Below are 349,131 nucleotides of genomic sequence, written 5' to 3'. Positions count from 1 at the left end.
TCAACCACTTGCAACCGATTCCTCGTGTTGCGTCCCGAACGTTTCGTCCGAGGTGAGCCGCCCATTCTATATCGTTTTTTGTGGCCGTCAACACCTTCATTTCACTTTTTCGAAGATGCCGCGACTCGTCAAAAACTGCGTGGACGACTCCGGGCCGCGCATCATACGAGCTACAGGAAAAAGCACAAGCACTAATTTGAATATCGCGACTAAACCGCATTACGCCGCGCGTTTTCAGGCTGACACGAGGCGCACCCGGGCAAAGTTGCGCTTGCCCACCTGCAAGACGCCTTCAAATCCCACGCTGAAAATACGTTGCGCGTCTTCAGCCACCTCGGTGTCGATGCGCACGGCACGCTCCTTCAACTTGCGACTTGCTTCTGAATTGCTGGCCGTGATGCCTGCCGCTGTAAGCAATGCGGCGAGCCGGATGCCTTCGGCCGGAACGGCGATGTCGTTGAGCGGAAGCAGCGCGGTATCCCCTTCGCCACGCACTACCGCATGCCAACCGGCAATCGCCTGCTCGGCGGCGGCGGCATCGTGAAAGCGCGTGACCAGTTCGCGCGCGAGACGCAGCTTGGCATCGCGCGGATTCAACGTCCCATCGGCGATCTCGCGCTTCATCTGCGCCAGCTCATCCAGTGACACTTCAAAGCTGAGTAATTCGAACCAGCGCCACATCAACTCGTCGCCAATCTTCATCGTCTTGGTGACCATGTCGATCGCCAGCTCGTTGATTCCGATGTAGTTGCCGAGCGACTTGGACATCTTGTTGACGCCGTCCAGACCTTCAAGCAGGGGCATGGTCAGCACGATCTGCGGTGGCTGGCCGTGGTGTTCCTGCAGCGCTCGCCCCATCAGCAGGTTGAATTTCTGATCGGTGCCGCCGAGCTCGACGTCGCACTTCAACGCGACCGAGTCGTAACCCTGCACCAGCGGATACAGAAATTCATGAATGGCGATCGGCTGTTGCGATGCGTAGCGCTTGGCAAAGTCATCGCGCTCCAGCATGCGCGCCACCGTATGCTGGGCGGCGAGCTTGATCAGATCGGCAGCGGACATCTGGCCAAACCACTCCGAGTTGAAGCGCAGCTCGGTGCGCTCCTTGTCCAACACCTTGTAGACCTGACTGGCATAGGTCTCGGCATTGGCCAGCACGTCCTCGCGGGTGAGCGGTTTACGAGTGACGTTTTTGCCGGTTGGGTCACCGATCATGCCGGTGAAATCACCGATCAGAAAAATCACCTGATGGCCTAGATCCTGAAACTGCCGCATCTTGTTCAGCAATACGGTGTGACCCAGATGCAGATCGGGCGCCGTTGGATCGAAGCCGGCCTTGATGCGCAGCGGTCGACCGCTTTTCAGGCGCTCAATCAACTCTTCTCGCTTGATGATTTCGTCGGCACCGCGGGTAATCGTCGCCAACGCCTGCTCAAGCTCGCTCATGTATTTCTCTCAGATCGCAAGGTCAATGAATCGGCCGTCATCGAAAGTCTGACTATGCCAAAAGGTTAATTGTGCGTTAATCGGTAATGCCGCGCAAACCCTTGATGCAAAAGGGCGTTGACGCGATTTGCACATGACAGTTATGGTACGACCTGTTTGCAATTCTGTATTGGCGGGCGGGTAAAATGGCTGAAGAGAAGCAGGGCGCGCGTCAAGCCCGCAAGCAGGCCATCTGCCGCAAGGCCCAACACCGTCACTCCCATTTCTACGAGCGTTTCTCACACTGGCCACTCCACCAGTCAGACGTTGTCGAGCCGATTCACTGGCATCGTGAGCGCTGGGTGCTCGCTGGCACCGCGCTGCTTATCACGCTGCTGTCCGGCTTCATCATGCCGGCCTGGGCCAGCGCGATGCGTCCCGCCGCCGTGCCGGAAGCACATACATTACTGTCTCTTGCCTTGCCCAAAGTGGCAGCGGTGAGCGCACCCACGCCAACCGTCGATGACTGGCAGGTCGTGCGTGTGCAGCCTGGTCAAACGCTATCGGACATCTTCACCGGCCGCGGCTTAAGCATGACCGACCTGCAGAAGGTCATGGACGCATCGGGCAGTGCCAAGTCGGCACTGCACAATATTCGTCCGGGCGAAGAATTCGATTTTCTGCTGGGCAGCGGTGGCAACCTCAAGGGTCTGCGTTTCGACCAGGATGACGCCAACCGCGCCACCGTGCGTCTTGACGGTGACCATCCCTCGGTCAGCATCCAGCAGCGTGATATGGATACGCGCGAGCAGGTTGCCCATGGCGTGATACGGAGCAGCCTCTATGCTGCGGGCGATCAGGCCGGCATGGACGCAGCAATGGTCGGCAAACTCGCCGACCTGTTCAAGTACGACGTCGATTTCGTACAGGACCTGCGCGAGGGCGACAGCTTCACTGTGATTTACGACGACATCTATCGTGACGGCACCCGCTACGGCGAGGGCAATATCGTTGCCGCCGAATTCATCAACCAGGGCAAACGCTACACTGCCTATCGATTCAAAAAGGCCAGCGGTGACTATGGCTGGTTCAGCGAAGATGGCCGACCGATCCAGAAATCGTTCCTGCGTATTCCGGTCGACTTCACCCGTATCTCATCCACCTTCAGCGTGGCGCGACTGCACCCGATTCTTGGCCTGATGCGCGCGCACAAGGGTGTGGATTACGCAGCGCCCACCGGCACACCGATCCATGCCGCCGGCGATGGTGTGATCAAGTTCAAGGGCTGGATGAACGGCTACGGCAATTTCGTCATCATCCAGCACAGCAACACGATCAGCACGGCCTACGGTCACATGTCGCGCTACGGCACCGAACGTGTCGGCCAGCATGTCGCCCAGGGACAGGTCATCGGCTTTGTTGGCATGACGGGTTTGGCCACGGGGCCGCATCTGCATTATGAATTCCGCGTCGATGGCGTACAACGCAATCCGCAGACGGTGACGCTACCCAAACCCGAACTGCTACCCGCGGTACAGCTGGCCCGATTCAAGGCACAGGTAGTACAGCCGCAACTGGCCCGACTGACGGAGCTGGACGCCCGTATCAAGCTCGCCCACGCGAACGCCCCTGCCAACAACGACAACTGAGCATGGCACAAGCGTGACTGACGATTCGGCGCTCTATATCGGGCTGATTTCCGGCACCAGCGCCGATAGCATCGACGCCGCGTTGGTCAGCTTCGACGGTGGCTTGCCGCAAGTCCATGCCACCTATGCGCACCCCTGGCCTTCCACACTGCGCGAACGCATGCTCAGCTTGATGCAGGACGAAGCTGCGCTGAACCTCGATGCATTTGGACATCTGGACGTCGAAATCGGGCACTGCTTTGCAGAGGCCGCGCTGCAGTTGCTGGAACAAAGTGGCACACCAGCTCACTCAGTGCGAGCGATCGGTTCGCATGGCCAGACCATTCGTCACCGACCCACAGGGGACTATCCGTTCACCATGCAGCTGGGCGATGCCAGCGTGATTGCCGAGCGTTGCCACATCGATGTGGTTGCCGACTTTCGTCGCGCGGATATCGCAGCCGGTGGGCAGGGCGCGCCACTGTTGCCCGCATTGCACGCGATGCTGCTGGCGAAGGAAGGCCATGCCCGCGTCGTACTCAATCTTGGCGGCATTGCCAACATCACCGTGCTGGGTGCCGACGGCACGGTGCTCGGTTTTGATACCGGGCCCGCCAACGGATTGCTCGACGCGTGGTGCATGCGCCATCGTGGCGAGCCGTTTGATCGTGATGGCGCTTTCGCGTCCAGCGGCAATGTCGATATGCGCTTGCTCGAAGTGCTCCTGGCCGATGCCTATTTCGCACTGCCGCCGCCCAAAAGCACTGGACGCGAGCACTTCCATCTCGGTTGGCTGGCAGCGCATCGTGCCCTGGCTGGCATTCGTCCCGCCGATGTCCAGGCAACCTTGCTGGAACTAACCGCTCGCAGTGTGGCCGAAGCGATCGCTCAACAGACACCGATGACGGCCGATGTTCTTGTCTGCGGGGGCGGTACACACAACAGCAGGCTCATGGAACGACTGACCACACTGTTGGCGCCGCGCGTCGTCAGCAGCACGGCACAGCATGGCATCGACCCCGATTTTCTGGAGGCCGCCGCTTTCGCATGGCTGGCGCGCCAGCGCCTACTGGGATTGCCGGGCAACCTGCCGGCGGTGACGGGAGCGCGGGGTTCACGAGTGCTCGGTGCAATTTACTCGGCGCCCACCGACGACGATGCGTCGGCATGGCGAAACCTCGGCCACAAGTAGAAGAACAGCAGTGTTGCTGGAATAATCGACAGTACGGTGATCACAAAGTACTGGCCATAGCCCGTAGCCGCTGCGATGCCTCCGGCAAAGAAACCGAGTACCTTGCCTGGCAGATTGACCATTGAACTTAACAGCGCGTATTGCGTGGCAGTGTGTTCACGATTGACCAGCGATGACAGGAACGCCACCGTCGGCGGACCCAGCATGCCCAGCGTGAGGTTCTCCCCGGAAATCACCATGGTCAGCACGAGCAGATTGCCCGGATGGGCGATCAATGCCAGATACAGAAGGTTGCTGCAGCCACAAAGCACGACGGTGACACCCAGCGAGCGCCATGCACCCCAGCGAGCTACCGCTGCGCCACCGAGGAATACTCCGACGATGCCGATCCAGATGCCGTAGATCTTGGTGATGCTACCGATCTCGGTCTTGGAAAAGCCCATGTCGCGATAGAACGGACTCATCACGCCGCCAATGGTCGCCTGCTCGGGAATCTTGAACAGCAGGATAAACAACAGCGTCACAACGGCAATATGCCAGCCATAACGGCGAAAGAAATCAGCAAACGGATCGATCACGCTTTCGCGCATGGCGGCACGCCAGCCGCGCGGAGCAACCAGACGTACATCAGGCTCCCGTGCCGTCAGTGTTGCCGCGATCGGCAGACCCATGGCGATAGCCATCACCATATATACCGAGCTCCAGGCGATGTGATCGGCAAGGATCAGCGCCAGCGCACCGGCCAGAATCAGCGCGATGCGATAGCCCAGCGAATACGTCGCGACCAGCGCACCCTGCGCCTCAATCGGCGCGATTTCGATACGGTAGGCGTCCACCGCGATGTCTTGGGTAGCGCCAAAGAACGCGACGACCAAGGTCGCGCCGACAAACGGAATCAGTTGCGTCGGCGTCAAAAAGGCCATTGTCAGCAGGCCGGCAGCAACGCCCAGCTGCGCAAATAGCAGCCAGCCACGCCGACGTCCCAGCCGTGAAAAGCCAGGAATGCGCCAGTGATCGAGTAGCGGCGCCCACAAAAACTTGAGTGCGTACGTCATGCCCGCGCTGGCGATCATCGTGATGTCCTTCAGCACGATGCCGTTTTCTTTCAGCCAATAAGCCAGTGTGCCGGCCACCAATAGAAATGGCAGGCCCGACGAGAAACCGAACAGCAGCATTGTCCAGGCCGCCGGCTGCGCAAACGATTTCCACACGGATGGCCTGGACGTCTTCACGTCACGCGCAGGCAGGCTTTTTCCGACCGACTCAATCGGCATAGTCGACGATATACGGCGCGTGATCGGAGAATCGCTGGTCGCGATAGATCGAGCAATCCGTCAACCGCTCACGCAGGGTCGGCGTGACGACCTGATAGTCGATCCGCCAACCGACGTTATTCGCGCGCGCCTGGCCACGGTTCGACCACCACGTGTACTCGATCGTATCGGGCTTGATCGCGCGAAAGCTGTCGACCCAGCCACGCTGCTGAAACAGTAGATCCAACCAGGCACGCTCCTCAGGCAGACAGCCGGAGTTTTTCTGATTCGAGCTCCAGTTCTTGATGTCGTTCTTGGTGTGCACGATGTTCCAGTCGCCGCAGATCACATAATCGCGGCCGCTCTTCAGCCAGCCATCGAGGATCGGCGTGAACCACTCCATCGCCTTGAACTTGAACTGCTGACGCTCGTCACCGGACGAGCCCGACGGAAAATACAGCGACACGACCGACAGATTGCCGAAGCGTGCTTCGATATAGCGACCTTCGTTATCGAACTCGTCCCAACCCAGCTCGGTCAGCACCTGATCGGGCTCTCGTTTGGCATAGATGGCGACGCCGCTGTAACCCTTCTTGCTGCTGGCGTCGCGATAAAAACAATGGTGCCCGTCGGGGCGGAACATCGGGTCGCTGAGCTGATCTTTCTGCGCCTTGGTTTCCTGTAGACATACGACATCCGCATTTTGTGTGCGCAACCACTCGAACACACCCTTGGTCGCGGCCGAGCGGATGCCATTGGCATTGAGGCTGATGATGCGCATGAGGTTTTCCGGCAAGTGATGCGTGATCATAACAACCTCGGGCCAGCGTCATGGACTGCGACGAGCGGTACCATGGTTGCCATCGCTGCGCGCGGCATCACATGCTGAACGACGCACTCTGAATTTTCCTGTCCTGAACATCCACAAACGAGGCGACCTGTGCACGATTACCAGCGCGACTTCATCGAACTCACGCTCAGCCGCGAAGTACTGCGCTTCGGCGAGTTCACCCTGAAATCCGGTCGACTGAGTCCGTATTTTTTCAACATGGGGCGGATCGATTCCGGCGCCGCTCTTGCGCAGCTTGGTCGCGCTTATGCCGCCGCGGTGGTGGATTCCGGCATAGAGATCGATATGTTGTTCGGGCCAGCCTACAAGGGCATTGCGCTGGCGGCGGCAACAGCCATCTCACTGGCCGAGCAGCATCAGCGCGATCTTCCCTGGGCCTACAACCGCAAAGAAGTGAAGGATCACGGCGAAGGCGGCACGCTGGTCGGTGCACCACTCAAGGGCCGTGTGCTGATCGTCGACGACGTGATGACCGCCGGCACTGCCGTGCGTGAATCATTGGCGTTGATTGAAGCGCACGGCGCCACGGCCGCGGGCGTATTGATTGCGCTGGATCGTCAGGAGCGCGGGCAGGGCGAGCGCTCGGCCGCGCAAGAAGTGACGGCCGACTATGGCGTTCCGGTGATTGCGATTACCAGCCTCGACGACGTGCTGGCCTATGCGGGTGAACGGCCGCAGCTGACCGCTGAACACGAGCGCCTGCTGGCCTACCGTGATCGCTATGGCGTCCAGCGCTGAACATAGCCCCAGTAGTGCCAGCGTTGGCGGCAGCTGCAAACAGAGCAAGCCGCATCGCCGGTTATACTGACGGTAACAGGGGGATTTATGCGCAAATTGTTATTTGTTTTTACCGCCGCCGCGTTGTTCGCAAACGTCGCGGTGCATGCCCAAGCGCCGACCACAGGTAGCGGCATCCGCTACAAATGGCACGATGGACAAGGCAAGTTGCACTTCAGCGACAGCCTCAATGCCGAAGCCATGAAATACGGTTTCGACGCGGTGAATGACCAGGGGATGGTGATCCAGCACGTATCGCGCCAGCTAACGCCGGACGAGCGTGCTGCGGCTAACAAATTAGCCGCCGAGCAGGCGGCAAAACAACAGGCCGAACAAAAGCGTCACGACGCCGAAGCGCAGATGCTGGATGCCTATCCTGACGAAAACTCGTACAAGATTTCGCAGCAACAGGCGCTCGATACGCTGGACCAGCAAATCCACACCACCCAACTCAATTTGAAGACCCAGGAAAAGGCGCTGACCGACCTGCTTGGGCGGGCGGCGGAAATAGAACGGACACAAAAAACGGTGCCGAAATTCATCAACGACAGCATCGCCAACCAGCGCGCCGTGGTTACCGGCCAGCAAAATACCTTGCAGCACCAGCAAGCGCTGCGCACGCAGATGGTCCAGGATCAGGCGACTCAGCTGGCGCGCTATCGTGAACTCAAAGCGGCACAGGCAAGTCCAGCGCAATAGTTATTGTCATTTAGATGGTTAGATCAGACTTATGGATCTGATCATTTTTAAAAAGGGCCGGTGCAGACCGGCCTTTTTTGTTCGGCTTCGAATCAGAAACACCGCACTATCAAAACGGCATCTTCAGCGTGAAGTCGACCGCCAGTAGCTGCTTGCGGAAAACCTGCTGAATGCGCTTGAGCGCCACCGCATCGTCCGCCTCGAAACGCAGCACAAGCACCGGCGTGGTGTTGGAAGCACGCACCAGTCCCCAGCCATCGGGCCAATCTGCGCGCAACCCGTCGATGGTGATCAGCGTGGCCTCGCCAAAACTGGCCTGCTGACGCAATTTATCCATGAACGCGTAGTGCTCGCCTTCGGTCAGTTCGATCTTCAATTCGGGCGTGGAAACACTTTTCGGAAGCGTGGCGAAGATCTCTTCGGGCGTACGCCCCTGCATATCACCGCCGAGGATTTCCATCAGTCGCGCCGCCGCGTAAATGCCGTCGTCGAAGCCGTACCAGCGCTCCTTGAAGAAGAAGTGTCCGCTCATCTCGCCAGCCAGCTCCGCACCCGTTTCGCGCATCTTGGCCTTGATCAGCGAATGGCCAGTGCGCCACATCAACGGGCTGCCGCCAGCATCCAGAATCTGACCCTTGAGATGGCCGGTACACTTGACGTCGTAGATCACCGTGGCACCGGGCTGACGTGACAACACATCCCGCGCAAACAGCATCAGCAGGCGATCGGGGAAAATGATCTCGCCCGAGCGGGTCACCACACCCAGACGGTCGCCGTCGCCATCGAACGCGATGCCCAGGTCGGCGCCGGTACTCTTCACCGAAACAATCAAGTCTTCCAGATTGTGCGGGTCGGATGGGTCGGGATGGTGGTTCGGGAATGTGCCATCGACTTCGCAATACAGCGGAATGACCTCGCAGCCAATGCCTTCCAGCACCTGCGGCGCCAGCGCGCCAGGGATGCCGTTGCCGCAGTCGACGACGATCTTGAGTGATCGTTCGACTTGCACGTCACCGACGATTTTCTCGATATAGTCAGACGTCACGTCGACTTGTCGCAGCGCACCCTGACCGTCGCTGTTGAGCGCGCCTGTGGCGATACGCTGATACAGATCCTGGATCGCGCCTTCGGATAGCGTCTCGCCAGCGACCACAATCTTGAAGCCGTTGTAGTCCGGCGGATTGTGGCTACCTGTGACCGCTACACCGCAACCGGTGTTGTATCGAAACGCCGCGAAATAAACGACCGGCGTCGACACTGCGCCGATATCGATCACGTCGATGCCGGCAGCACGCAGACCGTCCGACAGTGCACCAGCCAGTTCGGGACCGGACAGACGACCGTCTCGGCCCACTACGATTTCGCGCAGACCCTTTTCGCCCATCAGCGTGCCGATCGACTGACCGAGTGCACGGGCAACCTCCTTGTTCAAGGTTTTTCCCACCACACCACGCACGTCATACGCGCGGAAAATGCTGGGATCGAGCTCGATTGCCGGTGCAGATGGCAACGGCGGGGAGGGTCGCGCGGTAGCTGCCGCGATGTCGACCGGTGGACTGAGCTTTTTAATTCTTGCGGGCAGCGCCACCTCTTCGGGTTCAGGCGCTGCGGATGCAGTCGCACGGATGCGCAGGCGCAGCAGAAAAAAGGCACCCCCGATCCCTAACAGAGTCAGCAGAGCTGCCAGTGGCCACACGTGCGGCAGCACGATAAACGCATCCGGCAGCCCCGCATAGACACTGAATGCGCTACCGGCCACCGGCTTTCCCGCTACCTCTGCTATCGCCGACGTGGCGCCATCGGAGGACAAACTCATCTCTCCATGGTCGTCGCCCTGACGAAGCTCGAGCCGACCACCGGCTGGCGACACCGATTCGAACAGTTGCTGCAACGGCGCAAATGGCAACTCGACCCAGACCCAGACCGTCGGTTGTTGCGATGGTCCCAACGGCACGATGAGGCTGAGATGACGATCCCCATTACCCACGGATACGCTTTGCATCAATGAAGGGCCATCGGCACTCCGCGCCGCCATCAACTGGGCTGCCTTGGCATAGCCAAATTCGTGATAGTTGGCGTGCAGCACTTCGTTTAGATCACCGCTATACAACTCCAGCCTTTGCACCTGTGGAAGCTGCTGGCGAAGCGCCAAGGCGCTCTTGACCGGATCGCTCATCACCGTGGTGGGATCGACCGAGCCCAATACTTTCTGGACCTTGCTGCGCTGGGCAGCGATCTCGACGATCAGCGCATGCACGGCCTGATCCTGCGCCGCATGAACGCGCTCGATCGAACTGCCCTCTTCAGCAATCAACCAGGTCTGCCATGCGCAAAAAAGCCCGAGCAGGAACAGCAGCGTCGCGCCAGCCAACGGCAGCTGACGCCGCCAGTCAACCTGCGAATGCCGCAAACGTCCTACCGCGATGCTCAACGCCATGTCCCATCCCCGAGATTTTTGTTGCAGTCCCCCAACACATCCAGCCCATCCTACCTAATTGATACCGGTGGAACCGAATCCGCCAGCACCACGTTCACTGACAACAAATTCCGTCACGACATTGAGGCGTGCCTGTGCGACCGGCACCAGTAGCAGCTGTGCGATGCGATCGCCGATGTCGATGGTGTACGGCTCGATGCCGCGGTTCCAGCACGAAATCATCAGCGGCCCCTGGTAATCCGCATCGATCACGCCAACCAGATTACCCATCACCAACCCATGCTTGTGGCCCAGGCCCGAGCGCGGAACGATCAACGCACACCAGCCCGGATCGCCAATATGAATGGCGATGCCGCTGGGCACCAGCACACTCTCGCCGGGCGCCAGTGTCAGTGGCCGCTCCAACGCCGCGCGCAGATCCATGCCGGCGCTGCCGATGGTCGCTGTCTCAGGTAGCGGAATGCTGTCGCCAAGGCGCACATCCAGAATTTTCAATGCTATGTCGATGACCGGTCGATTCATCCGGCGCGGCTCGCGCGATAGCACTGCGCAATCTGCGTAATGAGCTGACGGGCAAGCTCGGGTTTGGCTGCGCGCGGCAGCTCGATCGCACCATCGGCCCAGTAGACGCTCAACGCGTTGTCGTCGGCTTCGAAACCGAGGCCTTCACCCACCTGATTGGCAGCAATCATGTCCAGCCCCTTGTTTCGCAGCTTGTGCTGCGCGTAGTTCGCGACATCGTGCGTCTCGGCGGCAAAGCCGACCAGAAACGGATGCACCGGTTTGGCTGACAGGCTAGTGAGGATGTCGGGGTTCTCACTGAGCTGCAACGACAGGCCAGCCCCATCGCGCTTCTTCAACTTGTGCGCGGAGACATAGTTGGGTCGGTAGTCGCCGACCGCCGCCGCGCCGATGTAGATGTCTGCCAGAGCCGATGCATCCAACACGGCAACATGCATCTGCGCCGCGCTGCGCACATCGATGCGCCGCGCTACGCCAGCTGGCGTAGGCAGACTCACGGGCCCTGCAACCAGGGTCACGTTGGCACCGGCCAGTGCGGCGGCTTGCGCGACCGCAAAGCCCATGCGGCCCGAACTGCGGTTGCCGATGAAGCGCACCGGGTCGATATCCTCATAGGTCGGGCCGGCACTGACCACCACATTCAATCCGGCCAGCGAACCGTCGCCAAACGACGCGGCCATAGCATCGCGCAGCTCGTGCGCTTCAAGCATGCGGCCGCTACCCACGTCACCGCAGGCCTGGTCGCCCGACGCCGGACCAAGCAGGCCCACGCCGCGCTGGCGCAGCGTCTCGATATTTGCCCGAGTGGCCGCATGCGCCCACATCTGCTGGTTCATCGCGGGCGCTACATACAGCGGCGCTGCACTGGCCAGACACAGTGTGGTCAGCAGGTCGTCGGCAAGGCCGTGTGCCAGCCGCGCGAGAATGTCCGCACTGGCGGGTGCGATCAAAATGCGTTCGGCCCAGCGCGCCAACTCGATATGCCCCATCGCCGCCTCAGCCTGTGCGTCCCACAGACTCACCCGCACGCTCTGGCCCGACAGCGCCTGAAAGGTGGTTGGGCTGAGAAAATGCGTGGCGCTTTCCGTCATCACCACGCGCACGTCCGCGTCCAGATCGCGCAGACGGCGAACCAGTTCGCAGGACTTGTAAGCGGCTATGCCGCCGGACACTCCCAGCAAGATACGGCGTTTGGCAAGACTCATGTAGGGCGGGCCTGACAATCGGGCAGACCGCTAGCTTACCGGATTCATTTGCCTCATCCGCTGCCTTTGATGTGCGGCAGCTGGCAGTCTGACGGCATGAGTATTCGAGACTGGCCCGAAGGCGAACGTCCCCGTGAAAAACTGCTGTCCCGCGGCAGCGCCACGCTGTCCGATGCCGAGCTATTGGCGGTACTGCTGGGCAGCGGCAGCCGCGGCAAGGATGCCATTGCACTGGGTCGCGAGCTGCTCGGCAATGCCGGCAGTCTCGGCGCGCTGCTGAGCAGTCCTGAGCAGCAGATCCGCGCCGGAGGCCTCGGTCCGGCCAAAAGGGCACGGATTGCCGCCGCGCTGGAATTGGCGCGGCGCAGCCTCGCCGAAGAGCTGCAGCAGCGGCAGAGTCTGGGCAACCCACGCGACAGCGGCGATTATCTGCGCGCCCGACTGCGTCATCTGCCTTATGAGGTATTCGGCTGTCTTTACCTGGATAACCGCCACCGGGTGCTGGCCTTCGAAGAACTGTTTCGCGGCACTATCGATGGCGCCAGTGTGCATCCACGCGAAGTCGTACGTGCCTGTCTGCAGCACAACGCCGGCGCGGTGATCTTTGCGCACAATCACCCGTCCGGAGTGGCCGAACCCAGTGCGGCCGATCGTGCGATCACGCATGAACTGCGTGACGCCCTGCAACTGGTCGGGGTACGCGTTCTCGATCATCTGGTGATCGGCAGCGGCGAGCCGGTATCAATGGCGGCGCGGGGACTGCTGTGAGCTGCTTCCACCGCCGCTACAAAATCCTCGGGCACAAAAAAGCGGCGTAGATAAACCACACCGCCGGGCCGATTTTAGTGAGGGAGAGAGCGGCGTCTCCGGATGCCATGCATGGAGGGGAGTCATGTCAGGCACCTGCTTATCTTCGCCATGCTGCATGACAACCCGATGACCTCTGCCGTTCGAGAGGAGTGCTGCAGGTCTCCGAAACTTATACACAAAATGGTGATACCGCCCCTTGCAGAGGTCATTGTGTATGCGGATCGAGGTATACATCGTAAGTATATGATAATGATTATTTATTTATCGACTTTTGCCGATTCTGCCCATACCACCATTAGTTTGCGTTGCCCAAGTCCTGATTTCCCCACAGACTTATCCACAGGCTCAAACACCGCGGTGCATCAAAATCAGCACTCGTTTGCACGCGAGATGCCCGCAAAGTCGTTGAGGCGCCGTATTACCGCCTGCCACATAAGGCGGTCTGTTAAGATCGGCGGTTCCATCCGAATTCGATCTCACCCGTGAAAGCACAGCTGCGCGAACTGGTTCTGCAGGCAATCAAGTCTTTGCAAAACGACACCACCCTGCCCGCGGACCTGGTGCTGCCCAGTTTTGTGATCGAACGCGCGCGCAGTCGTGAGCACGGCGACTTTGCCTGCAATATCGCGATGCTGCTGGCTAAACCGGCTCGCGCCAAGCCACGCGAGCTAGCCGACAAGCTGGTCGCCGCGCTGCCCGCCAACGCCCTGGTGAGAAAAGTGGAGATCGCCGGACCCGGTTTCATCAATTTCACTCTGGCCGCCAGCGCCTATCACGCAGAGATTCGTCAGATTCTCGATCAGGGCGATGCTTACGGCCGCAGCGAAAGTGGCGCGGGCAAGACCGTGGGCGTGGAGTTCGTCTCCGCCAATCCGACCGGACCATTGCATGTGGGCCACGGCCGCAACGCCGTTATCGGCGACTGCCTCAGCCGCCTGTTCGAGGCCATCGGCTGGAGCGTGAAGCGCGAGTTCTATTACAACGATGCAGGCGTGCAGATCGCGAATCTGGCGATCTCCGTGCAGGCGCGCGCACGCGGCGTGACACCGGACGACAGCAGCTGGCCGGAAAACGGCTACCGCGGCGATTACATAGCCGACGTGGCGCGCGCCTACCTCGATCGTGAGTCGGTGATCGCCGATGGCGAAACGGTGGCGGGTGCCGGCGATGTCGACAATCTCGATGCGATCCGCCGCTTCGCCGTGGCCAGCTTGCGCCGCGAGCAGGATCTCGACCTGAAGGCGTTTGGCGTTGGCTTCGACGTGTATTTCCTCGAGTCGTCTCTCTACAGCGACGGCAAGGTGGATGAGACCGTGCGGGGATTGGTCGCCCATGGCCACACCTACGAGAGCGAGGGTGCACTGTGGCTGCGCACGACCGACTACGGTGACGACAAGGACCGCGTGATGCGCAAGTCCGACGGTACGTTCACTTATTTCGTGCCCGACGTGGCTTACCACCTCAGCAAATGGCAGCGCGGCTACGAGCACGCCGTGACCGTATTGGGCGCAGATCACCACGGCACGTTGGCACGAGTGAAAGCCGGTCTGCAGGCGCTGGATGTGGGTATTCCTAAAGGCTGGCCCGAGTACGTGCTGTACCAGATGATCACGGTGATGCGGGATGGCCAAGAAGTTAAGCTTGGCAAACGTGCCGGCAGCTACCTCACTCTTCGTGATCTAATCGAAGAAGCTGGTCGTGATGCCACGCGCTACTTCCTGATCGCTCGCAAGACCGACTCGCAGCTGATTTTCGACATCGATCTGGCGCGCTCGCAGAGCAACGACAATCCTGTGTATTACATCCAATATGCGCACGCTCGCGTGTGCAGCGTGCTGCGCCAGGCGCCCGAAAAGGGCTTCACCTTCGATCTGCAGGATGGTCTTGCGCATCTCGCCCGGCTGGACAACGAACACGAGCAGATCCTGCTGACCGAGCTGTCGAAATACCCGGAGCTGGTCGAGGCCGCCGCGGTGAATCTGGAGCCGCATATTATTGCCGCGTGGCTGCGCGAACTGGCCAATGCGTTTCACACTTACTACAACTCGCATCAGTTCCTGGTCGACGACGACGCGCTGCGCAACGCGCGCCTTGCACTGGTGGTCGCCACCCGGCAAGTACTGAAGAATGGTCTGGGTTTGTTGGGCCTGAGCGCCCCGGAGAGCATGTAATGGCACCACGCAAGGGCAAGGGTCGGCAGGCCGTGCGCAATAACAGCGGCGGCTTTCCCGGCTGGGGTTATGCCGTGATCGGCATCGTACTGGGCGTCATCATGACGGCGGTGGTGATGCGCGGATCGCTGTTCGACAGCCTGCACAAACCCGATGGCCCACAGGCCAATCCGCAGGCCACCGCGGAAAGCAGCAGCGACCCTGGTGTGGTGCCGGCAACCTCTGCCGAAGCCGCGCCGAAAAAGCCGCAGTTCGATTTCTATTCCGTGCTGTCGGAGAAGGAAGTGCGGATTCCCGATGCCGTGATCAGCGCACAGGCGCGTGCCGAACAGCAAAAACAGGCGGCTGCCCAGCAGCAGGCTGCCGCTCAACCAACCGCCGCAGCGCCGTCAGCGCCCGTCAATACGAATGCGCCGGCGGCTATCAGCGAAACCATTACGGCCGCACCCGCCGCCCCGGCACCGACCTCCGCGGCTGGTAGTGGCTATCTGCTGCAGGTCGGCGCGTTCCCGAACCCGTCCGACGCAGAAACCTTGAAGGCAAAACTGGCCATGCAAGGCTTTGTCGCAACGGTGCAATCCGTCAATGTCGGCGGCCAAGCTTACCATCGCGTGCGGCTGGGACCGTTCCACTCCGCCACTGATCTGGAATCGACCAAGCAGCGGCTGGCCAGTGCCGGCATCAATGCGATTGCCCTGAAGGAAGGCAAATAGCTCAGCCTTAACCGCGCACGTGCCTCATGCACAAGTTGCATAAGAGGCGCCGTTTTTGTTTGGACGGCTAAAACGACATCGCGTGTTTAACCGGTTATGCTCAGGGTTCGTCCCCGTATGGATCGTGCCCATGAAACGACTGCTGTTGCTGCTTACCTTGCTGATCGGTGTCAATGTGTCTGCCGCCGAGCTGCCGTATAACACCACCGCCGATGCGAATGCCGACGTAGCGCACGCGCTGGCCCAGGCCAAGGCAAGGCATACGCCGGTGCTGCTGATCTTTGGCGCCAACTGGTGCGAGGATTGCCGCTCGCTCGATCGCGCGCTGAAGACCGAAAAAAATGCCGGGCTGATCAAGCAGCAGTTCCAGGTGGTGAAGATCGACGTCGGCAACTTCGATCACAACCTCGATATCACCAAGCGTTACGATGATCCGACCAAGAACGGTATTCCTGCGGCAGTGATCGTGTCGCCGGACGACAAGATTCTCTACTCCACGAAAGCGGGCGAACTGTCGAACGCGCGCCGGATGAATGACGACGGCGTCTACGGCTTCTTCAAGCAGGCGATTGCCACGTCGCAATCCGCAACGAAGTAACCGCTACGGGTTGGAAATGAGCTGGGCGGCCCTCGCCGCTCAGCTTTTGCGCTTCAACCGGATCAGCGCCGAAATATCGTCATCGCCATAGCCCTGACTCATCAGCTCGGCGTAGTCGGCCAGTGACTCTTTGATGAGTCGGCTATCGATTCCGGCCTGCTCGGCGATACCGCGCACGATACCCAGGTCCTTGTGCAGCAGGGCGAGCTTGAAGCCCACGCTGAACTCATCGCGCAGCATGGTCGCACCGCGCTTTTCCAGAAACCAGTTGCCGGCCGCACCAGCGCCCAGCGTGGGAATCAGGCGTTCCGGATCAAGCCCCAGCGCCTCACCCAAGGCGAGTCCCGCGCACACCGCCTGGGCGATGCCGGCCACCAGCACTTGGTTGACCGCCTTGGTCGCCTGTCCCGCCCCGACCGCACCGAGATGGGTCACTTTCAAGGCATAGGCTTCCAGCACCAGCCGCGCACGCTCGAGCACATCAACATCGCCACCGACCATCACCGACAGCTTGCCGTTCTTCGCGCCTTCCACCCCGCCGGACACCGGCGCATCGAGGAAATGCGCACCGACTTCGCCAAGGCGTGTCGCGGCACGTCGTGCGGTGTCCGGCGCCACGGTCGAATGATCGATCACGATGGCCCCCGGCGGCAGCTGCGGCACCAGCGCTTCGATCGTGGACAGTACATCGGCATCGGCGGTGACGCACAGCGCAATGACATCACACTTCGCGGCCAGCTCGGCCAGCGTGTCCGGTGCGGTTACCCCTAGCTGTTGCGCCAGCGCCGCCGCTTTTGCATGCGTACGGTTGGCGACGGCAACCAACAGGCCGTGCTCATGAAGATGGGTAGCCATCGGGGCACCCATCGCGCCCAGACCAATGAAACCTGCCTTGATGCTCATCTGTAGTCCTTGAAAGGTTGTCGGTTTTCGCGTGTACGCAACTAACCGTATCTACTGCATATGCCAGCCGTGGCTGACCACGATCGACTGTCCGGTCAAGGCGGCGGACGGGAAGGTGGCCAGATACAGCGCCGTCTGTGCGATGTCCTCGACCGTGGTGAACACGCCATCGACGCTGTCTTTCAGCATCACGTCCTTGATCACCGCTTCCTCATTGATACCAAGCGTAGCGGCTTGTTCGGGAATCTGCTTTTCGACCAGCGGCGTGCGCACGAAACCCGGGCAAATCACATGTGACCGCACGTTATGCGCAGCACCTTCCTTGGCCAGCGTGCGCGCCAGGCCAAGCAGGCCGTGCTTGGCAGTGACATAAGCCGATTTGAGTTTCGATGCCTCATGCGAGTGCACCGAACCCATATAGATCACGATGCCGCCTCGGCTTGTGCCGTTCATGCCATCTTTTTTGTACATATGCTGCAACGCGGCCTTGGTGGTCAGAAAGCCGCCGTCGAGATGGATCGCCAGCATCTTTTTCCAATCGGCGAAATCGAACCGCTCGATCGGGTTGACGATCTGCACACCGGCATTGGAGACAAGGATGTCCAGACGTCCAAACGCCTTGACCACCGCATTGGTGCCGGCGTTGACGGCGGCCTCGTCGGTCACGTCCATCGCGATACCGATCGCCTTGCCGCCAGCAGCATGGATCTCGTCAGCCACCTTGTCAGCAGCCTGCTGGTTGATATCGGCAATGGCCACGCTGGCACCATGCTGCGCATATACCTCGGCAATAGCCTTGCCGATACCGCTGGCCGCACCAGTGATCAGCGCCACTTTGCCGTCAAGACTTGTCATACCGACTCCTTCACGCGAGGGAAGTACCGATGATAGGGCGACTCGCTCGGGCCTCTGCGAGCGCACCAAGAGCCTGCAGGGAGGTTCAGGATTGAACCGGGTGCAGTGCAAACCAGCCCAGGCAAAGCGCGCCGGCCACGATGCAGTAGATGCCAAACGACGCCAGACGTCCGTGGCCTTCGAAATAACGCATCAGGAAACGCACACTGAGATAGGCGGCGATAAAGGTCAGTAATCCGCCCAAGGCGGCGGTGGCGAGCTGGGCGTGGTCATGCAGCAGCTTCGGCAATTCCAGCACACCAGCCGCAAGAATGATCGGCGTGCCGAGCAGGAATGAGAATTCCGCCGCGTCCTTGCGGCTCAGCCCGACTCGACTGCCTGCGATCATGGTCAGGCCGCTGCGCGAAAAACCGGGAATCAGCGCGCCAATCTGCGCAACCCCCACCAACGCAGCCTGCACAAGGGTCAGGCGTTGTGGTCCGCCCTGCGGCGCATCGTCCTCGCGCTGGCGATCACCGAGCCACAACACGATGCCATTGACCATCAGGGCCAGCGCCACAATGCGCAAATCGTGGAATAGATGCTCCAACGGCTTTTCCAGCCACAAACCCACCAGACCTGCCGGTATCGTGCCGACAATCAAACCCCAGGCCAGCTGCCCCTCGTCACTGGAGCGGCCGCGCAAGGTGCCAAAGAATCCCTGCGCGACGGCCATCCAGCGGGCGCGGAAATACCACAGCAACGCCATGGCTGTTCCCAGGTGCAAAGACACCAGAAACGGCAGCAGCGCCGGCGTATGTTTGTCCAGATGCACACCGAATAGCGCCGGAACCAGCAAGGTATGACCGAGACTGCTGACCGGGAACAGCTCGGTCACACCCTGGAGGACACTCAGCAATAGCAACAGCAGTACATTCATCTCTTCGTCCTTACTTCGATAGTCATGCGCGATGCGCGCCGTTCACTCTGCGCAAGGGTAATTTGCATGGCGTAACGAGTGATCAGGAAATTTCTGCCAGATAGGTATAGCCCAGCAGTCCTCGGTGCAAGGACTCGATGAGCAATGTGGCCTCTTCACCAACGATGCCGGCAGCAGACATTTTGTCAGCATAGGCTGCACGCAGCGCGGCCAGGTCGTAGCCGACGTAATCGAGCATCAGATCGGTGGTGTCGCCGCTTCGCTTGTGCGCGAATACATAGCTGTCGCCGTCGACCCGCACGTTGACCGCATCGGTGTCGCCGAACAGATTGTGGATGTCGCCCAGCGTCTCCTGGTACGCACCCACCATGAAGATGCCGAGCCGATAGCTCTCGCCCTCGTTCAACGCATGTAGCGGCAGGCTCACGTCGACGCCCTCGGCATCGACATAATGATCGATGCGGCCGTCCGAGTCGCAGGTGAGGTCGACGATCACGCCGCGGCGCGTCGGTTGCTCGTCGAGCCGGGCGATCGGGGCGATCGGGAAGATCTGCCCGATCGCCCAGATATCCGGCACCGATTCGAACACCGAGAAATTGACGAAGTATTTGTCGACCAGCTTCTCGTCCAGCTCGTCCAGCGCCTGCCGGTGCGAACGTTCGGCCGGCAGCAGGCGCGTGCGCACAGCGTTGGCGATGGCGTAGTACATCTCGTCCAGCCGCGCGCGATCGGTCAGCGTCAGCTGGCCCAGCGCGTACAAGGCCTGACCTTCGGCAAGATGATGCTGGGCTTCGTGGAACAGTTCCAGCGGTGGGCGGCGATCCAGCTCCTCGTGCGTTTCGCGCAAGCGACGCAGCACGGCCGGCTCGACCGCATCCGGCGGTGGAATCGAGCCGGTCGGCACTTCTTCCACTTCGGTGACATTGACTACCATCACTGCGTGGTGTGCGGTCATCGCACGCCCCGCCTCGGTAAGGATGTGCGGCGCGGTCAGCCCCTCCGACTCCACCGCCTCGGCCAGCGACTGCACGATGGTGGCGGCGTACTGGTCGATCGAATAGTTGATCGAATTGTGGCTGCGCGAGCGCGTACCTTCGTAGTCGACGCCAAGACCACCGCCAACGTCGACGATCTCCAGCGGCACGCCCATGCGGGTCAGCTCGACGAAATAGCGCGTAGCCTCGCGCATGCCATTGGCAATGTCGCGCACGTTGGAAATCTGCGAACCCATGTGGAAATGCTGCAGCTTCAGCGTATGCTTGAGCCCCGCCGCATCCAGCCGCTTGATCAGCGTGAGCACCTGATCGGGCGACAGGCCGAACTTGCCTTTGTCGCCACCGGTGTTCTGCCACTTGCCCGCGCCAATGGACGCCAAGCGCACGCGCACGCCGAGCAACGGCTCTACACCCAGCGCCTTGGCCTCGGCAAAGACATGGTCGAGCTCGGACAATTTCTCGATCACGATATGCACGCGCAGACCCAGCTTCAGCCCGATCAACGCCAGCCGCACGTACTCGCGGTCCTTGTAACCGTTGCAGATCACGATGGAACCAGGTCGCGCCATCGCCAAAACGGCCATCAGCTCGGGCTTGGAGCCGGCCTCGAGGCCGAAGCCGTGCGTGCCCGCGGCCACCAGCTCGCCGGCCACGCCGCGCTGCTGGTTGACCTTGATCGGGTAGATGGCCGTATAGCCGCCCGCGTAATTCCACTCGCCGATAGCCTTGGCAAACGCGTCCTGCAGCCGCGCCAGGCGATCGGCCAGGATGTCAGGAAAACGCACCAGCAGTGGTAACCGCAGGCCCTCTTCGCGGGCGCGGGCCACGATACCGGGCAAGGAAAGGGCGGGGCCGGTCGGGCCGCGGGGACGCATCACGATATGACCGGCCGCATCGACGTCGACATAGCCGTCGCCCCAGTGCGCCATCGCATAGGTATCGCGGGCGGCGGCGGTATTCCACTGTTTCGCCATGGAAGGCATCTCCTCAAGTAACCAGATCTGGACGGCCGTGAGCGTCGTGCCCAAACAGCCTGTCACTAGCAGATGCGTCGCAGCGGCGAGCCTTGACGGCGTTGTCCGCTAACGCGCCGCCAACAGGGCTACACGTCATCGGGCACGAAGTTCGACCGACCGGAAGCCTCGCACGCCGCGGGGCCAATCGAACTTGCCAGCTGAACGACGCACTGCGCCGGTCCACCGAACCGCCATTGTAATGGTCACCTGTGACGATATGCGTATGGCAGTTGGACGCGCCTTGGCGGCAAGCTTTTTTAGGATGCCGCCACAGCAGTTACAATGGACGACCCAAATCTCCCTTCGCACGTCAGGAACACCCGCCATGTCGCAGCAGCCCACGCCGAATGAAGCCCGCTGGTTCACCGAAGCCCACCAGGCTTCCGGCTCCTCCATCGGTTTCCGCACCGAGCAGCTGCTGCACGCCGAGAAGACGCCGTTCCAGACTATCGAGATCTACAAGACCACCGATTGGGGCAATCTGATGGTGATCGACGGCTGCGTGATGCTGACCACGCGCGACAATTTCCTCTATCACGAGATGATGACGCACCCGGCGCTGTTCACCCACGCGCGCGCCAAGCGCGTGGTGATCATCGGTGGCGGTGACTGCGGCACGCTGCGCGAAGTACTCAAGCACGAGGAAGTGGAATCGGCCGTGCAGGTCGAGATCGACGAGCGCGTGACGCGGCTGGCCGAGGAGTATTTTCCCGAGCTGTGCGACAGCAACAGCGACCCACGCGCCCAACTGCTGTTTATCGACGGCATCAAGTACATGGCCGAAGCCGAGCCGGAGTCGCTGGATCTGATCATCGTCGACTCGACCGATCCGGTTGGCCCAGCCGAAGGCCTGTTCAATTCCGCGTTCTACGCTAGTTGTTACAAGGCGCTGCGCCACGGCGGCATTCTGGTGCAGCAGAGCGAATCGCCGCTGGTCCATCTGGACCTGATCAAGTCGATGCGTTCGGCGATGCGCACTTCGGGCTTTTCCGCCGTGCGCACGCTGCCGTTCCCGCAGCCGTGCTACCCCACCGGCTGGTGGAGCTGCACCATGGTGCGCAAGGGCGGCGATCTGTCCGGCTTCCGCGAGCGTGGCGCGATCAGCAAGAATTTCCCCACCCGCTATTACAACGCCGATATCCACAAGGCCGCGCTGGCGCAGCCGGAATTCATGCGCGAGGCGTTGGGCGAGTAATCGCGCGAGAATCATCGAAGTGAGATCACGTCACGGCGCTTCCGCCGTGACGTGACGCTTGGGCCACGCTTCCTGGCCGCAGGCCCGGCCTTTTGAAAGATTTGCTCAAACCTGATGCCCATGAACCAAGAGGTTCATGGCACGGGCGGTCGTGCGTTGGGCGAATACCCGACAGGACCATGAACACCGCTGATCTGCCAAGTCAATCGCATAATCCGCGCCAGAAGCCGAACTACCGCCCAAAACGGGCATCCGGACACGCTGTGTTCCGCGGACGTTCGGTTTTCTTCGGATAGGGTGAAGGCGAACCAAGGACGTTCCATTTCGCATGGTGTGACGATCACCCCGGTCGCACATCTGTCTTGAGGCATGTTCAGAAATAGCCAAGGCCTTCACGTGTTCAAAAGCATCCTAGTCGTGTGTGTAGGCAATATTTGTCGCAGTCCTACCGCCGAGTACCTTTTCCGCCACCGCCTTTCCGCTACCGATATAAACGTTGAATCTGCCGGCCTAGGTGCACTGGCTGGGAATGGCATGGATGCAACCGCTCTTGCTGTTCTTGCCGACCACGGCATTGATGGCGGCGCACACGTCGCACGTCAGCTCAATGAAAACATGCTGCGCTCTGCAGAGTTGGTCCTGGTACTGGAGAAGCGTCATGTGGCCACGATTGTTCAATCCGCACCACAAGTCAGCGGCAAAGTTTTCATGCTAGGCAAATGGCAAGGGGACAGGAACATTCCTGATCCTTATCGCCAGCATCGCGTCGCTTTCGAACATGTCTACGACTTGATCGACGATGCAATCTCGAGCTGGGTCGAACGCCTCCAGTGATTCACCTCAACCCCCGCACATCAACGATCGTGCAAAGCAGGTAACGAATGCCCCATACGACCGATCAGAAAAAAGACGATGACAGCATCGACCTCCGTGAGCTCATTGGCACATTGCTCGACCGCAAATGGCTGATCATCGCCGTGACGCTTATTTTTCTGGTCGTCTCGCTGGCTTATGTGACGCTGGCCACACCGATCTATCAGGCCGATTCGCTGCTCCAGGTAGAGCAAACCATGCCAACGCTGCCAGGGTTGAGCCAGCTCAGCCAGACCTTGGGAGCCTCCACTTCACAGGCCGTGACGGAAATCGCGCTGGTCACATCGCGCCGTGTGCTTGGCAAGGCGGTAAGCGATCTCAAGCTGGATATCCTGATACAGCCATGGCGCTTTCCGCTGATCGGCGGCTACATATCACGCCATTACCTGCCCGATCATCCCGGCGATGTGGCTCCGCCACATATAGGTCTTAGCCGCTACGCATGGGGCGGCGAAAAGCTGGACATCTATCAACTGGATGTTCCCACGCCACTATTCGGCAAGACACTGACTTTGCGGGCCGGGCAGAACGGCCAGTTCACCCTGTATGACAATCACGACGACCTGCTGTTGAACGGCGTCGTCGGTCAACCGGCCAGCGGACACGGTGTAACCATCCAGGTCGCAACACTCAAGGCCAATCCGGGTACCGGTTTCGACGTCGTCCGGCAGCGCACCCTGGCGGCCATCGATCAGCTGCAACAAAAGGATATCGATGCCGAGGAGCAGGGCAAGGACTCGGGCATCATCCAGGTGACCTATCCCAACGCCGATCCTGACCTCGCGATCGCCGTACTGAACCACATCGACGACGAATACGTACGTCTGAACGTGGCTCGCAACTCCGAAGAAGCCGCCCATCAGCTCGAGTTCGTCAAAGGCCAACTGCCCGGCGTGCGCCGCGACCTGGAAAAAGCGGAGGCAGCGATGAATGTCTTCCAGGTCAAGGCCCACTCGGTAGACATCACCATGCAGACCAAGGCCTTACTGGATCAGTCCGTCGCCCTGGACAACAACATCGAGCAGTTGCGCATGCAACAGGCCGATATCGAACGTCGCTACACGAGCCAGCATCCGGCCTACAAGGCATTGATGCAGCAGATCGGCACATTGAATACGCAGAAGGACGGCCTGGAGAATCAGATCGGCCAATTGCCCGACACCCAGCAGCAACTGTTGAAGCTGGACCGTGATGTACAAGTCAGCAATACCACCTATACCAGCCTGCTCAATCAGGCCCAGCAACTCGACATTGCGCGCGCCGGTACGATCGGCAATGTGCGCGTGGTGGACGTGGCCGCAACCGACATTACCTCGCCGCTCAAGCCAAAAAAGATCCTGATCGTGCTGATCGCCCCGTTCCTTGGCTGTTTCCTCGTCATCGGATACGTGCTGCTGCTGCAGGTTTTCAACCGCGGCATCGAGGATCCTGCCAGCATCGAGGAAATCGGCCTGCCGGTTTATGCCTCTATTCCGCTGAGCTCGGCACAAAGTGAAGACTCCGCTCGCGAGCGGAGGCGCGATGGCAGACTGCATTTGTTGGCGGTTAACGCGCCGGCAGACCTAGCCGTCGAAGCATTGCGCAGCTTGCGCACCAGCCTGCACTTTGCCGGGCTGGAAGCGAAGAACAACGTGATGATGATTTCGGGCGCCAGCCCGAATGCGGGTAAAACCTTCATCTCGACCAACCTGGCAGCGGTGATCGCCAACGCCGGCCAGCGCGTGCTGCTGATTGACGGCGATCTGCGCCGGGGTGATTTGCACCGCACGCTTGGAGACAAACACAACAATGGTCTATCTGAACTGCTCAGCGGCAAGATCGATCTGGAAAAGGCCAGACGCCATTCCAGCGTGGAGAATCTGGATTTCATCCCGCGTGGCCAGGTGCCGCCGAATCCCTCGGAATTGCTGACGCATCCGAATTTCGGTGCGTTCATCGAGCGTATGGCCGCGTCGTACGATCAGGTGATCATCGATACGCCGCCGATTCTGGCAGTGACCGACGCCGCCGTGATTGGTCGCCACGCCGGCATCAGCCTGCTGGTAGCCCGATTCGGCGTCAATCAACCGAAGGAACTGGCACTCGCCATGCAGCGATTTGAACAAAACGGTATCCCGCTCAAGGGCGCCATCTTCAATGCCGTGGAGAAGCGCACGTCCGGCTATTACAGCTACGGCTACGCTAACTATGGAAGTGCCGTTGACGACGGCTGAAGCAAAGTCGTCCGGGCGTCACCGGAAAGCTTGGCTCAGCGCATACAGCGCAGAGCCTGTTCCCGGCAATGGCGCCCCTCGGCATGGTGACTCATCCAGGCGTCTGCCACACATGGTCGTGCGGTTCCGACGGTCTGATTGTCGCTGTCAGCTGAATCCGCAGAAACAACCATGCCCTTGCACAAGGTAAGACAATTGCTCTTGAATCGATGGCGGTCACTCCATCAAATCGCCCTGCTCTGGGGCAGCTCCATCATTGCGGCCGGGCTCGCCTTCCTGACCCAGCTGGTGCTCGCGCGCCACCTCGATCCGGCAACCTACGGCATCTTCGGCAGCTCCCTGGCGCTGATTACCATGCTGTCGCAGTTTTCCGGTTTCGGACTGCAGGGCTTCTGGCTGAAAGCCTTTGGTCAGGAGGGCTGGACCGCCCAGCGCTGGGTCAGCGGCTCGCTGCATTTCGTGGTGCTCAGCACGGCTATCACCTTGCTCGTGTTCGCTGCCTGGGCGCAGTTCGGACCCAACGACGACACGACCCGAATCACCTTGTTACTGATGGCGCCCAGCATCGCCGGCCTGGCGGCCATCGAGCTAACCATCAGCAAGTTGCAGCTCGAAGAACGCTACATCTTCATATCGCTGTGGCAGATTTCCCCGCAAGCTGCGCGGCTGATCCTGATCTCGCTGGCTTTTCTGTTCGTGAGTAGCGCCCATCGGTTGGCCTGGATTGCCATCATCTACACCATCGTGGCGGTGGGACTGATTGCAGTCACCGTCAAGCAGATCATCGAGATGGGTGCACCGGGCTTTGACCTTCACGGACACGGTCCACGCAGCGCAGTGCCGGCTTATCTGCCGCCCGCCTCTTCAATTACCGCGACGCCCACCATCGGGACGGTGGCTCGGGAAGCATGGCCGTTCGGTCTCGATGTGATCCTGTACCTGGCCTATTTACAGATCAGCAACGTATTACTCAAATATCTCGACGGCAACGAGGCGGCGGGCCTCTACTACGCCGCGTTCAATATCATGAATGCGATCTACCTGTTGCCCATCGTGCTGTACACGAAGTTCCTGCTGTCCAAGCAGCACCGCTGGGCACGCAACGACAAACCACGGCTGCTGTCTTCGTTGAAACTAGGCTCGGCGGCCATGCTGGCGATCGGCGTTGTCGCCATGCTTTTCATCTGGCTGGTGGCGCCCTACCTGGTGCCCCTGTTGTTTGGTCACAAATACGCAAATGCCTCGAGCCTGCTGGACATCCTGGCCGTGTGCGTGCCGCTGCGCTTTCTGAGTACCAGCGTCGGCTCGGTGCTGAGCACCGGCGATCACATGCGGCATCGGGTGAAGCTGAAAACCATCTGCGCCATCGTCTGCATCGTACTCAACGTGGCGTTGATTCCTCACTACGGCACCACGGGCGCGGCGGTAGTCACCGTCATCACCGAACTGACCCTGCTGCTGCTTTTCACGGTCAGCGTACTCAGGCGCTACGATCAATTGTTCACCGATACGTCTCCCCAGGCCGCGGAAGCGCATTCATGAAAAATGTGATTTTTACCGGCTATTACGGGATGAAAAACTATGGCGACGATCTGTTCGGCGTCGTCAGTACCTACGGTGCCAGGACTTGGTGGCCGCAGTTCTCTCCTACCATTCTCGGTCCGCGCATTACCGGGCAGACTGAGCGGTTCTCCGTGCCGACTTTCATCTCCGCTGACCAGTACGCCAGCGATGACAAGGCCGGCAAACTGATTCGTACACTTTTCTCCACCAAGGAACTGTTGAGTGGCGGCAAGTTCGTGTTCAGCGGTGGCTCGCTGTTTTCGTCCAACCGCTCCCGCATCATGGACATGGCCGAACGCATCTCCAGGCTCAGCGGCAAAAAGTTCTCGGCAATCGGCGTGTCGATCGGGCCGTTCGACTCGCGCGCATCCGAGGACGCCGTGGTCTCTTTCCTGCGTCGCTTCGAGTACATCTCGGTGCGCGACCAAGCGTCATATGCGCTGTTACAGAGCTATCAGCTCGATGCGCGCATCGCCGTCGGGCGCGACCTGGCTGGCCTCGCACCAGCGCTGGCGGGGCCGATGGAAAAGACCGCAAGCGAGACCAAGGTGATCGGCTACGCTCCATGCAACATCGGCGGCAAGCCCGAGATCACCCGACGCATCGACGATCTGTTCGTCGCGACCGTCAGTAAACAGCGGAATGTTCGCGTCAAGATTTTCAGCCTCAACAGCCATGCCATTCATGGTGATACCGAACGCAGTCAGCACGTAAGCGAGCGCCTGAAGGCCGCCGGCGTTGCCGTGGAGCGAATCGAGTACGCGGAACGCGGCGTTATAGGTACCTGGCGGGATATCGCCACCTGCGATGCCGTGGTGAGCGTGCGGCTGCATGGTGCAATCACGGCCTATCTGTGCGGCGTACCCTTCATCCTGTTCGAGTATCACAAGAAGTGCAGCGACTTTCTGGACGACATCGGCCAGCCCGGTGCGATCCGGGTTCGCACCGACGACGCGGCGCTGGCCAATGAGCTCGCCGGAGATTTCGAACACAAACTCTTGCAACTGTTCACCGATCAGTCCGCTCCGAAGTTGTCCCCGACGCAATATGCCGAGGAATCGACCCGTCACTTCACCGGCGCTCCCTGGGTCAGTCAACACCAGTCAGTCGACGCCAGCGCGACGCGGCCTGAGTCATGAACACGCATCCCATCATCCCCGCATTCCGAGCGCCGCAAGTCCCTGTAAGCGTCGTCATTCCGTGCTATCGCTGTGCGGACACGATCGCGCGTGCCGTCAAGTCCATTGCCATGCAAAGCCAGCTGCCTGAGGCAGTCATTCTGATTGATGACCTGAGTGGCGACGACACCCTGGACCAGCTCTACCTGCTCCAGACGCAATACCCGCCCGGCTGGATCCAGGTGATCGCGAAGCCTCAGAACGACGGTCCTGGTGCTACCCGTAATGCGGGGTGGGATGCGGCAACGACAACCTACATCGCCTTTCTCGACGCCGACGACAGCTGGCATCCGCGCAAGATCGAATTGCAGTACCGCTTGATGGCTGACAATCCGCAGCTCGCGCTCAGTGGCCACCGTGGCGGTCACATGGAGACGTCAGGTCAACCAGCGGATGAGCCTGCACTGTCATCGCAATCCGATGGTCATGCCCGTGCCGTGAGCAAGACTCGGCTGCTGCTTTTCAACGAATTCATTACCCGTTCGGTGATGTTGCGCAGAGATCTCCCGCAACGTTTCGAACCCAAGAAGAAATACTGTGAGGACTACCTGCTGTGGATGCAGATCGTCTTCGCCGGCAACAAAGCCAGTGTGCTCGAGGTGCCGCTCGCCTTTGCCTACAAGCCTGATTTCGGTGCCGGCGGGTTGAGCCAGCAGGTATGGCGCATGGAGCAGGGCGAGCTGGACAGCTATCGTCGGATTTTCCGTGAGCAACATATCGGCGTATTCACGGCGGTGCCGATCTACCTGTTTTCGCTGGTCAAGTTCGCAAGGCGCTACCTGCGTTCCCGATTACATCGATGGAACAGAAAGCCGGCCGGGCCCCATCAGCCCGTACGTAGCTAAGCCTCATTCTGCGGAGCCACTACGTTGCCGACCAGCCTCAGATTCAGTCCGACCAAAGCCATCGCAACACTGCTGTTGGTGTTTCTGTTCGTCCAGATTCCGCTGACTCAAAACACGGATGACAAGACGCATATCAACGTCTATCACATCCTGCTGCTGCTGCTGCCTTTCCTGTATGTCCCATCGCTGAAGCACTTCCGCATCAATACGGCCACGATCTTCATCGTGGTACTGACTATCACGACGATCTTTGCCGCGCCGGCCTATGGCGCCGGCCTGCGCTCGACCCAGCTGGTCTTTGTGGTGATGGCCTTCTTCATGGGCAGTATGTACGGCCGCAAGTTCGACGACAGAGACTGGACGAAGATCTTCTCGATCGTATTCGTCTGCACCGTGATCTTCGTCATCCTGCGCGACATCGCTTTTGCCGGTCAGCTGGCGGCAATCTACACACGTACCGGCTATGCCGCGAACATGCTCTACCTTTCCACCGGCGGGCGTAATATCGAGGCCAGCTTGCTGGTCATGCTTTCCATCCTGCTGCTAGGCACGCGTCTCTACTTCCCTTCGATCATGCTCGCTTTGCTCACCAGCGGCATGATGCAGTCTCGCGCCGGACTGATCGGCACGGCCATATCGCTGTGGATCTTTCTCTGGCGCACACGCAAAAACAAACTTTATTACCTGAATCTTGCGCTGGGGCTTGCTCTGCTGGTGCTTATGGCAGCGCTGATCTTCACTTCGGTCGTAGATATTCCGGTGCTTGACCGCTTCAATCTGAAATCGGAGACCGAGCTCGAACAAAACGGTGTCGGACGTCTAGTGCTGTGGCACTACGCTGGCGTCGCTCTGCACAAGAACCTGCTTGGCTATGGAATTGGCAACGGCGTGCCGGTGATGGAGAAACTATCCGGCATCGCGTTCGTGGAAAACAACGTCCACAACGTCTATCTGCAATTTCTGCTCGAAGGCGGTGTGCAGTCTCTGGCCGCTTATCTGATCATGATCGTGGCGATTCTGTTCAAACGCGCCACCACGCCGATGCAGCGCAACGTCAAGGCGTATCTGATCTGTTATCTAGTCCTCAGTACGATCCAGTTCAACGGCTCCGAAGCCTACCTTTGGTTTTTCATCGGTGCCTTTTTTGCCTTTCCCAAGTGGACCGCAGACGAAACTCCGACTCCCGTCGATCACCCGGGGCCGGCTCAGTCGCTGCCGCTTGCTTACCAAAACGACAACCCGGCGCTGATCCATTCCCAGGAGCCCCGATGAGCGATTTTCGCAAAGACTGCCAACGCTATAAATCCTTGCCCGGCTACCGAGGCATGATCTGGTGGATGCTCGACCAATCGTTCTGGGTGATCCTGACCTATCGATTGATTGCCAGCGCTCAGGGCAAATGGTTCCATGCCCCGCTGCGCCTATTCGAGAAGGTCGCCGAATTCATTTTCAAATGCTATATGCCGACCACGGCCAAGATCGGACCCGGCCTGGTCATCTATCACGCTTTCGGGCTGATCATTAACGGAAAGTCGGAAATCGGCGCCAATTGCACGCTCTACGCAAGGGTCTGCATCGGCAACCGCTGGCCCGGTGACGGCACGCCGATCATCGGCTCCGACGTCACCATCGGCACAGGCGCGTGCATCTTCGGACCCGTGCGCATTCCCGACAACTACACAGTGAAGGCCAATGCCGTCATCACGCCATCGACCGTACTTTTCCCGTGAGGCGTTCAGCATGAATCACTTAACGCAATGCCTCATCACTCACTTCGGCACGACTTCCATCATTGCGCCTAAGCAGCATCAAATCAGCTATCGCCCGTCAGGAAAATTTCAATACGTCCAGACAACCGCGCCCACGCCGTGAAACATCTATGGGAATTTCTATGAGCGCAAGACCGGTACGCCTGTCCATCATCATCATCACCTGGAACGAGCTGGAGAATCTCCGGCGTTGTATCGATTCGCTGCTGGACAAAGTGGATTTCGAAAAAGACGAAGTCATCGTCGTGGACAACGGCTCCAGCGACGGCAGTGCTGAACTGATGGCCCAGCATCCGCAGATTCGCTATTTCCCGCTCGACCGCAACTATGGCGTCGGCCCGGCCCGCAACCGGGGCTTGTTTCTGGCCCACGGCGAGTACTGCATGACGCTGGACAACGACACCATTTTTCTGACCCCCGATCCGGGCACCATCGTTGAAGATTTCTTCAATGCTCATCCGGACACCGGCGTGGTCGGTTTCCAACTGCTCAATGTCGACCGCACCCGTCAGGACTCCACACGCCGCTTTCCACGCTTCTATCAGCCGATCGCCGCGCGCATTGCAGCCAGTCGCAAGCTGAAATTCGTCAACGATGAACTTGAGCGTCACCTGATGACCGATGTGCGCTTCGATGAAGCCAGCGACCCGATGGAAGTGGACTACGTGCTCGGTGCCAACCAGACCTTCACCAAAAAGATCGCCACGCTGCTGATGGGCTACGACGATCAGATTTTCTTCGGGCCCGAAGATGCCGAATTCTGCGTGCGCACGCACAAACTGGGCCTGCGCAACTATTACTGCCGATCCATCTCGATCGTTCACGACTACAAGCGCAGGACGCGCAAATTCTCGAAGCTCACCATCAAGCATCTGGCCGGCTTCGCCTACATGCTCAAGAAGCATGGCGGCATTTATCGCTATTCGCTGAGTGCGCGTAGCTGACATTTTCCTTGAATCATTTTCTCTGGAGTAAAGCCAATGAACCGACGTGATTTTCTTCGTCACTCGACCATGGCCCTGGCAGTCGCTGCATCCTTCGGCATGGGTTCCGGAACCTCGTTTGCCGCGGCAACCGGGGGCCGCACTTTCTACCTGGATGGTGAAGCCGGCAACGACGGCGCGCCCGGAAGCAATCCGCAGCAGGCGTGGCGCAGCATCACCAAACTCAATAGTGTCATCTTCCAGCCGGGTGATCGCATTTACTTCAAGCGCGGCAGCAGTTTTCCCGGACAGTTCCATCCGCAAGGCTCAGGCAACGCCAGCCAGCCGGTCGTGGTGGACAGTTACGGTAGCGGCGCGCTGCCGCACATCCATGCCTATGGCAAAGCGCAGTGCTCGGTTTACCTGCACAACGTCGAGTACTGGACGCTGCGCAATCTGCAAGTCTCCAACAAGGGTACGCAGAATCAGGGCAATCGCGCGGGCGTCTACGTGCACCACGAAGATTTCGGCGTGGCCCATGGCATCGTGCTGGACAGCCTGTACGTGCATGACGTCAACGGTTCGCCGATCAAGAAACAGGGGGCTGGTGCCGGCATCATGGTCAACGCTACCGGCAAGCAGCGCCCCAGCCGCTACGAAGGCCTGCAGATATCCAATTGCAGCGTCATCAACACGCAGCGCAACGGCATTCATTTTCTGGCCGGCGGCAGCCGCGAGGGTGGCCTTGGCCGCAACGTGATCGTGCGCGGCAACAAGATTCAGCAAGTACCGGGCGACTGCATCCTGATCATCGGCTGCGATGGTGCCCTGGTCGAGCACAACACGGTCAGCAACTGCACGGAACTGCCGCCCGGCGAAGCCGCCGCCGGCATCTGGCCGTTCAACAGCGACAACACCCTGATTCAGTACAACGAGGTCAGCGGTCATCAGGCACACGCCGACGGCGAGGCGTTTGACGCTGACTTGGCCTGCAACCACACGGTGATTCAATACAACTATAGCCACGACAATATCGGTGGCCTCGCGCTGATCTGCAACATGGGCAACAAGAATCTCGGCGCCGGCAATACCGGCACCATCGTGCGTTACAACGTCAGCATCAATGATTCATTGCGCCCGTCGAACAGCGCATCGGTGCGGATAACCGGTCCGGTCGAAGGCAGCACGATCTTCAACAACATCTTCATCATTCCACGTCGCCCCAGCGGCGACGCTGGCACCTTGTTCAAGGCCGACAACTGGCAGGGCGTGCCGAACAACACGGCGATCCACGACAACATTGTCTTCGCCGAGCAAAGCCCCGGCGTGGAACTTGGCCTGGCCCAGAAAAACGTCCTCAGCCGTAATACCGTCATGGGTCCGGACGCGGCCGCTATTCATTCCATGGTGAGCGGCCTGACAGCCATGCCGGTGCCGGCAGCGAACGGCGCGAACGCGCAGGCGGAGAACCTCGACACGATGCTTGAGAAATATCGGACATTTCGGCCCAGCCTGGCGACGGTCGTGCATTGGGCGCAGACGTGCTTCGTCAATGGCAAGGCAATACCCAACGCCTATGCGGTGATCGAGAATACGGCTCAGATGAGCTAGCTCGTCCCGCGCACGGGCAAACGGATTGGAGATCGACACCTTGTCGGGCCGGCATGGCGCGGCGAACGCGAATTCCCTGCCATTACTGGTGCATGAAATGGGGATATCACGTGCACCGCTACATCGCCAAAAGTCCAGGCGAGAGCGGATAAACCTCGACGGCCAATACCAGCCAAGAAAGGGTGGGGCGGACAAGAGAAGTCAATCCGCAGCCGACTGGCGGCCAAAATCTTCGCCATCTGTCAACGTCACGACGATGAACAGTATGCCGCTGTCGGTCTGCGGCCGGTCACTTGGCTAATACGAAACGCTCATAGCAAGCGTTAAGGCCTTCGCCGCCAGCGACTAGTCTTCCAGCGCTCGAGCATCAAATTCGTTGCGGCTCAGTGGCACCAATGCCGACTGGCTGGTGGGTTGAAATGGGAATACCCGCCGAAATACCGCTGCCGAATTAGATCCCATTATTAAATCTCATTCCCGGAAATATCCGGATGGATACGTACGCATTAACGGCCGACCAAACACCGCTTCACGCCATTCCGGAAAGCATCCACGCTTTGTGCACTTATCTTACCTGTACTATAAAAAATCTTAAGCGTTTGAGATTTATATCACACTAATGAGTTATGAATGGCCTGAATAAGGCATGACTATCGAATCCACCAAGAGCCGTAAGTAGTACCTGCTTGCAAGTGAATCTCGGGGTAATAAGTCCCGATTTAAACATCTCTTGGAACGTCATCTGGATTGCATCTGCGTTTAATCAAGAACGGCTTGGGTTACGGCCATAAAACTGAAAGAAAAGGCACGCGCCTGCAGCGATGCGGCGCGCAAGTCGCGATGTTCGAATTCGGTTGAAAGCAAATCCATTTCGAACAATGCAATCCAAGCTGAGGAGTCAACGTGTTAGACATTACCCGCTCCTATCTCCCCAGCCTGACGAAGTACCTCAGCTATGTCGAAGGCATCTACGCGCGAGGTCATTTGACCAATAACGGCCCGCTCGTGCGTGAGCTTACGGAGCGCCTTGAGGCCTACCTTGGCATACGCAATCTGGTGTTGGTCTGCAGCGGCAGCGCTGCGCTCGATCTTGCCTATCACGCCCTGGATGTATCTGGCAGCGTAGTGACGACCCCATTTAGCTTTGTAGCCAGCAGCAGCGTTCCGGCATGGCATGGCATCGAACCGATTTTCGCGGATATCGATCCACAAAGCTGGAACTTGGATCCTGGCGAAATCGAATCAGCCATTCGGCCAGATACGACGGCGATCGCTCCGGTGCATGTCTACGGAAACCCTGCAGATGACGCGCGCATTGGCGAGATTGCCCGACGGCATGGGCTGAAAGTGATTTATGACGCCGCACACTGTTTTGGTGTGCGCAAAGGCGGGCAGAGCATTCTCGATTGGGGTGATGCCTCGGCAATCAGCTTCCATGCGACGAAGGTGTTCCACACGATCGAAGGTGGCGCGGTGGTGTTCCGCGACGACGATGCCTGCGAGCGCGCTCGCCGCATGATCAATTTCGGCATGGATGCGCATACTGGCGCCATCGTCGATGTAGGTACAAATCTGAAACTGAGTGAAATGCACGCCGCCATGGGCCTGGCCATGCTCGACGACATGGATTACGTGATCGAACGACGGCGCAGTCTGACTGATCTTTATCAGCGGAGGCTTGGCGACCACGTGCAGTGCCAGAAGGTCGAACCCGATGTGACTACCTCCGGCAGTTACATGCCACTCGCCTTCGCCGACGCGAGTACATGCGAACACGTCGTAACGTTATTGAACGATCAAGACATCAGGACTCGACGCTATTTTTTCCCGTCGCTGGACGCGAACCTGCCGTATGCCCGGTTCGGCTCGACTCGACACTCACCGCGTATTGCCCAGCGTGTGCTGTGCCTGCCGTTGTATGCCGAGTTGCTGCCCACAGACGTGGAACGGGTCTGCGCGACGATCTTGAATGCCCTGCCGACGAAAACCTACATGGCCTCGCAGAGTGACTTGCTGTCGTGTTCGGTTGCGCAATGAATGCGGGCACCTTCAAGTTACCGCATACGTCGCTGATGGAGACCACGCATTGCCGAGAAGACATCCCGGGCTCACTCCGACTAACCGTCTGCGTCATCACATACAACCAAGCACCCTACATTCGTCAGTGCCTGGACAGCATCCTGAGCCAGGATCTCGATGAGCCATTTGAAGTTCTAGCGGGAGACGATTTTTCTACCGACGGCACCCGGAAGATCATCGAGGAATATGTCGCGCAATATCCCGGTGTCGTGCGTCTGCTTCCTGGCGAACAAAACCGGGGCGCGACAGCAAATTACTTCCTTACACATGCCGAGGCCCGCGGGGAATTCGTCGCCCATATCGATGGCGATGATTACTGGTTGCCAGGAAAGCTGCGTGCTCAGCTAGATGCCATGCAGCGACATCCCGAGTGCGCCATCTGTGCTCATGATTGCCTGGTCTTCGACGAAGCAACCGGCCGTATCGAGGCAAACCATTTCTTCCGCAAGCGGCTAAAGGTAAACCCGCAGAGCGAAGCAGTGCTCGACCTTGCCTTTCTTGCAGCACACCTTCCGTTTTTTGCTCACTCGACAAAGATGTATCGCCGCTCGGCCGCCGAGGGGCTGATCTACGAAGGGCGCGAAATGATCGATTGCCACTGGCACCTGTACCACGCGGGCCGAGGATCGATCGTCTACATCAACAAAGTTCTGGGCGCGTATCGCCGGGGCGTCGGCGTAAGCCATGCCTCGCTAAGTGTGCAGGTGCCAAGCCAATACCTGCGCGATATGTTCGAGGACTCCGTTGTCTATGGCGTTGCGCTGGGCATTCCACAGGCAGCATTGAACAGATCCGCCGCGAGAACCTATGGTCGCTGGGCGGTAAAGTTCGCGCTTGCCGGGCAGATGGAAGAGTTTGCGCAATACGCCAAAAAGTCGCGCGCATCGGGAAGGATCGCCGCCTATCTCTGGATCATGGAGATACTGGCTCCGTTTCCCTCCATGTCTCGCCGACTCGCAAGGTTGGGCGTCTGGGGGCTGCGCTTCTGGAATGAGCGCGATGAGATCTGAGCCATTGGGCTGCGCCATTGTAGGACTGGGGCCGGCAGGCGCAGGCTTCTTGTTCAATGCCTTCAAGAGCGGCAAGTGCGAACGTCTTGCCGCGCATGGCCTGCTCATCCTGGATGGCGCAAACAGCGTTGGCGACGGGCGGCTCGGCGAGTATCAAGTGAGCGCCAACTCGGTCAACGACGTCTTCCTGAATTGTCTTGTAGACCCTGCGTTTGGCAATATCTTCATGCCATTGCAGCACCTGCCCGCTTATCAGCGGATGCGCGCAAACCCGCAGAGTGTCTCCATGCTCCCGGAAGTGGCGACGGTGCTCGGCGCCGCTACCGAGCTGCTCGTTGCGCACATCGAACGGACTTACGGCGTGTTCGTGCGGCGGGCAAGCCGGGTCGAATCCGTCATCCGGCGGGGAGAGCATTTTGATTTGCGCGTTTGTGCACCGGACGGCTCACGCTACGAGGTACGCACGGCTTCAGTTGTCATGAACATCGGAGGCACTCAGACGCCGCGTCTGTTGCGGGATGCGCTGAGAGAGATGAGCCTTGTTGCGCCTGAAGAGGACGAGCGGATGCTCACATCTGACCATGTTCTCAGCGAGCCGGCAGCCGCGCTACGCGCGCATTTCAGTCAATTGATGCGAGGTAGTCGATCGCTGGTGGTGGTGGGCGGTTCGCACAGTGCATTCTCGGTACTGGAGCGTCTGGCGGTTGAGCTGGAAGCCGTTGGGCTGAAAGAAATCGTGCTGCTGCATCGCTCACCGATCAAACTGTTTTTTGAAACCCGCGAGGCAGCACAGCAGGCGGGATATGTCTTTGACGAAGAGCACGATGTCTGCCCCGTGTCGGGACGCATCAATCGATCAGGGGGATTACGCTATCGTGCTTTCGAGATAGGCGGCGGTGTGCTGACCGATGGGATGGTGCCTGGTACGCGCGTAAAGGTGCGCACGTTGCCGGTCGGCGGCGGCGATGCTGTCGCCAATGCAGATGCCCAGGGTTGCCTGAGTGCCTGTGCCGGCGTTATTCAGTGCACCGGCTATCAGCCCTGCCTGCCCGAACTGCTTCGCGACGACGGAGAGCCTGTCGCCCTGCGAGAAATCCAGGGAGGTCTTGATTCAGATGCAGCCGGCTGCCCATGTGATACCGATGGCCGCCGTATCGAGGGACTGCATCTGTTTGGGCTCGGCAGCGGCTTGGCCGTGGACCCGAAGATCGGCAGTGAGGCCTCGTTCCACGGACGCATCTACGGCATCTGGCAGTTCCATCACGACGCCAGTCGGCCGGCCCTGGAGCGCGTGCTGACCAAGGCGGCATGGCATGAGCAACTCGCCCATTCGCAGACTCTTCATCGTTACCGCCTGGGTCGGGGAAGGCGCTAGCACGTCGGCAGCATCGCTGCCTTTCACAATGCGGTCTCCAGATGCTGCGTTCGAGCCGCTACTCTGCTTACTCTCTCAACGAGATGAAGTTGAAACAGTGTTGTTATTTATCCGTGGCATCACGGCCGAACGGGAACTGGAAGACGCGGTGGATTTGACCGACGATTTGACGGCGCCCGGACTACCATCGCCCCACATGGTGGCCGAGACACCCTTCACGTAGATCGGATCCTTGGAAAGATTGACGGTGATCACGCCGTTGTTGGTCTGTACGGTCTGACCATTGCCCATCCAGTCGTAGACGACGACGGAGCTGGCGCCCGTGTTCACGCTGACGTTGTTGCGCGGACCGTAATAGTCCCAGAGCGCCAGCGTGGTATCGGTATCGTCGGTGTTCGCATAGGCATAGCCGATCGCGGTGCTGCCCAAGCCGGTGACCGGCTGCACGCCATGATGGCCTTCGAGCAGGTAGGTCATTGCCGAATATGCAGCGGCGGAAGGCTTTGGACCTACCTTTGCCGGGTGATACCAGCCGTTGGCTGGATCGAGGTTGTAGTAGAGACCGTAGTAGCCCTGCTCGGAGGGTGTTACATAGTCGGAGCCGTAAAACGAGACACCCAATTTGAAGCCCTCACCCATGAGGATCAGGTTCTCGCGGATAAGACCCTGTGCCTGACCAAGCTCCATCGATACGCAGGGTAATTCGGAGTCCGGGCATTTGGTGTTGCCGCCGAACTCGGTGGAGTACATCGGAATGTCGTGACCGATGCGATTGCTGATCTGCTGCTTGGCGATCTGAATCGACTGAGCCAGCGTGTAGTAGGGGCCCGGCGGAGTTTGCGGATCCGGGTCGCTCACGGAATGACCTTGCGCGGTTTCGGATGGCCACACGGTATAGGTATGCATGGCCAGGCCATCCATGTACTGGAGCAGGCTCGCATTGAAGAAACGGGTCAATTCGAACATGCGTTGGGCGTTATTCATCGCCGACGCGCTGGGGCCGGCCACGATGGCATGCGGATCGACGGCATGAATCAGCGGGTACGCGATCTGATAGATGCGCGTGATCTGGTCGTATGTGCCCTTGTAGCGTGGCTCCCAGGTAATCTGATAAATGCGCTCGTCGTAGGTCGTATCCGGATGGAAGTCGACGAAGGCCTGCGCGGCCTCTTGGGCAAACGTGGCCCACCAAGTCACGCCCGCCGGATTGCCCTCGGTCAGTGCCGCCGTCATGAAACTCGCCGTGCTCAGGATCACCGGCAGCGGAGTGGTCTGCCAGTCTTTCGCCTGCGCATCCGGGATCGGGTACATGAACAAGGTAGGGATCTCATACAACTGCCAGAGACCGCCTTTCCAGGTGACTTTGTCGGTAGAGCCGGGGAAAGTGGGATCGGCGGTACGACGATTCAGGAACTGCCCCGGATACTGGTGTTCGCCATAGCGCCAGCCGTAGTCCCAACTGGCCAATATCCAACGCACGCCCAGATTGGGTGCCAGATAGGTGATGGTATCCGGCATCTGCAGGCCGAAAAAGGTTTGGCTGGCCGGATACTGCACTCGCAAGGTGGGATCGGGCAGCACCACATAGGTCAGGTAACCACCAGGCCGCGAACGCAAGGCTGCGAGGGTCAGATTGGTGCGCATCAGATGGATGCCGGCACGGTAGAAGCCGAGCTTGCTGCTGGGCACGGGGATGCACTGGTGCCAGTAGAGCGCACTGGGGACGACAGGGACATACTGATCGGTGACGATCACCCCATCCGCATCTTTGATCACCATGTGCAAGGTGTCGTTGGCGGACATGCCTTGAACGGTTACACACACGTTTGCCAGCTGACCAATGGTGTAGGTGCCATTCTTCGGATGATCGGTATCGGCATAAAAATGGATATGCGATACATCCAACTGTTGTGTGCTGCTGGTCTGTGCAGCAGTTGTCTTGGCATTGGCCATATTGTCGACGGCGTCACCGGCCTCCGGCGCCACTGACAAACCCGCAGGCATCGGTGCATGGTCGTCACCGGGGGCATGCATTTCCAGCCGGTCCTTGGGCGCCCCCGAATCGTCGGCTGCAGCAGCTGCTGCAGCCTGGGACTGGACCTGCGCTTGAGGAGCTGCTACCTGAGGCGAAGCAATCGCATTGCCGGTAACAGCGCATATCAGGCATATCAGGGGAGGAAGTGACCGCCTCGCCAGCGGGAGCAAGCGCATGTCATCGAATCGGGATATCGCTCTGCTGAATCTGGCCATCTGCCATACCTCTCCGTTTCTGCAGTTCATTTGCAGTGGTGAGCCGCATCGCGACGTCCAGCTTGACGCTAGTACGATGCGCTAGCTGATTCTCGTGACTCGGTGCCGGTTTTCGACATCAGCACTGTCGTCTCGAGACAAAGTCGATCTGCCGACGCTCAGTAGGCTGGCTTGGTATGCCAGTCCCAAGCGCTAGCGAGGATGTCGTCCAGACGACTGAACTCCGGCTGCCAGCCAAGCAGTTCGCGCGCGCGCTGTCCTGACGCCACCAGCGTCGGCGGGTCTCCTGGTCGGCGCGCGACCATGTCATAGCTGACCTCTTGTCCGGTGACACGCTCGGCTGCCGCAATGACTTCGCGCACGCTGAAACCTTCGCCATTACCCAGGTTGAAGATATGTGCGCCTTCATGATCAAGCATGAATTCGACCGCCTTGAGATGTGCCGAGGCCAGATCGTTGACGTGTACATAGTCACGCACACAAGTGCCGTCCCGCGTCGCGTAGTCGCTGCCAAAAACCTTCAACTCAGGTCCCTGACCAAGCAGCGAACGCAATACGTTCGGGATCAGATGCGTCTCCGGGGAATGTGCTTCGCCGATCTCTCCGGAGGGATCCGCGCCAGCCGCATTGAAATAGCGCAGCGCCACTGAGCGCAGCCCATAAGCGTTCGCTGCATCGCCCAGGATCTTTTCGACCATCAGCTTGCTTTGCCCGTAAGGATTGATCGGAGTCGTCGGATGCTCTTCGGTAATCAACAGGGTTTGCGGATTGCCGAATACCGCGGCCGTCGACGAAAACACCAGACGGTCGACGCCGGCCGTCCGCATCGCTTCCAGCAGAACAAGCGTGCGGGCAACATTATTGGTGTAGTAGAGATAGGGTTTGCTGACCGATTCTCCGACCAGCGAAAGAGCACAAAAGTGCATCACAGCATCGAAGCGATGCTGTGCAAACAACTGGCCAAGTGCGGTGCCATCGCCTATATCACCGATGACCAGTCCATCTGCCGGTACCGACTCGCGATGCCCTGTGGACAGATCATCGTAAACCACGACTTCATGCCCCTGCCTCAACAGGTAGCGCACCATATGCGAACCGATGTAGCCCGCACCGCCGCAGACAAGAAATTTCAAGCGATATCCTCAAGCCAGATTCAAGATAATTGACGATTAACTGCGAGTGCGTATCGGCACCTCGGCGACCGCTTCTGAACCGGTAGAAAAGCTTGCTGCGGGCGCAACGCGCACCCAGCAGAACGGCAGAAGTAGTAGATCGCACCCTTCAGCCATATCACCTCAGGAACATTGATCAGACCAAAATACTTTGGCACATTACCAATTTCTGGAAACGACAACGGTCAACTTGACGCACTTATCTCTTCTTTTTCCGCAGCTGTTTTCTCTGCCCCCTTCTCGCTGTGCACGAAGCCTTTGAAGATGGTGAGGAAGATGATCTTCAAGTCGAACCTTAGTGACCAGTGGTTGATGTAATAAAGGTCGTATTCGATTCGCTTGACCAGATCGGTATCGCCACGCCAGCCGTTGATCTGGGCCCAACCGGTGATACCCGCCTTCACCAGATGCTTGTGCATATAGCCCGGGATTTCCTGCTTGAACTTTTCCACGAATACCGTGCGTTCGGGACGCGGGCCGACGATCGACATGTCACCCTTGAGCACGTTGATGAACTGCGGTAACTCATCCAAGCTGGTCTGGCGAATGAAGCGACCGAAACGAGTGGTGGTCTTGCTTCCCGCGCCACCCCATTGCACCTTGCCTCGCTCCAAGTTCACCGGCATGGAGCGGAATTTCAGCATTTCAAATTCCTCACCATCCAGGCCGATGCGGCGCTGGCGGTAGAGAATCGGCCCGGGGCTGGAAAACCTGACACCGCAAGCGACCACCACGAGTACCGGGCTGATCAATAGCAGGATCATCGCGGCGATCAGCCGATCCTCGAAAGCCTTCCATATCCACGCGTAGCCCGACAGCGGACTGGCGCGCAAGGTCATGACCGGGGTGCCGGCGAAATCGTCAATGCGGTGATTGATCAATTCGGAACCCAACGTGTCAGGTACGAACTTCACTGTGATGACGCGATCTTCGGCACAGTCCAGCATATGGCTGATGGCTTTGGCGGCCTTGTTGACTGGAAGAGCGATCAGCACCTGACTCCATGCTTCCGAATCAAACACGGCATCGATGTTGTCTAGGGTACCGACCTGCTTCAGATCGATTGGACCGGCCTGATCATAGGGAGTGGATACGTAACCGGTGATATTCATCCCCAGGCCGGGGTCGTTGCGTGAATGCTCAAGAATGCGCAGGCCGGCGTCAGTGGCGCCAATCAGCAAACAATTGCTAAGGCCCACGCCGCGTCGGGACATGTTGCGCAAAATGGCCAGGGCAACTACGCGAGTCAGTACCAGCAAAGTCATGCCAATGGTAAAGAATAGAGTGACCCAGGCACGCGAATAGCTCTCGTCGATCTTGAGCATAAAGCCGAGGGCAATAACCAAACCGAAAATCGCAATCCATGATGCTGCGACGCAACAAAAATGCGTCACCGGCCTTTCCTCCAGCGGTTGCTCATAGAGTTTTAGCGCGCCGAAAACGGCGAAGGCAGCGATCACGACCATCGCCTGTGCCCCGATGTAAGCATTGCCCATGCTCAGCGTGTGAAAACGCATCGCATAAGCGATACGGGCTGCGACAACAATGCACAGCAAGTCGGCTATGCGCAGACCCATGTCGAGCAAGGCCTTGAAATTTGAGTAATTTGATTTAGATGGATGCATGGTCCGTACCTTCCTTTGGAATCGACTCGCGTCGATTTCCTATGGATCCCAGAAGGTACGTGCCCCCTGTGGGCACGACGATCCATCGTTTAAATGGATCGACTCATCCAACACGCTTTCCTGACCTCAGCAATTATTTGCTCAGGCTTGGGATGGCGATAGTGAAAATAACTCAAATTTTGCGGCTTGGAAATTCATGTTGCGATGCCACAAAATTTATCCTACGCCGCAGCGAATTCGAGGGCAATCGGAATGTTTCGTACTTAGCTAATCAAATTTTCAATCGGTGATGAGGGTCACACGTTTGCATCTTTTTGCTTAACCCACAGGGAATACAGCCATCGTCCAACGAGCTGTTGAAAATTTCATTCAGGCATCACGCTCCTGGATCAAACCTGCGCCAAGGCGCAACGCAACACAGCGCCAGTCATACGGTCCGTTTTCCTTTTACGTTTGCGAATTTGCCGACTCGTGACGTCACTATTTTCTCGTATCGCAAGTCCGTTGCTGGCAACGCTCGCACGTACTGACTAGAGGCATCATGTACTCGAAAAACTTCTGCGTGATCGCTTGGCGGAGCCGCACAGATATCTGCTTCTGCATAGCGTGAGCAGTGCACTCGAGCTTACCTTGGATGACATTAACCATCATCGCAACTAGCTTTCCGGATGATCGTCCGGAAGGCGTTTCGCTACTGACAAAGTCAAGATCACGCACGGCTGTTGAGCGTCGAAACTGGCTACTGGCGCAAGTATTCGAATCATCCAAACATCAGAATCACCTAGTGTCAGGCGCATTCACCCAAGCAACAGGGTCTGGCGTTCATGATTATGGCTCGCAGTCTTGCGGCCCACCGCCCTGGAGGTATGCATTTAGTAATCAAACATGCGTTGAACTTGGTCTACCGGGTGTTGGCATCGTCGCGACGACCCATACGGCTGATGTAATTTGCAGTATCGCCGAAGCTACTTGATCGATTGTCGCAGCACGACTGCGGGTCGAAGACCTCCGCTGATTGCAAGGGAGTTTTGCGCCCATTTCTTACCATCTTTGCACTGATTTCCAATGCACCGGCCAAACATGGACTTGAAGGCTTTCTTCAGGTTGAACAGCCGGGCGTCGGAATTAAATAATCTCTACAAAGGCCGATCGCACCCATGAAGATTTTTCCGATACTAGGGGCAGTGACTTTCTGCCTCGCGCTGAATGGATGCGTTTTGTATCCGGGCCAGCACATGAACCTGCGCGCTTCTGCCGACAACAGTAATCCTGATGTCGCCCACTTCAAGGTCATACCTATTACCCCCAGGCAGATCGCCGCAGACCAGGCCGCCACGCCAGCACCGAGCATTCCGCCCGCGCTGATTTCCTACCTGCCCGAGCCTTATCGCATCGGCCCGGGGGACTCGCTCTACATCACGGTATGGGATCACCCCGAGCTGACCTCGCCTGCAGGCGCACAGCAGCAGGCCTTGGCCAACGGCCGCCTCGTTCGTCCCGACGGTACCCTGTTCTATCCTTACGCAGGACTGCTGCAAGCCGCCGGCAAGACGGTGGAGGAACTGCGGTCCGAGCTCACACGTCGCCTGGCCAAGTATGTACCGTCGCCGCAGGTGGATCTCACCATCATCAGCTATGGCAGCCAGAAAGTGACTCTGGGAGGCGCCTTCGTGAGTGCTGCACCGCAATTCATCACGGTCACCCCGCTGACCCTCGCACAGGCCATTGGCACGGCGAATGTCAACACCACCCAAGCCGACCTATCCAATGTGGTGCTGAGCCGAGACGGGCACGATTATCATCTGGATATGGACGCGCTGAGCGGCGTGCCGAAGGGCATGCAGGATATCTACCTCAAGGGCGGTGACCACGTTTTCCTATCTTACAACGACAACCACGAAGTCTATGTGGTGGGCGAAGTCGTGCAGCCGCAGGCTTTGCGTTTCAAGACAAGCACGCTGACTCTGACTCAGGCCATTGGGCGCGCGGGAGGCCTCAACCAGAACACCGCCAAGGGCAAGGCTGTGTATGTGATTCGTGGGGTCAAGAATCTGCAGCAGGAACCGTCGGAAATCTATCAACTCGACGCGTCCTCGCCGGACGCTTTTGCCATGGCCTCGCAATTCCCTGTGCGGGCAGGCGACGTGGTGTTCGTCGGCGCCGCCGGTGTCGCACGCTGGAATCGTTTCGTAAGCCAGCTATTGCCGTTCAGCACTCTGCTGAATAACACCTCGAACGCACGCCTCACCAACGAGCAGACCAATCAGCTTTGATTGGCAATGTCTCCCGCGTCAGCCGGCGCGGGAGCATCGCTTGGTCCAGCGCAGCCAAGGACTCAGGTTCTTGGCTGTGTCTAGTCTTCTGTCACAGGCCCCGAAGCGCCATGGACTTAAGTAGCGATGAGCCGTGCGACCCGAGTCCAGCCGAGGATGCGGCCCCTGAACAGCAGTGGCCGAGCGAGTTGCTGGGTCACGAGCCCCGCTGCTGACGCGGCGTTATGGAAAAGCCGGCTGGACAAACTGAACGCTAGAGTGCGCCCGGTTGGCGATCATCCGGGAAAGGCTTTAGGCTCTTTGATGCAGCGCACCATTGCTGGATCCGCCAACCCGGCGTCCTTTTCATCGACGCGGAAATTTGCATGCCTATGTGGCTTTTAATCACCGCTTTTGGCGATTGTTCGGTATTACTTCCGGTTTTCCTGGTCACCGCAGCATGGCTCATCAGTCGTGCTGTCACGCGGCGTAACGGCCTGCTGTGGATCCTGACGGTGTTCATCTGTATCGCCGTGGTGGGTTTGTCCAAGCTGATGTACATGAGCTGGGACATCGGCATACCCGGTCTGGATTTCAGCGGCTTCAGCGGTCATACGGCCCTATCCAGCCTTATCTGGCCGTTGGTCCCGGCGCTGCTGATTCCCGAGCGAAACGTTCTGCTTCGGCGAACCGCTATCGCCTTGGGCGTGCTGCTGGCGGTTGGTGTGGCAGCATCGCGACTCGGCCTCGGTGTGCATTCGATCTCTGAAGTGATCCTCGGTGGAATGCTTGGCTTCGGCTTCACAGCAGGGTTTTTCTTCAAGCTGCGCAATACGACTCCGCGAAACAGCGCACCCGCCTGGCAGATCGGCATCAGCCTGCTACTGCCTTTGCTTTTATGCTACGGACATACCTTTCCCTCGCAGCAGCTGCTCAAGCATATTGCGATCTCCGTCAGCGGCCACGATACCGTCTTCAACAACGCCCCCGGAACACATTATTAGGTCAAGGCCTGCAACCTCTGTTGAGGACCGGATCACTGGTGCACATGGTGTCATTCGCTAGTGAACCGCGCTCTGGTCGGCTAAAAGAGTTTGGTACGCACCTTGGGCAGCAGCACCAGCAGCAACGTCGCGAATGGGCCGAACAGCAATGACAGCACGAACCAAAGCAGTCCGTTGCGATTTTTCCCCTGCGCCAGTGCCGCATTGATCAATGCCAGCGTGCCCCAGCCGACAAACCACGGCGCGCCATTGGCGAAAGTAAGATAGTGGTCCACTGTGGATCTCCCGAACGATTTGTGGCCCGTCGCGTTCTCGCGCCGGAAATAGTCATCCTAACAAGCATTGCATGCTATGCCTGCCCGCGCGACCGCTCGGATCAGCAGCGCTTAATCCCCGCAAGGTATGCTGACCGCTTTGAATTGCGGACGAAAGCCCATGATGCGTGGACTGCAAAGCCTTGCCCTCACCTGTGCGTTGTCGCTTGCCATCGCCCCAGTATTCGCCGACGGCGTCAGTAAACAAGCCGTTGCCGCAGGGCAGCCAAGCGCTGCAGCGCGGTCCCGCGACAAGGCACTGCTGGCATTCCAGCATGATCTGGTCAGCGTGCTAGCGCCGCGTGCCGATGCGCTGCCGTTGCTCGCCGCCGCCATCATCTCCCGGCCATTGACCGACCTGCCCAAGTTCAACAATTTCCACGGATTGATCGATCGCGCGGCACATGCCGAAGGCGCGGCCGATATCGATGCGGCGATCAGCTGGACGCGCCTGGCCGATTGCGACAGCAAGGCCGACGCTTGCCCCAACACGTCGGCGCTGGACCAGCTGACCACGCAGGCGCCGGACAACGCCGCCGTGTGGCTGCTCAAGCTGGGCGAAGACACCCGCAACATGAAGCAGGACGCCGCGCGCGAGGATCTAGCCAAGGCCGCCAACGCCAAGCTCTACGACGACTACGCCGGCACCAGTCTGAAGGCGCTCGCGAGTTCGATCGGCGTACTGCCACCGCCAGCCAATACGTTCGACTCAAGCCACGCCAGTGGCGGCGCCGGGGTACAGGCCGTGCTCGTCTACGGCTTGGCCAGTGCCCAGCCACAGCCGGTTCTGCAAGTGACGGCCAAACTCTGCGATAGCGCCGCCGGCGACGCCGCGATCAAGACTGACTGCCTGAAGCTGGGCAAGGTGCTCGAATGGGGTTCCAGCCCGCTCGGCCGCTCGCTCGGCCTGCATCTGCGCGAAGTGCTGGCGGACGATCCCGCCCAGCAGGAAGACGCCAAGCACGCGCGGCTCAGCCTGATCTGGCAGGTACAGAACTTCGGCCAGTTGCTGGGCCGTGCGCAAAATGACGCAGCCATCGCGCAGCATCTGGTGAACATTGCCCGCCACGGCGGCACCGAAATGAGCGTGCTGTTGACCGCGCTGCGTGACAACAATATCCCGACCGAGGCCCCGGCCGACTGGAAGCCGCAATCGTCAAAGCAGCCACAAGGCTAGAGCGTGCCGTCACTTACCAAGCGGCCCGCGCCGGGAGCCGTTTGCGCGCAGACCTAAGGAAGAGCGAAGAAGTGTACATATCCGTACACACCTGAGCGATGACGCCCGCCTGTGGGCAAACAAACCCGGCCTAGTTGATCGCAGCGCAGCTTTGCGCCGCATCCGCAGCCGTGTAGGCTTGGCCCACCTTCCGCGGCAGGGGTCAGTCGATGCTTACGACGCTGGTGGCAAGCAGCAAAGGTGGTTGCGGCAAAAGCACGCTGGTGACCCAGCTGGCTTCGTACTGGGCGCAAGCGGGTCAGCACACCGCCATCCTAGACGCCGATCGGCAGGGCTCCAGCTTTCGCTGGGCGACCCTGCGGCCTGACAACGTGCCGGGTGTACTGGCGCTGGAGGGCGGCAAAAAATCCCTCCAGAAGGTCCCGCCGGATACCCAGCAACTTTTGATCGATACGCCGGCCGGCGTCGGCGAACGCGAGCTGGAGCCATATATCGAAACGGCTAACGTGCTGCTGGTGCCGGTGCTGCCGTCGTCATTCGACCTGCACGCCACGCTCGGCTTTATTGAAGAGCTGCAGAAGATCAATCGCATCCGCCGCGGCAAGCTGCCGGTCGCGCTGGTCGCCAACCGGCTCAAGCCGTGGACCCACGCCAGCCAGGACGCGGTGGCCCAGCTCGCCGAACAATCCCCTTTCCCGATCGCGGCGCAGCTGCGCGACAGCCAGGCCTACGTGCTTTTGAGCGCACTGGGCAAAGGCATCTTCGATTACCAGTCCGAGCAGGTGCGCAACCATCAGCAGGACTGGAAAGCGCTGCTGCGCTGGATCAAGCGCCATCAATGAAGGATCGATCCCATGAGAGACGAACCAAGCAGGAGCTCCAGGGTCAAATGAGCGCCAGATCACCATAACCTTCGGTTGCCTGCATCCATCTGCCCGCAACCATCCTTGCGAAGCAAGCCCGCGCGCCGACGGCGCGACATCACCTGACGGAGTCAACCATGCACGAACTTATCCTGCTGCGACATGCCGAAGCGGTACCCATAGAAAAGGCCGGTGACGATCAGCAGCGCTCGTTGAGCGCGCGCGGCGAACAGGAGGCCCAGGCCGCCGGACTCTGGCTGGCCGGCCATGGCGCCCATCCCGACCGCGTGCTGTGTTCGCCCAGCCGCCGCACCGACGAAACCGCGCGACTGGCGCTGGCCGCCATCAACAACGCGCCCGTCCCTCAGTTGGCCAACGAAATCTATGACGCCTCCCCGGGTGAACTGCTGGCGCTGCTCGACCAGCACGGCGACGCCGATACGGTAATGCTGGTTGGCCACAACCCCGGCATCGAACGGTTGGTGGCCCTGCTCGTCGAAGGTCGTTCCGATGAGTTTCGCGGCATGCCACCAGGCGCGCTGGCGGTATTGCATCTCAACGGTGCGCTTGAACCAGGCAACGCTCGACTGGACGCCTTCTGGTCGCCGTGAGTCGCCCGTTCGTGCCGTCCCTGATTACTCCATCCCTGATTGCCCCTTTTTTGCTCGTCACGCTGTTGCTCTCCGCACCAGCGGCGAGCTCGATGGACTACCGCATCAACCCGATGCGCTCGGATGCCGAATTCGGTATCCGACTGCTGTGGCTGCAAACCATCAGTGGGCACTTCACTCAGATCGCCGGTGAGGTAAAGCTCGATGACCATGGCCTGGCCACCGTCGATGCGCGCATCACCGCGGACAGCATTGTGATGAACTCTGATCGACTCCGACGCTGGGTGATGGCGCCTGATTTTTTCAATGCCGTGCAGTACCCGACTATCCGTTTTCTGTCCCAGCCGATCACTTTCGCCATGCTTACCAGCGGCGGTGTACTGCAAGGTCAGTTGACCCTGCGTGGGGTTACGCAACCCATGCGTTTTGAACTGCAGCCCGCCCACTGCACACTCTCGACCGAGCAGACCTGCGTTATCGAAGCACGCGGTTCGCTGTCGCGCAGTGCGTTCGGCATGAACACCCATCGAACGGCTCTGTCGGATCAGGTGCAGTTGGGTCTGCTGATCGCACTTGAGCATGCTCCGAACTGAAGCACACTGCCCGTATCATGCAGGGTATGCCCCTGCGCGCGCTCACCCTGTTGAATCTGCTCCTTGCAGTCCTGCTGCTGCAGGGCTGCGTGGCGTCGAAGACGCAGATCCGTCGTGCCGATGCCGTGGTCGCGGCCACGGTCGATACGCACGTGAACTGCGATCGCGCCGACCACTGCGCCACGGCATCCCCGCTACTGGATGCAGCAACGGATGCCGTGGCGGCGTCCACGCCGACACAGCCGGTACATATCGTCAGCCTGCTCAACGACAGCGAGGCGGCAATGGTGGCGCGGCTCAGCCTGATCCGCGCGGCGCGAAGTTCGATCGACGTGCAGACCTACATCTGGGATGAAGACGATGCCGGCCAACTGGTGCTCGATGAACTGCTGCAGGCGGCACGGCGCGGCGTAAAGGTGCGCATCCTGGCCGACCAGCTGTCCTCGTTCGACGACATGGCGCTGCTCAACCGGCTCGCGCGGATCAGCCCGAATCTTGAGGTGCGGCTGTACAACCCTACCTTCCACGATGCTCACACCTCACCGCTGCAATGGGCCGCAGGCATTGCGTGTTGCTTCTTCAAGTTCAACCAGCGCATGCACAACAAGGTAATCCTGGTGGACGACAGCGCCGGCATCACCGGCGGACGCAATTATCAGAATCGCTACTTCGACTGGGATAACGACTTCGACTACGTCGACCGCGACGTGCTGGTCGGCGGCCCTGCCGCCAAGGCAATGGCCGACAGCTTCGCGTTGTTCTGGAATCACCCCCGCTCGGTACCGCTGACGCATCTGCGCGACGTCAACCGCTATATCGTGACGCATCCAGCCCCACCGGACTGGCCGGCACCGAAATACCTGCATCCCCAGCGCGTCTATCGCGCGCAGCAGGAGGCCAGTGATGACGATTGGCTGCGCGCGCATGTGCTGGCGGACAGCATCCAGACCGGCAACGTCGAGTTCTTCAGCGACATGCCGGCAAAAACCGACAAACCGAACAAGAAAAGCGCACGCGAATTCACCCGCCATGTGATGCAGATGGTCGCCAGCGCAAAAAGCGAAGTGATTCTGCAAACACCCTACCTGGTGATGAGCCGTCGGGCGCGCAAGATTTTCGACAAGCTACACAAGCAAACACCCGCGCCGCGCATCGTGGTAGCCACCAACTCGCTCGCCTCCACCGACGCCTTCGCGGTGTATGCGCTGTCGTACAAGCACCGCAAACCCTATCTGAAGGATTACGGTTTCGAAATCTACGAGATGAAACCGCATGCGCCCGGGCCGGCCGAAGCCAATGCGTATGCCAGCATGGAATCGCCCGAGGAAAACGCGCCGAACGGTAGCGGCGATTCGTCGGGTAGCGGCAGTCAAGTCGGCAGCAACGGCCAGTCGACCGGCAACGTTCCATCCAAAACCGGCAACACCAAAAGCAACAATGCCTCACGCCACTTCGTCGATACCGAAAGCCATGGTCTGCTTGGCAGTCACGGCAGCAGCAGCAGGCCGGCGCCCTTGCTCAGCAGCGGCCGTCGTTTCGGCCTACACGCCAAATCGATCGTGATCGACGATGACATCGCGATGGTCGGCTCGCACAACTTCGACCCGCGCTCGGATCACTACAACACCGAGGCCGGCGTGATCATCGTGGACCAACGCTTTGCCACCCAGCTGCGTCAGAGCATCCTGCGCGACACGCAGCCGGAAAACGCCTGGGTGATCGCACCGCGGCAAGCGACGGTACCGCTGCTCAGTGACATCAATAACGCCATCGGCAGCATCTCGGAAGAGTTGCCGCTATTCGACCTGTGGCCGTTTCGCTACGCCACCAGCTATCAGCTCAAGCCAGGCTGCAAGCCGTTGCGCGTCGGCGATCCGGGATTTTTCGCCTGCTATCAGCCTGTGGGCGATTTCCCCGACGTCGCCGTCTCGCCAAAGATGTTCTACACGCTGCTGATCACCGCATTCGGTGCCGGCGTCACAGGCATTCTCTGAGAAGCTGTTTAAAAACCTACTGCGCTCGGTATTTCGGGCGCTACGGTTTTTAAACAGCTTCTGAGAATTTCGCCGCATGCCTCAGGGCACACTGGCAACCGGGTCGTCGCGTGAGGAAAAGCGCATCGGCAAGTCGGCGCTCAGGCCATCGGGATGATCCGGCGGCACCGCGAAGCGCCAGTTGCGCACGCTGCGTAACGCATGTGCATCGAGCTCCGCATCGCCGCTCGACTCGGCCACACTTGCCGCAGCGACACGGCCGCCACCATCGACGCTGACGTGCATGACTACGCGGCCATCCAGATGGCCGCGCAACTGGTCATAGGCGACGTCACGGTGGATCGGCATGTCCAGCGGAACGAGCTCGGGCGGCAAAGCGGCAGACGCGGCTTGGTTTCCACGATTTTGATCCGCGGTGACACTACTGCGATCCATCCGTGATCGGTGAATATGCGGTGCGTCGCCGAACGCGCGAACATGCGGCGACGGTCGAGCAGGGTGATGCCGGGATGGCATAGGCCGATTCACCTTCGCAACCCAAGGCATCGCCAGCGGCTCATTCGTGCTTCGGTCGCTGAGCCAATCGGTGCCCACAACGCCAACGGCCAGTGCCAACAAGCTCAGGACGACGGTGGTGCGCAGGCGCAACATGGCGTGATGCGCGGCCGGTTACGGCCGTTCGAGTATCGCCGTCACGCCCATGCCACCGGCGGTGCAGATCGAGATCAGGCCGCGACCGCTACCCTTTTGTTCCAGCAGCTTGGCCAGCGTGGCCACCACGCGCGCACCGGTGGCGGCAAACGGATGGCCGACCGCGAGACTGGAGCCGTGCACGTTGAGCTTGGCCGGATCGATGCTGCCCAGCGGCGCATCGAGGCCGAGGCGGTTCTTGCAGTACTCCGCACTTTCCCACGCGCGCAGCGTGCAGAGCACCTGCGCGGCAAAGGCCTCGTGGATTTCGTAGTAATCGAAATCCTGCAGGGTCAAGCCATGGCGGGCCAACATGCGCGGTACCGCGACGGTTGGCGCCATCAGCAAACCTTCACCATGCACAAAATCCACCGCGGCAATTTCCGCGTCGAGCAAATACGCCTGAATCGTCAGCCCGCGTTTGGCGGCCCACTCGTCGCTGCCCAGCAACACGGCGGCAGCGCCATCGGACAAGCCGGTGGAGTTGGCCGCAGTAAGCGTGCCCTGGCCGGAGGTCTTGTCGAAGGCTGGTTTGAGCGAGGCCAGTTTTTCCATCGTGGAATCCGGGCGCAGGAAACCGTCACGTTTCAGTCCGCGAAACGGCACCAGCAGATCGTCAAAGAAGCCTTCCTCGTACGCAGCAGCCAGTTTGCGATGGCTGTCCAGCGCCAGCTGGTCCTGATCCACGCGGCTGATATGCCACTCCCTGGCCATCATTTCGCAGTGATCGCCCATCGATTTGCCGGTGCGCGGCTCGGCTACGCCCGGGAAAGAAGGTTTCAGTTCGCTCAGCGAAAATCCGCGCGTGGCCGCCTTCAGTTTTTCCATCGGCGTCTTGGCGCGATTGACCGCCAGCAGCCGTTTGCGCAGTCGCGTACCGTAAACAATCGGCACATCGCTGGTGGTATCAGAGCCACCGGCGACCCCGGCTTCGATCTGCCCTGCCGCGATCTTGTTGGCGATGATGATGGCGTTGTCCAGCGAGGTACCACAGGCGCGAGCCGTGGTGATGCCTGGCGTGGTCGGCGCCAGGCCGGAACTCAGCAACGCCTCGCGTGCCAGGTTCCACTCCGACGAATGCTTGATCACCGCGCCCATCGCCACTTCGCCCAGCTCGACGCCGTGCAGTCCGAACCGTTCGACCAGCGCGCCGAGGACTTTCACCGACATGCCAAAATTGCCGACGTCGGCGTAGGCGGTGTTGTTGCGGCAGAACGGGATGCGTACACCACCGATCACCCCAACGCGCTTTTGCGTTTTTTCCATGGTCAGAACAGTCCGGAACTCAAGTCCTCCAAGGCTAACCCGCGCTGCGGTGTGGCGGAAGCCCAAAACGCTGAATGATACGATTCGCGTCTTGTTTATACGAACGGAGCCGCTCCTGATGGAAGCGCAAACGTTGCTCGCCCTGCCGGCGGTGCTGGCCCTGGAACTGGTGGAGGGCGAAGTGCCGCCGCGGCTAAGCCTTGATCGCGACGAAGCGGCGGAGCTGGTGGAACTGATCGCGGCCGATCTGCACGGGCTGGTACCGCAGGTCAATCAGGCGCGACTCGCGCTGGCCGGCGCGCTGTTCGATCAGGTCGAACTGCTGCGGCCGGGCTTTCCGGTATGGGCCACACTGGACGAACTGGCGCGACGCGTACCGCGCGGCCATCTTGAGAATGTGATCGCTTTTGGCAGCCATGCCGGCCATATGCCGGCGCTGCCACTGGAGCCGTCGCCGCAATTTTCCGGTGGCCCGATGCGCCTGCTGCCGCTGAGCCTGCTGGCACCTGAGGCGCTGGCCGATGACTTATCCGAGCAGTTGGAAGTGCAGTTGGTCGGTCGCGGGGAGGCTGGCGCGCTGACTGCCGACTGGCTGATGCGCACGCTGGGCATCCGGCTCGAACACGTGCGTTATCTCAGTCGCAATGATCTGCTGGCGCTGACCTGCGTGCAGTACGAACACGTTAATCTGGCGGCGTTGTGGTCACTGCTGGAGGCCGCACTGCTGACGCCGTATCGCGGCGAATCGGCGGTGACCGCGCGTGGTCTGGCGCTGCACTATGCCAACGGCAAGGTATTTGCCCAATCGCCGACGCAATGGCTGGCAGGCCAACCGCACGAAAGCCGCGACGACCACGCGCCACGACGACATGCACTGGCCGGCATCCTGTTTGAATTACGTCAATATGCGGCGCTGCTCGACGCTCATCAGCTGCCGCTGCGGCTGCAGCCCGTGACTGATCGCGACGGCGAAGCGGGCACCGGCTATCTGCTGGAAACCTTGACCACCATCGAATCCGATTACGGATCGCCGACACTGTTCGCGCATGAAGCCCCGGGCCTGGGCGTGGTCGCGATCACCGTAGCGCAACGTGGTGCAGGCGGTAGCGCGCGCGCGCTGGCGCACGGTTACCCGCTGCAGTCGCAGGCGCTGGGGCCGCTGCTGGCCCTGCTGGCCGATCGATACGGCATTGCCGCCGAGCCGCAGGCGCTGGGCCGCATCGTGCTGGATGAGCACGGTGCGCTGGGCGCCCCGGCAACTGCTCTGCACTGAGGCCGCCGGGTCACTGGGCAACGGCAGCAGGCAGGCGCATGATGGCCCGAACACGGGGACGGAACGACCATGCAGCCGCACGAGCCTGCCAGGGTATCGCCATCGCTTGAAAAAGATTCGCAGGAATGGTCTGCGAAGGTTCTGCGTGGAGCACCCGTGCTGCTCGCCTACCTCGATAACGAGCAGCGCTTTCGCTATGCCAATGAAACCCACCGCACATGGCTGGGCGTCGATCCACAGGAACTGATTGGCCGTACCGTGATCGAGGCGGGCGGGCGACGCAATTACCAGAAGATCGAACTTGCGCTGGAACGCGCCTTCGCCGGCCGCATGGCCCACTATGAAGGTGAGCTGTTCGGCGGCAGCGAGCGGCGCTACGTGCACGCCAATTTCCAGCCGGATCTTGATGAGGTCGGCGCCGTGCGTGGCGTGTTCACCACCTTTGTCGATATCACCGAGCGGCGCAGTCTGGAGCTGCAGCTTCACGAAAGCGAGCAGCGCTTCTTCGGCGCGTTTCAGCACGCCGCCATCGGCATGGCGCTGATTCATCCGGACGGCCATTTCCTTCGAGTCAACGCCGCGTGCTGCCAGATGCTCGGCTATCGCGAAGATGAACTGCTGGCGCTGGATATCACCACCATCACTCACCCTGACGATCTCGCGAGCGACATGGAGTTGCTCAACGAGATGCTCAGTGGCAAGTGCGACTCTTACCAACTGGAAAAGCGCAATTTCCACAAGGACGGCCGGGTGGTACACATCCAGCTCAGCGTATCGGTGGTGCGGGACGAATACCGCCAGCCGCGCTATTTCGTGTCGCAGGCGCAGGACATCAGCCAGCGCAAGGCGTTCGAGGATGCACTGCACCGCGAGCGCGAGCTGGCCGAGGTGACGCTGCGCTCGATCGGCGACGCCGTGATCACCACCGACACCCAGCTGCGCATTACCTCGCTCAACCCGATTGCCGAGGCAATGACCGGCTGGACCAGTAGCGAAGCGCAAGGCCGCGCCATCGATGAGATCTTCCAGCTGTTCGACGCGCATAACGGCCAGCCGGTGATCAATCCGCTGCGCGCGGCGATCGAACACAACACCATCGCCGATCTCGCCGGCAGGACACTGCTACGCCACCGGCACGGTTTCGATACACCGGTGGAAGATTCCTCTGCACCGATCCACGACCATGCCGACAACGTGATCGGCGGCGTGCTGGTGTTTCACGATGTCAGCGAAAACCGCGCGCTGGCGCTGAAGATGATCCACCTCACCCAGCACGACACACTCACCGGCCTGCCCAATCGCAGCCAGCTGCACACGCATATCGAACAGTCGTTGATCACCGCCGCCCGCCGTCAGCAACGCGCGGCCGTTCTCTACATCGACATTGATCACTTCAAGCAGATCAACGATCTGTACGGCCTCGCCGGCGGTGACCGCGTGCTGCGTGCGCTGACCGCACAGTTGCGGCGCAGCCTCCCTGGCGGGGAGTTGATCAGCCGCTTCGGCGACGACGAATTCGTGGTGATGCTGCCGCACCTGGACAGCGTGGGCGAGGTGGCCAGTCGCTGTCAGATCCTGATCGCCCATTGCCAGGAAACACGGGTAACCGACCTGCCCGAGCTGTCTTTGCGCGTAAGCGTCGGGGTCAGCATCTATCCCGACGATACCGACGATGCGGAAATGCTGCTGCAACAGGCCCAAACGGCGATGTATGCAGCCAAGGCGCAAGGTCAGCATGGCTACCGCTTTTTCACTGCTTCGATGAGCGAGCGCACGCAGGCCCGGCGCAAGATCGAGACGGCATTGCGCCACGCGCTGACCCGACAGGAGCTCGCGCTGGATTATCAGCCAAAGGTGGATGCGCAGACTGGCCGCATCGTCGGTGCCGAAGCGCTGCTGCGTCTGCGTGCCGACGGGCGGGAGCTGTATGCACCGGACCAGTTCATTCCGGTCGCCGAGGACACTGGCCTGATCCTGCCGATTGGCGCCTGGGTGTTGCGCGAAGCCTGCCAGCAGGCGCAGCGCTGGAAAGATGTCGGCCTTTCCGTGCCCATCTCCGTGAACGTATCGCCACTGCAATTCCAACGCGCGGATTTCTACGCATGGCTCGATACCGTACTCGACGAAAGCCAGCTCGATGCGAGCCTGCTGGAGCTGGAGCTGACCGAGCGCATGGTGATGTCCGGCGGCGATGCCACCACCGAATTGCTGCAGCGAATCAAGCAACGCGGCGTACGCCTGTCGCTGGATGATTTCGGCACTGGCTATTGCAGCCTGTCGTATCTGAAACATTTTCCGATCGATGCGCTGAAGATCGACCGCACCTTCGTGCGCGATGTCACCAGCGATGCGGGCACCGCTGCCATCACCCAGGCCATCATCGCGATGGCGCGCAGCCTGCAAAAAGAGGTGGTCGCCGAAGGGGTGGAGACACTGGCACAAGGCGATTTTCTGCGCCGCGCCGGCTGCTCGCAGCTGCAGGGTTTCCTGTACGGCGCGCCGATGCCACCCGCGGCGTTCGAAGCCTTGCTGAGCTAGGCCTTGCTGCCGCCCGCCAGCAGACTTTCATACATCCAATAGTGGCAGCGCTGCATGCCCAGATCAGCGTAAGTAGCCTGCGCCCGAGAATTCTCGGTTTCCACATACAGCCGCAGGCCGACCGCATTCGCGGCGACCGCGCGCTGCTCCACCTCCGTGTGCAGCGCGCGGAAGACTCCGCTGCGGCGTACCTCGGGCGTCACATAAACACTCTGGATCCACCAGAAGTCACCGCAGCGCCAATCGCTCCACTCATAGGTCACCATCAGGCTGCCGACCGGCACACCATCGCGTTCGGCGATCAGATAAAAGCCACGCTGCGGCATCGCGAACACGCCGGCGATGCCGCGTTCGAGCACAGCGGGATCGAGACGCTTCTTTTCGGTCTCCCAGGCCATCGCCGCATTCCAGGCAAGCAGGGCGGATAGATCGTCGGGCCTGGCGGTGCGAATCAGCAACGAGGACACAGGGTAACTCCAGCAGAGGCATCAGTTGGACTATCGTAGCCTGCGTGATCTTCACACGGCGGAGCGTATCTTTCGGCACGACTGCCATGATGCCTTGGCAGTCGTCACACGCAGCGGCGAACCTGATAGAAGCCGGCGGTGAAAGCGCATAGAGGCATCACGCCGGCTGTGTCACTCTGAACACCCGAAGGAAAGTTGGACATTGGACATCGGCCGCACATTCGATTTGCTCAAATTGCGCCGCTTGCGCGCTTTCCGTCGTCGACGCGCAGCTGCTCGCACCAAGCCAGAGCAAGAGCCGACCCTGCGTTCGGAATTGTTCAGCGCCGACCAGATGGAGCGGCACGGCCAGGTGCTCGCCGGCCAGCATCGGCTGAGCCCTGATGAAACCAGCAACCTGCTGCTGGCCCGGCTGGGCGACAACGAAGCCGTACTCACCCACACCTGCGAGCGACTGACCGCCGCGACCCGTCATCGACGCCGCATCACGCCCGCAGGCGAATGGCTGCTGGACAATTTCTATCTGATCGAAGAGCAGATCCGCATCGCCCGCCGGCATCTGCCGAAGGGCTATAGCAAGGAACTGCCACGGTTGGGGAGCGGCCCCTCGGCCGAACTGCCGCGTGTCTACGACATCGCGCTGGAAATCATTTCGCACGGCGATGGCCGCGTCGACACCACCAGCCTGTCCCGTTTCGTCAACGCCTATCAGACGGTAACGCCGCTCAAACTCGGCGAGCTGTGGGCGATCCCGATCATGCTGCGGCTGGCGCTGATCGAGAATCTGCGCCGCGTCGCTGCGCGCGTGATCGCCGACTGGCAGTACCGCGGCAAGGCCGCGCGCTGGGCCGACAGCCTCACCGCCACCGCCGAGAGCGATCCGAAAAGCGTCGTGCTGGTGGTCGCCGACATGGCACGCTCCAAGCCACCGATGACCGGTCCGTTCGTCGCCGAAATGGCCCGCCGTCTGCAGGGCCAGAGCCCGGCACTGGCACTACCACTTAGCTGGATCGAGCAACGGCTGTCCGAGTCTGGCCAGACCATCGAACACCTGGTGCAGCTCGAAGCGCAGCAGCAGGCCGCGGATCAGGTGTCGATCGGCAACAGCATCGGCAGCCTGCGTGCGCTGTCGGCGATCGATTGGCGCGATTTCGTCGAACAGACCAGCATCGTCGATCAATTTCTGCGCGAAGATCCCGCCGGCGTCTACGCGACGATGGACTTCACCACACGTGACGACTACCGCCATGTGATTGAGTCGATCTCGCGCAAGCATCGGTTGAACGAGCCCGAGGTGGCCGAAGCGGCGCTGGCGCTGAGCCGTACCGATAGCGCGGCTGACAACACCCTGGTGTCGCGGCACGTGGGCTTTTATCTTATCGACAAGGGCCGCCACGCGCTGGAGAAAAGTCTCGGCGTGCGACCCGCCTTTGCCCAAACCATGCGCCGCCTGCTCGACCGCGCACCGCTACCGATTTACCTGGGTCTGCTGGCGCTGCTGACATTTGCCTTTGCGCGGGCGCTGGTGGTGTCCGCCTCGCACAATCATCTGCCGACGTGGGGACTGATCGGCATCGCGATTCCGTCGATCATCCTCGCCAGCCAGTTGGCAATGAGCCTGCTCAACTGGGTCGCGACATTGACCGTGCCACCCCGACAGCTGCCGCGCATGGATTACTCGGCCGGCATCCCTGAGAGCGCTCGCACGATGGTGGTGGTGCCCAGCCTGTTTGGCAGCGCGAACGACCTCGAGGAGCTGGTGGAAGCGCTGGAAGTGCGCTTCCTTGGCAACCGCGACCCACAGCTGCATTTTGCGCTGCTCACCGATTTTCCCGATGCCGACACGGAAACGTTGCCCGGCGATGAAGCGCTACTGCGCCTGGCAAGGCGGCGTATCGAGGCGCTCAACGACAAATACGCCACCGCAGAAATGGATCGGTTTTTCCTGTTCCATCGTCCGCGCCAGTGGAATGCCGCCGAACAAAGCTGGATGGGCCGCGAGCGCAAGCGCGGCAAGCTGGCCGATCTCAACGCACTCCTGCGCGGCGGTGCGCGTGAGCGCTATATGCTGATCGTCGGCGATATCGACACGCTGCCAACCGTGCAATACGTCATTACGCTGGACACCGACACCCAGCTGCCGCGCGAGTCGGCGCATGAGTTTGTCGGCGCGATCGATCATCCGCTCAACCGCGCGGTATACGACCCCGAGCTGCGTCGCGTGGTGTCGGGTTACGGCGTGCTGCAGCCACGCGTGGGCATCAGCCTGCCCAGCACGGCGCGCTCGCGCTACGCGCAGCTCTACGCCAGCGATGCCGGCATCGATCCGTATACGCAGATGGTGTCGGACGTCTACCAGGACGTGTTCCACGAAGGTTCGTTCATCGGCAAGGGCATCTACGCGATCGATGCGTTCGAGCTCAGCCTCGAAGGCCGCTTTCCGGACAACGCCATCCTCAGCCATGATCTGGTCGAAGGTAGCCACGCCCGCTCCGGCCTGCTCAGTGATGTGCAGCTATACGAGGAATACCCGGCCCGCTACAGCGCCGACGTCAAGCGCCGGCATCGCTGGATCCGCGGCGACTGGCAGCTGCTGCCCTGGCTGCTGCCGTGGACACCGACCGCCCACGGCTGGCGCAAGAATGCGCTGACTGCACTGTCGCGCTGGAAGATTCTCGACAACTTGCGCCGCAGTCTGGTGCCGGCATCGCTGTTGGTGCTGTTGTTGGCCGGCTGGTTTCTGCTTTCGCCCGCATTCTCGTGGATGCTCGCCGTACTGGCGATGGTACTGATTCCACCGGTGCTGTCGGCGATGCTCGATCTGGTGCAGAAGCAGACCGAAGTGCAGATGGATCAGCACCTGCGCGCCGCGATGCATTCCACCGGCCAGCATCTGGCGCGCATGGCGCTGGGTCTGGCATGGCTGCCACACGAAGTGCTGTACAGCATCGACGCGATCCTGCGCACGCTGTGGCGCATGACGATCAGCCGACGCCTGCTGCTGCAATGGCAAACCTCTAGCGATGTCGAAAAGCGCAGCAGCAACGCGCCCGGCACACTGTGGCGATTGATGTGGATCGGCCCCGTGCTCGCCGTGGTGCTGGCCGCGCTCCTGACGTGGCATCGGCCGATGGCGCTGCTGGTAGCGGCACCGCTGCTGCTGCTGTGGCTGCTCTCGCCGTCGATCGCCTGGTGGATCAGCAAACCGAACGTACCGCCGGCGTTTGCACCGACCGCCGCGCAGATGCAGTTTCTGCGCTCGCTGGCGCGCAAGACCTGGGCATTTTTTGATGCCCATGTCGGGCCCGCCGATCACTGGCTGCCACCGGACAACGTGCAGATACAGCCGGCGCCGGCGATCGCGCATCGCACGTCACCAACGAATATCGGACTGGCCCTGCTGGCCAATCTCGCTGCGTACGACTTCGGTTTTCTCAGCGCCGGGCGCCTGCTCGATCGCACTATGCAGACGCTGGCGACGATGCGTCTGCTACCGCGCCATCGCGGGCACTTCTACAACTGGTACGACACGCTAACACTGCAGCCGCTGGCGCCGCTGTATATCTCGGCGGTGGACAGCGGCAATCTCGCTGGTCACCTGCTGACGTTGCGGCCCGGCTTGCTCGCCGTCGCCGACGAACCGGTGTTCCAGCCGCGCGCGCTGCAAGGCCTGCTCGATACGCTTACCGTGTTGCAGGCCTCGATGGACTCAGCCACCGCCGGTTCCTTGAGTCCATTGCAGCGACCGCTGGAAGCCGCCCTGGCGTCGCTGCCGGCGACGACCGGTGCCGCCGTTGTACTGTTGCAAACTCTGCTCGACCAGGCGCATGCACTGGCGCACACACTCGCCGTCGAAGCCGATAGCGATACCGAGTTCTGGCTTGATGCCCTGCTACAGCAATGCAGCGATCTGCTGGATGAAACCAGCCACTTCCATCTCGACCCGCCACCGGACGACGACGCCAACTTCAAGGGCATTCCAACGCTGCTGCAGCTCTCGCGCATCGAGCCGCTGTGCTGGCCCGACGAGGCCGACGCGGAAACGCTGCGTGAACGCGCACGCGAGCGTATCGCGCTACTTGAACAGGTCGCGCTGGAGAGCGGCGAACTGGCGCTGATGGATTATCGTTTTCTGTACGACCGGGCACGCGACCTGCTGGCGATCGGCTACAACGTCGACGAGCGGCGACTCGATGCGGGCTTTTATGACCTGCTGGCATCGGAAGCGCGACTGGCCAGCTTCGTGGCGATCGCGCAGGGCCAGCTGCCGCAGGACAACTGGTTCTCGCTGGGTCGCCTGCTGACCACCAGCGGCGGGCAGCCGGTGTTGCTCTCGTGGACCGGTTCGATGTTCGAATACCTGATGCCGATGCTGGTGATGCCAAGCTATGAAGGCACCCTGCTGGACCAGACCTGTCGCGCCGCCGTGGCCCGTCAGATCGAATACGGTACCCAGCTGAACGTGCCATGGGGCGTTTCCGAATCCGGCTACAACACGCTCGATGCACACTTCACCTATCAGTATCGCGCCTTCGGCGTGCCAGGTCTGGGCCTGAAGCGCGGGCTGGGCGACGACGTGGTGATCGCGCCGTACGCCACCGTGATGGCGATGATGGTGGCGCCGGCCGCGGCCACTCGTAACATGCAGCGACTGGTCGAAGTGGGCGCGGAAGGGCGCCTGGGATTCTACGAGGCCATCGACTACACCCCCGCACGGTTGCCATTGGGCCAGACTTCGGCACTGGTGCAATCCTTCATGGTCCACCATCAGGGCATGAGCCTGCTGGCGCTCGCCTACGCGCTGCTGGACAAACCGATGCAGCGGCGTTTCGAATCCGACCCGCAGTTCCAGGCCACCAGTCTGCTGCTGCAGGAACGCGTGCCAAAGACCGCGGCGGAATACCTGCACGCTTCCGGCTTCCCCGAAATGGACGGCCAATCGCGTGCGGCCGAGGCGCGACTGCGTGTGTTCACCGATCCGGATCGCGCACGTCCCGCGGTGCAGCTGCTGTCGAACGGCCGCTATCACGTGATGGTCAGCAGCGCCGGCGGCGGCTACAGCCGCTGCCGCGACATGGCGCTCACGCGCTGGCGCGAAGACATCACCAGCGACAACTGGGGCATGTTCTGCTACTTGCGCGACGTCGCCAGCGGCGCTTACTGGTCGACCGCGCATCAGCCGACGTTGAAGAAAACCGAGTTGTTCGAGGCGATCTTCTCCGATGCTCGCGCCGAGTTCCGCGTGCGCGAACGCGAGTTCGATGCGCACACCGAAATCGTGGTCTCGCCCGAAGACGACATTGAGCTGCGCCGCACGCGCATCACCAACCGCAGCCGCACGCGTCGCACGATCGAGCTGACCAGCTTTGCCGAAGTGGTACTGGCGCCGCCGATCGCCGATGCGATGCATCCAGCCTTCAGCAAATTGTTCGTGCAGACCGAGCTGGTCCCCGAGCTGCAGGCGATCCTCTGCACCCGTCGCCCACGCGCGCACGACGAAGCGGTGCCATGGATGTGCCACCTGCTGGCCGTGCACAACGGTGACATCGACGAGATCTCCTACGAAACCGATCGCGCGCGCTTTATCGGCCGCGGCCGCAGCGCCGCCGCACCGCTGGCGATGGGTACAGCGAGTGATCCATATGCGCAACTATCCAACAGCCAAGGCTCGGTGCTCGATCCGATCGTGGCCATCCGCTGTCGCATCACGCTGGAGCCGGAGCAATCCGCCACGGTGGATTTCGTCACCGGCACGGCTGACACCCGCGACGCCTGCGTGCAACTGATCGGCAAATACCGCGACCGCCATCTGGCCGACCGCGTATTCGACCTGGCCTGGACGCACAGTCAGGTGCTGCTGCGTCAGCTCAACGCCTCGCTGGCCGATGCGCAGCTGTACGAGCACATGGCCACCTCGATCATCTACCCGAATGCCAACATGCGCGCCGAGCCCGGCATGATCGCGGCCAACCGCCGCGGCCAGTCCGGCCTGTGGGGACAGTCGATTTCGGGTGATCTACCCATTGTGCTGCTGCAGATCGCCGACCCCGCGCGAATCGAACTGGTGCGTCAGCTGGTGCAGGCGCACGCATACTGGCGACTGAAGGGCCTGGCGGTGGATCTGGTGATCTGGAACGAAGATCGCGCCGGCTACCGGCAGGAGCTGCAGGACCAGATCATGGGCCTGATCGCCTCGGGCAGCGAAGCCAGTCTGCTCGATCGCCCCGGCGGCATTTTCGTCCGTCCGTCGCAGCAGCTGTCCAGCGAGGATCGCATTCTGGTCCAGGCCAGCGCGCGGATCATCCTGGCCGACACGCGCGGCACGCTGGCCGAGCAGGTCAGCCGACGCTGGGTGGAAACCCACATGCCGCGCTTCGAACCGAGCAAGCCGCGGCGGGCCACGCCGACGATCGTACCCGCCCTGCTGGCGCCGCCGGTGGCGGCCGTTGATCGACATGCAGCGCGCGACCTGCAGCTGACCAATCCCTATGGCGGCTTCAGCGCCGACGGTCACGAATACGTCATCGTGCTGGGACCGAACGATGCCACGCCGGCGCCATGGGCGAACGTGCTGGCCAACCCGCATTTCGGCACGGTGATTTCCGAAAGCGGTGGCGCCTACACCTGGGCCGAGAACGCACATGAGTTCCGCCTCTCACCGTGGCACAACGATCCGGTCGGCGATGCCAGTGGTGAGGCGATTTATCTGCGCGACGAGGAAACCGGACAGGTCTGGTCGCCGACGCCACTGCCAGCCCGCGGCACTGGCGAATACGTGACCCGCCATGGCTTCGGTTACAGCGTGTTCGAACATGTCGAGGACGGCATTTATTCCGAGCTGTGGGTCTATGTGGCGCTGGATGCCTCGGTGAAATTCTCACTGCTGAAACTGCGCAACGATTGCGGCCGTCCGCGCCGGATCAGCGCTACCGGCTACGTCGAGTGGACGCTGGGCGACCTGCGCGAGAAAACGGTCATGCACGTAGTGACCGAATCGGACCCGGCCAGCGGCGCGCTGTTTGCCCGCAATGCCTACAACACCGAGTTCCCCGGCCGCGTGGCGTTCTTCGATGTCGATGATCCGAGCCGCTCGATCGGCGGTGATCGCAGCGAGTTCCTCGGCCGCAATGGCAGCACGCGTTCGCCCGCCGCGCTGAGCCGCACGCATCTGTCCGGTCGCCTGGGTGCCGGACTGGATCCCTGCGGCGCGCTGCAGATGACCATCGAACTGGCCGAGAGCGAGCAGCGCGATGTCGTGTTCCGGCTGGGCCTGGGGCGCGATACCGCTGACGCCAGTTCACTGGTTCAGCGCTTCCGCGGCAGCATCGCTGCGGTCGAGGCGCTGAACAAGGTTCGTGGACACTGGCAGCGCACGCTGGGTGCGGTGCAGGTCAAGACGCCCGACCCGGCGGTCGACGTACTGGCCAACGGCTGGCTGCTGTACCAGACCATCGCCTGCCGCTTCTGGGCGCGCAGCGGTTACTACCAGTCCGGCGGCGCGTTCGGTTTCCGCGATCAGCTGCAGGATTCGATGGCGATGCTGTACGCCGCGCCGGACAGCGCCCGGCGTCAGATCTTGCTATGCGCCGCGCACCAGTTCCCCGATGGCGACGTGCAGCACTGGTGGCATCCGCCACTCGATCGCGGCGTACGTACGGCGTGTTCCGACGATTACCTGTGGCTACCACTGGCCGCCGCGCGCTATGTCCTGGCTACCGACGATAGGCAGGTGCTCGACGAAACGGTGGGTTATATCGAGGGACGTCCACTGCATCCGGGCGAGGAGTCGTACTACGACCTGCCGCAGCACTCGAGCCTGCGCGAAACGCTGTATCGCCATTGCGTGCGGGCGATCGAACACAGCCTGGTCCGCGGCGTGCACGGCCTGCCGCTGATCGGCTGCGGCGACTGGAACGACGGCATGAACCGGGTCGGCGAGGCCGGTCGTGGCGAAAGCATCTGGCTGGGTTGGTTCTCCTGCGAGGTGATGAACCGCTTTGCCAAAGTGGCGCGGCTGCACGACGACGAAACGTTCGCTCTGCGCTGCGAAAGCGAGGTCGCCAAGCTGAAGATTGCGCTGGAACAGAACGGCTGGGACGGTGCCTGGTATCGCCGCGCCTATTACGACGACGGCACACCACTGGGTTCGGCACCCAACGACGAGTGCCGGATCGACTCAATCGCGCAGAGCTGGTCGGTGATCTCCGGCGTGGCCGAACCGGCACGTCAGCAGCAGGCGATGAATTCGCTCGATCAGCATCTGGTCCGTCGCGATGCGCGGCTGGTGCAGCTGCTTGATCCGCCGTTCGACAAATCCCCGCTCGATCCCGGTTACATCAAGGGCTACGTGCCGGGCGTGCGCGAAAACGGCGGCCAGTACACGCACGCCGCGATCTGGGCCACGATGGCGTTTGCCGAGTTGGGTGACAGCGCCCGGGCGTGGGAACTGCTGCGCATGATCAACCCACTCAGCCACACCCGCGACGCGACGGAAATCGACGTCTACAAAGTCGAGCCCTACGTGGTCAGCGCGGACGTTTACGCGGTCGAACCGCATGTGGGCCGCGGCGGCTGGAGCTGGTACACCGGATCGGCCGGCTGGATGTATCGACTGGTGGTCGAATCATTGCTTGGTCTGCACATGGACGCCGGCCACCTGCGCTTCAAGCCGGTACTACCGGTCGACTGGGAAGGTTTTTCGATGCGCTACCGTTATCGCCAGACCTGGTACCGGATCGATGTGATCCAGGTCGACGCCGATGCTCCGCGCCTCTTGCAGCTGGACGGCGAAACCTTGCCGGACGGACGCGTGCTGCTGGCCAACGACGGCATAGAACACCACGTTGAATTGCGTCATCCGCGAGTCCGATGATGGGTCGGCGGCCTGGATTATGTTTTCCGACATGCGGACTTATAGGTTTTCAGGTGTTCGGTCTTAGCGAAGACTTCACTCGATGGCGAGCAAGCTATTTCATCCAATCTCTGCGACCACACGTTGTGGAACCATCCATTCATCGGCCAATCTGACATCTCGGTGCTGTCGTCCGGCCGTACAACCCAAGCCACATGGAGAGAGTTACCGCTATGGCGACACCTCGTTCGGATGCTCTGGTTTTTTTCGGCGCCACTGGCGACCTGGCCTACAAGAAAATTTTCCCCGCACTACAGGCCATGATTCTCAACGACGGGCTGGACCTGCCGATCATCGGCGTGGCCCACTCCGACTGGGACATCAAGAAATTGCGTGCCCGTGCCCGCGACAGCCTGACCCAGGCAGCCAAGGATCAGGGCATCAAGTTCGACAAGGATGGCTTCGAGAAACTTTCGGCCAAGTTGCAGTATGTCGATGGCGACTACAACGACCCCGCCACCTTCGACGCCATCAAGAAGGCGCTGGGCAAGGCCAAGCGCCCGCTGCATTACCTGGCAATCCCACCGAGCCTGTTCGGTGTGGTGGCGAAAGGCCTGCAGAAGGTCGGCTGCGCGGACGAAGCCCGCGTGGTGGTGGAAAAGCCGTTTGGCCGCGATCTGGCCTCGGCCAAGGCACTCAACGCGACCTTGCATGAGGTTTTTCCCGAGCAGGCGATCTTCCGCATCGATCATTACCTCGGCAAGGAGCCGGTGCAGAACCTGCTGTACTTCCGCTTCGCCAACACGGTGTTTGAGCCGGTGTGGAACCGCAACTACGTCGAGAGTGTGCAGATCACCATGGCCGAAAATTTCGGCGTACAGGGTCGTGGCGCGTTTTACGACGACATCGGCGCCATCCGCGACGTGCTGCAGAACCATCTGCTGCAAGTGATCGCGATGCTGGCGATGGATGCGCCAGTCGGCAGCGACCCGGAATCCCTGCGCGCCGAAAAACTGCGCATCTTCCGCGCCATGAAACCGGTCGATCCGAAAGACGTGGTGCGCGGCCAATACAAGGGCTATCGCGAGGTCGAGGGCGTCAAACCCGACTCCAACGTCGAAACCTTCGTGGCGCTGCGCCTGCATATCGACAACTGGCGCTGGAACGGTGTGCCGTTCTACATCCGCGCCGGCAAGAACCTGCCGATCACCGCCACCGAGGTGATCGTCGACATGAAGACACCGCCGCTGTCGCTGTTCGACGAGATCAGCCAGAAAGAGTCCAATTATTTCCGCTTCCGCTTCAATCCCGAGGTGATCATTGCCGAGGGCGCCCGGGTCAAGAAGCCGGGCGAAAAAATGCGCGGCGAGCCGGTCGAGCTGGTGGCGCGGCACCACCCGCGGCCAGAGAAATCCCCATACGAGCGCCTGCTTGGCGATGCGATCCGCGGCGACAATGCGTTGTTCACCAGCGATGAAAGCGTGGAGGCCGCGTGGGCCGTGGTCGACCAGGTGCTGACCCACGAAAAACCGGTTGCCACCTACAAGCCCGGTAGTTGGGGCCCGGCGGAGGCGTTGAAAATTGTCGAAGGCGACGAAGGCTGGCACGACCCGACCCCAGAGGAAACCTCTCCATGCTGAGCGGTTCTGCCCGTGATGGGGCGCCCGACCCGATCTTTTTTCTGGTCGACGTGGACAACACGCTGTTCGACAACGATCGTTTCGCCGTCGAACTGTCCGCGCATCTGGAAACATCGTTCAACGTGACCGAGCGTGAGCGTTACTGGTCGCTGCATAAAAAACGCTGGGCCGAGTTCGGCATATCGGATTATCTCGGCACCATGCAGCAGTTTCGCCAAGGCCTGCAAAACGATCCCGCGCTGCTGCAGATGTCGTCCTTTCTGCTCGATTTTCCGTTTGCCAAGCTGCTTTACCCGCTCGCGCTTGACGTAGTGAAACACGTGCGGACGCTCGGACCAGCCTCCGCCCTGTCCGACGGCGATATGGTGTTTCAGCCACGCAAGGTCCAGCACAGCGGCCTGTTCGATGCCTTCCACGGCAACGTGTTGATCTACGAGCACAAACAGCATGAGCTGAATCTCATGCAGCGGCGCTTTCCCGCGCGGCATTACGTGATGATCGACGACAAGCCGAATATCCTCGCCGATATGAAGAAGGTGCTTGGCAATCGGCTGACCACCGTATTCGTCCGCCAGGGCCAGTACGCCGCGTCCGCATCTGCCGAGCAGCGCGCAGCGCCCGACTTGAAGATCGATAAAATCGGTGAGCTGCTCGAGTACGCGCTGGATGATTTTCACCTAACGTCATCCGCCCGCCATAACGCAGTGCATTAATCACAGATCATCCCCATATTCCTATCCCCAATGCATCGGCAACAACGCGAATTTCAGGAGCAAGCATGAAAGCGACCCAGCAATTGCATGATCTCGGCCAGAGCCTTTGGCTGGACAACATCACCCGCACCCTGCTCGACGACGGCACACTGGCGCGCTACATCGCCGAGGACTCGGTTACCGGCCTCACTTCCAACCCCAGCATCTTCGACGCCGCGATCGGTGGTGGCGATGCCTACGATGCCGGTATCCACGCCAAGGCACTGGCCGGCCTCTCCGGCGAAAAGCTTTTCAACGAACTGGCGCTGGAAGACCTTCGCCGCGCCGCCGACCTGTTCGCACCGATTTTCAAGTCGACCCACGAGGTCGACGGCTGGGTCTCGATGGAAGTCTCCCCACTGCTGGCTGCCGATACGGCCGGCACCATCGAAGCGGCCAAGGAAATCCACTCGCTGGCACAGCGCGAAAACCTGTTCGTGAAAATTCCCGGTACGCCTGAAGGCATTCCGGCGATCGAGGAAGCGATTTTCCTCGGTATTCCGATCAACGTGACCCTGCTGTTTTCGCGTGAACATTATCTGGCCTCCGCCGAGGCCTATATACGTGGCCTCGAGCGTCGGCATGAGGCCGGCCAGCATCTGGACGTCGGCTCGGTCGCATCGGTCTTTGTCAGCCGCTGGGACGTCGCCAGTAACAAGCAGTTGCCCGACGAGCTGCACAACAAGCTCGGCATCGCCGTGTGTCAGCAGACCTATCATGCTTATCGCGAGCTGCTGGAGTCACCGCGCTGGAAGAAGCTGGCCGCCGCCGGCGCCAAACCGCAGCGCCTGCTCCTGGCGAGCACCGGCACCAAGGATCCAGCCGCCTCCGACACGCTGTACGTCAGTGCGCTGGCCGCGCCCGACACTGTCGATACCATGCCGGAAAAGACCCTCATCGCGTTTGCCGAACACGGCCAACTGCATGGCGTGATGCCGACCGATGGCAAGGAAGCCGAAGAGATGCTCTCCAAGATCACCAAGGCCGGCGTCGATATCGATGCACTGGCGGCCCAGCTGCAGAAGGAAGGCGCCGCGTCCTTCGTCAAATCCTGGGAAGAGCTGCTGAAGCGGATCGTCGACAAGACCGGCAAGCTCGAAGACCAATCGAAAGGACCCGCACTGAAATGAGTAGCTCACCTCTCGTCTCGCGACCGCAGTGGCAGGCGCTGCAAAAACATTTCGCGCAGATCGGCCAGCAACACCTGCGCGAATTGTTTGCCGCCGATGCCGAACGCGGTCAGACCCTGACCGCCGAAGCGGTCGGCCTCTACCTCGACTATTCCAAGCAGCGGGTCAATGCCGACACGCTGCGCCTGCTGCGCGAACTGGCCGAGGCGTGTGATCTGCCACGGCGGATCGAGGCGATGTTCAGCGGTGACAAGATCAACATCACCGAAAAGCGCGCCGTGCAGCACGTGGCGCTGCGTGCGCCGGCCAGCGAAAAGATCCTGGTCGACGGCAAGGACGTCGTGCCCGATGTGCACGCCGTACTCGATCGCATGACCACGTTCGCCGAAAAGGTGCGCAGCGGCGCCTGGCTGGGCCACAGCGGCCAGCGCATCCGCAACGTCATCAGCATCGGCATTGGCGGCTCGGATCTCGGCCCGGTGATGGCCTACGAGGCGCTGCGCGATTACAGCCAGCGTGACATCACCTTCCGCTTCGTCTCCAACGTGGACGGCACCGATTTCGCCGAAGCCACGCGCGACCTGGATGCGGCCGAAACCTTGTTCATCGTCTGCTCGAAAACTTTCACTACGCTGGAAACGCTGACCAACGCGCACGCTGCACGCGCCTGGGCGCTGAAGGCGCTGGATGCCAGCGGTGACGACGAAGGCATGGCGGTCGCCAAGCACTTCGTCGCTGTCTCCACCAATGCCGAGGAAGTGACCAAGTTCGGTATCGACACGGCCAACATGTTCGGCTTCTGGGACTGGGTCGGCGGCCGCTACTCGATGGATTCGGCGATTGGCCTCTCGACCATGATCGCCATTGGCCCGGATCATTTCCGCGAGATGCTGGCCGGTTTCCACGCGATGGACGTGCATTTCCGGAAGACGCCGCTGGAGCGCAACCTGCCCGCGCTGATGGGCCTGCTGGCGGTCTGGAACAACAATTTCCTCGACGCCGCCACCGTCGCGGTATTGCCGTATGAGCAGTACCTGAAGCGCTTCCCGGCGTATTTGCAGCAGCTGACCATGGAGAGCAACGGCAAGCACGTCACGCTCGACGGCAGCACGGTCGATTACGCCACCGGCCCGATCTACTGGGGCGAGCCCGGTACCAACGGCCAACATTCGTTCTATCAACTGATCCATCAGGGCACGCGCATCGTGCCGTGCGATTTCATCGGCTTCGGTCAGACGTTGAACCCGCTGCCCGTGCACGATGGCAGCGACCATCCTGCCGGCGATCAGCACGACCTGCTGATGGCCAACCTGATCGCCCAGGGTGAAGCGCTGGCCTTCGGCAAGACCGCCGAGGAGGTGCTGGCCGAAGGTACTGCCGAAGCACTGGTACCGCATCGCACATTCGAGGGCAACCGTCCGAGCAATACGATTCTCGCCTCACGCCTGACGCCACATATCCTCGGCACGCTGATCGCGCTGTACGAGCACAGCGTGTTCGTGCAGGGCACGATCTGGAACATCGACTCGTTCGACCAGTGGGGCGTGGAACTGGGCAAGCAGCTGGCCAAAACCACCATTGCCGAGCTGACCGCGAAAGACGAGCCCAAGCTCGGGCACGACAGCTCGACCAACACGTTGATCCACCGCTACCGCCAGCTCCGCGATGGGCGGCTCAAGGACGTTCGTTCACCGGCGGCGTCGAAATGAGCCAGACCATCAGCCCGCTTGCTGGCAAGCCGGCGCCGACATCGATCCTGGTCGATATCGCGAAACTGCTGGCTGCCTACTCGGATCTGAAGCCTGACCCGGGTGAAGCCGCGCAGCGCGTCGCGTTCGGCACCTCCGGCCATCGCGGCAGCTCGTTCCAGCGCAGCTTCAACGAATGGCACATCCTGGCGATCAGTCAGGCGATCTGCGAGTACCGCCAGAGCAAGGGCATCGACGGCCCGCTATTTATCGGCTTCGATACGCACGCGCTGTCGCAACCGGCATTCGAGAGCGCGCTGGAAGTGCTGGCGGCGAACGGCGTCGAGACGATGATCTCGGCCAAGGGCGAGTTCACGCCCACACCGACGATTTCGCACGCGATCCTCACCTATAACAAGGGCCGCACGAAGGGGCTTGCGGACGGCATCGTGATCACGCCGTCGCACAACCCCCCGGACAACGGCGGCTTCAAGTACAACCCGACCAACGGCGGCCCGGCCGATACCGACATCACCAACTGGGTGCAGGACCGCGCCAACCAGCTGATCGAAGGCGGCCTGAAAGAGGTCAAGCGCGTGCCGTTCGCGCAGGCAAGCAAAGCCTCGACCACGCACACACACGATTATCTCGACGCGTATGTAACCGACCTCGGCAACATGATCGACTTCGACATCATCCGCAGCGCCGGCGTGCACATGGGCGTCGATCCACTGGGTGGTGCCGGCGTGCATTTCTGGGCGCCGATTGCCGAACGCTACAAGCTCGACCTTACCGTGGTCAGCGACACCGTCGATCCGCAGTTCGCCTTCATGACGGTGGACTGGGATGGTCAGATCCGCATGGACCCCTCGTCGAAATACGCGATGCAGCGGCTGATCGTGCTGAAGGACAAGTACGACGTCGCGTTCGCCTGCGACACCGACCACGATCGCCACGGCATCGTCACGCGCAGCAACGGCCTGATGGAACCGAATCATTATCTTTCGGTGCTGATCGACTACCTGTTCCAGAACCGGCCGCAGTGGAGCGACAAGGCGGCCATCGGCAAGACGGTGGTCAGCACCGCCATGATCGATCGCGTGGCCAAGCGGCTGGGCCGCAAGCTCTACGAAGTGCCGGTCGGCTTCAAGTGGTTTTCCGAAGGCCTGTTCGACGGCTCGCTTGGCTTCGGCGGCGAAGAGAGTGCCGGCGCCTCGCTGCTACGCCGCGATGGTTCGGTGTGGACGACGGACAAGGATGGCCTGGTACCGGCCCTGTTGTCGGCCGAAATCACTGCCCGCCATGGCAAGGATCCCGGCGAACTGTATGCGCAGATGACCAAGGACCTGGGCGAGCCGTTTGCCGATCGCGTCGAGGCCGCCGCCACGCCGGCACAGAAGGCCAAGCTGGCCAAGCTCTCGCCGGACCAGCTGCACAGCGACCAGCTGGCCGGTGAAAAGATCACCCAGGTGCTCGACAAGGCGCCAGGCAACAGTGCGGCGATTGGCGGCATCAAGGCCATCGCTCCCAGTGGCTGGTTTGCCGCGCGCCCGTCCGGCACCGAGGCGATCTACAAGATTTACGCCGAGAGCTTCAAGAGCAAGGAGCATCTGAAGGACATCCTGGCCGAGGCGCAGAAGATCGTCGACGCCTCGTTAGGCGGCGCATGATGGATTATCGGGTCGACGCCAGTGGCTCGAACCCGTCGGCGATTTGTCCGACCTGATAAGCTTCTGAAGGATCACTGCTTGCGCTCACGCAAACACGCCGAACGTCATGTCACTGCACGCATCAGCTGGCTGCGCGCGGCGGTGTTGGGTGCGAACGACGGCATCGTCTCCACCGCGAGCCTGATCCTTGGTGTGGCGGCGGCGCATGCCAGTCACGCCAGCATTCTCGTCACTGGCGCCGCCGGGCTGGTGGCCGGCGCGATGTCGATGGCCGCTGGCGAATACGTATCCGTGCATTCGCAGGCTGATACCGAAAATGCCGAACTCGCGAAAGAGCGGCACGAACTGCGTACCGACAGCGATGGCGAACACAAGGAGCTGGCCGCCATCTATGTCAGCCGTGGCCTCGAGCCGGCGCTGGCCACGCAGGTCGCCGCGCAATTGATGGCCCACGATGCACTGGAAGCGCACGCACGCGACGAGCTGGGCATTACCGAAGCCTTACGCGCTCGACCACTGCAGGCCGCACTGGCATCCGCGCTCAGTTTTTCGGTAGGCGCCGCACTGCCGATCCTGGTCGTTGCGATATCGCCGCCCGCTGTTCTGATTCCCGGCGTTTTTCTTGGCGCGCTGGTTTTCCTCGTGCTGCTTGGCGCCATGGCGGCGCGTGTTGGTGGCGCCAGCATGCTCACCGGTGCATTGCGCATCGGTTTCTGGAGCGCGCTGGCTATGGCCGTTACCGCCGGCGTGGGCACGCTGATTGGAAACGCCGGTTAGTCCGGCGAACACGGCATGCACTTCCGGCTGACACCACACAAAACTTGACGGCAGCTTTACCCGCGTAGCTTCATGCTGTGAGCCTGCCTCATCTCCGCCCCCTCCCCGCAAGGACATCCCATGACGGTTTCTTCGCTCGATCAACAATGCATCGATACGCTCCGTTTTCTCTCGGTCGACATGGTGCAAAAAGCCAATAGCGGCCATCCTGGCCTGCCACTCGGCGCCGCACCGATGGCGTACGCGCTGTGGACGCACCATCTCAAGCATCACCCGAGCAATCCCGAGTGGGCCAATCGCGACCGTTTCGTGTTGTCAGCCGGCCACGGCTCGGCGCTGCTCTACAGCCTGCTGCACATGACCGGCTACGCCCTCTCACTGGACGACATCAAACAGTTTCGCCAGTGGGGCAGCAAGGCACCGGGCCATCCCGAGCGCGGCCACACCGCAGGCGTGGAGGTCACGACTGGGCCGTTGGGCCAGGGCATCGCCAACGCGGTCGGCATGGCGATCGGCGAGGCGCATCTGGCCGCGCGCTATAACCGCGATGGCCATACCGTCATCGATCACCACACCTGGGCGATCGTCGGCGACGGTGATCTGATGGAAGGCGTTGCCTCCGAAGCCGCCTCGCTGGCTGGACATCTCCAACTGGGCAAACTGATCTGTCTGTACGACGACAACTACGTCAGCCTGGCCGCCGGCACCGATATCGCCTTTACCGAAGATCGCGCCAAACGTTTCGAAGCCTATGGCTGGCAGACCATCACGGTGGCTGACGGCAATGACATCGCTGCGATCAACGCCGCCATCGACAAAGCCCGTGCGGATACCGCGCGGCCTTCCTTGATTCTGGTGCGCACGCAGATCGGCTTCGGCTCACCCGAGCAGGGCTCGTTCAAAGCGCACGGCTCGCCGCTCGGCGTCGAGGATGTGAAGAAGACCAAGGAAAAGCTGGGCTGGCCGGTGCAGCCGGACTTTTTGATTCCCGAGCCGGCACTGAAGCATTTCCGCGAAGCGCTGGATCGTGGTGCGAAGGAAGAGACGGAGTGGAAGGGACGTCTGGACGTCTACACCAAGGCCTTCCCGGAGCTGGCGAAGGAACTGAACGATCGTCTGCAGGGCAAGCTTCCGGCTGGCTGGGATGCGGATATCCCGGTGTTCCCCGCGGATGCCAAAGGCATCGCCACGCGCGTCGCCGGTGGCAAGGTGATGAACGCGTTTGCGGAAAAGCTACCGGCGCTGGTCGGTGGTTCGGCGGATCTGGATTCCTCCACTTACACCAATCTCAAAGGATTCGGCGACTTCAATCTCGCCGCCAAAGCAGGTCAGGATACCCAGGGTTCGGATAGCGCCGGCTGGAGCCATGCAGGCCGCAATGTGCATTTCGGCGTGCGCGAACATGCGATGGGAGCGGTGGTCAACGGACTGGCCGCGCACGGCGGTTTCATTCCGTACGGTTCGACCTTCCTGATCTTCTCCGATTACATGCGTCCGACGATCCGCCTCGCGGCGCTGTCAGGACTGCACGTGGTGCACATCTTCACCCACGACAGCATCGCCGTCGGCGAAGACGGCCCGACCCATCAGCCAATCGAACAGCTGGCCAGCCTGCGTGCGATTCCCGATACCACGGTGATCCGGCCGGCCGATGCCAACGAAACCGCAGTGGCCTGGAAGGTGGCTGTCGAAACACGCCAGCGGCCGGTATTGCTGGCGCTGACCCGGCAGAACCTGCCGATCCTCGATCGTACGAAATTTGCCAGCGCCGAAGGGCTGCGCAAGGGCGCGTACGTGCTCAGCGATGCCAAAGATGGCAAGCCGACACTTATCCTGATCGCCACCGGTTCGGAGGTCGATCTGATCGTTGGTGCCGCTGAAAAACTGCAGGCCGAAGGCGTGGCGGTGCGCTGCGTGTCGATGCCAAGCTGGGATCTGTTCGAAGCCCAGCCGCAAAGTTATCGCGATGAGGTGCTGCCGCCGGATGTCGCTGCGAAGCTCGCGGTAGAAATGGGCGTACCGATGGGTTGGGACCGTTACGTCGGCCCGCACGGTGACGTGTTGGGCATCGATCGCTACGGCGCCTCGGCACCAGCTGGCGTGCTGCTGCCCGAATACGGTTTCACGGTCGACAACGTGGTCAAGCGCGCGAAGGCCCTGCTGAAGGCGTAACTTTCAAGACGACGTTCGTGCCACGGGTTCAAGCCTGAACCCGTGGCACTGCTTGTCAAAGTCTCAGTTCCGCGACTGGATCTTCGACAGCAGCCGCAGCAGTTCCAGATACAACCAGACCAAGGTAACCACCAGCGCGAACGCGCCGTACCACTCCATGTATTTCGGCGCACCACCGTTGACGCCGGTTTCGATCATGTCGAAATCGAGAATCAGGTTGAGCGCAGCGATCACCACGACCACACCACTGAACACGATGCCGATCGTGCTGTGACCGTTGATGAAACCAATCGAGTGGCCAAAGAAGCCCATTGCAAAGTTGGCCAGATAAAGCAGCATCACGCCGCCGGTGGCCGCAACGATGCCGAGCTTGAGTTTTTCGGTGGCGCGAATCAACCCGCTGCGATACGCCAGCAACAACGCCGCCATGGTGCCGAAGGTAAGCCCGACCGCCTGTACCACGATGCCTGGATAACGCATTTCGAAAATTGCCGACAACGCGCCAATGAAAACACCCTCTGCCAACGCGTACAGCGGTGCGGTGACCGGTGCCCAGGTTTTCTTGAATGAGGTGATCAGCCCAAGCACCAGACCGCCGACGGCACCGCCAAGCGCCAACGGCAGCATCGCCGGAACACTGCCCGGCCCGGTGAAATGACTCCAGCTGAACATCGCGCCGATCAAGACCAGGATCAGCAACAGACCGGTCTTGTTGACGGTACCGTTGAGCGTCATGGCCTCGCCATCGCGCGACACAACCATACCGCTGGCCGCGTCGAGGAAGGTGTTCTTGTTGAGTGCCGGGTTGCCGCTTTGCATGAAGTACTCCGATGGGTTCACCGCCATCGTATATGGCTGGCTCTTGGCGTGACAGCAGCGGCGCCTTCAGCCCAGACGCCCTGCCGCGCACGCGAGTGTTGGAAACTACGCGACAATACGACCCTGCTGAACGTCGCGGAGTTCCAATGAACCCTTCCATCCTGCGTATCGCCACCCGCAAGAGCCCGCTGGCTTTGTGGCAGGCCGAGCATGTGGCGGCCGCCTTGCGCGTGGCGCATCCGGGACTGTCAGTGGACATGGTACCAATGTCGACGCGGGGCGATGAAATCCTGGATCGGTCGCTGGCGGAAATCGGCGGGAAGGGGCTGTTTCTCAAGGAACTGGAAGTCGCCATGATGGAAGGGCGTGCCGATCTGGCCGTCCATTCGCTGAAAGACGTGCCCGTTACGCTTGAACCCGGCTTTACCCTGCCGGCGATCCTGCCGCGCGCCGATGCTGCCGATGCCTTCGTCAGCAACCACTACGCCAATCTGGCCGCCCTCCCGCAGGGTGCACGAGTCGGCACGTCGTCACTGCGACGGCAGGCGCTGCTGCGCGCCGTGCGGCCTGATCTGGAGCTGCTCGATCTGCGCGGCAATGTCGGCACGCGACTGGGCAAATTGGACGCCGGTGGTTACGACGCCATCGTGCTGGCCTGCGCGGGACTGGAGCGGTTGGGCTTTGCCGCGCGTATCCGCACACGGCTGACGCCGCCGGCCTGGCTGCCCGCGCCGGGCCAGGCGGCTATTGCGATCGAGGCGCGCTCGGATAATCCCAACACGCTGGCGTTACTGGCCGCCCTGGATGACGCCGACACGCGTCTGACCGTCACCGCCGAGCGGGCAATGAATCAGGCGCTGGGCGGTAGCTGCATCGTACCTGTCGCCGCCTGGTGCGTGTTGGGCGAACGCGGCCTGCACCTGCGTGGCATGGTCGGTGACGCCAGCACGGGCCAGCTCCTACACGCCGAAGCCACGCGTGTTGACGACGATGCCGTGGCGCTGGGGCAGGAGGTGGCAGCCGCCTTGATTGCCCAGGGTGCTGGCGAACTGCTCGGGTTGTAAGCCCGGCATACAAAAAGCCCCGTTGCTCGAGCAACGGGGCTTTTTCTCATCTACTTTTCTCGATCTACTTTATCTGCTCAGCAACGGTCAAACGCTTCAGAGGTTGTAGACGATATTGGTCGTGGTCAGCGTATCGTTCTTGCGGATACCGGGCAGCACGTTGGTGTTGTGACGCACCTGGAAACCGACCTTCACCGCCAGTTTCTTGGTCATGCTGATAGAGACACCGGCATCGTTCTGCGCGTAGGTGTTCTTCGAGCCTGCTTCCGTCAGGAACGTATCTTCGAATGAGGTGTTGTCGGTTAGCTTGTGCTTGTAGTTGATCAGGCCACGGGCGATTGCCTCGCTCTGCGTACCATTGGCCTCTTGCGGCACCTCGACCCCTCCGACCAGGGTGTCTTCAACGGCCGGACGGTAGCGCTTGTAACCCGGACCGATTTCGAACGACAGCTCGTTGGCGTCGTCCTTCAGCGCAATGTAGCCATAACCGACCGACACCACGCCCTGCCATATGTTGGCGCCGAAATCGTCATGCTCATAGCGCACAGCCGTCACGATATAGCTGCGCGGGTCGAGCTTGTAGCCGACCGAAGCGCCGCCGTCGTAGCGGTTGGCGGTTTCATTGAACTGTTCAACGGTGGCGCCGGAGGCATTGACCACCGATTGCTGGCTTTTTGCACGCAACGTATCGACGTAGAAGTTGTTCTTCCACTGCTCGTTCTCCTGATTCAGGTTGAGCTTGCCGTTGACGTTCTGCGAACGCGTATTGCCGGTAGCCGAAGCGAAGCCGAACTCGCCCGAACCACTCCAGCCGCCATTGTTGGCCGCATTGCTGCTGGCATCAGCACCGGCGGCAGGAGCTGCGGCATCGTCGGCCTGCACGGCGAAACTTGCCATGGAAGCCAGCAAAACACAGGCGATCAGGGTCTTTTTCATCAGTTGACGATCCATTTGTTAAAGAATAGTAATCACTTACCTTAACGGCACGATTTGAACTTGCAATGAACAATGTGCTGCGGCGCAGCGGGAAAACCGCGAAATCCTGCGGCTTTGCCAGTCGATTATAGACATGGCCCAATGACCGCGCGGCGGGCACAACCATGCTACAAACGCTTTCATTCCCGACACCCTCCGATCAGGCACATGGACCGCTACGAACGCATCTCCACTCTGCACCGACTGCTCAAATCGGCGCATTACCCGATTCCCCTGTCCACCTTGCTCGACGAGCTGGAATGCTCGCGTGCCACGCTTTATCGCGACGTCGCGTTTTTACGCGACGCGCTGGGCGCACCTGTCGAGAGTGCCGGCGGTGACCAGGCTGCCTTTCGCTACGAGGTCGGCGAGGGCGAACGTTTCGAATTGCCCGGCCTGTGGCTGACTTCCGATGAACTCGCCGCACTGCTGGCGCTGAACGAGCTGATCGGTCGCTCCGGTGCCGGCGTGCTGGCCGGTGCGCTGGCACCTTTCAAGGCTCGCATTGAGGGCTTGCTGTCCGACCGAGACAGTGGCGAAGTGTTGCCGATCGAGCGCATCCGCGTCATTCCATGGGGCGAGCGCAAGCTCAACCAGCAAGTGTTTCGCATCGTCGCCGGTTCTGTGCTGAAACGGCACCAGCTGCGTTTTCGCTATCGCGCGCGCACCACCAATACCGACAGTCGACGCACCGTATCGCCGCAGCGGCTGACCCACTATCGCGACAACTGGTACCTCGACGTGTGGGATCACGATCGCGAAGCTCTGCGAAGTTTTGCGGTGGACCGCATCGTTGAACCGCAGGCACTGGATACCGCCGCTATCGACGTGGCCGAGAACGATCTCAATGACCTGCTGGCCTCGAGCTACGGCATTTTTGCGGGCAAGCCCAAAGCCTGGGCCACCATCCGTTTCTCGCAGCACGCCGCGCGCTGGGTCGCCGACGAGCACTGGCATTCGCAGCAACGCGGCGAGTGGTTGCCCGACGGCCGTTACGAGCTGCAGGTGCCCTACTCCAACTCGCGCGAATTGCTGATGGACGTGCTCAAGTACGGGCCCGATGCCGAGATCGTTTCACCGCTGCCGCTGCGCGAGGAAATGAAAATCCTGCTGCAGCTTGCGATGAGTGGGTATCAACAGAACGTCTGATCGTCGCGATTGGCCCCGCCATTCGATTAGCAACGTTAACGCGGGTGGCGCGCGTGCAGTGCGGCCTTGCTTGCCGCGGATTTGTTGTGCGCTCATGCTAGGCAGCAGCGCGGGTGGCAACCGATTCCCGACCCGCCCGCCCTTCGTGCGGTACCGCACATCACCGCAGGGCAACGTGGCGTCGATGGCAAATACTTTCTCTACCCAGATCGAAAGCAACGCATGAAACACACCGACATTGCCGATCCCACCGCCTCACCGGCCGCGCTGTCGGTACCGCGTCGACCGACCGTGGCACTGGCACTCGGCGCGGGTGGCGCGAAAGGACTGGCGCATATCGGTGCGATCGAGGAGATCGAGGCGCAGGGTTTCGAGATCATCGCTATCGCGGGCTGCTCGATGGGCGCGCTGATCGGCGGCATCTATGCGATGGGCAAGCTCGAGGTCTATCGCGACTGGGTATCGACGCTGGCCAAGTTCGACGTGCTGAAACTGCTCGACTGGACATTTTCCGGCGGCGGCTTCATCAAGGGCGAGCGGATCATGGGCACCCTGCTGGAGCTGATCGGCGACACCTGTATCGAGGAACTGCGGTTAGCCTTCACCGCCGTGGCTACCGATCTGGAGCGCGAGCGTGAGGTGTGGCTGACGCGCGGCTCGTTGTTCGATGCGATCCGCGCGTCGATCGCGATTCCCACCGTGTTTCGCCCCTATCATCTCAACGGGCGTGTACTGGTCGATGGCGCCTTGTTGAACCCACTCCCGGTGACACCGCTGATTCGCGAAACCGCCGACTACCTGATGGCCGTGAGTGTGGACGGACCTGCCGAGTTCGCGCCGGTGGATACCCTAGAGCTGGACGAACCCGAGGCGCAAGGTACCCGGCACCGCATTGGTGAGTTCTTCAGCCGACTGATGCCGCACGGCGAACCCAAGCCACGCGAGCCTGGCGCGTTCGAGCTGCTCAACCAGTCGATGGACCTGATGCAGGCCAATCTGTCACGGCTACGACTGGCGGCTTACGCACCAGATCTACTGATCCAGATGCCGCGCAACGCCTCGACGGCATATGAGTTTTACCGCGCCCGCGAGCTGATCGAACTGGGCCGGCAACGTGCGCGTGCAGCCTTGTCGACCTGGAAGCCGGTTTCACACCAGCCGCGTTAGAAACATCAAAGTTAAGGCGCGCAGCGCAGCCTCAAAGCTCTTCGATGCGCGTGACCTTGCCACGGCGCATCAACCACGCCACACCGCGCAGGTCGGCCAGACCAACCCACAGCCGATCAAGCATGCCGTACTTGGATACACCGGCAGTGCGCGGACGATGGCCAACCGGCACACTCTGACAAGCAAAACCGGCCCGCTTGACCAGCGCCGGCAGGTAACGATGCATATGGTCGAAGTAGGGCAGGCGCAGGAACACCTCGCGGTCGAACAGTTTCAGGCCGCAGCCGGTATCCGGCGTGGCGTCCTTCAGCATGCGCGAACGTACCGCGTTGGCGATCTTGGAGGATATGCGCTTGTTGAAACTGTCGCGGCGCGTGGTGCGCCAACCGGCGAACAGGCGCAGATCGGCGGACGCCGCATCGCGTGCGGCCAACAGCTTGGGAATATCGGCCGGATCGTTCTGGCCATCGCCATCGAGCGTGGCGATCCACGGCGATTTGGCCGCACGCACACCGTTCCACACCGCCGTGCTCTGGCCGCTGCGCGTCACGTGATGCAATACGCGGAGCTCGGGATGAAGCACCTTCTGTGCGGCCAGCACCGCCCGGCTGTCGTCGATGGAGTCGTCATCGACGTAGATCACCTCGAATTCGATCAGACCGCGCAGGGCAGTCGTGATTTCGGCGAGCAGCGGCGGAATGTTGTCGCGCTCATTGAATACGGGAACGACAACGGACAGTTGCGGCATGGAAAGGCCTTGTTGCGGAAACAGTGCGCGCAGGCGCTGCAGCGCATTCTAGTGCGTGGGGCAGCTGGGGGCGAGGGATGAGGGGCGAGTCCCTGCCCTCAACGCATCTTGCCGAGTATCCCTTCCAGCTCGTCGTTGCTGTGATAGTGGATCACCAGCTTGCCGCGACCGCCGCGGCCCTGGGCCAGCTCGACCCGGGTGGCAAAACGCTCGCCCAACTCGCGTTCGAGATCGCTGATATTCGGATCGCGCGGCGGAGCGGCTTTTGCCTTGCCTTTCGGCGCGGTCTGGGCACGGCGCGCGGCTTCTTCCAGCTCACGCACGGTCCAGTGATTGCGCGCCGCTTCCAGCGCCAGACTCTCCGCCTCATGCTCGGGCAGGGTCAGCAGGCAACGGGCGTGCCCCATTTCCAGCTTGCCTTCGTCGAGCAGTTTCTTGATCGAGGCGGGCAGTTCGGTGAGGCGCAGCAGGTTGGAGACAGCGGCGCGCGAACGGCCCACCGCGTCGGCAGCCTGCTGGTGGGTGAGGGCGAAGTCGTCGATCAACCGCTTCAGCGCATCGGCTTCTTCCAGCGGAGTGAGGTCTTCGCGCTGGATGTTCTCGATCAGTGCCATGGCCGGCACCGAGGCCTCGGGTACGATTTTCACCAGTGCCGGCAGTTCACCGAGCTGGGCGCGCTGCGCCGCGCGCCAGCGGCGCTCACCGGCGATCAGCTCGTAGCTGTCCTTGCCCAATGCACGCACCACCACCGGCTGGATCAGGCCCTGCGCCTTGATCGACGCGGCCAGTTCGTCCAGTGCCTCGTCGTTCCAGTGTCGCCGCGGCTGGTACTTGCCAGGCTGGATCTGCTGGATCGGCAGGATGCGCAGCTCACCTTCCTGCCCGATCACCGACGGCGATGCATCGCCATCGCCGCCCAACAGGGCGTCAAGCCCGCGTCCCAGTCCACGTTTTTTCGCAGCAGCCATGCTTATTCCTGATGATTGGCGGCCGGCGCCTTGAGCGTCGGACCGTTGTTGCCATGCGCCGGCGGTTCGATCGCCTCGACATCGACGATTTCGGCCGGCGGCAAGCCGCGCTCGCGCCGGATCACTTCGCCAGCCAGGCCGATATAGGCGATCGCGCCACGCGAGCTGCGATCGTACAGATGAATTGGCTGGCCATGACTCGGCGCCTCGGCCAGTCGCACATTGCGCGGAATGATCGAGCGCAACACCTTGTCGCCGAAATGCTGCGTGAGTTGCGCGGAGACTTCGTTGCCCAGGTTGTTGCGCACGTCGTACATGGTGCGCAGCAGGCCTTCGATCTCGAGCTTGGGATTGAGCCGGTGACGCACGGCCTTGACCGTGTCGAGCAGGCTCGACAGGCCTTCCAGCGCGAAGTATTCGCACTGCACCGGAATCAGCACGCCGTTGGCGGCGGTTAATGCGTTTAGCGTCAGCAGGTTCAGCGACGGCGGACAATCGATCAGGATGGTGTCGTAGCTGGAAGACACCTTGGTCAGTATCTCTTTCAGCCGATGCTCGCGCGCCAACGCGTCCATCAGCTTGAGTTCCGCGGCGGTGAGGTCGCCGTTGCCGGGCAACAAGTCGTAGTGGCCGTCGGTCGTGACGATCGCAGCGGTGATCTCCGCTTCCTCCAGCAGCACCTCGCAGGCGTTCGGCTTGGCCTCACGCTTGTTCACGCCGGACGCCATGGTGGCATTGCCCTGCGGGTCGAGGTCGACCAACAGGACACGGCGCTTCGCAGCAGCCAAGGCAGCGGCGAGATTGACGGCAGTGGTGGTCTTGCCGACGCCACCCTTCTGGTTGGCGACAGCGATGATGCGGGCCATGGATGGATAGCTACCGGACGCGTGAAGAGGGCTAGTGTAATGCGTCGACTCGCCCGGTGCGCTGGCACCGCCACGAGTACCCGAGCGACTCAAGCCGCGATACGCATACCGGTTTGCGGATCGAACAGGTGCAGACGTTCGACCGCCAGACCCAGCGGTACCGTGCTGCCGGGTTCGGGCAGGGCGCGTGGCGACACCCGCGAGACCAGTGCCTGACCGCCGTAGCGCAGGTTGAGAAAGATTTCGTTGCCGACCGGTTCGAGCACTTCGAGGGCCGCACTCAAGGCCGCTTGGCCGGCCTCGACGGGAAGCAGGTCCTCGGGGCGAATGCCCAGTACCACCCCGCGGTCGTGCCACTCCTGCCAGGCAGAAGCTTGTGCCGGCCGACCCAGCAGCACCTCGCCGTGTTCGGTCGCCAGCCGCCAGCTCTGGCTGAGCTTCAGCGTGCCGCGCAACAGATTCATGCCGGGGCTGCCGACGAAGCCGGCGACGAAGAGGTTGGCCGGCCGATCGTACAGATTCATCGGCGTGTCGATCTGCTGGATCACGCCGCCGTCGAGCACCACGATGCGCTGACCCAAGGTCATCGCCTCAATCTGATCGTGGGTGACATAGATCATGGTGGCCTTCAGCTGGCGATGCAGCCGGGCGATCTCCACCCGCATCGTCAACCGCAACTTGGCATCGAGATTGGACAGTGGCTCGTCAAGCAGAAACACCTTCGGATCGCGCACCAGCGCACGGCCCAACGCCACGCGCTGCCGCTGGCCGCCGGACAATGCACCGGGCCGCGACTCCAGCCGCGGTTCCAGCTCCAGCGTTTTGGCGGCCTCACGTACGCGGCGGTCGATCTCGGTTTTCGACTGGCCGCGCAGTTTCAGACCGAAGGCCAGGTTTTCCGCCACGGTCATGTGTGGATAGAGCGCGTAATTCTGGAACACCATCGCAATGTCGCGATCCTTCGGCTCCACGGCGTTGACCACCCGGCCGTCGATACTGAGCGTGCCACCGCTGATCGACTCCAGCCCGGCGATCATCCGCAGCAAGGTGGTCTTGCCGCAGCCGGATGGCCCCACCAGCACCAGCAGCTCGCCATCGGCGATGTCGAAGCTGGCCCCAGCCACACCGACGTGCCCGCCGGGGTAGACCTTGCGCAGCTGATCCAGACGAACGGTGGCCATGGGCGTTTCCTGTGAAGTGGGCCACGTTGGCCGTCTTCCGGCGCATGCAGGTGTCTGCACATCGGCGGAGCATTCGGCTATTCTGCCAATGTAATCGTTTACATCAAGCCTTCATCACACGTTCTCTATCGCAGGAAGCTCCATGACTGGCCGTTTTCGTTTTCCCGAGGGTTTCCATTGGGGGGCCGCTACCTCGGCCTACCAGATCGAAGGTTCACCGCTGGCTGATGGCGCCGGCCCCAGCATCTGGCAGCGCTTCGCGCACACGCCGGGCATGATGTCCAACGGCGACACTGGCGACATCGCCTGCGATCACTACAACCGCTACAAGGACGACGTGCAGCTGATGCGCGCACTCGGCCTGCAGGGCTACCGGTTCAGCATCAACTGGGGCCGCGTACTGCCTGAAGGCACCGGCAGGGTCAATGCAAAAGGGCTGGATTTCTATTCGCGGCTGGTCGACGAGCTGCTGGAAAACGGCATTGTGCCCAACGCGACGCTGTTTCACTGGGATCTACCGGCCGCGCTGGACGATCGCGGCGGCTGGCTCAATCGGGACATCGCGCACTGGTTTGCCGACTACGCCGAAGTGATGTTCAAGGCGCTCGATGATCGCGTACCGCGCTGGGCTACGCTCAACGAGCCTTGGGTGGTCACCGACGGCGGCTACCTGCACGGCGCGCTGGCGCCCGGCCATCGCAGCAAGTACGAGGCGCCGATTGCCGCACACAATCTGATGCGCGCCAGCGGCGCCGGCATCCAGGCCTATCGCGCGCACGGCAAGCACGAGATCGGCGTGGTGTTCAACATCGAGCCGAAATATCCCGCGTCGGACAGCGCCGAGGACCTGGCTGCAACCCAGCGCGCCCATGCCTATATGAACAAGCAGTTCGCCGATCCGGCGTTGCTGGGCAGCTATCCGCCGCAGCTGAAGGAAATCTTCGGCGATGCGTGGCCGGATTTTCCGGAAGATGATTTCAAACTGACCCATCAGAAGGTCGATTTCGTCGGCATCAACTACTACACCCGCGCCGTGGTGAAGCACGATGCGGACGCGTATCCGTTGAAGGCCGTGCCGGTACGTCAGCCAAACAAGACCTATACCGAAACCGGTTGGGAAGTGTACGAGCAGGGCCTGACCGACACCCTGACCTGGTTCAAGCACCGCTACGGCGACATTCCGCTGTATATCACCGAAAACGGCTCGGCCTTCTACGATCCGCCGGTGGCCGAAGGCGGCGTGTTGGACGATCCGCTGCGTACCAACTACCTGCGCAAGCACCTCGGCGCCGTACACAAAGCGATCGAGGCGGGCGTCAATATCAAGGGCTATTACGCATGGTCGCTGATGGACAACCTCGAGTGGTCGCTGGGTTTCTCCAAGCGGTTCGGGCTGTACCACGTCGATTTCGCCACCCAGAAACGCACCGCCAAGGCCACCGCCAAGCTTTATGCCAAGGTGATCGAAAGCAACGGCGCTGTGCTGCACGAGGCGTAAGTCTGCAGACCTGATCGCGACTCGCGCGATCAGGTTCTTTCAGGATTCACGGCTATCAAGGGAACCTCTAAAAACCGTAGCGCGCGAAGAGACAAGTGCGTCGCCGGCGCGCAGGAACCGGAGCATACATGGGGGTATGTGAGGCTTCCGAGCACCGCCGGCGCGCAAATTACCGAGCGCAGTAGGTTTTTAGAGGTTCCCTCAAGCGTGACCGAGCACTACCAGACGACGCTCGGCATCCAGACCCGGTACCGTCAACACATGCGTTTCGCGCACGACAAAGGTCGTCGGCACACCCGATAGCTCGTCCTCGGACTGCTTGCCCTTCATCGCCAGCCAGATGCCGCCGGGCGCCAGCAGGTGTCCGCCCCAACCCAGCATGTCGGCAAAGCTGGCGAAGGCCCGCGCGGTAATGCAGTCGAACTGACCCTGCACATCCTCCACCCGCGACTGCACCGCACGCACGCCATCGAGCTTCAGCGCGCGGATCGCCTCGCGCAGAAAGCGCACCTTCTTGCCGTTGGAATCGACCAGCAGGATTTCCCGCCCCGGTACGGCAATAGCCAACACGATGCCAGGCAAACCCGGTCCGGTACCCAGATCGGCCACCGTGCCACCCTGCACGTACGGCAAGATCGCCAGCGAATCGAGCAGATGGCGGGTAATCATCTCGGCCGGATCGCGCACGGCGGTGAGGTTGTAGGTCGCGTTCCAGCGTTCCAGCAGCGCCTGATAATCCAGCAGCCGCGGTACGGCCTCAGCCGGCAGGATCAGCTTCAACTCGGCAATGCCCTGTTCCAGTCGGGCCTGCAAGGCATTGCGCGCGGTCATCGTGATTCCTGTCAGCTTGTACGTAAGCCCACAAGTATCCCCGGCCGACGCCAGTAATGCCAAAGGCCATGTAAAAGAGTCACGCAAAAGAAAACCCGCCGTAGCGGGTTTGCAGGTTTCAAATCCCCTGTTGCATCGACGCTCTGGGGCGCCCTGATGCGGTACTTGTTGGATGGATCAGGCCGCGTCCAGTTCGACCCGCGTCACCATCATGCCGCGCTCGCGCAGGGCCTGGTTCAACGACTGCTTCATGTGCGTGCCCAAAAGGTGGCGATCGGCATACGCAACTTCGCCTTCGGCGCACAGCGCTTCATGGGTGCTGCGACGAATCAGCTGATCGACGTGATCGAACACCGCGTCGGCGCGCTCCGGCTCCAGCACCTGCCAGTAAACCGTGCCTGTAACCTCGCGTGCGTCAGCCATCGGCTCTTCGAAGCGCAGCACCTGACCGGAAAGATTGATCTTGTTGGCAACCCGCTCCAGCAGCGGCAACACCATATGGACACCCGGCTGCAGCAGGCGCACCGGCTTTCCCTGGCGGTAAAGACTGTAGACCTGACCTGACGGCACACGCTTGATCGCGCTGGCAAACAGCGCGGCGAGGAAAACGGCAAAGATGATCAATAAAGTCAACATAATGTTCACAAACAGCTACTTGGCTGGTTTTTCTTAATTATTTTCAGGAAGTTAAGAGTACAGTCGATTGACTGTTCAAATATTAACCTAGATTTAACGACAAAACCGAATTTTTAACAACCCCTTTCGCGCATTGAACACCTACTCGATTACAGGTCGCTTCCACCGTACCTTTGTGACTACTTTGGCCTGGATAGCGACTAATGCGTCCTAACAGGTCGGGCCAAGAGACCCGCAGAGAGCGAAAAAGTGCGCGCGGTCGTATGACTTGCAGTCGGATGCATAGACCCTGCCAAAGCCCCCAATGTGACGCTTTCTGAAAATCACGATAAAACCACCGCCGCTGCATACCCTCTCCACGCATCGTAAATACGCCAATCAGGTGTTCCTGCGTTCGTTAAGGGCGAATAGCAAATGCTGCGAAGCCGCACTGGCGTTTTTGCAAATCAAACCTAATATTTAGCGTTATCCCGCAGTTTTCCTGCAAAGTCGTCGGCGCGTAGGGAAAATCCTTCTGCGGCGCAACAAATCTTGGTTTTGCAAACACTTTACAAGCCGCCATGAAAACGTTTACGTTCGCGCCACTAGGGGATTTCGGGCGTTCAAGAACCTTGTCATGGCAACAATTACCATCAAAGATGTTGCGCGCGAAGCCAATGTGTCCGTGGCCTCGGTATCGCGCGCCTTGAATGGCGGCAGCGGCGTCACTGCCGAGACCGGCCAGCGCATTCGCGAAGTGGCCAGCCGCCTGCGCTACATCCCCCATGCGGCAGCCCGCATGCTGATCACCCGGCGCACCAATACCATTGGTGCGTTGTTGCCCGACTTATACGGCGAATTCTTTTCCGAACTGATTCGAGGCATCGATCTGGCCGCGCGCGCGCGCGGCCTGCATCTGCTGGTTTCCAGCTCCCACGACAGTTCCGACGATGCCGCTGCCGCGCTGCGCGCAATGCAGGGCCGCGTCGACGGCATGCTGATCATGTCGGCACATGTCGACGATGCCTTTCTGCGCGCCAACCTGCCCGAAGGCCTGCCCACCGTGCTGATCAACAGCGCGGTGAAAAACAAGGCCTACGGCGTCATCAACGTCGACAATTATGCCTGCGCGCGCGCGATGGTTAAGCACCTGCTCGACGTGGGCCACAAGAACGTTGCGTTTATCGCCGGCCCGGAAAACAACTTCGACGCGCAGCAGCGTGAAAAAGGCTATCGCGCAGCAATGGCGAAATTCGCTTCAAAAATTGCTCCGAACGTCGTTGCCGGTGACTTCACTGAGGAAGCCGGCTATCGCGCCGGGCAAGAACTGCTGGCACAGAAGAAACGGCCGAGCGCCGTATTCGCCGCCAACGACATGATGGCGGTCGGCTGCATGCATGCCTTCCGCGAAGCTGGCCTGCGCATGCCGCAAGACATCGCGCTGGCCGGCTTCGATGATATTCCAGTAGCGCGTTATGTCTCGCCACCGCTCAGCACAGTGCGTGTACGCATCGTCGATCTTGGGCGCAGCGCGCTCGAGAGCGTGGCCACAATCCTTGAAAACCCTGATCACCAAGTCGCCGTCCGGCCTGCTTTCGGCTGCGAAATCATTGTGCGCGAAACCTGCGGTGCCAGCCGTGTCGCAGCGTCCCACAAGAAAAGTCTGAGTTAGCAAGTCAAAAAATTGCCCGGGGAGGGGAATCATGAAAACGTCAACACGCTTCAAAAAGAAATTGCTCGCCAGCCTCATCACTGCATCAGTGGCAGCGGTTGCTGCAGGTACTCCAAATATTTCGGTCGCCGCCAGCGCCGACGCCAATCTGCGAGGGCACGCCGCCGCCAGCGCCGTGATAACCGCCAAGCAAATCTCCACCGGTGCCGTGCGACGCACCAAAGCCAGTACCGATGGCAGTTACGCCCTGGTTGGCTTGCCACCCGGCACTTATCAAGTGGATGCAGGGCCGGGCACCGAAAGAACGGTCACGCTAAGCGTGGCCTCAACGGCCACGCTCGACTTGACTGCCGCGCCTGCAACGGCGGGAGCGCCATCAGTGGCCAACGCGACCAACCTCAATGGTGTGACGGTTTCCGCGACCGATCTGCGTGAAGTGAAGACGTCCGAAGTGGGTACCACGGTCTCGCTGCACCAGATCAACACCACACCGCAGGCTTCGCGTAATTTCCTCGAATTTGCCGACGTCGTGCCAGGCATGGTGTTCACCCGGAGCGCGGACGGCACCACCAGCCTGCGTGCTGGCGCCCAGGCCAGCAGCGCGATCAACGTGTATATCGACGGCGTCGGTCAGAAAAATTATGTGCTGTCCGGCGGAATCACCGGCCAGAACGCCAGCCAAGGCAATCCGTTCCCGCAACTGGCCGTCGGCGAGTACAAGGTCATCACCTCCAACTACAAGGCCGAGTACGACCAGATTTCGAGCGCCGCGGTCACGGCTGAAACCAAATCCGGAACCAATGAATTCCACGGTGACGTACTCAGTAGTTTCACCGACACGGCCATGCGCGCAGAAACACCGGCCGAGCAGGCCGCCGACAAGAAAACGTCCTCACATGAAAAGGATTACGGCTTCGATCTGGGCGGTCCTATCGTGAAGGACTTGGCACACTTCTTCATCGCGTACGAAGGCAAGGAATTCAATAGCCCGACCACCGTGGTTCCTGCCGGCGACGCTTCCTACATCAGCCAGCTGCCGGCAAGCGTGCAGAGTCTGCTCGGCCCTGCCAGCCTGCCGTTCAAGGAAAACGACTGGTTCGGCAAGATCGACTTCGAGCCGACCGACCGCGACCGCTTCGAGATCAGCGGCAAGTACCGTGATGAAAGCTCGATCAGCGGGATTGGCGGCGATACCGCGGCTACCGCGGCACTCAACACCAAAAACTTCGACAAGCGCTTCGACATCCGCTGGGATCACAGCACCGACAGCTGGTTCAATCGACTGCAGGCCACCTACGAAAACGCGTTCTACACGCCGACCCCTTTGTATACGGGTGATGGCAGCGCCTATGTAGAGCAGGAGAACCAGAACCAGACCATCCTGTTCACCGGCAACTCGCCAACGGCTCAGCAGAACAAGGGCCAGAAGGGACCGGCACTGCAGGACGACCTGACCTTTAACGACTTCGAATGGCATGGTGACCATGTCATCAAGATGGGCGTGAAGTACAAAGCGGTGAAGCTGACGGCGCAAGATGCCGGTGATAGCAACGCGCTCTACAACTACGCCGTCACGCAGAACAACGGCACCGAGAGCATTCCGTATCAAGTGCAGTTCGGTTCGCCGACGCCCGGCTTGAGTCCGATCGCGAAGAGCTCAGACAAGCAGTTCGGCACCTATATCCAGGACGACTGGGCGGTCAACGACAAGCTGACCTTGAACCTTGGCATCCGCTGGGATTACGAGAAAACACCTTCCTATCTCGACTATGTCACTCCTGCAAATGTGATCGCGGCCTTCAACAGTCAGGACCCCAACGCACCCGCCGGCCAAACGTATGCCCAGACACTGGCTAAAGGCGGCGTTAATGTAAACGATTACATCAGTACCGGTAGCAATCGCAGCGCGCCGAAAAACGAGTTCCAGCCGCGCCTGGGCTTTTCCTACGATCTCAACGGTGACGAGGCGCATGTGATCTTCGGCGGCATCGGTCGGTCGTACGATCGTGACCTCTATGAATCACTGCAGGTCGAGCAGACCAAGTCGGTGTTGTCGCAGCCGACGCTGAACTTCAACACGCCTGACAAACCCTGCGTCGTTGGTCAGAACTCCTGCTACGCGTGGAATCCCGCTTACTACAACATTGCCACGCTGCAGGGCCTGGTCGCTGGAACAACCGCTGGCAAAGAAGTCGACCTGATCACCAACAACCTCAAGGCGCCATATTCCGACCAGATCAGCATCGGCATGCGCAACAAGGTTGGCGACTGGAATACGAGTGCCGCGATTGCCAGCGTGCGCAGCTATGACGGTCTGGTCTTCACGCTTGGCAACCGCTATCCAAACGGTGCCTTCTGGGAGAACGGCAGCCAGCCCTGGGGCAACGGCATCCCCGGATTCGGCAGCCTGATCATCGGCAACAACGGCCTGGAAACCAAGACCACCCAGGTGCTGCTATCCGCTGAAAAGCCTTACACCAAGGAATCCGGCTGGGGCGCCACCTTTGCCTATACCTACACCCACGCGCTGCAGAACAACGACAATATCGACCCGACTGACCAGTACGCGTTCGACTATGAAACCATCGGCAACTATCCGTATACCGGCTCGGGTGTCTCCAAGCATCGGCTGGTGGCTACCGGCACCATCGACGGTCCCTGGGGTTTCGTGTTCGGCTCCAAGCTAACGCTGTCCACGCCGATTCCCGATCTCAACCTGGCTTGCTATGGCGCGACGCCCACCAACCAGGACGGCAACGGTTTCAACGGCGGTGGGTGTCGATCGGTGTCGATTGCGCCGCCCAGCACGGGACGCTTCCTGATCGGCGGCAAATTCTTCGGTTACCGCGACATCGATCTGCAGGCCACGAAGAACTTCACGTTCGGCGGCGGTATCGGAGGATACGTCCGCCTGGATCTGATCAACGTGTTCAACTGGGACAACTACACCCAATACATTGAAACCTTCGGTACCAACGGTGTGTTGAACAGGGTGCCGGTGATCTACAACCCGATCGGTGAGATCACCGGTTATCCCCGTACTCTGAAACTTTCCGTAGGCATCAATTTCTGATTTGCCCTGGATAGACAGGATAGGCTCGGATAAATATCGGGATCGGGATACAGACGTCCCCCAAAGCCCGCCTCCAGCGGGCTTTGTTTTGTGCAACCTTGCGACTGCATACGAATTCCAATGACTGACGAACGCATCAAGAACATTCTCATTGTCGGCGGCGGTACCGCCGGCTGGATGGCCGCCGCGGCGTTTTCCAAGATACTGGGGCGCGACTACGCGATCCGGCTGGTGGAGTCCGAGGAGATCGGCACGGTCGGCGTAGGCGAAGCGACCGTACCGCATCTGAAACTGTTCAATGATCTGCTCGGTATCGACGATATCGAGTTCATCAAGCAGACCCAGGGGACGTTCAAGCTCGGCATCCAGTTCAACGATTGGGGTCGGCTAGGCGATTCGTATATCCACGGCTTTGGCACAATCGGCCACGACGTGAGCCTGCTGCCGTTTCACCAGTTCTGGATCAAGGCGGCGCAGCAGGGCTTCGCCGCAGATATCGGTACCTATTCACTGAATACGGTGGCAGCGCCACGCGGCAAGTTCATGCCATCGGCGACCGACGTACCGGCCGGTTCGCCATTGGCGGATATCGCCTACGCCTACCATTTCGATGCCGGCTTGTACGCGAGATTCCTGCGCGGCTATGCCGAGCAACGCGGTGTGCAGCGCACTGAGGGCAAGATCGCGAGTGTCGAGTTGCGCCCGCACGATGGATTTGTCGATGCGGTAACGCTGGAAAATGGCGCTCGCATCGAGGCCGACCTGTTCATCGATTGCTCGGGCTTCCGTGGTCTGTTGATCGAGCAGGCGCTGCACACCGGCTATACCGACTTCACCCACTGGCTGCCGTGCGATCGTGCACTGGCCGTGCCCTGTGAAAACGTCGGGCCGCCGACACCGTATACACGCTCCACCGCGCGCACTGCCGGCTGGCAGTGGCGCATTCCACTGCAGCATCGCACCGGCAACGGCTACGTATATTCCAGCGCGCACATCAGCGACGACGAAGCTGCCATCACTCTGCTAAAGAATCTTGACGGCCGCGCGCTGAGCGAGCCACGGCCGTTGCGCTTCACCACCGGCATGCGCAAGAAAGCGTGGAATAAAAATGTCGTCTCACTCGGGTTGGCCAGCGGCTTCATGGAGCCGTTGGAATCGACCAGCATCTACCTGATCCAGTCCGGTATCGCACGACTGATCAGCCTGCTGCCCGAACGCGATTTCAGCGCGACACTGATCGATCGCTACAACGCGCAGTCCACATTCGAGTTCGAACGCATCCGTGATTTTCTGATCCTGCATTACTGGAGCACCCAGCGCAACGACACACCCTTCTGGAACTACTGCCGCACGATGGACATTCCCGAATCGCTGCAGGAGAACGTTCGCCTGTTCAAAGACAGTGGCCGCTTCTTCCGCAATGCCGAGGAGATGTTCGCCAGCGTGAGCTGGGTACAGGTGATGATCGGCCAGGGAATCATGCCGCAGAGCTACCATCCGATGGTCGACCAGATGCCGCTGGACGATCTGCAGAAATTCATGACAAGTGTCCAGCACGTGATATCCAGCTGCGTCGATGCGATGCCGACGCATCAGGCATTCATCGATCGGCACTGCACCGCACCCAAGGTCAACTTCTAGCCGTAGAGACAACGCGCTGAAGAAACATTCAGCGCAGTGGATTGGCAAAACGCTTCCCTCCCCCGTAACAACATCGAGCATGTTGACGATGGCAAAAAAACTGATTCGCAGTCTGGTTACAAAACTTCTTGTCTCGCTACTGGTTGTCGGCACAAGCTGTGCAGCACCGCTTGCCGCGAGAGATCTTCCTAACGGTTACGCCGCTCTGCCGAAATCACAGCAGGCGCTGCTGGCGGATATCGAAAAGCGCAGCTTTGACTGGTTCTGGCAAAGCGCCAACCCCGTCAATGGCCTGATACCGGATCACTACCCAGCCGATTCGTTTGCCAGCATCGCATCGGTCGGCTTCGGGCTAACCGCTTACGGCATCGGTGTGGAACGCGGCTACATCACCCGCGAACAGGCGATCCAACGAACACTGGTCACGCTGCGCTTTTTCAAGGATGCGCCGCAGAACGACAGCGAAGACGATGCCACCGGCTTCCACGGGTTTTTCTATCACTTCCTCAACATGCAGACCGGCAAACGCGAGGCACGCTGGGTCGAGGTATCCACTGTAGATACGTCACTGCTGCTGGGCGGCATCCTGTTTGCGCAGTCGTACTACGACCGCGATGTGCCGAAGGAAAAGGAAATCCGCCAGCTGGCGGATGACATCTATCGCCGCGTCGACTGGACTTGGGCACAGCCGCGTCGTCCGCTGATCAATATGGGCTGGACACCGGGCGGGCAGTTCATTCCGCACGATTGGGAGGGCTACAACGAGGGTATGCTGATCTATGTGCTGGCGCTCGGTTCGCCCACACATGCCGTCGGTAGTGATGCGTGGTCGGCGTGGACATCTACCTACGATCGGCAATGGGGCAAGTTCCAGGGACAGCAGCTGCTGAACTTCGCACCGCTGTTCGGCCACCAGTACAGCCAGTCGTGGATCGACTTCCGCGGCATTCGCGATGCGTGGAACCACGCACACGATCTCGACTATTTCGAGAACAGCCGCCGTGCGACTTACTCGCAGCAGGCCTACGCCATCGCCAATCCGGGCCACTGGAATGACTATGGCAAAAACATCTGGGGTCTGACTGCCAGCAACGGCCCCGGTGGCTTCGTGGCGAAAGACGACGCCGGCGGCGAGCGCACATATTACGGCTACACCGCACGCGGCGCCGGCCTCGATTACATCAGCGACGACGGCACCATTGCACCGACGGCAGCCGCCGGATCGATTGCCTTCGCACCGGAAATCGTGGTGCCCGCACTGCAGGAAATGCAGCGGCGCTACGGCAAGCGCGTCTATAACAAGTTCGGCTTCGTCGACGCGTTCAACCCCACCTTCCATACGAAGACCAAAACACGCACCGGCCAACTGCTACCCGGCCAAGGCTGGTTTGATACCGAACAGCTGGGTATCGACCAGGGTCCGATCGTGCTGATGACGGAGAACTGGCGCAGCGGTTTTGTGTGGCAGGTGATGAAGAAGAATCCTTACATTCGCAAAGGGCTCGAACGCGCGGGCTTCAGCGGTGGCTGGCTGGATGCGGAGAAAGCGGCGCCGTGAATCGCCATCGTCTATCCGGTACTTTGCCAAAGCGCAGCGTGTTTCGCGTCCTGTTAGCCGTATGCGTGCTTGCAGGTAACAGCATCGTGCTCGGTAGCTGTGCAAAAGCGCCAGCGGACGATCATCAGCTAATCCTGTGGACAATCGGCCGCGAAGGCGAGGCGATCATCAAGCTCCTGCCCGATTTCGAGCGTCTGCATCCGGATATCCACGTCAAGGTGCAGCAGCTGCCGTTGACCGCGGCGCACCAGAAGCTGCTGACCGCCTTCGCCGGCAACTCGACACCGGACCTGACCCAGCTCGGCAATACCTGGCTGCCGGAAATGGTGGCGCTAAATGCGCTGGAACCGCTGCAGTCGCAGGTTGACCATTCGGGCGTGGTGAAGCGCGACGACTACTTTCCCAGCATCTGGTCGACCAACATCATCGACGGCACACTGTACGGCGTGCCTTGGTATGTAGACACACGCATCCTGTTCTATCGCACCGATCTGCTGAAGCAGGCCGGCTTCGACAAGCCACCGCAGGATTGGGTGCAGTGGCGAACCATGCTTGGCGCACTCAGCAACCCGACGCAGCACCGCTACGGCATCCTGCTGCCGACCAACGAATATGAGCCGCTGATGGCGCTGGCGTTGCAGTCGCCCGAACCGCTGCTGCGCGATGGCGGCCGCTACGGCAATTTTGAGAGTGCCGGCTTCAAGCGCGTGCTCACGTTTTATGTGGATACCTTCAAGCTGCATCAGGCACCGGCGATCACCAATGTGGAAGCCGGTAATCCGTGGTCAGAGTTCGGCCGCGGTGTGTACGCGTTCTATCTGTCCGGTCCGTGGAATATGGGCGAATTTCGCTCGCGGCTGCCGGCCGCCGAGCAGGGTGACTGGTCGACGATGCCATTGCCCGGCGAGAACGGTCCCGGCGCATCGGTGGCTGGCGGCTCCAGTCTGGTGATCTTCCGTACCTCGACACACAAGCAAGCGGCGTGGACGCTGATCGAATATCTGTCGCAGCCCACGGTGCAACAGCGCTTATACGATCTGCTGGGCGATATGCCGCCGCGGCGCTCGTCGTGGGAGGGCGCTAGTTTGCGCGACGATCCGAAGGCACAAGCGTTCCGCGAGCAGATGGAGCGGATGAAGCCCACGCCGCCGGTACCGGAGTGGGAACGTATCGCTACCGAGATGCAGCTGGTTGCCGCACAGGCCATCGCAGGTGAACTCACGATCGATCAGGCGACGGCGAAGCTCGACCAGCGCGCCGATACCATTCTCGAAAAACGCCGCTGGATGCTCGACCACCCGCAACGGAGCGACGCTCGATGAGACTTGTCCGATGAATAGGCAGCGCGTGGCTTGGCTGTTCCTTGCACCGGCGCTGATCGTGCTCGGCCTGTTCTTTTTGCTGCCGGTGATTGCTGCGCTGGCGCTAAGCCTCACCGACTACGACATCTACGCACTCGCCAATATCCACAATCTGCGTTTCGTGGCGCTGAGCAATTACTGGCTTCTGCTGCAGCGGCCGCTGTTCTGGTCGGCACTGGGGCATACGGTGTATTTCGTGGCCATCGGCGTACCGCTGTCGATGGGTACCTCGCTGGGCGCGGCGATGTTGCTGAACTCGCCGCTGGCGAAGATGAAACCGTTCTTCCGCACGGCGCTGTTCGCGCCGGTGGTGACCACGGTGGTGGCGATGGCGGTAATCTGGCGCTACCTGTTCAATACCAAGTACGGCATGGCCAATTATGTGCTCGGCCATTTCGGCGTCCATCCGGTCGACTGGCTGGGCGACCCGCACTGGGCGATGCCGACGATCATCCTGTTCGCGGTGTGGAAGAACTTCGGCTACAACATGATCATCTTCCTGGCCGGCCTGCAGGCGATTCCAATCGACCTGTACGAGGCCGCGCGCATCGACGGCGCCTCGGCGTGGCAGCAGTTTCGTCACATCACGCTGCCCATGCTCGGGCCGACTTTATTGATGGTGAGCATTCTCACCGTGTCCGGCTATTTCCAGTTGTTTGCCGAGCCCTACGTGATGACCGAGGGCGGGCCATTGCAGAGTACGACGAGCGTGCTGTATCTGATGTACGAAGAAGGCTTCAAGTGGTGGAACCTCGGTTCGGCATCCGCTGTGGCGTTCCTGCTGTTCGTGATGATGTTTGCGGTGACGGCATTGATGTTGCGGCTGTCCAAACGCGGCGAAGGAGCTGACGCATGAGCCCGCGCATGGCCAAGGCGCTGATCAACGGCCTGCTGATCGGCGGCGCGGTGATCGCGCTGTTCCCACTGCTGTGGATGCTGTCGGTGTCCTTCATGCAGCCTGGTGAAGCCAGCTCGCTGCCGCCGCCGCTGCTACCCGCGCACGCCACGTTGGGCAACTACCGCGAACTGTTCGTGCATGCCGGCATGGGCACCTATCTGCTCAACAGTCTGCTGGTGTCCACCGGCATCACGGTGCTATCGCTGACCTTCAACTTGATGGCCGGTTACGCCTTTGCCAAGCTGCATTTTGCTGGGCGTGAACGGCTGTTTCAGGGATTGATTGGTGCGCTGGTGATTCCCGCACAGGTGGCTATGCTGCCGCTGTTCCTGTTGCTGAAATACATCGGCCTGGTCAACAGCTATGCCGGCGTGATCGTGCCGGGCATGGCCACCGTGTTCGGCATCTTCCTGGTGCGCCAGTATGCGCGCGGCATTCCCGACGAGCTGATGGAGGCTGCACGCATCGATGGCGCCGGCGAGTGGCGCATCTTTTTGCAGATCGTGATGCCGCTGCTGAAGCCGATCATGGTGACGCTGGCGATCTTCAGTTTTCTCGCCGCGTGGAACGACTTCATGTGGCCGCTGATCGTGCTGACCGGGCAGGAACATTACACGCTGCCGATCGGCCTGGCCTCGCTGGCACGCGAGCATTCGCAGGACAGCGAGCTGATGATGGCCGGCTCGGTCGTCACTGTGCTGCCGGTACTGGTGTTGTTCCTGGCCATGCAGCGCTATTACCTCGAAGGCCTGCTGCTGGGCAGCGTGAAGGGTTGAGATCATGGTTCATCGTCATGCCAACGCGCTACGTCGCGCTCTTCGCGCAACCGTCGGCATTCTGCCTGCAGCGGCGCTGCTCTGCTTCGCCATCGCCGCGCATGCCGCTGATGCGCCACAAGCCAGGTTGCTCGATACTTTCAGCGACCCAGACCTCTGGACGGCAACCGGCACGGACGACATCAGCACATCGATGCGAACGATCGATGGCAAGACCGGCAAAGGGCTGTGCCTGGATTTCAATTTCAATGGCGTGTCCGGCGCAGCCACGCTGCACCGCACGCTGCCGATAGTTTTCCCCGCCGACTATGCGCTGTCATTCGACGTGCGCGGCACGATGGCGCCGAACGATCTGCAGATGAAGCTGATCGATGCCAGCGGTGACGATGTCTGGTGGTATCGACGCGAAGCGTTCCAACCAGACAACACCTGGCAGACGATCATCGCGGGCAAGCACGATATCGTCTCGGCCTGGGGACCGGCCAAGGATCGGACCCTGCGGCAGACCAACGCGTTGGAATTCACCGTCTACGCCGGCCACGGTGGCAAGGGTGAGCTGTGCGTAAGCGACCTGCGAATCACACCGCTGCCGGAGACGTCCGCACCGAAGCAGCCAGTACCGACAGACATCTCGGCCAGCACACCGTTGATGCAGCAGGCACAACGCGCGCCGCGCGGCCTGTATCCGCGCGGCATCAGCGGCGAACAGAGCTACTGGACCCTGGTCGGCGTTGATGGTGGCGCAGCGCATTCGGCACTGATGTCCGAAGACGGTGCGGTGGAGGTAGGCAAGGGCGGCTGGTCAATCGAGCCGATGCTGTTCGATGGTCGCAGCACTATCGACTGGGCCACTGTGAAAATCTCGCAGCGGCTTTTAGACGGCTATTTGCCCATACCGGCAGTGCGCTGGCAAGCGAACAGTCTCAGCCTGGAAACCACCTCCTTCGCCAGCGGCTCGCCCAATGAACCCAGGTTGTTTCTTCGATACCAACTACGTAATGATGGCGAAAAGCCACGAACGTTGACGATGGCGTTGCTGGTGCGGCCATTCCAGGTGAACCCGCCGACGCAGTTCCTCAACATGACAGCGGGCATCAGTCCGATCCATGATCTGGATTGGAGCGGCCATGCGCTGCGCGTGAATCACTCTCTGCAGATCGTGCCGTTGCAGCAGCCGGGCAGCTTCGTCGCCAGTCCGCATGGCGCCATCACGCTGCCCGAACAACTGGCCAGCGGCGCACACCCGCAGATCGAATCGCCTCACGATGGCTCACTTCACGACGACTCGCTTCACGACAGCTCAGGTTTTGCGCAAGGTGCCCTGCTGTACAAGGTGACCGTGCCACCACACGGCAGCATCACCCTGGGCCTGGTGGTGCCCAACCTTGACGGTGCTGACGGGCAGCAGACGCTCGTGCTGCCAAAGGACACAGAACACTGGCTGCAGCAACAGCACGATCTCGCTGCCGCTGTCTGGCGCGAAAAGCTGGATCGCGTAACGCTGCAGCTACCGCCGTCGCAGCAGGCGATTGCCGATACGGCGCGCAGTGCGCTGGCGCAGATTCTGATGTCGCGTGATGGTGTGGCGTTGCAGCCGGGCACGCGTTCGTATGCGCGCACGTGGGTACGCGATGGCGCCATGATGAGCGAGGCGCTGCTGTGTAGCGGTCATGCCGACGCGGCGGGTGAGTTCGTGCGCTGGTACACGCCGCATCAGTTCCATACCGGCAAGGTGCCCTGCTGTGTCGATGCGCGTGGCGCCGATCCAGTGCCGGAGAACGACAGCCAGGGCGAGCTGATCTTCGCCATCGCGCAGTGGTGGCGTTACAGCCACGATCGCGCCGGACTGGAAAAACTGTGGCCGCATGTCGAACGTACCGTTGCCTACATGGATGCGTTGCGGAACAGCGAACGCAGCAGCGCGAATCAGACCGGTATACGCCGTTCGCTCTACGGGTTGATGCCGGCCTCGATCAGCCACGAAGGCTATTCGGCCAAGCCGGAACACTCGTACTGGGATGATTTCTGGTCGCTGATCGGTTACGACGGTGCCGTGCAGCTGGCCACCGCGCTGGGCAAGACCGACGAAGCCGCGAAATACGCAGCGTCACGCGACCAGTTCCAGGCCGATTTCAAGGCGTCGATTCTGCTCGCGATGCAGCAGCATCGGATCGACTATCTGCCCGGCTCCGCCGAGCTGGGCGATTTCGACGCGACCTCGAGCACCATCGCCCTGTCACCGGGTGACGCGGTGGACTGGTTGCCGCCAAACCTGTTGCCGCAGACTTTCGAACGCTACTGGCTGGACTTCCTGGCCCGTCGTGACGGCAGCACATCTTGGACCGACTACACGCCGTACGAGGTACGCACGATCGCCAGCTTCGTGCGGCTGGGCTGGCGCGATCGGGTACCGCAACTGCTGGCGTTTTTCTTCGAGGGTCGCCGGCCAGCCACCTGGAACCAGTGGGCCGAAGTGGTAGGCCACGATCCACGCCAGCCGCATTTCGTCGGCGACATGCCGCACGCATGGATTGCCTCGGATTTCATGCGCTCGGCGTACGACATGTTGGCGTATGAGCGGAACGCCGACCATGCGCTGGTACTCGCCGCAGGCATCCCGCCAGCATGGCTGACGGGCAAAGGCGTTGGGATCGAGCGTTTGCGCACGCCCTACGGCGAACTCAGTTACACGCTGCACGAGAATGGCACAAAGTTGGAGCTACAGATCAAAAGCGGATTAGGCATCCCGCCGGGCGGCTTCGCGTTGCCATGGCCTTATCCCGGCAAGCCGCCCGCGACTGCTTTGCTCAATGGCAAGCCAATGACCTGGTACAAAAACGAAATCATCATTCGCACCTTGCCTGCCACGCTAATCATCGAACAACCACGCTGAGCGTTGCGCACCGAGTGCGCTTTCCAATACGGAAGGCGCGGATCTCAGAACTTGCCGGCGCGAAAGTCCGCAATCGCTTCATGGATCTGCGCTTGCGTATTCATCACGAAGGGGCCATAGCGCGCGACGGGCTCATTCAACGGGCGACCGGCGACGACGATCAGGCGCGATGGTTTGTCGCCCCCCTTCAACTGAATAGAGTCGCCATCGGAAAACACGCCCAGCTCGCTGCGCGTGAGCGGCTCACCACCAACCAGCGCGGCCTCTCCATCGAACACGTAGGCAAAACCGTGATGACCTTTTGGCAGATCCAGCGTCAGCGACGCGCCTGCTTTCAGGCTCACATCCAGATACACCGGATTAGTGGCAATGCCTTCGACCGGACCCGTGGCGCCAGCCAGTTCACCGGCCAGCACGCGCACTTCAACACCTTCGGCCGGATGCACGACCGGGATGCGCTCCGGCGCGATGTCCTGATAGCGTGGCGCAGTCATCTTGTCCTTCGCCGGCAGGTTCACCCAGAGCTGGAAGCCCCACATCAAGCCATTCTCCTGCTGCGGCATTTCCGAATGTAGGATGCCGCGACCCGCCGTCATCCACTGCACGCTGCCGGACGTCAGATCACCACTATTGCCGTGGTTGTCCTTGTGCAACATGTTGCCGGCGAGCATGTAAGTCACCGTCTCAAAGCCGCGATGCGGATGCTCCGGAAAGCCGGCGATGTAGTCGCCCGCCTGATCGGAGCGAAATTCGTCCAGCAGCAGGAAAGGATCGAGCATGTCGAGCCCCGGCTGGCCGATGATGCGCTTCAATTTCACGCCCGCGCCGTCGGACGTATCCATGCCGCGGATGCGGCGGATGATATGGCGATCGGTCATGGCTGCACTCCCGTTAAAAATATTCCACCAAGATGGACCCGATGCGGTGTGGTGCCAAGGGCTGGCCACTGGAACGGATTGTTTCCCGGGAGACTCAGCCGGAATTTTCTCAGCCCCCGGTCAGCGACTGGCCGCAGCTGGCGCAGAAGCGGGCAGCGGACGAGACTGCCGTGCCGCAGGCCGGGCAGAATCCAGCTGGTTTTGGTCCGAGCGACGATGTGCTGGCAGTTGAAGCAGCTCCACCCATCGCCTTGAGCAGCGCTTCTGGTGCTACGGGCCGGCCGGCCAACTGGTTCATCGCGCCCAGCGCAGCGATCTTTTCGACATCGCGGCGCGACGTCGGCATGTCGACACTGCTTTGATCGCTGGCGAAATTTTCCAGCTGCTGGCGCAGGGCGCTGGCGCGATCGGTGAGACCGCGCAAGCCGACGATGCGTCGTTCCGACTCGCTGCCAAAGGTCACCGAATCCACTTCGGCCACCCACACGCGCAAGGTCATGTCGTTGACGCTGACGATGTCTTTCTCGGTGCGTACGCGATCGGTGAACTGCGCGCCGACCGCCGTATGCGAACGCTGGAAAGTCCCATCGATTTCGACCCAGGTCATGCGTGAGACAAAGTCGAACCGCGCCCATAAAACATGCCCGGCACGCAGACAGAACAGCGCCAGCGAAAACATGCCGCCGGCAAAGCAGACGTATTTCCACAGCGCCGGTACGATCTCGCCCATCGTGACCTGATGCGTGAACAGCAGCAGCGCAATCGAACCGATCACGGTGTACAGCACGCCGAGCGCGCTGAGCACGGTCAGCCAGCGATAACGCGGCTCGGCCAGTGCGTGCGAGAAGCTGACGGTACGCATGTCATCGCGTGGCATCGGCTGCGTTTCCTCCAGCAGCTCGCCGTGGAAGGTGCCGTTGTCGCCGGGGGTTTGCGGCACGTAGCGCGCATAGCGGCGATTGGGAATCTGCTCGATCCAGTTGCGCTGCATTTCGCGATCGAGCTCGACCAGAATCTGGTTCGGCGGCGCGTTCATTGAAATGGTCGCCAGTTCGCAGGCCATGGTGGTCTGCGGCGGCGCCACCATCTGGCGCAGCACGGCGACGAAGAACACCAGCACGGAGGCCAACGCACACACCAGCAGAAGCAGCGCCTGCCCACTGAGATCGACCCCGCCGAGATTCGGCAACGCGGATGAGATGCTGTGGACCAGTACCGGCGCGAGTATGGCCACCAGCACCAAGACGATGAGCCCGGCCGAACCCAGATGCGTGCTGGCCTGGTCGCCGCTTTCCAGCGGTTTCAGCAACAAGGCAGCGGCATAGATGAAAAAGAACAAGCCAAGCCAGACCATGTCCTTTTCACCGAGCACGCCGAGCAGCGACACCAGCAAGCCGAGCAGCACTACGGCGAGGGTCAGACCGGTGCGGAACAACCGCTGTGCTACCCACTGGATGCGCTGCGGTGCCCAGATCAACGGACGCACCAAGCTGTAAAGCAGGCCATTCAACGCGCCGGTCGGCTCAGCGACCGAGATCGCACCGCCACGGATGGTGGACTTCAGGGCGACAGCACCGGCGAGTTCGCCCAGTTGTGCATCCGCCAGTTCACCGGCCAGTCCCGCGGGCTTGCCGCGACCGAAGAAAAAACGCAGCCGGCTGAGCCCGACTGCCGCATGCTGGATGCCCGCTGCCAGCATTGCCACGCCGACAAGGATCGGCGCCAGCGCCCAGCCACCGATGTGTGCGTAGAGGCCACTGCGGCCCTGGAAAATCGCGATCAGGCCACCGCCGATCAGAACCGCCGCGGCAATGAAGCGAAAAACATTCTCGACCCTGAACGGGTTGGGGAAATCCAGCCCTTTGGCGCTGGAACCGTATTCATAAGCCATGGATCTTCCCAATCAATACGGTCTGGATCACTACGTTCCGGCGAATCGACGGGTGCAATGGCGCGAAATCAGTGTACCCAGTGGCCGCTACGCTGGCGCGGCGGCGTGCTGTCGTCGTCCTTGCTTTCGGGCACCGGCCGCACCATCGCTTCCACTTCTGCCTCGGTGGCGGGCTTGGCCTGCCAGTACTGATTGACTGCGCCCAGCACGGCGGGTACCTGCGACAGGCATTCGTCGTATTCGTCGTCGCTGAGTTTCTCGAACTCGGTGTCCGCGCTGAGAATGCCTTCGTCCACCGCCAGCGCCATCACCGGGCCGAGCAATTCCATCAGTTGTGGATCTTCGGACAGCCGGTTTTCCCACAGGCTGGCGCGCAGGTCGATGCCGCGGCTGAAGCCCTCGCACCAGCCGGCGGCGGAAAGCATCGGGCCGGTTTCCAGCTCGACTTCGCCAAGAATCGGTTCGTAGGCGTCGACGTCGAGTTCGGCACTGATCGAGTCGTTGAGCTTGGCCAGCAGAGCGAGCACGCGATTGCCCTCGTCCTCGTCCGCGAAGGGCTCATGCAGGACTTCGGGCAACCACTCTTCCGGCAGCACCAGCAGCGGGCCAACGGCGAGCGCGCTCAGCAAGCCGTGCACGCCGTCGAGCAACAGATCACCCTCGCCGGTGTGGGCGCGCAGGTAGCGGTCCAGCTCGTCCAGTTCGTTATCGTCCAGCGAGCTGGGCCATTCGGTCTTTGTCGTCATTTCGTATCCAGTTCCAGCAGCACCGGCGTGTGGTCGGAAGGGCGCTCCCAGCGTCGCGGTTCGCGGTCGATGGTGGCGGCCTTCGCTATCGATTTCAGAGTATCGCTGATGAGGATCAGGTCAATACGCAGGCCCAGATTGCGGCGGAATCCGGCCTGCCGGTAATCCCACCAGCTGAAATGGCCGGCGTCGGCTTCGAACAGGCGAAAGCTGTCGTGCAGGCCTAGCGCGGTGATCGCCTGCAGACCGGCGCGCTCCGGCGGCGAGCACAGAATGTCCTCTCCCCACGCAATCGGGTCGTAAACATCGCGATCGTCCGGGCAGATATTGAAATCGCCCAGCACGATCAGTTGGGGATGGCGCGCCAGCTCGTCCGCCAGAAAGTCGCGGACCTTGGCCAGCCAGTCCAGTTTGTAGGCGTATTTCTCGTCGCCGACCGCCTTGCCGTTGACGACATAGAGATCAACCACGCGCAGGTCGCCGACGGTGGCGGCCAGGATCCGCCGCTGCGGATCATCCAACCCCGGAATGTCGGTGACGATATCGCTGGGTGCGCCGCAGGTTTGCTCGCGGGTCAGAATCGCCACGCCGTTATAGGTTTTCTGCCCGGAAAATACCGCGCGATAGCCGACCGCTGCCAGCTCATCGACCGGAAATTTGCCGTCTTCCATCTTGGTTTCCTGCAGCGCCACGATGTCCGGCTGCGCGTCGGCCAGCCACTGGGTCAGATGAGGCAGACGCACCTTCAGCGAGTTGACGTTCCATGAAGCGATTTTCATGGCCGTATTGTAAGCGAAGGACTGAAGCGCGCCTTACCGGCCCTGCCTGTTTCGGCAGACGGTGGCGCGGCGAATTTGAAAACGACGTGCCTTGTTGCGCACCGTTCCAAGGCTCTAGCTGATTGCCGAAAGGCGCGGCGGCGGCATTGGAGCCCAGAAAACTGCGGAGCGAAGCCACCAAACGGGGCTAATTCGCGCTCTTTGAGGTCAAAACTGGCGAAAAGCCGGAATTACGGTGTATGCTGGGCAAGCAAGACCTCGGGAAAACCTCAAGGTTCCTGCTCATACTGCGGTAAAGTGCTATTCGCTCCGAGCCGCAAACCATCACTGCTTCAAAGGTAATGTTACATGTCGGATCGTCAGAGCGGTACAGTCAAGTGGTTCAACGACGCCAAAGGTTTTGGCTTCATCACGCCGGAAAGCGGTGATGACCTGTTCGTGCATTTTCGCGCGATCCAGGGCACGGGCTTCAAGTCCCTGCAGGAAGGTCAGCGCGTCACGTTCGTAGTCACCAAGGGCCAGAAAGGCCTGCAGGCTGAAGAAGTCCAGGTTGCCTAAGTCCTTCGGACTTGAGTGATTTGAAAAGCCCGCTTCGGCGGGCTTTTTTTATGGCCATGGATGGCCGGTACACAGGAAATGCAGGAGCGATTTCCGGTGTCATGGATGAAAGTCCGGTCGCCGCTCGAACGAGCGGCAACCGTCTACTTGGGGCTTCACGTCAAACCGTGACTGCGCAACAGCGCCTCCGGCTGCGGCTTGCGGCCACGAAAGGCGATAAAGCTTTCCAGCGCCGGGCGACTGGCGCCGACGGACAACACTTCGCGGCGGAAGTGATCGCCGGTGGCGCGGTGAATGGCACTGCCACCTTTCTCCGCCTGTTCCTCGAACGCACCGAAGGCGTCGGCAGACAGCAGCTCGGCCCACAAATAGCTGTAATAGCCTGCGGCATAACCACCGGCAAACACGTGACTGAAACCGTGCGGAAAGCGTTGCCACGCGGGCGGATAGAGTACGGCAACCTGCTTGCGCACCTCGTCCAGCACGCCCATCGTGCGGGCGCCTTCGGCCGGGTCGTATTCCAGATGCAGGGTGAAATCGAACAGCGCAAATTCGAGCTGACGCACCAGGAACAGGCCCGCCTGGAAATAGCGCGCAGCGAGCATGCGCTCGAACAGTTCATCGGGCAGCCGTTCGCCAGTTTCGTAGTGGCGGGCAAACAGGTCCAGCGCCTCGCGGTTCCAACCGAAGTTTTCCATGAACTGGCTGGGCAGCTCGACCGCATCCCACTCGACACCATCGATGCCGCCGATCGAAGGCAGGGCGATTTCGGTGAGCAGGTGATGTAGCCCATGGCCGAATTCGTGGAACAGCGTGAGCACATCGTCGTGGGTGAGCAGTGCGGGCTTGCCGCCGGTCGGTGGTGGAAAGTTGCAGGTGAGGAACGCTACCGGTAACTGCCGCTGTTCACCATCGTCGAAGCGGGCGCGACAGACGTCCATCCACGCACCGCCACGCTTGCCATTGCGCGCGTAAAGATCGATGTAGGCTCCCGCAAACACGCGACCATCGGCATCGCGCACATCGTAGTAGCGCACGTCTGGATTCCACACTTCGACATCGTCGCGCGCTGCCAGGGTAATGCCATAAAGCTTGTTGGTCAGCTCGAACAGCCCATCGATGACCGCCGGTAGCGGAAAGTATGGCTTGAGCTGTTCTTCGTCCAGCGCAAACTGCTGCTGACGCAGCTTTTCGGAGGCGTAGCCGACATCCCAGGGTTCGAGATTTTCAAGTTTCAGATCGTTGCGGGCGAATTCGCGCAGGGTGGCCAGCTCATGCTGCGCTATGGGCTTGGCGCGTGCAGCCAGATCGTGCAGAAATTCCATCACCTCAGTCGGCGAAGCGGCCATCTTGGTGGCCAGCGATTCCTCTGCCGCGTTACGGAAGCCGATCAGCTGGGCCGACTCGTGGCGCAGCGCCATGATCTTTTCGATGCGTTCGGAGTTATCGAACTTGCCGGCATTCGGGCCCTGATCCGAAGCGCGCGTCTGGTAGGCCCAGTACACACGCTCGCGCAGACCTCGGTTGTCGGCATAGCCGAGCACGGCCTGCACGCTGGGTTGTTTCAACGTGACCAGATAACCGGTGAGCTTCTGGTCCTCGGCGTACTGACGCAATACCGCGCGACCGGATTCGGGGATGCCGGCCAGATCGCGTTCGTCGGTCACGTGTTCTTGCCACGCCTCGCTGGCGTCCAGCACCGCGTTGGAGAATTCGGTGGAGAGTTTGGACAACTCGACGCCGATCTCGCGATAGCGCGAGCGCGCCGGTTCCTCCAGCGCCACGCCGGAAAGCTTGAAGTCACGCAGTGAATGCTCGACCAACGCCCGTTCGGGTGTTGGGAGTTGGGCGAAATCCGGTGCGTCGGCCAGCGCCTGCACCGCCGCGTAGAGTTCGCGGTTCTGGCCCAGTTCGATGGCGTGGTCGGTGAGCTTCTCTTCGGCCGGTCCGTAGACCTTGCGCAGCGCTTCGCTGTCGGCCACGGAATGCAGATGGCCAACCGGCGCCCAGGCGCGGGAAAGCCGCTGTTCCAGCCGCTCCTGGGTCAGCATCACGGTAGCGAAATCGCGTGGCGCATCGGGCGCGGTCAGCGCAGCGATATCGTCACGATAGTCGGCCAGTAGTGCATCGATCGCCGGTTCGACGTGCTCGGGAAGAATCCGGGAAAACGCCGGCAAAGTATCGTCGGCGAGCAGCGGGTTGGCCTGGTTCATGCGCATCTCATGCAAGTTTCCTCAAGACCTGCAGCGTGGCGACGACAGCGCGTGAAATCAAGCGCAACAAAGCCGCACGCAGTGCACCGGATGATTGAATAACGCACGCCGCTGAGTCCCCGGTTGCGCCGTATTGTCATGATTGGCCCCGTAACATCCTCGCCATGTGGCGAACGGATGTCAGACAACTGTTGCAAGCCAGCACCATGTTCGCGCAGTTGCCGCCAGCAGCGCTGCAGGCGTTGGGTGATGAGCTGGTGTGGTTCGGCCTGCCCGGCGGGCGACCGCTGTTCAAACCGGGCGAACCGGCCGACGCGCTGTATCTGGTGAAAAGCGGCAGCCTCGGCGTGTTCGACAGCCCCAGCGTGTTGCGGCATCTGGTGAGCGCCGGGGAAAGCGTCGGCGAGATCAGCCTGCTGGGTGGCGAGACACGCGAACGCATGGTCCGCGCGTTGCGTGACAGCGAGTTGTTGCGACTCGATCGAGCTGCGTTCGAGCGCGTACTGGCAATGCATCCGCAGGCGCTGCTGGGTGTTGCGCGCACGGCCATCGAGCGCCTGCAGCGGCGCGAGCGTGGTGAAGAAGCACCAGGCCTGCCGCGTACCTTTGCCGTGCTGCCGCTGGATGGTGGGGTGCCCGTTCGCGCGCTGACCATGCAGCTGATGATGGCGCTGGAAAGCTACGGCAACTGTCTGGTGATCGACGCCGAACTGGGTCGCGGACGCGGTAGCGACTGGTTTGCCGAGCGCGAGGCGCAGCATCGATTTGTGATCTATCTGGACGTGCCGCGCGACGACAGACCTGGCAAGAGCCGGCCCGACGACGCCCTCTGGCGCGAGCGCTGCCTGCGCCAGGCCGATGTGCTGCTGCTGCCGGCACTGGCCGCACAGCCGGCACGCGATTGGCCGACCATGATGCCGGTGCATGCGGCTCGCGTGCGACATCGGCCACGGCATCTGATCCTGCTGCACGCGGGCCATCAGGTGGCGCTGGGCGCGGCGCAACGCTGGCGTGCCGTATTCAGCGGCGAGCTGCAGCATCACCATATCTGCGGCAACGCCGACATCGTGCGGTTGGCGCGACTGGTCAGCGGCCACGGCCGCGGACTGGTGCTGGCTGGCGGTGGCGCACGCGGACTGGCCCACCTGGGCGCACTGCGCGCACTGCGTGAAGCAGGGCATGCGTTCGATGCCGTGGGTGGCACCAGCATCGGCGCGATCCTCGGCGCCGGCGTGGCAAACGGCTGGGATATCGAGACGATGACCGAGATCTTTCGGCGCGCCTTCGTCGAAGGACGCCCGCTGTCGGACTGGACGGTGCCGCTGCTGGCGCTGACCCGCGGCCACCACGCCTCGCGCATGCTGCGTCGCACGTTCGGCGTACTGGATATCGAAGATCTGCATCTGCCCTACTTCTGCGTGTCGACCCGGTTATCCGGCGGCGGACAGGCGGTGCACCGGCACGGGCCGCTGTGGCTGTGGCTGCGCGCGTCCAGCGCGATACCCGGCGTGCTGCCGCCGGTGCTTCAAAAGGGCGAAGTGCATGTCGATGGCGCGCTGGTCAACAACCTGCCCACCGACGTGATGGCTGCCGACGGCATCGCGCACATCACCGCGCTGGACGTGCAGGCCGATATTGCGCTGCGAACCAATGTCGAGGAATCGTCCAGCCCACCGTGGTGGCGAGTGTTGCTGCAAAACAAAACGGTGCGGCGACCGGGACTGGTTTCCACCCTGGTCCGCGCCGGCATGGTCAATGGCGAGGAGGCCAGCTTGCGCCGCCGCGCGCAGGCCCAGCTGCTGTTCACGCCGCCACTGGACCATATCGGCATGCTCGATTGGAAGGACTGGCAGCGCGCGATCGACTCTGGCTACCAACATGCGATTGAGGTGCTGAATCTGCTGCAATAGCTTGATTGAAGCGATGCTTGACTCGATCTTCTGGCCGCTTATCGCTCAACCTGCATCTCTGACGCTTCGATCGTTTTCTGCGAAACGGCACCCTTCAACTTATGTCTCTGCCCACGACGTTCAAGCAGCAACGGTGAGGCGAGGGTGCACTCCGGATGCATTCGGTTGAGGCCGTGGATCGCCCCAGCCAGTCCAGTCATGAGACCCGGTGTGAAAGCCGCACGCGTCAGCCCGCCGACCATACCGCGGTGCTCTTCAATGGCAGAGACGATCTCTGCGGTGGCCTCGTTCGGATCGGTAGCGCAGCCGTCCGGGTCCAGTTCCGCGGCGCGCACATGCAGTTCCCATAGCGACATGTCGCCATGGCACAGAGTATGGCTGCTACCCCACTTGCCGCGGCCAGCGGCAGCCGCCCGGCGCAACGTCCGCAAATGACGCAGATCGCGCGTGCGCGCATACAGATCGCCAGCAGCCAGGCCAATGCCGACGCTACCGTTGCACCAGGTATGGAAGCTGTTGTCGCCGGCGTTTGCGCGTATGTCGATCCAGTTGCCTTGCGCTTCATCGTAGAGTGAGTCCTGAAAGGCGAACGCCTGATCCGACAACGCAACCCAACGAGCACGATCTTCCGCGCTGCCAGCGGCGGTCAGCGCCAGCCGCGCCAGCGACCAGGCGACGCCGGCCGCACCATGCGCGAATCCACCGGCCGGCTCCGCGGTCCCTGCCATCGGCCAGCGCGCACCGCGCTCATCAATGATCGCGGTCGCTTCCAGACGCTGCGCCGCGCGTGCTGCGAGCACGTGCCAGCGTGAGTCGCCGGTGACTTCGGCCAGCCCCAGCAACGGAATGATCGCGCCACTGGCGCCATCGATGATGTCGAACAGTTCGTCGCCTTCGAAACCTTCTTGTTCCAGAGCTTCGGCACGCGCAATGGCACGTGCCAGCAACTCCGGATCTTGCTGCAGCTCATACAGGCTCAACCAGGCCCAGATCTGTGCGCCATAGCCGGAAAAACCACCAACTGTCTGCGGTTTGTCGGCTACCTCCATGGACCGCATGACCTTCAAGGCTCCCGCCAATGCTTCATCGAGCCCGGGCACTGCGTCAGCACGGCCATGCTCGACCTCGAACCGGTAGCCAGCCAACGCCGACGCAATGCCGCCGAGACCGAAGTACACATCGGCATAGACGGGTTGAACCGCCCAACCACTCCGACCGATTTCTGGCGTAATCCAGGTCGCCGAGCCATCGTCGCCCCGCACGGCCAGCCGCAACAGACGCTCGACCGCACTGGCAGCCAGCTTGCGTCGGCGTTCGTCGAGCCGGTGGGTGTGTGGCCGCTGAGCGGCGTAGAAACGTCCGCTGCTCTCTTCTTCGCGATCGCGAAGACGCTGGTTGAGATCGGTCGCAACGAGCGCACTGCGTATCGTCAGTTCCTCAAGCTCGATGCGCATGGCCCGCCAGTCGGCATAAACCTCATCGATCTGGGACCGGCTCAACGACGCAACGAAGATCGGCACATCGCCATGACGCAGGTCGTCGATCTCGGCCATGATCTCTTCTGGCGCCGATGGTGCGATCGGCATTATGGCGGCATTGCGTGCGAGAAGGTCGCGAACACGCTCGATGGCCTTGTCTTCATCGTGCAGCGAAGCTGGATGCCACAGCATGCGGCCAAGCTCCACATAAGCCTGGGTGGGTCGGCGGACATCGCGCACTCGGCAACCCTCGAAGCGAGCCAGCAGCGGCGCAAGACGCTCCTCGGCATCGAGGGAGTGCAGACGTGCACTGGCTTCGAGGAATCCTTCGCTGATCTGGTCCCAGTAAAGGGATACCTTCGGACGCGGACTGGGATGGTTCAATGACGAAACCATGTCCACGCTGACGACCTCGACCCTTGCCGACATGGTGCCTTCGTCGACAATGATCGGCTTGTGCACCAATGGCTGCTGATCGGGCAGTGCGCCAGCAGCGGAAACATCGACCCCATTGAATCCAAGCGCTGGCGTGCGGTACGGCACGATGCCCGTGCGCAATACCGAGCTGCGGATCATCGCGGCGGCAAGATCGTAGGCTTGGCCGTATCCGGAAGGTGGAGCCGAAGAAGGGATCGAAAACAGGCTTTCCACATCGATCACTATCGGCACCGGACCGACGGCAATGAGGTTTTCCAGGTGAATGTCGGTACCACCGAGCAGGCGTAATACCGCCAGCCAGTGACCCAAGCCACGATAGAAGGTCCGCAGTTCATCTTCACCGGAGCAATAACGATGCGTGACAAAAGCCGCCCAACCATAGTCGCCGCGATCGATCACCTGCGGCACACGCACGCGATCGACCGCGTCACCGAATACGCTGCCAAGAAACGCCTCAAGCATCTCGTCGACACGCAGCGAACGTGGCTTGTACATGACCTCGCCGCCATCCAGCGACAGCCGAGCCACGGTCTGGCCACCCGCATGCAAATCGCCTTGGCCCAAAGTCACTCCGATCAAACGCCCGGCAGGCTGTTCCAGCAGGCGCCCCAGTTCTCCGCGATCGGCAATAAAGCGCACCACCAGCGAGTGAATGGCATTGGCCTGCTGGGCCAGCAGGCGCCGCAGACGCGCGCTCAATGGTGGATAGCGGCGATCGAGATGTTCGGCAAAGGCAGGCTTTAATGCGTTTTCGACGAATTGTGCAAATTGGCCGGCTTCATCTCCTGCGTTCAGTTCACCCGCCAACTTGGACGCATGTAGTTCCAGCAGCATTAATCGACTAAGTCTGAGCCGCGCACTATTTTGCAGAGCCTGTTCGGCAACCGACTGGATCAGTGCCGCTTCTTCAGGATCCAGTCCATATGCGATTTGCGCAAGCTGCGTGGCGAAGGAAACGCACGTTGGAGCAGCAAAGTGTTCGATGATGCGCGCAAAGGCATCCGATGCGTTGGTTTCGGTCATCGTGCACCAAGAGTCCTTTCAGTTCATGGGGCCGAAATTGGCCGGAAAGACCGCCTGCGCGTACGTAAGCACAAACAAAATTGATACACGCAGGCGGCAACCTAGATCAACAGCAAGCGCAACCACCAGCCACTGAACAGGTCGTACTTCCGCGCAATGTCAAAGTGATTATCTCGGGACCTGCGCTCGTCAGTGCCGCTTCAGTAACGGCCAGTCCCTCGATATACAGCGGGCCGGCCGGATTGTCGTAGCCGCTGCTGCTGTCGGAACCACTGAGCCAACCTGAAACGATTTCGTCATTCAATTGCATAATCTTTCTCCATTTGATTATTGACCATGATTCGTATCAATCATGAGAGGTATTGAAGAATCCGGTAGCTCCCTTTACTAGACGTATCGCACAATTGGAGCCAGCTCCGGACATTGACGTTCACGTGCTCGCGAAACTCCCGTAGGCCTAATTGGTTAACAGTCCAATCGCGCCCCCAATATCCAAGTTCCGCCTTCGGACAGTGCTTTCAGACACGCCAACCTGTCAACAGGTTTCGGTGTTACATCGCAGCATGGCAAGAATTTACGCTTCGGAAGTTTTGAGGCGTGATGAAATCGATTGAAAGTGCCTAGAGAACGAGGCCGTCACCTGCTTTACGGTATCGATTGGCACCATGGCGTGCGGGGTCGTAGAAAAGCGAATACACCGCGATGCAATGATTGACCGCCGCCGCACGATCGCGAACGCTAGAATGCTTCCATGACCTCGATACGAAGCTACAAAGGATTCGTCCCAACCCTCGGCGAACGCGTCTACGTTGATCCCGCTGCGACCGTGATCGGTGACGTGGTACTCGGTGACGACGTATCGATCTGGCCTGGCGTGGTACTGCGCGGCGATGTGCATTACATCCGCGTCGGTGCGCGCAGCAATGTGCAGGACGGCACGATCGTGCATGTCACCCACGACGGCCCGTATTCGCCTGGCGGCTTCCCGACCATCATTGGCGAAGACGTGACCGTGGGTCACGGCGCCGTGATCCATGCCTGCTCGATCGAGGACTTCTGCCTGATCGGCATGGGGTCCACGGTGCTCGATGGCGCCACGATAAAAAAATACGGCTTCGTCGGTGCTGGCAGCGTGATTCCCCCAGGCAAGGTCGTCGGCGAGCGCGAGCTGTGGCTGGGCAATCCGGCCAAGTTCGTGCGGCTGCTCAGCGATACGCAGATCGAGCAGCTGCATTACTCGGCTGACCACTATGTGCGGCTGAAAGACGAGTATCTGGCCGCCGGCTGATGCCCGTGCACCGCGTACTGTTTCTGTGTAGTCGCAACCGGCTGCGCAGCCCAACCGCCGAGCAGGTATTTACGGCATGGCCGAATGTGGATACCGATTCAGCCGGCCTCGCCGACGACGCGAACACACCATTGTCGGTAGAACAGCTTGATTGGGCGAACCTGATTCTCGTGATGGAATCGGCGCATCGCCGACGCTTGCTGATGCGCCATCGCACGCATCTGAAAGGCAAACGCATCGTGGTGCTGGGTATTCGCGACGACTACGCCTTCATGCAACCCGAGCTGGTCGAACTGCTATTGCGCAAGGCGGGGCCGCTGCTGCGCTGAACAGGCAACGCCGGCATGGAAAACCGTTCGAAAAAGCAGCTAGCGCGTACTTTCTGATTGCGCCTGGATTACAGCGGCTTGCGCTTCATGCTCACGTGTCATGACCATGCGCTGCGCGCTGAGCTTGCTGCCCAATAACGCCAGCTTGTAATTGTTGCTGTCGTAGTCACGCAACAAGGAAAGCTCTCGCTGCGCCTCGTCGACATCGCGCGCATTGATGGCACGCTCCACATCGTTGCAAGCGTCCGCGAAAAGCGCGCTCAGGTGGTCCGGCACCATCGCGTTTTTCGGATCGAGCTGGAGCACGCTGAGGTAGAACTCGTATGCATTGCTGCCCGCGGGCGCCACTAGCCGGTGTTCGCTCACTGCGGCTTTCGCCAAACCCAACAAGATGTCCTCACCGCCGGCATTGGTCGCTGCGGCGGACGCGTCGGAAGAATCCGGTTTGGCCGTGCCTGTCGCATGGACGTACCAGCCAATGCCTCCCGCCACGAGAATCAGAACGAAAGCAGCGGCAAAAAAGAGTCCGCGTCGAGACGGCGCAGCAGAAACAGAAAAAGGCATGAGACTCGCGCATTAGTCGTACCGCGCGCGAAGACACCCGGAGCCGGGCGCTTTGGCGGAAGCGGTCGTCACCATAAACGCGCCGTATGTCAGCGCTGTGACGGAGCATTGAGCGCGGACCATGACCTTCGCCGCCGAAAGACGGCGAAGGTCATGGTTATCGGCTCACGATCATTACCAGCCGAGCACCGCATTGCCGTTCTCCGGCGATCCATCCGGATGGGTAAACCAGAACAGGCGATTCTGCTGCCCCGGGCAACCGGTGCCAGTGGCGTAGCTCGACACCGCACCGCTGAAGCTGCCGACATCGGTGCGATAGCAGCCACCCAGCGAATCATTGAACGCGAAAGTCTGCGTACTCTGCTGATTGCTGTGCGAGGTGAGGTTGCCGCTGGCGTCAAAGGCCAGCGTGTCATCACTATCGACCGTATTGCTGAGCTTGGCCGAATACAGCGTGATGCCGAACAGCTGGTGTGCAAGGTTTTTTTCATCGCCCTGATGCGCGACTGTGGCCAGCGTGAAACTGCCATCGGCCGCGGTCACTTGGTTAACGTCTAAGTGCAGCGGGTAGCGCATGTGCTCACTGTACTTGCCGGTCACGAATCCGCCGACCGTGCTCTGACTGACGCCGTCGGACGAAGTCTGCTGATCGGTCACCTGGCGATAGGTTGTGGCGTTGATGGTGAAGGTCTGGATGTCACCAAAGCCCACCGTCTGGTCCACGGTACTGTCCACGCGACCGTGTGAAGTGTTGGCATAACCAGCAATGATGAAATGCCGGCTGAGTTGGGTAGTAATCGCACCGGTGATATTGCCGGAGGAGTCCGTGGTGAGCGTGTCGCCGATCGTCGGCGTGGGCGGCTGGCCGACCAGCGTGTTGCGCTCGATCTGGCCGGTGACCGTTTTCGCATGCGGATCGAGATACAGCAGCAGGCTGGCGGTGGCCGAGAAATAATTGTTGGCGCCAGCCACGTTCACCGCGACCTGATGCGCCGCGCCGTTGCTCAGCACACCCGCGAACGGTGTGAGATCGACCCGGTACGGCATGAAGTTCAGTGTCTGCACACCAGTCGTGGGCCGCCACAGGTACGGATCAATGCCGCCGCTGTAGATCCACGGATACACCGGCGCCACGCCGGCAGGCTGACCGTCAATACTGATTTCCGCTTCACGGAAATTGCCGCCGCCGCATTCCTGTACTTCCGCCGCATACTGGTCTGGCACGCAGGTGTACCAGAACTCGTCAGCATTCTGGCTCTGCACAAACACGTCGAGATAAGCACGCTCGACATTGGTCGGCAGGCTTAGTGACTTGCTCAACTGGCTGCTCGGGGTGGCCAGCGAAACCGTGTTGCCAACCGGATCACTGCCGAGCGGGACCACGGCATCGGGCGCATGCGCCGCAGGTGCCAGTATTGAGGCGGGATAAAACAGTAGCCGTGCGCTACCGTAAATGACACCGGTATATGTGCTGTTGACCACATTGCCGATGAGCGCCTGGCCGTTACCAGCCTGACGCAGCAGCGCGCTGTAGTCGGTGAGGTCGCGCTCGACGTGCCAGCTTGGCGCCACCGTGGACGATGGTTCTTCGGTGGTACCGAAATAAAGATTCACCCCGCCCAACCACAGCGTGGCGGTGCGATCGAACTGGCGCCCGGCAGTCACCGAGAAGTCCGCCTCCAGCACCACCTTTGACCAGCGCGTGCCGCAGCCGGCGGGCGGCGCATAGGCGTAGGGACGCGGGTTGAAATCGTTGAACGCGACGCCGCTGAAAAGCTGCACCGTGCAAGGTGTGCCCGGCGGCCGCGGCACGGTGGGATCAGCTACGGTGACATTGGTCGAGCCGACCGGACTGGTGCTCGATGGCGCTTTGTTGGTCGCCGTATTGCCGGCTGCCGCACCAAAAGCACTGCCGGTCAGCCCAAGGACCAAGCCAGCGGTCAGTACAACGCGACGATGAAAAAACCCTTTCGGCAGCATGCGTGAATCCCCGCGAGATGGTGCCCCTGTTCGGGAAAAGTAACACACCCATATAGCGCAAGAACCAGTACGCCGCGCACTTTTCAACACATCAGCCGCGTGCTCAGTCGCCAGCAGTGGCAGCTTCCAGGGCCGTCAGCCACGCCATCGCGTGCTGGCGGTCGCGGCCGCACATCACCGGTTCGGGTTGCAGGCTGACGCAAACAGCCGGCCGACGAGGATCACCGAAAATCGCACAGAAGTTGTCCACGGTGAGTTGCACACAACGAATACCGGCCGGCTTGCCATGGGGCATGCCGGGGATCGGTGAGCTGATCGAAGGCGCAATGCAGCAGGCCCCGCAACCGGCGCGGCAGGACAATCCACTCACGCGGTTTGCCGACGCAGCGACTGATATACCGGCTCGGTCCGCGGCCGCTGGCCGTGCCACAGCGCGAAGGCATCGGCGGCGGTTTCCAGCAGCATGCCAAGGCCATCGAACGCGTCGCGTGCGCCGGCGTTTTTCGCCCAATCCAGAAAACCTGCCGCCGCTGCGCCGTAGGAAAGGTCATAGCCAATCGTGTGATCAGCGACCAGCGAGGATGGCAACTGCAGGGCAGTGCCGTGCACACCAGCCGACGTCGCGTGAACGATCAGGTCGACGCTGTCGAGGTCGGCCAGTTGCCGCCATTCTTGCGACTGTACGCGGGCCGGATCGCCGATTGCATCGACCAGCGAATCGGCGGATTCGCGTGAGCGGTTGACGATGAGCAACGTCCGCACGCCGGCGTCGAGCAGATTCCACGCCACACCGTGTGCCGCGCCACCGGCGCCCAGCATCAGCACGGTTTGGTCGCGTAATGTCATGCCATGACGTTCGATCATGTCACGGACCATGCCGGCGCCGTCGGTGTTGTGTGCGGCCAGACGGCCATCCGGAAGACGTGTCAGCACGTTGGCCGTACCGGCACGGGTTGCGGCCTCGCTGCGCTCATCGGCCAGCGCGAAGGCCGTGGCCTTGTGCGGCAGGGTGACATTGGCGCCATAGCCGCCGTCCGCGAAAAACTGCCGCACGGCAGTGCTGAAATCCGTGGGCGCAGCGTCGATGGCGCGGTATTCCAGTGAAATGCCGAACTGCTCGGCAAACGCGCGGTGGATCGTCGGCGACACACTGTGCTTGATGGGGTGACCGAAGACGGCGAAGGAATGGGCAGGCATGCAGGTGTCCGTAACACTCGTTTTGTCGCCGGGCTCGGCGTCAGGACGATCATTCTACTAGCGATCAATTTGGTGACGATCGCTCGGCGACAAAGAATGCCAGTGGCGCGTTGGCGTTTCCGAAAATCGCCGCTGACGAATCGCAGCCCGTGAGATACGCACATCGGAAGCTGCAGTCATCCGAAACCGAAGGAGCCTGCACATGCGCGCACAACCCATTACCGACAGCCGTCATCAACAAGCCCGCTACCACCAGCGCCTGCTCGGTGTGGCTGGGCTGTGGCTGCTTGGCGGCTGCTTTCTGCTGATCACCACGCTGGTACCGGTTTACACGGAGTTGTTGGGCTGGACGCCGGTATTCTGGTTGGTCGCCGCGCCATTCATCGTGCTGCTGGCTGTGGAACCATCGCTACCACGAAAGCTTCTCGCACTGCGCCGACCGCGCCAGCCATCGCTGCGCATGGTGATGTGGCACTGACAGATGATGGATTGATACCTGACTCAATAGCCTTCGGAAACTAACTTGTGATGCCCTGCCGCTTGCGCTCCATCCGGCGCAGGAACTCGCCCATGATCTGCAGGTAAAGCGCGTCGCCGAGATGGGCATCTTCGACGCCGGCATCGATCGACGGGTTGTCGTTGACCTCGATCACCACCGGCTTGTTGCCGACCTGCTTCAGATCGACGCCGTAGAGGCCATCGCCAATCGGCTGGGTGGCTTTCAGCGCCAGCTTCACCACGTCGGCCGGCGCGTCGTTCACCGCGATGGTCTCGAAACCGCCACTCTTGGCCGTGCCCTTGGCACCGTGGTTGTAGATCTGCCAGTGACCGCGCGACATGTAGTACTTGCAGGCAAACAACGGCTCATGATTCAGCACGCCGATGCGCCAGTCGAACTCGGTGTAGAGGTATTCCTGCGCCAGCAGCAGGGCGCTGTGCTGGAACAATTCGCCGGCGGCTTTTCCCAGCGCTTCTTCACTCTGCACTTTCACTACGCCGCGCGAGAACGAACCGTCCGGAATTTTCAGCACCAGCGGAAAACCCAGCTTGGCGACCACTTCCTTCATGCCCTTGGCATCATCGCGATAGAGGATTTCGGTGCGCGGCACCGCGAGCTTGCGCGAGACCATCAGGTCGTTGAGGAAGATCTTGTTGGTGCAGCGCAGGATCGAGGTGGGGTCGTCCATCACCACCATGCCTTCCTTCTCGGCGCGATGGGCAAAGCGGTAGGTGTGGTTGTCGCTGGCAGTGGTTTCACGGATGAACAGGCCGTCGTATTCGGCCAGGCGCTGATAATCGTTCTTGCCGATCATGTCGACTTCGATGCCAAGCTGTTTGCCCGCAGCGACGAACGCCTTCAACGCCTTTCTGTTCGACGGCGGCATCATCTCCTTGGTGTCGACCAGCATCGCGATGTCGTAGCGATACAGCTTGCGCGCGCGCGGCTTGCGCCATAGTTTGCGCGAAAAGCGATCGAGTTCTTCGGCGAACGCGTCTTCCTGCGCGTCGTCCAGTGTATGCAGACCCACCGGCTTGATCGAGCTGACCTGCCACACGCGGTCGCGCTCGAACTCGATGCGCATCAGCGGGCAGGGAAAGGTTTCAAACACCTGCCGCGCCAGATCCTGCAACGCCGGATAAGCGGTTTCACCGAAGTAGACCAGGATGCCCAGATCCGTGGTGTCGCGACCACCGGCGGGCAGAAAGTGCGTGAGCTTCTGGTTCAGATCGTCGATGTCCACGCCGTACAGCGAGCGGCGGCGCAGGTCGTTGACCGTGCGCACCGACGGCATCACCTTATGTCCGCGTGCCTCGGCCAGCAGCGACACGTAATAGCCGGTGCCGAGGTATTTGTAGCTGCGGCAGAGGTTGATGACATGGGTGCGTTCATCGTCGTTACCGATCGGCTCGCGCAGGTAGTCCATCGCGCTCATCACGTCGACGGACGGGTAATACGAAGCCCAATCGGAGGCTTTTTCGACAACGATGACCAGACGGGTCATGACACCACTCAGGCAATGCGGTTGGAGCAGATTGCCCAGCGGTGGCGGGGCGCGATACGCACGGCGCGCAGTTTGGCACAGGGCCGGCGCCGAACAAGTCAAAGCGCTGAAGCGGGACTAAACGCGATCGGCATCAGATCGCGAACCAATGAAAAATACACGCCACGAATGCCGCCGGCTGTTAGAGTCCGCGCGGTCCGAAGGGCTGTTGGATTTGCCTGCCCGTTTACTGCGTCACTCATTCACTGCGGGACTTCGACTCCATGGCATCCGGATTCACTTCCATTCACCGTCAGCCGCCGATCGCCTTGCAGAGCGTGCGGCACCGGGATCCAGCAAGCATGCGTCCATCCCCTGCCACGGCCAGCGTGCGCGTCCGCCGCGCCGAGACGTCCGACCTCGACGATCTGGTCACGCTGGAGGACCGCACCTTCGATAGCGACCGCATGACCCGCGATCAGTACCGCCGTCACCTCGACAGCGACTCCGCGCTGGTGCTGGTCGCCAGTGCCAACCACCGCCGATTTCTCGGCACCGCCGTGGTGTTTTTCCGCAAAGGCAGTAGCGTGGCACGCCTGTATTCACTGGCCAGCCAACCCGAGTCGCGCGGCAAGGGCGTGGGCACCGCACTGGTCGAAGCCACTGAGGCCGCGGCCCGTCAGCGGCGCTGCCGCACCCTGCGTCTCGAAGTACGCACCGACAACATCAGCGCCATGAAGCTCTACGAACGCCTCGGCTATCAGCGCATCGCTTCATTGTCGCGCTACTACCAGGACGGCACGGATGGCTGGCGGTATGAAAAGGCGCTGGACTGATCAAGTCGCCGGCGAGAACGTGAAGCTTCCGCACCTGCAACAACGATGCCTGCAACAACGATCAGCCCCCAAACGGCTGCCCGATCTTCTGCTGCGTCGCCTCATCCGGCCGCGCCACCAGTGCACCGGTGCGCATCAGGCTCACCGTGTAGTGGCCCTGGTCGACCAGCGGCAGAAACGCACCGCTGCCGTAGAGGGTGTCGACCTCGGGAAGCCAGTCGGGATACTGCTTGTGCAGATCGAGCAGATCGAAGCCGTCGTCGGCATGGTCGAAGCTGATGACAGTGCGCGGTGCGCTGGCCTCCTGAGCGGCATCATCATAGCGGCCGGACAGGCGATCGAGCCGGTACAGCGGCGGCACGCCCGACAGCAGAGCTGGCAGCTTCCACTTCAACACGATGGCTTCGATGTTCCAATCGTCACCGGCAACCTGCACCTGCCGCGTGCTGCCATCGGGCCAGGTCAACGTAAGCGCCCAACGCTGCGGTGAAAGGATATGCGCGTCGATATCGACCACCGGCGTCTCTTCGCTGAGCAGGCGATACCCGCGCAGCGCGTAGCCGGTGCCGCCAAGCAGCAGCGCCAACGCGAAAAAAGTCAGGCAAAGCAGTGCTCGCCACATCGCAGCAAGCCGCCGACCACCGTGCAAATGCTGCCGCAGCACGACCAGCTGCACCAGGGTAACCAGCAGGAAAACCGCCGCCAGCACCAACAGCACGGTCATTGGCATGCGCAGCCATGTGCTCCAATCCATCGTGAAATCCCTCGCCGCGCGGGCGTAACGTAATTCGCGCATCATAAACGGCATGACCTCGCGATGCTGCGATGAGTTAACTGCGCATCGCTATACTGCGGGTCTCTACAGGAAATCTCGTCATGCGCCGACCGCTCTCGCTGAATTTGCTTTTGCTGACCTTGTCTTGTCTCGCAGCCAGCACGCTCGCCGGCTGCGGTCAGAAAGGTCCGCTGTATCTGCCGCCGGCAACCAAGCCAGCACCGGCATCCGCATCGAGTACGACGGTAAAGCCCAAGCCGGCTATCGATGCGGATAGCCTGGTGCCTGACAACCAACGGCCGGATACCACGCAATACTGAGTGGGCGCCGATCATGAAGCTGCGCTTTTCGAAGATGCACGGCATCGGCAACGACTTTGTGGTGCTGGATTGCCGACACACACCGTTTGCGTTGGATCCCGCGCAGATTCGTGCCTTGGCCGATCGCCATACTGGCGTCGGCTTCGATCAGTTGATCAGCATCGAACCTAGTCGCGAGTCCGGCTGCGCGTTCTATTACGGCATCTGGAACACCGATGGTTCAGCCGCGCGGCAATGCGGCAACGGCGTCCGCTGCGTGGCTGCATGGCTGCATCGCGCCAATGCGTTGCCCATCGGCGACACCGTACGGCTGCAAAGCCCTTCGGGGGCCGTCACCGTTCGTCTGCTTGCGGCTGACCGGGTATCGGTGGACATGGGTGAGCCGGTATTCGAACCGGCGCACATTCCGTTCGAGGCAGAACACGTCGCCGACCGTTACACCATTGAAGTCGACAGGCAGACACTGGATATCGGCGCCGTGTCGATGGGCAATCCGCATGCGGTGGTTACCGTCGAGGCGCTCCCTGCGCGCGACATGATGAGCCAGGCACCGGCCATCACCACGCACCCGCGTTTTGCCGAAGGAGCCAATACCGGTTACGTGCAGATCATCGATCGCGGCCATTTGCGCCTCAACGTGCATGAGCGCGGCGTCGGCTGGACCCAGGCTTGCGGCACCGGTGCCTGTGCAGCCATGGCCGTGCTGCATCAGCGCGGCGACGTGGATGACAGCGTGCAAGTGAGCTTGCCCGGCGGCACGCTGCAGATCGACTGGGCGGGCCCCGGCCAGCCGCTATGGATGAGCGGCTCGGCAACTTTTGTGTTTGAAGGTGAGTGGTTCGTCGACGCGACTTTGCCGTGATCTTTCCGGTACGGCGTGAACGCCATTTCGGCCTGTTATATCAAACCCGCAGTTGAAGCCTGAGCCGGTCCATCGCACACTGATCAGGCAAGCGCGCCTTTGTGCGCACCCCGCTTCTGCTTCGAGGTACCAAGCGCATGACCGCAACCCTGCTCGATGACGCTACCCAGGCGCGCGTTGTCGCGTCCTACCTGAAGCTGCATCCGGAATTTCTCAGCGACTATCCGGAGCTGGCGGCGCAGTTGAAGATGCCGCACGAAAAAGGCCCGGTTGCATCGCTGGCCACCTATCAACTGCAGAGTCTGCGTGAAAAGAACGCCGAACTCGAACGCCGTCTGGCCGAACTGATCGCGATTGCCGCCGAGAACGAAAAGCTGATGGAGCGCGTGCATGCGCTCACCGTGGCGTTGCTGCGGGCCAACACCATCGAAGTGACCGCGCGCAGCGTGGTGGCCAAACTCACCGCCGATTTCCACACCGACCAGGTGCGCCTGGTGCTGTTCGCCAGCGAACCGCCGCTGCCGCGCGCCGACTGGCTGATACAAGTGGCTGGTCCCGATGCGCTGCCGGAATTCAGCGACTTTCTGCATCAGAACGAGCCCGTGTCCGGACGGCTATCGATCGAACGACTCGAACGGCTGTTTGGCAACGCCGCCGCGGAAACCCGCTCGGTGGCGATGATGCGTCTGGGTGATGCCGGCATGCTGGCGATCGGCAGCAACGACCCGGATCGTTTCCAGCCAGGCATGGGCAATCTGTTTCTGAAGATGATTGCCGCCACGATCACCGCCGCGCTGGCGCGCTCGCGGGACGTTTCCTGAGTCGGCAGTGACGCCCGAACGCCAGATCGACGACTGGCTCGGCCGCCTCGCCAGCGAGCGCCAGGCTTCGCCGCATACCGTCTCAGGCTACCGTCGCGACCTGGCCAAGCTGCTACGCTTCATGCAGGACAATCAAGTCGCCTCGTTCGATGCGCTGGATGCCAACCGCATGCGCACCTTCGTCGCCACCGAACATCGCGGCAGCAAGGGCAGGGAGGGCCTCGCGCCAAAGAGCCTGCAGCGGCTGCTCTCGTCCTGTCGCAGCCTGTTTCGCCAACTCACGCGCGAAGGTCAGCTCAGCCACGACCCGATGCTCGGCGTACGCGGCCCCAAGGTGCGGCGCAAGCTGCCGCAGGTGCTGGATGTCGACGAGGCCAGCGCCCTGGTGGAAACCGACAGCGGCGGCAAGCTGGCCGTGCGCGATCGCGCCATGCTGGAGCTGTTCTATTCCAGCGGGCTGCGCCTGTCCGAACTGGTCGGCCTGCACTGGCTCGATCTCGATCTCGATGGCGGCGAAGTACGCGTGCTCGGCAAGGGCAGCAAGACGCGCATCGTGCCGGTTGGCCGCCATGCCGTCACTGCGCTGCGCGCGCTTGGTGCGGAAGAAGGCATGGTCGCCGAGAGCGCTGTTTTCCGCGGCCGCGGCGGTGCACCGATCAATCCACGCACGATCCAGCTGCGCATGAAAACGCTGGCGCTGCAACAGGGCATCCCCAAACATATCCATCCGCATCTGTTGCGGCATACCTTTGCCAGCCACATGCTGGAATCCTCCGGCGACCTGCGTGCAGTGCAGGAGCTGCTTGGTCACGCCGATATCGCGACCACCCAAATCTATACGCACCTGGATTTCCAGCACCTGTCCAAGGTTTACGACGCGGCGCATCCGCGGGCCAAAAGCAAGCCCTGACGGACCTTTGGGTGCATTTGGCCCAGCCATCCGCATGGTGTAGACATTGAAGCAAGGGCTGACGGCCCCATCTCGGCGGTTCAGGCAAACAAGCGGAGCGCTCATGGAATCGTTTCACGCCACCACCATCGTCTGCGTACGTCGCGAAGGCCGCGTCGTCATCGGCAGCGACGGTCAAGTCACGCTGGGCAACACGGTAATGAAGGGCAATGCGCGCAAGGTGCGCCGGCTCGGCAAGGCGGCTGACGTGGTCGCCGGATTTGCTGGCGCCACCGCTGACGCGTTCACCCTGTTCGAGCTGTTCGAGCAGAAGCTCGAAAAACACAACAACAATCTCACCCGTGCCGCCGTGGAAATGGCCAAGGAATGGCGCACCGATCGCCGCTTCGGCCGGCTCGAAGCGATGCTGGCGGTCGCCGACAAGGACGCGTCGCTGCTGATTTCCGGCAACGGTGACGTGGTGGAACCTGAGCACGGGCTTATCGCCATCGGCTCCGGCGGCCCGTTCGCGCAATCGGCCGCGCTGGCTCTGCTGGAAAACACCGATCTGGATGCGCGTACGGTTGTCGAGAAAGCGCTGAAGATTGCCGGCGACATCTGCATCTATACCAATCACAACGTCAGCATCGAAGAGCTTTAGGAGGGGCGAGGACGAGGGTACCGATCTACCGCTCCGCTCACCTTTATCCACTAAAGCGCGCAGACGGTTTAGCGCCGTTGCTATTTATCCCCTTTTGGGGACTCGCCCCTCATCCCTGGTCCAGCCATGTCCGAACTCACTCCCCGCGAAATCGTCAATGAACTCGACCGCTTCATTATTGGCCAGAACGACGCCAAGCGTGCGGTGGCCGTGGCGCTGCGCAGCCGTTGGCGGCGCATGCAGCTGGCGCCGGAAATGCGCAATGAAGTCACGCCGAAAAACATCTTGATGATCGGCCCGACGGGCGTCGGCAAGACCGAGATCGCGCGTCGATTGGCCACGCTGGCCAATGCTCCGTTCGTCAAGGTGGAAGCGACCAAGTTCACCGAGGTCGGCTATGTGGGCAAGGATGTCGAATCAATCATCCGCGACCTCGCCGACGTCGCGTACAAGCTGACCCGCGAGCAGGCGGTAAAGCGTGTGCGCACGCTGGCCGAGGATCGCGCCGAGGATCGCATCCTCGACGCGCTGCTGCCGCGCCGGCAGTCCGCGCCAACCGACTGGAGTCACGATGCACCGGCACCGGCGATCGAAAACGATACCCGCCAGAAACTGCGCAAGCAGCTGCGCGAAGGCGCGCTGGACGAGCGCGAGATCGAACTGGATTTCGCCATGAACGTGGGTGTGGAAATCATGTCGCCGCCGGGCATGGAGGAAATGGGCGCGCAGCTGCGGCAGATGTTCCAGAACGTCGGCGGCGCCAAGACCCAGCAGCGCAAGCTGGCGATCAAGGTGGCGCGGCCGATGCTGATCGACGAGGAAGCCGGCAAGCTGCTCAACGACGATGAAATCCGCTCGCAGGCGATGGAAGCAGCCGAGCAGAACGGCATCGTCTTCATCGACGAGATCGACAAGGTCGCCCAGCGCGGCGACCACGGCCACGCCGGTGTCAGCCGCGAGGGCGTGCAGCGCGATCTGCTGCCGCTGGTGGAAGGCTCCACCGTGTCGACCAAATACGGCCCGATCAAGACCGACCATATGCTGTTTATCGCCTCAGGCGCGTTTTCGCTGGCGAAGCCGTCCGATCTGATTCCCGAACTGCAGGGCCGCTTGCCGATTCGCGTGGAGCTGTCGGCGCTCAGCGTCGATGACTTCAAGCGCATCCTGCGTGAGCCGCACAACGCGCTGACCAAGCAATACGTTGCCCTGTTGGGAACCGAGGGGGTGACGCTGGAATTTGTCGACAGCGGCATCGACCGCCTGGCCGAAGTGGCGTTCCAAGTCAACGAGCGCACCGAAAATATCGGCGCACGGCGGCTGCATACGGTTATGGAGCGCCTGCTGGAAAAGATTTCCTACGAGGCCGCCGACAAATCCGGCGAGCATTACCTGATCGACGCCGAGCATGTGGACAAGAGCTTGGCCAGCCTGGTGCAGAACGAGGACCTCAGCCGCTACATACTGTGATTTCACGTCCCGTATCGCAAGTTCTTGTGCTTTCGGCCGTCCCTAACAAGCTGTTCGGCCCGATCTGGTAAAATCATGCCCGTGAGCAACATCATTGAACTCAAAACCACCGGCCAGCGCGCCCAGTTGCGCGAAGCGCAGCAGAATCAGACGCTGATCCGGCTGTGGCGTGAAGACCTCGAACACGGCAGCTTTTGCGGCTATGTGGGCGGCGTCGGGCAGGAATTCTTCCTGCTCTGGGTGGTCGGCGACGGCATTACCTACGACGGCATGTACATCATGCGCCACCGCGACGTTTCCGAGCTGGAAGCGCCGGACAAGCACCACATCTTTTTCGAGAAGGCGTTGGCGCTGAAGCACATACTGCCGCGACCGCCGCGCGGCTTTCCGCTGGACAACATCCGCGAAGTGATCCAGGCCGCGGGCGCGCAGGCACCGGTGATCGGCGTGCATGTGGACAGCGAGGACGAATCCGAAGTCTGCTATATCGGCCGCCTGGCCAGTGTCGATGAGGACGGTTTCTACATGCAGGAGCTGAGCCCCGACGCGGAATGGATGCGCGAGGTGTCGTTCTTCGGCTGGGATGAGGTGTCCACCGTCAGTATCGAAGACAGCTACGCACAGTCGCTGCTGGCCGTGGCCGGCGCGGCACCGCCGCTGGAACAGAGCGATACAGGCGTCGGCCGCGTCTGATCTGAAGTCTTCGTCCGCGCGGAATCGCAACACGACCCACTAAACGCCTGTCGCTCAACGCGGCAGGCGTTTTCATTTCTGCAAACCATGAATGGCACCATGCATTCACTCGGAATTTTCATCGGAGCGCATCCAATCAGGGTTTGCGCGCGCCGCCCGGTGCCCGCGTTTTCAAACGTCGCGGAGATCGCCCATGAGCAAGAAGAAAGTCGCCGACATCATCATCGAGACGTTGCAAGAGGCGGGTGTGCAGCGCTGTTACGGCATCGTTGGCGACACGCTCAACCACATCACCGATGCAATCCGCCGCAGCGATATCGAATGGGTACACATGCGGCATGAGGAGGCCGGCGCCATGGCCGCCGGTGGCGAGGCGCTGATCACGGGACGACTCACCGCCTGTGCCGGCACCTGCGGGCCCGGCAGCCTGCACTTCATCAACGGCCTGTTCGAGGCGCACCGCAACCGCGCGCCGGTGGTGCTGATCGCGACCCAGGTCGCCACCAGCGAGATGGGTATGGATTTCCCGCAGGAAGTGGATCTGAAACCGATCTACGACACCTGCAGCCACTTCTGTGCGTATATCCATTCGCCGGCACAGGCACGCCGCGTCACTGCGCTGGCGGCACAGGCCGCGCTCAACAAGCGTGGCGCAGCGGTGATCATCGTGCCGGGCGACATCAGCCAGATGGAGGTCGAAGACGGTCTCGCCTTTCGCCCGCACCAGCCGCATCCGGTGCTGCGACCCTCCGATGCCGAGCTTGATGAGATCGCCGCGGTGATCAACGCCGGCAAACGCGTCACGCTTTACTGCGGCTCCGGCTGCGAGGGCGCCGAGCAGGAAATCGTCGCGTTGGCCGAAAAGATCAAGGCGCCGGTCGCACATACCTCGCGCGCCAAGGATTTCATCGAGCCTTACAACCCGTACAACATGGGTATGACCGGCATTCTCGGCGTGGAGTCGGGTTTCCGTGCGCTGGATGCCTGCGACACACTGCTCCTGCTCGGTGCCGATTTCGCCTGGAGCCAGTTCTATCCCAACGAAGCCAAGCTGATCCAGATCGACAGCGACGCCACGCATCTGGGCCGACGCCATCCCGTTGATATTGGTGTGGTCGGCCACATCAAGGACACCATCGAAGCATTGCTGCCGCGCCTGCACCCGCGTGAGGAGCATGCGTTCTTGCGCAACAGCCTCAAGCATCGCGAAGCCGCGCTCAAGCAGATTGCCGAGGAAGAGCACCCCGGCACGGACGGCCTGATCCATCCGCAGTACCTCACCAAGCTGATCGACCGGCACGCCGACGATGATGCGATTTTTACCGCCGATGGTGGCAGCCCGATGGTCTGGCTGCTGCGTCATATCACCAGCAACGGCAAACGCCGCACGTTGACCAGCCTGGTCCACGGCACCATGGCCAACGCCATGCCGGAGGCACTCGGCATCAAAAAAGCATTACCGGCTCGGCAGGTGATCTCGCTCAGCGGCGATGGCGGCATCAGCATGCTGCTGGGTGACCTGCTCACCGCGGTGCAGGAAAACATTTCAATCAAGGTGATCGTTTACAACAACAGCTCGCTCGGTTTTGTCGAGATGGAGCAGAAAGTCGAAGGTCTGCTGGATGCGTTCACCGAACTGAAAAATCCGGACTTCGCCAAACTGGCCGAGGTGATGGGTTTCTATGGCCGCCGGGTGGATGATGCCTCGACGCTGGAGGAAGCCGTGCGAGATGTACTGTCGCAACCTGGCCCGGCCCTGCTCGACGTCAAGGTCAACCGCTACGAGTTGGTTATGCCGCCGAAGATCGAAGTAGGTCAAGTGCTGCACACGGCGCTTTATTCGGCCAAGGCGATCATCGCCGGTCGCGGCAAGGAAATTGAAGAACTGGTGCGCACCAACTTCCTCGATTGACCCAACAAAACCGACGGCGCTCTATCGAAGCGTCGTCGGCTTGCATCACGCGTCACTTCCTCAAAGCACCCTGACCAAACATGTGCTTGCGCGCTTCTTCATCGGTGGCAAGATCCGTCTTGCCCTTGATCGTATCGGCCAGCGCGTACGCCCGCTTGGTGGCATCACGATCGCGAATGTGACCGAACCATGCCTTCAGATTTGGGAAATCGTCCAGCGACATGCCCTGCGCCTCGTATGGCACGATCCATGGATAGGCGGCCATATCGGCGATCGTGTAATCCTTGCCGGCGATGAAGGCACGTCCCTCCAGTCGCTTGTCCAGCACGCCGTAGAGGCGGCGCGTTTCGTTGACGTAGCGGTCGATCGCGTAGGGGATCTTCTCTGGTGCATAACGATTGAAGTGATGGTTCTGACCCAGCATGGGGCCCAGCCCACCGACCTGCCAGAACAGCCACTCGGTAACGATATAGCGTTCCCGCACCTGTGTTGGCAAAAATTTGCCGGTCTTCTCGGCAAGGTACTGCAGGATCGCGCCGGACTCGAAAATGCTCAACGGTTCACCGCCGCCGAGTGGATCGGTATCGACCATGGCGGGCATCTTGTTGTTTGGTGAAATCTTCAGATACGCCGGCGTGAACTGCTCGCCCTTGCCGATATTCACCGGCTTGATTTCATAAGGAACATCCGCCTCTTCCAGAAACATCGTGATCTTGTGGCCATTCGGCGTCGGCCAGTAATGCAGTTCGATCATGGAAAATCCTCGGGCAAGCAGCAGGCGGAGTGAGACCTCCGGATGAATATGAGCCATGCACCGATAAGACTTTGCGAAGAAAGGCCGCGGCGGTCGTCAACCCGCAGCAAGTGCCTCGCGTTGATCGACGTGTTGCCAACGCTTGATACCCAACTGGAGATATCACCATGAAGTTTGCCAGCCGTGTTGCCCTGCTCGGTCTTGCCGCCAGCATCGGCGCTGCCAGTACCGCCTATGCAGCGCCGTTTCAGGACATGCCGCCACCTGGAGACAACACCACCGCCACACCAGCGCAACACGCCATGCCCGATCCACAAAAGCAGACCGCGCGACTGACCCGCAAGCTACAGCTGACACCGGATCAAGCCGCCAAGATCGAGCCGATCCTGCAGAATCATCAGCAGCAAATGCAGCAGATGCGGGCCGATGCATCGAGCTCACCGCACGATCAGCATCAAAAAATGCGTGCGCTCAAACAGGATACCGACAGTCAGATCGAGGCGATCCTCACCGACAGCCAGCGCCAGCAGTATCAGCAGATGCAGCAGGAAGCCATACAGCATCGACGTGACAACAAACAGGGTTCGCCCGGCGCAGGTGGCGGGGATGACGGCGGCAACCCCTGAGCAGCAGGAAGCTGACGTTGAAGTGATAGCTGCTTGGATAGTCAACCCGGCTCGCAAGCATCGGTAATTATTTGCCGATGCAGAACGAGCTGAAGATAGCGCCCAGCAGATCATCGCTGCTGTAGTTGCCGGTGATTTCGCCAAGCGCCAGCTGCCCCTGGCGAAGTTCTTCGGCGGCGATTTCGCCAGCGCGCTGTTCGCCCAGATACAGGGCGGTGTGCTGCAAATGGACGTCTACTTGTTGCAGCGCCAGCACATGACGGCGACGTGCGCTGAATGCACCTTCGCCGCTGCCGGCCCCGGCAAGATTCTTCAAGGTATCGCGCAGAGTTTCGAGGCCTTCGCCGGTCTTTGCCGAGGCCCATAGCCAACGGCGGCCATCGCGCTGTTCGCTATGTGGGTGATCGCCGTCCAGATCGATCTTGTTGACCAGCACCAACTGCTCGACGCTTTCGGGAACATCCGAGAGCAGAGCGAGATCATCGTCAGCCTGCCTTGCATCGGTCACCAGCAACGCGACATCGGCGCGATGCAGCTCGCTGTGGGCGCGACGCACCCCCTCGCGCTCGATGTCATCATCGGTCTCGCGCAGGCCTGCGGTGTCCGCCAATTCCAGCACGATGCCGTCAAAGCTCAACTGCTCGCGCAGCACATCGCGCGTCGTGCCCGCCGTCGCATTGACGATGGCGCGATCGCTACCGGCCAACGCGTTCAACAGGCTGGACTTGCCCGCATTCGGACGTCCAACGATGGCCACGCGCAATCCATCGTTGAGACGCAATCCACGCAACGTCTCGCGCAGCAGCTCGGCCAGTTCGGCTTGCACTGCCAGGAGCTGACGATTGATGGCCGGATCGGCGAGAAAGTCGATTTCCTCTTCCGGAAAATCGATCGCCGCTTCGATATGCACACGCAAGGCAATCAGCGACTGCAGCAGCGTATCAACCTTGCGTGAGAACACCCCTTCCATCGACTGCAGCGCAGCGCGCGCGCCGGCCTGCGAACGTGAAGCGATGAGATCGGCCACCGCTTCGGCCTGCGCCAGGTCGAGCTTGCCGTTGAGGAAGGCGCGCTCGGTGAACTCACCCGGCCGCGCCAGCCGAGCACCCAGCTCGCACACGCGGCGCAGCAACAGATCCAGCAGTACTGCGCTGCCGTGACCTTGCAGTTCCAGTACGTGCTCGCCGGTATACGAAGCGGGGGCGGGGAAATGCAGCAACAGGCCGCGATCGATCAGCTCGCCGGCTACATCACGAAAGGCGATTAAATGCGCGTAGCGCGGGCTCGGTATATGGCCCAACAATGTTTGCGCAATCGCCGGCACTGCCGGGCCGGATACACGCACCACACCCACACCGCCCATGCCGGGCGCGCTGGCAATGGCAGCAATCGTGTCGCTGGATGGATCGGGTGACGGTGTGAGGGTCATCGGCATGCACTCTAAACGAAGACAGCCGCGATGGTTTCCCGATCGCGGCTGTCGATGTCTCTAATTCTCTTACACGCAGCCTCAGGCGGCTTTGCTTCCTTCTTCACGATCCACGTGATGGGTCACCCACCACTGCTGGCCCAGACCCACAAGGCCATTGATCGCGTAATACAGGCACAGACCCGAAGGATAAAAGGCGAACAGCAGCGTAAACAGCAGCGGCATCACCTTCATCATGCGCGCCTGCGCCGGATCCATGCCGGCGGCTGCAGGGTTGAGCCACTGCGTGCCCAGCATCACCAGCGCATAGATGATCGGCAGGATGTAGAACGGATCGGGCGAGCTGAGATCGGGGATCCACAGGAACGATGCGTGACGCAGCTCGATGCTGTATTCCAGCACGTAGAACAGGCCAAGAAACACCGGCATCGTGATCAGCACCGGCAGACAGCCGCCCATCGGATTGACCTTCTCCTTCTTGTACAGCTCCATAGTGGCCTGCTGCATCTTCAGCTTGTCGTCGCCGTAACGCTCCTTCAGCTGGGCGATACGCGGCTGCAGCTTGCGCATCTTGGCGCTGGACTTGTACTGGACGGCGGTCAGCTTCCAGGTCACGCCCTTGATCAGCAGCACCAGCAGGATGATCGCCACGCCCCAGTTATGCGCGATGGCATGCAGCTGCGACAGCACCCAGTGCATCGGCACCGCGATCGCCTTGAACATGCCGTAGTCAATGGTCAGGTCCAGGCCCGGCGCAATGGCGTCGAGGCTGCCCTGAATATTCGGGCCGAGATAAAGCTGCGACTGACTGGAGCTCGTTTGGCCGGGTGCCACGCTCAGCGCCGGCCCCATCGTGCGGATCAGGTAATGCGGCTGGCCGCTGTCCGGATTGATCGTACTGGTGACGTAGTGATCCATCTCGCCCGGCGGTGGAATCCAGGCGGCAAAGAAGTACAGCTTCAGCATCGCTGCCCAACCACCCTTGATCTGGCTGTCGAGCTGATCCTTCGGCTCGGAGAAACTCTTGAAGGACAACTTCTCGAATTTTTCGCCCGTGTACCAGCCGGCACCCTGGGCAAAGCGTGTCTGCGGATCGGTATAACCCTTGATCCAGCTGCTGGGCTTGGGCGGTGCGGCACGCAGCAGCTGCTGGTAGGCGTAGCCCTGCCACGACTGGCTGCCACCGTTGTCGATGCGCTGAGTCAGACCGATCTCGTAACTGCCGCGCTTGAACGTATAGGTTTTGGTGACTTTCAGACCGGCAGCGTCCTGCCAGGTGAGATCAACTTTCAGCTCGTTCTGTCCGGGCGCCAGCGAGTAGTTGCTCTGCGCGGCGGTGAAGATCGCCTGATGGTTCGGCTGATCCGCTGGCGCCTTGTCGCTGCTGCTGACCAGGCCGTTCTGTGCCACGAAATAATCATCGTCGCTGTTGTCCAGCAGCACCGTCGGTGGCGGGTTGGGCTGGTTGTGGGTCGGCGGTAGTGAAGGGTAGGCCAGCAGCTGAGTCTTCACCACACTGCCACCGCGCGTATCCACGGTCAGATGCAGGACATCGGTGTCGATGCTGATCAGCTTGGCGGTCGTTGCACTGGGCGACGACGCGGTTCCAGCCGTCTGAGCCGCACCCGGAATAGCGACGCTGGCTGTGGCGGCACCCTCGTTGGTAGCGATCGGAACGCTGCCATCGGATGGCGTGGCCGCGCTGCTTGAGCTGGCGACCGGTGTGGATGGCGGCAGCGGCGCGTAATCCTTCCCCCAGGCCAGAAACAGGAAATACCCCACGGCGAACAGGGCGAACATGAGAAAGGTGCGCGTTTGATTCATCGCGTAGCAAATCCGGGTAACGCCACGACAATGCAGAGCCGCGGAAGGTCAGGGAGGGAAGGTCGGATAAAGACTGGAGTCAACACGGAATTGTGGCGGTCGCAGCGGCCGGCTTCAATGGTGGGCAGATTCAGCGAACGGTTTCGCTGCGAGTCGCGAGCAACTTCTTCCACAGCAAATCGATTTCAGCGAGCAAATCCGGACCGGGAACACCGGCAGCCTGCTCTCGAGCCATCACCATCAGATCCACTGCCGGCAGCTGATGACGAACACGCCGAAACGATTCGCGCAGCAGTCGTTTGATCCGGTTGCGCTCGACGGCGCGCTTGGAAACCCGCTTGGATATCGCCAGGCCAAGCCGGGCATGACCGAGCTCGTTGCCGCGATAGCGCATATGAAAACAGCGGCCGCCTGCGCGTCCGCTGCTCGACCGCAATGCGGCGAATTCGGCCGGCCGGCGTAACCGCGCATCGCGCGGCAGACCGGCGGATTGCATGATCTACCGCTCGATTACGGGATCAGGCGCTTGCGGCCTTTCGCACGACGGGCATTGATGATCTTGCGACCATCGGCCGTGGCCATGCGGGCACGGAAACCGTGCGTGCGCGCGCGCTTGAGCTTGCTGGGCTGGAAGGTCCGCTTCATGGCGTACTCCGAAGGGAATGTTAATAAAAGGTCGCAAAGTATGTCCGGTATGCAGTACGACTGTCAAATCGGATTGACATCACGCCTGCATCGACCTGTGGACAGGGCTGTGCGCAACCATGTGGATAATTCGCCCTGATGGTGCCGGCGCTGCTGCTAGACTTGGCTGCCCGCCATGCGCGAAAGCGCCCTAAAGTCCGTGGTTGAAACTATTCATGAGTGATTTGTGGCGGCGCTGCCTTGAGCGTCTGGAAGGCATTGTAAGCGCCGAAGACCTGCACACCTGGCTGATGCCCTTGCAGGCACGTGATGACGCGGATGGCTTGCAGCTGTTTGCGCCCAATTCCTACACGTTGGACACGGTGAAAGACCGTTATCTGTCGCTGATAGGCGAAGTGCTGAACCAACTGGCCGGACGTGCCATAACCGTTCGCGTGGATGTCGGTTCCAATTCGGCAAGGCCGCCGGCGCCGGCAAAAGCCGCTGTTTCTCCGCGCGCAAAGACGACGGAACCAACTGCGCCGGCGTTCAATCACAACCTCGATCCGCACTACACCTTCGAAACCTTCGTCGAAGGCAAGTCGAACCAGCTGGGCAAGGCTGCCGCGATGCAAGTGGCGACCAACCCGGGCCGCGCGTATAACCCGCTGTTGCTTTACGGCGGCACCGGCTTGGGCAAGACCCATCTGATGCACGCTGCAGGTAATCTGATGCGCGAACACAATCCCAACTGCAAGGTGCTTTACCTGCGCTCGGAGCAGTTTGTTGGTTCGATGATCGAAGCTTTGCGCGCCAAGAGCATGGATGAGTTCAAGAAACGCTTTCGTTCGGTCGATGCGCTGCTGATCGACGATATTCAGTTCTTTGCAGGCAAGGACACGACGCAGGAAGAGTTTTTCCATACGTTCAACGCGCTGTTCGAATCCAAACAGCAGATCATCCTCACCTGCGACCGCTATCCGAAAGAAGTGGACAAGCTGGAGCCGCGGCTGAAGTCGCGGCTGGGCTGGGGATTGAGCGTAGCGATCGAGCCACCGGACTTCGAGACGCGGGCAGCGATTCTGCTGGCCAAGGCACACGAGAAGGGCGTCGCGGTGGACGAAAGTGTGGCGATGCTGCTAGCCAAGCGCATCCGCTCGAATGTTCGCGATCTCGAAGGCGCGCTGAACACGCTGGCAGCACGCGCCAATTTCTACGGCAAGCCCATCACCACCGATTTTGCCGAGGAAACTCTGCGTGATCTGCTGGCGACTCACGCCCAGGCCATCACCATTCCGAATATCCAGAAGATCACGGCCGAATACTTCAACGTACGCTTGCAGGATCTGTTGTCCAAGCGTCGCGTGCGTTCGTTGGCAAGACCGCGACAGATGGCGATGACCTTGTCCAAGGAATTGACCGAACACAGCCTGCCGGAGATCGGCGAGGCTTTTGGTGGGCGCGACCATACGACCGTGATGCATGCCTGCAAGACCATTCGCAAATTCGTCGAAACCGATGCACGCATGCGCCAGGACTGGGAACAATTGATTCGTACACTGACCGGCTGACCGTGACCTGTTGCAATATCGCGGCAAAGCTTAGGATAAGCATGCTTGCAGGCTGTGGATAAGAAGTGGATGAATTGGCGATCGGACTTATCCACAAACGACACACAGGTAAATAGCCAGCACAAGCACAAGCACAAATCAGTGCAAGTTTTTGATTTTAATAGAAAATTGAAAGAATAAAAGTTATCCACCGCCTCTACTACTACTACTAAACTTCTTTTAAAAGACAGAACAGCAGTTACAGGAAAGCATAACCATGCAATTCAGCATCCAACGAGAAGTGCTGCTCAAACCCTTGCAGCAAGTAGTCGGCGTGGTGGAACGCCGTCAGACACTCCCTGTGCTGGCAAACCTGCTGGTCAAGGTTGCCGATGGCCGAGTGTCTTTTACCGGTACCGATCTTGAAGTCGAGATGGTGGCAACCACCGAAGCAGAGAAACTGGATGATGGTGAGATCACCATTCCAGCCCGAAAGCTTTTTGATATCGTCAAGGCATTGCCGGATGGCGCAAAGATCGAGCTGAAGCTCAACGGCGATCGCGTAGCACTTAATGCAGGTCGTAGTCGTTTCACCTTGACTACACTTCCCGCCAGCGAATTCCCAACGGTTGACGAAATCGAACTCGTCGAGAAAGTCAGCCTTCCCGAAGAAGTACTGCGTGATTTGATGGAGCGCACTTCATTCGCGATGGCGAATCAGGACGTCCGCTATTACTTGAACGGCATGCTGCTGGATTTGCAAGAGCACACACTTCGCTGCGTAGCCACCGACGGTCATCGTCTGGCGATGAAGGAAACCCAGCTGCAGAGTTCCGTGACAACGCGTCGGCAGATCATCATTCCGCGCAAAGGCGTCAATGAGCTGGTTGGCTTGCTTGAATCCGGTGATGGCGAAGTCGAGCTTGAGTTTGGCCGCAATCATCTTCGGGTGCATCGGGGCGATGTCGTTTTCACATCGAAGTTGATTGATGGTCGGTTCCCGGATTACGAGGCAGTAATTCCGCTCGGAGCAGACAAAACGGCGACGCTGGATCGTGAAGTTCTGCGTGGCGCTTTGCAACGCGCGGCGATTCTCTCGAACGAAAAATATCGTGGCGTTCGTCTGGAGCTCTCGCCTGGCAAACTGCGCATCGTTGCGCATAATCCGGAACAGGAAGAAGCAGTCGAGGAAGTGGAGGCGGACACCCACGTGTCTGATCTCGCTGTTGGTTTCAACGTGGGCTATTTGCTGGATGCCTTGGCCGCGCTACGCGGCGACAAGGCCCGATTGAGCCTGCGTGACGCCCAGTCCAGCTGTCTGGTACAGGAACACGACAACGAGCATTCCCGTCACGTGATCATGCCGTTGCGCCTCTGACCTCTGTTGCATGGTTATCGCTTCGAATTATCGTGAGTTTGAACGCCGGAACTTCCTCAGGAGATTCCGGCGTTTTTACGTGCGCGAGTCTTTCGCATGAGGATTGAGCGGCTTCGTATCAACGGTTTACGCTGCCTGACCGATATCGATCTCGCATTGAATCCGGCGATCAACCTTTTTATCGGTGACAACGGCGCAGGCAAAACCAGCGTTCTTGAAGCGGTGTTTTTGTTGTCCCATGCCAGTTCGTTTCGCAGCGGAGCAAAAGACGCCTTGCTCCAGCGTGGTGCCAGCCAACTATCGGTCTTTGCCGAGTTGCGTCATTCGGATGATCGGCTGGGTCGAATAGGTCTTGGTCGTGGCTCTGCTCGCTGGGAAGCGAAGGTTGACGGTGAAAATGTTGCGCTCGGCCAACTGGTGCGTCAGTGCGCTGTGGTTTGCTTCGAACCGGGATCACACGCACTCATCGCCGGAGCTGCTGAAGAACGAAGGAGGTATCTCGACTGGGGCGTGTTCCACGTGGAACACGACTTTCTTTCCAGTTGGCGACGCTATCAGCGCGCGTTAAAGCAGCGGAACAGCCTTCTTCGGTCAAACACTATCGTCCCTGATGAACTTTTCGAACCTTGGGAGAACGAATTGACTCAGACGGCCGAGCGGATTGATAGCTTCCGACGCGCCTATCTTGATCTATTGCGTCCCAAGCTAGCTTCGAGTGCAGCTGGACTTCTCCCTGAGCTGGGAGGACTGGAGTTGCGCTATCGCAGGGGATGGGCAGAAGACACAGATCTTGGCCGTTTGCTCCAGGAACAACGGGGTAGGGATATCGCCCGCGGACACACAACGGTTGGACCACACCGCGCGGATTGGTCGATCGCTTTTGAGCACGCACCGTTGCGCGAGCATCTCTCGCGCGGACAGGAAAAATTGACCGCTTTAGGCTGCATGCTGGCGCAAGCGCAGCTTCACGCTGACTGTTGCGGTGAGTGGCCCGTGGTCTGCCTGGATGATCTGGCCTCTGAACTAGATCAGGCCCATCAAACGGCAGTCGTCGAGCAGTTGATCGCAGCCGGTGCGCAGGTTCTGCTGACCGGCACTGAAGCACCGCGGGCCTTGAGTGCGATTTCAACCAGCATGTTCCACGTGGAACAGGGCTTGGTCGCGCGCCTGCTATAATCGCAAGGTTGCATCCATCGACAATGCATAACCCTTGCTCGACCCGTCACCGCGCCATCGCGATGGGTCGCTGGCGCCAGGAAACGGTCATCGAATGAACGAAGAATCCACCAACGAACCGACGTACGACTCGAGTAACATCAAGGTACTGAAAGGTCTGGAAGCGGTGCGCAAGCGCCCCGGCATGTACATCGGCGATACCGATGACGGCACCGGCCTGCATCACATGGTGTTCGAAGTGGTGGATAACGCCATCGACGAAGCGTTGGCGGGTTATTGCGACAGAGTCATCGTTACCATCCATGAGGATGAGTCGGTCAGCGTGATCGACAACGGCCGCGGTATCCCAGTGGATACACATCCGGAAGAGGGCCGTTCCACCGCTGAGGTGGTGATGACGGTGCTGCACGCTGGTGGCAAGTTTGATGCGAACTCCTACAAGGTTTCCGGCGGCCTGCACGGCGTTGGCGTCTCGGTGGTCAACGCGTTGAGTGAGCACTTGTGGCTCACCATTTACCGCGGCGACGAGGAATACCAGCAGGAGTACGCCCACGGCGAGCCGCTGTATCCGCTCAAATCGGTCGGTGCATCGAGCAAGCGCGGCACCCTGGTTCGCTTCAAGCCCAGCCCGGCCACGTTCACCAACAATCTCGAGTTTCACTACGATATTCTGGCCAAGCGTCTGCGAGAACTGGCCTTCCTCAACTCCGGCGTCACGATCGAGCTGAAGGACGAGCGCGGCGATGGCCGATCCGACACGTTTGCCTACGAAGGCGGCATCCGCTCCTTCGTGCAACATCTGGCGCAGCTGAAGACCGCGTTGCACTCGAACGTGATCAGCCTGACTGCGGAGCAGGACGGGATCACGGTGGAAGTGGCGATGCAGTGGACCGACTCCTACCAGGAATCGATGTACTGCTTTACCAACAATATTCCGCAGCGCGATGGTGGTACGCATCTCACCGGTTTTCGCGCCGCACTGACCCGTTCGCTGCAAAGCTACATCGAGAAATCCGGTCTGGCGAAAAACGCCAAGGTCACGCCGACCGGCGACGACATGCGCGAAGGCATGATTGCCGTGCTGTCGGTCAAGGTGCCCGATCCTAAGTTCTCCTCGCAGACCAAGGACAAGCTGGTCTCGTCCGAGGTCAAGACGGTGGTGGAGCAGGTCGTCAACGAGAAGCTGGGCGAGTTCCTGCTCGAACATCCGAACGAAGCGAAGGCGATCGCTTCCAAGGTGGTCGATGCTGCCCGCGCCCGTGAAGCCGCCCGCAAGGCACGCGAGATGACCCGCCGCAAGGGCGCGCTGGACATCGCCGGTCTGCCCGGCAAGCTGGCCGACTGCCAGGAGAAGGATCCGGCGCTGTGCGAACTGTTCCTGGTCGAGGGCGATTCGGCCGGCGGCTCGGCCAAGCAGGGCCGCAACCGCAAGACCCAGGCTGTGCTGCCGCTGAAGGGCAAGATCCTGAATGTCGAGAAGGCACGTTTCGACCGCATGCTGGCCTCGGCCGAGGTCGGCACGCTGATCACCGCGCTAGGCACCGGCATCGGCAAGGACGAGTACAACCCGGACAAGCTGCGTTACCACCGCATCATCCTGATGACCGATGCGGACGTCGACGGTTCGCATATCCGCACCCTGCTGCTGACGTTCTTCTATCGCCAGATGCCCGAACTGATCGAGCGCGGTCACATCTACATCGGCCTGCCGCCGCTGTACAAGGTGAAGCAGGGCAAGCAGGAGTTGTACATCAAGGACGACACGGCGCTAAACGATTACCTAATCTCCAGTGCGGTCGACAACGCCGCGCTGACCTACAGCCCGGATGCACCGCCGATCACCGGCGAGGCGCTCGAAAAGCTGCTGCGCAGCTACCAGCAGGCGCTCGACCAGATCGCCAAGTTGTCGCACCGCTTCGACGCTACCGTGCTCAACGCGATGCTCGAGCACACGCCGCTGGAGCCGGCGTTGTGGGCCGATCCGGCAGTTATGCAGACTTGGCTAACGCAGGCCGAACAGCGACTGGCCGCGAGTGGCTTGGGTAAACCGCGCTACAAACTGTCGTTGCGGGCGGCCGTCGGTGAACAGCCTGCCGCCATCGAAGTGGTACGCGAGCAGCATGGACTCAGCCACACCTGGTTTCTGCCGCAGCCGTTCTTCGCCAGCAACGAGTTTCGTCCCATCCTCGCCGTCAGTCAGCAGGTGGCGGCCATGATCCAGGCCGATGCCGTGGTTCGTCGTGGCAACGCGTCGCGCGGCGTGCTCAGCTTTGTCGAAGCCCGCAACTGGCTGCTCGACGAAGCGAAAAAAGGCCGCAGCATCCAGCGATTCAAGGGTCTGGGCGAAATGAATCCGGAGCAGCTGTGGGAAACCACGGTGAACCCGGAAACGCGCCGCATGCTGCAGGTGGGTGTGGAAGATGCCATCGCCGCCGATCAGATGTTCTCGATGCTGATGGGCGAGGCGGTAGAGCCTCGCCGGGATTTTATCGAGGCGAACGCTCTCAAGGTCGCCAATCTGGACGTCTGAGGATCGGTTGAGCGGGTCAAATGTATTCGGCAAATTTGACCCGCTTGCAATCTTCGTAGCGAATATTCGCGTCGAGTGATCGTAAAACCTTCAAGTTTTTGATTTTAATGAATATTTAATGCGGCAGTGCGACTTGTTATACGGTGCCCGCTCGGGTTAATCTCCCTAGTCAACTCGCGGTTTTAAAACGAGCATCGAATGATGAGGATCACCATGAAGCATGTCCACGGATTCACCACACTGGCGAGCGCCGCCCTGATGCTGATGTTGGCGAGCAGCCCGGTGCTGGCGAAAGACAGCCCGTCCAAGGACAAGCCGGAAGTGCAGTATCCCAACGCTACCCGCGTCGCGCCCAAGCTCGACCTGACCAGCGAAAAGGATCAGAAAAACGTCAATGCCGGTCTTGATGCGGTAAGCGCAAATGACAAGGCAAAAGCACTGCAGTATCTGCAGCCCATCGTCGATGGCAGCAAGAGCAAATATGCCCAGGCGCTCGCCTTGCAGGGTCTGGCCACGATCAAGTATCAGGTCGACAACGATCCCAAGGGCGCCATCGCGTTGCTGCAGCAGTCACTGGCCAATGGCGTCATGCCCAACGACACCTATTTCCAGCTGGAATACATGCTGGCGCAGTTCCAGGTCGCCGACGAGGAATACCAGCCCGCGCTGGACACTCTTACCAAGTGGCGCGCCGAGGGCAAAAAGGAAACCGCTAACTCCTACGCACTCGAAGGCAATATTGATTATCGGCTGGGCAAATTCCCCGAAGCCATTACCGCCATCAAGAAAGCGCAATCGTTGACCGACAAACCCGAGGCGAGCTGGAACCAGATTCTCATGGCCAGCTACTCGCAGTCCGGCCAGGGCGATCAAGCCGCGCAGGTTGCGCAACAGCAGCTTGCCGCCAATCCGAACGACCCCAATGCGCTCGACAATGCTGTCGCCGTATTGATGCAGGCGAACAAGAATGACGAAGCCATCCAGGTCATGGAAAAGGCCCGTGCCAGCGGCACGCTGAAAACCGAAGCCAACTACGTCAATCTGGCCAAGCTCTATCTGATCCGCGCCCAGTCCAGCAACACCGACTCGAAGCCCGACGCAAGCAAGTCTGCGCAGGTGCTGGAGGAGGGCATGGGCAAAAGCATCGTCACGCCCAGTGCAGAGAACTACCTGCTCCTCGGCGAAGCCGACGAGCTCTCTGACAACACCAGCGGCGCCGTTGATGCCTATACCAAGGCGCTGCCAACGGCCAAAGACGGCGAGGCCGCCGTTCGCGGCGGACAGATCCTGCTGTCGGAGCAGAAATACAGTCAGGCAAAGTCGATGATCCAGCAAGGCATCGATAAAGGAGTCAAGCAAAAGGGTTCGGCATACATGCTGCTGGCCAATAGCGAGATCGGCCTCAAAGACAAACCCGCTGCCATCGCTGCAATGAAACAGGCTGCTCAGGATCCGCAGACCGCCGACAAGGCAAAGGCGTGGCTGAAAAAGGCTGGCGCGGGTAAATAATATCGAAGGTAAATGCCTCGCAGGCCAGATGGACATCCATTTATCTGCCCTTCAGAGCTATACAAAAGTCATATGCTGTTGTACCGTTGAAAACCTTTCCCTGCGTCTCCCCAGCGGCGAGTTCCGTCCATACACCAGACGGTTTTCAGGCCACGCCCTGCGGCAACGTTTTCTCCCGATTGATCAGCTTCAGACAGTGAAAGATGGCCTCAAGTAACCACGAAAACGAGAACGATGCCTTCAGTTGGAAGCGCACTCTGGCGCTTGCATTCGCGATTGGACTCCACGCATTTGCGTTCTTGCTGATGGTGGCGCCGATGGCCCCCCCGCATCAGGAAAACAAGGAAGCGGAAAAGGTCGTCAAGGTGAATTTCATCGAGCCGCCGCCACCGCCGCCGCCGCCGCCACCGCCGCCGCCGGAGCCGCCAAAGCAGCCGCCGCCGAAAATCATCCAGCAGGTCAAGCCGCCACCGACCCCGCCGCCGCCGACTCCGCCGCCGGCAGTGGATGAGGTATCGCAGAATGCGGTACAGGCACCGCCACCGTCGCCGCCAGCGCCGCCAGCGCCACCGGCAGATATTGCCGCCGGTTCGGATCTCAGCTACGGCAATCGCCCACAGCCGAGTTATCCGCCGCAGGCTGTCCGCCAGCACCACACGGGCACGGTGACCTTGCTGATCCTGGTCGGCCTGGATGGCGTACCGAAGGACGTCAAGGTGGAGAAGTCCAGCGGGTTCCGCGAGCTGGATCGCGCGGCAATGGATGCGGTACAAAAGTGGCGCTTCAATCCGGAGGTCAAGAACGGAAAGAAGGTGGAAGGCTATGCACGCGTTCCAATCAACTTCAACTTGGCCGAGTAATTAATCATCTGTCATCCGACGTCATTGGATTACAGTTACAGTTCACGCTTGACTTCCTAGGGTAGCGTTATGTTCTTACAGACTCCTGCAGCATCCGACGCCGCGCAAGCGGGCGGCACCAGCAACGCCGAAGCCATGAAGCAGATGGGTTTCGACCACCTGATACATCACTTCGACGCCCTCGGCTGGATCGTCTTTGTGACCTTGGTGGTGATGTCCTTCTCCTCTTGGTACTTCATCATCGCCAATGCGATCCGCAATGCGATGGTGAATTCGCGCCGAGACAAAGTGATTGATGGTTTTTGGAATAACGGCTCCACCCAGGACGCGATTCGCGAGCTGGAAGCGCAGCCCAAGGGCGAACCGTTCTCGAAGATTGCATTGGACGCTGCCTCGGCAGTGGCCCATCACCAGCAGTCTTCAACCGGTGCCGGCCGCCTCGCCGAGTCGCTGAGCCGTTCGGAATTCATCGACCGCGCGCTTCGTCAGGCGGTGTCGCGCGAGAGCCTGCGTCTGGAAGGTGGTCTGACCCTGCTGGCAACGGTGGGTTCTTCCGCACCGTTCGTCGGCTTGCTCGGTACCGTCTGGGGCATCTACAACGCTCTTATCGGCATTGCAGCTACCGGCAACGCCTCGATGAGCGCTGTGGCAGGTCCCGTCGGTGAGGCTCTGATCATGACCGCGTTCGGTCTGTTCACCGCCATCCCGGCCGTGCTCGCCTACAACTTCTTCAATCGCTCCAACCGTCTGACGTACGCTCGCTTCGACGAATTCGCGCATGACCTGCACGACTTCTTCGCTACCGGCTCGCGCGTCGAAGGCGCCGCACCGACCCTGAAGTGAGGTCTGACTCATGGCTATGAGCTCAGGTGGTAATTCCGGTGGTCCGATGTCGGAGATCAATGTCACGCCGCTAGTCGACGTGATGTTGGTACTACTGATCATCTTCATGATCACGGCGCCGCTGATGTCGCACACGGTAACGATCGAATTGCCGGTCGCCAACCCGAAGTCCAAGGACGAGCCGGTCAAGACGCCGCCGCTTGATCTCGCGGTCAAGCAGGATGGCAGCTTGTATTTCAACGATCGCCCGATCACGGCGGCTGAGCTGAAGGCGCAGTTCCTGGTGAAGGCTCAGCAGACGCCGCAGCCGGAACTGCAGATCCGTGCCGACAAGTCCACCGAGTTCAAGATCGTGAAAAAGATCATCAGTGACGCAAAAGACTCGGGCATGGTGCACGTCGCATTCTTGACCACCGCTCCATTGAAGGGACAGTGACGTATGGCCTTTACCAGCAATAGCGGCGGCGGCCCGATGGCGGACATCAACGTCACGCCGTTGGTCGACGTGATGCTGGTGCTGCTGATCATTTTCATGATCACGGCACCGGTGCTTTCGCTCAAGATCAAGGTCGATCTGCCGCAGCCGAATCAAAACATCCCTCCACCGACCAATCCGAAGGATCCTATCCATCTCAAGATCGATCAGAGTGGTGCGTTCTACTGGAACGATACGCCGGTGGATGAGTTGGGCTTGAAGGCACAGCTGGCCGTCATCGCCCAGCAGCCGGATCCGGCTGAAATCCAGATCGCGGCAGACGACGCAGCGGCCTATCAGTATGTGGCACGCGTGCTGGCAGATGCGAAGAGCTACAACCTGACCAAGATTGGATTTGCCGATAGCCAGTGATCTGAGAGTTTCTCAAATCGCTTACAAAACAAGCCCCCGCCTCGAGCGGGGGTTTGCTTTTGGTGGACTGAACTTCAGTCACAGCTATTGGCAATGCTCAGCGCAGGATTTGCACATAGTTGCGCACGGTCGAAGCCAGACCTTCATACAGTGCTTCACCGATCAAAGCGTGCCCGATCGATACTTCGGCCAATCCGGGAATCGCTGCCTTGAAGGTGCCTAGATTCGCCTGACTGAGATCGTGTCCTGCATTGACTGCCAATCCTGCCCGTTGTGCCCGGCGGGCGGTGTCCGCGCAGGCGGCCAGGGCTGCCCCGGGCTTTCCTTCGACAAACGCTTGCGCATAGGGACCGGTATAAATTTCGATCCGCTCGACACCAATCACCACGGCCGAATCGAAATTTTCGGTACCGGCATCGACAAACAGGCTGACGCGGCAACCCAGCTCAAGCAGCTCGGCCACCAGCGGACGCAGGCGATCGATATCACGTTCGAGATCAAAACCGTGATCGGAGGTGATCTGACCATCACTATCCGGCACCAGGGTCACCTGGGTCGGCCGTACCTCGCGAGCGAGCGCAATGAGCCCGGGATACTCTCCGCGCGCACCGGCAAACGGATTGCCTTCGATGTTGTATTCCACCCGACCCCGTAGCAACGCGGCCAGCGCGCGCACGTCGTCCGGTCGCACGTGGCGAAGGTCGGGCCGTGGATGCACAGTAATGCCGCCGCAGCCAGACTCAATGCAAGTCTGCGCCGCCTTGCAGATGTCCGGTTCATCGCCGCCGCGCGAATTACGCAGAACTGCGATTTTATTGAGATTGACGCTGAGCAAAGTCATGGCGGCGAAACGATTCCGTCAGTTGGAGATGATGCGCGGGATAGCGATGCCTAGATTAGCCGAGCGACGTGAACGCTGTTGTATCGCTCAAAGCTTATGTCGCAACTATCCAGCTTTGGATCTGTCTTGCTGGGCCACGCCACGCTAGAGCAGCGAAATAGTCGTCGCCGACATCAAGTCGCTGCAGCTGCCAGGCAAGAGCGTCATCACCGTCGAGCCACTGCAGCATGAGTTGTCCATGCACATTCGCCACATGGAGACGATCAAGCCCGAACGCGATACCTCGACCGACGGCCTTCAAGACAGCTTCCTTTGCTGTCCATAATTCGAGAAACGCGACGTTGCGTGTTTCGGCCTGTAGCGCATTCAAAGCGGCCAGTTCGGCCTTGCAGAAATAGTGCTCGGCAATATCCAGCGCGCGCGCGCGATCACGTCGGCGTTCGATATCTATGCCGGGAGTGAGGTGTCTTCCAATCGCGATCAGCGCGTAATCACCGCTGTGTGACCAGTTGAATCCCAATGATGCGTCGTGCGCCGGATCAAGCGCTGGTCGTCCAAACTCGCCATCGACCAGTGCGACATCATCGCTGGATATCCCAAGATATGCGCCCAGCAGCTGTTGTAAAGGGTTGCGCTTCTGCTGTCGTTGATATGACAGGCGAAACACGTGTACTTCGTCATCGCGCAGTCGCTGAGCGATCAGCCCGATGCTCTGCATATCCGTGGATTTCATGCCTGGATCTTACCGCCAGCACAACGAGTGCTGGCATTCTGCAGCAAAGCATCAGGATTCATCGGATGGCTATTTGATAAGTCGCTCATCGACCAGGCTCTTCACGACGCCGGGGTCAGCGAGTGTGGAAATATCGCCCAGCTGGTCGGGTAGATTCTCACCGATCTTGCGCAGAATGCGGCGCATGATTTTACCTGAGCGCGTTTTCGGCAAACCCGGTGCCCACTGGATGTAATCCGGCGTAGCAATGGGTCCAATTTCCTTGCGTACCCATGCCACCAGCTCCTTCCGCAGCTCGTCGCTGCTTTCCACCCCAGACACCAATGTCACGTAAGCGTAGATACCCTGGCCCTTGATATCGTGCGGACAGCCAACTACCGCTGCTTCTGCCACTTTGGGATGGGCGACTAGGGCGCTCTCAACTTCTGCCGTGCCGATGCGATGGCCGCTGACGTTGATCACGTCATCGACGCGTCCGGTGATCCAGTAGTAACCGTCCTCGTCGCGGCGTACGCCATCACCAGTGAAGTAGCTGCCGGGGTAGGCACTGAAATAGGTTTCAATAAAGCGCTGATGGTCACCATAGACCGTGCGCATCTGACCCGGCCACGAGTTGGTAATCAGCAAATTGCCTTCGGTCGCGCCCTGCTGTATTTCACCGTTTGCATCGACGATCGCTGGTTTTATGCCAAAGAACGGTAGCGTGGCCGACCCTGGCTTGGCGTCGATGGCACCGGGTAGCGGCGTGATCAGAATCCCGCCGGTCTCGGTCTGCCACCACGTATCGACGATCGGGCAGCGCTCGTCACCGACCACACGGTAATACCACTCCCATGCCTCCGGATTGATCGGCTCGCCGACTGTGCCGAGCAGGCGTAGCGAAGCGCGTGAGGCCCTCTTCACCGGTGCCTCGCCTTCGCGCATCAGGGCGCGGATCGCGGTAGGTGCTGTATAGAACAGCGTGACCTTGTGCTTGTCCACTACGTCCCAGAAGCGGCTGTAGTCCGGATAGTTTGGTACGCCGTCGAACATCACCGTGGTAGCGCCATTGGCCAGTGGTCCGTAAACCACATAGCTATGGCCGGTGATCCAGCCAACGTCGGCAGTGCACCAGTACACGTCGTCTTCGCGCAGATCAAAAACACTTTCATGCGTGTAACTGGCGTAGACCAGATAACCACCGGTCGTGTGCAGCACGCCCTTCGGTTTGCCAGTTGAGCCGGAGGTGTAGAGGATGAACAGCGGATGCTCTGCTTCGACGGGCTCTGCCGGACATTCAGCCGTCTGGCCATCCATCAGATGGTGATAATAACGATCGCGCGGCGACTGCATCGGCACCGCGGCACCGGTGCGACGCACGACGATAACCGTCTCCACGCTATGGGTACCGGGGCGTTCCAGTGCTGCATCGACATTGGATTTCAGCGCGATCTTCTTGCCTCCGCGTGTGCCTTCATCGGCGGTGATGACCAGCTTGGCGGTGAAGTCGGCAATCCGACCGGCCAGCGAATCCGGTGAAAATCCGCCAAACACCACCGAGTGGATCGCACCGATGCGCGCGCAAGCCAGCATCGCTACGGCTGCTTCTGGAATCATCGGCAGATAAATCGCGACGCGGTCGCCCTTGGCCACGCCAAGATGCTTCAGTGTGTTGGCAAACTTGCATACCTCGGCGTGGAGCTCACGATAGCTGATGCGACGCGACTCATTCGGATCATCGCCTTCGAAGATGATCGCCGTCTTGTCGCCCCGCTCCGCCAGGTGCCGATCGAGACAATTGGTCGTCACGTTGAGCATGCCGTCCTCGTACCAGCGAATGTGCAAGTCTTTCGGATCGAACGAGACGTCGCTGATTTTGGTTGGTGCCTTGCTCCAGTCCAGCCGCTGCCCAACACCTGCCCAGAAGCCGTCCGGATCTTCGATCGATTCGGCGTACTGCCGCGTGTAATCCGCTTTGCTGATGCGTGCCTTGGCAGCGAATTCGGGCTTGACAGGATAAAGCTTGGACATGGTGAGCCTCGCGCAGAGCCGGTGAAAAACCGCACCAGCAGGAAATCATCATGGCGCATCGCGCCACAGCCAGTGGCCGAGTGTAATACCGCAAGTGGGCATGCTGATGACGCGAGGCAAAAGATTCCGCGATCGAAATCACGATGGCCTTTTTTGAGCCTGAAAAAGCAAAACGCAACAATTCACACTGTTGCGTTTTGCGACACATTGTCAATTTTCGCGGATCAATTTCCGTAGATCCATACAGGTCGTTTGAATTAGATCGGCCGCACTAAATCACGCCATACAAATCAGTCGAATGTATTGAATCAAGCGCGCCTGAAAAGACCAATAACCACCAACAAAACAATCGCACCGATCATCGCGTGCAGGATGCTGGTGACAATCGGTCCGATGACAGCAAAGTGAATGCCGAGCTTCGGCAAAAGCCAGCCAGCGAGAAACGCGCCAACGATGCCGACGACAATATTGCCAAGCAGACCAAAGCCGAAACCACGCACGATCAGTCCGGCTAGCCAGCCGGCCATGGCGCCGATAAAGAGAAAAATAAGTAAGCTATATCCGTCCATCGTAAATTCCCAGGTAGACGAGGTGGCAGGCAAGCGGCGCACACCCCAAAGCCGCTGACGAGCAAGCTTCCGTTGCCCGATGTGCATTCACTGTGATGGGGTTTTGGTGGCTAATGACTACCAGGCAACATTCCAAGGCTGATCGCGTCGATACAGCGGAAATGCGCAGGCGCTGCCTGTGCCGGGTCAGTCACGTCCCAACGGGTTCTTGCCTTCGCGTAGCCGCTTCAGATCGTATTCGGACAGGCTTTCGCTGCGCGCGTTGCCGGAAATTCTTGCCTGCGCAAAAGCCAGCGCGGTGGCGAACGCGCCGATGACGCTGATAAACAGCCACCATCCCATGGCGCCGCCAGTGTGACGGGTGAAACACAGCACGACGGCCAACAGCGTAACCATCAGCATCAACCAGCGCATGGCAGACCTCGATCAGGGTAAACACAACGCCAGCGAGAGCTGGACGCGTGCATCATAAACCGGTCGGCAAACGCCTCGCACCTGGCATCATCAGGGCGCTGCGCACGAACATTTTTCCGCCATGGGCGCCGGTGCTGACGGATGTCGCGGTCGTTGAGACATCGCGATGGCACCATCGGTTGATGGACAACGAGCAGCCAACAAACCTTCACGACTCGTCGAAGCCGGAAGGTCGTGCGATCAAGGGGCGCGGGGCGGCATCCAATCCGGAGGGCCGCTTCGAAACCATCCGCCATGACGCAGAAGACGACGGCTGGTCGCACGAGTTGCTCGATGAAACTGCGCCGCGTCCACGTACCGAAGTCACGGAAGAGCGTGCTCGCAGCGTCATCAGCCGCAACGACTCGCCGGATATTCACTTTACCCAGGCGATCAATCCGTATCGCGGCTGCGAACACGGTTGCATCTATTGCTACGCGCGGCCATCGCACAGCTATCTCAATCTCTCGCCCGGGCTGGATTTCGAAACCAAGCTGCGTGCCAAGAGCAATCTTGCCGAGGTGCTGCGCATCGATCTGGCCAAGCGCGGCTATGTCGTCAGCCCGATCAATATCGGCAGCAATACGGATCCCTATCAGCCGATCGAAAAGCGCTGGCAGCTGACGCGCGCCGCACTGCAGGTGCTGGCCGAATGCCATCACCCCTGCACCATCGTCACCAAGAACGCGCTGGTTGAACGCGATCTCGACATCCTGGTGCCGATGGCACGCGAAAACCTGGTGCAGGTCTTTGTCTCGGTCAATTCGCTGGATAATCAGCTGGCTGCCAAGCTTGAGCCGCGCGCCAGCGCACCGCATCGGCGGATCAAGACCATACGCGCGCTCAGCGATGCGGGCGTCCCGGTTGGCGTGCTGGTGGCGCCGATCATCCCTGCGCTCAATGACAAGGACATGGAGGCTGTACTGGCGCAAGCCGCCGAAGCAGGCGCGTGCTGCGCCGGTTACACCACGCTGCGCCTGCCGTATGAGTTGAAAGCGCTGTTTCGCGAATGGCTGGCACTGCACGCCCCGCAGCGCGCCGATCACGTCATGAGTCTGGTGCAGCAGATGAACGCCGGGCGCGATTACGACAGCGACTTCGCTACTCGGATGCGCGGGCAAGGTGTTTTCGCCGATCTGCTGCGTCGTCGTTTCGACATCGCCAGTCGTCGGCACGGCTACGGTCGTGCGCGCGAACTCAAGCTCGATAGCTCCCGCTTCGTGCCGCCAAGAAAACCTTCGCCACAGGGTGACTTGTTTTGAGCGAAGCGACTTATTTCGACGCCGGCAGATATTTCCCGAACCAGGCCAGCGCGCGCTGCAGCACATCACGTTGATGCGCCGGATCGACGAAGTGATGCCCCTCGTTTGGATAAACCACCAGCGAGGTTGTGACGCCTTGCGCGCGCAGCGCATGCCATAACTCGAACGACTGCGGAGCCGGACATTCAGCGTCGCGATCACCGACGACGATCAGCATCGGCGTTTTCAGCTGCTTGATGTAATTGATCGCCGAGCTTTTCGCGTAGACCGCCGGATCGTCGTACACCGACTTGCCGAAGAACGGGATCATCCACTGGTCGATCAGGTTTTCGCCGTAGTAACTCTGCCAGTTGGAAATGCCCGCGCCGGCCACCACCGCACGGAAGCGCTGTGTCTGCGTCGGCGCGAACATGCTCATGAACCCGCCGTAGCTCCAGCCGGTCAGACCAAGCCGCTTGTCATCCACGGGTAGCTTTTTTTCGATGGTGTCGACGCCGACCAGGGTATCGCGCAAGTCGCCGTAGCCGAAGTCCTTGCGATTGGCCTGCACGAAAGCCTCGCCCTGGCCAAAGCTGCCCCGCGGATTCGGCATGAACACGAAATAGCCCAGGGTCGAGAACGGTACACCGCCAAAGCCGACCGCTGGCCAGCGCGGAATCACAACCCCGGATGGACCGCCGTGCACCATCACAATCATCGGATACGACTTGCTCGCATCGTAGCCGGCGGGATAGAGCAACCAACCCTGTACGTGCCGACCTTCGTTATTCCACTCGACCGATTCCGCTTTGCCCCAAGTGGGCTTCAGCGCGGCATTGATGGTGGTCACCGCTTTGGGTGCCGTATTGCCAAGCGCGCCAGCGTGCACTTCCGGCGCATCGGTGTAGGAGCTCTGCACATAGGCCAGCTGCGCGTGATCGTGTGACAGTGACAATGCCATCTCGTCCGTGCCGTCACTGACGCTGGCCGGCACGCTAAACAGCACGTGGTCCTGCGTGGCCCTGTTGCCGTCGATGTGATACTCGGCGATCTCGCTCTCGCCGCCGCGCATCTGCGACACCAGCAGTTGTTGATCGTTGTTCCAGCTCAGCCAAGCCGGTGTGACGTGTATGTCAGGCGTGAGGTTGGTCACGCTGCCGCCGCGAGATGGCACGGCGTAGATGTCGCCACCGGTCGACCCCTGGTCGCTCATCAGTCCACCGATGAAGGCAATCCGCGAGCCGCCTGGCGACCATCGAGGCAGGGCGATCTGCAGCCCGTGCAGGTTGCCGCTGACGCTACCTGGGTCGACCAAGACGGTGGCTTCGGCATTTGCCTGCGCGTTCTGCACATACAGCTTGGCCACCCACCAGTTGTTGTCGCCCGGCGCTGGCGCCGATACATAGGCGATGCGCTGGGCATCCGGCGACCAGCTGAATTCGTAGACGTAGCTGCTCGCGGGCGTAAGCACCTGCAGCGCACCGCCGGTGGCAGCGACGGTAGCGACGCGTTGTATTTCGAGCCCATCCACGCCTATTTCACCGGCCGCGGGTTTGGCGGCATATACCGCGCTTGCCCGGCGGGTCGCGCCCTCCACGTAAAGAAATGCCAGGCGGCTGCCGTCGCTGGACCAGCGCAACGCCTGTGCGTTGCCGTTCAATGCGGTCAGCGCAACAGGCTCGATCTTGCCTTGCGTATCGGCCAATACGATTTGTAACAGGCGCGCCTTGTCGCTGTTCAGCGCGCCATTGCAGTCGGAGATGTAAGCCAGGTGACGCGAGTCCGGTGCCCAGGCGATCTCGTTCTGGCTGCAACTACCAGCCTTCGCCGACGGATCGACAGAGCGCGCGTGACCGCCATCGGCATCAGCAATCTGGATGCCCGGTTTGTGATCGTTCTCGACGACCCAGGCAAGCTGCCGTCCGTCCGGTGACAGTTGTGCAGCCTGGATCGGCTTGACCTTGCCGAGCTGGGTCAGCAGGCTCTCGATGCGGGGATCGATGGCGGACGTGCCGGCAAGCACCGCCGGTGTGGCGGCGACAAGGGCGAGCAGGGCAGCGGCGCGCAAACGGTAAGTCATGGTGGATCCTTCAAGCACAAGCACTCACGCTAGCAGTGGACCGGGCGCGCACCAAGTGACGAAAGTCCCGATCAACGCGGTCCTCCAGCCATCGTCGTTTGCACGATCTTCGGCATCGCTGCGCCCAGCAGCACTGGAACTGCGATGAGGGCCTCTATGGAGTGGCAGGTGCCAACATCAGGCTTGCCCGTCGGGCCGCAATCGCGGCCTTGATCGCAGGCATGGCTGCCAGCGCCGCCCGTTCACCTTCGAGAATCGCCTGATTTTTCTGCTCGAAATCGGTAGCGCCGATACCCGTGATGTTGGGTCGGATGACGAAGTCAGCGCGGGCCAGCTCCTGCTTTCCCAACTGATGTCCCATGATGGTGATTGACTGGCCGACGATATTCACCATGCCTAGCGGATTACTGCCGCTGGGTGTAGACGAGATGTCCACGGCGATCACGAAATCCGCGCCAAGCTGGCGCGCCGCGTCCACCGGCACCGGACTGACCACGCCGCCGTCGACGTAATGCTTGTCACCGATCAATACCGGTTCAAACACGCCCGGGATGCTGCTGGACGCGCGCACGGCTTGGCCGGTATTGCCGCGGATGAACACCGTGCGCTCGCCGGTTTCCAGCTGCGTGGCTACCGCGGCAAATGGCAGTTTCAGATCCTGGATCGCCCGGTGGTTCACCGCCGTGTTGATGTAATCCTGCAGCTTCTGCCCCTGTACCAGGCCGCCGGAGAAAATGCGTACGTCACGGATTTTCGCTTCGTCCAGCGCAAACGCCTGCTCCTGCAGTTGGAACGGATCCATGCCGGCCGCGTACAGCGACCCCACCACGCTGCCGGCACTGGTGCCGGACACCACGTCAGGATGGATGCCGCTGGCCTCCAGCATCTTGATCACGCCGATATGCGCGAAGCCCTTCGCCGCGCCACCGCCGAGGGCGAGGCCGATCTTCAACTTCATCGGTGTTGCAACGACTGCCGCTGGTGCTGGCTTGGTCTGGCTAAAGCAGGCGGTCAATGCCAGCGTGGTGAGCAATAGCAATAGCTGACGGTGGAAGGGCATGAGTGGGGTGTACGAATTAGGGGAGAAGAGGAATGTTGACGTCTGCAAGTGGCGAAGCAGGGGCGGTCATCGGTGCGCCCATTTGCGTCGTCGTTTGCAGGCAGATGACGACGCAAGCCTGGGTCAGCCCTGCGCGCCGTCGGCGACCAGGTGATAGTGCGTGGCTACCTCGACTTCTTTCTTCGAGCCCAGGAATACCGGCACGCGCTGATGCAGCCCGGTCGGTTGCAGTTCCATGATGCGCTCGCGCCCGGTGGTGGCCGCGCCGCCGGCTTGCTCGATGATGAAGGCCATCGGGTTGGCCTCGTACATCAGCCGCAGTTTGCCCCCCTGCTTGAGTATCTTCGCGTCCAGCGGGTAATAGAACACGCCGCCGCGGGTCACGATGCGGTGCACGTCGGCCACCATCGAGGCGACCCAGCGCATGTTGAAATCTTTGCCGCGCGGACCGGTGGTGCCGGCCAGCAGCTCGCCGATATAGCGCTGCATTGGCGGCTGCCAGTGGCGCTGGTTCGACATGTTGATGGCGAACTCGGTGGCTTCTTCGGGAATGCGGATGCCGCGACGGCTGAGCATGAAGCTGCCGACCTCGCGTTCCAGCGTGAATTCGTGCGTGCCGTGACCAAACGTGAGCACCAGCGTGGTCGCCGGGCCGTACACCACGTAGCCAGCGGCTAACTGCTCCGTGCCGGGCTGAAGGAAGTGCTCCGCCTTCGGTTCGACGACATCATCCGGGCAGCGCAGCACCGAGAAGATCGTGCCGACCGAAATGTTGACGTCGATGTTGGAGCTGCCGTCCAGCGGATCGAACAACAACAGGTGGTTGCCCTTCGGATAGCCGTCCGGGATCTGCTGCGGGTCTTCCATCTCTTCGGACGCACAGGCCGCGAGATGACCGCCCCAGGCGTTGGCTTCGAGCAGGATCTCGTTGGAGATCACGTCGAGCTTTTTCTGCGCTTCACCTTGCACGTTGATGCTCGCGGCGTCGCCATCGCCTGCAGCCATGCCCAGTACGCCACCCAGCGCGCCCTTGTTGGTGGCCACCGCGATGCGTTTGCAGGCGCGCGCGACCACTTCGATCAGCAGTGAAAGCTCGGCGTTGATGTGGCCGGCGCGGCGTTCCTCGATCAGGAACTGGATCAGCGAGACGGGTTTCATCGAGCTTGGTTTCATGTGTGAGCCATCGCGAAGGAAGCCTGCATTGTCCCGGCTCCGGCTGAACCGCGCTAGCCATGCCCGCAGCACGGCTCGAACGACCATGCCATTGCCCGACTACTGACAGCACGGTGGCAGCAGGGAAGGGCCAAGCTGCACGTCCACAAGGGAGGAAACGACATGCGCGATACCGTCTATTTTCTGACGTTCGAAGGCTTTGCCGACTGGCAGGCAGCACTGGCGCTATGCGAGATTCGTCGTCCGGGTGATTGGCAGGTGCAGACGGCCGGATTCTCGGTGGCCGCCGTGGTGTCGATGGGCGGCCTCACGGTGCAGCCCGACGTCTCGCTGGCGCAGATCGACCTTGCTCGTGCGGCGATGCTGATCGTACCGGGCGGCCATCTCTGGCTGCGCGGCGAGGGTGACGAAGCAGTCAAGCTCATTCGTGATGTGCATGCCGCGGGCGCACCGATCGCCGGCATTGACAGCGGTGTGCTGGCGCTGGCCCGCGCCGGCCTGCTCGACCATTGTTGTCATACCGGTAACTGGCCGGGGCAGATCGCCAGCCAGGTAAAGGCTTATTCGGGTGAAGGGCAATACGACGCTTCGGTTCTGGCGGTGAGCGATGGCGGTGTGATTACCGCCAGCCACCTCGGTAGCGTGGAGTTTGCGCACGAGATCATCCATACGCTGGATCTCTACAACGCTAGCGATCGCGAACACTGGTACCGCCTGTTCAAACATGCCCAGCTGCCGCCGTGGTACGTCGGTGAAGCCGTGGCGGCATAAGGGAGGATGACGATGAATCCGCTAATCAATCGTGTGCTGGCTGCGTATCGGCCGCTGTATCTACGTGGCCTGCTGATGGACGGACAGTACAAGTGGCCGTCCGTCGACGCGCAGGATGATCCCCTCAGACCGGCACGTCAGACACGTCCGCGTCTGCTGCTTGCCGCACTGACAGGGCTGCGCCACATCGTTCCATCTCAGAGGAGCAAACCATGATCAAGAACTATCAGGGAAGCTGTCATTGCGGGGCGATCCGCTACGAGGCGGACATCGATCTCGCTACGGGCACGGGGCGCTGCAATTGTTCCATTTGCCGCAAGACACGGGCGTGGAACGTGATCGTGAAGCCCGATGCCTTCCGGCTGCTGAGCGGAGAGGACGCCTTGTCCGACTATCAGTTCGGCTCGAACAGCATGCATCATCTGTTCTGTCGGCACTGTGGCGTCCGGTCCTTCGGTCGTGGCCACCTGGAAGTGCTCGGTGGTGATTTTTTCAGCGTGAATCTTGCCTGCCTTGATGGTGTTGAGCCGCAAGAACTGATCGACGCGCCGTTGCGCTTTGCCGATGGGCGGCACGACAACTGGGGGGCGTCGCCAGCAGAAACGCGACATCTCTAGACCACTGAATCGAATACCGTTATCTGGCCAGGAGCCAGCCTATGAGCCATCCACAGATCGTCTTCTTTCACGTGTCCAACAGTCGTTCAGGCGGTACGCGTGCGCTATGGTGCCGGAGCTGTCGGTGACCGGTGTCTGCATCGATCGCGTGCTCGCGCGCTCGGCGATGCAACACGTAGCGGCCAGCGATACCGCACTGGTCGCTGCGCAGCAAGGCTGAGCGGGTTGCGAGCATGCATCATGTCGTTTTTCATCGTGACGAGATTGCCTCGTGCGGAGCCAATTTTCGCGCCGTGCATGACGCATGGCGGTGGCAGCGCCTGCCAGCGTCGGCGATGATGGCCCCATGCGCCGCGCCGACCGCCTGTTCCTCATCATCCACGCCCTGCGCGGTCGCCGCACCGCGCTGCAGGCGCGTCAGCTTGCACAGACCCTGGGTGTTTCGCTACGAACGGTTTATCGCGACGTGGCCGACCTGCAACTGTCCGGCGTGCCGATCGAGGGCGAAGCCGGGGTCGGCTATGTGCTGCGCAAGGGCTCGGATATTCCGCCGCTGATGTTCAGTGCCGACGAGCTCGAAGCCCTGGTGGTCGGCACGCGTTTTGTCCGGGCGTTTGCTGGCGTGCGGCTGGCCGAGAGCGCGAAGACCGCATTGCTGAAGATCGAGGCCGTGTTGCCGCCGGATCTGCGCGAACGTGCGGCGCATACGCGGATTTTCGCGCCGGTATGGCGTGATCAGCATCAGTCCGATTTTGCGGCAATGATCGATCGCCTGCATGCGGCCATCGTTGCGAACCATGTGCTGCGGCTGGACTATCGCGACGAGAGCGGACGCAGCAGTGCGCGCGAGATCGAGCCGTTATGCCTGTCGTTCTGGGGTGGTGCGTGGACGCTGGGTGCGTGGTGCCGGCTGCGGCAGGACTTTCGAAACTTTCGCCCGGATCGCATCGACATCTGCGAATCGACCGGCGAAATCTGCGTGGAATCGGCCGAGCGCAACCTGGCCAGTTATCTGCGTGCCGTCGGCGGCAGCATGATGGATCACAGCTAGGCCCCGTCGCCTTGGTCAGCGACCGTGCACCATCGCGCGATGACGAGTACGCTGGCGCGCACGCAACCACGAGGACGCCATGCCATGCAACCCCATCATCCACAGCTGCAGGTGGCTCCGGCCGACCTGCGACCGACCCAGCTCACCGTCGGCTATGCCGAGGTGGCCGCGAAGCGCGCCGGATGGGAGCAAATCAGCAAGAAAAAGCGCAAGGAGCTTTTGAGCCGGCACTGGTTTCCCGGCGTGCTGGGTCCTGGCGGCAAGGTCTATATCGTCGATCATCATCATCTCGGGCTGGCGCTGATCGAGGAAAAAGTCGATAGCGTTCCGGTGCTGGTGCAACGGGACTTCTCCTGGCTGGAGCCGGAGGTGTTCTGGCGCACGATGGAGTTCAACCGCTGGGCGCATCCCTACGATGCACACGGTCATCGCGCCGATTACGATGCTTTTCCGGCCAAGCTCACCGATCTCACCGATGATCCTTACCGCACGCTGTCGGCACGAGTGCGCGAGGCGGGCGGTTATGCCAAGGACGCCACGCCATACGCCGAGTTTCTGTGGGCCGACTTTCTGCGCCCGCGGATCAAGCTCAAGAACAAGCAGCCGGGCGGGCGGGCGCTGAAACAGGCACTGGCGCTCGCGCACACCCACGAGACGGCGTACCTGCCTGGCTGGAGCGGTTTGATCGCATGAACCAAGTCGCCGCGGCAGAGCCATCGTCATCGCGATCGGCCGATCTGCTGGCCGGCCTGTCGATTGCGGGGCTGCTGTTGCCCGAAGCGGTGGCGTATTCCAGCATCGCCGGTTTGCCGCCGCAGGCCGGCGTCATCGCGCTGTTCGCCGGCCTGGTCTGTTATGGCGTCATCGGGCGCAGTCGCTATGCGATCGTGTCGGCCACATCGTCATCAGCCGCGGTGCTGGCCGCGGCGAGCGTGGCGGTCAGCGGCGGTGATCCGTCGTTGCGCGCAGCGTTTGCCGCGTTGCTGGTGCTGATGACCGGCGCATGCTTTCTGCTGGCCGGCGCTGCACGGCTGGGCGGTATTTCCAACCTGATCGCCAAGCCTGTGCTGCGCGGTTATGCCTTCGGTCTGGCGCTGGTGATCGCAGTGAAGCAGTGGCCCAACCTGGTCGGTCTGGCGGCAAAGCAGTCGAGTTTCGTGCCGCTGGTCGGTGAGCTGCTTCAGCGCGTGCACGAATGGCATGGTGCCAGCCTTGGCTGCGGCATCGCTGCGTTGCTGTTGCTGTTTCTGCTGGAACGCCTGCGCCGCTTGCCGGGTACCTTGCTGGTGATCGTCGCGGGCATTGCCGGTTCCGGCTGGCTGGCCGCGCACGGTGTGGTGCTGACCGGTGTGATCCATCTTGCTCTGAGCTGGGCCGCGCCGGCTTTACCCGATCGCGCACAGTGGTTACCGGATCTGGAGCTGGCTGCGGCGCTGATGCTGATTCTGTATGCGGAGTCCTACAGTTCGATCCGCAGCTTCGCACTGAAGCACGGTGAGCCGGTGGCTGCCAATCGCGACCTGACCGCGTTGGGCGTCGCCAATGTCGTGTCCGGTTTGTTCCACGGCATGCCGGTCGGTGCCGGCTACTCCGGCAGCTCGGCCAATGAAGCAGCAGGTGCGCAGTCGCGGCTGGCCGGTTTGACCGCGGCGGCTACGGTGCTGGTTCTGGTACTGACCTGCCTGCAGTGGATCGAGCGCATCCCGGTACCGGTGCTGGCGGCGATCGTAATCCACGCGGTGAGCAAGTCGCTGCGCCTGGGTGTATTCGCGCCGTACCTGAAGTGGCGGCGCGACCGGCTGGTGGCGCTGGCCGCGGTGCTGGCGGTAATCGCGTTGGGTGTGCTGAATGGCTTGCTGGTAGCGATCGGTTTCAGTCTGGCGATGCTTCTGCGCACGCTGGCCACGCCGCGGCTGAGCGTGCTGGGCCGTCTGTCCGATAGCCATGACTTCGTCGATATCGCGCAGCATCCGCAGGCGCTGCCGCCGAGCGGCATCATGATTTTGCGGCCGGAAGAGCCGCTGTTTTTCGCCAACGCCGAACCGATGCTGGCCCTAGCGCGGCAGCGCGTGCTTATGCAAGCCGATCCGCGGCCGCCGCTCGCCACACAAAGTTCGGTGTCGTGCGTCGTCCTCAGTCTGGAGGAATCGCCCGACCTCGACAGTAGCGCGCTGGAGGCGCTGGCCGATTTTGCCGATTGGCTGCACGCACGAAATATTGAGTTGCGGGTAGCGCGACTGAAGGATGCCGTGCGTCAATTGCTGTTGATCGCGGCGCTGCCCCAGTTGCCGCCGCCGACACTGGATTACTGGAGCGTGGAAGATGCCGCCAGCGGTATCGAAACGCCGTCAATGGTTATGGCTGGCATTAAACGTTGAAGGAGCAGATTGAGTGAAGGTAGACGCAGTGAAGATAGAAGCCATAAAGAAAGGCCTGGTGAAAAAATTTCTCGCCGCGGCGATCACCGGACTGCTGGCCACACCACTCTGGGCCGCGCAGAGCACCGCCGACACCTCGTTTCAGAATATCTATCAGCAGGAATGGGCGTGGCGTACCGGCCAGTCCGGCGTCAGTACGTCGGGCGAGTCGCAGCCGAACGATGGCCGGCTCGATGATGTCGACGCAGCCAGCCAGCAGCAGCGGCTGGAATACTGGCAGCATGTACTCAAACAGCTCGACGGCATCGACGTAGCTCAGCTTTCGCCGGCAAATCGCGTCAACGCCGCGGTTTACCGCGAGCAGATCGGTAATTTCGTTGCCGACCAGCACTTTGCCAACTGGCAGATGCCGTTCAACAGCGACTCGGCATTCTGGTCGGATGTGGGTTACGAGCTGGATGGCGGCAAGCTGCGTACAGTCGACGACTATCACAAGTATCTCGCCAAGCTCGACCAGGTTCCCGCCTACTTCGATCAGCAGATCGCCAACATGCAACTCGGCCTCAAGCGCGGTTTCAGCGTGCCACGCGCGGTGCTCAACGGCCGCGACGTGTCGATCGCCGCCGTTGCCGAACTCAAGGACCCGACCGAGAGCACATTCTACAAACCGTTCAAGCAGCTGCCCGCATCGATCAGTGCCGATGATGCGCAGGCGCTGCAGGGCGAGGCCGTGCAGCGTATCCGCGACGACGTGATTCCCGCCTACGCCAAGCTGCTCACTTTTTTCCGCAACGAGTACGTGCCGCAGGCACGCACCACGCTGGCCGCCGAGGCCATGCCGGACGGCAAGGCGTATTACCACCAGCAGATCCACGAATACACCACGCTCGACCTGAGCCCCGATGCGATCCACCAGATCGGCCTGGACCAGGTGGCGAAGATCCATGCGCAGATGCTCGACACGATGGCGCAGACGGGTTTCAAGGGCAGCTTTGCCGACTTCCTGCACTTCCTGCGTACTGACCCGCAGTTCTACGCGAAGACGCCGCAGGAGCTGCTCGATCGCAGCGCGTGGGTGGCCAAGGAAGTAGACGGTCAGGTGGGCAAGCTGTTCGGCCATCTGCCGCGCGAGCGTTTCACCATTGAACCCGTGCCGGACGCCATTGCGCCTTACTACACCTCCGGCCGCGGCGGTCCGGACGTCTATCTGGTCAACACGTACGACCTGCCGTCGCGACCGCTGTACAACATGCCTGCGCTGACCCTGCACGAGTCCTATCCCGGTCACGCGCTGCAGCTGGAACTGGCCGATGAGCAGCATGACCAGCCGGATTTTCGCCGCAACGGTTATATCTCCGCTTACGGCGAAGGCTGGGGACTGTACTCGGAATTCCTCGGCAACGAGATGGGCATCTACAAGACGCCGTACGAGCAGTTCGGTTTTCTCAGCTACCAGATGTGGCGCGCCTGCCGGCTGGTGGTCGACACCGGCATCCACCACCTGGGCTGGAGCCGCCAGCAGGCGATCGATTACATGACGCAGAACACCGCATTGTCCGATCGCGAGATCGCCAATGAAGTCGACCGCTACATCAGCTGGCCCGGTCAGGCGCTCTCGTACGAACTCGGCTATCTGAAAATCCTCGAGCTGCGCGCGAAAGCCGAGAAGGCGCTCGGCCCGAAATTCGACATCCGTCACTTCCATGACACCGTGCTCTCCATCGGCTCGGTGCCGCTGCCGGTACTCGAACAGCGTATCAACCAGTTCATTGCCGACGGTGGCCCGGAACCGGATTACGGTTGCGACTGCGCGAAGAAACAGATGCCACCGTAACGCTATGGCTTGAGCACGTCGCGAGCCACAGTGATAAAGGCGCGCAGCTTGGGCGCGTCGGAAGCGCGGCGCGGAAAGTAGAGAAACAGGCCGGGTTCTTCGATCGCTGCGTCTGGAATGATCCAGCGCAGCCGTTTTTCGCGGATATCAGCGCGAACCAGCGGCTCGAACACATAGGCGATGCCAACGCCGGCCAACGCCAGTTCGCGTGCATAGAGCGGATCCGTTACCCGCGTGGTGCCATGCACGCGCGCGGTGACGTCGGCGCCATTTTCCCGAAGCTCCCACGCATACACGCCGCCCGACGCCAGCAGCCGAAAACCGATGCAATTGTGCTGGCGAAGCTGCGCGATCGACTTTGGCTCGCCCTTCGCCGCCAGGTACTCGGGTGCGGCAACCATGATGGCCTTGAACGGTGGCGTGAGGCGGATCGCCACCATGTCCTCGCCGATCATTTCGCCGAGCCGCACACCGGCGTCGTAGCCATTCGCGACGATGTCCACCAAGCCATCCTCGGAGGCGATCTCGATCGTCAGCTCCGGATGCCGCCAGGTCATCTGCGCGATCACCGCGGTGATTGCCATCGGCAATGCCACGCGGGGAACGTTGAGCCGGAGCAGGCCGGTGACCTTTCCCTTGTCGGCGCGAATGTGCTCCACCACTTCCTGGATATCCGTCAGCGCAGGACCGATCACGGCCACGAACGTGTTGCCCGCTTCAGTCAGGGAGACGCTGCGGGTGGTGCGCGCGAACAGCGGCATGCCCAGACGGTCTTCTACCGTCTTGACCGCATGGCTCACCGTCGATGGGCTCATGCCCAGTTCTGCGGCTGCCGCCGCGAAACCACCACGCCGGGCGACGGCGAGTACGACGGGGAAGTGCGTCAGCAGCTCGCGGTCCATTCATGCACCTTGTCGAATAGCGAATGCGATTGAAGCCCGATTATCATCGTACCGCCGCCATGCGATCTTTTCCTCGCGTTCGAATGGAACGAGATCCCGAGGAAAGATCATGACTGCATCCACTCGCCAAACCTGGTTCATCACCGGCACCTCGTCCGGCTTTGGCCGCGCCTTTGCCGAGTACGCCCTGGCACAGGGCCACAACGTAGTGGCAACCGCCCGCAACACCGCCAAACTGCAGGGTTTGGTCGCCCATCCGGCGGCCGATCGCCTGCTGGTCACCCGGCTCGATGTCAATCATCCCGGCGACGCCAAGGCCGCCGTGGCTGCCGCCGTTGCGCGCTTTGGCCGCATCGATGTGCTGATCAACAACGCTGGTTACGGCGTAGTGGGTGCATTGGAGGAAACACCCGAAAGCGAACTACGGGCCATCATGGAAACCAATTTCTTCGGCGCCATTGCGGTGATTACGGCGGCGCTACCGACGCTGCGTACGCAGCGCTCGGGTGCCATCGTCAATATCTCGAGTCTCGGCGGCCAGTTATCGTTCGCAGGTTTCAGTGCCTATTCCGCGACGAAGTTCGCGCTCGAAGGAGCCTCCGAGGCATTGGCCCAGGAATTGGCACCGCTCGGGATCAAGGTTCTCATTGTCGAACCGGGCAGCTTCCGCACCGAGCTGGCAGGTGACGCCATGCGCCACATGCCGATCATCGACGCCTACCAGGATACGGTTGGCGGCACGCGGGCGTTCGCCCGCGACATGCACCAGACCCAGCAGGGCGATCCGCGTAAAGCAGCCACCGCGATTGCGCAGGCTCTGCAATCCGAAAATACCCCACTGCGCCTGCAACTGGGATCGGACGCTGTCGACGCGGTGCGGAGTCACGCCGAAGCGATGCTGGCTGACATACAGGATTGGGAGATGGTGTCCACTGCGACGGCTTTTGACATCTGAAGACCTCGACCGGATCTGGCATCTAGCGACTGGGCCCTACAACGGTAGCGAAATGAAATCCGCGCAGCGCTGGTCAGAAATGCACATATAAAGTAATATTCAATAAAACTTCATATGGGAAGTTATTCATGCTGACTCAACCGAAGTCCGAAAACGTTCCCTCGATTGAGCTTGGCGGTCCAGCTCTGCGCGCCTTCTTTGGCCTGGCCGAACAGTGGAAGCTGCGCGTCACCGACCAGCGCAAGCTGCTTGGCGACCCGCCGGAATCCACTTTCTACAAGTGGAAGCGTGAGCGTGATGCCGCGCCCGGTCGCGACGTGATCGAGCGAATCAGCTACCTGCTCGGTATCTGGAAGGCACTGCAGATCCTGTTTCCGGACACGACGCAGGCCGATGCGTGGTTGCACCAGCCGAACCAGGCAGCCTTGTTTGGCGGGCACTCCGCGCTACAGCGCATGTTGTCGGGCAATGTGGCCGATCTTTATGTGGTGCGGCAGTATCTCGACGCGCAGCGTGGCGTGAACTGAACTGGGCGGCGCGTCGCAATCCGCGATACGCCGAGTCTCGAGACTGTTCGCATGGCAGCCGGCCAGCCTTTCCAGCCGGGGAATACCTGCCGATTCGAAACCGTCCGCTGCCCAACGGAATCTTTGATGCCGACCGCCCTCCCACCATTGAAACGCATTCGCTGGAGCCACGCTTATCGCGTCGTGCCCAGCCGGTTCCCGCCGATTGGCGTGTATGACCGTATCGCCGATCCGGACGATCTGGACGCCGTGTTCGCGATCGAGGCGTTGACCAATCCACGCCTGCGTGAAGAGGCCGGCGCGTTGAAGTTGGTGCCGAAGGAGCGCCGCATCAGCGGTCCGGGCAGTACGCCGGTGATGGCGGCGTTTACCCATCTGAATCCCGAAGGCAGCCGTTTTTCCGACGGCAGCTGGGGCGTTTTTTATGCGGCACATAGCGTGGCGACGGCGGTCGAGGAAACCATCTATCACCGCCAGCGATTTCTCGCGGCCACGGCGGAACCGGCTTGCGATATCGAGATGCGCTGTTATCGCACCGGCATTGCCGGCAAGCTGCACGATCTGCGCGGCGGCTGGCCCGAAGCGCAGGGACCCGACAGTTACGTCGCCAGTCAGGCGCTGGCGCAACAGCTGCGCAGCGAAGGATCCAATGGTGTGGTCTACGACAGCGCGCGCCATGCCGGTGGCGAATGTGTGGCTGCGTTTTATCCGGATCTGGTAGCGCCATGTGTGCAGTCCGAGCATTTGATCTATCGCTGGGATGGCCGCCGCATCGCCATGGTGCTGAGGGTATCGGAGCTGGCGCGTCCGCGTTAACCTCGGGCGTGATCTCTTGCCACGGTTTCGATAGAGGAAGCGATACATGAAACGATTGATCTTGTTGTTGTTCGCGTTATTGCCGGTGCTTGCCCATGCGGCCGAGGCCCATCCTGCACAATGGGAAAATGCCATCGCCGCGTTCGAGGCGACGGACCGGATGCATCCGCCGGCAGCGGGCTCGATCCTTTTTATCGGTAGTTCGTCGATTGAGCACTGGAAAAGCCTTGCGGCGGATTTCCCCGAAGTCAGCGTGATCAACCGCGGCTTTGGTGGCTCGGAGCTGGCGGATTCCACCTACTTCGCCGACCGCATCGTGGCGCCTTATCATCCGCGAGCGGTGGTCTTATATGCGGGCGACAACGACCTGCAGGATGGCCACAGCCCGGCGCAGGTGCGTGATGATTTTGCCGCCTTCGTGCGCAAGGTGAGGTCAGTCGATCCCGGTGTACCGATTGCCTTCGTCGCGATCAAGCCGAGCATCGCACGTAAGGTTCTCTTGCCAAAGGTGAGTCAGGCCAACGCACTGATCAAGGCCTATGCCGCCAAGCAGAAGCACGTCACCTATCTGGACGTCTATACGCCCATGCTGGGCGCGGACGGCCAGCCGCAGCTTAAGTGGTTTGGCGATGACGGCCTGCACATGAATCGCACCGGCTACGCGCTGTGGATCGGCATCATCAAGCCATGGGTCGATAAGCAGCCGGTCGACGCGATGCCGCGCTGATCATTCGGCGCGGCCAGACCTCAGGCATCGGCATTGGTGGCAAAACCCTCGCGGGTGCCGTGGGTAAAAACCCGTTCATTGTCGAGTACATCCGCCGCGCTGTGCGTGGACAACTGCTTTAGCTTGGCGTAGATCGGCGTGAAGTCCGGATGCGTCGCTTCGAACAATTGCTCGAAGCTGTCGATCACGAAGTACGTCTGCTGATAGGTATCGATGCGGTAGCGCGTATTCATCACGCGCTCCAGCCCGAAACCGATCCGGTTCGGCGCAGCCGAGTCCAGCGAGTAGGTCGACTCGCCCTTCGAGCTGACGATACCGGCACCGTAGATGCGCATGCCTTCACTGGTATTGATCAGGCCGAACTCGACCGAGTACCAGTAAAGACGCGTGAGGTTCATCAGCGCTTCGGGTCCGATCGCAAACGCCTTCATGCCGCCACGGCCATAGGCCTGCATGTAGTCGGCAAAGACTGGATTGAGCAGCAGCGGCACGTGCCCGAACAGATCGTGGAACAGGTCCGGCTCGCTGAGGTAATCGAGCTGGTCGGGCTTGCGGATCCACCAGCTCACCGGAAAGCGGCGATTGGCGAGGTGGTCGAAAAACACCTCGTCCGGCAGCAGTCCTTCCACGGCGACTACTTCCCAGCCGGTAGCCGCGCCTAGCACTTTATTGAGTTCGGCAAATTTCGGAATGCCGCCGTCGCCAAGGCCAAAGCGCTCCACGCCAGCCAGGAATTCCGCGCAGGCGCGGCCGGGCAACATTTCGCGCTGACGCTTGTACAGCGTGTCCCACACCTCATGGTCCGTGCGCGAATAGCTCGCCCACGGTTGCTCCACCACGCCGGTGGCGTACACCGGCACGTAACCGCGATCGGTTTGCTGGTGTTCGACTTTGCGAGGTGTGTCCATGGCGTACTCCGGGTTGGCTCAACGTGTCCAATCAATAGTCTATGGCGGATAACGCACATGAAGCTTGTTTACTTGCTCCATATTCGCCCAGTCATGCACTATTCTTGCGTTATATGGATAAACAGCGCGAGGTATCGTGCGCGTGAACGCACTCGACCGCACCGATCTGCGGATGCTGGCCGTGCTGCAAGGCGAAGGCCGCATCACCAATGCCGAGCTGGCCGAGCGCGTCAGCCTGTCGCCTTCGGCGTGTCTGCGCCGGCTGCAGCGGCTGGAGTCGGACAAGATCATCACCGGCTATGCAGCGCAGGTTGATCCGCAGGCGGTTGGTTTGGGCCTGCAGGCATTCGTGCGCGTGCAGCTGACCAAGCACGAGAGCGCGGCGATCGAAGGCTTCGTCGAGCGCGTCAACGGCTGGGACGAAGTGGTCGCCTGTCATGCGCTCACGGGCGACATGGATTATCTGCTGCACGTGCATGTCGCCGATCTACAGGACTTCTCGCGCTTTCTGCTGGATCATCTGCTCAACGCCGCGGGTGTCGCCGACGTCAACTCCAGTTTCGTATTGCGCACCGTCAAGCGCTCACCTTCACTGCCGCTGACTCAGTTGCAGCGTTGAGCATTCAAGCGCGTGCCGATTAACGCTAAACTAACTGACTAATGAGCCCCGAATTCGTTCCCGCCACCTCGCCTGACCGACTGCGCCCACTGCGCCCACTGCGCTATCTGTGGCGCGTGCCGCTGCTGCTCGGACACATCTTGCTGGGCATTCTGCTTGCACTGATTGTCACCTGGAATCGCCTGGCGGTGATGCAGGGTGGCCGCGAGCCGCTATCGCACCGGCTGATCCGCTGGTGGTCGCGCATGCTGTTGCGGATCTTCGGCATGCGTTCGGTCCGCATCGGCCGGCCGATGCCCGATGCCGTTCTGTTTGTCGCCAACCACACGTCGTGGATTGACATCGTCATGCTGCACAGCCAGCGCGCGGCATGTTTCGTGGCCAAGTCGGAGATCGCGCGCTGGCCGCTGGTCGGCTGGATGGCCGCCTGCGCGGGCACCATCTTCCATCGCCGTGGCAATAACCATTCGCTCTCCTCAGTGATGCAGGTGATGGTCGAACGCCTGCGCGGCGGCCGTTCGGTGGCGGTTTTCCCGGAGGGCGGCAGTGGCTACAACGGGGTATTGAAGGTTTTCCACGCACGCATTTTCCAGGCCGCGCTGGATGCCGAAGTGCCGGTGCAGCCGGTGGCGCTGCGCTTTGCCCGTCATGGTGTGCGGATCATTGATGCTGGCTTCCGCGTCAACGAGAGCTTTGTGCACAACATCCTGCGCCTGCTGGGTGAGGCGCCGCTGGATGCCGAAGTGCATTTTCTCGCCGTGGTGCCTGCCTCCCCGGACGCGCGCCGACGCATGGCCGAGCAATCGCGCGAACGCATTGCCAGCGCGCTCGGTGATCCCATCGCGAGCGACGTTGTCGAATGAGTCTGCTGCGTGGCGCCGACTTCCGTCCGCCTTGGCCGCTGCGCAGCGGCCATACCCAGACCTTGTTGTCCTCCAGTGGTGTGCGCCGTTACCTGTTGCCGCGCACCGCAAAAACCGTGATGCAGGGCGCCGAGCCGGTCATCGTCGATGGCGGCAACGGTGTGCGACTTACCGGCGCTTACACGGCACAGAAAACGCACCCGCAGTCGCGCGGCCTCGCTGTACTTTTCCATGGTTGGGAAGGCAGCGTCGATTCCACCTACGTGTTGCAGACAGGCAGTCGCCTGCTGCTCGATGGCTGGGACATTCTGCGGCTCAATTTCCGCGATCACGGCGAAAGCTTCGCCTACAACGAAGCCCTGTTCCACTCCAACCGGATTGATGAAGTGGTCCACGCGCTGGCTGATATCGCCCAGCGCTGGCCGGCGCGTCCGATGGCACTGGCCGGCTTTTCGCTGGGCGGCAATTTCGCCCTGCGCGCCGCCTTGAAGGCGCCAGCGCTGGGCATACCACTCTCTTATGTCTTGGCGATTTGTCCGATCATCGATCCTGCCGAGGGCCTGTTCTCGCTGGAGCGGAAAGCGCGCTGGTTCTACAACGCCTACTTCATGCAGAAGTGGCGGCAATCACTGCGCGCCAAGCAGGCAGCGTTTCCGCAGCAGCAGTATTTCGAGCTGTCCGAGCTGAAGCAAGACATGCGCGGCCTCACCGAAGCGCTGGTACTGCGGCATACCGACTTCGGCTCGCTGGAAGAGTATCTGGATGGCTATTCGGTCGCTGGCGACGCGCTGGCCGGTATGCAGATACCGGCCACCATCCTCACCGCGCAGGACGATCCGGTCATTCCGATCAACGCGTTCAAGCAGCTGCAGCTGCCACCGAATATCGAACTGGATATTTCCCGCTACGGCGGCCACTGCGGTTTTATCCGCAACTGGGGCATGACCAGCTTCACCGACGACTACATCGCCGATCGTTTCAATGCGATCGCCGACAGCAAGGTAGCCGGCATCGGTTGACCGGCGCGGGTTGTCGCTTGCCGCACTGCGGTTTGACAGTGTCGATGGGATCGCATCAACTCTGTGGTTTGCGCTTGATGCGTTACGGCCTCCATGGGTGAGATGGCCTGTCGCATCGGGCGAGCGCCATTGACACAAACTCCCAGAGGATTCGGCATGAAGGCATCGGCATCGCGCCAGACACGGCGCGCCGCAGGAACACTCGCCACATTCGTCACCGCCGCGCTTTTGATTGGTGGCGCGGCGGCGGCGAGAGCAACGGTAGAGACCTTCCAGAGTTCGTTCGAAGCCGGTCAGCCCCAGCCTCTTGCCATGACGACCAGCCCAAACTTCAGCGCCCAGGTCGACGGCGGCCCGGGCAAGGATGTGGTGCTCACCGCCAAACCTGGCGTCGGTTTCACCGGCCTGCGTTCGCTGCACTATCGCGGTAGCGCCGACGGCAGCCAACAGCAGAAGCTGTTCGATATCGATCTGCCGGTGCGCGCGGACACGCAGCTTTCCTATGTGATTTTTCCGCAACGGGTCGAGGATGACCTGCGCAATCCGGCCAACTACGTTGTGGTGGACCTGGTTTTCGACGACGGCAGCCGTCTGTCGACCAGTGGTGCGCTCGACCAGCATCGTGTACCTGCGACAGCGCGCGGGCAGGGTGATGGCCGTGTGCTGTATCCGGACCAATGGAATTTCGTTTCGATCGATCTCGGCCGCGTTGCGGCGGGTCGGCGCGTGAAGCAGATCGTGCTGGACCACGATGGTCCGGCAGCCAGCATTGAAGGCTATGTCGACGACATCCGCATTGGCAGCGAAGTGCCGGAGACGCGCCAGCAGCCGGCCGATTTCGTCGAGACGCGGCGCGGCAGCAATGCCAATTTCCACTTCTCGCGCGGCAATGTCTTTCCGGCGATGGCTGTGCCGCACGGCTTCAACTTCTGGACGCCAGTCACCGATGCCAGTACCGACTGGCTCTACCAGTATCAGGATCACAACGGTGCGGATAATCACCCGCGCTTGCAGGCTTTCCAGCTCTCGCACGAGCCCAGCCCGTGGATGGGCGAGCGGCAAACGCTGCAGCTCATGCCCGAGGCACAGGCCAGCGGTGTGCCGCTGCTCGATCGGGCCGCGCGTTCGTTAGGCTTTACCCACGCCAACGAAACGGCGCATGCGCATGATTACCGTGTGGCATTCGACAACGGCATCGTTACCGAGATGACACCGACCGACCACGCGGCGATGTTCCGCTTCACCTTCGCCGGCGCGACATCGCAGTTGCTGTTCGATAACCTCACCGACCAGGGCGGTATCACGCTCGACCCGTCGGGGCGCAGCTTCAGCGGCTATTCGGACGTCAAGAGCAAGTTGAGTACCGGCGCCGGTCGGCTTTTCTTCTATGGCACGGTCGATCAGCCGGTGCAGCGCAGCGGCCGACTCACCGGTGCGGGGCGAGACCATGTCGCCGCATGGCTCGGTTTCGATACGCGCATCAACAAGACCGTGAACCTGCGCATCGCCACCTCGCTGATCAGCCTCGATCAGGCTAAACACAATCTCGCGCTAGAAATCGCATCGGACGACACGCTGGAAAGCGTGCGCGATCGCGCTGCACAGCAGTGGAACGCACTGCTCGGTGCTGTGCAGGTCGACGGCGCCAGCCGCGACGAAAAAACCACGCTCTATTCCAATCTCTACCGGCTGTTCCTGTATCCGAACGAGGCTTACGAAAACACCGGCAGCGCCGCGCAGCCGGTGTATCGCTACGCTAGCCCGTTCTCCGCACCGGTCGGTGCCGACACGCCCACACAGACCGGCGCGCACGTGGTCGACGGCAAGGACTTCGTCAACAACGGCTTCTGGGATACCTATCGCACCGCGTGGCCGGCCTATGTGTTGCTCACGCCCACGCAGGCTGGCGAAATGATCGACGGCTTCGTGCAGCAGTATCGCGACGGCGGCTGGATCGCGCGCTGGTCCTCCCCTGGCTACGCCGACCTGATGGTCGGTACCAGCGCCGACGTGGCTTTTTCCGACGCCTGGCTGAAGGGCGTACGCAACTTCGACGTGGCTTCGTTCTACCAGTCGGCGTTGAAGGATGCTTCGGTAGTGAGCCCGCTGGCTGGTACGGGTCGCAAGGGGTTGCAGCGCTCGATCTTCAACGGCTACACCGATACCGGTGTAGACGAGGGTCTGTCATGGTCGATGGACGGCTATATCAACGACTTCGCCATCGGCAACCTCGCCGATGCGCTGGCGACACAGCACGCCGCGGGCGATCCGTACGCTGCGTATTACGCAGACGACGCGCGTTACTACCGTAATCGCGGACTCGACTACGTCAACTTGTTCGATGCCGACGTCGGCTTCTTCGTTGGCCGCGCCGCCAACGGTCAGTGGCGCTACGGCAAGGCTGACTTCGATCCGATCCGCTGGGGTGGTGACTACACCGAAACCGACGCGTGGAACATGGCCTTCCATGCACCGCAGGACGGCGCCGGACTTGCCGCGCTCTATGGCGGCCGTGCCGGACTTGCCGCCAAGCTCGATGCCTTCTTCGCCACGCCTGGCAACTTCCACGTCGGTACTTACGGCGAGCCGATCCACGAAATGCTGGAGGCGCGCGACGTGCGCATGGGTCAGTACGGCCACAGCAACCAGCCATCGCACCACATCCTCTACATGTACGACGTCGCCGGCCAGCCGTGGAAGACGCAGGACAAGGTACGCGACGCGCTGTCGCGCCTCTACGTCGGTAGCGAGATCGGCCAGGGCTATCCGGGTGACGAGGACAACGGCGAGATGTCCGCCTGGTATGTCTTCAGTGCGGCCGGTTTCTATCCACTGCGCATGGGTACGCCGGAATACGTGATCGGCGCGCCGTACTTCCCGCATATGGACGTCCGTCTGGAAAACGGCAAACGCATCGTGATCGAGGCGCCGGCCGTCAGCGACACCAATCGCTATATCCAGAGCTTGCGCGTCAACGGCCAGCCGTGGAACCAGCTCACCTTGCCACACGCGCTGCTGGCGCAAGGCGCGACGCTCGACTTTGTGATGGGTCCGAAACCGTCGTCATGGGGCAGCGAGAAGTCGTCACTGCCTGCGTCGCTCACGGCCGAAGGCGAGAAGCCGCAGCCGATGCGTGATCTCACCGGTGCAGGACAAGGACAGGCCAGTAGTCAGCCGACGATTACCAAACTGGATGCGCTGTTCGATAACGATTCCGATACCGAAGCCACGTTGCCAGTCGTCGCGTCGACGGTGAGCTGGCATTTCCCGCAAGCCCGCGAGGTTGCCATGCTTACGCTGACGTCTGGCGCGAGTGCCGCCGCACCTTCAAGCTGGCAACTGCAAGCATCCAGCGACGGCAAGCACTGGCATACCGTGGATACGCGAAAGAACGAGCGCTTTCTCACGCCACGCCAGACGCGTGTCTTTGGCCTGCGGGCGCCAGGTCGCTATACGTATTACCGGTTGAGCTTTCCCGCTACGGATGGCGCGGCAAAAGCCCTTGCGGAAATTGAATTGATCGGGCCGACAGATTCCGAGAATCAGTGAGCCGCAGGAATCGCCCGCTGCCGCATCCAGCACGCAATACTCATTCGCTGCCGTGTGGCGGGTAGTACCTCATGCTCGAATTGCGCCGATAGAAAGAGCACCAGCGTGCCGGCGCGTGGATAGATATCGCGGTGGGACGCATCGGCCAGATAAAGCCGCAGCGCCCCGCCTTCGACATCCTGCCAGTCGGCGTTGAGGTAGAACACGGCCGAAACGACGCGGGCATCGCTACGGCGCAGCTGATCGAGATGCCTGGCGTAGCCCGCGCCCGCTGGATACACCGCGTACTGCGACTCGCTGTCGACCAGGCCAAGCATCAGATGACGGCTGAGTGCGATGCGCAGTTCGTCCACGCGATCGGCAAAGGCCTGCTGCGGTGCGCTCAATGCGCCGGATAAAAACCAGCACGTGCTGTCGCCGCGCAATAACGTTATCGCGCGATCGATTCCAGTGGCGGCTGGCGTCAGCAAATGTTCGGCATGCATGGCCATGCACTCGTTGGCGAGCGCCTGCGTCTGCGTCGACGTCATCAGGTTCGGGATAACGCACCAGCCGTTCGCGGCGAGCGCACTCGTCGCGGTATCGAACTCATGGGGCAACATCGGTGCTGAGTACTCTGATCGTGCGCGTAGTGCGCTAGCGCCCTTGCGGGCAGTCTCGACCAGACACGGAGGAGGGAGTTTGCAGCGGCGTTCGAGTAAAGCGGATTCGCAATATGCGAATCCGCTCTTCCTGCAGCATACGCCGAAAGCCAACGCAGGCTCGAGCTCACCTTATCGCTTGCGCAGTGGCTCCAGCAGCGATGACAGCCCGTTGTGGTCCAGCTCCAGCATCAGCGCCAGCAACCGTCCCAAATCCCCCTTGGGAAAACCCTTTCGCGCAAACCACGCGAGATAGGCGCCGGGCAGGTCGGCGATCAGCCGGCCCTGGTATTTGCCATAGGGCATGGTGACAGTCACCAGCCGCTGCAAATCCTCTGCTTCCATCGTGTGGTTTCCTTCGGGTTATTTGGCAAACAGCTTCGAGCGATCGGCGAACGCCTTGAACTCAAGCGCATTGCTGCAGGGATCGAGCAGAAACATCGTGGCCTGTTCACCGGCCTGACCCTGAAAGCGTACGTGCAGTTCGATTACGAAGCGCGTGCCGGCTGCTTGCAGGCGGTTGGCCAGTGCATCCCACTTGTCCATTGACTTCACAAGCAGCAGCGAGCGTGGGTGTCCAAGCTTGTACTAGGCGACTGGCTGCACGAGCGCGGAGAGTTGGCACCATTCACTGATCATGTTGCGTGTGGACCTTGAAATTGCCCTTTTCAAAAATATCCGCTTAAACGGCAATGATACCGACGTTCAATCCGCGGCCACACAACGGCCCTGTGCCCACGCTCTCAACGTCTCCACTTTCTCATACATCAACACCGACAGCGGCCGCGTCTGCTTGAGTGTGTTGAGCAGCGTTGATTGATCGAGCGGCACGTTGTTGCTGGCGGCGTCGTATAAAGCACTGACGATGGTCTGCTCGACTTCGGCACCGGAGAAGCCGCTGCTGGCTTCGGCCAGGACAGGCAAGTCAAAACCAGTCGGATCGAGTTTGCGGCGGGTGAGGTGGAGGGTGAAGATCGTTTCGCGCACGCTGGCCTGTGGCAAGTCGACAAAAAAGATTTCGTCGAAGCGCCCTTTGCGCAGCAGTTCGGCGGGTAGCTCGTCGACGGTGTTGGCGGTGGCGACGACGAAGACCTTGGCCTTGCGTTCGGCCATCCAGGTGAGCAGGTAGCCGAGCACGCGACGCGACACGCCGCCATCATCGCCGCCGCCGGCGAGGCCTTTCTCGATTTCATCGATCCACAGCACGCATGGCGCCAGCAGCTCGGTGCTGGCCAGCGCTTCGCGCAGATTCTTTTCGGTTTCGCCCTGATACTTGTTGTAGAGCGTGCCGAAATCCAGTCGTACCAGTGGCACGCCGAAGCCACCGGCGATGGCTTTCGATGCGAGGCTCTTGCCGCAGCCCTGCACGCCGAGCAGCAGCACGCCCTTGGGTGGATCGAGCATTGGCGTGGCGGACGGATCGAGAAACACCGCTCGCCGCCGCTGTACCCATTCGCGCACGCGGCTGACGCCGGCGATATCGGCGAAGCTGGCGGTGGCGTATTCGTAATGCAGCAGGCCGGAGCGGTTGAGCAGGTCGAACTTGGCCTGCATCAGTTCGGGCAAGTCGGCATGGTTGAGCGCGCCGTCGTTGTAGATCAGCTTACGCACAATGCGCCGCGCGTCTGGCGCGGACAGGCCCAGCAGGTTGCGAACGATGATGCGCGCGGCCTCACCGTCCACCTCGACGCGGCGACCCTGCTCGTTCTGCCAGGCGGCCGCTTCGCCGCGTAGAATGCCTGCCAGCTCCTTGATGTCGGGCAGCGACAGCGGGACACGGAGCGCCAGTGCTTCGAGCTCTTCGGGCAATTCGATTTTTGCGCCGATCAGCACAATGGTATGCGCCACCGAGTGCTGCCGCTGCACAATCTCGCGCAGCATGCGCAGTGTCATCGCGTAGCCGAGAAACGGATGGAAATCGAACAGCAGAAAGATGCCCGGCTCGCTGGCGGTGCGAATCGCCTCCAACGTGGCGGTGGCATCGGGTGCGGACTGGGATTCTCGTTGAGCGAAGTCCAGTCGGGTCAGTCCGTCGGTGAGGGTCCAGCGCCACAGTGGGCGCAGCGACTGCGCGATCACGTGCCGAAAGCACTCGATCACCCGCTGTTCGTCGACGGTTTCGATCACCAGCAGTGGTGTGCTCGCGCGTACCAGTGTAGTGAGATCCTGCAATTCGCTCATGCACCCTCCAATCGAAGTACGCCACGTTAGCAGAGCATCGCGTGGTTCCACCGACGAGGCATGACTTCCCGCATGGCATGACTTCCCTCATGGGGCACCACTCGATAAACGACGTAGGCTGCAACATCCGCCCTTCGGGCCCGATCGAGCGACAAGCGATGAACAGCCGCAAGCGTTGGTGCAGGATTTCCTCGATCGCCATGCTGACGACGTTGGCTCTGGCGAGTACGGCCGCGGCGCATGCGTCTGCACTACCTCGACTGGATGGTTCCCGTGAAGGCATCGCTGGTCACCCTGGCTGCGAGCAGATCGATGCGCGTGCCTGCCTCGGCCTGGCGCTGACGGCGATGGGTGGCCGGGACACGTTGGCGGCCATCCACAATGTACAGTTCGACGTGATCGGGCATACCGCACTCACCGAGCAGTCGTATCGGCAGGCGCCGTTCATCAGCAGCTACGAGCGCGATCAGTTGACCGTGGATTTCGACAAGAGTCGACTACTGAGCCATAGCCATGGCGTGTGGCCGGAAGCGGATTCGCATCAGGCGGAAAGCGATCTCACCTTGATCGCTACCCCCGAAGGCGGCGTGTACCGCGCCAGGGACGGCGATTCAGCGTGTTCGGCGGCTGATCTGGAGGACACCCGCGCCACACTGGCGCTAGGACCGGAGCGATTGCTGCTTACTGCAGCGGCGGCAGCTGACCTGCATTACGCCAGCAGCGAATGGCTGCGCTCCACCCCGCACAGCGTGCTCGAATTCAATTGGCACGGGCAGCCGGTGCGTGTGCTGCTGAATGCTTTCAACCACCTGCCGGATGCATTCGAGCGCACGGCCACGTTCCAGGATTTCTGGTTCGCTTGGGGTGACGTCGAGCAGCGTGTTTACTACGACAACTGGAAGCTGTTGAATGGCACGGTGCTGCCGACCAATCGCATCGAGCAGCGCAACGGCGTGGTGTGGCAGTCAATGCAGGTACTCGATGCCAGCTTCAACACGACGCTGGATGACAAGACCTTCGCAATGGACTCGGCACTAGCGGCGAAGAGCGCGCAATCCAAAGGCTGGAACCGCGAGTTCAGCGACCAGCACCGCGTCGAGCTGGCGCCGGGCGTTGAACTCTACCGCGGCGCGTGGAATGCCACCCTGATCAAGCAGGACGACGGCGTGCTGGTGCTGGAAGCGCCGATCTCGCCGCATTATGTTGAAGGCGTGCTGGCCAAGGCGCGCAGCACGTTTGCCGGTGTGCCAATAAAGGCGGTGCTGTCCAGTTCCGATTCGTGGCCGCATATGGCCGGCGTGCGAGAGGCGGTAGCCGAGGGCTTGCCGGTGTACATCCTCGATCTGAACCAGCCGCTACTGGATCGGCTGGTGGCAGCCCCGCACCGCCTGGAGCCTGACCATTTGCAGTCCGCGCCGAAAGCCGCGCAATGGCATGTGGTCTCGGGCAAGCAGGAGATTGGCAGTGGGGCGAACCGCGTGGTGATCTACCCACTGCGTGGCGCTTCCACCGAGCGCCAGTACATGGTGTATTTCCCGCAGCACAAGCTGTTGTATGCCAGCGACACGTTGGCGCTCAATGCCGACCACACGCTATACGATCCGGAATTGATGCACGAAGTGGTGCAGGCGGTGGCGCGCGAGCATCTGGATGTAAACACGATCTACGCGATGCACGAAGGCCCGACGCTCTGGTCCGACGTGGTCCGTCTGGTCGACGTGGCGACGAAATAGCCGCTTCGACCGACAGGCGTTAGCATCGCAGTCTGCCCGCTGATACGGAGACCGACCGATGCGTATGAAACTTTGGTGGTTGCTCTACCTGCTGGCGGCGCCGGCTTTCGCTGCACCGCAACTGGACCAGCTGACCCTGCCGAAGGGTTTCCATGTCGCGGTGTATTCGGACCAGGTACCGAAAGCGCGCGAGATCACGCTGGGCGCGAAAGGCACAGTGTTCGTCGGGTCCGGTGACGCCGGCAAGGTGTATGCGCTGACCGACAGCAAGCATGATGGTGTTGCCGACAAGGTGCGTGTGGTGGCGAGCGGCTTGGAGTCGCCGATCGGCGTGGCTTTCAAGAATGGCGATCTCTACGTGTCCGCCGTCAGCCGGATCGTGGTGCTGCGCGATATCGAGAATCATCTGGACGATCCACCGAAGCCAGAGTTGATCACCGACAAGCTGCCGACCGAGATGCATCACGGCACCAAGTTCATCGCCTTCGGTCCGGACGGCAAGCTGTATGTGCCGATCGGCGCACCGTGCAACATCTGCGACCCAGGTCCGGACCATGGCAAGCTCACCCGCATGAACGCCGATGGTAGCGGCATGGAAGACGTGGCGCACGGCATCCGCAACACGGTGGGTTTCGACTGGCAGCCCGGCACCAGGAAACTGTGGTTCACCGACAACGGGCGCGACATGATGGGTGACGATATGCCCAGTGACGAACTCAATCGCATCACCAGGATTGGCGAGCACTTTGGCTTTCCCTATTGCCAACAGGGCGACACGCTCGATCCTGAATTCGGCAAGGGCAAGAGCTGCAAGGATTACACGCCGCCTGTATTGAAGCTGGGTGCGCACGTTGCCTCGCTGGGTATGCGTTTCTACGAGGGCAAGCAGTTTCCGGCCAGCTACAAGGGCGCGATCATCGTGGCCGAGCACGGTTCGTGGAACCGTACGAAAAAGTCAGGCTATCGGGTGATGACGGTGCGTCTGCAGGGCAGCAAGGTGCTGTCGTATGAACCGCTGATCAGCGGCTTCGAGCAGGACGAACGCGCCTGGGGTCGACCAGTCGACGTGCAGCCGCTGCCCGACGGCAGCCTGCTGATAAGCGACGATCTTGCAGGCGCGGTGTATCGCGTCACATACAAGCCTTGAGCATTTCGAGGGGTTACAACCTGCGAATTGATGCTCCGAATCTCCCGCCATCGTTCGTCGCCATCGTTTGTCAGGTGAGAGTCGGATACGACGTGAATGGACGCCCGAACGCCAAACCGACCCCTGCCCCCGCCTGAACAAACGTCGCCAGCGCGTGCAGATTGACGCCAACTCTCTTCACATGCGCATGGCGTGGGCTATGGGTGAATAGCTGACCACATACCGGAGGCTCGCGTCTGCGGTTCACGGTTTATCCAACTTTGGCTCCCATTCAAGAGGACAACGCCATGCTTCACTACGCACTGGTTTTTCTGGTTATCGCGATCATCGCAGCGGTACTGGGTTTTGGCGGCATTGCCGGCGCCGCTGCAGGCATTGCTAAGATTCTTTTCGTCATCTTCCTGATTCTCGCCGTACTCGCCTTTTTCCGCCGCGCCAGATAATCAGGTCATGCGCTTGTGGAAGTGATGTGTCATCAAGTCACTTCCGCAAGCGAACCAATGCGTTGAAGTCATGCGTCATCGTCAGTCCTCAATGGAGCTTCCCATGAACAAGCACGTACAAACCCCCGAAGAACTGGTTGGCAACCGCATCGACGAGAGCGCCGAGCGCATCAAGCAGGCGACCTCCAATGCCGTGGCCAGCACCAAGGATGCCGTGGATCGCGCCGCCGACACGGTCGAAGAAGGTCTGCACCGCGCCACTGACAAGGTGGCCGATGCCGCCAACCGCACTACCGATAAAGCGGTCGAGATTGGCGAGCGCGGTCGTGAGGTCTATGACCAAACGCTGGATCGCGCCGACGCATGGTTGGAGCAGGCGCGCGACTATGTTCGCGAGAAACCGGTGCAGTCCGTCGCCATCGCGCTTGGCGCTGGCTGGTTGCTCGGTCGTATTCTGCGTCGTTGATCACGCAGGCTTGATAGGGGCTCAGGGAATGCAGCAATCAGAACCTACCCCCGGAACAGCGGCGCCGGAAACGGCGCCGTTGCCATCTGGGCTGGTGGCCGAACTTGGCCAGTTGGGCCGTGCGATAAAACATCTTTTCGGTGCCCAGTTGCATTTGCTGGCTGCCGAGCTTGGGCTTGCACGCAGCGCTGTGTCGTGGATGTTGCTGGCTGGTTTGGCAGCTACCGTTGCAGGCGTGGGACTGGGTCTGAGCCTGCTTGCGTTTGTCGGTTTGCTGCTGGCGAAGTGGTTTGGCTCGTGGGTGCTGGCATTGTTGGGTCTGTGTGTTTTGCAGGCACTGTTTCTGGCCGGTTCGCTCCTGCTGTTTCGCCGCTGCATGCACTGGATGAGTCTGCCGGTCACACGCGGCGAGTGGAATGAGATGATGCGCGATACCATGAGCAAGGCTAGGCGCGAAATCGATGCCGAGCGCGCCGCACACGTCGAGACAGATCGCACCAAGGGAGACCGTGCATGAGCTTGTTCAGCCAGCTTGCCAGAGTGCGCGCCGCCAAGCTGGAGATGAATCTGGCACGGCAGGAAATGAGCCCACCGGCAGCCGCGTTGCTGGCGCGCGGTCATCGCTATCCACTGACGACCGTCGGCACGGCGGCCGGCGCCGGATTCGTGCTGGGTACCCTCAACGTGCATCCGCTGCGTATTCCCGGGCTGGGTTCACTGCTCGGCGGCGGTCTGGCAGAAGCGGTGGCTTACGGTACGCGCCTGGTTTCCGAACTGGGTGCGTTCGGGTTGGGCGGCGGCGCAGATTCAGGCAGAACTGATTCAGACAAGACCAATTCAGACGATACGGTGGCACCGGATACCAATAGTGGTCAATCATCATGACCCTGGCGATGACGCAGACTTCGCTTAGGCAACCGTCAACCATGCCGTCATCGCTTATCTTGTTTTCGATCCATCGAATTTAGCTCATCGGCGTGCCGCTATGAAGGAACCGGGCCATCTGCCAACGCGCGCCGCGATCATCAGCGATCGTAAAGACGCTGTTCCGCTGCCGCTCGGTAGCGAAACGGCAGATGCCGATGACGAGGCGTCAGGCGCGCACGGTCGCGGATTGCAGGCGACGCACGGCACGCTGCGGCACTTGCGTGCGATCCGCGTGATCTTGAACAGCATGCTGTTGCTGGCGTTGCTGTATACCGTCACGTTGACCAAGTCGTTGCTGATACCGCTGGTGCTGGCAGCGTTTCTGGGGCTGGCGTTGAACCCGATCGTGGCCGCTGGCTCCCGCCGTGGCCTGCCGCGCTGGCTCTGCGCCAGCGTGTTGATGATGGCGCTGGTGGGCACGATTGGTTTTGGCGTAAGCAAAGTGGCACAGCCGGCGATGGGCTGGATCCAGGGCGCGCCGGCCACGATGAAAGAGCTGCTGCCCAAGTTCAGAAACATCACCGCACCCTTCGAGATGGCCAATCGTGCCACGCAGAATCTGGTGAACGGGCCGCCGTCGCGCGCTCATCCAGCCGCGGCAACGGCCACGGTCTCCATCAGTACGTGGGATGTTCTGGCCGAGACCCCGGCCGTGATCGCTGCGATGCTCACGGTCACCCTGCTGGTGTTCTTTTTCCTGGTGTTCGGCGACACCTTGCTGCGGCGGCTGGTGGAAATCGTTCCTGACTTTCAGGCCAAGCGACATGCCGTGGTCATCGTGCGCAGCATCCAGACCGAGGTGTCGCGCTACATTCTCACCACCTCGCTGATCAACCTGAGCCTGGGACTATTTACGGCGACCATGTTGTGGTGGCTGAAGATGCCCGACCCGCTGCTGTGGGGCACGGTGGCGATGATGGCCAATTACATTCCGTATGTCGGTGCGATCACCACCACCACGATTTTGATGATGGTTGGACTGGTGCACTTCGATCAGCTTGGTCAGGCGATGCTGCCGGCACTGTGTTTCATCGGCTTCACCATCGTCGAAGGCAACCTGATTACGCCGATGGTGCTGGGCCGGCGCATGCGCGTCAGCCCGATCGCGATTCTGCTCTGGCTGCTGGTATGGGGCTGGCTCTGGGGTATTCCCGGCGCATTGCTGGCGGTGCCGATGTTGACCAGCGTCAAGTTGATCACCGAGCGCATTCGTGGCTGGGGCTGGTTTGCGGTAATGGTGCAGCGTTGAGGGCCGTTACCGCTTCGCCGTGTCCGATGCGGGTTGCTTCAGCCACCCGGCAAGCGAAAGTCGCCAGATGCCCGACTGGCCGGTGACATAGACCGCATTGCCGTTGGTCGAGACATGCGCACCCCACGGCAGATCCTTGTTGATGACATCGCCAAGGTCGATGGGGCGGCTCCTGTGCATCGCCTTGCCTGAAGGCGATGCACAGGCGGCCGAGGCCGCCCTTGGTCTTACCGTAGTCGAACACGATGAATGACTGGTCGGGCGCGATCGCGGGATCATGGGTGGAGACGTCGGGATCGCCCAGGCCGGCGCGCACGGCAGGTAGGTAGCTGCCGTTGCGATACAGCGAGCGCCAGATATGCATTGCCCGCGCTTTCTTGTCCCAACGGATGAAATACAAGGTCCCGTCGGTCGCGATGCTCGCAAAATCGACGAAGGGATCGTCATTGATGACCGGCCCCAACCACACCGGGGTCCCCCCCGCATTGCCCTTGCGCTCCACTTTCCAGATGTTGCTGCCCGGCGCGTTGCCGCCGACAAAGTAGTCCTGCGTCAGCGGCTGGCCGCCAGGCGTCGTTGGTCGGTCGGAATTGAACAACAGGTACGAACCGTCCGGCGAGACGACCGGATCCTGGTCGAACCAGTGGCCTGAAAAGCCCGCGATTTGCGGCTTCGACCAGTGACCGTTGACCTTGTGCGCGACCATGATGGTCTTGTGCGGCCCATTGCTGCGGTCGAAGAACACCGTATTGCCGTCAGGAGTGAAGGCGACGGTGTCGTCGCTGTCCGGATGGATGATGCCGTCGAGCGTGATCGGTGCGAGCGCCGCGATAGACGCAGCGCTGGCGGACGCGTGCGACGAGGCGAAACAGAGAACAACGGCCGCAAGGCAGAACGAACAGGCGATGGCGGGGATGCGGCTCATGGGGCATGGCTTCTCAAGTGACGTATCTAATCGGGCTTTTGCTCGATGCCGAAGCGCAAGGCTTGATCCCGTTTCCGCGTATTGGTGGCCGACAACGATTAGATCGTGTCTTGTGACAGGTTGAGCAAGGTATAGGAGCGCTGCTCGCCCTCGAATTTGTCGCCGCCCTTGGACACCAGCGTCACGTGTCGCTGCACCATGATTTCATCGCTCACAATGACACCCTTGCATATCGTGGTGTAGCCGCGCCAGGTGGTCTTTCCGGGGATCACCGACACGTCGATTGTCTTTCCGGCCGTGGTGGTGATCTGCATCGGTTCTCCATTCTGCTGGCGGTACTGATCGTCGGATGACGGGCCGCTACCACTGCCATTGCGGGTCAGCGTGATGACATCATTGAGCGGGTCGACGCGAACCACCTGCACCTGCTCGGTGCCGGCCGGTCCGATTTCCCAGGGCCTGGGGATGGTGACCGTCCAGGTCGTTCCTACGCGGATGTCGTCCGGTGCCTTGCCCCACAACAAAGGATTGAAGGTCATCCCGCTGGTTTCGCTGTCGACAGCACACTTGCCCTTGTAGCAATGGGTGATGCCGTCCTGAAGTGTCTTGACATCGTGGACTACGCCACTGGCTGGATGCCCGTCATAACGATCCTCCTCATCGAAGATGAAGGCCTCCGGCGTTACGCCGGTCACCCTATCGTCGGCGCTACCGCTTATGCGATCGACCTTCTCATTGAATCCCGTTCCCTTTATCGAGACGGTTTTGGAAAACACATCGGACAGACGTTCTCCCACCTTGAGGTTGGGGCTTAAATACGCAGCGGTCGAATCGGCATAGGCCGATGAACTACTCAGGCAAAAGATCGAAGCGAAAAAAGCGGCGGTAGCGACAACACGGCAACGGGGGGGCATCACGATCTCCAGGGAATATTGGCTGCCAACAGGCTCCAAGAAGCCTGCAGCCGATCGAGGTTCGCCGCGCCAGCTTTGTGATGTTCGGTATATCGGGCGTGACGAGTGGTCGGCAGGGATGCTCGAACGGCCAATGAAGTCAACCGACGGATCAAGCCATGCCAAGTGCACGTCGCGCATGGGTGCGGAAGCGCCGACTGAGATGGAGCCGCGTGCCATCGCGCAGCACCACTTCGGCATTGCCCTGGAACAGCGGATGGACTTCGGCCACGCGATCGAGGTTGACCATGATGCCGCGGTGGATGCGCAGGAAACGCGTCGGGTCCAGCGTCGCCAGCAGGTGGCGCAGCGTATCGCGGTGCAGGAAGCGGGCGTTGCCGACATGGAGGTGCACATAGTTGCCGTCGGCACGGATCCAGTCGATGTCGGCCGTGCTGATCACCCGGATATGTTCGCCGTAGCGCACGCTGATCCGTTGCGCGTAATCATCCACGCCCGTCACGGCGGCGGGTTCGGGGTGGGCGTGTGGCGCGTGCAGCCCCTGCCAGTGTTGGTTGACGCGTGCCATCGCCTGGTCGAAACGTGCCTGCTCGATCGGCTTGAGCACATAGTCCACGGCCCTGGCGTCGAATGCCCGCAGCGCGTGTTCGGCAAAGGCAGTGGCGAACACCACCAGTGGCAAGCAATCGGGTGCCAGTTCGTGCAGCAACTCGAAGCCGTCCATGCCCGGCATCTGGATGTCGAGGAACAGCAGGTCCGGGCGTAATGCAAGCACCGCCTGCATCGCCTCGCCGGCATTGCCGCATTCGCCGACGATCTCCACTTCGGCATGCGACGCCAATGCCTGGCGTAACGCGAGGCGTGCCAGCACCTCATCGTCGACCAACACGGCGCGCAGGCGTGGCGTCATGATGCGATGTGCACGACAAAGGGCAGGTGTACCTCGACGCGCACGCCGCCGCCGGCCAACGGTGTGAGTTCGAGTCGCGCGGCGTTACCGAACAGCATGTGCAGGCGTGAACGCGTATTGCCCAGGCCGATGCCTTCCGGCGTGCCTTCCGGCGGCAGGCCGAGACCGTCGTCGTCCACGCGCAGCTGTAACTGGTCGCCGGCACGTCGCGTGGAAATGCGCAGGATGCCGGCGCCGGGCTTGTTCTGCAGGCCGTGGCGCAGCGCGTTCTCCACCAGTGGCTGCAGGATCAGGTTCGGTACCGCCGCGTCCAGGGTGTCGTCGTCCACGTCCAGCTGTGTGCTCAGCCGGTCCTGGAAGCGCACCTGCTGGATGCCGAGGTAGCACGCGAGGAATTCCAGCTCGCGCGACAGTGGCACCTGCGGTGCATGGCATTCCTCCAGCGTGAGGCGCAGAAAATCGCTGAGCCTGGCGATCATCAGTCGTGCCTGCAGCGGATCGGCCAACGCCAGCGCTGAAATGGCGTTGAGCGTGTTGAACAGAAAGTGCGGTTGCAACTGCATGCGCAACGCCTGCAGTTGCGACTGCGCCAATTGCGTCTCCAATTGTGTACGACGCAGGCGTTCGTCGCGCAGGTGCCGGCGCGATTCCATCCCGCGTAGCACCACCAGGATCACCCAGTAGGTCACCAGTCCTTGCTGGAACTTGTAGGCGAACTCCGTATGGATGAAGCCACCGAACGTATCCACCGGCATCTTGCCCGGGCCGCATAGGGTCCAGAAGATCAGCAACTGCAGCAGGGTCTGCGCCAGCGCGACGCCGAGACTGAGAGGCACATGCACAGCCAGTAGGCGCGGCCCGCCGAAGCCCGCCGTACGTCGCCCGAGCCAGCCGATCCCGGCCGCCAGCAGCATCCACAGCCAGAAGTCGGCGAGGTTCCAGATCAGCCCGCGCAACCAGGCGGCATCGCGTCCTTCGCTGAGCGAGGACAACCCCGAACTCAGTGCGTAGGACAGCGCCAGCAGCGTCCAGAAACCGAAGGCCAGCGCCCAGTTCCGGAGTCGCTGCGAGCGGTTGTCGCCGGGTACCTGATCTTCGCCGACGATGGTCGTTGCTTTCGCCACGTTCATCTGCGCAGTGTGCCAGCGCCGGCCGTCAGACGGATGTGCCGGAAGGTACGCCGGCACGGGACGGTGTTCGCGTGTCCGCAGATTCAAGCGGGTGGCCCCGCATCGCGGCGGCAGGTGAGTTCATCGCCCGTCTGCCAGGTACCGCTGCCGTCGAGGCGCGCATAACTGACCCGGTATTGCGCATCGCCGCTACGCCGGAGCACGAAGCGATCGATGTAGCCGCTGGTCGCAGTGTTCTGCAGGCTCAGCGTGGTGCCGGTCCAGCCGGAAGAAACGTAGTGGCGCACGCCGCCGGTGTTGTCGAACACGGTCATTACGAACTGCCTGGTGGCGCGGTCATAGCCCCACCATTCGTCCGCGGCGTAGCGATCCGGCGGTGTGTCCGCGTGCTGCATATGCAGCCAGTGGCCGCCCATTTCGGTGCTGAAGGTCTCGCGGGAATGGATCGGCCTGCCGTTGGAGAACTGGCCGGCGCCCTGCCATGCGCCGACGAACCAGGCCAGCGGTGCCAATTCATTCGTCATGCCGGCCGCGCCAGCGAGCATGCTCGTGGCTGCGAGGATCACCAGAGTGAGCGGCAATCGCATGTCGGTCTCCTGCTTGCCGCACGCCCGGCATCTATCCGTTCGGACGATGGCGTCGATGTGGATGATTCGCGCAGGCTGGCACGGGCGCTCATCGCCGTCACCGATCTTGTGACGATCGGCATCGTGGTTGTGACAAGCGGCACGAGTACGCACGCAGATGGCTGGAAAGTCGCGGAGATGGATGCCGGATGATGCATTGATCCGACGTGGCCACACAGCCGCCTCGGTCACACCGCTGGCAGGAGCATATCGACCGCTTGTCACGCCATCGCAGGTGGTCGTCACAGGAACGATGCGGTCCACGGTCACACCCTGCAGGCTGCACGGGCGGCTATGTCGCCGCGGACGAGGACAGCAAGATGCGCAAGCAATACCTCTTCAGGATCGGCATGGCATGTCTTGCCGCGACGACGATGGGAATCATGAGTGCGTTCGTGGCGACTTCCGACGCGTATGCGAGCACAGCGGACGAAACCGCCAGGAACGAGGCAGCGGTGATCGCGGTTGACCAACACTGGCTGGAGGCGGAAGAGAGCGGTGACACCGCGTATCTGGATGATCTTCTGCTGCCCGACTACCGTTCGGTCGGTACCGATGGCGTGGCACATCCGAAGTCCGCCATCGTGGCGCATGCGGCGAAGAACCGTGGCTCGGACATCGAGCGCCGCACGGTCGAGGCGTGGATCAAGGCGCATCCGTCGGGCAAGAGCGTGGTGCTCCACGGCGACACCGCGATCCTGTCGTTCTACGACCCGGCGTCGGGGCCGCAGCAGGGCGTGCGTTCCTCCGACATCTTCGTTTACGTCGACCGCCGTTGGCATGCGCTGTATTCACAACACAGCGGGTTCGGCAAGGGCTAGCTGTTCACCACGGAATGATTTCGCCGTCGCGGAAAAAGCCGCCGGTCGTCGACGATCTCCCTGGCAGGCATGCAGCCCAGACGACGCCTTGCGCGCTTGCGCTGGCCGGTCTTCCGCCGGCGCCGCCCATCTCCGTATTGGTCCAGCCAGGACACACCGCATTGACCAGAATCCCGCTGCCAGTCAGCTCCGCTGCCAGCGCACGGGTGTAGCTATTCAACGCGGCCTTCGAGACGCGATAGGCCGGGCAGCATTCGCCGTCGATCGTGCTCGAGGCACAGCCGCTGGACAGATTGACGATGCGGCCAAAGCCGAACGGTCGCATCAGTGGCAGCATCGCCTCACTCAGCCGCCATGCGCCAAGCAGGTTGGTGTCGAGCGCAGCGTGAACGGTGTCAATGTCGATCGATGAAGGTAGCTCGCCCATGTCGTAGTAGGAGCCGGCATTGTTGACGAGGACGTCCAGACGTCCATAGGTGTTTTCGAGATATCGCGCGGCGGCATCGATGTCTTTCTGATGTGTAACGTCGAGCTTGATCGCCGTTACGTCCGCACCATCAGTACGCAGCCGGCGCGCGGCGCTTTCGCCGAGCGCCAGTTCACGACTGCCCAGCAGCACGGTCATGCCGGTGGCCGCCAGCTGCCGCACGATCTCGAGACCCAGTCCACGGTTGGCGCCGCTGACCAGCGCAATCTGCTGCGCCAGCGGTGGGGCGGCGAAGAGCGAAGAGGCGCGCTGCGACTTCCTGCGCGCCGGCGAAGGCGCGGTGTTCATGGCGCGCTGACCAGCGCATCGCAATGCTCGTCGGCACAGGCCTGCCAACCGCCACCGAGTGCCTTGTACAACGCGATGGCTTGCAGGTTGATACCGGCTTCGGCTTCGGCCAGTTGGTCCTCGGCGCTCAGCTGCGTGCGCTGGGCGTCGAGCAGCTCCAGATAGTCGGTCGCGCCGGCTTCGTAGCGAATGCGTGCCAGCTCGGCGGCGCGGGTGCTCTGAGTGGCCTGTTCGTCGAGCTTCTGCACGCGCACGCGCTGCTGGTTGTAGCCGACCAGTGCATTGTCGACGTCTTCCAGTGCGCCGAGCACGGTGCGCTGATAGTTCGCTTTCGCCTCATCGGCACGCGCCTCGCTGGCCTTTACGCCGGAGCGCACGCGCTGCACATTGAGGCCGGCCCAGCTGATGCTGGGCGCCACCGACCATGCACGCGATTCGGCGCCACCGAAATCATTGCTGCGTCCGGCAAGAAAGCCGACAAAGCCACCCAACGAGATATGCGGGAACCAGTCTGCCTTGGCCACACCGATACGGGCATTCGCTGCCGCGAGCTCGCGTTCCGCGACGCGGATATCGGGCCGGCGCGCCAACACATCACCGGCGTTGCCGATCGGCAGCGAGGTATCGATCGGATGAAAGGTCTTCGGTGAAAGATCGATATCCAGTTCGCCCGGGCGTTCGCCCAGCAACACGGCGAGACGGAAGGTGTCAGCTTGCGCCTGAGTCTCCAGTACGGGCAATTGTGCTTCCACGGCGGCTAGCCGCGCGCGGGCGCTGGCGACGTCCTGATCAGAGCCGGTGCCGACATCGGCGCGGCTCTTGATCAGTTTCAGCGAGTCACGCTGGTTGTCGATGTCGCGCCTTGCCACGTCGAGCCGCAGCTGGGTGCCGCGTAAGTCGAAGTAGTGCCGGGCCACCTCGGCAAACAGCGTCACCTGCGCGTCTTGCAGCGAGGCTTCACCCGCTTGGCTATCAGCGCGTGCGGCCTCGACGGAACGACGCACGCCGCCGAACAGATCCAGCTCCCAGCTGGCATCAAAGCCGGCCTGATAGTTGGTGATGGTCTCGCGACCGGTGGTGAAGCCGGGCTGCTGTTCGCGGCTGCGCGAGTAGCTGGTCTGCGCCTCGATATCCGGCAGCTGCTGGGAGCGTGCGGTACCGAGCAGTGCGCGTGACTGGTTGAGCCGCGCCAGCGCGATTTTCAGATCCGGACTGTTTTTGGCGGCACGCGTAATCAACGCATCCAGCGTGGTGTCGTGGAACTGTGCCCACCAGTTCGCCTGGAAATTGATCGGCGACTGCTGTGCAGCATCGACACCCTGCAGCGTGACCGGCTTCTCGACCGGGTGTTTATAGTCCGGCCCAACCGTGATGCAGCCGGCGAGGAGCAGTGCGCTCGCGAGCGCACTCAAACGGTAAAGGGAAGTCATCTTAGTGTTCCTCGAAAGCGGGTGCCGGCAGCGCGACGTGGCTTGCCTTGCGCGCGGCCCGGCGTGCGGCGCTGTTCTCGCTCCAGCGGCGGATCAGCACGTAGAACAGTGGCGTGAACAACAGGCCGAAGAAGGTGACGCCGAGCATGCCGGAGAACACCGCCACACCCATTGCGTGACGCATCTCCGCACCGGCGCCGTGCGACAACACCAGCGGTACTACGCCCATGATGAACGCGAACGAGGTCATCAGGATCGGGCGTAGCCGCAGCCGGGCGGCTTCCAGTACGGCCTGTACGCGATCCAACCCTTCGAGGATCTGCGCCTCGCGGGCAAACTCCACAATCAGGATCGCGTTCTTGCACGCCAGGCCTACCAGCACGATCAGGCCGATCTGGGTGAAGATATTGTTGTCGCCACCGCTCAGCCACACGCCGGTAATCGCGGACAGCAATACCATCGGTACGATCATGATCACGGCCAGCGGCAGGGTCAGGCTTTCGTACAACGAGGCGAGCACTAGAAATACCAGCAGCACCGACAGCGGGAAGACCAGCACCGCGGTATTACCGGCGAGAATCTGCTGATAGGTCAGCTCGGTCCACTCGAACGACATGCCATTCGGCAGGTTGGCCTTGGCCAGCCGCTCCATCGCATCCTGCGCCTGGCCCGAGCTGTAGCCCGGTGCTGCGCCGCCGTTGATTTCAGCGGTCGGGAAACCGTTGTAATGCTGTACACGATCCGGGCCTACGCTCTGGCGCACGCTGACGAACGAACCCAACGGCACCATGTCGCCCTTGGCATTGCGCGTCTTCAGCTGGGTGATGTCCTGCGGCTCATGCCGGAAGCCGGGCTCGGCCGAGACATTCACCTGGTACGTGCGACCGAAACGATTGAAGTCGTTGACATAGAGCGAGCCGAGATAGGCCTGCATGGTCTGGTAGACGTCACTCAGATCGATACCTTCGGCCTTGGCCTTCTCGCGATCCACGTCGGCATCGATCTGCGGCACGCTCACCTGATAGCTGGAGAACAGCCCGGCCAGTGCCGGCTCCTTCTGGCTTGCCGTTATGAGGTTCTGGGTCTGCTTGTACAGTTCCTCGAAACCCTGGTCGCCGCGATCCTCCACCTGCAGGCGGAAGCCGCCGATGGTGCCCAGACCGTTGACCGGTGGCGGCGGGAAGATCGCGATGTATGCCTCCTGGATCGCTGCATATTTCTGTTGCAGCGCTGCCGTGATCGCGCCGGCCGAGAGCGAGGCATCGCGCCTCTCCTCGAACGGTTTCAATGTGACGAAGACAATGCCGGAGTTGGTGCTGTTGGTGAAACCGTTGATCGAGAGGCCGGGAAATTCAACGGCACTCTCCACGCCCGGTTGCTGCAGCGCGATGTCACTCATCCGACGAATCACGGCTTCGGAACGATCCAGCGAGGCGGCGTCCGGCAGCTGGGCGAATGACACCAGGTACTGCTTGTCCTGTGCCGGCACGAAACCGGTTGGTACCTTGGCAAAGCCGAACAGGCCAAGTAGCACCAGGCCGCCGTAAAGAATCAGCGCCACCGAACCGGCACGCAGCACCCGCTGCACGCCAGCGACGTAGCCGTTGGCACTGCGCACGAAGAAGCGATTGAACGGACGGAATAGCCATCCAAACGAACGATCGATACCGCGGCTCAGCGCGTCCTTGGGTGCGCCACGCTCTTTCAGCAACAAGGCGGATAGTGCCGGGCTCAGGGTCAGCGAGTTGAATGCCGAGATCACGGTGGAGATTGCGATGGTCAAGGCAAACTGACGATAGAACTCACCGGTCAGGCCGCTGATAAACGCCGCCGGCACAAACACAGCGCACAGCACCAAGGCGGTCGCCACGATCGGGCCGGTGACTTCCTTCATCGCCTGACGCGTGGCGTCCTTTGGCGATAGGCCATGCTCGATATGCCGTTCGACGTTTTCCACCACCACGATGGCGTCATCCACCACAATGCCGATCGCCAGCACCAGTCCGAACAGCGACAGCGCGTTGAGTGAAAAGCCGGCCAGATGCATGACCGCGAACGTACCCACCAGCGACACCGGTACGGCTACCAGCGGGATGATCGAGGCACGCCAGGTCTGCAGGAACAGGATCACGACCAGCACGACCAGTACGATCGCCTCAAACAGCGTGTGCACCACCGCCTCGATCGAGCCGCGCACGAACACGGTCGGATCGTAGACGATCTTGTAGTCGACGCCTTGCGGGAAATCCTTCTTCAATTGCGCCATCGTGCTGCGCACTTCGTCGGAAATGTGGATGGCGTTGGAGCCCGGCCGCGCGAAGATCGGTACCGCCACCGCCGGCTTGTTGTTGAGCAGGCTGCGCAGCGCATAATTGTTGGAGCCCAGTTCCACTCGCGCAACATCGCGCAGGTAAGTCACTCCGCCGTTCGGATCGGTGCGCACGACGATCTTGAGGAACTCGTCCTCGGTGACCAGTCGGCCCTGGGTATTGATGTTGAGCTGAAAGGCGTTGTTGTTCGGGCCGGGCGATGCATTCAGTGCGCCGGCCGCCACTTCGACGTTTTGCTCATTGATCGCGTGCACGATATCGCCGGTGGTCAGGCCACGGTTGGCCAGGCGTTGCGGGTCCAGCCATACGCGCATGCTGTATTCGCCGGCGCCAAAAATCTGCACGTCGCCGACACCGTCGAGGCGGGCCAGCTGATCCTTGATGTGCAGGCGCGCATAGTTCGACAGGTACAGCATGTCGTAGCGCTGATTCGGCGAGATCAGATGCACGACCATGGTGAGGTCGGGTGAGCTTTTCTGTGTCGTCACACCGAGCCGTTGCACTTCTTCCGGCAGCCGCGGCAGTGCCTGCGCCACACGGTTTTGCACCTGCACCTGGGCATCGTCGAGATTGGTGCCCAGTGCGAATGTTACGGTGAGCGTCATGGCGCCGTCGCTGGTCGATTGCGAGGCGGTGTAGAGCATGCCTTCGACGCCGTTCATCTGTTCTTCGAGCGGCGTGGCGACGGTCTCGCCGATCACTTTCGGATTGGCGCCCGGGTAGCTGGCGTGTACCACCACGGTCGGCGGTACCACTTCGGGGTATTCGCCGATCGGCAGCTGGAATAGCGAGATGGTGCCGGCGATCAGCAACAGCATCGACAGCACGCCGGCGAGGATCGGTCGATCCACAAAATATTGAGCGAGTTTCATCGGATCAGTCCTGCGCGCTGGTCAGCGCATTGCCTTTGGGTGCGCTGCCGCCGCCGCCACTCGCCAGTTGATTGGCGTTGGGGTCGAGACTGCGGGTCGCCATGGCGACCTTGGTTGGGTTCACTTCCATGCCGGGGCGCACGTGCTGCAGACCGTTCACGACCACTACATCGCTGGCGCTCAGGCCATCGGTCACCACGCGCAAACCGTCGAGCAGCGGACCGGTGGTGATCTTGCGGTAGTCGACCTTACGATCCTTGTCGAGTACGTAGACAAACTTGTTGCCGAGATCAGTGCCAACAGCGCGGTCGTCGATCAACGCACGCGGCTGTTTGCTCTCGCTGCGTAGCTGCATGTGCACGTAGAGCCCGGGGGTGAAGCTGGCATCTGTGTTGTCGAATACGGCGCGCAAACGGATCGTGCCGCTGGCCGCGCTCAGCTGGTTGTCGACGAAATCGATGTGGCCGTCGTGCGGGAAGCCGGTTTCATCAGCCAGCGCCATCGCGATCTGGGGAGCTGCACCATGCTCGCGACGCAGGCGATCGAGTTTGAGGTAGCTGTGTTCGTCGACATCGAAATACGCATAAACCGGATTGACGCTGACCACACTGGTCAACACGTCGTTCGGCGTGACCAGGTTGCCTGCGGTAATCAGCGCATTGCTGACGCGGCCGTCGATCGGCGCACGTATCTCGGTGAACTCGCGATTGAGGCGCGCGGTCTCCAGCGCAGCGCTATCCGCGGCAACCTGTCCCTTCGCGCTTTGCGAAGCTGTGCTCATGCGGTCGGCTTCTTCGCGCGACACCGCATGCTGATCGAGCAGTTTCTGCGCACGTTGGGCGTTGGCATCGGCCAGCACCAGTTCGGCACGCGCCTGGCCCAGGTTGGCCTGTAGCCGATCGACTTCAGCCTGATACGGGCGAGGGTCGATCTGGAACAGCAGCTGGCCTTTCTTCACCAGCGCACCTTCGGTGAACTGCACACTATCGACATAACCGCTGACGCGGGGCCGCAGTTGAATCGTATCGACGGCCTGCAGGCGGCCGGTGAACTCATCGGCATCGCTGATGGTGCGTACCAGGGTCTGGGCGACGGTGACTGATGGCGCTGGTGGCGCGCTGTTGCTCTCGGCGTGGCTCTGGCCGTGTTCGCCGAGCACTGCCCAGCTGCCGATGACCAGCGCAATGGCCAGCGCGAGGGGAATCCAGCGCTTCTTGGTGTGGTTCGTTGACATCATCAATCTCCAGAACAGGGCGCAGACGGCAGGGCCGTCAGCGAAGGCTGGGGAGAATAGGTGTACCAGGCGGTATAGATAATCCGTTCATCAGGCACTACACTCGTGAGCCAGAATCACGAATCAACGGGAAAACCGCGCTATGGAAGACTTTTCAGCCATATCGACCTTCGTTCGCGTGGTCGAAGCCAAGAGTTTTGCCGCTGCCGCCAGCCAGTTGGGCATGACGCCTTCCGGGGTCAGTCGTGCTGTGGCCCGGTTGGAAACCCAGCTCGGCACCCGACTGTTGTCCCGTTCGACGCGATCGCTGCGGCTGACCGACGACGGTGCGTCATTCCATGCCCGCTGCAAGGAAATCCTGGCCGATCTCGCCGAAGCGACCGAAGCCCTAGGCCACGCGCGCATCCATCCGGTGGGTAAGCTGCGCGTCGCCGCTCATTCGGCGATTGGTCGCTCCGCGCTGATTCCGAATCTGGTCGAGTTCGAGGCGCGCTATCCGGATATCCGGCTCGAACTGGCGATGTGCGATTACCCGTTCGATCTCAACGAGGAAGGCTACGATTGCGCCATCCGCATGGGCGTGCTGGAAGATTCCAGCCTGATCGCGCGCAAGCTTGGCCACTTCAACAACGTGCTGCTCGCTGCGCCCTCCTATCTGGCTCGATATGGAGTGCCGAATACGATTGACGATCTGCGCCAGCACCATTGCATCAACTACGTTTTTCCGAGTACCGGCAAGGCGTATCAATGGCAGTTCGACACGCCGAGCGGTCGGGTCGAATTGGATATCGATGCGCATATGCTGATCAACGACGGCGAGTCGGTGATCCAGGCGGCGGTCGCCGGCCTGGGCATCATCCAGGTACCGCACTGTCTGGCCGCGGCCGCGTTGGCCAAGGGCGAGCTGGAAATCGTGATGACCGATACGATTTCCACCGGCTCACCGCTGTGGATCGTCTACCCGCAGAAGCGCCATCTGTCCGCGCGCGTGCAGGCATTCATCGAATGGGTCAGCGAGCTGTTCCAGCGCACTTGCGAACCGCAGTGTCTGCTCAATGCGCGGCTAGCCGCGGATGCTGCGACGAAAGAGATCGAGCGAATCGCCGCCGCGGCCTGAGCCACCGGCAGCAGGCGCTATCAGCCGCCCGCCGGCACCAGCAAGAGCAGCGCCAGGCCCAGCACGATGCGGTAAATCGCAAACGCGGTGAAGCGATGACTGCGGATATAGCCAAGCAACCACTTCACTGCGACAAAGCCGACGATCAGTGATACCGCGAAGCCGACGATCAACGCGTTCCAGTTTTCATTCGCGGCGCTGCCATCCTTCAGCACTTTCAGCAGCTCGTAGCCGGTTGCCGCGTACATGGTCGGGATACCCACCAGAAACGCGAACTCGGTGGCGGCGGCGCGATTGCTGGTACCGGCCAGCATCGCCGTAAAGATGGTTGCGCCCGAACGTGAGGTGCCGGGAAAGACGCCAGCGACCATCTGCGCCATGCCAACCAGAATCGCTACACGCCAGGTCACCTGTGTGCGATCGACCTGCCGCGCCGCGATTTGTTCGGCCACGATCATCCACACGCCACCGATCACCAGCGCCCAAGCGACGGGCGTTATCGTCTCAGGCAGCTTGAAGTGAAAGTGCACCACGATGATGGCGCCAAGCACTGAGGTGATGAGAAAACTCACGATCAGCTTCAGCAGATAATCGCGATTGGTCGGTTCGCGCCACTGCGAAAACAGCTGCCAGATGCGCTTCCAGTAAATGAAAGTGATCGCGAGAATCGCGCCCGCCTGGATGCCGACGTTGAACAGATCCGATCGCGCGCCCAGCCCGAATTTCTCCGCGATCAGTAGATGGCCGGTGCTGGAAATGGGCAGAAATTCGGTGATGCCTTCGATGATGCCAAGCAAGATAACGTGGATCAAATCAGTCAAGAGAAGCGAGCCTTCGATGACGCGGCGCGGCCGCAGACAAGGCAGCCTAGCTTAGGTGCAAGCGCTTCGCGAAATCTGTCCAAACGCGGCCGCCACAGGGCGATATTGCTGGCCAAACGCGTGCTGCGATGCGCCAAGGTTAAACGTGCTATTCATCTTGCCAAGCCGTCGCCGCCGCCGTTGTAGTGACGGCAACTTCAATGCCGGTCCAGGCATGCAGGCGTATAGGCCCAAAGCAAAATAAGTCGAAAATAATTGCGTCACAGTATTGCAATGCACAAAAAACTGAGGCAGGATCAAGTCGTCAGCAAGGTTTGCAACGTCCTGTGCGGCAGCGTCGATTGACGCGCCAGCAGCGTTCGAAAATCTCTCGCCGCAGGGATCTCAGTCAACTATTGGTGCATTGTCGCGCTGCGATGGAACCGCGTCTGTCCGGTTTTGCCGCGCCGACTGTTGAGCCATCGTCCCGTTGAACATGCCGTCGCTTGCATAGTGGACGGTGCCCGGGATTGCAGTGGTGCTTTTACGACAAGTCGCCAGCGCCTTGGCAGTTTTCGTCGAACAAAACCCCTTGTCGAATCATCAAAACTTCGTTTTCCCGTGTGGTCGCGCTAGCACCGCCGAAGCTATTTCGTTGCCGATGCGTAAGCCACATCAGGCGGATCGCCTTGTCGACTTTGTCAAAGTCGCGGTAAGTTATGGACGTCCAGACGTCCATGCGATCTGCGTTTCATACATAAGCCTAGGAGCAACCCGATGAGGCGAACGACGCAGTGGCTGCTTGCAAGTGCGGTGATGTTGAGCGATCCGATGGCTGCGCTGGCGGATGATGCACCTGAAGCGCCTGCCGACAAGTTCGTCGGCAGCGTGACGGCAACGAACGATTATCTGTTCCGCGGCCTGTCGCAAACCAATCGCAAACCGGCGTTCCAGCCGGGTGTCGAGTACGACGATGCCAGCGGCTGGTATGTCGGCATCTGGGGCAGCAACATCAGCTGGTTGTCCGATGCGTCAACGCCAGAAGCGCGCATTTCCAGCAGCCTGGAAATCGATATCTACACCGGCTATCGCGGCAATCTGAGTCCTGACTGGGCTTATGACGTCGGTCTGTACACGTACTACTACCCCGGTACCTATCCATCGGACTTCACCCGTCCGTACACGACGGAAGCCTATGCGTCGCTGACCTGGGAAGGTATTGCGCTGAAGTACTCGTACGCGCTCACGAACCTGTTCGGCTTCCCGGATAGCAAGAACAGCGGCTATGTGGATCTGTCCTACAACTACGAGTTCAGTCCCGGTTGGACCTTGAACTCGCATGTCGGGCATCAGGATGTTTCGAACACGCCGGGTTTTTCCTATACCGACTGGAGGGTGGGCGTGACGCGCGCCTGGCCCAATGGCTATTCGATTGGCCTCGGCTACTACGACACCAATGCCAAACGCAGCGCTTACACCAACGCCGATGGACATTTCGTCGGTCGTACCACCGGGATTCTCACGCTCAGCAAATCATTTTGAATCGAAAATTTTTAATTAAGGTACTTTTGAACCACCAGCTTTTTGAAGAGGTATTTACCAGCCGCAGTGGGTAAACACGGCGGCATCAACGTCTGGAGATAGGCATGAAATTGATCAGCTGCATCATCCGGCCTTACAAGCTGGACGAAGTGCGTGAGGCGTTGACCAATGCCGGTGTCAGTGGCATTACGGTGAGCGAAGTACGCGGCTTCGGACGGCAGAAAGGCCACACCGAACTCTACCGCGGCGCGGAATACGTCGTGGACTTTCTGCCCAAGCTCAAGCTCGAGGTGGTGATTGCCGACGAGTTGCTCGATACGGTGCTGGAAGCCGTTCAGCAGTCGGCGAAAACTGGCAGCGTGGGTGACGGCAAGATATTCATCAGCACCATCGAACAAGTCATCCGCATCCGAACCGGCGAACTCGACGCCGACGCCCTCTAAATCCTGCCTTGCGAGGTTTCCATGAAACAGCTTCTGTTGATCCGCCACTCGCGCAGCCTGCCGGGGTGTATAGCGTCATTCGTGTTCTTGTGTCTGCTCCTGCTGGCACCTTCTGCTTTCGCTGCAGCACCCGTGGTCCAGGTGGTCGACAAGGGCGACGTGGCCTGGATGCTTACCTCGACCTTGCTGGTGTTGCTGATGACGGTGCCGGGCCTGGCACTTTTCTACGGCGGCCTGGTGCGTGCAAAGAACGTGCTGTCAGTGCTGATGCAGGTGATGACGGTGTTCTCGATGATCCTGGTGCTGTGGGTCATCTATGGCTACAGCCTGGCGTTCACCGAGGGCAACGCGTTCATTGGCGGCTTCAGCAAGGTGTTCCTGCACGGGGTGACCAAGGACACGCTGTCGGCCACGTTCACCGCCAACGTGTCGCTGCCTGAGTACGTGTTCATCGTGTTCCAGTCCACCTTCGCCGGAATCACGGGTGCACTGATCGTCGGCTCGTTCGCCGAACGCATGCGCTTCCGCGCCGTGCTGGCGTTTACCGCACTGTGGTTCACCTTTGCCTATCTACCGATCGCGCACATGGTCTGGTTCGGGCCTGACGGCTTCATGTTCGCCAAGGGCGCGCTGGACTTTGCCGGCGGCACCGTGGTGCACATCAATGCCGGTATCGCCGGTCTGGTCGGTGCCTACATGGTGGGTCCGCGACTGGGCCTGGGCAAAGAGTCGATGAAGCCGCACAACGTGACTTTCACCATGGTCGGCGCGGCCCTGCTCTGGGTGGGCTGGTTCGGCTTCAATGCTGGCTCCAATCTGGAAGCCAACAGCGGTGCCGCCCTGGCCTTCATCAACACCTTGCTTGCAACAGCGGCTGCGGTGCTGTCGTGGCTACTTGTCGAAGTCGTCAAAAGAGGCAAGCCGTCGATGGTCGGTGGTGCTTCCGGCGCTGTTGCCGGCCTGGTCGCCATTACTCCGGCTTGCGGCACGGTGGGTCCGATGGGCTCGCTGGTGATTGGTGCGCTGGCGAGCGTCTTCTGCGTGTGGGGCGTGACCGGACTGAAGAAGATTCTCAAGGCCGACGACGCGCTCGATGTGTTCGGTGTCCATGGTATCGGCGGCATCGTCGGCGCCTTGCTCACCGGCGTGTTCAGCGCACCGGTGCTCGGCGGTACCGGCTTCGGTACCGGCAACACCACGATTGCCCAGCAGTTGGGTGTGCAGGCGCTCGGCGTGTCGATCACGCTAGTGTGGAGCAGCGTAGTGTCAGTGATCGTCTACCTGATCGTGAAGCTGATCTTCGGACTACGCGTCAGCCCAGAAGCCGAGCGCGAAGGTCTGGATATCAGCTCGCATGGCGAGAGCGCATACGAGGCTTAACCTATCCGACATATCGGTATGGCAGGTTCACGCCTGCTCGGCCTGGGTCTGCCATACCGCATTGCTTCATAATGGTGCAAATAACGTGCAGAATTGCCCGTGTATGATGCGATACGTCACGCTGCAGCCGTCGCCAATGGCGCAACTGCGGATGAAATCGCGGTTTCACGCCATGGCATGACGCTTGCTAAAGCTGCCTGTCACTCACCATCCGAGGTTGTTCGTATGTCCGCCAAGAAAGTGCTCGATCTAATTCAGGAACACGAGGTCGAGTTCGTCGACTTCCGCTTCGCCGACATCCTCGGTGTCCACCATCACGTCAGCTTTCCCGCCCACGCGATCGACGATTCGACGTTCGAAGACGGCAAGATGTTCGACGGTTCGTCGATTTCCGGCTGGAAAGGCATCAACGAGTCGGACATGGTCCTGTTGCCCGATCCGGAGACTGCCTATCTCGATCCGTTCAGCGCACACACCCAGCTGGTTCTGCATTGCGACGTGCTCGAGCCGTCGACCATGCAGGCCTATGGCCGCGACCCACGTTCCATTGCCAAGCGCGGTGAGGCGTTTCTCAAATCCACCGGCATCGCCGACACGGCCTTCTTTGGGCCGGAACCCGAATTCTTCATCTTCGATTCGGTGCGTTGGCAGAACGACATGGGGCATGCCTTCTACGAGATCACCTCGCAGGAAGCCGCGTGGAGCTCCAAGTACAAGTACGACGGCGACAACACCGGCCATCGCCCCGGCATCAAGGGCGGCTACTTTCCGGTCAGCCCGGTCGATTCGCTGGGCGATCTGCGCGCCGACATGTGCAAGGTGCTGGAGTCGCTCGGTCAAACCGTCGAAGTGCATCACCACGAAGTGGCCAACGCCGGTCAGTGCGAGATCGGCGTCAAGTTCAACACGCTGGTCAAGAAGGCCGATGAGCTGATCACCATGAAGTACGTGGTGAAGAACGTCGCGCATCAGAACGGCAAGACCGTTACCTTCATGCCCAAGCCGATCGTCGGCGACAACGGCAGCGGCATGCACGTGCATCAGTCGCTCAGCAAAGGCGGCGAGAACCTGTTTGCCGGTGACCTTTACGGCGGCCTGTCGCAGACCGCGCTGTGGTACATCGGTGGCATCTTCAAGCATGCCAAGGCGATCAACGCGTTCTCCAACTCCACCACCAACAGCTACAAGCGTCTGGTGCCAGGCTTCGAAGCGCCGGTGATGCTGGCCTATTCGGCACGTAACCGTTCGGCCAGCTGCCGCATCCCGTACGTGGCCAGCCCGAAGGGTCGCCGCATCGAGGTGCGCTTCCCCGACCCGATGCAGTCGGGCTACCTAGTGTTCACCGCGCTGATGATGGCCGGCCTCGACGGCATCATCAACAAGATCGACCCGGGTGCCCCGGCCGACAAGGATCTGTACGACCTGCCGCCGGAAGAAGAGAAGAACATCCCGCAAGTTTGCTCCAGCCTCGATCAGGCACTGGAAGCGCTCGACAAGGATCGCGATTTCCTCAAGGCCGGCGGCGTGTTTACCGACGACTTCCTCGATGCCTATATCGAGTTGAAGATGAAGGAAGTCACCCGCTACCGTGCCAGCACGCACCCGGTCGAGTTCCAGATGTATTACTCGCTCTGACTTCGACGGAAGTCGCAACAAAAAACGGACGCCTCGGCGTCCGTTTTTTATCGTCGATGCCTATGCTCATCGAACACAGGCAGGGTATTCAGGCGATCTCGTCCGAGCCTTCGTTGACGCCTTCGAACAGGAACGTCGACAGATAGCGTTCACCGGTATCCGGCAGCATCGTCAGCAGTACCGAACCGTCCGGCGCATTGCGGGCGACTTCAAGCGCAGCGGCCAGCGTGGCTCCTGCCGAGATGCCGACAAAGATGCCCTCCTTCTGCGCCAGCGCGCGTGCGGTGTCGCGCGCCAGCACGTCATCGACCGGCACGATACGCTCGGCAATCTCGCGGTTCAGCACGCCCGGCAGAAAGTCCGGCGTCCAGCCCTGGATCTTGTGCGGCTGCCATTCCTTGCCGGACAGCAGCGCGGCGCCGGCCGGTTCGGTGGCAATAATTTTTACGTCCGGTCGGGCTAGCTTGAGTACCTCACCCACGCCGGTGATCGTGCCGCCGGTGCCCCAGCCGCTGACGAAATAATCCAACCGGCGACCGGCGAAATCGCGCAGGATTTCCGGCGCGGTGGTATTGCGGTGGTAGGCGGGGTTGGCCGGATTGTCGAATTGATTGGCAAGAAACCAGCCGTGCTTCTGCGCCAGCTCGGCTGCCTTGCGTACCATGCCGGTGCCACGTTCGGCGGCCGGCGTCAGCAGCACCTTGCCGCCATAGGCGCGGATCAGCTTGCGCCGCTCTATCGAGAATGTTTCGGTCATCACCGCCACAAACGGATAGCCGCGAGCCGCACAGACGGCGGCCAGGGCGACGCCGGTATTGCCAGAGGTGGCTTCCACCACGGTCTGGCCCGGTGTCAGCACACCGCGTTTTTCGGCATCGAGAATGATCGCCAGGGCGAGCCGATCCTTCACCGAACCAGCCGGGTTGAACGCCTCCACCTTGACATAGATCTCGACATGCTTGGGTGCCAGTCGGTGCAGCTTCACCACCGGTGTGTTGCCGATCGTGTCGAGAATGCTTTCGTAGATCATGGTGACTCCGGTGGATGGATAGGGGGTAGGAATCATCGCTCGCCTTGGCGAACGTTTTCGTTATCGATGATGAATCGCACTCAGCAGGTTTCCGCCCATGCGCCGCTCCGGGGCCGGGAGCGTTTTGATCGGCGCTTTGCCACGCATCGACGCAACCGCCGCGCCCAGGGGTGCCTGACCAAACCATGCCAGCGACTCTGCCAGTGCAGCCACCTCGCCGAGGATCAGCAGCGCGGGCGAGCGCACGGCATGCGTGGTTGCCCACTCGGCCAGCTGCGCCAGCGTACCGGTGACCACACGCTGGTCGGCGCGCGAGCCGTTTTCGATCAGTGCGAATGGTGTCGACGCGGCTCGGCCGTGCGCGATCAAGTTGGCCTGCAGCGTCGGCAATTCGCCGACCCCCATATAGACCGCCAGCGTCTGTCGCTCCTGCGCCAGCGCTGGCCAATCGAGCGTGTCCATCGATGAGCGGCAGTGCGCGGTGACGAAACGCACTGACTGCGCGTGATCGCGATGCGTCAGCGGTATGCCGGCATACGCAGCGCAGGCCACAGCAGCGGTGATGCCGGGTACCACTTCATAAGGAATGCCGTGATCGCGCAGAAATTCCAGCTCCTCGCCACCACGGCCGAATACAAAAGGATCGCCGCCCTTGAGGCGAATCACACGCTTGCCGGCGCGCGCATGTTCGAGCAGCAGCGCATGGATGCCGTCCTGCGTGGTGTGGTGGTTGCCGGCCTGCTTGGCGACCTCGATGCGCTCGGCATCGCGTCGCGCCAGATCCAGTACCTCGGCACTCACCAGTCGGTCATGCAGAATCACATCCGCTTCGTTCAGTGCACGCAGCGCACGCAGGGTCAGCAAGCCGGGATCACCGGGCCCGGCACCGACCAGCACCACCGATCCAGCGGCGCGCGCCGGAGTCGATGCCAGCAGATGCTCTGCGGCTTCGAGCGCGCGATCCGGTTGCCCTTGTCGCAGCAGTCTTGCCACTGGGCCAGTGAAAAGATCCTCGTAGAAGCTCCGTCGGCCGGCCAGGTCGGGGTATCGCAGGCGAATGCGCTTGCGCAGCTTTGCCGCCAGTGACGCCAATGCGCCGAGTGAATGATCGAGCAGGGTTTCCAGCCGCTCGCGCAGTAGCCGCGCCAGCATCGGCGCATCGCCGCCGCTGGAAATGGCGATGGTCAGTGGCGCGCGGTCGATCACCGCCGGCACATGGAAGCTGCATAGCGCCGAGTCATCCACCACATTGACAAAAATCCGTCGCGACTCGGCTAGCGCGGCGACGCGCTTGTTCAATGCGTTGTCCGACGTGGCAGCGATGACCAGCCAGACCGTATCGAGCCACGTATCGTCGAACGGCCCGCTGCGCAGAATGATTCGTCCTTCATCGGCCCAGGCCTGCAGCTGCGGCGTTAACTCGATCGCGTGCACGGTGATCTGTGCTTGCGCATCGAGCAGGGCGGCAATCTTGCGTTCGGCCACGGCACCACCGCCCACCACCAGCACAGCGCGGTGGGCAAGATCGGCGAACAGCGGATACAGCTTCATCGTCACCTGGTGACTAACCTCAGTGGATCGACCAAGCTACGAGGCGCGCCAAGGCAAGACAAATGATTTGTTTCGCCTGGCTTATGCCTTGCGGTTATGTCTGATATGCCGCTTGTGTCATATCCATTCAAACAGACGTGCAGACGTCTAATCATTTTTGATAGAGCCTTCCGCAAAGGTTTGCGTCACAACCAACGGCCACCCATGGGTAATGGTTGCCAATCAATTTGCGCAACGACTGGCGTAATAACCATCATTGCGCCAGTCGCCGCGGCTCGCATGTCATCTGGCAGACAGTAGCCAGAATCAGCCGTTGATCAATCCCGTATTGCGCAGCAGCGCGAGAATCTGCCGGGCCAACACCGCCGGCTCCGCCGCGTTGCCATCTACCCGCAGTTCGGGTCGATCCGGCACCTCGTAGGGATCGCTGACGCCGGTGAAGTGGGCAATCTTGCCCGCGCGTGCCTGCGCATACAGGCCCTTGCGATCGCGCGCTTCGCAGACCTCGATGGCGGTGGCAACGTGGATCTCGACGAAGTTGCCGTGCGCCTCGACCAGCGCCCGCACCGTGGCGCGATCATCAGCAAACGGTGCAATCGGCGCGCAGATGGCAATGCCGCCGTGCCGCACGATTTCGCTGGCCACGTAGCCGATGCGGGTGACGTTGGCCGAGCGGTCCTCGCGTGAAAAGCCCAGTCCGCGTGACAGATGCTTGCGCACCTCGTCGCCGTCGAGCACGGTGACCGGACGGCTGGTGCGTTCCAGCAGCTGTGCGATCACCGCCTGCGCGATGGTCGATTTGCCCGAGCCCGACAGGCCGGTGAAGAACAGCGCGAAACCGCGCGCCGCCTTCGCTGGATGACGTTCGCGCAGGATATCCACCACTTCCGGAAAACTGAACCATGCCGGGATCTCGCTGCCTTCGTGCAAATGGCGGCGTAGTTCGGTGCCGGAGATATCGCGCACGTCGTCGCCGGCCGTCACTTCGGTGGACGGCAGATATTCATCGCGATTGGCCGCGTACACCATCGCGGGAAACGGCACGATCTGGATGCCGAGTTCGTCCTGATGCTGAGTCAGCAACTGCTGTGCATCGAACGGCCCATAGAACGGCCGCCCGCTGGCGTCGTTGCCGGGGCCGGCGTGATCGCGGCCGACGATGAAATGGCTGGCACCGTAATTCTTGCGGATGATCGCGTGCCACAGCGCCTCGCGCGGGCCGCCCATGCGCATCGCCAGCGGCAGCAGCGATAGTTTTGCGCTGTCCTGCGGATATTGCGGCAGCAAGGCGCGATAGCAGCGCACGCGGGTGTAGTGATCGACGTCACCCGGTTTGGTCAGTCCGACGACCGGTTGGATCAGCAACTTGGCGCCAACCTGCTGTGCGGCGCGCAGGGTCAGTTCGCGATGCGCGCGATGCATCGGGTTACGCGTTTGGAACGCGACGATGTGACTCCAGCCGTTTTCCGCGAACCACGTGCGCAGAGCACGCGGCGTATCGCGCAATTCGCTGAAGTCGTGGTGTTCTGGTGGTTGCACACCGCGCAGGCGGCCACCCAGGGCCACTGGCTGGGTCCGCTCGAGCAGTTCGGCGACGCCCGGATGCAGGCGATCGGTGCTGCCGAAAACCTGCTGCGCTTCGTGCAGGCGATCCGGTCGGTAGATATCCTGTACCTCGAGCACGGCCAGCGGTACGCCCTGGCTATCGCGCAGCGCCACTTCTGTGCCTGCCGTTATCGTTGCGGCTACTGCCTCGCTGACATCAAGCGTGATGGGCATCGGCCACAAGGTGCCGTCGGCGAGGCGCAGATGCTCGACCACCGACTCGTAGTCGCGCTGACCGAGAAAGCCGTCCAGTGGCGAGAACGCACCGCTCAGCAGCAGTTCGAGATCGCACAGTTGGCGTGGATTGAGATCGATGCCGGGCAGGCTGGCGCTGTGCTGCTTGAGCGCCTCTGCGTCAGCGCGCGGTAGATAGAGTTCTTTCAGCACGCCGCCGTGTGGCGCGATGAGTGAATCGATCGGAACGGCGTCCGATGTCGGGGCAAGTGCAGTGTGACTCATGGCAAAGGTATCCAGTCGGATGGAGCAGAAAAGTCGGGGTAGAAAGCCGTCGCGTCACGATGGTCGGTTCGGTTACGCGAGCTTGTGGATGCCACACTCGCGTTTGAGTCCGAAGAAACGGGTGTCCTCGGCTTCCATGCCGGGCTCCCAGCGGCGGCTGGTATGCCGGTCGCCGATCGACACGTAACCCTCGTCCCATAGCGGGTGATAGGGCAGGTCGTGTTTCTTCAGATACTCGCCGACGTCGCGATCGGTCCAGTCGGCGATTGGATGAAATTTCCAGCGTTCGCCGGGACGTTCGACAAAGTCGATCTCGGCGCGGCTGCGTGACTGGTTGCGACGCAAACCGGCAAACCAGCCGTGCGCGTCGAGCTCATCCAGTGCGCGCTGCATGGGCTCGACTTTGCGAATGTGGTTGTAGCGATCCAGCCCGTCGACGCCCTGTTCCCACAGGCGTCCGTAGCGCGCCTCCATCCAGCTGATGCCGATGCGCGGACGGTAGACCTTGAGGTTCAGTCCAAGCCGCTCGGTCAGCTCGTCGACAAAGAGGTAGGTTTCGGTGAACAGGTAGCCGGTATCGATCAGCACCACCGGAATATCCGGCTGCTGCCGCGTCACCATGTGCAGCGACACCGCCGCCTGCGCACCAAAACTGGACGACAGCACGTGTGGGCCCGGCGTATGTTTCAGCGCCCACGCCACGCGCTCTTCCGCACCCAGCGTGGCCAGTTCCGCGTTGATCCGCGGCAGCGCCTCGGGGTCATTCAGATCGAACGAAGGTTCCAGCCCGCTCATGCCACCACCTGCGAGGCAATGCGCCGCGACGGCAGCGGTGCGAGAACAGCGGCGCGCAGCAGAAAATCGCCAAAGCCTTCCGTGGCGGTGCGCTCGGCGGCGTAGCGTGCGAACAGTGGATCAAGCGCGTCGAGGATCGCCGCCTCGTCGATGTTCTCGCGATACACCTGGTTCAATCGCTCACCGCGGAAATCGGCACCCAGGCGCAGGTCATAGCGCCCCGGTCCGCGACCGACCAGGGCTATCTCGCCCAGGTATGGCCGCGAGCAGCCGTTCGGGCAGCCGGATAAACGCAGGAGAATCGGTGCTTCAATCAGGCCGTGGCGGTCGAGCAGAGACTCGAGTTTCGGTAGCAGCTCCGGTACATAGCGTTCGCTTTCCGCCATTGCCAGTCCGCAGGTCGGCAGGGCAACGCAGGCGACCGCGTGGCGACGGACGCCGCTCTGTTGCAAATAGCCGTCCAGATGATGCTCGCGCACAATCGCGTCGATGCGCGTACGATCGCCGGCCGCGACGTTCGCCACAATCACGTTTTGATTGCAGGTCATGCGGAAGTCGCCGGTGTGCACTTTGGCCAGCTCGCGCAGTCCGGTCAGCCAGCGACGCTCGCCGACGTCGGCCAGACGACCGGATTCGATATGCAGCGTGAGATGCCACTGACCATCGTGACCTTGTACCCAGCCGTAGCGATCGCCGTTGTGATCGAAGCTATAAGGGCGCACTGGCGCCAGCGCAAAGGCCAGGCGCGATTCCATCTCGGCCTTGAACGCATCCAGCCCGCGATGATCCAGTGTGTATTTCAGTCGTGCATGTTTGCGCTCGCTGCGGTTACCCCAGTCGCGCTGTACCGTTACCACCGCCTCGGCCACTGTCAACAGCTGATCGGGCGTAATGAAACCAATCAGGCTACCCAGTCGTGGGTAGGTGGAGTCATCGCCATGGGTCACGCCCATGCCGCCACCGATGGCGACGTTGAAACCGCGTAGCGCACCGCCCTCGATGATGGCGATCAGACCCAGGTCCTGCGCAAACACGTCGACATCGTTGAGCGGCGGAATCGCCAGGCCGATCTTGAACTTGCGCGGCAGATACGTTGGTCCGTACAGCGGCTCGTGATCCTTGACCGGCGGTTTGGCAAGCTTCGGTTCGCTGACCAGAGCTTCGCCGTCGAGCCAGATCTCGTGATACGCATGGGTCTTCGGCGCCAGCTCGTTCGACAGCATCGTCGCCAGTGCATAGGCCTCGGCATGCGCGGCCGATTCGATCGGGTTGGCCGTACTCACCACGTTGCGCACGACGTCGCCGCAGGCCGCGATGGTGCCGGCCAGTGACGCGTGGATCGCTGCGATGGTCGGCTTGAGGTTGCGCTTGATGATGCCGTGCCATTGAAACGTCTGCCGCGTGGTGATGCGCAGCGTGCCGTTGGCATGTTCACGTGCGATCTGGTCGAACACTAGCCACTGCGCCGGCGTCACCACGCCACTGGGCAGGCGCGCACGCAGCATGAAGGTGAACGCCGGCTCCAGCTTCTGCTTGCGTCGCTCGTCGCGCAGGTCGCGATCGTCCTGCAGGTAGCTACCATGGAATTTCAGCAGTTTGTTGTCGTCATCGCTGATCGCGCCGGTGATCGGATCGGCCAGACCTTCGACGATGGTGCCGCGCAGAAAGTTGCTGTTCGCCTTGACCCGCTCGAATTCGGACGGTGGTGCGGTAACCGGGATGGAGGTGGTCGTCATATCAGTACACGTCGCGGGCGTAGCGGCCCTGTTGCATGAGATCGGCGAGCCATGCGTTGGCATCGTCGGGAGAGTGGCCGCCATGCGTGGCGATCACGTCGAGTAGGGCGGCGTGCACGTCCTTTGCCATCTGCGTGGCATCGCCACACACGTAGAGGTGTGCACCGTTCTCCAGCCAGGCATACAGCTCGCGCCCGTGTTCACGCAGGCGCTGTTGCACATAGATTTTTTCGGCCGTGTCACGCGAAAAGGCGAGGTCGAGCTTGTGCAGTACGCCGCTCTTCAGCGCAGCCTGCCACTCGGTCTGGTACAGGAAATCCTGTGAAAAATGCCGGTTGCCGAAGAACAGCCAGTTGCGCCCGGTTGCCGCGCTTTCCTGGCGCTCCTGCACAAACGCGCGGAACGGTGCCACACCGGTGCCGGGGCCGATCATGATGATGTCGCGCGACGCATCGGCCGGCAGCCGGAAGCGATCGTTCGATTCGATGAATACCTGCACGACACCGTCTTCGTCGAGCGCGGCCAGAAACGACGATGCTGCGCCCCAGTGTCGGCTGCCGTGTGCTTCGTAATCCACCACGGCCAGGGTCAGATGCACTTCCTCGCCCACCTGTGCCTGGCTGGAGGCGATCGAATACAGCCGTGGCGTCAATGGCCGCAGTGCCGCAACGAGTGCCTGCGCTGACCAGGTCGTCGGATAGCGGCGCAGCAGATCGATCGGCTGTTCGTTGTTCAGCAGTTCGGCCAGCGCGGCCGAATGTTCTGGCTCCAGCGCGTGGGTCAATTCGTCGTGACCGCTGACTGCGGCCAGCGCCACGATAAAGGCGCGGGTGAGCCGGGTGATTTCGCGTTTGCGCTTCAGCCACAGCGCCAGCGGCAAGGTACGTCCGTCGTGCGTCACGTCGAGTCCGCCGTCCAGCCCCAGCGCGTCGAGCCATTGCGCCACGAGTGCCGGCGGATTGTGCGACCACACGCCCAGCGAATCGCCGGGTTGATACTGCAGGCCGGAGCCTTCCAGTGACAGCTCGATATGGCGAAGGTCGCGCCCGCTGTCACGTGCCACGATGCGCTGATTCGCCAGTACGGTGGCTTGGAAAGGCTGTTCGCGCGAGTGCAGGGCTTGTGTGACAGCTTCGTCCTGAACGCGCTGCACGCTATGCAGCGGTGTGACGCTGCTCGCCGTCTTCAGCAGCTCGCGTGCCTGCTCCAGCGTCTTTTCCAGCCAGGGCGTCGCCACCGTCTCGATATCGACATCGGCGGCGCCCAGTGGTGCAAAGCGCGTCGCGCCCAGCTCAGTCAGCCGTGCATCGAGTTGGTTTCCGATCGCGCAGAATTCGGCATAGCTCGAATCGCCCAGCCCGAGCACCGAAAATTGCAGGGATGGCAGCTTCGGCGCGCGCTTGCCGAGGATGAATTCGACCAGGCCGCGCGAATCATCCGGCGGCTCGCCCTCGCCCTGGGTGCTGATCACGATGGCCAGATAGCGCTCCTTCGCCAGCTCGCGCTGTGGATAGGCATCGGCGCGCAGCAGCTTCACCGGCAGGCCGGCGGCCTCGCTACGGCGGGCCAGCTGTTCGGCCAGTCGCTTGGCGTTGCCGGTCTGGCTGCCATAGACGATGGTTAGCGTCGTGGCCGCATTCTTGGCCGGGGTGGTTGCTGCCGTGATGGCGGGGCCACCACGCTGGGTTTGTGCCGCCAGTGAGGCGCTCCATGCGGCAACCCAGTAGAGCTCAGCCGGCGTCAGGCCCTCGGCCAGCTGATGGAGCTGGTCGAGCTTTCCGGCATCGAGCGTGCCTGCTGGAAGACCCGGGACAACGGCGGCTTTCACAATCTTCTCCTTTAGCCGTCCATACGACTAGACGCCCAAACATAAAGATTTCGTTGGCTGCGGTAAAAGGATCATTCGGCATGACCATATGCCCTTGGCTTATTTCACAAGACAACGCTTCATGCGGATACTTCGGGATCCTCACCATGTATGCCAGGTGCTGCGATACCGATGTCATCGCTCTCCGAATTTCTTGTCTTCGCGGCCGTCGGTGCGCTCGCCCAACTCGTGGACGGCGCCATCGGCATGGCTTATGGCGTGGTCTGTGCGGCGATGCTGCTGGCGCTGGGCCTGCCGCCATCGGTGGCCAGTGCCAGCGTGCACTACGCGGAAACCTTCACTTGCGGCGCATCCGGTATCAGCCACCTGATCGCCGGCAATGTGCGGCGACGCCTGTTCCTCGGCCTGGTGATTCCCGGCGTCATCGGCGCGGTGATCGGTGCCTACCTGGTTAGCCACCTGCCGGCAGCCTGGATACGCCTCGCGTTGACACCATACCTGCTCGGCGTAAGCATTTTTCTGTTGCTGCGTGTCCGACAGCGCATACACCACGACGGCAATGACGCGCCAACCACGCACCCCGCCCTGGGTCTGTTTTCAGGTTTTGCCGATGCAGCGGCCGGCGGTGGCTGGAGCGCCCTGACCGTCACCACCCTGATCGCCCGCGGCGCCAGGCCGCGCGTCGTCGTTGGCACCACGCACCTGGCCAAATGCGTGATCAGCGCTGCCGCCAGCGTCACGTTTCTGCTGCATGTCGGCGCCACCCAGCCCACGGCCGTGCTCGGACTCATCATCGGTGGCGTGGCCGCCGCTCCGTTCGGTGCGCTTTTTGCCCGCCGCCTGCCGGCGCGTGCCGTGACCATGCTCGCAGCGATCGCTGTGCTGGGCCTTGGTCTGAACAATGTGGTGAAGGCGTTTCATTAAAAGCGCCCGGCTACTTAATACCCCGGGAAAAGTCGCTGTCGTGACCTCCGCGCACTGACTCATCCGCTTGGCGTACACGCCGTGTTGGGTGTGAGCACCGATGCTGGTTAGGCATCGGCGCTCCGTCAAACGGTCAACTCAAGATCACTCAGTGCCAGCCGAACTTGGGAATCTCCGCATCGGGTGTGAATGACACACCACGGAGCGTTTCGCCGAAGCCCGCAGCACGCAACGTTACAAACTTCTCCTGCGCTGCCACTGATGCGCTGGTGTTTTTCACGTCATCTGTGATCGCAACGAGGCGGTTCGGATCGGCGCCCACATCGCCGTTACCACTGATGGTGGAGGTGATGGCCCAGATGGTTACGCGGCCAAGGCCATCAACGTGACCGGTGATGTTGCGCAGGCCGTCGGTTGCTGGTGCCCAGGGCAGGCTGGTGCCGGGATTATTGCCGGTTGGATAATTCCGCACGACGTAGGGCTGACCCAGGCCAAGATTGGTCTGCAGCGTATAGGCCAGCGACCAACGCTTGCTGGTCGTGTTGAACACCCACTTTTGCAGGCCAGCCGTCGCCTGCGCGGCAGCGTGCGTGTACAGATCGGTGCCTCCGCTATAGCCGTCACCTTCGTCAGCGACGTACAGCGTGTTCGCATCCGCAAACCAGACACCGAAGGGATAGCTTAGCGTCGTCGCCGTCTTTACTGGCGTGCTCGGGAAGCCGGCGAGCACGCACATATTGGTCGGCAGGCCCGTGGTCTGAAGCGTGGCCGCGTTGTAGCTCAGCGGCGCGCTGGGAAGCGGCGCGCCGGCGACCGGTACGCCAACGCCTTTCGGGCATGCCGTGCCTGTGGTGTCGACGAAGTAAACCGTGTTGACACCGTTGCTGCCGCTGCCTTTGGTGTAATAGACCACATCGTTGAATACGGTCATGCCGCGGAAGTTGTCGTCCTTGCCGATCTTGTCGGCTTTGTCGCCGAGCGCTGCGATCGAGAAGCTTGCCAGCGGTGTGGTCGTACCCGGCTTCTGTGCCACTTCGCGCAGATTCGCCGGTGTAATGAACTGCGCTCCGGCGCCAAGAATCACCCCGTTGGGCTGCGGATTGCTGCCGTCGCCGGCGTTGCCGCTGGTATAGAAATAGTTGGCACCATGGCGATCGTTCAAGATCGCCTGACGACCGTTGTTGCCGCTGTATGCATTGGTTTCGGTGAAATCGAAATTACCGTTGCCATCCACCGTGGCCACAGCGCGATAGAAATTCTCGCCCACTGGATTGGTTGGATCGACTGCACCCGGTGTATTGGAGTTGGAGACATCCACCGCATTCACCGGTGCGACGTAGCCCATGAACGTGAGGTACTTGTGATTGAGCGAGAGATGCAGACCAATTTCAGACTTTGAGCTGAAGCTGGTGACCAGCTGACCGGCCGGAGAATATGGATGCACGCTGTTAGGCACTTCCAGCGAGTTGATCAACCAGCCGTTGGGCGTGACCTGATCCAGATAGATACGCGAGGTGATACCGAACGCAGGGTCATACAAGACGTCGTTCCACACATAGGGATAGGTGCCGTCGTACGGCGCACCCGTCGAAGCACTGCAACCACCCGTGGTCGCTGCGCAGTTGATCGGCAGAATCTGTCCCACTTGCACGTTGCTCGCGTTGTTGTCGTAGACACTGCGACTGACCACCAAGTTACCCGGCCAGAAATGAAAGCTCTGCTCAGGCGAAAAATCATTGGCACAAGCGATGCTGCTTGCCGCAAGCGTGGTAAACGTCAAAGCCGTCAGCAGAAGCCGACGGTTGAAACGGCTGGACAGAATCTTCGTCATCGTTATCTCCGAATTGGGTTTGAGCAAAGGTCAAACGCACGCACATAGCTCATTCAAAGTAGCGACGGTCAATGAAGTATTTTTGACAATGGATTGATGATTGAACGTGCAACGAGACGCATACGCATTCGAAATATATTTCGCCAGGCAAACGGAATGCTAAGCGGGCTGGTGCGAGCAAGTGGATCAATCCCACGGCACGTGCAGATGGCCGTTCGAGCGCCTGATCACCAGTGCCTTTCTATGGCCTGCATCGCAAACAACAGGCAAAAAGAAACCCCGCTTGGGACGGGGTTTTAATTGGAGAGTGCGCGGCACTATAGCGTTCCAATGTGACAGCTTCGCTTGGTTCTGCGCCGGTCATACCCGGCGCTACTCAGAAAGAACGTTCACCGCGAACCCAGACATGCCGCACGATGGGTAAGCCATCCACGGCCCGCATGCGCACCACGTCCGCACGATAGCCGGGTTTGAGCTGACCACGATCGCTGAGACCGAGCACCTTTGCCGGATTACCTGCGACCGTGGCGACGGCGCGCGGCATGGACCAGCCTGCCTGGGTGTGCAGCATGAAGGCGCCATGCAACAGACTGGCCGGTACGTAATCGGATGACAGCAGATCGAGACGATCAGCCTTGGCCAGCTCCAGCGCGGCGACATTGCCGGAATGCGAGCCACCACGCACCACGTTGGGAGCTCCCATGACCGTGGACAAGCCGAGCTCGCGGGCGGCATCGGCGGCAACCTGCGTCGTGGGAAATTCGGAAATGGTCACGCCAATGCGTTGGGCATGCGCCACTTGCTGCGCATCGGTGTCGTCGTGGCTGGCCAGTACGACGTCTCTGCCGCGGACGAGGTCGAGCACCGCCTTTTCGTGACGCGCGCTATAGCTGGCCTGTTGATCGACACGACGCTTCACGACCTCGGCGAATTCGTCCTCGGTCCATGTCGTGTGATTCTTGCTGTAGTACTTGCGGTACTGCTGGATGTCGCGGTACTGGCGCTGTCCCGGTGTGTGATCCATCAACGACAGCAGGCGCACGCTGTTGTGGTTCATCAGTGGTTCCAGCGCCTCGAGCAGTCGCGGGTAGGCGAGCTCGCAGCGCAGGTGGATCCAGTGATCAGCACGCAGTGCGCCGCTGGCCTGGCCGGCGAGGATGGCATCGTAGGTGCTGCGCAGCGTCTCGATGCGCACGCTTTCCTCTTCCAGGTCGCCCACCGACAAGGCATCGAACACGGTGGTGATGCCGGAGGCGACGATTTGCGCGTCATGGGTAAGTACGGCCGGAAGCGCTGGCCAGATCACACCGGCGCGGGGCATCAGGTGTTTTTCGAGGTTATCGGTATGCAGTTCGATCAGGCCGGGAATCACGTAATCGCCATCGCAATCGATGGCGCCGGGAGCCTGCGTCGATCCTTCATCCACGAGCCGAATAAAGCCATTTCGGGCAATCAAAGTGCCGTGCACGACGCTATCGTCGAGCACGATACGGGCATTGGTCAGAACGAAATCATTCATAAAAGGAGCCGATGAGTTGAGATCAGGCGATCTGGAGAGGATGCATGGGAAACAGGCGCGTTGCGACGCGGTCGCGCATGTCCTCGTCGTGGAAAATGCCGAGTACCGCAGAGCCGGCCTCGCGCGCCTCTTCCAGCAGTTCGGCGACGACGCTGCGGTTGTCCGCGTCAAGCGAGGCCGTCGGCTCATCCAGCAGCAGTAGCGGGCGCGACACGATCAAGCCGCGGGCGATGTTCACGCGCTGCTGTTCGCCGCCAGAGAACGTGCCAGGCGGCAATCGCCATAGGCGCTCGGGGACATTCAGCCGATGCAGCAGCGCGCCGGCACGTTGCCGCGCTTCGGGCAAGGACAAACCCGCTTCGATCAGCGGTTCGGCAACGATGTCCAGCGCCGGCACACGCGGAATGACCCGTAAAAACTGGCTGACGTAGCCCAGCGTGCGCCGACGTACCTCCAGCACTTGATGCGGTGTGGCCTCGGCGAGATCGAGCCAGTCGCCGTCGTGACGCACGCGAACCGCGCCACGGCTTGGCCGATAGTTCGCATAGATCACGCGCAGCAAGCTGCTTTTGCCCGCGCCGGAGGGGCCTGACAGCACCACGCATTCGCCGGCGTGCAGGGTCAGCTCGACATCATCGAGCACATCGAGACGGGCGCCATGCTGATGATGCAGTTCGAACGATTTACCCAGGCCGCGTAGTTCGAGCATGGGCGAGGCGAAAGCAGTGACAAGAGGCGCGGCGATGGCGGAGGCGGTCATGGCAGAAGCGGTCATGTGGTCAGCACCGAGGAAACGAGCAATTGGGTATAGGGGTGCTGCGGGTCGTCGAGAATCTGATCGGTGAGCCCGGTTTCGACGACGCGGCCGCCTTGCATCACCATCGTACGTGCGGCCAGCAGACGCGCCACGGCGAGATCATGGGTGACCATCACTGCAGCGAGTCCGAGTTCGTTCACCAGCCGGCGCAGCAGGTCGAGAATGCGTGCCTGCACCGATACGTCGAGGCCCGCTGTCGGCTCATCCATGAACACCAATCGTGGCTGGGTGACCAGGGTGCGGGCGATCTGCAGGCGTTGTTGCATACCGCCGGAGAAGGCCGTCGGCGCATCGTCGATCCGCGCCGGATCGATCTCGACCCGTTCCAGCCAGCCTTTGGCGATATCGCGCAGCTGACCGTAATTGCGCATGCCCATGGCCATCAATCGTTCGGCCACGTTTGCACCGGCGCTGACGTTGAGGCGCAGGCCATCGCGAGGATTCTGGGTAACGAACCCCCATTCCTCACGAGCCAGGCGCCGGCGGTTGGCCTCGCTCAGTTCCTCCAGATCCAGCCAGTCGCCATCGCGCTGGTGGTAGCGCACTGAACCCGAACTTGGAGCGAGTTGTGCCGCGGCAGTCTTGAGCAGGGTCGATTTACCCGAGCCCGACTCGCCGACGATGCAAAGCAACTCGCCTGGATGAAGGTCGAAGCTCACGTCCTGACAGCCGATACGCTGGCCGTAGTGATGGCTCAATCCACGTACTTGCAGCAGGGCGCTCATGCGGCTTGCTCCGCGCGACGCTGGCGGCAGTAATCGGTGTCGGAGCAGACGAACATGCGCGAGCCACGATCGTCCACGACTACCTCATCCAGATAGCTTTCATCCGAGCCGCACAGTTCGCACTGGTGCTCCCAGCGCTGGATCTCGAATGGGTGATCGTCAAAGGCAAGGCTTTCGACCTTCGTGTAGGGCGGAATTGCATACAGCCGCTTCTCACGACCTGCGCCAAACAGCATCAGCGCTGGCGAGTGGTCGAGCTTGGGATTGTCGAACTTCGGGATCGGCGACGGCGAAGTGAGAAAGCGGCCGTCGACCAGCACGGGATAGTCGTAGCTGGTGGCAATGTGCCCGTACTGGGCGATGTCTTCGTACAACTTCACGTGCATCAATCCGTAGTCGGCCAGCGCATGCAGGGTGCGGGTTTCTGCCTCGCGTGGTTCCAGTGTGCGCAGCGGTTCCGGCTCGGGTACCTGGAACACCAGGATCTGATCTTCCCGCAGCGGTGTTTCAGGAATGCGGTGGCGGGTCTGGATCACGCTCGCCTCCGTCGTGCGCTCAGTGGTTGTCACTCCGGCCACGCGGGCAAAGAAGCGGCGGATATTCACCGCATTGGTGGTGTCGTCGGCGCCCTGGTCGATCACCTTCAGTACATCGTCCGGTCCCAACAGCGCTGCCGTGAGCTGGATGCCGCCGGTGCCCCAGCCATACGGCAGTGGCATTTCGCGGCTGCCAAACGGCACCTGATAGCCGGGAATGGCCACCGCCTTGAGCAGGGCGCGGCGCAACATGCGCTTGGTATTCTCGTCGAGGAAGGCAAAGTTGTAGTTCGACGTCATGACGAGGTCTCCTGCGCCGCTGTTTCTTCGGCGTTGAGGTGCTGTGCGTGTTGTTTGCTCAGCGTGCGCAGCAGCGACAACTCGGCCTGGAAGTCCACGTAGTGCGGCAGCTTCAGGTGCTGCACGAAGCCGGAGGCCTCCACGCTATCCGAATGCGACAACACGAACTCCTGATTCTGCGCAGGCGCATACGCAGGTTCGCCGAGCTCGTCGCAACGCAGTGTACGATCGACCAGTGCCATCGACATCGCCTTGCGTTCGCCTTCGCCCATGCACAGGCCATAGCCGCGAGTGAACTGCGGCGGCAAGCCGTTGCCGCCATGAAACTGATTGATCATCTGGCACTCGGTCAGGGTGATCGAGCCGATTTCGATGGCGAAGCCGAGTTCTTCCGGACAGATCACAACGTCGACTTCGCCCATGCGGATTTCGCCGGCGAACGGATGGCTCTCGGCATACCCACGCTGGGTGGAATAGGCCATGCCCAGCAGAAACCCCTCGTCACCACGCGCGAGGTTTTGCAGGCGGGTGGCGCGATCGGCCGGAAACATCAGCGGTTCACGGGTGAGGTCGATGGGTTCGGGATCGACGCCGGCATCGATGCGTTCGATCAATGCTTCGGCATCGAGCAGGTCAAGCACGCGTGGCATGGTGTCTGGCAGCGGTGCCTCGGCCTGCAGCGGGCTGGTCGGCGCAGTCGATTCGAACTCAAGCAGGCGCTGGGTGTAGTCGTAGGTCGGGCCGAGCACCTGGCCGCCAGGGACATCCTTGAAGGTGCCGGAAACGCGACGACGTACGCGCATCGCATTGGTATCCAGCGGCTGGGTGTAACCAAATCGAGGCAGCGTGGTGCGATAGGCGCGCAACAGAAAAATCGCTTCGAGCATGTCGCCGGCGGCCTGGCGCATTGCCAGCGCAGCGAGCTCTTCATCGTACAGCGAGCCTTCCTGCATGACGCGGGCAACGCCCAGTCGCAGTTGTTCGCGGATCTGATCCAGCGACAATTCGGGTACGGTCAGATCGCCACGACGTGCTTCGGCGAGCAATTGCAGTGAGCGGGTAATGGCCTGCTCGCCACCTTTCACGGCAACGTACATTCAATCCTCCAAAACACGGGTCGTGCGTGGCAGCGCGACCATGCGCTGGCCAGAGATAAAGATCAGATCGACGCCTAATGGCAGCTGTGCGCTCATCGCGGCACGCTGTTGCCAGAACTCGCCTGGCAAGCCTTCGATCAACAGCTGTTCGACATCGCGGATACCGGGGCCGGCGAAGCGCTTGCCGGCGTTACCGCGAAAGCCATCGACTTGCATGATCAGCGTGGCCGAACGGTCCGGATAGCGCAGATCGCCATGGGCAAACATCGTCAACGGCGGCATCGACGCCGGTTCGGTGATCAGTGCGAAATCCGCATCGGCAGGGTCCTGCACCAACCGGACACCGGCGTGGAAGCGCAAATGCATTGCCACTGCATCATTGGGCTGTTGCAGCCAAAGGGTCGTGTCGGCATCGCACAGGGTGAGCAAGGCAGCCATGCTTGCCGGCAGGATCGGCGCGGGCGCGGGTGCCAATACAGGCATGGCGCGTGGAGCGATGGGGCGGGCCATGGCCTGCAGCAATTCGCGAAAGTTGCGCTGGCTGTCGAATACGGGATGGGCGAAGGCGGCAAGCATCATTCGCCCCGCACCACGGTAAAGAATTCCACCTTGCTGGCGGCGGCCTTGCGACTGGCAGCCTCGCGACGCCGATTCAGGGATTGGCGCAGGGGTTCCACGACTTGCACCTGCAAGCGTGGGCCTTGCTCGGCATCCTGCATCAAGGCATCGGCACAGGCGGCCAGTTCGGCGTGACGACTGTTACTGCCGCGTACCCATGCATGACCGATGCGTTCACCGATCTGCACGCTACAGCGGGTCACGCTGACCTCGCCGAGATTGAACTGCGGACCGGTGCCGCCGACACGGCCGCGCAGCATGTACAGGCCGGTCTGCGGCGGGCGCAGCCAGGTGGTGGCATCGACGGGTGGCGCAAACGCTTCCATGGCTGTCGCCAGTTCGGCCGGTTCGGCTTGTGCCAGCAATGACATCCATTGCGCGCGCGCCAGGTGGGTGGGGGTGTCCATGGTTCGTTCCTAGGCTTGTCACAATTGTCTAGTTATCTATACAGACCGGGACGCGGAGTCCCGTTGCAGTGCATTCCAGCAGATCAGCGTGCCGCTGCCATGACGGTGAATAGACAGGTGAGCGAGGTCGTATGAGCGAAATAGAGCGCGGACGTGGGGTGGCGCTATGGAGCCAGATTGGCGACATCCTGGCTGAAGACATTCTCAAGGGCCGGTTGCGGCAGGGCGAGATGTTGCCATCGGCGCAGGAGCTGGCGACCCGTTTCGAGGTCAACCGGCACACTGTGCGCCGAGCCATGGCTGCATTGGAGCAGCGCAATCTTGTGCGCACCGAGCAGGGGCGTGGCACCTTCGTACAGGAACAGACGCTGGACTACGCGATCAGCCGGCGCACTCGCTTCACCCAGAACATGCGCAACCTCAATGTGGACACTGAAATCGAGTTTCTGGAGGACGCACGCGAGATTCCGCCGACGCAGGTGGCCGAGGCGCTGGGTCTGGGGCGCAACGAATATGTCTATCGCATCGATACCCTGAGTCATGCTGACGGTCACATCGTCGATCACAGCACGGCGTACTTCCCGGCGGCACGCTTTCCCGGCCTGCCGGCGGTGTATCGGCGCACACGGTCGGTCACCAAGACCCTGAATGAGTTCGGCATCAACGATTACATGCGCAAGCACACGCGCGTTTCCGCGCGCTTGCCCGAAGCCACGACGGCACGACTGATGAAGCAACCGCAAGGGCGACCCGTGCTGCATGTGCAGTCGATCAACGCCGATCCGCGTGGCGTGCCGTTGCAGTACGGCATCACCCGCTTCTCCGGTGACTGGGTGCAGCTCGTCTTGATGGCCGACGACTGATGCGCTACGCGATTTACTACTGCCCCACCGCCGACACTGCACTGGGGCGTCTGGGCCATGACTGGCTTGCTACATCGAGCACTCTGCCGGGTGTCAGCACGGAACGGCGGGCTGCCTTGCTGGCCGATGTTCGCCGTTACGGCTGGCATGCGACGATCCGCGCCCCGTTCACACCGGTAGTGGGCGTTACCCATGACGATGTGCGTCGCGCCGTGACGGCGCTGGCGCATGCCTTCGGATCGTTCGAATTGTCGTTGCGACTCGATCGGCTGGCTGATTTTCTTGTGCTGCGCCCGACTATGGACGGCGGTCAGGAACGCGCGCTGGCCGCGGTTTGCCTCGACGTATTGAAACCCTTGTGCACACCGCTGGCGGGCGACGCGCTCGAGCGCCGCAGTGCCGGTCTCGATGCGGATGAACTCGCCTTGCTGCAAAAACATGGCTACCCCTACGTGCTCGGTCGCTATCGTTTTCACCTGACCTTGTCCGCGCCCGCCAGCGAGCCTGAAGAGCAGGCCATGCGCCAGTGGTTTGAATCGCGAGTGGCCGCGCTGCCGCCGACGCGAATCGATGCGTTGTCGATCTGTCGAGAAGCCACGCCGGGCGCCGCGTTCGAGTTGCTCGAACGGATTCCGTTGGTCGCGTCGGGCATGGGGCACACGTCGTGAATGAAGGACGCCTGTATTACGTGATGGGCCCATCGGGCGCAGGCAAGGACAGCGTGCTTGCCTGGGTCCGTGCGCATGGCGTTTCGCACGACGTGCTTTGCGCACACCGCTACATCACCCGACCGGCGCATGCCGGCGGCGAAAATCATGTGGCGCTGAGCGAGGCAGAGTTTCTGCTGCGTGCAGAGCGCGGTCTGTTCGCGCTGACCTGGCAAGCGCATGGGCTGCACTACGGCATCGGCCGCGAAATCCAGCACTGGCTGGAACGCGGCGCCAAGGTATTGGTGAACGGTTCGCGCGATGCCTATCCGCAGGCACGTGAACGCTTTCCTTCGTTGCAGCCGGTGGTGATCACCGCCAGTCGCGAAACCATCGCTGCACGCCTGGCGGCGCGCGGTCGTGAGAGCGATGCGGATATTGCCCAACGGCTGGCGCGCCGCGATGCCTATCAGGCGCCACCTGGCGCACTGATTATCCACAACGACGGCAGCCTCACCGACGCCGGCGCCACGCTGTTGAAAGCCATAACGCAATCACACTGAGTCGAGAAGGCGCCGTTGTTGACGACATCCCTGGATGCAATGACTCAGGCGAGTGTCGGCATCACGGCTGGCATATCGGTACGCCGGGTCTTGGCCTTGAAATAGAAGGCCGAACTGAGGGTAATCAGCATGCCGATGCTCGACAGTGCAACCACGGTACTGGCGTAGAACGCGGCCCACGACAGATGCACGCCGCTGAATTCCTTGAACAAAATGATGGCGACGCTGCCCATATACCCACTGGCATCGGAGATATACATGATGAAACCGACGTTGCCGGCCACCTGGAAGCTTGCCAGCATGCGTTCGAAGAACGTGCAGTTGTACGGCACGTAAGCGAGGTACAGGCCAAAACCGCTGCCACCGACCCACCACACCGGATCGATCAGCCCCATGCCGTGCAGCCAGGTGGTGATCAACGCAATGGCGAAGCCGCCGAAAATCATCACGTGATTGAGCATCAATGCCTTGAAATTGTCGCGCACGGCCATCGTGCAGGCGGTGATCAGCAGCACGGCGATTGCAATCGGCACCTCGGTTTGCGTGAATACCGCCGCGCTATTGCCGCGACCAAGATCGGCCCAGATCTCGGCCGCGAAATTGTCGCGAAAATCGCGCATCACGGTGAGTGCGATGTACGCCATCACGATCATGACCACGGCGGGTAGAAAACGCGCCAGAAACGCGCTGCGGCTCTTCGCGTCCATCGGCATGCGCGCGCTGCGAGCGGCCATATCCTCGGCACTCGGTGCAGGCAGGCGTTCGAGCATCCAGGTAGCGAGGCAGAGCGGTGGCACGAACACCAGACCGGTGGCAAAAGGCATCCAGAACTCGCTGACTCCGTACCTCACCATGAGGTATTTGCCCACGGTTTTCACCACGCCGGACGCGACGATAAAGCTGGCGCACATGAAAGCACCCATCAACTCGGTGCCGCGCCGACCCTCGATGTAACCGAATATCACGCCCCACACCATGCCCAGCGGCAATCCGTTGAGAAACAGGCAGGCGATATTCCACGGTGCAGGAATCAGCGCAAAGCCAAGCAGCGCCAGCCAGGAAAAGCCGATCAATCCGGCCAGCGCGCGGGCACGATTCTGCCGCTGCATCTCGGCGATCCAGGTAATGCCCCGAACCTTGCTGAGCATGTAACCGAAGACCTGGGCGATGACCAGCCACACCTTGTAATCGACGCCGGCGAAATGCAGGCCGGTAAATTCGGCTGCCGTGAACGGCTTGCGGAACGCATACATCGAGGCATACGCCAGGAACGCAGCGCCGCCGGCGAGCAGATTGATCGCCATCCGATGACGATATTGGCCAGAAAGCCAGGAGGCGACGCGCATGCAGACAACCCTCGACAGAATGCCGAGCATGGTGTGGCTGGCACATGACAGCGTCGTGGCGATGTCTAGGCCGGAGCCAGGATCTGGCGCTCTACGGAGCAAACCTCACGACCCTGCGTACCGAAAGGCGAACTCGCGCATTGCTGAAACGCTACTCAAGCGTGTCTGGAAAACACCTTGTCCCTGCCTTTGGACACGGGGGCAGGGAAGCATGCCTATGCAGAGCCACCCATCAGCGCGACACGCTGAAATTGACTGGGCCGGCCAGGGTGCTGTAACCGTTGTTGTATAGGAGATAAGCGGTGTAATTGCCTGGCGACAGACTTGACGTGTTGAAAGCGACATTGCCATTGGCCGTGGGAACGGCTTGCCAGATCACCGAGGCTTCAGATCCCGGTGTATCACCAGCGCTATAGATTCCCACCCAGTTGGTCGCGCTCGACGTGGCGCTAGTCGTCGAATAGTTGAATACGATATTTGCACCCTGCGGCACCGTCGATATCGCGGCAGTCAAGGTTGGTGTGGTCGACGTTGGTGTTGCTGGTGCTGGTGCGAACGCATCATTGATCGGCGTAGCGTAGGCGTCGTTGGCGGTAAACGCAGGGAGTCCCAACGCCTGCTCGATGGTGCGGCCCGTGCTGAAGTGGTTGTAACTCACGGAGCTTCCATAACCTGGCCGTACCAGGCCTTGTGAGTCCACCAGAATCGTTGCAATGTGATTGCCCAGCTCAGGAAACGCCAAAGGGTCCGAGGACTCATCCCAGGTAAGGACAAGCAGCGAACGCTGGCTGGTCCATGCGGGAGAGTTGAAGATCGGTTGCAGTGTCTGCTTCAACCATCCGTCTTGTACCTGCAAGCTCAACGACGATCCGTCGCCGGGTGCTTCGCCATCGTAGTAGTCGTCTGCCGCCAACCACGCAAAATTCGGCGTAGTGGCTGCGGATTGCAGGTCACTGGTCAGTTGCGTCGTATCAAAAAGATGGACTTGGCAGCGCGGTAAATTGTTGCTGATGTCGGTGAAATTGATGAACGGAAGCTCATCGGCTTCGAATTCCGAGTCGTACGTGTTGGTCGTGTTGCACGGAGTACCCATGCCCTGCCCATAGCCTTTCCAGGTCTTGCCGACGGCTTCGAGGCTGTCGCCAAGATTTGCCGTAGTGACATGGATGTTCGGGTAATAAATGGCTCCTTCGTCGAAATTGCTGCCGCCCGTGATGGCCAGGTAGTTTTGATCACTGGGATGGTAGGTTCCGCTGTAACCCATCAACAACGTGCCGCGATTGGCCAAGCTGTTCATAAAGGGCGCATCGGTCGTATCGCCGATGACTTCATCGAAGCTGGTGTTCTCCATCATGACCAAAAACACATGGTCATACTTAGGCACCGTAGACACCGGCGCGGTCAGAACCGGTGCGGGTACGGGCGTCGACAGGGTCAGTGACAGATTGTCGGCATAACTGTCGTTGTAGGAGTCATCGGGCGAGTCGAGAAACTGCACCAGCACCATGATCGAACGGGTGCCTTTGGGCAGCGTGTTGCTGATCGAACGCGCCAGAAAAGCGTTGCTGTAATTGCGTTGAGACGCGGTCACCGTGGGCATCTGCGCTGCTGATCCCAACGGTAGGCCATTCGCATCCAGAAAAGTCGCGCTTACTTGGGTGTACGCGCCGTAATACTCATAGCCACCCAGCCAGCCGGAGAGCGTGTAAGTCGTCGTACCGGCATCGATAGCCGCACTGGCCATCGATACATCGACGGTTTGAGTCAACGCTGAGTTGCCATAGGGGCCCGCAGCGATGAAGGCGTTGCCGCGCGCCGGCGTGCTGGGCGTAGTGAAATCACCGACCGAGTAGCACACCGCGCTCGGATTGCCCTGGAGTACGGTCCAACCCGGAACAGTCGTGACTGCTTCCCAGTCCGGGGTGCATGCAGCGGCTTCGCCGTCGCCATCAACCAGCAGATTGACACCGGAGTAAGTTGTTGGCGCTGCTGCAGCAATAACGCTGATCGGATACGCCGTAATGACCAACAGTGCTGCACGCAGAGCCGTTCCATGCCATTTCTTCATGGTCAATCATCTGTAGGCGCCCATCATTGGACGACTTAATCTGAAAGCTTTGCACTACGCGCAGATGACGGTTCCTGGACAATTCAACTGCCATGTATGGTGATGAATTACTTCGCCTGAGCGCTGCATCAGCCAAGTGCAAAACGCCAGTCGACTGCGCGCTGTCGCCAGGTCAACGGCGCGCAGAGATTTGGTATCGAGATTTGGTATCGAATGGTTAGCTGCTCGCATTTCCCCAAGGCTATTGGCGCCCGCTTTGCACCTCGATGACTTGCTGGTAACTCGGCCGGTTTTCCCATGGCATGGGCTGGGCAGGCAACGCACTGAAATCGGTTGGCGCGATCTCGTCGTAGGTTTCCACCGTGGCATTGCTGTCGCCGGCCATGTTGGGTAACTGGGTGCCGTTCCAATTGGCCATGTTCGAGATGCCGCCGAGATCGCTGATGGCGCTATCCAGCGCAGCAAGTACAGCATTGCGGCAATCAGTCAGCAGACCGGTGCCGGCGCATTTAAGCGTTTGGTAGTTGCTATGGCCAGGGGTGTTGAGCGCCATTTGCAACATCCGGTACATCGGCTGGTACCAGCCATATTCGTAGGCGGAACCCTGTGCACGTGGAGCGTCCTGGCGACAGAGCAGCACACTGCTGACGCAGCCACCGCTGAGTGATGCGGCGTCCTTATAAGGATCAAGCGCGTTGAGCTGCGAGGTTACCGTGGTCATCAGATGCAGATACCAGGCATCCATCAGTACCACGGCGGGCTGATTGTCGTAGGTGGTTTTGCCAGCGGTACCGGGGGTACGCGAACGGCGCCAGGCACCGAGACCCGGATTGCCGTTGATCCAGGCATTCGAGCTGCCATTCAAGGTGATGCCGTCGGAGGCAACGCCGGCCAGCCAGTTCCGCATTAATGCACCGGCTTGCATCTCGTCAGTGTTAAGCGAACCCTGCTGCATGATCTGCAGTAACAGCGGCAGCAGTTCCTGACCGCGTAGGTCGACATAGCCGGCGTCGGCCATGATTTCCTCGACATTGGCAAAATTGAATTTCTTGCCCGTGGCGAGGAAGTTCTGAAAGCGGACTGGCTCAATGTCGATGCGATGGATGGCGGCCCAATTGTAGTGATCGTCCGCCGCCCACCAGCCGGTCGCCGGCGAGTTGTTCCAGCTGGTGATGAAACCCTCGGGTGGATTCACCACCTGGGGATGCTGGGCGTAGGTCAGATAGTTCTGCCATTCGTAGTAGCCACCGTTGAGTGGGCCGCCGTTCCGCGCGACCGGCACCGTACGGCTAGGGAAAGGTACGTCACCACCGTTGTTGATGAAGTAGTCGGGATTATTTCGCAGGTAGCTGCTATCGCCGGCCCATTCAAAACGGCCATCGCCCCAGGAGGGCAGTTCCGGCGACTGTCCCGGATCGCGGACCGGCAGCAGACCGGTGGCGATGTAGCCGACATCTTTCTTGTCGACGTAGAGCCAATTGAAAGTGCCGGTATAGCCGTTCATCAGATGCTGGAAACTGCTCGCCCCGTTCACTGTCGGCGTCGAAACGAGTGCGAACATGGCCGTGCCATCCAGCTCACCGAAAAAGTTCGAGCGTTGCAGCGAGATGGCCACCGGCGCGCCATTGACCGTGGCGGTAGCGAACACCGGCCCGTAGTGGGTACGCAGAATGTAGCGATGCACCGCCTGCGGCAACAGCGAGCCGCCGGAAGCATCGGAGGCCAGTGTCGGCGTCGCCGTCCAGCTATCGGTGCGCTCGTAGAAACGGCGACACGACGGTCCCTTGCCGTCACCCAGGTCGTACAGATAGCCGTCAGCGCTGGGGAAGCCATTCACCAGCTTCAACGAAGGTGTCGAGCCATCCATGTTGCACATCTTGGAGACGCGGGTATCGACGATATCGCTGTCGTTGGAGGTCGCGCTCCAGGCATAGTCCACGCCACGGCCGATCAGCGCGTAAGGGATGCCGACAACGCCCATGCCGCGGCCATCAAAGTCCGTCGGTGTGCCGCCGGTGGAGTGCACCGCGAATTCCCAGATCAGGTGAGGTTGAAAGTAACCTATCTGCGGCCCCATCACGCCGATGGGGTGACCATCGACGGTATTGGCTGCCGTCACTGCCATCCAGTTGGACATGCTAAGCGGCATGCCCATGTTGCTCAGGGCATTGTGCAGCTTTGTGTAGGGGCCCATCGCAAGCTGGACCTGCGGGTGTTTGCCGAACGGAGATTGGCGCGCTGGCGTCGCTGCCGTGGGCTTGCTCTTCGAGCTGACCAGCAGCTGGGCAAGGGTCTTGATGTTTTCACCGGCGCTGTTGCCACCTTGTCGGCCGTCGTCAAGCAGCATATGCGCCAGAAGCGTTCGGCTGGCGTTATTCGCACTTGCCACGGCCGTGGTGGGAGTCGGTGGTAAATTCTCGTTGACGCCGTTGGCGTCGTAAGTATCAAAAACCTGGTAACTGCCCACGTCCCAGATGGCGGTACCTGCCGGCAGGGTCTGCGGGCAAGCTTCATTGAGGGTGGCGGGAGATTCCTGAAAGCGTGCGCTGACGGTGCGCGTGGCCTGTGGGTCGTTGGCATGGCGCAGGTCGCGCCACATTTGACAGGCGGCCACCGGTAGATTCAGGTTGCCGGAGGTGACGGTGGGATCCAGTTGCTGCAAGAAGCTTTCATTGGCGACTTCACCACCGCCGCCGACGGCGAAGATGGACTGAAGTAAAGTGACCGAGGCGACGACGTCGTTGCGAGTAAAGGCCGCGGGTGGAAACCCACCGTTCTTGAGTTCCGCGTATTCCGGTGGAATTTTCGAAAAGTTCTTGCCGAAGATCCAGAGTGTCGAGATATAGGCGTTGATCCCGGCAACGTACCCATCGACGTCCTGCAACATCATTACACCGAGGTTGCCGAATTTGGCCGGAACCTGGTTGACCATCTGCGTCAGTTCGTTCTCGCTATAGCCGGCAGTGTTCGTTATGGCGGCGTCATACTGGTAGAACTCCGGCGCCGGCCCAAGGAACTGGCTGAGCTGGCCGCGACCGAAATGGCGCAAGATGTCGAGCATCCATAGACGATCTTCGGCGGCAGCATAGCCGACACCGAACATGGAGTCCTGGCGATTGCTGGCGGTGATGAAGGGCACGCCCCAGCCATCGCGTTGAATGGTAACCGTGCCGCCGTAGCTGGTGGTCAGGGTCTCGGTGGAAGTCACCGTGTCCGGGGTCAAGCCGTCGTGCTTGAAATAGTTGCAGCCCTGATTCGAGGATGCGACGTGCTGCGAGATATTTGTAGGTGGCGCGCACGGTGTCGTCGTCAGACCTTGCTGTGCGTAGCTGAGATCGCCGTAGAGCGTGGCCTGGTCGTTGTAGTACCAGGGATAGACAGCGGGTGTGCCCGCTACCGGCAGGCCGACGCCACCCGCCGAATTGCCATTGCTGCCGGGGACGGCGACGTTCAAGTAGATGCTGTTGCCGTCGCCCGAAGAACTGCTTTGCGGTGAGCCGAAGCTGTTGGTGGACAAGGCCAGCAGCAACACCATGCCGCCAATAAGACTGCGTTTGTTCATTACCGTCTCCCCGCCAGAGTCCATGCCATGGTTGGTGCATGGAAATCGTTTCCGGCGAAGCGCGATATGGCATCGTGTTCCCCGGCGCCGACATGAATCTTGGCTTTTTCTCAACGCATTCCCTAACGATGCGCCAAGCGGCATGTCTCCCCTCGCATGATGAATCGCCAAGGGTGGGTATGCGTGAGGACAAATCGGGTCGATTCAGTATCTGACCGCCGACACTGCCGCTATTGCTGAAACTGGCTTGCCAGTTCTATCGAAGGTGTTGCCTTGCAGCGCAGCATGAGCGCGGTGTGTGTCGCGTTATTGGGACTAATTAGGTCAATTGAAGATGCCATGCGCTGCTGTGCTCGGCGTCACTCAAAAGTGCGTCACGATCAGCCACGTTCAATGGGGCGCAGATGTATTTAATTCGCCAGCCGCAGTGTGAGTGAGAGCGCTATTGCGTAGCTAGCGTGTTCGATTGAAACGGTAGTGTCCCAGGCAAATCAACGGAGGATGGTATGCGCAAATTCGCAAGCTTGTTCACCCTGTTCGTGCTGGCCATGACGATGGTTTTACCGACATCGGCTCAGACGCTTCCCGGTTCCATCCAATCGATTGCGACACCGGATGGTTTTCAGTTGGGGGCGTATGTTTCTGTCCCAACGGGTCATGGAAACGGGCCATTTCCATTGATCGTGATGCCCTCCAGTTGGGGGATTTCGTACATCGAGTACGTCGGACAGGCGAACGTATTGGCCAACGATGGTTACATCGTGGTTAGCTATAGTTCGCGCGGCTTTGATACGTTTTGCGCGATTAACCCATCGTGTGGATATATCGATATTGCAGGGCCTCTCACCGTAGGTGATGTCAGTACGGTCATCGATTGGGCGCTAGCCCATACGCCGGCCGATCCGAACAAGATTGGTGTCTCGGGCATTTCCTACGGTGCGGGAACGGGCCTTCTCGCTGCCGAACATGATTCACGCATCAAGGCGGTGGCCGTGATGAGTAGTTGGGCCAACCTTGAGGCCTCGCTCGATGCGAATCAGACACCGAGTGCGCAGGGTATAGGGGTGCTGTCACTGGACAGTTACCTCGGCAAGCCAGGGCCGCTGATGCAGCAGGTGAACCAGGATGTTCTGGCAGGCAATTTCGAAGGAGCCGTTCAGACCTTGTTGCCGGTTGCGGCGATGCGCGACCCGTCAAGCACGGTTGCCCAGCTCAATACGAATCATCCGGCGGTCTTTCTGGCCAACGATTTCGAAGACAGTCTGTTTGTGCCGAGCCAGCTGATCAATTTCTACAACCAGCTCACGGTACCGAAGATGATCATGTTTTCGCACGGCGATCATGCGACGGCTGAACTTCTCGGCGCAGTGGGCCTGCCTAATGAAGTCTATGCCGCGGCAACGAACTGGTTCGATCACTACTTGAAGAATGTGGACAACGGCATCGATACCCAGCCACCGGTGCAGCTCAAGTCGCAGACCAATATATGGAGCAGCTACGCCAACTGGAATGCGGTGCAGCAGGGGGCAATCACCTACCACTTGACCCAGCCAAGCGGGGTCCTTTTACCCACGGGTAGCCTGTCATCCAGTGCCGGCAACAGCTGGCAATACGGGATTATTGGTGGGTACCCGACCACCGCGACGTCGGGTGTGGCAATGCTCAGCGGTGCGCTGACAGGTTACTTGCAGCTGCCTCCAGCGGTCGAGCTGGCTACGATTTTTCGCACGAACGCTGCTGTCTGGACGGGACCGGTCTTTACCCGAACCCAGAATGTTATCGGACTGCCGTCGCTGCAAATCACGGTAACTCCGAGTACTCCACAGCTCACGCTGGTTGCCTATCTCTACAGCGTCGATCCGTGGACGGGACTGGGCGAGTTGATTAGCCAAAAGCCTTACACCCTTCTCAATGCAACACCGGGTGTGCCGCAGATCATCGACATGAATCTGGAAGCGACAAACTGGGAAATCGATGCGGGTCGGCAACTGGCGTTGGTCATCGATACTGCGGATCTGCGTTATGCCGGTGTCACACCGCTAAACAGCCATGTCACTTTCGGCTCTTCGGCAGCATCGCCTTCGACGCTGACGGTTTCATTGCATTGAAGTAGAGCCCATTCAGCCGGCTCCTTGGCAACACGCGGCAGGGCAGCTTCTTGCTCTGCCGCTAGGGATCATTTCAAAGACTGATAGCGAAGCTGCGGATCGCTACAGTCCGAAATTTGTTTGCAGAACAATCTCACGCATAGCACTCGCTCTGACGAGTGCCCACTGCCTTATACAAGCCTCTTCTCAACCGGAGAAGACGCATCGGCACTAGACAACCAGGCGGAGGGGTCTGTTTCTTGTCCGCAGCTTGTGACGCCATTGGCAATCGCCTGAAACGTCTTTGCGTTGTGCTACCCGTAAGCTGGAGTGCGGCGGCGGTTAACCCAACCTGGAGAGCTGATGTGAGCGATATCGACGATATCAAGCGGCGGCGGTTTCTGAAAATGACGGCAGGGGCAGCCGGTGGGCTGACAGTTATGTCCATGTTGCCACCGGCCATACGTGAGGCATTGGCGACACCTGCAGCCAAGGTGACCGGCACCATCAATGACGTGCAACACGTCGTTATCTTCATGCAGGAAAACCGTTCGTTCGATCACTACTACGGCAGCCGACCCGGTGTGCGCGGCTTGAACGATCCCGTGCCGCCGCCGCTGCCCAGCACCACGTTGACCGCGAATAACGTGTGGCACCAACCGTACACCGGCAACGCCGCGGGTTACATGCTGCCGTTCCATATGGATACGACGACGACCAGCGCGACCTGCGTCGGCGCGTCGTCGATGGGCTTTACTGTCGATACGGAAATGGTCAACGGCGGCAAGTTCAACGCGTGGAACACGGCCCGCTCGGCAGGCATGGGTATGGGGTTCTATGATCGCAACGACCTGCCTTTCTACTACGCGCTGGCCGACAGCTTCACTATCTGCGACCAGTACTTCTGCTCCGTCCTGACCGACACCAATCCGAATCGCCTGTTCTTGTTCACTGGCAGCAACGGTCTCTCGGTCGGTCAAACGCCGGTACTGGACGACACCGAATCCAGCTCGGGCTGGACCTGGACCACTTATGCCGAGCGACTGCAGTCGGCCGGCGTCAGCTGGAAGGTTTATCAGGAAACCGACAATTTCGACGACAACGCGTTGGCGTGGTTCGCCAACTTCAAGAACGCCGCATCCGGATCGGCGCTCTACGATCAGGGCATGGCTACGGTTTCGAACATCGTGACGGCCTTCCAGAGCGACGTCACCAACAACACCTTGCCGCAGGTATCGTGGATCGTCGCACCGAGCACGTTATCGGAGCATCCAAGCTACCAGCCGCCGGATGGTGAAAACCTCAGCGCGCAACTGATCGCCGCGCTGGCCTCCAATCCCAGCGTGTATGCCAACACTGTCTTCATCCTCAATTACGACGAGAACGGTGGCTTCTTCGATCACATCCCGCCACCGTGCCCGCCTTCGAGCATTCAAGGCGGTCTGTCCACGGTCAGCACGGCGGGCGAACTCACCACGGTCAACGAGTCGGGTGGCACCATTAGCTCCTCGCCGATCGGTCTCGGCTTCCGCGTACCGATGATCATCATTTCACCGTGGACTTACGGTGGCCGGGTATGTTCGCAGGTGTTCGACCATACCTCGGTATTGCAATTTCTCGAGCAGCGTTTCGGCGTCACCGAGCCCAACATCAGCGCATGGCGCCGTGCAGTCTGCGGCGATCTCACCTCGGCATTCAATTTCAGCGGCGACAATACAACCTGGCCGAGTCTGCCTTCGACCGCGAACTATGTTTCACAGTCGAGCACGGAATGCTCCACGCTACCCGCCCCGACGGTGCCGACCACGCAGACCATGCCGACGGGCGAATCGGGCACCTATCCGGCGTGCGCGCTCCCGTACATTTTGGATGCTCAAGGCAGTATCAACACCTCGGCAAACCAGTTCGATATCAATTTCATCAACAGCGGCACGGTTGGCGCGGTATTTCAGGTCTACGCATTCAATCGCAGCAGCTACTCGGGCCCCTGGACCTACACCGTGGGAGCCGCCGACAGCGTCTCCGATTACTGGAATGGCAGCGTCTTTACCAGTGGCACCTACGCACTGGAAGTGCATGGACCGAATGGCTTCTTGCGTCATTGGCAGGGCAGCGCCAAGTCGGCTTCGGTGATGCCCGAAACACAGATCACCTATAACCCCACCGGCAACAGCATTCAGTTGACCATGACGAATGCGGGCACAAGTAGTTGCACGATGACGGTCACCAACGGCTACAACACCGAAGACGTGCGCATCTATACGGTGAAAGCCGGCGGTAGCGTGAGTGATACCTGGAGCCTCGGCAGCAACGCCAACTGGTATGACCTCAAAGCGACCGTTTCCGGACTGAGCAACTGGTCCCGGCGCCTCGCCGGCCATATGGAAAACGGCTTGAGCAGTACCACCGAACCGCCGCATTGAGTGAGTAGAAACATCAGATGCCGAGGCAGCCCGTGCCGAGTCTCGATGGGCTGCCTCGACCTGCTCTTGCGCAGATACACTTGGAAGCAGCACATGGTGCGATGAAATCTCACAAACATCTCAGGCAGGCGTTGCCGCTCTTCGAGACTTAGGCAAATGAATCGCAACAAGTGGACCACTGCGGTCGCGGGCCTGCGCGATTTGCACTCAAAATTTGGTGCCTGGCAACTTTTTCTCCTGGCTGCGCTGATTCTTTTCAGTGTTCAACGAACCTGCGTTGCAACCGACTTTTACGTTGATCCTGATTCAGCTCCTGCCAGATGGGCGCTTAGCCATCCCGGAGACCCGCGGGCCACACGGATCAAGGAATTCATTGCCGACGTACCCATGGCTCGCTGGTTTGGCAATTGGAGCGGCGATACGCGCAAGGCGGTCGAAGCATTCGTGGATGCGGCTGACGAAATGCATCAGACACCTATCCTTGTGACCTACAACATTCCCGACCGTGACTGTGGAGGGGATTCGGCTGGTGGTGCCGCCAGCGCATCGTCGTATCGTGACTGGATCAATGCGTTATCGCGTGGCATTGGCGGAAAGAAAGCCATCGTTGTGATCGAGCCCGACTCGCTTGCCCAACTCGGTTGTTTCAAGACCGATGAGAGACGGAATACGCGACTCGACCTCCTGCACTATGCGGTATCCCAGCTTCGCCATAACGCGCCTGCGGCAGACATCTATCTCGATGCGGGAAATGCGCACTGGATTGCCGCGGACGTCATGGCGCAGCGCCTGCATGCGGCGGATATAAGCGACGCGAAAGGATTCTCATTGAACGTATCGAATTTCTATAACACCGATCGATCACTGGCTTATGCCAATGCAGTGAACGTCGAATTGGAAAAATTATTCGGCTATAGAAAATCCGTCATCATCGACACGAGCCGAAACGGCAATGGGTCGATTAGCCAGTGGTGCAATCCCGCCGGGAGTAAAATCGGCACCCGGACGGGTTACGTTTCCAATGACGTGCTGCTTGCGTGGATCAAGGTGCCCGGCAATTCCGATGGTACCTGTGGAATTGCTCCGACAATACACGCCGGAGTCTTTAGCCCAGAGTTGGCCAATCGCCTGATCGATGGACGTTGAATGTAAAGAAAATGACTCAGCCATCGGTCACCTCTACTTCTGAGTGACTCGGAAAAGCGCGGACACGACAGCACCGTGCTGACCCAAGCAGTTGGGCAAGTAACAGACAGACGTTCTATGGCGACGCCATCACCGGACCAATCGGAACGGCGCCACTCCTCACTGCAGCAATCCACGCATCGATACGTGTCTCGAGCACATCCAGTGGCAGTGCGCCGCCACTCAGGATCTGATCGTGGAAAGCTCGGATATCAAAGCGGTCGCCGAGTGCCTTTTTCGCCCGCTCGCGTAGTTCGAGCATCTTCAGCTGACCGACCTTGTAGGCCAGCGCCTGGCCCGGCCAGGTGATGTAGCGGTCGGTCTCGGACTGGATATCCGATTCATCCACGCTGGAATGGGCGCGGAAGAAATCTACCATCTGCTGGCGCGTCCAGTGCTTATAGTGCACGCCGGTATCCAGCACCAAGCGATCGGCGCGCCACAGCTCACCGGTTAGACGGCCATAGTCGGACAGTGGATCCTTGTAGAAGCCGATGTCCTTGCCGAGGCGTTCGGCATACAGCGCCCAGCCTTCGATGTAGGCGGTGTAATCCGCCTGCTGACGAAACGGCGGCAATCCGGGCAGCGTCTGCGCGATCGAAAGCTGCAGGTGATGACCGGGGATGCCTTCGTGATACGCCACCGATTCCATATCCACCGTGGTGCGGTTGGCGAAGTCGCCGGTGTTGACGATGAGCTGGCCCGGCCGCGAACCATCCGGCGTGCCCTGTTGATACGAAGCGATCTGGAACCCTTTTTCGCGCCAGGCCTCGACCGGCACCACCTGGAGCTGAGTCCGGGGCAGCAAGCTGAATAGTTTGGGCAACTGCGGCTGCATCTGCGCAATGAAGCCACGATAGCGATCGAGAATGTCCTGGCGCGATTTGGCATGTACTTTCGGATCGCTCTTCAGTGCTGTGCGAAAGCTGGCCAGGTCGCGGTAACCCTGCGCCTTTGCTATGACCGTCATCTCCGACTCGATGCGCTTCACCTCGGACAATCCGAGTGCATAAATCTGCTCGGGGGTTTGCCTGGTGGTGGTCATCTGCTCGACGTCGAAGCGATAAATCTCATCGCCTCTTGGCAGCTGCCATATACCCGGCTGGCTGCGCCCATGCGGCGCATAATCCTTCGTTACGAATTCACCCAGTTTGCGATAGGCCGGCCGCACATCGTTGTCGATCGCCGCGATGATCGCCACACGCAGACGCTTTCGATCGACCGCCGACAGGCTATCTGGAAAATGCTGCAGTGGACTGGCGAAGGCGCTGTCGGCACCGGCTGGCTTGGCGATGCCGTCGATCTGCACGGCCACTTTTTCCAGCAGAAACTGCGGCGGCATCAAGCCGTCGCGCATACCCTGCCGCGCAACTTCCGTGGTCTGCTCCAGCACGCTCGGAATCGCCTTAAGGCGAGCCAGGTAATCTTCGTATTCCCTGGTGTTGTCGAACGGAATCGAGCTGATCAAGCCGGGCAATTGCAGCTGCACGCCGTGATGGTAATCCAGCGGCATTTCGTACAATTTCAGATCAACACCACGCAGATTTTCCTTCAGTTGTCGCACCATCAATTGCTGATTGAGTTTCTCTTCTTCCGGGAAACCGGCGGTATCGATCGCCTCGAAGCGCTTGAGGAAATCGACCGTAACTTTGCGCTCGCTTTGCACGTGTGCCAGCGAGGCATCACTCCAGCGGTCGTTGTAACGCAGATCGCCAAGGACGGTGGCGGATTCCGGATTTGCTTCCAGCTGGTGCTGCCACTGTTCAGCCAGCAGCGCATCGAGTTCCTTCACCCGCTGCGATACGTCTGCATCTGCGGCCTGTAGCGGCACGATGCAAACCATGCAGCATAAAAGGACAGCGAATACCGACCATCGTTCGACCTTCATCGTATTCTCCAAATCAAGGCTTCTCAGCGTCCGTTACAAGCCGACGCTGCAATGGCTCTTGTTTCCACGAGGCTTGTGACTGTGGCATCGGCTGATTTTCAACGCGTTGCCATACGGACACGGCGACGCTGTCGCTGCCAGGCTGGGCTGGCACCTGATAACTCAGTTCGTCGCCGGACAAGATGTAAGGCCGGACTTGCACGGTTCCGTTCCAGCGCTGGATGTAGGACAGATCGATGCGAAAGGTAATGGTGTGCGCTGCAGGATCGAGGCTGACGTGGCCATAGTGCGTGCTGGCAAGCTCGGAAGGCTTGAATTCCTTGCGCACTCCCTTCTCGTCGGTAGCGAAGGTCGCCTCATTGCTACGGAAGACTTGCAGGGAATAGCTGCCGCCCGTATCGATCACCAAAATGCCCTTGGGTTGCGATCCGAAGCCAAAGGTCTTGTTGCCGTCCTTGTGCAGGTCGTATGCCGCCTTCAGGGTCCAGGTGCCTGCAAGTGATGGTGTCGTGTTGCCGCTATCCGCCGCGGTAGCGATAAAGCTGGCGAACAAAGTCGATAACAAAAGTCCTGACAAGAAACGCATTCGGCGTGCTCCGTTACATAGTGCAAAACATCGTAGAGAACGCGGGTAAGTCTCGACAGATGCAATCCGATATTTCTGAGATGCGCATCTTCAATACCGCCGAGGCGGCTCATGTCATTTTGCGATGGCTGAAATACGTGGACAAGGATGTTTCGGCGCACGGTTGCAAACTACCCTTTGCTCATCTGCAGCGGGGGAGGTTATCGCGCATGAGGCGTCCAAATCACAAATCGGGCAAAACAGAGACGCAACACGTGCTCCCATGGTGGGAGGGACCTATGCCTCTGGTAAAAGCGAATGCTTCACTGCGTCTATTCACGAGACTCATTGAGTTTCGACGAGCGAAGCGTGCGAGAAATCGCAGCTCCCTGTCAGGGAACAATGTTGACCTCGATCGATAGTTCGTTTCGGCCGCGTCGTCAGGCCTGAGCCAGGCTCTTGAAGGCTATACCCAGAATATGCAAAGCGTTGCGTGAGCGACGATCATTGAGAGCGGTATACAGCACCGCTTCCTGGGTGGGTAATGCGGGCAGTGACAACAGGGGGCCGATATCGGTGGTGCCTGCAGGTGCTGCCCGTCGCGCTAGTACGGCAATAGCAAGTCCGGCCGCGGCCGCTGCACCGACCACGGAAGCACCTTTGCCGATGAAGACTTCCGACCAGGCAATGCCGGCTTGATCGAGCGCTTGTACCGCTCCTGCCCGAATACTGCATGACTCGCCTTGCGTGGACAACGGCAGTGGCTCGCCAACCCGAGGCTGCCAGTTCACGGCTGCAATCCATGCGAATGATTCTGTGAATAGCACATCACCATTGCGTCGCTGTTCGCTTGCTTGAAGCACCAGCGCGGCGTCCAGTGCCCCCGCTTCGTAGGCTTGACTGATTTCGCGTGAGCCGGCCACGCGTAACTCAATCACCAGGTTCGGATCATGCTCATTCATGCGTCGTAGCAGAGCCGGTAACTCGCTACCCACGAGCTGGTGGCTGATCCCGATCACAAGGCGGCGCTGCTCCACATCAAATGAAGCGACGGCTCGATCATGTGCGCCAACCAGTTCGCGCGCTGCATTGAGAAAGGCAGCGCCCTCAGCAGAGAGGCGAACTTGCCGCGGCGTGCGCTCAAGCAGGCGTCGACCCAAGTGTTCTTCCAATCGCCTCAGCTTGATACTGACGGCCGATTGGGTGCTATCAAGCGCCGCCGCGGCTCGTGTAAAGCTTTGTAGTTCGGCGGTCAGCACGAAAGCCTTGACGGCATCGAGATCGAGCTTCTTCATGCGAAAGTCCGTTGCCAGGCGAAATGATTAAGGGGTCGCCAAGCGCATCCTGGATGCACTTGGCGGCAGTCCAGGCCTCGCCCATGCTGGGCAAAGTATACGGCCCTGCGCTTTTTTAAAGCCCCGAGATACAAACCTATCATTTCGCAATGGTGCAAGGACACCGACGAGCAGAACTCCTTGAAATGCCATGCGTAAATGGACGATGAGAGTTGTCCGACTGACTTGCGTCCAATGACTGTCAATGACTCGTTACAGCTCCAAGAAAGATAAAGCTCAGTTCATTGGCTTTGGCTTGCGGAATTTCAGCACGAACTGGTCCGTGTGACCTCGAATTTCCGGCGCGAAGACAATCTTCTCGTGATTGTCCTGCGGATTGCTTAGCAGGTCACTGCGGGCCTCCAGTACAAAACCTGCTGCCTGCGCTTGTGCGATGACGATGGCGGGGTCGATCCGGTGCAGAGTCTTGCTGTCGTGCTCGTTTGAACCTGCCTTGGCGACGTGATCGATGACTATGTAAATCCCGCCGGGCTTTAACGCCTTGAATGCCGCGACATCCATCGTGGCTGTCTCTTCGGCACCGCTCTTGCCGGCAACCGCAAAGACGCTGACGGCTCCATAGACATCGTGGTAATTCTGCGAAGTCCAGATGACATCGAGCGGTTCATCCGCGCCGATGCGATCATAGGGGCGAATCAGCAGAGTGGTATTGCTGTATGCGGGGTCGGCAATCAATGCCTTGATATCGTCGAGCTTTTTCGGAACTCCGTTGGCCACGCTCTCTGGAACGACAGCGTAGACATGCCCTTGCGGTCCGACGATTTTGCTGAAGATACGCGTGAAGTAGCCTCCCCCCGGGAGCAGATCAACCACCTTGTTGCCGGGCTTGATGCCGGCAAAAGCGACCAGTTCGGCTGGTTTGCGATCAGGGTCCCGCTTCGTATCGGCCGCCGGCCGTGCATGATCGGCAATCGCTGCAGACACATATGCCGGTAACACTTGCGCGTCGGCATGCGCCAGCGTGGTGGTTCCGAGCAAGAGGAAACTAAACAGTACAAGTTTTTTCATGGGTGGTATTGCTCCGTAGTGGGTAGGGCGAAGCTCGTATGCATTAATTGGTCAGGCGGCGCCATACCACAACGCCTCGTGCTCCCTCGGACGCACCACTGGTCGGTTTGGCCACGGAGTAAGTCAACTGATTGCCCTGAAGGATGTACGAAGTATTGCCATCCTTGCCATCCCAGTTCGGATAAGAGGCGTGTGCGATATGCGTATGCAACTGGGCGCCATCCGCACTTACCCATCCGTAATGCGCATTCGTGTCCAGTGACGCCGCCCGATATTCATCGGATGTGCCCTTGGATTTGTCGTTGGCAGCAAAGCGTCCGCGTTCAGCACGCACAATCTGCATCATGTAGTGCCCTTGAGCATCAATGATCCACAACCCTTGAGGATTCGGCCCATACAGTTCCACGAGTCGACCGTCTGGATAAACGTTGTCGCAACGTACCAGGGTCCATGCGCCAACCAGCCACGCCGGGACCCCCTCGCGCGTGGCCATGGGCGTTTCTAATGCAGTTGTGGTGGCGTCAGCGCGCTGTACCGCTTTTTCAGACGCGGTTGTGCTGGCTTCGACACCGCCCGTACTTAACATCAATGCCAACCCACAAAGCGCGAGAATCATTTTGCATCGACGCATGGAATAGCCTCACCCATGGGGGGAGAGCTAAGCCTAGCCCTCTGCCATACATCGATAAATCCATCTTCCGCATATTTCAGCCATTACAAAATGACATGGTCATTTCATTAATGCGCTCGCTCTCGAAGCGGTATAACTTCGTAGCCAAGCCGACACCATCGTGCCGATCAACGTAACTGGGTTGAGGACGGGTACGGCGGCCGGGCATGGTCACTTCGCTGCGCGTCGCCATCGAGCAACGTCGCGATAACACAAGGAAGCGTGGCGATCGATGCGATCCGGGCGTGACCGTTCGGTGTGAACGTCTGACGTGTGGGGCCTTTATTGGGCATCACATAGCTTGTGCGTAGCAGCTGCACGATCTGACCAACCGCCGGCGGCTCGGCGTGACTGAAACAGATCTCCAGTCGCGAGCCGGTGACGTGGGTCACCCAGCCGTCGGTGTATGGATCTACGGTTTGCGCCGTAGTGTGTGACGGCAGGATCAGCATCGCTGCGGTGAATAAGAAAACGGTCGTAAGACGTTTCATGGTCATTTGTCCCTTGAAGTAAAACCGATAAGCAAGCGCATGGGGTCAGGTCCGGCACGTTCCGGACAAGAGGGATCCAGACCACTGGCGCAGGGTGCAGTCCACGGTTAACTCGAAGGTCGAGCTAGCTCTCGGCAGTCGGGAGTTCATTGTCATATGGGTTAGAAGCGGTAGGTTAAATCGACACCCACTGTGCGCGGCTGATTGGTGACGATCCGATTGAATGCTGCGCTGGGGAGGTCTTCTTGAAAGAGGCTTTCCAGCTGAGCGTGTTTGTTGAATGCGTTGTTGACGAATAACGCCGCGTCCCAACCGTCACTGGATTCAATGACCACCCGAGCATTGGTCAGGTCATACGACCTCAGGGATATGTACTCGCCGTTCAACGAATAGCCATAGGGGAAAGCCAGCGAGTAGCGGTGACTGACATAGGCATTCTCCACTTGTGCCCTGAAGGTGTACTTGTCGGTTAGTCCTCTCCAATAACTGAGAATGGCGTTGCCTGTCTCCGGTGCCACATCGGAAAGTGTATGTGTTGGCGTGATCTGCCAGTGCGATCCTGGATCCACCCAGGAGTGGGTGTAGCCGCTGGAGATCGCCAGTTCGAAGCCGCCGCCCAGGATGGCGCGTGTTTCGATTTCGCCGCCATAAATAGTCGCGTGCTTGCCGTTGATATTCAAAGCCCAGTCGCCGGGGAGCGCCTCGAGCTGGATATTGCTCCAATTCTCGTAATAGACGCTGGCATTCACGGTCAGGCGGCGATCAAAAAACTTGCCCTTTTCACCCAGCTCATAACTCCACACGGAGTCAGGCCGGTAACTGGACGGCCATTTGCCGCCGGGAAAATTATACGGGGCGAATACCGCGCTCCAGTAAGGCCCGGTGGTCGGATACCGGGCGTTGCCGCCGCCCGGTCGCGAGCCCTTCGCCACCGTTGCATAGAACATCAGGTCATTGTCGAACTGATAGGACAGATTGAATTTGGGGTTGAAGCCGTCGCCAGACTGCTTGATCAGGCCGGAATCCGATGGCGTCGCCGCACCCAGGGCCGATCCCCAGCCGCTGATGACCGAGGAAAACCGATAGTTGTAATCGTAGAAGCGCACGCCGACATCGGCTTTGAGCTGACTGGTGATGTCGTAAGTCGCATCGCCGAAAATCGCATACTGCGTCATATGGGTCGGTGACTGCGCATCGAACCAGTGAGTCGTCGTCGCTGGTGCAAATGTGCCGAGATCCATATAGGTCGACGGATTATCGGTTGTCCCGTTGAAATTCCAGGTGGCGGAGTAGTTGCTGAAAAAGATGCCGCCAACCTCGTTGAGCTTGCCGTCACCCTTGGAGGCGAAGCGCAACTCCTCGCTGAATTGACTGGAGGGATCATTTTCGTGCCCATAGACCACGCCGCTTCCGGTCGCACCGTAATAGCCAGGATTGGGCAGGCCGTTATTGGAGGCGTAGGTCGCGCCGGTATCCGGGTTATTGAAATCCTCGCTGGCATCTTCGGTCTGTCTCGATCGGCGGTTCCACTGCGCAGTGCTTGAGGTCAGGTCGAAAGCGTCGAAGCTGTAAGTAACGTTGAGGCTGAACACGCTGATCCTGTCCGACAGAGGTTCGGCGATATCGAAGGGCTGATAGTGCGCCTCGGTACCGGGGACGCTGTCATAGGCGCTGATGCCGTTCTGGTTACTGTCCTGATAGAAGAATGACGGCGTGATCGACAGGCGATCGGTCGGCTTCCAAAGCAAGGTCGCGCGAAATCCATCGAGCTGCTGAGCATTCGAGCCCGGATATTGTTTTTCAATCGGCGCTGCTTCCACATCTCCGCGTGTCGCGCCATTGGTACTCACCAACGGAAAGGGATTGGCCACGATGCGATCGATCCAGCCGCTGGTGTGAGCTTCCGTTGCCACCACACGCAGCGCCAGCGTGTCCTTTACCAGCGGGATATTGAGCATCACATTGTCACTGTGATTGAAGCCGCCGCCGTCGGTTCCCGATAGCGTGCTCTGCACCGAGCCGCCGAAGGTTGTCGGATCGGGTTGATTGGTGATCAATCTCACCGTACCGCCCATCGATCCCGAACCATACAGCGTGCCTTGCGGTCCACGCAGGATTTCCACGCGACTCAAGTCATACAGTGTCGGATCGATCACGACCTTGCCATTTTGCGCACCGGACGGGGCGGTCAACGGAACGTCATCCAGATAAAAGCCGACCGTCGGAGAATTGCCGCCGCTCGACGTCATGCCGCGCAGTTCGATCTCGGTCTGGCCGGGCCCTTCGCTCTTCAGTGAAACGCCAGGTGTCGATTGTGCCAGCGTGGTGAAATTGGTAATGCCGCGATCCTGCAAATCGTCGCCACTGACGGCGGTGATGCTGACCGGCGTCTTTTGAACCGTGGAGGTTCGTTTCTGCGAGGTTACGACTACTTCGTCGAGCACTTTCGCCTTGTCGGTAGTCGGAGCGGGGCCCGACTGGGCATGCGCTGTCAGAGAGAAGGAGGCCGCCGTAACGCACAATAAAGTGGTCACAGCTTTTTTCGCACTTAGTCGCGCGTTATCACCAACCAAGACGTAGCGGAAAGCGTTTTGCGCAGGGTGGATCGATTTTGAATAAACCCTTGAATCAAGCAACTTTTCCACCCGCCTCTCCCCTATAAACCTAGGTGAAAGGGTAGAGTGGCGAGCCGTAAAGTTGCTGTGGCGATTTTATGGATACGACGTAGTTAATTCGTAAAATTGGATGTCCCTGCTAACGTCTACCCACTTTGAGTGGCGGCCCGTTTTAGAATCCGGCTGTCGATCTCGCCGCTCCCCGTCGGGAAGCTGTGTCACGCTTTACTGTAAATTGTGTGTCATGTCCGTTACTGGCAGAGGACAGGTGGCACAGGTGCACATCGATCATGTGCCATGATGATTCGGCTAAGTTCGTCAACCAGAAGCAGGTGCAACTCGGGCATGGACAACAAGCGTGATAACGCGTCGAACGTTCTGTCGCCATAGACCATGGCCAGCGAACAGCGTCCAGAGGCGCGTAGTTTCGATATTTTTATCCGCGAACAGTACCGTAGCCTTGTACAGTTTTTGCGTCGCCGCACTGCGACTGAGCAGGATGCCGAAGATGCCGCGCAGGAGAGCATGGCCAAATTGCTTCGCTATCGCGAGTCGGAGCCTGCCACAGCGTGGAAGCAGCTGCTCTATCGTATCGCGGTCAATGTCGCTCATGATCAGTTCCGTGTGGCATTCACGCACCGCAGCAAGGAGCATGTGACGTTGAATGGGCAGGAAATTGCCGCTCATGAACATTCGCCGGAGCAGCGTGCTGAATATGAGCAGCAAGTCGCGCACCTTACGCAAGCTATCCTGGAGCTGCCACCCAAATGCCAGCGCGTTTATCTTTTGAAACGTGTGCATGGTATGAGTCGTGCTCAGATTGCTGATCGCTGCGGTATCTCCGTGAAGATGGTCGAAAAGCATCTCGCCACTGCGCTTGTGTTGCTAAAGCGCAAGGTAGGCGATTCATCGGCAAGGACGTCTTAATGAGCATGGACGAACGAATCACAGACCAGAGTTCTGGAATAGACTCGCTCGGCGAAGCCGAGCGATGGTTCGTGCGCTTGCTTGAGCCGGATTGCCCGGGCGATGTTCGCGCTGCTTTCGAGCGCTGGCGCACTGCCAGCCCGGCGCATGCCGCGGCCTACCGGGAGGTCGTCTACCTGTGGAAGCAGAGCGAGGATGCAGTGAAGGATGCTGCGATCATGGTGGCAGCGAACCGCGCGTTGCATTGGACCCAACCCAAGCCATGGTTCTTGCGGCATTGGCTCTTTCCAGTGACGGCGTTGGGACTTGCCGTGGTTTTGGCGTTGGTGGCTATGCCACGTTGGTTTGCTCGACCTGCAGACCCACCCGGCACCTCCTACACCACGGTAGCCGGTGAACAGCGTACCGTGCATCTGACGGATGGTTCTTCCATCACATTGGATACCGATACTGAAGTCGTCGAGCGCTACAGTGCGCAGACCCGCCGCATAGACTTGTTGCATGGGCAGGCCCAATTTCAAGTGCATGGCAATCCGGTGTGGCCATTCGTTGTGCATGCACGAAACGGAACGGTAACCGCCGTGGGAACCATGTTCCAGGTGCGGATAAACGACTCCACAGCAGCCGTGATTCTGCTCAAGGGCAAGCTCGCCATCGCCACTCAATTGCCGGATGGCACACCACAGACCGCGTCTCTCGCCGCGGGAGAACAACTCGTGTTCAATCAATCCGGATACATCGATCCAGTGCGTCCTGCCGACATAGAAGTCGCGAAGGGCTGGACCGAAGGCAAATTGTTCGTCCACGATTGGCGATTGCCGGATCTGCTTGCCGAGATGAATCGCTATAGCGCGACCCAACTGCAAATCGGCGATCCCTCGCTGGAAAGCCTCCATATCAGTGGCGCCTTCCGCACCGGTGATCAGAAGACTCTGATCCTGGCTTTACAGCAAGGTTGGCCCATCCGAGCCAATCGTGTCTCTGCCATGCGGGTCGTACTGCTTCGCAGCAAATAAGCCCCTGGCTTTTCCTTTATCTGAAAAGGATGGTCAGCAGAGGCTCCCGTCCCCAAACCCGCAGGTAGGCCTTTTCTTTCGTTTCCCGTCTTAAGGGAAGGCGACGCTAAAAAATGCCGATGTACATGGAAAGTTGGGGGCATCGGCGTCTGAGGGTTTTGCGGGTCGCTGGACAATCCTGGTGAGTGGGGGGCCGCATTCGTCTGCGGCAATGACTGACGCATGGGGCAGGTACAGCCGTATTGGCTTCGTTCGTCTCAAAAAATCTAACGGGAGTTCACTGATGTCGAGCAGTTTTCGTTTTTCGGGATATCGCAAGGCGCTATTGCCCGCGGCTTTGTCGCTGGCGATGCTCACGGTGTCGGCACATGCCGCCGATACGTGGGTTTCAACGAATACACATGCGAGCATGCAAAAGAGCGCGACCGCGAACGTGTCCACGCTGGTCATGACGGGTCATCCGACCATCGAGGCCTCGCAGATCATGCCGCTGGAGGCAAGCAAGCCGCTGCACGTTACCCTCAGCTTGAATTTGCGTAACACTGACCAGTTGCAGACCCTTCTGCACGGACTCAACCAGCCGGGCGGTGCGAGCTATCACAAGTACCTGACTCCGGAACAGTTCAAGGCACAGTACGCACCGACCGATGCCCAGGTGCAGGTCGTGGTGGCCCATCTGCAGAAGTTCGGTTTCAAGAACATCAGTGTGGCGCCGAACAATACGCTGGTCAGCGCTGACGGCACCTCGTTGAGTGCGAACGCCGCGTTCAACACCAGCATGAAGACCTTCAGCTTCAAGGGTAAGCAGCATTTCGCGAACGATGCCGATGTCATGGTGCCGCAAGCACTGGGCGGCATCGTGGGTTCGGTACTGGGCCTGCAGGACGTCAACAAGCCGCACGTCATGTCACATCACGTGACGCCGGACATGGTGGGCACGATGGCTACGGGCAGCCAGGTCGGGCATCAGCCGACGGATTTTCCCAAGATCTACGATGTCGGCAGCACGGCGAATGCCTCGAACACCACAGTGGGCATCATCACCTGGGGTGACATGACCCAGACGATCGCGGATCTGAAGACCTTCACCACCAACGCCGGTCTGTCCACGGTCAATACGCTGACGGTCGCCGGTGGCACCGGCACCCTGGCCAACGATGGCGACGATGGCGAGTGGGCCCTGGACAGCCAGGACATCACGGCTGTTTCGGGCGGCGTCAAGCAGCTGATCTTTTACGCCGCGATCAACGGCGACAGCCAGGATAGCGGGTTGACCGATGCAACCATCACCGCCGCCTACAACAAGGCCGTGACTGCCAATGTCGCCAAGGTCATCAACGTGTCGTTGGGCGAAGATGAGACTGCTGCCAACAACTCCGGCACGCAGGCAGCGGACGACAAGGTCTTCGTGCAAGCTGCCGCACAGGGTCAGACTTTCTCGATCGCGGCGGGCGACGCTGGCGTATACCAGTGGTCAAGCGATCCGACCGAGGGCGCTCCAGGCTATGTCGCGAATTCGAGCGGCACGGTTGAGATCTCCCTGACGCACTACGGCGTGAGCGAGCCGGCGACATCGCCGAATGTGGTGGCGGTAGGCGGCACCACGTTGAGCACGACGGGTACCACCACCTGGGCGGGTGAAACCGTGTGGAACGAAGGCCTGGCTGAGATCGACCCACAGGGCCTGAACAACAACGGTGTACCTGATGACAATGAGCGTCTGTGGGCCACCGGTGGTGGCGTGAGCTTGTTCGAAACCGCGCCCGCCTGGCAAACCACGGCGCTGGGTTCCTCGGTAACCAAGCGTCAGGTGCCGGATCTGGCGTTCGATGCGGCTTCGTCAACGGGTGCCATCATCGTCGCCAATGGTCAGACCGGACAGCAATACGGTGGCACCAGCCTTGCCTCGCCGATCTTCGTCGGTATCTGGGCACGTATCGAGTCCGCCAATAACAACACGCTTGGCCTACCGACCCAGAATATGTACGCCAACTTCACCAAGGACACCACGCCGCTGCATGACGTGACCTCGGGCAACAATGGCTACAACGGGAATGGCTACAACGCGGGTACCGGCTTCGACAACACCACGGGCTGGGGCAGTCTGGACATTTCCAAGTTCAGTGCCTATGTCACCAAGTATTGGGGTGGCGGTAGCAGCGGTAGCACGGGCGGTACACCGACTGCCAACTTCTCTGACATAACCAGCGGCCTGACGGCGACCTTCACCGACAGCTCCACCGATTCGGGCGGCACCATCAGCACGCATGCGTGGACGTTCGGTGACGGCAGCACTTCGACGGCTACCAGCCCGAGTCATACCTATTCGGCCGCTGGCACTTACAGCGTGACCGAGACGGTGACTGATAGCGTCAGCGGCAAGACTAGCGCCAAGACGGTATCGGTGACGGTCTCCAGTGGTGGTACGCCGACCCAGATCCTCGTCAATACCGGCTTCGAAACCGGTACTGCCTCGCCATGGACCTTGAGCTCGGGTGTGCTGTGCAGCACCAGCAGCTCGTCGTCCAGCTATTGCGGTAGCGGCGAGACCTCGCATGCGGGGACCTGGTTCGCATGGCTTGACGGATATGGTGCTTCGCACACCGATACAGTGTCGCAATCGGTAGCGATTCCAAGCGGCAAGACCACCGCGACCCTGCAGTATTACCTGCATATCGACTCGACCAAGAGCACAGCGGCCGATACCTTGACCGTGCAGGTGCTGAATTCGTCCGGCACGGTGCTGAAGACCCTGTCGACCTTCACCAGCCTCAATACCAACACCGGTTATGCGGTGGAGACCGCCAATCTGGCCGCGTATATCGGTCAGACGGTCACCATCAAGTTCACCGGCAAAGAAACCTCGTCGTCGGGTAATACCGACTTCACGCTCGACGACGTCTCCCTGACGGTGCAATAAGCCAGGGAAACTTGGTGACTGTGCGACGCACAAGGACGTGCGTCACGTCATCGCTGAAAATCAGGAGGCCCGGTCAGTAACGGCCGGGCTTTTCTTGTGGAGCATCTCGCAAGTCCCGGAACGCTTCAGCCTATAAGGCTTTGAGCAGCGATATCGAATATAGCCGCCCCGGGCTATCGTTCTATATTCGGAGGGGAATGCGTCAGTTGAATGCTTTCGTGAATCGCTCCGTGTTTTACTTGCATAGCAGCCCTTCGATCACAGTACAGGCATAGGCTATTGGTGAGCCTGCAGTTAATCAAAAGTATGACCTGCAGCCGGCTGTTGACGATAAGCCTGATCCTTCATTGCCGCATTGAGGAAAGTGGCGCCAAGCATGTTGTGAAACATGCACCACCATCAAATCCTCATGGGTCTGCGGAAGGAATGGAGAATGGGGGCAAGTCTTTGACAGAGGGGCATGCGCGTCTTTCGCATCGCAAGGTTCATCGCAGAAAAGCGTTCGGCCTCATGTATCACCATGCCATGGGCAGACTCTCGATAGCCGTAGCGCTTGCCATCGCTGTCATGACCTTTGCCACGCCAACATCGGCTCATACGCCACCGGTAGCGACTCGGCAATATGCCATTGCACCCAATAGCTTGCGTGATGCGCTGGATGCACTGGCGACGCAAAGCGATGTGCAGATCATTTATTCGCCGGAATTGGTCACAGGGAAGACGACGCAGGGAATTTCCGGCCGCTATACAGCCGCCAATGCCTTGAAGCTGCTACTGGCAGGTACACAATTGAGCTGGAGCGCAATCAATGAATCGACCATCGTGCTGCGACCTGCGGTCCTTCCCAATAAAGGTACTCGCATCGCAGCTGCACAAAATGTTCGCAACGTAGTCAGAACGCTTGAGACGGTCAGCGTCAGCGGATCGTTGATCGGCAACACCCAGATTCAGACAGCCACGCCGACGTACACGATTTCGTCCGAGGCCATTCAAGCAAGCGGTTTCAATAGCCTGGCCGAGGTCCTGCAGAATTCCGTGCTTGCCACTGGTTCTGTGCAGGGCCAGCAGACAACGGGTTCATTTACCCAGGGTGCGCAAGCAGTCAGCTTATTTGGCCTTGGTCCGGGGTTCACCTCGATATTGATCGACGGCAAGCCGGTCGCGAACTTCGGACGGCTCTATAACGGATCCAGCAATTTCAACAATATCTCCAATATTCCCATTTCGATGATTGACCACATCGACGTGATGCCGGGAGGGAGTTCAACGATCTACGGGTCGCAAGCTGTCGCCGGCGTCATCAACATCGTGACCAGACAACGAATGGACGGCGGCGAGGTATCGCTGCGTACCGGTGATTTCTCCGATGGCGGCGGCGCCAGTCAACGCATGAGCTTCGCGTACGGTCACGATTTCCAAAAGCTCAATTTGTTGGCCATGTTCGAATTTGACAACGCTTCTCCGATCTGGGGCTACCAACGTGCATTGACTGCAGGTACCCACGCAAATCCCGATGGAATGGCAACGCCAACTATTCAGTCGGGCATTCTCGATTACGGGACAGCCAATACCTTTACGGGCAACGCGATGGGATTTCTCGATCCTCCCGCCGGATGCGACAACCACCTGTTTGGGGGCAGCACAGCCCTGACCGGAGCGAATGCCTCCCTTGGCTCCGGACACTATTGCGGTTCACAGAATGTGGACGGCTATACCACCTACGGCAATCAGAGCCGAAGTTACGACGGCATGCTTAAACTCAAGTACGACGTCAACGACAAGCTTCGGCTCTATAGCGATGTGCTGCTGAACTGGCAACAGCAAAAGTGGTTCTCTGGTGTGCCGGGATGGTTCCCGGACGATTTGCCTGGAGGGGCTATTGAAGATGCCAGTACCGGAAGCATTCTCTACCCCGAAAAAAGGTTCGCGCCCGAAGAAATGCCTGGAGGCGTCGCGGGTCAGATGTCCCGACAGGAAGATGTGTTGTACCAGGCCGATATCGGTGCAAATGGTCAGTTTGGAGAATCGGACTGGGACTGGGACGTCTACTATCTACGCACCAGTGACCGTACCGAGGTCGTTGAACGCCTGAGCACCACAGCCGGCATCGACGGCTTTTTCGATAGCATCCTGAGACCCGTTGGAATCGACCCCAATTCGGGGATCGCTTTATATCGCCCCAATTACGCGGCGTTCTTTCAGCCGGTAACGCCGGCGCAGTACGCGAGTTTCACTCAAGGTATCGGTGAAATCAGCAATACGTGGATCAACAATACGCGAGCCACGATCAGTGACACGCATTTGTTTTCCCTCCCGGGTGGCGAGGCCAGCGTCGCCGTCTTGGCCGAGGGAGGCAATGAGGCATGGTATGAGCCCCTCAATCCCTTATTCGCCGATGGAGACATCTACGAGCATGCAACGACGGGGGGCGGTGGACGACGCTCGCACCTTGCATCGGCATTTGAATTGAATCTGCCGCTACTGAAACAGCTGACCTTGGATCTTTCCGGTCGCTATGACCACTATTCGCTGGATGAAGGTAGCAGCAACAGCAAATTCACCTACAAGGCTGGCATTGAATACCGCCCCCTCGATAGCCTCTTGCTGCGCGGCAATTACACCACTGCGTTCAAGGCCCCCGACTTGTCCGCTATATATCTCGGTCCTTCCAGCTACTACACGCAAGTGACCGATTATTATCTATGTGCCGAAGCGCATAGCACCAATTGCGATAACTATACGAACAACGTCTTTGGTGAGGCGCGGGCCAACCGCACGTTGCAACCAACAACAGCCAAGAGTTGGACCGTAGGTGCCATCTGGTCGCCCAACAACAATATCAGCGTGAGCATCGACTATCTTCATGACAGCGTTGAAGACGAGGTCATCGCACAGGACACAGATCTTTTAATGCGCGAAGACGCGCAGTGTCTGCTCGGCCAACTCAATCCCAATTCGACCGAGTGTCAGGCGATAACAAACCCGATCAATGGTCAGGTACAACGTGCTGGTCAGGATGGCCAGGGAGCTGCGCTTGGTCCAATCACGGGTATCACGACGTATTACGCCAACCTTGCCAATGAGGTGATCGATTCGCTCATCGTTAGCGGCAAGTATCAGTTCGTTCCGGCGCACTTCGGCAAGTTCTACCTGCAGCTCGACTATAGCGACATGCTGAAACACGACTATCAGCTGGCACCGGGCCAGCTTCCGATCAATCAGCTAGCGGATCCATTGTATAGCGCCGGATTCAAGAGCGTTGTCGGTGGCACGCTGGGCTGGTCAAGTTTGAGTGGCCGATGGAAGAGCGCATTGTACGGACACCGCTATGGATCTTCGCCTAACTACACGGCCACTAATGATGGTGCTGCTTATCCTGGCTCCGGTCGGACACATCCATGGGTCACTTTCAACTGGAGCCTGATGTATGCCGCAACATCCAACGTGGACTTGTCCGTACTGGTCAACAATGTTGCCAACAAGATGCCGCCGAAAGATCCAACGTATACGTCATATCCATACTTCAATGTAGAGAACTACAACGCCTATGGCCGAGAAATCATGCTGCAGGCCGAATTGAAATTTGGCGGTAAGACTCACTGATGCAGACATCAATATGTCAGCCTCAGTATCGATCGAACAACTTGATCTAACCATCAGAAAAACGCTGCACAATATCCTTAGGTATCCCCGGCTTTACCGGGGGATACCTATTGGCGATTCCTGTTTCCGCACTAACGCATCAGTGACATTAAAACCGCCAGGTGAAACCTCCCTTGAATCCGCTGTCCACTGCGTGACGAGCTAACTGGCCGTCATACGTCAGGTTGAGCGAAGCAGCCGGAGATACTTGGACCGCCAAACCGGCATCAACAACGAATGCATTACGGGCGATCGGCACGCCATCGACCGTGAAGGGATCGCCGTTGGCGAAACTCATCACGTTGTAGGGATCCACATAACCGGAAGTGTGACGCCAGCCCAGCGTGCCGTAAGCGGTGAACAAATCACCGTTGAAAGCAAAACGCGTGCTCGCATGGGTGCCCAGGGTGGTGTAGGTGACCGCATGATCGCTACCGCTCCCACTCAGCGCGGCAGCGCTACCCTGCTCCTGGAAGGAGTCGCTGTTAAGGCGGACATACGCGGCTTGGGCAAAGGGTTCGAGGGTCGCTGCCTTGAACGCGAACGTATAACCCGCTTCGCCAAACGCCTGGGCCGTATACGCCTTGTTCCGACTCCAGGCGGCCTCGTCCAGATCAGACAAGACAAGTCTGCGATCCATCATCAGACTGTGCTCGGTATAAGCAGCTCCGGCGCGTAAGCCCAGGCCTCCCAGCTGGGTGCCGGCATACAGGCTCAGATACTTATCGTCACTGGTGCCCGTCGTGCCGCGCTGTGACATCTGGAATCCCGTCTGGGTATAGCCGCTGGCCAGACCCACGCGGGCATGGTCGCCCACTGGCGCGTCAGCGCCCAGCAGGAAGCCACCCACCGTGTCCGACACCGAGGCCGCATTGCCATTGCTATCGAGACGATCCCACGAGCCTACAAACTGCCCCCACCACGCCATACCGTTAGCGCGTGTTTGCACTGTCTGAGCGGAAGAGGGCGTTGCGGCGGACGCGTCATCGGAAGCGGCCGCCTGGCGCAAGCGATCCGTCACCGCGTCACGGATCAGGCGACTATCGTCGAGGAAGCTGTTCTGCACACTGGCATGGACATCCCCCGAGAGCGTATCGGCGGCCTGGCGAATCTGCGCATTCGTGGCCAAATTGGTCACGGCGACGAATGGCAGGCTGGACGCCGGAAGGCTCTGGAGAGCGGCGAGTGTCGCTATCTGGTTGCGCGTATCGCCGGCGTCGGTCAGGGGATGTTGCTGGATCACATCCAGATAGAAGTGATCGGCATCGTAGGCAGTACTGATGCCAAGCGATGCGCTCAAGTTCGTATTGCCCGACAGCGTGTAGTTGCCAGTGAGGCCTTGGTCTGCCGTAAGCAACGTATAGCGAGCATCCAGAGTATAGAGCCGGCCTGCAGGGGCGGCGAGCAGGCCGACCTGTGCACCCGTCGCCACTGCGGCTTTGCCTTTCACCACGATCTGACTCGATATACCGGCATTGGCAAAATCCACCTGAGCCACATAAGTCGACCCGGCGCTCTGCAGGTAGTTACCCGCCACCGTCAGCGTCTGGTAGGTGCCAGCGCCATTGCCCGGTGCGACCACACCCGTCACGGCAACGCCGCCGCCGATTGTGCCGTGTCCTGCAAGCAAGCCAGCATCGAGCACGCTACCGGCGAGCGACCCGTTCAACACCAAGGCGCCCGCAGGGCTGATGCCGGTGCTCCCACTAAAGGTGCTGTTGCCGGTGAGCGTCTCCATGCCACGCGCAATCACCAAACTTCCGCCGGTACCACCAACAAGGCCGCCGTCTGCCAGCACGCCGGTAAAGATGCCTGAGGCGTTGGTCAATTCGAGGGTATTGGCACCCAGCGCGACATTGCCTGCGCCGGAGAGCGATTGAATCAACGCCGGACCGGACGTGCGCGAGATATCCAACGTACCGTCGGCCTGTACGCCAGAGGAGTCCGCGATCGTGCCGGGACCAGCCAAACCCAGCCAGCCGCCCTGCGCGATATTGGTCGCCCCGGTATAGGTGTTCGCGCCGGTAAGCTGTGCCGCGCCACCCGAGGCCACGATAAACGGCCCACTACCCGAGATGATGCCAGCGATACCCTGCGGCGCCATTGCAGCAGAGACCGTATAGCCATTGGCTGCAGTCGAGATCGGATCGATCGAGACGAAGAACGGCGTGTAACCGGTCTCCTGGTTCTGCAGGTCGTACATCACCGAATTGTTGAAGAAGAAGGAAATGCCGTAGAGCGCTTGACCGGGTGACGTATCCGCATCCGGGCCGGGCGTGACGACATTGCTCTGATCGCCGAGGTTGTCATTACCTGTCAGGATCGACGTCGGTTGCGCGCCTGGCGCACTGCCCGTCATGGTCAGGGTGACGCCAGGTATTTCGTTCCCGTATTGATCAACGTGTCCGGCAGCCGTCTCTCCTGTCAGCAATCCGGCATCGTTGAGATAGATCGTCGGCGTGCCCGAATCGAGCAACGTTTGCAGCGTGGCGCTGTATTTGCCGCCGTTGAGCGTGTAGGCGAAAGCCAGATCAAACTGATTCGCCGACACCGGTGCACCCGACAACGGGAACGTCCCTTGGGATCCTCCATTCCAAGGCACCAGGCTGATGAACTGTGCACGCAAGGCAGGGGTGAGATTCAAGATCACATGGTCGCAGCCACTGCAGTTTTGCGGGCTGCCCAACTCAGCGTTGGCCGCCACGATATATCCGCTGGTGGTCAGATTGCCCAGGATGCTGTTGTTGCCGAATTCACCGGCACCGAAAATGCCGAACAGCTTAAACGTGCCGCCATCTTCGGGACCGATACCCTGGTTGAGATTTTGCTGCCAGGTGGCATCCAGATAGATCGGCAACTCACCCTGCGTGTTCACAGCGACCCCAGCGGCCTGAGCCGCCGCAATCTCGGCAAACGTATAGGCGTAGCCATAGGCAGGCAGGAAATAGCCTACCTGGGCGCCTTGCTGGTCGCCGCCCAGGCTGCTCGCGGTCGCAACCGAGCCTTGGTTGATGAGGACAGGTAGCCCTTGTCCGTTGGTGAAGCTGGCCGCCACCGAGCTGGACGATGAGTTGTAGAACTGCACACTCGCTACGGTGCTGTTCGCTCCCAGGTTGCCGTAAGTGCCGTTGCCATAGAGGTTGAACGCCGGAACGGTGGGTACGACCGGCACGCCCGACACCAGCGGAAACCACGGCTGACCGGCGCTCCCGGATCCCACATCGATATTGAAGGCTGTTGAGCCGGTATCGAAAATATATTCCTCGGGCGTGGCACCGTTGACACCCACATTGATGCCAAGCCGGTCATAGGCCACCCCGCCGCCAGACTCCGAAATCACATCCAGCGGAATCGTGGTCGGCTGCGACGACGTCTGCGCGTGGGCGCGTTGCGTGAGCGCCAAGACACAGGCCAATGCCAATACAGAACGTGCATATGCAATACGACTCATCTTGCTTCCCTATCCCCTATGGCAAAGTGCCACTCATCAATAAAACGTGCCCCGGGAAACGTCGAACGAGTTTCCCTACCGAAGTTGAAACAGCCGTCTCTGGTCCACAACGATGGTTGGTGGACTCAGGGCAGAGTGAGTGCGATACGTATCGAGTGCCGAGCCTCGCAGCCGGCATCAGGATTCCATCTGCGCCTATCTGGTGTGCGCCGTTTTGCCCCCATGAACAAAATGGCCATTGGGTTCTAAGACGCTATCGAACAAAAAAAGCCTACCCAAGCCCGAGGCATCCGCACATTTTTTCCGTCACCCCGGCGCAGGCTTCACCTGAGCCGCTCCGGCTTTCTCAGGGCTCCAACTTTTGAGAGACGGTTCGATAAACGAAACGCGGCGCAACAAAAATGGCCGCTACCCGCGAGTCTCCAGCGACATCAATTGCACCAACCCAACGCATTGCCCATCATGGTGCAATGAATAAAGCGGTTTGGCAGGCGTGGGCGGAGCAGATGGCGACCGGGTTGGTATTGGTCGATGCGGACTTGCGCCTGGTCTGGATCAATCGAGCGCTGGCGGAGTGGATTGAGCTGGGGCCACGCAGCGCGGTGGGTCAGCCGCTGGCGCTGTTGCTGCGTGAGCCGGAACCCCTGCTGCTGGCCGCACGCGTCATTGAACAGCAGCGTCCGCTGCAGTTGCGTGGCCTTACGCTGCGCACCGCAGGCGGGCGGGAAAGCCTGGTCGATATCGCGCTGCAGCCGTTCGATGCCGGGCTGTTGCTGGAACTACATACGTTGGCCGAACCGGCGGCTAGCGGCTCGCCGTTGTCGGCGACGCTGCGCGGCTTCGCACACGAGGTGAAGAACCCGCTGGCTGGTCTGCGCGGTGCAGCGCAGCTGCTGCAGCGTCGCGTGGCAACGGATGATCTGCGATCGCTGGCTGGGCTGATCATCGACGAGGCTGATCGGCTGGCCACGTTGGCCAATCGTCTGCTGCATCACGATGGCGCGCCGCAGCTCGGCGCGGTGAATATCCATCATCTGCTGGAACGTCTCACCGATCTGCTGCAGGCGCAGCCGCAAGCTCTGCGGTTGAAACATGACTACGATCCCAGCGTGCCGGATCTGCTTGGCGACGCCGATCGCCTGCAACAGATTCTGCTCAACCTCGCACGCAATGCGCAGGAAGCCGGTGCGCAAACACTCACCCTGCGCACGCGCGTCGAACACGGTTTGCGCTGGGGCGATCGGATGCTGCGTATGGCGTTGCGGATCGACGTGATCGACGACGGCCCCGGCGTCCCTACGTCGCTGCGGGATACTCTGTTTCAGCCGCTGGTGTCTGGTCGTGCCGACGGTAGCGGTCTGGGATTGGCGCTGTCGCGCGAGATCGCCCGCGAGCACGGCGGCGAGCTGCGCTACGCGAGCCGGCCGGGCGAGACGGTGTTCTCTTTGTATTTGCCGCTGGAGCGCGCACATGACTGACGAAATCTGGATCGCCGACGATGATCGCGGCATACGCTTTGTGCTTGCCGAAGCTTTGCGCGATGCAGGCCTGGCCGTGCGCGAATTTGGCGAAGTCGGCGCGGTGCGTGATGCGCTGCGCGAGTCACGGCCGGCGCTGCTGGTCACCGACGTGCGCATGCCTGGTGAAGATGGTCTGAGTCTGTTGAGCGATATGCAAAAACAGGGCATGGGCCCGGTGATCGTGATGAGTGCCTACACCGACGTGGCGACTACCGCGGCGGCGTATCGCGCCGGCGCGGTGGATTATCTGGCAAAACCGTTCGATCTCGACCAGGCGGTTGCCGCTGTGCAGCGGGCGTTGGAAAGCGCGCAATCGCCCGTCGCTCAACAGGCTGCCACGAGCGTCGCGAACCACGCGTTGATTGGTGAAAGCGCGCCGATGCGCGAAGTGTTTCGTCTGATCGGCCGCGTGGCGGCCAGCGATCTTAACGTGTTGATCACCGGCGAAACCGGCACGGGCAAGGAGCTGGTGGCACGCGCACTGCATGAGGAAAGCGCGCGTCGCGGCAAGCCTTTAGTCGCGTTGAATACGGCGGCGATTCCCAGCGAGCTGCTGGAGAGCGAACTGTTCGGTCACGAAGCCGGCGCGTTCACCGGCGCGGTTCGCCGTGTCTCCGGTCGCTTCGAGCAGGCCGAGGGTGGCACGTTGTTTCTCGACGAGATCGGCGACATGCCGCTGGTTCTGCAGACGCGCCTGTTGCGTGTGCTGGCCGGCGGCGAGTTCTATCGTGTTGGCGGCCGCGAGCTGATACGCGGTAATGTACGTATCGTCGCGGCGACACATCAGGATCTCGCGACGCGCGTGGCGGCCGGGCAGTTTCGCGCTGACCTGATGCACCGACTCGATGTAGTGCGTATCGAGCTGCCGCCGTTGCGCACGCGCCGCGCGGATATCCCGATACTGGCGCAGCATTTTCTCGCCACGGCGGCGCAGGAACTCAAGCTGGCGCCGAAGCGCTTTTCGAAGGCGGCGTTGAAGGCGGTCGCGCAGCGCGACTACCCGGGTAATGTACGCGAGCTGGAAAACCTGTGCCGTCGCATGGCCGTGATTGCGCGCGGCGCGGAAATTCTGCCGGCCGATCTTGGCGAGATCGCGGGCAAAGCCGCCAGCGGCGAGTGGACTGACGCGTTGCGTGAATGGGCGTCGGCGGCGCTATCCAACGACGAGAAAGACATTCATGCGCGTGCCCGCGATGCGCTGGATCAGACCTTGCTGCAGGCTGCGATGCAGAGCAGTGCGGGCCATCGCCAGAATGCGGCGCTGGCCCTTGGCATGGGGCGCAATACGCTGACCCGCAAGCTTGGCGCGTCGCGTACGCGCCGAAGCTGAAAGGTCGGCGCGTCGCTAGCGTTCGTTAGCCGAGCACGATACGCAGCGTATGCGTCTGTCCATCATCAACCAAAGCAACGGATTGATCAGCGGGAAGCGTCTGGCCGTCCAATGCGATCTGCTTCACGCCGTGGCTAACCTTGTTGGGGTTCTCCACGGCGATCTGGTAATGCGTGATCGCGCCGGATTTTCCATGATGCTGATAGGCCATCTCGAAGCCGGGCCAGCCTTTCGGAATGCGCGGGTCAATCTGCAGCCGGTCACCGTGCTTGTGGAAGCCCAGCACTGCCTCCATGCCGCCGCGATAAAGCCACGCGGCCGAGCCGGTGTACCAGGTCCAGCCGCCGCGGCCGACGTGCGGATCGACTGAATAGACGTCCGCGCAGGCGGCATACGGCTCCACTTTGTAACGGGCAATGGCCTCGGCGCTGTCGCTGTGACGGATCGGATTGAGCAAATCGAACTGCGCGGCGGCGCGTTCGCCATCGCCGAGCCCGGCCCAAGCAAATATCGACCAGGTGGCGCCATGGGTGTACTGGCCGCCGTTTTCGCGCACGCCCGGTGGGTAGCCCTTGATGTAGCCAGGGTTCTCCTTGCCGTGATCGAACGGCGGGGTAAACAGCCGGGCGATCTGGTTTGGATGATCGACCAGCAGTTTGTCGACCGAGGCCATCGCCTGTTCGGCGTGCTCGCGGTTCGGTGCGCCGGCAATCACGCTCCAGGATTGCGCGATGGTGTCGATCTGGCATTCGTCGCTTTCGCGTGAGCCCAGCGGCTCGCCATTGTCGTAGTAACCGCGGCGATACCACTCGCCATCCCATGCGTTTTCCAGGGCGCCGCGCATGCTGTCGGCATAATCGCGCCAGTGTTTGGCGCGCTCGGTTTCGCCGCGCAGCTCGGCGCGCGGGGCGAACAGTCCGATGGTGGCGATCGCCAACCAGGCCAGCCAGCTGCTTTCGCCGCGGCCGGCTTCGCCGACCGCGTTCATGCCGTCATTCCAGTCGCCGGTGCCCATCAGCGGCAGGCCGTGCGCACCCTGCGTGAGGCTGGAGTCGATACCGCGAGCGCAGTGTTCGTAGACCGATACCTTTTCGTCCGATAACGATGGCTGGAAGAAGGCATCGCTGGCACCTTCCGGAATGGCGTCGCCCTTGAGGAAGGGCAGCAACTCGTCCAATACGGTGTCGTCGCCGGTGACATCGACATAATGTGTGGCGACGTAGGCAAGCCAGAGACGATCATCGCGGATCTTGGTGCGAATACCCTGGCCAGCCGGCGGCAACCACCAGTGCTGTACATCGCCTTCAGCAAATTGCCGACCGGTCGCACGCAGCAGGTGTTCACGCGCCAGATCGGGCCGGCTCACGCACAGCGCCATCACGTCCTGCAATTGATCGCGGAAGCCGTAGGCACCGCTGGCCTGGTAGTACGCGGTGCGTGCCCAGACGCGACTGGCCAGTGCCTGATATGGCAGCCAGTGGTTGAGCATCACATCCATCGCGCGATCCGGCGTCTTGACCTGTACGGTGTCAAGCAGGCCGTTCCACTGCGCGCCGACGTCGGTCAGCACGCTATCGATGTCTATAGCGCGATAGCGCTTCACCAGTTCTTGCGCCTCATCTTCGGAGGCCGCATCACCCAGTGCGAAGACGATATCGATTTGCGTATCCGCTGGCAGTTCGACAGTGGTTTGCAACGCGCCGCAGGGATCCAGTCCGGCGCCGACCCGGCCTGATAATGGCGCGCTACTACTCAAGGCGGCGGGATCATCGATCGCGCCCAGCTCGCCGAGAAACTCAGCGCGATCACCGGTGCAGGACTGCTGCTGGCCGCCAAGATCGATGAATGCCACGCGATCACCGAAGTCACCGCGCCACGGGTTGCGCGCAAACAGCGCACCGGTGGACTCATCGCGTGAAGTGATCACGAATGGTGCCGGCGTGGTGCCGTTCGAACCCAGTGCCCACTCGACGTAGCCAGTGACGGAGATTCGGCGCGTACGTCCGGAATGGTTGCTCAGGCGCAGCCGCGACAGTTTGATCGAATCGACCGTGGGCACGCACTGCGTCAGCTCGGTGCCGATGCCATGTGCGTCATTGACGAAGCGCGTCCAGCCCTTGCCGTGTATGACGGCATATTTCGCGTCAGCCACGCGCACGGGTAGCGCGGTAGCGCTCCACACGTCGCGGCTTTCCTCGTCGCGCAGAAAGAGAATATCGCGCGGTGTGTCGCTGACCGGATCGTTCGGCCACGGCGTCAGCGGATTTTGCTGGCTGTTGAGCGACCATGCATAGCCGCCGCCCTCGGCCGAAACGATAAAGCCGAATGCCGGATTGGCGATCACGTTGACCCAGGGTGCCGGCGTCGGGCGATCCACATCGAGGTCGATGCGGTAGGCGCGACCCTCATCGACGAAGCCACCGTGGCCGTTGGAAAATTCGAGCGTGGACGGTGTGGCTGTTGCGGTGATCGGCTGCGTCGCGCGAATCGCGGCAGCGGCAGGCGTTGAGCCCCCATCCACGGAAGCAGCGTCGCCGGTGATCCTGTCGCCCAGCACCACGCGGGCCACCGTCAGCAAACCGTTGCGTAGCTCGTCCCAGATCGCGCTGTCTTTCAGACAAAAGAGTTCAGCCTTCGGTGCGTTGCTGTCCTCCTTCAGCAGCGCCTGCTGGGCGTTGATCAGTGGATCGAGTTTGCCCTGCAGGGCATCAGCGTCTTTCGACGCGTTCAACACCACCACGTCGACCGCCAACCGCTGGCTGCGCCATAGGGTTTGCGCCAGCAGCAGTGCTTGCACCTGCGGCAAGGTCGAGTCCTTGTCCAGTCGCAACAGCACGATCGGACGATCGCCGGAAATGCCGGCGCCCCACAGCGCTGGCGGGCCACCGCGGCCGTGAGCCAGCAAGGCGGGAGCGGCACGTTGCGAGGCATCGCTGCTGAGCAGGGCCGACATCCAGTGGGCGAAGCGCGCAGCCTGGGCATCGTTGATGTCCAGCCGCTCCTGTTCGGCTTGCGCATGTTTTACCGCGCCGGCAAACAGGCTCTGCGCAGCGCCACCGTCAGCCAACCGAGCTGCCAGCGCGGTTGCGCCCTCGCGTGAATCGGCCAGCTGCGTCCATAGCAGCAGCGTGACGCTAGTGCCTGGGGCAAGCGTCACGTGCTGGCGCAGGGCAAAGACTGGATCGAGTACGCAGCCGGTCGTGCCGGACAAGCTTGCACTCATCTGCATGACCTGCGCGTGGCGCAGCGTACGGCCGCGGCCGAGAAAGCGCGCACGGTCCGTCTCGAATTCTTCGGTCGCCGGCTGGCCCTCGATGTGCAGCGCCTGGGCGGCCCAAACCTTGGCTTCGCTGGTGGCGCGTCGGCGACGGGTGGCCAGCAACAAACGATTCGCGGCATCCCAGTCGGTTTGCACAAACATCTTGGAGAAGGCCGGATGCGAATTGTCCCCGCCGATCGGTCCGATAACGACTTCCGCATAGGCGGTTATGGAGAGCGCGCGCGGCTTGTCGCCATAGTTGGTCAACGTAAGACGGCGAAGTTCCACGTCGGCGTCGCTCGCTATCGCTACCTCCAGCATGCTGTGCACGTGGCTGTGATGACGATTGAAACTGGCGCGACCGGGCGAGAACGCTACGGTATCGTCGGGCCCGCTGCTGCCATACGGCTGCTGGCTGGCTGACCAGACTTCGCCACTCTCTTCATCACGCAGCAGGAGATAGCTGCCCCACGGATCGCGGGTGGCATCCTCGCGCCAGCGGGTCACCGCCATGTCGCGCCATTGGCTGTAGCCGGAGCCATGCGCGCTCAGCATCACGCTGTAGTTGCCGTTGGAAAGCAGGTGCGCGCGTGGTGTGGTGCGCGGTTGTGCGGATGAGCGGAATGACATGAGAGGCTAGATCTCCTGCGCGATCGGCGGGGGTGAATGTCGCAACCCTCATAGCGTACGTCCGCACCGGGCTAATACCGCGTGAAGTCGATTCCTGACTACCGTTGAATGATGAACAATCCGTTCCGTGGAAAGTCACAATGCTGCCCGGGGCTTTACACGCATTACATGCATCGCACCCCACCATCATGTGCTGACGAGCTCTTGGACGATACGATGATCCCGGTAATACAAGATGACGCAAGATGGCATGCGGCGACGCACAGACGAGTCGCTCCGCCCGGCGGACGTTCCGCGGAATGGCTTGTGAGCAGGCGAGGTGTTTCGGTGCAGTTCGCCATGCGTGGTTTAAATTGATTGGTCCAAATTGATTCCAGACTCTTGGCTATACCGGAAACCCATGCAATGACACAGCTACCCACGCTCACGGACGAGGTCATGCTCGATCAGATGCAGCAAGCGGCTTTTGGCTATTTTCTGGAAACCGTGAATCCGGACAACGGGCTGGTCGCCGACACCTCGCGTGAAAATTCACCGGTCAGCATTGCGGTCGTTGGTTTTGCGCTCTCGTGCTATCCGATAGCGATAGAGCGCGGCTGGATGAAACGCACCGAGGCGGTCAAGCTCAGCCTGGCGGCGCTGCGTTTTTTCCGCGACAGCGACCAGAGCGGTGAGCCGAATGCCACCGGCTACAAAGGTTTTTACTACCACTTCCTCGACATCCACAAAGGTACGCGCGTCTGGCAGTCCGAACTGTCGATGATCGATACCGCGCTGTTGATTGCGGGTGCGCTCACTGCCGGCCAGTACTACACCGCCGATACGCCGGAGGAAACCGAGCTGCGCGAGCTGGTCGATTTCCTCTACTGTCGCGTCGACTGGCGCTGGTCGCAGGACAGCGGCGGCACCATCCGACAGGGATGGAAACCGGAGAGTGGCTTTCTGCACTACGGCTGGGAAGGCTATAGCGAAGCGATCGTGCTGTACGCCATGGCAATGGGCTCACCGACGCACCCGATCAAGGACGACTGCTACACCGCGTGGACGGCCACCTATCAGTGGGAAAACCTCTACAACCACGATTATCTCTACGCCGGCCCGCTGTTCGTGCATCAGTTCTCGCACGCCTGGGTTGACCTGCGCGGCATCCGTGATCCCTTCATGCGCGAGAAGAATACGGACTATTTCGAGAACAGCCGCGCCGCAGTCCACATCCAGCGCCGATACACCGAGCTCAATCCTCACGAATTCACCGGCTACGACCAGAACTGCTGGGGACTCTCCGCCTGCGATGGCCCCACCGACGAGCAGCCGGATGAAGTCAGCGAAGATCGGCGCCTGTTTGGCTACGCGGGGCGCGGCGTGCCCTATGGTCCAGACGATGGCACGCTGTCTGCACCAGCCGTGCTTGCCTCGCTGCCGTTCGCGCCGGAATTGGTCATGGAGGCCATACGCAACATGCTGATGCGCTACCCGCAGATGACGGTCGATAACCGCCTGGCCAGCAGTTTCAATCCCTCCGTTCTGGTGAACGGCGAGCTATGGATTTCGAACGGTTACTACGGACTCGACCAGGGTATTGTGGTGATGATGATCGAAAACCATCGCAGCGGCCTGCTGTGGCAGTTGATGCGCGGTTGTAGCTACATCCGCGACGGGCTGCAGCAAGCCGGCTTCACCGGTGGCTGGCTGCAGCCTTCCGATACCGATGGAGCACGCTGATGTCGCCCCCTTTCGATGCCTCGATCACCGCGCCGCAGGATGCGTGGGAAGACAAACGGCTGGCCGACCTGCATCCAGTGGCATGGGCCAACCCGAAGCCGATGGACCGGTATCAACTGGTCATCGTTGGTGCGGGTTCGGCCGGTGTGGCCGCTGCCGAACTGGCCATTGCCATGGGCCTGAAGGTGGCGATGATCGAGCGCCACCTGATCGGCGGAACCTGCCTCAACACGGGTTGCGTGCCGTCCAAGGCGTTGATCCGTACCGCGCGGTTGTACGCGGATATGCGCAACGCCGGCCGTTACGGCGGCAAGGTGCCGGATCATATCGAGGTGGATTTTACCGCCGTGATGGATCGTGTACGGCGCATCCGCAGCCACCTCAGCGGTGGCTCGTCGGTGCGACGGATGGCCTCGCTTGGCGTCGACATGTTCTTCGGCAATGTACGTTTTACCGGTGCCGACACGCTGATGGTCAACGACCTCACGCTGCGCTTCGGCAAGGCGATGATCGCCACCGGCACGCGCCCCCATATCCCGAACGTGCCGGGTCTGCGCGAAGCGGGCTTTCTCACCAATGCCACGGTCTTCAATCTCACCGAGCTGCCCAAGCGCCTGCTGGTGATTGGCGGCGGCCCGGTCGGCTGCGAACTGGCCCAGGCGTTTCGCCAGCTGGGCTCCAAGGTCACCATCGTGCAGGACAAGCCGCTGTTCCTCGAAAAGGAGGAACGCGACGCGGCCCAGATTCTTTCCGATGCGTTTGCGCGCGATGGCATCGAGGTACGACTCAACACCACGGCAACGGCCGTGCGCGTCGAGAACGGCGTCAAGCAGGTCGACCTGCTCAGTGCTGACTACAAAAGCACCATTGAGGTCGACGCGATTCTCACCGGCGTCGGTCGCGTGCCGAACGTGCAGGGGATGGATCTGGAAAAGGCCGGCGTCAAATTTGACGACAAAAAGGGCATCAGCGTCGACGATTTCCTGGCGACTAATAATCCGCGTATCTACGCCGCTGGCGACGTCTGCCTGGAGGATCAGTACACCGACACCGCAGCGGCCTCAGCACGCATCGTGGTCAACAATGCCTTCATGCGCGGGCGCATGCGCCTCAGCGAGCTGGTCATTCCGTGGTGTACTTACACCGATCCAGAAATCGCCCACGTCGGGCTGTATGTGCGCGAAGCCAATCTCAAGGGCATTCCGGTAAAAACGTTCACCGTGCCGATGCACCAGATCGATCGCGCGGTGACCGACAGCGAAGAGGGGGGCTTCGTGAAAATCCATATTCGTGAAGGCACCGATACCATCCTCGGCGCCACCATCGTGGCGCGCCATGCCGGCGAGATGATCAACGAGATCACCCTGGCCATGGTCGCCAAGATCGGCTTGCGCACGCTGGCGCGGGTGATTCACGCGTATCCGACTCAGGCCGAAGCCATTCGCGAAGCGGCCAAGGCCTACAGCCGTACCCGCATCACCTCACGCTTGCGCGCCCGCCTGCAGAAATGGCTGGCACGTACCGCCGAGTAAGTTTCTGCGATCACGCCGGCTTATCGACGACGTGAATAGACTGTGCAACACAAGCATCAAGAATTCTTCCTCTCCCCAATCACTCTACGTAAAGGACATCCGATGGAACTTGGCATGGTGGGTCTCGGCAAAATGGGCGCCAATATGGCGGAACGTCTGCTCAAGGGCGGTCACAAGGTCACCGGTTTTGATCCCAACGCTGACGCGCGCACGCTGCTGGTGTCCAAGGGCGCCGGCGAAGCCGACTCGCTGGAAGCGCTGGTCAAGGCACTCCCCACGCCACGCGTGGTATGGGTGATGGTGCCCTCGGGCAAGATCACCGACGACACCGTCGATACCTTGTACAAGCTGCTGTCGGCCGGTGACACTGTCATCGACGGCGGCAACTCCAATTACAAGGACACGCAGCGCCGCGCGGCCTCGTACGTCGACAAGAAAATCAACTATGTCGATTGCGGTACCAGCGGCGGCATCTGGGGTCTGGCCGAGGGTTACAGCATGATGGTTGGCGGCGACGAGAAAGCCGTTGACGCGATCAAGCCGATCTTCGAAACGCTCGCGCCGGCCAAGAATCAGGGCTGGGGTCGCGTCGGCCCGGTCAGCTCCGGCCACTACACCAAGATGGTTCACAACGGCATCGAGTACGGGATGATGCAGGCGTACGCCGAGGGCTTCTCCATCCTCAAGCACAAGACCGAGTTCGGCCTCGACCTGAAACAGGTCGGTGAAATCTGGCGTTACGGCAGTGTGGTGCGCTCATGGTTGCTCGACCTCACCACGGATGCGCTGGGCAAGAATCCCAACATGACCGGCATTGCGCCGTACGTCGTCGATTCGGGCGAAGGCCGATGGACGGTGGATGCGGCGATGGAGCTGAGCGTTTCCGCACCGGTGATTACCTTGTCACTAATGGAGCGCTACCGCTCGCGCGACAACGACTCGTTCGCCGACAAATTGCTGGCGTCGATGCGCAATGAGTTTGGTGGGCATGAGATCAAGAAGGAAGGGTGATTGTCGCTGGCGCGACCGCTCTCGCCGGGGTTTGATGGACACGTATATGGACACGTATGCCGAACGATAAAGTTCGGGATACGTGTCCATCGTGTCTCCACGTATCCGTCGTCGTTTTACCGAAGAATTCAAGGCCAACACCACCGCAATGGTCACCGAGCAGGGACACCCGTACCGCTGCCGATCTGGGCGGCCCGTCGTCAATAGTTGGCATGGTTAAGCGAGTCGGAACCCGAGTCGTCCTGGCTCCGATGGCGTGGTAATGATTCGATGTATTTCCGGTAGATCGCGCCTCCGGGCCGGCCGTCGGGCCTAGGTGCGTGTAGCTCATGCGCAGTTCCACTTGACACTGAAGCTGCGCAGGCTGCCGAGCCCGCTGCTCTTCACTTCATCTTGTGACGTACTTCAGAGTTGAATTGGTCGCGCTTCACAATTTGATATATGGCACCAGCTTATCGTAGCGATTGCAGGGGCAGATTGGCGCTGTGCACGGATTTAAGGTTCCGGCGCTCGTACAAAGGAAGGCGATGATATGAACGCCATGAGGCAACATCGGCCCGCAATACGGGCATTAAGATTTACGACGCTTGTATTGGCCTTGGTCGCAGCGTGTGCCACGAGTGATGTGCAGGCGACAGACACAGTCTGGGTCGCCACCCAGACTCAGGCCTTTTTGCCATCGACGACGGCAACGGCGTTACCGGCGACCACCAGCGAACATGTGGTGGCAGCACTCAACCCGGTTCTGCCGGATAGCAAGCCGACTCCTGCGCAAGTCCAGGCGGTAGTCGATTACCTGCAGCAAAATGGCTTTACCGGCATCAAGGTGAGCTCCAGCCAACGGTTGGTCGACGCAACCGGTACGGTGACCGGCATCCAGGCCGCATTCAACACCACCTTGATGAGCTTTCAGTATCAAGGTCGCGCCGCATTCGGCAATAACGCGCCGGCCCAGGTGCCGCAGGCGTTGGGCGGCGTGGTAGTGGCCGTGCTAGGCCTGCAGAATGTAGCGACGGCCCAAGCCGTTGTTGAGGTGGCGCCGTCGCCGGCTTCGACGAAAGCACGCGCGAACGCGGCCGGCACGGCGGTGGAGGTAGCGCACGAGCTGACGGAATTTCCGGCTTTCTACGATGCGGATAATCTGCCCATCGGCACGGGCAGCACGGTGGCCATGGTTGCTTCCGGCGACTTGACGGCGGTGCTGGCCAATCTCAAGGCGTACACCACATCGCATGGCCTGCCGGATGTATCCACCCAGGTGATCCGCGTGGGCGATGGAAGCTATCAGGACGACCCCGCCAAGGATCTGGTGTGGACGACAGCAGTCGAGGCGATGGTCGGGATGGCCGGTGGATTGAAGCAGATTGTTTTCTACAATCCGCCCGATCTCGGCGATGCCAATCTGATCCTGGGGATTGACACGATGGAGGACGAATTCAGCTGGCCTGTCCAATATGCGAGTGAGCTGCTTCCCTTTGCCATATCGGAAGACGATGCCCATCGCAGCGGCCTGATGGCGGCATCCGACAATGCGATCGCGTTTATACCAGAGAACATCGCTCCTAGCGGCGACGACGGTGCATATGCTGAATCCGAGGGTGTGATTCTCGATGCCCAGGGAAACTGGCTAGTTGCCCCGGGCAGCTATACCGTGAACTATCCGGCAAGTGACCGCGATGTCTGGGCGATAGGCGGCACTTCGCTGTATACGAGTGGCGGCATTTATGCGTCCGAAACCGGGTGGAATTCTGGCGTGGCTCCTGTCGATCCGGAGAACCTCACGAGCGACCAGCAACTCCACGCCGGTGGCGGTGGTGTGAGCAAGTTCGAGGGAGGTCAAGGGGACTTGTTCAATCATGCCCCTTGGCGGATCGTTCCGGACGTTGCCTTCGATGCTGACCCTGCGAGTGGTGCCCTGGTCTATCTCCAGGGGAACGCCACGCCCGTCCAAGTGGGAGGCACCGTGCTCGCCGCGGCCTTGTATGTAGGTCTGAGAATCAGGATGGGATACCATCCGGAAACACCTCTCGAGCTGCTCTACACCTGCTACGCCGACTATCACGATCACATCAAAAACGATTACGCCCTTAGTGGCTACTCGATGCAACAGCTGGTGCATCCAGTCAATGAGGGCAACAACGGCTATGGTGGCTATGGGTACAACGCCGTTGCTGGTTACGATGCCATCGGTGGCTGGGGCAGCATAAATGCGCGAAACTTGAACGCACTGGCCATCGGTTACTTCCATGATTAGCCGAGTTTGAGGAGTGACGAGTCGCAACAGACGGTATGAAGTACTCGGTGTTTCTGCCGTCAAACAATGGGTGGTCGACAGTCACTTAGCACGAGTTGAGCGATGACTTTTCAGTCTTATGCCGTCGAGGCACACGAGTACGCGACCATCGCTGAGTGTTTTCAAACCCAGTAGTCGTGACGGTGGGACGAGGCAGTTGCGGTGCAGGCGGATGAGCAGGTAATCGATGGTGCCTAGGTCGAAGGCCTGCAGCGCATGCGCTTCGTAGGCGGTGCAGAATCACCTACGGGTCTGCCGGCCTCAGCTCACTGCTGCACAGGGGAGTGGTACGTCAAAAGGCAGAGCTGAAGCCGGAGCGGTAAGGCTGGAGTTGCCTCAACTTTTCCATCGGATCAATCGGCGTGTCGATAGGTTGTCGAGCCGCATGGCGCGGCTGCGAATTCGGGCAGAGTTTCGGCTTTTTCCGAGAAGGCTTGCAGCGAAGGATAGTCGGCAGTTGGCACGAGTCCGGGGAGCACTTCCTGGGTGAACTTCCAGGCTACGGCGGTGCTGATGCCGGCCTGATCGATGGTGCGACGGGTGACGGCTTTCGATTGATCGCGGAAGGCTGATTCAAGCGCGTTGAAAGCTGCAAACAATTGTCCGGTGACGCGCTCTATCCATGGTTCGTGCTGTTTTTCGGCGGGTCGCAGTTTGCGTTCGTAGATGATCTGCACGCTTTTCTCGTTGGCCGCCATTGCTAGCCCGATAATGTGTAGCGCGTGGTGAAGCTCGGGGTTGCCGCTTGGCATCAGGCTTCTACCGGAGCTCGCGATCGATTCGGCATATTGAAGAATCAGCGTCGAATCGATCAGTACCTCGCCGTCATCACAGATCAACGTCGGCGCCTTCACCACGGGATTGATCTGCTGAAATTCGTCGAACCCACCGAATACCGAAAGCGACTGGTGTTCGAAGCGCAAGCCAAGTACCTGCAGTGAAATTGCCACGCGGCGAACGTAAGGCGAGTCGAGCATGCCGATGAGTTTCATGATGATCCCTTTTCTTGTATTGGCGTCTAAATGAAGCGAAGCCGGAGTCGCGAGTTGATTTATAAGTTAGACCGCATCTTCCACAAGCGATGTAACACTCGGTGACTTAAAGCATGCTCAGGATGATAGCCATTGAAGGCAACATTACCGCCGCCGCAGACGCGATGGAACGTACTCTTGCGACGGCGAAGCAGTAGCCGGATAGCCAAAGTGAGCTCAATAAGCACGCAACGCCGATAACCAATGCTGCAAATGATCGCAGTCGATTTGCTTCGATCTGGGCGTGAGTAACCGTTGGGCCGGGATCGCCCAGCTGTGACATGACGCCAATGAAAGCCAGTAGCCAGCCAATTGCTATCAAAAGCAAAGCGAGGTTTGCGGCCTTGGTACGTTCCATGCGCTCCAACCCTTTTTGATAACACGTTTGATAACGTGTGCAAGATGTTCAGATGCTGGTGTTGGTCGGTCAAGCAGGTGATTTGAGCCTGGTCTCTCTGCTTGCCTCCAACTTCTCACCCTAATCGCAACAGCTTCCGCAGCGCCGGCAAATTGCGGCGGCTGATTTCAGGGCTTAGTTCGGTGCCATCCAGACGCGCAAGCACACGGCCGTCGCTGAGTGTTTTCAAGCCCAGCAAGCGCGACGGTGGGACGAGGCAGTTGCGGTGCAGGCGGATGAGTTGGTTGGGGTAGGTTTCTTCGAGTTGGCGCAGGGATTCTTCGATCAGCAATTCGCCGCGGCGGTGCTGCACGACGACGTATTTTTCGTCGGCAACTAGGCAGATCACTTCATCGAGGGCAATGCGCACTTCTTCGCCACGCAGGCGGCCGCGCAGATACTTTGGTGTGTCGCGGCCCTGGTCGGCGAGGCGGCGCTCGGCGCGCTGCAAGGCATCGCGCAGCCGTTCGAGGCGCACCGGTTTGAGCAGATAGTCCACGGCGCCGAGTTCGAACGCCTGCAGCGCGTGGGTTTCGTAGGCGGTGCAAAAAATTACCTGCGGTCTTGCGCGGCCGGCTAGCCGCTTGGCCAAGGCGGTGCCGTTGAGTCCGGGCATGTTGATGTCGAGCAGCAGGATGTCGGGCTGCTGTTCGCCAATGGCGGCGAGCGCACTTTCCCCATCGGCAACGCTGCCCACGATTTCCACATCGACGCAGTCACCCAGCAGCACGGCCAGCCGCGCGCGAGCCAGCGGTTCGTCATCGACGATCAGTACGCGCATCGTTCGCCTGCCCTGATGAGTGAAGTATGGGTAGGTGGAGGCGAACGATGAAGCGTTCGCCATCGGGTCCGCTTTGTGGGCCTGCTTCGACGCGCGCCTGTGGACCATAGCGGTAGGTCACGCGCTGTCGCACGCTATCGAGGCCGTGACCGTTACCGGGTTCGGCCGCGGTGGCAGGCAGTGGGTTGATGATTTCGATAAGGATGGCGTTGCCGTTGCGCTGGCCGCGCAGGATCACTTCGCCGCCGCCGACCAGTGGCTGGATGCCGTGGCGTACGGCGTTCTCGACTAACGGTTGCAGCAGCAGACGCGGCAGCGGGAAATTATCCGGCAGCGATTCGATATCTCGCTGCACACGCAGACGATCGCCCAGGCGCAGCTGTTCAATCGAGAGGTAGCGTTCGATCAGCGCCAATTCGTCGCCGAGCGTGCCGTCGTCGTTGTTGTGCTGGCCCAGCGCGGCGCGAAACAGTTCGGAGAGATCTTCCACCGTACGCTCGGCGGCATCGGGATCAACGCGGATCAGTGCGGCCACGGTGTTCATGCTGTTGAAAAGAAAGTGCGGCCGGATGCGTGCCTGCAGTGCATCGACCTGCGCGCGCGTCACCGCAGCCAGCCGTGCTTGCCACTGCGCCAGCACGTAGAAGTAGCGCAGCATCGCGGCACCGAGCAGCGCGGCGATGGCCACGTTGTCGCGCACAAAGACGCCGCGGCTATCAGTGCCCAATTGCATCTGCAGCGCAACATCGAGCCAGCGCGCAATGCTGCTGGCAATCAGCACGATAAGCACAATCAGCAGCCACACGCCGACATAGGACAGGTGGCCGGGCAGGCGCTGCAGCAGTGCACGCAACTTGCACAGAACCACGGCGATCACCAACGCCAGCCAGGTGACGAACAGCATGCCGACGCTATAGCTCGCCCAATCGCGCTGGCCATTGCGCGCCAGCCACATTACCGTCACCGTCAGCGCGCCCACCATGATCAGCGCGAACAGCGCGGGCAGCCGGCAGAAGTCCGGCAGCGGACTCTGCTCGACGCGTTCGCGTGGATTATTGGCGGTAGTCGGTGGAGGCATGCGGGAAGTATGCCGCATGAGTGTGGTCAAGCCGCGAGCAGTGGATCCCCATTCCAGCTTTGTCCCCAGCGATGAGAAGGGGACGATCGGTACGGAAGTGAAAGTTTCCTCGGCGAAGACGCGTGGCTGATTCGACAGCTTGTTACTTCAGCCGCTGCCCGATCCAGTCGCGCAGGTCGAAAATCTCCTGCGGGCATACGGCGTGCAGCATCGGGTAGGTATGCCAGTCGACCGGGTAGCCCAGTGCCCGCAGGCGATCACGCGAGTCCAGGCCACGTTGCAGCACCACGACCGGATCAGCCTGACCGTGGCCCCAGAAGATCGGCGTAGCCGAATTCGACGCGTGGCGTTCGGCGGTCAGTGTGGTGTGCATTGGCAGATAGGTGGATAGCGCAATGATGCCGGCCAGCTTCTCTGCATGCCGTAGGCCTGCCGACAACGCGATGGCGCCGCCCTGTGAAAAGCCCGCCAGCAGGATGCGCTCGCTGGGCACGCCGCGGCTGTGTTCGCGGGCGATCAGCGTTTCCACTTCGGCGACCGACGCGCGCATGCCGGTTTCGTCCTGCTTCGCGTTGAGATCGAACGCAGCGATGTCGTACCAGGCACGCATCGACATGCCGTTGTTGATGGTTACCGGCCGCACCGGCGCATGCGGAAATACGAAGCGCAGCGCCGGCCAGCCCGGTGCTGCCAGCTGCGGCACGATTGGCGCAAAGTCGTTGCCGTCGGCGCCCAGTCCATGCAGCCAGATCACGCTATGGGTCGGGTTGGCGGCGGTTTCCTGTTCGGCGGTAGGCAGTGGCATGAGTGATGTGCTTTTTAAAATAAAAAACCATGGTAGCAGCCACTGCACTGTTGCCCGAACGATGGTGCCGGCGCATTTACTGCCTTCAATTATTTCGCATCCAACCCCAGCTCCTGCGCAAAGAAGGTCAGCATGATGGCGGTGTTGCCTACGCGCTGGCTGAAGGGTGCGCCGATGCCATGGCCGGCATTGACGCGCGTCAGCAGCAGGATCGGTTGATCCGATGTGGTGGAGTTTTGCAGCGCGGCGGTGAACTTGCGCGACTGCCATGGCGCCACGCGCGGATCGTTGGCGCCGGTGGTCATCAGTACGGCGGGGTAGGCGGTGTGCGGCTGCACGTTCTGCAGTGGCGAGTAGGCCAGCGTGGCCTTGAACTGCGCCGGGTCGCTCACCGTGCCGTATTCGCTGACGTTGTAGGCGCCATTGGCGAAGTCGGTCTCATGACGGATCACATCGTAGATGCCGACCATCGACACCACCGCGCGGTAGTCACCCGGATGCTGCACCAGTGAGGCACCCATCAGCAGGCCACCGTTGCTGCCGCCGAGAATGCCCAGATGCGCGCGATCGGTCCACTGCTTGTCGATCAGCGCCACCGCCGCCGTGTGGAAATCATCGAACACGGTCTGCTTGTGCAGCATCTGACCCTGTGCATGCCACGCTTCGCCGAACTCGTTGCCGCCGCGGATATTTGCGTAGGCCAGCACGCCGCCGCGTTCCAGCCACGCAAGGTTGGCGCCGACAAAGTTGGGTGCGATCGGAATATCGAAACCACCATAGCCGTAAAGAATGGTCGGACGCTTGCCGTTCGGCGTGATACCGCGCATTGATATCACCGTCACCGGTACATGGCTGCCATCGGTCGAGATGCCATCGATGCGCTGAACGTCGATGTTCGAATAGTCGCCCGCGGGCTTCACCTTGAATACGGCTTTCAGATGGCCGCTGCGCGCGTCGTACTCGGCCCAGCGCGAGGGTGTGGTCCAGCCGGCATAGCTGATCAATGCCTGATTCTGGCCCTGCTCGGCCGCGATGCTGCCGACCGATATACCTTGCTCAGGCAGTGGCAGGCGCCGCACGAACTTGGCCCTGGCGTCGTACTGCTCCACCCACCAGTCCGGCCCCCAGCTGCGCGTGACCAGAAAGCCGTTGGCGATCGGGTCGACGCCCTGAATTGCACCATCGCGCTCGCCCAGTACCTGGCTTACCGCGCCCTGCGCATCGACCGCCAGCAGCTTGCCGCGCGGTGCATCGGCAAAGCTCGCCACAAACAACCGTTGGCCGACCCATGCGGCCAGACGCACGTTCGCTTCATCGCCGATGATCTTTTTCCACTGCGTGCCATCACGCAGGTAGACGCCGGCCGGGCCGCCGTCGCCGACGTTGGTCAGCACGGCCAGCTGCTTCGCGCCGGGCGAGCTGAGCAGGCGATATTCCGCCACGCGCGAATAGCCCTGACCGAAAACTACGGTGTCGTTCGACGTCGGCTCGCCCAACACGTGATGCACCAGCGTGGCATCAAACTGTCTGACCTCGGCATTGCCTTGCGGCGGCGCAAAGCGCGCGTAGGTAAAGCCTTTTTCATCGGCGTCCCAGGCCAGCGCCTGCGGCGTGGTGCCACCACCGGCCCATGGCAATGCGTCGTCGAGAACCTTGCCGGTGGCTACATCGAGCACATGGATGGTGGTCAGCTCGCTGCCGCCATCGGCGGTGCCGTAGGCGAGATAGTGCGCTCGCGGCGATGGCCAGTAGTCCGTAATCGCAGTGTTGCCGCCGTTGGCGTTGAGGTCGATCAGCACACGCGGTTTGCCGTTCGGCCACAGCTGCGCCATCAGCTGTGGTTGCGGTTGTGGCGGCGTTTCCTGCATGTAGAAGAGTGTGCCGTTGGCCAGCAGCGGACCGGAGCGTGTGGCCGACGTGATCGCCAGTTGCTGCACGCGCGCGGTCATCGCCTTGCCGTCGGGCATCGCGGCCAGTACGGCCTCGGTATGCGCGTTCTGCACGGCGATCCACTTCTGCACGGAGGGGTTGTCGGGATTTTCCAGCCAGCGGTAGGGATCGCTGACGCTTGTCCCATGCAGCACGCTGGCGTCCTTGCCCTGTGGCGTGGACGGCGGCATCGACGGCGTTCGGTCCGGATCGATCAGCGAGACATCGCGCGCGGGCAGCACATCGCGTGCAGGGAGCACCGCGGCTGGCTGTACCTGGGCGGCGCAGAAAGAACTCGCGCCGAGCAGCGTGCCAAAGATAACGATCAGGCGAACGATGGCTAGGCGCATGAGCTTTACCCGGTGACCGAAGAAACAACAGCGTAGCGCCATGGCGTTTCCCGTGCAGCAGCGGCGACCCTGACTTCTGGCACGGGTAGGCGTGCAGGGCCACTGTGCTCGGCTATGCTGATTTTTCTCATTGATACCTTCCGTGGAGACAAACCCATGCGTCGACTGCTGCTTGCCGGCCTTATCGCTTTTGCTGTGCTGCCCGCCGCAGCTGTCACACCGCCAGCCAGTGGCGCGCCCGCCAGTACACCGCTCGATCTGGAAACCATCATGGCCAATCCGGACTGGATCGGTCATCCGGTCGAGATGCCGTATTGGAGCGTGGATGGCCGTAGCATCTACTACGCGCTCAAGCGCGATGGCAGCCCGGTGCAGGATCTGTATCGCGTCGACGCCGCCAGCGGTCAAAGCACCAAGCTCGATCCCGCCGCGATGGCGCAGGCCGAAGGCCCGGCGGTGTTCGACCGCACACATCGGCACGCCGCGTATGTGATGCACGGCGACGTGTTCGTGGTTGACGTTAGCACTGGCCGTCGTACGCAGGTCACCCGCACGCCGCAGGAGAAATCCTCACCGCAATTCTCCGCCGACGGTCGCGCGCTGCAGTTCCGCGACGACAACGACTGGTACAGCTACGACCTCGTTAGCGGCGTCACGTCGCCCGCTGCTGTACTGAAATTTGCCAACGATCCGCAGGCAAAGAAGGCCGACGAGCTGGGCGATCTACAGCTGCGTCTGTTCAAGACCCTGCGCGACATCAAGGCCGACAAGCAAGCGCTGAAGGATGAGGACAAGGCGCTCGATGCCGCCGACCCCGGTCGCGCGCCGGCGCCGTTCTTTCTGGGCGATAAGGCCACTGCTGTCGATACCGAACTCTCGCCCGATGGTCGCTGGCTGCTGGTGGTCACCGCACCAAAGGATCACGACGACGGCAAGGCACCGGTGGTCAATCACTACGTGACCGAGAGCGGCTACACCGAGCCGAAGGAGGCGCGCACGTATGTCGGTCATAACGATCCGGCGCCGCAGTCGCTGCTGCTGCTCGATCTGCGCGAACACCAGAGCTATCCGCTGGCGACCGACGACCTGCCCGGCATCAAGGACGATCCACTGAAAGCGCTGCGCAGCCAGACTGTGGCCGCGCTGGAAAAAGACGGCAAGTCCGATGAGGCCAAGGCATTGAAGGCACCCGATGTGCGCGGCGTCCGCGTGGTCGGCAGCCCCGAAGATGGCGGTGGCGGTGGTATCGCCTGGAGCGACGACGGCAGCCATCTTGCCGTGCAGGTACGTGCCATCGACAACAAGGATCGCTGGATCGCCAACGTCGATTTCAGTCAGCACAAGCTGGTCAACCAGCAGCGGCTGACCGATGAAGCCTGGATCAACTGGAACTTCAACGATTTCGGCTGGCTCAAGGACAACCGCACGCTGTGGTATCTCAGCGAGCATACCGGTTACTCGCAGCTCTACAGCAAATCGCTCGACGGCAAGGCGACGGCGCTGACGTCCGGCAAGTTCGAGGTCAGCCATCCGCTGCTCAGCGACGACGGCCAGCGGTTCTATCTGCGCACCAACCAGGTCGCACCTTACAGTTACGACGTCTATCGACTGCCGGCGAAGGGCGGCGCGCTGACCCGCGTCACGCAGTATCAGGGCATGGACGATTTCAAACTCTCGCCCGATGGCAGGCAGCTTGCCGTGCTGCATTCCTCGCCATACATTTTCCCGCAGCTGGCGGTGCAGCCATCCGCTGGCGGCGAAGGTCATGACCTCACCAATACCATCAAGCCGGCCTATACCGCGCATGCGTGGATCGCGCCGAAGATCGTCGAGATTCCCTCCAGCCATGGTGCGGGCGTGATCTACGCCAAGTACTACGGGCCGGCTGATGAAACCGAGGCAGCCAAGCGTCCGGCGGTGTTCTTCGTGCACGGTGCCGGTTACCTGCAGAACGTCACGCTGTCGTCCAGCTACTACTTCCGCGAACAGATGTTCAACAACCTGCTCGTGCAGCAGGGTTACGTGGTGCTCGATATGGACTACCGCGCCTCCGAAGGCTACGGTCGCGCCTGGCGCACCGCGATCTACCGGCACATGGGCCATCCGGAGCTGGAGGATCTGCTCGACGGCAAGGCCTGGCTGGTGAAAAACCACGCTGTCGATCCTCAGCGCGTTGGCATCTACGGCGGCAGCTACGGTGGCTTCATGACCGAGATCGCATTGCTGCGTGCACCGGGTGAGTTCGCCGCCGGCGCTGCCCTTCGCCCGGTCTCCGACTGGACCAGCTACAACGACGACTACACCTCCGACATCCTCAACGAACCGCAGCTCGATCCCGAGTCATACAAGATCAGCTCACCGATCGAATACGCCGACCAGCTGCGCGACCCGCTGCTGATCGAACACGGCCTGATCGACGACAACGTAATGGCCAGCGATTCGATCCGCCTCTATCAGCGCTTCATCGAACTGCACAAGAAGAACTTCTGGATCTCGCTGTACCCGCTGGAGCGCCACAGTTTTGTCCATGCGGACGATTGGCATGATGAGTATCGGCGGATTGATGAGTTGTTTGAGACGTATTTGAAACCGGGTATTACAACTTCCAGTAACTGATATGAAAAATCAGTCAAGGCTTAAATGCTTGAAATTTTTATTCATAGTTAACTTCAAGGAGAGATAAAGATGCGTCTTCGCACGATAGGTTTTCTAGCCTTGCTTCTCACGACGAGCCCCATTTTTGCCGCTGACGCGCCACCGAGTGATGCATCGGTACACGAACTGCTTCAGGTAATGCAGGCGCACAAGCTTGTCGACAGCATGATGGGCCAGGTGAAAGGCATGATGCAGAAATCTGAGCAGCAGAGCCTGGCAGGGAGCAGCGTCGATGCGGCGGAGCAAAAAATTCTCGACCAGCAAGATAGCGAGGTGTACGAGGTAATGCGGCAGGCATTGAGCTGGGAGAGCCTGGAACCCGTGTATATCGACATGTACAAAAAATCGTTCTCCCAGAAGGAAGTGAATGACATGGTAGCGTTCTACAAATCTCCGTCGGGTCAGGCCGTGGTTGTGAAAATGCCGCTCTTGATGCAGCAGGGCATGCAAATAATGCAGAAAAAAATAGCTGTACTGATGCCCGATATGCAAAAGATTGCGCAAGAGACAACAAGTAAACTTGCTGCCTATAAAGCGAGCAAGGACAAGGCGCCCGCGCCCTCGACAAATACAAGCGGTAAGAGCGACGGCTAAGCGAGCGTTTGAGGTTTGAGTGCCACGGCCTCTCACTCTAAAGGCTAACGCGCCATCTACAGTAGGTTCTTGGTTTGGTGCTGAACTTTGTATTGAGCTGGGGTAGAAATTAAGAGCTTTCGGCCACCACTGGTGACCGAGTCACTTTTCTTTTGCGTGGCCAAGAGAAAAGCAACCCAAAGAGAAGGCCACCCCATTTGGTGCTTGCCGGGCATTCGGCAACTGCTCCTGCGTTGCTCTATCCATGTCCTCGCCTGCCCTGACGAAAAGGAATCGACATCCATGTCGATCCCCCTGCGGGCCTGTCGACCCCACCTCACCGTCGCACAGGGGCCCCGTTTAAAAGCAGCGCGCATCCTGCGCGCTCCGTAGCCACCTATGCTTGCGGGGCATAAGATGCATCGATTCGATGAGTGGTATATGCAAGCGCATAATGCGTTCGTCGTGACAGTTATCCATCAACCAGAATCCTTATTTCCCGCAGGCTTTCACCGCTTAGTGCCGATTCCTTACCGCCTAAACATCCATTGCTTATGCCTCGGGCGAAGGTCTAATAAGCGTTAGGCTTCCTTCCACGGCCCCTGCCAACCATGAAGAGGACTTTGTCCATGGACGATCTATTTCAGAACCCTGAGGATTCAATAGAGGTTGAGCCCGCTGATCTAGGTTCGGAGTTCATTGCTGCCTTGACAAGCAGCCTCGCCAAGAAGTTCGCTAGACAGGAAAAGAAACCTTGGGGTAGCGAGCAAGAGTCCGAGCTGCAGGAAAAAATTTCCACGCTTGTTGCTGCCGCGAACAAGCACAATCTCAAGTCCATTCGCATCATCGTCACTCGGCCAGATGGCAAGAAGGATTCACGAGAGCTGGATGTTGAGAGAATCAATAAGACCCGTTCTCTTCAGTGAGAATATTCGTCGCTGACGCACATGCTTCCTGACGAACTCACAGGGCCTAACTATGCGCTCAAGCTGACCGTGGGGGAGGGAGTTTCCGGTGCAATCACGCGCTGCGGCCAGCACGGCCGCTTAGCTAGGGCGTTAGGCGCCATGGGAAGGGAGTCGCGAACATGAAGATCTTTTTGTGGCTAATTGCGGTTGTTGCAGGTACCGCCATCGGGTTCTACGTTGGGTTTGGTTATGGGGCCAAGACAATGACCGCGCTCGCAGCGCAGAACGAAGTCACGGATGCAGTCGCTGGAGTTCGTATGTCGCTCGATGGGTTGGGACTAAGCGACTCGATGCAGGCAAACAAAATTTACGAGGAGAACCTAACATTCGCACTTGTCCAGATAGGCACTTATTCGCAAGGCCTTGCCTACTGGGCATGCAGTGATAAAGATCGCGAAGCCATGCAGGGTGCGCGTAAGTATGTCGAGGCGCATCCCGAACTTTTGAGCGGTCCCGTGCGGCTTTGGCAAATGAAAGGACTGCAGTTTTGTGATGCGAAAGCGCGCACACGAGGTGCTGGAGCCTAACCACTTATTCAAGGTAGCCGCCTCAGGCGCTGCTTAATCAAGCGTTTGGATCTCAAATTAATTTGCGGGAAAGCTGCTCTGCTTCTCAGACCTCTGTGCGGCGTTGAGGTGAGGTCGACAGGCCCGCCGGGGGATCGGCATGGACGTCGATTCCTTTTCGTCAGGGCAGGAAGCCCTGTCGAAAAGCCCGGCCTCAACTCGCGGACTTGTCGGGCGTAGCCCGGCAAGCGCCAAGTGGGGTGGCCTCTCTTTTGGTTACTTTTCTCTGGCCACGCAGAGAAAAGTGACTCGCCCTCCGCAGGAGGACGAAAGCTCTGCTTTCAAACCATCATCACGTTGCAGCCCAGCGCGAACGATCGCGCTAGCGAAAATCAAACCTTACGCAGACCGGCCGCCTCGCGCGCCAACAACTCAACCCCCGCCCAATCCCCCGCCGCCAACTTATCCGCCGGCGTCAACCAAGACCCGCCCACACAAAGCACGTTCGGCAGCGCGAGAAAATCCGGTGCACTCGCCAGACTGATGCCACCCGTAGGACAGAAGCGCACCTGTGGCAGCGGACTGGCCCAGGCGCCGAGCAACTTGGTACCACCGGCTGGCACGGCAGGAAAAAATTTCAGGAAGCGATAGCCGCGCTCCAGCAAAGTCATCACCTCGCTGGCCGTGGCTGCGCCGGGTAGCAGCGGTACGTCGCTGTCGTCGACGGCGTCGAGCAGTTTCGGTGAGACGCCGGGCGATACCGCAAAGCGTGCGCCGGCCTGCCGCGCGGCTTCCAGATCGCGAATGGTCAGCACCGTGCCTGCGCCGACAACGGCGCCTTCCACTTCGGCGGCAATCGCGCGAATCGCATCGAGCGCGGCCGGCGTGCGCAGCGTCACTTCGATGGTCGGAATGCCGCCGGCGACTAGGGCGCGCGCCATCGGCACGGCATCGCGGGCGTTGTCGATGATCACGACCGGAATCACCGGCGCCAGCCGCATGAGGGTTTCGACCTGTTGCTGCTTGTGTTCGATGCTGCTCATGAAATCGCTCGCGGAAAGTTTGAAAGTAAGCGGTTAGGCGTTTATTGCGAAGGGCTCAAAGCACGCCTGCGCCAAGATCGGCGGTGGTGGCGGCCTGCCGGAACAGGCCGAACAGTTCGCGCCCCATGCCGCTGTGCTGGGAGGAAAGATCGGCGTGCTGCGGCAGACGTGCGTCGAGTTCGTGCGCTTCCATCAGCACGTCCAGATGGCCATTCACCGCGTCGAGCCGGATCATGTCGCCGTTGCGGATCTTGGCGATGTTGCCGCTGGCCACGGCCTCGGGGGTGACGTGGATCGCTGCGGGCACGCGGCCGGAGGCGCCGGACATGCGGCCGTCGGTGAGCAGGGCGATGCGATGGCCGCGATCCTGCAGCAGCGCGAGTGTCGGCGTGAGCTTGTGCAGTTCCGGCATGCCGTTGGCCTGCGGACCCTGGAAGCGCACCACGGCAATGAAGTCGCGATTGAGCTCGCCGCGCTTGAACGCGGCGCCGACTTCGTCCTGGTCGTGGAACACCACGGCAGGCGCCTCGATGATCAGTCGATCGTCTGGCACGGAAGATACCTTGATCACGGCGCGGCCGAGATTGCCCTGCAGCATGCGTAGACCGCCGTCGTGGCGGAACGGTTCGTCGATGCTGCGCAGCACGCCGCGGTTGCCGCTCTGTTTTGATACCGGTACCCAGCGCAGCGTGCCGCTGTCGTTGAGCTGAGGAATCTGTGTATAGCCGTCCATGCCCGTGCCGAAGATCGTCTGCACGTCGGCATGCATCAGGCCGGCGCTGAGCAGCTGATCGATCAGGAACGCCATGCCGCCGGCCTGATGGAACTGGTTCACATCGGCGTAGCCGTTCGGGTACACGCGTGCCAGCAGCGGGATGACGCCGGAGAGCGTGTCGAAATCGTCCCAGCGCAGCTGTATGCCAGCCGCATGTGCAATGGCGACCAGATGCAGCAGGTGATTGGTGGAGCCGCCGGTGGCGTGCAGGCCGATGACGCCGTTGATGATCGCGCGCTCGTCGATGATGTGACCAATCGGCAGATAGCTGTCGCCGAGCGAACTCAACGTATTGACCCGATGCACGACGTCGGCGGTGAGCGCGTCGCGCAACGGCGTGTCCGGTGGTTCGAAGCTGGCGCCGGGCAGATGCAGGCCCATGATCTCCATCAGCATCTGGTTGGAGTTGGCGGTGCCGTAGAAGGTGCAGGTACCGGCACTGTGATACGAGGCGGCCTCGGCCTCCAGCAGTTCGGCCTTGCCGGCCTTGCCTTCGGCGTAGGCCTGGCGAACCTTGGATTTCTCCTCGTTCGGAATGCCGCTGGGCATCGGGCCGGACGGCACGAATGCGCCGGAAAGATGGCCGAAGCTGAGCGCGCCGATCAGCAGACCGGGCACGATCTTGTCGCAGATGCCCAGGTACAGCGCGCCGTCGAACATGTCGTGCGACAGCGCAATGGCGGTGGCCATCGCGACGAGGTCGCGCGAGAACAGCGACAGCTGCATGCCCGGCTGGCCCTGGGTCACGCCGTCGCACATCGCTGGCACGCCACCGGCCACCTGCGCGGTGAAGCCCGCATCACGGGCGATTTTCCGGATCAACTCGGGATAGCGCTCGTACGGCTGGTGTGCCGAAAGCATGTCGTTGTAGGCGGTAACGATGGCGACGTTGGCGCGCCGACCGTTGCGCAGCGCGTTCTTGTCGTCCGGGCCGCAGGCGGCAAAACCGTGTGCGAGATTGCCGCAGGAAAGACGGTCGCGTTGCGGGCCATCGCGATCGACGGCGTCAATCCGCTGAAGATACGCCGCACGCGTTTCGCGGCTGCGCTCGCGCAAGCGTTCGGTGACTTCGGCAACCACAGGGTGCAGCGTGTTCATCTCAAAACTCCGGACATTGCCCGTGTGCGGCGGCGGTGTGTGTCGCCGCTGCAGGGCATCAATAAATGGAAAACTTGCGCATCACGGGCACCAGTAAACCGCCACGGGCACGCGCTGCTGGGCTATCACGGCGTGCACCGGGTAGTCACGTGCGGCGCCCAGGCCGAGTCGCACATCGGCCAGCAAGTCGCGCTTTTTGTCACCGGCAACCAGCAGAAACAACGACTCGGTTGCGAGCAGGGTCGGCAGGGTCAACGTAATGCGCGGCTCGCCGGCGTCAGGCGCACGCATCGGCAGTACGCGGGCTTTGCCGTTGAGGTCGAGTGCATCGGCGAGGTGATCGCCACCGGGAAAGAACGACGCCGTATGACCATCGTCGCCCATGCCCAACACCACGGCATCGAACGGCAGCGCGAGTGTATTGATGCGTGCGGTGCTGGCAGCGAGGCCATCTTCCGGTGTAGGCGCATCGGTATAGAGCGGCACGAACGACGCTTCGGCGGCCTGATTCTGCAACAGGATCGATTTCACCAGGCGCGCGTTGGAGCGCTCGTCGGTGTCGGGCACCCAGCGCTCGTCGACCAAGGTGATTTTCACATGGGCCCAGTCCAGTGACTCACGCGACAACTGGGCAAAGAAATCCTTGGGCGTGCTGCCGCCGGAGACGGCGAGCAGGGCATGTCCGCGTTGATTCAACCCGACGCGTAGCCGTTGCGCGACACGCTCGGCGAGCGCGATGGCCTGTGCGTGGCAATCGGTGAAACTGTGGGTGGTGACGTTGAGATGAGTAGTCATGGGTAGTGGCCACACGTTCGACAATCGGAGCTTGCCGGCGTGTGCTGCTTGTCGTTGGGAAGGGACGCGAAGTCTGACGCAGAGGTCGCCTTCAACGAGTGAATTGTCGCTAAAGGCGGCGAGTTTCGGGGTTTCTCGTCATTCGATGCGTCGAGGGTGGCGAAGCTACTCACTGTCCTCGCTCCAAGTGCGGCCATCGCGTTCGATCAGGGCAATGGCAGCGCTTGGGCCCCAGCTGCCGGCAGAGTAGGGACGCGGCGCTTCGCCGCTGGCCGACCATGCGGCGAGAATCGGACCAGCCCAGCGCCATGCGGCTTCGACTTCGTCGCGACGCATGAACAGCGTGGGATTGCCACGCACCACATCCAGCAGCAGGCGCTCGTACGCATCGGGCTGTGAGACGCCGAAGGCTTCGGCAAAGCTCATGTCCAGCGGCACGTGGCGAAGGCGCAGGCCGCCCGGACCGGGGTGCTTGATGGTCAGCCACAGTTTGACGCCTTCGTCCGGCTGCAGTCGCAGTACCAGACGGTTCTGCGCCAGCGTGCCGGCATCGGCGCTGAAGATCGAGTGCGGTACCGGTTTGAAGGCGACCACGATTTCCGATACGCGATCGGGCAGGCGCTTGCCGGTGCGCAGATAGAACGGTACGCCAGCCCAGCGCCAGTTGGCGATTTCCGCCTTCACCGCGACAAAGGTTTCGGTGTGGGACTTGGTATCACCCAATTCATCGAGATAGCCAGGCACTTTGGCGCCATCGGCTACGCCGGCGCGGTACTGGCCACGCACGGTGAGCTGGGCGACATTGCTGCTGTCGATGTGCTTGAGCGAATTGAGTACTTTCAGTTTTTCGTCGCGCACCGCGTCGGGTGCCAGCGATGACGGCGGCTCCATGGCGACCATGCACAGCAGCTGCAGGATGTGGTTCTGCACCATGTCGCGCAATGCGCCGGCGCGGTCGTAGTAGGAGCTGCGGTTGCCGGTGCCGAGCGTTTCGGACACGGTGATCTGCACGTGGTCGATGTGCGCGTTGTTCCACAGCGGCTCGAACAGTGCATTGCCGAAGCGCAGCGCCAGCAGGTTCTGCACCGTCTCCTTGCCGAGGTAATGATCGATGCGGAAGGTCTGCGATTCGTCGAATACCCGGCCGACCGCGTCGTTGATCTGGTTGGCGCTGTCGAGATCGCGGCCGATCGGCTTCTCCAGCACCACGCGCGATTTGCCCTCGTTGAGCTTGTAGTGACCGAGGCGGCCGCAGATATCGACGAAGAGTTCCGGCGAGGTCGAGAGATAGAACACGCGGATGTGTTCCGGTTGCTCGCCGATCAGGGCGGCAAATTCATCCCAGCCTTCGTCCTTGCGTGCGTCGAGCGAGCGATAGCGGACCTGTTTCAGGAAAGCCTCGATTTTTGCCTTGTCGGCGCCGCTGGTCTTGCCCAGGGTTTCGCGAACCTGCTCGCGGTAACTGTCGTCATCCAGCCCTTCGCGGGCAATGCCGACGATGCGGCTGCTATCGGGAATCTGACCGTCGATAAAGCGGTGATACAGGGCGGGCAGCAGCTTGCGCACGGCGAGGTCGCCGGTGCCGCCAAAAATCACCAGGTCAAACGGTTCGACCACCTGGGAATAAGCCGTTTGGGACGAATTGGCTTGGGTAGAACTATGGGAAGAAGCAGTCACGCAGTCACCTCGACAGATGCCAAAGGGCAGATAGCGCGACCAAGAGGCGCTACTGCCCGGTTGCCAAGGATCATACCAGTGACATACCAGATAGCACCAGACGTTTCTGCTGAATGGTCAATATCGCAAGAGGAATGAGCAAAATGCTTGGAAAATGTCACGCAGATGTCATGACTTCATCGGCATATCCTTAAGCCAGTTGCACAAGTGGTTTGTGATTGGTATCTTGTGCGACTATGGAAACCGCTCTGGCCAACGAATACCGCCGAATCTGCCACGATCCGGCCACCCATCAGCCGCTGGCCTACTTGCGCCTGCGCCGGGCAATCCGCAACGTGGTCGAGCATCGCGATATCGAACCGGGCCAGGCGCTGCCCAGCGAACGTGATCTGTCGCTGGCGCTGAAGCTGTCGCGAGTCACCGTGCGCAAGGCGATCGCAGGGTTGGTCGAGGAAGGCCTGCTGACCCAGCGCCATGGTGCAGGCACCTTTATCGCCGAACGCATCGTCAAGCCGATGTCGCGACTGACCAGCTTTACCGAAGATCTGCGCGAGCGTGGATTACACCCGCGCTCGGAGTTTTTCGAGCGCGGTATTGGTGAAGTGACGCCGGAAGAATCGATGGCGCTGAACCTGTCGCCCGGCTCGCTGGTGGTGCGTCTGCATCGCGTGCGCTACGGGCAGGACGAGCCGTTGGCCATCGAGCGCAGCGTGGTGCCGGCCAGCGTGCTGCCCGATCCGATGCTGGTGCACGACTCGCTGTACGAGGCGCTGGAGCGCTTCAACAGCCGGCCGCGCCGCGCGCTGCAGCGGCTGCGCGCGGTATCGCTGAATGCCCAACAGGCTCGCCTGCTGCATGTCAGTGCCGGCAGCGCGGGGCTGAATATCGAGCGGCGCGGCTTTCTGGACGATGGCCGCGTGGTCGAGTTCACCTGCTCCTGGTATCGCGGTGACATCTACGACTTTGTTGCCGAACTGCAGACGGATTGATTGGCGCGCGCTTGATCAAGACGTTTAGACGTCCATAAATTGACGATTTCAAATCGAGAAAACCATGCAAGCATGCGATACCTTGATGTACAGCGAAGCACACGAAGCCGCCGATGTCGTCGCACGCCAGTTTGCTGCCAATGATGAAATCGTCACCGTGCTGGCGCATTCGCTGCGCGCGCATCCACCGCGTTTCATCATCACCTGCGCGCGTGGCAGCTCCGATCACGCTGCGGCGTATGCGAAGTATGTGTTCGAGACACAGCTCGGCATCGTCACCGCTTCCGCTTCGCCGTCGGTCACGTCGGTGTACGCGGCCGAGCAGCGCTGGCAGGACGCGTTGTTTATCGCCATCTCGCAGTCGGGTAAAAGTCCAGACCTGGTACGCAACGCGCAGGCGGCCAAGATCGCCGGCGCACGCGTGATCGCCTTGGTGAATGTCGAGGATTCGCCGCTGGCAGCGATTGCGGACACGGTCATCCCGCTGCATGCGGGGCCGGAGCGCAGCGTGGCGGCGACCAAGAGCTACATTGCTGCGCTGGCCGCCGTGTTGCATCTGTGCGCGCGCTGGCGCGGTGACACCGAACTGGCTGAAGCACTGCACGTGTTGCCCGATGCATTGCGCAGCGGCTGGGATGCCGATTGGTCAAGCTTGAGCGAAGGGCTTGAGGACGCGCACAACCTGTTCGTGGTGGGTCGCGGCTTCGGACTCGGCATCGCGCTGGAAGCCGCCCTGAAGTTCAAGGAAACCTGCGGCTTGCATGCCGAGGCGTTCAGTGCGGCCGAGGTCAAGCACGGGCCGATGGCATTGGTCGGGCCGAATTTCCCCGTGCTGTGTTTCGCGCAGGATGACGACACGCTGGAAGGCACGCTGGCGCTGGCCGACATGTTTCGTCAGCGCGGTGCGCACGTGTGGGTCGCCGCGCCGGGTCAAAAAGGCAAAGGCAGCCTGCCAGTGATGGCCGGCCTGCCGGCGCTTTGCACTCCGCTGCTGATCATCCAGAGTTTCTATCGCGCGACCGCCGAGCTGTCACTGCGCCGCGGTTTCAACCCCGACGTGCCGCCGCATCTCAACAAGGTGACCGAGACGGTTTGAGTTTTTGAGGGAATAGCAGCTTGTGGCGAGGATCAGGCAAGAGCTGTTCTCGCCGGCGCCAACCATTTGATCTGCTTGTCGGACAAGCACCAAGGCCATCATCCATGACAATCGCCCTCACCAACGCTCGCGTGCTCACTGTGCAGGGCTGGCGTGACGATCTCGCCGTACTGCTGGAAGGCGAGCGCATTCTTGATCTGGTGCCGCATTCGGACCGGCGCGTGCAAAGCGCCGAGCAGCAGGATCTGCATGGCAAGACGTTGCTGCCCGGCTTTATCGATACCCAGGTCAACGGTGGTGGTGGCGTGCTGTTCAACGATGCGCCTACGGTGGAGACCATTCGCCAGATTGGTGCCGCACATCGTCGCTTTGGCACCACGGGTTTTTTGCCGACGCTGATCAGCGACAGCGTCGACACCATGCGAGCAGCCATCGCGGCCGTCGAACAGGCGATGGCGGAGAAGGTGCCGGGGGTGCTCGGCATCCATCTCGAAGGCCCCTACCTCGCGTCGGCGCGCAAGGGCGTGCACGATCCCAAATATTTTCATACGCCCGGTAGCGCTGAGCTCGCCATGCTGTGTGCGTCCCATGCTGGCGTGCGTCTGCTCACGCTGGCACCGGAACAGGTGGCGAGTGAAAGCATCGAAGCGCTGGCAGCGGCCGGTCTTGTGCTGTGCGCTGGCCACACGGCAGCCGATTACGCGACAACCAAGGCGGCACTCGCTATCGGCATTCGCGGTTTCACCCATCTGTTCAACGCGATGACCCCGCTGGGCAGTCGCGAGCCGGGTGTCGTTGGTGCCGCGCTGGATGATGCGCAGAGCTGGTGCGGGCTGATCGTCGATGGCCATCACGTGCACCCGGCCACGCTACGTGCGGCTATTGCCGCCAAACCTCGCGGCAAGATGCTGCTGGTCACCGATGCGATGCCGCCGGTCGGCGCGGATCATCCCGACTTCGTGCTCAATGGCGAAACCATCACCGCCAAAGACGGCGTCTGCCAGACCGCGCAAGGCACGCTGGCCGGTTCCGCGCTGGACATGGCCGCTGCCGTGCGCAACGCGGTGGAAATGCTGGGTCTGCCGTTGGACGAGGCGGTGCGCATGGCCAGCACCTATCCCGCCGATTTTCTCGGCCTCGGTGCAAGCCACGGACGTATCGCGGCCGGCTATCGGGCCGACCTGGTGGTGATGGACGACGACTACAAAGTCACGCAAAGCTGGATCGGTGGCGTCATCGCCTGAAGGCGCTTGCATGACACCGCGTTGCAGCCGATAAACGATGGCGCTGGTGCCAACAATGGCAACCTGCTGCCACGTCGGCCCAAGCAGGCGGCATGCGTCGATCTGGATAAGAGCTTCGGCAAATTTGCAGTCGGTGGCACCTTCAACGCCGACAGCAAACGCCACGACGATACGGCCAACCAGCACCGGCTCGGCGGTTACACCACCACCGGCCTTTGTGCCAGCTACGCGTTTGCGCCGAGCTGGAGTGTCGAGGCGCGGCTGGCCAATATCTTCGATCGCAATTACGAAACCGCGTACTGCTTCAACCAGCCGGGCCGTACCTGGTACCTGACCTTGCGTTACAGCCCCGCGAGTCTTTAACCATTCGCCGGTCGTCAGCACGGACGCTGGCAGAGCAGCATCCCAGGGAGTCGGGGGAGGGTGCGGGAACAAGGACGTTCAGCCCCTGCCTTTCGACAGGGTGAGGACTTAAGGCACATACGCTGCGGCTCGCCGACAGGCATAACGTCGGTATGATCGAGACGCACATCACTGCCGCACGCACATCATCTACCGCGACAGTGTTCGTACGCAGCGGCTCGCCGCTATGCTTGCAGGCCAAGGAAGCGCCATGAATATCTTTGCCCCCATGATCCGCCGCCCGGCAGGCACTTCGCTGCTTGCCCTGGGCCTGATACTCGCCGGCATCTGCGCCTATTTTCTGCTTGGCGTGGCGGCGTTGCCGTCGTTCGAGCTGCCGGTGGTTTTCGTGCAGGCGGCCCAACCTGGTGCCAGCGCGCAAACCATGGCCAGCACGGTGCTGGCGCCGCTGGAACGGCACTTGGGCCAGATTCCCGGCATCGACGAAATGTACGGCAATGCGACCGAAGGCTCGGCGACCGTCGTCGTGCGCTTTCATTTTGGACGCGATACGGACAAGGCCGCGCGCGATGTGCAGGCCGCCATCAATGCGGCGCAGGCTGATTTACCCGTGTTGCCGAGTCCGCCGCAGTACTTCAAGGCAGACACGGCGTCGATTCCGATTTTGCTGGTCACCCTGAAATCCGATGGGCTGCCGATCGACAAGGTCTACGACCTTACCGATACGCTGCTGCAGCCTGCGATGGCGCAAATTCCGGGCGTGGCGCAGGTGCAGGTGTTCGGTGGCACGCCGCACGCGGTGCGTATCGATCTGGACATGCATGCGCTCGCTGCCAAGGGGCTGACCGCGAACGACATCAGCAATGTGCTGATCGCCGCCAACGTCACCTCGCCGCAGGGCATGCTTTCCGACGGCCGTACGCAGATGACGGTGACGGCAAATGACGGACTGCAGACGCCGGAAGATTTCGGCAAGATCTTGATCTCCGACACCAACGGCGTTCCGGTGCGCATGTCCGATGTGGCCAAGGTCTACAGCGGCGAGCAGGACAAATACCAGGGCGCCTGGTTCAACGGCAGCAAGACCGTGGCAATGCAGATCAGCAAACGCCCGGAGGCCAACGCGGTCGCTACTGTTGAAGCAATCCGCGCCAAGCTGCCGCAGCTGCGCGCCGCGTTGCCGGCCAATATCACCATCACGCCGATCTTTGATCTGACCCAGACCACCAAGTCGGCTCTGCATGAGGTCGAAGTGGCGTTGGCGATCAGTATCGTGCTGGTTGTGCTGGTGATGCTGGTGTTCCTGCGCAGATTACGACCCACGCTGATCGCCACACTCAGCGTGCCGCTCTCGCTGGCCGGTGCCTTCGTGATGATGTGGATACTGGGCTATACGCTCAATACCTTGTCGCTGGTGGCGCTGGTGCTGTGCATCGGCTTCGTGGTCGACGATGCGATCGTGGTGATCGAAAACATCGTGCGGCATATGGAGCACGGAGAGGACGCGCTGGAAGCGTCCCTGGTTGGCGTCAGCGAAATCGGTTTCACGGTTATTTCGATTACGCTGTCCTTGATCGCGGTATTTGCGCCGCTGCTGTTCGGCAACAGCATTCTGGTGCTGTTGCTGCGCGAGTTTTCGGTGACGCTTACCGCTGCAGTGGTGATCTCTGCCTTGGTATCGCTGACCCTGACTCCCGCGTTGTGCGGGTTGCTGCTCAAGCAGGATGCACCCGGCGTCGTGCGCGAGCAGTCGCGCATCGAGCTGGCGATGGAGCGCTTCGACCGTGGTCTGCATCAGCGATATGAGCGGGCTCTGGACTGGGCCATGCGGCATCGACGCGTGATGCGCTGGCAACCTTTTCTGCTGCTGATTCTCACCTGCGCTCTGGCCTTTGCCGTGATAAAGACCGCTGGGGGCACCTTTATGCCGGACGAGGACACCGGCCAGCTGGAAGTCGACCTCACGGCGGATACCAATATCTCGCCAAGCTTGCTGACCGAGCGCGTCAAGCATGCGGCCAGCATCATCCAGGCCGAGCCCGATGTCGTCGATATCCTCAGTATTCTGGGTGCCAACGGTGGCGGCAATGGCGCTGTCGGCAACAACGGCAGTATGTTCGTGGATCTCAAACCGCGCGGCAGCGGCCCGGATGAGCGCCATGAAAACATCAAGGTGCTGATCGAGCGGTTGGGCAAGAAACTCGACGCGCTGCCCAACGTACGCGTCGAAGTCTCGCCGGTGCAGTTTCTCGGCGGCGGCGGCAGCGGCGACAACGCCGGCCAGTACGAATTCCAGCTCGTCAGCGCCGACGGCGGCGATCTGCAGCCATGGACGCTGAAGATGGTGCGTCAGTTGCGCACGTTGAAGCAGCTGCGCGATGTCAGCAGCAACTTCGATCAGGTCGGCAAACAGCAGATGATCAAGGTGGATCGCGATGCCGCCAGCCGCCTCCAGGTCAGCATGGGCGCGATCGATTCGGTACTGCAGAACTCGTTCGGCCAGCGCCAGGTGTCGGTGATCTATTCCGATCTCAACCAGTATCGCGTGGTGCTCAATTCCGCTGCGGCCGAATCCATCAGCGCGCAAGCGCTGCTCAACAGTTACGTGCGCAATACGCAGGGCAACATGATTCCGCTATCGGCGATGGCGAGCATTGCGCCAAGCCTCACGCCAACGCGCATCCGCCACCATAACCAGATGGAGGTGTCGACAATCAACTACAACCTGGCCAAGGACGTGACCCAGGACAAGGGCATCGCGCTGATCAACCAGGCTGCAGCGATCGTGCAGTTGCCCGAAGGCATGCACGTCGATTTCACCGGCGCCAACCAGAATTTTCAGCAGGCCCAAAGCAATGGCTACATACTGCTCGTGGGCGCGATCATCGCGATGTATATCGTTCTGGGCATTCTCTACGAAAGCCTTGGCCATCCACTGACGATTCTCTCCACCTTGCCCGCCGCCGGTGCCGGCGCCTTCCTCGCGCTGCTGGTCACGCAAACGCAGATCAGCTTGATGGCCATCATCGCGATCCTGATGTTGATCGGCATCGTGAAAAAGAACGCTATCCTGATGGTCGACTTCGCCCTGGTCGCCGAACGTGAGCGCGGTCTTCCCGCGCCAGAGGCGATCCGTGAAGCCGCGCTGGTACGCTTCCGCCCAATCACCATGACGACGCTGGTCGCGATGGGCGCGGCGCTGCCGCTGGCGATCGGCTTCGGCGTCGGCTCGGAGATGCGCCAGCCGTTGGGCATTGCTATCGTCGGTGGACTGCTCGTTTCGCAGTTGCTGACCTTGCTGAGTACGCCAGCCATTTATCTTTGGAACCACGACCGGAAGATTCGCAAGGCAGCGCGCAAAGAGCGCAGGGCGGCGAAAAAGCGGCTCAAGGCGTTGGGTAAGTCGGCGCTGGCTGCTGGCTGAAGCAAACGCGATCATCTCGCTATGCCTGGAACTGTCTTCTCTCCCCAGACTTCATTGGGGAGTTTGCTACGGAGCAGCACCCCCTGCCTTTCGACAGGGTGAGGACTTAAGGCACATACGTTATGGCTCGCCGACAGGCATAACGTCGGTATGATCGAGACGCACGTCACGGCCACTCAAATACCGCCCATTGCGACGGCATTCGTGTGTGGTGGCGCGCCGCTATGGTTGCAGGCCACGGAAGCGTCATGAATATCTTTGCCCCCATGATTCGCCGCCCGGCCGGCACTTCGTTGCTTGCCCTTGGCCTGATACTCGCCGGCATCTGCGCCTACTTGCTGCTTGGCGTGGCCGCGCTGCCGTCGCTGGAGTTTCCGGGCGTCTACATTGTGGTGCAGCAGCCTGGGGCCAGCGCGCAGACCATGGCGTCCACCGTGGTGGCGCCGCTGGAACGCCACCTGGGCCGCATTCCCGGCATCGATGAAATGCACTCGGAAAGCAACGAAGGTGCGGCGTTCGTACAGATCCGCTTCAATCTCGGCCGCAGCGCGGACAAGGCCGCTCGTGACGTGCAGGCGGCGATCAATGCCGCGGCGCCCGATCTGCCCGCCGACCTGCCGGCGCCACCGCAATATTTCAAATTCGACACCTCGCAGATTCCGGTGCTGTTGGTTGCGCTGACCTCGACCAGCCTGCCACCGGAAAAACTGTACGACCTCACGGATACGCTGCTGAGGCCGGCGGTGGCGCAGATTCCGGGCGTGGCCCGCGTGCAGGTGGGTGGCGGCTCGCCGCATGCGGTGCGCATCGCCTTGGATACGGCCGCACTGGCAGCCAAGGGGCTTACCGCCAACGACGTGAGCAATGCGCTGATCGCCGCCAATGTCAGCTCGCCGCAAGGGACCTTGAGCGATGGGCGCACCCAGACCACGCTGATCGCCAACGACGCCTTGCACGAGCCGGCCGAATTCGCCGATCTGCTGATCGCGATGAAGAATGGCGTGCCGGTGCGCATGTCGGACGTGGCGACCATCAGCAGCGGCCAGCAAGATGAATTCCAGGGCGCATGGTTCAACGGTCAGCGCACGGTGATTCTCAATATCAGCAAGCGGCCAGAAGCGAACTCCGTGGCCACCGCCGCCGCGATTCGCGCCAAGCTGCCGCAGCTGCGCCAATGGCTGCCGGCGGACGTGCAGCTCACGCCGATGTTCGATCTCACCCAAACCACCAAGTCGGCCCTGCACGAGGTGAAGGTGGCGCTGTTGATCAGCATCGTGATGGTGGCGCTGGTGATGCTGGTATTCCTGCGCCGATTGCGGCCGACGTTGATCGCGATGCTGAGCGTGCCGCTGTCGTTGGCCGGCGCGTTCGTGGTGATGTGGGCCTTCGGCTATACGCTGAACACGTTGTCGCTGGTGGCGCTGGTGTTGTGCATCGGTTTCGTGGTGGACGACGCGATCGTGGTGATCGAGAACATCGTGCGGCACATGGAGCACGGCGAGACTCCGCTGGAGGCGTCATTGAACGGCACCCGCGAGATCGGCTTCACGGTGATCTCGATCACGCTGTCGCTGATCGCCGTGTTTGCGCCGCTGTTGTTCGGTAACAACCTGCTGGTGAAGCTGCTGCGCGAGTTCTCGGTCACCCTGACCGCGGCGGTAGTGATCTCGGCGTTGGTGTCGCTGACGCTGACGCCGGCGCTGTGCGGTAGTTATCTCAAGTTCGAACACGTTGGTGAGCACGTGCCGGGGCGGTTGGAACGCGCGCTGGAACGCTTTGATCGCGGCCTGCACCGTGCTTATGAGCGCGCGCTGGACTGGGCCCTGCATCATCGCCGGCTGATGCGCTGGCAGCCGTTGCTGCTGCTGCTCCTGACCGTTGCATTGGGCGCTGCGGTGGTAAAGACCGCCGGCGGTGCCTTCATGCCGGAGGAGGACACCGGTTTGCTACAGGCACAGATCCAGGCCGACGCCAATATTTCGCCGAAGCTGATGAGTGAACGCGTGAAGCAGGTCGGCGCCATCGCCCAGACCGATCCGGCGGTATTCGATGCCACCACCATCCTCGGCAACGACAACGGCCCCGGCGGCGCGGTCGGCAGCAACGGCACGATGTATATCGACCTCAAGCCCAAGGGCAGCGGCCCGGGGCAGCGCCGCGAAAGCGCCAAGGTGGTGCTGGCGCGGCTGAGCGAGCGCTACCAGAAACTGGCGGACGTCGGGGTGTACCTGGATCCGGTGCAGTTTCTCGGCGGTGGTAGCGGCAACAATCGCGGCGGCCAGTATTCCTTTCAGCTGATCGACAGCAGTGGCGGCGATCTGCAGCCTGTGTCGCTCAAGGTGGAGCAACTGATGCGCACGCACAAGGAGCTGCGCGATATCAGCAGCGACTTCGACAGCGTCGGCAAGCAGCAGTTGTTGAAGATCGATCGCGATGCCGCCTCGCGGCTGCAGGTGAGCGTGGGCACGATCGATTCGGCGCTGTACAACTCGTTCGGACAACGGCAGGCGTCGATCATTTACTCGGACATCAACCAGTACTGGGTGGTGCTCACGTCAACCGCCGCCGAGCGGATCAGCCCGGAAACCCTGCTCGATCTCTACGTGCGCAATACGCAGGGCCAGATGGTTCCGTTGTCCGCGTTAGCCCATATCGAACCCAATCTCGCGCCCACCCTGATCACCCACGAAGACCAGCAGCAGGCCTCGGAAATCCACTACAACCTCGCGCCGGGCGTCACCCAGGACAAGGGTGTGGCGCTGGTGCAGCAGATTGCGGCGGCGGCCAATCTGCCGGGCGAGGTGCGGCTCGATTTCACTGGCGAGAATCAACGTCTGCAGCAGGCGCAGTCCAACGGCATGATCCTGCTGCTGGCGGCGATCGTCGCGATGTACATCGTGCTGGGCATTCTCTACGAAAGCCTGGGTCACCCACTGACGATTCTCTCCACCCTCCCTGCCGCCGGTGCCGGTGCGTTTCTGGCGATGCTGGTGACGCACACGCAGCTCAGCCTGATGGCGATTATTGCCATCCTGATGTTGATCGGCATCGTCAAGAAGAACGCGATCCTGATGGTCGACTTCGCCCTGGTTGGTGAACGTGAGCGCGGCCTGTCCGCGCCCGAGGCGATTCGGGAAGCCGCACTGGTGCGTTTTCGGCCGATCACCATGACGACTCTCGTTGCGATGGGTGCGGCGTTGCCGCTGGCGATCGGTTTCGGTGTGGGATCGGAGATGCGCCAGCCGCTGGGCATTGCCATTGTTGGTGGCTTGCTGGTGTCGCAGCTGCTGACTCTATTGAGTACGCCGGCGATTTATTTGTGGAATCACGATCGGAAGATTCGCAAGGCGGCGCGGATTGAGCGGCGCGCGGCGAAGCGCCGCCTCAAGGCGATTGGCAAGTCCGCGCAGGCGGCGGGTTAAAGCCATTCCGGTTGCCTTGCTTTGCAAGCAGAGCTTTCACCCTTCTGCGAAGGGCGAGTTACTTTCTCTTGCGTGGCCAAGAGAAAGTAACCAAAGAGAAGGCCACCCCACTTGGCGCTTGCCGGGCTGCGCCCGCCAAGTCCGTGAGCCGAGTACCCCAGTGGGCATAAAGCCGGGCTTTTCGACAGGACTCCTGTCCTGGCGAAAAGGAATCGACGTCCTGTCGATTCCCCTGCGGGCCTGTCGACCTCATCTCACCGCCGCACAGGGGGAGTGAGAAAAGCAGAGCGGCTTTCCCGACAATGAAATTGAGCCGCGGAGTGCTCCAAATGGATCGCCTCTTGTGCCCTTTGTAGCCTCGATTTCAATGCTCGATTAGCTAGGTTTCAACTGAAGCCAATCTTTTCATTGAACAATTCCAACAGCTCGTGCCGCTTCGTTTCGGAAGGCGCGCATTTCAGTGCCAAGTTGGCTTCATGACGCGCGGCTTCCTGATCTCCAAGAGCGTGAAGCGCTAATGCTTTCACGTAGCGCAACAACCATTCTTGACGTGCGCCTTCCCGGAGTGATGGCACGATAGTTTCAAGTGCTGCAGAGGCATTGCCTTGTTGCAGAAAGTTTTCGGCCAGAAAATATCTCGCGACAACAACAGCTGGGTTGAAGTCGTCGCTACCTTGTTCTAGCTCCAACGACACAGCTCGTTGGTAATGCTCTCGAGCTTCATTGAAGAGTCCACGGCTCGACAGGGCGCCTGCAAATTCCCCGTGGTAGATAGGCGTCATGTAATGCGCAGGATCGGCTAGTTCAATTGCTTCCCGATATATGGGTATAGCCAGTTCAGCTTGACTCTCTCCCCATAGCGCTAAAGCCTTTTTTGCGAGGCGAGATGCTTCGGTCTGGTTCATTTAATTATTAATACCCAAGCTAAGCGGTCGTTCGGGCGGTGCTGAATTATTGTGCCAGAGAGTTCTTTCCATACGATCCGCTTGAGCAAATAGTCAGGTGGCGATGACTGATTCAACGTTTAACCCCAGGCACTCTGACTGTGTACACGCATACCAGCGACTGTCATCGAATCGACAAACGCCACCTATGTTGTCTTCGCCGAAGTGACATCGAATGAACTCGCACTCGGTAAGGACACAACCCATGAAGCTGGTGCCGTTGAAGCTGCAATCTTCAAATTTTACGCGAACAAAAGTGGCGACATTGAACAGACTCAAATAGAAACTTGACCGCTTGAAGTGGCAGCCCAGCAAAGCTCCATCGAAGATCGCGCCTTCGACGTCTAGAGCGCTGAACTGGCAGTACAGGAAGACCCCATCCTCCAATTCGGCGGGGAGCTCGTCGGCATCATATGTAGCTCAGGAAAACAACATAGAGAAATAGCTCGACGCTGGAGTTAAGCGGAGGCGAAGCCTTCCGCCTTGAATGAGTTGCTAGGCATGTTACTTACCGTTGCCCAGTAAAAAGAATGCCGCAAAAAATGATGAACGCAACAACAGCCCAACCAAACCATTCGCGGGTTGTAAGAAAACGCCCCTTTTGCTTGGATGCGTCGCCGTCAAGTATCAGCTCCCACAGGAACAAGTAGGAGACCCAGGAGCGAGACCGCCCAGACTTCGTTGGATAGCGCGATCGACTCAGATAGATAAGGGCTAGTAGCAAGGCACTTATGCTCATGGCTACGACCAAGTATGTGTATTGCCCCATGCTCTTACACCTAGGCCTCGGATTGAGGCATATGCAATGGATGCTCAGTCTCGGCGAGTATTTCGTCAAGATGTGAAAACCCAAATGAGGTAAGGCAACCGAATGATGCATTCACTCGGATGTCACCGGATCATAATTTTGCATATCGCACGAATTGAGTGGCTATGTCCTATTCGTCAAAAAGTGCGGTGATATCGGATGCTAGGAAGGATGCCCATCGGCTGGACTTGGGTGCCGTGAAGCAAGGGCGAAGCATGCGCTGCTTTTCGAACTCCCCTGTGCGCCAAGTGGGGTGGCCTTCTCTTTACTCCGGGCATCCTGCCCTTCGCCCTTCGGGCCAGCTTCGCTGTTCGCGCCGCTCCTGCGGCGCAGTGGTTACTCTTCTCTTGGCCACGCAAGAGAAAGTAACTCGCGCTCCGAAGGAGGGCGAAAGCTCTGCTTCTGAAAACACATCAAAGCGAAAATCCAGAGCGCCCCTCACCCTAGTCCTCTCGCCAATAAGGCCTGGGGAGAGGGGATAACGTGATGCTTCGAGCAGAATCACCGAAAACAAAATTCAATCACTGGGACTGGTACACGCCGCATAGCGCTTCCCTTCAACACGAACCACCTCACCCTGATCCTTCATCGTGATGCTCGCGGTGTAGTGCTCCGGCGAATCGAAATCAACGCGTCCTTTGCCGGTGGCTGACGTCGCGCCCGGACAACTCAATGACCAGTCCAGCGCGGTGCTGCGGCGATGCTGATCGCCGCGCAAGCACTTCGTCTGGTTCGGTACATCGATGTTGGCAAATTCGACCCAGGGATCGGCGCCTTCATCCACGCAGTGCCAAGTGGTTGTTGGCTGACCGGCCTGGCCGTGATTGACGATGCTTGTGATGACCTTCCACAAGCCGGGCATCGCCTGGAAGTCGCCGGGATCGGCGAGTGTCGCGGTGCTACCTAGCGCAGCAGCGAGGAATAGAAACACGATAAAGCGGCGACGGACGTTGGGCCGGTGACCTGCGCGTCGCGTCTTTTGAATGGGCAGATGCATGATGAATCGATCTCCGCTAACAAAAACAAAGCAGGCCCCGGGCAGCTGCCCGGGGCCTTTATGTGTACTCCCGCGTTAGCAGGAGTGCACCTTACGTCATCAGTTTTGCGTGCCGTCCTGGACCGCTGCCGTCGCCCAACCACCGCGCCGGAAGTCGAACATGTCCATCAGATTGCCGATGGCCGGCGCGTTGAGCGGCACATACGGGTTGCTGAATCTTGCGATTGGGTTCGGCAGGTTGTCGCGACTGCGTGGCGAGATGGTGTCATACAGACCCCAGTTGGCTTCGACGAATTTGTCGAACGAGACATGGTCGTAGTACGTGTGCACCACGCGGCCGCCTTCGGAGTACTTCGAGATCACCAGCAGCGGGATGCGCGTGCCGTCACCGAAGAAGTCGATCGGCTGCACGTAACCGGAGTCGTAGAAGCCGCCACCTTCGTCCATGGTCACCATGATCACGGTGTCATCCCAAACCTTCGGGTTCGCCTTCGCCATCTCGACGATCTTCTGCACATAGCCTTCGAAGAGTTCGAGTTTGGACGATGCCGGATGGCCGTCCAGAATGCCATCCGGTTTGGCGATGGATACTGCGGGAAGCGTATCGTTCTGGATATCGTTGTAGAGGTCGTTGATATCCTGATTGTTCGCGCGCAGGGTCGGGTTGGTCATGACCTGGGTGGAGTAGAGGAACGGGTCGCAGATGTTGCAGAAGGTACCTGCCTCACCGTTCTCCTTGCCATCGCCCCAGCCTTCGCCGTAGTACTTCCAGCTCACGTTGTGCTTGCTCAGCAGCAAGGCGATGTTGTCCTGCTTGGTCGGCGGAATGGTGAACTGCGTGCTGCCCAGCGGAGCCGGTGTGCCGTCACCCATGTAGCCCGGGTTGTAGTTGTTGACCAGGTAATACGCACCCGGCTTGCAATCCGTGCCGCGGAAGGTGCGGTACGGTAGCGACTTCAGATAGCCCTTCACCGAAGCTACGCCGGGCTGCGTGTCGTCCGCGCAGTTGACGTAGGAACCGCCACCGTAACCGTCCTGCACCCACCAGTTGTTGGTGCCGGACTGCGAGTTCGGATTCTCTATCTGGTTGGTCGGTGGCACGATCGGGTTGCCGTTGGCATCGGCATAGAAGATCGGATTGCCGAAACCGAGCATGATGTGATTCGCGCCGGTACCGCCCATCACGGACTGGTGAAAGTTGTCGCTCAAGGTATAGGTACGGGCCAGTTCGGCAAAGTACGGCGCATCACCCTTCGCCACGTTGAGGAACTGCATCGCGGTGGAGCCTTCGCCGGTGCTCTCGTTGGTGAAGTTGGCCGGCTGCGTTACGCCGTTGTTGCCTGCACCCATGGTCGTCTCCACCCACGGGAAGAGATCGGCGCGGCAGCCACTGGGGTTTTTCGCCGTGGCGGTCGCCGTGCTGCAGTCGAGCTGCTGCCACATCTGGAAGAAGCGATGGACCGGGCTGTTGGCGTAGTCGTTGTAGCTGAGCGACGCATGCATGTCGACCGGTGCATTGGCCAGCTGGGTGGGGAAGCGCGTGTCGACCACATCGTTGGGCAGGCCCGTGCCGCCTTCAGCGAGTTCGGCATAGCTGTCCGTTGGCAATGCGGGTTCGATCGACTGCGCCTGCGCGGCGGACGAGAACGGCGCCTGCGTCGGTGCACCGCCGGTGTTCATGGATGGCAGTGCCGTAAACGGTGTGGTGTGTGTCGGGTTGTTGGAGTAAGTGCCGGTCTGCGAGGCCTGCCACTGCTGTGCTTTGGCGACGTTGGGGCCGGGCGTGCCATCGGCATTGACGATGCCTTCGGACAGCAGGTTGTTGATGCTTTGACCCTTGGGTGGCGTATAGGTCGCGAACACGTGGTCGAAGGTGCGGTTTTCACCGATCAACAGGATCACATGCTTGATCGGCGTGCGGGTGTACCCGCTGCGATCACCACCCTGGCCCGGACGGTGCAGCGTGACGATGCCACCGGGCAGACCCGCCTGATGCTTGGAAGCGGCGGCTGGCACATCCTGACGGAACGCGGCGTCCTTGTCCGGTGGTGTGGTGCTCTGCGCGCTGACCACGCCGGCAATGGCAACGGTTAACAGGCCGAGCAAGAGCGGTTTGTAGTGTTTGCGGCTAATCGGTATACGCATGACTTTGTCTCCTGCAGTTGCAACTGAGCTGCAATCGAATGGTTCCCCCTGATTCGTAACCGTCGGCATTGCGGGCACAACGGTCGGCGGGAGTCTGTGCCGCCAAGATGACGTTCCGTTGGCGCTTGTGCGACAGCCAACAAGCTTTAGATGACAGTGCGGCGACAGCGTAAAAACCTGTGCGCAAGTCCGCAGAAACACGCGCAAGTCAGGCTGGCAAAAGCTCATATGGACGCATCATTTCGTTGTCCTCGTGCTCGAGGAAATGGCAATGCCATACGTAGCGGCCAGGCTCGCCATCGAAGCGCATCGCGATGCGTGTGACCATGCCGGGATCGGTACGCACGGTATCTTTCCAACCGGCTTCGTGTGGCGGCGGCGCCTCGGCGGCCCCGGTGTATTTGACGATGCGATGCGCGTTCCAGGCGAACAGGTCGAACGGACGGCGATCGATGATCTGGAAGCGCACCAGATGTAGATGAATCGGATGCGCGTCACCGGTGATGTTGACGAAGCTCCAGGTCTCCGTCGTGTGCTGCCGTGGTTTTTCGCTGATTGGATCGGACCACATCTTGCCGTCGAGCAACATCGTCATGGCATTGCCGCTCGCATCGTCCTGCTCGCCCAGTGCGAGCTGGCGATCACGTATGGCGCTGGCGGGGTCGATGCGTGCGACGGGGCGCAGCACGGCTGGCAGCACGGAGGTATCTTTATTCCCACGGTCGCGCACGCGGAATTCCAGAATGCCCTCGGATTGCTGGCGCAGCTGCAGCGACTGGCCATCCATTCCGGAAAAATCCACGATCACTTCCGCGCGTTCGGCTGGATACAGCTCGATGCGAGAGCGTTCCAGTGGCGCGCTCAGCAGCCCCTGATCGCTGGCGATCTGCTGAAAGGCGTGGCCGTGCGATAGCGACAGATCGAAGAAACTGGTGTTGGCGACATTGATCAGGCGCAGTCGATAGCGCCGCGGTTCAACCTCGAAGTACGGATACAGCTTGCCGTTGCACAACACAGCGTTGCCGTGACACTCGGATACCCACGGTGCGGAAGGGTCGTCGGACACCGGGTAATAAAGCTGGCCATCTTTTGCGATCAGCCGATCGCACAGGATCAGCGGAAGGTCGTAATCACCGGAGGGCAGGTTGAGCGTCTGTTCGTCGCCATCGTGCACGTTGAATGCACCGAAAAGCCCGGCGTAGATGTTGAGCCGAGTAATGCCCATCGCGTGATCGTGGTACCACAGCGTCGCCGCATCCTGCACGCTCGGGTAGTGGTACTGCACGGATTTGCCCGGTATGTACCAGTCCTCAGGCCAGCCATCGCTGCCAGCTGGCACGCGCGCACCATGCACGTGCGTCACGGCACGTACCAGCGGTTTGTCTTTCTCTGCACCGTGGATGGTGTGATCGATCGGCAGAAAATGTTTTGTGGGTAGCGCATTCGCCCATTCGATCAGCAGCGGCTCGCCGCGTCTTGTCTCAATGGTCGGGCCGGGCGAGCTACCGTTGTAACCCCACATCGGTGTGGGGGGCAGGTCGCGGTGCAGTTTCGCGCGGAAGGCCTGCATTTCCATACGGTAATACGGCAGGCTGCGGTTCGGATACGCGGGGTGAACGCGCTGCCCCGCGGCGCGCGCTATCGACGGCACCGGCAGCGCATCGACGAATTTGGCTAGCGAAGTGGGGTTGAGCAGCGGAACATTGGGCGCCGCCAGCGTCGGCATGGCCATGCCGGCCGGCTTCATCGGCATGGCCATCGCCGGTGCTTCGGCTGCCGAAGCCAACCGCAGCGCATCGTTCAATGCATAGGCGCCGATGAGGCCGCCGGCACCACACAGGAACTGACGCCGCGACAGCGTCACGGAGAGGGCGGCTCTTGAGTTGGACGGCTATTTGAAATAGCGAGCCCAGCGGCGAAAAAAAGGAAAACGGTCAATTCACCGAACGGAAGTGCGCGAGTCATGCAAACACTCTAGGCAGGCTGGATGACAGTTGTGTGGCAGCTTTTTATTGCGACCGCTCGATTTGATTTGCTGCCTGCCGGTACATGAACGGAAGAACTTTCGTCAGTAGAAACGTCTCAGTCTATCGCCTGCATCACCGAGCTGGCCGGTACGCCCTGGCCTGTGCTCGGTGCCTGTTCGGCCGCCGTGGGTTCAAGCATGTGCGCGCGACGCCAGCCACCCCAGCGGTAATAACTCATCGCCAGCAGCATCGCTACCAGCGAACCCAGCGGGAAACTCCACCAGATCGAATCTGCACCCAGTCGAGATTGCAGCAGCAGCGCGAACGGTGGACGGATCAACCACATCGAAATCAGCAGCATGACCAATGGCGGCCACACTGCGCCGGTTGAGCGCACCACGCCAAACAATACGAACGTGGCGCCGAAGAACAGGAACGACCATACGGCGATGATGTTCAGGTGCATTGCCAGGCGGATCGCCTCGCCATCGTTCGGAAGAAACAGTCCCAGCGCCGCGCGGTTGAACAGGTAGATGATGCCGATCAGTGTGCCGCCCAGCAGAAAGTTGTAAAGCAGCCCCGCACGCGCGATACGACTGACCCGATCCCACAGCTGCGCGCCAACATTCTGTGCGGACATGGACGACACCGCCGCACCGATCGCCATCGCTGGCATCTGGACGTAGGTCCACAGCTGGCTTGCAGCACCGTAGGCTGCCACGGTGTGCGAGCCATAAGCGTTCACCAGCCGCATCATCAGGATCGCGGAGCTCGATATCACGATCATCTGCAGGCCCATCGGCAGACCCTTGAACACCAGCGCACGCAGCAATGCCGGGTCCGGTTTCAGATAGCTCAGCTCTGCGCCCGTCAGCCGCAGGAAATGCTTGCGCCGGTACAGCGTCGTGATGAGCGCGGCCAGCGCGATGATCTGCGCGATCAGGGTGGCCGTGGCCGAGCCGGCTATGCCCATCTTCGGCAGCGGGCCCACACCGAAAATCAGCAGCGGGTTGAGCACGATGTCCAGCACCACCGCCAATCCCATGAAGATCAGCGGCGTCTTCGAATCACCGGCACCGCGCAGTGTCATCATCAGAAAGTTGAGGAAGTACATCGGTGGCATCGCGATGAAAATCACATGCAGATAGGCAATCGCAAACGGCAGGGCATCCGCCGGCGTACCGAGCAGGCGCAGGATCGATTCGGTGCCCAGATAACCGGCCACAGAAACCAGGATGGATAGCGCGACGAAGAATCCGGTACCCGTGCCGACCACGCGCTTGGCCTCGTTGATATTGCGCGCGCCCAGGCTTTGTCCCACCAGGATGGTGCTCGCCATGCTTACGCCGAACACCATGCTCAGCAGCAGAAAGATGATCAGCGACGAGTTGCTGCCCGCCGTAAGCGCGGCCTCGCCAAGGTAATGCCCGATCCACATGGCATTGACGGATGCGTTGAGGGACTGCAGCACGGTGCTGCCCAGAATCGGCAGCGCAAAGAACAGCAGCGTGCGGGCGATCGGGCCTTCGGTCAGCAGCGGTTGCCGGGATCTGGGTGAGGACATGCGGACACTTCCGGAGGAGGTATTTGGATAACGCAGACGATGATGGCTACATCAAGTTGATGGGTGCTGTTGTTTGCAAACGACGCATCATCGCTCAGAAAGTCCTGAAAGGCTCGTTTCCATAGCTGGAAATGAAAATCCCCAGCGCATGGACTGGGGATTTCGTTATCGACATACCGATACAGCGCCTGTCAGAAACTCAGGCCTGCCAGCGCCATGGTTTCACCGCGATTGGGTTCGTGAAGGCCTGCGTTGGATATATGTCGTAACTGCAGACTGAAATGCTTTCCCTGCCAGCCGAACGTGCTTGCGAACTCCAGAGGGCCACTCAGCCCCGGTGTGCGACCGGTGTTGTACGTGGGCTGGAAGCTGAAAAACAGATGCCGGTACCAATCACCCTGCTGTCCATACTGAAAGCGCGCACCGGCGCCGGCCAGGAAAGCATTCTCACGGGTGTTTTTGCCTTCGATATGGTGTTCATAGAGGTCACGCCCGTCGAGCCAGCCCAGCGACACATCGGGTTCCCAACTGAACAGGCTGCTGCCGATTGGTTGCGCATCGAAAACGCCTTCGACGAAAGCGGCATTCGTGCCGTGACTGTTGGAGTAGCTGCGCCCGGCCTCGACCTCGAACGTGGTCGCCGCGGCCGGCAGGGTCAGGCTTAGAAGTGCTAGCGCTAAGGCAGCGCGCAGTGATTTGGCGGGCAGTCGCATGAGGGAATCCCTATCTTCCGATATATAAAAGTTGATGGATGATTTTCGATGACGCGTCGCTTCAAGGTGAATCTAGGCTTAGCTCAATTGCTGGTGACTTGTTTGAATTTCAAGCGGGCGCCGGAAACGATGCGTAAAGGTTGATTGAAGTGCGCCATATCAATGACCACCCGACGCTGCGCCGGCCTTTGCTGCAAACGGTGGTCGGGTCATCCAGATCACCGCGATCAGCGCGATAAAAATCCAGCCCAGCACGTGGAACACTTCGTTGAATGAAATCTGGTAACCCTGCTGGGTAATCATGTTGTTGATCACGCTGCTGCCGGCCGTTGCATCGCCGCGACCCAGTTGCGAGATGGCCGTCTGTGCGGTTGGGCTGTAGGGTGTGATGCTTTCCGCCAGCTGCTCGTGATGCACGATGGCGCGGCGATCCCAAAGGAACGTGGTGAGCGAGGCTGCAAAACTGCCACCCAAGGTTCTCAGGAACGTGGCCAGACCGGCGCCGGAAGCGAGCTCGTTCTGCTTCAGATCCGATAGCAGGATAGTCAGCACCGGCATGAAGAACAGTGCAACACCCAAGCCTTGCAGCAACTGCACCATGGCGACATGATAGAAGTCGATGTCGAGGTAAAAACCCGAGCGCAGAAAGCAGGTCGAGCCCATCACCAGAAACGCGCCTGATGCCAGCACGCGCAGGTCGAATCGCGTGGCGTACTTGCCGACCGCGAACGTCAGCAACACCGGTATCACGCCCAGCGGTGCAGTGGCGTAACCGGCCCAGGTGGCGGTATAGCCGAGATTGCGCTGCAGCCACAACGGAATCAGCAGGCCGATCGCAAAGAAGGCGGCGTAGGCAAACATCAGCGATATCGTGCCGTAGCGGAAATTGCGGTGTCGGAACAGTTTGAGATCGACAATCGGGTCTTTGTCGGTGAGTTCCCAGATCACGAACACCGCCAGCGAAATGGCCGACACGATGCTGGTGAGGATGATGAAGTTCGAGTTGAACCAGTCATCGTCATTGCCCTTGTCCAGCACGATCTGTAGCGCACCCACGCCGATGATCAGGGTGATCAGGCCGACATAGTCGATCTTCGGTCGCTGGGTCTGCTCGACGCGGCCCTTCATCTGGTTGGCCACGACCATGCTGGCGAAGATGCCGATCGGCACGTTGATGAAGAAGATCCACGGCCACGAATAGTTGTCGGTGATCAGGCCGCCCAGGATCGGACCGGCGATCGGTGCCACCACGGTCACCATCGCCAGCAGCGCCAGCGCCATGCCGCGTTTTTCCGGCGGATAAATGCCGATCAGCATGCTTTGGGTGATCGGATACATCGGGCCGGCCACCGCGCCCTGAATCGCACGGAACACGATCAGCATGCCCATGCTTTGCGAGATGCCGCATAGAAACGAGGTCAATGCGAACAGCAGGGTGCTCCAGACAAACAGCTTCACCTCGCCGAAGCGGCGCGTGAGGAAGCCGGTCAGCGGCAGCGAGATCGCCATGCTGACCGCGAACGAGGTGATCACCCAGGTGCTCTGGTCATTGCTCACGCCGAGGTTGCCGGCAATCGTCGGCAGCGACACATTGGCAATCGTGGTGTCCAGCACTTGCATGAACGTGGCCAGCGAGAGGCCGATCGTGCTCAGTGCAAGGTTGGGTGGACGGAATGGTTCGGCCATGGGGATCTTCAGTCGGGGATGTCGGGCGCGCAGCCTTCAGGCAGGAGCAGATCGGGTTTGCGCGATTCACCGTGTGATCGCGCAAACCGTTTCCGGTTTAAGCGTTGATCTGTTTAAGCGTTGATCTGCGCCATCATTTGCTGCTGCCCATGTTGTCGTGAATGACCTTGGTGATTTCCAGGTCGGCCTTGGCCAGCTGTTGCTTGTAGACGTCGGTGCTGAACACCGGTTCGGTCGGCGCATGTTGTGACAACGTCGGGCCGCTCTGATCGTGCAGAGTCACGTCCACGGTCACCGACATGCCCAGGCGCAGCGGATGCTGCTCCAGCTGCTGCGGATCGTCGAAGAACACACGAACCGGAATGCGCTGGACGATCTTGATCCAGTTGCCGGTGGCGTTCTGCGCGGGCAGCAGCGAGAACGCGCTGCCGGTGCCGACGCCGAGGCTTTCGACCTTGCCCTTGTAGGTCACCGCGCCGCCGTAGACGTCGGATTTGACTTCCACGGGCTGACCGATACGCATCTTGGTCAGCTGGGTCTCCTTGAAGTTGGCATCGATCCATACGCCATGCAGCGGCACCACCGCCATCAACGCCGTGCCCGGCGCAACGCGCTGGCCGACCTGCACCGAGCGTTTGGCCACATAGCCGTCCACCGGAGCGACCAGCGTGGCGCGCACATCGTCGAGATAGGCCGAACGCAGCCGTGCGGCGGCGGCCTGCACATCGGGGTGCGAGGCGACCACGGTATCGTCGATCAGCACGTTGCTGGTCTTGTACTGCTGCTGCGAGGAGGTCAGGCCACTTTGCGCGGTGTCCAGCGCATCGCGTGCATGCGACAACTCCTCGGCCGAGATGGCACCGGATTTGGCCAGCTCGCGACGGCGGTTGTAGTCGGCCTGGGCTTTCTGCAAGGCGACCATACGCTGCGCTACATCGGCCTTGGCACCATCGACGTTGCTGTACAGGCCGCGCACCTTGCGCACCGTGTTCGCAAGGTCGGCACTGGCTTCGGCGACCATCACATCGGCGTCGCTCGGATCGAGCTGCACGAGCACCTGGCCTGCGTGGACGCGGTCACCGTCATCGGCGCCGATGCTGACTACCGTGCCAGCGACCTGCGGCGTGATCTGCACCACGTTACCGTTGACGTAGGCGTCGTCGGTACCTTCGTACCAGCGGCCATCGAGGAAATACCAGAGCGCCCAGCCGATGATGCCGAGCACCACCACGATGACGAGAATGCGCAGCAGCAGGCCGCGCGAATTCTTCTTCGGTGGCTCGGTGGCCTGGGTGCCGGCCGGCTTGCCGGCGAGCGTGGACTGATCGGGTTTGCCCTGACCAGACGCGTTTGAATCAGGCCGGCTTGGATCAGATTTGTTCTGATCGGATGGTTGGCTGGACATGGTGCTGCCTCAGGAACGTGAAGATGTAAGGGAAGGGGTGGAAATGGATGCGGATGGAGCGGCCGCTGCGGCCTGCGATTTGGCATCGTCGTGACCGGGCAGGCTTTCAGGACGGAAACCGCCGCCCAGCGCCTGGATCAACTGCACCGAAAGATCGACTTGCTGTGCCTGCAAGCCGGCCATCGCCTGCTGGGCAGACAGCAGCTGCTGGCGCACGCTGAGTGCTTCCAGATAGCTGCCGATGCCGGCCTTGTAGCGTTGCTGTGCCAGCTGCCATGCACCGTCGGCGGCATCCACAGCTTGCTGCTGGGCGGTGATCTGCGCTTGTAGCGATCGCAGGCCCGAGAGGTCGTTCGCAACATCGTTGACCGCACCGACCAGAATCTTGTTGTATTGCGCCACGGCTTCGTCGTACTGCGCGTCCTTGCCGGCAAGATTGGCGCGCAGCCGGCCGCCGTCGAAGATGGGCAGGCTGATTGACGGCGCCACGCTGAAGAAGCGCGCTGGTGCTTCAAACAGGTTGCCGCCGCCCAGCACCACCAGCCCGGCATAGGCGCCGATGCTGACATTGGGCAGAAACTGCGTCTTGGCCACCTTGATGTTTTTACTGGCGGCTTCGACGCGCCAGCGCGCGGCAACCAGGTCGGCGCGATGGCCGATCAGATCGACCGGCAGGTTGTCCGGCACCGCCACGGCAGCAGGATTCAGCGTTTGCGGCCGGGTAATCGCCAAGCCACGATCCGGACCCTTGCCGAGTAACACCGACAGCATTGACTGCGCTGTTTCGATCGAATGATTGGCGACGGCGAGCTGTTCGTTCGCGCTGGCGACTTCGGAGTCGCTCTGCCTGAGCTGGATCTGATTGTCGATGCCGGCGGCCACGCGCTGACGCGTCAGCGTGCGTGCGCTGTCGGCACGGCTCAGTTCGGCCTTGGCCACGTCCTGCCCGGCGTACGCGTAGCCAAGCTGCACATAGGCGCGAGCGACATTGGCCGACACCTCGATGCGGGCGGCGCGGCGTTCGATCTCGTACGCACGCGCCTGACCGAGCGCGGCTTCCCACGCGGCACGCTTGCCGCCCCACAGGTCAAGGCTCCAGCTGAAGCTGACATCGGCATATTTGTACGGTGCGGTGTGTCCGTCACCCAGTGGCTGCGCGGTGACCGGCAGCCGTGCGTCGCCGACGCTACCGCTGGCATTGATCTTTGGCAGCCGCGCGGCGTTGGCGATACCGGCCTGTGCCTGCGCCTCGCGTGCCCGCGCATCGGCCACGCCCAGGTCGGGATTGCTTTGCAGCGCTTCGGCGATCAGTGCGCTGAGCTGGGGATCACCCAGCCCGGTCCACCAATCCTCGTTCGGCCACGCGGCTGGGGAGACGTTGAGTCGGGCCAGGCTCTGCTCGGTTTTGAGCGAGTTCGGATCCGTCAGCGTGCCGTCCGAATGCAGGCCGCCACTGTTGGCGCAACCGGCCAGTGCGAGGGTTAATACAGTCGCTGCTGCGAGAAGATGCAGGCGCATGAGTCAAAGTCCAGAGAGTAAAGGTCAGTTCTTGTCGCGAAGCGTGTGCAGCACACGCTCCAGGTAGTCGTGCAATTGCGCTTGCTCGCTGGTGCTCAACGTACGCTGCGCTGCTGCCATGGCGCGATTGCTGCAGGCGAAAGCGGGGTCGCGCCATATGGTATGTCCGGCCTCCGTCAGTTCGATGCGAAGGGCGCGGCGATCCTGCGCATGCGGCGTGCGGCGCAGATAGCCCTTGCGCTCGAGATGGTCGAGCTGACGTGTCATGGCGCCGCCATCGATCTCCACCGCACGGGCCAGTTCGGTTGCCGACACGGTGCCGAGCTCCTGTGACTTCTTGAGGATCAAATACTGCGTAAAACTCAAATCCACATTCTGGCTGGCGAATTCCGCCTCGATGGCACGTACCAGTTCGGAGCGAACCATCGCCAGCAGTGAGCCCAGGCTGTTTGCAGGAGCTTTCGTGTTGAGAGGTTTCTCGGCGGGTGAGGCGGGCGGATGCTGATTCATGCCATGCATTCTATTGCAAGCGATATATTTGTCAAGGCAAATATATTTATCTTTATCTTTGCTCCAGCAAAAGTCGGCTCAAACCTGCTCCAGGCCATTCCAAAGGCGGCCAACGGCCAGCTCGTCAGCCAGCCAGGCACGCAAGGCCGGATCGCGCAGCTCAAACAATTCGAACACGCCCAGCGCCCGCAGGGTCGGCAGCTGTGCCAGCAGCCGCGGCTCCATGGCGCGACGCACGTGCTCGGGGGTCGCGGGATCGAGCATCTGGTGCGCACAGGCGACAAAGGTTTCCAACGGCGATGCTGTCGGTTCGCATTTCACGGTATGCAATTTGATGGGTGGCATGGGAGCCTCCTGAATACGCGGCGGGGCACTGCAACAGGGAGTGATGTCAGAGGTGCATGAGCTTGGCGCCCTCATTCGGTGCGCCCTCATTCGGCCGAAAAACCGCGAGCGGCGGCAGCGGCGGGATTCCAGTCACGCGATGACTGGATAGCCGATAGCTTAGGCAAGTCAGCAACAATCTGATAACGTTATTTGGTCAACTTATATCGAGAACCGGCCATGACGATGTCCAAGCAGCAGGCCCACGAGCTCATCGAGCGCATCGATGGTCCCGCCCTGATCGCTTACTGGTTCAACGACGAGGCTGCCAGCGAATATGGCGAAGGCACGCGCACCTACGACTGGCATCAGCATTTACGCGGGCAGTTCTTTTGCATCGAGAGCGGTCTGGTCCAGGTGCATACACGGCATGGTTCCTGGCTGCTGCCGCCGCATCGCGCCGGCTGGATGCCGCCGGGCGAGCAGCACACGGTCACCATCAGCGGTGCGATGAGCGGCTGGGGCGTATTCATCAGCCCGACGATCGACCACGGCCTGCCCCATCGCCCCTGCGTCATCGGCGTCAGCGAGCTGACCCGTGCGCTGATCCGTCGAGCCAGTTCATGGGCGTGGCATGAACAGCTGAACGATGAGCAGGAGCGCGTGATGACGGTGTTGCTGGACGAAATGCGCCGCGCGCCGCACGAATCGCTCTATCTGCCGATGCCGCTCGATCGCCGACTGATACGCATCGCGCAGGCCATACTCGAACAGCCGCATGACAACCGCGGCCTGGACGACTGGGCGGCCTGGGCCGGTCTGTCCGCGCGCAGCCTGAGCCGGTTGTTCCGCGCCGAAACCGCGCTGAGCTTCGCCCAATGGCGTCAGCAGGCGCGGCTCAGTCGCGGACTCGAGCAACTGGCCGAAGGTACGCCCGTGGCTGCGGTCGCCGACGCGCTGGGCTATGTCAGTGTCAGCGCGTTCGTGGCGATGTTCCGGCGTAACTTCGGTCAGCCGCCGGCCCGTTATTTCGCGCGCCGGCCCATGCCGGCCTGATCAAACGCATGCGTGGTACGTTCTGCGCGCGCATCGAGCGTTGCCGCAGCATCTGGCACTGATTTTCGCCAGCACCAACATCGGCGTAGTGGCCTTGGGTGCGCTGGTCGGGGTGCTTTTTTCTTGAACGATTGAGCCAGGTCAACCTCGGCGGTGTGCTGATGGCGCTGGCGGTGATCGGCATGATCGCCTGGAGTTGATCGCACGACAGTGACTTCTGGGAGATGAAAGCGTACGGCGGCCATGCCTATGCTGAAAACCTCCCGGCGCATCTGGCGCCTTCGTCACCAGGATACTTTTTCCATGCGCAAACTTCCCCTCGCGACGGCGCTGGCCGCCCTGCTGATCAGTGCCGTCGCGGTAGCTGCCGACAAGAAGGATGACCAGCACAAGCCCGATGCAAAACCGGACGCCGCGCTGCTGGAGCCACAGTCCTCGACCACCGATGGCTCGGTGTCGGTCGAAGGTCACAGCATCAGCTACAAGGCGGTCGCCGGCACGCTGGTGCTGCATGGCAGCGGCGACAAGGAGAACGAGCCGCAGGTCAGCATGTTCTACGTCGCCTACATGAAGAAAGGCGTGGAGCCGGGCAAGCGCCCGGTCACCTTCATCTATAACGGCGGCCCGGGTTCGGCCACGGTGTGGCTGCACATGGGGGCGTTCGGTCCCAAGCGCGTGGTGACTGCCGACGATAGCCATACAGCGGCTGCGCCCTATGGCCTGGTCAACAATAACTACAGCCTGCTCGATGCCACCGATGTGGTGTTCATCGACGCACCAGGGGCCGGCTTCAGCCGCCTGATTGCCGCCGACGACGACAAGTCCAAGCGCGACGAGCAGATGAAGGATCGCAAGAAGGCGATCTACAGCGTAGACGGCGATGGCCACGCGTTCGCGCAGTTCATTACGCAGTTTCTGTCGAAGTACGGCCGCTGGAATTCGCCAAAATATCTTTTTGGCGAAAGCTACGGCACCACGCGCTCGGCCGTGCTGGCGAATATTCTGGAGAACGAGAACAGCGTCGATCTCAACGGTGTGATCCTGCTGTCGCAGATTTTGAATTTCGACACCAGCATCGATGGCCCGCAGTTCAACCCGGGCATCGATCTGCCGTACGAACTGGCATTGCCCACGTTCGCCGCCACCGCGTTCTATCACCACAAATTGCCGCAGCAGCCGGTGGCGCTGGAACCGTTCCTCGAAGAAGTGAAGCAGTACGCGCTGGGCGACTACACACAGGCATTGATGGCCGGTTCGCGACTGGGCGACGCGCAGAAACAGGCGGTGGCGCAGAAGCTGCACCAGTACACCGGCCTGCCGGTCGACTACCTGCTGAAGGCGAATCTGCGGGTGAGCGGCGGCATGTTCGAACATGAACTGCAGGCCGGCGACGACATCACCACCGGCCGGCTGGACAGTCGTTTCTCCGGCCCGTCACTCGATCCGATGGGCAAGGATTCCGAATACGATCCGCAGTCCTCGGCGATCAGCTCAGCTTATATCGCCGCGTTCAACGACTATGTGCGCCGTGACCTGAAGTTTGGCGATGGCCAGCAGTACCACGAGTTTGCGGACGTCGATCATTGGGATTTCTCGCACAAGGCGCCAGGCGTGGATGGCGAGGCACTGCAGTCGTCGACCAACGTGATGCCGGATCTGGCGACGGCGATGAAGACCAATCCCAATCTCAAGGTCTACCTGAACGGCGGCTATTACGATCTGGCCACGCCGTTTTTTGCCGCCGACTATGAGATGCATCACATGCCGATACCGACCAGCCTCGAGAGCAATATCAGCTATTCGTGGTATCCATCCGGACACATGGTCTACGCACACGAGGCCTCGCTGAAAGAGCTGCACGACAACGTCGCCCGCTTCATCGAGCAGACCGACAACGTCAAACGCTGATTGAGCTTCGCCGCCGGGCGTTCAGCGTTTCGGCGGCACGGTGTGGCGCGGTGCGGTTGAGCCGCGCACCACCAGTTCGGGACGGAAACCTTCGTTGACTGTGCTCAGCACTTCGCCGTTGGCTTCACGCTGCAGGTCGTCGATCAACCGCTTCGCCGCGTGACGGGCGATTTCTTCGGTGGCCTGGCGTGCGGTGGTCAGTGCCGGCCACGACTGCTTGGAAAACGGACTGTCCTCGAATCCGGCGATCGACAATTCGTACGGCACGTTGATGCCGTCCGAATGCGCCGCTGCCAGCACGCCGGCAGCGATCTCGTCGTTGGAGCCGAAGATCGCGGTGGGGCGATCCTTCAGCGCCAGCAATTTACGCGCGCCACGGAATCCATCGTCGAAAGTAAAATCGCCGGGCAGGACCAGCTTGCGATCCAGCGCGATACCGTAATCCCTCAGCGCATCCTCGTAACCCTGGTAACGCTCGGGGCTCGAGCGGTGCTCCCGCCCGCCCCACAGAAAACCGATGCGTTGATGGCCGAGCTGGATCAGATGTTCGGTGATCGCATAGGCCGCATCGCGGTCGTCAACGTAGACGCAGGGATAGCCGTCCTGCGGATCCTGCCGCGCCGAAATGATCCGCATGAAAGGGATCTTGGCTTCCGTCAGCGTGCGAATCAACTCCGGTTGTTCCGACATCGGCGGTGCCAATACGAGGCCAGCTAGCCGCGAGCGACGTGCCAGCTCGCACAGTTCGTCGGCCAGCTTCGGTGAGGACGAGTCGCAGGGATGAATCTGCAGGCCGAAGCCGCCGCTGCGGCACGCCGACAGCACGCCGAGCTGCATGTTGATGATGTAATGTGCGTTCGGGTTGTCGTAAACCAGGCCCAGCGCGTATGCACGCGTACTGCGCAAACTGCGCGCGGATGGATCGGGCTGATAGCCAAGCGCGTCGATCTCGCGCTGCACCTTGGCGCGCGTTCGCGCATGCACCGACGGCTCATTGTTGATAACGCGCGACACCGTCTTCAGCGAGACGCCTGCCTTTTCTGCGACATCCTTGATAGTGGAGCTGCGCAACCGCTAAACCTCATCCGTCGACTGTGATGGCAGCGCCATCGCGCCGACAACACCGCACGTGGCGTGCGGCGTTGCGTGCATCCTAGCGTATGGCCATGACCAGGGCGACCACGAATGAAGCCGCCGGGCCGGATTCCGGTTACTGCTGCTGGCCAACGCGATGACCGGCGAGTCCGTAAAACAGAATGTACAGATAGCAGGGCACCATCAACAGCAGAAACGCTAGCTGGAAATCGACATGCTCCTTCAGATGCACGAACAGCTGCGGTATCACTGCACCACCGGCAATCGCCATGATCAACAAGGCCGAGCCACGTTCGGTGAGCGCGCCCAGTCCCTTGATCGCCAGCGGAAAGATCGCCGGCCACATCATCGCGTTGGCAAAACCCAGCGATGCGACAAAGCCAACCGACAGATAGCCGTGGGTTAGAAATGCACCGATCGAAAACAGCACGCCAAGCACCGCCGAGATTGCCAGATAGCGCTGCTGCGAAACAATTTTCGGAATCAGCAGCAGGCCGGCGACGTAGCCCAGCAACATCGCGCCCAGCGTAAATGCGGTGAAGAACTTGGTTTGATCCAGCGGCAGATTAAAGCCGGCGCCATAGGTGCCGATCGCGTCGCCGGCCATCACTTCGACGCCGACATACACGAACAGGCACAGCACACCCAGCCACAGATGCGGAAAATGCGTGATGCCACGCGATGCGGTTGCATCGCCGACACGTGCAGGTGTGCTGTTGGCCGAGGCTGACTCGATATCCGGCAGCGAGGAACGCGCAATCCAGATCGCCAGCAGCACCAGCACGCCGGCGATCACCATGTACGGCACATGGACTCGCGAGGCGAATTCGTTGAGCAGCAGCTCGCGCGTGACAGGATCAGCCGCCTTCACCTTCTGATCGAGATCGCCAATGCCGTGTAGCACCAAGGTGCCGATCAGTATCGGCGCCAGGATGCCGGCCACTTTGTTGCAGATGCCCATGAATGCGATGCGCTGCGCCGCGCTGTCGATCGGGCCGAGAATACTGATGTACGGATTCGATGCGGTTTGCAGCAGCGACAGCCCGGCACCGATGACAAACAGTCCAGTCAGTGCGCCGGCGAACACACGCATGCTGACGAACTGGCCGAACAGAAGCGCACCGATAGCCATTACGAACAGTCCCAGCGCCATGCCTTTTTTCATGCCGGTACGGCGCAGCACCAATGAGGCAGGCAGCGACAGAAAAAAGTACGACAGATAAAACGCTGATGGCACCAAAAACGCATTGAAGTCGTTTGTCTGAAAAGCGAGTTTGACGAAGGTGATCAGCGGCCCGTTGAGCCAGGTGACAAAACCGAAGATGAAAAACAGCATGCCGATAATCATCATCGGTCCGAAATTCGTGCGTGCGGCTGGCGCCGCCGTCAGTGTCGCTGCCATCGATGATTCTCCCCGGGTGCTTCGATCTGGTTGATCTGGTCATTCACGACGTCATCGGCCGACTGGCGGTGGCATCACGAATGTCTCTTTATTGGCCGTAAAGTGCATCGTTGTCAATTCGCGTCGCACAAAAGCGCCATGCTCGTTTGACGACTTCACGGTTGCCAAGCCGTCTGATCCAGCTTATGCGGCACTGCGACAGTTAGCGATACGGGCGAAATTTATCTTCTTTTAACCTGATATCTGGCCATTTGAAGGCGTTCCTCATGTCATCTCGCCAATAGTTCATGGAAGGATGTTGCGGTGCCACGCAACGCGGAAAAATAAATTTGATCGCAAAGTTGACAACGTTGTCATTTTAATCTCAGACTCCGTCAAATCAGGCCCGCAACAGGCCAGCGGTGATCCACCGTTGTCCGGTCGAGGCCATACCGTTGTCGGGAGAACGGAGTGGGGGAAGTCGCCAATCAGCGTCATGCATCGGAGCCGCAGGCAGCAACGCTGCCTGGTACGCCGGTGTCTGGCGAGTCAAGCCAAATCGTCGAAGCGTTGAATCGACCGTTCCTCGCCGCCGATGTGGGCGGCACGCATGCGCGCATCGCTCTGGTGGCACGCAGCACGGACAGTAAAACGCCGGTCAACGTGTTGCATTACCACCGCTACAGCTGCGTCGAATGGTCCAGCCTAGGCGCGATGCTGCAGGATTTTGTGGTGCAGCTGGCCGGCACGCCGCACGCTGCCGCAGCCAGACATATCGATCGCTGTGCTCTGGCTTGCGCCGGCTATGTGCTCGACGGCGTCATCATCAACGAAAATCTGCCCTGGCCTGTGCCGATCGCTCCGATTCGCGAAGGCCTGGGCATCGACAAGCTGGAAGTGATCAACGATTTCGAGGCGGTGGCCTACGCCACCCAATTCATCGACGCATCCGAGACGCGACCGATCATCGAAACCGCGCAGCCGATATCGACCGGACCGATGCTGGTGATGGGGCCAGGCACAGGGCTCGGTTCCGCGGTGTTATTGCCAGGCCAGCCGCGGGCGCGGGTGCTGCCGACTGAAGCGGGGCTGGTGGCGCTGGCGCCCGGCACCGAACGCGAGATCGAAATCCTGCGCGTCTTGCGCCGCGACCGTCCATACGTGGCGTATGAAGACGTACTGTCCGGTCCCGGTCTGCAGAGGCTCTATCGCGTGCTGTGCGAATTGCGCGGCGGCGAAGCCAGCCTGCACACGCCAGCACAGATCACCGGCGCGGCCCTGGCTGGCACGGACGCCGCCGCACTGGAGTCGCTCAATGTTTTCTGCGGGCTGCTCGGCAGCTTCGTTGGCGACCTGGTGCTGCTGTATCGCGCCAGTGGCGTGTATCTGGCTGGCGGCATTCTGCCGCAGATCCAGTTTTTTCTGCAGACCAGCACCTTTGCCGAACGCTACTTCAACAAGGGCGTGATGCGTGCCTTTCTGCAACAGGTTCCAGTACGACTGATCGAGCACGGCCAGCTTGGTGTCATTGGCGCCGCAGGCTGGTTTCTGGACACGGTGCATGAAGAGGAGGCGACATGAAGAGTGAGTGCACCCGATCGGGTAACACGAGATCAGGTAACACGGCGCCAAGCCGCAAACGTACACCAGGACTTACGTAAACCAGGGATACGCAAACCAGTCCAATGCCGCGCACCACGCCGGCCTTGATCCGCATCACCTCTGAGGGGAGGACATCATGAATTATCGCAAGACTCTGCTAGCCGCCAGCATCATCACCAGCCTGTGTATGTCTGCAGCGGCGTTTGCCGCCGATGGTGCGCCGACACCGAGCGCACCGGCACAGGATACGTCCAGCCAGTCGACTACAACCACGCCAGCGCCAGCCGCCACGCAGGAAACACGCGACGCCAACTCGAAGAAGGTCACTAACCTGGTCGGCGTTACCGTCACCGGCATTCGCGCCAGCCTGCAGGCATCGATCAACACCAAGCGCAACGCTGATGCGATTGTCGATGCGATCACCGCCGAAGACATCGGCAAGTTTCCCGCCAGCAACGTGGCCGAGGCGTTGGCGCAGATGCCCGGCATCACGCTCGATCGCAGCATCCCCGGTACCCAGCGCGTCTCGATCGACGGTATCGATCCCAGCCTCAACCTCACCCTGCTCGATGGCCATCCGGTGGCGCAGGCGATCTGGCTGTACGGCGACAGCCCGAACCGCGGCTTCAACTACTCGCTGCTCGCACCGGACGTGATCGGCAAGCTCGAGGTCTACAAGAGCCCCGAGGCGCGCCTGCCGGAAGGCGCGATCGGTGGCACCGTGATCATGCACACGGTCAAGCCGCTGGATGTGCCGTCGAATACGCTGAGCGGTTCGTTTGGTGACAACTACAACGACATGGTCGGCCACGGTCGTCCGTCCGCGTCGGTGTTTTATAGCTGGAAAAGCGATGACAATACCTTTGGCGTCGACGTTTCCGCCCAGCACCACGAGCAGTTCGGTGATCGCCAAGGTCTGGAGAACTACGGTTATTCCAGCGTGGCCTCGGTCAACACCGCCGCGCTGGCTGCGGGTAACACTGCGATCCAGAAGGAGCTCAACTCCGGCGCGATCAAGGCTACCGACCAGATCCCGAACCAGGTCAGCGCCACCAACTTCCAGCAGACCGAAAAGCTCGACAGCGTTACCGTCAACCTGCAGTGGAAGCCGACCGAGAATTTCTCCTCGACCGTTGGTTTGATGTACGTCAGGGACAACCTCGACAACCTCAACCAGTCGATGTATCCGTGGGCAACCAACAGCCCGGGCGGCATCACCTCGCTGACCGAAGGTCCCAATGGGATCATCACCAGCGGCACCCAGGCCGGCACCGCCTGCCTCAACAACCTCAATTGCGTCAGCACCGCGCACACCTACACCGACAACAACGCGCGCATCTCGACCATCACGACCAAGGGCATCGACTGGCAGGGCGAGTACAAGGGTGATGGCTGGCGCTTGAACGGGCAGGTCGGCGTGAGCACGTCGCGCGACCCGATGGAGCAGGCGGTCAAGGAAATCTTCTACGGCGGCGGCTTCGACTGGAGCCTGTCCAAGGGCCCCCAGTACACCGATCCGACAACGGCCAACAACCCGGCCTACTGGGCTGACAATGGCTGGGGCGGCAACCTCGGCAAGGAGCTTTACAAGGCCAAGGACACTTACGGCCAGCTCGATTTCAGCAAGGATTTCGACGGTTTCCTCAACGAGTTGCTGATCGGTGCGCGCTACAGCTCGCATTGGGAAAGCCAGGTGTTGAATGTCTACACCGGCGCGGAGACGCTCACACTCGACCAGATCGGTTACGGCGGTCTCAGCGACCTGGATGGTTCGTCCAGCCTGGGTCTGACCGACAGCTCGATCCACCACGTACAGACGTCCGGTTCCAGCGCCATCTTCAACGCCATTCTTGGCACGCCAGGCTTTGGTACGGCGCAGGATGCCAACTCCTACTGGGACAACACCTTCAACGTGCAGCAGCAGAACAGTGCGGCGTATGCCCAGCTGAACTTCGGCAACGATGACGTACACGGTAACCTCGGCGTACGCTTCGTGCATACCAAGTTCACCGACAGCGGTTACAACGTTCCCGGCGTGTGCGCGTCGGCCGATTCGTTCGATTGCACCTTCCCGACCGGTTTTGGTTACGTCACCCAGAACAGTACGCGCAACGACTGGCTGCCAGCCTTCAACATTGCCTGGAACTTGGCACCGGACTTCATTCTGCGTGGCGCGGCGTCGGAGACGGTGGCCTATGCACCGTATAACCAGATGGCACCGTACTTCCAGGCGAATGACACGGTGCTCACTGCCGCTGCCGGCAACCCTGACCTGAAACCCTACCGCTCGCTCAATGCCGACCTGTCGGCAGAGTGGTACTTCAACGATACGTCGGTATTGGCTGTATCGGGCTTCTACAAGAGCATCCTCAATTACATCGTCAATGCGGCGACGATGCAGGAACGCATCAATGGTTCCTGGACCATTCCTGGCTACCAGACCAGCGCTGCTGCGCTGATCGCCACCGGCCAGTGCACGGCGGCAGGTATCTGCGACTACAACGTCACTGCGCCGGTCGATGGCGGTCGCGCCAAGGTCAAGGGCGGCACCATCAGCTACCAGCAGGCCTTCAGCGATACCGGCTTTGGCATCCGCGCGAACTACACGTACTCCAATGCGTCAACTGCGACCGGCGGCGCGCTGCCTTACAACTCCAAGAACGCCTACAACCTCAGCCCGTACTTCGAGCAGGGGCCGTATAGCGCCAGCGTCTCCTATGGCTGGCGGTCCAGCTATCTGGCCGGTGGTTATGTGGCGGGTGCGCCGGCGACCTATGTCGACGGCTACAAGGAACTTGACGCTACCGCGGGCTACGAGTTCAACAAGAACTTCTCGGTCAACCTCAACGCACTCAACCTGCTCAACTCGACATACCGTGCTTACCTGGGCAGCAAGACCCAGTTGTCCGAGGAATATGTCACCGGTCGCCAGTACATGCTGAGCGCGCACTTCAAGTTCTGATCGACCAGCTCTGATAGACAAGCACTGATCCACCCGTAACGTTTCACCATCAGGTTCTCTTCTTGAGGTTTTCTTCCCCCACGGACCTGGCACTCTTGCCAGGTCCATTTTTTTTGGTGGGAAACATTGATGGGCAAGGCGGTAGCTCATTGGAGCTGCCGTTACCACAACGTCGCCGCCGAGACACGCCATGAATCTTGCACGCCTTGTTGTCTGTCTCAGCTTTTGTTCGGCGGCCGTTATGGTTCATGCGGCGACGTCAGCGGTTTCTCCTCCACTGATTCCGTTACCAGCGCGTATCAGCTATGTGGATGGTGCGTTTGATGTCGATGCAAAGACGCCGATCGTGGTGGCTGATCGTGATGCAGCGACGCGCAAGACAGCGGATTATCTGGCTGGCATCGTTGCGCGGACGCGTGGCCTGCATCTGCGGGTTGAAGAACACCCGGCATCTCCGAAAGCCATCGTGCTGCAGCGTGATCCGCAGGTCGCGATGGCGAATCGCGAAGGCTATGCGCTTGACGTTACACCGCAGGGTATTCGCATCAGCGCACGCGACGCTGCTGGCCTGTTCTATGGTGCGATGACGCTGGCACAGCTGCTTACGCCAGATGACAAACACGGCCCAGTACACGTGGTGGCCATGCACATCAATGATCAGCCGCGCTTTGTCTGGCGCGGGCTGATGCTGGACTCGGCGCGCCACATGCAGAGCATTGCCGAGATCGAAACACTGCTCGACCAGATGGCCCAGCACAAACTCAACACCTTCCACTGGCATCTCACCGACGACCAGGGCTGGCGCATCGAGATCAAGCGTTACCCCGAGCTCACCCGCACCGGCGCCTGGCGCACGCCGGTCGATGCTGGACGCGACGGCCAGCCGCTGCGTTATGGCGGCTTCTATACCCAGGAGCAGATTCGTCAGCTCGTCGCCTACGCCGCTGCGCGCTACATCACCGTGGTGCCGGAAATCGACATGCCCGGTCATGCGCAGGCGGCGGTCGCCTCCTATCCGTTCCTTGGCGTCACCGGCAAGCGGCCACCGGTGTCCGAGGACTGGGGCGTGCATCCGTATCTCTACAACGTCGACGATGCGACGTTTACCTTCATGGACAACGTGCTCGACGAAGTGATGGCGCTGTTCCCCTCGCACTACATCCACGTCGGTGGCGACGAGGCGGTCAAGGATCAGTGGAAGGCCTCGCCGGCTGTCCAGGCGAAGATGCATGCGCTGGGGCTGAAGGACGAGGATGCGCTGCAGGGCTGGTTCATCAGCCGACTCGGCAGTTACCTCTCCGCGCACGGTCGCCGGTTGATTGGTTGGGACGAGATCCTCGGAGGTGCGGTGCCGGCCGATGCAGCGGTGATGTCATGGCGCGGCACCCAAGGTGCGATCGACGCGGCGCGACAGGGTCACGATGTGGTGCTGTCGCCATCACCCGACCTGTATTTCGATCAACTGCAGAGCGATCGGGCGGACGAAATCGCAGGGCGCATTCCGGTCAGAAGTCTGGCCAGCGTGTATGCGTTCGAGCCCGTGCCCAAGGCGCTCAATGCGTCACAGGCAACGCATGTACTCGGTGCGCAGGCCAATGTGTGGACCGAGCACATGCCGACGATCGCGCACGTGGAGCACGCCATGTTTCCACGACTCGATGCGCTGAGCGAGGTGGATTGGTCGCCCGCGGCGGCACGCGATTGGCATGGCTTTCTGGCGCGCCTGCCTGCGCAGTTCGCGCGCTATCGTGAACAGCAGATCGGCTACGCGGACAGCGCGTTCGCGCCGGATATCACGGTCGATCGGACCATCGCACTGACCACTGACGCAGCACAGCTCACGCTGACCAATCAGACCGGCGATGACACATTGCACTACACGCTGGACGGCAGCGTGCCGACCGTCGCCTCGCCGCTGTACAGCACACCGCTCGCGGTGAAGCTACCGTTGACCGTGCGTGCTGCGGCCTTCAGCAGCAGCGGCATGTTGCTGGCATCGCCGCGTCAGCGTCTGCTGGATCGGACCAGCCTGCTCAGCGTCAGCGGCAACGCCATGCCGAACTGCCCGGGCAGCGATTTCCGTCTGCGCGTGCAGCCGATGCCCGACGCCGTTTCATTGGCACCGGTCTATAGCATCAACGTATTCGACAGCTGCCAGTTCTACCCCTCCACACCGATGGATGGCATGACGCGCATCCACGTCGATGCCGTACGGTTGCCGCGCAATTACCAGCTGGCACACGATGCGAAGCTGGTGGTATCGCGTCCGCACAGCACGCCGTTCGGCGAGTTGGTGGTGCATCTGGATGGCTGCGATGGCGATGTATTGGTCACGCTGCCGTTGCCTGATCCGTCGCGCAGTGTCCGGCGCTTCCCGCTCGACGCGGCGTTGCCCATGTCGCACGGTTCGCATGCGCTATGCCTGATCTACTCCGCCCCCATCGAGGGTGATCTCTATGCGCTCGACCGCGTCACTTTGCTGACGGGCAAGGCAACGGGCGATACGCGCTGATGAGCACTGCTCCACACCGGCTCGCCTCGGTCGATGCATTACGCGGCTGTACCGTAGCGGCGATGCTGCTGGTCAATGATCCGGGTGATTGGGGCCATGTCTACGTGCCGCTGGATCATTCCGTATGGAACGGCTGCACACCGACCGACCTGATCTTTCCCGTGTTCCTGTTCGTGGTCGGCGTCTCGGTGGCGCTAGCCATGTTGCCGCGACTGGAGCAAGGTGTTGTGCCGCGACCGTTGATCCATGCCGCGCTGTGGCGGGCACTGCGTATCCTCGCGCTTGGCGTGGCGATCAACCTGCTGGCATGGCTGTTGATGCCCGGTGCCCATCTGCGTTTTCCGGGCGTATTGCAACGTATAGGCGTGTGCTTTGCGGGCGTCGCGCTGTTCGCGATTTATACGAAACCACGCACGCAATGGGCGGCGATTGTGCTGTTGCTGATCGGCTACGCGGCGCTGCTATGCTGGGGCGGCTCGCTGGCACCATGGACCAACATCACCAGCCGGGCTGACAGCGCGGTGTTCGGTCGCTTCGTCTACTTGATCGATCCGGCCACGGGTCGTGGGCACGATCCGGAGGGTCTGCTCGGCACGCTGCCGTCACTCGCCACGGCCTTGCTGGGCCTGCGGGCGGGATGCTGGCTGCGCCAGGGGCAAAGAAAAACCTTACTGATAGCGGGCCTGGTTGCGCTGGTGGTTGGCGTGCTGTGGTCGTTATGGCAGCCGTTCAACAAGAATCTGTGGACGCCTTCGTTCGTACTGTGGTGCGCGGGCTGGTCGATGCTGGCTCTGCTGGCTTTTCATGTGCTGGTGGATCGCTATGGCTGGCCGGCGCTGGGCCGACGTTTCGGCATCAATGCCATCGCAGCCTACGCCGGCTCCGAGCTGATGCAGATCGTGCTGCCCGCGCTTGGCTGGCAGGAGCCTCTCTATCAACACGTGTTTGCCAAGCCACTCACGCCGCTGGTCGGCGCTTATATGGCGTCGCTCGCTTACGCGCTGGCTTTCGTCATGGTCTGGTGGCTGATCGTGTACGCGCTGGATCGGCGGCGGTGGTATCTCAGGCTTTGACGGGTGAGGCAGTGCGTAAGGGCACCTCTAAAAACCTACTGCGCTCGATAATTTGCGCGTCGGCGGTGCTCGGAATCCTCACATACTCGTATGTATGCTCCGGTTCCTGCGCTCCGGCGACGCACAAATTTTCTTCGCTCGCTACGGTTTTTAGAGGTTCCCGTAAGTCAGTGATTATTGCTGCGCGGCCATACTGTCATTCAGCGGCATGGCATGCCGCAGCAGGGCGTGCTGTGCGAGCTGGATATCGGCCGAAGAAAGCTCGATCAGCGGCGTGATCTTGCCGGCGATCAGCGCCGCGATGGCCATGCCGTCGCGGTAAAGCACGCGCGAGCCCGCCAGCGCGGGTACCTTGTCACCGACCAGCACCGTGCCGACCAGATTCAGTGGATCGCAACCGCTGAGGCAGACCAGCTCGTTCGCATCCGCGCGTTTGCGCACGGCGCGTAGCGGCGCGATGGCCTCGGGCAGCGCGAACTGCTCGCCGACCAGGCCTTCGACGAAGCGACCACCACGAATCTCGCCGCGTGCCTCCAACCGCTGATACACCCGCCGCAGTTCCCGCCACGGTGGGAGCCACGGTGCCTCTCGCTCCAGCAACTTCCAGAACACCACGCCGTAGCGGCGCAGCAGGGTGCGCGCGATGTGCTCGATGGCCTCGGGGTCGCGCTCGCTGGAGGGTGACGTACTCGCGCTGCGCGCCAGCGACCACCGTCCCGCATCCTCGATGCCATTGAGCGCATGCCGGCGCATGCGCCGATGCCGATGGGCGTCGCGTTTGGCGGCAGGCAGTAGCAGGGCGCGCATGCCGGCGAAGCTGTCGGCGCTGACGCGACCGGCCGCGACCAGCTCGCCCAGGGCATCTTCCATTTCAGTGCGCAGCAGTCGCGTGGCGCTCATCAGTTCATCGAAGAACAGCGCGCCCTGCGCCTGCAGCGCGTCAGCCACGGCCTGGGCGCGTGACGACAACAGAACATCCTGTTGATCGGAACCTGATGCTATGGACGTCCAGACGGCCATACTTCGCCGTGGCAAAAGCACGATCGGCGTGCTTCGCACCGGACCGCCACCACCGCCACTACCGTTGCGCAGACGACTCCAGCCAATTCGGCCGGCGCGGCACAGATCATCCAGCCAGCTGATCGAATAGTCACCGACGCGCGCCGGCAGGATTTCCGATTCCCATGCCCCGGCGGCGGCCTCGAAGCCTTCCAGCTGGCTCAGCGTGGCGTGCAGCGCATCCGGTCCGCTGAGTCGGGTAGCGATCGATACATGCTGCCAGTCGAACAGAAAACGTATCAACTCGCGCCGGCTCACCGGTTCTATCTCGCGCCGCAGCCGACCCAGCGTATAGCGATGGATGCGTGCCAGCAGGTGTCGCTCACACCATTCGGTATCTCCGGGCTGAGCGGTGAAACGGCCCTGCATCACATAGCCTTCGGACTGTAGCCGGCTCAGCACGATGTCTATGTCGCTTATGTCGACGGCCAGCGATCTGGCGAGAACGGCTGTCGTGACCGGGCCCAGGCCGCCGAGGCGATGCCGTACCAGTTCCAGCAATGCATCGTCGCGATTCCAGACTTGCGTCGCATACCCGGCCGGTGCATCGATGGCGGGCTGCATCGGCGACGACGCATGCACCACCTGCCAGAGCGGCAGCTTCTCGGCGCAGGTCCATACCTCGTTGTCCTGGCCAAGCGTGAGTCGTGTCGCGCGATGCGACCTGCCCAGGGTTTGCAGTCGCTCATTCCAGCCGGTGTTAGCCTCGGCCTCTGACGCGGTAACGAAGCCGAGCACATTCAACGCCTCGTGCATCTCATCCGCGTCGCGCACCTGCGGCCACGCTTCGTCACGCACGGCGGCGATGGCCTCAGGGTCGAGACGACCGAGATCGTCCGCGCTGTCGGCGCCGTTCCACTGGCGCGACTGCACCGCCTGGGTGCGCCGCTCCTCCAGTGGTGCATCGTCGAGGAAGGCATACGGTGCGGCGTTGAGCACTTCGGCGGCCAGCGGGCTGGGGCCGGTGAGGTCGCGTGCCACGACGCGGATAGCGCCGCCTTCCATCGCACGCAGCACCTCCAGCCAGCCGTCGGTATCCATCGCTTCGCGCAGGCAGTCGTGCATGGTCTGGTCGACCAGCGGGTGCTTGGGCACCTCGCGCTCGCCGACGATGTTTTCCAGGCAGGCCACCTGATCGGGAAACACCGCAGCCAGCAGATCTTCGCTCTTCATCCGCTGCAATGGCGGCGGCACCTTCTTGCCGGAGACGAACCGCGGCAGTGCCAGCGCAGTGACCGCGTTCCAGCGCCAGCGCGCACCGAACAGCGGCGCATCGAGCAGGGCCTGGATCAGCACGTGCTCGGCTGTGTTGGAGTGCAGGTAGTGCGCGACCTCTTCCAGCGTGAAGCTATGACTGGTTGAGAGCGACAGCACGATCGCATCCTCGGTCGCTGCAGCTTGCAACTCGAAGTTGAACTGGCGACAGAAGCGCTTGCGCAGCGCCAGCCCCCACGCGCGATTGATGCGGCTGCCCCACGGCGTATGGATCACCAGCTGGGTACCACCGGATTCGTCGAAGAAGCGCTCCAACACCAGGGTGGTCTGCGTCGGCAGCACGCCGAGTGCGGCCTTGGCGCGGGCTAGATAGTCGACCAGCTGCTGCGCGGCGGCGGCATCCAGTTGCAGCTTATCGCGCAGCCACATTAGCGCTGCTGTCACACCTCCGGCATCGAGTTGTGTTTCAACCTCACTGCGCAAACGAGACACGCCGAACGACAGTTCCTTGCTGCGCCCCGGCGCTTCACCCAGCCAGAACGGAATGCTCGGCGGCGCGCCGTGCGCATCCTCCACGCGCAGACGGTCGCGCTCGACACGCTGGATGCGGTAGCTGGTGTTGCCTAGCTGAAAGATATCGCCGGCCATGCTCTCGACCGCGAAATCCTCGTTCACCGTGCCGACGATGATCGTCTGCGGTTCCAACACGACCTTGTAATCGGCGGTATCGGGAATGGTGCCGCCGGACATCAGCGCGGTGAGCCGTGCATTGCGCCGTGCACGCAGCTGGCCGTGTACCGCATCGCGATGCAGGTAAGCCGCACGCGGCCCCTGGCGCGTGGTGAAACCCTCGGCCAGCATCTTCACCACCGCATCGAAATCGCCGCGGGACAGTGCGCGATATGGCCATGCGCGACGCACCAGCTCGTACAGCGCATCCTCACTCCATTCCTGGCAGGCGACCTCGGCGATGATCTGCTGCGCCAACACGTCGAGCGGCTGCGGCGGCAGGATGAGCGCATCGAGCTCACCGCGCCGTACGCAGTCCAGCAGGGCAGTGCATTCGATCAGATCGTCGCGCGTGGCGGGAAACAGCCGAGCCTTCGGCGTGCCGCTGATGCTGTGGCCGGAGCGGCCTGCGCGCTGCAGAAACGCGGCGATCGAACGCGGCGAACCGAGCTGGCACACCAGATCGACGTCGCCGATATCGATGCCCAGCTCCAGTGATGCGGTAGCCACCAGCACCGACAGCTCGCCGCGCTTGAGCCGCTGCTCGGCATCCAGCCGAAGCTCCTTCGACAGGCTGCCGTGATGCGCGGCCACGTTCTCCTTGCCGAGCCGTTCGGACAGATGCCGCGCCGCCCGCTCGGCCATCCGCCGTGTGTTGACGAACACCAGTGTGGTGCGATGCGCCTGCACCAGCCCTGCGACCTGGTTGTAGACCAACTCCCAGCTGTCGTTGGACATCACCGCTTCGAGCGGCACCGGCGGCACGGTGATCGCCAGATCGCGCTGGCGGGTATGGCCGACATCAATGATGGTGCAGGAACTTTCGCCCGCTTCTCCAGGCGGCGGCGCGCAAGGCAAGGAGCCGACCAGGAAGTTGGCCACTTCTTCGATGGGTTTTTGCGTCGCCGACAAACCGATGCGCAGCAAGCGCCGCTGGCACAGCGATTCCAGTCGTTCCAGCGACAGCGCCAGATGCGAACCTCGCTTGCTGCCAGCAATGGCGTGAATCTCGTCGACGATGACCGAGCGCACGCCGGCCAGCATCGCCCGGCCGGAAGCGGAACCCAGCAGCACGTAGAGCGATTCGGGCGTGGTCACCAGGATGTGCGGCGACTGCTTGCGCAGCAACGCGCGCTCGGCCTGCGGCGTGTCGCCAGTGCGAACGGCAGTGCGAATGGCCACATCGGGCAGGCCGAGTTTTTCGAGTTCTTCGCGAATGCCCTGCAGCGGCACGTCCAGATTGATCTGGATGTCGTTCGACAACGCCTTCAGCGGCGATACGTAGAGCACGCGGGTGGCGTCGGGCAGTACGCCACCGCTGGCCACACCTTCGCAGACCAGCGCATCGATCGCGGCCAGAAACGCGGTGAGCGTCTTGCCTGAACCGGTCGGTGCGGCCACCAGCGTGTGCCTGCCCGCGCGAATCGACGGCCATGCCTGTACCTGCGCCGCCGTGGGCGCTGAAAAGGCCTGGCGAAACCAGCCCGCGACGGCGGGGTGGAAGGCGTTCAGTCCGGCAGCGTCCAGGGAGTTGGAATCCAAGCGCATCGGCGATGGTCCGTGCGGCGGCGAAAGGGTACTCACCTGATCATATATGGGGATGCTGCAAGGCCGGTCAAACGAGCATGCCTGACTGCCCGTTCATCGCCAGATCAGTGCCGGTGCAAGTGCCGAGCAGGCATGTCAATATCCGCGGGCGGCCGTCGCCTGTCAGGATTCCGGGGGAGTTCAACGACGGCTTTCATGCAAGGGATATTCATGCACGTTTTGCGAGTGATTTGGTGCCACGCTGGCGCCTCGGCTTCGATGCTGCAGCGGCTGGCACTGGTGTTATTGATCGGGCTGTGTGGCGCAACCACTGCGCATGCCGCCAGCCTCGATCCGGCGATCTTGCCGAAGATTCAGGCGGCCACGTTTGAAGTGGTGGCGGCCAAGCCGCTGAACGATCCGCTGACTTACGAAAAGCCGCTGCCGCTGGAGCTGTTGCCGTTTCAGGAACGCAACGACAAGTATTTTTCGATCGGCACTGCGTTCGCGATCGGCCATAACCGCTACGTCACCGCGGGCCATGTGCTGCAGATTGGCATCGGCAGCCTGTGGGGGCCGCCGGCGCTGCGCGATGCCGGCGGGCATGTCTATGCCATCGACAAGATCGAGAAGTATTCGCTGCAGGAAGATTTCGTGGTGTTCTCGCTGGCCGAGCAGCCGGCCAACGCCGCGGCGCTGGAGGTCAATACCAGCCCGGCGTTGAATGAGGTCGTCTACGCGGTGGGTAATGCGCTGGGTACTGGCGTGGTGATCCGCGACGGTCTGTATACATCGGATACGCCGGAGGATCAGGACGGCCGTTGGAAGTGGATGCGTTTTTCGGCAGCAGCCTCGCCCGGCAACAGCGGTGGCCCGTTGCTGGACAAGGACGGCAAGCTGATCGGCATCGTGCTGATGAAGTCGGCCAACGAAAATCTGAATTACGCGCTGCCGATCGGCCTGATCCTGAAGGCACCCGATCACTTGGCCGTGATGGATCAGCGGGTGCCCTACCAGCTCGATATTTTCGACACCACGCAGAACAGCATCTTCAAGGAACAGTTTGCGCTGCCGCTGAGCTTCGCTGACTTCAGCGCGGCTTATACCAAGCGCGTCAACGCTTATACCGATGCGCAAATCAAGCTGCTGCTGGGCAAGGAGCCTGAGAAGTTGTTTCCGCGCGGCGACGGTTCCAGCCGGTTGCTGCATGGCGTAGCACGGCAGAGCAGCTTTCCCGGGCTCATCGTTCGCAGCAGCACGGGCGACTGGGATGTATCGGGCAAATCCGGCCAGAAGATTCCGCTGTCCAGCAATGGTTACGTGACCGCTGGCGTGGCCAAAAACAACATCCTGTTCCATCTGCGCAAGCCGGATAACGTGTCGGCCAGCGAGCTTTACGGCAACCCGGCCCTGCTGATGCAGCAACTGGCCAAGGTCGGCATCTTTCAGCGCCGTGTGGGTTCGGAAAGTATCAAGATCACCTCGCTGGGCAAGCCCGCCAGCGACACCATCCACGTCGATACCTGGCAGCGCCGCTGGCAGGTGCGCATATGGACGATGCCGTACGTGAATGTGCGCGTGGTGACCTTTTCGCTGCCGGTGCCGGACGGTTACGTGACCATGTTGCGCTTCGCACCGCCAGGCCATGAATACGACAGCCTGGCCGACATGAACGTGCTCACCGATTTTATCGACGTGAGCTACGACGGCACACTGGCGCAGTGGAAGGATTACTTGAAAAACACCGCGCTGCTGCCGGCGGCACTCAAGGACATCACGCTCGACCTCGACTACGGCAAGCATTTCGGCTATCGCGGCAAGCGGCTGAGTTTTTCCTTCGCGCCCACCTTGCAGAAGATCGAGCAGGACAGCATGCTGAGGCTCGGCTTCGGCTTTTTCGAGGATCACGGCAAGGTCGTCTGGGACGTGGGCGACGTGCAGGTGCTGGCCAATGCCAACGATCCGGATCAGGTCAACGTCGAACGACACGTCGCACCTTCTGAGGATATGGACGACGACTTCAAGAGCGAGTGGAACAAGCTGGTGCACCAACGCCATCCCTATGACAGCGTCGCGCAAAGCGATAACGGCCAGATGGAGATTGTCACCACGGCGGGCGCGTCGGGTAGCTCCACACCGACGGTGCTTTACAGCGTCGGTGTCGCTGTTGACGGCACCCAACCGCAGCTGGCGATGAAGGCCAAGCTCGACCTGCTGATGCAGAACCTGCACGTCGACGATCACTGACGTTCGATCAACAATGCTGGCGTGCTGGCCACGACATCGTGGTCAGCACAATGCTTTCAGCTCACTCGTCGCAGCGGTTGCTGCACCATTGACGGCCACGTATCAGTGGGGTGCCCCAATCGGTAGCACCGTGCGCTGATGTGCCTCGTTGATGACTTCAGCCGCCGACAGATAGAACGCCAGGGCCGCGGTGATCAGGCCGCCATAGCCGCCGGCCATCTTCAAGCCTGGCATGCCGGTCCATTCGGCGGCAGCGAGCAGGAAGAAGGTGATCCACAGCGCGAGGAAAACCAGCTGCAGTGCGCGCGGGGCTTTCCATGTGGCGACCCACATGTAGAGCGTAAATATGCCCCACAGGAAGAGATACCAGCCCACGAATGCCGCCGGTACCTTGTCATGCAGAAACAGCACGAATAGCGCGAACGACCACCAGAATGCGCCATAGCTGACGAAGGCCGTGGCACCGAAGGTATTGCCGCGCGGCAGTTCCATCACACCGGCAATCATCTGTGCCGTGCCGCCGTAGGCCAGTGCGACGGCCAGCACCATGTTCATCCCATCGGCCGTGAACCAACCGGCGTTGATCATGCTGAGCAGCCATGTCGTCAGCGCGAAGCCGGCGAGACCCAGCGGCGCCGGGTTGGAGAATTTTGTCGTTATGTGTTCATTGCTCATGTTGTGGAACTCCCCTGAGTGGATCGAGTCGGTGATTCCGCCGTTAGCTGCAATCCGTGTTGCGTGTATTTCTAGCCGCACGTAAACCGGATTCAATCGTCATCATGACGCTCCGCTGCCGATCTTTCCGCGTGCATCGCGCCCCGCATTGGCTCTGCTGCCGTTCGAGCATACGCATGCGGGAGCGCGGACTCATGCTGCAATGCGGTGTTTCATGCTCGCGATTCATACCCTGCATGGCAGATGACCACGGTGATGTGACAGGCCAGTGGCAATCGGCGTACCACGCCGACAAGCTCGCGAGTACTTTTCAGTGCGTTTCGATCACACCAGAATGATTTCGTCGCAGCCGCCGTAGTCGTTTTTCCTCGCGGCCGACGCGCCAGGCTGCCCACGCCACCATCAACGCCAGCAGGTACCAGGTGATTGCATAGACAAGATGGTTGTTGGGGAATGAGATCACGGTCAGACCACCGGCCGGTTCATTATCTTTGTCGCTATCGGTGGATGGCGCCGCATCGGCATCCACGAAGTACGGTGCAACGTGCGAGAGTCCACGTGCGGTAGCAATCGCTTGGACATCGCGTGAAAACCAGCGATTGCCCGCAGGATCGTTCTTGCGTAGAAAGCCGCCGCGCGGTTCGCTGATGCGCAGCAGTCCGGTGATCGTGACGGGACTCGTTGTGCCGGACAATTGGGCGTCTTTCCACTCGGGCGGAATGAAGCCGCGGTTGATCAGCACCACACTGCCGTCCGCCATTTGCAGCGGCGTCAGCAGCCAGAAACCGCTGCCAAGGTCGGTGCTGGCCTGCACGCGTGTTTCGCGATCGTCGAGAAAATGACCGGTGAGACGCACGTGCCGATACTCGTCGCTCGCGGCGGTCACATCAGGCCATTGATCTGGTCCGGGCGGCGCGACAGCCGGCGCATGCACGCGCTGATCGATCCTGGCGATGAGGTCGAGTTTCCAGGCGCGACGATAGACCTGCCAGGTACCCAGCCCGACGAGGCTGACGAACAAGATCAGCCCGAGCAAGCTCAGGCCGATCAGCGCAACGGTACCTCGTGGTCCGCGATCAGCAGCTTTTTCGGCAGCAGTCATGAGCGGCCATGCGAGCGCCTGACGCGCTCAGGGCATGTTTTTCATCTGTTGTTCCATCATCGACGGCATCATGTTGTGGTCCAGGTGATACATCACCCAGATCGAACCGCTCAACGTGATGACGACAAGCACGATGGTGAAGATCAGCGCCAGCAGCGTCCAGCCACCCTCGGACTTCGAGTTCATGTGCAGGAAGTAGATCATGTGCACGACGATCTGCACGGCGGCAAAGGCCAGGATCACCAGCGCGGTCATGCCCGAGGTATGCAGGCCGCCACTCATGATGATCCAGAACGGGATCGCGGTGAGGATGACCGACAGTACGAAGCCGGTCATGTACCCCTTGAACGTGCTGTGGCTGGCGCCGGTATCGTGACCGTGATGGCCGTGATCGTCGGCGTGTCCGTCTTGGGGGATGAGATCGGTATGCGTGCTCATTTCAGCACTCCCATCAGATAGACAAAGGTAAACACGCCGATCCAGACCACGTCGAGGAAGTGCCAGAACATCGACAGGCACATCAGTCGACGCTTGTTTTCCGGCGTGAGGCCGAGCTTGCCGGTTTGCACCATCAGCGTGATCAGCCACACGATGCCGAAGGTGACGTGCAGTCCGTGCGTGCCGACCAGGGTAAAGAACGATGACAGGAAGGCACTGCGCTGCGGGCCATTGCCCTCATGGATCAGATGCAGGAACTCATACATCTCCAGGCTCAGGAACGCTGCGCCGAAAAGGCCGGTAATAGCGAGCCAGATCAACATCGGCCGCAGCCGGTTGCGCTGCATTTCGAGGATGCCGAAGCCGTAGGTGATCGACGACAGCAGCAGCATCGAGGTGTTGACCGCGACCAGCGGCAGTTCGAATACCTCGGCGCCGGACGGTCCACCAGCGTAGTTGCGTCCCAGCACGCCGTAGACGGCGAACAGGCAGGCGAAGATGAGGCAGTCGCTCATCAGGTACATCCAGAAACCCAGCAAGGTGCCGTTTTCTGGGTGGTGTTCGTGAGTCAGATGAAACTGCAGCGGACCCGCCGAGTTCGCGTCGCTGGTGATGACGTGTGCGTGGGTATCAGACATGGTTGGCTAACAGCGTGGTGCGGGCTGCCTCGGTACGGGCGACTTCGTCGGCCGGAATGTGGAAGTCGCGCTTGTAGTTGAAGGTATGGCCGATCGCGACCGCCAGCAGAGCGACGAACGACACGACCACCAGCAGCCACATGTTCCAGATCATGGCAAAGCCGAAGATCGTGCTGAGCCCGCCGAGCATGATGCCGGCACCGGTATTCTTGGGCATGTGGATCGGGATGAAGCCTTCTTCCGGCCGCTTGTAGTGGGCTTGCTTCATCTGCCACCAGGTGTCGACATCGTGCACCAACGGGGTAAAGGCAAAGTTGTAGGACGGCGGTGGCGACGAGGTCGACCACTCCAGCGTGCGGGCATCCCACGGATCGCCGGTGACATCGCGCAGTGCTGCACGGTGACGGAAGCTCACGTAGAACTGGATCAGCATCGAGATGATGCCCAGCAGGACCAGGAACGCGCCAAAGGCGGCAATCTCGAACCAGATCTGCAGCGACGAATCGTCGAAGTGGCTCATGCGACGCGTGACGCCCATCAGACCCAGCACGTACAGCGGCATGAAGGCGAAATAGAAGCCGACGGTCCAGAACCAGAACGAGCACTTGCCCCAGAACTCATCCAGCTTGAAGCCGAAGGCCTTCGGGAACCAGTAGTTGATGCCGGCAAACAGGCCGAACAGCACGCCGCCGATGATCACGTTATGGAAGTGCGCCACCAGAAACAGGCTGTTGTGCAGCACGAAATCCGCCGGGGGCACCGCCAACAGCACGCCGGTCATGCCGCCGATGGTGAAGGTGACCATGAACCCCATCGTCCACAGCATCGGTACCGAGAACGTGATGCGCCCGCGGTACATGGTGAACAGCCAGTTGAAGATCTTCGCACCCGTGGGTATCGAGATGATCATCGTGGTGATGCCGAAGAACGAGTTGACGCTCGCGCCCGAACCCATCGTGAAAAAGTGATGCAGCCAGACGAGGTAAGCCAGCACTGTGATCACGATGGTCGCGTAGACCATCGAGGTGTAGCCGAACAGGCGCTTGCGACTGAAGGTGGCGGTGACCTCGGAGAAAATGCCGAACGCGGGCAGGATCAGGATATACACCTCGGGATGGCCCCAGATCCAGATCAGATTCACGTACATCATCGCGTTGCCACCGAGTGCGGTGGTGAAGAAGTTCGTCCCCACGTAACGGTCGAGCGAGAGCAGCGCCAGCACCGCGGTCAGCACCGGGAACGCGGCGACGATCAGCACGTTGGTACACAGTGCCGTCCAGACGAACATCGGCATCTTCATCAGGCTCATGCCGGGCGCGCGCATCTTGATGATGGTGACCAGCAGGTTGATGCCCGATAGCAGCGTTCCGATACCGGCTATCTGCAGCGACCAGATGTAGTAGTCGACTCCCACGTCGGGGCTTTGCGCGATGCCCGACAAGGGCGGATACGCGAGCCAGCCGGTGCGCGCGAATTCTCCGACGAACAGCGACATCATCACCAGCACGGTGCCGGCCGCGGTCATCCAGAAACTGAAGTTGTTGAGAAACGGAAACGCCACGTCGCGCGCGCCGATCTGTAGCGGAATCACGAAGTTCATGATGCCGGTGATCAACGGCATCGCCACAAAGAAAATCATGATCACGCCATGCGCGGTAAACACCTGGTCGTAGTGTTCCGGCGGCAGAAAGCCGTTGTTGGCACCGAACGACATGGCTTGCTGCGCGCGCATCATGATGGCGTCGGAGAAGCCGCGCAGCAGCATCACCAAACCCAGGATGATGTACATGATGCCGATTTTCTTGTGGTCGATACTGGTGAACCAGTCGTGCCACAAATAGCCCCACAGGCGGTTGTAGGTGATGACGGCGACCAGCGCCAGACCGCCCAGCATGACCACAATCATGGTGCCCAGCACGATCGGAACGTGCAGAGGCAGCGCCTCCCAGGTGAGTCGGCCGAAAATCAGTTTTACGAGATCAAGATGGTCAAACATCGTGTGCACCGGAACATGAAACTTCAAAAAGCGGGGCGCTGAATGGCGAAGCGCGCCACAGGCAGGCAGGGTCGCTGGGCGGCATCACGGCGTGTGACCTGACGGCGCGGCGGCGGGGGCGCTTTTCGATTCGCTGGCGGCCGGCATTGGCATCGACATCGACATGGCGTCATGGGCCACGGCAGCATCGGCGTGCGCGGCATCGCCGGATCGCATCATGGCGTGCATGTCCGGAGCCTTAGTTCTGGCGTCGCTGGCGAAGCCCATCATCGAGTCGGCGCATTTCTGCGCCGCAGCCACGCAGTTGTTGAGGATGGCGTCGTACAGGCCGGGCGCGACGCTGGCGTAAAAGTGGATCGGCTCGCGCTCGCTGGGTTGTTCCAGGTGTTGATAGGTATCCACACTCAAGGTTTCGCTGCTCTTGCGAGCCTGCTGCACCCACGTGTCAAAATCCTGATCGCTCATGCCGTGAAACTTGAAGCGCATGCCGGAGAAGCCGTCGCCGCTGAAGTTGGCCGAGAAGCCTTCGTACTCGCCAGCCTTGTTGATGACGGCGTTGAGCTTGGTTTCCATGCCGGGCATCGCGTAGATCTGCCCCGCCAGCGATGGGATGAAGAATGAATTCATCACGTTGGTGGCGGTGATCCTGAACTCGATGGGCCGGTCGACCGGTGCGGCCAGCTCATTGACGGTGGCGATGCCCTGCTCGGGATAAAAGAACAGCCACTTCCAGTCCAGCGCGACCACCTCGACAACCAGCGGCCGGGTGCCGGCGGCCACCGGGCGACCCTTAGACAGCTGGTCAAGCGGGCGATACGGGTCAAGCTTGTGCGTGCTGACCCAGGTCAATGCCCCCAGGGCGATGATGATCAGCAGCGGTGCCGCCCAGATCATTAGCTCGAGCATGGTCGAGTGGTGCCACTCGGGATCGTACGAGGCTTGCGTGTTGCGGGCGCGATAGCGCCAGGCAAAAAACAGCGTCAGCGCAATCACCGGAATGACGATCAACAGCATCAGTCCCAGGGAAACGATGATCAGATCGCGCTGCTGCAGCGCGACATCGCCTTCGGGATGCAGCAATACGGCATTGCAGCCTGCCAACAATGCCAGGGCAGGGAGCAACAGCAGTCCACGGAGGGTCTTTTTGAGAGGCATTGCGTGAGGGTAGAACTGTCTGGGGATAGTCAAAAAGGTACACTGGTTGCTGCAATGCAGGAATAGGACACTTTGTCCTATGGCGGCGTCAGGCCACGGATGCGATCCTTCGCAATGAGCGCATTATATCGCTGACGCAACATACGTCCCGAATTGAGCACGCCGATGTCGAGCATTACCCAAGAACAGCATGATCCGTCCCCGCACATCGCGGATTATGACGGCGGTCACGTCCCCGCCGGCCACTCGAAAGTCGCCCCCGGCGAGATCGCTGTAGGCGTCGTCATTGGCCGCGCCTCCGAGAATTTCGACTTTTTCGTTTACGGCATTGCGTCGGTGCTGGTCTTTCCCTCGGTGTTTTTCCCGTTTGAGAGCCGCCTCGATGGCACGCTGATGTCGTTCGGGATCTTTGCGCTGGCCTTCATTGCACGCCCGTTCGGCACCACGCTGTTCATGGAGATACAGCGTCGTATGGGGCGCGGCTTCAAGCTGACACTGGCGCTGTTTCTGCTTGGCACGGCCACGGTGGGCATGGCGTTCCTGCCCAGCTATGGCGTCCTGGGCGGGGGAGCCATCGTGCTGCTGGCGTTTTTCCGAATGCTGCAGGGTTTCGCCCTCGGCGGCTCATGGGATGGTCTGCCTTCGCTGCTGGCACTCAATGCGCCGGCGGGCAAGCGCGGCTGGTACTCCATGCTCGGCCAGCTCGGCGCACCGATCGGGTTTCTGATCGCCAGCGCGCTGTTCCTGTTCCTGCACGCCAATCTTTCGAATGATGACTTCATGGACTGGGGCTGGCGTTATCCGTTCTTCGTCGCGTTTGCGATCAACGTGGTCGCGCTGTTCGCGCGCCTGCGGCTGGTGTTGACCGAGGAATACACGCAGCTGCTGGAAGAGGGCAATCTGGAGCCGATCGGTATCACTGAAATGTTCCGCGCCCAGGGCTACAACCTCTTTATCGGCGCCTTCGCGGCACTCGCCAGCTACGCGTTGTTCCATTTGGTGACGGTGTTTCCGCTGTCATGGATTTCGCTGCATTCGACCCAGTCGATCGACAGCGTGTTGATCGTGCAGATCGTCGGTGCTGTCGTGGGCGTTCTCGGCACCATTGCATCCGGCGTCATCGCCGACCGTTTCGGCCGGCGCAATACGCTGGGTACGTTGGCGGTACTGATCGGCATCTTTGCCTTGTTCACGCCGTGGCTGCTCGATGGTGGCCCGGCCGCGCAAGATGCGTTCATCCTGATCGGCTTTGCGCTGCTGGGCATTTCATACGGCCAGGCCTCGGGTACGGTGACGGCCAACTTCCTCTCTCGCTTCCGCTATACCGGTGCGGCACTCACCTCCGACTTCGCCTGGTTGATCGGCGCAGCATTTGCGCCGTTCGTGGCGCTGGCGCTGTCGGTCAAATTCGGACTGGCCGCCGTGAGCATTTACCTGCTGTCCGGCGCTGCATGCACGTTGCTAGCCCTGAAGATCAATCGGGCGCTGGAATCCCGCGACTGATCGGTACCAGCATCACGCCGGTCCAAACCTCAAAGGGTTTCGGCTGGCGCACAAGCGCTGCAGCGTTTACGTTCAGGCGAACGGCTTGTCGATCGACACCGAGCGATCGGTGAACCATTCGGCACCTGTCGGAGTCACGAAGAAATGGTCTTCGATACGGACCCCGAATTCACCCGGGATAACGATGGTCGGCTCGTTGGAAAAACACATGCCCGGCTGCATCTCGGTCCGGTCGCCGCGGACCAGATACGGTGCTTCATGCACGGACAGTCCAATGCCGTGTCCCGTGCGATGGGGCGCACCAGGCAATTGATAATCGGGACCCAAGCCTCCGCGCTGCAGCACACGTCGCACGGCATCATCGGCCTGTTCGCAGAGCGCGCCAGGTCTTGCAGCATCGAAGGCGGCCTGTTGGGCTTCCTGTTCCAGATTCCAGATAAAGCGTTGCTTGGTCGTCGGTTCGCCAAACACGTAGCTGCGAGTGATGTCGGAGTGGTAACCCTGCACCGCGCAACCGGTATCGATCAGCACCATGTCCCCTTCGGCAAGAATGTCGTCCTGCGGGAGGCCGTGCGGAAATGATGTCGATCGCCCAAAAAGAACGATGCAAAACGTACTTCCCTCGCTGCCAATGGCGCGATGTGCGTCATTGATAAAGCGACGCACCGTACTGGCCGCGATACCGGGCTGCAGAATTGCCGCCGCCTGTCGCTGCACGTCGAGTGTCATCTGCTTTGCCTGCCGAAGAAGCGCCAGTTCATTTCGGGATTTGCTCATGCGGCAGCCATCGATAACGGCCGCCGCGCTGCAGATCGCCAGTGATGACGAAGCGGCCTTTCGCAATGCTTCCGTCATGGCATACGGTAGCGAAGGATCGAGTGCCAGCAGTTTGATGCCCGCGTCATCGAGAAAACTCGCTGCGAGGGCATAAGGGCTTTCATGCTCCTGCCAGAGGCGAACGTCTGCATCGATTTCCAAAACCGCATTCAGCGATCCGGCTTCGAAAGCTGGGCAGATCAGCACGGGATCACCCTCGCGCGGCAAGACCATCGCCAGCAGGCGCTCGATCATGCCCCAGCCAACGCCGGTGAAGTACTGCAAGCTGGGTCCGGCGCCGATCAGAAGCGCATCGATACCGGTCGCAGCCATCAATGCACGGGCGTGTTCGATACGTATGAGTCGTTCTTCGCGGCTTATGGGTGCGGCCACCGACTGCCAGGGTTGAATACGGCTCAATGCGTCATGGATGACGGATGGATCGGATGTGCAAGCCATCTGGAAAATCCCCGTGGTTCATTGCGAGGCCCGCTTGCTGCGGGTTCAGGGCGTGGTTATGCAGCGAGATAGACATCGAATTTGCTCGTGCCGTTTTCTGTGCAGCAACTGCAAGGCTGAGCGTGGAGATCTGCCGCAGTGGTCCTGCAGCGCATAACTCTTGCACTGCAGGACCGGCTGTCGAAAAGAATCAGTACTGGTATTGAAACGTCATGCCGATGGTTCGCGGCTGGTTGATACCTACACGACGGGTCGTTGGAAGATCCGCCGAGATTGCCACCGGAAGATCCGTCTCGCCCCGTTTGTCGAACAGATTGTTGGCATAGAAGGAAATGTCGATGCCATTGCGACCTTCGACGCCAATACGGAAATTGGTGGTAGTGAATCCGCCCCGGTTGTAGAACGGGCTGGTGCGGTCGTAGAGAAAGGTTTCGTGGCCTACGTAGCTGATGTCAGCACGCAGGAAGCCGTTGTAGGTTTCGTTGACGGGATAGCGGTATTCGGCCGCGGTGGATCCACTGAGGCGCGGCACGTTGGGCAGGCGGTCGCCGTCTTTTGCGGGCGTTCCTGGCACATCGTTTTTCAGATAGGCATCGGTATAGCCCGCGCCTGCGCTGAGCGTCAGCGAATTGATCGGCAGGAATTTCACTTCCAGCTCGCCACCCTGACTCGTCGCGTTGCCAAAGTTGGCCGTGATGTTGAAGCCGCAGCTCAGCACGATCTGCTGTTGCACCCGGCTCCAGTCGACGTGGTAAATCGAGCCGTCCACGGTGAGCCGGTTGTCGAGCCATGCGGTTTTCATGCCCAGCTCGTAGTTCCACAAGTAGTCGGGGCCGTACTTGTTGAGCTGCGATTGGCTTAGCCCGAGCCCGGCGACTTCGCTGCCGCAAAGTGCCGCCGGTGCCGGATTGTTCGGACCACCGGGACGATAGCCTTCCGAAGCGGTGGCATAGACCATGTCGCTTGGCGTCAGCTGATACTGCAGCGTGAACTTCGGAGTGCTGCCATAGTCTTTCGAGCCGCTCGTGACGCTGCTGTAACCACCGTTGAACAGGCCATCGCCTGTTTGCGCAAAGGACTGTTTCACTTCAAACGCACGCATGCCGACGCTGGCTTTCAACTTGTCGGTAATGTTGTAGGAGGCCTCACCAAAGATCGCGTACTCATCGAGGGTGGCGTTGCGGGTTCCGGCATAGATGGTGGAATAGCCGGGAAATGGCGTGCCGAAGGTTTCGTTGAAGCCTGCGGGGAAGGGGATGGAGGACGCGAGTGGTGCATTGACGTCGTGATAGAACGCACCGATCAAGGCCTGAAACGGGCCATCGAATTTGCTGGTGGCACGTACTTCCTCGGTGAATTCCTTGTTCTTGTAATCGCCATACATCGGCACCGGATAGACGGTCGGCAATCCAAAGAAATAATTGACAACTTTGGACGCATCGTCGCGCAGGCTTACATCACGGGTGAAGTATGAAGTCGACGACATCAGTTCGACGCTGTCGAACTGCTTGTGGATCGCCAGGTTGGAAATCGTCGATTTCTGGATGTTGGCTTCGTTGACGTCGCGAACCTGATACGCGTCATCCAGGCTGGCGGGAATTTTGTCGTAGGTAAATGGCGATCCCAGTTTCGAGTACTGGTAGATGAAACTTGGAGTGATGGTCAGCGTGTCGTTCGGCTTGATCAGCATCGCGATACGGGTGCCATACGTCTTGTAAGTGTTGACGTTGTCCTGCTTCTTGCTGTTCGGTTCGGCCGCCAGATAGTTGGTGGGGTCGATCGGGTAGCGATCGATAAAGCCATCGTCATCGCGGTAGTAAGCGGATACGCGCAGACCGACCACGCCCGGCATCAGCGGAATGTTCAGCACGCCGTTGACGTTGGCATTGGGGCCGCCGTGATAGGTGCCCGAGACGTCAGTCTTGATGCGTGCCTCCGTACTGTCCGTGTCGGGCTGGTTGGTCACGTACTTGATCGTGCCGCCCATCGAGCTGGAGCCGTAGATGGTGCCCTGTGGTCCGCGCAATACCTCGACGCGCGAGATATCGAACACGGACGGATCGATCACGCCGCGAGTCGAGAGCAGGGCGGCGTTGCTGGAGGCAGCGATGGGCACATCGTCGAGGTAGTAGCCCACGGTTGCTGCCGAGCCGGCGCTGGAAGAAATGCCGCGAATGACCAGATTGTTTTCACCGGGACCGGACGATGCAACGTTGAGCGCCGGTGCAATCCTTGCCAGATCCAGCAGGCTGGTGACGCCCTGGCGCTCGAGCTGCTCGCCGGAGAAGGCCGTCATGCTGATCGGCACCTTCTGGATATTCTGCTCGCGCTTGGCCGCCGTCACGACGATGCCCTGCAGGGTGGTTGCTGTCGGTGCCAGTTTGGACGTGCTGGTAGCCGCCGCCGGCTTGGGCGTGGCTGTATCGCTGGCAGACGCTTCTTGTGCGCAAGCCATGTCTGCCAGTGCTGCATTGGCCAGAACGGCCGCGATGGCTGTGCGCAATAGGGCTCGGCCCAGATGACTATTCATAATTTTCCCCTGGCTATGTAGCTATCGAATCACGATGGATTTGGTGCTCCCGAGCTTCCCCTATCACGTGCAGCCCATCCATCACGGCCGCCCGTCGTCCGGCATGCGTTTGCTTTCATCCCTCTATTACTCACCCGATCCGCTGGTCGAAAGACCCGCACGATCAGCGGCTTTGCCGGAAGAGGGATGTGCTCGCCAATGTCACAGCCGCCACCACCCGATCTTGCTTTTTGCAGGCATTGCGCGACTTTATGTTGCTGTGCGTCATGCTTGATTTTGATCAAATCAAAAAATTATGATGACGTCAAGTATTTTAAGTTAGGCTAGGACGAGGATGGCTTTTGCCATCGCCCTGCGTCAGTTTGAGTGTCCGGTGAAAAGCGCCATGCACCGGAGGCGCGGCAATGGGTATGGCTTTAGTGAGCCGGATCCTGGTCTGCGCGATATGCTTCACCGGCAACGTTGGCCGATCAGATTTTGTTTGCTCGCGGGGCGATAGCCCGCCATTTATCATCTTTGAGGATCGCCATGAAAATTATTCCTCTACTGTTCTGCATGACTGCAGCTATCGTGGTCTCCATGCCCGCAATCGCTGAAACCACCACGGATACCGTGCACGCGTCGATCGAGAAAGCGCTCAATGAGAGCGCTGTGGCGTGGACGGCTGGCGATCTGAAAACCTTCATGCAGCTCTACGAAAACTCGCCGACGGTCCGCTACATCAATCCCAAGGGCGTCACCGTTGGTTACGACGCGATCCAGTCGATGTATGCCGCACGTTTTCACAACGGCAATGGCGCCAGCATGGGCCAGCTTTCCCTGCAGTTGATCGATGTGAAAGAAGTCGGGCCGCAATATGCGTTCGTGATCGGCCGCTATTCACTGAAACCTGCCACTGGCGATACGGTATCCGGCATCACCACGCTGCTGTTCCACAAGGTGGGCAAGCAGTGGCTTATCGTTGTTGACCACACCTCCTGACGATGGCCAGTACCGCACCTCAGCGGGACAAATCCAGCGGACTGAGTATCGGCGCGGCAATCCGGGACCGACGCCGTGGACTCGGTCTGACCTTGCAGAACTTCGCCAGCCGATCGGGTTTGTCGATACCGTTTCTGTCGCAGATCGAGCGCAATCTGGCGTCGCCCTCGCTGTTGTCACTGGAAGCCATCGCGCAGGCGCTCGATGTCGATGTCGATTATTTCGTCGGGGTGCCAACGCCGAGCCAGATCGTATGCCGCGCCAACGAGCACGATCGCATCGAACTCGATTCGCCGGTGATCTACGAGCGCCTGAGTGGCCGACACGCCGAACGAAAAATGGAAGCGTTGCGGTTGATCGTGCCGCCCGGTCTGGTAGCGCCCACCATCCATCGTGAGGGCGAAGGCTTCTGGTACATCCTCAGTGGTGAGTTGGAAATGTGCGTTGGCAAAAAGAAGTTTGTCCTACAGGCTGGCGACAGCGCCCACTTCGATCAACGCCACCCCTACAACATGCGCAACGCTGGCAAGGTTGAAGTGCGCATGATCTGGGTAGGTACACCGGCGATCTTCAACGATTGAGAGCCGCTGGTGATTTTGTCGGAAATGCAGTGACCTCCATTGCATTCGGTTTAATTCGAAGTGACGTCAGTAGCTGACTTTTTCGCTTCCGAAGATCCGAAATTTTGAAACCGCCCTTTTCAGCGCTGCCGGCTGAAAGCCGCGCACTTTGTGAACCATCGGCATCCTCGACGGTCCGATATTCAGGCGCGCTGGAAGTTTGCTTCAGCTCGCAGGTCCCCTGACAAACTGCGCTGGTGACGCCGCCGGAGAAGATGCTTCCCGGTGCGCACGCGGGCACTCGCCGACCGGTTCTAGGCGCTGGCTGGGCGGTTTACTGGCATCGGGTTCGATATCCGAGAAACTCTGAAACTGAGTGAGGCACCATGAACAACAGCATGTCACGCCTTTCGTCTACCCCATTGCGTGCGCATGGAAGCTATCCGGCTATCCAATGTGCAGCGACTGCAGCAGTACTGCGTTGGGCTGCCCGTATTGATGCTGACGATGCACATGCCCTTAATTGGTTCAGGACCGTGCAAATTCATGAGCTGGGTAATAAAACGGCCGCTGAACTCGTGCGAGATGGCGCTCACGATGAGGTCATCCGATTTCTTGAAGAGATCATTGCAGGCTGCCGTGGTTGATGGTGCATTGAACGGCATAATTCATCGCTGACCATCATCGACACAGCGGGGAGCGAATCGAGTTGCTGGAGTATCAGGGCGCTGAAGCTCGCCGTGAAAGTCCACGGCCGTTCGATTCGGGTTCGATGCCGGGCATAGGACGAATCCGGTCAATTGCAAGGGATGCTGCAACGCACGGAGCTAGACGGCAAAAGCGAGCGTAGGATGGGGACCATCGCGGCCACATAGGGGGTCAGACGTGCCACGTCCCAAACTCGATCCACGTCAATTTGCTCCTGAAATCGCGCCGTTGGCGCTGGCGGAACTGACCGAACTGGTGCGCGAACTCGGTATTGCGCCCGAGCGCTTATGTGCGGATGTAGGCATCAGCAGTGCCGACATGTGCGCCGGCGAGTTGATTTCCAATCGCCAGGTCGGGCGTCTCGTCCGACGTGCCATCCAGCTGACCGGCCGTACCGATCTGGGTCTCGAAGTGGGGCGGCGCCAGAACATCAGTCACTTCGGTCTGCCTGGCTTTGCCATGACCGCGATGCGCACATTCGGCGAGGCCGTCGATATCGGTGTGCGTTATCAAGGACAAAGCGGTGGTCTGATGGACGTCAGCTTTGAACTCAACGACGATCTCGGTGCTCTGATCGGACAGCCGCGCACGAGCGACCCGGTAGTGCAAACGTTCGTGGTCGAAGAACTGTACGCCAGTGTGATGGTGCTGGTCCGTATTCTTCTGGGCAGCGGTTATCGTCCACAGGCTCTTGAATTTGACTATCCTGCACCGCCACATGCCGCACGTTACGCCGAAGTGTTCGGATGCCCGGTGCGCTTCGGACAGCCACGCAACCGTGGTCTTTTTCCGCGCCATTGGTTTGCGCTGCCGTTGGCCAGCCATTCGCCGGTGGCCGCCGCCGAATTGCGCGCCTTGCTGGAAGCGCGCGCATTGAGTCAGCACACGCCTAATACGGTGGCCGCCATCGAACACGTATTGCAGCAGACCGGCAACGTGGCGATGTCGGTCGAAGAGGTTGCGGCGGCACTTGGCCTGAGCTCGCGTACTTTGCGTCGACGCCTAAGCGAGGCCGGCACATCGTTCCGCATATTGAGCGAACGTTTGCGCGCACTGAAGGCGCAACACATGCTGCGGGATGAAGGACTGACGGTGGCAGAGACCAGTGAGCATCTTGGTTTCAGCGATGCGCGCGCGTTCCGGCGAGCTTTCAAGCGTTGGGTAGGTGAAGTGCCGGGGACGATGCGGCGCAACGCAGGCGTGTAACGCGAACACGCGAAAACGTCGCTATCGGATTTGGCCGCTACCGACCCCTGTAGCACCCACAGGAGCTGTGCTGCACTAGCGCTTTAGAGCTTCGAGCCAGCACCTATGTCTGAGAGACCGTCACGGCTTGCCGATGAACCCATGCATCCGCAGCCGTTGGCGGCGCCGCGGAAACGTGGTGTGTTGTCCCGTCACTTCACACCCCCAGCGCCACGCACCGGCCTGGATGATGGCCTGCATGGCGCGCAGCCGGCATGGCAGAACTGGTCCGGTGGGCAGCGCGCGCAACCTTCCGCCAAATGGTCACCGCAGGACGAAGATGAGCTACGTCAGGGGGTGCGCGACGCAGCCAGCGTGCGCGTCGTTGGTGCCGGTCATTCGTTCAGCCCGTTGGTGCCGACATCCGGCGCGATCCTGTCGCTGGATCACCTCAGCGGCTTGATCAGCCACGACACGCAGAAACAGCAGGCTCGTTTGTGGGCCGGCACTCGTCTGTTCGACGCCGGCCCTCTGCTGCACGGCATCGGCCAGTCCATGCCGAATCTGGGCGATATCGATCGGCAAAGTCTGGCTGGTGCCCTTTCCACCGCTACGCACGGCACCGGTATCACCTTACCTTGTATCGCTGCCGGCGCCACCGCACTGAGACTGGTGACCGCGCAGGGCGACGTGCTCGAATGCAGTCGTGATCGTGATGGCGACCTTTTTCGCGCGGCCGCGGTGTCGCTGGGCACGCTCGGCGTAATCACCCAGGTCACGCTGCAGAACGTGCCGGCCTATCGTCTGCACGAGCGCGTGCAGTTGCTACCGCTGGATCAATTATTGCCCGAGATGGATACGTGGGTTCGACAACATCGTCACTTCGAACTCCTGGTTTTTCCGTTCAGCCGTCTAGCCATCGTCAAGACGCTCGATCTCACCGAAGAGCCGCCCACAGGCGCAACACAAGGCGCCGACTCCGACGATGCCATGCTGAGATTGAGCTGCGAACTCACCCGCTGGTTGCCAGGCCTGGGGCACCGACTGCAAGCGATGATTGGCCGCTTCATTCAACCCACTGAACGCGTCAACTGGTCACACAAGATCTTTGCATCGGCGCGCAACGTGCGCTTCAACGAGATGGAATACCAGGTACCGCTAGCTACGGGGGCATCCTGTCTGGATGAGGTTTGCAAGGCGGTGAGCAAGAGTAAGATCGGCGTATTCTTTCCGATCGAGTTCCGCTTCGTCGCCGCCGATGACTATTGGCTGAGTCCATTCCAGAGTGCCATCGGCGAAGCGCGCTGTTCAATCTCGGTGCATCAATATCACAAGCAGGATTACCGGCCGTTGTTCGCAGTGGCGGAGCCTGTGCTGCGCCGTCACAACGGCCGCCCGCACTGGGGCAAGTTGCATACCGTCGATAGTGCAGATCTGCATGCTCTGTATCCCGATCTCGAGCGCTTTCTGCGTCTGCGCAATGAACTCGATCCGCGCGGAAAGTTTCTCAATCCGCACTTGCGGCAGTTGTTCGGAATGGCAAAGGCATGAGTCGGGACCGCTCCACCACGTCGGTTGCGCCATCGTCGCCAGATACCATCCGCGACAGCTCGCCGGCGATTCATGCCGGCCCCCACGATAGTTATTTCAGCGGGTTGCAGAACGCGCTGAGTCACGCTGGCATTGCCAGTCCCAGCGTGGTGATCGACCGGGCGCGTTTGCGCCGCAACGCGGTACGCCTGAAGGCGTTGATTGCGTCGAACGCGCAACTTCGCCTGGTCGAGAAATCGCTACCGGTGCCGGCGCTGCTGGACGAGGCCATGAAGCTGACCGAGACCAGCGCACTGATGGTGTTTCATGAGCCACAGCTGCGTCAGGTGGCACAGCGGTTTCCCGACAGCGATCTGCTGATGGGCAAGCCGATGCCTGTGCTTGCCGCGCGGCATTTCTACCGGCATCTGGGTAATACCTCTTTCGATCCCGCACGCCAGCTGCAATGGCTGATCGATACGCCGGCGCGGCTGCAGGAATATCTGGAACTCGCGCGCGGTCTAGACACGAAGTTACGCGTCAATGTCGAGATCGATGTCGGCTTGCATCGCGGTGGCGTGACCGATCCGTCGGCTTTGCGCGTCATGCTTGAACAACTGCATGGCGCGTCCGAGCATCTCGAATTTGCGGGTCTGATGGGCTACGACGCTCACGTTGGCAAATTGCCGGGTCTGGTGCAGAGTCGCGAGACGAGTTTCGGCAAGGCCGTCGATGCGTATCGTTCATTCCAGGCAGTGGCGCGCGCGGAGTTCCCCGAACTGGCGCCGACGCTCTGCTGGAACGGTGCCGGCAGCCCGACCGTTGCCTTGCATCGGCACAACTCGCCGCTCAACGATGTGTCCGCGGGCTCGGCGCTGCTCAAACCGCTCGAGTTCGATATCGACCTGCTGGCGGAATTCGAGCCTGCGGTATTCATCACCACCCCCGTACTCAAGGCGCAGGACGGTACGCGCCTGCCGGGACCGGCGTGGCTGTCGAAGCTGCTGTTCGGCGGACGTGCGCAGCGTGCACGTAGCTACTTCATCTATGGCGGTGGCTGGCCAGCGCAGCCGGCCTCGCCAGTGGGACTGTTACCCAACAAACAGTTTGGTCTCAGCTTCAACCAGTCCATCCTCAACGGCCCTCGCGAACATGCGCTCGCGGTCAACGACACCGTATTCTTTCGCCCGTATCAGTCCGAAGGTACGTTGCTGCACTACGGTCCGGTACGTGTGATCGAGGATGGTCGTGTCGTCGATGAGTGGCTGCCATTCGGAGAAATCTGATGTCGTCCGCATCGAGCATGTCGCGCAGTACAACGATGGCTGCCGCGGCCGGCTCGTTCCTGCTGCTGGACAGCCTTCGCATCTGGCTACCTTCCTTCACCACAATCTATGGTTCGGCCGGAACGACACCGGACAGTGTTTTCGTGGTGTTTTGTCTGGCCTGGATCGTGCCGCTGGTGTTGGCCGTGCCGCTCGCAATGCCCCGCTGGGGGCGTTGGCTGCCACTGATCGCTGCCGCTGTCGAGGTTGCCGCACACATCCTGCTGCAGGCCGGTGCCAGCGACGCATGGCAATTGTATGCAAGCTGCGTGGCGTCATCCGCAGGCATGGCCTGGCTGGTGGCCATCGCCGTGCGCGGCTGGGCGCCACGAGACGCGGCCATCGGTTTCGCGATCGCGTTGGCCGCGACGACGCTGATGAACTTGGCGACGGGCACGGTCGACGTGACTTGGCAACCGGCGTGGTCCGGTTGGCCGATCCTGTCGATGGCTGCGGTGCTGTTGCTCGGTGGGTGCTGGGCGTGCCGTGACGTGACCGGCAAGGGCGGTGCGGCCTTGTGGATGGCGGCGATGCCGGCGCTGATTCTCGCCGGCCTGATCAGCACGACGATCGGCCGCACCTGGGCTGGTATCTATTGGCCACCGACGTGGTGGGGCGGCGCACTGGTAGGTGTGGGGGCTGCGGCCGGCGTATGGGCAGCGTGGCGCGGTGGCCTGATACGCGGACCTTGGCTGACTGCCGTGTTGATCATGGTTGTTACCGCATTCGCGGATCTATCACGTCATGGCGAAGCATTTCCGATCTGGATCGCATGGCCACAAGCTTTGCTGGCATTCGTCATTCCGGCAACGCTCGCGCATGCCGCGCAAGCGCGCGTTGCTGGCAGCGCATGGCGAGGGATAGCCGCTTATGTCGGGCTGCTGGTGAGCGTGCTGTTATTGATCGCTTACTACGTTGCATTCGATATGGTCATTCCGATTCCACGCCCCGTCTTCGTGTTGGTGATCGCGGCAATGATGGGCATCGCTGCATTGAGCCGCCGCTCGGCGAACCTGGTGGTACCACCGCGTACGCTGACCATCGGTATCGCGACCTTGGCCGTGCTGTGTTTCGCCACGGCATTCATAGCGGCTTCCATGGGACCCGAACAGACCGATGTGCCCACCCGCCTGCCGCTCAGGATTCTGACGTACAACATCCGCAGTGGCATTTCCAATGGCGGTCGCTTCAACCCGGATGCGCTGGCCAAGGTCATTCGTGCCAATAACCCGGACGTGGTGATGTTGCAGGAAGTCGATCGCGGCTTCCTGCTCACTGGCGGTCAC

At 60.8% G+C, this 349,131-nt stretch carries 270 protein-coding genes (1 of these 270 cut by a window edge); 145 read left to right on the top strand and 125 right to left on the bottom strand.

The window, feature by feature from the left end:
• Nucleotides 1-234: 234 nt before the first annotated feature.
• On the bottom strand, nucleotides 235-1,446 hold the full coding sequence (tyrS, locus tag HDE80_RS12830; RefSeq protein WP_184671417.1) for a tyrosine--tRNA ligase: 1,212 nt from the start codon (nucleotides 1,444-1,446) through the stop codon (nucleotides 235-237).
• Between the two features lie 185 nt (nucleotides 1,447-1,631).
• On the opposite strand from tyrS, the gene HDE80_RS12825 reads away from it, so the two are divergent.
• Nucleotides 1,632-3,074, top strand: a complete 1,443-nt coding sequence (locus tag HDE80_RS12825; RefSeq protein ID WP_184671416.1) for a peptidoglycan DD-metalloendopeptidase family protein — start codon at nucleotides 1,632-1,634, stop codon at nucleotides 3,072-3,074.
• A gap of 13 nt (nucleotides 3,075-3,087) precedes the next feature.
• A complete protein-coding gene (locus HDE80_RS12820) occupies nucleotides 3,088-4,245 on the top strand; it encodes an anhydro-N-acetylmuramic acid kinase (protein ID WP_184671414.1) in 1,158 nt (385 codons plus the stop codon).
• Here the strand turns inward: HDE80_RS12820 and HDE80_RS12815 are convergent.
• Both HDE80_RS12815 and HDE80_RS12810 read right to left on the bottom strand, forming a co-directional pair.
• Nucleotides 4,188-5,420 (bottom strand): MFS transporter, encoded by a 1,233-nt coding sequence (locus HDE80_RS12815; RefSeq protein WP_184671480.1) that lies wholly within the window; start codon nucleotides 5,418-5,420, stop codon nucleotides 4,188-4,190. The two genes, HDE80_RS12820 and HDE80_RS12815, sit on opposite strands and share 58 nt — an antisense overlap.
• An 88-nt stretch (nucleotides 5,421-5,508) precedes the next feature.
• Nucleotides 5,509-6,279, bottom strand: coding sequence for an exodeoxyribonuclease III (locus HDE80_RS12810; RefSeq protein ID WP_184671478.1), 771 nt, complete (start codon nucleotides 6,277-6,279; stop codon nucleotides 5,509-5,511).
• Nucleotides 6,280-6,438: 159 nt separating this feature from the next.
• Here HDE80_RS12810 and pyrE point away from each other — a divergent pair, with 159 nt between their 5' ends.
• Both pyrE and HDE80_RS12800 read left to right on the top strand, forming a co-directional pair.
• The gene (gene pyrE / locus HDE80_RS12805) at nucleotides 6,439-7,086 is read left to right on the top strand and encodes an orotate phosphoribosyltransferase (protein WP_184671412.1); all 648 of its coding nucleotides are present in this window, start codon (nucleotides 6,439-6,441) and stop codon (nucleotides 7,084-7,086) included.
• Nucleotides 7,087-7,173: 87 nt separating this feature from the next.
• The gene (locus tag HDE80_RS12800) at nucleotides 7,174-7,824 is read left to right on the top strand and encodes a DUF4124 domain-containing protein (RefSeq protein WP_184671410.1); all 651 of its coding nucleotides are present in this window, start codon (nucleotides 7,174-7,176) and stop codon (nucleotides 7,822-7,824) included.
• A 109-nt stretch (nucleotides 7,825-7,933) separates the two neighbouring features.
• On the opposite strand, the gene HDE80_RS12795 is transcribed toward HDE80_RS12800, so the two are convergent.
• Genes HDE80_RS12795 through coaBC form a run of 3 tightly spaced genes read right to left on the bottom strand, consistent with a single transcriptional unit; the run spans nucleotide 7,934 to nucleotide 11,988 of the window.
• Nucleotides 7,934-10,261, bottom strand: a complete 2,328-nt coding sequence (locus tag HDE80_RS12795) for a phosphomannomutase/phosphoglucomutase (RefSeq protein ID WP_184671408.1) — start codon at nucleotides 10,259-10,261, stop codon at nucleotides 7,934-7,936.
• Nucleotides 10,262-10,315: 54 nt separating this feature from the next.
• Nucleotides 10,316-10,783, bottom strand: coding sequence for a dUTP diphosphatase (dut, locus tag HDE80_RS12790; protein ID WP_184671406.1), 468 nt, complete (start codon nucleotides 10,781-10,783; stop codon nucleotides 10,316-10,318).
• A complete protein-coding gene (coaBC, locus tag HDE80_RS12785; RefSeq protein WP_184671404.1) occupies nucleotides 10,780-11,988 on the bottom strand; it encodes a bifunctional phosphopantothenoylcysteine decarboxylase/phosphopantothenate--cysteine ligase CoaBC in 1,209 nt (402 codons plus the stop codon). The genes dut and coaBC overlap by 4 nt, the downstream gene beginning before the upstream one ends.
• A gap of 96 nt (nucleotides 11,989-12,084) precedes the next feature.
• On the opposite strand from coaBC, the gene radC reads away from it, so the two are divergent.
• The 4 genes from radC to HDE80_RS12765 all read left to right on the top strand — a co-directional run bounded on the left by radC (nucleotide 12,085) and on the right by HDE80_RS12765 (nucleotide 16,280).
• A complete protein-coding gene (gene radC / locus HDE80_RS12780; protein ID WP_184599894.1) occupies nucleotides 12,085-12,756 on the top strand; it encodes a DNA repair protein RadC in 672 nt (223 codons plus the stop codon).
• A gap of 524 nt (nucleotides 12,757-13,280) precedes the next feature.
• Complete coding sequence (gene argS, locus HDE80_RS12775) at nucleotides 13,281-14,969, top strand: arginine--tRNA ligase (protein ID WP_184671402.1); 1,689 nt, start codon at nucleotides 13,281-13,283, stop codon at nucleotides 14,967-14,969.
• On the top strand, nucleotides 14,969-15,682 hold the full coding sequence (locus tag HDE80_RS12770; protein WP_184671399.1) for an SPOR domain-containing protein: 714 nt from the start codon (nucleotides 14,969-14,971) through the stop codon (nucleotides 15,680-15,682). The genes argS and HDE80_RS12770 overlap by 1 nt, the downstream gene beginning before the upstream one ends.
• Before the next feature lie 130 nt (nucleotides 15,683-15,812).
• Nucleotides 15,813-16,280 carry a thioredoxin family protein gene (locus HDE80_RS12765; protein ID WP_184599897.1) on the top strand — a complete coding sequence of 156 codons (468 nt, stop codon included), beginning with the start codon at nucleotides 15,813-15,815 and terminating at the stop codon, nucleotides 16,278-16,280.
• Nucleotides 16,281-16,319: 39 nt separating this feature from the next.
• Here the strand turns inward: HDE80_RS12765 and HDE80_RS12760 are convergent, their stop codons facing one another.
• The 4 genes from HDE80_RS12760 to speA form a co-directional block, all read right to left on the bottom strand.
• Complete coding sequence (locus tag HDE80_RS12760; protein ID WP_184671397.1) at nucleotides 16,320-17,183, bottom strand: NAD(P)-dependent oxidoreductase; 864 nt, start codon at nucleotides 17,181-17,183, stop codon at nucleotides 16,320-16,322.
• A 51-nt stretch (nucleotides 17,184-17,234) separates the two neighbouring features.
• Complete coding sequence (locus HDE80_RS12755; protein ID WP_184671395.1) at nucleotides 17,235-18,038, bottom strand: 3-hydroxybutyrate dehydrogenase; 804 nt, start codon at nucleotides 18,036-18,038, stop codon at nucleotides 17,235-17,237.
• Between the two features lie 85 nt (nucleotides 18,039-18,123).
• Nucleotides 18,124-18,957, bottom strand: coding sequence for an undecaprenyl-diphosphate phosphatase (locus HDE80_RS12750; RefSeq protein WP_184671393.1), 834 nt, complete (start codon nucleotides 18,955-18,957; stop codon nucleotides 18,124-18,126).
• Between the two features lie 82 nt (nucleotides 18,958-19,039).
• Nucleotides 19,040-20,926, bottom strand: coding sequence for a biosynthetic arginine decarboxylase (gene speA, locus HDE80_RS12745; protein WP_184671391.1), 1,887 nt, complete (start codon nucleotides 20,924-20,926; stop codon nucleotides 19,040-19,042).
• A 367-nt stretch (nucleotides 20,927-21,293) separates the two neighbouring features.
• Here speA and speE point away from each other — a divergent pair, with 367 nt between their 5' ends.
• The 13 genes from speE (at nucleotide 21,294) to HDE80_RS12680 (ending at nucleotide 37,602) form a co-directional block, all read left to right on the top strand.
• Nucleotides 21,294-22,163 carry a polyamine aminopropyltransferase gene (speE, locus tag HDE80_RS12740; protein WP_184671389.1) on the top strand — a complete coding sequence of 290 codons (870 nt, stop codon included), beginning with the start codon at nucleotides 21,294-21,296 and terminating at the stop codon, nucleotides 22,161-22,163.
• Nucleotides 22,164-22,559: 396 nt separating this feature from the next.
• Nucleotides 22,560-22,997 (top strand): low molecular weight protein-tyrosine-phosphatase, encoded by a 438-nt coding sequence (locus HDE80_RS12735; RefSeq protein WP_184671387.1) that lies wholly within the window; start codon nucleotides 22,560-22,562, stop codon nucleotides 22,995-22,997.
• Between the two features lie 47 nt (nucleotides 22,998-23,044).
• Nucleotides 23,045-25,249, top strand: a complete 2,205-nt coding sequence (locus HDE80_RS12730) for a polysaccharide biosynthesis tyrosine autokinase (RefSeq protein ID WP_184671385.1) — start codon at nucleotides 23,045-23,047, stop codon at nucleotides 25,247-25,249.
• Nucleotides 25,250-25,420: 171 nt separating this feature from the next.
• On the top strand, nucleotides 25,421-26,791 hold the full coding sequence (locus HDE80_RS12725) for a polysaccharide biosynthesis C-terminal domain-containing protein (RefSeq protein ID WP_184671383.1): 1,371 nt from the start codon (nucleotides 25,421-25,423) through the stop codon (nucleotides 26,789-26,791).
• The gene (locus tag HDE80_RS12720) at nucleotides 26,788-27,951 is read left to right on the top strand and encodes a polysaccharide pyruvyl transferase family protein (RefSeq protein WP_184671381.1); all 1,164 of its coding nucleotides are present in this window, start codon (nucleotides 26,788-26,790) and stop codon (nucleotides 27,949-27,951) included. Before HDE80_RS12725 ends, HDE80_RS12720 begins: the two co-directional genes overlap by 4 nt.
• Entirely contained in the window at nucleotides 27,948-28,835 is an 888-nt protein-coding gene (locus HDE80_RS12715) for a glycosyltransferase family 2 protein (RefSeq protein ID WP_184671379.1), read from the top strand. The genes HDE80_RS12720 and HDE80_RS12715 overlap by 4 nt, the downstream gene beginning before the upstream one ends.
• 24 nt (nucleotides 28,836-28,859) lie before the next feature.
• Nucleotides 28,860-30,107: an O-antigen ligase family protein gene (locus tag HDE80_RS12710; protein ID WP_184671377.1), complete on the top strand. Its 1,248-nt coding sequence runs from the start codon at nucleotides 28,860-28,862 to the stop codon at nucleotides 30,105-30,107.
• Nucleotides 30,104-30,565: a hypothetical protein gene (locus tag HDE80_RS12705; protein WP_184671375.1), complete on the top strand. Its 462-nt coding sequence runs from the start codon at nucleotides 30,104-30,106 to the stop codon at nucleotides 30,563-30,565. The genes HDE80_RS12710 and HDE80_RS12705 overlap by 4 nt, the downstream gene beginning before the upstream one ends.
• A 161-nt stretch (nucleotides 30,566-30,726) precedes the next feature.
• Entirely contained in the window at nucleotides 30,727-31,548 is an 822-nt protein-coding gene (locus tag HDE80_RS12700) for a glycosyltransferase (protein ID WP_184671373.1), read from the top strand.
• A gap of 36 nt (nucleotides 31,549-31,584) precedes the next feature.
• On the top strand, nucleotides 31,585-33,138 hold the full coding sequence (locus tag HDE80_RS12695; RefSeq protein WP_184671372.1) for a right-handed parallel beta-helix repeat-containing protein: 1,554 nt from the start codon (nucleotides 31,585-31,587) through the stop codon (nucleotides 33,136-33,138).
• A gap of 903 nt (nucleotides 33,139-34,041) precedes the next feature.
• Entirely contained in the window at nucleotides 34,042-35,175 is a 1,134-nt protein-coding gene (locus HDE80_RS12690; protein WP_184671370.1) for a DegT/DnrJ/EryC1/StrS family aminotransferase, read from the top strand.
• On the top strand, nucleotides 35,172-36,227 hold the full coding sequence (locus tag HDE80_RS12685; protein ID WP_184671368.1) for a glycosyltransferase: 1,056 nt from the start codon (nucleotides 35,172-35,174) through the stop codon (nucleotides 36,225-36,227). The genes HDE80_RS12690 and HDE80_RS12685 overlap by 4 nt, the downstream gene beginning before the upstream one ends.
• 49 nt (nucleotides 36,228-36,276) lie before the next feature.
• Complete coding sequence (locus HDE80_RS12680; protein ID WP_221437549.1) at nucleotides 36,277-37,602, top strand: hypothetical protein; 1,326 nt, start codon at nucleotides 36,277-36,279, stop codon at nucleotides 37,600-37,602.
• A gap of 75 nt (nucleotides 37,603-37,677) precedes the next feature.
• Here HDE80_RS12680 and HDE80_RS12675 read toward each other — a convergent pair whose 3' ends face one another.
• The 3 genes from HDE80_RS12675 to HDE80_RS12665 all read right to left on the bottom strand — a co-directional run bounded on the left by HDE80_RS12675 (nucleotide 37,678) and on the right by HDE80_RS12665 (nucleotide 42,649).
• Complete coding sequence (locus HDE80_RS12675) at nucleotides 37,678-39,636, bottom strand: hypothetical protein (protein WP_184671364.1); 1,959 nt, start codon at nucleotides 39,634-39,636, stop codon at nucleotides 37,678-37,680.
• Between the two features lie 374 nt (nucleotides 39,637-40,010).
• Nucleotides 40,011-40,985 (bottom strand): UDP-glucose 4-epimerase GalE, encoded by a 975-nt coding sequence (galE, locus tag HDE80_RS12670; RefSeq protein WP_184671362.1) that lies wholly within the window; start codon nucleotides 40,983-40,985, stop codon nucleotides 40,011-40,013.
• A 224-nt stretch (nucleotides 40,986-41,209) separates the two neighbouring features.
• Nucleotides 41,210-42,649: an undecaprenyl-phosphate glucose phosphotransferase gene (locus HDE80_RS12665; RefSeq protein ID WP_184671361.1), complete on the bottom strand. Its 1,440-nt coding sequence runs from the start codon at nucleotides 42,647-42,649 to the stop codon at nucleotides 41,210-41,212.
• Nucleotides 42,650-43,884: 1,235 nt separating this feature from the next.
• On the opposite strand from HDE80_RS12665, the gene HDE80_RS12660 reads away from it, so the two are divergent.
• Both HDE80_RS12660 and HDE80_RS12655 read left to right on the top strand, forming a co-directional pair.
• A complete protein-coding gene (locus tag HDE80_RS12660) occupies nucleotides 43,885-44,922 on the top strand; it encodes a polysaccharide biosynthesis/export family protein (RefSeq protein ID WP_255483724.1) in 1,038 nt (345 codons plus the stop codon).
• Between the two features lie 365 nt (nucleotides 44,923-45,287).
• Nucleotides 45,288-45,905 carry a phosphatase PAP2 family protein gene (locus HDE80_RS12655; RefSeq protein WP_184671351.1) on the top strand — a complete coding sequence of 206 codons (618 nt, stop codon included), beginning with the start codon at nucleotides 45,288-45,290 and terminating at the stop codon, nucleotides 45,903-45,905.
• An 80-nt stretch (nucleotides 45,906-45,985) separates the two neighbouring features.
• Here HDE80_RS12655 and HDE80_RS12650 read toward each other — a convergent pair whose 3' ends face one another.
• Complete coding sequence (locus tag HDE80_RS12650; RefSeq protein ID WP_184599920.1) at nucleotides 45,986-46,180, bottom strand: antitermination protein NusB; 195 nt, start codon at nucleotides 46,178-46,180, stop codon at nucleotides 45,986-45,988.
• 160 nt (nucleotides 46,181-46,340) lie between these two features.
• On the opposite strand from HDE80_RS12650, the gene HDE80_RS12645 reads away from it, so the two are divergent.
• The 5 genes from HDE80_RS12645 to HDE80_RS12625 all read left to right on the top strand — a co-directional run bounded on the left by HDE80_RS12645 (nucleotide 46,341) and on the right by HDE80_RS12625 (nucleotide 51,457).
• Nucleotides 46,341-47,396 carry a hypothetical protein gene (locus HDE80_RS12645; RefSeq protein ID WP_184671343.1) on the top strand — a complete coding sequence of 352 codons (1,056 nt, stop codon included), beginning with the start codon at nucleotides 46,341-46,343 and terminating at the stop codon, nucleotides 47,394-47,396.
• 209 nt (nucleotides 47,397-47,605) lie between these two features.
• Complete coding sequence (locus HDE80_RS12640; RefSeq protein ID WP_184671340.1) at nucleotides 47,606-48,238, top strand: ParA family protein; 633 nt, start codon at nucleotides 47,606-47,608, stop codon at nucleotides 48,236-48,238.
• Nucleotides 48,239-48,396: 158 nt separating this feature from the next.
• Nucleotides 48,397-48,870 carry a histidine phosphatase family protein gene (locus HDE80_RS12635; protein WP_184599923.1) on the top strand — a complete coding sequence of 158 codons (474 nt, stop codon included), beginning with the start codon at nucleotides 48,397-48,399 and terminating at the stop codon, nucleotides 48,868-48,870.
• A gap of 11 nt (nucleotides 48,871-48,881) precedes the next feature.
• Nucleotides 48,882-49,463: a YceI family protein gene (locus tag HDE80_RS12630; protein WP_345776445.1), complete on the top strand. Its 582-nt coding sequence runs from the start codon at nucleotides 48,882-48,884 to the stop codon at nucleotides 49,461-49,463.
• 26 nt (nucleotides 49,464-49,489) lie between these two features.
• Nucleotides 49,490-51,457: a phospholipase D family protein gene (locus HDE80_RS12625; protein WP_184671474.1), complete on the top strand. Its 1,968-nt coding sequence runs from the start codon at nucleotides 49,490-49,492 to the stop codon at nucleotides 51,455-51,457.
• Nucleotides 51,458-51,538: 81 nt separating this feature from the next.
• Here the strand turns inward: HDE80_RS12625 and HDE80_RS22190 are convergent, their stop codons facing one another.
• Both HDE80_RS22190 and HDE80_RS12615 read right to left on the bottom strand, forming a co-directional pair.
• Complete coding sequence (locus HDE80_RS22190) at nucleotides 51,539-51,892, bottom strand: energy transducer TonB (protein WP_255483723.1); 354 nt, start codon at nucleotides 51,890-51,892, stop codon at nucleotides 51,539-51,541.
• 234 nt (nucleotides 51,893-52,126) lie between these two features.
• A complete protein-coding gene (locus tag HDE80_RS12615; protein ID WP_184671336.1) occupies nucleotides 52,127-53,413 on the bottom strand; it encodes an acetyl-CoA C-acetyltransferase in 1,287 nt (428 codons plus the stop codon).
• A gap of 118 nt (nucleotides 53,414-53,531) precedes the next feature.
• On the opposite strand from HDE80_RS12615, the gene HDE80_RS12610 reads away from it, so the two are divergent.
• Together HDE80_RS12610 and HDE80_RS12605 are read left to right on the top strand one after the other, a co-directional pair.
• Nucleotides 53,532-54,686, top strand: coding sequence for a hypothetical protein (locus HDE80_RS12610; protein WP_184671334.1), 1,155 nt, complete (start codon nucleotides 53,532-53,534; stop codon nucleotides 54,684-54,686).
• Nucleotides 54,687-54,755: 69 nt separating this feature from the next.
• A complete protein-coding gene (locus HDE80_RS12605) occupies nucleotides 54,756-57,224 on the top strand; it encodes a GGDEF and EAL domain-containing protein (protein ID WP_184671332.1) in 2,469 nt (822 codons plus the stop codon).
• Here the strand turns inward: HDE80_RS12605 and HDE80_RS12600 are convergent.
• Complete coding sequence (locus HDE80_RS12600) at nucleotides 57,221-57,691, bottom strand: GNAT family N-acetyltransferase (RefSeq protein ID WP_184671329.1); 471 nt, start codon at nucleotides 57,689-57,691, stop codon at nucleotides 57,221-57,223. The two genes, HDE80_RS12605 and HDE80_RS12600, sit on opposite strands and share 4 nt — an antisense overlap.
• Before the next feature lie 202 nt (nucleotides 57,692-57,893).
• Between HDE80_RS12600 and HDE80_RS12595 the strand changes: the two genes are divergently transcribed.
• The 8 genes from HDE80_RS12595 (at nucleotide 57,894) to tkt (ending at nucleotide 76,371) form a co-directional block, all read left to right on the top strand.
• The gene (locus HDE80_RS12595; protein ID WP_184671319.1) at nucleotides 57,894-66,563 is read left to right on the top strand and encodes a glucoamylase family protein; all 8,670 of its coding nucleotides are present in this window, start codon (nucleotides 57,894-57,896) and stop codon (nucleotides 66,561-66,563) included.
• 212 nt (nucleotides 66,564-66,775) lie between these two features.
• Nucleotides 66,776-68,182, top strand: coding sequence for a glucose-6-phosphate dehydrogenase (gene zwf / locus HDE80_RS12590; protein WP_184671317.1), 1,407 nt, complete (start codon nucleotides 66,776-66,778; stop codon nucleotides 68,180-68,182).
• Complete coding sequence (locus HDE80_RS12585; protein WP_184671314.1) at nucleotides 68,176-68,895, top strand: HAD family hydrolase; 720 nt, start codon at nucleotides 68,176-68,178, stop codon at nucleotides 68,893-68,895. The genes zwf (HDE80_RS12590) and HDE80_RS12585 overlap by 7 nt, the downstream gene beginning before the upstream one ends.
• A gap of 65 nt (nucleotides 68,896-68,960) precedes the next feature.
• Nucleotides 68,961-70,064, top strand: coding sequence for a transaldolase (gene tal, locus HDE80_RS12580; protein WP_184671311.1), 1,104 nt, complete (start codon nucleotides 68,961-68,963; stop codon nucleotides 70,062-70,064).
• Complete coding sequence (gene pgi, locus HDE80_RS12575) at nucleotides 70,061-71,773, top strand: glucose-6-phosphate isomerase (RefSeq protein ID WP_184671308.1); 1,713 nt, start codon at nucleotides 70,061-70,063, stop codon at nucleotides 71,771-71,773. Before tal ends, pgi begins: the two co-directional genes overlap by 4 nt.
• Nucleotides 71,770-73,422, top strand: a complete 1,653-nt coding sequence (gene pgm, locus HDE80_RS12570) for a phosphoglucomutase (alpha-D-glucose-1,6-bisphosphate-dependent) (protein WP_184671306.1) — start codon at nucleotides 71,770-71,772, stop codon at nucleotides 73,420-73,422. The genes pgi and pgm overlap by 4 nt, the downstream gene beginning before the upstream one ends.
• 78 nt (nucleotides 73,423-73,500) lie before the next feature.
• A complete protein-coding gene (locus tag HDE80_RS12565; RefSeq protein WP_221437548.1) occupies nucleotides 73,501-74,199 on the top strand; it encodes a VIT family protein in 699 nt (232 codons plus the stop codon).
• Nucleotides 74,200-74,319: 120 nt separating this feature from the next.
• A complete protein-coding gene (gene tkt, locus HDE80_RS12560; protein WP_184671304.1) occupies nucleotides 74,320-76,371 on the top strand; it encodes a transketolase in 2,052 nt (683 codons plus the stop codon).
• 63 nt (nucleotides 76,372-76,434) lie between these two features.
• Here the strand turns inward: tkt and HDE80_RS12555 are convergent, their stop codons facing one another.
• Nucleotides 76,435-77,190, bottom strand: coding sequence for a Bax inhibitor-1/YccA family protein (locus tag HDE80_RS12555; protein WP_184671302.1), 756 nt, complete (start codon nucleotides 77,188-77,190; stop codon nucleotides 76,435-76,437).
• Nucleotides 77,191-77,336: 146 nt separating this feature from the next.
• On the opposite strand from HDE80_RS12555, the gene hemC reads away from it, so the two are divergent.
• Nucleotides 77,337-78,254 carry a hydroxymethylbilane synthase gene (gene hemC, locus HDE80_RS12550; RefSeq protein ID WP_184671300.1) on the top strand — a complete coding sequence of 306 codons (918 nt, stop codon included), beginning with the start codon at nucleotides 77,337-77,339 and terminating at the stop codon, nucleotides 78,252-78,254.
• Nucleotides 78,255-78,350: 96 nt separating this feature from the next.
• On the opposite strand, the gene HDE80_RS12545 is transcribed toward hemC, so the two are convergent.
• On the bottom strand, nucleotides 78,351-79,190 hold the full coding sequence (locus HDE80_RS12545) for a DUF481 domain-containing protein (protein ID WP_184671298.1): 840 nt from the start codon (nucleotides 79,188-79,190) through the stop codon (nucleotides 78,351-78,353).
• Between the two features lie 207 nt (nucleotides 79,191-79,397).
• Between HDE80_RS12545 and HDE80_RS12540 the strand changes: the two genes are divergently transcribed.
• The gene (locus tag HDE80_RS12540; RefSeq protein WP_184671296.1) at nucleotides 79,398-80,378 is read left to right on the top strand and encodes a YafY family protein; all 981 of its coding nucleotides are present in this window, start codon (nucleotides 79,398-79,400) and stop codon (nucleotides 80,376-80,378) included.
• Between the two features lie 222 nt (nucleotides 80,379-80,600).
• On the top strand, nucleotides 80,601-81,545 hold the full coding sequence (locus HDE80_RS12535) for a patatin-like phospholipase family protein (protein WP_184671294.1): 945 nt from the start codon (nucleotides 80,601-80,603) through the stop codon (nucleotides 81,543-81,545).
• Between the two features lie 31 nt (nucleotides 81,546-81,576).
• Here HDE80_RS12535 and HDE80_RS12530 read toward each other — a convergent pair whose 3' ends face one another.
• The 4 genes from HDE80_RS12530 to ugpC all read right to left on the bottom strand — a co-directional run bounded on the left by HDE80_RS12530 (nucleotide 81,577) and on the right by ugpC (nucleotide 85,308).
• Nucleotides 81,577-82,293 carry a glycosyltransferase family 2 protein gene (locus tag HDE80_RS12530; RefSeq protein WP_184671292.1) on the bottom strand — a complete coding sequence of 239 codons (717 nt, stop codon included), beginning with the start codon at nucleotides 82,291-82,293 and terminating at the stop codon, nucleotides 81,577-81,579.
• Nucleotides 82,294-82,391: 98 nt separating this feature from the next.
• Nucleotides 82,392-83,261, bottom strand: a complete 870-nt coding sequence (locus HDE80_RS12525; RefSeq protein ID WP_184599943.1) for a ParB/RepB/Spo0J family partition protein — start codon at nucleotides 83,259-83,261, stop codon at nucleotides 82,392-82,394.
• A 2-nt stretch (nucleotides 83,262-83,263) separates the two neighbouring features.
• Nucleotides 83,264-84,127, bottom strand: a complete 864-nt coding sequence (locus tag HDE80_RS12520) for a ParA family protein (RefSeq protein WP_184599944.1) — start codon at nucleotides 84,125-84,127, stop codon at nucleotides 83,264-83,266.
• A gap of 89 nt (nucleotides 84,128-84,216) precedes the next feature.
• The gene (ugpC, locus tag HDE80_RS12515; protein WP_184671290.1) at nucleotides 84,217-85,308 is read right to left on the bottom strand and encodes a sn-glycerol-3-phosphate ABC transporter ATP-binding protein UgpC; all 1,092 of its coding nucleotides are present in this window, start codon (nucleotides 85,306-85,308) and stop codon (nucleotides 84,217-84,219) included.
• 142 nt (nucleotides 85,309-85,450) lie between these two features.
• Between ugpC and HDE80_RS12510 the strand changes: the two genes are divergently transcribed.
• The gene (locus HDE80_RS12510; RefSeq protein WP_184671288.1) at nucleotides 85,451-86,806 is read left to right on the top strand and encodes a GH1 family beta-glucosidase; all 1,356 of its coding nucleotides are present in this window, start codon (nucleotides 85,451-85,453) and stop codon (nucleotides 86,804-86,806) included.
• A 201-nt stretch (nucleotides 86,807-87,007) separates the two neighbouring features.
• Here the strand turns inward: HDE80_RS12510 and rsmG are convergent, their stop codons facing one another.
• Complete coding sequence (gene rsmG, locus HDE80_RS12505) at nucleotides 87,008-87,637, bottom strand: 16S rRNA (guanine(527)-N(7))-methyltransferase RsmG (protein WP_184599947.1); 630 nt, start codon at nucleotides 87,635-87,637, stop codon at nucleotides 87,008-87,010.
• 177 nt (nucleotides 87,638-87,814) lie between these two features.
• Nucleotides 87,815-88,273 carry an SPFH domain-containing protein gene (locus tag HDE80_RS12500; RefSeq protein WP_184599948.1) on the bottom strand — a complete coding sequence of 153 codons (459 nt, stop codon included), beginning with the start codon at nucleotides 88,271-88,273 and terminating at the stop codon, nucleotides 87,815-87,817.
• Nucleotides 88,274-88,889: 616 nt separating this feature from the next.
• Between HDE80_RS12500 and HDE80_RS12495 the strand changes: the two genes are divergently transcribed.
• From HDE80_RS12495 to HDE80_RS12460, 8 genes are all read left to right on the top strand, one after another.
• Nucleotides 88,890-89,924 (top strand): LacI family DNA-binding transcriptional regulator, encoded by a 1,035-nt coding sequence (locus HDE80_RS12495; RefSeq protein WP_184671286.1) that lies wholly within the window; start codon nucleotides 88,890-88,892, stop codon nucleotides 89,922-89,924.
• 31 nt (nucleotides 89,925-89,955) lie between these two features.
• Nucleotides 89,956-92,997: a TonB-dependent receptor gene (locus HDE80_RS12490; protein ID WP_184671284.1), complete on the top strand. Its 3,042-nt coding sequence runs from the start codon at nucleotides 89,956-89,958 to the stop codon at nucleotides 92,995-92,997.
• Between the two features lie 120 nt (nucleotides 92,998-93,117).
• On the top strand, nucleotides 93,118-94,638 hold the full coding sequence (locus HDE80_RS12485; RefSeq protein WP_184671283.1) for a tryptophan halogenase family protein: 1,521 nt from the start codon (nucleotides 93,118-93,120) through the stop codon (nucleotides 94,636-94,638).
• An 88-nt stretch (nucleotides 94,639-94,726) separates the two neighbouring features.
• Nucleotides 94,727-96,196: a glucoamylase family protein gene (locus HDE80_RS12480; RefSeq protein WP_184671281.1), complete on the top strand. Its 1,470-nt coding sequence runs from the start codon at nucleotides 94,727-94,729 to the stop codon at nucleotides 96,194-96,196.
• A gap of 86 nt (nucleotides 96,197-96,282) precedes the next feature.
• Nucleotides 96,283-97,518: a sugar ABC transporter substrate-binding protein gene (locus tag HDE80_RS12475; RefSeq protein WP_184671471.1), complete on the top strand. Its 1,236-nt coding sequence runs from the start codon at nucleotides 96,283-96,285 to the stop codon at nucleotides 97,516-97,518.
• A 10-nt stretch (nucleotides 97,519-97,528) separates the two neighbouring features.
• Nucleotides 97,529-98,413: a sugar ABC transporter permease gene (locus HDE80_RS12470; RefSeq protein WP_184671279.1), complete on the top strand. Its 885-nt coding sequence runs from the start codon at nucleotides 97,529-97,531 to the stop codon at nucleotides 98,411-98,413.
• Entirely contained in the window at nucleotides 98,410-99,231 is an 822-nt protein-coding gene (locus tag HDE80_RS12465) for a carbohydrate ABC transporter permease (RefSeq protein WP_184671278.1), read from the top strand. Before HDE80_RS12470 ends, HDE80_RS12465 begins: the two co-directional genes overlap by 4 nt.
• 4 nt (nucleotides 99,232-99,235) lie before the next feature.
• Nucleotides 99,236-102,124 carry a discoidin domain-containing protein gene (locus HDE80_RS12460; RefSeq protein WP_255483722.1) on the top strand — a complete coding sequence of 963 codons (2,889 nt, stop codon included), beginning with the start codon at nucleotides 99,236-99,238 and terminating at the stop codon, nucleotides 102,122-102,124.
• Between the two features lie 44 nt (nucleotides 102,125-102,168).
• Here the strand turns inward: HDE80_RS12460 and HDE80_RS12455 are convergent, their stop codons facing one another.
• From HDE80_RS12455 to xth, 4 genes are all read right to left on the bottom strand, one after another.
• Nucleotides 102,169-103,002: a pirin family protein gene (locus tag HDE80_RS12455; protein WP_184671276.1), complete on the bottom strand. Its 834-nt coding sequence runs from the start codon at nucleotides 103,000-103,002 to the stop codon at nucleotides 102,169-102,171.
• A 109-nt stretch (nucleotides 103,003-103,111) separates the two neighbouring features.
• Nucleotides 103,112-104,893 carry a zinc ribbon domain-containing protein gene (locus tag HDE80_RS12450; protein WP_184671274.1) on the bottom strand — a complete coding sequence of 594 codons (1,782 nt, stop codon included), beginning with the start codon at nucleotides 104,891-104,893 and terminating at the stop codon, nucleotides 103,112-103,114.
• A gap of 68 nt (nucleotides 104,894-104,961) precedes the next feature.
• Entirely contained in the window at nucleotides 104,962-105,639 is a 678-nt protein-coding gene (locus HDE80_RS12445; RefSeq protein WP_184671272.1) for a YecA family protein, read from the bottom strand.
• Nucleotides 105,636-106,418, bottom strand: coding sequence for an exodeoxyribonuclease III (gene xth / locus HDE80_RS12440; RefSeq protein ID WP_184671270.1), 783 nt, complete (start codon nucleotides 106,416-106,418; stop codon nucleotides 105,636-105,638). The genes HDE80_RS12445 and xth overlap by 4 nt, the downstream gene beginning before the upstream one ends.
• A gap of 348 nt (nucleotides 106,419-106,766) precedes the next feature.
• Between xth and HDE80_RS12435 the strand changes: the two genes are divergently transcribed.
• Nucleotides 106,767-106,976 carry a cold-shock protein gene (locus HDE80_RS12435; protein ID WP_007809889.1) on the top strand — a complete coding sequence of 70 codons (210 nt, stop codon included), beginning with the start codon at nucleotides 106,767-106,769 and terminating at the stop codon, nucleotides 106,974-106,976.
• A gap of 155 nt (nucleotides 106,977-107,131) precedes the next feature.
• Here the strand turns inward: HDE80_RS12435 and HDE80_RS12430 are convergent, their stop codons facing one another.
• A complete protein-coding gene (locus HDE80_RS12430) occupies nucleotides 107,132-109,189 on the bottom strand; it encodes a M3 family metallopeptidase (RefSeq protein WP_184671268.1) in 2,058 nt (685 codons plus the stop codon).
• A 191-nt stretch (nucleotides 109,190-109,380) separates the two neighbouring features.
• Between HDE80_RS12430 and HDE80_RS12425 the strand changes: the two genes are divergently transcribed.
• Nucleotides 109,381-111,099 (top strand): patatin-like phospholipase family protein, encoded by a 1,719-nt coding sequence (locus HDE80_RS12425; protein ID WP_255483721.1) that lies wholly within the window; start codon nucleotides 109,381-109,383, stop codon nucleotides 111,097-111,099.
• A gap of 38 nt (nucleotides 111,100-111,137) precedes the next feature.
• Here HDE80_RS12425 and HDE80_RS12420 read toward each other — a convergent pair whose 3' ends face one another.
• Together HDE80_RS12420 and HDE80_RS12415 are read right to left on the bottom strand one after the other, a co-directional pair.
• On the bottom strand, nucleotides 111,138-114,038 hold the full coding sequence (locus tag HDE80_RS12420) for a type 2 lanthipeptide synthetase LanM family protein (protein ID WP_184671264.1): 2,901 nt from the start codon (nucleotides 114,036-114,038) through the stop codon (nucleotides 111,138-111,140).
• A gap of 106 nt (nucleotides 114,039-114,144) precedes the next feature.
• Complete coding sequence (locus tag HDE80_RS12415) at nucleotides 114,145-114,348, bottom strand: DUF6229 family protein (protein WP_184508415.1); 204 nt, start codon at nucleotides 114,346-114,348, stop codon at nucleotides 114,145-114,147.
• A gap of 441 nt (nucleotides 114,349-114,789) precedes the next feature.
• On the opposite strand from HDE80_RS12415, the gene HDE80_RS12410 reads away from it, so the two are divergent.
• On the top strand, nucleotides 114,790-115,326 hold the full coding sequence (locus HDE80_RS12410; protein ID WP_184671262.1) for a gamma carbonic anhydrase family protein: 537 nt from the start codon (nucleotides 114,790-114,792) through the stop codon (nucleotides 115,324-115,326).
• Nucleotides 115,326-115,655 (top strand): phosphotyrosine protein phosphatase, encoded by a 330-nt coding sequence (locus HDE80_RS12405; RefSeq protein WP_221437547.1) that lies wholly within the window; start codon nucleotides 115,326-115,328, stop codon nucleotides 115,653-115,655. The genes HDE80_RS12410 and HDE80_RS12405 overlap by 1 nt, the downstream gene beginning before the upstream one ends.
• A gap of 39 nt (nucleotides 115,656-115,694) precedes the next feature.
• On the opposite strand, the gene HDE80_RS12400 is transcribed toward HDE80_RS12405, so the two are convergent.
• The 4 genes from HDE80_RS12400 to aroE form a co-directional block, all read right to left on the bottom strand.
• Nucleotides 115,695-116,219 carry a hypothetical protein gene (locus HDE80_RS12400; RefSeq protein WP_184671260.1) on the bottom strand — a complete coding sequence of 175 codons (525 nt, stop codon included), beginning with the start codon at nucleotides 116,217-116,219 and terminating at the stop codon, nucleotides 115,695-115,697.
• A gap of 174 nt (nucleotides 116,220-116,393) precedes the next feature.
• A complete protein-coding gene (locus tag HDE80_RS12395) occupies nucleotides 116,394-118,199 on the bottom strand; it encodes a peptide-N4-asparagine amidase (protein WP_184671258.1) in 1,806 nt (601 codons plus the stop codon).
• A 103-nt stretch (nucleotides 118,200-118,302) separates the two neighbouring features.
• Nucleotides 118,303-118,569, bottom strand: a complete 267-nt coding sequence (locus HDE80_RS12390) for a YkgJ family cysteine cluster protein (RefSeq protein WP_184671257.1) — start codon at nucleotides 118,567-118,569, stop codon at nucleotides 118,303-118,305.
• A complete protein-coding gene (gene aroE / locus HDE80_RS12385; RefSeq protein WP_184671255.1) occupies nucleotides 118,566-119,396 on the bottom strand; it encodes a shikimate dehydrogenase in 831 nt (276 codons plus the stop codon). The genes HDE80_RS12390 and aroE overlap by 4 nt, the downstream gene beginning before the upstream one ends.
• A gap of 202 nt (nucleotides 119,397-119,598) precedes the next feature.
• Here aroE and HDE80_RS12380 point away from each other — a divergent pair, with 202 nt between their 5' ends.
• The gene (locus tag HDE80_RS12380; protein ID WP_184671253.1) at nucleotides 119,599-119,874 is read left to right on the top strand and encodes a hypothetical protein; all 276 of its coding nucleotides are present in this window, start codon (nucleotides 119,599-119,601) and stop codon (nucleotides 119,872-119,874) included.
• Between the two features lie 40 nt (nucleotides 119,875-119,914).
• Here HDE80_RS12380 and HDE80_RS12375 read toward each other — a convergent pair whose 3' ends face one another.
• The gene (locus tag HDE80_RS12375) at nucleotides 119,915-121,399 is read right to left on the bottom strand and encodes a RimK family protein (protein ID WP_184599968.1); all 1,485 of its coding nucleotides are present in this window, start codon (nucleotides 121,397-121,399) and stop codon (nucleotides 119,915-119,917) included.
• Between the two features lie 341 nt (nucleotides 121,400-121,740).
• On the opposite strand from HDE80_RS12375, the gene HDE80_RS12370 reads away from it, so the two are divergent.
• Complete coding sequence (locus HDE80_RS12370) at nucleotides 121,741-122,214, top strand: GNAT family N-acetyltransferase (RefSeq protein WP_184671251.1); 474 nt, start codon at nucleotides 121,741-121,743, stop codon at nucleotides 122,212-122,214.
• 61 nt (nucleotides 122,215-122,275) lie between these two features.
• Here the strand turns inward: HDE80_RS12370 and HDE80_RS12365 are convergent, their stop codons facing one another.
• Nucleotides 122,276-122,968: a hypothetical protein gene (locus tag HDE80_RS12365; protein ID WP_184671249.1), complete on the bottom strand. Its 693-nt coding sequence runs from the start codon at nucleotides 122,966-122,968 to the stop codon at nucleotides 122,276-122,278.
• A gap of 122 nt (nucleotides 122,969-123,090) precedes the next feature.
• Here HDE80_RS12365 and HDE80_RS12360 point away from each other — a divergent pair, with 122 nt between their 5' ends.
• From HDE80_RS12360 to HDE80_RS12325, 8 genes are all read left to right on the top strand, one after another.
• Nucleotides 123,091-123,309 carry a lipoprotein gene (locus HDE80_RS12360; protein WP_184671247.1) on the top strand — a complete coding sequence of 73 codons (219 nt, stop codon included), beginning with the start codon at nucleotides 123,091-123,093 and terminating at the stop codon, nucleotides 123,307-123,309.
• Nucleotides 123,310-123,322: 13 nt separating this feature from the next.
• Nucleotides 123,323-124,171, top strand: coding sequence for a diaminopimelate epimerase (gene dapF / locus HDE80_RS12355; RefSeq protein ID WP_184671245.1), 849 nt, complete (start codon nucleotides 123,323-123,325; stop codon nucleotides 124,169-124,171).
• Nucleotides 124,172-124,308: 137 nt separating this feature from the next.
• Nucleotides 124,309-124,992: a DUF484 family protein gene (locus HDE80_RS12350; protein WP_184671243.1), complete on the top strand. Its 684-nt coding sequence runs from the start codon at nucleotides 124,309-124,311 to the stop codon at nucleotides 124,990-124,992.
• 7 nt (nucleotides 124,993-124,999) lie between these two features.
• Nucleotides 125,000-125,902 (top strand): tyrosine recombinase XerC, encoded by a 903-nt coding sequence (gene xerC, locus HDE80_RS12345; protein ID WP_184671241.1) that lies wholly within the window; start codon nucleotides 125,000-125,002, stop codon nucleotides 125,900-125,902.
• Nucleotides 125,903-126,005: 103 nt separating this feature from the next.
• Nucleotides 126,006-126,542, top strand: coding sequence for an ATP-dependent protease subunit HslV (gene hslV, locus HDE80_RS12340; RefSeq protein WP_184599975.1), 537 nt, complete (start codon nucleotides 126,006-126,008; stop codon nucleotides 126,540-126,542).
• A 126-nt stretch (nucleotides 126,543-126,668) separates the two neighbouring features.
• On the top strand, nucleotides 126,669-128,009 hold the full coding sequence (gene hslU, locus HDE80_RS12335) for an ATP-dependent protease ATPase subunit HslU (protein WP_184671239.1): 1,341 nt from the start codon (nucleotides 126,669-126,671) through the stop codon (nucleotides 128,007-128,009).
• A gap of 81 nt (nucleotides 128,010-128,090) precedes the next feature.
• Nucleotides 128,091-128,702 (top strand): hypothetical protein, encoded by a 612-nt coding sequence (locus HDE80_RS12330; RefSeq protein WP_184599977.1) that lies wholly within the window; start codon nucleotides 128,091-128,093, stop codon nucleotides 128,700-128,702.
• A 193-nt stretch (nucleotides 128,703-128,895) separates the two neighbouring features.
• Nucleotides 128,896-130,614, top strand: coding sequence for a thiamine pyrophosphate-dependent enzyme (locus HDE80_RS12325; RefSeq protein WP_184671237.1), 1,719 nt, complete (start codon nucleotides 128,896-128,898; stop codon nucleotides 130,612-130,614).
• 52 nt (nucleotides 130,615-130,666) lie between these two features.
• Here HDE80_RS12325 and HDE80_RS12320 read toward each other — a convergent pair whose 3' ends face one another.
• Complete coding sequence (locus HDE80_RS12320) at nucleotides 130,667-131,368, bottom strand: glutathione S-transferase N-terminal domain-containing protein (RefSeq protein WP_184671235.1); 702 nt, start codon at nucleotides 131,366-131,368, stop codon at nucleotides 130,667-130,669.
• 167 nt (nucleotides 131,369-131,535) lie between these two features.
• Here HDE80_RS12320 and HDE80_RS12315 point away from each other — a divergent pair, with 167 nt between their 5' ends.
• Complete coding sequence (locus HDE80_RS12315; protein ID WP_184671233.1) at nucleotides 131,536-131,994, top strand: hypothetical protein; 459 nt, start codon at nucleotides 131,536-131,538, stop codon at nucleotides 131,992-131,994.
• A gap of 67 nt (nucleotides 131,995-132,061) precedes the next feature.
• Here HDE80_RS12315 and mnmE read toward each other — a convergent pair whose 3' ends face one another.
• The 4 genes from mnmE to rpmH all read right to left on the bottom strand — a co-directional run bounded on the left by mnmE (nucleotide 132,062) and on the right by rpmH (nucleotide 135,892).
• Nucleotides 132,062-133,423: a tRNA uridine-5-carboxymethylaminomethyl(34) synthesis GTPase MnmE gene (gene mnmE, locus HDE80_RS12310; RefSeq protein ID WP_184671231.1), complete on the bottom strand. Its 1,362-nt coding sequence runs from the start codon at nucleotides 133,421-133,423 to the stop codon at nucleotides 132,062-132,064.
• A gap of 81 nt (nucleotides 133,424-133,504) precedes the next feature.
• The gene (yidC, locus tag HDE80_RS12305) at nucleotides 133,505-135,247 is read right to left on the bottom strand and encodes a membrane protein insertase YidC (RefSeq protein ID WP_184671229.1); all 1,743 of its coding nucleotides are present in this window, start codon (nucleotides 135,245-135,247) and stop codon (nucleotides 133,505-133,507) included.
• A gap of 130 nt (nucleotides 135,248-135,377) precedes the next feature.
• Nucleotides 135,378-135,743 carry a ribonuclease P protein component gene (gene rnpA / locus HDE80_RS12300; protein ID WP_184671227.1) on the bottom strand — a complete coding sequence of 122 codons (366 nt, stop codon included), beginning with the start codon at nucleotides 135,741-135,743 and terminating at the stop codon, nucleotides 135,378-135,380.
• 14 nt (nucleotides 135,744-135,757) lie between these two features.
• Nucleotides 135,758-135,892: a 50S ribosomal protein L34 gene (gene rpmH / locus HDE80_RS12295; RefSeq protein ID WP_007082494.1), complete on the bottom strand. Its 135-nt coding sequence runs from the start codon at nucleotides 135,890-135,892 to the stop codon at nucleotides 135,758-135,760.
• Between the two features lie 215 nt (nucleotides 135,893-136,107).
• Here rpmH and dnaA point away from each other — a divergent pair, with 215 nt between their 5' ends.
• The 9 genes from dnaA (at nucleotide 136,108) to HDE80_RS12250 (ending at nucleotide 146,564) form a co-directional block, all read left to right on the top strand.
• Nucleotides 136,108-137,442 carry a chromosomal replication initiator protein DnaA gene (dnaA, locus tag HDE80_RS12290; RefSeq protein ID WP_184671225.1) on the top strand — a complete coding sequence of 445 codons (1,335 nt, stop codon included), beginning with the start codon at nucleotides 136,108-136,110 and terminating at the stop codon, nucleotides 137,440-137,442.
• A gap of 256 nt (nucleotides 137,443-137,698) precedes the next feature.
• Nucleotides 137,699-138,799 carry a DNA polymerase III subunit beta gene (dnaN, locus tag HDE80_RS12285; RefSeq protein ID WP_184671224.1) on the top strand — a complete coding sequence of 367 codons (1,101 nt, stop codon included), beginning with the start codon at nucleotides 137,699-137,701 and terminating at the stop codon, nucleotides 138,797-138,799.
• Nucleotides 138,800-138,895: 96 nt separating this feature from the next.
• A complete protein-coding gene (recF, locus tag HDE80_RS12280; protein ID WP_184671222.1) occupies nucleotides 138,896-139,975 on the top strand; it encodes a DNA replication/repair protein RecF in 1,080 nt (359 codons plus the stop codon).
• 94 nt (nucleotides 139,976-140,069) lie between these two features.
• Complete coding sequence (gyrB, locus tag HDE80_RS12275; RefSeq protein ID WP_184671220.1) at nucleotides 140,070-142,505, top strand: DNA topoisomerase (ATP-hydrolyzing) subunit B; 2,436 nt, start codon at nucleotides 140,070-140,072, stop codon at nucleotides 142,503-142,505.
• A gap of 213 nt (nucleotides 142,506-142,718) precedes the next feature.
• Complete coding sequence (locus HDE80_RS12270) at nucleotides 142,719-144,014, top strand: hypothetical protein (protein ID WP_184671218.1); 1,296 nt, start codon at nucleotides 142,719-142,721, stop codon at nucleotides 144,012-144,014.
• Nucleotides 144,015-144,217: 203 nt separating this feature from the next.
• A complete protein-coding gene (locus tag HDE80_RS12265) occupies nucleotides 144,218-144,874 on the top strand; it encodes an energy transducer TonB (protein ID WP_184671216.1) in 657 nt (218 codons plus the stop codon).
• Between the two features lie 69 nt (nucleotides 144,875-144,943).
• Complete coding sequence (locus HDE80_RS12260; RefSeq protein WP_184599990.1) at nucleotides 144,944-145,717, top strand: MotA/TolQ/ExbB proton channel family protein; 774 nt, start codon at nucleotides 144,944-144,946, stop codon at nucleotides 145,715-145,717.
• A 10-nt stretch (nucleotides 145,718-145,727) separates the two neighbouring features.
• Nucleotides 145,728-146,153 carry a biopolymer transporter ExbD gene (locus tag HDE80_RS12255; RefSeq protein WP_184671214.1) on the top strand — a complete coding sequence of 142 codons (426 nt, stop codon included), beginning with the start codon at nucleotides 145,728-145,730 and terminating at the stop codon, nucleotides 146,151-146,153.
• Between the two features lie 3 nt (nucleotides 146,154-146,156).
• Entirely contained in the window at nucleotides 146,157-146,564 is a 408-nt protein-coding gene (locus tag HDE80_RS12250; protein ID WP_184599992.1) for a biopolymer transporter ExbD, read from the top strand.
• Nucleotides 146,565-146,661: 97 nt separating this feature from the next.
• On the opposite strand, the gene HDE80_RS12245 is transcribed toward HDE80_RS12250, so the two are convergent.
• The 5 genes from HDE80_RS12245 to HDE80_RS12225 all read right to left on the bottom strand — a co-directional run bounded on the left by HDE80_RS12245 (nucleotide 146,662) and on the right by HDE80_RS12225 (nucleotide 151,131).
• The gene (locus HDE80_RS12245; RefSeq protein ID WP_184671212.1) at nucleotides 146,662-147,405 is read right to left on the bottom strand and encodes a pyridoxine 5'-phosphate synthase; all 744 of its coding nucleotides are present in this window, start codon (nucleotides 147,403-147,405) and stop codon (nucleotides 146,662-146,664) included.
• A gap of 94 nt (nucleotides 147,406-147,499) precedes the next feature.
• Complete coding sequence (locus HDE80_RS12240) at nucleotides 147,500-148,138, bottom strand: 4'-phosphopantetheinyl transferase superfamily protein (RefSeq protein WP_184671210.1); 639 nt, start codon at nucleotides 148,136-148,138, stop codon at nucleotides 147,500-147,502.
• Nucleotides 148,139-148,207: 69 nt separating this feature from the next.
• Nucleotides 148,208-150,148 carry an acetate--CoA ligase gene (gene acs / locus HDE80_RS12235; RefSeq protein WP_184671208.1) on the bottom strand — a complete coding sequence of 647 codons (1,941 nt, stop codon included), beginning with the start codon at nucleotides 150,146-150,148 and terminating at the stop codon, nucleotides 148,208-148,210.
• Between the two features lie 308 nt (nucleotides 150,149-150,456).
• Nucleotides 150,457-150,804 (bottom strand): GlsB/YeaQ/YmgE family stress response membrane protein, encoded by a 348-nt coding sequence (locus HDE80_RS12230; protein WP_255483720.1) that lies wholly within the window; start codon nucleotides 150,802-150,804, stop codon nucleotides 150,457-150,459.
• A gap of 99 nt (nucleotides 150,805-150,903) precedes the next feature.
• Nucleotides 150,904-151,131 (bottom strand): hypothetical protein, encoded by a 228-nt coding sequence (locus tag HDE80_RS12225; protein ID WP_184599996.1) that lies wholly within the window; start codon nucleotides 151,129-151,131, stop codon nucleotides 150,904-150,906.
• A 182-nt stretch (nucleotides 151,132-151,313) separates the two neighbouring features.
• On the opposite strand from HDE80_RS12225, the gene HDE80_RS12220 reads away from it, so the two are divergent.
• The gene (locus HDE80_RS12220; RefSeq protein WP_184671463.1) at nucleotides 151,314-152,432 is read left to right on the top strand and encodes a PA0069 family radical SAM protein; all 1,119 of its coding nucleotides are present in this window, start codon (nucleotides 151,314-151,316) and stop codon (nucleotides 152,430-152,432) included.
• 10 nt (nucleotides 152,433-152,442) lie between these two features.
• Here the strand turns inward: HDE80_RS12220 and HDE80_RS12215 are convergent, their stop codons facing one another.
• The 3 genes from HDE80_RS12215 to HDE80_RS12205 all read right to left on the bottom strand — a co-directional run bounded on the left by HDE80_RS12215 (nucleotide 152,443) and on the right by HDE80_RS12205 (nucleotide 156,709).
• Nucleotides 152,443-154,491 (bottom strand): S9 family peptidase, encoded by a 2,049-nt coding sequence (locus HDE80_RS12215; protein ID WP_184671206.1) that lies wholly within the window; start codon nucleotides 154,489-154,491, stop codon nucleotides 152,443-152,445.
• Between the two features lie 154 nt (nucleotides 154,492-154,645).
• Entirely contained in the window at nucleotides 154,646-155,551 is a 906-nt protein-coding gene (locus tag HDE80_RS12210; protein WP_184671204.1) for a patatin-like phospholipase family protein, read from the bottom strand.
• Between the two features lie 123 nt (nucleotides 155,552-155,674).
• On the bottom strand, nucleotides 155,675-156,709 hold the full coding sequence (locus tag HDE80_RS12205; protein WP_184601046.1) for a class 1 fructose-bisphosphatase: 1,035 nt from the start codon (nucleotides 156,707-156,709) through the stop codon (nucleotides 155,675-155,677).
• A 177-nt stretch (nucleotides 156,710-156,886) separates the two neighbouring features.
• On the opposite strand from HDE80_RS12205, the gene HDE80_RS12200 reads away from it, so the two are divergent.
• From HDE80_RS12200 to HDE80_RS12170, 7 genes are all read left to right on the top strand, one after another.
• A complete protein-coding gene (locus HDE80_RS12200; RefSeq protein ID WP_184671202.1) occupies nucleotides 156,887-157,495 on the top strand; it encodes a DJ-1/PfpI family protein in 609 nt (202 codons plus the stop codon).
• 12 nt (nucleotides 157,496-157,507) lie between these two features.
• Nucleotides 157,508-157,711, top strand: coding sequence for a hypothetical protein (locus HDE80_RS12195; protein WP_184671200.1), 204 nt, complete (start codon nucleotides 157,508-157,510; stop codon nucleotides 157,709-157,711).
• Complete coding sequence (locus HDE80_RS12190; protein ID WP_184671198.1) at nucleotides 157,708-158,112, top strand: GFA family protein; 405 nt, start codon at nucleotides 157,708-157,710, stop codon at nucleotides 158,110-158,112. The genes HDE80_RS12195 and HDE80_RS12190 overlap by 4 nt, the downstream gene beginning before the upstream one ends.
• A 346-nt stretch (nucleotides 158,113-158,458) precedes the next feature.
• Nucleotides 158,459-159,163: a YafY family protein gene (locus tag HDE80_RS12185; protein WP_184671196.1), complete on the top strand. Its 705-nt coding sequence runs from the start codon at nucleotides 158,459-158,461 to the stop codon at nucleotides 159,161-159,163.
• A gap of 84 nt (nucleotides 159,164-159,247) precedes the next feature.
• The gene (locus tag HDE80_RS12180) at nucleotides 159,248-159,856 is read left to right on the top strand and encodes a ParB/Srx family N-terminal domain-containing protein (RefSeq protein ID WP_184600006.1); all 609 of its coding nucleotides are present in this window, start codon (nucleotides 159,248-159,250) and stop codon (nucleotides 159,854-159,856) included.
• The gene (locus HDE80_RS12175; protein ID WP_184671195.1) at nucleotides 159,853-161,541 is read left to right on the top strand and encodes a SulP family inorganic anion transporter; all 1,689 of its coding nucleotides are present in this window, start codon (nucleotides 159,853-159,855) and stop codon (nucleotides 161,539-161,541) included. The genes HDE80_RS12180 and HDE80_RS12175 overlap by 4 nt, the downstream gene beginning before the upstream one ends.
• 91 nt (nucleotides 161,542-161,632) lie before the next feature.
• A complete protein-coding gene (locus tag HDE80_RS12170; protein WP_255483736.1) occupies nucleotides 161,633-163,375 on the top strand; it encodes a DUF885 family protein in 1,743 nt (580 codons plus the stop codon).
• Between the two features lie 2 nt (nucleotides 163,376-163,377).
• On the opposite strand, the gene HDE80_RS12165 is transcribed toward HDE80_RS12170, so the two are convergent.
• Nucleotides 163,378-164,277, bottom strand: coding sequence for a LysR substrate-binding domain-containing protein (locus tag HDE80_RS12165; protein ID WP_184671191.1), 900 nt, complete (start codon nucleotides 164,275-164,277; stop codon nucleotides 163,378-163,380).
• A 109-nt stretch (nucleotides 164,278-164,386) separates the two neighbouring features.
• On the opposite strand from HDE80_RS12165, the gene HDE80_RS12160 reads away from it, so the two are divergent.
• From HDE80_RS12160 to HDE80_RS12145, 4 genes are all read left to right on the top strand, one after another.
• Nucleotides 164,387-165,232: an oxidoreductase gene (locus HDE80_RS12160; protein ID WP_184671189.1), complete on the top strand. Its 846-nt coding sequence runs from the start codon at nucleotides 164,387-164,389 to the stop codon at nucleotides 165,230-165,232.
• Between the two features lie 128 nt (nucleotides 165,233-165,360).
• Entirely contained in the window at nucleotides 165,361-165,759 is a 399-nt protein-coding gene (locus HDE80_RS12155; protein WP_184671187.1) for an MbcA/ParS/Xre antitoxin family protein, read from the top strand.
• 126 nt (nucleotides 165,760-165,885) lie between these two features.
• Complete coding sequence (locus HDE80_RS12150; protein WP_184671185.1) at nucleotides 165,886-166,575, top strand: RES family NAD+ phosphorylase; 690 nt, start codon at nucleotides 165,886-165,888, stop codon at nucleotides 166,573-166,575.
• A gap of 46 nt (nucleotides 166,576-166,621) precedes the next feature.
• Complete coding sequence (locus HDE80_RS12145; RefSeq protein WP_184671183.1) at nucleotides 166,622-167,302, top strand: SGNH/GDSL hydrolase family protein; 681 nt, start codon at nucleotides 166,622-166,624, stop codon at nucleotides 167,300-167,302.
• Nucleotides 167,303-167,322: 20 nt separating this feature from the next.
• Here HDE80_RS12145 and phhA read toward each other — a convergent pair whose 3' ends face one another.
• Nucleotides 167,323-168,210, bottom strand: a complete 888-nt coding sequence (gene phhA, locus HDE80_RS12140) for a phenylalanine 4-monooxygenase (protein ID WP_184671182.1) — start codon at nucleotides 168,208-168,210, stop codon at nucleotides 167,323-167,325.
• Between the two features lie 142 nt (nucleotides 168,211-168,352).
• Here phhA and HDE80_RS12135 point away from each other — a divergent pair, with 142 nt between their 5' ends.
• The 4 genes from HDE80_RS12135 (at nucleotide 168,353) to HDE80_RS12120 (ending at nucleotide 174,260) form a co-directional block, all read left to right on the top strand.
• Entirely contained in the window at nucleotides 168,353-168,829 is a 477-nt protein-coding gene (locus HDE80_RS12135) for an Lrp/AsnC family transcriptional regulator (RefSeq protein ID WP_184600015.1), read from the top strand.
• Between the two features lie 41 nt (nucleotides 168,830-168,870).
• Nucleotides 168,871-169,692, top strand: a complete 822-nt coding sequence (locus HDE80_RS12130) for a lysophospholipid acyltransferase family protein (protein ID WP_184671180.1) — start codon at nucleotides 168,871-168,873, stop codon at nucleotides 169,690-169,692.
• A complete protein-coding gene (locus HDE80_RS12125; RefSeq protein ID WP_184600017.1) occupies nucleotides 169,689-170,711 on the top strand; it encodes an alpha/beta fold hydrolase in 1,023 nt (340 codons plus the stop codon). The genes HDE80_RS12130 and HDE80_RS12125 overlap by 4 nt, the downstream gene beginning before the upstream one ends.
• 156 nt (nucleotides 170,712-170,867) lie before the next feature.
• Nucleotides 170,868-174,260, top strand: coding sequence for a GH92 family glycosyl hydrolase (locus HDE80_RS12120; RefSeq protein WP_345776444.1), 3,393 nt, complete (start codon nucleotides 170,868-170,870; stop codon nucleotides 174,258-174,260).
• Here the strand turns inward: HDE80_RS12120 and HDE80_RS12115 are convergent.
• The 4 genes from HDE80_RS12115 to HDE80_RS12100 all read right to left on the bottom strand — a co-directional run bounded on the left by HDE80_RS12115 (nucleotide 174,254) and on the right by HDE80_RS12100 (nucleotide 177,082).
• Nucleotides 174,254-174,862: a 2OG-Fe(II) oxygenase gene (locus tag HDE80_RS12115; RefSeq protein WP_184671178.1), complete on the bottom strand. Its 609-nt coding sequence runs from the start codon at nucleotides 174,860-174,862 to the stop codon at nucleotides 174,254-174,256. The genes HDE80_RS12120 and HDE80_RS12115 overlap by 7 nt on opposite strands.
• Nucleotides 174,863-175,033: 171 nt before the next feature.
• Complete coding sequence (locus tag HDE80_RS12110; RefSeq protein ID WP_184600019.1) at nucleotides 175,034-175,246, bottom strand: DUF3820 family protein; 213 nt, start codon at nucleotides 175,244-175,246, stop codon at nucleotides 175,034-175,036.
• 18 nt (nucleotides 175,247-175,264) lie between these two features.
• Nucleotides 175,265-175,447, bottom strand: coding sequence for a glyoxalase (locus HDE80_RS12105; RefSeq protein WP_255483719.1), 183 nt, complete (start codon nucleotides 175,445-175,447; stop codon nucleotides 175,265-175,267).
• 159 nt (nucleotides 175,448-175,606) lie between these two features.
• Nucleotides 175,607-177,082, bottom strand: coding sequence for an AAA family ATPase (locus tag HDE80_RS12100; protein ID WP_184671176.1), 1,476 nt, complete (start codon nucleotides 177,080-177,082; stop codon nucleotides 175,607-175,609).
• A gap of 158 nt (nucleotides 177,083-177,240) precedes the next feature.
• Here HDE80_RS12100 and HDE80_RS12095 point away from each other — a divergent pair, with 158 nt between their 5' ends.
• The 7 genes from HDE80_RS12095 (at nucleotide 177,241) to HDE80_RS12065 (ending at nucleotide 183,047) form a co-directional block, all read left to right on the top strand.
• Entirely contained in the window at nucleotides 177,241-178,815 is a 1,575-nt protein-coding gene (locus HDE80_RS12095; protein ID WP_184671174.1) for a hypothetical protein, read from the top strand.
• Nucleotides 178,816-178,873: 58 nt separating this feature from the next.
• Nucleotides 178,874-179,962 (top strand): PQQ-dependent sugar dehydrogenase, encoded by a 1,089-nt coding sequence (locus HDE80_RS12090; RefSeq protein WP_184671172.1) that lies wholly within the window; start codon nucleotides 178,874-178,876, stop codon nucleotides 179,960-179,962.
• A gap of 287 nt (nucleotides 179,963-180,249) precedes the next feature.
• Nucleotides 180,250-180,405: a DUF1328 domain-containing protein gene (locus HDE80_RS12085; protein ID WP_184600023.1), complete on the top strand. Its 156-nt coding sequence runs from the start codon at nucleotides 180,250-180,252 to the stop codon at nucleotides 180,403-180,405.
• 103 nt (nucleotides 180,406-180,508) lie between these two features.
• The gene (locus tag HDE80_RS12080) at nucleotides 180,509-180,871 is read left to right on the top strand and encodes a DUF883 family protein (RefSeq protein WP_184600024.1); all 363 of its coding nucleotides are present in this window, start codon (nucleotides 180,509-180,511) and stop codon (nucleotides 180,869-180,871) included.
• Between the two features lie 28 nt (nucleotides 180,872-180,899).
• Nucleotides 180,900-181,388: an ABC transporter ATP-binding protein gene (locus HDE80_RS12075; protein ID WP_184600025.1), complete on the top strand. Its 489-nt coding sequence runs from the start codon at nucleotides 180,900-180,902 to the stop codon at nucleotides 181,386-181,388.
• Entirely contained in the window at nucleotides 181,385-181,756 is a 372-nt protein-coding gene (locus tag HDE80_RS12070; protein WP_184671170.1) for a hypothetical protein, read from the top strand. The genes HDE80_RS12075 and HDE80_RS12070 overlap by 4 nt, the downstream gene beginning before the upstream one ends.
• A 100-nt stretch (nucleotides 181,757-181,856) precedes the next feature.
• Complete coding sequence (locus HDE80_RS12065) at nucleotides 181,857-183,047, top strand: AI-2E family transporter (RefSeq protein ID WP_184671168.1); 1,191 nt, start codon at nucleotides 181,857-181,859, stop codon at nucleotides 183,045-183,047.
• Here the strand turns inward: HDE80_RS12065 and HDE80_RS12060 are convergent.
• From HDE80_RS12060 to HDE80_RS12040, 5 genes are all read right to left on the bottom strand, one after another.
• Complete coding sequence (locus HDE80_RS12060) at nucleotides 182,995-183,972, bottom strand: PD40 domain-containing protein (protein WP_184671167.1); 978 nt, start codon at nucleotides 183,970-183,972, stop codon at nucleotides 182,995-182,997. The genes HDE80_RS12065 and HDE80_RS12060 overlap by 53 nt on opposite strands.
• Before the next feature lie 98 nt (nucleotides 183,973-184,070).
• Entirely contained in the window at nucleotides 184,071-185,066 is a 996-nt protein-coding gene (locus tag HDE80_RS12055; protein ID WP_221437544.1) for a hypothetical protein, read from the bottom strand.
• Nucleotides 185,038-185,796, bottom strand: a complete 759-nt coding sequence (locus HDE80_RS12050; RefSeq protein ID WP_221437543.1) for a LytTR family transcriptional regulator DNA-binding domain-containing protein — start codon at nucleotides 185,794-185,796, stop codon at nucleotides 185,038-185,040. Before HDE80_RS12050 ends, HDE80_RS12055 begins: the two co-directional genes overlap by 29 nt.
• Nucleotides 185,793-187,013: a histidine kinase gene (locus HDE80_RS12045; protein ID WP_255483718.1), complete on the bottom strand. Its 1,221-nt coding sequence runs from the start codon at nucleotides 187,011-187,013 to the stop codon at nucleotides 185,793-185,795. Before HDE80_RS12045 ends, HDE80_RS12050 begins: the two co-directional genes overlap by 4 nt.
• Entirely contained in the window at nucleotides 187,010-187,513 is a 504-nt protein-coding gene (locus HDE80_RS12040) for a DUF1579 family protein (protein ID WP_184671163.1), read from the bottom strand. Before HDE80_RS12040 ends, HDE80_RS12045 begins: the two co-directional genes overlap by 4 nt.
• 422 nt (nucleotides 187,514-187,935) lie before the next feature.
• Here HDE80_RS12040 and HDE80_RS12035 point away from each other — a divergent pair, with 422 nt between their 5' ends.
• A complete protein-coding gene (locus tag HDE80_RS12035) occupies nucleotides 187,936-188,373 on the top strand; it encodes a nuclear transport factor 2 family protein (RefSeq protein WP_255483717.1) in 438 nt (145 codons plus the stop codon).
• A gap of 4 nt (nucleotides 188,374-188,377) precedes the next feature.
• Here the strand turns inward: HDE80_RS12035 and HDE80_RS12030 are convergent, their stop codons facing one another.
• From HDE80_RS12030 to HDE80_RS12015, 4 genes are read right to left on the bottom strand one after another with little or no spacing between them, the layout of a single operon-like run.
• Nucleotides 188,378-189,148 carry an SDR family NAD(P)-dependent oxidoreductase gene (locus tag HDE80_RS12030; protein WP_184671160.1) on the bottom strand — a complete coding sequence of 257 codons (771 nt, stop codon included), beginning with the start codon at nucleotides 189,146-189,148 and terminating at the stop codon, nucleotides 188,378-188,380.
• The gene (locus HDE80_RS12025) at nucleotides 189,145-190,578 is read right to left on the bottom strand and encodes a TolC family protein (RefSeq protein WP_184671158.1); all 1,434 of its coding nucleotides are present in this window, start codon (nucleotides 190,576-190,578) and stop codon (nucleotides 189,145-189,147) included. Before HDE80_RS12025 ends, HDE80_RS12030 begins: the two co-directional genes overlap by 4 nt.
• 1 nt (nucleotide 190,579) lies before the next feature.
• A complete protein-coding gene (locus tag HDE80_RS12020) occupies nucleotides 190,580-193,780 on the bottom strand; it encodes a multidrug efflux RND transporter permease subunit (RefSeq protein ID WP_184671156.1) in 3,201 nt (1,066 codons plus the stop codon).
• Between the two features lie 4 nt (nucleotides 193,781-193,784).
• Nucleotides 193,785-195,014, bottom strand: coding sequence for an efflux RND transporter periplasmic adaptor subunit (locus HDE80_RS12015; RefSeq protein ID WP_184671154.1), 1,230 nt, complete (start codon nucleotides 195,012-195,014; stop codon nucleotides 193,785-193,787).
• A 142-nt stretch (nucleotides 195,015-195,156) separates the two neighbouring features.
• Here HDE80_RS12015 and HDE80_RS12010 point away from each other — a divergent pair, with 142 nt between their 5' ends.
• Entirely contained in the window at nucleotides 195,157-196,131 is a 975-nt protein-coding gene (locus tag HDE80_RS12010; RefSeq protein ID WP_184671152.1) for a LysR family transcriptional regulator, read from the top strand.
• Between the two features lie 20 nt (nucleotides 196,132-196,151).
• On the opposite strand, the gene HDE80_RS12005 is transcribed toward HDE80_RS12010, so the two are convergent.
• Nucleotides 196,152-196,952 (bottom strand): undecaprenyl-diphosphate phosphatase, encoded by an 801-nt coding sequence (locus HDE80_RS12005; RefSeq protein ID WP_184671151.1) that lies wholly within the window; start codon nucleotides 196,950-196,952, stop codon nucleotides 196,152-196,154.
• A 756-nt stretch (nucleotides 196,953-197,708) separates the two neighbouring features.
• On the opposite strand from HDE80_RS12005, the gene HDE80_RS12000 reads away from it, so the two are divergent.
• From HDE80_RS12000 to glnA, 4 genes are all read left to right on the top strand, one after another.
• Complete coding sequence (locus tag HDE80_RS12000) at nucleotides 197,709-198,473, top strand: TorF family putative porin (RefSeq protein ID WP_184671149.1); 765 nt, start codon at nucleotides 197,709-197,711, stop codon at nucleotides 198,471-198,473.
• A gap of 104 nt (nucleotides 198,474-198,577) precedes the next feature.
• Nucleotides 198,578-198,916: a P-II family nitrogen regulator gene (locus tag HDE80_RS11995; protein WP_184600040.1), complete on the top strand. Its 339-nt coding sequence runs from the start codon at nucleotides 198,578-198,580 to the stop codon at nucleotides 198,914-198,916.
• 21 nt (nucleotides 198,917-198,937) lie between these two features.
• Nucleotides 198,938-200,296 carry an ammonium transporter gene (locus tag HDE80_RS11990; RefSeq protein ID WP_184671147.1) on the top strand — a complete coding sequence of 453 codons (1,359 nt, stop codon included), beginning with the start codon at nucleotides 198,938-198,940 and terminating at the stop codon, nucleotides 200,294-200,296.
• Between the two features lie 225 nt (nucleotides 200,297-200,521).
• A complete protein-coding gene (gene glnA / locus HDE80_RS11985; RefSeq protein ID WP_184671145.1) occupies nucleotides 200,522-201,931 on the top strand; it encodes a type I glutamate--ammonia ligase in 1,410 nt (469 codons plus the stop codon).
• Between the two features lie 88 nt (nucleotides 201,932-202,019).
• Here the strand turns inward: glnA and cysK are convergent, their stop codons facing one another.
• The 6 genes from cysK to HDE80_RS11955 form a co-directional block, all read right to left on the bottom strand.
• Nucleotides 202,020-202,961: a cysteine synthase A gene (gene cysK, locus HDE80_RS11980; protein WP_184671144.1), complete on the bottom strand. Its 942-nt coding sequence runs from the start codon at nucleotides 202,959-202,961 to the stop codon at nucleotides 202,020-202,022.
• A 60-nt stretch (nucleotides 202,962-203,021) separates the two neighbouring features.
• Nucleotides 203,022-204,512, bottom strand: a complete 1,491-nt coding sequence (cysG, locus tag HDE80_RS11975) for a siroheme synthase CysG (protein WP_184671142.1) — start codon at nucleotides 204,510-204,512, stop codon at nucleotides 203,022-203,024.
• 306 nt (nucleotides 204,513-204,818) lie between these two features.
• A complete protein-coding gene (locus tag HDE80_RS11970) occupies nucleotides 204,819-206,576 on the bottom strand; it encodes a bifunctional sulfate adenylyltransferase/adenylylsulfate kinase (protein ID WP_184671140.1) in 1,758 nt (585 codons plus the stop codon).
• A gap of 72 nt (nucleotides 206,577-206,648) precedes the next feature.
• The gene (locus HDE80_RS11965) at nucleotides 206,649-207,371 is read right to left on the bottom strand and encodes a phosphoadenylyl-sulfate reductase (RefSeq protein ID WP_184671138.1); all 723 of its coding nucleotides are present in this window, start codon (nucleotides 207,369-207,371) and stop codon (nucleotides 206,649-206,651) included.
• On the bottom strand, nucleotides 207,368-209,107 hold the full coding sequence (gene cysI, locus HDE80_RS11960; RefSeq protein WP_184671136.1) for an assimilatory sulfite reductase (NADPH) hemoprotein subunit: 1,740 nt from the start codon (nucleotides 209,105-209,107) through the stop codon (nucleotides 207,368-207,370). Before cysI ends, HDE80_RS11965 begins: the two co-directional genes overlap by 4 nt.
• 1 nt (nucleotide 209,108) lies before the next feature.
• Nucleotides 209,109-210,935 carry an assimilatory sulfite reductase (NADPH) flavoprotein subunit gene (locus HDE80_RS11955; RefSeq protein WP_184671134.1) on the bottom strand — a complete coding sequence of 609 codons (1,827 nt, stop codon included), beginning with the start codon at nucleotides 210,933-210,935 and terminating at the stop codon, nucleotides 209,109-209,111.
• 171 nt (nucleotides 210,936-211,106) lie between these two features.
• Between HDE80_RS11955 and HDE80_RS11950 the strand changes: the two genes are divergently transcribed.
• Nucleotides 211,107-211,859 carry a sulfite exporter TauE/SafE family protein gene (locus HDE80_RS11950; protein WP_184671132.1) on the top strand — a complete coding sequence of 251 codons (753 nt, stop codon included), beginning with the start codon at nucleotides 211,107-211,109 and terminating at the stop codon, nucleotides 211,857-211,859.
• Nucleotides 211,860-212,007: 148 nt separating this feature from the next.
• On the opposite strand, the gene HDE80_RS11945 is transcribed toward HDE80_RS11950, so the two are convergent.
• From HDE80_RS11945 to phnG, 8 genes are all read right to left on the bottom strand, one after another.
• Nucleotides 212,008-213,690: a hypothetical protein gene (locus HDE80_RS11945; protein WP_184671130.1), complete on the bottom strand. Its 1,683-nt coding sequence runs from the start codon at nucleotides 213,688-213,690 to the stop codon at nucleotides 212,008-212,010.
• A 376-nt stretch (nucleotides 213,691-214,066) separates the two neighbouring features.
• Nucleotides 214,067-215,209: an alpha-D-ribose 1-methylphosphonate 5-triphosphate diphosphatase gene (locus tag HDE80_RS11940; protein ID WP_184600052.1), complete on the bottom strand. Its 1,143-nt coding sequence runs from the start codon at nucleotides 215,207-215,209 to the stop codon at nucleotides 214,067-214,069.
• A gap of 22 nt (nucleotides 215,210-215,231) precedes the next feature.
• Nucleotides 215,232-215,984 (bottom strand): phosphonate C-P lyase system protein PhnL, encoded by a 753-nt coding sequence (gene phnL, locus HDE80_RS11935; protein ID WP_221437542.1) that lies wholly within the window; start codon nucleotides 215,982-215,984, stop codon nucleotides 215,232-215,234.
• Nucleotides 215,981-216,751 carry a phosphonate C-P lyase system protein PhnK gene (gene phnK, locus HDE80_RS11930; RefSeq protein ID WP_184600053.1) on the bottom strand — a complete coding sequence of 257 codons (771 nt, stop codon included), beginning with the start codon at nucleotides 216,749-216,751 and terminating at the stop codon, nucleotides 215,981-215,983. Before phnK ends, phnL begins: the two co-directional genes overlap by 4 nt.
• The gene (locus HDE80_RS11925) at nucleotides 216,748-217,587 is read right to left on the bottom strand and encodes an alpha-D-ribose 1-methylphosphonate 5-phosphate C-P-lyase PhnJ (protein ID WP_184671129.1); all 840 of its coding nucleotides are present in this window, start codon (nucleotides 217,585-217,587) and stop codon (nucleotides 216,748-216,750) included. The genes phnK and HDE80_RS11925 overlap by 4 nt, the downstream gene beginning before the upstream one ends.
• On the bottom strand, nucleotides 217,584-218,684 hold the full coding sequence (locus tag HDE80_RS11920; RefSeq protein ID WP_184671127.1) for a carbon-phosphorus lyase complex subunit PhnI: 1,101 nt from the start codon (nucleotides 218,682-218,684) through the stop codon (nucleotides 217,584-217,586). Before HDE80_RS11920 ends, HDE80_RS11925 begins: the two co-directional genes overlap by 4 nt.
• Nucleotides 218,685-219,260, bottom strand: a complete 576-nt coding sequence (gene phnH, locus HDE80_RS11915) for a phosphonate C-P lyase system protein PhnH (RefSeq protein WP_184671125.1) — start codon at nucleotides 219,258-219,260, stop codon at nucleotides 218,685-218,687.
• Nucleotides 219,260-219,709: a phosphonate C-P lyase system protein PhnG gene (gene phnG / locus HDE80_RS11910; protein ID WP_184671123.1), complete on the bottom strand. Its 450-nt coding sequence runs from the start codon at nucleotides 219,707-219,709 to the stop codon at nucleotides 219,260-219,262. Before phnG ends, phnH begins: the two co-directional genes overlap by 1 nt.
• A gap of 131 nt (nucleotides 219,710-219,840) precedes the next feature.
• On the opposite strand from phnG, the gene phnF reads away from it, so the two are divergent.
• The 3 genes from phnF to phnN are packed head-to-tail and all read left to right on the top strand — an operon-like array spanning nucleotide 219,841 to nucleotide 221,782.
• Entirely contained in the window at nucleotides 219,841-220,572 is a 732-nt protein-coding gene (gene phnF, locus HDE80_RS11905; protein ID WP_184671121.1) for a phosphonate metabolism transcriptional regulator PhnF, read from the top strand.
• On the top strand, nucleotides 220,572-221,240 hold the full coding sequence (locus HDE80_RS11900; RefSeq protein ID WP_184671119.1) for a DUF1045 domain-containing protein: 669 nt from the start codon (nucleotides 220,572-220,574) through the stop codon (nucleotides 221,238-221,240). The genes phnF and HDE80_RS11900 overlap by 1 nt, the downstream gene beginning before the upstream one ends.
• Nucleotides 221,237-221,782 carry a phosphonate metabolism protein/1,5-bisphosphokinase (PRPP-forming) PhnN gene (gene phnN / locus HDE80_RS11895; RefSeq protein ID WP_221437541.1) on the top strand — a complete coding sequence of 182 codons (546 nt, stop codon included), beginning with the start codon at nucleotides 221,237-221,239 and terminating at the stop codon, nucleotides 221,780-221,782. The genes HDE80_RS11900 and phnN overlap by 4 nt, the downstream gene beginning before the upstream one ends.
• A 44-nt stretch (nucleotides 221,783-221,826) precedes the next feature.
• Here the strand turns inward: phnN and HDE80_RS11890 are convergent, their stop codons facing one another.
• The 3 genes from HDE80_RS11890 to HDE80_RS11880 form a co-directional block, all read right to left on the bottom strand.
• Entirely contained in the window at nucleotides 221,827-223,128 is a 1,302-nt protein-coding gene (locus tag HDE80_RS11890) for a DUF5690 family protein (RefSeq protein ID WP_184671117.1), read from the bottom strand.
• Between the two features lie 232 nt (nucleotides 223,129-223,360).
• Nucleotides 223,361-225,196: an alkaline phosphatase family protein gene (locus HDE80_RS11885; protein WP_184671115.1), complete on the bottom strand. Its 1,836-nt coding sequence runs from the start codon at nucleotides 225,194-225,196 to the stop codon at nucleotides 223,361-223,363.
• 241 nt (nucleotides 225,197-225,437) lie between these two features.
• Nucleotides 225,438-228,758, bottom strand: coding sequence for a penicillin acylase family protein (locus HDE80_RS11880; RefSeq protein WP_184671113.1), 3,321 nt, complete (start codon nucleotides 228,756-228,758; stop codon nucleotides 225,438-225,440).
• Between the two features lie 506 nt (nucleotides 228,759-229,264).
• On the opposite strand from HDE80_RS11880, the gene HDE80_RS11875 reads away from it, so the two are divergent.
• From HDE80_RS11875 to HDE80_RS11865, 3 genes are all read left to right on the top strand, one after another.
• Entirely contained in the window at nucleotides 229,265-230,866 is a 1,602-nt protein-coding gene (locus HDE80_RS11875) for a CocE/NonD family hydrolase (RefSeq protein ID WP_184671111.1), read from the top strand.
• 344 nt (nucleotides 230,867-231,210) lie between these two features.
• Nucleotides 231,211-233,268 carry a phospholipase C, phosphocholine-specific gene (locus tag HDE80_RS11870; protein WP_184671109.1) on the top strand — a complete coding sequence of 686 codons (2,058 nt, stop codon included), beginning with the start codon at nucleotides 231,211-231,213 and terminating at the stop codon, nucleotides 233,266-233,268.
• 156 nt (nucleotides 233,269-233,424) lie between these two features.
• Nucleotides 233,425-234,414 carry a glycoside hydrolase family 6 protein gene (locus HDE80_RS11865; RefSeq protein WP_184671107.1) on the top strand — a complete coding sequence of 330 codons (990 nt, stop codon included), beginning with the start codon at nucleotides 233,425-233,427 and terminating at the stop codon, nucleotides 234,412-234,414.
• A gap of 115 nt (nucleotides 234,415-234,529) precedes the next feature.
• Here HDE80_RS11865 and HDE80_RS11860 read toward each other — a convergent pair whose 3' ends face one another.
• The 7 genes from HDE80_RS11860 to HDE80_RS11830 form a co-directional block, all read right to left on the bottom strand.
• Nucleotides 234,530-236,296: a DUF885 domain-containing protein gene (locus HDE80_RS11860; protein WP_255483734.1), complete on the bottom strand. Its 1,767-nt coding sequence runs from the start codon at nucleotides 236,294-236,296 to the stop codon at nucleotides 234,530-234,532.
• A gap of 58 nt (nucleotides 236,297-236,354) precedes the next feature.
• Nucleotides 236,355-236,927, bottom strand: a complete 573-nt coding sequence (locus HDE80_RS11855) for a lipocalin-like domain-containing protein (RefSeq protein ID WP_184671104.1) — start codon at nucleotides 236,925-236,927, stop codon at nucleotides 236,355-236,357.
• A gap of 419 nt (nucleotides 236,928-237,346) precedes the next feature.
• Complete coding sequence (locus tag HDE80_RS11850) at nucleotides 237,347-238,201, bottom strand: LysR family transcriptional regulator (RefSeq protein WP_184600069.1); 855 nt, start codon at nucleotides 238,199-238,201, stop codon at nucleotides 237,347-237,349.
• Between the two features lie 276 nt (nucleotides 238,202-238,477).
• Complete coding sequence (locus HDE80_RS11845) at nucleotides 238,478-239,269, bottom strand: class I SAM-dependent methyltransferase (protein ID WP_184671102.1); 792 nt, start codon at nucleotides 239,267-239,269, stop codon at nucleotides 238,478-238,480.
• Nucleotides 239,270-239,312: 43 nt separating this feature from the next.
• A complete protein-coding gene (locus tag HDE80_RS11840; RefSeq protein ID WP_184671100.1) occupies nucleotides 239,313-239,885 on the bottom strand; it encodes a lipocalin-like domain-containing protein in 573 nt (190 codons plus the stop codon).
• Nucleotides 239,886-240,067: 182 nt separating this feature from the next.
• The gene (locus HDE80_RS11835; RefSeq protein WP_184671098.1) at nucleotides 240,068-240,430 is read right to left on the bottom strand and encodes a hypothetical protein; all 363 of its coding nucleotides are present in this window, start codon (nucleotides 240,428-240,430) and stop codon (nucleotides 240,068-240,070) included.
• Between the two features lie 161 nt (nucleotides 240,431-240,591).
• Nucleotides 240,592-242,964: a TonB-dependent receptor gene (locus tag HDE80_RS11830; RefSeq protein WP_184671096.1), complete on the bottom strand. Its 2,373-nt coding sequence runs from the start codon at nucleotides 242,962-242,964 to the stop codon at nucleotides 240,592-240,594.
• Between the two features lie 474 nt (nucleotides 242,965-243,438).
• Here HDE80_RS11830 and HDE80_RS11825 point away from each other — a divergent pair, with 474 nt between their 5' ends.
• The 4 genes from HDE80_RS11825 to HDE80_RS11810 all read left to right on the top strand — a co-directional run bounded on the left by HDE80_RS11825 (nucleotide 243,439) and on the right by HDE80_RS11810 (nucleotide 251,511).
• Nucleotides 243,439-243,972 carry an RNA polymerase sigma factor gene (locus HDE80_RS11825; protein ID WP_184671094.1) on the top strand — a complete coding sequence of 178 codons (534 nt, stop codon included), beginning with the start codon at nucleotides 243,439-243,441 and terminating at the stop codon, nucleotides 243,970-243,972.
• On the top strand, nucleotides 243,972-244,988 hold the full coding sequence (locus HDE80_RS11820; RefSeq protein WP_184671092.1) for a FecR domain-containing protein: 1,017 nt from the start codon (nucleotides 243,972-243,974) through the stop codon (nucleotides 244,986-244,988). The genes HDE80_RS11825 and HDE80_RS11820 overlap by 1 nt, the downstream gene beginning before the upstream one ends.
• Nucleotides 244,989-245,271: 283 nt before the next feature.
• A complete protein-coding gene (locus HDE80_RS11815) occupies nucleotides 245,272-247,908 on the top strand; it encodes a protease pro-enzyme activation domain-containing protein (protein WP_184671090.1) in 2,637 nt (878 codons plus the stop codon).
• A 282-nt stretch (nucleotides 247,909-248,190) separates the two neighbouring features.
• A complete protein-coding gene (locus HDE80_RS11810) occupies nucleotides 248,191-251,511 on the top strand; it encodes a TonB-dependent receptor (RefSeq protein WP_184671088.1) in 3,321 nt (1,106 codons plus the stop codon).
• A gap of 148 nt (nucleotides 251,512-251,659) precedes the next feature.
• On the opposite strand, the gene HDE80_RS11805 is transcribed toward HDE80_RS11810, so the two are convergent.
• Nucleotides 251,660-255,001: an autotransporter domain-containing protein gene (locus HDE80_RS11805; RefSeq protein WP_184671086.1), complete on the bottom strand. Its 3,342-nt coding sequence runs from the start codon at nucleotides 254,999-255,001 to the stop codon at nucleotides 251,660-251,662.
• Nucleotides 255,002-255,471: 470 nt separating this feature from the next.
• Between HDE80_RS11805 and HDE80_RS11800 the strand changes: the two genes are divergently transcribed.
• Both HDE80_RS11800 and ntrC read left to right on the top strand, forming a co-directional pair.
• Nucleotides 255,472-256,479: an ATP-binding protein gene (locus HDE80_RS11800; protein ID WP_184671084.1), complete on the top strand. Its 1,008-nt coding sequence runs from the start codon at nucleotides 255,472-255,474 to the stop codon at nucleotides 256,477-256,479.
• A complete protein-coding gene (gene ntrC / locus HDE80_RS11795; RefSeq protein ID WP_184671082.1) occupies nucleotides 256,472-257,851 on the top strand; it encodes a nitrogen regulation protein NR(I) in 1,380 nt (459 codons plus the stop codon). Before HDE80_RS11800 ends, ntrC begins: the two co-directional genes overlap by 8 nt.
• A 25-nt stretch (nucleotides 257,852-257,876) precedes the next feature.
• On the opposite strand, the gene HDE80_RS11790 is transcribed toward ntrC, so the two are convergent.
• Entirely contained in the window at nucleotides 257,877-261,740 is a 3,864-nt protein-coding gene (locus HDE80_RS11790; protein ID WP_184671080.1) for a glycosyl transferase family 36, read from the bottom strand.
• Nucleotides 261,741-262,145: 405 nt separating this feature from the next.
• On the opposite strand from HDE80_RS11790, the gene HDE80_RS11785 reads away from it, so the two are divergent.
• The 4 genes from HDE80_RS11785 (at nucleotide 262,146) to HDE80_RS11770 (ending at nucleotide 268,259) form a co-directional block, all read left to right on the top strand.
• The gene (locus tag HDE80_RS11785) at nucleotides 262,146-263,462 is read left to right on the top strand and encodes a glucoamylase family protein (RefSeq protein ID WP_184671078.1); all 1,317 of its coding nucleotides are present in this window, start codon (nucleotides 262,146-262,148) and stop codon (nucleotides 263,460-263,462) included.
• On the top strand, nucleotides 263,462-264,994 hold the full coding sequence (locus HDE80_RS11780) for a mercuric reductase (protein ID WP_184671077.1): 1,533 nt from the start codon (nucleotides 263,462-263,464) through the stop codon (nucleotides 264,992-264,994). The genes HDE80_RS11785 and HDE80_RS11780 overlap by 1 nt, the downstream gene beginning before the upstream one ends.
• Nucleotides 264,995-265,096: 102 nt before the next feature.
• Entirely contained in the window at nucleotides 265,097-266,005 is a 909-nt protein-coding gene (gnd, locus tag HDE80_RS11775) for a phosphogluconate dehydrogenase (NAD(+)-dependent, decarboxylating) (RefSeq protein WP_184671075.1), read from the top strand.
• A gap of 625 nt (nucleotides 266,006-266,630) precedes the next feature.
• Nucleotides 266,631-268,259 (top strand): protease pro-enzyme activation domain-containing protein, encoded by a 1,629-nt coding sequence (locus tag HDE80_RS11770; RefSeq protein ID WP_184671073.1) that lies wholly within the window; start codon nucleotides 266,631-266,633, stop codon nucleotides 268,257-268,259.
• Between the two features lie 392 nt (nucleotides 268,260-268,651).
• Here the strand turns inward: HDE80_RS11770 and HDE80_RS11765 are convergent, their stop codons facing one another.
• The 6 genes from HDE80_RS11765 to HDE80_RS11740 all read right to left on the bottom strand — a co-directional run bounded on the left by HDE80_RS11765 (nucleotide 268,652) and on the right by HDE80_RS11740 (nucleotide 274,669).
• The gene (locus tag HDE80_RS11765; RefSeq protein WP_184671071.1) at nucleotides 268,652-269,290 is read right to left on the bottom strand and encodes a glutathione S-transferase; all 639 of its coding nucleotides are present in this window, start codon (nucleotides 269,288-269,290) and stop codon (nucleotides 268,652-268,654) included.
• 106 nt (nucleotides 269,291-269,396) lie between these two features.
• On the bottom strand, nucleotides 269,397-269,687 hold the full coding sequence (locus HDE80_RS11760) for a hypothetical protein (RefSeq protein WP_184671069.1): 291 nt from the start codon (nucleotides 269,685-269,687) through the stop codon (nucleotides 269,397-269,399).
• A 115-nt stretch (nucleotides 269,688-269,802) separates the two neighbouring features.
• Nucleotides 269,803-270,507 carry a LytTR family DNA-binding domain-containing protein gene (locus HDE80_RS11755; protein WP_184671068.1) on the bottom strand — a complete coding sequence of 235 codons (705 nt, stop codon included), beginning with the start codon at nucleotides 270,505-270,507 and terminating at the stop codon, nucleotides 269,803-269,805.
• A complete protein-coding gene (locus HDE80_RS11750) occupies nucleotides 270,485-271,585 on the bottom strand; it encodes a histidine kinase (RefSeq protein ID WP_184671066.1) in 1,101 nt (366 codons plus the stop codon). Before HDE80_RS11750 ends, HDE80_RS11755 begins: the two co-directional genes overlap by 23 nt.
• A 142-nt stretch (nucleotides 271,586-271,727) precedes the next feature.
• Nucleotides 271,728-272,390, bottom strand: a complete 663-nt coding sequence (locus tag HDE80_RS11745) for a dienelactone hydrolase family protein (RefSeq protein ID WP_184671064.1) — start codon at nucleotides 272,388-272,390, stop codon at nucleotides 271,728-271,730.
• Nucleotides 272,391-272,479: 89 nt separating this feature from the next.
• Nucleotides 272,480-274,669 carry a prolyl oligopeptidase family serine peptidase gene (locus tag HDE80_RS11740; protein WP_184671062.1) on the bottom strand — a complete coding sequence of 730 codons (2,190 nt, stop codon included), beginning with the start codon at nucleotides 274,667-274,669 and terminating at the stop codon, nucleotides 272,480-272,482.
• A gap of 156 nt (nucleotides 274,670-274,825) precedes the next feature.
• Here HDE80_RS11740 and HDE80_RS11735 point away from each other — a divergent pair, with 156 nt between their 5' ends.
• The 4 genes from HDE80_RS11735 to HDE80_RS11720 all read left to right on the top strand — a co-directional run bounded on the left by HDE80_RS11735 (nucleotide 274,826) and on the right by HDE80_RS11720 (nucleotide 279,392).
• On the top strand, nucleotides 274,826-277,285 hold the full coding sequence (locus HDE80_RS11735; RefSeq protein WP_184671060.1) for a prolyl oligopeptidase family serine peptidase: 2,460 nt from the start codon (nucleotides 274,826-274,828) through the stop codon (nucleotides 277,283-277,285).
• A 69-nt stretch (nucleotides 277,286-277,354) separates the two neighbouring features.
• Nucleotides 277,355-277,918 carry a DUF2059 domain-containing protein gene (locus tag HDE80_RS11730; RefSeq protein WP_184671058.1) on the top strand — a complete coding sequence of 188 codons (564 nt, stop codon included), beginning with the start codon at nucleotides 277,355-277,357 and terminating at the stop codon, nucleotides 277,916-277,918.
• A 608-nt stretch (nucleotides 277,919-278,526) separates the two neighbouring features.
• Complete coding sequence (locus tag HDE80_RS11725; RefSeq protein ID WP_184671056.1) at nucleotides 278,527-278,823, top strand: hypothetical protein; 297 nt, start codon at nucleotides 278,527-278,529, stop codon at nucleotides 278,821-278,823.
• A 161-nt stretch (nucleotides 278,824-278,984) separates the two neighbouring features.
• A complete protein-coding gene (locus HDE80_RS11720; RefSeq protein WP_184671054.1) occupies nucleotides 278,985-279,392 on the top strand; it encodes a hypothetical protein in 408 nt (135 codons plus the stop codon).
• A 371-nt stretch (nucleotides 279,393-279,763) separates the two neighbouring features.
• Here the strand turns inward: HDE80_RS11720 and HDE80_RS11715 are convergent, their stop codons facing one another.
• From HDE80_RS11715 to zwf (HDE80_RS11700), 4 genes are all read right to left on the bottom strand, one after another.
• On the bottom strand, nucleotides 279,764-280,414 hold the full coding sequence (locus HDE80_RS11715; protein ID WP_221437540.1) for a bifunctional 4-hydroxy-2-oxoglutarate aldolase/2-dehydro-3-deoxy-phosphogluconate aldolase: 651 nt from the start codon (nucleotides 280,412-280,414) through the stop codon (nucleotides 279,764-279,766).
• 55 nt (nucleotides 280,415-280,469) lie between these two features.
• Complete coding sequence (gene edd, locus HDE80_RS11710) at nucleotides 280,470-282,287, bottom strand: phosphogluconate dehydratase (RefSeq protein WP_184671052.1); 1,818 nt, start codon at nucleotides 282,285-282,287, stop codon at nucleotides 280,470-280,472.
• A gap of 81 nt (nucleotides 282,288-282,368) precedes the next feature.
• A complete protein-coding gene (pgl, locus tag HDE80_RS11705) occupies nucleotides 282,369-283,082 on the bottom strand; it encodes a 6-phosphogluconolactonase (protein ID WP_184671050.1) in 714 nt (237 codons plus the stop codon).
• Between the two features lie 165 nt (nucleotides 283,083-283,247).
• A complete protein-coding gene (gene zwf / locus HDE80_RS11700) occupies nucleotides 283,248-284,699 on the bottom strand; it encodes a glucose-6-phosphate dehydrogenase (protein ID WP_184671447.1) in 1,452 nt (483 codons plus the stop codon).
• 296 nt (nucleotides 284,700-284,995) lie between these two features.
• On the opposite strand from zwf (HDE80_RS11700), the gene HDE80_RS11695 reads away from it, so the two are divergent.
• The 6 genes from HDE80_RS11695 to HDE80_RS11670 all read left to right on the top strand — a co-directional run bounded on the left by HDE80_RS11695 (nucleotide 284,996) and on the right by HDE80_RS11670 (nucleotide 295,297).
• Complete coding sequence (locus HDE80_RS11695) at nucleotides 284,996-285,748, top strand: GntR family transcriptional regulator (RefSeq protein ID WP_184600105.1); 753 nt, start codon at nucleotides 284,996-284,998, stop codon at nucleotides 285,746-285,748.
• A 64-nt stretch (nucleotides 285,749-285,812) separates the two neighbouring features.
• Nucleotides 285,813-286,844: an SIS domain-containing protein gene (locus HDE80_RS11690; RefSeq protein ID WP_184671042.1), complete on the top strand. Its 1,032-nt coding sequence runs from the start codon at nucleotides 285,813-285,815 to the stop codon at nucleotides 286,842-286,844.
• 104 nt (nucleotides 286,845-286,948) lie between these two features.
• Complete coding sequence (gene nagA / locus HDE80_RS11685; protein WP_184671039.1) at nucleotides 286,949-288,088, top strand: N-acetylglucosamine-6-phosphate deacetylase; 1,140 nt, start codon at nucleotides 286,949-286,951, stop codon at nucleotides 288,086-288,088.
• A 6-nt stretch (nucleotides 288,089-288,094) separates the two neighbouring features.
• The gene (locus tag HDE80_RS11680; RefSeq protein ID WP_184671035.1) at nucleotides 288,095-288,451 is read left to right on the top strand and encodes a TonB-dependent receptor; all 357 of its coding nucleotides are present in this window, start codon (nucleotides 288,095-288,097) and stop codon (nucleotides 288,449-288,451) included.
• Nucleotides 288,452-288,701: 250 nt separating this feature from the next.
• A complete protein-coding gene (locus HDE80_RS11675; RefSeq protein ID WP_184671033.1) occupies nucleotides 288,702-291,875 on the top strand; it encodes an efflux RND transporter permease subunit in 3,174 nt (1,057 codons plus the stop codon).
• 248 nt (nucleotides 291,876-292,123) lie between these two features.
• Nucleotides 292,124-295,297 (top strand): efflux RND transporter permease subunit, encoded by a 3,174-nt coding sequence (locus HDE80_RS11670; RefSeq protein WP_184671030.1) that lies wholly within the window; start codon nucleotides 292,124-292,126, stop codon nucleotides 295,295-295,297.
• 386 nt (nucleotides 295,298-295,683) lie between these two features.
• On the opposite strand, the gene HDE80_RS11665 is transcribed toward HDE80_RS11670, so the two are convergent.
• The 11 genes from HDE80_RS11665 to HDE80_RS11610 all read right to left on the bottom strand — a co-directional run bounded on the left by HDE80_RS11665 (nucleotide 295,684) and on the right by HDE80_RS11610 (nucleotide 309,899).
• On the bottom strand, nucleotides 295,684-296,202 hold the full coding sequence (locus HDE80_RS11665) for a hypothetical protein (RefSeq protein ID WP_184671026.1): 519 nt from the start codon (nucleotides 296,200-296,202) through the stop codon (nucleotides 295,684-295,686).
• A 1,364-nt stretch (nucleotides 296,203-297,566) separates the two neighbouring features.
• The gene (locus HDE80_RS11655; protein ID WP_184671022.1) at nucleotides 297,567-298,046 is read right to left on the bottom strand and encodes a DUF3617 family protein; all 480 of its coding nucleotides are present in this window, start codon (nucleotides 298,044-298,046) and stop codon (nucleotides 297,567-297,569) included.
• 99 nt (nucleotides 298,047-298,145) lie between these two features.
• Complete coding sequence (locus HDE80_RS11650) at nucleotides 298,146-300,191, bottom strand: alkaline phosphatase family protein (protein ID WP_184671020.1); 2,046 nt, start codon at nucleotides 300,189-300,191, stop codon at nucleotides 298,146-298,148.
• 208 nt (nucleotides 300,192-300,399) lie between these two features.
• Nucleotides 300,400-302,055, bottom strand: coding sequence for a multicopper oxidase domain-containing protein (locus HDE80_RS11645; RefSeq protein WP_184671018.1), 1,656 nt, complete (start codon nucleotides 302,053-302,055; stop codon nucleotides 300,400-300,402).
• Nucleotides 302,056-302,273: 218 nt separating this feature from the next.
• Complete coding sequence (locus tag HDE80_RS11640; protein ID WP_184671016.1) at nucleotides 302,274-303,722, bottom strand: MATE family efflux transporter; 1,449 nt, start codon at nucleotides 303,720-303,722, stop codon at nucleotides 302,274-302,276.
• A 191-nt stretch (nucleotides 303,723-303,913) separates the two neighbouring features.
• On the bottom strand, nucleotides 303,914-304,435 hold the full coding sequence (locus tag HDE80_RS11635; RefSeq protein WP_184671014.1) for an acyloxyacyl hydrolase: 522 nt from the start codon (nucleotides 304,433-304,435) through the stop codon (nucleotides 303,914-303,916).
• A 159-nt stretch (nucleotides 304,436-304,594) separates the two neighbouring features.
• Entirely contained in the window at nucleotides 304,595-306,121 is a 1,527-nt protein-coding gene (locus HDE80_RS11630) for a DHA2 family efflux MFS transporter permease subunit (RefSeq protein ID WP_184671012.1), read from the bottom strand.
• A gap of 133 nt (nucleotides 306,122-306,254) precedes the next feature.
• Nucleotides 306,255-307,526 carry an HlyD family efflux transporter periplasmic adaptor subunit gene (locus HDE80_RS11625; RefSeq protein ID WP_184671010.1) on the bottom strand — a complete coding sequence of 424 codons (1,272 nt, stop codon included), beginning with the start codon at nucleotides 307,524-307,526 and terminating at the stop codon, nucleotides 306,255-306,257.
• 9 nt (nucleotides 307,527-307,535) lie between these two features.
• Complete coding sequence (locus HDE80_RS11620) at nucleotides 307,536-309,044, bottom strand: efflux transporter outer membrane subunit (RefSeq protein WP_184671008.1); 1,509 nt, start codon at nucleotides 309,042-309,044, stop codon at nucleotides 307,536-307,538.
• Between the two features lie 24 nt (nucleotides 309,045-309,068).
• A complete protein-coding gene (locus HDE80_RS11615) occupies nucleotides 309,069-309,554 on the bottom strand; it encodes a MarR family transcriptional regulator (RefSeq protein ID WP_184671006.1) in 486 nt (161 codons plus the stop codon).
• A 78-nt stretch (nucleotides 309,555-309,632) separates the two neighbouring features.
• Nucleotides 309,633-309,899: a hypothetical protein gene (locus HDE80_RS11610; RefSeq protein ID WP_184600121.1), complete on the bottom strand. Its 267-nt coding sequence runs from the start codon at nucleotides 309,897-309,899 to the stop codon at nucleotides 309,633-309,635.
• Between the two features lie 219 nt (nucleotides 309,900-310,118).
• On the opposite strand from HDE80_RS11610, the gene HDE80_RS11605 reads away from it, so the two are divergent.
• Nucleotides 310,119-310,934: a helix-turn-helix transcriptional regulator gene (locus HDE80_RS11605; RefSeq protein ID WP_184671004.1), complete on the top strand. Its 816-nt coding sequence runs from the start codon at nucleotides 310,119-310,121 to the stop codon at nucleotides 310,932-310,934.
• A gap of 303 nt (nucleotides 310,935-311,237) precedes the next feature.
• Nucleotides 311,238-312,842: a peptidase S10 gene (locus tag HDE80_RS11600; protein WP_184671002.1), complete on the top strand. Its 1,605-nt coding sequence runs from the start codon at nucleotides 311,238-311,240 to the stop codon at nucleotides 312,840-312,842.
• A 21-nt stretch (nucleotides 312,843-312,863) separates the two neighbouring features.
• On the opposite strand, the gene HDE80_RS11595 is transcribed toward HDE80_RS11600, so the two are convergent.
• Both HDE80_RS11595 and HDE80_RS11590 read right to left on the bottom strand, forming a co-directional pair.
• The gene (locus tag HDE80_RS11595; RefSeq protein ID WP_184671000.1) at nucleotides 312,864-313,913 is read right to left on the bottom strand and encodes a LacI family DNA-binding transcriptional regulator; all 1,050 of its coding nucleotides are present in this window, start codon (nucleotides 313,911-313,913) and stop codon (nucleotides 312,864-312,866) included.
• Nucleotides 313,914-314,052: 139 nt separating this feature from the next.
• Nucleotides 314,053-315,339: a sugar MFS transporter gene (locus tag HDE80_RS11590; RefSeq protein ID WP_184670998.1), complete on the bottom strand. Its 1,287-nt coding sequence runs from the start codon at nucleotides 315,337-315,339 to the stop codon at nucleotides 314,053-314,055.
• 537 nt (nucleotides 315,340-315,876) lie between these two features.
• Between HDE80_RS11590 and HDE80_RS11585 the strand changes: the two genes are divergently transcribed.
• From HDE80_RS11585 to HDE80_RS11570, 4 genes are all read left to right on the top strand, one after another.
• Nucleotides 315,877-316,899 carry a glucokinase gene (locus tag HDE80_RS11585; RefSeq protein ID WP_184671445.1) on the top strand — a complete coding sequence of 341 codons (1,023 nt, stop codon included), beginning with the start codon at nucleotides 315,877-315,879 and terminating at the stop codon, nucleotides 316,897-316,899.
• A 157-nt stretch (nucleotides 316,900-317,056) separates the two neighbouring features.
• Nucleotides 317,057-319,882 carry a TonB-dependent receptor gene (locus HDE80_RS11580; RefSeq protein WP_184670996.1) on the top strand — a complete coding sequence of 942 codons (2,826 nt, stop codon included), beginning with the start codon at nucleotides 317,057-317,059 and terminating at the stop codon, nucleotides 319,880-319,882.
• Nucleotides 319,883-320,072: 190 nt separating this feature from the next.
• Nucleotides 320,073-322,394 (top strand): family 20 glycosylhydrolase, encoded by a 2,322-nt coding sequence (locus tag HDE80_RS11575; protein WP_184670994.1) that lies wholly within the window; start codon nucleotides 320,073-320,075, stop codon nucleotides 322,392-322,394.
• On the top strand, nucleotides 322,394-323,467 hold the full coding sequence (locus HDE80_RS11570; protein ID WP_184670992.1) for a heparan-alpha-glucosaminide N-acetyltransferase domain-containing protein: 1,074 nt from the start codon (nucleotides 322,394-322,396) through the stop codon (nucleotides 323,465-323,467). Before HDE80_RS11575 ends, HDE80_RS11570 begins: the two co-directional genes overlap by 1 nt.
• A 174-nt stretch (nucleotides 323,468-323,641) precedes the next feature.
• Here HDE80_RS11570 and HDE80_RS11565 read toward each other — a convergent pair whose 3' ends face one another.
• Complete coding sequence (locus HDE80_RS11565; RefSeq protein ID WP_184670990.1) at nucleotides 323,642-328,018, bottom strand: DEAD/DEAH box helicase; 4,377 nt, start codon at nucleotides 328,016-328,018, stop codon at nucleotides 323,642-323,644.
• Between the two features lie 210 nt (nucleotides 328,019-328,228).
• Here HDE80_RS11565 and HDE80_RS11560 point away from each other — a divergent pair, with 210 nt between their 5' ends.
• Nucleotides 328,229-330,244: a serine protease gene (locus tag HDE80_RS11560; protein WP_255483715.1), complete on the top strand. Its 2,016-nt coding sequence runs from the start codon at nucleotides 328,229-328,231 to the stop codon at nucleotides 330,242-330,244.
• 102 nt (nucleotides 330,245-330,346) lie between these two features.
• On the opposite strand, the gene HDE80_RS11555 is transcribed toward HDE80_RS11560, so the two are convergent.
• The 6 genes from HDE80_RS11555 to cyoA form a co-directional block, all read right to left on the bottom strand.
• Entirely contained in the window at nucleotides 330,347-330,919 is a 573-nt protein-coding gene (locus HDE80_RS11555; RefSeq protein ID WP_184670988.1) for an acetate uptake transporter, read from the bottom strand.
• Between the two features lie 310 nt (nucleotides 330,920-331,229).
• Entirely contained in the window at nucleotides 331,230-332,021 is a 792-nt protein-coding gene (locus HDE80_RS11550) for an SURF1 family protein (RefSeq protein WP_184670986.1), read from the bottom strand.
• Nucleotides 332,022-332,048: 27 nt separating this feature from the next.
• Nucleotides 332,049-332,459 (bottom strand): cytochrome o ubiquinol oxidase subunit IV, encoded by a 411-nt coding sequence (cyoD, locus tag HDE80_RS11545; RefSeq protein ID WP_184670984.1) that lies wholly within the window; start codon nucleotides 332,457-332,459, stop codon nucleotides 332,049-332,051.
• Nucleotides 332,456-333,097 carry a cytochrome o ubiquinol oxidase subunit III gene (gene cyoC / locus HDE80_RS11540; RefSeq protein WP_184670982.1) on the bottom strand — a complete coding sequence of 214 codons (642 nt, stop codon included), beginning with the start codon at nucleotides 333,095-333,097 and terminating at the stop codon, nucleotides 332,456-332,458. Before cyoC ends, cyoD begins: the two co-directional genes overlap by 4 nt.
• Nucleotides 333,090-335,093, bottom strand: a complete 2,004-nt coding sequence (gene cyoB / locus HDE80_RS11535; protein ID WP_184670980.1) for a cytochrome o ubiquinol oxidase subunit I — start codon at nucleotides 335,091-335,093, stop codon at nucleotides 333,090-333,092. Before cyoB ends, cyoC begins: the two co-directional genes overlap by 8 nt.
• An 84-nt stretch (nucleotides 335,094-335,177) precedes the next feature.
• Nucleotides 335,178-336,215, bottom strand: a complete 1,038-nt coding sequence (cyoA, locus tag HDE80_RS11530) for a ubiquinol oxidase subunit II (RefSeq protein ID WP_255483714.1) — start codon at nucleotides 336,213-336,215, stop codon at nucleotides 335,178-335,180.
• A 198-nt stretch (nucleotides 336,216-336,413) separates the two neighbouring features.
• Between cyoA and HDE80_RS11525 the strand changes: the two genes are divergently transcribed.
• Nucleotides 336,414-337,751, top strand: a complete 1,338-nt coding sequence (locus tag HDE80_RS11525; RefSeq protein WP_184670976.1) for an MFS transporter — start codon at nucleotides 336,414-336,416, stop codon at nucleotides 337,749-337,751.
• A gap of 72 nt (nucleotides 337,752-337,823) precedes the next feature.
• Here the strand turns inward: HDE80_RS11525 and HDE80_RS11520 are convergent, their stop codons facing one another.
• Both HDE80_RS11520 and HDE80_RS11515 read right to left on the bottom strand, forming a co-directional pair.
• Complete coding sequence (locus HDE80_RS11520; RefSeq protein ID WP_184670974.1) at nucleotides 337,824-339,026, bottom strand: Xaa-Pro peptidase family protein; 1,203 nt, start codon at nucleotides 339,024-339,026, stop codon at nucleotides 337,824-337,826.
• A 190-nt stretch (nucleotides 339,027-339,216) separates the two neighbouring features.
• A complete protein-coding gene (locus HDE80_RS11515; protein ID WP_221437539.1) occupies nucleotides 339,217-341,556 on the bottom strand; it encodes a TonB-dependent receptor in 2,340 nt (779 codons plus the stop codon).
• Nucleotides 341,557-342,084: 528 nt separating this feature from the next.
• Between HDE80_RS11515 and HDE80_RS11510 the strand changes: the two genes are divergently transcribed.
• From HDE80_RS11510 to HDE80_RS11480, 7 genes are all read left to right on the top strand, one after another.
• The gene (locus HDE80_RS11510) at nucleotides 342,085-342,537 is read left to right on the top strand and encodes a nuclear transport factor 2 family protein (RefSeq protein WP_184670972.1); all 453 of its coding nucleotides are present in this window, start codon (nucleotides 342,085-342,087) and stop codon (nucleotides 342,535-342,537) included.
• A gap of 2 nt (nucleotides 342,538-342,539) precedes the next feature.
• The gene (locus tag HDE80_RS11505; RefSeq protein WP_184670970.1) at nucleotides 342,540-343,118 is read left to right on the top strand and encodes an XRE family transcriptional regulator; all 579 of its coding nucleotides are present in this window, start codon (nucleotides 342,540-342,542) and stop codon (nucleotides 343,116-343,118) included.
• 365 nt (nucleotides 343,119-343,483) lie between these two features.
• Entirely contained in the window at nucleotides 343,484-343,744 is a 261-nt protein-coding gene (locus HDE80_RS11500) for a hypothetical protein (protein WP_184670969.1), read from the top strand.
• 238 nt (nucleotides 343,745-343,982) lie between these two features.
• The gene (locus tag HDE80_RS11495) at nucleotides 343,983-345,011 is read left to right on the top strand and encodes an AraC family transcriptional regulator (RefSeq protein WP_184670967.1); all 1,029 of its coding nucleotides are present in this window, start codon (nucleotides 343,983-343,985) and stop codon (nucleotides 345,009-345,011) included.
• Nucleotides 345,012-345,116: 105 nt separating this feature from the next.
• Nucleotides 345,117-346,541 carry a D-arabinono-1,4-lactone oxidase gene (locus HDE80_RS11490; protein ID WP_184670965.1) on the top strand — a complete coding sequence of 475 codons (1,425 nt, stop codon included), beginning with the start codon at nucleotides 345,117-345,119 and terminating at the stop codon, nucleotides 346,539-346,541.
• Nucleotides 346,538-347,806 (top strand): alanine racemase, encoded by a 1,269-nt coding sequence (locus HDE80_RS11485; protein WP_184670964.1) that lies wholly within the window; start codon nucleotides 346,538-346,540, stop codon nucleotides 347,804-347,806. The genes HDE80_RS11490 and HDE80_RS11485 overlap by 4 nt, the downstream gene beginning before the upstream one ends.
• On the top strand, nucleotides 347,806-349,131 hold the 5' portion of the coding sequence (locus HDE80_RS11480) for an endonuclease/exonuclease/phosphatase family protein (RefSeq protein ID WP_184670962.1). It continues 549 nt past the right edge of the window; 1,326 of the gene's 1,875 nt are visible here — the first part of the coding sequence; its start codon is at nucleotides 347,806-347,808; its stop codon lies beyond the right edge, outside the window. Before HDE80_RS11485 ends, HDE80_RS11480 begins: the two co-directional genes overlap by 1 nt.

It is taken from the genome of Rhodanobacter sp. A1T4 (assembly GCF_014207185.1).
Taxonomy (GTDB): domain Bacteria; phylum Pseudomonadota; class Gammaproteobacteria; order Xanthomonadales; family Rhodanobacteraceae; genus Rhodanobacter.
Note: the sequence above shows the minus strand (reverse complement) of the source record. Positions and strands in the feature narration are given on the sequence as shown.

What these genes read in the sequence shown, in the direction of transcription:
- HDE80_RS11740 (WP_184671062.1), bottom strand. Translation starts at nt 274,669, where the DNA reads ATGCGCCTAGCCATCGTTCGCCTGATCGTTATCTTTGGCACGCTGCTC.
- mnmE (WP_184671231.1), bottom strand. Translation starts at nt 133,423, where the DNA reads ATGACCCTCACACCGTCACCCGATCCATCCAGCGACACGATTGCTGCC.
- HDE80_RS12655 (WP_184671351.1), top strand. Translation starts at nt 45,288, where the DNA reads ATGCCTATGTGGCTTTTAATCACCGCTTTTGGCGATTGTTCGGTATTA.
- HDE80_RS12615 (WP_184671336.1), bottom strand. Translation starts at nt 53,413, where the DNA reads ATGGAAAAAACGCAAAAGCGCGTTGGGGTGATCGGTGGTGTACGCATC.
- HDE80_RS12060 (WP_184671167.1), bottom strand. Translation starts at nt 183,972, where the DNA reads ATGAGCCGCATCCCCGCCATCGCCTGTTCGTTCTGCCTTGCGGCCGTT.
- HDE80_RS12105 (WP_255483719.1), bottom strand. Translation starts at nt 175,447, where the DNA reads ATGGACAAGTGGGATGCACTGGCCAACCGCCTGCAAGCAGCCGGCACG.
- HDE80_RS11840 (WP_184671100.1), bottom strand. Translation starts at nt 239,885, where the DNA reads ATGATTCTCGCGCTTTGTGGGTTGGCATTGATGTTAAGTACGGGCGGT.
- HDE80_RS12465 (WP_184671278.1), top strand. Translation starts at nt 98,410, where the DNA reads ATGAGCCCGCGCATGGCCAAGGCGCTGATCAACGGCCTGCTGATCGGC.
- HDE80_RS12825 (WP_184671416.1), top strand. Translation starts at nt 1,632, where the DNA reads ATGGCTGAAGAGAAGCAGGGCGCGCGTCAAGCCCGCAAGCAGGCCATC.
- HDE80_RS12145 (WP_184671183.1), top strand. Translation starts at nt 166,622, where the DNA reads ATGAAACGATTGATCTTGTTGTTGTTCGCGTTATTGCCGGTGCTTGCC.
- HDE80_RS12675 (WP_184671364.1), bottom strand. Translation starts at nt 39,636, where the DNA reads ATGCATGCCCCCGGTGACGACCATGCACCGATGCCTGCGGGTTTGTCA.
- HDE80_RS11610 (WP_184600121.1), bottom strand. Translation starts at nt 309,899, where the DNA reads ATGCCACCCATCAAATTGCATACCGTGAAATGCGAACCGACAGCATCG.
- HDE80_RS11855 (WP_184671104.1), bottom strand. Translation starts at nt 236,927, where the DNA reads ATGCGTTTCTTGTCAGGACTTTTGTTATCGACTTTGTTCGCCAGCTTT.
- HDE80_RS12250 (WP_184599992.1), top strand. Translation starts at nt 146,157, where the DNA reads ATGGCCTTTACCAGCAATAGCGGCGGCGGCCCGATGGCGGACATCAAC.
- HDE80_RS11490 (WP_184670965.1), top strand. Translation starts at nt 345,117, where the DNA reads ATGTCTGAGAGACCGTCACGGCTTGCCGATGAACCCATGCATCCGCAG.
- HDE80_RS12400 (WP_184671260.1), bottom strand. Translation starts at nt 116,219, where the DNA reads ATGCCTTTTTCTGTTTCTGCTGCGCCGTCTCGACGCGGACTCTTTTTT.
- HDE80_RS12365 (WP_184671249.1), bottom strand. Translation starts at nt 122,968, where the DNA reads ATGGATTGGAGCACATGGCTGCGCATGCCAATGACCGTGCTGTTGGTG.
- HDE80_RS12730 (WP_184671385.1), top strand. Translation starts at nt 23,045, where the DNA reads ATGCCCCATACGACCGATCAGAAAAAAGACGATGACAGCATCGACCTC.
- HDE80_RS12150 (WP_184671185.1), top strand. Translation starts at nt 165,886, where the DNA reads ATGCCGACCGCCCTCCCACCATTGAAACGCATTCGCTGGAGCCACGCT.
- HDE80_RS12160 (WP_184671189.1), top strand. Translation starts at nt 164,387, where the DNA reads ATGACTGCATCCACTCGCCAAACCTGGTTCATCACCGGCACCTCGTCC.
- ugpC (WP_184671290.1), bottom strand. Translation starts at nt 85,308, where the DNA reads ATGGCCACCGTTCGTCTGGATCAGCTGCGCAAGGTCTACCCCGGCGGG.
- HDE80_RS12540 (WP_184671296.1), top strand. Translation starts at nt 79,398, where the DNA reads ATGGACCGCTACGAACGCATCTCCACTCTGCACCGACTGCTCAAATCG.
- HDE80_RS11565 (WP_184670990.1), bottom strand. Translation starts at nt 328,018, where the DNA reads ATGCGCTTGGATTCCAACTCCCTGGACGCTGCCGGACTGAACGCCTTC.
- cysI (WP_184671136.1), bottom strand. Translation starts at nt 209,107, where the DNA reads ATGACGACCACCTCCATCCCGGTTACCGCACCACCGTCCGAATTCGAG.
- HDE80_RS11825 (WP_184671094.1), top strand. Translation starts at nt 243,439, where the DNA reads ATGGCCAGCGAACAGCGTCCAGAGGCGCGTAGTTTCGATATTTTTATC.
- hslU (WP_184671239.1), top strand. Translation starts at nt 126,669, where the DNA reads ATGTCCGAACTCACTCCCCGCGAAATCGTCAATGAACTCGACCGCTTC.
- HDE80_RS12120 (WP_345776444.1), top strand. Translation starts at nt 170,868, where the DNA reads ATGAAGGCATCGGCATCGCGCCAGACACGGCGCGCCGCAGGAACACTC.
- HDE80_RS11720 (WP_184671054.1), top strand. Translation starts at nt 278,985, where the DNA reads ATGAAGATCTTTTTGTGGCTAATTGCGGTTGTTGCAGGTACCGCCATC.
- HDE80_RS11555 (WP_184670988.1), bottom strand. Translation starts at nt 330,919, where the DNA reads ATGAGCAATGAACACATAACGACAAAATTCTCCAACCCGGCGCCGCTG.
- HDE80_RS11715 (WP_221437540.1), bottom strand. Translation starts at nt 280,414, where the DNA reads ATGAGCAGCATCGAACACAAGCAGCAACAGGTCGAAACCCTCATGCGG.
- HDE80_RS12315 (WP_184671233.1), top strand. Translation starts at nt 131,536, where the DNA reads ATGAAGTTTGCCAGCCGTGTTGCCCTGCTCGGTCTTGCCGCCAGCATC.
- HDE80_RS12410 (WP_184671262.1), top strand. Translation starts at nt 114,790, where the DNA reads ATGACCTCGATACGAAGCTACAAAGGATTCGTCCCAACCCTCGGCGAA.
- HDE80_RS12200 (WP_184671202.1), top strand. Translation starts at nt 156,887, where the DNA reads ATGCGCGATACCGTCTATTTTCTGACGTTCGAAGGCTTTGCCGACTGG.
- HDE80_RS12520 (WP_184599944.1), bottom strand. Translation starts at nt 84,127, where the DNA reads ATGGCCCGCATCATCGCTGTCGCCAACCAGAAGGGTGGCGTCGGCAAG.
- HDE80_RS12430 (WP_184671268.1), bottom strand. Translation starts at nt 109,189, where the DNA reads ATGAACCAGGCCAACCCGCTGCTCGCCGACGATACTTTGCCGGCGTTT.
- HDE80_RS11690 (WP_184671042.1), top strand. Translation starts at nt 285,813, where the DNA reads ATGCAAGCATGCGATACCTTGATGTACAGCGAAGCACACGAAGCCGCC.
- HDE80_RS12070 (WP_184671170.1), top strand. Translation starts at nt 181,385, where the DNA reads ATGAGCTTGTTCAGCCAGCTTGCCAGAGTGCGCGCCGCCAAGCTGGAG.
- HDE80_RS22190 (WP_255483723.1), bottom strand. Translation starts at nt 51,892, where the DNA reads ATGGATCGCAGTAGTGTCACCGCGGATCAAAATCGTGGAAACCAAGCC.
- HDE80_RS12215 (WP_184671206.1), bottom strand. Translation starts at nt 154,491, where the DNA reads ATGACTTACCGTTTGCGCGCCGCTGCCCTGCTCGCCCTTGTCGCCGCC.
- cyoD (WP_184670984.1), bottom strand. Translation starts at nt 332,459, where the DNA reads ATGAGCACGCATACCGATCTCATCCCCCAAGACGGACACGCCGACGAT.
- phnH (WP_184671125.1), bottom strand. Translation starts at nt 219,260, where the DNA reads ATGCTTGCCGCCTTCGCCCATCCCGTATTCGACAGCCAGCGCAACTTT.
- HDE80_RS11665 (WP_184671026.1), bottom strand. Translation starts at nt 296,202, where the DNA reads ATGAACCAGACCGAAGCATCTCGCCTCGCAAAAAAGGCTTTAGCGCTA.
- cyoC (WP_184670982.1), bottom strand. Translation starts at nt 333,097, where the DNA reads ATGTCTGATACCCACGCACACGTCATCACCAGCGACGCGAACTCGGCG.
- HDE80_RS12795 (WP_184671408.1), bottom strand. Translation starts at nt 10,261, where the DNA reads ATGGCGTTGAGCATCGCGGTAGGACGTTTGCGGCATTCGCAGGTTGAC.
- HDE80_RS12500 (WP_184599948.1), bottom strand. Translation starts at nt 88,273, where the DNA reads ATGTTGACTTTATTGATCATCTTTGCCGTTTTCCTCGCCGCGCTGTTT.
- HDE80_RS11995 (WP_184600040.1), top strand. Translation starts at nt 198,578, where the DNA reads ATGAAATTGATCAGCTGCATCATCCGGCCTTACAAGCTGGACGAAGTG.
- HDE80_RS12770 (WP_184671399.1), top strand. Translation starts at nt 14,969, where the DNA reads ATGGCACCACGCAAGGGCAAGGGTCGGCAGGCCGTGCGCAATAACAGC.
- HDE80_RS11880 (WP_184671113.1), bottom strand. Translation starts at nt 228,758, where the DNA reads ATGAACAAACGCAGTCTTATTGGCGGCATGGTGTTGCTGCTGGCCTTG.
- dnaA (WP_184671225.1), top strand. Translation starts at nt 136,108, where the DNA reads ATGAGTGATTTGTGGCGGCGCTGCCTTGAGCGTCTGGAAGGCATTGTA.
- dnaN (WP_184671224.1), top strand. Translation starts at nt 137,699, where the DNA reads ATGCAATTCAGCATCCAACGAGAAGTGCTGCTCAAACCCTTGCAGCAA.
- HDE80_RS11615 (WP_184671006.1), bottom strand. Translation starts at nt 309,554, where the DNA reads ATGAATCAGCATCCGCCCGCCTCACCCGCCGAGAAACCTCTCAACACG.
- glnA (WP_184671145.1), top strand. Translation starts at nt 200,522, where the DNA reads ATGTCCGCCAAGAAAGTGCTCGATCTAATTCAGGAACACGAGGTCGAG.
- HDE80_RS11515 (WP_221437539.1), bottom strand. Translation starts at nt 341,556, where the DNA reads ATGAATAGTCATCTGGGCCGAGCCCTATTGCGCACAGCCATCGCGGCC.
- radC (WP_184599894.1), top strand. Translation starts at nt 12,085, where the DNA reads ATGAGTATTCGAGACTGGCCCGAAGGCGAACGTCCCCGTGAAAAACTG.
- tal (WP_184671311.1), top strand. Translation starts at nt 68,961, where the DNA reads ATGAAAGCGACCCAGCAATTGCATGATCTCGGCCAGAGCCTTTGGCTG.
- HDE80_RS12755 (WP_184671395.1), bottom strand. Translation starts at nt 18,038, where the DNA reads ATGACAAGTCTTGACGGCAAAGTGGCGCTGATCACTGGTGCGGCCAGC.
- HDE80_RS12080 (WP_184600024.1), top strand. Translation starts at nt 180,509, where the DNA reads ATGAACAAGCACGTACAAACCCCCGAAGAACTGGTTGGCAACCGCATC.
- HDE80_RS12715 (WP_184671379.1), top strand. Translation starts at nt 27,948, where the DNA reads ATGAACACGCATCCCATCATCCCCGCATTCCGAGCGCCGCAAGTCCCT.
- HDE80_RS11550 (WP_184670986.1), bottom strand. Translation starts at nt 332,021, where the DNA reads ATGACTGCTGCCGAAAAAGCTGCTGATCGCGGACCACGAGGTACCGTT.
- HDE80_RS12800 (WP_184671410.1), top strand. Translation starts at nt 7,174, where the DNA reads ATGCGCAAATTGTTATTTGTTTTTACCGCCGCCGCGTTGTTCGCAAAC.
- HDE80_RS11845 (WP_184671102.1), bottom strand. Translation starts at nt 239,269, where the DNA reads ATGAAAAAACTTGTACTGTTTAGTTTCCTCTTGCTCGGAACCACCACG.
- HDE80_RS11990 (WP_184671147.1), top strand. Translation starts at nt 198,938, where the DNA reads ATGAAACAGCTTCTGTTGATCCGCCACTCGCGCAGCCTGCCGGGGTGT.
- HDE80_RS12265 (WP_184671216.1), top strand. Translation starts at nt 144,218, where the DNA reads ATGGCCTCAAGTAACCACGAAAACGAGAACGATGCCTTCAGTTGGAAG.
- HDE80_RS12370 (WP_184671251.1), top strand. Translation starts at nt 121,741, where the DNA reads ATGCGTCCATCCCCTGCCACGGCCAGCGTGCGCGTCCGCCGCGCCGAG.
- speE (WP_184671389.1), top strand. Translation starts at nt 21,294, where the DNA reads ATGTCGCAGCAGCCCACGCCGAATGAAGCCCGCTGGTTCACCGAAGCC.
- HDE80_RS11765 (WP_184671071.1), bottom strand. Translation starts at nt 269,290, where the DNA reads ATGAAACTCATCGGCATGCTCGACTCGCCTTACGTTCGCCGCGTGGCA.
- HDE80_RS11500 (WP_184670969.1), top strand. Translation starts at nt 343,484, where the DNA reads ATGAACAACAGCATGTCACGCCTTTCGTCTACCCCATTGCGTGCGCAT.
- HDE80_RS12110 (WP_184600019.1), bottom strand. Translation starts at nt 175,246, where the DNA reads ATGGAAGCAGAGGATTTGCAGCGGCTGGTGACTGTCACCATGCCCTAT.
- rpmH (WP_007082494.1), bottom strand. Translation starts at nt 135,892, where the DNA reads ATGAAGCGGACCTTCCAGCCCAGCAAGCTCAAGCGCGCGCGCACGCAC.
- HDE80_RS12010 (WP_184671152.1), top strand. Translation starts at nt 195,157, where the DNA reads ATGGAAGACTTTTCAGCCATATCGACCTTCGTTCGCGTGGTCGAAGCC.
- HDE80_RS11620 (WP_184671008.1), bottom strand. Translation starts at nt 309,044, where the DNA reads ATGCGCCTGCATCTTCTCGCAGCAGCGACTGTATTAACCCTCGCACTG.
- HDE80_RS11970 (WP_184671140.1), bottom strand. Translation starts at nt 206,576, where the DNA reads ATGAGTCACACTGCACTTGCCCCGACATCGGACGCCGTTCCGATCGAT.
- coaBC (WP_184671404.1), bottom strand. Translation starts at nt 11,988, where the DNA reads ATGAGTCTTGCCAAACGCCGTATCTTGCTGGGAGTGTCCGGCGGCATA.
- HDE80_RS12195 (WP_184671200.1), top strand. Translation starts at nt 157,508, where the DNA reads ATGAATCCGCTAATCAATCGTGTGCTGGCTGCGTATCGGCCGCTGTAT.
- HDE80_RS12090 (WP_184671172.1), top strand. Translation starts at nt 178,874, where the DNA reads ATGCGTATGAAACTTTGGTGGTTGCTCTACCTGCTGGCGGCGCCGGCT.
- xth (WP_184671270.1), bottom strand. Translation starts at nt 106,418, where the DNA reads ATGAAAATCGCTTCATGGAACGTCAACTCGCTGAAGGTGCGTCTGCCT.
- HDE80_RS11790 (WP_184671080.1), bottom strand. Translation starts at nt 261,740, where the DNA reads ATGTCATTCCGCTCATCCGCACAACCGCGCACCACACCACGCGCGCAC.
- HDE80_RS11780 (WP_184671077.1), top strand. Translation starts at nt 263,462, where the DNA reads ATGTCGCCCCCTTTCGATGCCTCGATCACCGCGCCGCAGGATGCGTGG.
- rsmG (WP_184599947.1), bottom strand. Translation starts at nt 87,637, where the DNA reads ATGACCGCGCGCAATGCCTTGCAGGCCCGACTGGAACAGGGCATTGCC.
- HDE80_RS12720 (WP_184671381.1), top strand. Translation starts at nt 26,788, where the DNA reads ATGAAAAATGTGATTTTTACCGGCTATTACGGGATGAAAAACTATGGC.
- HDE80_RS12165 (WP_184671191.1), bottom strand. Translation starts at nt 164,277, where the DNA reads ATGGACCGCGAGCTGCTGACGCACTTCCCCGTCGTACTCGCCGTCGCC.
- HDE80_RS12175 (WP_184671195.1), top strand. Translation starts at nt 159,853, where the DNA reads ATGAACCAAGTCGCCGCGGCAGAGCCATCGTCATCGCGATCGGCCGAT.
- HDE80_RS12260 (WP_184599990.1), top strand. Translation starts at nt 144,944, where the DNA reads ATGTTCTTACAGACTCCTGCAGCATCCGACGCCGCGCAAGCGGGCGGC.
- HDE80_RS12645 (WP_184671343.1), top strand. Translation starts at nt 46,341, where the DNA reads ATGATGCGTGGACTGCAAAGCCTTGCCCTCACCTGTGCGTTGTCGCTT.
- HDE80_RS11755 (WP_184671068.1), bottom strand. Translation starts at nt 270,507, where the DNA reads ATGCGCGTACTGATCGTCGATGACGAACCGCTGGCTCGCGCGCGGCTG.
- pgl (WP_184671050.1), bottom strand. Translation starts at nt 283,082, where the DNA reads ATGACTACTCATCTCAACGTCACCACCCACAGTTTCACCGATTGCCAC.
- HDE80_RS11875 (WP_184671111.1), top strand. Translation starts at nt 229,265, where the DNA reads ATGCGCAAATTCGCAAGCTTGTTCACCCTGTTCGTGCTGGCCATGACG.
- nagA (WP_184671039.1), top strand. Translation starts at nt 286,949, where the DNA reads ATGACAATCGCCCTCACCAACGCTCGCGTGCTCACTGTGCAGGGCTGG.
- zwf (WP_184671317.1), top strand. Translation starts at nt 66,776, where the DNA reads ATGGCGACACCTCGTTCGGATGCTCTGGTTTTTTTCGGCGCCACTGGC.
- HDE80_RS12055 (WP_221437544.1), bottom strand. Translation starts at nt 185,066, where the DNA reads ATGCGCGACGTGCACTTGGCATGGCTTGATCCGTCGGTTGACTTCATT.
- hemC (WP_184671300.1), top strand. Translation starts at nt 77,337, where the DNA reads ATGAACCCTTCCATCCTGCGTATCGCCACCCGCAAGAGCCCGCTGGCT.
- HDE80_RS11655 (WP_184671022.1), bottom strand. Translation starts at nt 298,046, where the DNA reads ATGCATCTGCCCATTCAAAAGACGCGACGCGCAGGTCACCGGCCCAAC.
- HDE80_RS11605 (WP_184671004.1), top strand. Translation starts at nt 310,119, where the DNA reads ATGACGATGTCCAAGCAGCAGGCCCACGAGCTCATCGAGCGCATCGAT.
- HDE80_RS12470 (WP_184671279.1), top strand. Translation starts at nt 97,529, where the DNA reads ATGAATAGGCAGCGCGTGGCTTGGCTGTTCCTTGCACCGGCGCTGATC.
- HDE80_RS12040 (WP_184671163.1), bottom strand. Translation starts at nt 187,513, where the DNA reads ATGCGATTGCCGCTCACTCTGGTGATCCTCGCAGCCACGAGCATGCTC.
- rnpA (WP_184671227.1), bottom strand. Translation starts at nt 135,743, where the DNA reads ATGCAATCCGCCGGTCTGCCGCGCGATGCGCGGTTACGCCGGCCGGCC.
- HDE80_RS11820 (WP_184671092.1), top strand. Translation starts at nt 243,972, where the DNA reads ATGAGCATGGACGAACGAATCACAGACCAGAGTTCTGGAATAGACTCG.
- ntrC (WP_184671082.1), top strand. Translation starts at nt 256,472, where the DNA reads ATGACTGACGAAATCTGGATCGCCGACGATGATCGCGGCATACGCTTT.
- HDE80_RS12395 (WP_184671258.1), bottom strand. Translation starts at nt 118,199, where the DNA reads ATGCTGCCGAAAGGGTTTTTTCATCGTCGCGTTGTACTGACCGCTGGC.
- HDE80_RS12325 (WP_184671237.1), top strand. Translation starts at nt 128,896, where the DNA reads ATGAGCAAGAAGAAAGTCGCCGACATCATCATCGAGACGTTGCAAGAG.
- HDE80_RS11800 (WP_184671084.1), top strand. Translation starts at nt 255,472, where the DNA reads ATGAATAAAGCGGTTTGGCAGGCGTGGGCGGAGCAGATGGCGACCGGG.
- HDE80_RS12075 (WP_184600025.1), top strand. Translation starts at nt 180,900, where the DNA reads ATGCAGCAATCAGAACCTACCCCCGGAACAGCGGCGCCGGAAACGGCG.
- HDE80_RS11860 (WP_255483734.1), bottom strand. Translation starts at nt 236,296, where the DNA reads ATGGTTTGCATCGTGCCGCTACAGGCCGCAGATGCAGACGTATCGCAG.
- HDE80_RS11630 (WP_184671012.1), bottom strand. Translation starts at nt 306,121, where the DNA reads ATGGCCGAACCATTCCGTCCACCCAACCTTGCACTGAGCACGATCGGC.
- HDE80_RS11865 (WP_184671107.1), top strand. Translation starts at nt 233,425, where the DNA reads ATGAATCGCAACAAGTGGACCACTGCGGTCGCGGGCCTGCGCGATTTG.
- HDE80_RS11745 (WP_184671064.1), bottom strand. Translation starts at nt 272,390, where the DNA reads ATGCCACTGCCTACCGCCGAACAGGAAACCGCCGCCAACCCGACCCAT.
- HDE80_RS12555 (WP_184671302.1), bottom strand. Translation starts at nt 77,190, where the DNA reads ATGCAAAGCGGCAACCCGGCACTCAACAAGAACACCTTCCTCGACGCG.
- HDE80_RS12095 (WP_184671174.1), top strand. Translation starts at nt 177,241, where the DNA reads ATGAACAGCCGCAAGCGTTGGTGCAGGATTTCCTCGATCGCCATGCTG.
- cysG (WP_184671142.1), bottom strand. Translation starts at nt 204,512, where the DNA reads ATGAAGCTGTATCCGCTGTTCGCCGATCTTGCCCACCGCGCTGTGCTG.
- HDE80_RS12695 (WP_184671372.1), top strand. Translation starts at nt 31,585, where the DNA reads ATGAACCGACGTGATTTTCTTCGTCACTCGACCATGGCCCTGGCAGTC.
- HDE80_RS12765 (WP_184599897.1), top strand. Translation starts at nt 15,813, where the DNA reads ATGAAACGACTGCTGTTGCTGCTTACCTTGCTGATCGGTGTCAATGTG.
- HDE80_RS11505 (WP_184670970.1), top strand. Translation starts at nt 342,540, where the DNA reads ATGGCCAGTACCGCACCTCAGCGGGACAAATCCAGCGGACTGAGTATC.
- HDE80_RS12190 (WP_184671198.1), top strand. Translation starts at nt 157,708, where the DNA reads ATGATCAAGAACTATCAGGGAAGCTGTCATTGCGGGGCGATCCGCTAC.
- HDE80_RS11965 (WP_184671138.1), bottom strand. Translation starts at nt 207,371, where the DNA reads ATGAGCGGGCTGGAACCTTCGTTCGATCTGAATGACCCCGAGGCGCTG.
- HDE80_RS12660 (WP_255483724.1), top strand. Translation starts at nt 43,885, where the DNA reads ATGAACCTGCGCGCTTCTGCCGACAACAGTAATCCTGATGTCGCCCAC.
- acs (WP_184671208.1), bottom strand. Translation starts at nt 150,148, where the DNA reads ATGTCCAAGCTTTATCCTGTCAAGCCCGAATTCGCTGCCAAGGCACGC.
- HDE80_RS12030 (WP_184671160.1), bottom strand. Translation starts at nt 189,148, where the DNA reads ATGAACACCGCGCCTTCGCCGGCGCGCAGGAAGTCGCAGCGCGCCTCT.
- HDE80_RS11650 (WP_184671020.1), bottom strand. Translation starts at nt 300,191, where the DNA reads ATGCGTATACCGATTAGCCGCAAACACTACAAACCGCTCTTGCTCGGC.
- HDE80_RS12460 (WP_255483722.1), top strand. Translation starts at nt 99,236, where the DNA reads ATGGTTCATCGTCATGCCAACGCGCTACGTCGCGCTCTTCGCGCAACC.
- HDE80_RS11695 (WP_184600105.1), top strand. Translation starts at nt 284,996, where the DNA reads ATGGAAACCGCTCTGGCCAACGAATACCGCCGAATCTGCCACGATCCG.
- HDE80_RS11575 (WP_184670994.1), top strand. Translation starts at nt 320,073, where the DNA reads ATGAATCTTGCACGCCTTGTTGTCTGTCTCAGCTTTTGTTCGGCGGCC.
- HDE80_RS12625 (WP_184671474.1), top strand. Translation starts at nt 49,490, where the DNA reads ATGCCCCTGCGCGCGCTCACCCTGTTGAATCTGCTCCTTGCAGTCCTG.
- HDE80_RS12015 (WP_184671154.1), bottom strand. Translation starts at nt 195,014, where the DNA reads ATGTCAACGAACCACACCAAGAAGCGCTGGATTCCCCTCGCGCTGGCC.
- HDE80_RS11940 (WP_184600052.1), bottom strand. Translation starts at nt 215,209, where the DNA reads ATGAATGATTTCGTTCTGACCAATGCCCGTATCGTGCTCGACGATAGC.
- HDE80_RS11900 (WP_184671119.1), top strand. Translation starts at nt 220,572, where the DNA reads ATGCGCTACGCGATTTACTACTGCCCCACCGCCGACACTGCACTGGGG.
- HDE80_RS11520 (WP_184670974.1), bottom strand. Translation starts at nt 339,026, where the DNA reads ATGGCTTGCACATCCGATCCATCCGTCATCCATGACGCATTGAGCCGT.
- hslV (WP_184599975.1), top strand. Translation starts at nt 126,006, where the DNA reads ATGGAATCGTTTCACGCCACCACCATCGTCTGCGTACGTCGCGAAGGC.
- HDE80_RS11950 (WP_184671132.1), top strand. Translation starts at nt 211,107, where the DNA reads ATGTCATCGCTCTCCGAATTTCTTGTCTTCGCGGCCGTCGGTGCGCTC.
- HDE80_RS12360 (WP_184671247.1), top strand. Translation starts at nt 123,091, where the DNA reads ATGCGCCGACCGCTCTCGCTGAATTTGCTTTTGCTGACCTTGTCTTGT.
- HDE80_RS11640 (WP_184671016.1), bottom strand. Translation starts at nt 303,722, where the DNA reads ATGTCCTCACCCAGATCCCGGCAACCGCTGCTGACCGAAGGCCCGATC.
- HDE80_RS11835 (WP_184671098.1), bottom strand. Translation starts at nt 240,430, where the DNA reads ATGAAACGTCTTACGACCGTTTTCTTATTCACCGCAGCGATGCTGATC.
- HDE80_RS11725 (WP_184671056.1), top strand. Translation starts at nt 278,527, where the DNA reads ATGGACGATCTATTTCAGAACCCTGAGGATTCAATAGAGGTTGAGCCC.
- HDE80_RS11525 (WP_184670976.1), top strand. Translation starts at nt 336,414, where the DNA reads ATGTCGAGCATTACCCAAGAACAGCATGATCCGTCCCCGCACATCGCG.
- HDE80_RS11675 (WP_184671033.1), top strand. Translation starts at nt 288,702, where the DNA reads ATGAATATCTTTGCCCCCATGATCCGCCGCCCGGCAGGCACTTCGCTG.
- HDE80_RS12495 (WP_184671286.1), top strand. Translation starts at nt 88,890, where the DNA reads ATGGCAACAATTACCATCAAAGATGTTGCGCGCGAAGCCAATGTGTCC.
- gnd (WP_184671075.1), top strand. Translation starts at nt 265,097, where the DNA reads ATGGAACTTGGCATGGTGGGTCTCGGCAAAATGGGCGCCAATATGGCG.
- HDE80_RS12225 (WP_184599996.1), bottom strand. Translation starts at nt 151,131, where the DNA reads ATGCGCTGGTTGATGCTGATGGTTACGCTGTTGGCCGTCGTGCTGTGT.
- HDE80_RS12530 (WP_184671292.1), bottom strand. Translation starts at nt 82,293, where the DNA reads ATGCCGCAACTGTCCGTTGTCGTTCCCGTATTCAATGAGCGCGACAAC.
- HDE80_RS12420 (WP_184671264.1), bottom strand. Translation starts at nt 114,038, where the DNA reads ATGACCGAAACCAACGCATCGGATGCCTTTGCGCGCATCATCGAACAC.
- dapF (WP_184671245.1), top strand. Translation starts at nt 123,323, where the DNA reads ATGAAGCTGCGCTTTTCGAAGATGCACGGCATCGGCAACGACTTTGTG.
- gyrB (WP_184671220.1), top strand. Translation starts at nt 140,070, where the DNA reads ATGAACGAAGAATCCACCAACGAACCGACGTACGACTCGAGTAACATC.
- HDE80_RS12685 (WP_184671368.1), top strand. Translation starts at nt 35,172, where the DNA reads ATGAATGCGGGCACCTTCAAGTTACCGCATACGTCGCTGATGGAGACC.
- yidC (WP_184671229.1), bottom strand. Translation starts at nt 135,247, where the DNA reads ATGAATCAAACGCGCACCTTTCTCATGTTCGCCCTGTTCGCCGTGGGG.
- HDE80_RS12760 (WP_184671397.1), bottom strand. Translation starts at nt 17,183, where the DNA reads ATGAGCATCAAGGCAGGTTTCATTGGTCTGGGCGCGATGGGTGCCCCG.
- HDE80_RS11925 (WP_184671129.1), bottom strand. Translation starts at nt 217,587, where the DNA reads ATGACGTCGAACTACAACTTTGCCTTCCTCGACGAGAATACCAAGCGC.
- HDE80_RS11920 (WP_184671127.1), bottom strand. Translation starts at nt 218,684, where the DNA reads ATGTACGTTGCCGTGAAAGGTGGCGAGCAGGCCATTACCCGCTCACTG.
- HDE80_RS12525 (WP_184599943.1), bottom strand. Translation starts at nt 83,261, where the DNA reads ATGGCTGCTGCGAAAAAACGTGGACTGGGACGCGGGCTTGACGCCCTG.
- HDE80_RS11815 (WP_184671090.1), top strand. Translation starts at nt 245,272, where the DNA reads ATGTCGAGCAGTTTTCGTTTTTCGGGATATCGCAAGGCGCTATTGCCC.
- phnF (WP_184671121.1), top strand. Translation starts at nt 219,841, where the DNA reads ATGAGCGAAATAGAGCGCGGACGTGGGGTGGCGCTATGGAGCCAGATT.
- pgi (WP_184671308.1), top strand. Translation starts at nt 70,061, where the DNA reads ATGAGTAGCTCACCTCTCGTCTCGCGACCGCAGTGGCAGGCGCTGCAA.
- HDE80_RS12815 (WP_184671480.1), bottom strand. Translation starts at nt 5,420, where the DNA reads ATGCTGCTGTTCGGTTTCTCGTCGGGCCTGCCATTTCTATTGGTGGCC.
- phhA (WP_184671182.1), bottom strand. Translation starts at nt 168,210, where the DNA reads ATGGACACACCTCGCAAAGTCGAACACCAGCAAACCGATCGCGGTTAC.
- HDE80_RS12350 (WP_184671243.1), top strand. Translation starts at nt 124,309, where the DNA reads ATGACCGCAACCCTGCTCGATGACGCTACCCAGGCGCGCGTTGTCGCG.
- tkt (WP_184671304.1), top strand. Translation starts at nt 74,320, where the DNA reads ATGACGGTTTCTTCGCTCGATCAACAATGCATCGATACGCTCCGTTTT.
- speA (WP_184671391.1), bottom strand. Translation starts at nt 20,926, where the DNA reads ATGGCGAAACAGTGGAATACCGCCGCCGCCCGCGATACCTATGCGATG.
- HDE80_RS12115 (WP_184671178.1), bottom strand. Translation starts at nt 174,862, where the DNA reads ATGTTGCCCCATGAGTTCGATACCGCGACGAGTGCGCTCGCCGCGAAC.
- HDE80_RS12545 (WP_184671298.1), bottom strand. Translation starts at nt 79,190, where the DNA reads ATGAAAAAGACCCTGATCGCCTGTGTTTTGCTGGCTTCCATGGCAAGT.
- HDE80_RS12635 (WP_184599923.1), top strand. Translation starts at nt 48,397, where the DNA reads ATGCACGAACTTATCCTGCTGCGACATGCCGAAGCGGTACCCATAGAA.
- HDE80_RS12415 (WP_184508415.1), bottom strand. Translation starts at nt 114,348, where the DNA reads ATGCAATTGAATGACGAAATCGTTTCAGGTTGGCTCAGTGGTTCCGAC.
- HDE80_RS12585 (WP_184671314.1), top strand. Translation starts at nt 68,176, where the DNA reads ATGCTGAGCGGTTCTGCCCGTGATGGGGCGCCCGACCCGATCTTTTTT.
- cyoB (WP_184670980.1), bottom strand. Translation starts at nt 335,093, where the DNA reads ATGTTTGACCATCTTGATCTCGTAAAACTGATTTTCGGCCGACTCACC.
- edd (WP_184671052.1), bottom strand. Translation starts at nt 282,287, where the DNA reads ATGAACACGCTGCACCCTGTGGTTGCCGAAGTCACCGAACGCTTGCGC.
- HDE80_RS12085 (WP_184600023.1), top strand. Translation starts at nt 180,250, where the DNA reads ATGCTTCACTACGCACTGGTTTTTCTGGTTATCGCGATCATCGCAGCG.
- HDE80_RS12605 (WP_184671332.1), top strand. Translation starts at nt 54,756, where the DNA reads ATGCAGCCGCACGAGCCTGCCAGGGTATCGCCATCGCTTGAAAAAGAT.
- phnL (WP_221437542.1), bottom strand. Translation starts at nt 215,984, where the DNA reads ATGACCGCTTCTGCCATGACCGCCTCCGCCATCGCCGCGCCTCTTGTC.
- cysK (WP_184671144.1), bottom strand. Translation starts at nt 202,961, where the DNA reads ATGATCTACGAAAGCATTCTCGACACGATCGGCAACACACCGGTGGTG.
- HDE80_RS12725 (WP_184671383.1), top strand. Translation starts at nt 25,421, where the DNA reads ATGCCCTTGCACAAGGTAAGACAATTGCTCTTGAATCGATGGCGGTCA.
- HDE80_RS12185 (WP_184671196.1), top strand. Translation starts at nt 158,459, where the DNA reads ATGCGCCGCGCCGACCGCCTGTTCCTCATCATCCACGCCCTGCGCGGT.
- HDE80_RS12490 (WP_184671284.1), top strand. Translation starts at nt 89,956, where the DNA reads ATGAAAACGTCAACACGCTTCAAAAAGAAATTGCTCGCCAGCCTCATC.
- HDE80_RS12750 (WP_184671393.1), bottom strand. Translation starts at nt 18,957, where the DNA reads ATGAATGTACTGCTGTTGCTATTGCTGAGTGTCCTCCAGGGTGTGACC.
- HDE80_RS11485 (WP_184670964.1), top strand. Translation starts at nt 346,538, where the DNA reads ATGAGTCGGGACCGCTCCACCACGTCGGTTGCGCCATCGTCGCCAGAT.
- HDE80_RS12220 (WP_184671463.1), top strand. Translation starts at nt 151,314, where the DNA reads ATGGACAACGAGCAGCCAACAAACCTTCACGACTCGTCGAAGCCGGAA.
- HDE80_RS12065 (WP_184671168.1), top strand. Translation starts at nt 181,857, where the DNA reads ATGAAGGAACCGGGCCATCTGCCAACGCGCGCCGCGATCATCAGCGAT.
- pgm (WP_184671306.1), top strand. Translation starts at nt 71,770, where the DNA reads ATGAGCCAGACCATCAGCCCGCTTGCTGGCAAGCCGGCGCCGACATCG.
- HDE80_RS12610 (WP_184671334.1), top strand. Translation starts at nt 53,532, where the DNA reads ATGGAAGCGCAAACGTTGCTCGCCCTGCCGGCGGTGCTGGCCCTGGAA.
- HDE80_RS12130 (WP_184671180.1), top strand. Translation starts at nt 168,871, where the DNA reads ATGAGCCCCGAATTCGTTCCCGCCACCTCGCCTGACCGACTGCGCCCA.
- HDE80_RS12485 (WP_184671283.1), top strand. Translation starts at nt 93,118, where the DNA reads ATGACTGACGAACGCATCAAGAACATTCTCATTGTCGGCGGCGGTACC.
- HDE80_RS11945 (WP_184671130.1), bottom strand. Translation starts at nt 213,690, where the DNA reads ATGACGAAGATTCTGTCCAGCCGTTTCAACCGTCGGCTTCTGCTGACG.
- HDE80_RS11760 (WP_184671069.1), bottom strand. Translation starts at nt 269,687, where the DNA reads ATGGAACGTACCAAGGCCGCAAACCTCGCTTTGCTTTTGATAGCAATT.
- HDE80_RS11885 (WP_184671115.1), bottom strand. Translation starts at nt 225,196, where the DNA reads ATGAAGAAATGGCATGGAACGGCTCTGCGTGCAGCACTGTTGGTCATT.
- HDE80_RS12535 (WP_184671294.1), top strand. Translation starts at nt 80,601, where the DNA reads ATGAAACACACCGACATTGCCGATCCCACCGCCTCACCGGCCGCGCTG.
- HDE80_RS12230 (WP_255483720.1), bottom strand. Translation starts at nt 150,804, where the DNA reads ATGCACATCGGGCAACGGAAGCTTGCTCGTCAGCGGCTTTGGGGTGTG.
- HDE80_RS12255 (WP_184671214.1), top strand. Translation starts at nt 145,728, where the DNA reads ATGGCTATGAGCTCAGGTGGTAATTCCGGTGGTCCGATGTCGGAGATC.
- HDE80_RS12180 (WP_184600006.1), top strand. Translation starts at nt 159,248, where the DNA reads ATGCAACCCCATCATCCACAGCTGCAGGTGGCTCCGGCCGACCTGCGA.
- HDE80_RS12810 (WP_184671478.1), bottom strand. Translation starts at nt 6,279, where the DNA reads ATGCGCATCATCAGCCTCAATGCCAATGGCATCCGCTCGGCCGCGACC.
- HDE80_RS12380 (WP_184671253.1), top strand. Translation starts at nt 119,599, where the DNA reads ATGCGCGCACAACCCATTACCGACAGCCGTCATCAACAAGCCCGCTAC.
- aroE (WP_184671255.1), bottom strand. Translation starts at nt 119,396, where the DNA reads ATGCCTGCCCATTCCTTCGCCGTCTTCGGTCACCCCATCAAGCACAGT.
- HDE80_RS11850 (WP_184600069.1), bottom strand. Translation starts at nt 238,201, where the DNA reads ATGAAGAAGCTCGATCTCGATGCCGTCAAGGCTTTCGTGCTGACCGCC.
- HDE80_RS12480 (WP_184671281.1), top strand. Translation starts at nt 94,727, where the DNA reads ATGGCAAAAAAACTGATTCGCAGTCTGGTTACAAAACTTCTTGTCTCG.
- HDE80_RS12375 (WP_184599968.1), bottom strand. Translation starts at nt 121,399, where the DNA reads ATGACCCGTCTGGTCATCGTTGTCGAAAAAGCCTCCGATTGGGCTTCG.
- HDE80_RS11805 (WP_184671086.1), bottom strand. Translation starts at nt 255,001, where the DNA reads ATGAGTCGTATTGCATATGCACGTTCTGTATTGGCATTGGCCTGTGTC.
- dut (WP_184671406.1), bottom strand. Translation starts at nt 10,783, where the DNA reads ATGAATCGACCGGTCATCGACATAGCATTGAAAATTCTGGATGTGCGC.
- HDE80_RS11730 (WP_184671058.1), top strand. Translation starts at nt 277,355, where the DNA reads ATGCGTCTTCGCACGATAGGTTTTCTAGCCTTGCTTCTCACGACGAGC.
- HDE80_RS12210 (WP_184671204.1), bottom strand. Translation starts at nt 155,551, where the DNA reads ATGCCCTTCCACCGTCAGCTATTGCTATTGCTCACCACGCTGGCATTG.
- HDE80_RS11570 (WP_184670992.1), top strand. Translation starts at nt 322,394, where the DNA reads ATGAGCACTGCTCCACACCGGCTCGCCTCGGTCGATGCATTACGCGGC.
- HDE80_RS12700 (WP_184671373.1), top strand. Translation starts at nt 30,727, where the DNA reads ATGAGCGCAAGACCGGTACGCCTGTCCATCATCATCATCACCTGGAAC.
- HDE80_RS12435 (WP_007809889.1), top strand. Translation starts at nt 106,767, where the DNA reads ATGTCGGATCGTCAGAGCGGTACAGTCAAGTGGTTCAACGACGCCAAA.
- HDE80_RS11735 (WP_184671060.1), top strand. Translation starts at nt 274,826, where the DNA reads ATGCGTCGACTGCTGCTTGCCGGCCTTATCGCTTTTGCTGTGCTGCCC.
- HDE80_RS11670 (WP_184671030.1), top strand. Translation starts at nt 292,124, where the DNA reads ATGAATATCTTTGCCCCCATGATTCGCCGCCCGGCCGGCACTTCGTTG.
- HDE80_RS12270 (WP_184671218.1), top strand. Translation starts at nt 142,719, where the DNA reads ATGAAGCATGTCCACGGATTCACCACACTGGCGAGCGCCGCCCTGATG.
- HDE80_RS12705 (WP_184671375.1), top strand. Translation starts at nt 30,104, where the DNA reads ATGAGCGATTTTCGCAAAGACTGCCAACGCTATAAATCCTTGCCCGGC.
- HDE80_RS12155 (WP_184671187.1), top strand. Translation starts at nt 165,361, where the DNA reads ATGCTGACTCAACCGAAGTCCGAAAACGTTCCCTCGATTGAGCTTGGC.
- HDE80_RS11560 (WP_255483715.1), top strand. Translation starts at nt 328,229, where the DNA reads ATGCACGTTTTGCGAGTGATTTGGTGCCACGCTGGCGCCTCGGCTTCG.
- HDE80_RS11625 (WP_184671010.1), bottom strand. Translation starts at nt 307,526, where the DNA reads ATGTCCAGCCAACCATCCGATCAGAACAAATCTGATCCAAGCCGGCCT.
- HDE80_RS12640 (WP_184671340.1), top strand. Translation starts at nt 47,606, where the DNA reads ATGCTTACGACGCTGGTGGCAAGCAGCAAAGGTGGTTGCGGCAAAAGC.
- phnG (WP_184671123.1), bottom strand. Translation starts at nt 219,709, where the DNA reads ATGGACACCCCCACCCACCTGGCGCGCGCGCAATGGATGTCATTGCTG.
- HDE80_RS11590 (WP_184670998.1), bottom strand. Translation starts at nt 315,339, where the DNA reads ATGGCAGCGACACTGACGGCGGCGCCAGCCGCACGCACGAATTTCGGA.
- HDE80_RS11580 (WP_184670996.1), top strand. Translation starts at nt 317,057, where the DNA reads ATGAATTATCGCAAGACTCTGCTAGCCGCCAGCATCATCACCAGCCTG.
- HDE80_RS12245 (WP_184671212.1), bottom strand. Translation starts at nt 147,405, where the DNA reads ATGACTTTGCTCAGCGTCAATCTCAATAAAATCGCAGTTCTGCGTAAT.
- HDE80_RS11635 (WP_184671014.1), bottom strand. Translation starts at nt 304,435, where the DNA reads ATGCGACTGCCCGCCAAATCACTGCGCGCTGCCTTAGCGCTAGCACTT.
- HDE80_RS11785 (WP_184671078.1), top strand. Translation starts at nt 262,146, where the DNA reads ATGACACAGCTACCCACGCTCACGGACGAGGTCATGCTCGATCAGATG.
- HDE80_RS11750 (WP_184671066.1), bottom strand. Translation starts at nt 271,585, where the DNA reads ATGCCTCCACCGACTACCGCCAATAATCCACGCGAACGCGTCGAGCAG.
- tyrS (WP_184671417.1), bottom strand. Translation starts at nt 1,446, where the DNA reads ATGAGCGAGCTTGAGCAGGCGTTGGCGACGATTACCCGCGGTGCCGAC.
- HDE80_RS12445 (WP_184671272.1), bottom strand. Translation starts at nt 105,639, where the DNA reads ATGACGACAAAGACCGAATGGCCCAGCTCGCTGGACGATAACGAACTG.
- HDE80_RS12020 (WP_184671156.1), bottom strand. Translation starts at nt 193,780, where the DNA reads ATGAAACTCGCTCAATATTTTGTGGATCGACCGATCCTCGCCGGCGTG.
- HDE80_RS12240 (WP_184671210.1), bottom strand. Translation starts at nt 148,138, where the DNA reads ATGAAATCCACGGATATGCAGAGCATCGGGCTGATCGCTCAGCGACTG.
- HDE80_RS12205 (WP_184601046.1), bottom strand. Translation starts at nt 156,709, where the DNA reads ATGAAACCCGTCTCGCTGATCCAGTTCCTGATCGAGGAACGCCGCGCC.
- recF (WP_184671222.1), top strand. Translation starts at nt 138,896, where the DNA reads ATGAGGATTGAGCGGCTTCGTATCAACGGTTTACGCTGCCTGACCGAT.
- HDE80_RS11510 (WP_184670972.1), top strand. Translation starts at nt 342,085, where the DNA reads ATGAAAATTATTCCTCTACTGTTCTGCATGACTGCAGCTATCGTGGTC.
- HDE80_RS11890 (WP_184671117.1), bottom strand. Translation starts at nt 223,128, where the DNA reads ATGCGCGTCGCCTCCTGGCTTTCTGGCCAATATCGTCATCGGATGGCG.
- HDE80_RS11600 (WP_184671002.1), top strand. Translation starts at nt 311,238, where the DNA reads ATGCGCAAACTTCCCCTCGCGACGGCGCTGGCCGCCCTGCTGATCAGT.
- HDE80_RS12050 (WP_221437543.1), bottom strand. Translation starts at nt 185,796, where the DNA reads ATGACGCCACGCCTGCGCGCCGTGTTGGTCGACGATGAGGTGCTGGCA.
- HDE80_RS12000 (WP_184671149.1), top strand. Translation starts at nt 197,709, where the DNA reads ATGAGGCGAACGACGCAGTGGCTGCTTGCAAGTGCGGTGATGTTGAGC.
- HDE80_RS12025 (WP_184671158.1), bottom strand. Translation starts at nt 190,578, where the DNA reads ATGACTTCCCTTTACCGTTTGAGTGCGCTCGCGAGCGCACTGCTCCTC.
- HDE80_RS12405 (WP_221437547.1), top strand. Translation starts at nt 115,326, where the DNA reads ATGCCCGTGCACCGCGTACTGTTTCTGTGTAGTCGCAACCGGCTGCGC.
- HDE80_RS12450 (WP_184671274.1), bottom strand. Translation starts at nt 104,893, where the DNA reads ATGGCTTATGAATACGGTTCCAGCGCCAAAGGGCTGGATTTCCCCAAC.
- HDE80_RS12035 (WP_255483717.1), top strand. Translation starts at nt 187,936, where the DNA reads ATGAGTGCGTTCGTGGCGACTTCCGACGCGTATGCGAGCACAGCGGAC.
- HDE80_RS12100 (WP_184671176.1), bottom strand. Translation starts at nt 177,082, where the DNA reads ATGAGCGAATTGCAGGATCTCACTACACTGGTACGCGCGAGCACACCA.
- HDE80_RS12320 (WP_184671235.1), bottom strand. Translation starts at nt 131,368, where the DNA reads ATGATCGAACTGCATTACTGGCCGACGCCGAATGGCCACAAGATCACG.
- HDE80_RS12510 (WP_184671288.1), top strand. Translation starts at nt 85,451, where the DNA reads ATGACTGGCCGTTTTCGTTTTCCCGAGGGTTTCCATTGGGGGGCCGCT.
- HDE80_RS12125 (WP_184600017.1), top strand. Translation starts at nt 169,689, where the DNA reads ATGAGTCTGCTGCGTGGCGCCGACTTCCGTCCGCCTTGGCCGCTGCGC.
- HDE80_RS12665 (WP_184671361.1), bottom strand. Translation starts at nt 42,649, where the DNA reads ATGCATCCATCTAAATCAAATTACTCAAATTTCAAGGCCTTGCTCGAC.
- HDE80_RS12455 (WP_184671276.1), bottom strand. Translation starts at nt 103,002, where the DNA reads ATGACCGATCGCCATATCATCCGCCGCATCCGCGGCATGGATACGTCC.
- phnK (WP_184600053.1), bottom strand. Translation starts at nt 216,751, where the DNA reads ATGAGCGCCCTGCTGCAAGTACGTGGATTGAGCCATCACTACGGCCAG.